This window comes from Pseudomonas sp. PDM21 (genome assembly GCF_014852505.2).
GTDB lineage: Bacteria > Pseudomonadota > Gammaproteobacteria > Pseudomonadales > Pseudomonadaceae > Pseudomonas.
Genome location: NZ_CM181223.1, coordinates 6,181,152 through 6,632,713, shown reverse-complemented (window position 1 = coordinate 6,632,713; position 451,562 = coordinate 6,181,152). Strand labels below are relative to the sequence as shown.

The following is a 451,562-nucleotide window of genomic DNA, read 5'->3' as shown; positions in this document are numbered from 1 at the left end:
TCGTGGCGCAGGCCGTTTCCCACGCAGTCGCGCATGGCCTGCCAGATGCTCTTGAGGCCTTCGCGGATGTCGGTTTCGCTGCGCCACATGCGCTCGTTGGCCATCATCAGCTCGGACACGCGCAGGTTGTGGCGGCGGCAGAGCATGAGCAGTTCGGCGGCGCTGGCGAAGTCGTAGGGCAGCACGGTGTTGTCGGTGTCGAGGCTGCCGGAGGCGGCCTGTTCCTCGTCGACCACGAAGCCGCCGCCGATGGAGTAGTAGGTGTCGCTGTGCAGCACGTGGTCGCCTTCGATGGCGGTCAGGCGCATGGCGTTGGGGTGGTAGGGCAGGTTCTCTTCGAGCAGGCGCATGTCGCGGACCCAGTCGAAGGGGATCGCCCGGCTGCCGGCGAGCAGCAGTTCGCCGCTGCTGCGCAGCTGCGCCATGCGCGGTTCGATCTGGCTGGGGTCGATGCGATCCGGCCATTCGCCCATCAGGCCCATGATCACCGCGCGGTCGGTGCCGTGGCCGACGCCGGTGGCGGACAGCGAGCCGTACAGGCGCACTTCCACGCGGCTGGTGCGTTCGAGCATCTGCCGTTCGCGCAGGGCGCCGACGAACAGCGCGGCGGCGCGCATGGGGCCGACCGTGTGCGAACTGGAAGGGCCGATACCGATCTTGAACAGGTCGAACACACTGATTGCCATGCCAGACTCCGGGCGAGCTGCACGTCCATGAGAGAGGGGGATAGGCACGTCCCTGTGCCCGCGATGCCCGGCCATCATCGACCCAAGTCCGGCGCCGGCTGCGTCCATCGGCGACGCGGCCGTATCCAATAACGCCGCCTGCGCACCCCGTCGGTGCGGGGCGCGAAGCCACCTGTTCCGAGGCCGACGAAAGCTTGCCTCTTTACGACGCGAGCGCCGCGAACCACGACCGGTCGATAGGCGCAGGCGGCTTCGCTGTTCCATGATCCGCCACCGACGAACGGCCGCGTTCGCCCGTATCCACCCCCATTCTCCGCAGTCAGAGGCTGGTCTCATGAAGAGTCTTGTGTCGTCGCTGTTGGCGTTATCCGTGGTACTACCGGGCGCTGCGCGCGCCGCCGAACCCGAATCCTGCGCCGTGGTGCGCTTCGCCGATGTCGGCTGGACCGACATCACCGTGACCACTGCGGTGACCCGCCTGGTGCTCAGCCACCAGGGCTATCGCACACAGGTGGTGCGGCTGTCGGTGCCGGACACCTACAAGGCGATGTCGGAGAAGAAGATCGACGTGTTCCTCGGCAACTGGATGCCGAGCATGGCGAACGACATCAAGCCTTTCGCCGACAAGGGCCAGGTGGAAACCGTGGGCGCCAACCTCGAAGGCGCCAAGTACACCCTCGCGGTGCCGCGCTATGCCTATGAGGCGGGCCTGAAGACTTTTGCCGATATCGCAAAATTCAAGGAGCAGCTGGGCGGGCGCATCTACGGTATCGAGCCGGGCAACGACGGCAACCAGCTGATCCAGAAGATGATCAAGGAAAAAGCCTTCGGCCTGGGCGACTTCAAGCTGGTGGAGTCCAGCGAGGCCGACATGCTGGCCTACGTCAAGCGAGCCGGGGCCTTGAAGCAACCCATCGTGTTCCTGGGCTGGGAGCCGCACCCGATGAATACCCGGATCCAAATGAACTATCTGGAGGGAGGGGATTCCTACTTCGGTCCCAACTATGGCGGTGCGACGGTCTTCACCAACGTCAGAGCAGGCTATCTTCAGGAGTGCCCCAATGTCGCGCGGCTGCTGAAGAACCTGAAATTCGACCTGGCGATGGAGAACCAGCTGATGGATGCGGTGCTCAACGAGCGACGCAATCCCCGCCAGGCCGCCAAGAGTTGGCTGAAGGCCAACCCGCAGGTACTCGACGGCTGGCTGCAGGGTGTCGCTCCGAGCGCATCGGGTGCGGCGCCAGGGGGCCAGAAAACCGCCGCCATGGAATGATCCGGGCCTCTGGAAGTCGCTGGAACCGGGCCTTTCCACTGGATGCGACATGGCTGGTGCTGAATACGACTTCGCCTGCACTGGATGCGACCCACCCGGTAGGCGACGAAATTTTCCTGCTCCATGATCGTTTACGAAATGACAACAAAAGGACCTGTACCTGAGGTCCCACCAATAATTTTCAGACCGCCGCGCCCCATGCGCGCAGCGCCGTCGCCCCACCCCGCAGAGGAGTACGCTCATGAAAGGTTGCAAGTCTTTGCTGCTGGCTGCTGTGTCCGTTTGCGCACCGCTGGCGGTTCAGGCCGCTGAACCTGAGTCGTGCGGCACGGTTCGCTTCTCCGACGTCGGCTGGACCGACATCACCGTGACCACCGCTACTACCCGTCAGGTGCTCGAGTCGCTTGGCTACACCACCAAGGTGACCATGTTGTCCGTGCCGGTGACCTACAAATCGCTGGCGAACAAGGATCTCGACGTCTTCCTCGGCAACTGGATGCCGAGCATGGCCAACGACATCAAGCCCTACGCCGACAATGGCTCGGTGGAGACGGTGAAAGCCAACCTCGAGGGCGCCAAGTACACCCTGGCCGTCACCCAGGCCGCTTACGACGGCGGGCTGAAATCCTTCGCGGATATCAGCAAGTACGCCGACAAGCTGGGCAACAAGATCTACGGCATCGAGCCAGGCAACGACGGCAACCGCCTGGTCCAGGGCATGCTGGACAAGAACCAGTTCGACCTGGGCAAGTTCAAGCTGGTGGAGTCCAGCGAGGCGGGCATGCTCTCGCAGGTCGGGCGCGCCGACCGCCGCAACCAGTGGATCGTGTTCCTGGGCTGGGAACCGCATCCGATGAACACCCGCTTCAAGATGAAGTACCTCGAAGGCGGGGACGACGTGTTCGGCCCCAACTACGGCGGCGCGACCATCTACACCAACGTCCGCAAGGGCTACGTCCAGGAATGTTCCAACGTCGGCAAGCTGCTGACCAACCTGACCTTCACCCTGGACATGGAAAACAAACTCATGGACGCCGTGCTCAACGGGGGCAAGAAGCCCGAAGAGGCGGCAAAAGCCTGGTTGAAGGACCATCCGGAACTGCTCGACGCCTGGCTCGCCGGCGTGACCACCCGTGACGGCAAACCGGCCTTGGCGGCAGCCAAGGTGGCATTCGCTAAGTAAGTGCCGAAAGCATTGCCGTTGGCCGATTCCTCAAGCTTCTGATGGGCCCGCATTATGTTTCTGACTGACCACAAGTTACCGCTGGGCGAGCATATCGCCGCCTTCGTCGACTGGCTCACGCAACATGGCGCGTCGGTGTTCGACAAGATTTCCGACACCCTCGAGTTCCTCATCCACGGCGTCACCAACAGCCTGCTCTGGTTCAACCCGCTGGCGCTGATCGCGCTGCTGGTCTTCCTGGTGTTCTACATCCAGCGCAGCTGGGGGCTTGCCGTATTCGCCCTGGCCTCGCTGCTGCTGATCCTCAACCTGGGGTACTGGCAGGAAACCATGGAGACCCTGGCGCAGGTGATCTTCGCCACGGTGGTGTGCATTGCCGTCGGGGTGCCGCTGGGCATCCTGGCGGCGCACAAGCCCTGGTTCTACACCGGGCTGAGGCCGCTGCTGGATTTGATGCAGACGGTGCCCACCTTCGTCTACCTGATTCCCACCCTGACCCTGTTCGGCCTGGGTGTGGTTCCGGGTCTGATCTCCACGGTGATCTTCGCCATCGCCGCGCCCATCCGCCTCACCTGCCTGGGTATCCAGGACGTGCCGGCGGAGTTGTTGGACGCCGGCAAGGCCTTCGGCTGCTCGCGCTGGCAACTGCTGACGCGCATCGAGCTGCCGCACGCCATGCCAAGCATCGGCGCGGGGATCACCCAATGCATCATGTTGTCGCTGTCGATGGTGGTTATCGCCGCGCTGGTGGGTGCTGATGGCCTCGGCAAGCCGGTGGTCAACGCGCTCAACACGGCGGACATTTCCCTCGGCTTCGAGGCCGGTCTGGCCATCGTCCTGCTCGCCATCCTGCTCGACCGGGTGTGCAAGCAACGTTCGCTGCGGGGGAGGTAAGTACTATGTCGGCGATTCGATTCGAACATGTGGATGTGATTTTCGGCACCCACACCAAGGAAGCGCTCAAGCTGCTGGATCAGGGCCTGGGCCGCGAGGAAATCCTCAAGCGCACCGGCCAGGTGCTGGGTGTCGAGGATGCCTGCCTGGATGTCGAACGCGGCGAAATCTGCGTGATGATGGGCCTGTCGGGCTCGGGCAAGTCCAGCCTGCTGCGTTGCATCAACGGCCTCAACCGGGTCAGCCGCGGCAAGCTGCTGATCGAGCACGAGGGCCAGCAGGTGGATATCGCCAACTGCTCGCCGGCGGCGCTCAAGACCATGCGCACCAAGCGCATCGCCATGGTGTTCCAGAAGTTCGCGCTGATGCCCTGGCTGACCGTGGCCGAGAACATCGGCTTCGGCCTGGAGATGCAGGGCCGTCCGGCCAACGAGCGGAAGAAGGTGATCGACGAGAAGCTCGAGCTGGTCGGCCTGTCGCAATGGCGCGACAAGCGCCCGGATTCGCTCTCCGGCGGCATGCAGCAGCGCGTCGGCCTGGCCCGCGCGCTGGCCATGGACGGCGACATCCTGCTGATGGACGAACCTTTCTCCGCGCTGGACCCGTTGATCCGCCAGCAGCTGCAGGATGAACTGCTGGTGCTGCAGCGCCAGCTGCACAAGACCATCGTCTTCGTCAGCCACGACCTGGACGAGGCGCTGAAGATCGGTACGCGCATCGCGATCATGAAGGACGGCCGCATCATCCAGCACGGCAAGCCCGAGGAAATCGTGCTCAGCCCGGCGGACGACTACGTGCGCACCTTCGTGGCCCACACCAACCCGCTCAACGTGCTGTGCGGCTCCAGCCTGATGCGTGGCCTGGACCAGTGCCGCCGCCAGGCCGACGAGGTGTGCTTCGACCAGGGCCGCGACTGCTGGCTGGGCCTGACCGAGTCGAACCAGATCAAGACCGCTCGCCAGGGCAGCAACATCATCGACCTGCAGCAATGGCGTCCGGGGGATCCGGTGGAGAAGCTCAAGCACGAGCCGACCCTGGTGGACGTCAACATCCGCATGCGCGACGCGCTGCAGATCCGCTACCAGACCGGCCACAAGCTGGTGCTGCAGGAGCAGAGCCGCGTGGTCGGCGTGCTCGGCGACAGCGAGCTGTACCACGCGCTGCTGGGCAAGAACCTGGGCTGATTGCCCGCCTGAACAAAAACGCCGGCTCCCTGGGAAGGGGGCCGGCGTTTTTGTTGGGGCTGGCGACGCTGATCACGTGCTGGCCCTCACCCTAACCCTCTCCCAGAGGGAGAGGGGACCGTCCGGCGCAGGATGAACCTGTGGCATCAGCCGGCACAATCGGCTCCCTCTCCCTTTGGGAGAGGGCTGGGGTGAGGGGAAAACCCCAACACAGATATTCCAGCCAAGCGTAGGAGCGGACTCCGTCCGCGATCGCTCAGCCCCGAGGACAGATCAGTGCTTGAGCTCCGCCAATCCTTTGAGCAGCGCGTCGTGGAAGCGCTTCGGGTCCTGGATCTGCGGGGCGTGGCCCATGTCGTCGAATTCCACCAGGGTGGCGTTGGGGATGGCCTTGGCGGTGGCCTTGCCCAGTTCGGCGTAGTTGCCCAGCTTGGGTTTCAGCTCGGCCGGGGCCAGGTCCTTGCCGATGGCGGTGTTGTCCCTGGTGCCGATCAGCAGCAGGGTCGGCATCTTCAGCTGGCCGAACTCGTAGACCACCGGCTGGGTGAAGATCATGTCGTAGAGCAGCGCCGAGTTCCACGCCACGCGCTCATGACCGGCGCCGTTGAACAGGCCGGCGAGCATGTTCACCCACTTGTCGTACTCGGGTTTCCACTGGCCGGCGTAGTAGGTCGCCTGCTCGTACTGGCGGATGCCTTCGGCGCTGGTCTTCAGCTCGCGCTCGTACCATTGGTCCGGGGTGCGATAGGGCACGCCCAGGGCTTTCCAGTCTTCCAGGCCGATGGGGTTGACCATGGCCAGCTGTTCGACCTGCTGCGGATACATCAGCGCGTAGCGGGTGGCGAGCATGCCGCCGGTGGAGTGGCCCAGCAGGGTGATCTTGCCGACCTTCAGGTGCTCGAGCAGGGCGTGGGTGTTGGTCGCCAGTTGCTGGAAGCTGTACTGGTAGCGCTCGGGCTTGGTGGACTTGCAGAAGCCGATCTGGTCCGGCGCGACCACGCGGTAACCGGCGTCGCTCAGGGCGGCGATGGTGGTTTCCCAGGTGCCGGCGCAGAAGTTCTTGCCGTGCAGCAGCACCACGGTGCGGCCGTTGGGCTGCTTCTTGGGCTTCACGTCGATGTAGGCCATGTGCATGTGGTGGCCCTGGGACGCGAAGCTGTAGTGACCGACCGGGTAGGAGTAGTTGAAGCGCTCCAGTTCGGGGCCGTAGGTGGGTTTGGATTCGGCGGCGTGCAGCGGCAGGGCGGCGGCCAACAGCAAGGCGGGTAGCCAGCGGCGGGGCATCGGGGAGCTCTCCTGGTGGTGGGGCACGGGTCAGACAGCGGGAAAGGCCATAGGTTGGCAGATTTCCGCGTGCGCCGCCGCATCGGTTGGTATCGAAACCGTACCGTCGTGCGCTCTGCGCAGGCGGCGGGCGTCAGGCCGCGCTCACGCCCCCGGTCAGCCAGTCGATGAACAGCGAGAACAGCTCCGCCTGGGAGTTGATCGCCAGCTTGGTGTAGAGGTGCTTGCGGTGCATGCGCACGGTTTCCGGCGAGATATCCAGCACCCGCGCGCTGGATTTCACCGAGTGGCCGCGCAGCAGCAGGTGGGCGATTTCCCGTTCGCGCTCGGTGAGCAGGTCGGCGCCGAAGTTCATGAAGGCCGCGCGGATATGGCGGTTCAGCGGCGCCTGGTCATCCGGCGCGCTGACTTTCGCGCCGCGCCCGGCCAGCAGCAGGTCCAGCCCGCCATTGCGCTCGAACTGGCGGAACAGCTCGCGCACCAGCGGCAGGGCGGTGGCCAGCAGGTCCAGCTGGGTCTCGCTGAAGCGCGCGCCGCTCTCGCCCTGGTACAGGCACAGCGAGACCTTGCGCGTCTCGCCCAGGTCGATGATGAAGTGGCAGTCCTCGGTGCAGCCGAACTTGAGGTAGTAGGTCTTGTAGTACTCGCTGGCGAAGAAGTCGTCCGGGGCGATGTCGGCCAGCGGGTAGAAGCCTTCGGTGAGGCCGTCTTCCATGGCCAGGCAGAAGGGGTCGAGCAGGTAGCCGCGGGCGTAGTAGCGGTCGACCAGGGCTTCGTGATGTTCCGGGTGGACGCCGCGGTGGTACAGCGGTTGCGGCGGCTGACCGCGCTGTTCCAGGCCGAGCATCACCGACTCCACCGGTACCAGGCAGCCCAGGGCGTCGGCCAGGCGTTCGACGAAGACGACTTCGCCGACGCTGGCCAGGGCGCGCGCCAGCCCCGCATGCCAGGCATGCAGGGCCGGTGCGTCGGAGGTTTCGCTCAGCGCCTGGGATTCGCTCATGTCCGGCAGTCTAAAGGGCTGCCGGGGTGTAGGCAAAATCCTCGGATCGATCATCAGTGCCCCGCGTAATCACCGCTGCGCTTGAGGTCTTCGGCGGCCTCGAGGATCGACTCGCGCAGGGTGTCGACGATCTCGTCGACCTGCTCGCGGGTGATGGTCAGCGGCGGCGACATCACGTTCAGGTGCACGATCGGCCGCACCAGCAGCCCCTTGGCCTGGGCGCGCAGGTGGATCTTCTCGCCGATGTTCAGCTCCTCGGGGAAGAGCACCTTGCTGCGCTTGTCGGCAACGAACTCGACGCAGGCCATCAGCTTCTGGCAACGCACGCTGCCCACCAGCGGCAGGTCGGCCAGTTCCTGCAGACGCTGCTCCAGGTAGCCACCGACGTCCTTCACGTGCTCCAGCAGATTCTCACGCTCGATGATCTCGATGTTCTTCAGTGCCGAGACGCAGCTCACCGGGTGCCCGCTGTAGGTGAAGCCGTGGGCGAAGCAGCGGCCCTTGTCGGCCTCGCCGATCACCTTCCAGATACGGTCGGAGAAGATGCACGCGCCCAGCGGCAGGTAGCCGGAGGTCAGGCCCTTGGCGGTGGTGATGATGTCCGGCTGCATGCCGAACACCTCCTCGGAGGCGAAGAAGGCACCGAGGCGGCCGAAGGAGGTCACCACCTCGTCGGCGACGTAGAGCACATCGTACTTCTGGCAGACCTGCCACATGCGCTGGTGGTAGCCCTTGGGCGGGATGATCACGCCGCCCGAGCCCATGATCGGCTCGGCAAAGAAGGCGGCGACCTTGTCCTGGCCCAGTTCGAGGATCTTGTCTTCGAATTCCTTGACCAGGAATTCGAGGAAGTCGCCCTCGGTCATCCCTTCCGGCGCGCGGTAGGGGTTGGGGCAGGAGATGTGGTGGATGACGTCCTTGAGGAAATCGAACTCGGCCGGGTGGTCGGCGACCTTGCCGCCCAGCGACATGGTGAGGAAGGTCGAGCCGTGGTAGGCGTTGACGCGGCTGATGATGTGCTTCTTCTCATGCTTGCCGCGGCAGTTCTGGTAGTACTGGATGAGGCGGTAGGCGGTGTCCACGGCGGTGGAGCCGCCAGTGGTGAGGAACACGTGGTCGAGGTCGCCCGGCGCCAGTTCGGCGAGTTTCTCGCAGAGCTGGATGGCGGTGACGTTGGCCATGTCGCAGAAGGGATTGGAGTAGGCCAGCTTGCGTACCTGCTCGGCGATGGCATCGGCCATTTCCGCGCGGCCCAGGCCGATGTTCGTGCACCACATGCCGCCCACGGCGTCCAGGTAGCGATTGCCCTTGGTGTCGTAGATGTAGGCGCCCTCGCCGGCGGCGATGTTCAGCGCACCGTTGACCCGGTGATCGTCGAACACGTGGTAGCCGTGCATGTAGTGGGCTTTGTCGGCGGCGACCAGCTGCTCGTCGTTGAACTGGGCGAAGAAGGCTGGGGTTGGGGTGGTCATCTGCTTTACCTCGGACTTTCGTTATTCGGTTGGGCGTTCTGCCCTCTCCCTAACCCTCTCCCTGAAGGGAGAGGGGACTGTTCGGAGTGCGTGGAGACTCCGAACCTCCTTGTGGATCGTGTTGCTCGTTACTTTCAGGATGCCGCCGAGATTTCCGGCGACTCCGCTTGGCCCCCTCTCCCTTCAGGGAGAGGGCTGGGGAGAGGGGGCTTTTGGGTCTTGCGCCATCAGGTCCCGGTCTTCACCGCGTTCCAGGTACGGGTGATCAGGCGGGTCGCCTTGGGGGTCTGCACTTTCTGGGTGAACAGGCGGGCGCGGGTCTCGGCGTCGGGGTAGATCGCCGGGTCGTTGCGCACTTCGGCGGCCAGCAGCGGGGTGGCGGCGGCGTTGCTGGAGGCGTAGCGGATGTAGTCGGCGACGCCGGCGGCCACCTTGGGCTGCAGCATGTATTCGATGAACTTGTGGGCGTTTGCCACGTGTGGCGCGTCGGCCGGGATGTAGAAGTCGTCGAACCAGATCAGCGAGCCTTCCTTGGGCACGAAGTAGCCCAGCTTGACCTTGGCGCCGGCTTCGTCGGCGCGGGCCTGGGCGGTGGCGTAGTCGCCGGACCAGGTCATCGCCATGCACTGGTCGCCGTTGGCCAGGCCGTTCAGGTAGCTGGTGGAGTCGAACTTGCGGATGTACGGGCGGATCGATTGCAGCAGGTCCTGGGCGGCCTTGAGGTCCTCGGGCAGCGCGCTGTTGGGGTCGCGCTTGAGGTAGGCCAGGGCCAGCGGGATCACGTCGGTGGGGGAGTCGATGATGGTCACCCCGCAATCGGCGAATTTCGACACGATCTTCGGATCGAACAGCATCGCCAGCGAGCCGATGGGGGCGTCGGGCATGCGCTGCTTGATCTTGTCGATGTTGTAGGTGATGCCGTTGCTGCCCCAGGTGTAGGGCGCAGAGTACTGCACGCCCGGATCGTAGTGGTCCAGGTGCTTGAGCACATCCGCGTCGAGGTTGTTCCAGCTGGGCAGCTTGGACTTGTCCAGCGGCTGGAAGACGCCCGCCTTGAGCAGCGGCGGGACCAGGGCGGCGTTGAGCACCACCAGGTCGTAGCCCGAGCGGCCGGGCAGCAGTTTGCCCTGCACGGTCTCGTAGGAATCGAAGGTGTCGTAGACCACCTTGATCCCGGTTTCCTTCTCGAAATCGGCGATGGTGTGTTCGCCGATGTAGTCGGTCCAGTTATACAGCCGCAGCGTCTTCGCGCCTTCGGCATCCTCCCCGTGACCCAGTGCCGGCAAGGTCGCCAGCGCCGCGCTGAGTACTGCTGCGAGCGTTTTCTGCATGTCAGTCCCACCTTTGATTTTGTTATGGATTGGAGATATCGCGGATGAAGCCACTCTCGACCAGGGCCGGTTCCCCGGCCATTCCCCGAACGGGTAGGTACTGGCGCCTAATCGAACAATCGTTCAGATTGGCCACCTGAAACCTTAGGAGCCAGGCATGAACGAGGAAGTCCGCTTTACCCGACTGGAGCCGGAGCAGCGCAAGGCGCTGCTGATCGAGGCCACCCTCGCGTGCCTGAAACGCCATGGCTTCCAGGGAGCATCCATACGCAAGATCTGCGCCGAGGCCGGGGTCTCGGTGGGGCTGATCAACCACCACTATTCGGGCAAGGACGAGTTGGTGGCCGAGGCCTACCTGACCGTTACCGGGCGGGTCATGCAGCTGCTGCGCGAGGCCATTGCCGAGGCGGCGCCGGATGCCCGCGCACGGCTGTCGGCGTTCTTTCGCGCGTCGTTTTCCGCCGAGCTGCTCGACCCGCAACTGCTGGATGCCTGGCTGGCGTTCTGGGGCGCGGTGAAGACGGCCGAGGAAATCAACAAGGCGCACGATCATTCCTACGGCGAGTACCGCGCGCTGCTGACGCAGGCGCTGAACGAACTGGCGAAAGAGCAGGAGTGGGCGGATTTCGACGCGGAACTGGCCGCGATTGCCCTCAGCGCCTTGCTCGACGGGTTGTGGCTGGAGTCCGGTCTGAACCCCAATACCTTCACCCCGGAACAGGGCGTGCAGATCTGCGAAGCCTGGGTGGATGGTCTCCAGTACGGCGGCCGGCAGCGCTTCTGTCGGGCGTCGGGAGTCTGTTGATCGATTGTTCAGCGGGCGGTAACCTGCCGCCATCTGCAGGACAGTTCCTACAGCTCTACCTCCACGCATAACAAGAACGGCCCCGTCACGAGCGGCGGCCTCAGCAGGGTATTGCGATGACTTCCCGTGTACTGATCGTCGACGACGATCCGGTGATTCGCGAGCTCCTCCAGGCCTATCTCGGCGAGGAAGGCTATGACGTGCTTTGCGCCGGCGCCGCCGAACAGGCCGAGGCGTGCCTGGCCGAAGCCGAGCAGGCCGGTCAGCCCATCGACCTGGTGATGCTCGACATCCGCCTGCCCGGCAAGGACGGCCTGACCCTGACCCGCGAGCTGCGGGTGCGGTCGGAGGTCGGCATCATCCTGATCACCGGGCGCAACGACGACATCGACCGTATCGTTGGCCTGGAATGCGGCGCCGACGACTACGTAATTAAGCCGCTGAACCCCCGCGAGCTGGTGTCCCGCGCGAAGAACCTGATCCGCCGCGTGCGCCACGCCCGCCAGCCCGCCGCCGCGCCCGTCCAGGGCAGCAGCCGGCAGAACCACAAGCGCTTCGCCCACTGGACGCTGGACCCGGACCGCCGCCGCCTGATCGACGCCGGCGGCAGCGAAACCCCGCTGACCCACGGCGAGTTCCAGCTGCTCGGCGTATTCCTGCGCAACACCGGCCACACCCTGAGCCGCGATCAGCTGATGGACCAGATCCGCAACCGCGAATGGCTGCCCAACGACCGCTCCATTGATGTGCTGGTCGGTCGCCTGCGCCGCAAACTGCGCGACGACCCGGCCGAGCCCGAACTGATCATCACCATCCACGGCGCCGGCTACCTGTTCACCGCCACGCCCGCCGACGCCTGAGCCAGCACAATGATCTGGAAGGGCTTGGAGCAGTCCCCTCTCCCTTCGAAGCGGGGCGCGCAGCCAGGGTCAGGGAGAGGGAAATCCCCGCTCCAGTTCCTCCTGTATTTCCTGGCTTTGCTCTTCTGCACCGCCACCCAAGCCGCCCAGCCCATCCGCTACTGCGACTACCCCGTCTACCCCCCCATTTCCTGGACTGATGGCCATGAAGTTCGCGGGCTGGCGCCGCAGACCGTGCGCAGTGTGCTTGGCGGGCTGGGCTACGAGGTGAAGACCGTGGTGCTGGGCAACTGGAAGCGTTGCCTGCTGGACGCCGCCGAAGGCCGCGTCGACGTGGTGCTCGCCTACCAGACCCCGCAGCGCGACGATGGCCTGCTGTTCTCCCGCGTGCCGGTGCTGCGCGAGGAAGTCGCGATCTTCTACAACCGCCGCAAGCCGGTGCGTTTCGACCAGCTCGGCGACCTCGCCAATTACCGTGGCGGGCTGCTGTTCGGCGAAAGCTACGGGCCGGAGTTCGACCATTTCGTCGCCGAGCACGGCAATGTCGAATGGGTCTCCGACAGCCGGCAGAACTTCGGCAAGCTGATCCGCCAGCGCATCGACTTCATCGCTCACGAGCGGCGCACGGGTACCCTGTTCGTCGAGCAACTGGCCGGCGGCCAGGACATCGCCGCGCTGCCCCGACCGTTGACCGTGGATTACCTGCGCATCGCCGTCTCCCGCCATTCGCCGCTGGCGGCGCGGATGGAGGAGATCGACGCGCTGCTGAAGCAGCGTGTGGACGACGGCAGTGTCGCCCGCTGGCTGCAGCAGAGCGAGCACGACTACCGCGCCATGCTCGCCGGCGACGGGGTGCCGCGATGAAGCTGCCCGGCGGCCTGGCCCGGCGCCTGCTGCTGCGGGTGCTGCTGTTCAGCCTGTGCTTCACCGTGCTGGCCAGCGCGGTGCAGCTGTACTTCGAATACCGCCGCGAGATGCGCGACATCGACACCCGGCTGGAGCTGATCCGTGTCGGCTATCTGGCCAGCTTCGAACGCAGCCTTTGGGACCTCAACCAGGAGCAGCTCAACGTGCAGCTGCACGGCCTGGCCGACTTCCCCGACATCGCCCAGGTGCGCCTGCGCAGCGCCGACTTCAACCTGGTGCAGGACGCCGACGACCCGCGCGGGCCGTTCCGCGTCGAGCGCTATGCGCTGGCCTTCCAGCCGCCGGATGGCGAGCGCCGCGACCTGGGCGAGCTGGAAATCAGCATCGACCTCGGCGCCGTCTACCTGCGCCTGCTCCACGGCGGGCTGACCAGCCTGCTGTGGATGGGCGTGTTTCTCTGCGGCCTGGCGGTGGCGCTGAGCTGGCTGTTCCACAGCCTGGTCACTCGCCACCTGCGGGCCATGGCCGGCTTCGTCCGTGGGCTCACCGGCGGCGACCTGGGCACCGAGCTGGCGCTGGCCAAGAAACGCTCAGGTGAAGAGGACGAGATCGACACCGTCGCCGATGCCCTCGATGGTTTGCGTCGTGCCCTGCGTGCCGAACTGCGCCGGCGCGAGGCCGACCGCGAGGCGCTGCAGAGCAAGCGCGACGAGCTGCAGCGCCGGGTCGAGCGGCGCACCGCCAGCCTGCGCCGCGCCAAGGAGGAGGCTGAGGCCGCCAACCGCGCCAAGAGTCGCTTCCTCGCTACCATGAGCCACGAGATCCGCACGCCGCTCAACGGCATCCTCGGCATGGCCGAGCTGCTGCGCGCCGCGCCTTTGGGCGAGCAGGACCGGCGCCGCCTGCAGGCGCTGTCCACCGCTGGCGAAGGGCTGCTGGCGATCCTCAACGAGGTGCTGCACTTCGCCAAGCTGGAAGACGGCGCCAGCCAGCCCGAGCCGGTGGACTTCTCCCTGCGCCGCCTGCTCGATGACGTGGTGACCCTGCTGGAACTGCGCGCCGAGGACAACGGCAGCTGCCTGCGCCTGCGCATCGAACCCCAGGTGCAGGACGGTTGTCGCGGCGCCGAGCAGTTCCTCCGTCAGGTACTGAGCAACCTGCTGGCCAACGCGGTGAAGTTCACCGAAGAGGGCGAGGTGCTGCTGGAGGTCGCCGTGTTGCAGGGCAGCGAGGCCGGGCAGTGCCTGCGCTTCAGTGTGACCGACGACGGCATCGGCATCTCCGCCGAGCAGCAGGAAAAAATCTTCCAGCGTTTCACCCAGGCCAGCGACGAGGTGGCGCGGCGCTACGGCGGCACCGGGCTGGGGTTGGCGATCAGCAAGCGGCTGGTGGAAGCCATGGGCGGCGAGATCGGCGTGGAGAGCCTGGAAGGCGAAGGCAGCACCTTCTGGTTCGAAATCATGCTGGCGCCGGGCATAGTGCCGCGCTCCGACGTGATCATCGAGCCGGCGCCGGCCCTGGACGTGCTGGTGGTGGAAGACGTCGCCCTCAACCGCGAAGTCGCCCAGGCTTTGCTGGAGCGCGACGGCCACCGCGTGCAGCTCGCCGACGATGCGCAACCCGCGCTGGCGCTCACCGCCGCGCGGCGCTTCGACCTGATCCTGCTGGACATGCACCTGCCGGGGATGACCGGCCTCGACCTGTGCCGGGCGATCCGCGCGCAGTCCGGTGGGCTCAACGCGACCACGCCGATCCATGCTTTCACCGCCAGCGTGCAGCCGGGCATGGTCCGCCGCTATTTCGAAGCCGGCATGCAGGGCGTGCTGGGCAAGCCGCTGCGCCTGGAAGACCTGCGCCGCGCGTTGTCCGGGGTAGCCTGGGAGCTGCTGCCCGCGGCTGTGGATAACGGCCCGCTGGACCGCCAGGTTCTGGATACCCACCGTCGCCTGCTGGGCGAGCACAAGCTGAACGAACTGCTCGCCAGCCTGTGGAAGCTGCTCGATGAGCAATGGCCGCTGCTGCTGGATGCCTTGCGCCAGGACGATGCGGTGGAGGCTGCCAGCCTCGCGCACCGGTTGGCGGGGAGTTGCCGGTCCATGGGGTTGCGTGGCTTGGGGGATTGTCTGGGCGAGCTGGAAGCAGCGGCGCTGGCGGGAGCTGCGCTCACTGGTTGGACGGAGCAGCTGGAGCAGGAACGGTCGTTGGCCGGCGAACTGATGGGCTCCCTGTAGGAGCGGGCCATGCCCGCGATCGCGCGCATGGCGCGCTCCTACAGGTTATCCGCCGACCGCTGCGGCGGATAACGCTGGCGCGTTATGCGCTTTACGAAAATCAGAAGCGCTGGAAAGCCCCGCCCCACAAGCCCTGCACAAAATCCTTACATCTTTCTACAACTTCGATCCAGGCGAACAACCCCGTCTTACATCGCCTTCCAATAATCCGGTGGCATCCGTGCCCGAGCCACGGCCTCTGATTGATTGGAGATAACAATAATGATCCAACGTAGAGTTCCGCTCAGCCGCGCCCGCCGTTCCCTGGAGGTGCGCCATGTCTGAGACCCATCACGCCGGTAGCGGCGAGAAGATCCAGCTCACCCGCGCGCTGAAGAGCCGCCATATCTTCATGCTGTCCCTGGGCGGCGTCATCGGCACCGGCCTGTTCATGGGCTCGGGCGTCACCATCAGCTCCGGTGGCCCAATGGGCGCCATCCTCGCCTACCTGGTCGCGGGCCTGCTGATGTACCTGGTGATGGTCTGCCTGGGCGAGCTGTCGGTGCAGATGCCCGTCTCCGGCTCCTTCCAGGCCCACGCCACGCGCTTCATCGGCCCGGCCACCGGGTTCATGATCGGCTGGGTCTACTGGATGAGCTGGGCCTCCACCGTCGGCCTGGAATTCACCGCCGCCGGCATGCTGATGACCCGCTGGTTCCCCGAGGTGCCGATCTGGCTCTGGTCGGGCTTCTTCGTGGTCGTGCTGTTCTCCCTCAACGCCCTGGCCACCCGCGCCTTCGGCGAGGCCGAATACTGGTTTTCCGGGATCAAGGTCGCAGCCATCCTCGGCTTCATCGTGGTCGGCCTGCTGGTGATCTTCGGCGCCATCCCGCTGAACGATGGCGCGGCCGCGCCGGGGCTGTCCAACCTGGTCAGCGATGGCCTGTTCCCCAACGGCCTGTCTGCCGTGTTCGCGGTGATGATGACGGTGGTCTACGCCTTCCAGGGTTGCGAGATCATGGGCGTCGCCGCCGGCGAGACCGACCAGCCGGAGAAGAGCATCCCGCGCGCCGTGCGCAACGTGGTGTTCCGCGTGCTGATCTTCTATGTGCTGGCGATTGCCGTGCTCTCCTGCATCGTGCCGTGGAAGCAGGCCGGGCTGATGGAAAGCCCCTTCGTGCAGGTGTTCGACATGGTCGGCATCCCCTACGCCGCCGACATCATGAACTTCGTGATCCTCACCGCGATCCTGTCCGTGGGTAACTCCGGCCTGTACGCCTCCACGCGCATCCTCTGGGCCATGTCCAAGACCGGCATGGCGCCGCGCAAGCTGTCCAAACTCAGCGCCCGTGGCGTGCCGCTCTATGCGCTGCTGATCAGCCTGGCGTTCGCCCTGCTCTCGCTGCTCACCAGCGTGGTCGCCGCCGATACCCTGTTCATGGTGCTGATGGCGGTGAGCGGCATGGCCGGCACCGTCACCTGGATCGTCATCGCCTACGCCCAGTACCGCTTCCGCCGCGAGCACATGGCCAAGGGCGGCACCGTGGCTGACCTGAAGTACGCCGCACCGCTGTTCCCGCTGATCCCGCTGGCGTGCATCGCGATCTGCTGCTCGCTGTTCGTGTTCCTCGCCATGGACCCGACCCAGCGACCGTCGCTGTATTGGGGCTTCGGCTTCATGGCGGCCTGCTACCTCGCCTACTTCCTGCTCAAGCGCAAGCGCGGGCAGGTGCTGAGCGACGAGGCGGTACCGAGCCTCGGCTGAGGCTTCGCCCGTTCCGCAGAAGCCCCGCAGCGCGGGGCTTCATGCTTTTTGTAGGAGCGGGCCATGTCTGCGAACAATCCCCGCAGCGGGCTCGGTCGCGGGCGTGGCCCGCTCCTGCAGGGCCGCTTCGCTGCTGAACGATTGTTCGAAGTTGTAACAAGCCCGCCGCGACTTCCCTGCAAAACCCCTCAGCCCCCGCACCGCGCGGCCTTCCCGTCGATTGGCGGAGCGTTACAAGCCACCCATTCGGGTGGATTGCCGTCTTGCTGAACACTTGTTTAGTATTGGCTCCAACGCTTCACCCGCCTCAGCAAACGACTACAAGAACGAGGGCAGCATGACTCAGCCATCCCCGCTCAGCCGGGTCCAGGACGGTATCGCCTGGATCACCCTGAACCGCCCCGAGCAGCGCAACGCGCTCGACGTCCCCACGCTCAAGAACCTGCTCGCCCTGCTCGAAGCCTTTGAGGCCGACGAGGCCGTGCGCGTCATCGTGCTCAGCGGTGAAGGCCGCAGCTTCTGCGCCGGCGCCGACCTCGCCGAATGGGCCGAGGCCGAAGCCCGTGGCGAACTGGAAACCTACGGCTGGACCGAAACCGCCCACGCCCTGATGCGCCGCCTGCACGGCCTGGACAAGCCGACCATTGCCGCCGTCAACGGCACCGCCGTCGGCGCCGGGATGGACCTCACCCTGTGCTGCGACTTCCGCATCGCCGGCGCCTCCGCGCGCTTCAAGGCCGGCTACACCGGCATGGCCTACTGCCCGGACGCCGGCGCCAGCTGGCACCTGCCGCGCCTGATTGGCAGCGAAGCAGCCAAGCGCCTGCTGTTCCTCGACGAACTGTGGAACGCCGAGCGCGCGCTGCAGGCCGGGCTGGTCGGCGAAGTGGTCGCCGACGATCAGCTGCAGGCCCAGGTCGGCGAGTTCGCCGCGCGTCTGGCTGCCGGCCCGACCTTCGCCTTCGCCCAGACCAAGCGCCTGATGCGCGACGGCGCCGCCCGCACCCTGGCCCAGCAACTGGAGGCCGAACAGGCCGCCGGGCTGCTCTGCGGCCGCAGTGAAGATGCCGCCGAGGCGCTGCGCGCCGTGGCCGAAAAACGCTCCCCCCAATTCAAAGGCCGCTGACGGCTGCAGGTGATGTGATGGATTTCCAACTGACCCAGGAACAGGAAATGCTCGTCGAGGCGGTCAAGGCTTTCGTCGAGAAAGAGCTGCTGCCCTACGAGGAAGAAGTGGACCGCGCCGATGCGGTGTCCCCGGAGCTGGCGGCGAAGATTCGCGGCAAGGCCCTGGCGGCCGGCTTCTATGCCTTCAACATGCCCGAGGAAGTCGGCGGTGGCGGCCTGGACTACCTGTCCCAGGCGCTGGTCGAGCGCGAGCTGTCCAAGGTGTCCTGGGCGCTGCACGTGTTCGTCGCGCGCCCCTCGAAGATCCTCATGGCGTGCAAGGGCGAGCAGATCCAGGACTACCTGCTGCCGGTGGTACAGGGCGAGAAGATCGACTGCTTCGCCCTCACCGAACCGGGCGCCGGTTCCGATGCCAACTCGATCAAGACCCGCGCCGTGCGTGATGGCGAGGACTTCGTGATCAACGGCTCCAAGCACTTCATCAGCCACGCCGGCCATGCCGACTTCGCCATCGTCTTCGCGGTCACCGACACCTTCGAGCGCAATGGCAAGAAGCGCAACGCCGTGACCGCCTTCCTGGTGGACAAGGGCACCGTCGGCATGACCGTGCGCCGTGGCCCGAAATGCGTGAGCAACAAGGGTTACCACACCTACGAAATCTTCTTCGACGACTGCCGCGTGCCGGCTTCCAAGGTCCTCGGCGAAGTCGACAAGGGCTGGGAAGTGGCCAACGCCTGGCTCACCGCCGGCCGCGTGATGGTCGCCGCCAACTGCGTCGGCCAGGCACAGCGCGCGCTGGACCTGGCGCTGCAGTGGTCGGCCGACCGCAAGCAGTTCGGCGCGGCCATCGGCAGCTACCAGGGTATCTCCTTCAAGCTCGCCGACATGGCCACGCAGATTCGCGCCGCCGAGCTGATGACCCTGCACACCGCCTGGAAGATGGACCGCGGCAGCATGACCGACGGCGAGGCCGGCATGGCCAAGCTGTTCGCCAGCGAAGTGCTGGGCAAGGTCGCCGACGAGACCGTGCAGATCTTCGGCGGCATGGGCCTGATGGACGAAGGTCCGGTGGAACGCATCTGGCGCAATGCGCGCATCGAGCGCATCTGGGAAGGCACCTCGGAAATCCAGCGCCATATCATTTCCCGCGAACTGCTGCGTCCGCTGCTGCGTTGAGGCCCGTGCGATGAAACGCGAAAACCTCCAGCGCCTGCTGGCGCCCCGGCACCTGGCCTTCATTGGCGGACGCAGCATGGCGCGCGCGCTCAAGCGCTGCGCCGAAGGCGGCTTCGCCGGCCAGATGTGGCTGGTCAACCCGCAATACGACGAACTCGAAGGCGTGCCCTGCGTACGCAGTATTGCCGAGCTGCCCGAAGGGCCGGATGCAGTGTTCGTCGCCACCAACCGTGACCTGACCCTGCAGGCCGTCGCCGAACTGGCTGCCAGGGACGCCGGCGGCGCCATCTGCTACGCGTCCGGCTTCGCCGAGACCGGCGCCGAGGGCGAAGCCCTGCAGCGCCGCCTGCTCGCCAGCGCCGGCGACATGGCCCTGCTCGGCCCCAACTGCTACGGCCTGCTCGACTACCTGCACGGCTCCGCGCTGTGGCCGGTGGCCCACGGCGGGCACCTGGTGGAGAAGGGCGTGGCGGTGCTGACCCAGAGCGGCAACTTCGCCTACAACCTGTCCATGAGCGACCGCTCGCTGCCCATCGCCTACATGGCCTCGGTGGGTAACCAGGCGCAACTGGGAGTGGCTGAGCTGATGGACGTGCTGCTCGACGAGCCGCGCGTCACCGCCATCGGCCTGCACCTGGAAGGCTTGAAGAACGTCCCCGGCTTCGCCCGCGCGGCCTTCAAGGCGCTGCAGAAAGGTATCCCGGTGATCGCCCTGAAGACCGGTGTTTCCGAGATCGGCGCCGAACTCGCGCTCAGCCACACCAGCTCCCTGGCCGGCTCCGACGCGCTGTACGACGCGCTGTTCGACCGTCTCGGGGTGATCCGCGTCAGCGGCCCGGTGAGCTTCATTGAAACCCTCAAGGCGGCCGCTTGCGGCAACCTGCCGGCCGGCCCCAGCCTCGCCGCGCTGGCCTGCTCCGGTGGTGATGCCGGGCTGATCGCCGACTACGCCGAACGCAACGGCCTGAGCCTGCCCAAGCTGGTCGACGCGCAGCGCGCCGAACTGGCCCAGGTACTGCCGGACTACGCCAACATCGCCAACCCGCTGGACTTCACCACCGCCATCTGGGGCGATGGCCCGGCGCTGGACCGCATGCTCGACAGCGCCCTGCAGACCCCGGCCGATGCTGCCCTGCTGGTGCTGGACTACCCCGGCGAGGAAACCGGCGAGCGCCCGCAGTGCGACCTGCTGCTGGAGCTGTACTGTGCGGCATTGAAGCGCCACGACAAGGTTGGCTTCATCGCCTCCGCGCTGCCCGAGCTGCTGCCCAAACATGCCCGCGAACTGCTGCATTCCCACGGCGTCGCCGCTTTGCAAGGCGTGGAAGACGGCCTCGCCGCCTGGGGTCGCATCGCTCACTACCGTCTGCGCCGCGAAGCGCTGCTGGCCCGTGGCGAAGCCGCGCTGGTACCGCTCTGCCCGCAGGCGCTGGACAGCGAAGGCCGGTTGCTGGACGAGTGGCAATCCAAGCAGGCGCTGAAACCCTTCGGCCTGCCGCTGCCGCGCGCCGCCCTGAGCACGCCGACCCAGGCCCGCGAAGCGGCCGCCGATGTCGGCTTCCCGCTGGCCTTGAAAGTGGTCAGCGCGCAGCTGCCGCACAAGACCGAGGCCGGCGGCGTGGCACTCAACCTGCGCAACGAGGCGGCGCTGGAAGCCGCGCTGTTCGACATGCGCGAGAACATCGCCCGCCACGCCCCCGGCGTGCCCTTCGACCAGGTGCTGCTGGAACGCATGGCCAATCCGCCGCTGGCCGAGCTGATCGTCGGCATCAAGCGCGAGAACGGCTTCGGCCTGGCGCTGGTGCTGGGTGCCGGCGGCATCCTCGTCGAGCTGCTCAAGGACAGCCGCAGCCTGCTGCTGCCGACCACCGACGCGGCGATCCGCGACGCCCTGCTGGGCCTGCGCAGCGCGCCGCTGCTCACCGGTTTCCGGGGTCGCCCGGCGGTGAACCTGGAGGCGCTGGTGGAGGCCATCCGCGCCGTCGCCGACTACGCCTGCGAGCACGTGGACAACCTGCTGGAACTGGACGTGAACCCGCTGCTGGCGGACGCCGATGGCGCCGTGGCGGTGGATGCGCTGATCCGCACCGCTGAGTGATCTGCAGCAGGACCTGAAGGAAGAACACGAACGCCCCCCTCTCCCTGAAGGGAGAGGGAGCAAAAGCGGCGCACGCCGGACACTCGGCGTTGGCCCCAACGAGTAGGGCGAGTAACCGCTTGCGGTTATCCGCCGAAGAACAGTTCGGGAGATCGTTCATGCAAAACGACAAGACCCTCACCGGCGGCCAGGCCCTGGTACGCCTGCTGGCCAACTACGGCGTCGACACCGTGTTCGGCATACCCGGCGTACACACTCTGGAGCTGTACCGTGGCCTGCCCGGCAGCGGCATCCGTCATGTGCTGACCCGCCATGAACAGGGCGCCGGCTTCATGGCCGACGGCTATGCGCGCGTCAGCGGCAAGCCGGGTGTGGCCTTCATCATCACCGGCCCGGGGGTGACCAACGCCGCCACCGCCATCGGCCAGGCCTACGCCGACTCGATCCCGATGCTGGTGATTTCCAGCGTCAACCACACCGCCAGCCTGGGCAAGGGCTGGGGCTGCTTGCACGAGACCCAGGACCAGCGCGCCATGACCGCGCCGATCACCGCTTTTTCCGCCGTCGCCCTGAGCGCCGAAGACCTGCCCGAGCTGATCGCCCGCGCCTACGCCGTGTTCGACAGCGAGCGCCCGCGCCCGGTGCACATCTCCGTGCCGCTGGATGTGCTGGCCAACCCGGTCGCCCGCGACTGGACCCACGAAGTGGTGCGCCGCGCCGGCCGTGGCCAGCCCAGCAGCGAAGCGCTCAAGCAGGCTGTGGATAAGCTCCAGGCTGCAAAGCGCCCGATGATCATCGCCGGCGGCGGCGCGCTGCATGCCGCCGATTCCCTGGCCGCGCTCAGCGAGCGCCTGGCCGCGCCGCTGTTCACCAGCGTCGCCGGCAAGGGCCTGCTGGCGCCGGAAGCGCCGCTCGCCGCGGGTGCGACCCTGTGCACCCAGGCCGGTTGGGACATGATCGCCGAGGCCGATGTGGTCCTGGCCATCGGCACCGAAATGGCCGACACCGACTTCTGGCGCGACCGCCTGCCGGTCACCGGCGAGGTGATCCGCGTCGACGTCGATTCGCGCAAGTTCAACGACTTCTACCCGAGCGCCGTGGCGCTGCTGGGCGATTCGAAGGCCACCGCCGAGGCGCTGCTCGCCGCGCTGCCGAGCGCGAGCCGGGATGCGGCGAAAGCGCAGTCGCGCATCGCCGAACTGCGTGCGCAGATCGACGGCGGCCACGCGCCGCTGCAACTTATCCACAAGTCGATCCTGGAACGCATCGCCAAGGTCCTGCCGGACAACGCCTTCATCGCCAGCGACATGACCCAGCTGGCCTACACCGCCAACTACCTCTACCCGAGCAAGGCACCGCGCGGCTGGCTGCACCCCACCGGCTACGGCACCCTCGGCTACGGCGTGCCTGCCGGTATCGGCGCCAAGTTCGGCGCGCCGGAGCGTCCCGGCCTGGTGCTGGTCGGCGACGGCGGCTTCCTCTACACCGCGCAGGAACTGGCCACCGCCACCGAGGAGCTGGACAGCCCGCTGGTGGTGCTGCTGTGGAACAACGATGCGCTGGGGCAGATCCGCGACGACATGATCGGCCTGGACATCGAGCCCATCGGCGTCCTGCCGCGCAACCCGGACTTCGCCCTGCTCGGCCGCGCCTACGGTTGCGAGATGTGCCAGCCGCAGAGCCTGGACGAACTGGAGCGCGACCTGCGCGCCGGCTTCGGCCATCCGGGCGTCACCCTGATCGAGCTGAAACACGCCTGCGCCCAGTAGGACCCGTTGCACCCGCCGGAGCCCACGGGCTCCGGCACCTTGAAGGAAGCACAGCATGCGCTACTCGAACTTCACCCAACGCATCGCCGGCGACGGCGCCGCCGCCTGGGACATCCACTACCGCGCCCTGGCGCGCATGGAGCAGGGCGACGACATCCTGCTGCTGTCGGTGGGCGACCCGGACTTCGACACTCCGGTGCCCATCGTGCAGTCGGCCATCGACAGCCTGCTGGCCGGCAACACCCACTACGCCGACGTGCGCGGCAAGCGCTCGCTGCGCGAAGCCATCGCCCGCCGCCACACCCAGCGCAGCGGCCAGGCCGTCACCAGTGATGACGTGGTTGTGCTGGCCGGCGCCCAGTGCGCGCTGTATGCCGTGGCGCAGTGCGTGCTCAATCCGGGCGACGAGGTGATCGTCGCCGAGCCGATGTACGTCACCTACGAAGCGGTGTTCGGTGCCTGCGGCGCCAAGGTCATCCCGGTGTCGGTGCGCTCCGAGCACGGCTTCCGCGTGCAGGCCGAGGACGTCGCCGCACTGGTCACCCCGCGCACCCGCGCGCTGGCGATCAACAGCCCGCACAACCCGTCCGGTGCCAGCCTGCCGCGCGCCACCTGGGAAGCGCTGGCCGAGCTGTGCATCAGCAACGACCTGTGGATGATTTCCGACGAGGTCTACAGCGAGCTGCTGTTCGACGGCGAGCACATCAGCCCTGCCAGCCTGCCGGGCATGGCCGAGCGCACCGCGACCCTCAACAGCCTGTCGAAATCCCACGCAATGACCGGCTGGCGAGTAGGCTGGGTGGTCGGTCCGCAGGAGCTCTGCGCGCACCTGGAAAACCTCGCCCTGTGCATGCTCTACGGTTCGCCGGACTTCATCCAGGACGCCGCCTGCACTGCGCTGGAAGCCAGGCTGCCGGAACTGGAAGCCATGCGCGAAGCCTACCGCCAGCGCCGCGACCTGGTGCTCGACTGCCTCGCCGACTGCGTCGGCGTGCGCGCCCTGCGCCCGGACGGCGGCATGTTCGTGATGGTGGATATCCGCGCCACCGGGCTCTCCGCCCAGGACTTCTCCGACCTGCTGCTGGACCGCCACGGCGTCTCTGTGCTGGCCGGCGAAGCCTTCGGCCCCAGCGCCGCCGGGCACATTCGTCTCGGCCTGGTGCTCGGCGCCGAACCGCTGCGCGAAGCCTGCCGCCGCATCGCCCTGTGCGCCGCCGAACTGCTCAAGGAAAAACGCTATGCGTGAGCGTACACAGCTCTACATCGATGGCGCCTGGGTGGCGCCGCAGGGGCAGGGCATGGCCGAGGTGCAGAACCCGGCTACCGAGGAATGCGTCGGCCGTGTGCCGCTGGGTGGCGAAGGCGACGTGAACCGCGCGGTGGACGCTGCCCGCCGTGCCTTCCCAGCGTGGTCGCAGACCCCGTCCCAGGTGCGCGCCGGCTATATCCGCGCGCTTGCCGAGCAACTGAAGAACCGTGCCGACGAGATGGCCGCGCTGATCACCGCCGAGCTGGGCATGCCCATCCAGTGGTGCCGCATGGTGCAGGTCGACGGGCCCCTCGAGGGGCTGGAAAGCTACGCCGCCATGGCCGCGCACATGGACGAATTGCGCGAGGTTGGCAACTCGCTGGTGGTGAAGGAAGCGGTGGGCGTCTGCGCCTTCATCAACCCCTGGAACTACCCGCTGCACCAGCTGATCGGCAAGCTCGCCCCGGCGCTCGCCGCCGGCTGCACCGTGGTGGTCAAGCCGAGTCAGGACACTCCGCTGCACGCCTTCCTGCTGGCCGACATGATCCACGCCATCGGCCTGCCGGCCGGCGTGTTCAACCTGGTCAGCGGCCCCGGTTCCAAGGTCGGCGAAGCCCTGGCGCGGCACCCGGACGTGGACATGGTGTCCTTCACCGGCTCCACCGGTGCGGGCGTCAAGGTCTCCGAAGCCGCGGCGCCGACGGTCAAGCGCGTGTGCCTGGAGCTGGGCGGCAAGTCGCCCTTCCTGATCACCGCCGATGCTGACCTGGCCACCGCCGTGCGCCACGGCGTGCAGGACGTGATGATCAACTCCGGGCAGACCTGCACCGCGCTGACGCGCATGCTGCTGCCGGCCCATCGCTATGCCGAAGCTGTGGAAATCGCCCGCGCCGAAACCCTCGCGCTGAAGATGGGCGACCCGCTGGATGCCGACAGCTTCCTCGGCCCGATGTGCTCGGGCGGCCAGCGTCGCACCGTGCTCGATTACATCCGCGTCGGCGAGGAAGAGGGCGCGCAGCGGGTCTGCGGCGGCGCCGAGCGCCCGGCCCATCTGGAGCGCGGGCACTACGTACAGCCGACGATCTTCGCTGGGGTGAACAACCAGATGCGCATCGCTCGCGAAGAAATCTTCGGCCCGGTGCTGTGCCTGATTCCCTACGCCGACGAGGCCGAGGCGATCGCCATCGCCAACGATTCGCCGTTCGGCCTGTCCAGCGCCGTCTGGGCGGGCGACCGCGAAGATGGCCTGCGACTCGCCCGGCAGATGCGCGCCGGCCAATGCTTCGTCAACGGCGGTGCCTTCAACTACCGGGCGCCGTTCGGTGGCTACAAGCAGTCCGGCAACGGCCGCGAATGGGGTGAGCAGGGACTGCACGAGTTCGTCGAGCTCAAGGCCATCCAGCTTTAAACAGACCCCCTCTCCCTCCGGGAGAGGGCTGGGGTGAGGGCTGTGCCGCTCACCGACTTGTCAGGAATCCACATGAACGTACTGATCGTCCACGCCCACAACGAACCGCAATCCTTCAGCACCGCGCTGTACCAGCTCGCCGAGGAAACCCTGCGCGGCCAGGGCCATGAGGTGCAGGTCTCCGACCTGTACGCGATGAACTGGAACCCGGTGGCCAGCGCCGCCGACTTTGGCGCCCGCGCCAACCCCGAATATCTGGTCTATGCGCTGGAACAGCGTGAAGGCGCCAAGGCCAGGACCATCGCCGCCGACATCCAGGCCGAGCTGGACAAGCTGCTCTGGGCCGATCTGGTGATCTTCAACTTCCCGATCTACTGGTTCTCCGCGCCGGCCATCCTCAAGGGCTGGTTCGACCGCGTGCTGGTCTCGGGCATCTGCTACGGCGGCAAGCGCTTCTACGACCAGGGCGGCCTGGCCGGCAAGAAGGCGCTGGTGAGCGTGACCCTCGGCGGGCGCGACCACATGTTCGGCGACGACGCCATCCACGGCCCGCTGGAAGACATGCTGCGGCCGATCCTGCGCGGCACCCTGGCTTACACCGGGATGAGCGTGCTGCCGCCCTTCGTGGCCTGGCACGTGCCTTACATCAGCAACGAGGACCGCCAGGAGTTCCTGCGCCAGTACCAGGATCGCCTGCAGAACCTGGAGAACGACCAGCCGCTGGAGTTCGTACGTCTGGATCAGTTCGACGAGCGCCTCTATCCGCTGCCGCGCTGACCGCTTTTCTGTAGGAGCGAGCTTGCTCGCGAACCCTGCTGTACTTCGGTGTTTCGGGCTGCCCTCACCCTAACCCTCTCCCAGAGGGAGAGGGGACTGATCGGCGAAGGATGAAGCAGTGGTGTCAGCCGGCACGAACTGCCCCCTCTCCTGGGGGAGAGGGCTGGGGTGAGGGGACCGCCCTCGCGTCGAACTCACCCGGCAGAAACGAAAAAGGGCGACCATCCGCAGATGGCCGCCCCTGGAGAAAGAGTCAGTCGCTGCAGCCAGGTATGCGCGGGGGAGAGGGCCGTCGATTGGTGTATCGGCGGCCGTACGATGAGCCTGGTATGCCCAACGTTGCTGCAGCGACTTGTCCGGCACTATACGTGGTAACAATCGGCAAAAAACGACCCTATACTGCGATTCAGTTTTGCGGCGCGGACAACAATGGTTGTCATCTCCTACAGGCGCCTACGACAAGATCAACACGCAGGGGGAAGCATGGACGTACTTCACGCGATGCGGGCATTCGTCCGGGTGGTGGATGCCGGCAGTTTCACCGCCGCCGCCAACGCTCTGGGGTTATCCACAGCCCAGGTCTCGCGTGTGGTCTCCGATCTCGAAGCCCAGCTGGAAGCGCGCCTGCTGCACCGCACGACAAGGCGCCTGGCGCTGACCGAAACCGGCGAGCGCTACCTGCTGCGCTGCCGGGAAATCCTCGCCGATGTCGACGAAGCCCAGGCCGAAGCCAGCGGCGCGCATCTCAATCCCCGAGGCCGCCTGCGCGTGCATTCGCTCACCGGGCTGGGCCAGCAGCACCTGATCCCGCTGATCTCGCGCTACTGCGAGTCCTTCCCCGAGGTCTACATCGAGCTGACTCTGGCGCAGCGCCAGCCGGACATCCTCGAGGAAGGCCAGGACGTGGTGATCACCCGCGACCGCGAACTGCCCGACTCCGAGTTCGTCGCCCAGACCCTGGGCACCATCTACAGCGTGCTCTGCGCCAGCCCCGAGTACCTCAAGCGGCGCGGCACCCCGACCAGCGTCGCCGACCTGCACCAGCACCAGTGCCTGCGCCTGCAGGACCCGACCTTCCCCGAAGGCTGGGCGTTCGAGGAGGGCAACGAGGAAAGCGTGATCCGCCCGCGCGACACTTTCATGGTCAACGTCGCCGAGGCGCTGACTGGCGCCGCCGCCGCCGGCATGGGCATCTGCCTGTTGCCCAGCTACGTTGCCGCGCCGGCACTGCGTCGCCGTTCGCTGGTGCGCGTGCTGCCCCGGCACAGCCTGCACGTGCGGCAGATCTATGCGCTGTACCCGTCGCGGCGCTTCCTCGACGCGAAGATCCGCACCTGGGTCGAATTCCTCAAGGCGGAGCTGCCGCGGGTATTCGAGGAAGACGAAGCAGCGCTCAACGATCCCGTCAACTGGGCATAAGGCAAAGGGCTAGCGTGGCGGATCGCCGCAGCCGCTCTATACCGGTGTTCTCGGACGATCGGCACGGATTGTTGCTTTTTAGGCAATGCTTTGTTGGTTAGCTAGCTATTTTTCGAGGGACTGTTGCGCCGTAACCTTTCATCAACCCCGACCAATCGGGTGTTCAGAAAGGATCACCGTCATGTCCCGTTCGCTTTATGTTGCTGCCCTGCTGTCCGTCTGCTCGCTGTCCTTCACTCAGCTGAGCTTCGCCGAAGAATCGCGCCTGATGACCGACAAGATGGTCAAGGCCAACGAAGCAGTGATTGCCCAGCAGCAGGCCCCGTCCGCCGAGCAGACCGCCAAGGCCGCCGCTGGCAGCAACGCCGATTCCTGATCGGCCGCTTCCCCCGGGAGGCTCGGTGCGTGAGCCGGGCTTCTCAACACCTTGCGCCGCATAAGACATGCGGCGTTTTTTTTGCCTGCGTTTCCCGCATCCCGACGGCGACTATTACAGAAGCTGTAACAGTCTTTCGCTGCCGGTGCTCTGTCTTCCTGTCCGATCGGTCAATATACTTGACCCAACAGTGCGGCCTTCGGGCAGCGCCGTTACCGGCCTCACCGCCGGCAAGCTTCCCGACGTCGATTCTTGATTGCTCCAGATCGATGTCCGTCTCAAGGCCGCTGCTATCAGCGGCCTTTTTTTTTGCGCGGAAAAATTAGCCGGCGTCCGCCTGGAAGACGAAGAACGGCAGGCCGAAATGGCCCTGCCAGGGGCCCCAGTAAAGATGTGCACGGACGTGGCCGAAGCCGGCGCCACGCAGTCGGTCGAGCAGGTCCCAGCCGAAGTGCTGGAAGCACAGCACGCCGCCGTCGCCCACCGGGTCGCCGTGGTATTCCGCCGGCAGCAGGTGCTCCAGAGCGCCGTCGGCGGCGAAGCGGGCGCGTACCTCGGTCTCGTTCTGGTTGGGGAAGAAGGGCACGCTGAACACCAGCCGTCCGCCCGGCCGTAACACCCGCCGGCACTCGGCGAAGGCGCGGGCGAAGTCCGGAATATGCTCGAAGATGTCCTGGCTGATCACCAGGTCGAAGCTGCCGTCGGCGAAGGACAGCCGGGTCAGGTCCTCGTGGCGGATGCGCTGGCGGTGCTGCTCGTTCCAGTAGGCTTCTCCCGACACCTTGTCCGGCCCGAGGTACTCGCTTCCCAGGAGCCTGGGGAAGCGTCGTTCGATCTGGCGGAAGCTGGGGGTGACGCATTCGGCGATGAACACCCGTGAATCACTCGGCAGTTCGAGTTTCTGCAGGCGGTCCAGTACCGCGCGCATCCGGCTGTTGAGGCCGCAGCCCTGACACGCGGCGGTTTCCGTCCAGGCCGGGTGCACGCTGCCATCCGGGGCGATACCACCCAGGCGCCAGTCGATGTGCATCGGCTGGATACTCTCGCAGGCCGAGCACCACGCCTTGATGTCCATGGGGTGTCGGGACCAGAGCACGCGGTCCTCGATGGCGCCGCACAGTTCGCGGGCGGTTGGAACCTGTTTCGCCTGGCGGGCCTGCTGCCAGTGTTCGGCGGATTCGAATTCACCCAGCCAGATAGAGGGGAGGAGGCTGCCGGTCATGCTGGTTTTCCTTGTTCGAGAGGGCGGCAGGAGTGGCCGGATTCCGGCACCCGCTTGAGGGTAGCGGCTCACCCGCTGATCGCCAGTGGGATGGCCCGCTCTGGCGGGCCGGCGCCGGCTGTGAGAGGCTCGGGCGCTTCAATGGACCGACAAGGATGCCGCCCATGACCACTGACAATCCCTTCGCGACACCCCATGCTCCACTCACTGCGCCTGCTGCCGTGCCGGCGGACGGCAACCAGCCCTGGCAGTTTGTTGCCGCCATGATGGTGGCGGCGGCGGTAGTGTTTTTCGGCAGCAATGCCGTGCAGTGGATCGGCGACCTGGGCAGCTACCGCGAGCGCCTGCCGCAGTACCTGCCGACTATGCTGGCAAACTGGCTGGGCGGGCTGGTCTTCTATGCGGCGGCTGTCCTGCTGCTGGTGCATCACCTGCGCGAGCGCCATGGCATTGCGCGTTTCCAGCCATTGGCCGGACTGCTGGTGGGTTTCGGCGTGGCCTACCTGATCGCCACCATGGTCGTCAGTACGGGGGTGTCCTACCTCAGCCTGTCCTTCTATCAGTGGGCGTTCGAGCAGGGCACCCGGAATCTCTGGATGGTCCTCTATGGCCAGGCCAATTCGCTGGTCAGTCTGGTTCTGGGCTGCCTGCTGCCGCTCTGGGTGGTGCTGTCTCTGGCGCGCTCACGCTCCGAGCGGTTGTTGCCCGGCGAGACCTTTTTGCTGTCGTCCTGGCAAGTGGCGCTGGGCGTGTCACTGTGCTTCAGCGCGCTGGTCTACAAGGCGCTGGCTGCCCTCAGCTACGGGGCGCTCTATCTGTATAGCGGCGCGGACGGCTGGCAATCGATGTTCCTGCTGGCAGGCGGCGCGCTGCCCTTCGCCATCGTCATGACCTCGGTGCAGGCAAGCCTGCCATCGCAGGTCTCGCGCTTCGCCGCCGGTCGGGTACTGGCCTGCGCGCTGGTCCTGCTGGTGATGTGGACGATTGCGATCGTGCTGGTCTCGATCCTGTTGGTGTTCGCCGCCTACAACTCGCTGAACGCCAACAGCCTGCCGCTTTACCTGCTGCCGCCGGTGGTCCTGCTACTGGCGCTGCTCTGGCCGCTGGCGCGCTGGTGTAGCGGCTGGTTCTTCGCCGAGCAGCTGGCTCAGTCCTCGCCCAGGTAATCCCCACGGCTCAGCCCGTGGCGCTGCATCTTCTCGTTGAGGGTGCGGCGCGGCAGGCCGAGCAGCTCCATCACCGCCTTAATGTCACCCTTGCACTGGCCCAGCGCCTGGCGGATGCACTGTGCCTCGTAGGCTTCCATGCGTTCGAACAGGCCGTTGCCGGCGGGCTCGATCGGCAGCTCGGCGCGGTCCAGGCCGAGCACATGGCGCTCGGCGGCGTTGGCCAGTTCGCGTACGTTGCCCGGCCAGTCGTGGGCGAGCAGGCGCGCCAGTTCGCTGGCGGAGAGCGGCGCGGCTTCGCGGCCGAATTTCTCGCTGGCCAGCAGCGCGTAGTGCTCGAACAGCAGCGGGATGTCCTCGCGGCGTTCGCGCAGCGGCGGCAGGCGCAGCTCGGCGACGTTCAGGCGGTACACGAGGTCCTCGCGGAAGCGCCCGGCGCGGGCTTCCTCGAGCAGGTCCGGCTTGGTCGCGGCGATCACCCGCAGGTCCACCTTGATGCTCTGGTTCGAGCCCAGGCGCTCCAGTTGCTGTTCCTGCAGCACGCGCAGCAACTTCACCTGCTGGGCCAGCGGCATGCTCTCGATCTCGTCGAGGAACAGGCTGCCGCCGTTGGAGTGCTCCAGCTTGCCGATGCGTTTTCCCTGGGCGCCAGTGAAGGCGCCGCTTTCGTGGCCGAACAGTTCGGTCTCGAACAATTGCTCGGGAATCGCCGCGCAGTTCAGCGCGACGAAGGGCTTGCCGGTGCGAGGGCCGAAGTCGTGCAGGCAGCGTGCGACCAGTTCCTTGCCGCTGCCGGTGTCGCCGCGGATCAGCACGTTCACCGGCGTACCGGCCAGCGCCATGATCTGCCGGCGCAGGGTTTCCATTGGGCGCGAGACGCCGAGCAGGCGTGATTCGATCTGGTCCTTGAGCGCCGCCTGTTCACGCAGCTGACGGTTCTCCTGCACCAGCCGGCGTTTCTCCAGGGCGCGGCGCAGGCTGTCGAGCAGGCGTTCGGGGGTGAAGGGTTTCTCGATGAAGTCGTAGGCGCCCTGGCGCATCGCCTGCACCGCCATGGGCACGTCGCCGTGGCCGGTGACCATGATCACCGGCAGGTCGCGGTCGATCTCCTGCAGGCGCTCGAGCAGGGCCAGGCCGTCGGTGCCGGGCATGCGCACATCGCTGATGACCACGCCGGGCAGCTCGCGGGAGACGCTTTTCAGGCACTCGTCGGCGCTGCTGCACAGGCGCACTTCGAAGCCGGAGAGTTGCAACCACTGCTGCACGGCGTCGCGGATGGCGGCTTCGTCGTCGACGAAGAGGATGGTCTCGCTCATGGTCTTCTTTCTTCGCTGGCGGCCGGCAGGCTAAGGCGGAACACCGCGCCGCCGGTGGGCTGGTTGGCGGCGTCGAGGCGCCCGCCGAGTTCGTGGACGATGCCATAGGATACCGCCAGCCCCAGGCCCAGTCCCTCGCCCACCGGCTTGGTGGTGAAGAAGGGGTCGAAGACGCTGGCCAGGTGGGCTTCGTCGATGCCGGGGCCGTTGTCGGCCACTTCCAGGCACCAGTGTTCGTCATCGCGGCGCAGGGTCAGGCGGATCTGCGGCGGGGCGGTATTGGCCACCGCATCGAGGGCGTTGCGGATCAGGTTGACCAGCACCTGCTCCAGGCGGATCGCATCGCCCAGCACCCAGGCGGGCAGGTCGAGGTCCTGGCTGATCTCCACGCCTTCGGTGCGGATGCGCACGGTCAGCAGCTGCAACGCCTGCTCGATCACGTGGCCCAGTTCGATGCGCTCGCGCAGGCCGCCGGGCGTCTTGCGGGCGAAGGTCTTCAGGTGACCGGTGAGTGCGGCCATGCGCTCGAGCAGCTCATCGACCCGCACCAGCGCGGCGCGGGCGTCGTCCTGGCGGCCGGCGTCGAGCAGCAGGCGCACGCTGGCCAACTGCATGCGCTGGGCGGTGAGCGGCTGGTTGATCTCGTGGGCCAGCGCGGCGGACATCTGCCCTAGCGCGGCCAGCTTGGCGGCCTGCACCAGGCCGTCCTGGGCGGTGCGCAGGGCGGCGGTGCGCTGCTCGACTAGGCGCTCCAGCTCCTCCTGGTTGCGCTGGCGCAGGCGCGCCAGGCGGCGGCGTTGCTGCAGCCAGAGTACGAGGAACACCAGCGCCAGCCAGACGCCGGCAGCGGCCAGCCGCGCGCTGGTGACGTCGGACTGCACGCCGTGGGGATTGCGCAGCAAATGCAGGGTCCACTCGTCTTCGGGCAGGCCGACCGATTGCCAGAGGTAGTCGCCGCTGATGTCCTGGCCGTCGACGCGGACCATGCGCGCGTGCTCGCCGAGGGTTTCCAGCGTCCGGTGCGGCAGCGCGCTGAGCGGCTGCTTGTGGTACTGGCGGGTGTCGGCCATCTCGGCGCGGGCCACGGCGTCCAGCGGTTGCAGTTCGCGGTAGCGCCAGCGCGGGTGGTTGGCGAGGAACACCACGCCCTTGCTGTCGCTCACCAGCACCACGTCCGGGGTCTGGCTCCACTGCCGCTCGAGGTCGGGGAACTCCAGCTTGACCACGATGGCGCCGAGGAAGGTGCCGTCGTCGTCGCGCAGCGCGTTGGACAGGAAGTAGCCGGGAATTCCGCTGGTCACGCCGACCGCATAGAAGCGCCCCGCGCCCTGGGCAATGGTCTGGCGGAAGTAGGGGCGGAAGCCGTAGTTGTGGCCGACGTAGCTGACCGGCAGGTTCCAGTTGCTGGCAGCCACGGCGAGGCCGGTGGGGTCCAGCAGCTCCAAAGTGGAGGAGCGCGCCGCGCCGTTGATTTCCTGCAGCTTGAGGTTGAGCCGGTGTTGCAGCTCGCCGGTCACCGGGCCGCGCATGGCCGCGCGCAGCTCCGGGTCCAGCGCGAGCACGGCGGGAATGCTGCGGAAGCGCTCGATCAGGGTGTGCAGGGAGTTGGCATAGAGACCGAGCTGTTCATGGGCCGCTTCCGCCTCGGCGAGCAGCGCGCGGTGCCGCGCCTTCTCGCCGGCCCAGAACACCGACAGCACCAGCCCGGCCAGCAGGAGCAGGCAGATCAGCAGCAGGCGAAGGGGGCGGGTAGGCGACATGTTCGACGGGGTTCGACCAACGGTTGGCGACAATAGCACGGCCGCGAGCTGGTCCGGCGCCCCGCCGCCTCGCTACACTGCCGGCATCCCGATGGAGAGCTTCGATGCAGTTGTCGTCCTGGACCCACGAAGGGTCCGCCGGTTTCACCCTGCGCGGCTGGCGCAGCGAGCCCAGTGGCAAGCCGCTGCTGCACTTCCTGCATGGCAATGGCTTCTGCGGCCGTGCCTACGAGCCGATGCTGAAAGTCCTGGCGCAGGATTTCGACCTCTGGCTGTGCGACGTGCAGGGTCATGGCGACAGTGACCACGGCGGGCGCTTCCACGGCTGGAACCGCAATGCCGAGATGGCGGTGGAAGCCTTCCAGGCCGGCAGCAAAGTATTCGGTGGCGTGCCGCATTACGCCGCCGGGCACAGCTTTGGCGGCGTGCTCACCAGCCTGATCCTCGGCCGTCATCCCGAGCTGTTCCGCCGTGCGGTGCTGCTCGACCCGGTGCTGTTCACCCCGGCGATGATAGGCGTGATGGCGCTCTCCGAAGTGCTCGGCCTGCACAAGCGCCGCACCATGGTGCAGAAGGCGCGCTCGCGGCGCAGCCAGTGGCCGGACCGCGAGGCGGCCTACGCCGGCCTGCACGGCCGCGGCATCTTCAAGGGCTGGACCGACGAAGCGCTCTGGGCCTATGTGGAGAACGCCATGAAGCGCACCGAGGCGGGCGTCGAGCTGAAATGCCGGCCCAGCCGCGAGGCGGAAATCTTCAGCTCCTTCCCCAAGCGCCTGTGGCCATCGCTGACCAAGGTGGTGACGCCGACACAGGTGCTGTTCGGCGAGCGCACATACCCGTTCGTGCCCAAGTCGGTGGCGCGCTGGTGCGCGACGAACACGGTGGTGAGTGGCCAGTGTGTCGACGGCGGCCACTGCTTCATGCAGGAATTCCCCGAAGACAGCGCCGCTCGCGTGTCGCGCTTCCTGCTGGGCCACGAATGAACGATCCGGCCCGCGAGTCCGTCTGGCTGGCACTGTCCGAGCTGTGGCTGGACACCGAGCTGGACGAAGGCGGACGTGCCGCTATCGCGGGCACCCTGTCGATCAGCGGATTCAGCGTGGACGAGCTGGAGGCCATCTACCGCCTGGAAGTGGCGCCGGTGGTCTGGGCCAACACCTGGGTGACGGCGGGCGTCTGGGACGGTTTCGATCCGGACTGGCTGTTCGAGCACTGCCGGCGCAACCAACGGCGGCGAACGTCACTCTGGCACCGCGGACGCTGCCGGTTGTTGCGCAAGGCGATGACGGCGGCGGTGGACGAGGACTGGCGGAAGATCCGCGCTCAGCTCTAGTCGCCGACCTTCTTGTCCTGGTGCGCGCGGCGCCATTCGTCCAGCCGCACGACTTCGGCCCTGGGGCGTGGTGGCGGCGGGGTGTCGTCGAACACGGCGTCGACGATGTCCTCATCGACCGGCGCGGCGGCGGGGTGGAAAGTGGCGACCGGCGATACCGGCATGCGCGGTTCGGGTTCCATGCGGAAGGGCGCCAGCTCGATGCGGCCCAGGTGCTGGCCGAACATGGCGATACGGCCGGCGTAGCGTTCCTGCCCGGTGGCGGTGAACTCGAAGGCGTATTCGCGGGCCAGGCGCAGGTTGCCCCGGCCGTCGCGCTGGAAGCGGAAGCGCTGCAGGGCCATGGCGTCATCGAGCAGCTCCACGCCCTCGCGCGCGCAGTGCTGCTTGGCCAGCGCCAGCGCACGCTCGCGGATGCCATGGGCGCGCCACCACCAGGCGGCGCCCGCGACGACTAGCATGAAGATGAAAAGATTGCCCAGGTCCACTTCGGCTTCCTCGGAATCGGCGCACCAGCTTACTCACTCCGCCGTCGGGCGGCGAGGGGCGGATGTTCACAGCGTGTGAATTGCGCCCCATACTGGCCCATTCTGTAGCAGGACACCGTTATGCCGCGCACTCCCCACGTTCTCGCCATCCAGTCCCACGTCGTCTTCGGCCACGCCGGCAACAGTGCTGCCGAGTTCCCCATGCGCCGCGTCGGGGTGAACGTCTGGCCGCTGAACACCGTGCAGTTCTCCAACCATACCCAGTATGGCCACTGGACGGGGCAGGTGCTGCCGCCGGAGCAGATTCCCGCGCTGGTGGATGGCATCGCCGCCATCGGCGAGCTGGGCAACTGCGACGCGGTGCTCTCGGGCTACCTGGGCAGCGCGGCGCAGGGCCGTTCGATCCTCGAAGTGGTGCGCCGCATCCGCGAGGTCAACCCGCGCGCCGTGTACCTGTGCGACCCGGTGATGGGCCATCCGGAGAAGGGCTGCATCGTTGCCCCAGAAGTCGGCGAGTTCCTGCTCAACGAGGCCGCCGCCGTGGCCGACTACCTGTGCCCGAACCAGCTGGAACTGGACAGCTTCTGCGACCGCCAGCCGACCTCCCTGGAAGACTGCGCGGCGATGGCCCGCGGCCTGCTGGTGCGCGGCCCGAAGGCGGTCCTGGTGAAGCACCTGAATTACCCGGGCAAGCCGGCGGACGCTTTCGAGATGCTGCTGGTAACCCTGGACGAGACCTGGCACCTGCGCCGCCCGCTGCTGGCCTTCCCGCGCCAACCGGTGGGCGTGGGCGACCTGACCTCCGGGTTGTTCCTCGCCCGCCTGCTGCTGGGCGATGACCTGCGCACTGCCTTCGAATTCTGCGCCGCCGCCGTCCATGAAGTGCTGCTGGAAACCCAGGCCTGCGGCAGCTACGAACTGGAACTGGTGCGTGCCCAGGACCGCATTGCCCATCCGCGGGTGAAGTTCGAGGCGGTGAAGCTGGGGTGATCTGAGGCGCACATCGGCGCTCCCCTGCAAAAGCGGGCCATGCCCGCTCCTGCAAGGGGCTCGGTGTCAGAGCATGTACTTGCCCAGCAGCAACCCGCCCACCACCATCGCCGTGAGCAGGCCGAACGCCAGCCCGAGGCGTTTCTCGATGGCTTCGCGCAGCGCAGGTCCTGCCCAGAACAGCAGGGCGCAGGTGGCGGCGAAGCGCAGGGTGCGCGCCACCACGCTGAGGGCGATGAACAGCACCAGGTCCAGCTGGGTGACCCCGCTGGTCAGGGTGATCAGCTTGTAGGGCAGCGGGGTGAAGCCGCCGCCCAGCAGCACCATCAGCCAGCCGAGTTCGTTGTAGCGCTCGGCGACCTCGGCGAAGTTCTCCTGCAGGCCGTAGAAGGCCAGGATCGCCTGGCCCACCGTCTCGAACAGCAGCAGGCCGATGAAGTAGCCAGCGATGCCGCCCAGCACCGAGCTGACGATGCAGATCGCCGCATAACGCCAGGCCTTGGCCCGGTTGGCCAGGACCATGGGCACCAGCAGCGCGTCCGGCGGGATGGGAAAGAACGAACTTTCGGCGAAGGTCACCCCGCCCAGCGCCAGCTCCGCCCGCGGATGCCCCGCCAGGCGCATGGTCCAGTCGTAGAGTCGGCGCAGCATGGCGTCAGGCCGACTGGGGCAGGTGATCGTCGCTGGCCGCCGGCGTGGCGCCCTCGCGCTCGACCCGCTCGACCATCCCACGGGCAATTTCCCGCTCGCCCATGATCACCAGGCTGGCGCCGTTCTGCTCCAGGTAGTCCACCTCGGCGTCGAAGTGGGCGCGGGCGATGATGTCCAGGTTCGGGTTGATCGCCCGCGCGTGGCTGGAAATCGTCCCGGCCTCGAAGCCGTTGGGGATGGCGATCAGCAGCCAGCGCGCCGAGGTGATGTTGGCCTGGGTCAGGACATCGGGGTTGGCGGCGTTGCCGACCACCACGCAGAGACCGTGCTCGCGCAGTTCGGCGGCCTTCTCGCGCTTGTCCTCGATGACCACCAGCGGAACTCTGTCCTTGCGCAGGCGCTCGCTGACCAGCGCGCCGACGCGGCCGTGGCCGATGAGGATTGCGTGGTTCTGCTCCAGCACCGGCGGGGGAAGGTCCGGCGCCTCTACCTGGACCGCACCCGGCTCGGCTTCGGCCTTCTGCTCCTGCCGCGCCTGCAGGCGGTCGATCGCGATGAACAGCAGCGGGTTGACCAGGATCGACAGGATCGCGCCGGCCAGCACCAGGTCGCGCCCGGCTTCGGGCAGCAGGTTCAGGGTCACGCCGAGACCGACCAGGATGAAGGAGAACTCGCCGATCTGCGCCAGGCTCGCGGCGATGGTCAGTGCGGTGCTGTTGGGGTGGCCGAACATCCGCACGATGACGTAGGCCGCCACCGACTTGCCGAAGACGATGACCAGGAAGGTCGCCAGCACCGGCAGCGGCTCGTGGATCAGGATCGCCGGGTTGAACAGCATGCCGACGGAGACGAAGAACAGCACGGCGAAGGCGTCGCGCAGCGGCAGCGAGTTCTCGGCGGCCTCGTGGCTCAGCTCGGACTCGTTGAGGATCATCCCGGCGAAGAAGGCGCCCAGGGCGAAGGACACGCCGAAGATCACCGCCGAGCCGTAGGCGATGCCCAGGGCGATGGCCAGCACGGCCAGGGTGAAGAGTTCCCGCGAGCCGGTCTTGGCCACGCGCTCCAGTACCCAGGGTACGAAGCGGCGGCCGCCAAGGATCATCACCGCGACGAAAGCGGCGACCTTGCCCAGGGTCAGCAGGATCGGCATCAGCAGGCCGCCGTCACCACCGTCGGAAGTACCGCCCAGCGAGCCGGCCAGCGCCGGCAGCAGGACCAGGGTGAGGACCATGGCGAGGTCTTCGACGATCAGCCAGCCGATGGCGATGCGCCCGCGCTTGGTGTCGATCAGCTGGCGCTGCTCCAGCGCCCGCAGCAGCACGACGGTACTGGCCACCGACAGGGCGAGGCCGAAGACCAGCCCGCCGCCGAAGTTCCAGCCCATCATCCAGGCCAGGCCCAGGCCGAGCAGGGTGGCGACACCGATCTGCACCACCGCACCGGGGATGGCGATGGCTTTGACCGACAGCAGGTCTTTGAGCGAGAAGTGCAGACCGACGCCGAACATCAGCAGGATCACGCCCAGTTCGGCGATCTCCGTGGACAGCGCCTGGTCGGCGACATAACCGGGGGTGAAGGGGCCGGCCAGAACGCCGGCGAGCAGGTAGCCCACCAGCGGCGAGATGCGCAGGCGGTTGGCCAGGGCGCCGAGGACGAAGGCCAGCACGAAGCCGACGGCGAGGGTGGTCAGTAGCGGGGTGTGATGCATGGTCTGGGCTCCGGGCACTCAGGGAGCGACCGGACTGCGCATCAGCACCGGGTCGCTCGACGGTGGGTCACGGGGGCAAACCCGCGTATGAAAAGTCTAGGCGTAGTAATCGATTCCTACCTTGCTTTCACGCAAGGGTAACCTGTTGACGCATTGGGAAATTTCCGCGACACGAGGGATTTCTTTTCAGGAAATGTCGTGAACGTCTGTCATTCGTGGCGAAGCTCGGCGTAGCGCTGTTCCAGCTCCTGGCGAATCTGCCGACGCTGCTGGGCCTGGGCGAAACGACGTTTCTCGTCCTTGGTCTGCGGCACCAGTTGCGGCACCTCGATGGTCTTGCGGTCATCGTCCAGCGCCACCATGGTGAAGAAGCAGCTGTTGGTGTGGCGCACGGATTTCTCGCGGATGTTCTCGGTGACCACTTTCACGCCGATCTCCATGGAGGTACGGCCGGTGTAGTTCACCGAGGCGAGGAAGGTGACCAGTTCGCCGACGTGGATCGGCTGACGGAAGATCACCTGGTCCACCGACAGGGTCACCACGTAATAGCCGGCGTAGCGGCTGGCGCAGGCGTAGGCGACTTCGTCGAGGTACTTGAGCAGGGTGCCTCCGTGGACATTGCCGGAGAAGTTGGCCATGTCGGGGGTCATCAGGACGGTCATGCTGAGCTGGTGGTTGCCAGGTTCCATGGAATTCTCTTCGGAATTGTCTTGGGAAAAGGAAAGGGCCTAACTCTGGACAACCAAAGCGCGGCAGGCGACACAGTTTTTTCTATACCGCCGATTGGCGCCCGGCACCAGTGGGCCATTTACCAATGGCCTTTCTGTCGTTCGATCAACGCCCCAAACGAAAACGGGCGACCCCTGGCCGCCCGTCCGTCTATCTTCCGGCTCAGCGCCCGGCGGAGAGGCCGAAGTCGATGGCCAGGTCCGCGCCGGTGATGGCTTCGGATTCCGGTTTGCACAGGTACCAGACCAGCTCGGCGACTTCTTCGGGGCGGATGAAGCGTGACGCCTTGCCCTGTGGATAATCCTTCAGCAAGGCGCGCTTGTAGCTGTCCGGGTTGCCCTGGCCATAGCGCTCGGCCTGGTAGTCGAGCATCGGCGTGGCGATGTCCGCCGGGGAGATGGCGTTGACCCGCACGCCGGACTCGGCCAGTTCGAGCGCCAGGGTACGGGTGAGCATGGTCAGCGCCGCCTTGCTCGCGCAGTACGCCGCGGAGCCGCGATAGGCCTGGCGGCCGGAGTCGCTGGAGATGTTGACGATGCAGCCGTGGTTTTCCTTGAGGTACGGCGTCGCCGCCTGGCACATGTAGAAGGCGGCCTTGAGGTTCACGCCCATGACCAGGTCGAAGTCGTCCTCGTTGAAGTCTTCCACCGGGCCTTCGCGCCAGACGCCGGCGGCATTCACCAGGGCGTCGAGGCGGCCGGTGCGGGCGAGGATGTCGGAAACCAGGCTGTGGCAGTTGTCGGCGCGGCGCAGGTCGCCGACGGCGGTGGCGTCCAGCGGGACCTGGGCGTTGAGCGCATGCAGGCCGGCTTTGTCCACGTCGGTTGCGGCGATGCGCCAGTGGCTTTGGGCGAAACGTTTGGCGATGGCTTTTCCGAGGCCACCGGCAGCGCCGGTGATCAGTACGACAGGAGTGCTCATTGTCTACGGGTTCTCCCTGCCTGAGAGAGGACGGCGGCCGGCAGGCAGTACCGGCGGCGCCGCTTTGACCACGGGGCGCATCTGCGCCCCGTGCAATTACAGACCAAGAAAAGACCAGATTCTTCAGTCTGACAGGGTAAATCTTTCGTAAGGCTGTCGTGTGTCAGTGCGGGTGCTGCGAAGCGTAGGCCTGGCGGCGGATAACGCTTCGCGTTATTCGCCGTACTGCCGCACGAATCACGCGTGATGCAGGTACCAGCGCCAGTCCTGCTCGCCGACCTCGCCCATGAACTGGCGGTACTCCTCCCACTTGATTGCCAGGAACACCTTGAGGAATTCCTCGCCCAGCGCCTCGCGGGCCCAGGTGGAGGCTTCCAGTGCGCGCAGCGCGGTGAGCCAGTCGGTGGGGAGGAACTCGGTGGCCTGCTCGTAGCCGTTGCCGACGATGGGCGCGCCCGGATCGATCTGCTCGCGGATGCCTTCGTGGATGGCCGCGAGGATTGCCGCTGCCGCCAGGTAGGGGTTGGCGTCGGCGCCGCAAATGCGGTGCTCGATGTGCCGGCTTTTCGCCGGACCGCCAGGTACGCGGAACGACACGGTGCGGTTGTTCACGCCCCAGCTCTTGGCCAGCGGCGCGTAGCTGTTGGCCTGGAAGCGGCGGAAGGAGTTGGCGTTGGGGCAGAAGATCGCCAGCGAATCCAGCAGGCGCGCCATCATGCCGCCGATGGAGTGGCGCAGCAGCGGGGTGCCGTGGATGTCTTCGCTGGCATAGAGGTTGTTGCCCTGCTCGTCGGCGAGGCTGACGTGCAGGTGCATGCCGGAGCCGGCGCGGTCGCCGAACGGCTTGGCCATGAAGCAGGCCTGCAACCCGTGCTTGTTCGCCACGCCCTTCACCAGGCGCTTGTAGCGCACGCCTTCGTCGATGGCCTGCATCACGTCGAAGCGATGTTCCAGGGTCAGTTCGACCTGGCCCGGCGCGTATTCGGAAATCGCCGTGCGTACTGGCAGGCCCTGGGCCTCGCAGGCGGCGTAGAGGTCGTCGAGGAACGGCTGCAGCTGTTCCAGCTCATAGACGCCATAGACCTGCGGCGCCTCCGGGCGGATGCCGTTCATCTGCAGCGCCGGCTGCGGACGGCCGTTGGCGTCGCGCTGCTTGTCCAGCAGGTAGAATTCCAGCTCCACCGCCATCACCGGGTGGAAGCCGTCGGCCTTCAGCCGGTCGACCACGCGCAGCAGCGCCTGGCGCGGATCGGCCGGGGTGGCCGGCAGGCCCTGGGTCGGGTGCATGCTCACCTGCAACTGCCCGGTGGGGCTGGCGCGCCAGGGTTGCAGGGTCAGGCTGCCGGGCAGCGGATAGGTCCAGCAGTCGGCGTCGGCGACTTCCCAGACCAGGCCGGTGCCTTCGACGTCCTCGCCCTGCACGGTCAGCGCGAGGATCGAGCTGGGCAGCGGGCGGCCGTTGTCGTAGATCGCCAGCAGCTCGTCACGGTGCAGCAGCTTGCCGCGCGGGATGCCGTTGGAATCGATGATGAAGAGTTCGATGCTGCGCACGTCCGGGTGGGCGGCGAGGAAGGCTTCGGCTTCCTGTCGATCGGCGAATTGCATGGTGGTCCTCGGAGGCGCTCGGCGCCGGATTGTTCTTTTGGCAGGAGCGAACCACGTCCGCTCCTGCAGGTGGCAGGCGATCAGGCCTCGCGCGCGCCGGGGATCGCCAGCAGTTCGGTGATGCCGGCATCGAGGGTTTCGATCAGGCGATCCACGTCGGCGGTGGTGGTGTCCGGGCAGCACAGGGTCATGTTGTGGAACGGCGTGATCAGGATGCCGCGGTTGATCAGGTACAGGTGCAAGGCCATCTGCAGTTCGTCGTGGAAGGCGGCCTCGGCCTCGGCGCCAGTACGCGGGGAGACGGGGCAGAACTGGAACTCGCTGCGCGCGCCCAGTTCGGTCACCGACCACTTCAGGTCGTGCTGAGCGATCAGCCGGCGGAAGCCGTCGGCCAGGCGCTTGGCCAGCGGCAGCATGTGGTCGTAGGCCGCCTGGGTCATCACCTGTTCCAGGTTGGCGCGCATGCAGTGCATGGCCAGGGCATTGGCCGAGAGCGTGGTGCCCATGCCGCTGTGGCCGTGGCCATGGCTGTCTTCCTGGGCACTCTTGCGCGAGGCGGCCATGCGTTCGGCCATCTCCGCGCTGCAACCGAAGATGCCGCAGGGCACGCCGCCGGCGATCGGCTTGCCGACCACGAAGAAGTCCGGGTCGAGGTTCCACAACTTCGTGCAGCCACCGATGTTGGTGGAGATGGTGTGGGTTTCGTCGATGATCAGCAGCGCGCCGTATTTACGGGTCAGTTCGCGGCACTTCTGCATGAAGCCCGGATCGGGCAGGACCATTCCGATGTTGGTCATCGCCGGCTCGCACAGCAGGGCGCAGACGTCACCCTGGGCCAGCGCGGCTTCCAGCGCCTCGACGTCGTTGAAGGGGATGGAGCGGCTGTGCTGGGTCAGGTCGTAGGCCTGGCCAACCAGGCCGGAGCGGTGCACGGTCTCGCCGTCGCGGTAGCGCACCATCACGTCGTCGACGGTGCCGTGGTAGCAGCCGTCGAACACCAGCAGGGTCTTGCGCTTGGTCACCGCGCGGGCCCAGCGCAGCACATAGCGGTTGGAGTCGGTGGCGGTGGCGGTCACCTGCCAGTAGGGCAGGCCGAAGCGCGCAGCGAGCAGTTCGCCGCAGACCACGGCGTCTTCGCCGGGGAGCATGGTGGTCAGGCCGCGTGCGCCTTGCTCGGCGAGCGCGCGGGCGATCGGCGCCGGCGAATGGCCGAACATGCTGCCGGTGTCGCCCAGGCAGAAGTCCACGTAGTCATGGCCGTCCACGTCGTAGAAGCGGGCGCCCTGGGCGCGTTCGACGAACAGCGGGCAGGGCGTGGACCAGTCGGCCATCCAGTGCATCGGCACACCAGCGTACAGCGACTTGTGCGCACGCTCGGCAAGGGCGACGGACTTGGGATTCTGTTCCAGGAAGCGCTGGCGCTCGCGGGCGGTGAAGAGATCCACGGCCTGTTGGGCGATTCCGCTGGCGGTCATGTTGCACACCTCGTTTGTTATTTCGCACATCTTCCATTTGTGATCACAAAAATGTCAATACAGCGCGTCGGCTGCCTGATAACCTGCCCTGTAACGAATTCTGTGATCACAGATCAAGAAGGTGCCCATGAACGATGCTACGAATGAGTCCGCCTGGGCCGGCCAGATCGCCCTGATCAGCGGTGCCGGCAGCGAGTCCGGCATCGGCTTCGCCAGTGCCCGCCGGCTGGCGCGCAATGGCGTGAAACTGCTGCTCACCGCCAGCAGCGAGCGCGTTCTGCTGCGGGCGCAGGAGCTTTGCGCCGAGGGCTTCGAGGCCCGCGCGCGGCCCGCCGACCTGACCTGCGAGGACGACGTCTGCGCCCTGGCTGAATGGGCGCAGGGGCAATGGGGAAGCGTAGACGTGCTGGTGAACAACGCCGGCATGGCCATGCAGGGCAGCCCGGAGCCCTTCGCCGAGCTGGCGGCGATGGACCTGGCGACGTGGAACCTGTCGTTGGCGCGCAACCTGACCAGCGCCTTCCTGCTCACCCGCGCGCTGCTGCCGGGGATGCTGGAGCGCGGCTACGGACGCATCGTCAATGTCAGCTCTACTACCGGCGTGCGTGCCAGCAATCCGGGCGAGTCGGCCTACAGCGCGGCCAAGGCCGGGATGCTCGGCATGAGCATGGGGCTGGCGCTGGAAGTGGCGCATCGCGGGGTGACGGTGAACAGCGTGGCGCCGGGCTGGATCGCCACCGGCTCCAGCAGCGAGGAAGAAATCCAGGCCGGACGGCGCACGCCGCTCGGCCGTTCCGGGCGACCGGAGGAGGTGGCGGCCGCCATCGCCTTCCTGGCCTCGCCCGAAGCCAGCTACATCACCGGCGAAGTGCTGGTGGTGGATGGCGGCAACTGTCTGATCGAGAACAAGGGATAAGCAAGATGAAGCACGACTGCAGCCTGACCTTCGCCCAATTACCGGCGCCGCCGGCCGGCCGGGAGTGAGTCACGATGGCCGACAACCTTCAGGAACAGCTGTACCAGAACCTGCGCCAGGCCTTGCTGAGCGGGCGCTTCCAGCCCGGCGAGCGGCTCAAGATCCGCGACCTGGCCGATGAGTGGGGCACCAGCCCGATGCCGGTGCGCGCGGCCCTGCAACGGCTGGTGGCCGAGGGCGCGCTGGAGGGCGAGCCGCAGCGCTCGCTGCGAGTGCCGGTGATGACCCGCGAGCGCTACCTGCAGATCCTGCAGGTACGGCAATCCCTGGAGGGACTGGCGGTGGAAGACGCGGCCAGGCACCTGAAGCCCGCCGACATGGCGGTACTGCGCGATTGCACCGAGCGCATGGAAATTGCGCTGAAGGCCCGCGACGTCCACGGCTACCTGGAGGCCAACAGCCGGTTCCACCTGACGCTCTACCGTGCCTGCGGCAATCCCACGCTGCTGCGCATGATCGAGGCGCTGTGGCTGCAGGTCGGGCCCTTCTTCAACCGGTTGTTCACCGAGGCCGACCTGTCGCTGCGCCTGAACGACTTCCACGAAGACACCCTGCAGGCGCTGGAGCGTGGCGATGGCGCAGGCGCGCGCAAAGCCATCGAACAGGACCTGGGCTACTGTGGCCAGTACCTGCTCAACCTGCTTGAGCTGGAAAGCGGGGGAAGGCTCGGGGCGCGCTAGGGCGCCCTTCACGGGGTCTTGATGAAGCGGACGTTGTCCTTCTTGATCAGGATCGTCTCGCCGTTGAGCTGTTCGAATTCGTAGTAGTCATTGTATTTGTCGTAGTCGGAGTGATCCTTCACCAGGATTTCGCTGCCGTCCTGCAGCGTCACCACGGCCTTGTCGGCGCATCCGGCGAGGCCGAGCAGCAACAGGCAGGTGAACAAGGCTTTCAACTTCATAGTTTCTCCACGGGGCATCGTACCCGCCCGGGCAGCAAGGGCTGGAGGTACGCTGGGTTGCCTGTGTGACCATGGAAGTTTCAGGAAATTCCGACACCGGGCTTCAAGTATCCAGCCATACGTCGCGTGCCCAGGTCCAGACGGAGTCCCAGGTCTCTTCGGTGAGCTCGCCGTCGGCCCAGAGAATCACCTCGCCGTCTTCGGCGACAGCGTAGTAGTCATCACCATCGGCGCAGAGCGGAATCAGCTCGCGCGGCAGGCCACTGGCCCAGGCCACGGCGGCCACTTCTGGCAGGTAGGTGTGGGACTGCGGATCGGCCACGGTGACCGGCTCCAGGCGCCCGTAGATCACGTCGCTGACCAGCAGGAGGAACTCACGGAATTCCGACGGAATGCCGATCAGCAGGGCTTCTTCGATCTCCACGAGCAGTTCTTCGTCGGGCAGTTCCAGCGGTACCGGAACCGGCTCGTTCGCTTCACGCAGTTTCTCGATCACATCTTCCACAGGCGGGGCCTCTTTGAATTCGACGGATGGCGCGCTTTATACAGTAGTAGCCGGCCATCCGCGCAAGACCACTGTGCGTGCACCGTCCGGACGAGCGGCGGGCCCGCGGGGAGTGCCGTGCCGGATTGCCGAGGCGGGCGACGGAAACGAAAAAGCCCGGCGATTGCCGGGCTTTTTCAGTGTTGCGCGCAGGATCAGTTCTGACGGATGCCCGCCACCAGCCAGGGCTGGTTCTCGCCCTGCGGGCGCTCCATGCGCCAGCTTTCGCTGAAGGGCTCGCCCTGGTCGAAGCGCGAGGACTTCGACACGCCGCTGAAGGTCAGGGTGGCGATGGTCTTCTCGGCCTGGTCGTCCACGCCTTCGAGCTGCACGTCGAGGTTGTCGATGTAGGTGGACTGGTAGCCCTCGCCCAGGTCAGCGCGCTCCTGCTTGAGGAACTGCAGCATCTGCGGGGTGACGAACTCGGCGATCTTGTCCATCTCGTTGGCGTCCCAGTGCTGTTGCAGGGACATGAAGTGCTCGCGGGCGGCGGCGACGAAACGGGTCTCGTCGAACCAGCTCGGCGCGTTGATCACCGGGCGGCTGTCCATCACCGGACGGGAGGCACCACCGAAGATCGACGGCGGGGCGGCCGGCATTTCACGCTGCATCGGCGCATGTCCACCGGCCATGGCGGGCTGGTTGCCCTGCTGCTGGCGGCGACGGGAGGCGATGAAGCGGAAGGCGATGAACGCGATCAGCGCGATGATCAGGATGTCGAGGAACTGCATGCCCTGGAAGCCGTCGCCCATGAACATGGAGGCGAGCAGGCCGCCGGCGGCGAGGCCGGCCAGCGGGCCGAGCCAGCGCGAAGCGCCGCTCTTAGCGGCGGCGCCGGCAGCGCCTGCGGCGGCACCGGCCGCGGCAGGACCTGCGGCAGTCGGGGAGTTGGGGGCGGCATTGGGTTGCGCCTGGCGGGTCTGGTGGCTTGGCGCCGAGCCCATGCTCTTGCCACCACCGAAACGCTTGGCGGCGTTGACGTCGAGGCTGAGCGTCACGGCGACACAGAAGGCCATGGCAAGGCTGAGAAAGCGCTTCATGGTTGTCATTCTCTTGGTTGGTATACGACGCACGTCATGTTGCCGGTGGGTGCCCGTGAGGGCCAGCCGGATTTTGTTTCGTGCTGTTGCCCTGCGTGGGCTCGCCCCCTGATATGGGGCCTGATGAATCCCTTTCCAAATCAGTCTGTTACTGATTCTTTCAGAGCCGCCTGTCGGAGGACTCGGATGGTAGGCTTCGCTGAGCGAGGCCGTCAGCCGCGCGATCCCCCTGACCAGCCCGCCGCGAGGACCGCCGACCATGCATGCCATCGACTTCATCCAGGACCTCGCGGTGATCATGCTGATCGCCGGTTTCGTCACCATTCTCTGCCACCGCTTCAAGCAGCCGGTGGTGCTGGGCTACATCATCGCCGGGGTGATCATCGGCCCGCACACTCCGCCGTTCGCCCTGGTGCACGACGAGGAAACGATCAAGACCCTCGCCGAGCTGGGGGTGATCTTCCTGATGTTCTGCCTGGGGCTGGAGTTTTCCCTGCGCAAGCTGTTCCAGGTCGGCGCCACGGCGTTCATCGCCGCGTTCCTGGAGATCACCCTGATGATCTGGGCCGGCTTCGAGATCGGCCGCCTGTTCGACTGGAGCACCATGGATTCGCTGTTCCTCGGCGCGATCCTGGCGATGTCCTCCACCACCATCATCATCAAGGTCCTGGGCGACCTGAAGATGAAGAACGAGCGCTTCGCCCAGCTGATCTTCGGCGTGCTGATCATCGAGGACATCCTCGGCATCGGCATCATCGCGCTGTTCTCCGGCATCGCCGTGAGCGGCACGGTGGAGGCCGACCAGGTGTTCTCCACGGTCGGCAAGCTCAGCCTGTTCATGGTCGTCGCGCTGGTCGTCGGCATCCTGCTGGTGCCGCGCCTGCTGGCCTATGTGGCGAAGTTCGAAAGCAACGAGATGCTGCTGGTGACGGTGCTGGGCCTGTGCTTCGGCTTCTGCCTGCTGGTGGTGAAGCTGGAGTACAGCATGATACTGGGCGCCTTCCTGATCGGCGCGATCATGGCCGAGTCGCGCCAGCTGATCCAGATCGAACGCCTGATGGAGCCGGTGCGCGACATGTTCAGCGCGATCTTCTTCGTCGCCATCGGCCTGACCATCGACCCCAAGGTACTGGTGGACTACGCCGCGCCGATCCTGGTGATCACCCTGGTGGTGGTCGCCGGCAAGCTGGTGTCCTGCGGCGCTGGCGCCTTCATCGCCGGCAACGACGGGCGCACCTCGATGCGCGTGGGCATGGGCCTTTCGCAGATCGGCGAGTTCTCCTTCATCATCGCCGCGCTGGGCATGAGCCTGGGCGTGACCAGCGACTTCCTCTATCCGGTGGTGGTCGGCGTGTCGGCCATCACCACGCTGCTGACGCCCTACCTGATCCGCTCGGCCGACCCGCTGGCGCTGTACCTGGGCCGCAGCCTGCCATCGCCCATGGTGCGCGTGTTCAGCCTGTACGGTGAGTGGCTGCGCAGCATCAAGCCACGCGGCGACAAGGCAATCCTCGCCGGGATGATCCGGCGCATCCTGCTGCAGGTCGGGGTCAACCTGACCCTGGTGATCGCGATCTTCTTCGGCCTGGCGTTCTTCGCCGATCGCCTGTCGCAGTGGCTGGCGCAGTTCGTCGAGCACGAGGCGCTGCACAAGGCGCTGATCTGGGGCGCCGCGCTGTTGCTGTCACTGCCGTTCCTGATCGCCGCCTACCGCAAGCTCAAGGCGCTGGCGATGCTGCTGGCGGAGATGGGCGTGAAGGCGGAGAGCGCCGGGCGCCACACGGCCCGCGTGCGCCGGGTGATTTCCGAGCTGATCCCGCTGCTGTCGCTGGGCGGCATGATGCTGCTGCTGGCGGCGCTCAGTTCGAGCATCCTGCCGCCGGGCGAGCTGCTGGTGGTGGTGGCGCTGATCGCAGGATTGGTGATCGCGGTGTTCTGGCGCTGGTTCATCCGCGTGCATTCGCGGATGCAGGTGGCGCTGATCGAGACCTTTGAGCAGAACGGCGGCGGGCATCACTGAGCCTGCCGGCTTCATTGCTGGATTTCGAGGACGCTCTGGGAAGCCTTGCGCTCGCGCTCGGCCTTGTGCATCTCGCGTACGGCCTGGCGCACGGTTTCGTGATAGCCGCTGATCACGGTTTCCGAGTCGCTGCAGATGATCGACTTGCCGCGCTCGATCCACAGCACGCGATGGCATAGCTCGCGGATCGCTTCCATGCTGTGGGAAACCAGAATCACGGTCTTGCCTTGCTTGATCTTGCTGCGCATGGCGGCGTGGGACTTTTCGCGGAAGGTCTGGTCACCTACGCCCAGCACTTCGTCGATCAGCAGGATATCCGGGTCGGCATGGATGGCCACCGCGAAGCCCAGGCGGGCGCGCATACCGGTCGAGTAAGTGCCCACGGGGCGTTCGAAGAAGTCGCCCAGTTCGCTGAACTCGCGGATGTCGTCCATCTGCCGGCGGATGTCGGTGAGCCTCATGCCCAGCAGCAGACCGCTGATGACCACATTGTCGCGCCCGGACAGGTCCGGCTTGAAGCCGACGTTCAGCGCCAGCAGGCTGGCACTGAGCGGCTTGCTGCGCCGCAGTGTGCCGCGGTCGGGATCGACGATGCCGGCAATCATCCGAAGCAGTGTGCTCTTGCCCGCGCCGTTGTTGCCGATCACCCCGAGGGTCTCGCCCTCGTAGAGTTCGAAACTGACGTCCTGCAAGGCCCAGAACGATTCGTAACGCAGCATACCGACCCGCTGCCGGTAGGACAGGCCGACGTGCTCGGCCTGGAGAATCAGGTCACCGGACATGCATCACCTCAGAACAGCAGCTTGGGGTACTTGCGCTCGTTGCGGTGCATGACCCACAGCGCCACAAGCAGTAACGGGACCGCGACCGACAGTACGTAGAACTGCTCGCCCCACGCCGGCCACTGGTTGTGCAGCAGCACGTCGCGGAATGCCGTAATCATTACCGTCATCGGGTTGAGATTCAGCAGCGGCGCCATGGAGGCGGGAATCTCATGGATGCTGAAGAACACGCCGGACATGAACATCATCAGCATCAGGAAGTTGTCCACCACCTGGCGCAGGTCCGGCACGAAGGGCAGCACTGCGGCGAGCAGGAAGCCGAAACCGATGATGAACAGCAACTGGTTGAGGATCAGCACCGGCAGCGCCAGCCATTCCAGCGAGGGGCGGTAGCCGGCGACCAGCAGCGACAGGATCAGCAGCGTCAGGATGATCAGGAACTTGAAGGTGTTGCTCAGCACCGGGATCAGCGCGAACACGTATTTTGGCACATGGATCTGCTGGATCAGCCCGGCGTTGGCCTGGATGGCGTTACTGGCCTGGCGCACCGAGCCGTCGAACCATTTCCAGGCGACCATGCCGCTGAGCAGTAGCGGTACATAGCCTGGACGGCTGTGGCCCAGTGCCAGACCGAAGACGATATAGAACGCGCCCATGTACATCACGGGCTCGAGGATCCACCAGAGAAATCCGAGGAAACGCCGCGCCACTTCGGTGCGCAGGTCGCTGTAAACGCCGTAAAGAATGATGTCCCTGTGCTTCATGTCGTTCTTGTTGGATTGAAAAGGGTGGGGTATTTAAACACAATGCGTCGCAGCAAGCCTGCGTGCCGATTGCGGCGCAATCTGTGCGGATCATCGCCCAAACATAAGAAAAAAGAGCTGGTATGCGCCTATTTGATGTCTTGTTCGGAACCTCCCGAAAAGCCCCCCAGCCCCCGGAAGACCTGGTTCTCATGGTGGTCGGCATGCACCGCAGCGGCACCAGTTTCCTCACCGGCTCCCTGCAGGAGTCCGGCCTGGAACTGGGCAAGCACAGCACCTGGAACCCCCATAACCTCAAGGGCAACCGCGAGAATGGCGATATCGTCGCGTTCCACGATGCGATGCTCGCCGCCCGGGGACATGCCTGGGACAACCCGCCCAGCGTGGCGCCGGTCTGGACCGAGAGCGAATACGCCGCTGCCCGCGAGCTGATCGGCGGTTATGACGGTGTGAAGCGCTGGGGTTTCAAGGACCCGCGCGCGCTGCTGGCCGTCGAAGGCTGGCAGGAGCTGATCCCCAACCTGCGTTTCGTCGGCATCTTCCGCCACCCTTCGGCGGTCGCCGATTCCCTCCAGGCTCGTGGCGGCATGCCGCGCGAGCAGGCGCTGGGCCTGTGGAAGGCTTACAACAGCCGCCTGCTCGAACTGCACAGCCGGGTGAAATTCCCGGTGCTGTGCTTCGATCAGGATGAGGACAGCCTGCACCGGCAGCTCGACGACGTGCTGCGCAGGTTCGGCCTGCAGCCTCCGGCGGCGGAGCGCTTCTTCAGTTCCGAACTCAAACATCACCGGCACGGCGACGAGGACCTCGCGCCCGAGCTGGATGCCATGTACCAGGCTCTCAAGGCCATCGCAGACTGATCCGGGGGTTGTGTCATGCCCATCTTTCGCCGCACGCCGCGCCTGAGCGTCGTGGTCATCGTCTACAAGATGCCGGAGCAGGCTGACAAGACGCTGCAATCGCTCAGCCCTGCCTACCAGCACGGCGTAAACGAGCGCGACTATGAAGTCATAGTCGTCGAGAACCATTCCGACCGTCTGCTGGGCCGCGAGCGCGCCACCCGGCACGCGGGCAACGTGCGCTATTTCCACCGCAATGAAACCGAACGCACGCCGGTGCACGCTATCAACTTCGGCGCGGCCCAGGCCCGTGGCAGTCACGTCGCGATCATGATCGACGGCGCGCGCATGCTCTCGCCCGGCGTGCTCCGCCATGCGCTGGATGCTTTCCGTCTCGATGCGGAAGCGGCAGTCTCGGTGCCTGGTTACCACATCGGTCACAAGCTGCAGCAGGTGGCGGTGAACGAGGGCTACAACGAAGACGCCGAGCAGGTGCTGCTGCAGAGCATCGAGTGGCCGAGCAACGGTTATCGCCTGTTCGACATCGCGGTGCTCAGCGGTTCCTGCCAGGGCGGTTTCTTCCAGGCCAACTACGAGAGCAACTTCATCGGTATGTCGATGCGCAAATGGAAGGCGCTGGGCGGGGTGAATCCCCGCTACAACGATTTCGGCGGCGGCAACGCCAACCTGGACCTCTACAAGCGCCTGCTGGAGTACCCGAACACGCCGTTTTATCTGCTCTACAGCGAAGGTTCGTTCCACCAGTTCCACGGCGGCGTGACCACCGGCACGTTGCGCGAGGAGCGCGAGCGGGTCTACAAGCTGCTCGATGAACAGGACAAGCAGATCCGCGGCGACAACCGCACTCCGCCCAGCGTGCGGCCGATCCTGCTGGGCTCCGCGCACCCGCACATCTTCCGCTTCCTCAACCATTCGCTGAACCGGGTGCAAGCCGTATGACCGCGTTCCATGAGAAGCGCCCGCTGCTGTCGATCATCGTCATCGCCTATGACATGCCGCGCCAGGCACTCAACACCTTGATCAGCCTTGCGCCGGACTACCAGCAGGGCGTCGATGCCGACGACTACGAAGTCATCCTGGTAGAGAACCGCTCGCAGAGGAACATGGACGCCGAGGCCATTGCCCGGCTGCCCGGAAACTTCCGCTACTACCTGCGCGATGAGGCGGGTGTGTCACCCGCGCCGGCAATCAACTTTGGCGTTGCCCAGGCGCGCGGCCGGTTCATCGGGCTGATGATCGACGGCGCACGGCTGGTCACGCCGGGCGTGGTGAAGTACGCGCTGATGGCTTTCCGCATGACGCCCGACGCCATGGTGGTGGTGCCTGGTTACCACCTGGGGGAGAACGAGCAACAGTTTCACCTTACCCACGGTTATTCCGAAGAGGCCGAGCAGCAACTGCTGGCGGATATAGGCTGGCCGGAGTCGGCAAACGGCTATCGGTTGTTCGATATTTCCTGCTGGAGCGGTGCCAACCCGAACGGCTATTTCCACCCGTTCATGGAAAGCAACTGTCTGTTCATCAACGCCCAGGTGTTCCGTGACATCGGCCGCGCCGATGAACGCTTCGACATGCCCGGTGGCGGGGCACTGAATCTCTATCTGTACCGCAAGGCCGCCATGCACCCGCGCACCCAGTCGGTGATGCTGGTGGGCGAGGGGTCTTTCCATCAGCTGCACGGCGGCGTCACCACCTCCGAGGTGGAGGGCCGCGAGGAGCTGCTCAAGCGCCAGAGCGAACAGCTTTGTGAGCTACTGGGCGAGCCTTTCCGTTCGCCGACGGTAGAGCCGATCCTGCTCGGTCAGGCGAAGGCGCCCAGCCTGCGCTATCTGGAACGTTCGGTGCAGCGCGGTATGGACCGCGTACAACGCTGCACCGGACGTCAGGAAGACCCGTTCGCCGACCAGGCGCTCAAACCCGAATTCCGCCTAGCCCCGGTGCAGACACCGGTGCGGATCATCGCTCCTCGACCATTCGTTTCCGGAGAAGGCCAGATCATGAAGACCCTCTACATGCCCCCGTCGATCAAGCATTTCGAGCCGCTGCACATGGTCTTCAGCACCTGGGTGGACCACCTGCCGTTCGGCTACGACCTGGTGACCGCGCTGCGGCCCAAGCTGCTCGTGGAGCTGGGTACGCACAAGGGCCTGTCCTACTTCACCTTCTGCCAGGCGATGAAGGAGAACGATATCGATGGTGTCTGCTATGCCGTGGACACCTTCGAGGGCGACGCCCACACCGACAAGTACGACGAATCGGTGTTCAACGCGGTCAACAACCACAACCGCCAGCACTACCACGGCTTTTCCTACCTGATGCGTATGTTCTTCGAGGACGCGCTCAAGCACTTCGACGACGACAGCATCGAGCTGCTGCACATTGATGGTTTCCATACCTACGAGGCGGTGAGCGCCGACTTCGCCAACTGGTATCCGAAGGTGAAGCCGGGCGGCATCATCCTGTTCCATGACGTCATGGCCCGCCTGCAGGACTTCGGTGCCTGGAAGTTCTGGGACGAGACCCGCGGTCAGCACGAGACGTTCACCTTCAACCACGGCTTCGGCCTGGGCGTACTGCGCAAGCCTGGTGGCGATCGCAGCAACGACCATCCGCTGCTCAAGCTGCTGTTCGAAGATGCCAAGGCTGACGAAGGTGCTGGCCTGCGATCCTTCTACGTTCACGCCAGCAAACACCTGGAAAACACCCGCAAGCTCAAGCGCCTGACCCAGGGCCAGCCGCAGCAGCAGCCGGCCACCTGAGTGGTGAGCGAGGCTGCCGAAGTCCGGGCGGCGCTGCGCCAACCGGCCAGCTACCTGCCTGAGCTGGAATCCCTGCGTGGCTGGGCAATCCTGCTGGTGGTCGGCTTCCATTACTTCGGCATCCTCGCCCTGGCCGAGCGTACGGACAACCCACTGTGGGCGACGCTGCTCGGCGGGGGCAATACCGGCGTCACGCTGTTCTTCGTGCTCAGTGGCTTCCTGCTGTCGCGACCCTTCCTGCAGGGGCTGCGCGATGGCCAGCAGGTGAGTACCCAGCGCTTCTACACGGCGCGCTTCTTCCGCATTGTGCCGCTCTACTATTCAGCGGTGTTGCTGGCCTGGTTCATGACGCAGAAGGCGGCGGCCCTCAAGGCTCTGCTGTTCATACCGATCGGCTTCCAGGCCTTCCCGTTCAGCGTGCCCTGGTGGTCGCTGTGCACCGAGATCCAGTTCTACCTGCTGCTGCCCTGGGCGATGTGGCTGCTGCGCTATCGTGTTGGGCGCTGGCTGGTCGCCGGCGCCCTGCTGGCGTGGGCGATGGCGCACGTCTACCTGTTCCACTCGCCGGGGTGGCTATCGCCGAGTAACTTCTGGGAGAACTCGCTGTTCGGCCGGGCCGGTGCGTTTCTCGTCGGCGCGGTCTGCGCCGGGATCAGCCTCGGCCGTGGCTATGACTGGTTGCGCAAACGTGCGCTGGTCTGCACCGTGCTGCTGGCCGGCTGCCTGCTGGGCCTGGGCCGCCTGTGGCTGTGGTTCTCCCTGAGCGGGGAGCGCAATGCCCTGCAGACCTTGCCGATGTACCACAACATCGAATCAGTGCTCTGGGGCGGAGTGATGCTCGCATTGCTGGCCCTGAGCTGGCGGGCCAAGGCGCTGTTGGCCAATCCCCTGATGGACCATTTCGGGCGCATCTCCTACTCGCTCTACCTGATTCACGTCCCGGTGCAGTTCTACTGTCTGTACCCACTGAAGGCCGCCGGCATGACGCTGGATGCGAATTCCGACGCCTATCTGCTGCGCATTGTCGCCAGCCTTGCGCTGTCCTGGGCTCTGGCCTGGGTGAGCTATCGCCTGGTGGAAATGCCCTTCCTGCGCCTGAAGTCCCGCCTGGCGACCTACTCCGGGCGCGCCCCCTGGGCGCGCCGTGCCGCCGACGCCTGACGCCGGTCAGACCGGGACGTCGCGCCAGTGGGTCGCGAAGCCGGGTTGCGCTTCACCTGCCGGGCGGCCATTGGTGTAGTAGTACAAGGCCAGGGAACGGCGGTAGACGTCATCGGGGCAGGTCAGCGGATGCGGATGACCGTGGAAGGAGCTGGACGTCGTGCTGAACACCACGCAGCGGTTGGCGATCGGCAGGACGCGAAGTGGAGGGCCGGCCATCTCCGTGTCCCACAGTTCGAGATGGCCGCCGTAGCTTTCGGGCCACTCCTCGTTCAGGTAGATGAGTACGTTGATCCGGCGATCCAGGCCGAAGTCGCGGTGGGTGGCGAAGTCGGTATGCACCTTGAGGAAGCCGCCACGGGAAATCTGGTGAATCCCCGCGCCGCGCAGGTTGGGGTCGGGGATCAGGTTGGGGATGCCGGTCAGCTGTGCCAGGTAGTCGAGGAAGGCATGGGAGTTGAGCTCCCAGAACAACTGGCGGTAGGTCGGAGGCATGCGCAGCGGATCGCGGATGTTGCGCTTGTCCTTCTGCACGTATTCGCCACTGGCCTTGTCGGTGTGCGTGGCGTTGTTCCACAGCGGATCGTTCTGATCGTGCGGATACTCTTGAAGCAGCCGCGAAAAGGTCGATGGAGGCAGAAAGTCGTCGATGACGATATGCGGGAAGGGGGCATTGCCGGCATAGTTCGGTGCCTGGCCGGCGACCTTGGCGGTCAGGGCGCAATAGTCCAGCAGCAGCCCATCGGATGGGGCGCTGACTTCGCCGTTGCTCTTTGGGGTGAAGAGATTCTTAAGCATTTTTCGGGAATTCACTGAATGTTGTTCTTTTCCACGCGAGCGGCAGCTGCGCTCACGACCCGACTAGCCATTGCCTGGCTGATTCTGCTTGCCATGGTCCCTGTGAGCAATGCTCAGGATCAAGGCGCGAAACCGAACATCCTGTTCATCCTGACCGACGACCTCGGCGTCAACGATATCGGCACCTGGGGTGACGGCAAGGCGCCCACGCCGACCCTGGACCAGCTCAGCCGCGAATCGCTGCGCTTTCGCGAGCACTATACCGACAGCACCTGCTCGGTCAGCCGTGCGGCGCTGATCACGGGGCGCGCGCCGGTCAGCATCGGTTTCGAGCCCAACGGCCTGGGTCTGTCGCCGGACCTGCAGACATTGCCCGAATCCCTGAAGGGGTTGGGCTACAGCACCCATCACATTGGCAAGTGGCACGTTGGCGAGGCTATCGAATACCTGCAGATCCGCCCCAACCACCACGGCTTCGATGACTGGTTCGGCATGCTCAACCACTTCGTCCTGCACGGGCCGGACAAGACCGGCAAGCTTGTCAACGGCCCGCCGACCTTCATCAACCCCTGGCTGGAAACCAACGACGGCCCGCCGGTGCAGTACCAGGGGCATCTGGACGATATCCTTACCGACCGCGCCATCGACCTGATCAAGCAGGGCCGGCAGGATGGCAAGCCCTGGTTCATCAACCTCTGGCTGTTCTCGCCGCATCACCCGTTCCAGCCGGCGGAGGCCTTCCGCCGCCAGTTTCCCGATACTGACGAAGGCCGGTACCTGGCGGTACTCAAGCAGCTCGACAACAACGTCTCCCGACTGCTCGACAGCCTGCGCGCCAGCGGTCAGCTGGACAACACCCTGGTGGTCTTCACCAGCGACAACGGCAGCCCGAACCTGGCCCGCGACAGTAATTGGCCGTTGGCTGGAACCAAGATGACCTACCTCGAAGGCGGCGTGCGCACGCCGCTGCTGGTGTTCTGGCCCGGCCATCGCGGCAATGCGGACGTGACCGGCATCAGCCACATCACCGATCTCTACCCGACGCTGGTCGGCATGGTGGGCGGCAAGGCGCCGGGCGGGCTGACCGGGCGCGATCTGTCCAGCTACATCGCCAAGGGCCAGCCGTTGCCCAAGGTCGATGCGCTCTACTGGGCGGCCGATGTGATGACCTGGGGCATGACTTACGGCGGCCACCTGACCGACCGCGGCCTCTTCTACCGGCCTACGCTGGGCAAGCTGGAGAGTCATCCGGTGACCGGCCCCATCGGGGTGAGCGCACCCAAGACCGAGGACTTCCAGCCGATTGGCCGCGACGAGGCGATGAACCTGTTGCGCGGCTGGGAGCAGAAGTACCGACCGGTCCCATTGACCTGGCATCCCGCCGCCGGCAGGAAGCCTGCCTTCCTCAGCGGCCGCGACTACCAGCGCGCGCCGGTCCACGGTGCCTACAGCCTGGGGCTGGGCTTGGGCAAGGCGCGGGTAGAGGGCGCGCGGCAGGTCCTGGTCGAGCAGGAAGGGCTATGGGGCATGGCCATCGACAAGGGGCGTGTGGAAGTGTGGCGTGGCCCGCTGCGCCTGCAGAGCGAGCCTGTGGCGCTGGAGGGCCAGTGCAATGCCCTGGTGGCCAGCTTCAACGTGAAGCCCTATTCGAAATTCCCCTTCCCGGGGCCGGAAAAGGGCGCGCTGACGGTCTACCTGAACGGCAAGGTCATCCTGCAATCCCAGGAGCCGATGCCGCGGCCGGAAACCGCCGAGCCGCTGGCGCACCCGACCTACATCGGGGCTTCGGCCAACGGAGGGGATCGTTTCGCCGGCCGGATCGCCAAGCCTCTGCTGGTGGACAAGTTCATGCTGCCGCAGCTCGATGGCTACGGCCTGGACGACATGCAGGCGACGATCTGCCCGGCCAGCACCGCCGCTCGCTGACGGGACTGGAGGCCTAGATGGCCTCCAGCTTCGCATACCCCATCATTAGCCACTTGCTGCCCTCGCTGTCGAAGTTCACCTGCACCCGCGCCTGGGCGCCGGAGCCTTCGAAGTTGAGGATCACGCCGTCGCCGAACAGCGGATGGCGTACGGACTGGCCGAGGCTGAACGGGGTGTCCGGCACGCTGGCGCCGCTGAACAGGTTGCCGCTGCGCTGGTTGCCCGACAGCGGACGGCTCACCGAGTTGGACAGGCGCACTTCCTGGATCAGGCTCGGCGGGATTTCGCGGACGAAGCGCGAGACCTTGTTGTAGGTCTCGCTGCCGTACAGGCGGCGGGTTTCCGCGTAGGTCATGACCAGACGGTGCATGGCGCGGGTGATACCCACGTAGGCCAGGCGACGCTCTTCTTCCAGACGGCCGGGTTCTTCCAGGCTCATCTTGTGCGGGAACAGGCCTTCTTCCACACCGGCGAGGAACACCAGCGGGAATTCCAGGCCCTTGGCGCTGTGCAGCGTCATCAGCTGCACGCTGTCCTCGAAGGCGTCGGCCTGGGTGTCGCCGGACTCCAGTGCGGTGTGGTCGAGGAAGGCCACCAGCGGCGGGGTGTCCTCGTCGTCCGGGGTCTCGAAGGCGCGGGCGGCGCTGACCAGTTCTTCCAGGTTTTCCACGCGGGCCTGGCCTTTCTCGCCCTTCTCTTCCTTGTGGTAGGTGATCAGGCCGGACTGCTCGATGACGATCTGGGTCATCTGGTGCAGCGGCAGGCCCTCGACCTTCACCGCCAGCAGATCGACGGTTTCCAGGAACACGTTGAGCGCACTGGCGGCGCGGCCGGCCACGGCCTTGGCGGCGATCACGTCGTTGATCGCACGCCACATCGAGGTGCCGTTGTGGCGTGCGGCGTTGCGGATCGCCTCGACGGTCTTCTCGCCAATGCCGCGCGGCGGCACGTTGATCACCCGCTCCAGCGCGGCATCGTCGTCGCGCAGGCGGATCAGGCGCAGGTAGGCCAGGGCGTTCTTGATCTCGGCGCGCTCGAAGAAGCGCTGGCCGCCGTAGATGCGGTAGGGAATCTTCTCGCGCAGCAGCGCCTCTTCCAGCACGCGGGACTGGGCGTTGGAGCGATAGAGGATGGCGATGTCGCTGCGCTTGAGGCCGTCCTTGCGCAGGGCATCCTCGATGGTCTCGACGATGTAGCGCGCCTCGTCGTGCTCATTGAAGCCCGAGTACAGGGTGATCGGGTCACCGTCGACGCCGTCGGTCCACAATTCCTTGCCCAAGCGCCCGCTGTTATTGGCGATCAGCGCGTTGGCTGCCTTGAGGATGGTGCCGGTGGAGCGGTAGTTCTGCTCCAGGCGGATGTCCTCGGTGCCGGCGAAGTCATCACCGAACTGCTGGATGTTCTCGATCTTCGCGCCGCGCCAGCCGTAGATCGACTGGTCGTCGTCGCCCACCACCATCAGGCTCTCGCCGCCCTTGCCGAGGAAGCGCAGCCAGGCGTACTGCACGGCGTTGGTGTCCTGGAACTCGTCCACCAGGATGTGGCGGAAGCGCCGCTGGTAGTGCTCCAGCAGGCTCGGGCGGTCACGCCAGAGGTCCAGCGAGCGCAGCAGCAGCTCGGCGAAGTCGACGACACCGGCGCGGGCGCAGGCCTCTTCGTAGGCCTGGTAGACGCTGACCATGGTCGCCAGGTACAGGTCGCCGCCGGCCTGGATGTTCTGCGGGCGGTTGCCCTCGTCCTTCTGGCCGTTGATGAACCACTGCGCCTGGCGCGGCGGCCAGCGCTGCTCGTCGAGGCCCAGCTCGCGCACCACGCGCTTGACCAGACGCAGCTGGTCGTCGCTGTCGAGGATCTGGAAGTTCTCCGGCAACCCGGCTTCCTGCCAGTGCGCGCGCAGCAAGCGGTGCGCCAGGCCGTGGAAGGTGCCGACCCACATGCCGGCCGGGTTGATCCCCAGCAGCTGCTCGATCCGCGCGCGCATCTCGGCGGCGGCCTTGTTGGTGAAGGTCACGGCCAGGATGCTGTGCGGCGAGGCGTTCTCGACCTGGATCAGCCAGGCGATACGGTGCACCAGCACGCGGGTCTTGCCGGACCCGGCGCCAGCGAGCACGCGCTGGCGCCCCAGCGGCGCGGCCACGGCCTGGCGCTGCGGGTCATTGAGGGAGTTGAGCAGGTAGGAGATGTCATCGTTCATGGGGCGGCATTCTACCGACGGGCGGTTTTCCCCGGCAAACCCGCCCGCCGTCCGGCGTCTTCCCGACGAAAGTTGGGCGGGCACGCAGCCAATTGCCATCATCCTGCTTGGGTGGGGCTACCTCCTCGGGTATGCTCCGCCGACGCCTAGGCCTGACACCTACAAGAAAAACGCCTATGACCGCTTATGTAGAGCCTTCGGCGATCCCGGTGAGCCATGCCGAGATCCGCCAGCAGTACGCTCACGAAATTGCTGTCGAACGCACGCGCCTGCTCTATCAGGGCTCGCGGGTTCCGACCCTGCTCATGCTGCTCAACGGCCTGGCTTGCGCCGGGTTGCTGTGGGCATACGTGCAGCCGGGGCTGCTCGCCGGCTGGCTGGTGTGGCTGGTGTTGCTGGCCGTGCTGCGACTGATCCAGGTATCCGCCTTCAACGCCGCTTCCGCCGAGCGCCAGGCCAGTCCGCACTGGCAGCGCACCTTCCTGTTCGGCGCCGGCGCTTCGGGGCTGACCCTCGCCTTCGCCGCCATCGCCCTGGTGCCGCCGGACGCCTTCCTCCAGCAATCCCTGGTCTTCGGGCTGATTGCCGCGGCCATCCTCTCCGCCAGCGTCGCCTACGCGGTCAGCCTGCCGGCCTTCCTCACCTTCGCCTTGCCCTGCCTGTTCCCCTCCATTGCCTATTTATTGATCAGCGAAAACCCGCTGCAGCAAGGCTGGGGCGTGCTCGGGGTGATCCTGCTGGCCGCGCTGCTGGTGGTGGCCTGGCAGATCCACCGGGTGGTGCATGTCGGCCTGCTGCGGCGTTTCCAGGCCCAGGCGCTGGTGGCGCACCTGGAGCGCGCCAAGGCGCAGACCGAGGCGCTGAACCAGGACCTGGAGCGCGAAGTCGAGCAGCGCCGCCGCGCCGAACGCGAACTCTGCCGCGCCCGCGACGCCCTGCAGGAGCGGGTCGAGGCGGGCAGCGCCCAGCTCAGCCATACCGAGGCGCGGCTGGCCCTGGCACTGGAAGCCAGCGAGCTGGGCCTGTGGGACTGGAACCTGCTGACTGACGAAGTGCACCACTCGCACCTGGAAGAAATCTTCGGGCTGACCCAGGCGACGGTGAAGAGCGTGCGCAACGACCTGCGCCCGCGCCTGCACCCCGACGACCTGCCACTGCTGCGCCGCGCGCTGGTCGAGCACCTCAAGGGCCGCACCGACGGCTACCGTATCGAATACCGCGTGCGCCACGCCGCCGGCCACTGGGTCTGGGTGGAAGACCGTGGCCGGGTGATGGAGCGCGACGGCCGCGGGCAGGTCACTCGGATGGTCGGCACCCGCGCCGACATCTCCACGCGCAAGCTGCGCGAGGAAGAACAACGCCTGGCCGCCACGGTGTTCGAGGCCGCCAGCGAAGGCATCATCATTCTCGACCCGGATTACCGGCTGATCGCCCTCAACGAAGCCTTCACCCGCCTCACCGGCTACCGCCGCGAGGAAGTGCTGGGGCACAACGTCGCGCGGCTGATGGGCTCGTCGGAGGCGCTGCGGCGCTATCAGTCGATCCGCACCGAACTGGAGCGCCAGGGCACCTGGCAGGGCGAGCTGATCGAGACGCGCAAGAACGGCGAGCTGTACCCGCAGTGGCTGCAACTGAACGTGGTGCGTGACGGCCGCGGACAGGTCGCCCATGTAGTCGGCTTCTTCGCCGACCTCACCGCCCGCCGCGATGCCGAGGAACGCCTGCGCTACCTGTCGCACTACGACGAACTCACCGGGCTGGCCAACCGCACGCTGTTCAAGGAGCGCCTGCACGAGGCCAGCCAGCGCGCGCGCCAGGAAGGCCGCACGGCGGCCCTGCTGCTGATCGACCTGGACCGCTTCAAGCTGCTCAACGACAGCCTCGGCCACGAAGTCGCCGACCAGTTGCTGCGGCAGATGTCGCGGCGCATGACCCAGACCGTGCCCGAGGCCGACACCATCGCCCGGCTTTCCGGCGACGAGTTCGCCGTACTGATCGACTCCTACGCCAGTCTCGCGGCGCTGGCGCGGCTGTCCAGCCGCTTGCTGGCCAAACTGCGTACGCCGATGACCGTGGGCGGCCACGAACTGGTGATCAGCGCCTCGGTGGGTATCAGCCTGCTGCCGGAAAACGCCTGGGAAATCTCCGCGCTGATGAGCCAGGCGAACATGGCCATGCAGCACGCCAAGCACCTGGGCGGGAACACCTTCCAGTTCTTCACCGACAACCTGCAGGCCTGCACCCTGGAGCGCCTGCAGCTGGAAACCCGCCTGCGCAAGGCCATCGACGAAGGCCAACTGGACGTTCACTACCAGCCCAAGCTGAACCTCGCCAACGAGCGCCTGGACAGCGCCGAGGCGCTGGTGCGCTGGCGCCACCCGGAGATGGGCATGGTACCGCCCAGCGATTTCATCGGTCTGGCCGAGGAAACCGGGCTGATCGGCGCCATCGGCGAGTTCGTCCTGCGCCGCGCCTGCCGGCAGGCTCGCGCCTGGCAGCTCCAGGGCCGCGAGTTGCGGGTGTCGGTCAACCTCTCGGTACACCAGTTGCGCACCGGCAACCTGGTCGACCTGGTGCGCACCGTGCTGGAGGACACCGGCCTGCCGTCGCACCTGCTGGAGCTGGAGCTCACCGAAAGCCAGCTGCTGGACAACGTCGAGAGCGTCACCACGACCTTCCAGCAACTGCGCGAGATGGGCGTGAAGCTGGCCATCGACGATTTCGGCACCGGCTATTCCTCGCTCAGCTACCTGAAACGCTTCCCGGTGGACTACGTGAAGATCGACCAGACCTTCATCCGCGACCTGTCCGAGCGCGGCGAAGACGCGGCCATCACCCGCGCGATCATCGCCATGGCGCACAGCCTGGAACTGAAGGTGGTGGCCGAAGGCGTCGAGCAGGCCGAGCAGCTGCGCTTCCTGCGCGCCCATGGTTGCGACGAGATTCAGGGCTACCTGATCAGCCAGCCGGTGCCGGCGGATGCCTGCCTGGCGCTGCTGGAGAGAAGCGACCGGCTCTGAGCGTGCCGGTCGCGCGGGGCGTGAGTCGCCCGCCGTGGATTACTTGAGCGTGACGATCCATTCGGCGAGGGTCTGGGCTTCTTCCGGGCTGACGGCGTTGGCCGGCATCGGGATCGGCCCCCAGTTGCCCTTGCTGCCGGTCTTGATGCTGTTGCTGATGTGCGCCACGCCATCGGCCCCGTACTTCGCCGCGACTTCCTTGAAGGCCGGACCGACCACCGACTTGTTGACGGCGTGACAGGCCACGCAGGCCTTGGCCTTGAAAAGCTCTTCGCCGGTACTGGCCATCGCGGTGGTCTGCGCCAGCAAGCCGCCGAACAGCAGGGCAACCAGGGCTTTGTTCATGAACGTCTCTCCTCAGGCTTGGCGCCTCGAGGCGCCGATCGTTTTCGCCGGCTTCCCGCCCGGCTTCTGTGGCGATTCTAGGAGCGGCCCGAGTGGCCCTGGCTTGATGGCAATCAAGAACTCCTCTCGTCGTGCTTGAGAGAGGGGGCTTGGCTGATTAGCTTGCCTACCGAAACTTCCTACAGAGATATCTTCGCCATGAACGCCCCCGCCCAGCACATCGAGCCGCTCTTCTACCAGGCGACCGGCAACGAGGTGGCGCTGTTCACCCATGCCTCCGCCCAGGGCATGCCGGTGCTGATCAAGGGCCCGACCGGCTGCGGCAAGACGCGCTTCGTCCAGCACATGGCGCAGCGCCTGAACCTGCCGCTGTACACCGTGGCCTGCCACGACGACCTGTCGGCGGCGGACCTGGTGGGCCGCCACCTGATCGGCAGCGACGGCACCTGGTGGCAGGACGGCCCGCTGACCCGTGCGGTGCGCGAGGGCGGCATCTGCTACCTGGACGAGGTGGTGGAAGCGCGGCAGGACACCGTGGTGGTGCTGCACCCGCTGGCGGACGATCGCCGCGAGCTGTTCATCGAGCGCACCGGCGAATCCCTGGTGGCGCCGCCGGGCTTCATGCTGGTGGTGTCATACAACCCCGGCTATCAGAACCTGCTGAAGGGCATGAAGCCCAGTACGCGCCAGCGCTTCGTCGCCCTGCGGTTCGATTACCCGACGCCGGACGTGGAGGCCGGCATCATCGTCCGCGAGGCCGGCGTTTCCTCCGAACTGGCGCAGCGTCTGGCGCAACTGGGCGTGGCCTTGCGCCGGCTGGGGCGGCAGGAGTTGGAAGAGGTCTGCTCGACGCGCCTGCTGGTGCTCACCGCTCGCCTGCTGCAGGCCGGCGTGGCGCCGCGCGATGCCTGCCGAGCCGGGCTCGCCGAACCGCTGTCGGACGACGAGCCCACGGTCGCCGCGCTGATGGACCTGGTCGATGTCCACTTCGCCTGAGGCGACACTCAGTGCCCGGCGACTGCCGGGCGACCTGGCGATGTGGTTCTTCATCCTCGCCGAGCTGACGGTCTTCGCCATCCTCATCATCGTCTTCGCCGTGACCCAGCACCTGGACGTCGAAGGCTTTCGCGCCGGGCGCGCACAGCTGGACCTGTCCACCGCCCTGGCGCTGACCCTGACCCTGCTCACCGCCGGCTTCTGCGCGGCGCTGGCGGTGGAGCAGGTGCGCCACGGCCGGCAGCGCCGCGCGGCCGCCCTGCTGGGTTTCGCCGTGCTGTTGGGGCTGGCCCACGTGGTGCTCAAATCCGGTGAATACCATCACCTTGCCGCGCGTGGGCTGGACCTGGAATACAGCACCTTCTTCACCCTGTTCTGGCTGATCACCGGCTTCCATTTCCTGCACGTACTGCTGGGGCTGGTGATTCTCGGCTGGATGACGCTGCGCTGTCTGCGGGGCGCCTACCGCAGCGACGCCCTGGGCGGGCTGGAGTCCGGCGCACTTTACTGGCACATGGTCGACCTGGTCTGGGTGGTGCTGTTCCCGCTGGTCTACGTGCTGGCGCCCGGCTCATGAAAACGCTGCTGCTCGCCTGGCTGGTGATGCTGCCGATGTCTGTCACTTCGGTCTGGCTCGGTCACCACGCGCCCGACCTGCTACTACCGGTGGCGGCGATCCTGCTGCTGGGCCTGGGCAAGGCCTGGATCATTGCGCTGCGCTTCATGGAGCTCAGCCACGGCCCGCGGCTATGGCAGGCGCTGCTGCTCGGCTGGCCGCTGGTGGTTACCAGCGTGATCCTGGCTCTGCACGCAACCCACTGATTTTCCTTCGAAAAAATACCTGACTGGAATCATTGGTCTTTCTTGATTGCCATCAAGCGAGACGTCCTAGGACGCTTCCTACAATGGCCCCGACCGTGACCTAGGAGGGCCCCATGTCAGAGACATTTACCAAAGGGATGGCGAGGAACATCTACCTGGGAGGAGGCGTTTTCTTCTTCCTGGTGTTCCTCGCGCTGACCTATCACACCGAAACCACCTTCCCCAAGCGCACCAACCAGAGTGAACTCACCGAATCGGTGGTGCGCGGCAAGCTGGTGTGGGAGCAGAACAACTGCGTGGGTTGCCACTCGATCCTCGGCGAAGGCGCCTACTTCGCGCCGGAGCTGGGCAACGTCGCCATCCGCCGCGGCGGTGACGCGGCCTTCGGCAGCTTCCTCGCCGCCTGGATGAAGATGCAGCCGCTGGGCGTGCCCGGTCGCCGGCAGATGCCGCAGTTCCACCTGAGCGACCAGGAGGTCACTGACCTTGCGGCGTTCCTGCTGTGGACATCGAAGATCGACACCAACAAATGGCCGCCGAACAAGGAGGGTTGAACATGAACCCGGGCAATCCCTATCTGAAATTCGCCTCGCAGTCGGTGGCCAAGCCGTACTTCGTGTTCGCCCTGATGCTCTTCGTCGGGCAGATCGTCTTCGGGCTGATCATGGGCATGCAGTACGTGGTCGGTGACTTCCTGTTTCCGGCGATCCCCTTCAACGTCGCGCGGATGGTGCACACCAACCTGCTGATCGTCTGGCTGCTGTTCGCCTTCATGGGCGCGGCCTACTACCTGATCCCCGAAGAGGCCGACCGCGAGCTGTACAGCCCGAAACTGGCCATCGTGCTGTTCTGGGTGTTCGCCATCGCCGGCGTACTGACCATCCTGGGCTACCTGCTGGTGCCCTACGCGGGCCTGGCGAAGCTGACCCACAACGAGCTGCTGCCGACCATGGGCCGGGAGTTCCTCGAGCAGCCGACGATCACCAAGATGGGTATCGTGGTGGTGGCGCTGGGCTTCCTCTTCAACATCGGCATGACCATGCTCAAGGGCCGCAAGACCGCCGTCAGCGTGGTGATGATGACCGGCCTGGTGGGCCTGGCGGTGTTCTTCCTGTTCTCCTTCTACAACCCGGAAAACCTGTCCCGCGACAAGTACTACTGGTGGTGGGTCGTGCACCTGTGGGTGGAAGGCGTGTGGGAACTGATCATGGGCGCGATGCTGGCCTTCGTGCTGATCAAGATCACCGGCGTCGACCGCGAGGTCGTGGAGAAATGGCTCTACGTGATCATCGCCATGGCGCTGATCACCGGCATCATCGGCACCGGCCACCACTTCTTCTGGATCGGCGCGCCGCAGGTCTGGCTGTGGCTGGGTTCGATCTTCTCCGCGCTGGAACCGCTGCCGTTCTTCGCCATGGTGCTGTTCGCCTTCAACATGGTGAACCGTCGTCGCCGCGAGCACCCGAACAAGGCCGCCGCGCTGTGGGCCCTGGGCACCACCGTGACCGCCTTCCTCGGCGCTGGCGTGTGGGGCTTCCTGCACACCCTGGCTCCGGTGAACTACTACACCCACGGCTCGCAGCTCACCGCCGCCCACGGTCACCTGGCCTTCTACGGCGCCTACGCGATGATCGTCATGACCATGATCAGCTACGCCATGCCGCGCCTGCGGGGCATCGGCGAAGCGCCTGACGCCCGTGCGCAGAGCCTGGAGATCTGGGGCTTCTGGCTGATGACCATCTCCATGCTGCTGATCACTCTGATGCTCACCGCCGCCGGCATCGTCCAGGTCTGGCTGCAACGCATGCCCGCCGATGGCGCCGCCATGCCGTTCATGGCCACGGTCGACCAGCTGAAGATCTTCTTCTGGCTGCGCCTGTACTCCGGTGTCGGTTTCTTCATCGGGCTGATCTGCTACCTGCTGAGCTTCCGCCAGCGTGGCCGCGTGGCCGTTGCCTCCGGCGCGGCTCAGGTGAGCTGATCGATACCGTCCACCCGGGCCCGTCCGCTTTGCGGCGGGCCCTTTTTTCGTTCTGCAGAGGGCGCCATGACCATCCACCTCGAAATCGAAGAAAGCTTCGGCCGTGTCTGGCACCGCTTCATCACGCGCCGCGCCAGCCCGGAGTTCGAAGAGGCGGCAGTCAGCCTGGATGAAGTGCGGCGCAGCCTGCTGCTGCTGTTCCGCGGCACCGGCGGCGAGGCCGGGGTCGGCGTGGAGGCGGCCAGCGCCCGCGAACTGCTGGTGCGGCGCAGCCTGCTGCAGCAGGTGGCCGGCACCTGCCAGCAATTGCCGGTGGCCTGGTTCGACGCGGATTCCCTGCGCCTGCCCGCGCAGCTGGCGGTGTACCCCGACGCCGAGCTGAACCGCGAACTCTATCGCTGGCTGGCGCTGCTCGCGGCCCACAGCCAGCCGATGCGCCACTGGGCGCGCGACAACCAGGCCTGGACCTGCGCCGTGCTGGAGCACTACCCATTGCTGCGCCCGCGCTACCGTCGACTGGTGGAAGCGCTGCTCAGCCTGCGCCCCGACGCCGCTGATCTGCCGCCCGCCGAGGCGCAGCTGGAGCGGGCGCTGCAACGGGCGCTGCGCGATCCGGGCAGCGTCGAGCGCTTGCCGCGCAGTGAAAAAGCACCCTGGCCAGTGCCGCTGTGGCTCTACCCGCCGCAACGCCTGGCCGCGCCGCAGCACACCGACCTGATCGACGGCGACGAGCAGGGCCGCTCCGCCCACAGCGAGGCCAAGGGCCTGGCTCGCAAGCGCGCCGAGCGGGTCGAGCAGGATCCCGGCCGCGGTGGCCTGTTGCTGTTCCGCCTGGAAAACCTGTTCAGCTGGTCCGAGCACATCGAACTGGATCGCGCCGGCGACGACAGCGAGGACCTCGATGCGGCGAAGGTCGCCGACGACCTCGATCACCTGAGCCTGTCCCGGCAGCGGCAGAAGAAGGGCGGCGGGCTGAAGCTCGACCTCGACCTGCCGGCCGCCGACTTCGATGACATGCCGCTGGGCGAGGGCATCCGCCTGCCGGAATGGGATTACCGTCGCCAGCAACTGATCGAAGACCACGTCTGCCTGCAGCCGATGCTGCCGCGCGACGCGGTGCCTGCGCCGCTGCCTGACGCCCTGGCGCCCATTGCGCGCCGCCTGCGCCGGCAGTTCGAGAGCCTGCGTCAGCAGCCTCAGTGGCTGCGCCGACAACCCCAGGGCGCGGAGCTGGACCTGGAAGCCTGGCTGGACTTCAGCGTCGAGCGGCGCCTGGGCGCGTGTAGCGAGCCAGGGCTGTTCCTCGAGCGCCGGCAGACCCGCCGCGACCTCGCGTGCCTGCTGCTGGCGGATCTGTCGATGTCCACCGACGCGCACATCGACAACGACCACCGGGTGATCGACCTGATCAGCGACAGCCTGCTGCTGTTCGGCGAGGCGCTGCAGGCGGTGGGCGACCGGTTCGCGCTGTACGGGTTCTCCTCGCTGCGTCGCCAGCAGGTGCGCCTCACCCAGCTGAAGACCTTCGATGAGCGTCACAACGACGTGGTGCGCGGACGCATCCGTGCGCTGCGGCCGGGCTACTACACGCGCATGGGCGCGGCGATCCGCCGGGCCACGCAACTGCTGCTCGAACGCAAGGAGCGCCAGCGGGTGCTGCTGATCCTCACCGACGGCAAGCCCAATGACCTGGATCTGTACGAGGGGCGCTACGGCGTCGAGGACACCCGCCAGGCGGTGCTGGAAGCCCGTCGCGCGGGGCTGGTGCCGTTCTGCATCACCATCGACCGCGAGGCGGCCGACTACCTGCCGCACCTGTTCGGCAGCCAGGGCTATCTGTTGATCAACGATCCGGCGCAGCTACCGGTGCAGTTGCCGCAGCTCTACCGGCAGCTCACCCGCCGGCAGGGCTGAGCGTCGTCTGTAGGAGCGAGGGGGACGCCTGGTTCTTGCTCGCGAACGGAACCCCAAGCGGAGCCTGTTCGCGAGCAAGCCAGCTCCTACCAAAAGCAGTTCGGTGCGGGTGTTCGGTCTGGCGGCGAAACGTAGGGCGAATGAAGCGGAACGCTTCATCCGCCATGGCGGATAACGCCTGGGGCACTATGCGCCCTGCAGTGCGTTCACAGGTAGCGGCGGAAAGCGGGAATCAGCGCGGCAACCACACCATCATCACCCCGCAGAACACCGCGAGGATGACGCAGTACCAGGCGAAGCGCCGCAGCCTGCGCTGCTTCGCCAGCTCCTGGTCCACCGGCAGGGGCATCCCGCACTGCGGGCAGTCCGCCGCGTCCTCGGGGCTCTCGTGCTGGCAGTACAGGCACTGGCGCATGGCTTACTCGAACTGTTCCAGCCGCGATACGTCGAGTACCTGCACGGTGCGACCGTTGAGGTCGATGATGTGCTCGTCGATCAGGCGCCGCAGCACGCGGGAGAAGGTTTCCGGCTGGATCGACAGGTGCCCGGCCACCAGCTGCTTGGCCATCGGCAGTTCGAAGCGGCCGTCCTGGTTGCCATGGCGGTTGAGCTGGGTGATCAGGTAGCGCACCACGCGGTGGGTGGAGTTCTTCAGCGACAGCGTCTCGATCTCGTTGATCCGCCGGTGCAGGCGCACGCAGAGGGTGGCGAGCAGGGAGAAGGGCAGCTGCGGGTTGCTGTGCAGCAGCTCCATGTAGGTGCGGTTGGCGAAGCGGTAGACCTGCGTGGGCTCCAGCGCCTGGGCCGAGGCCACGTAGTCTGAGGTGTCCATCAGCATCATGGCTTCGGCGAAGGTCTGCCGGCTGCCGACGACCTCCAGCACCTTTTCCTGTCCCTCCGGCGTCAGGCGGTAGATCTTCACCGCACCGGAAATCACGAAGTAGAAGGAGTGGGCCGGCTCGCCCTGGAGGAACAGCTTGTCGCCTTTCTCCAGGTTGAGCAGCGTGCTGGTGGCGAGCAGCTGCTCCAGCTGTTCTTCGTTGAGTACGTTGAACAGATGGTGGCCGCACAGAATCTGGTGGTGGACGCGATGCGCGAGCATGGCGGAGCGCTCCTGGGCGGGGACAATCCCGCCAGTATGCGCGATGCCGCTGGGCAGCGTGGTGAGACAAGCTGTCACTGGTCGCCCTCCTGGCTCCCGGTCCGGCACTCAGGCCGGGTGGTTGGCGCCCAGGAACAGCAGGTTGTTCTCCAGGTGGATGTGCTGCATCAGGTCGCGACGCAGCTCTTCCAGGCCGCTGTAGAGCCGGCGCCAGCTGTTGCAGCCGTCCGCCGGCACGGTGAGGTCGTCGGTCAGGTCGGCCAGCGCGGCGAGGGATTGCGAGTGTTCGTCGTGCTCATGACGCATCACGCCGATCGGGCCCTGCACGTGGGTCAGCGGGATGCCCTGGCGCAGCCAGGGGAACAGCACGCTTTCCTCCTTGCACATGTGCCATTCCAGCTCTTCCTGCATCTTCTTCAGGTGCGCGGTCAGCCCGGCGGGGCATTGCGGATGCGCGGCATGGGTCTTCTCGACGCGCTCGGCCAGCGGGATCAGCGCCGGCAATTGCTCGCGGTGGACCTTGTGGTAGCGCTCGAGGATGTGGTCGATCAGCTGGTCGTTGCTGGTCAGGCGCCAGTCGGTCTGGTCGTTGGCAGGCGGCAGCGATTGCAGTTCGGCGGCGATGCGCTGGGCGTCGAGGCCCTGTTCGCTGGCGGCTTCGCCCAGGCTGCGCTGGCCGGCGCAGCAGAAGTCGAGTTTGTAGTCGTGGAACAGCGCGGAGCTGCCCGGCAGGCTGAAGGCCAGGTCGCTCAGGGTGCGCTCGGTGAGGTTGTCGTTCATGGCGGGCCTCGGGTGGCGTGGGGCACGGCGGCCGCAGTCGTCGTGGCGGTGCTGGTGAGTCTAGGGAAAGCGGCGCGTCGGTCTCCTTGATTGCAGTCAAGCGTCCTCGTGCGCTACTTCCCGCTCGTCGCCGCCAGCGACCCGCATCAGTTGCTGCGGGTCGCAAACCAGCAGCTTCTGCCGGCCTCCGATCACCAGGCCGCGGTCTTCCCAGGCGCTGAGGATGCGCGAGACGGTGTGCAGGGTGGTGCCGGTCATCTCGGCGATGTCCTGGCGGGTGACCGGGAAATCGATGCGGATGCCGTCGGCCTCCGGTCGGCCGGACTGCTGCACCAGGCGCAACACGGTGTGGGCGACGCGCCGTTCGACCTCTTCGGTGGCCAGCTCGCAGAAGCGCACGTGGGCTTCCTGCAGGCGCTCGCCGATGGCCTGCACGGTGTTCAGGGCGAAGCCGGGGTGGCGGGCGAGCAGGGGTTCCCACTGGCCGGTGGGCCAGGCCAGGACCAGGCTGTCCTGGCTGGCCGTGGCGGTCGCGGGGTAGTCGCGCCGGCCGAGGGCGCGGACGAAGCCGAACAGATCGCCCGGATTGACCACGCGCACCAGCACGCGCTGGCCGTCGCCGGTGAGCTGGGTGGCTTTCAGCCGGCCGTGCACCAGCAGGTAGAAGCTGGTTGCCGGCGAGCCTTGCTCGAACACGGCCACGCCGCTGTTCAGGCGCAGGATGCTGGCCTGGCGGAGGATGTCGTCCTGTTCCTCGCGGCTGCTGTTGGCAAATGGCGGCAAGCTGCCCAGCCAGGCGCGGTTCAGCGAGATATCAGCGGTCACGGCAATGATTCCCGTCGGTTCGCCGCAGCATAACGGTTAAGCGCTGCGGCGAAACTTGAGGGGAATCAAGGGATGTCTCTGACCAGGCGGAAGCCGAGGTTGTCCGGTGGCTGGCCGGCGCTGCAGCCGCCGCCGCGGGCATCGCGGACGAAATCGTTGATCGCCGCGCGGTGACGCCCTTCGGCGATGCGGATCGAGCAGTACTCGGCGCGGTGGGTCTGGGCGCCCTGGGCGTCGAGGTTGACCCGCTGGTGGCAGCTCTGGGTCCATTCCCAGACGTTGCCGCCCAGGTCGGCCACGCCGTACTCGTTCAGCCCGTGGTTGCCGCGCGCCTGGGGCAGCGCCGAGGCGCTGGTGCGGGTTTCCGCTTCCAGACGATAGCGCGCCAGCCAGCGCCGGGCGGGGTTGCTGCCATCGTCGTCTTCGATGCGCAGGGCATCGTCGGCCCAGCGCGTACCGGCGAAGAAGGCCCACTCGCGGTCGGTGGGCAGCCGCCACTGCTGGCCGGTGCGCCGCGACAGCCAGTCGGCGTACAGCTGCGCGTCCAGCAGGCTGGCGCCGGTCAGCGGCAGGTCGTCGCGGGGAGTGCTGTTGTCCAGTGCCAGGCAATCGCCCTCGGCGACGCAGCGGGCGTATTCGCCCTGGCTGACCTGGAATTTCATGACTTCAAAGCGCGGGGTGAGGTGTTCACGCTGCGACGGCGCATCCACTGCCTGTTTCTCCAGCCAGTAGTCGCCCGCCGGGCGAAAGTCGAAGTCGCGGGGTTCGAGTCTCACGGTTTGCGGCGCGAGTTCCGGCGCGTACTGCGGCCGTAGCAGGAGGAAGGCCCCGCCCAGCAGCAGTGCGACGGGGACGCCGATCAGGAGGGTCTTGCGCATGGTTGGCCCGGTCGCCCGTATCGTTTACTGGGTAAGGGCCGGCCCGGGAGGGGCCGGCCTCGGGGCTTACTTGATCGCAGTCGGCGGCTGGATCTGGCTCATCAGGTCGTTGTTCCATTGGCCTTCGACCTGGATGTGCGCCGCGGCGCCCAGCAGCACAGCCTCGATGAGGTTGTGGTTGAGGTAGGTGTACAGGCCCGGCTGCAGGAAGGTGTACAGCGCAGCGCCGGCCGCACCGCCCGGAATGAACCAGGTTTCCAGGTCTTCCTCCGGCGGGTTGTGGAACTTGCCGGTGGCCCAGACGTGGTCGCCATGGCCGCCGATGAGGTGCGGGCGAGTATCGCGGTTGGCCTGGGAGTGGACGATCAGCACGGTTTCGCCGACGTTGGCCTTGAGCGCGTTCTTGCCGGTGAGGGCGCCGACCTTGCCGTTGAACACGATGTGGCTGGGGATCAGCCCCTTCATGACTTCCTGCATGTCGTTGTAGCTTTCCATCGGCGTGCCATAGCGCTTGAAGTTGCCGTCCTTGTCGCGCGGGACGTAGTAGTCCTGTTCGCCGATATAGACCACCTTGTCGTACTTCAGGGACTTGCCTTCGCGGTCCTTCAGGCCGTCGCGCGGCAGCACCATGATCGCGCCGTTCATCCCCGAGACCACGTGCCACGGGATCATCGCGCCGCCTGGAGCGCAGTGGTAGACGAACACGCCGGGGCGGGTCGCGCGAAAACGCAGCTTCACTTCCTCGCCGGGCTGGATGATGGTCAGCGCGCCGCCACCCAGGGCGCCGGTGGAGGCATGGAAGTCGATGTTGTGGGTCAGGGTGTTGGTTGCCGGGTTCACCAGGGTGAGCTCCAGGTAGTCGTCCTGGTGCACCACCATCATTGGCCCGGGCACCGAGCCGTTGAAGGTCATGGCGTGGATCTCGGTGCCATCGTCGTCGATGACCAGCTTCTTCTCCTCGATCACCATGCGGAACTGCACGACCTTGGGCTTGCCCTTTGCACGTTGCTCGTGGGCATGGACGAAGGGCGGAGCGACCAGTTCGATCTGGACGTGCTCCAGCTTCGAGAGGTCCGCGGCCGGCCCCATGTTCTTCGGCGCTGCCTCCCCGTCGGCCATGGCCTTGCCGCTGCCGAGCATGCTGCCGGTAACGCCCAGTACCACGGCGCCGGCCAGCAGGGTGCGGCGGGAAAGCGAAATCTCTTCCTGATCAAACATGGGTAACTCTCCGTAATCGACGAACTGTCGTTGGCTACAGAAATACCCGGTCGGCAGATTCCTTCTTTGAGCCGGAACAAAGAAGGAATCAGCTGGACAACGTGTCGCAGGCTCTGCTGTGCGGTAGATCGCGTTTACAGTCTTGTACCCATGCAGGCGGGCAAGACCGGGCGCGGCGAGGTAAGATTCTTCCTGCTCTGAATTCAGGCCCGGCGTGCGGGCTGCAACGGACAAGGATCATTCATGCGTCTGTACGGACTGACCCTGCTGGCCCTGATCACCGGCTGCCTTGGCGTGCAGGAAGCGCGCGCGAGCAGTGACGACTCCTGCTACCCGAGCTGGAACCTCAAGCGCGACTCGCTGGACGTGTGCAACAGCTTGCCGTTCCTCAGCCCGGGCAACGACAGCCGGGTCAACCTGCAACTGCTGCTGGCCGACGCCGGCCAGGCCAGCATTCCCAATCGCGCGCTGACCGACGACGAGCAGCAGCTGGGCTACGGCCAGGTGCCGTTCCCGCTGGCGCGCTGGCTGGAAGGTGCCGCGCCAGGGGATTCGACCGACAGCGCCAGCGCTGCCAGCACCGCACCGCTGGCCGACCTCGCCGCGCGCATCGGCCTGCCGGCGGATGCCGTGCAGCCCTCCGCGGACAGCTTCGCCAGCGGCGAAGGCAGTCGCTGCCGCAGCAACAACGCGGGCACCGCCCAGGATTTCCTCAGCCAGCTGTTGCTGGTCGACAGCCTTTCCGCCGGCGAACGGCAGGGCCTCGCCCGCGCGCGCCTGACCCTGCTGGGCGCCTGCCAGTGGGACGAAACCCAGCTCAGCGTGCTGCTGCCGGGTGACCTGCAGAGTGCGCAGGCCTTGGCCTACCGCAGCTACCTCAAGGGCGCCGCGGACTTCTACAGCGGGCGTTTCGGCGACGCGCTGAAATCCTTCCGCGCCCTGCGGGAAAGCGACCAGCCCTGGCTGAAGGAAACCTCGCGCTACATGGTCGCCCGTGCCCTGCTCAACCAGGCGCAGCAGAACGCCTTCGACGAGATGGGCTACCCGGACCTGCGCAAGGTCGACAAGAAAATCCTCGCCCAGGCCGACACCGCGCTGGGCGACTACCTCAAGGCTTATGCACAGGGCCGGTACAGCGCTTCGGCCAAGGGCCTGACGCGCCGCGTCTACTGGCTGATGAGCGATGAAAGCCGACTGGCCGGCGAGTACGCCGCACTGTTCGCCCGCGAAGATGCCGACGATCTCGCCCAGCTGGTTCAGGAAGTCGACAACAAGCTGCTGGTCACCGCTCATCCGGCCGACGTGCGCGACGCGCGCCTGCTGGCGGTGCTCGACCTGATGCAGATGCGCCACCACGAGCCCAACGAGCCCCGCGCCCTCGACGGCGCTGGCCTGGCCGCGCAGAAGGACCTGTTCGCCAGGTACCCCGGCCTGCACGACTACCTGACGGCAGCCTTCCTGCTGTACGTCGAGGAAAAGCCCGCCGAGGCGCTGAAGTCCTTACCCGCGGAGCTGCCGGCGAAGCTCGATTACCTTGCCTTCAGCCAGCAGACCCTGCGGGGTTTCGCCCTGGAAGCCGGTAACGACTGGATCGCCGCCGAGAAGCTCTGGCTGCGCCTGCTGCCGCTCGCCGAGCAACCGCTGCAGCGCGAGCAGCTGGAGCTGGCGCTGGCTTTCAACTACGAGCGCAGCGACCGCCTGGTGAAGGTCTTCGCCGAAGGCTCGCCGGTGCATACGCCGATCATCCGCGAGATTCTCCTGCGCCATGTCGCCGGTCCCGACCTGCTGCGCCAGCAGGCCAAATCCACCAGCATCTCGGTGGAGGAGCGCGACACCGCGCTGTTCGCGCTGCTCTACAAGGACCTGCTGCACGGCCAGTACCAGGCCTATATCGACGACCTCGCGCTGTTGCCCACCGACGGCAGCGGCAAGCCGCTGGGCGCCAGCATCGGCTACCTCTACGGCAGCATGCCGCTGTCGCTGTTCCAGTGGCCGGGCGGCAAGAACGACAGCGGCTACGAATGCCCGGCCATCGTCGACGTTGCGCGTGATCTGCTGCAGAACCCGCAGCCGCCCAAGGCGCTGAACTGCCTCGGCGAGTTCATCCTGCGCAACGGCCTGGACGGCTTCCCGCTGGATACCCAGCCCAGCGAGCGCGAGCTGGGCGGCGGCGAATCGCTGTTCCCCGGCATGCCCTATTCGCGCATGGACGGCTACCTCAAGGTCATCGCCGACAAGCAGGCGCTGGAAGAGGACCGCGCCTACGCGCTGTTCCGCGCCATCAACTGCTTCGCGCCCAGCGGCTACAACGGTTGCGGCAGCCAGGACATCGCTCCGTCGCAGCGCAAGCAGTGGTTCCGCACCCTCAAGGGCCAGTACTCCGCCACGCCCTGGGCGAAGTCCCTGAAGTACTACTGGTAAGCCCCGTGCGGCGCGTGCTGGCCCTGGCGCTGGCGTTGCTCGCGGGCAACGCCCCGGCGGCCGGCGTGGACGCCGCGGACCACAATGCCTTCTGGCTCTGGAGCGGCGTCGCACCCCAGCCGGTGCTGGCCCAGGCACGCACTCTCTACGTCCTGCAGGGGCAGGTCAGCGCGCCGCGCCATAGCGATGGTCGCGCCCGGCTGATTGCCCAGGGCATTGCCATCCCGCGCCTGAAGCAGGGCGAGGTGTGGGTGGTCTACCGCGCCCACACCCTGCGCTGGAACGAAGACATCTACCGCACCCTGCTCTCGCAACTGCGCCGCTGGCGTGCTGCCGGCAATCCGGTGGTCGGCGTGCAGATCGACTTCGATGCGCGCACGCGCTACCTGAACGAGTACGTCGACTTCCTCCAGGATCTGCGCACGCGTCTGCCTGCGGGCTGCAAGCTGAGCATCACCGGGCTGATGGACTGGGGCAGCAACGCCGCGCCGGAGACCATCAACCGCCTGGCCGGCGTGGTGGACGAAGTGGTGGTGCAGACCTACCAGGGGCGCCAGACCATCCCCAACTACCAGGCTTACCTGCCGCGCGTGGCGCGCCTGCAACTGCCCTTCCGCATCGGACTGGCGCAATACGGGGAATGGCAGGCACCGGCCTACCTGGCGAAGAGCCGGTGGTTCAGGGGGTATGTGGTGTTCCTGCAGAACCCTTGAGCCCGTTGGGACCCAGCCTGGAGGGCTCTTCGCAGGACGGGCGCTTTCCGGTAGCAGCGTAGGGCGCATAACGCCTCGGGCGTTATCCGTGATCGCGGGTATGGCCCGCTCCGACAGGGAGACTCCTGCGGTCAGTCAGTTCCCGCCACACCCGCACTTTCCGCAATCGCTCCCGCAACCGCCGGCTGCCGCTGGCTCCCGCGCATCGCGGGTACTGCCGCCCTTCAGGTTGCGCATCAGCAAGGCATATTGCAGGTCCAGCTCCTCGGGCAGCGGAAGGTAGACCACATGCCCGTCACCGGGCGCGACGCCGGTGGATTCGCCGCGGTTGTTCTCCAGCGCATGCAGGCGGAAAGTGCGGTTGCCCGCCGGGGTCATCAGTTCGACGCTGTCGCCCACTTCGAAGCGGTTCTTCACCCGCACCTCGGCCAGGCCATTTCGGCGCTCGCCGGTGAACTCGCCGACGAACTGCTGGCGCTCGGAGAGGGAGTGGCCGTACTGGTAGTTCTGGTATTCGTCGTGCACATGGCGGCGCAGGAAGCCCTCGGTGTAGCCGCGGTGGGCGAGGGACTCCAGGGTGTCCATCAGGCCGAGGTCGAAGGCGCGCCCGGCGACGGCATCGTCGATGGCCTTGCGGTAGGCCTGGGCAGTGCGCGCGACGTAGTAGTGGGACTTGGTCCGGCCCTCGATCTTCAGCGAATGCACGCCCATCTGCGTCAAACGTTGCACGTGCTGGATGGCGCGCAGGTCCTTGGAGTTCATGATGTAGGTGCCGTGCTCGTCCTCGTAGGCCTCCATCAGCTCGCCGGGGCGGTTGGCTTCTTCGAGCAGGACGATTTCCTTCGTCGGCGCGCCGATGCCCAGGGTCGGTTGGACGTTGCGCACTGCGTGGCCCAGCTCGTCCTCATGGGCGGCGTGGGTCTGGTATTCCCAGCGGCAGGCGTTGGTGCAGGTGCCCTGGTTGGGGTCGCGGCGGTTGATGTAGCCCGACAGCAGGCAGCGCCCGGAATAGGCCATGCACAGCGCGCCGTGGACAAAGACTTCCAGCTCCATCCCCGGCACGCGCTCGCGGATCTCGCCGATTTCCTCCAGCGATAGCTCGCGGGACAGGATCACCCGCTTGAGCCCCTGCTGGCGCCAGAACTCCACGCTGGCCCAGTTCACCGCGTTGGCCTGAACCGAGAGATGGATGTCAACCTCGGGGAAATGCTGGCGAACCAGCATGATCAGGCCGGGATCTGACATGATAAGCGCATCCGGCCCGAGGGCGATCACCGACTCCACGTCCTGCAGGAAGGTCTTCAGCTTGGCGTTGTGCGGGGCGATGTTGACCACCACGTACAGGCGCTTGCCCTGGGCGTGGGCCTCGTGGATGCCGGTGGCGAGGTTGGCGTGGTCGAACTCGTTGTTGCGTACCCGCAGGCTGTAGCGCGGCTGGCCGGCGTAGACGGCATCGGCGCCATAGGCGAAGGCGTGGCGCAGGCTCTTCAGCGAGCCGGCGGGGCAGAGCAGTTCGGGGGAAAACGGGGTGGGGGACATGGCGGCGCAGCGGGTAGTGGGAAAAAGGCCGCCACTCTAGGAAATCCGCGGGCTGCGCGTGCTGAGCGAGGTCAACGGATGCTAAGTCCGTTATGTCCGTCCTGCTCTTCGTAGGATGGGTGGAGCGCAGCGATACCCATGCTGTCGGCGCGCGGAACTGATGGGTATCGCTTCGCTCCACGCCATCCTACACGGCGTTCATCCGGCGAAATCGGCTTGGCGCATTACTCCAGCCATTTACGGCCCTGCAGCTCCAGCAGCGTCTGCGCCTGTTCCGGCCCGTTGCTGCCGGCGGGGTAGGGGCGCGGGCTCAGGTAGTGCTCGTGCCAGCCCTTGATGATCGGGTCGACCCAGCTCCAGGCCGCTTCCACTTCGTCGCGGCGCATGAACAGCGTCGAGTCGCCCTCGATCACGTCCAGCAGCAGGCGTTCGTAGGCGTCCCAGCGGCGCTTGTTGGTGCTGAAGGCCTGGGCGAGGTTGAGGTCGAGTTCCACCGGCTCCAGCTGCATGCCCTTGCCGGGGGCCTTGGCCATCAGCTGCACGCTGATGCGCTCCTCCGGCTGCAGTCTTATCCACAGGCGGTTGGCCGCGCCGGCGCCGCTGCCGATCAGGCTGTTGGGCACCGGCTTGAACTGGATGACGATCTCCGAGCACTTCTTCGCCATGCGCTTGCCGGTGCGCAGGTAGAACGGCACGCCGCCCCAGCGCCAGTTGTCGATCTCGGCCTGAACGGCGACGAAAGTCTCGGTATCGCTGTCGTTGTCGACATTTTTCTCGAACCAGTAGGCCGGCACTTCCTGCCCGCCGATGTGCCCGGCGGTGTACTGGCCGCGCACGGTCTTGTCCTGCACGTCCTGCCCGGAAATCGGCCGGAGCGCCTGGAGAATCTTCACCTTCTCGTTGCGCACCGCCTCGGCGTCGAAGCGCACCGGCGCCTCCATGGTCACCAGGCAGAGCAGTTGCAGCAGGTGGTTCTGCACCATGTCACGCATGGCCCCGGCATGGTCGTAGTAGCTGCCGCGGTTCTCCACGCCCAGGGTTTCGCTGACGGTGATCTGCACGTGGTCGATGTGCCCGTTGCGCCACACCGGCTCGAACAGGGTGTTGGCAAAGCGCAGGGCCATCAGGTTCTGCACGGTTTCCTTGCCCAGGTAGTGATCGATGCGGAACACCCGCGATTCGTCGAATACTTCGCCGATGGCCTGGTTGATCGCCACCGCCGATTCCAGCGAATGCCCCAACGGCTTTTCCAGCACGATGCGCGCCAGCGGCCCGGCGAGACCGGCAATCTTCAGGTTCTGCGCAATCGGCGCGAACAGGCTCGGTGCGGTGGCCAGGTAGTGCACCAGCACCCGGCCCTCCGTGCGTTTGAGGGCCTTGGCCACGCGACCGAAGTCGGCGCTCTGGGAGGCGTCCATCGCCACGTATTCCAGGCGCTGGGCGAAACTGCGCCAGGCCTCGGCGGAAAAGTCGCTGCGCGCCACCTGGGCGCGGCAGTTGCGTTCGGCCAGGGCGAGGTAGGCGGCGTTGTCGCGCTGGCTGCGGGCGAGGGCGAAGATCCGCGTGTCGGCCGGCAGGCGATTCTCCCGGTGCAGGTGGTAGAGCGCCGGCAGCAGCTTGTGCAGCGCCAGGTCACCGCTGCCGCCGAACACCAGAATGTCGCAGGAGCTGGGAAGACTAAGGCTGGCGGGCGTATTCAAGACTTATTCCCTGGGCGTGGCGGTTAGTTTTGTAGTATAACTACAACAAGACTACATAAATTTCAGACAACTATCACCGAGCCTATCCCTGTGAACCTTTTGCAGCACATTGCCCAGTCGCGTCATCTGCTCCGCAAGTCGGAGCTCAAGGTTGCCGATCACGTGATGCAGGACCCTGCATCGGTCATGCACAGCTCCATGGCGGACCTCGCCCATAGCGTCGGCGTCAGCGAGCCGACCATCGTGCGCTTCTGTCGCGCCATCGGCTGCAGCGGCTTCCAGGACCTCAAGCTGAAGCTGGCGCAGAGCCTGGCCGCCGGCGCCAGTTTCGGCCAGTTCTCGATCAACGAGAGCGACTCGGTGGCGGACTTCAGCCTGAAGATCTTCGACACCACCCTGCACTCGCTGATGGAAGTGCGCGAGAACCTCGACACCCACGCCCTGGAGCGCGCCATCGCGGCCATCGCCCATGCCCAGCGCGTCGAGTTCTATGGCTTCGGCGCCTCCGGCGCGGTGGCGGCGGACGCCCAGCACAAGTTCTTCCGCCTGCTGCTGTCGGCGGCGGCTTACTCCGATCCGCACATGCAGGCCATGTCGGCGGTGACCCTGAAGCCCTCGGACGTGGCGATCTGCATCTCCCAGTCCGGCCGCTCCAAGGACCTGCTGGTGACCGCCAACCTGGTGCGCGAAGCCGGCGCCACGCTGATCACCCTGTGCCCCAGCCAGACCCCGCTGGCGGACCTGGCCACGGTGAACCTGGCGGTGGACGTGCACGAAGACACTGATATCTACACCCCGCTGACCTCGCGTATCGCCCACCTGGTGGTGATCGACGTGCTGGCAATGGGCGTGGCCATGGCCCGTGGCCCGGACCTGGTGAATCACCTCAAGAGCGTGAAGCGCAGCCTGCGCAGCCTGCGCCTGTCGCCGAAGGTGGTGAAGAACCACGAGGAGCGCCCGGAAGAGGCGTCCTGATTCATCCCTGACGGTGTCGCCGACCGCCCGTCGGCGTCACCGGCGCTTCACCCTCGCGTCGTCAAACGGTCATCCGCCGTCAGCATGCTGGCGTCTCCAGCCCTTAGGCCTTGGGAGATGCGAGATGCCCCGCCATATCGACGACACCCAGCTCCAAGTGGATAGCAAGACCCGCCGCAAGCTCGAAGACCAGCGCCGCATGCAGTTCCGTCGCGCCATCGAGGACCGTATGGAGGCCCAGCGCCTCGCCCTCGAAACCTCCGATTACCCCGACCTGATCGCGGCCGCCTACCTCACTTCGGCGAAGGCGGGCCGGCGAAGCGTTCGGCCAGCTGGCTGATCAGCGCCCGCTCTTCACGGATGAAGGCGACGAACGCCTGGGCTACCGGGCTCAGGCGCTTGCCGCGGGCGTGCACCAGACACCAGCTGCGGTAGAGCGGCAGTTCTTCCACCGGCAGCTCGTGCAGCAGCCCGGATTGCAGTTCGCGGCTCACCGCGTGGCGCGGCAGCAGCGCCAGTCCCAGACCCGCCAGCACCCCTTCGCGTGAACCCTCCAGCGAGGCGAACTCCAGCGTCTGCGGGAAGTGCGCGCGCTTCTGCTGGAAATGTTCCTCGCAGGCCTTGCGCGTGCCCGAGCCGGGCTCGCGGATCAGCAGCGGGTAGGGTTCCAGGTCCTTCAGCGAAAGCTTCGCGGCGTTGCACAGCGGATGGTCCGGCGGCGCCACGGCCACAATGGGGTTGTTCAGGAACGGCAGGAATTCCAGCGCCATGTCCTGCGGCACCAGGGACATGATCACCAGGTCGTCGCGGTTGTCCGACAGGCGCTTGATCACCTGGGCGCGGTTGACCACCGTGAGGTTCAGGCTGACGTCCGGGTGCTGCGCGTGGAAGGCGGCGAACAGGTGCGGGGTGATGTACTTGGCGCTGGATTCCACCGCCAGGCGCAGCTGGCCCTGCAGCGAGCCCTTGAGGTCGGAGAGGTTCATGTCCAGCACTTCCAGGCGCTGGAAGATGTCGGTGGTGGCGCGCAGCAAGGCGTCGGCGGCGTCGGTCTGGTAGAGCTTCTTGCCGATGTACTCGAACAGCGGCTGCCCGACCAGTTCTTCCAGCTGGCGGATCTGCAGGCTGACCGCCGGCTGGGTCAGGGCCATTTCCTCCGCCGCGCGGCTGTAGGAACGGCTTTCGCACACCGCACGAAAAACCTGCAGCTGGCGAAGGGTCATACGCATCAATGACTTACGCATAGAACACGGCCTGATCGCGACATTTCCGCTCAACTATAAAGCATTCTTTATGGCTACCCCAATAATTATTGATTTTGGTTAATCCTCCCTCCCGCGCTAGGGTAAAAACACGCCGGAACCCGCTCCGGCCGAGCCATACCTACAAGAAGTGTCCACAAGAGAATCCAGCTGCCGTGTCCGGGGCTGCCGATGGGTTTTTACGCCGGGGTCCAAAAGGCCCGGGCCGAGGGAAAGCCGCAGTGATCAAGAAAATCCTGATCGCCAACCGTGGGGAGATCGCAGTCCGGATCGTGCGCGCCTGCGCCGAGATGGGCATCCGTTCGGTGGCCGTCTATTCCGATGCCGACCGTCACGCCCTGCACGTCAAGCGCGCCGACGAAGCCCACAGCCTGGGCGCCGATCCGCTGGCGGGTTACCTGAACCCCCGCGCCCTGGTGAACCTGGCGGTGGAAACCGGCTGCGACGCCCTCCACCCGGGCTACGGCTTCCTCTCCGAGAACGCCGAGCTGGCCGATATCTGCGCCGAGCGCGGGATCAAGTTCATCGGCCCGTCGGCTGAAGTCATCCGCCGCATGGGCGACAAGACCGAAGCGCGCCGCAGCATGATCGCCGCTGGCGTGCCCTGCACCCCTGGCACCGAAGGCAACGTCGCCGACCTGGCCGAAGCCCTCTCCGAAGCCGAGCGCATCGGCTACCCGGTGATGCTCAAGGCCACCTCCGGCGGTGGCGGCCGCGGCATCCGCCGCTGCAACAGTCGCGAAGAGCTGGAGCAGAACTTCCCCCGCGTGATCTCCGAGGCCACCAAGGCCTTCGGCAGCGCGGAAGTCTTCCTCGAGAAGTGCATCGTCAACCCCAAGCACATCGAGGCGCAGATTCTCGCCGACTCCTTCGGCAACACCGTGCACCTGTTCGAGCGCGACTGCTCGATCCAGCGCCGCAACCAGAAGCTCATCGAGATCGCCCCCAGCCCGCAGCTCACCCCCGAGCAGCGCGCCTACATCGGTGACCTGTCGGTGCGCGCGGCCAAGGCCGTGGGCTACGAGAACGCCGGCACCGTGGAGTTCCTGCTCGCCGATGGCGAGGTGTACTTCATGGAGATGAATACCCGCGTGCAGGTGGAACACACCATCACCGAGGAAATCACCGGCATCGATATCGTCCGCGAGCAGATCCGCGTGGCCTCCGGCCTGCCGCTCTCGGTCAAGCAGGAAGACATCATCCACCGTGGCTTCGCGCTGCAGTTCCGGATCAACGCCGAAGACCCGAAGAACAACTTCCTGCCGTCCTTCGGCAAGATCACCCGCTACTACGCGCCCGGCGGCCCCGGCGTGCGCACCGACACGGCGATCTATACCGGCTACACCATCCCGCCGTACTACGACTCGATGTGCCTGAAGCTGGTGGTCTGGGCGCTGACCTGGGAAGAGGCGCTGGACCGTGGCCTGCGTGCGCTGGACGACATGCGCGTGCAGGGCGTGAAGACCACCGCCGCCTACTACCAGGAAATCCTCAAGAACCCGGAATTCCGTAATGGCCAGTTCAATACCAGCTTCGTCGAAAGCCATCCGGAACTGACCCAGTACTCCATCAAGCGCACCCCGTCGCACCTGGCCATCGCCATCGCTACCGCCATTGCCGCCCACGCTGGCCTGTGAGGAATTCGTACATGACCGTTTCCAAGAAAGTCACCGTCACCGATACCATCCTGCGCGACGCTCACCAGTCGCTGCTGGCGACCCGGATGCGCACCGAAGACATGCTGCCGATCTGCGACAAGCTCGACCAGGTCGGCTACTGGTCGCTGGAAGTCTGGGGCGGCGCCACCTTCGACGCCTGCGTGCGCTTCCTCAAGGAAGACCCGTGGGAGCGCCTGCGCAAGCTCAAGGCCGCGCTGCCCAACACCCGCCTGCAGATGCTCCTGCGCGGACAGAACCTGCTGGGTTACCGCCACTACAGCGATGACGTGGTGCGTGCCTTCGTCGCCAAGGCGGCGGTCAACGGCATCGACGTGTTCCGCATCTTCGACGCAATGAACGACGTGCGAAACCTGCGTGTTTCCATCGAGGCCGTGAAGGCCGCCGGAAAGCACGCCCAGGGCACCATCGCCTACACCACCAGCCCGGTGCATACCATCGATGCCTTCGTTGCCCAGGGCAAAGCCATGGCCGACATGGGCGTGGATTCCATCGCCATCAAGGACATGGCCGGCCTGCTGACCCCCTACGCCACCGGCGAGCTGGTCAAGGCGCTGAAGGACGCGTTGCCGCTGGATGTGGTCGTCCACTCCCACGACACCGCCGGCGTTGCCAGCATGTGCCAGCTCAAGGCTGTTGAAAACGGCGCCGACCGCATCGACACCGCCATCTCCAGCATGGCCTGGGGCACCAGCCATCCGGGCACCGAGTCCATGGTTGCCGCCCTGCGCGACACGCCGTTCGACACCGGCCTCGACCTGGAACTGATCCAGGAAATCGGCATGTACTTCCACGCCGTGCGCAAGAAGTACCACCAGTTCGAGAGCGAGTTCACTGGCGTGGATACCCGCGTCCAGGTCAACCAGGTACCGGGCGGGATGATTTCCAACCTGGCCAACCAGCTCAAGGAGCAGGGCGCGCTGAACCGCATGGCCGAGGTGCTTGCGGAGATCCCGAAGGTGCGCGCCGACCTCGGCTTCCCGCCCCTGGTCACCCCGACCTCGCAGATCGTCGGCACCCAGGCGTTCTTCAACGTCCTGGCCGGCGAGCGCTACAAGACCATCACCAACGAGGTGAAGCTCTACCTGCAGGGCCGCTACGGCAAGGCGCCGGGCAAGATCGACGAAACCCTGCGTCGCCAGGCCATCGGCAACGAGGAAGTGATCGACGTGCGCCCGGCCGACCTGCTCAAGCCGGAGCTGAGCAAGCTGCGCGAAGAGATCGGTAGCCTGGCCAAGTCCGAAGAGGACGTGCTGACCTTCGCCATGTTCCCGGACATCGGCCGCAAGTTCCTCGAAGAGCGTGCCGCCGGTACCTTGAAACCCGAAGAGCTGCTGCCGATCCCCAACGGCAAGGGCGTCGCCGCTGCTGGCGGTGAAGGCGTACCGACCGAGTTCGTGGTCGACGTGCACGGCGAAAGCTACCGCGTGGACATCACCGGCGTCGGCGTGAAGACCGACGGCAAGCGCCACTTCTACCTGTCGGTGGATGGCATGCCCGAAGAGGTGGTGTTCGAGCCGCTCAACGAGTTCATCGGCGGCGGCGGCAACAAGCGCAAGCAGGCCAGCGAGCCGGGCCATGTCAGCACCACCATGCCGGGCAACATCGTCGACGTGCTGGTCAAGGAAGGCGACAGCGTGAAGGCCGGCCAGGCCGTGCTGATCACCGAAGCAATGAAGATGGAGACCGAAGTGCAGGCGGGCATCGCCGGTACCGTGAAGGCCATCCACGTAGCCAAGGGCGACCGGGTCAACCCCGGTGAGATCCTGGTTGAAATTGAAGGCTGACCAAGGACAGACGGGTCTTTAAGGTTCAGTCCCACGGGGGAGCATGATGCTCCCCCTTTTTTTGTCCGCTGGTTTTACCGCTTTGCTTGATCTGCGTCGGAAACTTCCTTCAGAAACTCATTAGCGTCGACGCTGGGAAAACTGACGGGGTTCGGCGATGGGGAGAGTCGTACTGGTGTGGGTGCTGCTTTGCGCGAGCGCCCAGGCATGGGGTCAGTCGTCGGAGATGATGGAGCGTCTCGCCGCGCTGGAGCAGGACCCGGCCAAGCGCGAGCAGGCCTATGCGGCGGCCGAGGAGCGCATCCTGCTGTGCAGCAAGTGCCACGGCAAGGACGGCAACAGCAAGCGCGAGTACATCCCCAACCTGGCCGGGCAGAACCCGCAGTACCTCTTCGACGCCTTCGAGAAGTACGTCGACGGCCAGCGCACCGACTTCGTCATGAACCAGGCGGCCAAGCTGCTGACCCTCAACGAGCGGGTCAACATCGCCTACTACTTCAGCCAGCAGAAGGTCCTGCCGCGCGCGGAAGCGGCGCCGGACCCGGTGCGGGTGGAGCAGGGCGCCCAGCGATTCGCCACCGTCTGCGTCACCTGCCACGGCAACAACGCCATGGGGCACGATGGATTTCCGCGCATCGCCGGACAGCCACAGGCCTACCTGACCCATGCCCTGCAACGTTACCGCGACAAGGACCCGAGCCGCGCGGACTCGCCAATGCTGGCGGTGGCGGCACTACTCAACGATGACGACATCACCTCACTGGCTGCCTATCTCAGCCAGCTGCAGCCCTGAAAGCAGCCAGCCGCCCGGAGGCGGCTGGCTGCTGTACTGAGCGGCGGACGCTTTACTGTTGCTGATTGTCGGCCGGTTCGGCCGGAGCGGCAGCTTGTTCGGCGGGGGCAGCCTGTTCTACCGGCTTGGCTTCCGGCTGAGACGCGGGCCTGGTTTCCTGCTGGGTGGCGGCGGGGACGGCGGTCTTCGAGGCTTGTTCTTCTTGCTTGTCACAGGCGGCGAGAACGGCGCAGGTGGCGATCAGGATGCAAAGCTTTTTCATGGGAGTGCTCACTCATCGAGGTTGGGTGGATACCGGTCGGCTGACCGGGGCGGCAAGCTTTGCCGTCGGCGCACGATGAGGCTATGTGTCAGTCTCCGAGACGGGCTGCGAAATTTCCGAATCTCTCGTCGTAACAGCGCCCATTAAAAAGCCCGGCTTCCGCCGGGCTTTTTCGTCAGTGGATCGCGATCAGAACGCCATCTGCCACTGCGCGATCAGCGCGTGGTTCTGCGCGTTGCTGCCCATCTGCCCGCTGTATCCGATGCCGACGGTGTTGCGCGCCGAGACGCCGACATCGAAGCCGACGTCCAGCAGCAGGCTGTTGCGATCCAGCGCGGTGCCCTGGACGCTGAAGGCGTCGCCGCCGGCGAGGAAGGACTGGCGGGTTTCGCTGTCGATGTCGCCGAAGGTGTGGCGCCAGCCCAGGCCCAGGCGCGGGGTGAAGCTCATGCCGTTGCTCAGGGTGTCGAGGCGGGCGATGCGCAGGCCGAGGGTGCTGCTCAGGTTGTCCTGGTCCTGGGAGTCGACGTGCAGCGCGGCGGCGCCGCCCTTCTCGTCGTACGAATCGCGCTCGTAGCGCTGGTAGTCCAGGCGTGCGTAGGGCTCGGCGCTCAGGCGGCCGTTGCCCATGGCGTAGCCGGTCTCGGCGAACGCCTGCCAGCTGTCGGCGTCGTAGTCGCCCTTGGGACGATCACTGAAGCCGTCGAACTCGACCCGGCGTTTGCTCTCGCCGTCATGGCTGCTATAGGCCGCGCCCAGACGCACCGCCAGCGGGCCGCTCTGGTGCAGCGCGTAGGCGCCCAGGTGCCAGCTGTCGATGTCGCCGGAGACGCCGCCGCTGCCGTCCAGGTCGGTGTGCGAGTAGCCGCCGAGCACGCCCAGGCGCCAGTCCGGAGTCACCGCCCAGTCGGCGCCGAGCAGGGTGCCGCCGGTGTTCTGTTGCAGGTCGCCGCTGTTGTCGTGTTCGTCGAGCTTGCCGTGGCTGCCGATGCCCTGGACCCAGAGGCGGCCGGCGGCGTTCGGGTCGTTCAGGTTGCGCGCTGCGCTGGGCACGCCAGTGGCGGCGAGCATCGGTGTGTCACTGTTCTCGGTGGCCGCCAGCAGGCTACTGCTGCCCAGCTGGCGCACGGCGTTGAGCATGGCGCTGCCGACCTGCTGGCTGCCGGCGATGGTCGCGGCGGCCAGGCTGGCGTTGCTGGCGCCGGCCAGTTGTTCCAGGGCGGCTGTGGCGTTGCTCGCGTCGCTGGTGATCAACGAGTTGTACAGCGCGCCACCGTTCTGGCTCTGCAGGGCGGAGGCGGCGTTGCGGCCATTGCTGCTGCTGGCCAGGTCGCCGAACTGCACGTCGTTGCGGGTCAGTTGCAGGTCGACGCTGTTGGCGCTGTAGCTCAGGGTCGGGGTGAGGAAGGCAAAGTTGCTCTTCACGTCGGCGAACTGGCCGCTGACGCCGCCGGTGGAGCTGATCACCTGCACGCTGCTCTGCCACGGCCAGTTGCCGCTGCCGGCCTGCACGGCGAGATGCGAGCCGTCGATGCGGGTGCTGCCGTCTACCTGCACGGTGGCGTGGGCGCCGCTGGGCTCCACGCCGAAGGACAGGGTCGAGCCGCTCTGCAGGCTCAGGTTGCCGGTCACATGGGCGGCGCCGGTTGCCGGTGAGGCGACCAGGGTGCCGGCGACGTTCAGTCCGCCGACGCTGCCGCTGCCCGAGTAGGTTGCGCCCTGGTCGATCTGCAGGGTGCCGAGGAGGCTGCCGGTGTTGTTCAGGCTGGCGCCGCTGAAGACTTCGCCGCCTTCGCTGAAATCGTCGGTGCTGGAGAGCGCCCAGCTGCCCTGTTTCACGTCCAGCCACTCGAAGTTGGCGCTGTTGCCGAAGCTGCCGCCAGCGGCGTCGTCGAGGGTCACGGTGTCGCGGCCGCTGCCGCCGTCCACCAGGCCTTCGAAGCGGCTGCCGGAGAGCAGCACCAGGCTGTCGTTGCCGCCACCCATTTCCAGGGCCACGCCGTTGCCGCCGTGGATCAGACCATCGTTGATCACGGTGTCGTCGAGGTCGCCGGACAGGGTCACGCCGGAAAGCTTCTCGCCAGTGATGGTGCCGTGGTTTTCCAGGTAGGTGGAGCTGAAGCCACTATTACCGTTGCCGTCGTCTACCAGGATGCCGCGGTCGACGCTGCGGATGATCGCGCCGGCGTAGTTGATGATGGTGCCACCGCCCATGGCGATGCCTTCGCTGCCGTTCGGCGAGCCGTCTTTCGAGCCGGCGGCGCCGGTGCCTTCGATGATGCCGTGGTTCTCGATGTGGCCGGTGTAGTCGATGTCCACACCGTCGCCGTCGCCATCCGGAACCAGCCCGTTGTAGGAGCCTGTGATGCGCCCGTAGTTGATCACGGTGCCATCGCCGTCGGAGCCGAAGCCCGAGCCATTGCGGCCGATGATCACGCCGTCGGCGTAGTTGATCAGGGTGGCGCCGACATCGGTGGTGATGCCGTGGCGGCCGCCGCTGATGAGGCCGTGGTTTTCCACGTAGCCGCCCGAAGCGCCCTGGAAGTCGATGCCGTCGTTCTTGGTGTCGGCGGTGATCATGTCCGAGCTGCTGATCTCGCCGTAGTTGGTGATCGTCGCGTTGCCGCCGGGGCGGATGCCGTCGTTGCCATCGCTGTGGATGACGCCGCTGGCGCGGTTGATCAGGGTGACGGTGGCGTTGCTCTGCAGCTTGTCGAAGTCCAGCGCCTGGCCGGTGGCGGAATAGATGGTGCCGGCGTTGTCGACCAGCACGTTGCCGGCGCTGAACGGGTTGTTCATGCGGATGGCGTCGTCGTAGCCGAGGATGCGCCCGCCTTCGCGGTTGATGATCTGGTAGAAGCGTGTGGTGCTGTCGCTGCCAGAGGTATCGAACACACGGCCGGTGGTGGACTGCATCAGGCCGCTGTTGTCGATGACCACGCCGCTGCCGGTGGTTGCGCCCTTGAGGTCGATGCTCTTGCCGCTGGTAACCAGACTGCCGGTGCTGGTGACGGTCAGGGTGTCCTGGTTGGCCAGGGTGCGGCTGCCGGTCTGCGCGTCGCTGATGACGGGCGATACCGGCACGGCGTGGGCGGTTTCGGCGGCCAGGCTCGCCAGCACCAAGGCGATGCTCAGCGCGAGCGGGGAGGGCTTGTGCAGCATGGTACGGGCGTCCTTTTTCTTATCGAAGTGGCCGCCTTTTATAGCGATGGATTCTTACGCTTTTGTAACGGTGCTGGCCCCTTGCCAACTTCGTCGCCGGGCAGGGACGGGAGAAACCTTATATACTCTGCGGTCTTTTACCGTTTCCAGTGTGAGAATCGCCGTGAGCCAGCTGCCGCCCTGCCCCCAATGCAACTCCGAATACACCTACGAAGACGGCACCCAGCTGGTCTGCCCCGAGTGCGCCCACGAGTGGTCCGCCGACGGCTCGGGCGAGGCCGACGGCGACGCCCGCGTGATCAAGGACTCGGTCGGCAACCTGCTGCAGGACGGCGACACCGTTACCGTGATCAAGGACCTCAAGGTCAAGGGCTCGTCCCTGGTGGTGAAGGTTGGCACCAAGGTGAAGAACATCCGCCTGGTGGACGGCGACCACGACATCGACTGCAAGATCGACGGCATCGGCGCGATGAAGCTGAAGTCGGAGTTCGTGAAGAAGGTCTGAGCCTTCTCAGCGCTAACAAAAAGCCCGGCCATGTGCCGGGCTTTTTCATGCGCCTCTTTTCGCCGCAGGGAAGGGGCGAGGGTGAGCACCTATGTAGGATGGGTGGAGCTTGCGATACCCATCGCTCGCTGTTGCAGGAACTGGTGGGTATCGCTTCGCTCCACGCCATCCTACGAAGAGCGAAGCGGCTTACTCCTTGTAGTAAACCACCTGGTTGCTGGTCGCCAGCAGTGCGCCGGACTGGCTCCACAGCTGGGCGCTCTGGTCGAAGAAGCCGTTGCGGAATTCCTGGGCGCGGGCGTCGCCCAGCAGGTAGCCGGTGCCGACCTCGGCCATCTGCGCCGCGTCGGTGTGGAAGTAGGTGGTGATCGACACGGTGCCGGCCGGCACCGGGGTGGCGCGGCGCAGCCAGATGCGCGGGTAGAAGATGTCACTCATCGCCGCCAGGGACAGGAAGTCCAGCGGGCGGTCCTGGGCGTCGCGCAGCCAGAGCTGGCTGCGGCTGGTCTCGCCGCTGCCGTCCCATTGGGTGGGGAAGGCGCCGGAGACCGGGCGCATCTCATATTGCTTGGGCCAGGCCACCCCCTTGGCGGCGGGGCTCATCGGCTCGAAGTCGCTGGGCGGGGCGAGGTCCGGCGCGGGGATGTCGGTCAGGCTCCAGGTCTCGCGGCGCAGCGCGGTGACCAGGGTGGCGGTGGTGGTGACCTGCTGCTCGCCGGCTTCATCGGCCTGGGTCAGTTGCAGCAGCCAGTGCTGGGTGCTGCGGTTGGTGCGCACCGGCACGGCTTCGACCTGGAAGGCGCCGGCCACGACTGCTGCGGCGTAGTTCACCGTCAGCGACACCGGGCTGCCGAGCAGCTGCGGGTGGCGCAGTGCGCCCTGCAGCAGGACCGCAGCGGTGACGCCGCCGAAGGGGCCGACCATGTTCCAGTAGTCCTGGCTGGTATGACCCTCGTAGAGGTTGGGCTGGCCGGTCACGGGTTGCAGGGCCACGGCGCGGTCGAACGGGTGCAGGGCGGTATCGGTCATGACTCTCTCGGCGCTTTTTGTTCTGGGGAGAGGGTCTTGTAGGGGAAAGCGCCGAGTCGGGTCAAGGAGACCGAGTGGTCAGGGCGTGACCTCGAACCTGAGCGTACCGATCACCTGCCCGGCTTCCGTGAGCACCTGCACCTGCCAGTTGCCGCTGGGGTCGGTGGGGAAGTTCTGCTTGTGTGTCCAGGCGCGGTAGCCGGCCTCGCGGCCGCCCTTGATGTCGAGGGCGATGCGGTCCACTTCCTGGCCGTTCAGCCGCCAGGCATGGTAGATGCGCTCGTTCAGCCCGCGCGGGGCATTGATCGCGGTGTAGGCGTAGAGGCCCTGACTCTTGATCTGCGCAACGCTGACCGTTTCCAGGCTGTCGCCGGGGGTGCGCTGGGCGTTGTCGAAGCTCTCGGTCACCGCCATTTCGGTCATCCACAGGGTCGACGGCGGCACCCAGGCGCGGGCGAACCAACCCACCGCGCCGATGGACAGGGTCAGGCCGACGAGGGCGAACCAGCGCCACCATTTGTGGATCTTCACCGTGACCGCGAGGCTCGGGAAAGACAGCAGCACGGCGATGCCGAGTGCCGCCTGGTAGCTCTGCGGGGTGCTCAGGTGGAGGATGATCGGCAGCGCGGTGAGCAGCACCGCGAACAGCGTCAGGGTGTGGTAGCCGAGGAAGGTCCAGCGCCGCACCGACAGCCACTTGTAGTAGACCGGGTCGGTGATCGCCATCAGTCCGGCCAGCGTCAGCACGCCGGTGAACAGGGCCTGGCCGCTGTTCCAGGTGGTGGTGACGAAGAAGAACGGCAGGCAGAAGAACAGGCTTTCCTGGTGGATCAGCTGGGTCGCGTAGCGCAGCAGGCCCGGTGGCACTTCCCAGCCGAAACGGCGTTTGAAGCGGTCGGTAAGCAGGTTCTCCAGCATCAGCCAGATCCAGCTGACCAGCATGACGATGGCCATGGCGCGGGCAAAGCCGGCGCGGTGGCGGTCCACCATGATGAAGCTGAAGACGCCGGAGCAGAAGCCGAACAGGGCGATGACGCGCGGATACTTCTGCAGCAGGCCGAGGACGAGAGTGATGAGGCGCTGCACGCGCTCTTTCCAGATGAGCATGGGGCGGGAAGGCATTGCGGATTGGGGGCGAGATTGTAACCCCGGATGTCGGCGCGGGGCACGGGGAGTGACGGGAGGGGTTGGGTGTTTGGGCATGGACCCTCTCCCCAGCCCTCTCCCTGAAGGGAGAGGGAGCCGTCCGCAGCGTTGGGGCATTTGTGGCGTCAGCCGGCGAGCGCTGAGCTTTCAGAGCCTGCCGAACTGTCCCCTCTCCCCTTGGGAGAGGGTTAGGGTGAGGGCAGGCCATCGCGCAGGAGGTTGAGTGATTCGCGAGAAAGCTCGCTCCTACGAAAAGCGCGCCTCAGTGCTTCCCGCTCAACTCCTCCCGCGCGTAGTCGACGAACAGCTGCGCCGGCTTGGTCAGCTGGGCGCGCTTGAGCCAGGCGGCGACCAGGCCGGAGGTGCTGACCTCTTCGGCGACGTCCACCGTCACCACCTTCTTGCCGTCGTAGGTGCACTCGGAATGCGGGCGAGTGACCAGCAGGGAGAAGCCGAAGCCCTGGCCGACCATGCCGCGCACCATCTCGATCGACGGCGAGCTGAAGGCGATGTGCGGGTTCAGTCCCAGTTCCTCGAAGATGCGCACGAAGTAGGTGCGGCTGGGCTGCACGTCCAGCAGGATCATCGGCTCCAGCACCAGGTCGCGCAGGGAGACCTTGTCCTGCTTGGCGAAGCGGTGATTCTCCGGCAGCAGCGCGTAGGGGCGCTGGGCGGGCATCAGCGGGTCGGTGGAGATGGTGGCGTCGAGGTCGTGCTCGTAGAGCAGCGCCAGGTCGAAGCGGCCGGCGGTCAGGCCCTGCACCAGCTCCTGCTGCTCGCCATCGCTGATGCGGATTTCCACGCCGGGGTAGCGCTCGCGGAAGCCCGAGATCAGGCGCGGCAGGTAGAGCGGGGCGACGGTTTCGAAGCAGCCGATGTCGATCTGCCCGGCCACCACGTCGTTGTCGGCGAGGGCGTTCTGCTCGAATTCGTGGGCCATGCGCAGCAGTTCCTGCGCCTTGCGGTAGAAGCGCGCGCCGCTGGGGGTGAGCGACACGCCCTGGGCGTGGTGGCGGATGAACAGCTGCACGCCGAAGCTCTCTTCCAGCCCCTTGATCGCCGTGGAAATGGACGGCTGCGCGATGTACAGCTTGCGCGACGCCTCGGCCACGCTGCCGCATTCCACGGTGGTCACGAAATACTTCAATTGCCGCAAGGTATAGGAAGCCACTGCACGCCTCGTTGATGCTTTTTTATACAAGATACCGCGTTGGGCCGGCCGGCGGGGGCGGCCCATGGCGAAGATTTTCCTCGCCGGGGACCACATTTTTCATGGCCTTGGCCGCCTGCTGCGACCCTCCGGGCGCGGGCATACTCCAGCGCAGCGCGTGAAAGCGCCCTGCAAATCCCGTACACGCAGCCTGGAGTAAAGCTCATGCGCATGGCCCTTTGGCAGACCTGCGGCCTCCCCGGCGATGTCGCCGGCAACCTCGACCAGCTGGAGCGCCAGGCCGGTGCCGCAGCTGCTGCCGGCGCGCAACTGCTGCTCTGCCCCGAGCTGTGGCTGGGCGGCTACAACGTACCGCAGCGGATGAACGAGCTGGCCGAGGCGGCGGACGGCCCGTCTGCCCAGCGCATCGGCGAGCTGGCGCAGCGCTTCGGGCTGGCCATCGCCTACGGCTACGCCGAACGCCATCCGCAGGGCGGCAAGCCGTACAACTCGGTGCAGGTGATCGGCCCGTCCGGCAGCGCGCTGGGCCACTACCGCAAGGCGCACCTGTTCGGTGCCATGGAGCGCGAGGTGTTCAGCGCCGGCGATGTGCTGGAAGCGCCGTTCGACTATGCCGGCTGGCGCATCGGCCTGCTGATCTGCTTCGATGTGGAGTACCCCGAGGCGGTGCGCACCCACGCACTGAACGGCGCCGGGCTGATCCTCATTCCCACCGCGCTGACGCCCGAATACGGCGCGGTGCCGGGGGTGATAGTCCCGGCACGGGCGGTGGAGAACCAGTTGTTCGTTGCCTACTGCAACCACTGCGGCGTAGAGGACGGGCTGGCCTTCCTCGGTGGCTCCTGCATCGTCGCGCCGGATGGCGAGCGCCTGGCTGCCGCCGGGCCCGCGGAGAGTCTGCTGATCGTCGATCTGGACCCGAAGCAGCGCGCCCGCCAGGCCGGCACTTTCCCCTACCTGCCGTGCCGTCGCCCCGAGCTTTACGACGCGCTCACCCGCTGAATACGGGCCCTGCAGCGGTGCGCAGGCGCGCACCGTGATGGTGCGCAATGCTCCGGGCCGGTGCGTGGCTGCCCAGCTTTTTCATATATCCCGAAGACAAATTTAATAATTTTCCTTGGCAAGGCCTTGGGCGACCATCCAATCCACATTCGAACAACAACGTCCCTTGAGGGCGAGCGAAGCAGGAGTGCCCTGGTGTACGAGCTCAACGATTGGCGGCAGCGTGCTGACCGGCAGACTTTCATCGACAGCGCGCTGATCGGCGGCCGCCGCGTGACTGCACAGGATGGCGCGACCTTCGCTGCCATCGACCCGGCGACCAATCGCCTGCTGGCCAATGTCGCCGCCTGTGGCGCAGCCGAAGTCGACGCCGCCGTGCGCGTTGCCCGTCAGGCCTTCGAGACCGGCCCGTGGGCGCGCATGGCGCCGCGTGAGCGCAAGGCCGTGCTGCAGAAGCTCGCCGAGCTGATGATGGCCCACCGCGACGAGCTGGCCCTGCTCGACACCCTGAACATGGGCAAGCCGGTGATGGACGCCTGGAACATCGACGTCCCCGGCGCCGCTGGCGTGTTCTCCTGGTACGCCGAAAGCCTCGACAAGCTCTACGACCAGGTCGCCCCGACCGCGCAGAACGCCCTGGCCACCATCACCCGTACGCCGCTGGGCGTGATCGGCGCCGTGGTGCCGTGGAACTTCCCCCTCGACATGGCCGCCTGGAAGCTGGCGCCCGCGCTGGCCGCCGGCAACTCCGTGGTGCTCAAGCCCGCCGAGCAGTCGCCGTTCTCCGCCCTGCGCCTGGCCGAGCTGGCGCTGGAAGCCGGCATCCCCGAAGGCGTGCTGAACGTCGTCCCGGGCCTGGGTGAAGCCGCCGGCAAGGCGCTGGGCCTGCACCCGGACGTGGACGCCCTGGTGTTCACCGGTTCGACCCAGGTCGGCAAATACTTCATGCAGTATTCCGCGCAGTCCAACCTCAAGCAGGTGTGGCTGGAATGCGGCGGCAAGAGCCCGAATCTGGTGTTCGCCGACTGCCGCGACCTCGACCTCGCCGCCGAGAAGGCCGCCTTCGGCATCTTCTTCAACCAGGGCGAAGTCTGCTCGGCCAACTCACGCCTGCTGGTGGAGCGCTCGATCCACGACGAGTTCGTCGAGCGCCTGATCGCCAAGGCCCGCGACTGGACTCCGGGCGACCCGCTGGACCCGGCCAGCCGCGCTGGCTCCATCGTCGACAACAAGCAGACCGCCGGCATCATGGCCTGCATCGATCGCGCCCAGAGCGACGGCGCGCAGCTCGCCTGCGGTGGCCGCCAGCTGAGCTTCAACGGCTCGGACAACTTCATCGAGCCGACCATTTTCACCGGCGTGCGCCCGCAGCAGTCCCTGGCCCGCGACGAAGTGTTCGGCCCGGTGCTTGCAGTCATCCCCTTCGACAGCGAAGAAGAAGCCGTGCGCCTGGCCAACGACAGCATCTACGGCCTCGCCGCCTCCCTGTGGAGCGACGACCTGCACCGCGCCCACCGCGTGGCGCGCAAGCTGAACGCCGGCACCGTGTCGGTGAACACCGTGGACGCGCTGGACCCGGCGATTCCATTCGGTGGCGGCAAGCAGTCGGGCTTCGGCCGCGACCTCTCGCTGCATTCCTTCGATAAATACACGCAGCTCAAGACCACCTGGTTCCAGCTGCGCGACTGAATGAAAGACAGGCCGCCGGGGTCGCGCCCGGCGCCTGAGCAACACCCGAATTCCTAACCGAACCGTTCGAGACGGCCGGTGAGACTGCCTAGGTAAGTCCGTCGCCCTCGATCCCCTGAAGACCCCTCAGGCCGGCTGCCGGAGCACCGCCGAGGGATAGAGGAGAAAGTCGATGACCGACCCGAAGAGAGCGCCACGTGATACCCGCGAATACCAGAAAGCGGACGCGGCCCACCACATCCATGCCTTCCTCGACCAGAAGGCGCTGAACGCCGAAGGCCCGCGCGTGATGGTGCGCGGCGAAGGCCTGCACCTCTGGGACAACGATGGCAACCAGTACATCGACGGCATGTCCGGCCTGTGGTGCACCAACCTGGGCTATGGCCGCAAGGACCTGACCGCCGCCGCCACCGCCCAGCTGGACGAGCTGCCGTACTACAACATGTTCTTCCACACCACCCACCCGGCGGTGATCGAGCTTTCCGAGACCCTCTTCAGCCTGCTGCCTGACCACTACAGCCACGCGATCTACACCAACTCCGGCTCCGAGGCCAACGAGGTGCTGATCCGTACCGTGCGTCGATTCTGGCAGATCGAAGGCAAGCCGCAGAAGAAGATCATGATCGGCCGCTGGAACGGCTACCACGGCTCCACCCTGGCAGCCACCGCGCTGGGCGGCATGAAGTTCATGCACGAGATGGGCGGCCTGATCCCGGACATCGCGCACATCGACGAACCCTACTTCTTCGCCGCCGGCGGCGACCTGACCCCGGCCGAGTTCGGCCGTCGCTGCGCCCTGCAGCTGGAAGAGAAGATCCTCGAACTGGGCGCCGACAACGTCGCCGGCTTCATCGCCGAACCCTTCCAGGGCGCCGGCGGCATGATCTTCCCGCCGGAAAGCTACTGGCCGGAAATCCAGCGCATCTGCCGTCAGTACGACGTGCTGCTGTGCGCCGACGAAGTGATCGGCGGCTTCGGCCGTACCGGCGAGTGGTTCGCCCACCAGCACTTCGGCTTCCAGCCCGACACCCTGTCCATCGCCAAGGGCCTGACCAGCGGCTACATCCCCATGGGCGGCCTGGTGCTGAGCAAGCGCATCGCCCAGGCGCTGGTGGAAGAGGGCGGCGTGTTCGCCCACGGCCTGACCTACTCCGGCCACCCGGTGGCGGCAGCGGTGGCGGTGGCCAACCTGCGTGCGCTGCGTGACGAGGGCTGGGTGAATGCGGTGAAGAGCGACACCGGCCCCTACCTGCAGCAATGCCTGCGCGAAGTCTTCGGCAACCATCCGCTGGTGGGCGACATCCAGGGCACCGGCTTTGTCGCTGCGCTGCAATTCGTCCAGGACAAGGCCACCCGCAAGCGCTTCGACAATGAAAACGACATCGCCTGGCGCTGCCGCACCATCGGCTTCGAGGAGGGCGTGATCATCCGCTCCACCCTTGGCCGCATGATCATGGCCCCGGCGCTGGTCGCCGGCCGTGCCGAGATCGACGAGCTGGTCGACAAGACCCGCCGCGCGGTGGATCGCACGGCCCAGGAAATCGGCGTTCTGTAAGGCGCCGGAGCCAACTGCAGGGTGGATAACGCGCGAGCGTTATCCACCCTGAGGCTCCACGAATACCGAATAACAACGCCGCGAGCGCAAAGACGCCCGCGCGATGGAACCCTTTTGTCCGGCTTCTGGCCGGGAGTACTGCCCAGCAACACAACAACGCCAATCCGGCTGTGGGAGTCGTTCCATGAAAGTGTCCTTGCTCACGCGCATCTCCATCACCTGTGCCCTTGCTGCCGCTGTCGGCAGCGTTAATGCACAGCCCCAAAGCATCACCGTCATCTCCTTCGGCGGCGCCACCAAGGCGGCCCAGGAGCAGGCCTACTTCAAGCCCTTCGAGGCCAGCGGCGCCGGCAAGATCGTCGCCGGCGAGTACAACGGCGAGATGGCCAAGGTGAAGGCCATGGTCGATGTCGGCAAGGTCACCTGGGACGTGGTCGAGGTGGAAAGCCCCGAGCTGCTGCGCGGCTGCGAGGAAGGCCTGTTCGAGCGCATCGACCCGGCGGCCATCGGCGACGAGAAGAACTTCGTCCCCGGCACCCTCAGCGAGTGCGGCGTGGCCACCTATGTCTGGTCCATGGTCATGGCCTACAACGGCGCCAAGGTCACCAAGGCCCCGCAATCCTGGGCCGACTTCTGGAACACCGCCGAGTACCCGGGCAAGCGCGGCCTGCGCAAGGGCGCCAAGTACACCCTGGAGATCGCCCTGCTGGCCGACGGCGTGAAACAGGAAGATCTCTACAAGGTGCTCGGCACCAAGGAAGGCGTCGATCGCGCCTTCGCCAAGCTCGACCAGCTCAAGGGCAACATCCAGTGGTGGGAAGCCGGCGCGCAACCGCCGCAGTGGCTGGCCGCCGGTGACGTGGTGATGAGCGCCGCCTACAACGGCCGCATCGCCGCCGCGCAGAAGGAAGGCGTGAAGCTGGGCATCGTCTGGCCGGGCAGCCTCTATGACCCGGAATACTGGGCCGTGGTGAAGGGCACGCCGAACAAGGCGCTGGCCGAGAAGTTCATCGCCTTCGCCAGCCAGCCGCAAACCCAGAAGACCTTCTCCGAGAACATCCCCTACGGCCCAGTCCACAAGGGCACGCTGGACCTGCTGCCGGCGGACGTGCGCGACGCGCTGCCCACCGCGCCGGCCAACCTCGAAGGCGCCCGCTCGGTGGACGCGGCCTTCTGGGTCGACCACGGCGAAGAGCTCGAGCAGCGCTTCAACGCCTGGGCCGCCCGCTGATCCTTTCCTGATCCAAGCCCGGCGTCCGCGCCGGGCCTGCCTTGCCAACGACGCGTGAGAAACACAATGACAACGACGCAAAACCAGGCGACGACTCTGGAGCTGAGCACCATCCAGCCCATCGCCGCACACGAACGACACGGCCGCGCCCGCGACCTCTTCACCATCTGGTTCGGCAGCAACATCATGCTGCTGACCGTGGTCACCGGCGCCCTGGCGGTCACCGTGTTCAAGCTGCCGTTCTTCGCCGCCGTGCTGGCGCTGGTACTCGGCAACCTGGTGGGTGGCGTGTTCATGGCCCTGCACTCGGCCCAGGGCCCGCAGCTGGGCGTACCGCAGATGGTGCAGACCCGCGGCCAGTTCGGCTCCTTCGGCTCCTTGCTGGTGGTCGCCCTGGTGGTGATCATGTACCTGGGCTTCTTCGCCTCGAACCTGGTGCTCGGCGGCCAGGCGCTGCACGCGCGCTTCGAGGTGATCGGCACCAACACCGGCATCCTGCTGGTGGGCGCGATCAGCGTGATCGCCACGGTGTTCGGCTACCGCCTGATCCACGGCTACACCCGCGTGATGTCCTGGCTGTCCGGCGCTGTGCTGCTGGTCAGCTTCGTCTGGCTGGTGTTCGTCCACGGCCTGCCGGCGGACCTGCTTGAGCGCAACGAGAACAACATCCCCGGCTTCCTCGGCGCGCTGTCCATCGCCGCGCTGTGGCAATTGGCGTATGCGCCCTACGTGTCCGACTACTCGCGCTACATGCCGCAGGGCACCGGTTCGCGCACCGCGTTCTGGTCGAGCTACTGGGGCTGCTGCCTGGGTTCGATCCTGCCGATGCTGCTGGGCGTGCTGGTCGGCCTGTCGGTGGGCGAGGGCGACGTCATCGCCGGCCTGATCGAGATGACCGGCGGCTTCAGCGCCATCATGGTCGCGGTGTTCTCCATCGGCATCGCCGCCACCAACTCGATGAACCTGTACTGCGGCACCCTCTCGGCCATCACCGTCGGCCAGACGCTGATTCCCGCCTGGTCGGCCAAGGCCGGCTGGCGCGCGGTGATTGCCCTGGCGCTGTTCGGCGGTTCGCTGACCATCGCCCTGCTCGGCCAGGACAACTTCATGGCCAACTACACCAACTTCATCCTGCTGCTGCTCTACGTGCTGGTGCCCTGGAGTGCGATCAACCTGGTCGACTACTACCTGATCGCCCATGGCGAGTACGACGTGCTGTCGTTCTTCCGTCGTGACGGCGGCATCTACGGCACCTTCAACTGGACCGCGGTGAACTGCTACATCCTCGGCATCCTGGTGCAGGTTCCGTTCATGTCCACCGCGCTCTATACCGGCGCCGCCGCGCAGGCCATGAACGGTGCGGACATCTCCTGGGTCGTCGGCCTGGGCGTGGTCTCGCCGGTCTACTGGCTGTTCAGCCGCAAGCGCCAACGTGCCCTGAAGGCGGCTCGCGCATGAGTCGTCGTACCGGGTTCTTCTTCGACGAGCGCTGCTTCTGGCACGCGACCGGGCTGCACGCGCTGATCCTTCCCGTCGGTGGCTGGTTGCAGCCGCCGGTGGGCGGCGGCCACGCCGAGTCGCCGGAGAGCAAGCGCCGCCTGAAAAGCCTGATGGACGTCTCCGGGCTGAGCGCTCAGCTGCACCTGTCCAGCGCGCCGCTGGCCAGCGAGGAAGACCTGCTGCGGGTGCACCCGGTCAGCTACCTGGAGCGCTTCAAGGCCTACAGCGAAGTCGGCCACGGCGACATGGGCGAAGAGACCATGGTCAGCCATGGCACCTATGACATCGCCCGGCAGTCCGCCGGCCTGACCATCGCCGCTGTGGATGCGGTGCTGCGCGGCGAGCTGGACAACGCCTACGCGCTGTCCCGTCCGCCGGGCCACCACTGCCTGCCGGATCGCGGCATGGGCTTCTGCTACCTGGCGAACATCGCCGTGGCGGTGGAGACGGCCAAGGCGCGCCACGGTATCAAGCGTGTCGCGGTGCTCGACTGGGACGTGCACCACGGCAACGGCACCGAGGCGATCTTCTACGGCCGTGACGACGTGCTGACCCTGTCGATCCACCAGGCCGACTGCTACCCCACCGGCACCGGTGCGGTGGGCGACATCGGCGAGGGCGCGGGCAAGGGCTACAACCTCAACGTGCCGCTGTATCCGGGCAGTGGTGACGACGCCTACCGTGTGGCCATGGAAACCCTCATCGTGCCGGCGCTGGAGCGCTTCCAGCCGGAGCTGATCGTGGTTGCCAGCGGCTTCGACGCCAACGGCGTGGACCCGCTGGCGCGCATGCTCGCCCACAGCGAGACCTTCCGCTTCATGACCGCCGCCGTGCGCGACGCCGCCGAACGCCTGTGCGAAGGGCGTCTGGTGGTAGTTCACGAAGGCGGCTACGCGGAAGCCTACGTGCCGTTCTGCGGCCACGCGGTGATCGAGGAAATGGCCGGCGTGCGGACCGAAGTGGTCGATCCCTTCCTGCCGATGCTCGAAGGCCAGCAGCCCGACGCGGACTTCCGCGCCTTCCAGCGCCAGGCGCTGGAGCGGATGGCGGCCAGGCTGCTCGGCTGATGTTGTTAGCATGGGGCCTGGCGACGTAACGGCGGATAACCGCAAGCGGTTATTCGCCCTACGTATTCGCCGGAGTCGGTCGTTCGTGTAGGGCGGATAACGCCCCAGGCGTTATCCGCCGTTTCACCGACTCGCAGGTTCATTGCCGAAGCGTCTAGAGTGGTGGTTCCATCCAAAACAACGGATCGCGCCCCATGAAGTTTCTGTCCCTTCCCCTGCTCCTGTCCACCAGCCTGCTGGCCTTTGCCGCTGCCGCCCAGGCTGCCGATGACTGCGCCGACGCCCAGACCCAGGCCGAGATCAATGCCTGCACCGGCGCCGCCTACAAGGCCAGCGACAAGCGCCTCAACGACCTCTACGGGCAGTACCGCCAGCGCCTGGATGCCGGACAGAGGAAGGCCCTGACCGCCGCGCAGAAGGCCTGGCTGAACTACCGCGATCTCAGCTGCCAGTTCGAGACGGCCGGCGCCAAGGGCGGCTCGGGCTACCCCATGGCCTACAGCAATTGCCTGAAGGCCATGACCGACAACCGGATCAAGGAACTGCAGGCGCTGTCCGATTGCCAGGAAGGCGACTTCAACTGCCCTGCGCCCAAGCCCTGATACTTGCAGGAGCAACGGTTCTTCCCCGGGTAGCTTCGTGTTTGCGCGTCCCCCTCACCCCAGCCCTCTCCCTCAGGGAGAGGGAGCAGACCGTGCCGGCTGAAGCTGCGGTTTCATCCTCCACCGCACGGTCCCCTCTCCCTTTGGGAGAGGGTTAGGGTGAGGGTCGACCTGAGCGGAGGAATATCTGGCAGGAACGGGCTCTAACCTGCGGGCAGAAAAAAGGGAGCCTTGCGGCTCCCCTGGAGAGACGGCCGCGGAAGTGGAGTCGCGGCCGGGGGGTTAAGCTGCGCCGTCAGGCGGCGCTGAACAGGCTGTGCGGGTCGATGACGAATTTCTTCGGCACGCCGGCATCGAACTCGCCATAGCCCTTGGGCGCCTGGTCCAGGGTGATGACTTCCACCCCGACGACGTCGGCGATCTTGATGCGGTCCCACATGATCGCCTGCATCAGCTGGCGGTTGTACTTCATCACCGGGGTCTGGCCGGTATGGAAGCTGTGCGACTTGGCCCAGCCCAGACCGAAACGGATGCTCAACGAGCCCTGCTTGGCGGCCGCGTCCACCGCGCCCGGGTCTTCGGTGACGTAGAGGCCCGGAATGCCGATCTTGCCGGCCACCCGCACCACCCCCATCAGTGAGTTCAGCACGGTGGCCGGAGCCTCATGCTGCGATCCCGAATGCCCATGACCACGGGCCTCGAAGCCCACCGCGTCGACCGCGCAGTCCACTTCCGGCTCGCCCAGCAGATCGGCGATCTGCTCGTGCAGCGGGGTGTCCTTGGACAGGTCGGCGATCTCGAAGCCCTGTGCCTTGGCATGGGCCAGACGAGTCGGGTTGACGTCACCGACGATCACCACGGCGGCGCCCAGCAGGCGGGCCGAAGCGGCGGCGGCGAGACCGACCGGACCGGCGCCGGCGATGTACACGGTGCTGCCCGGACCGACGCCGGCCGTCACCGCACCGTGGTAGCCGGTGGGAAGGATGTCGGAGAGGCAGGTCAGGTCGCGGATCTTCTCCATCGCCGCGTCGCGGTTGGGCAGGCGCAGCAGGTTGAAGTCAGCGTAGGGAACCATCACGTACTCGGCCTGGCCACCGACCCAGCCGCCCATGTCGACGTAGCCGTAGGCGCCGCCGGCGCGGGACGGGTTGACCGTCAGGCAGACGCCGGTGTGCTGCTCCTTGCAGGTACGGCAGTGGCCACAGGCGACGTTGAACGGCACCGAGACCAGGTCGCCGATCTTCATGGTTTCCACGCCACGGCCGATCTCCACCACCTCGCCGGTGATTTCGTGGCCCAGCACCAGGCCTTCGGGCGCTGTGGTACGGCCACGGACCATGTGCTGGTCGGAGCCGCAGATGTTGGTGGAAACGACGCGGAGAATCACCCCGTGGTCGATCTGCTTGCCCTGCGGGTCCTGCATCTTCGGATAGGGGATGTTCTGAACTTCGACCTTGCCCGGGCCGAGATAAACCACACCACGATTGCCAGACATACGCATTCCTCATTGTGTTTGTGGGTACAAAGACGGGCCTTGCGGCTCGCGGTTCTGCACTGGGATGTCGTGTGTTGCGCGACAGGGCCGGGGGATTGGCAGCCGGCGGTCTGTCGGTGTTGCTCGTGCATGGGAGCCGGGCTTCAAGAGCCCCTCTCCCTAACCCTCTCCCGCAAGCGCGAGAGGGGATATCCGTGTGTGGCGGGAGCGCCGTTTCATCCGGCGACTCCGCACTGCTCTTGCCCCCTCTCCCTTCAGGGAGAGGGCTGGGGAGAGGGCGATTTACCGCGAGCGCCACAGTCCAGATCGGAGCGTAGGGCGGATGAGCTCCATCCATCCGCCGTCCGGGTGTCATGGCGCATAACGCCTGCGGCGTTATGCGCCCTACGAAGGCGGCTCTTACAGCACCACCGTCCGGTTGGCGTTCAGGAAGACGCGTTTCTCGATGTGGTAGCCCACGGCTTTCGCCAGGGTCAGGCACTCCACGTCGCGGCCCTTGGCGATCAGGTCCTCGGGGTAGTGGGAGTGGTCCACGGGCTCGACGCCCTGGGCGATGATCGGGCCCTCGTCGAGGTCGTTGTTGATGTAGTGGGCGGTGGCGCCGACCAGCTTCACGCCCTTCTGGTAGGCCTGGTGGTAGGGCTTGGCGCCCTTGAAACCGGGCAGCAGCGAGTGGTGGATGTTGATCGCCCAGCCGTCCAGGCGGCGGCACAGCTCGGGGGACAGCACCTGCATGTAGCGGGCGAGGATCACCAGTTCGGCGCCGGTTTCCTCGATCACCTGCCAGACCTTCGCCTCCTGCGCGCCCTTGTCGTTGGGGTCGAGGGCGAAGTGGTGGTAGGGGATGCCGTGCCAGCGCGCCAATGGTTCCAGGTCCGGGTGGTTGGAGACCACCGCCACCACGTCCATCGGCAGTTGACCGATGCGCTGGCGGTAGAGCAGGTCGTTCAGGCAGTGGTCGGCCTTGGAGACCATGATCACCACCTTGCTGCGGTAGCCCGGCGGGGTCAGTTCGACATTCATCTGGAAGGGCGAGACGCGGTCGGCGAGGCCGGCGCGGAAGGCTGTTTCGTCGAAGCCGTCGCCGGCACGGAACTCGATGCGGATGAAGAAACGCTGCGCCAGGCGGTCATCGAACGAGTGGTGCTCGGTGACATAGCAGCTCTGTTCGAACAGGTAGCGCGTGACCACGTCCACCGTGCCCAGCAGGCTCGGGCTGTCGGCGGTGAGGATCCAGGTTTCGGGGGTGCGGCTCATGGTCTGACTCCGAAGGATTTCCCCCCGCCGGTGCGGCAGGGGGAATCGACGCCTGTTACGCCGCTACCTGCAGGCCGTACTCGGCGCAGGCGTCCTGCAGCCACAGCCAGAAGTAGTCGGAGAAGCTGCGGCGCACCACCAGCTCCCAGGTGTGCTCGCCGGTATGGCGGATCACCAGCTGGGACTTGGCGAAGTTCGTGCCGATAGCCTTGCCCACCGGGAAGTTGCTCGGGTGCACGTCGTAGCCGGTGGACTTCATCAGCACTTCGCGGACCTTCGCGCCTTCGAGCTCCAGCAGGGTCTGGCCGCCGCTGACGTTGATCACCGAGTAGTGCAGTTCTTCGCCCAGCGCCTCGCGCAGGCGCTGTTCGACGGCGAACTCCTCGCCGCCGGGGACGATCAGCAGCCATTCGTCCGGGCCGAGCCACTGCAGCGAGGTTTCGCCCTTGGCCACCAGGCCCAGGGCCACCGGCAGCTCCAGGCCCAGGGCCTTGTGCACGCCGCCGGCGAAGGCCGGATCGTGGGCGTCGCCACGCAGGGTCAGGTGGCCGAGGAATTTCTTCTCGCGCAGGGTCACGCCGGCGTTGGCCACCTTGCGCGCGGCGAGCTTGTCCAGCTCGGCATGGTGCAGGGGCGACTCGGCCTGGATGCCGTCTTCGGGGCGTTGCTGGTAGAGATTTGCCTTGCTCATTCTTTTTCACCTTGGGGCGTCGTGCGCCCTGGAAGCCTGTCTGCCCTCTCCCTAACCCTCTCCCTGAAGGGAGAGGGGATATCCGAGTGCGCTTCACGCACCGTGCCATCCGGGAGCTTCAGTCACTCCCTCTCCCTTCAGGGAGAGGGCGGGGGAGAGGGGCGAACCCCACTCCGATCAATCCACGTTCTGCCGTTCGCCTTTCGGGTCGTAGAACACCGAGCTGCAGATTTCCGCCTCGATCACGCGGCCGTCCGCCAGCGGGGCATAGACCTTCTCGCCCAGGCGCTTGATGCCGCCCTTCACCACCGCCAGGGCAAAGCTGTAGCCCAGGCTGCTGCTCATGTAGCTGGAGGTGACGTGGCCGACCATGGTCGCGGGGATGGTGTGCTGCGGGGTGAACAGCAGTTGCGCGCCTTCGGGCAGCAGGTCCATCGGGTTGGTGGGCTTGAGGCCAACCAGCTGCTTGCGGTCTTCGCGCTGGCAGTCGGCGCGGTTCATGCCGCGCCAACCGATCCAGGAGAACGGCTTGGTGCGACCCACCGCCCAACCCATGTTCAGGTCGTCCGGGGTGACCGAGGCATCGGTGTCCTGGCCGACGATGATGAAGCCCTTCTCGGCGCGCAGGACGTGCATGGTCTCGGTGCCGTATGGCGTCAGGTTGTACTTGGCGCCGGCGGCGACGATGGCCTCCAGCACACCCATGGCGTAGTTGGCCTGGATGTTCACCTCGTACGACAGCTCGCCGGTGAAGGAGATGCGGAACACCCGCGCCGGCACGCCGGCGACCTTGCCCTCCTTCCAGGTCATGAAGGGGAAGGCGTCCTTGTCCAGATCGATGTCGGTGACTTCGGCCAGCAGCTTGCGGCTGTTTGGGCCGGACAGGGTGAGGGTGGCCCAGTGGTCGGTGACCGAGGTGAAGTACACCTTCAGCTCCGGCCATTCGGTCTGGTGGTACAGCTCCAGCCACTCCATGACGCGCGCGGCGCCGCCGGTGGTGGTGGTCATGACGAAGTGGTTGTCCGCCAGGCACGCGGTGACGCCATCGTCGAAGACCATGCCGTCTTCCTTGCACATCAGGCCGTAGCGGGCCTTGCCCACGTCCAGCTTGGTCCAGGCGTTGGTGTAGACGCGGTTGAGGAACTCGCGGGCGTCCGGGCCCTGGATGTCGATCTTGCCCAGGGTCGAGGCGTCCAGCAGGCCGACCGACTCGCGCACGGCGCGGCACTCGCGGGCCACGGCGGCGTGCATGTCTTCGCCACGCTTGGGGAAGTACCACGGGCGCTTCCACTGGCCGACGTCCTCGAACTCGGCGCCGTTCTTCACGTGCCAGGCGTGCAGCGCGGTGAAGCGCACCGGTTCGAACAGGTGGCCGCAGTGACGGCCGGCGACCGCGCCGAAGGTCACCGGGGTGTAGTTCGGGCGGAACATGGTGGTGCCGGTGTCGGCGATGCTCTTGCCCTGGGCGCGGGCGGCGATGGCCAGGCCGTTGATGTTGCCCAGCTTGCCCTGGTCGGTGCCGAAGCCCAGCGCGGTGTAGCGCTTGACGTGCTCGATGGACTCGAAGCCCTCGCGGCAGGCCAGTTCGATGGCGGCGGCGGTGACGTCGTTCTGGGTGTCGACGAACTGCTTGGGCGCCCGCGCCGTGGTTTTCTCGTGGGGCACCTGGAACAGCGCGAGAGTGGCGTCCTCGGCGCGCTCGGCAACCACCGGCAGCTCGCCTTCGACGGACTTGAAGCCGCCGTCGACAGCGGCCTGGCTGCCGGCCTGGTAGCCATCAGCCAGGGCGTCGGCGAGGCGGAACACGCCGTTCACCGCGCCGGCGCAGAGGCGCTTCTGGAAGGCGAGGCCGGGAACGAAGGCGAGGATGTCCTCGCGCCATTCCGGCTTGCCGCCCAGGTGCGAAGCCAGGTGCACCACCGGGCTGTAGCCGCCGGAGCTGGCGATGAGGTCGCAGTCCAGCCACTCACCGGGCGCATTGACCTTGTGGCGGAAGGTGTCGATGGAGGCGACCTTCGCACCGGTCACGCGTTTGCTGCCGCGTGCCTCGATCACTGCGCTGCCGGTGATGACCCGCATGCCGCGCTTGCGCGCTTCCTCGACCCATTCGCCGCGCGGATTGGGGCGGGCGTCGGCGATGGCGACCACCTGCAGACCGGCTTCCTGCCAGTCCAGGGCGACGCGGTAGGCGTAGTCGTTGTTGGTGGACAGCACCAGTTTCTTGCCCGGTGCCACGCCATAGCGGCGGACATAGGTGGAGACAGCGCCGGCGAGCATGTTGCCCGGCACGTCGTTGTTGCCATACACCAGCGGGCGCTCGTGGGCGCCGGCGGCGAGCACCACGCGGTTGGCGCGGACCCGGTGTACGCGCATGCGTACCTGGCCCAGCGGAGCGGTCTCGCCGATATGGTCAGTGCGGCGCTCGTGAATGGTGAGGAAGTTGTGGTCGTGGTAGCCGTTGACCGTGGAGCGCGGCAGCAGGATCACGTCCGGGTTGCCTTGCAGCTCGGCGATGGCCTTGGCCACCCACTCCTCGGCCGGCTTGCCGTCGAGGGGCTCGCGGGTGTCGAGCAGACTGCCGCCGAACTCTTCCTGTTCATCGGCGAGGATTACCCGCGCACCGCTGCGCGAGGCGGCCAGGGCTGCGGCGAGGCCGGCGGGGCCGGCGCCGACGATCAGCACGTCGGCGTGGTGGTTCATCCAGTCGTAGCTGTCCGGGTCCACTTCGGTGGGCGCACGACCCAGGCCGGCGGCCTTGCGGATGTACTTTTCGTAGGTCAGCCACATGGACTGCGGGTACATGAAGGTCTTGTAGTAGAAGCCGGGCGGCATCAGCTTGCCGCCGACCTTGCCGAAGATCCCCATGAGGTCGTTCTGCACGTTCGGCCAGCCGTTGGTGGCGGTCGCCACCAGGCCGCTGTACAGGGCCTGCTGGGTGGCGCGCACGTTGGGCACCTGGGTGGATTCGCGCGAGCCGATCTGCAGGATGGCGTTGGGCTCTTCGGCGCCGGCGGCGACGATGCCGCGCGGGCGCGAGTACTTGAAGCTGCGGCCGAGGATGTCGACGCCGTTGGCCAGCAGGGCGGCGGCCAGGGTGTCACCGGCGAAGCCCTGGTAGCTCTGGCCGTTGAAGCTGAAGGTCAGCGGCTTGTTGCGGTCGATGCGACCGCCACGGGACAGGCGATTGATCTGGCTCATTAGGCCTTCTCCACGGCGGGCTGGACGGCGGATTTCTTCTCGGATTCGGCGCTGATGCTTGGTTTTTCGCCGATCTTGTAGGTTTCCAGGATTTCGTAGGTCACGGTGTGGCGGGTGACGTTGAAGTACTGGCGGCAGCCGGCGGCGTGCACCCACAGCTCGTGGTGGATGCCGCGCGGGTTATCGCGGAAGAACATGTACTCGCCCCACTCGGCGTCGGTGCAGGCAGCCGGGTCGAGCGGGCGCGGGATGTGCGCCTGGCCCTTGGCGTGGAATTCCTCTTCGGAACGCAGCTCGCCGCAATGAGGGCAGAAGATATTCAGCATGGTTTTTGCCCTCTTAGTGCGCGACGGCGGCAGCGCCGTGTTCGTCGATCAGCGCGCCGGTGTGGAAGCGTTCGATGGAGAAGGGCGCGGCCAGCGGATGCGGCTCGCCCTTGGCGAGGGTGGCGGCGAAGACATTGCCCGAGCCGGGGGTGGCCTTGAAGCCGCCGGTGCCCCAGCCGCAGTTGAAGAACAGGTTCTTCACCGGGGCCTTGCCGATGATCGGGCAGGCGTCCGGGGTGGTGTCGACGATGCCGCCCCACTGGCGGTTCATGCGCACGCGCGAGAGCACCGGGAACATCTCGACGATGGCCTGCAGGGTGTGCTCGATCACCGGGTAGGAGCCGCGCTGGCCGTAGCCGTTGTAGCCGTCGATGCCGGCGCCGATGACCAGATCGCCCTTGTCCGACTGGCTGATGTAGCCGTGCACGGCGTTGGACATGATCACGCTGTCGATGATGGGCTTCAGCGGCTCGGAAACCAGTGCCTGCAGCGGGTGCGATTCGATCGGCAGGCGGAAGCCGGCGAGCTTGGCCATGTGCCCGGAGTTACCGGCGGTGACCACGCCGACGCGCTTGGCGCCGATGAAGCCGCGGTTGGTCTCGACGCCGATGACGGCGCCGTCCTGCTTGCGGAAGCCGATCACTTCGGTCTGCTGGATCAGGTCCACGCCCAGGGCATCGGCGGCGCGGGCGAAGCCCCAGGCCACGGCATCGTGGCGGGCCACGCCGCCGCGACGTTGCACGGTGGACCCCATGACCGGGTAGCGGGCGCTTTTGGTGCAGTTCAGGTAGGGAATTTCTTCGGCCACCTGCTGGGCATTGAGCAGCTCGCCGTCTACGCCGTTGAGGCGGTTGGCGCTGACGCGGCGTTCACCGTCACGCATGTCCTGCAGGGTGTGGCAGAGGTTGTAGACCCCGCGCTGGGAGAACATGACGTTGTAGTTGAGGTCCTGGGACAGGCCTTCCCACAGCTTCATGGCGTGTTCGTAGAGCAGCGCCGACTCGTCCCACAGGTAGTTGGAACGCACGATGGTGGTGTTGCGCGCGGTGTTGCCACCGCCCAGCCAGCCCTTTTCGACCACCGCGACATTGGTGATGCCGTGTTCCTTGGCCAGGTAGTAGGCCGTGGCCAGGCCGTGCCCGCCGCCGCCGACGATGACCACGTCATACACCTGCTTGGGCGTGGGCGTGCGCCACATGCGCTGCCAGTTCTCGTGGTGGCTCAGGGAATGCTTGAACAGGCCGAAGCCGGAGTAGCGTTGCATGGGGTGCTCCTGATTGTTCTTGTCGCCAGGCCGCTTGTTGGAGGGAGGCGGCCGGCTCGCGAAAGGGTTGTCGGGTTCGCGAGCAGGCTCGCTCCTACCGCCGCCTTGAAAAACTCAGCGGTAGACCGGGAAATCTGCACACAGGCCCGCGACCTGGGTGGCCACCTTGGCCTCCACGTCGGCGTCGCCCAGGTGGTCCAGTACGTCGCTGATCCAGCCGGCCAGCTCGCGGCACTGTTCTTCCTTCAGGCCACGGGTGGTCACCGCCGGGGTGCCGATGCGGATGCCGGAGGTGACGAATGGGCTCTGTGGATCATTCGGCACGGCGTTCTTGTTCACCGTGATGCCGACGCGGCCCAGGGCGGCGTCTGCTTCCTTGCCGGTCAGGCCCTGCTTCACCAGGCTGATCAGCATCAGGTGGTTGTCGGTGCCACCGGAGACCACGTCATAGCCGCGCTCGATGAACACCGAAGCCATGGCCTGGGCGTTCCTGATTACCTGGGCCTGGTAGTCCTTGAAGCCGGGCTCCAGCGCCTCCTTGAAGCACACCGCCTTGGCGGCGATCACGTGCATCAGCGGGCCGCCCTGGGCGCCGGGGAAGACGGCGGAGTTGAGCTTCTTCTCGATCTCTTCGTTGGATTTCGCCAGGATCAGGCCACCGCGCGGGCCGCGCAGGGTCTTGTGGGTGGTGGTGGTGACCACGTCGGCGTAGGGCAGCGGGTTCGGGTACAGACCGGCGGCAACCAGGCCGGCGACGTGGGCCATGTCGACGAACAGTAGCGCCCCGACCTTGTCGGCGATGGCACGGAAGCGCGGGAAGTCGAGGGTCTTGGAGTAGGCGGAGAAGCCGGCGACGATCATCTTCGGCTTGTGCTCCACGGCCAGGCGCTCGACTTCGTCGTAGTCGATCAGCCCGGTGTCGGTGTTCAGGCCGTACTGCACGGCGTTGTAGAGCTTGCCCGAGGACGACACCTTGGCGCCGTGGGTCAGGTGGCCGCCATGGGCCAGGCTCATGCCCAGGATGGTGTCGCCGGCATTGATCAGCGCAAGGTACACGGCGGAGTTGGCCGAGGAGCCCGAGTGCGGCTGGACGTTGGCGTAGTCGGCGCCGAACAGCTGCTTGGCGCGGTCGATGGCCAGCTGCTCGACTTTATCCACATGCTCGCAACCACCGTAGTAACGCTTGCCCGGATAACCTTCGGCGTACTTGTTGGTCAGCCCGCTGCCCTGAGCCTGCATGACGCGCTTGCTGGTGTAGTTCTCCGAAGCGATCAGCTCGAGGTGGTCCTCCTGGCGCGCTTCCTCGGCATCCATCGCCGCGAGCAGTTCGTCGTCATAACCCTGGATCTGGTCTTGCTTGCTGAACATCGCTGGTCTCCCTGCGGCGCGGTGGGGCGCCATGGCTGGTGCGGGGCGCGAGCTGGCCCCCTTGGAAGCGATGGTATGACTGGCCCTGTCAGCCCAGATGCCTGCGCACGTCGCGGGTAGGTGCGTTTGCGACATGCCGCGACCGGCGCAAAAGCGACCGCGTGCGTGGAATTGCACGCGGCGGCTGGTCAGAATGCGACATGCCCGCGCCAGGACGGCGCGGCCCGCGGAGCCCTGCCCGATGAAGCGCTTCTTCTTATGTGGTTCGCTGTGCCTTGCGCTGCTGGCGCCGGCTTTGTCTGCGTGGGGCATGTCACGCCTGTTCGACGGCGACGCGCGCGTCCGGGTGCAGGGCCGGACGCTGTGCTTCGGCGGCGCCGCATTCAAGTCGCCCGGCCTGTTCTTCAACCGCACGCTGCAGGTGGATGAACGGCAGGTGGCGGTGCATTCCATCGAAGTCGCCCGCCAGCCTTACGAGCCGTTCTGGTCGTCGGCCAGTATCGAACCAAACCAGGGCGTGCTGCTGCGCAGCGATACCTGCTTCGCCTATGGCCAGGCCATCACCGGTTTCCGCGAGAAAGTCCCGGCACGGGCCCTGGAGCCCGGCCTCTACAGCGTCACCCTCGGCGGGCGCGACAGTGCCGGGGACGGCCAGCGGGCTACCTTCATGAAGACCTTCTGCCTGGAAGCACGCGGCGGCGGGATGGCCGTGATCGATGCCGGCTATGACGAGAAGCAGGGACGCTGGGTCTGCAACCCCCCGCAATGAAGCTGCCGATAGGAACCGCTGGGCCAAGGGACTAAACTGCGCCCCTCACGAAATGCGAGGACGCCATGAACCGTTCCCTGACTCTGCTTTCCGCCCTGCTGCTCACCGCGACGCTGCAGGGCTGTGGTGACGACAGCAAACCTGCCAAGGCCGAAGCGCCCGAAGCCGCCGGCAACGCCGCCGCGGCCACCTCGGCGGGCGACAGCTGCACCGGCCATGTACTGGAGAAGGCGCTGCCGCCGACCAAGGCCGTCTACGGCTATCCCTACCTGTCCCGCGAGTGCGGCTACGACGACGCCACCATCGTCTACGGCAAGGCCGATGGCAGCCAGCATCTGGTCGTGACCCTGACCGACACCGGCTTGCCGGCGCCGGGCGCCGACCAGCAGGGTGAGGCCGCCAGGCAGTACCTGGCCGCCCAGGCCAAGCTGCGCGACACCACCGCCAAGAACGTCTCGCTGCTCAACCAGGCCCGCCAGGCCGCGCTGCAGAATGGCACCGCCGCACAGTTCGGCGGCGAGCAATACCTGCCGGTGATCGACAGCACCCGCATGGGCGACCCGCTGGCCATCAGCGTGCCGGGCCCGGACGACAAGGCCGGCGAATCCAGCCTGACCGGCCTGATCAAGGGTCGCTACGTGCTCAACATGACCTCGCCGGACAAGCCCAACGGCGGCACTGCCCAGTCCCTGCGCGAACTGTTCGTGCCGATCTCCGAGCAGATGGCGCTGACCAAGCTGCCCTGATCCCTCCCGCGGCCTCCCGTCAGCGGGAGGCTTGCGCCCTCCGGCGGCGAGCGACTATCCGTTGCTACGCTGCTGTCTGACGCACAACGTTTTTCGAGGCCGCACCATGACCGACAACACCCAACAGTTCGCCAGTGATAACTACTCCGGCATCTGCCCCGAAGCCTGGGCGGCCATGGCCGAAGCCAACCGCGGTCACGAACGCGCCTACGGCGACGACCAGTGGACCGCCCGCGCCTCCGATTATTTCCGCGAACTGTTCGAGACCGACTGCGAAGTCTTCTTCGCCTTCAACGGCACCGCGGCCAACTCCCTGGCCCTGGCGTCCCTGTGCCAGAGCTACCACAGCGTGATCTGCGCCGAGACCGCCCACGTCGAGACCGACGAGTGCGGCGCGCCGGAGTTTTTCTCCAACGGCTCCAAGCTGCTGCTGGCGCGCACCGACGCCCAGGGCAAGCTGACCCCGGAGGCGATCCGTGAGATCGCCCTCAAGCGCCAGGACATCCACTACCCGAAGGCGCGCGTGGTCACCATCACCCAGGCCACCGAGGTCGGCACCGTCTACCGCCCGGACGAGTTGCAGGCGCTCAGTGCTACCTGCCGCGAGCTGGGCCTGCACCTGCACATGGATGGCGCGCGTTTCTCCAACGCCTGCGCTTTCCTTGGCGCGACCCCGGCCGAGCTGACCTGGAAGGCCGGCGTCGAAGTGCTCTGCTTCGGCGGCACCAAGAACGGCATGGCGGTGGGCGAGGCCATCCTGTTCTTCAACCGCGAACTGGCCGAAGGCTTCGACTACCGCTGCAAGCAGGCCGGCCAGCTGGCCTCGAAGATGCGCTTCCTCGCCGCGCCCTGGGTCGGCGTGCTGCAGGACGACGCCTGGATGCACTACGCCAGCCACGCCAACCGCTGTGCACAACTGCTGGCCGAGCGCGTCGCCGACGTGCCGGGCGTGCAGCTGATGTTCCCGGTGGAAGCCAACGGCGTATTCCTGCAGATGTCCGAACCCGCACTGGAAGCCCTGCGTCAGCTGGGCTGGCGCTTCTACACCTTCATCGGCGCCGGCGGCGCGCGCTTCATGTGCTCGTGGGATACCGAGATCGCCCGCGTCGAGGAACTCGCGGCCGACATTCGTAGGGTGATGGGCGCCTGAGCCTGAGTTGTCCCCAGGCGCTGGGGACGGTTGCTCGCGCAACCTGTCCCCAAGCTGTGGATGAATGCCTGCAGGCCTTTTGCGGCGTGGCTTTCATGCTTCTGATCGAAAATTGATCACGGCTGCTATCTGTAGCAGCGCCGTCAGATACGCACCGCCGTACCGCTCACGCTGACCATCAGCATGCTGCCGTTCTGCCCCACGACCTCGTAATCCAGGTCGATGCCGACCACGGCATTGGCGCCCAGCTCCTGCGCGCGCTCCTGCAGCTCCTCGAAGGCGATCTCCCGCGCCCTGCCCAGTTCCTTCTCGTATGCCCCGGAGCGACCGCCGATGATGTCGCGCAGGCCGGCGAACAGGTCGCGGAATACGTTGGCGCCGAGGATCGCCTCGCCAACCACGATGCCGCGGTATTCCTGGATGGTCTTGCCCTCGATGGTGGGCGTGGTGGTCAGGATCATGGGCTGGCTCCTCTGCTGGGGGAAATCCAGCATAGCTCCGCACCCTGCTTGAGGCCGCGCCGGCTGTGTTTCAGCATTTGGCGAAAATCCGGGGGAAACCTTGTGATAAAGCTGTGGATAACGGGGTGGAAAATGACAGCGGCATGGCACTTTCATGAACAGCCTAAAATCGCTGCGGAATTTCATCAAAGCCCCGTTATTCGTGGCTTTCATGGGTTTCTGGGTGAGGTGTGGAGATCTCCACAGCCGCTGTGGAGGCAAACTTGTCCAACCTGTGGAAAAACTGTTGGGCAGTGGCTGCGGAGCCGATGGTACGGGGCTTCCCTGAAGCTGGCTGTTTTCTGATCAGTCGCGTGTTTTCAATCACTTGCGGGCCTGTGTATCGATTGCGACGAAATTCCTGTGCACGATCCTTCCACCGCTATCCCCGGTTTGTGTTGACCCACTTGTGTGCCTCCTGTGGAAAACATCGTCGGCGCCACGGGCAGCGGGGCTTTCAAAGGGTTGTTCAAAGATTGATCAGCGAAGGACGCAAGCGACTGATCCATGGCGACTTTTCCCCAGTGATGCGGGCTGCGTGAAACTTTCCACAGTGCCTGTGGGGCGAATCTCGCAGAAGGTGTGGACAACCTGTACCCAGATCGCTGTAGGCCACGCGCGGCGCGGCCTGGTCTTCTTAGTACGTTTTTTGATCAATTGGCGAAAGTCGCGCCGTTACTGGCTTTCAGCGAATTTTCCGGTGGGTTTTCCACATTGGCTGTGCAGCGTTCTGCCGGGATCTTGTGGGCGGGTTGTGGATGAATCGCTGGAGGGCCCGTTGTGCCTGGCTTGCGCCGGGCTGATCAATATTTGTCCAGGGGCGCAGGGCCTGCTGCCTATACTTCACTCACCCTGGGGGCGGGAGATTCAGCATGTCCAGTTACTCGGTGGAACAGATCCGCACCGTGGCCCTGGTCGGCCACGGCGACAGCGGCAAGACCCTGCTTGCCGAAGCGTTGCTGCAGCACAGCGGCGCGATTCCCAGCATGGGCTCGCTGGAGCGCGGCGACACTCTGTGCGACTCCGACCCGCTGGAGCGGGAATACCATCACTCCCTCGCCGCCGCCTTGGCGCACTTCGAGCACGAGGGCGCGCAGGTCCGTCTGATCGATACCCCCGGTTATCCCGACTTCATCGGCCATGCGCTGCCGGCTCTGGCGGCGGTGGAAACCGCGCTGGTGGTGGTCAATGCGCAGAACGGCATCGAGCTGAGCACCCGCCGCATGATGGATTGGGCCGGCGAGCGCGGGCTGTGTCGGATGCTGGTGGTGAACAAGATCGACGCCGAGCGCATCGACCTGCCGGGCCTGCTGGCGGGTTTGCGCGAGTCGTTCGGCAAGGAGGTATTGCCCATCAACCTGCCTGCCGAGGGCGGAGCACGGGTTGTGGATTGTTTCTTCAATCCCGACGGCGAGGCGGATTTCTCCTCGGTGGCCGAGGCGCACCAGGCGCTGGTGGACCAGGTGGTGGAGGTCGACGAGGCGTTGATGGCGCATTATCTGGAGGAGGGCGAGGTGGCGCCCGAGGCGCTGCACGAACCCTTCGAGCGTGCCCTGCGCGAAGGCCACCTGATTCCGCTGTGTTTCGTTTCCGCCCGCACCGGCGCTGGCGTGCCGGAGCTGGCGAACATCCTCGCGCGCCTCGCGCCGAACCCCACCGAGGGCAACCCGCCGCTGTTCCTGCGCACCGATGACAAGGGCGCCGAGCACCCGGTGAAGGCCTGCCCCGACCCGGCCGCCCATGTGCTGGCCCATGTGTTCAAGGTGGTGATCGACCCCTTCGTCGGTCGCCTCGCAGTGTTCCGCGTGCATCAGGGCACGATCCGTCGGGAGATGCAGTTGTTCGCCGGCGACGGGCGCAAGCCGTTCAAGGTCGGCCATCTGTTGCGCCTGCAGGGAAAGAAGCACGAAGAGGCGCCGTGGCTGATCCCCGGTGACTTCGGCGCGCTGAGCAAGGTCGACGAACTGGAGTACGGCGTGGTGCTGCACGACTCCCACGACGAGGACCACATTCACCTCAAGCCCCTGGATTTCCCCACGCCCATGCAGGGCCTGGCCATCGAGGCGAGCCGGCGCGGCGATGAGCAGCGCCTGGCGGAAATTCTCCAGCGCCTGCAGGCCGAAGACCCCTGCGTGCGCCTGGATTACAACGCCTCCACCCAGGAAACCGTGCTGCGCGGCATGGGCGAGTTGCACCTGCGCTACCTGCTCGAGCGCATGGCCGGGCAGTACAAGCTGGAAGTGCAGACCCGCGCGCCCAGCGTGCCTTACCGTGAAACGGCGACCCGCAGCGCCGAAGGCCACAGCCGGCACAAGAAGCAGACTGGCGGGGCGGGGCAGTTCGGCGAGGTCTACCTGCGCATTGAGCCAATGCCGCGCGGCGAGGGTTTTGCCTTCGTCGATGCGATCAAGGGCGGGGTGATTCCCGGCAACTTCATTCCCTCGGTGGAGAAGGGCGTGCGCTCGGCTCTGGCGGCCGGGCCGCTGGCCGGCTTCCCGGTGGAGGACGTGAAGGTCACGGTGTTCGACGGCAAGAGCCACTCGGTGGATTCCAAGGACATCGCCTTCCAGGCCGCCGGGCGCAAGGCCATGCTCGATGCGCTGCGCAATGCCGGCGGCATCGTGCTGGAGCCGGTGATGCAGATCGAGGTGACCACGCCGGATACCCACCTGGGCGACATCACCGCCGACCTCACCGGCCGCCGGGGCCAGGTGCTGGGCACCGAGTCGCTGTCGGCCAGCGTCGCGCTGGTGCGCGGGCAGGTGCCGCTGGCGGAGCTGGACGGCTACGCCAACCGGCTGAAATCCATCACCGCCGGCCAGGGCCTCTATAGCCTTTCTTCCAGCCATTACAGCGCCGTCCCGCAGGACGTACAGCAACGCCTGTCGAGTGGCTACAAGGCGGTCCCGGAAGAAGACTGAGCGAATGTGGATATTCGTCGCAGCTGCTGCCCGCAAAGGCCCGTGGCTGGGCCTTGGCGCGCGCCTGCCCGGCGGGTCTGCGGGAAAGGCGAAAGTCACGTGGCATGCGGGTTGCAGACGGGATCGAGGCGGCCAGCCGGTTCGGCCAGAGGTGTCTCCGAGCTTGCCTCGGGACACCTTCAGCCTGTGGATAACTCAGTGGGTAACATGTGGGACAGGTGGGGGCAGGCTGTGATCAGTACTCGATCACCACGTCACCCTTGGGCACGCTGCAGCAGGACAGGATGTAGCCTTCGGCGACGTCTTCGTCGGTGATCCCGCCGTTGTGCTCCATCTCCACCTCGCCCGAGCGCTTCATCACCTTGCAGGTGCCGCAGATGCCCATGCCGCAGGCCTTGGGAATGTGCAGGCCGAGCTGCGCGGCGGCGGCGTGGACGGTCTCGCCCGGTGCCACGCGGATGCTCTTGCCGGTCTCGCAGAACTCCACCAGGTTCTGCTCGGCCAGGGGCACGGCCGGCGCCTCGGCGGCTTCGGCGGCCAGTTCCTTCACGTCGGCGCGGACTTCCGGCGGGGTCGGGCCGAAGGCCTCCTCGTGGTAGCGCGACATGTCGTAGCCCTCGGCTTCGAGCAGGCGCTTGACCGCGTGCATGTAGGGCGTCGGGCCGCAGCAGAATACCTCGCGCTCGAGGAAGTCCGGCGCCATCAACTGCAGCATCGCCTTGTTCAGGTAGCCCCGGTAGCCAGCCCAGGACTCGCCCATCTCGTACTTCTCGCAGACCAGATACAGCTTGAAGTTGTTGATCCGCGAGTTCATGTGCTCCAGCTCGCGGTGGTAGATGATGTCCTTGGGCGTGCGCGCGCTGTGCACGAAGACCATGTCGACATTGCCGTTGGTGTCGAAGAACCAGCGTGACATGGACATCACCGGGGTGATGCCGACGCCGCCGGAGAGGAACAGCACCTTCTCGGCGGGGAAGTCGATGGCGTTGAAATTGCCCACGGGCCCGTGCACCGGGATCTGGTCGCCTTCCTTGAGGTTGTCGTGCAGCCAGTTCGACACCTTGCCACCGGGCACGCGCTTGATGGTGATGGAGAAGCTGTAGGGCACCGAGGGCGAGCTGGAGATGGTGTAGGAACGCATGATCGGCTGGCCGTCGATCTCCAGCTCCAGGGTGACGAACTGCCCCGGCTTGAAGAAGAACATGATCGGCGCGTCGGCCATGAAGCAGAAGGTGCGTACATCCCAGGTTTCCTGGATAGCCTTCACGCAGCGCACCAGGTGGCGCCCGTTGGCCCAGGTCTGGGTATTCACCGGATTGAGGAAGTTGTTCGTCGACATGCTGTCTCTCCGCGCACGCGGGCCGTGCTGGGCCTGATGGGGCAGCGCCGGGGCCCGTTTGCCTACGTCGTTCGAGCGTAGAAAGCACGGGGCCTTTCGGCATGCCTGATGGGGCGGATTGTGTGCATGAGGATGGCCGCTGCATTTACCTGCCAGCGACATTTGCATGCTTATCGCGACCTGCCGCCTGGGACGTGCCGTTGCGCGTCGGGAAATGATCTGGCCGTGTCGCCCATGGATAAGGGTAATCCCGGGGTGCGGCCCCACACTCAGCGCCATGCCGAGCAACTCCCAAGGTTGAGCGAGACGGCGGGAAACGGCGCACTCGGCGCGCCTGGCACCTGCCGCAAACAAGCCCTGCGTGGCAAACCGTATCAGCCACTTATTTCCGCCGGCAGCCCGACCGGGCTGCGGCATGAGGACCGAGCAATGGACGTCACCACTACCCTGAGTCTGGGCGACCCGCTGGAACCGGCCCGCAAGGCCACCGCCGAGATGCTGCGCAGTCGCGACCACAGCTTCTCGCTGCCGCAGCCCTTCTACAACGACGAGCGCCTGTTCCAGCTGGACATGCAGGAGATCTTCCACAAGGAGTGGCTGATCGCTGGCATGACCTGCGAGATCCCCGCCAAGGGCAACTTTCTCACCCTGCAGATCGGCGACAACCCGGTGATCGTCCTGCGCGGCGCCGAGGGCAAGATCCACGCCTTCCACAACGTCTGCCGCCACCGTGGCTCGCGCATGTGCGTCAGCGACAAGGGCAAGGTCGCCAAGCTGGTCTGCCCCTACCACCAGTGGACCTACGAGCTGGACGGCCGCCTGCTGTTCGCCGGCACCGAGATGGGCGCCGACTTCGACATGAAGGACTACAGCCTCAAGCCGGTGAACGTGAAGACTGCCGGCGGCTACATCTTCATCTCGCTGTCGGAGAACCCGCCGGCCATCGATGACTTCCTGCGTACGCTCGAGCACTACATGGAGCCGTACGACATGGAGAACACCAAGGTCGCGGTGCAGACCACGCTGATGGAAAAGGCCAACTGGAAGCTGGTGCTGGAAAACAACCGCGAGTGCTACCACTGCAACGGCTCGCACCCGGAGCTGCTGAACACCCTGCTGGAGTGGGACGACGTCACCGACCCGCGCGCCAGCCAGGCGTTCAAGGACCAGGTCGCCGCCTGCACCACCGCCTGGGAAGCCGAGAAGATTCCCTATGCCCACGAAAGCTTCGGCCTGCGCAACCGCATTGTGCGCATGCCCCTGCTGCAGGGCACCGTGTCCATGACCATGGACGGCAAGCAGGGCAGCAAGAAGCTCATGGGCCGCATCCAGAACCCGGACCTGGGCTCGATGCGCATCCTGCACCTGCCGCACTCGTGGAACCACTGCATGGGCGACCACCTGATCGTCTTCACCGTGTGGCCGATCAGCGCGCAGGAAACCAGGGTCACCACCAAGTGGCTGGTGCACAAGGATGCGGTGGAAGGCGTCGACTACGACGTCGCCCGCCTGCGCGAGGTCTGGGACGCCACCAACGACCAGGACCGTCGCCTGGCAGAGGAGAACCAGCGCGGCATCAACTCCACCGCCTACCAGCCGGGGCCGTACTCCAAGACCTACGAGTTCGGCGTAATCAACTTCCTCGACTGGTACAGCGAGCGGCTGCTGAACAACCTGGGCGAGGAGTCCGCCCACGCCCGCCTGGTCGCCGAGAAGTAAGCCCCAGCCACCCAGCGCCCCCGTCTCTCGGGGGCGTTGTCGTTAAGGAGGAAGCCACGTGGATGCCATGCTCTTCTACAGCAGCTCCGCTTTCGTCACCGGCCTGGTGGCGTGGAACCTCTTTGCCTGCTGGCGCAAGCGCTGATCCCTGTCGCTGCGCTCTTTGTGGGATGGGTGGAGCGAAGCGATACCCATCGGCGCAGCGCGGTCGTGAATTGGCGGGTATCGCTGCGCTCCACGCCATCCTGCGTCTCGGCTCTGAATCTCCCCTTACTCCGTAATCTGCGGCTTCCGAGCCTTTGCGCGGCCCACGTTCCCCTGCGCGACGTAAACGCTGTCGCCCGTGTCGCGAGGTTGACGCTTTCGGTATGACCCTGGTCGTTTTCGAACCGGGTCGCCTCGGGGTGCAGGGATATCCTGCCTGCAAAGCGTCGGGGAAAAACCCGCCGCGCCAAGCCTGACAAGCCTTGCCTGACCAGCCGGCCCTGATAAGAGAGACGCCAAGATGAGCCCAGCCGAACTTCACGCCGACAGCATCGTCATCGATGGCCTGATCATCGCCAAATGGAACCGCGAGCTGTTCGAGGACATGCGCAAGGGCGGCCTGACCGCCGCCAACTGCACCGTGTCGGTGTGGGAAGGATTCCAGGCGACGGTGAACAACATCGTCTCCAGCAGCAAGCTGATCCGCGACAACAGCGACCTGGTACTGCAGGTGCGTAGCACCGCCGACATCCGCAAGGCCAAGGAGCAGGGCAAGACCGGCATCCTCTTCGGCTTCCAGAACGCCCACGCGTTCGAGGACCAGCTGGGCTACGTCGAGGTGTTCAAGCAGCTGGGCGTGGGCATCGTGCAGATGTGCTACAACACCCAGAATCTGGTCGGCACCGGCTGCTACGAGCGCGACGGCGGTCTCTCCGGCTTCGGCCGCGAGATCGTCGCGGAGATGAACCGCGTCGGCATCATGTGTGACCTGTCCCACGTCGGCTCCAAGACCTCCGAGGAAGTCATCCTCGAGTCGAAGAAGCCCGTCACCTACTCCCACTGCCTGCCGTCCGGCCTCAAAGAGCACCCGCGCAACAAGTCCGACGCCGAGCTGAAGTTCATCGCCGACCACGGCGGATTCGTCGGCGTGACCATGTTCGCGCCCTTCCTCGCCAAGGGCATCGACTCGACCATCGATGACTACGCCGAAGCCATCGAGTACGTGATGAACATCGTCGGCGAGGACGCCATCGGTATCGGCACCGACTTCACCCAGGGCCACGGCCAGGACTTCTTCGAGTGGCTGACCCACGACAAGGGTTACGCCCGCCGCCTCACCAACTTCGGGAAGATCGTCAACCCGCTGGGCATCCGCACCGTGGGTGAATTCCCCAACCTCACCGAAACCCTGCTCAAGCGCGGCATGCCCGAGCGCGTGGTGCGCAAGGTCATGGGCGAGAACTGGGTGCGCATCCTCGGCGAAGTCTGGGGCGAGTAATCCGCTTTTCCCCTCTCCCTCCGGGAGAGGGCCGGGGTGAGGGCTGTCGCGCTCACCCGTAGAACCCCTCACCCCAACCCTCTCCCCCAGGGAGAGGGAGCCAAAAGAATTGGAGCGAAACCTCATGGCCAAACACGCCCCCGAACTGCCCATCGAAGTCGACAGCGAAACCGGCGTCTGGACCTCCGACGCCCTGCCGATGCTCTACGTACCGCGGCATTTCTTCGTCAACAACCACATGGGCATCGAGGAAGAGCTGGGCGCCGAGCGCTACGCGCAAATCCTCTACAAGGCCGGCTACAAGTCCGCCTGGCACTGGTGCGAGAAAGAAGCCGAGTGCCACGGCCTAGTCGGCGTGGAGGTCTTCGAGCACTACATGAAGCGCCTGTCCCAGCGCGGTTGGGGCCTGTTTCAGATCGAGCAGATCGACCTCGACAAGGGCACTGCCCAGGTACGCCTGAAGCATTCGGCCTTCGTCTACGTCTACGGCAAGGTCAACCGCAAGGTCGACTACATGTTCACCGGCTGGTTCGCCGGCGCCATGGACCAGATTCTCCAGGCACGCGGTAGCGAGCTGCGCACCGCGGCCGAGCAGGTCTACAGCGGCGCCGAGGAAGGCCATGACGACGGTCTGTTCGTCGTCAAACCCCTCTGATCCACGACTTCGGCACCGGCGGCCCGTGGGCCGCCACCACAACAAGAAACCTCTGATCCCGTGAGGATGCCGCAATGGCTTTCGAGGCAATGTTCCAGCCGATCCAGATCGGCAAGCTGACCATCCGCAACCGCGTGCTCTCCACCGCCCACGCCGAGGTCTACGCCACCGACGGCGGCATGACCACCGAGCGCTACGTGAAGTATTACGAGGAGAAGGCCAAGGGCGGCATCGGCCTGGCCATCTGCGGCGGTTCCTCCGTGGTCGCCATCGACAGCCCGCAGGAATGGTGGAGCTCGGTGAACCTCTCCACCGACCGCATCATCCCGCACTTCCAGAACCTGGCCGACGCCATGCACAAGCATGGGGCCAAGATCATGATCCAGATTACCCACATGGGCCGCCGCTCGCGCTGGGACGGCTTCAACTGGCCGACCCTGATGTCGCCCTCGGGTATCCGCGAACCGGTGCACCGCGCCACCTGCAAGACCATCGAGCCGGAAGAGATCTGGCGGGTGATCGGCAACTACGCCCAGGCGGCACGCCGGGCGAAGGAAGGCGGCCTGGACGGCGTCGAGCTGTCCGCCGTGCACCAGCACATGATCGACCAGTTCTGGAGCCCGCGCGTCAACAAGCGGACCGACGAGTGGGGCGGCACCTTTGAGGGCCGCATGAAGTTCGGCCTGGAAGTGCTCAAGGCCGTGCGCCAGGAAGTCGGTGACGACTTCTGCGTCGGCATGCGCATCTGTGGTGACGAGTTCCACCCGGACGGCCTGTCCCACGACGACATGAAGCAGATCGCCAAGTACTACAGCGACACCGGCATGCTCGATTTCATCGGCGTGGTCGGCTCGGGCTGCGACACCCACAACACCCTGGCCAACGTCATCCCGAACATGACCTACCCGCCGGAGCCCTTCCTGCACCTGGCCGCCGGCATCAAGGAAGTGGTCAACGTGCCGGTGCTGCACGCGCAGAACATCAAGGACCCGAACCAGGCCACGCGCATCCTCGAAGGCGGCTACGTGGACATGGTCGGCATGACCCGTGCGCACATCGCCGACCCGCACCTGATCGCCAAGATCAAGATGGGCCAGATCGACCAGATCAAGCAGTGCGTCGGCGCCAACTACTGCATCGACCGCCAGTACCAGGGCCTGGACGTGCTGTGCATCCAGAACGCCGCCACCTCCCGCGAATACATGGGCGTACCGCACATCATCGAGAAGACCACCGGCGTGAAACGCAAGGTGGTGGTCGTTGGTGGCGGCCCGGCCGGCATGGAAGCGGCGCGCGTCGCCGCCGAGCGCGGTCACGAGGTCACCCTGTTCGAGAAGAAGGACCAACTGGGCGGGCAGATCACTACGGCCTCGAAAGCCCCGCAGCGCGACCAGATCGCCGGCATCACCCGCTGGTACCAGCTGGAACTGGCGCGCCTGAATGTCGACCTGCGCCTGGGCACCGGCGCGGACGCCGACACCATCATGGACCTGCGCCCCGACGTGGTGGTGCTGGCCAACGGTGGCCATCCCTTCCTCGAGCAGAACGAACACTGGGGCGCTGCCGAAGGGCTGGTGGTCAGCAGCTGGGACGTGCTCGACGGCAAGGTGGCGCCGGGCAAGAACGTGCTGGTCTACGACACTATCTGCGAATTCAGCGGCATGTCGGTGGCGGACTTCCTCGCCGACAAGGGCGCCCAGGTGGAGATCGTCACCGATGACATCAAGCCCGGCGTGGCTATCGGCGGCACCACCTTCCCGACCTACTACCGCAGCATGTACCCCAAGGAAGTGATCATGACCGGGGACCTGATGCTGGAGAAGGTCTACCGCGAGGGCGACAAGCTGGTGGCAGTGCTGGAAAACGAATACACCGGCGCGAAAGAAGAGCGGGTGGTCGACCAGATCGTCGTGGAGAACGGCGTGCGCCCGGACGAGAGCCTGTACTACGCGCTCAAGCAGGGCTCGCGCAACAAGGGCCAGATCGACGTCGAGGCGCTGTTCGCGATCAAGCCGCAGCCGTGCCTCAGCGAGGCTGGCGATGGCTACCTGCTGTTCCGCATCGGCGACTGCGTGGCCCAGCGCAACACCCATGCCGCGATCTATGACGCGCTGCGTCTGTGCAAGGACTTCTGATACAGGCCCGGTAAGGATCTCCGGCTGGCTCGGATAGCCCCCTCTCCCGCTTGCGGGAGAGGGCGGGGGGAGAGGGTGTTTCAGGCCATGCGCAGTGCCGGCTCGAACACCCTCTCCCCCCGCCCTCTCCCTGAAGGGAGAGGGGACTGGTCCGGAGTCCCCATTTCGGTCCCTGCGAGGAGACCCATGACAATGCTCAACATCATCCTCCCTATCCTGCTCTTCAGCGCCCTCGGCCTCGCCGTGCTGGGCGCCGTGAAGCGCTTTACGATGTGGCGCCGCGGCCGGCCCGCCCAGGTCGACTGGATCGGCGGCCTGCTGAAGATGCCGCGCCGCTACCTGGTGGACCTGCACCACGTGGTCGAGCGCGACAAGTACATGTCGAAGACCCACGTGGCCACTGCCGGTGGTTTCGTCGCCGCCGCGCTGCTGGCCATCCTCGTGCACGGCTTCGGCCTGCACAGCCGCATCCTCGGCTTCGCCCTGCTGGCCGCCACCGCGCTGATGTTCTGCGGCGCGCTGTTCGTTGCCAAGCGCCGCCTCGATCCGCCGTCGCGGCTGTCGAAAGGCCCGTGGATGCGCCTGCCGAAAAGCCTGCTGATGTTCTCGGCGAGCTTCTTCATCGCCACTCTGCCGGTGGCCGGCATCCTGCCGGAAGGTTTCGGTGGCTGGTTCCTCGCTGCCATCCTCGCCGTCGGTGTGGCCTGGGGCGTGTCCGAGCTGTTCTTCGGCATGACCTGGGGCGGGCCGATGAAGCATGCCTTCGCCGGCGCCCTGCACCTGGCCTGGCACCGCCGTTCCGAGCGCTTCGGCGGCGGTCGTTCCACCGGCCTCAAGCCGCTGAACCTGGAAGACCCCATGGCGCCGCTGGGCGTCGAGAAGCCCACCGACTTCACCTGGAACCAGTTGCTCGGCTTCGACGCCTGCGTGCAGTGCGGCAAGTGCGAGGCCATGTGCCCGGCCTTCGCTGCCGGCCAGCCGCTGAACCCGAAGAAGCTCATCCAGGACATGGTGATCGGCCTGGCTGGCGGCAGCGACGCCAACTTCGCCGGCTCCCCGTATCCGGGAAAACCGCTGGGCGAACACCGCGGCGGCCCGCACCAGCCCATCGTCGAGCTGGACGGCAAGGCGCTGGTGGATGCCGAGACCCTGTGGTCCTGCACCACCTGCCGCGCCTGCGTCGAGGAGTGCCCGATGATGATCGAGCACGTCGACGCCATCGTCGATATGCGCCGCCACCTCACCCTGGAAAAGGGCGCGACCCCGAACAAGGGCGCCGAGGTGCTGGAAAATCTGATCGCCACCGACAACCCCGGCGGCTTCGCCCCCGGTGGCCGGCTGAACTGGGCGGCGGACCTGAACCTGCCGCTGCTGGCCGACAAGCAGCAGGCCGACGTGCTGTTCTGGGTCGGCGACGGTGCCTTCGACATGCGCAACCAGCGCACCCTGCGGTCCTTCGTGAAGATCCTCAAGGCCGCCAATGTCGACTTCGCCGTACTCGGCCTGGAAGAGCGCGACAGTGGCGACGTGGCCCGCCGCCTGGGTGACGAAGCCACCTTCCAGGCCCTGGCCAGACGCAACATCGCCACCCTGTCCAAGTACCGCTTCAAGCGCATCGTCAGCTGCGACCCGCACAGCTTCCACGTGCTGAAGAACGAATACGGCGCGCTGGGCGGCGACTACCAGGTGCTGCACCACACCACCTTCATCGACGAGCTGGTACAGAAGGGCGCGCTGAACCTCGGCCAGAGCAAGGCCGCCAGCGTGACTTACCACGACCCCTGCTACCTCGGGCGCTACAACGGCGAGTACGAAGCGCCACGCGCTGTGCTCAAGGCCATCGGCATCGAGGTCAAAGAAATGCAACGCTCCGGCTTCCGCTCGCGCTGCTGCGGCGGCGGCGGCGGCGCGCCGATCACCGACATCCCCGGCAAGCAGCGGATTCCCGACATGCGCATGGCCGACATCAAAGAGACTGGTGCCGAACTGGTGGCCGTGGGCTGCCCGCAATGCACCGCGATGCTCGAGGGCGTGGTCGCGCCCCGCCCGGAGATCAAGGACATCGCCGAACTGGTTGCCGAGGTCCTCATCGAGGCCACCGAGGTGCCGGCAAAAAAGCCTTCGCTGGCGCGCCGTGAAGAAACGGCGGAGGTGCACTGATGAACTCGCCGGAAGCCTTCGTAGGGCGGATAAAGCCAACGGCTTTATCCGCCGTCTCGACGTCATCGGCGGATAACGCTGCGCGTTATTCGCCCTACAGCTGCCTGGAGCATCGAGCATGAGCGACATCATCCGCCGCGACCCGCGCGCCGAGTGGATCGCCCGCAACCGCCTGCATCCGCTGCACGCGGCCATGCAATCGGCCCTGGGCGGTGAGAGCCGCTGGATGGGCCCCGACGGTGTGGTACGCAAGAACCCCCATGCGGTCGGCTTCATCGGCCCCAATGGCGTCAAACGCATCGACCGCTCCGGTGGCCAGCAGGGCACCGGCGGCAAGCGCGGCAGTGCTCCTGAAGTGGTGCAGCTGCCGCTGGTGATTCTTGAAGAGCCGGCGTTCCTGATTGCCGTGGTACCGGACATGGTCGGCGGCCGCCTTTCCAGTCACGACCGCGACCTGCTGGGCCTGGCCCGCAAGCTCGCCGGCAGCGATGGCGCGGTGCTGGCTGTGGTGTTTGGCGAGCACAAGGAAAGTGCCTTCGATACCGCCGGCGTCGACCGCCTGCTGATGATCGAAGGCAACGAGTACGACGGCTACGCCCCGGAACAACGGGTGCTGGCGCTGCGCTCAGCCAATAGCCAGTTCGCTCCGCGCCACTGGTTGCTCCCCGACAGCCGCAGCGGTGGCGGCGAACTGGGCCGCCGCTTCGCCGCGAGCCTGGGCGAACGCCCGGCGACCCGCGTCTGGCAGGCCGAAGGCGAGCGCTGCGTCGGCCGTGCCGGTGCCGGTCAGCAGGACCTGCACCGCGAGCTGCCGCGCCTGATCCTGGCCGCTGCCGAGTGTGCCGAGCCGGTCAGCGAGACCCGCCACGAAGCCCGAGCCGTGGAACTGGACTCCAGCGTCGCGCGCAACATCCCGCGTATCGAAGACCTCGGCCCGGTGGCCGTGGACCCGGCGCAGATTCCCATGGCCGAGGCGGAGTTCATCCTCTCCGGCGGCAATGGCGTGAAGGACTGGGACCTGTTCCACCGCGCTGCTGTCGCTCTCGGCGCCACCGAGGGGGCTTCCCGCGTGGCGGTGGACGACGGCCACATGCCGCGCGCTCGCCAGGTCGGCGCCACCGGCACCTGGGTGACTGCGCGGGTCTATCTCGCCGTCGGCATTTCCGGGGCGATCCAGCACCTGCAGGGCATCGGCTCCTGCGACAAGGTGGTGGCGATCAACATGGACCCGGGCTGCGACATGATCAAACGCGCCGACCTCTCGGTGATCGGCGATTCCACGGCGATCCTCAAGGCGCTGATGGCCCTGGCCGAAGCCCATCGCAATGGAGCGGCGCGCGATGCGGCCTGACGCCTCCGGCATCCTCGCAGGGCGCATAAAGCCACAGGCTTTATCCGCCACCATCGTCACAACGGCGGATAACGCTGCGCGTTATTCGCCCTACGTCGAGATTGCAGCATGAACGACCTGAATATCGTCGCCCTGGTTTCCATTGGCGCCCACCCGGCCTCCGGTCGTGCGCGCCGTGCCGACCAGGATGCCCGCGCGGTGGAGCTGGGCATGAGCCTTGCCGGCAAGCGCCTGCGGGTGGTGCATGCCGGCGACGCCGGGGAGGAAGCGCTGCGCGGCTACCTCGGCATGGGCCTGGACGAGCTGGCGGTGCTGGAGCAACCCGCAGGCGCCGACGCCCTGCCGGCGCTGGCGGCTTACCTCGGCGACAGCGATGCGCAACTGGTACTCACCGGCACCCAGGCGGAAACCGGCGAAGGCTCGGGCATGCTGCCGTTCCTGCTGGCTGAGCGGCTGGGCTGGCCGCTGGTGGTCGGCCTGGCGGAAGTGGAGAAGGTCGAAGGCGGCAGCGCTCAGGTGCTGCAGGCCTTGCCCCGTGGCCAGCGCCGCCGGCTGAAGGTTCGCCTGCCCTTCGTCGCCAGCGTCGACAATGCCGCGCCGGTGGCTCGCCAGAGTGCCTTCGGCCCGGCCCGCCGCGGCTACCTGGAAGCCCACGAGGTGGAAGTGCTGGACGACCCGCTGCTCGCCGAAGGCAATCTGCAACCGGCGCGCCCGCGTCCCAAGCGCCTGAAGGTGATCAAGGCGAAGACCGGCGCCGAGCGCATGAAGGCCGCCACCGCCAAGGCTTCCGGCGGCACCGGGCAGGTGCTCAAGGACGTCACGGCTGAAGCGGGCGCCGAGGCGATCTTCAAGTTGCTCCGCGAAGAGGGTGTGATCCGCGTCTGATACCGCGCTCCCTTTAGGAGCGCCCCATGGGCGCGATGGCGGGCATGGCTCTCTCCTGCAGATGTCCGCGCCAGCGAACCTTGCGGGCGATTTCCCGGTCGAAATCACGCTGGCGGCCGGAAATCATTGAAATGACACGAGAATTATCTCGTAAGCTATTGAATTGACAGTATACGGCTTGTCAGAAGATTCCCGTTTCTGCTGGCCCCGCCGCGCCCCTTTCTTTATCCTCCGCACCCTTTGAAAGGCTTTGCGGAGGCTCCCATGCTTGATTCCACCCTCGAACAACTTGAACAGCTGGTCGCCGAACTGCTGCAGCAGAACGAAGTGCTGGTGCAGGACAACGCCGCTGTGCGTGAAGAGCTGCTCAAGGCCCGTGAGGAAAACGACAGCCTGCAGCTGTCCCTGATGGAGCAGGAAGAGAAGCACAACGCCACGGCCACCCGCCTGCAGGCGCTGATCCGCCGCGTCAGCGACAGCCGCGCCCACGCATGAGTGGCGACGGCGTCCGCGTCCTGCGCATCCTCGGGCGCGAATACAGCGTCCGGGCGCCGGCCGGTGAAGAGCGCCGGCTGCAGGACGCGGCCGCGCTGTTGCAGGCGGAGATCACCGCCAGCAAGAAGAAATTCCCCTACGTCACCAGCAATGAGCTGATGGTGCTTTCCGCGCTCAACCTCTGTGCCCGTCAGCTCGGTGCGCAGGACGGGGAGTGCGACGAGGCGGACGCCGTGGAGCGTATCGCCGCCCTCAACCGCCGGATTCTCGATCACCTGCAACGGCAGGACTGATTCCCGCCGGGCCTTCTCGCTCCTATAGGCACTGCCCTGGGACGCGCCCTCTTGTCACGGGTGAGTCCGTGACTGCGCCATTCCCTCACCCCAGCCCTCTCCCGGAGGGAGAGGGAGCAGATTGTGCCGGCTGACGCTATGGTTTCCGCCCGCACCTGACGGTCCCCTCTCCCCCTGGGAGAGGGTTAGGGTGAGGGCCGACCCGAGCGCAGAGCTATCCGTCCGCAATGCTTTTCGTCTTGCCCGAAACGCAGGCAAAAAAAAGGGGACACCGGGGTAAGCGGTGTCCCTTCTAAAGGAGAGTGGGCCAAGAGGCCCCTCAACCGGTGAGACGTGGCGCTTCGGACAAGTCCGCCGCGCCGGGCATAAAAGAAGGGAGTGGGGGTAACCAATCCCTGAAAGGTGAGGAAGGAGTACTCCCCCTCAACCGGTGAGACGTGCCCGGCTCGCACCGGGCGGGTGATCAGGCGCGCAGCGGAATCAGGCGCGGGGCGATCATGTTTTCCGGCAGCAGGATGTCGGCCAGGGTGGCTTCGTCCAGCAGCTGTTCCTCGCGAACCAGTTCCAGTACGCCGCGGCCGGTTTCCAGCGCGATCTTGGCGATGCGGGTGGAGTTCTCGTAGCCGATGTACGGGTTCAGCGCGGTGACCAGGCCGATGCTGTGCTCCACCAGTTGGTGGCAGCGCTCGACGTTGGCGGTGATGCCGGTGATGCAATGCTCGCGCAGCATGTCCATGGCGCGCTGGAGCAGGCGGATCGAGTCGAAGATCTTGTAGGCGATCAGCGGCTCCATCACGTTCAGCTGCAGCTGGCCGCCTTCGGCAGCGATGGTCAGCGCCAGGTCGTTGCCCATGATTTCGAAGGCGCACATGTTCACCGCCTCCGGGATCACCGGGTTGACCTTGCCCGGCATGATCGAGCTGCCCGGCTGACGCGGCGGCAGGTTGATCTCGTTGATGCCGGTGCGCGGGCCGCTGGACAGCAGGCGCAGGTCGTTGCAGATCTTCGACAGCTTGACCGCGGTGCGCTTGAGCATGCCGGAGAACAGCACGAAGGCGCCCATGTCGGAGGTGGCTTCGATCAGGTCGGCGGCCGGGACGACCGGGTGGCCGCTGATTTCAGCCAGGCGCTCGACGGCCAGCTTCTGGTAGCCGGGGTCGGCGTTGATGCCGGTGCCGATCGCGGTGCCGCCGAGGTTCACTTCGGTCAGCAGCTCCGGCGCCAGGCGACGCAGGCGGTCGAGATCTTCGCTCAGGGTGGTGGCGAAGGCGTGGAATTCCTGGCCGAGGGTCATCGGCACCGCGTCCTGCAGCTGGGTACGGCCCATCTTCAGTACGCTGGCGAACTCGACGCCCTTGGCGGCGAAGGCCTGGATCAGGCTGTCGAGGCTGGCCAGCAGGGTGTCGTGGCCGAGCAGCAGGCCCAGGCGGATGGCGGTCGGGTACGCGTCGTTGGTCGACTGCGCCATGTTCACGTCGTTGTTCGGGTGCAGGTGCTTGTACTCACCCTTGGTGTGGCCCATGGCTTCGAGCGCGATGTTCGCGATGACTTCGTTCGCGTTCATGTTGGTCGAGGTGCCGGCGCCACCCTGGATCATGTCCACCACGAACTGGTCGTGGAAATCGCCACGGATCAGACGGGCACAGGCTTCGCTGATGGCGGCGTGCTTGTCTGCCGGCAGGTGGCCGAGCTTGTGGTTGGCATCGGCTGCCGCCTGCTTGACCATCGCCAGGGCGACGACCAGTTTCGGGTAGTGCGACAGCGGCACGCCCGAGAGGCGGAAGTTGTTCACAGCGCGCAGGGTCTGAATGCCGAAGTAGGCGTCAGAAGGTACTTCGAGGGTGCCGAGGAGGTCTTTCTCGATGCGGAACGATGCAACAGGGGACATGACAGAGATTGTCTCAAAGGAACACGGCCAGTGCCGCGATGCCCGGTAGACTAGGGATTTCGCCTTTCGTCGGCCAATGCTGTTAAAGGCTGCCTCATGCACGAACGGCATAATGTACCCTGTGACGAATTGATGACGGCGAGCGTGTGACTGTGCTACGCGCGCCCGGCTCCTGACCAATCGATCAGCGTGTGACAGCGTTGGAGTTGACGTGAACCTCGAGACCAAATGGCTGGAAGATTTCAGCACCCTGGCCACCACCCGCAGTTTTTCCCAGGCCGCTGAAAAGCGCTTCGTGACGCAGCCGGCCTTCAGCCGGCGCATCCGCAGCCTGGAGGACGCCCTCGGCCTGACCCTGGTGAACCGCCAGCGCACGCCCATCGAGCTGACCGAGGCCGGTCAGCTGTTCCTGGTCACCGCCCGCGCGGTGGTCGAGCAGCTCGGCCAGGTGGTGCGCCACCTGCATCATCTGGAAGGCGGGCAGGGCGAGGTGCTGCAGTTCGCCGCCGCGCACTCCCTGGCGCTGGGCTTCTTCCCGGCGTGGATCGCGCGCCTGCGCTCCGAGGGCCTGAACATCGCCAGCCGCCTGGTGGCGACCAACGTCGGCGAGGCGGTGCACCTGCTGCGTGAAGGCGGCTGCGATCTGATGATGGCCTTCTACGACCCGGACGCCGCGCTGCAGATGGACCCGGAAGTCTTCCCCTCGCTGCACCTGGGGCGCACCGAGATGCTGCCGGTTTGCGCGGTGAACTCCGCCGGCGTGCCGCTCTACGACCTGGACAGCGGGCAGAGCGTGCCGCTGCTGGCGTACAGCGCCGGCGCCTTCCTCGGGCGCGGGGTGAACCTGCTGCTGCGCCAGCGCAACCTGCGCTACACCACTGTCTATGAAACGGCGATGGCCGACAGCCTGAAGAGCATGGCGCTCCAGGGCATGGGCGTGGCCTGGGTGCCGCGCCTGAGCATGGAGTCGGAGCTGGCGCGCGGCGAGCTGGCGCTGTGCGGCGGTCCGCACTGGATCGTCCCGCAGGAAATCCGCCTGTACCGCTGCGCGCTGGTGCGCAAGGCGCAGATTCGCCTGCTCTGGCGCAAGCTGGAAGGCGGCCTGGGGCTTGACGAGACGCCTTGATCCGCAGGACTGAGGCGGACGACCGGGACTGTTCCGTTTATTTGATAAGCATTATCATTTGCGGCTTTCCAGGGTCTTCCCCTCGCGCCGGCTTCGGTGCGAACCGCTGGCGAGCTTCCATCCCCGATGCCCCATTCCGACCGCCCGGCCGACTCCCGTGCCGCGGACGCCCCGGCGCCCGCCGAGGCGATGCCGCGCGAGGATTTCCTGCAGGTATTCCTGTCCCAGCGCCCGCGCATGGAGGCGCTGGTGCAGCGTCGCGTCGGTTGCCGCGCCACGGCGGCGGACCTGGTGCAGGACCTGTTCCTGCGCTTCTGGAAGCGTCCTCAGGCGCCGGTGGAAGAACTCGGCAGCTACCTGCTGCGCAGTGCGCGCAACCTCGCCATCGACCATCTGCGCGGCGAGGACTCGCGCGGTCGCACCCTGAGCGCGCTGCTGCCCGATGACGACGATGCCCAGCCTTCGCCCGAACAGGCGGTGCAGGCCGGTGCCGACCTGGACCTCATAGAAGACGCCCTGCGCCAGTTGCCCGAGCGCACCCGCCACATTTTCCTGCTCAGCCGCGTACACGGCCGCACCTACGGCGAGATCGCCACGGCCATGGGGCTTTCCCAGAGCGCGGTGGAAAAACATATGATGCGCGCCCTCGATGCCTGCAAGGCGAGCCTGTTGCCCGCCGCGCCGGCCAATCGCCGTGGAGCCGCCGACCGATGAAGCCCGAAATCGCCACCTCGCCCGAGGACGCCCAGCGTCAGGCGCGCCAGTGGCTGCTGCGTTTGCAGGATCGCGGCGGCGAAGCCTGGCTGGGTGCTTTCCAGGCCTGGCTGGCGGCTGATCCCCGGCACGCCAGCGCCTATGCCGAAGTCGATGCGCTGTGGCAGGCCAGTGCCGCACCGGCGCAACGGCTGGCGGTGGAGGAGGATGCTGCCCTGAACGCCTATCTGGCGCAGATGGATCGTCCCGCCATCCGCCGCGCGCAACCCAATCACCGACGCTGGGGCTATCCCCTGGCCAGCGCCGCCTGCCTGCTGCTGATGCTCTGGACCGGTGGCTGGTGGTCGCCGGGCAACTGGCTCACCGACCTCTCCGCCGACTACGTCAGCGCGCCGGGCGAAGTGCGCGAGATCACCCTGGATGACGGCTCGCGCCTGACCCTGGATGCCGACAGCGCCGTTGCCGTCTCCCTGGATGGCGAGCAACGCCGCGTCGAGCTGTTGCGCGGCGCCGCCTCCTTTGCCGTGAAGCACCTGCCCAAGCCCTTCGTGGTGCGTGCGGGCGAAAGCGAAGCGCGGGTGCTGGGCACCGAATTCGAAGTCCGTCGCCTGGGCGAGCAGACCCGTGTCACCGTCGCCGAAGGCCGCGTCTCGGTGCGTGGCAGCCGCGCGGTGGGCGTGCCGGAAGTGGTGCTCGGCGCGGGCGAACGCGTCGGTATCGACGGCACGAAACTGGGCGACGCGCAGCCCGCCGACGCCCAGGCCGCGCTGGCCTGGCGACAGGGCTGGCTGACCTTCTACCGCGCGCCGTTGGGCGAGGTGCTGGAGCGCCTGGGTACCTACTATCCGGGGCGCATCGTGCTGCTCGATAACGAACTGGCGCAGCGTCGGGTCAGCGGCAGTTTCCGCAGCGCCGACCCACAGGCTGCGCTGGATTCGCTGCAGGCGGTGGTGGGCTTCCGCCAGCAGCCGCTGCTCGGGCGTTTCGTGCTGATTCGCTGAGCGCGGAAAATATTTTCGAAAAAGGGATGAGGTACCGAGGCGGCTGCTCCGTGTAGTGGTCATGAATGCGATTTATTCGCATGTGAAGTCGACCTTTCGAGCAAGTGAGCCCCCGATGACCCCGCTGCGCCGCGCTGTCCCCGAACTGTCCCTGAAACCGCTCGCCGCCTTCGTGCTCGGCACCGCCCTGGTCGCCGCGCAGGCGCCGGCCGCGTTGGCGGATGAAGTCGCCGCCAGCTCCGCGCTACTGGCGAAACATGGGTTCGCCATCACCGCCCAGCCGCTGCCCCAGGCGCTCAGCGAGTTCAGCCGGGTGACCGGCCTGAGCGTGGTCTACACCGATGAAACGCCGTACGACCTCAAGGCCCCGGCAGTCTCTGGCCAGCTCAGCGCCAACGACGCGCTGAACCGCCTGCTCGCTGGTTCCGGCTACCGCTTCCGCGCCCTCGACGGTCATACCCTGACCCTGGAGCGCCTGCCCGCCGATCCCCTGAGCCTGACCGACACCACCGTCACCGGCCAGGCCGCCGCCACCAGCTACCAGCCGGAGCCGGTGGCTTCCATCGGCCGCAGCGACACGCCGGTGCTGGAGACTCCGCAGAGCATCGTCACCGTCCCGGCGCAGGCGCTGCGCGACCAGAAGCCGCGCAACCTCGACGACGCGCTGGGCAACATCAGCGGCGTGACCCAGGCCAATACCCTCGGCGGCACCCAGGATGCGGTAATGAAGCGCGGCTTCGGCGACAACCGCGACGGCTCGATCATGCGTGATGGACTGCCCTCGGTGCTGGGCCGCAACCTCACCGCCACCGCCGATCACGTCGAGGTGCTCAAGGGCCCGGCCTCCATGCTCTACGGCATCCAGGACCCGGGCGGCGTGGTCAACGTGGTGAGCAAGAAGCCGCAGCTGCAGCAGTACAACGCCGTCACCCTGCGCGGCTCGACCTTCGCCCATGGCAAGCAGGGCAGTGGTGCGCAGGTCGACAGCACCGGCGCGCTGGGTGAAAGCAACCTGGCCTACCGGCTGATCGTCGATCACCAGGACGAGAACTACTGGCGCAATTTCGGCCAGCAGCGCGAGACCCTCGTCGCGCCGTCGCTGGCCTGGTTCGGCGAGGACACCACGGTCAACCTCAGCTACGAGCATCGCGAGTTCAAGACGCCGTTCGACCGTGGCACCGCCATCGACCCGCGTACCAACAGGCCGCTGGATATCCCGCGCACCCGCCGGCTGGACGAGCCGTTCAACATCACCGAAGGCCGCTCCGACCTGAGCCGCCTGGACATCGAACACCGTCTCGACGATGCCTGGAAGGCGCACCTCGCCTACGGCTGGACCCGCGAGACCTACGACGACAACCAGGCGCGGGTGACCAAGGTGAACAGCAACGGCACCGTGACCCGCCGCGTTGATGGAACCCACGGCGCGGTGAGCAGCGACAGTTTCGCCACCGCCAGCCTGAACGGCGACCTGCAACTGGGTGGATTTCGCCACGAGCTGGTGGTCGGCATCGACAGCGAGAAGCGCAAGATCTACCGCGCCGACCTGATCCGCGACACCAAGAACACCACGCTGAGCTACCTCGACCCGGTCTACGGGCAGATTTCTCCCGCTACCAGCGTCAGCGCCAATGACAGCGACCAGACCGACAAGCTGCGCAGCGACTCACTGTTCCTGCAGGATTCCTGGCACCTGGACGACCACTGGATTCTGGTCGCCGGCGGGCGCTACCAGATGTACGACCAGTACGCCGGGCGCGGCCGGCCGTTCAAGGCCAACACCGACATCAGCGGGCAGAAGTGGGTGCCGCGCGCGGGTGTGGTCTACAAGATCAACGACGAGGTCTCGCTGTATGGCAGCTACACCCAGTCGTTCAAGCCCAACTCCACCATTGCGCCGCTCTCCACCGGCGAGGTGATCGACTCGGCGATCCAGCCTGAGGAGGCTTCGTCCTGGGAAATCGGCGGCAAGCTCGACATTCCCGGCCGCGTCACCGCGAACCTGGCGTTCTTCGATATCCGCAAGCGCAACGTGATGGTCACCCAGCTCGACGCCAACGGCGACAGCCGCGTCAGCACCGCCGGCAAGGTGCGCTCCTATGGCGCCGAGCTGGATGTGACCGGCCAACTGAGCGAAAGCTGGAGCCTGCTCGGCAGCTACGCCTGGCTGGACGCGGAAGTGACCGATGACCCTGAGCTGGAAGGCAACCGCCTGCAGAACGTGGCGAAGGAAACCGCCTCGCTGACGGCGGTGTACGACGCCGGCTCGCTGCTCGGCGGCGACGATCTGCGTCTTGGGGGCGGCGCGCGCTATGTGGGCAAGCGCGCGGGCGACCCGTCCAACTCCTTCGAGCTGCCGTCCTACACCGTGGCCGATGCTTTCGCCAGCTACGACACCAAGCTGGGCGGGCATAACGTCGGCTTCCAGTTCAACGTGAAGAACCTGTTCGACCGCACCTACTACCCGTCGGCGGCAAACAACCTCTACGTGGCCATCGGCGAACCGCGGCAGTTCGAATTCTCGACCACCGTGGAGTTCTGATCCGGAAGACGCGTTCGCTTTGTAGGGCGGATAACCCGTTCCGGGTTACTCGCCCTACAGGTGAGGCGCGGGGTAGGAGTCCACCTCGCGCAGAGGCCTACATCTCGACCACGATCCGCCCTTCGATCTGCCCGGCGCGCATGCGGTCGAGAATGGCGTTGATGTCATCCAGCTTGCCGGAGGCGACGGTGGCCTTCACCAGGCCTTCACCTGCGAAGTCCAGGGCTTCCTGCAGGTCGGCACGGGTGCCGACGATGGAGCCGGTGATGTGCAGGCCCTTGAGCACCACGTCGAAGATCGGCGTGGGGAAATCGCCCGGCGGCAGGCCGACCAGCGACACGGTGCCGCCGCGACGGGCCATGCCGATGCCCTGGCCGAAGGCGCTGTTGGATACCGCCGTGACCAGCACGCCGTGGGCGCCTCCGATATCGCGCTGCACCACCTCGACCGGGTCCTCCTTCTTCGCGTTGACGGTCAGGCTGGCGCCCAGGCGCTTGGCGAGCTCCAGCTTGGCATCATCCACGTCCACCGCCACCACATGCAGGCCCATGGCCTTGGCGTACTGCACGGCCACGTGGCCGAGGCCACCGATTCCGGAGATCGCCACCCACTGGCCGGGGCGCGCGCCGGTTTCCTTCAGGCCCTTGTAGACGGTGACGCCCGCGCAGAGGATCGGCGCGATTTCCAGGAAGCTGACGTCCTTGGGCAGGATGCCGACGTAGTTCGGGTCCGCCAGCACGTATTCGGCATAGCCACCGTTTACCGAATAGCCGGTGTTCTGCTGGCTCTCGCAGAGGGTTTCCCAGCCGGTCAGGCAGTGTTCGCAGCAGCCGCAGGCGGTATACAGCCAGGGCACGCCGACGCGGTCGCCTTCCTTCACGCGGGTGACGCCGGAGCCGACTGCAGCGACGAAACCGACGCCTTCATGGCCGGGAATGAACGGCAGGCTCGGCTTCACCGGCCAGTCGCCTTCGGCGGCGTGCAGGTCGGTGTGGCAGACGCCGGACGCCTCAATCTTCACCAGGATCTGCCCGGGGCCGGGCAGCGGGACTTTGACTTCCTCGATCCGCAGTGGCTCGCCAAAGGCGTGGACGACAGCGGCTTTCATGGTCGTGGGCAGGGTCGTGGACATTGCGCTCGCTCCTTGAAGGGTGAGGGACCTGCCCCATCCGGGCAGGTTCGTGTCAGACGAGTCTGAGCCTCTGAGCCTAGGCCATCTTGAGCTGCGGCAAGCTTTTCCGAGGTCGTCGCAGGCATCGTCGATGGCGGAATGACGAAATCGGGACCAACGGTCATGCCCAGTGCACTGCGCCACATCCTTTGCGGTATACTGCGCCGCCTTCAAGCCGGCACTGCCCGCCGGTTTGGCCACGTACAAGCCACGCCTCCGACGAGCGTGGCTTGTTGGTTTCTGACGCGCCCAAGAGCGCACTTGAGAGAGGCACGACGATGAGCGCACTGGTTGGCGTGATCATGGGTTCCAAATCCGACTGGAGCACCCTGAGCCACACCGCAGACATGCTGGACAAGCTCGGCATTCCGTATGAAGTGAAGGTGGTCTCCGCCCACCGTACTCCGGACCTGCTCTTCCAGTACGCCGAAGAGGCCGATGGCCGTGGCATCGAAGTGATCATCGCCGGTGCCGGCGGTGCCGCCCACCTGCCGGGCATGTGCGCCGCCAAGACCCACCTGCCGGTCCTCGGCGTGCCGGTACAGTCCTCCATGCTCTCGGGCGTCGATTCGCTGCTGTCCATCGTGCAGATGCCCGCCGGCGTCCCGGTCGCCACCCTGGCCATCGGCAAGGCCGGCGCGACCAACGCAGCCCTGCTTTCCGCCAGCATCCTGGGCGCCAAGTACCCCCAATACCACGAGGCGCTGAAGCAGTTCCGCGCCACCCAGACCGAGACGGTGCTGGACAATCCCGATCCGCGCGAGGCCTGAGTACGACCATGAAGATCGGTGTCATCGGTGGCGGCCAGCTGGGCCGCATGCTGTCCCTGGCGGGTACCCCGCTGGGCATGAACTTCGCCTTCCTCGACCCGGCGCCGGACGCCTGCGCGCAAGCCCTGGGCGAGCACATCCGCGCTGACTACAGCGACCAGGACCACCTGCGCCAGCTGGCCGATGAAGTCGACGTGGTGACCTTCGAGTTCGAGAGCGTGCCGGCCGAGACCGTGGCTTTCCTCTCGCAGTTCGTGCCGGTCTATCCGAACGCCGAGTCGCTGCGCATCGCCCGCGACCGCTGGTTCGAGAAGTCCATGTTCAATGACCTGGGCATCCCGACCCCGGCCTTCGCCGACGTGCAGTCCCAGGCCGACCTCGACGCCGCGGTAGCCAGCATCGGCCTGCCGGCGGTGATGAAGACCCGCACCCTGGGCTACGACGGCAAGGGCCAGAAGGTCCTGCGCAAGGCCGAGGACGTCACCGGCGCCTTCGCCGAACTGGGCAGCGTGCCGTGCATCCTCGAAGGTTTCGTGCCCTTCACCGGCGAAGTCTCGCTGGTGGCGGTACGCGCCCGCGACGGCGAGACACGCTTCTACCCGCTGGTGCACAACACCCACGAGAACGGCATCCTGCGCCTCTCCGTGGCGAGCACCGGGCACCCGCTGCAGGCGCTGGCCGAAGACTACGTCGGCCGCGTGCTGGACAAGCTGCAGTACGTTGGCGTGATGGCTTTCGAGTTCTTCGAAGTCGACGGCGGCCTGAAGGCCAACGAAATCGCCCCGCGCGTGCACAACTCCGGCCACTGGACCATCGAAGGTTCCGAGTGCAGCCAGTTCGAGAACCACGTGCGTGCCATCGCCGGCCTGCCGCTGGGCTCGACCGCGAAAGTGGGCGAGAGCGCCATGCTCAACTTCATCGGCGAAGTCCCGCCGGTGGCCGAGGTGCTGAACATCGCCGACTGCCACCTGCACCACTACGGCAAGGCTTTCAAAGCCGGGCGCAAGGTTGGCCACGCCACCCTGCGCAGCGCCGACCTGCCGACCCTGAAGGCGCGCATCGCCGAAGTCGAGGCGCTGATCGCCAAGGCCTGACGGCCCGTCGATCCGGGTGACAGGAGAAAGCCGCGTCAATCGCTGACGCGGCTTTTTTCATGGGCGATCGGCGGAGTGCTGTAAGGCCCACGAAACACTGCGGGTCGCTCTGGCTCGCGGGAATACACGGAACGCGAGGCTTTCCTACACTGTCCCATGACACGCGCGAATACGCCGCGCACATCCCACAAGGAGGGACTGTCATGGGCTTCATCGGAACCATCGTCATCGGCCTGATCGTCGGACTCATCGCACGCTTTCTGAAGCCGGGCGACGACAGCATGGGCTGGATCATGACCATCCTGATCGGCATCGGCGGCTCGCTGCTGGCGACCTACGGCGGCCAGGCGCTCGGCATCTACGCGGCCGGTCAGGCGGCGGGCTTCATCGGCGCGGTGATCGGCGCCATCGTGCTGCTGGTCATTTACGGCCTGATCAAGAAGAATTGACGGTGATTTCCGCCCCTCTCCCGCTCAGGGGGAGGGCGCAGGAAGCCCCTGCCGCCTGTGCCCGACCGGGCCCTTCGAGTCCACGATGCGCCGACCACTGCTCGCCTGCTGTCTGATCCTGCTGACTTCCCTGGCGTCCGCCGCCGAACTTCCCGAAACCGACTGGCTGTCCCTGATGCCGCCGAGCGACCGCAAGGCGCTGGAGGACATGCCGGAAATCACCCACAACGGCCCCGAGGCCAACGGCACCTTCACCAGCAAGGGCGGGCTGAAGCAGTCCGACAAGAAGCTGCCGCAGGTGATGTATTCGACCAGAACCGTGGCCGCGCTGAACGGCAAGGCGTTGCGGCTGGGCGGCTACCCTGTGCCGCTGGAGAACGACGCCAAGGGCCGTGTCACCGAGTTCTTCCTGGTGCCTTACCCGGGCGCCTGCATCCACGTGCCGCCGCCGCCGCCGAACCAGATCGTGCTGGTGCGCTACCCCAAGGGCATTCAGATCGACGATATCTACAACCCGATCTGGGTCAGCGGCACGCTGAAGGTGGAGAAGGTCAGCAATGACCTGGCCGACGCGGCCTACGCCATCGACGACGCCAAGGTGCGGCCGGTGGAAGAGAGCGATCTGTGAAGCGTTTTCGTAGGGCGGGAATGCAGGGCGAATAACCGGGAACGGGTTATCCGCCCTGCAAGGCCATCAGGCCTTCAGCGGCTCGCCCCAGATTTCCACCTTCATCGTCTCGCTGCGCCCCGGCGCGACGCTCATCACGTCGTCCCAGACCCGCGCTGTCTCGATGCAGAGCATGCCCTGCCAGGCGTCGTTCTCGAACTGCGACAGGCGCGCGGCCTTGTCGATCCAGGGGTTCCACACCACCGCCGAGCGCGAGCCGCTGGCCTGGATGTGAATGCCGCGCTCCCAGGCCGGGTCGCGGATCACCAGCGGTTTCTCCACGTCCAGGTAGATGCGGTCGGTTTCGCCGTTGAAGCGCACCAGACCGTGCTGGTCGCGCAGCTCCCATTTCTCCAGGGTTTCCACATAGCGGCAGCCCTGCAGTCCGTCGATGCTGGCCTGGCGCACGTCGCTGACGGCGAAGTAGGTATGCAGCGCCTGGCTGATCGGCAGCGGCGTGTCGCCCAGGTTGTGGGTGGTCATTTCCAGGGTCAGGCGTTCGCCGAAGCGCATCACCAGCTCCAGCCGCGCCGAGTGAGCCCAGCCGGGCAGTCCCTGGCTTGCGTCGTAGCTGAAGTGCACCGACAGCTGGCCCAGCTCGTCGGCGATGTCGTCCAGCTGCCAGTCGAGGGCGCGCACCAGGCCGTGGGCCGGCGGCTTGTCGCTCTGGTAGGCGGTGCGGATGTCCACCGGGTTGCGGTCCAGGTTGCCGAACCACGGCCAGCACACCGGCACGCCGCCGCGCACGGATTGGCCGTGGCGGTACTCGGCGGTCTCGCTCAGCCACACCAGCGGCGGCTGTTCGTGGGGCTGGTAACTGAGCAGTTGCGCACCCTGCTGGGCGATCAGGGCTTCACCATAAGCGGTGTGGATGCGCCAGCAGGACAGTTGATCGATCTGTACCTGCTCGACGCGGGGAGTCTGGATGTCGCTGCTCATGGGGGGCTCCGGGACTGCGCTGCGAAAGTTTCAGTATCACCGATCCTTCGCGCAGCGGGCAGTTCCCGGAGAATGAAAAGATCAGCTCTGGCGCAGGTCTTCGAGCCGTTCGCGCTGCTGACCGTCGGCATCGAGGTTGGCGGCGTCCAGCCAACGTTCGAAGGCCCGCTGGCAACGCGGCCACTCGCTGTCGATGATGGAAAACCACGCGGTATCGCGGTTACGGTCCTTGACCACCGTGGCCTGACGGAAGGTGCCCTCGAAGACGAAACCCAGGCGCACGGCGGCGCGCATGGAGCGGGCATTGAGCGCGTTGCACTTCCATTCCAGGCGGCGGTAGCCCATTTCGAAGGCCCAGCGGGCCAGCAGGTAGACCGCTTCGGTGGAGGCGGGCGAGCGCTGCATCACGCGGCCGTAGGCGATGTGGCCTATCTCGATGCTGCCGTCTTTCGGGAAGATCCGCAGGTAGCTGAGCAGGCCGACGGCGCGGCCGCTGGTGCGGTCGATCACGGCGAAGAACAGCGGGTCGTTGCTCGCTGCGTTGCCCGCCAGCCAGGCGTCAAAAGGCGCGCGCTCGGGGAAGGGGCCGTAGGGCAGGTAGTCCCACAGCAGCGGATCGGAGTCCGGACCTTGCAGCGCTTGCCACAGATCATCGCCGTGGAGGGTGACGTCCAGGGGCGCCAGGTTGATAGTGCGGCCGGTCAAGGTGCGGCGTTCGGGGCTGGCGGCGGGACGCCAGTTCAGCAGGGGTTGGTCGTTCATCGGCGCTCCGGCTCAGAGGATCTTGCGGTACTGGACGAACCCGGAGCGGTCGGCGATCCGGTCATAGAGGAACATGGCGTCGGTGTTGCTCTCGTGGGTCAGCCAGTGCACCCGCGAGGCGCCATTGGCGCGGGCGTCGGCGTAGACGTGCTCGATCAGCTGCGCGCCGATGCCGCCTCCGCGCTGGCCTTCGGCAACGAACAGGTCCTGCAGGTAGACGTAGTCGCCCTGGGTCCAGCAGGAACGGTGGTAGATGAAGTGCACCATGCCGATGGCCACCCCGTCGCGCCAGGCGAGGGCCGCGTGCATCGGTTCGGCCGCATCGAGGAAGCGCTGCCAGGTGATGGCCGTGGTGGCCTCGTCGATGGTGGTCTTGTAGAAGTGCTGGTAGCCCTGCCAGAGCGGCAGCCAGGCGGCGTGATCAGCGGCGCTGATCGGACGGATCTCGATGGCGGAAGACATGCTGACAACCTTGTGTGCGTTGGAATGCTTCCAGACTAGGTCGGGAATTGGTTCTGCTAAAGAGCCATTCATGGTGAAATCAAGGGAACCATTGCCGCCGTCTGGAAGCCGTCTCCATGAGCGTCCCGTTGCCCTTCAACCCCTCCGGTATCCGCCTCGATCCGGCTCGCCCATTGGGCGTACAGCTGTTCCAGGCATTGCGCGAGCGCATCCTCGACGGGCGCCTGGCGGCCCGCTCGCGGCTGCCGGCCAGCCGCGACCTGGCCTCATCGCTGGGGGTTTCGCGCAATACTGTGGTGCGCGCCTACGAGCAGCTCTACGCCGAGGGTTACATCGAAGGCCGCACCGGCGATGGCACCTACGTGGCAGAGCGTGTGCAGCCCTCGGTCGAAGCCGTGCGCAGCGAAACACGCAGCGCAGATGCGCCATCCCTGGAGCGCCTCGCGCGGCACCATCTGCCGCTGCCGCCCACCGGCGCGCCACGGGCGTTCCGGGTCGGCGTGCCGGCCTTCGACCTCTTCCCCTTCGATACCTGGGCGCGGCTGCAGGCGCGCTTCTGGCGTGATCCGCCGCTGGATTGCCTGGGTTACGGCGACCCGGCTGGCGAGCAGCGCCTGCGCGAGCTGGTCGCCGCCTACCTGCGCACCACCCGTGGCCTGCATTGCGACGCCGGGCAGATCATCATTACCAGCGGCGCCCAGCAGGGCATCGCGCTGTGCGCCCAGGTGCTGCTCGCCGAAGGTGACGGCGCGGCCATCGAGAATCCCGGCTACCGCGCCGCCGGCCATGCTTTCGCCACGGCGGGTGCGCGCCTGCATGGTATGCCGGTGGATGCCGATGGCCTGTGCACGGCGCAGCTGGAACAGCTGCCGAACTGCCGGCTGGTCTACGTCACGCCCTCGCACCAGTACCCCACCGGCGTAACCCTGTCGCTGGCGCGGCGACTGGAGCTGCTGGAGTGGGCCGAGCGCAGCGGCGGCTGGATAGTCGAGGACGACTACGACGGCGAGTACCGCTACAGCGGGACGCCGCTGATGCCGCTGGCGGCGCTGGATCGCCATGACCGCGTGCTCTACGTCGGCACCTTCTGCAAGATCGCCTTCCCGGCGCTGCGCCTGGGCTATCTGGTCGTCCCGCCGGCGCTGGCGCAGGCCTTTGCCCGTCGCCGCGCGCTGGACGTGCGGCATTCCGAGGTCGGCACCCAGCGGGTGATGGCGGACTTCATCGCCGAAGGGCATTTCCAGCGTCATGTCCGGCGCATGCGCCGAGCCGCTCGCAGCCGTCGCGACGCTTTGCTGCGCGGTTGGCCGGAGGTGGCTGGCTGCGCGCCGATGCCGGCGGTGGAAGCAGGCTTGCACCTGTGCGTGCGGGTCGACAGCCGCGAACGCGAACTGGAACTGGTGCAGCGCGCGGCGGCGGTTGGTGTCGAGGTGAATGCCCTGAGCGACTACTGGCTGCCGGAGTCCGTCGAGCCGGAGGATCAGCGTGCCGGACTGGTGCTGGGCTTCGCAGCGGTGCCGGAGGCGCGGATCGCTGAGGCGCTCAAGGCGCTGCGCAAGGCTTGGGCGCGAGCGTAGGGCGAATAACCGTTCACGGTTATCCGCCGTCCGAGCTCCGGCGCAGTGGGGCGGCGGATAACGCTTGGGGCGTTATTCGCCCTACGCTCAACTCGGGCTTTCTCCGAGGCTTGTAACTCCCGGCTATTTCCTTAGCTGCCTTACGAAGTTGGCGGGAGCCACTACGCTCCCTAGAATATCGCCCCTCTTGAAAATGCCCCGGAGTCGCCATGAGCCTAGCCCTGTCCACCGTCCCCGAGCGCAAGTCCACAGCGCCCTGGATCGCCTTCCTCCTGCTGCTGGCGGGCGCGCTGTTCCTCGCCCAGGTGGTGAGTGGCCGGCAGGCGTTGCTGTTCCTGGTCGGCGGCGCGCTGGGGCTGACGCTCTACCACGCCGCCTTCGGCTTCACCTCCGCCTGGCGCGTGTTCATCCGTGAACGCCGTGGCGCCGGATTGCGTGCGCAGATGGTGATGCTGGCGCTGGCCGTGCTGCTGTTCTTCCCGGCCCTGGCCGCCGGCACGCTGTTCGGTGAGCCGGTGAAGGGACTGGTCTCGCCCGCCGGTACGTCGGTCATCGTCGGCGCCTTCATTTTCGGCATCGGCATGCAACTGGGTGGCGGCTGCGCTTCCGGCACGCTGTTCACGGTCGGCGGCGGCAACGCGCGGATGCTGGTGACACTGCTGTTCTTCATCGTCGGCTCGGTGGTCGCCACTCACCACATCGGCTGGTGGTTCGCCCTGCCGTCACTGCCGCCGACCTCCATCGTGCAGTCGCTGGGGCTGTTCCCGGCGCTGGCGCTGAGCCTCGTGTTGTTCGCCGCCATTGCCGCCGTCAGCGTGGTGCTGGAGCGACGCCGACATGGCGTGCTGGAGCTGATCGCCAGCAACGGTGAGAAGGGCATCGGCCGGCTCTTCCGGGGGCCCTGGCCGCTGGTATGGGGCGCGGTGGCGCTGGCGCTGTTGAACTTCGCCACGCTGGCGCTGGCCGGGCGTCCGTGGGGCGTCACCTCGGCCTTTGCCCTGTGGGGCGCGAAGGCGTTCGAGAACCTCGGCATCGCTGTCGACCAGTGGGCCTTCTGGCAGGTCGAAGCCAATGCCAAGGCGCTCGCCGCACCGGTCTGGCAGGACGTCACCAGCGTGATGGACTTCGGCATCATGATCGGCGCGCTGCTGGCTGCCGGTCTCGCCGGCCGTTTCGCCCCGAGTCTGAAGATCCCGGCACGCTCGCTGATCGCAGCCGTCATCGGCGGCCTGCTGCTGGGCTACGGCGCGCGCCTGGCCTACGGCTGCAACATCGGCGCGTACTTCAGCGGCATCGCTTCCGGCAGCCTGCACGGCTGGCTGTGGCTGGTGGCGGCGTTCTTCGGCAACGCGGTGGGCGTGCGTCTGCGCCCGATCTTCTTCCCCGCCGAGCGCGTGGAAGCGCGCCTGACCGGCTGCTGAGTCAGGCCGGGCGGGGCGTCTCGCGCTCCGCCCAGTAGGTCTGCCGGTGGCCGCGGGCCTGGTAGTCCTGCGCCAGGGCTTCGGCCTCGGCACGGCTCAGCTGGCGGCGCATGACGAAGCGGTTGCCGTTGTCGTCCAGGCGCAGCAGGCACCAGTCCCGCTCCTCAGGCATTGAAGGTCGAGGTCTTGCGCAGGCGCAGCGCGAGCATGATCAGCAGGGCGCCAAAGAACACCGAGTAGGCGCCGATCACCCAGGCCACGGCGATCGCACCGGCTCCCGGATTGCCGATCATCAGCACGCCGAACAGCACCGATACCGCGCCGGAAAGCCCCAGCCACCATTCGTTCTGCAGCGCCTTGCGCAGGCGGATTGCGGCGATGATCTGCAGCACGCCCATCACCAGCGCCCAGCCGGCGATCAGCATCAGCAGGCCCAGCGCGGTCAGCTGCGGCCAGAGGAAGGCGACCAGCCCGGCGGCGATCCCCAGCAAGCCCACCAGCACCAGCGGCCACAGCGGCCGGCCGGATTCGCGCATCTGTGCGGCGGCGATCAGGGTGAACAAGCCGTCGACGAAGGCATAGGCGCCGAAGAACAGCACCATCACGGTCAGCACGATGCCCGGCCAGACCATGGCCAGGATGCCGAACAGCAGGGCAGCGACCCCGCGCAGGGCGATCCATTTCCAGTGGCGGCCCAGGGCTTGCCAGAGCGGGTGTTGCGACATGGCGGCGATCCTCGCGAGGGGGTATGGCTGAAACCATAGTCGCTGGTGCGCGGCGCGGGCCCTGACGTGGGGCAAAAGAAAGCCCGGCACGGGCCGGGCTGTGAAAGGCCCGTCGCAACGGGCAGGTGCCGTCAGGCGACGTCACCGGGGAGAGCGGCTGCGACACATCCGGCGCGGATTCTGCGATCCTTGCCGGTGGCGTAGCGATGAACGGTACAGGCCCCGCCATGCGGGCGCCTCGGAGGACTTGATGCAACGCAGCATATTCTTAGTTGATTGAGCGTTCAATAAAAAACGAATAGACTGACCCACATTATCGCCGGACGGCACAGGTACGCCCGGCGAAGAGGAGATTGAAAAATGCCCAAGGTCGGTATGCAGCCGATTCGCCGCTCCCAGCTGATCCACGCGACCCTCGAGGCGGTGGACCAGGTGGGCATGAGCGACGCCAGCATCGCCCTGATTGCCCGCCTGGCGGGGGTCTCCAACGGCATCATCAGCCACTACTTCCAGGACAAGAACGGGCTGCTGGACGCGACGATGCGACATTTGATGTCGGCATTGAGCAAGGCCGTCGCCGAGCGCCGCGCTACCTTGCGCAACGACGAACCGCGCTCGCACCTGCGGGCCATCATCGCCGGCAACTTCGACAGCTCGCAGGTCAACGGCCCGGCCATGAAGACCTGGCTGGCGTTCTGGGCCAGCAGCATGCACCAGCCGCAGCTGCGCCGCCTGCAGCGGATCAACGATCACCGGCTGTATTCGAACCTGTGCAGCCAGTTCCGCCGCGAACTGCCGCTGGCCCAGGCCCGCAGCGCTGCTCGCGGGCTGGCCGCGCTGATCGACGGCCTCTGGCTGCGGGGCGCGCTCTCGGGCGATGCCTTCGACACCGAGCAGGCGTTGGCGATTGCCTACGACTATCTCGACCAACAACTGGCCAAGCGCCCCGGATAGCGGGCGCAGCCTTGCGCTGACACCGACAAGAGAGGACCACCGCACCATGGCTCGATTCGAAGTACAGAACCTCTACATTGGCGGTCGCTACGTGGAAGCCACCAGCGGCGCCACCTTCGAGACCATCAATCCGGCCAACGGTGAAGTCCTCGCCCAGGTACAACGCGCCTCGAAGGAAGACGTCGAGCGCGCCGTGCAGGCGGCGGTGGAAGGGCAGAAAGTCTGGGCGGCGATGACCGCCATGCAGCGCTCGCGCATCCTGCGTCGCGCCGTGGACATCCTCCGCGAGCGCAATGACGAGCTCGCCGAGCTGGAAACCCTCGACACCGGCAAGCCGCTGGTCGAGACCCGCTTCGTCGACATCGTCACCGGCGCCGACGTGCTCGAGTACTACGCCGGTCTGGTGCCCGCCATCGAGGGCGAGCAGATCCCGCTGCGCGACACCAGCTTCGTCTATACCCGCCGCGAGCCGCTGGGCGTGGTCGCCGGCATCGGCGCCTGGAACTACCCGATCCAGATCGCCCTGTGGAAATCCGCCCCGGCCCTGGCCGCGGGCAACGCGATGATCTTCAAGCCCAGCGAAGTCACCCCGCTGACCGCGCTGAAGCTGGCCGAGGTCTACACCCAGGCCGGCCTGCCCGATGGCGTGTTCAACGTGCTCACCGGCAGCGGCCGCGAAGTCGGCCAGTGGCTGACCGAACACCCGCTGATCGAGAAGATTTCCTTCACCGGTGGCACCTCCACCGGCAAGAAGGTCATGGCCAGCGCTTCCAGTTCCTCGCTCAAGGAAGTGACCATGGAGTTGGGCGGCAAGTCGCCGCTGATCATCTTCGAGGACGCCAACCTCGACCGTGCCGCCGATATCGCCGTCATGGCCAACTTCTTCAGCTCCGGCCAGGTCTGCACCAACGGCACCCGCGTGTTCATCCCGCGCAACCTGCAGGCGCGCTTCGAGGCCAAGGTGCTGGAGCGCGTGAAGCGCATCCGCCTGGGCAACCCGCAGGACGAGAACACCAACTTCGGCCCGCTGGTGAGCTTCCCGCACATGGAGAGCGTTCTCTCCTACATCGAGTCCGGCAAGGAACAGAAGGCCCGCCTGCTGTGCGGTGGCGAGCGCGTCACCCAGGGCGAGTTCGGCAAGGGCGCGTATGTCGCGCCGACCGTGTTCACCGACTGCCGTGACGACATGACCATCGTCCGCGAGGAAATCTTCGGGCCGGTCATGAGCATCCTCGTATACGACACCGAAGACGAGGCCATCCGCCGCGCCAACGACACCGAGTACGGCCTCGCCGCCGGCGTCGTGACCCAGGACCTGGCCCGCGCGCACCGGGCGATCCACCGCCTGGAAGCGGGCATCTGCTGGATCAACACCTGGGGCGAGTCGCCGGCCGAGATGCCGGTTGGCGGATACAAGCAATCGGGTGTCGGTCGTGAGAACGGCCTGACCACCCTGGCTCACTACACTCGCATCAAATCCGTACAGGTAGAGCTGGGCGACTACACCTCGGTGTTCTGATCGCCGCGATCGAGCCATGAAAGGCCGGTCGCAGGCATGACTCCCTGACCACCGGCCATTCCCAACACGCAGACACCGGCGCGCACGCGTCGCGGGCGGTGTCGTGCCTGAAAAAGAGGAAGGCCTGCATGTCCCAGGAATACGACTACATCATCATCGGCGCGGGTTCGGCCGGTAACGTACTGGCTACCCGCCTGACCGAGGACGCCGACGTCAGCGTCCTGCTGCTCGAAGCCGGTGGTCCGGACTACCGCGCCGACTTCCGCACGCAGATGCCGGCGGCGCTGGCCTACCCGCTGCAGGGCCGTCGCTACAACTGGGCGTATCTGACCGACCCGGAGCCGCACATGAACAACCGCCGCATGGAGTGCGGGCGCGGCAAGGGCCTGGGCGGTTCCTCGCTGATCAACGGCATGTGCTACATCCGCGGTAATGCCATGGACTTCGATGGCTGGGCGCAGGAGAAGGGCCTGGAAGACTGGACCTACCTCGACTGCCTGCCGTACTTCCGCAAGGCCGAGACCCGCGACATCGGCCCCAACGACTACCACGGCGGCAGCGGCCCGGTGAGCGTCACCACGCCCAAGGCGGGCAACAACCCACTGTTCCATGCCATGGTCGAAGCCGGTGTGCAGGCCGGTTACCCACGTACCGAGGACCTCAACGGCTACCAGCAGGAAGGCTTCGGTCCGATGGACCGCACCGTCACCCCGCAAGGACGGCGCGCCAGTACTGCCCGTGGCTACCTGGACCAGGCCCGCGAGCGGCCGAACCTGACCATCGTCACCCACGCGCTGACCGACCGCATCCTGTTCAGTGGCAAACGTGCCATTGGCGCGACCTATCTGCATGGCGATGACAACGCGCTGAAGGACGTCCGCGCACGCCGCGAAGTGCTGGTGTGCTCGGGTGCCATCGCTTCTCCGCAACTGCTGCAGCGCTCCGGTGTCGGCCCGTCGGCGCTGCTGCGCGACCAGGGCATCGAGGTCGTGCATGACCTGCCTGGCGTCGGCCAGAACCTCCAGGACCACCTGGAGATGTACCTGCAGTACGCCTGCAAGCAGCCGGTGTCGCTGTACCCGGCGCTGCAATGGTGGAACCAGCCGCAGATCGGCGCCCAGTGGATGTTCCTCGGTACAGGGCTGGGCGCGAGCAACCAGTTCGAGGCGGGCGGTTTCATCCGCAGTCGCCCGGAATTCGAGTGGCCGAACATCCAGTACCACTTCCTGCCGGTGGCGATTAACTACAACGGCAGCAACGCGGTGAGCGAGCACGGCTTCCAGGCTCACGTCGGCTCCATGCGCTCTCCCAGCCGCGGGCGGATCAACGTGACCTCCCGCGATCCGCGCAAGCACCCGAGCATCCTGTTCAACTACATGTCCTGCGAGCAGGACTGGCAGGAGTTCCGCGATGCGATCCGGATCACCCGCGAGATCATGAACCAGCCGGCGCTCGACCCCTATCGCGGCCGCGAGATCAGCCCGGGCCTGGACAAGCAGAGCGACGCCGACCTCGACGCCTTCGTCCGTGAACATGCGGAAACGGCCTTCCACCCTTCCTGCTCCTGCAAGATGGGCGACGACGACATGGCGGTGGTCGATGGCGAAGGCCGTGTGCACGGCATGGAAGGGCTGCGGGTGATCGATGCGTCGATCATGCCGCTGATCATCACCGGCAACCTCAACGCCACCACCATCATGATGGCCGAGAAGCTCGCCGATAAGGTGCGCGGTCGCCCGTCGCTGCCTCGCAGCACCGCCGACTACTTCAAGGCCGAAGGTGCGCCGGTGCGTGGAAAGCCGCAGCGCTGATTCTGAATGATAGAAACGAAAACGCCGGCGAGATTGCCGGCGTTTTCAGTTTTCAGTTTTCAGCCGCGACGCGGCGGAACCGGTCGGGTGCGCCCGCTACCGTCGATGGCAACGAAGACGAACACCGCCTCGGTGACCTTGCGCCATTCGCTGGACAGCGGGTCATCGCTCCATACCTCGACCAGCATGCGGATAGAGCTGCGGCCCACTTCCAGGGTCTGGGTATAGAAGGAGAGCTGCGCGCCGACAGCGACCGGAACCAGGAAGGCCATGCGGTCGATGGCTACCGTGGCCACGCGGCCTCCGGCGATGCGGCTGGACATGGCGGTTCCGGCGAGATCCATCTGCGCCACCAGCCAGCCACCGAAGATGTCGCCAAAGCCGTTGGTCTCGCGCGGCAGGGCGGTGATCTGCAAGGCCAGGTCGCCTTGCGGGATAGGATCTTCTTGTTCGAGCTCGATCATAGGTAAGGGCCTCTTGCCCCCGGCGTACTCATGGTGAGGGTATGGAAAAACTCTCCCAAGACACCTGCCGGCGCAAGGCCTTGGGACAGCTTTTGATCGGCCTGCCCGCATTATATAGAGGGAGGGCCGGCGCGACGACCGCAGGATAGGGTGAAATTCCCGCGGGCGCGGCCGCTGTGTCGCCTCCGCGCAATTTGCTATGGTGCGGCACCTGCGGCTGCTGGCCGCAGCCTCCTTGCCTGCAGAGATAACAAGCACCATGCCTTCTGTGAACGCTCCTGCCGCGCCCGCGTCACGTCCGTTGACCCGCAGCGACTACAAGACTCTTTCGCTGTCCGCCCTGGGCGGCGCCCTTGAGTTCTACGACTTCATCATCTTCGTGTTCTTCGCCACCGTGGTCGGCAAGCTGTTCTTCCCCGCCGACATGCCCGACTGGCTGCGCCAGTTGCAGACTTTCGGCCTGTTCGCCGCCGGTTACCTGGCCCGTCCGCTGGGTGGGGTGGTGATGGCCCACTTCGGCGACCTGCTGGGCCGCAAGAAGATGTTCACCCTGAGCATCTTCCTGATGGCCGTTCCTACGCTGATCATGGGCTTGCTGCCCACCTACGCGCAGATCGGAATCTGGGCGCCGCTGGCGCTCCTGCTGCTGCGCGTCATCCAGGGCGCCGCCATCGGTGGTGAGGTCCCGGGTGCCTGGGTGTTCGTTGCCGAGCACGTCCCCCATCGTCACGTGGGCTATGCCTGCGGCACGCTCACGTCGGGTCTGACCGCGGGCATCCTCATCGGTTCGCTGGTGGCGACCCTGATCAACAGCGTCTACAGCGCCGAGGAAGTGCAGGGCTACGCCTGGCGTATCCCGTTCCTGCTGGGCGGCATCTTCGGTCTGTTCTCCGTCTACCTGCGCCGCTGGCTGCACGAGACGCCGGTATTCGCCGAACTGCAACTGCGCAAGCAACTGGCCGATGAGGTGCCGCTGGGTGTGGTGGTGCGTGAGCATCGCCCGGCCATCGTGCTGTCCATGCTACTGACCTGGGTGCTGTCCGCCGGCATCGTGGTGGTGATCCTGATGACCCCGTCGGTGCTGCAAACTGTCTATGGGTTCGATGCTGCCACGTCGCTGAAGGCCAATAGCGTGGCTATCGTCTGCCTGAGCGTCGGCTGCATCCTGGCCGGGCGTCTCGCCGACCGTTTCGGCGCGGGCCGCACCTTTATATATGGAAGCATCCTGCTGGGCGTCGTCTCCTGGACCTTCTACACCAGCCTCAAGGCGCATCCGGACTGGCTGTTCCCGCTGTATGCGGTCACCGGCCTGTGCGTCGGCGTCATCGGTGCGGTGCCTTACGTGATGGTCAACGCCTTCCCGGCGGTGGTGCGTTTCACCGGTCTGTCCTTCTCCTACAACCTGGCCTACGCCATCTTCGGCGGCCTGACGCCCATGGTGGTTGCCCTTCTGATGAAGGAAGACCCGCTGGGCCCAGCTTATTATGTAGTGGCGCTGTGCGTGGTAGGCCTGCTGGTCGGTGCCTACCTGTTGCGCCAGGAGCGCAGGTTGGTAGGGCAGGGAATGGCCATAAACTGATCGGTAGGACAGTTTTTTGCGAAAAGATTAAATTAGTCGTTGACGACCGATTTAAACTCCCTATAATGCGCACCACTCCCAGCGACGAAGCGCTGAAAGAACTTGAAAATCAAGTACTTACAGAGATTCGAAGTTGAGGGTGGTGGTCAGGCAGGTGGTTCACTTGCCGCTCTTCATTAGCTGCTCCGGCAGCGAGCTGAAAAGAAGATCGCCGAGGTGGTTGACAGCGAGTTTGATCGCTGTAGAATGCGCCTCCCGCTGATGAGAAGGTTTCCTTCGCTGAAGCACAAGCGATTGAGTAGAAAAGAAATTTTCGAAAAATAAAGCTTGACGGAAGATGAGGTTAGCGTAGAATGCGCGCCTCGGTTGAGACGAAAGCCTCAGCCAAACGCTCTTTAACAAGTTGAATCAAGCAATTCGTGTGGGTGCTTGTGATGTAAGACTGATGATCGACTGATTATCAGCAACGCAAGTGACACTCGTGAATTCGAGAGTTTTAGCTCTTTAAATAGAGCATGCGATTGCTGAGCCAAGTTTAGGGTTTTCTCAAAACCCAAGCAGTATTGAACTGAAGAGTTTGATCATGGCTCAGATTGAACGCTGGCGGCAGGCCTAACACATGCAAGTCGAGCGGATGATGGGAGCTTGCTCCCGGATTTAGCGGCGGACGGGTGAGTAATGCCTAGGAATCTGCCTGGTAGTGGGGGACAACGTTTCGAAAGGAACGCTAATACCGCATACGTCCTACGGGAGAAAGCAGGGGACCTTCGGGCCTTGCGCTATCAGATGAGCCTAGGTCGGATTAGCTAGTTGGTGGGGTAAAGGCCTACCAAGGCGACGATCCGTAACTGGTCTGAGAGGATGATCAGTCACACTGGAACTGAGACACGGTCCAGACTCCTACGGGAGGCAGCAGTGGGGAATATTGGACAATGGGCGAAAGCCTGATCCAGCCATGCCGCGTGTGTGAAGAAGGTCTTCGGATTGTAAAGCACTTTAAGTTGGGAGGAAGGGCAGTAAGTTAATACCTTGCTGTTTTGACGTTACCAACAGAATAAGCACCGGCTAACTTCGTGCCAGCAGCCGCGGTAATACGAAGGGTGCAAGCGTTAATCGGAATTACTGGGCGTAAAGCGCGCGTAGGTGGTTTGGTAAGATGGATGTGAAATCCCCGGGCTCAACCTGGGAACTGCATCCATAACTGCCTGACTAGAGTACGGTAGAGGGTGGTGGAATTTCCTGTGTAGCGGTGAAATGCGTAGATATAGGAAGGAACACCAGTGGCGAAGGCGACCACCTGGACTGATACTGACACTGAGGTGCGAAAGCGTGGGGAGCAAACAGGATTAGATACCCTGGTAGTCCACGCCGTAAACGATGTCGACTAGCCGTTGGGATCCTTGAGATCTTAGTGGCGCAGCTAACGCGATAAGTCGACCGCCTGGGGAGTACGGCCGCAAGGTTAAAACTCAAATGAATTGACGGGGGCCCGCACAAGCGGTGGAGCATGTGGTTTAATTCGAAGCAACGCGAAGAACCTTACCTGGCCTTGACATGTCCGGAATCTTGCAGAGATGCGAGAGTGCCTTCGGGAATCGGAACACAGGTGCTGCATGGCTGTCGTCAGCTCGTGTCGTGAGATGTTGGGTTAAGTCCCGTAACGAGCGCAACCCTTGTCCTTAGTTACCAGCACGTTATGGTGGGCACTCTAAGGAGACTGCCGGTGACAAACCGGAGGAAGGTGGGGATGACGTCAAGTCATCATGGCCCTTACGGCCAGGGCTACACACGTGCTACAATGGTCGGTACAGAGGGTTGCCAAGCCGCGAGGTGGAGCTAATCCCATAAAACCGATCGTAGTCCGGATCGCAGTCTGCAACTCGACTGCGTGAAGTCGGAATCGCTAGTAATCGTGAATCAGAATGTCACGGTGAATACGTTCCCGGGCCTTGTACACACCGCCCGTCACACCATGGGAGTGGGTTGCTCCAGAAGTAGCTAGTCTAACCGCAAGGGGGACGGTTACCACGGAGTGATTCATGACTGGGGTGAAGTCGTAACAAGGTAGCCGTAGGGGAACCTGCGGCTGGATCACCTCCTTAATCGAAGATCTCAGCTTCTTCATAAGCTCCCACACGAATTGCTTGATTCACTGGTTAGACGATTGGGTCTGTAGCTCAGTTGGTTAGAGCGCACCCCTGATAAGGGTGAGGTCGGCAGTTCGAATCTGCCCAGACCCACCAATTGTTGTGGTGTGCTGCTGATCCGAATGGGGCCATAGCTCAGCTGGGAGAGCGCCTGCTTTGCACGCAGGAGGTCAGGAGTTCGATCCTCCTTGGCTCCACCATTAATCGTCGAAAGCTCAGACATGAATGTTCAGGATGAACGAACATTGATGTCTGGTCTTTGTGCCAGAACTGTTCTTTAAAAATTTGGGTATGTGATAGAAGTAGACTGAATAATCTCTTTCACTGGTGATTATTCAAGTCAAGGTAAAATTTGCGAGTTCAAGCGCGAATTTTCGGCGAATGTCGTCTTCACGTTCGAGACAATAACCAGATTGCTTGGGGTTATATGGTCAAGTGAAGAAGCGCATACGGTGGATGCCTTGGCAGTCAGAGGCGATGAAAGACGTGGTAGCCTGCGATAAGCTTCGGGGAGTCGGCAAACAGACTTTGATCCGGAGATCTCTGAATGGGGAAACCCACCTAGCATAAGTTAGGTATCTTGCACTGAATACATAGGTGTAAGAGGCGAACCAGGGGAACTGAAACATCTAAGTACCCTGAGGAAAAGAAATCAACCGAGATTCCCTTAGTAGTGGCGAGCGAACGGGGATTAGCCCTTAAGCTTCTTTGAATCTAACAGAACGCTCTGGAAAGTGCGGCCATAGTGGGTGATAGCCCCGTATGTGAAAGGTTCTTTGAAGTGAAATCGAGTAGGACGGAGCACGAGAAACTTTGTCTGAATATGGGGGGACCATCCTCCAAGGCTAAATACTACTGACTGACCGATAGTGAACCAGTACCGTGAGGGAAAGGCGAAAAGAACCCCGGAGAGGGGAGTGAAATAGAACCTGAAACCGTATGCGTACAAGCAGTGGGAGCCTACTTTGTTAGGTGACTGCGTACCTTTTGTATAATGGGTCAGCGACTTATATTCAGTGGCGAGCTTAACCGTATAGGGAAGGCGTAGCGAAAGCGAGTCTTAATAGGGCGTTTTAGTCGCTGGGTATAGACCCGAAACCGGGCGATCTATCCATGAGCAGGTTGAAGGTTAGGTAACACTGACTGGAGGACCGAACCCACTCCCGTTGAAAAGGTAGGGGATGACTTGTGGATCGGAGTGAAAGGCTAATCAAGCTCGGAGATAGCTGGTTCTCCTCGAAAGCTATTTAGGTAGCGCCTCACGTATCACTCCAGGGGGTAGAGCACTGTTTCGGCTAGGGGGTCATCCCGACTTACCAAACCGATGCAAACTCCGAATACCTGGAAGTGTCAGCGTGGGAGACACACGGCGGGTGCTAACGTCCGTCGTGAAAAGGGAAACAACCCAGACCGTCAGCTAAGGTCCCAAAGTTATGGTTAAGTGGTAAACGATGTGGGAAGGCTTAGACAGCTAGGAGGTTGGCTTAGAAGCAGCCACCCTTTAAAGAAAGCGTAATAGCTCACTAGTCGAGTCGGCCTGCGCGGAAGATGTAACGGGGCTCAAACCATACACCGAAGCTACGGGTGCATCGCAAGATGCGCGGTAGAGGAGCGTTCTGTAAGCCTGTGAAGGTGAGTTGAGAAGCTTGCTGGAGGTATCAGAAGTGCGAATGCTGACATGAGTAACGACAATGGGAGTGAAAAACTCCCACGCCGAAAGACCAAGGGTTCCTGCGCAACGTTAATCGACGCAGGGTTAGTCGGTCCCTAAGGCGAGGCTGAAGAGCGTAGTCGATGGGAAACAGGTTAATATTCCTGTACTTCTAGTTACTGCGATGGAGGGACGGAGAAGGCTAGGCCAGCTTGGCGTTGGTTGTCCAAGTTTAAGGTGGTAGGCAGAGATCTTAGGTAAATCCGGGGTCTTAATGCCGAGAGCTGATGACGAGTCATCTTTTAGATGATGAAGTGGTTGATGCCATGCTTCCAGGAAAAGCTTCTAAGCTTCAGGTAACTAGGAACCGTACCCCAAACCGACACAGGTGGTTGGGTAGAGAATACCAAGGCGCTTGAGAGAACTCGGGTGAAGGAACTAGGCAAAATGGCACCGTAACTTCGGGAGAAGGTGCGCCGGCGAGGGTTAAGGATTTACTCCGTAAGCCCATGCCGGTCGAAGATACCAGGCCGCTGCGACTGTTTATTAAAAACACAGCACTCTGCAAACACGAAAGTGGACGTATAGGGTGTGACGCCTGCCCGGTGCCGGAAGGTTAATTGATGGGGTTAGCGAAAGCGAAGCTCTTGATCGAAGCCCCGGTAAACGGCGGCCGTAACTATAACGGTCCTAAGGTAGCGAAATTCCTTGTCGGGTAAGTTCCGACCTGCACGAATGGCGTAACGATGGCGGCGCTGTCTCCACCCGAGACTCAGTGAAATTGAAATCGCTGTGAAGATGCAGTGTATCCGCGGCTAGACGGAAAGACCCCGTGAACCTTTACTGTAGCTTTGCACTGGACTTTGAGCCTGCTTGTGTAGGATAGGTGGGAGGCTTTGAAGCGTGGACGCCAGTCTGCGTGGAGCCATCCTTGAAATACCACCCTGGCATGCTTGAGGTTCTAACTCTGGTCCGTTATCCGGATCGAGGACAGTGTATGGTGGGCAGTTTGACTGGGGCGGTCTCCTCCTAAAGAGTAACGGAGGAGTACGAAGGTGCGCTCAGACCGGTCGGAAATCGGTCGTAGAGTATAAAGGCAAAAGCGCGCTTGACTGCGAGACAGACACGTCGAGCAGGTACGAAAGTAGGTCTTAGTGATCCGGTGGTTCTGTATGGAAGGGCCATCGCTCAACGGATAAAAGGTACTCCGGGGATAACAGGCTGATACCGCCCAAGAGTTCATATCGACGGCGGTGTTTGGCACCTCGATGTCGGCTCATCACATCCTGGGGCTGAAGCCGGTCCCAAGGGTATGGCTGTTCGCCATTTAAAGTGGTACGCGAGCTGGGTTTAGAACGTCGTGAGACAGTTCGGTCCCTATCTGCCGTGGACGTTTGAGATTTGAGAGGGGCTGCTCCTAGTACGAGAGGACCGGAGTGGACGAACCTCTGGTGTTCCGGTTGTCACGCCAGTGGCATTGCCGGGTAGCTATGTTCGGAATAGATAACCGCTGAAAGCATCTAAGCGGGAAACTAGCCTCAAGATGAGATCTCACTGGGAACTTGATTCCCCTAAAGGGCCGTCGAAGACTACGACGTTGATAGGTCGGGTGTGTAAGCGCTGTGAGGCGTTGAGCTAACCGATACTAATTGCCCGTGAGGCTTGACCATATAACACCCAAACAATTTGCGTGTTGTACGGTGAAGACGTAACGAACCGAAAGTTCGTGTGAACCGCAAATACCTGTCACATACCCGAATCTGGATGAACGTGTGCACTTGCCACGAGCGTCCATAAAGAATTGCTTGACGACCATAGAGCGTTGGAACCACCTGATCCCATCCCGAACTCAGTAGTGAAACGACGCATCGCCGATGGTAGTGTGGAGTTTCTCCATGTGAGAGTAGGTCATCGTCAAGCTCCTATCCCAAAGCCCCTGGTCAGCATCGCTGGCCGGGGGCTTTGCTTTTGCGCGCGGAAACATTGGCCTCGCAATGAGGCTGGGCACTCGCTCCAGGAGGCGTAGATCGTCGCCGTGAGGAGTGTCATAGAAGGCGGAAAGCTGCGGACGGTTATGGACCCTGCGAGCTTGAATTCGTAGCGCCAAGGCAAGAGCTGTTCGCGGGCAAACTCGCTCCTGCAAAGGGCACAAGCGGCCCAGCAGAGGCTCTGGAACGCCATTTCCCGCCGCATCATCCATCCGATTTGGCTTGTTACAACCGCTTGCCAGCAGACTGATGGCATTTCATCCAACTGTCACATTCCAGTCATAGAGTCTTCATGCGGCCTGCCGATACTGGCCCCCGTTCCATCCAACCCCATTCTCCTTAAGGAGCAAGGCATGAAACTCAAGCGTTTGATGGCGGCCCTGACTTTTGTCGCTGCAGGCGTAGGCACCGCCAGTGCGGTAGCCGCGATCGATCCGGCCCTGCCGGACTACCAGAAAGCCAGCGGTGTGTCGGGCAACCTGTCGAGCGTCGGTTCCGACACTCTGGCCAACCTGATGACCATGTGGGCGGAAGAGTACAAGCGCCTGTACCCGAACGTGAACGTGCAGATCCAGGCCGCCGGTTCCTCCACCGCGCCGCCGGCTCTGACCGAAGGCACCGCCAACCTGGGCCCGATGAGCCGCAAGATGAAGGATGTCGAACTGCAGGCCTTCGAACAGAAGTACGGCTACAAGCCGACCGCTGTTCCGGTTGCCGTGGACGCCCTGGCGATCTTCGTGCACAAGGACAACCCCATCAAGGGCCTGACCATGCAACAGGTCGACGCCATCTTCTCCTCCACCCGCCTGTGCGGCGGCAAGTCGGAAGTGAAGACCTGGGGTGATCTGGGCCTGACTGGCGACTGGGCCAACAAGCCTGTGCAACTGTTCGGTCGTAACTCCGTCTCCGGCACCTACGGCTACTTCAAGGAAGAAGCCCTGTGCAAAGGCGACTACAAGCCGAACGTGAACGAGCAGCCGGGTTCGGCTTCCGTGGTTCAGTCGGTCAGCCAGTCCCTGAACGGCGTTGGCTACTCCGGTATCGGTTACAAGACCGCTAGCGTGAAGACCGTTGCCCTGGCCAAGAAAGAAGGCGGCGAGTTCATCGAAGACAACGAGGCGAATGCCCTGAACGGCACCTACCCGCTGTCGCGCTTCCTCTACGTCTACGTCAACAAGGCGCCGAACAAGCCGCTGAACCCGCTGGAAGCACAGTTCCTGAAGATGGTGCTCTCCAAGACTGGCCAGCAGGTTGTCGTGAAGGACGGCTACATCCCGTTGCCGTCCAAAGTCGCCGAAAAAGCGATCAAGGACCTGGGTCTGTAATCAGTCCTCCAACCGGACGGAGATCCCCGTCCGGCATGGGCTGACGCCTACTCGACCGAGCCCGCCAGCATGGCTCTGCTGGCGGGCTTTGTCGCGTCACCTCCATGTCATCTTTCTGTCATATAGGGCCGCTAGGGTGTCACTCCATGAACGACATGGCCAACTCCCCGATGACTTCTTCTCTCCCCGAGCGGATCGATTTCAATACGCCTGCACTGCAGCGCAAGCGCCGTATCCGGGCGCTCAAGGATCGACTGACTCGCTGGTACGTCCTGGTCGGCGGTCTCGCTGTGCTGGCTGCCATCACCCTGATCTTCTTCTACCTCGCCTACGTCGTGCTGCCGCTGTTCCGCGGCGCCGAACTGGAGACGCGTGACCCCCTCGCTCCGACCTGGCTGAAAACGGCCCAGGCGCCGCTGCTGCTGAGCATCGAAGAGCAGAACATGGTGGGCATGCGCGTCGCCGCCAACGGCGAAGTGGTGTTCTTCGACGCCAAGAAAGGCGACGAGATGGACCGCGTTGCGCTGAAGCTGCCCACCGGCACCAGCGTCACCTCCATCGCCGAGGACCAGCCGGGGCATCCGACCGTCGCGCTGGGCCTGTCCAACGGCCAGGTGCTGGTGTTCAAGCACAACTACAAGGTCACCTACCCGGACAACAAGAAGACCATCACCCCGCACATCGACTATCCCTACGGCGAAGCGCCGATGAACCTGGATCCCCAGGGCCGTCCGCTGGAGCACGTGGCGATCGTCTCGGGTGACGACAGCCTGTTGCTGGCCGCGTCCACCGGCAGCGAAATGCTCCTGCTCGGCCTGACTCAGCAGGAAAACATGCTGACCGGCGAGAGCTCCCTGCAGGAAGAACGCATCAACCTGCCGCAGATCGCCGATCCGGTGAAGGCCATCTACATGGACCCACGCAAGCAGTGGCTCTATGTACTCAATGGCCGCGCCCAGGCCGACGTGTTCGACCTGAACTCCCACCAGCTCAACGGCCGCTACAAGCTGCTGGATGACGCCTCCGCCGAAGTGACCGCCAGCAGCCAGCTGCTGGGTGGTATCTCGCTGATGGTCGGCGACTCCAAGGGTGGCATCAGCCAGTGGTTCATGGCCCGTGGCGAAGACGGCGAGCCGCGCCTGTCCCATGTGCGTGACTTCAAGCTGGGCGACCAGCCGATCTCCAGCATCGCGCCGGAGCAGCGCCGCAAGGGCTTCCTCGCCATCGACAAGCAGGGCAACCTGGGCATTTTCCACAGCACCGCGCACCGCACGCTGCTGGTGGAGAATGTCGCGCCGTCCGCCGGCCCGATGGCCTTGTCGCCGCGCGCCAACCGACTGATCCTCGAGCAGGGCGGTGAACTGCGTCGCTTCAGCCTGAGCAACCCGCACCCGGAAGTGTCCTTCAGCGCGCTGTGGGGCAAGGTCTGGTACGAGAGCTACGACAAGCCGTCCTACGTCTGGCAATCCACCGCCGCGACCACCGACTTCGAGCCCAAGCTGAGCCTGTCGCCGCTGACCTTCGGTACCCTGAAGGCCGCGTTCTACGCGATGATTCTCGCTGCTCCTTTGGCCATCGCCGCCGCCGTCTACACCGCGTATTTCATGGCTCCGGGCATGCGCCGCAAGGTGAAGCCGGTGATCGAGCTGATGGAAGCGCTGCCGACGGTGATCCTCGGCTTCTTCGCCGGCCTGTTCCTCGCGCCGTACGTCGAAGGCCACCTGCCGGGAATCTTCAGCCTGCTGCTGCTTACCCCGCTGGGTATCCTCGCTGCCGGCCTGATCTGGAGCCGTCTGCCCGAGCGCATCCGCCTGAGCCTGCCGGCCGGCTGGGAAGCAGCGATCCTGATCCCCGTGGTCCTCGCCACCGGTGCCTTCGCCCTGTGGATGAGCCCGCATCTGGAGACCATGTTCTTCGGCGGCGACATGCGCCTGTGGATCAGTCATGACCTGGGCATCACCTACGACCAGCGCAACGCTCTGGTAGTGGGTCTGGCCATGGGCTTCGCGGTGATCCCGAACATCTTCTCCATCGCCGAAGACGCCATCTTCAGCGTGCCGCGCAGCCTGACCTACGGCTCCCTGGCCCTGGGCGCCACGCCCTGGCAGACGCTGACCCGCGTGGTGATCCTGACCGCCAGCCCGGGCATCTTCTCCGCGCTGATGATCGGCATGGGCCGCGCCGTGGGCGAGACCATGATCGTGCTGATGGCCACCGGCAACACCCCGGTGATGGACGTGAACATCTTCCAGGGCATGCGCACCCTCGCGGCGAACGTCGCGGTGGAAATGCCCGAGTCGGAGGTCGGCGGCACTCACTACCGCGTGCTGTTCCTCTCGGCACTGGTACTGCTGTCCTTCACCTTCGTGATGAACACCCTGGCAGAGCTGATCCGTCAGCGCCTGCGCAAGAAATACGCGTCGCTCTAAGCGGCGCTCGACGAGGCTACGTTCCGTGAAACAGAAACAGGAATCCGTCAAAGCGTGGTTTGCCAGCGGTTCTCCCTGGGTGTGGATGAACGCGGGTGCGGTGTCCATCGCCGTGATCATGACCATCGGCCTGCTCGCCGTGATCGCCGTACGCGGTCTCGGCCACTTCTGGCCGGCGGATGTGATCGAAGCGACCTACACCGTCCCCGGTGAAGCGCCCAAGACCCTGATTGGCGAAGAAGTCCAGGTCGAGCAGGTGCCGCGTGAACGCCTGCGCGGCGCCGGTCTGCCGGTGCCGGACAATGGTCCGGAGTTCATGACCCGCGAACTGCTCAAGCTGGGCAACCGCGACCTATACGGCAGCGACTTCTCCTGGGTGATCGGCGAATGGCTGGCCGACCGTCGTCACCCGGCAGACCTGGTCACCCTGGAGCGCCGCGAGTGGGGCAACTTCTATGGCTACCTGCTGAGCGTGAAGGAAAATGGCAAGGTGGTTGCCGAAGGTCCGGGCGCCATGGCCGAGCTGCAGACCCGTCTCAAGCGCGTCGATGAGCTCTACTCCAAGCTGTACCAGCTGGAGAAGAAGGACATCGGCGGCATCAACCATGGTCTGGAGCGCCTGCGCCTCAAGGAGCGTGGCCTGCAGCTGAACAACAAGCTGGATGCCACCGCCGAGGCCGACATCGCCGCCGGCCGCGCCGAGCTGAACGCCCAGTACAAGGTGCTGGAAGAGCAGCTCAACGGCCTGCACCAGGAGTTCAACCGCGACAGCATCGTTATGCGCGACGCCACCGGCCAGCAGACCGAAATCAGCGTCGGCAAGCTGGTGCATGCCTACCAGCCGAACCAGATGGGCGTGGCCACCAAACTGAGCTTCTACTTCAAGAAGCTGTGGGAATTCCTCAGCGATGACCCGCGTGAAGCCAACACCGAGGGCGGTATCTTCCCGGCCATCTTCGGCACCGTGATGATGACCCTGGTGATGGCCGTGATCGTCACCCCGTTCGGTGTGATCGCTGCCGTCTACCTACGCGAGTACGCCCGCCAGGGCCTGCTGACCCGCATCATCCGCATCGCGGTGAACAACCTCGCGGGTGTTCCGGCGATCGTCTACGGCGTGTTCGGCCTGGGCTTCTTCGTCTACGTGCTGGGCGGCTCGCTTGACCGGATGTTCTTCCCCGAAGCCTTGCCGGCGCCGACCTTCGGCACGCCTGGGCTGTTCTGGGCCTCGCTGACCCTCGCCATCCTCGCGGTGCCGGTGGTGATCGTGGCCACAGAGGAAGGCCTGGCGCGCATCCCGCGGGCCACCCGTGAAGGCTCCCTCGCCTTGGGCGCAACCAAGGCCGAGACCCTGTGGAAAGTGGTCTTGCCGATGGCCAGTCCGGCGATGATGACCGGCCTGATCCTCGCCGTGGCCCGTGCCGCTGGTGAAGTGGCGCCGCTGATGCTGGTGGGCGTGGTGAAGCTGGCTCCGGCGCTGCCGGTCGACGGCAACTACCCGTACGTGCACCTGGACCAGAAGATCATGCACCTGGGCTTCCACATCTATGACGTCGGCTTCCAGAGCCCGAACGTCGAGGCCGCGCGCCCTCTGGTGTACGCCACCGCGCTGCTGCTGGTGATGGTCATCGCCCTGCTGAACTTCTCGGCCATCGCGATTCGTAACCGCCTGCGCGAAAAGTACAAGGCGCTGGAAAACTGATTCTGCAGGCGGCGGGCCGTGCCCGCCGCCTGGCCTCCCAAGGAGACTGAACATGCAACATGAAAGCGCATCCCACGGCATCGACATCGGCGCGCTCGGCCGCGGCGACCGCCATGGCATGAACCTGGAAAGCGAGACCGTCGCCCTCGAAGTGCCCGGCCTGAGCCTGTTCTACGGCGAAAAGCAGGCTCTGTTCGACGTCAGCATGAACATCCCCAAGCAGCGCGTGACCGCCTTCATCGGTCCGTCCGGCTGCGGCAAGTCCACCCTGCTGCGTTGCTTCAACCGCATGAACGACCTGGTCGACGGCTGCAACGTGAAGGGCGAGATCCTCCTGGACAGCCACAACATCTTCGCCAAGAACGTCGACGTCGCCGAACTGCGCCGCCGCGTCGGCATGGTGTTCCAGAAGCCCAACCCGTTCCCCAAGAGCATCTACGAGAACGTGGTGTACGGCCTGCGCATCCAGGGCATCAACAAGAAGCGTGTGCTCGACGAAGCCGTCGAGTGGGCCCTCAAGGGCGCCGCGCTGTGGGACGAAGTGAAGGACCGCCTGCACGAGTCCGCTCTCGGCCTCTCCGGTGGCCAGCAGCAGCGTCTGGTCATTGCCCGCACCATCGCCGTGGAGCCGGAAGTCCTGCTGCTCGACGAACCCTGCTCGGCACTGGACCCGATCTCCACCCTGAAGATCGAAGAGCTGATCTACGAGCTGAAATCCAAGTTCACCATCGTCATCGTGACCCACAACATGCAGCAGGCCGCGCGGGTTTCCGACTACACGGCGTTCATGTACATGGGCAAGCTGATCGAGTTCGGCGATACCGATACCCTGTTCACCAACCCGGCCAAGAAGCAGACCGAAGACTACATCACCGGCCGCTACGGCTAAGCGCTGCGCGCCAGCTTCAAGCCGCAGGCCACAAGCGGCAAGAACGTGCCACCGGGTACACCACGATTGACTTGAAGCTTGCGGCTTGCAGCTTGCAGCTATTTCGCGGAGCGAAAGCATGATCAACAAAGAAAGCCTCACCCACCACATCTCGCAGCAGTTCAACGCCGAGCTGGAAGATGTGCGCAGCCATCTGCTGGCCATGGGCGGCCTGGTGGAGAAGCAGGTCAACGACGCGGTCAACGCGCTGATCGACGCCGACTCGGGCCTGGCCCAGCAGGTGCGCGAGATCGACGACCAGATCAACCAGATGGAGCGCAACATCGACGAGGAATGCCTGCGCATCCTCGCCCGCCGCCAGCCGGCCGCCTCCGACCTGCGTCTGATCATCAGCATCTCCAAGTCGGTGATCGATCTGGAGCGTATCGGTGACGAAGCCTCGAAGATCGCCCGCCGCGCCATCCAGCTGTGCGAGGAAGGCGAGTCGCCGCGCGGCTATGTCGAGGTGCGCCACATCGGCAACCAGGTGCGCAAGATGGTGCAGGAGGCGCTGGACGCCTTTGCCCGCTTCGACGCCGACCTCGCGCTGTCGGTGGCGCAGTACGACAAGACCGTCGACCGCGAATACAAGACTGCCCTGCGCGAGCTGGTCACCTACATGATGGAAGACCCGCGGGCCATCTCCCGGGTGCTCAACGTCATCTGGGCCCTGCGTTCGCTGGAGCGCATCGGCGACCACGCGCGCAACATCGCCGAACTGGTGATCTACCTGGTGCGCGGCACCGATGTCCGCCACATCGGCCTGACCCGCATGAAGGAAGAAGTACAGGGCACCGCTGGCAAGGCCGACAAGGCCGAATAAGCCAGACGCCCGTACCAGGACGGACCCGGCCTAGCGCCGGGTTCGTCATTTTATGGCCGAGCGGTCCCTCACCAATGGCATGTAGCCACCCGGCAAGGCTATCCTTCGCCCTATCGTTTTCGGGAGATGCCGATGGGCAAGGTCAGTGTGCTGGTCGTGGATGACGCTCCGTTCATCCGTGACCTGGTGAAGAAGGGACTGCGGGACCATTTCCCCGGTCTGCAGATCGAAGAAGCGGTCAACGGCCGCAAGGCGCAGCAGTTCCTCGCGCGCCAGGCCGTGGACCTGATCCTCTGCGACTGGGAAATGCCGGAGCTGTCGGGCATCGAGCTGCTCACCTGGTGCCGCGAGCAGGACAACCTGAAGACCACGCCCTTCATCATGGTCACCAGCCGCGGCGACAAGGACAACGTGGTGCAGGCCATCCAGGCCGGCGTCTCCGACTTCATCGGCAAGCCGTTCTCCAACGACCAGCTGGTGAGCAAGGTGAAGAAGGCGCTGTCGCGCGCCGGCAAGCTGGAAGCCCTCGCGGCCCAGGCGCCGCAGCGCAGCCTGGTCGGCTCGATGCCCAACGACTCGCTGGCTGCCCTCACCGGCGGCAAGGCCGAGACGGTGCGCCCGGCGGCAGCGCCTGCTGCACCGCGTCCGGCTGCTGCGGCTCCGACTGCCGCCGCCCCTGCCGCCCGAAGCGGCGCGAAGGGTCAGCAGGGCCAGCTGCGCCTGCCGTCCGCCAACCTGCCCTGCGTGATCAAGGCGCTCAGCCTCAAGGAAGCGCTGCTGGTGGTGAAGCGCGGCACGCCGCTGCCGCAGGTGCTGGAAAGCGCCGTGCTGGACCTGGAAGAAGACAGCGACGTCGCCCGCCTCAACGGCTACCTGCATGCCGTGGCCGCGCTGGAGCCCAAGCCGGACAGCGAGTGGCTGCAGCTGACCTTCCGCTTCGTCGACCGTGACCCGCAGAAGCTCGACTACCTCTCTCGCCTGATCGCCCGCGGCAGCTCGCAGAAGCACTACGTGCCCGGCGCCTGATCCGGTTACAAATGCACCGACCGGCGGGCAGTACTGCTTCACACCCCGACCGGCGGCAGGTCGCGACGCACGGGCTACGCTGCTAGTCTTGCCTGCGTCGCCATACCTATAACCAGAGTCGACATGCTAGGGCGCAGTATCCTCCTGTGCGGTCTATTGGCCGCTTCCGGGACGGCTTCGGCCGTGACCATCTACAAGTACACCGACGCCAATGGCGTGGTCACCTACACGGACAAGGCCGTGGCGGGTGCGGCTGTCTTCGTTTTCCGCGATCGCATGGTCGAGCACCTGGAAGAACAGGTGAAGCTGGAGACGAAGAAGCACGCGGGCGGCGAGACCCTGCAGGTGCGCAATGACCTGTACGCACCGGTGGAAATCGAGCTGAGCGTGACCGGTGCGCAGAACGCCGTGGGCGCGCCGGAGCGGCCAATCCGCTGGGTGCTGCCGCCGCGCAGCTCGATTCGTCTCGCCACCCTGACGCCGCTCGACCCCGCCAGGCCGCTGCGCTACAAGCCCAAGCTGCGCTATGCGCTGGGCGATCCGCGACCGACGCCGTTGTCCTACCAGTACGCGCTGCCATGGACCGGCGGGCCGTTCCGCCTGACCCAGGGTGCCAATGGCCGCTACAGCCACTTCACGCCCAAGGGCCGCTACGCCATGGATATCGCCATGCCGGTGGGCACGCCGATCATCGCGGCGCGCGGCGGTACCGTGGTGAAGATCGAGAACGGCCAGGACGGGCGTGGCAAGAATCCTTCCGGCAACTTCGTGCGGATACTGCATGACGACGGCACCATGGGCGTGTACCTGCACCTGATGCGCGGCTCGGTGCTGGTGCGTGAGGGCCAGCGCGTCGGCACCGGCACACCGCTGGCGCAGTCGGGCAACACCGGCAACAGCAGCGGCCCGCACCTGCACTTCGTGGTGCAGCGCAACGTCGGCCTGGCGCTGGAGTCGATACCCTACGACTTCTCCCAGCCAGTGGATACGCTGCCGAATTTCGCGGTGGTGAAGGGCAACTGATCGAACCCATTGTAGGAGCGAGGGGCACCATCGTTCCTGCGAAGAGCCCATCCTGCAGGCACAAAAAAGCCGCCCATCGGGCGGCTTTTTCGTAAGCGGGACTCAGTCGAGCTTCACCACCTTGGCGAGGACGATCTTCGGGCCCTTCATCTTCTTCACGATGATGCGCAGGCCTTCGGTATCCAGCACTTCCTCTTCTTCCGGCACGCGCTTGAGGGTGTCGTAGACCAGGCCGGCGAGGGTGTCCGCCTCGACGTGGTCCAGGTCCAGGCCCAGCAGGCGTTCCAGCTTGAACAGCGGGGTGTCGCCGCGCACCAGCAGCTTGCCGGGCTGGTAGGCGACGATGCCGCGCTCGGCCTTGCGGTGTTCGTCCTGGATGTCACCGACCAGCACTTCCAGCACGTCTTCCATGGTCAGGTAGCCGACGACCTTGTGGTCGGCTTCCTCGACCAGCGCGAAGTGCGAGCCTCCCTGGCGGAACTGCTCCAGCAGGCGGGCCAGCGGCAGGTGTTTGGTGACCATTTCCAGCGGGTGGGTCAGCTCGTCGAGGTCGAAGGACTCCGGCAGGCTGTCCAGCGTGGCCAGGGCCAGCAGCAGGTCCTTGATGTGCAGCAGGCCGATGAACTCGCCCTTCTCGCTGTCGTACACCGGGTAGCGGCTGTACTTGTGGCGGCGGATGGTGGCGAGGATGTCGTCCAGCGGGGCGCTGCGCTCGAGGAAGACCAGGTCCTCGCGGGAGTTGGCCCAGTCCACCACTTCCAGCTCGCCCAGTTCCACCGCCGAGGCCAGCACGCGCATGCCCTGGTCGCTGGGATCGTGGGCGCGGCTGGAGTGCAGGATCAGCTTGAGCTCGTCACGGCTGTAGTGGTGCTCATGGTGAGGGCCCGGCTCGCCTTGCCCGGCAATCTTCAGGATGGTGTTGGCGCTGGCGTTGAGCAGCCAGATCGCCGGGTACATCGCCCAGTAGAACAGGTACAGCGGCACCGCCGTCCACAGCGACAGCAGCTCCGGCTTGCGGATCGCCCAGGACTTGGGCGCCAGCTCGCCGACCACGATGTGCAGGTAGGAGATGATGAAGAATGCGCTGAAGAACGACACGCCGCGGATGACTTCCTCGGAGTGCACGCCGATCGCGGCCAGCAAGGGCTCCAGCAGCTCGGCGAAGGCCGGCTCGCCGACCCAGCCCAGGCCCAGGGAGGCCAGGGTGATGCCCAGCTGGCAGGCGGAGAGGTAGGCGTCGAGCTGGTTGTGCACCTTGCGCAGGATGGTGCCGCGCCAGCCGTGTTGGTTGGCGATGGTCTCCACGCGGGTCGAGCGCAGCTTGACCATGGCGAACTCGGCGGCAACGAAGAAACCGTTGAGCACGACGAGGAACAGGGCGAACAGGATCAGGCCGAAATCGGCGAAATAGGTGAGGAAGTTACTACTAGGGGAAGGGTCCATGGTTCTGTTGGTTCAAGAATGGACGGACAAGAATGCGGTTCGTGGGGCCTGGCTGGCAAGCCCGTCTATACCAGAGTCGAAGTCGGGCACCGCTATGCGCGGCCCTCGACCTGCTGCGGCGGGAAGTGGCAGGTGAAGCTGCTGCCCTTGCCCGGCACGCTGCTGATGTCCAGGGTGCCGCGGTGGCGCAGCAGCACGTGCTTGACGATGGCCAGGCCCAGGCCGGTGCCGCCGGTGCTGGCATTGCGGCTGGAGTCGACGCGATAGAAGCGCTCGGTCAGGCGTGGCAGGTGCTTGGGATCGATGCCGATGCCGCTGTCCTGCACGGCGAGGTGCGCGCCTTGCTCGTCGGCCCACCAGCGGATGCGGATCTCGCCTTCGTCGGGGGTGTACTTCACGGCGTTGAACACCAGGTTGGAGAAGGCGCTGCGCAATTCGGCCTCGCTGCCCTTGAGCTTGACCTTCGAGTCCGCCTCCAGGCTGATGCGATGGCTGCGCGCGCCGGACAGCGCCTGGGCGTCGTTGCGGATCGACAGCAGCATCAGGTCCACCGCCACCGGCTTGTTGTCCGCCGGGTAATCGGTGGCTTCCAGCTTGGCCAGCAGGAGCAGGTCGTTGAGCAGGTTCTGCATGCGCCCGGCCTGCTGCTGCATCTGCTGCAGTGCTCGAGTCCAGCGCGGGTTCACGTCCTCGACATTGTCCAGCAGCGTCTCCAGGTAGCCGGCGATCACCGTCAGCGGCGTGCGCAGCTCGTGGGAGACGTTGGCGACGAAGTCCTTGCGCATCTGCTCCAGCTGATGGACGCGGGTCACGTCGCGCACCAGCATCAGGTGCTCGCCGGCGCCATAGAGAGTGATGTGGAACTGCAGGCGCAGGTTGTCGTTGATCGGCGAGGAGAGCTCCAGCGGCTCGCGGTAGTCCTCGCCCTCGAAGTATTCCTTGAAGCGCGGATGGCGCACCAGGTTGGTCACTGGCTGGCCGCCGTCCTGCGGGCTCTTCAGGCCCAGAAGGCGCTCGGCGGACTGGTTCCACCATTCCAGGTTGCCGTCGCGGTCGAGCAGGATCATGCCGTCGCGCAGCGCCGCGGTGGATTCCTGCATGCGGTCGATCACCGCCTGCAGGCGCCCGCGAGCGCGCTGGTTGCGTCGCTGCAGGTGGTAGATGCTGTCGAACACCTCGCCCCACAGGCCGTAGCCATCGGGCGGGGCTTCATCGGGCTGGTGGTTCTTCAGCCACTTGTGCAGGCGCAGCAGCTGCCAGGTCGACCAGCCAAGGTAGGTGGCCAGCGCCACGGCAATGGCCCAGCCGTACTGCCCGGTGATCAGGCCGAGCAGTGCGCCGGCGGCTACGACTAGCAGCAGGTGGCGTATCAGCATGCCACTCCAGTTCTGGGTCACGAAATTCCGTTCCTTGTGCCCGCCAGATGAGAAGCCGGGTCAGCTTTTGGTCGAGAAACGATACCCGGTGCCGCGCACGGTCTGAACCAGATTTTCGTATACCTCGCCCAGGGCCTTGCGCAGACGGCGGATATGCACGTCGACGGTACGCTCCTCGACGTAGACGTTGCCGCCCCAGACCTGGTCCAGCAGTTGGCCGCGGGTGTAGGCGCGTTCCTGGTGGGTCATGAAGAACTGCAGCAGACGGTATTCGGTGGGACCCATCTCGGCGGGCTTGCCGTCGATGGTCACGCGGTGGCTGATCGGGTCGAGCATCAGGCCGCCGACTTCGATCGGCGTCTCGCTGTCGCCGGCACCGGTGCGGCGCAGCACGGCTTTCAGGCGGGCAACCAGTTCGCGCGGGGAGAAGGGCTTGGTGATGTAGTCATCCGCGCCGACTTCCAGACCCTGGATCTTGTTGTCCTCTTCGCCCTTGGCGGTGAGCATGATGATCGGGATGGCCGAAGTCAGCTCGTCGCGCTTGAGGCGGCGGGCCAGCTCGATGCCGGAGGTGCCCGGGAGCATCCAGTCGAGCAGGATCAGGTCCGGCTTGCGATCGACGATCACCGCGTGAGCCGTCTGGGCGCTGTCGGCCTCCAGACATTCGTAGCCGGCCATCTCCAGGGCCACGGCGATCATTTCCCGGATCGGAGCTTCGTCATCGACGATGAGGATTGTCTTGCCAACCATGCTGAGGCCTCAGAATTTCTGTAATGCGCCGCATTAGATAACGGAAATATTTCATGAATGTGACACCGCGATGGTAGCTGAGCCTCGTGCCAGAGCGCTCGTCTATGCTCATGGGGTCGCCGCACGCTTACCGTGCGGCACAAGCGGAACCCACCGGCCCGGTCGGCGGTGTGCCCGGCAGAGAGCCTGCCGGAGTCTTGCGATGACGGTAGTGAGTGCGTTGTCGACGTCGCCCTGGCCGGCCCTGCCTGCAATCCCGCCGCCTTTGCGCCGATGCTCGCGCCGTTTCCACCTCACCAGAGGAGAAACACTATGAAACTGCTAATCCCGGCCCTGGCAATGGGTCTGATGCTGCCGGCGATGTCTGCCCTGGCCGCGGCGCCCGGCATGGAGAAGAACGGCATGCTGGTCGATGCCAAGGGCATGACCCTCTACACCTTCGACAAGGACAGTGGCGGCAAGTCGATGTGCAATGGCGGCTGCGCGCAGAACTGGCCGCCCCTGATGGCCTCGGCCGACGCCAAGGCGAAGGGCGACTGGACCATGATCAAGCGCGATGACGGCACCGTGCAGTGGGCCTACAAGGGCAAGCCGCTGTATACCTTCGTGCAGGACCAGAAGGCCGGCGACATGGCTGGAGAAGGCAAGATGGGTGTCTGGCACATGGCCAAGCCCTGATGTGATCCGCATTTCCCTGTAGGAGCGGGCCACGCCCGCGATCGGGCGCATGGCGCGCTCCTGCAGGGGCCCCGATCAGCGCAGGGCGAAGTCCGCCACAGTGCCGAGGAAGATCGCCAGCCCCGCCCAGTGGTTGTGCAGGAAGGCCTTGAAGCACTTCATCGGCTCGCGGTCGCGGGTCGAGTGGAACTGCCAGGCGAAGCAGCCGGCCGCTACGGCCAGGCCCAGGTAGTAATACAGGTGCATCGCCAGCTTGTTGCCGGCCAGGATCAGCAGCAGGAGCATCAGGCCCTGCAGGCTCAGGTTGATTACCCGGTCAGCGTCGCCGAAGAGAATCGCCGTGGACTTCATGCCCATCTTCAGGTCGTCCTCGCGGTCGGTCATCGCGTAGTAGGTGTCGTACGCGACCGTCCACAGCACGTTGGCGAAGAACAGCAGCCAGGCCACCGCCGGCAGCATGCCGCTGGCCGCGGTGAAGGCCATCGGGATGCCCCAGGAGAACGCCGCGCCCAGCACCACCTGCGGGTAGTAGGTGTAGCGCTTCATGAAGGGGTAGAGCGCCGCCACCGCCGCGCCGCCGAAGGACAGCCAGATGGTCTGCTCATTGGTGCACAGCACCAGCAGGAAACTCAGCCCCAGCAACGTAAAGAAGGCAATCCAGGCCTCGCGCACGGTGATCTTGCCGGTCGCCAGCGGGCGCGCCTTGGTGCGTTCGACGTGGCCGTCGAGCTTGCGGTCGGCGAAGTCGTTGATCACGCAGCCGGCCATGCGCATCAGCACGGTGCCGAGGACGAAGATCACCAGGTTCTTCAAGCTCGGCACGCCGCCGCTGGCCATCCACAGTGCCCACAATGTCGGCCAGAGCAGCAGGTAGATGCCGATCGGCTTGTCCATGCGCGTCAGCTGGATGAAGTCCCAGGCGCGGGGATGCAGGCGGGCGAGGGGTTTGATCAGGGCGACGAACATGGCGGCCTCCGGAAAACGATCCGGGAATTATACGGGCTGTTGTTCCACGCGGTGCCACAGCGATGGCAGGAAAACCTCGGCGACCAGCACGCCCAGGCCGTCGCGGCTGAAGCAGGAACGGCGGCCCCACAGACGCTCGGTGCGCACTTCCGCCGGCAGGCTGGCGGCCGGGTAGCGGCAGACCTCGATGGGGCCGCGCAGAAAGGCGCGGTCGCTGAACAGCAACTCACCCAGGGAGCGCGTGCCGAGCAGGCGCAGGTCGAAGCCGGAGCCTTCCAGCGCCGAACGCGCGGCGACGCTGCGGGCGAATACCCAGGGCGTGCCGTGGCCTTTCAGGTACACCTCGCGCACCCAGCCCTGGCTGCCGTCCGGCACACCCAGCGCGACGCACTCGTCGGTACGCAGGCGGTGCCAGCCCTCGGCCAGCGGCTGCACGGCGAAGTTATCGGCGGAGAGAGCCGTCAGCCGGCGCGTCAGCGAGCCTTCGTCGAACAGCCAGTCCACGACCTGGGCGGCGGGAGCGGGGTGCAACTGGGCGGAAGTGAGCCAGCGGGGCGGATGGATCAGGGCGGCTTCGGGCACGGCTTGGACTGCGGTTGGCCAGGGACGCGGCAGCTTAACATGGCGCCTTTGCGCGGCCGATTGCGTTGTCCGCAAGAGTGCATTACGCCAGACCCCACCAAAGGTTTGGCCAGCCGCCCGGCGTTTTCCATGGGGCTTGCGCCGCAAGCCCATCGCCAGTACAAAGCCGGACATTGGATGCACTGACGTCCAAGCGACAAGAACATGAGGGTGATAGCTGATGAAGAAGTGGCAGTGCGTGGTTTGTGGCCTGATCTATGACGAGACCAAGGGTTGGCCGGAAGAGGGCATCGCCGCCGGTACCCGCTGGGAAGACGTGCCGGAAGACTGGCTGTGCCCCGATTGCGGCGTCGGCAAGCTGGATTTCGAGATGATCGAGATCGGCTGATACCGCCCGGATCGATTCCCGCGACGGCGGCCCTCGGGCCGCCGTCTGCGTTTGCGCACCCCGCAAGCCCGCGCCTGACGCGGTAGACTGGAGGCGCGCCGGGTTGACCCTGCTGACGGAGCCCGGCGTCGCGCCCGCCGTTGGCCGGTGCGCGGCGATACGTTAGCTTCACCGGGCAATCGCAGGAGGGCTTGGCTGATGCGCAAATGGCAATGCGTGGTCTGTGGCTTCATCTACGACGAGGCACTGGGCCAGCCGGACGAGGGCATCGCCCCCGGCACGCGCTGGGAGGACATCCCGGCGGACTGGGTCTGCCCGGATTGCGGCGTGGGCAAGATCGATTTCGAGATGATCGAAATCTCCTGAGCCCCTGCCCGAACGAATTCATGCGGCGACTCCACGGTCGCCGCGCCGTCTGTACTGAAGTGCCGTCTTTACCGGGTGGCGATTCTTGAGGTGAGAGAGTAATGAGCGACAACGCACCGCTGGTGATCATCGGAACTGGCCTGGCCGGCTACAACCTCGCCCGCGAGTGGCGCAAGCTGGACAGCGAGACGCCGCTGCTGCTGATCACCGCCGACGACGGGCGCTCCTACTCCAAGCCGATGCTCTCCACCGGCTTCTCCAAGGACAAGGACGCCGACGGCCTGGCCATGGCCGAGGCGGGCGCCATGGCCGACCAGCTCAAGGCGCGCATCCTCACCCATACCCGTGTCACCGGCATCGACCCGGGCCACCGGCGCATCTGGATCGGCGAGGAAGAGATCCACTACCGCGACCTGGTACTGGCCTGGGGCGCCGAGACCATTCGCGTGCCGGTCGAGGGCGACGCCCAGGACCTGATCTTCCCGATCAACGACCTGGAAGACTACGCGCGCTTCCGCAGCGCCGCCGCCGGCAAGCGCCGCGTGCTGCTGCTGGGCGCCGGCCTGATCGGCTGCGAGTTCGCCAACGACCTCTCCAGTGGCGGCTACCAGCTCGACGTGGTAGCGCCGTGCGAGCAGGTCATGCCCGGCCTGCTCCATCCGGCCGCCGCCCAGGCGGTGCAGCAGGGGCTGGAAGGCCTCGGGGTGCGCTTCCACCTCGGCCCGGTGCTGAACAGCCTGGTGCGCGCCGGCGACGCCCTGGAAGCGCACCTCTCCGATGGCCAGGTGATCCCCTGCGACCTGGTCGTCTCTGCCGTCGGCCTGCGCCCGCGCATCGACCTGGCCGCCGCCGCCGGTCTGGATATCAATCGCGGCGTGATGGTGAACCGCGAACTGCGCACCTCCCACGCGAACATCTATGCCTTGGGCGACTGCGCCGAGGTCGACGGCCTCAACCTGCTCTACGTGATGCCGCTGATGTCCTGTGCCCGCGCGCTGGCGCAGACCCTGGCCGGCAAGCCGACGCCGGTTGCCTACGGCGCCATGCCGGTGACCGTGAAGACGCCGGTGTGCCCGCTGGTGGTGTCGCCGCCGCCGCGTGGCAGCGAGGGCGAATGGCGGGTGGAAGGCTCTGGCCCGGACCTCAAGGTGCTGTGCCGGGATACCGCCGGTCGATTGCTCGGCTATGCCCTGACTGGGGCCGCCGTGAGTGAAAAACTCTCCCTGAACAAGGAGTTGCCGGCACTACTGGCGTGACAGGCGTCGCCAATGGCGTTTTTGCCTTGGGAAAGTGCCCGCAAATTGTCAGACGATACTGGCGTACCAGCTTTCGGCGTGCCATTCTCCCCCCGTCTGCCGCAGCCTAGAGCCTGTACGGCAAGCCTGCGGTGCCTTGGGCGCTGTTGGGAAGACAGCACGGACACAACAACAACAAACCGTCAAAGAGGCATTTATGCGTAAACCAGAACTCGCCGCCGCGATCGCCGAGAAGGCCGACCTCACCAAAGAACAAGCCAACAAGGTGCTGAACGCGCTGCTGGATGAAATCACTGGCGCGCTCAACCGCAAGGACAGCGTTACCCTTGTCGGTTTCGGTACCTTCGTTCAGCGCCACCGTGGCGCCCGCACCGGCAAGAACCCGCAAACCGGCCAGCCGGTCAAGATCAAAGCCAGCAATACCGTTGCCTTCAAACCGGGCAAGGCGCTGAAAGACGCCGTCAACTGATCGCGTCTGACCCGGAGCCAGAGCGGCTCCGGGTTGCCTCCTCCAGTTACATAATCCCTCCAAAAGACCGGATGTAGTCCGTTTTCAAACTGGCTACAATGCGCAGACTATTGTCTCGAACGTCGAGGTTTGTGCATGAAATTCCGTCTACTCCTGTGGATGCTCGGTCGCCTGATGGCCAAGGCCAGCCGCGAAAACCCGGCGTTCCAGAAGCAGCTCGAAGGCAAGGACCTGGTGTTCCAGCTCCACACGCTCGACGGCAAGGTCGCGCGCCATTACATCGTCAAGGACCTCAAGGTCAGCGCCCGTCGCGGCACCCATCCACAGCCGGCCTTCGCGCTGGGCTTCAAGGACGGTGCCTACGGCTTCGCCACCATGACCTCGAAGAACCCGCAGCTGGCGTTCATGCAGGGCATCCAGAACAAGGACATCCAGATCCAGGGCAACCCCGGCCTGGTGATCTGGTTCCAGGGCCTGGTGAAGTACCTCAAGCCGAAGAAGAAAGCCGCGCCGGGCAGCGACAAGAAAGCCGCCTGAGGCGCTTTCGACGGACAGAAAAAAGGCCCCTGCCGGGGCCTTTTTCATGTCTGCATCGCGACGGCTTCAGCCTTGGTACATTCAGTGCGCGGGATTGAACTGGCTGGCCAGCTCGCGCAGCACCGCTTCGGCGTCGAGTACCTTGCGCACGGCGTCTTCGGCCTTCTCGCGGGGGATGTCCAGGCGATCCAGCAGGTCCTGCGGAATGTCGGTCTCCGGGCCGCTGCCGATGCCGTGGTTGCGCAGCAGGCGGGTCGCCAGGCAGACCAGGTTGGCATAGGCCGAGCAGTCACCGGCGTAGGTCGGGTCGTGCTGGAAGCGCAGCGCGGTGTAGATCTCTTCCGGCATGTCCCAGGTGCGCATCAGCCAGGCGCCGATCTGCTCGCGGGTGATCCCCAGCAGGTGCTGCTCGACGAGGTTGTGCTCGACGTGCGGGTTCACCTCCAGGTGCCGGCAGATCAGCGAGAAATGCGGCGGGAAGATGTGCGCCAGGACCAGGTAGCCGATGCTGTGCAGCAGGCCGCCGAGGTAGGTCAGGCCGGCTTCCGGGCGCTCGGCGCGCGGCACGGCGCGGGTGAGACCCTCGATCACCGCGGCGGTGTAGATCGCCTGGTGCCAGTAGGGCGTGGCGTGCTGTGGCTGGTCCTTGGGCAGGCTCAGGGTCTTGCCCAGGGCCAGGCCCAGGGCGAGGTTGATCACCAGGTCGAAGCCCAGTACGCGGACGATGGCGTCCTCCACCGAGCGGATCTTGCCGGGCGCGGCGTAGTAGGGCGAGGCCGCCCAGCTGACGACCTGCGCGGCCAGCGCCGGGTCGGTCTCCACCACGCCGGTGATGTCGTCCACGGTGGCGTTGGGGTCGACGCGCAGCTTGATGATCTTCTGTGCGGTTTCCGGCAGCGGCGGAATCTCGATGGTTTCCTCGAGGCGCTGCTGGATGCGGCGGGCGGTGAACGCCTGCACGGCCTGGGTGATTTCCTTGCGGTCGTCGTCCGGGCGGTCGAGGTTCGGCCGGATCGATTCCAGCGCCACGCCGAAGCGCGCCGCGCTGGCTTTTTCCAGCAGGCTGCGGAAGGGCGCGGTGGGAATCTCCAGCAGCGTGCCTGCTGCGCCGGATTCGATCAGCAGCTGGGGTTCCTGCAACAGGCGCTCGTCATACAGGCACGGCGAGCTGGTCAGCGGCGGCAGCGCCGGCAGGCGGCCGAGCTGGTGCTTGCCGAGCATGCGCTCCAGGCGATCGGGCTTGACCGCCACCAGCTTGCGGCCAGTGAGTTCGGCCAGGCGGTTCAGGTCCAGCAGCTGGCTTTGCGGGAACAGCACCAGCAGGGTGCCGACGGCATCTTCCAGCAGGCTGGCCTGTACCCGGCGCGTGGCTGGGAGCGTAGTGACATCGCAGACTTCGCGAGACGGTATGCCCAGCTTGGCGAGCAGCTGCAGGATGACCTCTGGGGCCTGCGAGGAGTCGGATGGGGCGCGTGCGGCGTCGCTCATGAATGTGATCCGGTTATCAACGGCTGGGTCGGAGTATAACCACGCAGTCAGCGTGACCGAGCAGTCAACTGACCGATGAAGGTGAAATAGATCACACTTGCCCGTATTGCTGCCCGTGTCTCAGCCAGCGTGCCAGCAATGGGCTGACCGATTGAGGCCAGTGTGCCAGCAGGGCCTGGGCGGCATCGCGCACCGCCGGCAGCAGGTCGGCGTCGCGCATCAGGTCGGCCACCTTGAATTGCAGCAGGCCAGTCTGACGGGTGCCGAGCATTTCGCCGGGGCCGCGCAGCTCCAGGTCCTTTTCGGCGATGACGAAGCCGTCGCAGGTCTCGCGCATGATCCCCAGGCGCTCGCGGCCGATCTGCGACAGCGGCGGGTGGTAGAGCAGCACGCAGTGGCTCGCCGCGCTGCCCCGGCCGACGCGGCCCCGCAGCTGGTGCAATTGGGCCAGGCCCAGGCGCTCGGGGTTCTCGATGATCATCAGGCTGGAGTTGGGCACGTCCACGCCGACTTCGATCACCGTGGTGGCGACCAGCAACTGCAGCATGCCTTCCTTGAAGGCTTCCATGACCACGGCCTTGTCCGCCGGCTTCATGCGCCCGTGGATCAGGCCGACGCGCAGCTCGCCCAGCGCCGAGGAGAGTTCCTCATAGGTGGTTTCCGCGGCCTGGCAGGTGAGTTCTTCGGATTCCTCGATCAACGTGCACACCCAATACGCCTGACGGCCTTCCGCACAGGCGGCGCGCACCCGCTCGATCACTTCGATGCGGCGACTGTCGGCCACCAGCACGGTGTTTACCGGGGTGCGGCCGGGCGGCAGCTCGTCGAGGATCGAAGTATCGAGGTCGGCGTAGGCGCTCATTGCCAGGGTCCGCGGAATGGGCGTGGCGGTCATGATCAGCTGGTGCGGGCAGAGCCGGCCGTCGACGCCTTTCTGGCGCAGGGCAAGGCGCTGCTGTACGCCGAAGCGGTGCTGTTCGTCGATGATTACCAGGGCCAGGCGCTTGAACTTCACTTCGTCCTGGAACAGCGCGTGGGTGCCGACGATCATCGGCGCGCCGCCGGCGATCTGTTCCAGTGCGCTGGCGCGGGCCTTGCCCTTGAGCTTGCCGGCCAGCCAGGCGACTTCGATGCCCAGCGGCTGCAGCCACTTGGTGAAGTTGAGGAAGTGCTGCTCGGCGAGGATTTCGGTGGGCGCCATCAGCGCCACCTGGTAGCCGGCTTCCAGCGCCTGCAGGGCGGCGAGGGCGGCGACCACGGTCTTGCCGGCGCCGACGTCGCCCTGCACCAGGCGCAGCATGGGTTCGGGCTGGGCGAGGTCGTAGGCGATCTCCGCGCCGACGCGCTGCTGCGCGCCAGTGGGCTTGAAGCCGAGGTTCTTCAGGTACAGCGCCGGCAGGCGCTTGGCCGGCGGCAGCTGCGGCGCGGCCTGGGAACGCACGCTCTCGCGCAGGCGTTGCAGCGACAGCTGGTGAGTCAGCAGTTCCTCGAAGGCGAGACGGTGCTGGGCCCAGTGGCGGCCTTCGGCGAGTTCTTCCAGGTCGGCGTCCGGCGGTGGCCGGTGCAGGTAGCGGATGGCTTCGTCCAGCGGGCCCAGGCGGTAGTCGCGGGCCAGTTCCGCCGGCAGCCAGTCCGGCAGGCTCGAGCGGTCCAGGCGCGCCAGAGTCTGCTCGCTGAGCTGGCGCAGGCGCTGCTGGGTGAGGCCTTCGGTGGTCGGGTAGATCGGCGTCAGGGTCTGCTCCACCGGCGCCGCGGCGGCGTCGGTGAGCGAGCGGTATTCGGGGTGGTAGATCTCCAGGCCCGAAGCGCCGGGGCGAGCCTCACCGTAGCAACGCAGGTGCGTGCCGCGCTTGAGGTTCTCCTTCTGCGCCTGGCTGAAGTGGTAGAAGCGCAGGCTCAGGGTGCCGGTGCCGTCCTGCAGGCGCACCAGCAGACTGCGCCGCTTGCCCATCACCACGTCGGCGCCGGAGACCACGCCTTCGACCACGGCATCCTGTCCCGGACGCAGGGCGCCGATGGGGGTGATGCGGGTGCGGTCCTGGTAGCGTAGCGGCAGGTGGAAGAGGATGTCCTGGAGGTTTTCCAGGCCGACCTTCGCCAGCTTTTCTTCCAGCGCGGCGCCCACGCCCTTGAGCGCGGTGACCGGGACGTTCGACAGATCGGTCATGCCGGCTCGGCTTCACCCTTGACGGTCGGCTTGGCGACCGAGCACAGGCGGATCGAGTCGGCCAGTACCTCGATGGCGCGCGGGCGCGGGAAGCTGGCGCGCCAGGCGATGGCGACGGTGCGTAAGGGGACTGGCGCGCTGAACGGGCGCACTTCCAGCACGCCCGGTGCGTAGTGATGGCTGTCCACGGCGGAGAACGGCAGCACCGACACGCCAAGGCCGGAGGCGACCATGTGGCGGATGGTTTCCAGCGAGCTGGATTCCACCGTGGTGTGCCTGTTTTCGCCGCCCTTGTGGGTGGTCGGGCAGGCTTCGAGCACCTGGTCGCGGAAGCAGTGGCCTTCGCCGAGCAGCAGCAGACTCTTGTCGTTGAGCAGCTCCGGGTCGATAGTCTTCTTCGCGGTCCATTGGTGGTCCGCCGGCATCAGCACGTAGAAGGGCTCGTCGAACAACTGCAGGGTCAGCACGTCGGCTTCCTGGAACGGCAGGGCGATGATGATCGCGTCCAGCTCGCCGGTGCGCAGCTTGTCGCGCAGGATATGGGTGAAGTTTTCCTCGATGTACAGCGGCATCTGCGGGGCAACCCGGTGCAGCTGCGGGATCAGGTGCGGGAACAGGTATGGGCCGATGGTGTAGATGGCGCCGACCTTGAGCGGCGAGGTCAGCTGGTTCTTGCCGGCCTGGGCCAGTTCACGGATGCCCTGGGCCTGCTCCAGCACCTTCTGCGCCTGCGCCACGATGCCTTCGCCGACCGGGGTCAGGCGCACCGCACTCTTGCTGCGCTCGAAGATCAGTACGCCGAGCTCGTCTTCCAGCTTCTTCACGCCCACCGACAGGGTCGGCTGGCTGACGTGGCAGCGCTCCGCGGCGCGGCCGAAGTGTTGCTCCTGGGCAAGCGTGACGATGTAGCGCAGTTCGGTAAGGGTCATGGCGACTAAGTCCGTTGAGGTGGCCCAAGCATAGCGGCTGCACCGCCGCGAACCAACCGCGCTAAACTGCCGAGCTTTGATTCGCGGAGCCAAGCATGAGCAAGAGCACCTTCCCCAGCCTGATGATCGTCGGTTGCGGCGATGTCGGCAGCCGCCTGGGACGCCAACTGGCCGCCCGTGACTGGCGCGTCCACGGCCTGCGCCGCAACGTTGCCGCGCTGCCGCTGGAAGTGCTGCCGGTGGCCGGCGACCTGGGCCAGCTCGAATGCCCGGACACCTGGCCGGTGGGCAAACTGGACTACCTGGTGTTCTGCGCCGCCGCGACCCAGCACGATGAAGCCGGCTATCGCGCTGCCTACGTCGAAGGCCTGCGCAACACCCTCGGCTGGCTGCAGCAGCGCGGGCAGTTGCCCAAGCGCCTGCTGTTCGTCTCCAGCAGCGGCGTGTACGCCCAGCGCGATGGCGAGTGGATCGACGAGACCTCGCCCGCCGAAGCCCAGAGCTATTCCGGCAGCGTGATGCTCGAAGCCGAGCAGCTGGCGCTGCAGAGCGGCATTCCCGCCAGTGTCGTGCGTCTCACCGGCATCTACGGCCCTGGTCGTGAGTGGCTGCTCAAACAGGTGCGCGAGGGCTACCGCGTCGCCAGCGAGCCGCCGCTGTACGCCAACCGCATCCATGCCGAGGACGCCGCCGGCCTGCTCGCCGCGCTGTTGGAGGCCGACCGCAGCGGCGTGGCGCTGGACGACTGCTACATCGGTGTCGACGACGAACCGGCGGCGCTGCACGACGTGGTCGGCTGGCTGCGCGAGCATCTGGGCGTCACCCACTGGGCCGACGAGCAGACCGTACGCCGCGCCGGCAGCAAGCGCTGCAGCAACGCCCGCGCTCGCGCGCTGGGCTGGGAGCCGCGTTACCCGAGCTTCCGCGAAGGCTACGCGGCCATCCTCGCGGGTAAGCGGGACTGATGGACGCCAACCGGCTGCTGGTGCGCCCCTGGTTACCGGGGGTGGAGTTGTTCCATGCGGACTTCTCCGGCCAGCCGTTCGGGCGCCACAGCCATGATGCCTTTGCCATCGGCGCCATCCTGCACGGCGCGGGTGGCTACCAGTGCCGCGGCGCGCACCACGTGCTGCCGGCCGGCACCCTGTCGCTGATGAACCCGGAGGAGCCGCACACTGGCAATGCCGAGTCCGAGCGGCTGGTCTATCGCATGCTCTATATCGAAGAGTCGCGCCTGCTCCCGCTGCTGGGCCGCAAGCAGTTGCCGCGCGGCTTCCAGGCGCTCAATCCGCACGATGACGGGCAGGTGGCGGAGGCGCTGCGGCGCGTCGCCACGGAGTTCGAACGCAACGACGCGCTGGCGCTGGAGAGCGAACTGCTGGCGCTGCTGGAGCTGGTGTTCGTCCGCCACGGCGGCATGCGCCCGAATGCTTCGGCATCCCGCGACGGCAGCGTCACCGCCAGATTGCGCGACTACCTGGAAGCGCATTACCGCGAGGCGGTCAGCCTAGAAGCACTGGCCGAGCTGCTGCAGCGCCATCCGCGCCACTTGATCGAAGCCTTCCGCAACGCCTACGGCGTGCCGCCGCACACCTACCTGCTGCAGCGGCGCATCCGCGAGGCCAAGCGCTTGCTGGTGGCCGGCGAGAAGCCGCTGGAGGTCGCGCTGAACCTGGGGTTCTACGACCAGGCGCACTTCTCCGGGACCTTCCGCCGCTTCACCGGCGTTACGCCCGGTCGCTTCCTGCGCGCCACGCGCACCTGACTTTCTTCCAAGACCGGCGAACCCCGGCGCTTCCAGACTGCGCGACGCCGCTATCCGGGAGATCGCCATGTTCGCCGCCTTCGCGCTGGTCGCCAGCACCCACTTCGCCGCCCTGCTGTCGCCGGGACCGGACTTCTTTCTGCTGATCCGCGCCGCGCTGCTGCGTGGTCGACGCCACGCCGACGGCTGTGCGGCGGGCATCGCCCTGGCCAACCTGGCGAGCATGCTGCTGGTGCTGTTCGTCCTCGGCCTGTTGCCGGAAGTGGCCAGCCATGGATTGCGGGTGGTGCAGTTGCTGGGTGGCGTCTACTTCGTCTGGCTCGGCGCGCAGGCGCTGCTGGCGCGTCGGGAGCTGGAGATTCCTGCGGAGCTGGGTGAACAGCGCAGCGGGGGATTTCTGCGCGGGATGCGCGAGGGCCTGTTTGCCAGCAGCCTGAACCCCAAGCTGCCGATCTTCTACACCGGGCTGTTCGGCGTGCTCGGGCAGTTCCACCTGCCGGGCTGGGCACTGGGAGTCTGCGTGCTGTGGATGGGCGCGGTGGTGCTGCTGTGGGACATGGCGCTGGTGCGCCTGCTGGATCGCCCGCGCTGGCGCGGCTGGCTGAAGCGCCGGGTCACGGCGCTGGACCGCCTTTGGGGCGGCCTGTTGCTGGCGCTGGGTGGCTGGCTGCTGTGGAGCGGGCTGCGCTGAAGGTTATCGTTCGCGCCCGCCCGCTCGCGCGGATCAGTCGCGCTCCAGGGTCCAGACCTTGTTGCCGGGCGCGTACTGCGGCATCTCGTCGGACTGGGCGCGGTTCACCGCTTCGAACAGCTCCAGCTTGTCGCCGTCGCGCTCGAAGAGGAATTCGCGGCCCTGCTGGCCCTGTTGCAGCCAGATGCTGTCGTTGTCGCCGCTCATGGCCGCGCAGTCGCCGGCCAGGCACAGCGCGTAGCGATCGAAGCCGGGCATGCCTTCGAGGCTGCCGTTGGCGGCGAACTTGACCTTGCTGCCCTTGCCTTCGCCTTCCTCGATGATCCAGGTGCCGTTCAGGTAGGCGGCGTAGAGGGCGTTCTCGAAGGTGCTGCCGGCCGGGCTCTGTGCGGCGGGCTGCTCCTTGGGGCGCAGGAAGCGCTGCTCGGGCCAGTTGTCGCTGCCCACCTGCACCAGCTCCTTGCCGTCAAGCTCCAGGGATTCCTGGTTGCTGCCGTAGAAGTCGACGCGGTAGTGCTTGGGATCTTCGGCGGTCAGCTGGCCTTCGCCGAGCTCGAAGCCGTTGCTGAAGGTGGCCTGGCTGGCCTTGGTGTCCAGCTTCCATTCCAGGTTCGGGCCGTAGGCCAGCAGCGCCTCGCGCAGCTTGCCACCCTTGCCGGCGGCATCGATGGCGGCCTGGTTGACCCAGACGCCGGAAGGGTCGGACGGGGTGCCGGCGCAGCCGGTGAGCAGGCCGATCAGGGCGCTCAGGATCAGGGCGCGACGCATGTTTGCTCCTTGCAGACAAAGGAACGGGGCCGCTGGGGCCCCGTAGGTGTTTCGCAGTGCTTATTCCAGGACGACGATGGCGTCCATCTCGACCTGGGCGCCCTTGGGCAGGGCGGCAACGCCGATGGCGGCGCGGGCCGGGTAGGGCTGGACGAAGTACTTGCCCATGATCTCGTTGACCTTGGCGAAGTGCGACAGGTCAGTGAGGAAGATGTTCAGCTTGGCGACGTCGTGCAGGTAGCCACCGGAAGCCTCGATGACGGCTTTCAGGTTCTCGAAGACCTGGACGGTCTGCTCTTCGAAGCCCTCGACCAGTTCCATGGTTTTCGGGTCCAGCGGGATCTGGCCGGAGACATAGACGGTGTTGCCAGCCTTGATCGCCTGGGAGTAGGTGCCGATGGCGGCCGGGGCTTTGTCGGTGTGGATAACGGTCTTGGTCATGTCGACTCCTAACGGGGTGGGATCAGTTGCGCATGCGGGTGATGCGGATCACGCCCTTGAGCGCGCGCAGCTTCTTGATGACGCGGGCCAGGTGCACGCGGTCATGCACGCTGACGACGAGCTGGACCACGCTGATGCGACCGTCGCGCTCGTCCATGCTGATCTTCTCGATGTTGCCGTCGGCGGCGTTGACGCTGGTCGCCAGCAGGGCGATCAGGCCGCGCTGGTGTTCCAGCTCGACGCGCAGTTCGACGTTGAATTCGCCGGTGACATCCTTGGCCCAGCTGAGCTGGATGCACTTTTCCGGATTGTGGCGGATTTCGCTGATGTTCCGGCAGTTCTCCAGGTGCACGACCATGCCCTTGCCGGCCGACAGGTGGCCGACGATCGGGTCGCCGGGAATCGGCGTGCAGCACTTGGCGTAGCTGAGCACCAGGCCTTCGGTGCCACGGATCGCCAGCGGCCCTTCGGCGCTGGGGGCCTGCTCACCCTCGCTGGACAGCAGGCGGCGCGCGACCACGTAGGCCATGCGGTTGCCCAGGCCGATCTCTTCGAGCAGGTCCTCGAAGACTTCCATGCGGTATTCGTTGAGCACGCCCTGGATGCGTTCCTGCGGGATCTTTTCCAGGTGGCTGTCGAAGCCGGCCAGCGTCTTGTTCAGCAGGCGCTCGCCGAGGTTGATCGACTCGGAGCGGCGCTGCAGCTTGAGCGCGTGGCGGATGTGCGTACGCGCCTTGCCGGTGACCACGAAGTTGAGCCAGGCCGGGTTCGGCCGGGTACCCGGTGCGGTGACGATTTCCACCGTCGCGCCGCTCTGCAGCGGTTCGGAAAGCGGCGCCAGGCGGCGATTGATACGGCAGGCGATGCAGCTGTTGCCGACGTCGGTGTGCACCGCGTAGGCGAAGTCGACGGCCGTGGAGCCCTTGGGCAGCTCCATGATGCGGCCCTTGGGCGTGAAGACGTAGACCTCGTCCGGGAACAGGTCGATCTTCACGTTCTCGATGAATTCCAGCGAGTTGCCGGCGCGCTGCTGCAGCTCGAGGATGCCCTTCACCCACTGACGGGCGCGGGCATGGGTGCCTTTCTGCGCTTCCTCTTCGCTGGACTTGTACAGCCAGTGCGCGGCGATGCCGTGGTTGGCCATCTCTTCCATCTCGCGGGTGCGGATCTGGATCTCGATGGGCACGCCGTGCATGCCGAACAGCGTGGTGTGCAACGACTGGTAGCCGTTGGCCTTGGGAATCGCGATGTAGTCCTTGAAGCGACCGGGGAACGGCTTGTACAGGTTGTGCACGGCGCCGAGCACGCGGTAGCAGGTGTCGACCTTGTCGACCACGATGCGGAAGGCGTAGACGTCCATGATCTCGTTGAACGCCTTGCGCTTGCCGCGCATCTTCTTGTAGATGCTGAACAGGTGCTTCTCGCGGCCCAGGACCTGGCCTTCCATGCTTTCGCGGGCGAGGCAGTTGACCAGCGATTCCTGGATCTTGCCGACGATCTCGCGGCGGTTGCCACGGGCCTTCTTCACCGCCTGGCGGATGCGCTCGGAGCGCATCGGGTGCATGGCCTTGAAGCCCAGGTCCTCGAATTCCACGCGCATGCTGTGCATGCCCAGCCGGTTGGCGATGGGGGCGTAGATTTCCAGGGTTTCCTTGGCGATGCGCCGGCGCTTCTCGCCGGACAGCACTTCCAGGGTGCGCATGTTGTGCAGGCGGTCGGCCAGCTTCACCAGGATCACGCGGATGTCGCGCGCCATGGCCATGGCCATCTTCTGGAAGTTCTCGGCCTGCGCCTCGGCCTTGGACTCGAAGTTCATCTGGGTCAGCTTGCTGACCCCGTCCACGAGTTCCGAGACGGTTTCGCCGAACTGCGCGGTGAGCGCTTCCTTGGCGATGCCGGTGTCCTCGATCACGTCGTGCAGCATGGCGGCCATCAGGCTCTGATGGTCCATGTGCATGTCGGCGAGGATATTGGCGACGGCGAGCGGATGGGTGACGTAAGCCTCGCCGCTGCGGCGGCGCTGCCCGTCGTGGGCCTGCTCGGCGTAGTAGTAGGCGCGGCGGACCAGATTGACCTGGTCCGGGCCCAGATAGCTCGACAGACGATCGGCGAAGGCATCTATGCTCGGCATGGGTTCACCCCCTGCCGAGCGGTACGTCGCAGTGCACCGATTCGTCGGCCGGACATCGACTTACAGAGCCTCGTTGTTGGCCTCGTCTTCGAAGGCAGCGAACAGCGGTTCTTCTTCAACCACGTCCTCCAGCAGAACGATTTCGTTGTCGATCAGGCCGGAAGCGATTTCGCGCAGGGCGACGACGGTGGGCTTGTCGTTTTCCCACGGTACCTTCGGCTCTTTGCCGCCGGTGGCCAGCTGACGCGAACGCTTGGTGGCGAGCATGACCAGCTCGAAACGGTTATCGACGTTGTCCAGGCAGTCTTCAACGGTGACGCGGGCCATGGTGTTCCTCGTTACTAAAATGTAGGCCCGGAAAATGCCGGGCGGACTGGATAGTCTAAAAAATCGCCAATCTTTATGGAAGTGCCTTCTCTCGGCGACTTCAGGCCAACAGGCGTTGCAGCAGCTCGGTATGACGCTGCTGCTGGGCATCCTGACGGAGTTGGCGGGCGCGGAAGATCGCCTTGAGGTCTTCCAGCGCGTGGGCGAAATCGTCGTTGATCACCAGGTGATCGTATTCCACATAGTGGCTCATTTCGCTGACGGCTTCCTGCATGCGCCGCTCGATCACCTCGTCGCTGTCCTGGCCACGGTTGGTCAGGCGCTGGCGCAGGGCTTCCTGGGTCGGCGGCAGGATGAAGATCGATTGCGCCTGGGGCATCAGCCGGCGTACCTGCTGCGCGCCCTGCCAGTCGATCTCCAGGATCAGGTCGTTGCCTTCGGCGAGGGTCTTCTCGACCCAGCGCTGGGAAGTGCCGTAGAGGTTGTCGAAGACCTGTGCGTGCTCGAGGAATTCGTTGCGCTCGAGCATGGCGCGGAAGGTGTCGTGGCCGACGAAGTGGTAGTTCACCCCGTCCACTTCGCCCGGGCGCATGCCGCGGGTGGTGTGGGAGACGGAGACGCGCACGCTGGGCATGGCGTCGAGCAGGGCCTTGACCAGGCTGGTCTTGCCGGCGCCCGACGGCGCGGAAACGATGTAGAGGGTGCCGGACATGGCGCTTTCCTGGAGTTGCGGTTGACTGTGGTTGAAGCCGGATGTGTCCGGCTTACTCGATATTCTGGACCTGTTCGCGCATCTGCTCGATCAGGACCTTGAGGTTGACTGCGGCCTGGGTGGAGCGCGGGTCGAAAGCCTTCGAACCCAGCGTGTTGGCCTCGCGGTTGAGTTCCTGCATCAGGAAGTCCAGGCGCCGGCCGGCGGCGCCGCCCGCCTTGAGCACGCGGCGTACTTCGGTGACGTGGGTGGTCAGGCGATCCAGTTCCTCGGCGACGTCGCTCTTCTGCGCCAGCAGGACCATTTCCTGTTCCAGGCGCTGCGGGTCGAGCTCGGCTTTCATCTCGGTGAAGCGGTCGAGTACTTTCTGGCGCTGGTTGGCGAGCATTTCCGGCACCAGCTGGCGCAGGTTGGCCACGTCTTCCTGCATGGCTGTCAGGCGCTCGTCGATGATCTTCGAAAGCTCTGCACCTTCGCGGGCCCGGCCGGCCTTGAGTTCATCCAGGGCCTGGTTGAAGGCGGCCAGCGCGCTGGCGTTGAGCGCCTGTGGATCGGCGGCATCGCCTACCAGCACACCGGGCCAGGCCAGCACGGCCAGCGGATCGAGCGGGGCGGGGTTCTTGATCAGGTCGGCGACGGTCTCGGCGGCGGCGACCAGTTGCCCGGCGCGCTCGCGGTCGACCTGCAGCGCCTTGCCGGCGTTTTCCTCGTTGAAGCGCAGGGTGCATTCCACCTTGCCGCGCGACAGGCCCTGGCGCAGCGCCTCGCGCACCGCACCTTCGAGGTCGCGGAAGGCTTCGGGCAGGCGCAGGTTGGGCTCGAGGTAGCGGTGGTTGACCGAGCGCAGCTCCCAGCTCAGGGTTCCATGGGTGCTGGCGCGCTCGACGCGGGCGAAGGCGGTCATGCTGTGGACCATGGAGTCACCTCTCTGAATGGACTGGGAAAACGGCCGACAGGTCGTCGGAAACCGGTAATTGTACCCCAGCGTAGCGTGCCGCAGTACGCCGGCGGTGGTTGCGCCCGTCCGCTGGCCTCTATAATGGCGGACATTCCCCCGCCAGTAATCTGTACAGGATGCCTCCATGAACCGTCCCAGTGGCCGCGCCGCCGACCAACTGCGCCCGATCCGTATCACCCGCCATTACACCAAGCACGCCGAGGGCTCCGTGCTGGTCGAGTTCGGCGACACCAAGGTGATCTGCACCGTCAGCGCCGAATCCGGTGTGCCGCGCTTCCTCAAGGGCCAGGGCCAGGGCTGGCTGACCGCCGAATACGGCATGCTGCCGCGTTCCACCGGCGAGCGTAACCAGCGCGAAGCCGCGCGCGGCAAGCAGGGTGGCCGCACCCTGGAAATCCAGCGTCTGATCGGCCGCTCCCTGCGTGCCGCGCTGGACCTGTCCAAGCTGGGCGAGAACACTCTGTACATCGACTGCGATGTGATCCAGGCCGACGGTGGCACCCGCACCGCTTCCATCACCGGCGCTACCGTGGCGCTGATCGACGCCCTGGCCGTGCTGAAGAAGCGCGGCGCGCTCAAGGGCAACCCGCTCAAGCAGATGGTCGCCGCGGTGTCCGTGGGCATGTACCAGGGCGAGCCGGTACTGGACCTGGACTACCTGGAAGACTCCGCCGCCGAGACCGACCTGAACGTGGTCATGACCGATGCCGGCGGCTTCATCGAAGTCCAGGGCACCGCCGAGGGCGCCCCCTTCCAGCCGGCCGAGCTCAATGCCATGCTGGAACTGGCGCAGCAGGGCCTGCGCGAGCTGTTCGAACTGCAGCGCGCCGCGCTGGCAGACTGACCCGGCGGGCGGCACGCCCGCCCGATCTTCAAGTGCAAGGAGCGAAAGAATGAGCGACGAAGTACCGGTACAGCAGGTTCAGCCGAGCCAGGAAGCCCGCCAGTGGGCGATGTTCTGCCACTTCGCCGCCTTCCTCGGCTTCATCTTCCCCTTCGGCAACCTGCTCGGGCCGCTGATCGTCTGGCAGATCAAGCGTGAATCGGACCCGTTCGTGGACCGTCAGGGCAAGGAAGCGCTGAACTTCCAGATCACCGTGAGCCTCGCGGTGGTGGTCAGCTGCCTGCTGATGCTGGTGGTGATCGGCTTCTTGCTGCTGGGGCTGGTGAGCATCGGCGCGCTGGTGCTGACCATCATTGCCGGAATCAAGGCCAACGAAGGGCTGGATTACCGCTATCCCTTCACCTGGCGGCCGATCAAGTAAGCGCGCTCCAGACACGAAAAAGCCGGCTCGAAGCCGGCTTTTTTCTGTCCGCCTTGCGGCGGCGCGACAGGACTCAGATGCTCAGGGTCCAGTCGTAATCGACGATCAGTGGCGCATGCTGGGAGAAGCGCGGCTGGCGCGGCAGCTTGGCGCTGCGCACGAAGCGGCGCAGACCCGGCGTGAGGATCTGATAGTCGAAGCGCCAGCCCAGGTTGAGCAGGTCGGCCTGTTCGCTGTCCGGCCACCAGCTGTACTGGTCGCCTTCGCGGTTGACCTCGCGCAGGGCGTCGACATAGCCCATGGTGCCGAAGATCTCATCCATCCAGCCACGCTCCGGCGCCATGAAGCCCGGCGATTGCTGGCATTCGCGCCAGTTCTTCACGTCCAGCTTCTGGTGCGCGACGTACAGCGAGCCGCAATAGATGTATTCGCGGCGCTTGCGGCGCTGCTTGTTCATGTACTGGGCGAAATCGTCCATGAACTTGAACTTGTGGTTCAGGTTCTCGTCCCCTTCCTGCCCGGTAGGCAGCAGGAGAGTGGCGATACTCACCTTATCGAAATCGGCTTGCAGGTAGCGCCCGTAACGATCGGCCATCTCGAAACCCAGACCGCTTATGACAGCCTTGGGTTGCAGACGACTATAGATTGCGACGCCGCCCTGACTGGGCACTTCGGCATCGCAGGCGTACAGGAAGTAGCCATCCAGTTGGTAGGATGGGTCATCCAGATCGAAAGCGGAGGCGCGGGTATCCTGCAAGCAGATCACGTCGGCATTCTGGGCTTGCAGCCAACTGAGCAAACCACGCTCGGCTGCAGCCTGAATACCATTCACGTTCACACTGATGATCCGCATAAATGGCCCCCAAAATCACGTGTGTGTATGATACCCGAGCTCAAACGGTTTAGCTAAATTCATACCGGCCGGTTCTCTCCCATGCAGCCATATCAACGCGATTTCATCCGCTTCGCCATCGAGCGCGGCGTTCTTCGTTTCGGCGAATTCACCCTCAAGTCCGGACGTACCAGTCCGTACTTCTTCAATGCCGGTCTGTTCAATACCGGCGTTGCGCTGTCCCAGCTGGGTCGTTTCTACGCCAGCGCGGTGGTCGACAGCGGCATACCTTTCGACGTGTTGTTCGGTCCGGCCTATAAAGGAATTCCGCTGGCGGCCGCTACAGCCATTGCGCTGGCCGAACAGCACGGCCGCGACCTGCCCTGGTGCTTCAACCGCAAGGAAGCCAAGGACCACGGCGAAGGTGGCACGCTGGTCGGCGCACCGCTGGCCGGTCGCGCGCTGATCATCGACGATGTGATCACCGCTGGCACCGCGATCCGCGAAGTCATGCAGATCATCGACGCCCAGGGGGCCCAGGCCGCCGGCGTGTTGATCGCGCTGAACCGCCAGGAGCGCGGCAAGGGCGAACTGTCGGCGATCCAGGAAGTTGAACGGGACTTCTCGATCCCGGTCGTAAGCATTGTCTCGCTGGAGCAGGTGCTGGAATATCTGGCTGGTGACGGGCAGCTCAAGCAGCATCTCGCGGCTGTCGAGGCCTATCGAGCGCAGTACGGTATCTAACCGGAACAAGGGTGTCGGGCATGGCCAAGCAGGGTGCTTACCGCTACAGGGTGTTGATGGGGCTTCTGGGGGCCATGCTTGCAGGCCAGGTGCTAGCTGCCGGCAAACCGGCAGCCAGTGCCGGCGGCGCAGTGGAGTTGTACCGTTATGTCGATGACCGGGGCATCACCGTCATCGACCGCCTTGGCGTACCGCCGCAGTACATCGGCAAGGGCTACCAGGTGCTCAACGACCAGGGCCGGGTGATCCGTGAGGTGCCGCCAGCGCCGACTGCCGCCGAGATCGAGCAGCGCAAGGCAGATGCCGCCCAAGCCAGTTCCGACCAGCAATTGATGCGCATGTACACCAGCGTGGATGACGTCGACCGCGCACGCGACCGCAAGCTGGCTGAGCTCGATGGGCTGGCCAGCGTGGCCAAGGGCAACCTGCAGTCGCTGAAAACGCAGCAGGCCAACCTGCAAGCCCGCGCCGCCGAGCAGGAACGCGCCGGGCGCCAGGTGCCAGAGGACCTGGTCGCGCAGCTGAGCAACCTGCGCAGCGATGAGCAACGCCTGAAGCAGGACATCGCCCGCTATCAGCAACTGCGCACCCAGGCGCAGAGCAGCTTCGCCTCCGACCGGGCGCGTTTCGCCCAGATATCCGGCGGCAACTGAGGCCGACGCTCTCGCCGCGCGTACTGCGGCCCTTACTGCTGAGGCGAGACGCGCTCGAATTCGTTGATTTTACCGCGCAGCCAGTCCGGCAGGGGTTGGCTCGTCCGGTCTTCGCCGGCATAGGCGTAGATCAGCTCGCCCAACGTCAGCAGAGTTTCCTCACACCAGATCGATACCTGGAAGGTCAGGCTGCTGCGGCCCAGCCGGCTGACGCGCACGCCCATTTCCAGCCAGTTGTCGAAGCGTGCGGGTGCCAGGTATTCCAGGGTGGTCTTCACCGCGAACAGATCGCCACCGCCGCGCAGCAGGTCGGCCGGGTAGCTCACGCCCAGATGGCGGTAATACTCGGTGGTGGCGACGTCGGCATAGGTCAGGTAGTTGCCGTTGAAGACGATGCCTTGCGGATCGACCTCCGACCAGCGCACGCGCAGGCCGTGGAAGAAGCTGAAGTCGTTGCGGGAAACGGGAGATGCGGCCATGCGGAAGCTCCTGGAAACCTGATCGAGGCGGCGCGTCCATGAAGCTGTCGCCGTTTCGAGCAGGCAGAAAAACACCCGCGAGGATCGCTCCTGGCGGGTGTCGTCGTTTCGATCAGCGCGACTTGCGGTTGGTGATCAGCGTACCGACACCGCTGTCGGTGAAGATCTCCAGCAGCACTGCGTTGGGTACGCGGCCATCGATGATGTGTGCGCTGGTTACGCCGCCCTGGACCGCCTCGAGGGCGCAGCGGATCTTCGGCAGCATGCCGCCGTAGATGGTGCCGTCGGCGATCAGCTCATTGACCTGTTCCGTGGTCAGGCCGGTGAGGACCTGGCCCTGCTTGTCCATCAGGCCGGCGATGTTGGTGAGCAGCATCAGCTTCTCGGCCTTCAGCGCCTCGGCCACCTTGCCGGCCACGAGGTCGGCGTTGATGTTGTAGGACTCGCCGTTGGCGCCCACGCCGATCGGCGCGATGACCGGGATGAAGTCACCCTGGACCAGCATGTTCAGCAGATCGACATTGACCCCGGTGACTTCGCCCACGTGGCCGATGTCGATGATTTCCGGCTTGGTCATCTCTGGCGTCTGACGGGTGACGGTGAGCTTCTTCGCACGGATCAGCTCGGCGTCTTTCCCGGTCAGGCCGATGGCGCTGCCGCCATGACGGTTGATCAGGTTGACGATGTCCTTGTTCACCTGGCCGCCGAGGACCATCTCCACCACATCCATGGTCTGCGCGTCGGTGACGCGCATGCCATCGATGAAGTGACTCTCGATCGACAGGCGGCTGAGCAGGTCGCCGATCTGCGGACCACCACCATGGACCACCACCGGGTTGATGCCGACGGCTTTCATCAGCACCACGTCGCGGGCGAAGCTGTTCTTCAGCTCGTCCGTTTCCATGGCGTTGCCGCCGTACTTGATCACCAGCGTCTTGCCGACGAAACGGCGGATGTAGGGCAGGGCTTCGGCAAGGACGCGGGCAACCTGGGCGGCGTCATCGCGGCTCTGGGTCATGGTGGGCTCCGGCATAGAGGTCAAAAGGGCAGGCTGAGGGCGGGGTCGACCGCTTTCAGCTGGGTGCGGAACACTTCCTTGATGCGTTCCAGTTCTTCCTGGGAATCCGCCTCGAAGCGCAGGACCAGCACCGGCGTGGTGTTGGACGCGCGAACCAGGCCCCAGCCTTTGGGGTAATCCACACGCACGCCGTCGAGGGTGGTGAGGTTGGCTTCACCCCACTGGCCTCGGGCCTGCAGCGCCTCGATCAGGGCGAACTTGCCCTCGTCGGTGACGGTGATGTTGATTTCCGGGGTGGAGATGTCCATCGGGAACGCGGAGAACACGCGCTCGGCATCGCGCTTGTCCAGGCTGATGATTTCCAGCAGGCGGGCGGCGCTGTAGATGCCATCGTCGAAGCCGTACCAGCGCTCCTTGAAGAAGATGTGGCCGCTCATCTCGCCGGCGAGCAGGGCGCCGGTTTCCTTCATCTTCTTCTTGATCAGCGAGTGGCCGGTCTTCCACATCACCGGGCGGCCGCCGTAGCCGCTGATCAGCGAGATCAGGCGACGGGTGCATTTGACGTCGAAGATGATGTCGGCGCCCGGGTTGCGCGATACCACGTCCTTGGCGAACAGCATCAGCAGGCGGTCGGGGTAGATGATGGTGCCTTCGTTGGTCACCACGCCCACGCGGTCGCCGTCGCCGTCGAAGGCCAGGCCCAGGTCGGCGCCGGTCTCTTTCACCTTGGCGATCAGGTCTTCCAGGTTTTCGGGCTTGCCCGGGTCCGGGTGGTGGTTGGGGAAGGTGCCGTCGACGTCGCAGTACAGCGGGATCACGGTGCAGCCCAGGGCTTCGATCAGTTGCGGGGCGATCACGCCGGCCACGCCGTTGCCACAGTCCACCACCACTTTCAGCGGCTTGGCCAGGGCGATGTCGTCGCGGATCTGCTGGAAGTAGCGCGGCAGGATGTCGACCTGCTGCACGTTGCCCACGCCGGAAGCGAGGTCGTCGTTCTGGATGCGCTCGCGCAGGGCCTGGATCTGCTCATTGGCCAGGGTCTCGCCGGCGACGACGATCTTGAAGCCGTTGTAGTCCGGCGGGTTGTGGCTGCCGGTGAGCATCACGCCCGACTTGCCTTCCAGGACGTTGGCTGCGTAGTACAGGACCGGGGTCGGCACCATGCCGATGTCGGTCACCTGGCAACCGCAGTCGACCAAGCCCTGGATCAGTTGCTGCACCAGCTCGGGGCCGGACAGGCGGCCGTCACGGCCCACGGAGACACACGGCTCGCCGCGCGCCAGGCTTTCGGAGCCGATTGCACGGCCGACCCAGTAGGCGGTCTCGGTGGTCAGGGTGTCGCCGACCACGCCACGGATGTCGTAGGCGCGGAAGATGCTGGCGGGCAGCTGCGGGGCTTTAGGCGTGCTCATAGCGTGTGTTTGCTCCAATCCCAGGAGATCCTGGTCTTCATCAAGAATGTCGATGTCCAGAATGTCGGTGTTCTGGAATAGCGGATCGACCAATGGCGTTTCGGTGGCAGCGGCCGGGGCGCTGGCAGCGGCGACAGCCGGGACTGGCTGGGCGGCGGCTGCAGGCGCGACGGGAGCGCTGGCACCCGGTGTTTCGGTCTTGCGACGCGGCTGACGAGCCAGCGCCTGAGCCAGCGCCTGCAGGCTCGGCAGGCTCAGCTCAGGAGCTTTGGCAGTGCGTTGGCCGGCGAGTTCCTGAATGAACTGCCCCAGGGCCTGGGCATCCTTGCTGACCCGGCGCTGCATCGCACTTTGCGCAAGATAGAGGCCGAGCAGGCCGCCCGCCAGCGCGAGGAGTGCGGCGATGCCCAGCAGGGCCGGCGAGTACAGCGGGTTGGTGAGGGTTGGGCCAGGGGTGAAGCTCAGTTTCCAGTTCGGGTTGCCGCTGGCGATGCTGAGCGGTGCACCCTCACTGGCCTGGCCGCGCTGCAGCAGCACCTGTGCCGGCGAGTTGCCGAACTGCTGGGAAAGCTGCAGCTGACCGATATCGGCGGACATCGGCGGCAGGCTGCCGAGCAGACGTTGCAGGTCGACGACCAGCAGCAGCGAGCCCTGGATCGAGTTGTCCGCACCGCGCAGGGCGGTGGGGCTGTAGACCAGCCAGCGGGTGCCGACCTTGTAGGCTTCCGGGGCCACGGCCTGGCCGCTCTCGACGCGGTGCAGCATGTCCAGCGCGGCATAGTTGAGCGGGCCGGGGCGGGAGGTGTCCTGTACGGCCTGACCGGTAGCATTCAGGTGAACGTCCACCAGCCCGTCCAGATGGCCCTGGCTCAGCGCCTTCTCCAGCGCGGCGATGCGCGTCGGATCATTGCTCTGCAGGGTCGGCAGCAGCTGCGAGTCGCTGGCCATGGCGCGGCTGTCCGCGGCCAGCAGGCTGAGTGACTGGTGCAGAGCGCCGGCCTGGCTTTCCGACCAGGCGCTGCTCAGTTGAGCGATGTGGGTCTTGTCCGCCTGACCGAACAGGCTGAACCACAGCAGCACCCCGGCCGCCGCTACGCCGCCGACGGTAAGGACCAGGGCGGGCAGCAGCGGTTTGAGGTCGACCTTGGCCGCCAGCCCTTTGACGGGCTTCTCCGCCGGTACGAGTTCCGGCAGTTCGGCGCTGTCCTTGGCAGTGCGTTGGAAAAGTTTCATGCAACGTCTCCTCGGCGATTCATCCTGAAAGGAAAAAGGGTCAATGGCTGCCGGAATGACCGAAGCCGCCGGCGCCGCGCTGGCTCTCGTCGAAAGACTCGACCAGCTCGAAGTGCGCCTGCACCACCGGCACCAGCACCAGCTGGGCGATGCGTTCGCCAATGGCGATCTTGAATGCTGTCTGGCCGCGGTTCCAGCAGGAGACCATCAGTTCGCCCTGGTAGTCCGAGTCAATCAGGCCGACCAGGTTGCCCAGCACGATGCCGTGCTTGTGGCCCAGGCCCGAGCGCGGAAGGATCAGCGCAGCCAGGCCCGGATCGGCGACGTAAATGGACAGGCCGGTAGGGATCAGTACGGTCTGGCCCGGCTCGAGGACGCAGTCCTCCTGAAGCATGGCGCGCAGGTCGAGGCCGGCGGAACCGGGAGTTGCGTACTGCGGCAGCGGGAAGTCGCTGCCCAGGCGGGGATCGAGGATCTTGGCTTGCAGGGAATGCATTGAGTTCTCAGTGTTGATTGATGCGTTCGGCGATGAAGGCAATCAGCTGGCGGGCGATCTTGCCCTTGCTGGTCTGGGCGAACGCAGTCTTGTGCAATTCGCGGTCGATGACCGTGATGGCGTTCTCTTCACTATTGAAGCCGATGGACGGATTTGCGACGTCATTGGCGACGATCAGATCGAGATTCTTGTCCTTGAGCTTACGCGAGGCGTATTCGAGCAGGTTCTCGGTCTCCGCGGCGAAGCCGACGCTGAAGGGCCGGTCCTCGCGCAGCGAGAGGGTGGCGAGAATGTCGGGATTGCGCACCAGCTGCAAGAGCAGGCCGTCACCAGTGGTGGGGTCTTTCTTGAGTTTCTGCGTGGCGACCAGTTCCGGGCGGTAGTCGGCCACCGCGGCGGAAGCGATCAGGATGTCCGCCGGCATCGCCGCTTCGCAGGCGGCGAGCATGTCGCGGGCGCTGACCACGTCGACGCGGCTAACGCGGTCCGGGGTCGGCAGGTGCACCGGGCCGGTCACCAGGGTCACGCGGGCGCCGGCTTCGGCGGCCGCTTCGGCCAGGGCGAAGCCCATCTTCCCGGAGCTGTGGTTGGTGATGTAACGCACCGGGTCGATGTTTTCCTGGGTCGGCCCTGCGGTGATCAGGATGTGCTGGCCGGTCAGGGCCTTGAACTCGAAGCAGTCGGCGGCCAGTTGCGCCAGCTCTTCGGCCTCGAGCATGCGCCCCGGACCGACATCGCCGCAGGCCTGGCTGCCGGCGGCGGGGCCGAAGAAATGCAGGCCGCGGCTACGCAGTAGCTCGGCATTCACCTGAGTGGCCGGGTCGCGCCACATGGCCTGGTTCATTGCCGGCGCCAGGGCGACCTGGGCGTCGGTGGCGAGCACCAGGGTGGTCAGCAGGTCGTTGGCCACGCCCTGGGCCAGGCGCGCCATGAGGTCGGCGGTGGCGGGGGCGATCAGCACCAGATCGGCCCAGCGGGCCAGCTCGATATGCCCCATGGCCGCTTCGGCGGCGGGGTCGAGCAGATCCAGATGCACCGGATGGCCGGACAGGGCCTGGAGGGTGAGCGGGGTGATGAACTCGCGGCCGCCCTGGGTCATCACGACACGCACCTCGGCGCCCTGGTCGCGCAACCGGCGGACCAGTTCGGCGCTCTTGTAGGCGGCGATACCGCCGCCGACGCCCAGAACGATGCGTTTACGATAGAGCCGCTGCATAGGCCAGCCTTAAATACGGAAATGGATGACGCGCGCTGAAGCCGATGACGCCTCCCCAGGCCTCCGGCCGCGCGCAGCGAGGGGGCTAAGATAGCACAGCGCCTGCGCCGGAACAGCGGGCGGACCAGACCTGGGAGGTTGCGTGAGAATTCTCGATTGGCCGGCATCGGAGCGGCCCCGTGAGCGCTTGCTCGAACAGGGCGCGGCGAGTCTGAGTGACGCTGAGTTGCTGGCGATTTTCCTGCGCACCGGCGTGACCGGTTGCAGCGCCGTCGACCTGGCGCGCCGGCTGCTGGTGGAGTTCGGCAGCCTGCGGGCGCTGCTGGAGGCCGATCTCGAGGCGTTCTGCAGCCATCGCGGGCTGGGGCCGGCCAAGTTCACCCAGCTCCAGGCGGTGCTGGAGATGAGCCGCCGGCACCTGGCCGAGGACATGGATCGTGGCCCCGCCCTGGAAAGCCCGCAGGCGGTGCGCGACTTCCTCAAGGCACGGCTGCGCCACGAGCCTCATGAAGTGTTCGCCTGCCTGTTCATGGACAACCGCCACCGCATGCTGGACTTCGAGGTGCTGTTCCACGGCTCCATCGACAGCGCCAGCGTCTACCCGCGGCAGATCGTCAAGCGTGCCCTGGCGCACAACGCCGCCGCGCTGATCCTCGCGCACAACCATCCTTCGGGTATCTGCGAGCCGAGTCACTCCGACCGCCTGCTGACCCGGCGCATCATCGAGGCGCTGGCGCTGATCGACGTGCGCGTGCTCGATCACTTCATCGTCGGCGACGGCGAGCCGCAATCCATGGCCGAGCTGGGGATGCTCTAGCTCCGGCGCGCTACAACTGTACCTTCGAGTAATCCTGGCGGCCGAAGGGGTTCACCTGGTAGCCCTTCACATTCTGGCGGGTCAGCGCCGAGGCGGTCGGGTGCGCCAGGGGTAGCCACAGCGCCTGGTCGTGGATGATCTGCTGCGCCTGGTGATACAGCTCGCTGCGCTTGGCCTGGTCAGCCACAGCCTTACCCTGGCTGATCAGGCCGTCGAGCTTCTCGTCGCAGTAACGCGCGAAGTTCAGCCCGGACTTGACGCTGGCGCAGGAGAATTGCGGGGTGAGGAAGTTGTCCGGGTCGCCGTTGTCGCCGGCCCAGCCCATGAACAGCAGGTCGTGCTCGCCGGCCTTGGCGCGCCGGATCAGCTCGCCCCACTCGATCACGCGAATCTCGGCCTGGATGCCGATTTGTGCCAGGTCCGCCTGCAGCAGTTGCGCGCCGACGCTGGGGTTGGGGTTGAGCAGGCTGCCCGAAGGACGGGTCCAGATGGTGGTCTTGAAACCGTCCTTGTGCCCGGCTTCGGCCAGCAGCGCACGGGCCTTGTCCAGGTCCCGCGGGTAGCCGGGAATGTCCTTGGCGTAGCTCCAGGTGTTGGGCGGGTAGACGCCGTCGGCGGCGGTGGCGCTGCCGGCGAATACGCTCTTGAGGTAGCTGCCCTTGTCGAAGGCGAGGTTGATCGCCTGGCGCACCTTGGGATTATCCAATGGCGGGTGCTGGCTGTTGATGCCGACGAAGGCGGTCATGAAGGCCGGGGTCTGTTCGACCTTGAGCTCGGCGCTCTTCTGCGCGGCTTCGACGTCCAGCGGTTTGGGCGACAGGGCGATCTGGCATTCGCCGCGCTTGAGCTTCTGCAGGCGCACGCTGGCGTCCGGGGTGATGGCGAACACCAGGTTATCCACCGCCGGCTTGCCGCCGAAGTACTCGGCGTTGGCGGTGTAGCGCACCACGGCGTCCTTCTGGAAGCGCTTGAAGACGAAGGGGCCGGTGCCGATCGGCTGGGCGTTGAGCTTCTCCGGGGTGCCGGCCTTCATCAGCTGGTCGGCGTACTCGGCGGAGTAGATGGAGGCGAAGCCCATGCTGAGCATCGCCAGGAAGGTGGCGTCCGGGTGGTTGAGGCTGAAGCGCACGTGGTGCTCATCGACCTTGTCCACGGCCTTGACCAGGCTCGGCAGCTGCATTGACTGGGCGTGGGGGAAGCCGCTCTGCGCGACCTTGTGCCAAGGCTGGGCCGGGTCGAGCATGCGCTGGAAGCTGAACACCACGTCGTCGGCGCCCAGGTCGCGACTCGGCTTGAAGTAGTCGGTGTGGTGGAAGGCCACGCCGTCGCGCAACTGGAAGTCGTAGGTCAGGCCGTCGTCGGAGACCTTCCAGCTTTCGGCCAGGCTCGGCACCACTTCGCCGCGGGCGGCGTCGAAGTCCACCAGGCGGTTCATCAGCACGTCGGCCGAGGCGTTGGTGGTGGTCAGCGAGTTGTACTGGACCACGTCGAAGCCTTCAGGGCTGGCTTCGGTGCACACGCTCAGCGAGGCGGCGCTGGCGAGGGCAGGGGAAAGAAGGAGGGAAAGAAGGGCAAGACGCATGACGAACTCCGTGTGAGCTGGCAAGATGCCCATCCGCGAGGCTGGGCGGGTCATGCAAGGCTGTTGGCAGCCTCGAAGGAGCTACCCTAGACCAAGCCGCCGCCGGTCACAACGATGACAGGCGACGAACGGCACGGGTGCCGCGCCCCACGGGGGCTGGCGTCGAGTTTTCCGAGTCATGCTTTCCCTTGCAGCGCTGAGTGTCTTTCTGATATAAAGCTGCGCTCTTTTCTGGGGCCCTGCTCTGATCCTGCGACTCGATCGCGGCGAAGCGGCAGTTAAGACCCCGGTGAAACTGAGAATCCTATTGAGTTAAGCAGCCAACCCATGCCGGGTTTGGCATGTGGTTTACAGAGGGCTGAGCCATGTCGAGAGTTTGCCAAGTGACCGGTAAGGGTCCGGTTACCGGGAACAACATTTCCCACGCACACAACAAAACCCGCCGCCGTTTCCTGCCGAACCTGCAGCACCACCGTTTCTGGGTTGAATCCGAGAAGCGCTTCGTGCGTCTGCGCGTTTCCGCCAAAGGCATGCGTATCATCGACAAGCGTGGCATCGAGGCCGTTCTGAACGACCTGCGCGCCCGCGGCGAAAAATTCTAAGGAGCTGCAGTCATGCGCGAACTGATCCGTTTGGTGTCCAGCGCCGGTACCGGCCACTTCTACACCACCGACAAGAACAAGCGTACCAAGCCTGAGAAAATCGAGATCAAGAAGTACGATCCGGTTGTTCGCAAGCACGTGATCTACAAGGAAGCCAAGATCAAGTAATTGATCTTCGCCCTTGTGAAGAAACCCGCCCTTCGTGGCGGGTTTTTTCTTGCCTGCGATTTCCCCTGGCGAAGTTCGTGGACGAAAAAAAGCCCGCCGATCGGCGGGCTTTTTCGTGTGCGGGGCTCAGGCCTTCTGTTCGAAGATCACGTAGACCTTGCGGCAGGGCTCCAGCACTTCCCAGGTGCCGCTGAAGCCGGCCGGGATGACGAAGCGGTCGCCGACGCGCACGGTCTTGGCGCCGCCGTTGGCGTCGCGGATCACCGACACGCCCTGGAGAATCTCGCAGTACTCGTGCTCGGTGTAGCTGACGTTCCAGTGGCCCGGCTCGCCTTCCCAGATGCCCACGTTGAACTGACCGCAGTCGCTGGCGTAGTGGTTGCGCACGTTCTGCGCCGGGTCGCCCTTGATGATGCGGTCCGGGGCGGGGCGGTAGTGTTCGGGGGCGGTGGTGGCCTGGGCGAAATCGACGATCTGCTCGACGTTCATGGCGGTCTCGGTTCTTTAGAGTTGTTGGCGAGAGTGCGTGCGGGCACGCGCAGCGCTGTTGGATATTTACTCCGAAGCGGCTGTCGGAAAACCATCAGCCGACGAATCGGGGCAGTCTATGTTTAATAAAACGAACGTGACAAGGCCATTTGGCCGCTTAGTGTAAAAAATATTGAAAATTGGCAGCCTCCGGTTTAGGGTGGCCAACAGCATGCGTTTGCTCCGCCTTGCGGAATTTTTGACAGCGCGCCCGCCGGGCGCCTGCACCTGATAAGTACATTAATAAGAGGACACGTTGTCATGGGTACCCTCACTCGCGCCGATTGGGAAGCTCGCGCCAAGGACCTGAAGATCGAAGGCCGCGCCTTCATCAACGGTGAATACGTCGACGCCGCATCCGGCGCCACCTTCGATTGCCTCAGCCCCGTGGATGGCCGTTTCCTGGCCAAGGTCGCCAGCTGCGACCTGGCCGATGCCGAAAGTGCCGTGCAGGTCGCCCGTGCCGCCTTCGATTCCGGCTCCTGGTCGCGCCTGGCCCCGGCCAAGCGCAAGAAGGTCATGATCCGCTTCTCCGAGCTGCTGCTGGAGAACGCCGAGGAACTGGCCCTGCTGGAAACCCTCGACATGGGCAAGCCGATCAGCGACTCGCTGAGCATCGACGTGTCCAGCGCCGCCAACAGCCTGCGCTGGAGCGGTGAAGCGATCGACAAGATCTACGACGAAGTGGCCGCCACCGCCCACAACGAACTGGGCCTGGTTACCCGCGAGCCGGTCGGCGTTGTCGCTGCCATCGTGCCGTGGAACTTCCCGCTGCTGATGACCTGCTGGAAACTCGGCCCGGCGCTGTCCACCGGTAACTCGGTGATCCTCAAGCCTTCCGAGAAGTCCCCGCTGACCGGCATCCGTATCGCCCAGCTGGCCATCGAGGCCGGCATCCCGAAAGGCGTATTCAACGTCCTGCCGGGCTTCGGCCACACCGTCGGCAAGGCCCTGGCCCTGCACATGGACGTCGACACCCTGGTGTTCACCGGTTCGACCAAGATCGCCAAGCAACTGATGATCTACGCGGGCGAATCCAACATGAAGCGCGTCTGGCTGGAAGCCGGTGGCAAGAGCCCGAACATCGTCTTCGCCGATGCTCCGGACCTGAAAGCCGCTGCTGAAGCTGCCGCCAGCGCCATCGCCTTCAACCAGGGCGAAGTCTGCACCGCCGGCTCGCGCCTGCTGGTGGAGAAGTCGATCAAGGCCGAGTTCGTGCCGATGGTCGTCGAAGCCATCAAGGCCTGGAAGCCGGGCAACCCGCTGGACCCGGAAACCAACGTCGGTGCGCTGGTCGACACCACCCAGATGAACAACGTGCTGAGCTACATCCAGGCTGGCCACGACGACGGCGCCAAGCTGGTGGCCGGCGGCAAGCGCACTCTGGAAGAGACTGGCGGCACCTATGTCGAGCCGACCATCTTCGACGGCGTGACCAACGCCATGCGCATCGCCCGTGAAGAGATCTTCGGCCCGGTGCTGTCGGTCATCGAGTTCACCGATGCCGAAGAAGCCGTGCGCATCGCCAACGACACCCCGTACGGCCTGGCCGCCGCGGTGTGGACCAGCGATCTGTCCAAGGCTCACCTGACCGCCAAGGCACTGCGTGCCGGCAGCGTGTGGGTGAACCAGTACGACGGCGGCGACATGACCGCTCCGTTCGGTGGCTTCAAGCAGTCCGGCAACGGCCGCGACAAGTCGCTGCACGCGTTCGACAAGTACACCGAGCTCAAAGCCACCTGGATCAAACTCTAAGGTCGGTTCGGAGGGGCTGCGCGTCGGCCATGCTGCGTTGAGAGCGAATTTTGGCTGCTCATTTACGAGAGTAAACTCCGCGCCAAAATTCGCTCTCGCCTTGCCTGGCTCTAGCTCGAGCCCTCCGTGGCGAACTTAGCGATTCAGGCTGGTACAGGTCGGCCCCGAGTCTGGGGCCGGCTCTGACAAAGAGCCACACCCGCGGCCGGGTTTCCCTCAGGGAAGCCCGGCCGCTGTGCATTGCGCATCGGGCACCCCTCGCGCCTGGCGTGCGCTCCGGATGGAACGGGAGAAAGACAATGCGTTGGGGACCGTATTTCGCTGTGTGTGCTGCCGTCATCAGCATCGGTCTGGCCCTGGGCCTGACCATGCCGCTGGTCTCGTTGCGCCTGGAAGGCTGGGGCTATGGCAACTTCGCCATCGGCGTCATGGCGTCCACGCCGGCCGTGGGTGTGCTGCTGGGCGCGATGATTGCCGGGCGCCTCGCGGCGCGGGTCGGCACGCCACGGCTGATGCGCCTGTGCCTGCTGTCCGGAGCCTTCTCGGTCGGCCTGCTGGCGCTGTTGCAGAGCTACCCGATCTGGTTGTTCCTGCGCCTGCTGATCGGGGTGCAACTGACTGTCGTGTTTATCCTCGGAGAAAGCTGGATCAACCAGCTGGCCATCGAGAAATGGCGCGGCCGCCTGGTCGCCCTGTATGGCACCGGCTATGCACTGAGCCAGCTGTCCGGCCCGGTGCTGCTGACCTTCATCGGCACCGCCGACAACCGCGGCTTCTGGTTCAGCGTCTGCCTGCTGGTGGGCGGCTCCCTGCTGCTGCTCGGCCGTACCGGCGCGCCCAGGGTCGACCCGCACAGCGCCAGCGGGCGCGGGCTGTTCGCCTTCTGCGGCCAGCTCCCGGCGATCGCCTGGGCGGTGGTGCTGTTCGCCGGCTTCGAGGCGATGATCCTCACCCTGCTGCCGGTCTACGGCATCCAGCAGGGCTTCACCCAGGCGGTAGCGCTGGCGATGGTCAGCACGGTGGTGGTCGGCGATGCGCTGCTGCAGCTGCCCATCGGCTGGCTGGCCGATCGCATCTCGCGGCAGACGCTGTTCAAGGGCTGCGGCATCGTGCTGTGCCTCAGCAGCCTGGCCATGCCGCCACTGCTTCACCACATCGCCATCTGGCCGGTGCTGGTGCTGTTCGGCGCCAGTGCGGGCGGGCTGTTCACCCTGTCGTTGATCCTCATCGGCGAGCGCTACCGCGACGACGCGCTGGTCCGTGCCAACGCGCACATCGCCCAGCTCTGGGGCATCGGTTGCCTGATCGGTCCGTTGGCAACGGGAGCGGCCAGCCAGTGGATCAGCGGCCACGCGCTGCCGCTGGTGATGGCGCTGGGGGCGGTAGGCTTCGTGATCCTGGTGAGCCTGCGCGGATTGCCGCCGGTGATGCGTTCGACCGACGCGCAGCTGCAGCAGGAGCGCTCCTAGAGCATCTTCTCCAGCCCGATGGCGCCGGCGATCCATGCGTTGAGCCGGCGCCAGGCGTTGCCCGGCTCACGGTCCAGCGCCACCAGCTTGCCGCCGCGCTCTTCGATCCAGACCAGCTTCGGCGGGTCGCTGTGCGGTGCGACCTTCACCTGGTAGCTGACGCTCGGCGACATGCTCGCCAGCGCCAGGCGGCGTACCTGGTCGGCCAGCTCCGGGCTGTCGACGATGATGCCGACCTCGGTGTTCCACAGCACCGAGCGCGGATCGAAATTCAGCGAGCCGACAAACACCTTCCGCTGGTCGAACACCGCTGCCTTGCTGTGCAGGCTGGCGCTGCTCGACCCACGTACCATCCACGGTGCGCCGGACAGGCGCTGGTCCGGATCGGCGCGTAGCTCGTAGAGCTTCACCCCGTGCTCCAGCAGCTCCAATCGATAGGGCGCATAGCCCGCGTGCACGGCCGGCACATCAGTCGCCTCCAGTGAATTGGTCAGCAGGCGCACGCTGACGCCGCTGTCGGCGCGCTGGGTCAGGTAGTCGACACCGGCGCTGGTCGGTACGAAGTAGGCCGAGACCAGGATCAGTTCCTTCGACACCCCGTCGAACAGCGGCTGCAGTTGAGTGCTGAGCAGGTACTCGCCCTTCGGATCGCCGTGGTCGAGGACTTTCAGGGGGGTGTCCCAGACTGCCTTGCCCGGCGCCCAGACCAGTTCGTCCAGCCAGTTCTGCAGGTGCGGGCGGTCGCTGTTGCGGTTGAGCCGGGCGATGTAGCTGGAGCTCTTCACCCGCTCCTTCGCCAGGTAGTGGTCCAGCTTGCGGCGCATGCGGTTGAGCTCGTCGAGGTCCGGGTCGCCCCACAGGTAGTCCTCGATGGGCCGGCTGATGCGGCTGTTCCAGTACTGGTCGAAGCTCTGCCCCAGCGACTGCGCCACCGGGCCGACGCCCATCAGGTCGAGGTCGCTGAAGTTCATCTCGGCCTTGGCGTCGAAGTACTCGTCGCCCAGGTTGCGGCCGCCGACGATGGCCACGCTGTTGTCCGCCAGCAGCAGCTTGTTGTGCATCCGCCGGTGCTGTTCGGAGAGGTTGAACAGCCGCCCCAGGTTGCGCGTGACACCGGTGCTGCGGCCCAGGTGCAGCGGGTTGAAAAGGCGGACCTGGATGTTCGGGTGGGCGGCGAGGGTGCCCAGTTCGTAGTCCCAGCCGTCGCTGCTGGTGTCGTCGATCAGGATGCGCACGCGCACACCACGGTCCGCCGCGTGCAGCAGCTCGCGGATCAGCGCGCGGGTGGTGAGGCCGTCGTGGACGATGTAGTACTGCACGTCGAGGCTGCGCTGGGCCTTGCGGATCAGCTCGGCGCGGGCGAGGAAGGCATCGACGCTGGAGGCCAGCAGGTGGAAGCCGGATTGCCCCGGATGGGCGGCGGCCTGTTCGCTGATCTGGTTGTCCAGCCGGGTGCCCTGCACCGGCAGCACGTGCGAAGGCTCGGGCGGCGGCGCGCTGGCGCAGCCACCCAGGGCCAGCAGGATCAGCAGGAGCAGGCGTGGAAGCAAAGAGGAGTCTCCGACAAGCCCGCCGGTGACGGGCTGCGGAAGATTCTAGCCGGTGGATCGCGCAGGCGGTCAGCCGCCGAGGGTTTCCTTGAATCGGTACCAGGCCATCCCTAAGGCCAGCAGCGGCGAGCGCAGCAGCTTGCCGCCGGGGAAGGTGATGTGCGGCACCTTGGCGAACAGCTCGAAGCCGCTGCCCTGCTGGGCGGTGATGGCTTCGGCGAGCAGCCTGCCGGCCAGGTGCGTGGCGTTCACCCCGTGGCCGGCGTAGGCCTGGGCGAAATACACATTGGGCTGGTCAGGCAGGCGGCCGATCTGCGGCAGGCGGTTGGCGCCGATGCCGATCATGCCGCCCCACTGGTAGTCGATGCGCACGTTTTCCAGGTGCGGGAACACCTTGAGCATCTTCGGTCGCATGTAGGCGGCGATGTCCGCCGGGTCGCGCCCGGAGTAGTGGCAGGCACCGCCGAACAGCAGGCGGTTGTCGGCGGAGAGCCGGTAGTAGTCCAGCGCCACGCGCTGGTCGCACACCGCCATGTTTTGCGGCAGCAGGGCGTGGGCCCGCTCGGCGGACAGCGGCTCGGTGGCGATCACGTAGCTGCCGGCAGGCAGTACCTTGCCGTCGAGATAATGGTTCAGGCCGTTCTGGTAGGCATTGCAGGCGATTACCAGGGACTTGGCGCGCACGCTGCCCTGGGCGGTGCGCACGCGCACTTCGCTGCCGTAGTCGATGCCGGTGACGGCGGAGTGCTCGAACAGCTTCACGCCCAGGCTCTGTGCCGCGGCGGCTTCGCCCAGAGCGAGGTTGAGCGGGTGCAGGTGGCCCGAGCCCATGTCTACCATGCCGCCGACGTACTGGTCGGAGCCTACGATGGAGCGCATCTGATCCTGCGGGATCATGCGCAGTTCGTGGCGGTAGCCGAGGCTTTTCAGCTCGTCGAAGTCTTCCTGGAAGCCTTCGACGTCCGAGGGCTTGTTGGCCAGGTCGCAGTAGCCCCAGGTCAGGTCGCAGTCGATGGCGTATTTTTCGACGCGCTGGCGGACGATCTCCACCGCTTCCAGGCCCATCAGCTTCATCGCGTGGACGCCGTCGGCGCCCACCACCGGCTCGAACTGTTCCAGGCCGTGGCCGACGCCGCGGATCAACTGGCCACCGTTGCGACCGCTGGCACCCCAGCCGATCTGATGCGCTTCCAGCAAGATCACCGAGAGCCCGCGCTCCGCCAGTTCAATGGCCGTGTTCAGCCCGGAGAAGCCACCGCCGATGACGCATACATCGGCCTTTTCCTCGCCCGCCAGGGGCGGTACTTCGAGGCGGCGATTGACGCTCGCGGCGTAGTAGGACGGGGCGTGGCGGTCGGTGTGCACCGGCTGGTGAACGCGGGCGTTCATGTGCGATATCCTGATTTTTGTGTTGTTAAAATTTTACGCAGGATAAACGCCGACTTCCCGCCCAGCCAATAGCTGCACGGGAAAAAACGCCGGGAAGTCGTAAATAGATCTTTTGAGATTGCCGCGAACGGCGGGGAATCAGACCGCTTTTCAGTCCGGGATGGGCAGGGTGAGGCTTTCCTTCACCTCTTCCATCACGATGTAGCTCTTGGATTCGCGAACGTGGGGCAGCTTGAGCAGGATGTCGCCCAGCAGCTTGCGGTAGGAGGCCATCTCCGAAATGCGCGCCTTTACCAGGTAGTCGAAGTGGCCCGACACCAGGTGGCACTCCAGCACGTGGGGCAGCTTGAGCACCGAACGGCGGAAGTCCTCGAAGGTGTCGCCGGACTTGTAGTCCAGGCTGATCTCGACGAACACCAGCAGGCTGGCCTTGAGGTACTGCGGGTTCAGCCGGGCGTTGTAGCCCATGATGATCCCCTCGCGCTCCAGCCGGCGCACGCGCTCGGTGCACGGCGTGGTGGAGAGGCCGACGCGCTCGCCCAGTTCGGTGAAGGAGATGCGACCTTCCTCCTGCAGGATACGCAGGATGTTGCGGTCGATCTTGTCCAGTTCGCGGCGGCTTTGATGCTGGGTTCTCATGGGTATGACTCTGAAGTCGAGCGATGAGCTTTGGGGGAATGTCGGCAATATAGTCGGTTGTGCAGGGAATATCACTGGCATCCCTTGAACTTCCCGCGCCGGACGGCCAGCCTGTAGGCCAAGGCTTTGCCCCTGTCGGGCGAAGCCGGCCGCTTTCTGCCGAGGCTTTCGTATGTCGCTGCCCCGTCTGCGCACCGTTCTCCTGCTGCTGTTGCTGCTTCTGGCAATGGCGGCCGGCGCGGCGTGGCTGGCGGTTCCGCGCCTGCTGGGGAATGCCGGAGTCAGTGTCGAGCAGTGGCAGGGGCTGGGCATTTCCCGCGAGGGCCTGACGCTGCAGCGCCTGGCCCTGCAGCGGCAGACGCCGGATGGCTCACGACTGGCGATCCAGCTGCAGGACCTGAGTGTCGGCTGGCCCGAGCATGAAGACGGACGCTGGCGCCTGAAGGAGCTGGCTGCCCGCAGCATCGATATCCGCCAGTGGCCGGGGCAGGGCGCGCCGGAAGAAGATGCCGGGCTGCCGGATATCACCCAGCTTAACCGCTGGCTGGCTCTGCTGCCCGGGCGGCTGGCGCTGGAGCGCGTCGCCGTCGAATTGCCCTGCGCCCGCGAGCAACGCTGTACGCTCAATGGCAGCGCGCACTGGCAGCAGATCCAGGGCGGTGCCGCGGCACTGGGCGGCGAGCTACGCCAGGGCGGACAGCAACTGGCATTCAACGGCCTGCTGCAACCGGGCGACGGCCAGTGGCGCCTGCAACTGGACAGCTACCTGGACAACGAGCCGCTGCTTTCCCTGGATTCCAGCTGGGCGCCGGCCAGCCGCCAGCTCAGCGGCAGCATTGCCAGCCCCGCCGTGCCACCGGTGCAGGCGGTGCGCAATTGGTTGGGCATGTGGTTGCCGACACCGAACCTGCCGTTGCCGATCCCCGAGGCCGGGCGTCTGCGCCTGAGCTGGGACACCCAGCTGGCCGGCGACGCCGCCTGGCCGGACTGGCCGGGCCTGCGTGATGGACGCGGCAGTATCGACCTGTCCCTGCAGCTACCGCAGCCCTGGCCGCTGCCGGGCGCGGGCAACCTGCAGGGCGACCTGAGGTTGATCGCCAGCGCGACCGATAGCGGCTGGCGCCCTTCGGTGGTCAGCGGTGATCTGCGCCTGTCCGATCTTTACGGCGACTGGTTGCAGGCGCTGCCGGTCGGCCTGCGCCCGGCACGCCTGACGTTGCATCTGGAGCCCGGCGTGGAAGAAGAGGTGGGCAGCGTGCGCGCCGACCTGCGCGCCGTGGGTGCCGCCGACCTGCGCCTGCGCTCCCGCGTGGCCCTGCTGGAGGCGACCCCGCTGGCGCTGCAACTTAGCGATTCGCGGCTGGAAGGGAAGGTCCCGCACCTGGAAATGGCCGGCCTGCGCGGCGACAACAGCCGACTCGACCTGAGCTTCGACGGTCGGATCGATCAACAGTCGGCGAGTTTCAACCTGGCCGACGGCGCGCAGTTGCAGGTCGGCACGCTGACCGGCCCGCAGTCGCTGAAGGCCAGCAAGCTCGCCGCCACGCTGGGTAAAGCCACGCTGAGCCTGGGCTACGCCAGTGACACGCCGGCCACCCTGCAATTCAACGCCTCGCTGAAACTGGCCGTAGGCGAGTTGCGCCAGTCCCATGTCAAACCGCTGTCCTGGAATGCCATGGGCACACTGGCGGCGAGCCTCGAAGCCCAGCAGTTCAAGGGCCGGCTGCTCAACAGCGGTGGCCTGAATGCGGAGGTCGAGCTGAGCCACTCGATGAAGCAGGGTGTTGCCCTGGTCGCGCGGCAGCCGGAGTTCTTCCTGCGCACCGGCAACCCGCTGGAGAAGTCCCTGGGCGACTGGCCGGGCCTGCTCAGCCTGAACAACGGCAAGGCGAGCTTCGACCTGAACTGGCGCCTGCCGCCGGGCGCCGCGACGCAGAGCCTCGACCTGAACCTGCGCGGCAGCGGGCTGGAGGGCGTCTACGATCGCAGCGAGGTGCATGGCCTCGACCTGCAGGCGAAGTTCGCCCTGAAGGGCTCGCAGATGGCGCTGCATCTGCCGCAGGTAAAAGTCGCCACGCTGAACCCCGGCGTCACCCTCGGCCCGCTGTCCCTGCAGGGTAATTACAAGGCCTCGCTGGCGGCGCCCCTGGCGGGCCGGGTCGACTGGCAGCAGGCGGAGCTGGGACTGTTCAAGGGGCGCGCCTGGTTGCCGGCCGGGGCCGTGGATCTTTCTGCGCTGGGGCAGGGTCTTACCCTGAAGCTGGAAGGTCTGGCGCTGGAGGCGATCCTCGCGGCCTATCCGGCGGAGGGCCTTTCCGGCAACGGCATCATCGACGGCAACCTGCCGCTGGGTCTACACGAGGGCAAGCTGGTGATCCGCAATGGCGAAGTGGCCGCGCGGCAACCCGGCGTGCTGCAGTTCCGTTCGCCGAAGATCCAGTCGCTGGGCCAGAGCAACCCGGCCATGCAGCTGGTGGCCACCGCCATCGACGATTTCCGCTACGACAAGCTGAGCAGCCGCGTGGATTATGATGAATCCGGCAAGCTGCTCCTCGCCCTGAGCCTGAGCGGGCGCAATCCCGAGCTGGAGCAGGGGCGGCCGATCAACCTCAACGTCAATCTGGAGGAGAACGTGCCCAAGCTGCTCACCAGCCTGCAACTGAGCGACCGGGTCAGTGACACCATCCGCAAGCGCGTGCAGGAACGCCTGCGCAACGACCCGGCCGCCGCGCCATGACCGCAAGGAGATCCTGAAATGCGCCTCCGCGCCCTATTCGCCCTACTGCTCCTGGCCGGCCTTGCCCAGGGCTGCACGCCCACCGTGCAGCTGGCAGCGCCCAAGGAGCCGATCAACATCAACCTCAACGTGAAGATCGAGCACGAGATCTATATCAAGGTCGACAAGGCGCTCGACGGCATCATCAACGAGAACAGTGGCCTGTTCTGAGAAGGAGCCTTTGCATGAGATTGCACCGCAAACTGGGCGTCGCGCTGGTCGCCCTCTGCCTGAGCCTGCCGGTCATGGCCATGAGCCTGGAGCAGGCGATGTCCGCGCTGGGCAGCGCCAAGTCCCAGGGGCTGGTCGGCGAGCAGGCCGACGGATACCTCGGCGTCGTGAAGAACGGCGGTGATGCCGCCGATGTCGCCGCGCAGATCAACGCCGCGCGCCGCGCCGAGTACCAGAAGGTCGCCAGCCAGAGTGGCGCCACCCTCAAGGACGTGGAATCCCTGGCCGGCAAGAAGGCCATCGAGCGTACGCCGTCGGGGCAGTACGTCCAGGTCAATGGTCAGTGGGTGCGCAAGTAAGCTTGCCAAGGGGATTTCCCTGCCTGTCGCCGCTTGTCGGGGCAGGCGGGGTGGGGCGGCCCGGTAGCAGGTAAGTCCCGTCCGCAATGGGGCTGGCGCGAGAAGTTCTGGTCGATCCCCTTCCGTTCGCTATTTCCTCTGGGTCTGGTGAAATTTTCGCCAGATCCTCGACCATCCGGTCTCGGGTAAAATGGCGCTATTCCTGGTGGATGTCCCTCCGTGAAAGCGACTTTTGCCAGGAATTTCCGTCAAAACACGCATCGCATTCAGTGAATATCGCTGAGCTCGACTTCCTATACTGCGCGCATCTACGTTCAGAATAAGAAACGTCAGCGCCCCCGGCGCGACGTAGGAGGCAAAGATGCGCGTTCTGGTGCTTGGCAGCGGTGTGATCGGTACCGCCAGTGCTTACTATCTCGCCCGTGCCGGCTTCGAAGTGGTCGTCGTCGACCGCCAGCCCGGCCCGGCCCTTGAAACCAGCTTCGCCAACGCCGGCCAGGTTTCCCCTGGCTACGCCTCGCCCTGGGCTGCCCCGGGCATCCCGCTCAAGGCCATGAAATGGCTGATGCAGACCCACGCCCCGCTGGCCATCAAGCTGACCGGCGACCCCAGCCAGTACACCTGGATGTGGCAGATGCTGCGCAACTGCAACGCCAAGAGCTACGCGGTGAACAAGGAGCGCATGGTCCGCCTGTCCGAGTACAGCCGCGACTGCCTCGACGAACTGCGTGCCGAGACCGGCATCACCTACGAAGGCCGCTCCCTGGGTACCACCCAGCTGTTCCGCACCCAGGCCCAGCTGGACTCCGCTGCCAAGGACATCGCCGTCCTGGAAAGTACCGGCGTGCCCTATGAAGTGCTCGACCGCGCCGGCATCGCCCGCGTCGAGCCGGCCCTGGCCAAGGTGGCCGACAAGCTGGTCGGCGCCCTGCGCCTGCCCAACGACCAGACCGGCGACTGTCAGATGTTCACCACCAAGCTGGCCGAGATGGCCAAGGCCCTGGGCGTGGAGTTTCGCTTCGGCCAGGACATCCAGCGCCTGGACTTCGCCGGCGACCGCATCAACGGTGTCTGGGTCGATGGCCAACTGGTTACCGCCGACCGCTACGTGCTGGCGCTTGGCAGCTACTCGCCGCAGATGCTCAAGCCGCTGGGTATCGACGCCCCGGTCTACCCGCTCAAGGGCTACTCGCTGACCGTGCCGATCACCAACCCGGACATGGCGCCGACTTCGACCATCCTCGACGAGACCTACAAGGTCGCGATCACCCGCTTTGACCAGCGTATCCGCGTCGGCGGCATGGCGGAAATCGCCGGCTTCGACCTGTCGCTGAACCCGCGCCGCCGGGCCACCCTGGAAATGATCACCACCGACCTCTACCCGGAAGGCGGCGACGTCAGCCAGGCGGAGTTCTGGACCGGCCTGCGCCCGGCCACCCCCGACGGCACCCCGATCGTCGGCGCCACCCGCTACCGCAACCTGTTCCTCAACACCGGCCACGGCACCCTCGGCTGGACCATGGCTTGCGGCTCGGGTCGCTACCTCGCCGACCTGATGGCCAAGAAGCGCCCGCAGATCAGCACCGAAGGTCTGGATATCTCCCGCTACGGCTCTGCCTCGGAGGCCCACAATGGCCATCCTGCGCCTGCACACTAACCAGCGGATGAGCCAGGTTGTCGTCCACAACGGCACGGTGTACCTCGCCGGCCAGGTGGCAGACGACCTCTCCGCCGGAGTCGAGCAACAGACCCGCGAAGTCCTCGCCAGCGTCGAGCGCCTGCTCGAAGAAGCCGGCACCGACAAGTCGCGGGTGCTCTCGGCAACCATCTACCTGAAAGACGTCGCCGCCGACTTCGCCGGCATGAACGGCGTCTGGGACCAGTGGGTCCCGCAGGGCTGCGCCCCGGCGCGCGCCACCGTCCAGGCGGCGCTGTGCTACCCGGAGATCCTCGTCGAGGTCTCCATCGTCGCCGCACTGCCCTGATCGTTTGCGTGGCCCGGCCGGAGCGCCGGGTTTTTTTCGTCCGTCGTTTTTGTTCCGTACACCATAAGAGAGCCTCGCCATGCGTCCCGCCCGTGCCCTGATCGACCTCGCCGCCCTGCGCCACAACTACCGCCTGGCCCGTGAAGTCACCGGCGCCCGAGCGCTGGCAGTGGTCAAGGCCGATGCCTACGGCCATGGCGCTGTCGTTTGCGCCAAGGCGTTGGAAGGCGAGGCCGACGGTTTCGCCGTGGCCTGCATCGAGGAAGCGCTGGAACTGCGCGAAGCCGGCATCCGTGCGCCGATCCTGCTGCTCGAAGGCTTCTTCGAAGCCAGCGAGCTGGAGCTGATCGACGCCCATGACTTCTGGTGCGTGGTGCACTCGGCCTGGCAGCTGGATGCCATCGAGCGCGCCCGTCCGAGCAAGCCGCTGACCGTGTGGCTGAAGATGGACTCGGGCATGCACCGCGTCGGCTTCTTCCCGCAGGACTACGCCGCCGCGCTGGCGCGCCTGAAGGCGCTGCCGCACGTGGCCAAGGTCGTGCTGATGAGCCACTTCTCCCGCGCCGACGAGCTGGACTGCGCGCGCACCGAGGAACAGGTCGCCGCCTTCCAGGCCGTGCGCGAAGCCGCAGGCCAGGGGCACGAGATCAGCCTGCGCAACTCCCCCGGCATCCTCGGCTGGTCCGACGTGCCCAGCGACTGGGTGCGCCCCGGCATCATGCTCTACGGCGCCACCCCCTTCGAACAGGCGCACCCGCTGGCTGACCAGCTGCGCCCGGTAATGACCCTGGAATCCCAGGTCATCAGCATCCGCGAACTGCCGGCCGGCGAGCCGGTGGGTTATGGCGCGCGCTTCATCGCCGACCGCCCGGTACGCGTCGGCGTGGTCGCCATGGGTTACGCCGACGGCTATCCGCGCCATGCGCCGGACGGCACGCCGGTGTTCATCGACGGCAAGCCCAGCCGCATCATCGGTCGTGTGTCCATGGACATGCTCACCGTGGACCTGACCGACCTGCCCAGCGCAGGCCTGGGAAGCCGCGTGGAACTCTGGGGCCCGAACGTGCCCGCCAGCCAGCTCGCTGCCCTGTGCGGCAGTATTCCCTATCAGCTGTTCTGCAACCTCAAGCGCGTCCCGCGGGTCTACGCAGGCGAGTGACGGATACCGCCCGTAAAGTTTGCGCAGGATCGGCGGGCGATCTGTTGTAAATACTGAACGGTGTTGCCATGATACGTGGCACTTGGAACCCGCTCGGCACAAGCCGTTGCGGGTTCTGCCTTTCAGAGCCTGCCTGATCACAAGAATAAGGAGGACCCCACCCTTGGACGTCGGTGCTCGTCTGCAAGCCATCCGTAAGCTCAAAGGTTTGTCCCAGCGCGAACTCGCTAAACGGGCGGGTGTTACCAACAGCACAATCTCGATGATCGAGAAGAACAGCGTCAGCCCCTCCATCAGCTCGCTGAAGAAAGTGCTGGGTGGTATTCCGATGTCCCTCGTGGAGTTCTTCTCCCTGGACCTGGAACAGAGCAGCAACACTCCTGTGGTCTACAAGGCAGACGAACTCAGCGACCTGTCCAGCGGCTCGATCATCATGAAGCTGATCGGCAAGGACTACCCCAGCCGCGCCATCACCCTGCTCGACGAGACCTATCCGCCGGGTTCCGATACCGGTGACGACATGTACGCCCACGAAGGCGAAGAGACCGGCGTGCTGGTCGAAGGCCGTCTGGAACTGACCGTCGGCGACGAGACCTTCGTCCTTGAATGCGGCGACAGCTACTATTTCGACAGCACCAAGCCGCATCGCTTCCGCAATCCGTTCGAAGCCCCGGCGCGGCTGATCAGCGCGACCACACCGGCAAATTTTTGAACAGCCGGTAGGACCGGCCAGATCAGCTGCGACCTAATGCCGCAAACGCCGGCTAGGTGGCGCAATTGTTTCGAGCTTCCCGGCTTTGCCGTTATACTTGCGCCCGCTCGCGCGGCCCGAGACTGTGACTGCACCGCGACCGGGCGTGATAAGCCACGATGAGGGTGAAAGGGTGAACCTGATTAGAAAAATCCTGGCAGCCCAAGCTGCCGTACTGGCCCTGTGGGCAGTGAGCGTTCAGGCCGCGACCAACGATGACGCCATTGCCAAGCGTCTCGAACCTGTCGGCAAAGTCTGCGTCCAGGGCAAGGAATGCGAAGGCGTTGGCGCCGTAGCTGCTGCCGGTGGTGGCGGTGCTCCGCGTTCGGGCGAAGAGATTGTCGGCAAGGTCTGCACCAACTGCCATGGCAGCGGCCTGCTGGGCGCGCCGAAAGTCGGCGACAAGGCTGACTGGGGCAAGCGTGCGAAAGAGCAGGGCGGCCTCGACGGCCTGCTGGCCAAGGCCATCTCGGGTATCAACGCCATGCCGCCCAAGGGCACTTGCGCTGATTGCTCCGATGACGAGCTGAAAGCTGCGATTCACCACATGTCCGGCCTGTAACAGCCGACCTGTGCGAAAAAGCCGCCCAAGGGCGGCTTTTTCATGCCCGCGATTTGTCACCTGGTGAGTCGCGGGAGCAACTTTTGCGTCAAGCCGGTCCAAACTCCTGTCGTTGAAACGAACCAGGAGGGACGCCCGGTGCAATCCTGCTCGATCGAAACTGCCGTCGAAGAACTGCTGCAACGCCTGGACGGGCACATCCGCCTCGGCCTGCCGCTCGGGCTGGGCAAGCCCAACCAGCTGGCCAACGCGCTGTACCGGCACATCCGCGAGAACCCGCGCCGGCAGCTGACGCTGTATACCGCGCTATCACTCGGCCGTCCGCAAGCCGGCGGCGAGCTGCAGCGGCGCTTCCTCGAACCCTTCGTCGAGCGCATCTACGGCGACTACCCCGAGCTCGACTACCTGCACGATCTGCGCAGCGGCAGCCTGCCGGAGAACATCCGCGTCGAGGAGTTCTACCTGCAGCCCGGCAGCCTGCTGGACAGCGCCCCGGCGCAGCAGAACTACATCAGCTGCAACTACAGCCACGTGGCGCGCGATATCAACGCCAAGGGCGTCAACGCCGTTGCCCAACTGGTGGCCCGCGACCCGGCGCGACCGGGCAAGCTCAGCCTGGCCTGCAACCCGGACATCACCCTCGACCTGCTGCCGATGCTGCAGCGTCGCCGCGCGGCCGGCGAAACCATCGTCACCATCGGCGTGGTTCACGACCAACTGCCCTACATGCCCGGCGACGCCGAGGTGGACGAGGACTTCTTCGACCTGCTGGTGGATGCGCCGGGCGACAGCAGCACGCTGTTCTCCACGCCCAACCTGCCGGTTGGCCTGCAGGACCATTGCATCGGCCTGCACGCCAGCGCTCTGGTGCGCGATGGCGGCACGTTGCAGATCGGCATCGGCTCCATGGGCGACGCTCTGACCTCGGCGCTGCTCACCCGCCAGCGCAACAATGACGGTTACCGCGCGCTGCTCGACGGCCTCGACTCTACCGCCCGGCACGCCGGGCTGATCGAGCGCGACGGTGGCCTCGGCGTGTTCGAACAGGGCCTGTACGGTTGCAGCGAGATGTTCGTTCCCGGCCTGTTGGCGCTGGCCGAGGCCGGTGTGTTGAGCCGGCGTGTTGCGGCACGGCCGGGCTCGTCGCCCAGCCAGCCGGGCGTCTGGCTGCACGGCGGCTTCTTCCTCGGTCCGCAGGCCTTCTACCGACGTCTGCGCGAAATGCCCCGCGAGGAACTGGCCGGGATCGGCATGACCGGCATCGGCTTCGTCAACAACCTCTACCGCGACGAGGAGCTCAAGCGTGAGCAGCGCCGCGACGCGCGTTTCATCAACAGCGCCTTCACCGTCACCCTGCTGGGCGCCGGCGTGGCCGACCAGCTGGAGGACGGCCGCGTGCTCAGCGGCGTCGGCGGCCAGTACAACTTCGTCGCCCAGGCCCATGAACTGGAAGGCGGGCGCTCGATCCTGATGCTGCGCAGCTGGCGCGAATCCGAAGGCGAGCTGAGTTCCAACATCGTCTGGAGCTACGGCCACACCACGATCCCCCGGCACCTGCGCGACATGGTGGTGACCGAGTACGGCGTGGCCGACCTGCGCGGCAGGAACGACGCCGAGGTGATCGCCGCACTGCTGGCCATCGCCGACTCGCGTTTCCAGGATGAGCTGATCGCCCAGGCCCAGGAAGCCGGCAAGCTGCCGAAGAATTTCGAACTGGACGAGCGCTACCGCAACAACACGCCGGAGCGCCTGCGCGAAGCGACTCAGGGGTTGCGCCAGTTGCTGCCGGAATTCCCGCTGGGCTGCGACTTCACCGATTACGAGCGCGACCTGCTTCGGGCATTGGGCTGGCTGAAGAGCAAGCTGCGCCTGAGCGAGATTCTCGAACTGGGCAAGGCGACCCTGGACGCGCCGGAGCCGGAGGCTTTCCCCGCGCACCTGGAGCGCATGGGGTTGGCGAAGCCGGAAGGTTTGCGCGAGGAGTTGTACCAGCGCCTGGTGCTGGCTGGCCTGAAGGCCAGCGCCCGGCCATAGGAGCGCAGGCATGAAAAAAGGCGGGCCCTGTCGGCGCCCGCCTTTTTCGTGGAGCGGTGGATCAGTCCTCGAGGAACTCGACCTGACCATTGGCCAGGGACTTCACGCGAGCCAGGGATTCCACCCGATAGCCTTCGCTTTCCAGCAGGGCACGACCTTCCTGGAAGGACTTCTCGATGACGATGCCCAGACCGGCGACGCTGGCGCCTGCCTGCTGGATCAGGTCGATCAGCGCCTTGGCGGCATGGCCGTTGGCGAGGAAGTCGTCCACCACCAGCACGTGGTCGGCGGCGGTCAGGTGCTTGGCGGAGATGGCGATGGTGCTTTCGGTCTGCTTGGTGAAGGAGAAGACCTTGGAGATCAGCAGGTCGTTCTTCAGCGTCAGCGACTGGAACTTGCGGGCGAAGATCACCGGGATGCCCAGCTCGAGGCCGGCCATGACCGCCGGGGCGATGCCCGAGGCTTCGATGGTGACGATCTTGGTGATGCCCTGGTTCTTGAAGCGTTCGGCGAACTCGTGGCCGATCAACTTCATCAGCGCCGGGTCGATCTGGTGGTTGAGGAAGGCGTCTACCTTGAGGACCTGTTCGGAAAGAACGATGCCTTCGCTGCGAATTTTGTCTTTGAGAGTGTTCACGGGGGTGCTTCCGAAAGCGGCTGTCGCTGATGAAGCGCGTAATTCTACAACGCCATTGGTCTTCTGCGCGACGTTCCGACCAATGCAATTGCTGATCGAGTGGACAGTTTTTCGATGGGCGGAAGAGGCAACCCCCCCTGTAGGAGCGGGCAATGCCCGCGATCGCGCGCACGGCGCGCTCCTGCAGGTGTAGCGGCTCAGCGCTTGAGCATCGCCCGGATATCCGCCAGCGCCGAGTTGCCCTTGGCGACCTTGACCTCCTGCGGCGCGTCCTCCTGGCCTTCCCAGACCAGGTCTTCGGGCGGCAGCTCGTCGAGGAAGCGGCTGGGCGAGCAGTCGATGATCTCGCCGTACTGCTTGCGCTTGGCGGCGAAGGTCATCGCCAGGTTCTTCTTCGCCCGGGTGATGCCCACGTAGGCCAGGCGCCGCTCCTCCTCGATGGTGTCGGCCTCGATGCTGGAGCGGTGCGGTAGGATTTCCTCTTCCACGCCGAGAATGAACACGTAGGGGAATTCCAAGCCCTTGGAGGCGTGCAGGGTCATCATCTGCACACCGTCCGCGCCTTCTTCCTCTTCCTGCTGGCGCTCCAGCATGTCGCGCAGCACCAGCTTGGCGATGGCCTGCTCGATGGTCATGTCGCCTTCTTCGTCGCGCTCCAGAGTGTTCTTCAGCGCCTCGATGAGGAACCAGACGTTGCCCATGCGGAAGTCGGCGATCTTGTCGCTGGAGGCGTTCTGCCGCAGCCAGTTCTCGTAGTCGATGTCCATCACCATGCTGCGCAACGCACCGATCGGGTCGCTGCCCGCGCACTGCTCGCGGACCTTGTCGATGAAGCGCTTGAAGCGCTGCAGGCGCTCGATGTAGCGGGCGTCCAGGTGCTCGGACAAGCCCAGCTCGCCGGAGGCGTTGAACATCGAGCAGCCGCGCTCGGTGGCGTAGTTGCCGAGCTTTTCCAGGGTGGTGGAGCCGATCTCCCGGCGCGGCACGTTGATCACGCGGAGGAAGGCGTTGTCATCGTCCGGGTTCACCAGCAGGCGGAAATAGGACATCAGGTCCTTCACTTCCTGGCGTCCGAAGAAGCTGGTACCGCCTGACAGGTGATAGGGAATCTGGTGGTGCTGAAGTTTCAGCTCGATCAGCTTCGCCTGATAGTTGCCCCGGTAAAGGATGGCGAATTCGCTGTAGGGCCGCTGCGTCTTCAGGTGGATGGTGAGGATTTCCATCGCCACCCGCTCGGCCTCGGACTCCTCGTTGCGGCAACGGATCACCCGGATCGGGTCGCCTTCACCCATCTCGCTCCACAGCTGCTTCTCGAACACGTGGGGGTTGTTGGCGATGAGGATGTTGGCGCATTTGAGGATGCGGCTGGTGGAGCGGTAGTTCTGCTCCAGCATCACCACCTTCAGCGAGGGGAAGTCTTCCTTCAGCTGCATCAGGTTTTCCGGGCGCGCGCCGCGCCAGGCGTAGATCGACTGGTCGTCGTCGCCCACCACGGTGAAGTGCGCGCGCTGCTGCACCAGCATCTTCACCAGCAGGTACTGGCTGGCGTTGGTGTCCTGGTATTCGTCCACCAGCATGTAGCGCACGCGGTTGCGCCACTTGTCGAGGATCTCCGGGTGCTCCTGGAACAGCTTCACCGGCTGCAGGATGAGGTCGTCGAAGTCCACCGCGTTGTACGCCTTGAGCGTGCGCTGGTAGTGCAGGTAGACCATCGCAGCGGTCTGTTCCTTGGGGTTGCGCGCCTTTTCCAGCGCCTCTTCCGGAAGGATCAGGTCGTTCTTCCAGCTGCCGATCAGGCCCTTGATCTCGTCCAGACCGTCATCGCCGGAATATTCCTTCTGCATGATGTCGGTCATCAGCGCCTTCACATCGCTCTCGTCGAAGATCGAGAAGCCGGGCTTGTAGCCCAGGGCCGCATGTTCCTTGCGGATGATGTTCAGGCCCAGGTTGTGGAAGGTCGAGACGGTCAGGCCCTTGCCCTCGCCGGGGCGCAGCAGGGTGCTGACGCGCTCCTTCATCTCGCGGGCGGCCTTGTTGGTGAAGGTCACGGCGACGATGTACTGGGCGCGGATGCCGCACTGCTGGACCAGGTAGGCGATCTTGCGGGTGATCACGCTGGTCTTGCCGGAGCCGGCGCCGGCCAGCACCAGGAGCGGGCCGCCGACGTAGTTCACGGCCTCTTGCTGCCGGGGATTGAGTCGGGACATGAAAGGCGGGGGTCTGTAGTGGAGCGGGCGCGTATTCTAGCAGGCCGTGCCGGGCGTCGGGGTGCCGCTCGGAATAGCGGCGATCTGTGACACGATCGTACTTATGTGTTTTGGATAAATCTGTACATGTATTAGGCTTGTGACAGCATTACTTGAAGAAAACTCTTAAGAGTTTCTCTGAAGTTTCGTCTACATCCGTGGGATGTCCGGATGGCGTCACTTCAAAACCGGGAGAAGTGGGCGCAGGGATGGCGTCTGGAGTTTCTCCCCTTTCCAGAGATACATGGGGGTCGCTTGGCAGCGTCGGTCGAACCAACGCGCCTGCTCCTGCTGGCGGAAGCGCCGCAGTGGGCCCAGCTACTGCGCGGGCATCTGGCCGCGTTGGGGCAGGGCTATTCGCTGATCACGGCCCCGTCCTGGCAGGCCGCCAGCAGTCTGTTCGACGAAGATCAGGTCGGCCTGGTGCTCGCCACGCCCGGCAAGTTGCCGTCCGCCCACCAATGCCACCTGCCGCTGGTCCTGCTGCTGGAGCGTGAGCCCGCGGAAGAGCCGGTCGGCGTCGCCGACTATCTGGTGGCCGAATCCCTCAGCGTCGAAGTCCTGCGCCGCACCCTGCGTTACGTGCGTGAACGCACCTCGCTGCAGAACACCCTGCAGAGCCTGGCCGAACAGGACCCGCTGACCGGCATCGCCAACCGCCAGGGCTTCCAGACCCTGCTTGCCGCCCGTCTCAGCGAGAGCGAAGGGCGCGGCCTGGCGCTGGGTCACCTGGACTTGGACAACTTCCGTCACGTCAACGACGCCCTCGGCCACCAGGCCGGCGACCGCCTGATCCTGCAGGTGGTGGCGCGTCTGAAGGCACACCTGGACAACGGCGACGATATTGCCCGCCTGGGCAGCGACGAGTTCGCCCTGCTGCTGGACACCCGCCGCGACCCGGCGCGGGTGGAAAAGATCGCCGAGCTGATCGTCGAATCCCTGGGCGAACCCTACTGGGTCGAGGGCGAAAGCCTGTTGCTGGGCTGCAGCCTGGGTGTGGCCCATGCCCGCGCCGGCGAAGCTGCCGACCCGCTGTTGTGGCACGCGCACATCGCCATGCAGCAGGCCAAGTCGCGCCAGGGCTGCACCTTCCACGTCTTCGACGAACGCATCAACCGTGGTGCCCGCAGTCTGGCCGACCTGGAAAGCGAACTGCGCCGGGCGTTGCGCCGCGACGAACTGGAGCTGCACTACCAGCCGCGCCTGGACCTGCACAGCGGGCAAATCGTCGGCCTCGAAGCTCTCGTGCGCTGGCGCCATCCCGAGCGCGGCTTGCTGACACCGGGCGACTTCGTGCCGCTGGCCGAGGAAAGCGGGCTGATCGTGCCGCTGGGCTACTGGGTCATTTCCCGTGCCCTGCGCGACATGCAATGGCTGCGCGGGCGTGGCCTGCCGCCGCTGCACATGGCGGTGAACCTGTCGTTCCGCCAGTTCCAGGACAGCCAGCTGCTGCCGACTCTGGAGCGCCTGATCCGCGAGCGCGGCGTCGACGCCCAGTGGCTGGAGTTCGAACTCACCGAAACCGCCGTGATGCGCCGCAGCGACCAGGTCCAGCAGACCATGCAGGCCCTCGGCCGATTGGGCGTGCGCTTCTCGCTGGATGATTTCGGCACCGGCTTCTCGTCCTTCGTGCACCTGAGCAGCCTGCCCATCACCCTGCTGAAGATCGACAAGAGCTTCGTCGGCGACATGCACGAGCGCCCGGAAAACCTGCAACTGGTGAAGGCCATGATCAACCTGGCGCACAACCTGAACCTGGAAGTGGTCGCCGAGGGCGTGGAGACCATCGCCCAGCAGGACGAGCTGCGCCAGTTCGGCTGCGACCAGGTGCAGGGCTACTGGATCAGCCGCCCATTGCCGCTCGCGGAGCTGGCGCGGTTCCTGGTGTTCGGCGCCAACCGCGCGCTGCGCCTGCAGGACTCGGTCAGCTAGCGGTCAGTCAGCACAGCCAGGCCCGCGCGGGACGTGTGCGGGCGCAGCAGGCGCGAGGTCTTCGCCTCGAACGCCAGCGTCAGCCCGATGGCCGCGCAGGCCAGCCCGGAGGCCAGCCCCCACCACACGCCGCTCGGCCCCCAGCCCAGCGGGAAGGCCAGCAGCAGCGCCATCGGAACGCCCACCAGCCAGTAGCCCGCCAGCCCGACGAGGAAGGTGGTGCGCGCATCCTTCAGGCCACGGATCGCGCCCATGGCGATGCACTGGGTGCCGTCGAACAGCTCGAACCACGCGGCGATGGCCAGCAGGCTGACGGCCAGCTTCACCACCTCGCGGTTGGCCGGGTCGTTGTGGTCGATGAACAGGCCGATGACCAGCTCCGGCGCGAGCCAGAACAGCGCGGCGAAGGTGAACATGCAGCTGGCGCCGAAGCCGATGCCCAGCCGGCCGGCTCGGCGCGCCTCGACCAGCCGGCCGGCGCCGTAGTGCTGGCCGATGCGGAAGGTCACCGCGTAGGAAATCCCCATGGGCACCATGAAGGCTACGTACACCGACTGGATGGCGATCTGGTGTGCCGCCAGCGCCGTGCTGCCGATCACGCCCATGCACAGGGTGGCCACGGTGAACATGCCCGACTCCACCGCGTAGGTGCCGCCGATGGAAATGCCGAGGCGCAGGGAGTCGCCGATCACCTTGAAGTCCGGCGTCGACAGTCCGGGCAGCAGCGGATAGGGCGCATACGCCCGGTGCCAGCGCAGGTACAGGGCGAAGATTACCGGCAGAGCGTTCATCACCACCGCGGTGACCATGCCGATCCCCGCCAGCCCGAGGCGCGGCAGGCCGAACAGGCCCTCGATGAAGGCGTAGTTCAAGGCGAAGTTGGCCAGCGCGCCGATCAGGCTGATGGCCATGACCGGGCCCGGCCGCTCGATGGCGCTGGTGAAACCGCGCAGCACCATGAAGGCCATGTAGCCGGGCAGGGCGAAGACGATGCTGTGCAGGAAAGTCATGGTGCCGTGGACGGTTTCCGGGGCTTGGCCGAAGGCGATCAGGATCGGTCCGAGGTTCCACAGCAGCAGGCCCGCCAGCATCGCCAGGGCGCCGCCGATCCACAGGCCGGCCTGGGTCGCCTGCACCACGCCACGCGCGTCCTTCGCGCCATGCCGGATTGCCACCAGGTTGCCGGTGGCCGCGACCACGCCGACGCAGAAGGTCGACACCAGCGCATAGGTCGACGCGCCCAGCCCGCCGGCGGCCAGCGCCTCGCGGCCGAGCTTGCCCATCATCACGGTGTCGGTGAACACCATGGCGACGTAGGCCAGCTGCGCGGCGATCAGCGGGCCGGCGAGGCGAAGGATGGCGGCAAGTTCGTCACGGTACAGGCGTTTCATGAGTCAGGCTCAGCAAGCGGCAGGTGCCGCATCGATAGGGAGTCGCCCATTCTCCGGCCGCCGTGGATGCGCGCACAAAAGGAAAAATGCGATGCCATCCATGAGTCATACTCATGCCAAGTCGCCCTTTGGAGCCCGCCATGAACCGCCAGTTGCCGCCCCTCTATGCCCTGCGCGCCTTCGAGGCGGCCGCCCGGCATGCGTCCTTCACCCGTGCCGCCGAGGAGCTGGCGATCACCCAGAGCGCGGTGAGTCGGCACATCAAGACCCTGGAAGAGCACTTCGCCTGCCGCCTGTTCCAGCGTCGCGGGCGCCAGCTGGAGCTGACCGAAACGGCGCGGATGCTGCTACCCGGCCTGCGCGACGGCTTCGACGCGCTGGAGCGCGCCTGCGCCAGCCTGCGCGCCGAAGAAGGCGTGCTGCGCCTGAAGGCGCCTTCGACCCTGACCATGCGCTGGCTGCTGGCGCGGCTGAGCCGGTTCCGCATGCAGCACAGCGAGATCGAGGTGCAGCTGACCAGTGCGTGGATGGACGTGGACCGCGTGGATTTTGTCCATGAGCCTTTCGATTGCGCGGTGCTGCTCAGCTCCGGGCACTTCCCGCCGGACTGGGAGGCCACCCTGCTGTTCCCCGAATGGCTGATTCCCGTGGGTGCGCCCGAGCTGCTCGCCGATGGCCCGTGGGACGCCGGGCGACTGGCCGCCGCCGAGTTGCTGCACCCCACGCCCGACCGTCGCGACTGGCGGCGCTGGCTGCAACGCATGGGCCTGGGGGAGCAGGTGTCGCTCAAGGGCGGGCAGGTGTTCGACACCCTGGAGCTGGGTATCGTGGCCGCCGCTCGTGGTTACGGGGTTTCCATCGGCGACCTGGTAATGGTCGCCGAGGATGCCAACCAGGGTCGGCTGGCGTTGCCCTGGCCCAGCGCGGTGGCCAGTGGCGAGAGTTACTACCTGGTCTGGCCCCGTGCGCGCCGGCATCAGGAGCGGCTGCGCCGGTTGCGCGACTTCCTACAGGCTGAGGTACAGGCCATGCAGCTGCCGCCGGTGCAGCTGCTCGACTGACACCGGCGACGCGGCGGCTCAGGAGCCGCTGCAACCATTGGCCCAGACCTGGTAGTGCAGCTCGTGCTGCCGGGCCTGAGAGTCTTCGTAGACCATGGTCACCGGCACGATGCCGCAGGCTTCCTGGGTATCGGTGATAGAGATAACGCGGGCGACATCGGGCTTCTCGTGCGCTGGCACGGTGCCGCAGGCGGCGAGGAACAGGGTGGAGAACAGCAGAGCAATCAGCGCTTTCATGATGTTTTTCCTTCAGAAGAGTGGAGTCAGGCGCGTTCGTGCAGCAGCGAGCGGGCGGAGTCGGCCATCACCAGCAGGCCGCCTGCGAGCATCAGGGTGTCCTTGAGCACCAGCCGGCCTGCGCCGGACAGGTAGGGGAAACCGTGCTGCGCATCGCCCAGCGCCTGCACCCAGGCCTCGGGCGTGGTGATCAGGAAACTCAGCGTCACCAGCGGCGTGCCAAACGACAGCAACCCACCCAGCAGGCCCAGGCGACGGGACAGCGGGTTGAGCAGCACCAGCAGCGCGATGCTCAGCTCCACCACGCCCAGCCCGTAGGAAAAGCCGTAGGTGTTGTTGTCGGTCTGCCAGGCACGCTTCTCCAGATTCAGCTCGCCTTCGTGGGTGAGGTGCGCGCGGTAGTCCTCGGGGTGCTCGTAGAAGAACGACATGAACGGGCTGTTGGCGACGAAGGGCGTGATGCTGTCGGCCTCGTAGGGCACGAACTTCAGCGCGCCGATCCAGATGAACACCACGGCGATGGCCACCCGCATCAGGTTCACGCCGAGGCTGTCGAGTCGGCTCAGCGCACGCAGGACTTGGGTTACGGAAGAGGTCATGGGGAACTCCTTGAGAGTCGGTTGGATTCAGTGGTTCCTATTGTCGGAATCCGGCCGTTTGGCTTCTTTCGCGTTGTGCTCGGCTTTTTGTCGGTTGCTCTCGGATGCGAGCGGACCGCCCCAGGGTGTTGCACCAAGGGGATACGGGAGAGGGGAAGAAGTAGGTAGTCGCGTTTACTTGGCCGATCCTGCGCGTAATCTGTAGTCCCTTTCCCGCGTATGGAATGCCATGAACTCCATTGACCGCCTGATCCAGCTCGCCGGCCTGCGCGGCAGCCTCGACCTGCGCTGCCAACTCCAGGGCGACTGGGCGCTGGACCACGAACAGGCACCGTGCGGGGTGGCGCAATACCACATCCTGCTGTCCGGCCGCTGCCAGGCGGAAATGCCTGACGGCCAGGTCCTTGCGCTACAAGCGGGTGACATCCTGGTTTTCCCGCGCGGTGGCGCGCACCTGCTGCGCAGCCAGGGACCGAAAGTGATCCCGGTGCCCACCCAGGTCAGCCAGGACGGCCTGCTGCCGGTGCACCGCATCGGCAGTGAAGGCGAGTCGCTGGATATCCTTTGCGGCAGCTTCCACTACCAGCGCGACTCGCTGCTGATCGGTGCGCTGCCGGCGTTCCTCAACGTCTCCACCCGGGCTCTGGGCCTGAGCGAACAACTGGCGTCGCTGGTCAGCCTGTTGCGCGCCGAGGCGGACGGCGACCAGCCTGGTGCGCGCTTCCTGGTCGATGCGCTGTCCTCGGCCCTGTTCACCCTGATCCTGCGCGTCTACCTGCAGGAGTACGTCCCCAGCAGCGGCACCCTGGCGTTGCTCGCCGACAAGCGCCTGAGCCGCGCCTGGCAGGCGATGCTCGACGACCCCGCCCACGAGTGGACCATCGAGGCGCTGGCCGAGCGTGCCAGCATGTCCCGCGCCACCTTCATGCGCCTGTTCACCCAGGTGGCCGGGCTGTCGCCCTGGGCGCTGCTGACCAAGGTGCGCATGGAGCTGGCCTACCGCCTGCTGAGCAGCTCGCAGCTGAGTCTCACCGACATCGCCGCGCAGGTTGGTTACCAGTCTCAGGCGTCCTTCACCAAGAAGTTCAAGGAAACCTACGGCGACGCCCCCGGTCGCCTGCGTCGCGCGGTGAACTAGACCAGCCGTCGTCGCGAGCAAAGGCGCATGGCGCGCATGGACATGTCCTGCCGCCCTCGCGACGGTTCACGTCGCTGCCGTCGCAGAGCTGAAACAGCGCTTTGCTAGGGTCATTGCTGGACTAGTCCAGTGAAGGCCCGCCATGGGCCTTCCCCATACCCACAAGACCACTCGGGGGAATTCCATGAAGCCCATGCGTACCTTGCTCGCCGGCCTGATCCTGGCCGGCCTCGCCAGTACCTCTTTCGCCGCCACCGAACTGAAACACTGGCCCGCGCCGGCCGCCAAGCAGCTCGATGCCTTGATCGCCGCCAACGCCAACAAGGGCGCCTTCGCGGTCTTCGACATGGACAACACCAGCTACCGCTACGACCTCGAGGAATCGCTGCTGCCCTTCCTCGAAATGAAAGGCGTGCTGACCCGCGAGAAGCTCGACCCCTCGCTCAAGCTGATCCCCTTCAAGGACGTCAACGGCCACAAGGAAAGCCTCAACAGCTACTACTACCGCCTCTGCGAGGTCGACGACCTGGTCTGCTACCCCTGGGTCGCCCAGGTGTTCTCCGGCTTCACTCTGAAAGAGCTCAAGGGTTACGTCGACGAGCTGATGGCCTATGGCAAGCCGGTGCCCAGCACCTACTACGAAGGCGACGTGGTCAAGAGCATCGAGATCAACCCGCCCAAGGTCTTCACCGGCCAGACCGAGCTGTACAACAAGCTGATGGAGAACGGCATCGAGGTCTACGTGATGACCGCCGCCCATGAGGAACTGGTGCGTATGGTCGCCAGCGATCCCAAGTACGGGTACAACGTGAAGCCCGAGAACGTTATCGGCGTCACCACCCTGCTCAAGGACCGCCAGAGCGGTGCCCTGACCACCGCGCGCAAGCAGATTGCCGAAGGCAAGTACGATCCCAAGGCCAACCTGAACCTGGAGATCACCCCCTACCTGTGGACCCCGGCCACCTGGATGGCCGGCAAGCAGGCGGCGATCCTCACCTACATCGACCAGTGGAAGAAGCCCATCCTGGTCGGCGGCGATACCCCCAGCAGCGATGGCTACATGCTGTTCAACGGCACCGCCGAGAACGGCGTGCACCTGTGGATCAACCGCAAGGCCAAGTACATGGACCAGCTCAACGGCATGATCAAGAAGAATGCCGCGGCCCAGGCCGGGCTCGGCCAGCCGGTCACCGCCGACAAGAACTGGGTGATCGTCACCCCGGAAGAGATCCAGTAGGCGCGTAGCGCTTGCGTAGGAGCGCGGGCGCTCTGGTAGGGTGCTTAACGCGCCAGCGTTATCCGCCGTGGTGCTATCGGCGGATAACCCGTTCCGGGTTATCCGCCCTACGGCCCTGCGCTCCACACCATCCTGCGGACTGACTCCGGATTCACACTGTAGGAGCGCCGTTGCCCGGACTGGAGCCCCCGCCCCAAGCCAAATCCGGGTGAATGACTCAAGTATTGTCACGCGCCGCCGATAGCCTGTGCAGACCGGCGAACCACGCCGGCACTCCCCTCGAACCGAAGCAGGCCGCTCCTCGAACCACGGGCGACGGCCCGCCGTTGCGTGCAGAAGCAGAAAAATGAACCAGCCCCGATCCCGCATCGCCCTGCAATTGGCGATGGCCCTGGCCGTGCTCCTGATCCTGTTGATCAGCGGCAGCACGCTGTTTGCCTTGCGCTCGCTAGACAGCGCTACCCTGACTACCCGCGAAGAACACCTCGCCAGCGAAGCGCGCCTGCTGGCGGACCAGCTGGAAACCTTCCACGGCACCCTGCGCGAGAGCACCCAGCGCCTCGCCGGCCTGTTCGAGAAGCGCTTCGCTGCCGGCCTGAAAGCGCACACCGATGAGCGCGTGCCGGTCGCCGCACTGCAAGCCCCGGCGCTGTACCTGGGCGACACCCGCCTGAACGGCGACTTCACCCTGGTCGACGAATTCCGCCAGCTCACCGCCGGCGTCGCCACCGTTTTCGTGCGTGATGGCGACGACTTCGTGCGCATCACCACCTCGCTGATGAAGCAGGACGGCAGCCGCGCCATGGGCACCGTGCTCGACCACAACAGCCCGGCCTACCCGCTGCTGATGCGCGGCGAAAGCTACGTCGGTCGTGCGCTGCTGTTCGACCGCTTCTACATGACCCAGTACACCCCGGTGCGCGACGGCAGCGGGCGGGTGATCGCCGTACTGTTCGTCGGCTTCGACTACACCGACGCGCAGAAACGCCAGTTCGACAACCTCGGTCGCTTCCGCCTCGGTCAGGGCGGCTCGCTGGCGCTGCTGGACGAACAACACCACTGGCTGGTGCCGCCGGCCGGCGCGCGCAACCCCGAGCGCGCCGCCGACAGCCTCGCCAGCCTGCTGGACAACCCCGGCCGTGGCCGCTTCTGGAGCGACGGCCAGGATGATTTCTACAGCGTGGCGCAGCCCTTTGCCGGCGGCCCCTGGACCGTCGTCGCGAGCATGCCCAAGGACGAGATCCGCGCGGTGACCTGGCGCGTCGGTGGTCAGCTGGCCATGGGCAGCCTGATCGCCATGCTGCTGGCGGTGATCGCCACCACCTGGCTGCTGCAATGCCGCCTGCGTCCGCTGGGCGACCTGGTGCGCCAGGCCCATGCGCTGGGCGCCGGCGACCTGGGCGCGCGCCTGTCAGTTGCCAGCCGTGACGAGATCGGCGACCTGGCGCGCAGCTTCAACCAGATGGGCGAGGCGCTCTCCCGCATGGTTGAGCGCGTGCGCGGTGCAGCGGAGGAAGTGGGGCATTGCTCGCGTTCGCTGTCGGGTCTTTCCAGTGGCGCCTATGCCGGCATGGAACAGCAGTCCGGCGAGATCAACAGCATGGCCGGCGCGGTGGAAGAGTTCAGCGCCACCTCGATGGACATCGCCGACAACATGCGCAGCACCGAACGCATGGCCAGCGAGAACACCCGGCAGACGCGCATTGGCCTGCACTCCATGGACGATGCCTCCGCCTCGCTGGCGCAGATCGCCGGCGCACTGCAGCAGACCGTGGAGCGGGTCAATCGCCTCGGCGCGCGCTCCCAGGAGATCGGCAGCATCGTCGGGGTGATCACTTCGATTGCCGAGCAGACCAACCTGCTGGCACTCAACGCCGCCATCGAGGCCGCCCGTGCCGGCGAGCAGGGGCGCGGCTTTGCCGTGGTTGCCGATGAAGTGCGCAGCCTGGCGGCGCGCACCCAGGCCGCCACCACGGAAATCTCGCAGATGATCGGCGCCATCCAGCAGGACACCGGCAGCGCCACCGAGACCATCGAGCAGGGCAGCCAACTGATGCAGCACGGGCTGGCGCTGAACGAGAAGGTCGCCGCGGCGCTGGCGGAAATCTCCCAGCAGAGCAGTGCGGCCGGCGAGCAGTTCGCCGCCATCACCACCGCGACCCAGGAGCAGAGCCGCACCGCGACCCTGCTCAGCAGCAACCTGCAGGGCATCGCCCAGGCCAACAGCGAACAGCGTCAGGTGGTGGCCGATCTGGCGCAGACCGTGCGCGAGCTGGACAGCCTGGCCGCCGGCCTGCGCGACGAGGTCGGGCGCTTCCGCTGAAGCGCCGGGCGGGTCAGTCCTTGAGCTGGCCCAGCCCGTACTCCAGGCTGGCGGCGGACAGCTCGCCCATCTGGCTGTGCTTCAGGCGTCCCTGGGCGTCGTAGAACAGCGTGGTGGGCATGCCGTAGGAGCCGGTGGCCTGACCGAGGCGGTTGCCGCTGTCGAGCAGCACCGCCGCCTCGCTCAGGCCCTGTTCGCGCAGGAAACGCTGCACGGCTTCGGCATTCTCGCCCTGGTTGACCAGCAGGAAGCGCACATCGCTGCGCTGTTGCTGAGCGGCCTCCAGCACCGGCATCTCGCGCCGGCACGGCGGGCACCAGGTGGCCCAGAGGTTTACCACCATGGGCCGGCCATCCAGCGCGCGCAGGTCCACGGCGGCCCCGCGCAGGTCCATCACCGTGAGTTCGGGAATCTGCTGGCTGCGGTCCAGCGCCGAGGTCACGGCCTTGCCGCCGCCCCATAGGCACACACCGACCACGGCCGCGACGGCCAGCGGGCGGCGCAGCTCTGTCCGCTTCCAGGCCAGCAGCGCGCCTATCAATGCGGCGGCGATCACCCCCGGCAGGGCGAGAAAGCCGCCATCGCGGATGTCGACGATGCTCAGCGGCGTCGCCGCGTACTGCTCGAAGTAGCGCGCGACGAAGGCCAGCCGCGCCACCAGCAGGCCACCGAGGAGCATGGCGAACAGCGCGCCTTCGGGGTTGGCGCCGCGCTTGCGCCCGGCCAGCCAGCCGGCCAGCAGGGCGCCGAAGAAGCCGAGGTAGAGCAGCACGTGGGGCAGGGGAAGGGCCAGAGGGCCGAGGGTGAGACTGGTCAAAGCGGGTGCCTGGCAAAAGGAAACCAAGGTACAGCAGGGCGCCGCCACGGGGCAGCGCCGGGCTGTGGATAAATGTTTCGCCTCAGGCGGGCAGCGGCTCGGCCTGCTGCTCGCGCAGCTCGGCGGTCAACCGCTTGGCGCAGGCGCCGACCTTGCGCACGGCATCCTCGATCACCGCCAGGTCACGGTGGGAGTAGTTCATGCGGATGCAGTTGCGGTACTTGCCCGAGGCGGAAAAGATGTTGCCCGCCGCCACCTGCACGTTGTCGCGGCGCAGCTCCTGGTTCAGCCGCACGCTGTCGAACAGCGGGTCGAACTCGACCCAGAGCATGAAACCGCCACGCGGCCGGGTGACTCGCGCACCCTCGGGGAAGTAGCGGCCGACCCACTCGGTCATCAGGTCGCGGTGGCGCTGGTACTGCGCGCGCATGCGGCGGATGTGCGGCTCGTAGTGGCCGCCGCCAATGAACTCGGCCAGCGCCATCTGCGGTTGCGGCGCGCAGGTGCCGCTGGCGATGTACTTGAAGTGGAGGATGCGGTCCAGGTAGCGCCCCGGCACCACCCAGCCAGTGCGCAGGCCGGGGGCTACCGTCTTGGAGAAGGAGCTGGCCAGCAATACGCGGTCATCGGTATCGAAGGACTTGATGCTGCGCGGGCGTGGGTAGGCGTAGGCCAGCTCGCCGTAGACGTCATCCTCGAGGATTGGCACGTCGTAGCGTGCCGCGAGCGTGAGCAAAGCGCGCTTGCGGGCGTCGGGCATGATGTAGCCCAGTGGGTTGTTGCAGTTGGGGGTGAGCAGGATGAGCTTCACCGGCCACTGTTCCATGGCCAGTTCCAGCGCCTCCAGGCTGATGCCGTTGGTGGGGTCGGTGGGGATTTCCAGCGCCTTCAGGCCATAGGCCTTGAGTGCCTGCATGGCGCCGTGGAAGCTGGGTGAATCGATGGCGATGATGTCCCCCGGCTCGCAGATGGCGCGCAGGGTAATGGCCAGCGCCTCCTGGCAGCCGGTGGTGATGACGATCTCGCTGGGCGGCACTTGGCAGCCGGAGTCCAGCATCAGCCGGGCGATCTGCTCGCGCAGCGGCAGCGAGCCCTGGATGCCTTCGTAGCCGAGGCTCTGCAGGTCGGTGCGGCGCGCGGCGTGCACCATCGCTCGCTGCAGCGGCTTGAGCGAGGGGCTGGCAATGTCCGGCGTGCCGCGCCCTAGCTGGACGAAATCGCCGCCCGGCGCGCGGCGCACCTGTTCCAGCACCTGGTCCCACTGCGATACGTCCACCGGCCGTTGCGCCGGGCGGGTCATGGCCGGCATCGGCGGCAGCTCGCGGCGCTCGGGTACGAAGTAGCCGGACTTCGGCCTGGGCTCGACCAGCCCGGAGTCCTCCAGCACACGGTAGGCCTGCTGCACGGTGCTGATGCTGACGCCGTGCTCCTCGCTCAGCGCGCGCACCGAGGGCAGGCGGTCGCCGGGACGGTACAGGCCCTGCTCGATGCGGTCGCCGAGGGTGGCGGCCAGCTGTGCGTAGCGTTTCATGACAGATCTCCCGTGCCGGACAGACTCGGCGGAATGCAGTACAGATTGGAAAAAAATACGCCATTCAGAAGGATTTCGCCTGTCTCTGTATGGAAAAAACTTCACAGCGTTGAATCTGTAATGATTTCTGCCGATTCGCCACGCTAGTCCCACGTTCGAAAGAGCTCGACTGGAGGAGTGACGAGATGAGCGGCCTGAGCGATGTGCGGCTGACCCTTTACCAACAGGAACTGCTGGAAATCCCCGGTGTGCGCGAAGCCCCGCGCGCCCCGCAGGAGAGCCGCTGGCAGCAGTTCTGGCGCCGTGTGCGCACGCGCAAACAGCTGATGGATCTGTCCGATGCGCAACTGAAGGATATCGGCGTCACCCGCGAACAGGCGCGGATAGAAGCGATGCGGCCGTTCTGGCGTTGCTGATCAGAAACTGAACAAACAGGGAGTGCTTATGAGCGAGACGCGCGCTGCTGCGTTTGATCGAGTCGCCGCCGAACTCGGCTACGACTTCAGCGGTGAAATGAAGATCGGCGGCAACTACGTGCCCTTCCTCATCGAAGGAAACCAGGTGCACATCAGTGGGCAGATTCCGCGGGTGGGTGATGAAATCGTCGTCACCGGCCGGGCGGGCAGTGAAGCCTCAATGGCCGATGCCCAACTGGCTGCCAAGGTCTGCGCCATGCGCGCGCTGGTCTTGCTGCGGCAGGCGCTGGGTGATCTCGACCGGGTGCGCAGAGTGTTGCAGCTCAACGTGTTCGTACAGTCAGCAGAGCACTTTACGCAACTGAGCGAGGTGGCCGACGGTGCATCGGCGGTGCTGTATGAGGTGCTGGGCGCGGCGGGTGTGCACACGCGCACTTCGGTTGGCGTCTATCAGTTGCCGAAGAACGCCACGGTCGAACTGAACCTCCTTGCCGTCGCGCAGGACCTGCCGGGCTAGTGCCCCGCGCGGTATTGCAGCGCTTCGGCGAGGTGCGGGCGGGCGATGTCGTCTGCCTGCTGCAGGTCGGCGAGGGTGCGGGCGACCTTGAGAATCCGGTGCAGGGCGCGCAGTGACAGGTTCAGGCGCTCGCCGGCCTTCTCCAGCCAGGCCTGGTCTTCCGGACTCAATGCACAATATTGGTGCATTTTCTGCAGGGTCAGAAAAGCGTTGGCACAACCCTGCCGGGCGAGCTGGCGCTGGCGCGCGCCAGCGACCTGCACAGCCAGTTCGGCACTGCTGGTACTCGGCCCGCTGGGCGCGAGGCTGGTGCTTTCGCGGCTGACGGTCAGGTGCAGGTCGATGCGGTCCAGCAGGGGGCCGGAGAGCTTGGCCCGGTAGCGCTGGATCTGCTCCGGCGAGCAGCGGCAACGGCCACTGGGGTCGCCCAGATAGCCGCAGGGGCAGGGATTCATCGCCGCCACCAGCTGGAAGCGTGCCGGGAAACGCACCCGGCCGTTGGCGCGGGCAATGACGATCTCGCCGCCTTCCAGCGGTTCACGCAGCACTTCCAGGACCTTGCGATCGAATTCCGGCAGCTCGTCGAGGAACAGCACGCCTTCGTGGGCCAGGGTAATTTCCCCCGGCTGCGGGCGACTGCCGCCACCGACCAGCGCCGGCGCGGAAGCAGTGTGGTGGGGCTGGCGGAAAGGCCGCTGCGGCCAGTGGGTCAACGGCCCGCGCCCGGCGACGGAATGGATCGCCGCGACCTGCAGCGCTTCGTCTTCATCCAGCGGCGGCATCAGACCGGGCAGACGGCTGGCGAGCAGCGTCTTGCCGGTGCCGGGCGGCCCACTGAACAGCAGGTTGTGCGCGCCGGCAGCGGCCACCAGCAGCGCGCGCTTGGCGGCGGCCTGGCCTTGCACTTCGGCAAGGTCGGGATAGGGCGGCGTGGCGCGCAGCAAGCCGTTGGCCTCAAAGGGGCGCAGGCGTTCCTGGCCGCTGAAGTGTGCGGCCAACTCCAGCAGGTGGCCGACGGCGTAGACGGTCAGGCCGCTGGCGAGGCTGGCCTCCTCGGCGTTCTCCTTCGGTACCACCAGCGCGCGTCCGGCAGCACGGGCTGCCAGCGCGGCGGGCAGTACACCGGGGACCGGCCGCAACGTGCCGGAGAGCGCCAGCTCACCCAGGCATTCGAGCCCATCCAGCCCGGCGGCATCGGCCAGTTGGCCGCTGGCGGCGAGGATGCCCAGGGCAATGGCCAGGTCGAAGCGCCCTCCGTCCTTTGGCAGGTCGGCCGGGGCGAGGTTCAGGGTGATCCTGCGGTTGGGGAAGTCGAAGCCCGAGTTGAGCAGGGCGCTGCGCACGCGGTCCTTGCTCTCCTTCACGGCGCCTTCGGGCAGGCCGACCAGGGTCAGTGACGGCAGGCCGTTGGCGAGGTGCGCCTCGACGGTGACGCCGGGCGCTTCCACACCGACCTGGGCGCGGCTATGGACGATGGCGAGGGACATGGATCACTCCTGGATTCCATGCCGCCCGCCAGGCGGGGCTTATTCTTCGGCGGCGGGGGCAGGTGCAGCGGTATCGGCGGGCGAGAGCCTGGCTTCCATCTCCGCGACCTTCGCTTCCAGTGCCTCGAGGCGGGCGCGGGTGCGCGCGAGGACGACCATCTGGCTGTCGAATTCGTCGCGGCTGACCAGGTCGAGCTTGCTGAAGGCGCTCTGCATCAGAACCTTGAACTGGGCTTCCAGCTCGGCCTTCGGCAGGGGCGATTCGCCACCGAACAGGCGTCCGGCTTGTTGGCTGATGGCATCGAGGAAGGCTTTGGGCGGCAGCATGGTTCATGGGTTCCGGATTGAATCAGAGCCCAGTCTATCACGCAGCCAGCGCTGGCTGCGGCGCGCCGGGTTGCACGCTTTTTGAGCAGTGTGCCCGCTCTGCGTGCGCGCTTTCGGTGCGCCAGAGTGGCGCTGGCGATTCGCCAGAAAGCCCTGTTTCAGGCCAAGTGCCTGATGCGACGGGCATTTTCACGAACTGGCAAGCTTCATGCTTTGGGGCAGATATGGCGTGCACCGATGCAGTTCCGGTGCGGCAGGCGAGGCGGTGGATTGCTTCGATCAAGGCAGTCGGAGTGCTGAGGTAGGGCGGCCGGCGCATTACAAAAGCCAGACACTGCGCTTAGACTTGTCTCCGGGTTCGTTCTTCCTGGGGCGGGTCCACCAAAACACGGGAGAGAGTTACATGAAGCTAGTCACAGCCATCATCAAGCCGTTCAAGCTGGACGACGTTCGTGAGTCGCTGTCCGAGATCGGCGTGCAGGGCATCACTGTGACCGAAGTCAAAGGCTTCGGCCGGCAGAAGGGTCACACCGAGCTGTACCGTGGCGCGGAATACGTTGTCGATTTCCTGCCGAAGGTGAAGATCGACGTCGCCATCGCCGATGACCAGCTGGATCGTGTTATCGAAGCCATCACCAAGGCCGCCAACACCGGGAAGATCGGTGACGGCAAGATCTTTGTCGTAAATCTGGAACAGGCCATTCGTATCCGTACCGGCGAAACCGGCACCGACGCGATCTAAGCCAAGCCCACACCGAACCCCCACGCCCCAGGAGAAACAACAATGACTCTGCGCAAATACGCAGGGCTAGGCGCCCTATTGCCCCTCGCAATGCCCGGTCTGGCCTTGGCCGACGAGGCTGCGGCCCCCGTCCTGAACAGCGGTGACACCGCCTGGATGCTGATTTCCAGCGCCCTGGTGCTGCTGATGACCATCCCTGGCCTGGCGCTGTTCTATGGCGGCATGGTGCGCGCCAAGAACGTCCTGTCGATCATGATGCAGTGCTTTGCGATCACCGCGCTGATCAGCATCCTCTGGGTCGTCTACGGCTACAGCCTGGCCTTCGATACCATCGGTATGGAAAAGGGCGTGGTCAACTTCGCTTCCTTCGTCGGCGGGCTGGACAAGGCCTTCCTCAGCGGCCTGACCACCAGCGGCCTGACGTCCGCCGCCGCGCTGTTCCCTGAGAGCGTCTTCGTGATGTTCCAGATGACCTTCGCGATCATCACGCCGGCCCTGATCGTCGGCGCCTTCGCCGAGCGCATGAAGTTCTCGGCCATGCTGATCTTCACCGCGCTGTGGTTCACCCTGGTCTATGCACCGATTGCCCACATGGTCTGGAGCGGTGACGGCGGCCTGCTGTGGGACTGGGGCGTGCTGGACTTCGCCGGCGGCACCGTGGTGCACATCAACGCCGGTATCGCTGGCCTGGTGGCGTGCATCGTTCTCGGCAAGCGCAAGGGCTACCCGACCGCTGCCATGGCCCCGCACAACCTGGGCTACACCCTGATCGGCGCCGCCCTGCTGTGGATCGGCTGGTTCGGCTTCAACGCCGGTTCCGCCGCTGCCGCCAACGGCACCGCCGGCATGGCCATGCTGGTAACCCAGATCGCCACCGCCGCCGCCGCCCTGGGCTGGATGTTCGCCGAGTGGATCACCCACGGTAAGCCGAGCGCCCTGGGCATCGCTTCGGGCGTGGTTGCCGGCCTGGTCGCCATCACCCCGGCTGCCGGTACCTGCGGCCCGATGGGCGCCATCGTGATCGGCCTGGCTGCCGGCGTGATCTGCTTCTTCGCCGCCACCAGCCTCAAGCGCGCCGTCGGCTACGACGATTCGCTGGACGCCTTCGGCGTGCATGCTGTCGGCGGTATCGTCGGCGCCCTGCTCACCGGCGTGTTCGCAGCCCCGGCACTGGGCGGCTTCGGCACCGTGACCGACATCGGCGCGCAGCTGTTCACCCAGTTCAAGGGCGTGGCCTTCACCATCGTCTACACCGGTATCGTCAGCTTCGTGATCCTCAAGGTTCTGGACCTGGTCATGGGCCTGCGCGTCTCCGAGGAAGAGGAAACCGTGGGTCTGGACCTCTCCCTGCACAACGAGCGCGGCTACAACCTGTAAGGGTTCGCGCAAGTTCGACGAAGGGCGCCCTCGGGCGCCCTTTGTTTTTTCGATCAGCACGCTAGAATGCGCGCGCATCACCGTTAGCGACGCAAGGATTGCCCGCCATGTGGCAGCAGAAGACCATCACCCTGCGCCCTCGACCGCGAGGTTTCCACCTGGTCACCGACGAGATCCTGGCCGCGCTGCCGGAGTTGTCGAAGTGCCGGGTCGGCCTGCTGCACCTGCTGTTGCAGCACACCTCCGCTTCGCTGACGGTCAATGAGAATGCCGACCCCTCGGTGCGCCGCGATTTCGAGCGATTCTTCAATCGCCTGGTGCCCCAGGGCGAGAGCGGCTATGAACATGACTACGAAGGTCCGGACGACCTTCCGGCGCATTTCAAGTCAAGCCTGCTGGGCTGTCAGCTGACGCTGCCGATACAGGAGGGAGGCTTGGCAATGGGCACCTGGCAAGGTATCTATCTGGGCGAGCACCGCGACCACGGAGGCCCGCGCAGCATAGTGGCGACCTGGCAGGGCGAGCTTGTATGAATTTTTTCCGGCGGCGTTCGTCAAAGCGCGCAGCTGGGCTATAACTAACGTGCTTTGCAGCACCACAGAGGTTGAACAATGAGCGACGAAGAACTGGAACAGGACGAGCTGGACGGCGCTGACGAGGACGATGGCGAGGAACTCGCCGCAGCGGACGACAGCGACGCCGAAGCAGACAGCGGCGATGGGGATGAAGCCCCTTCTCCCAAGGGCGGTGGCAAGAAAGCCAAGGCCGCTGCGGAAGAAGAGGAACTGCCCTCGGTCGAAGCCAAGCAGAAGGATCGTGATGCACTGGCTCGCGCGATGGAGGAATTCCTCACTCGCGGTGGCAAGGTGCAGGAGATCGAGCCGAACGTCGTGGCCGACCCGCCCAAGAAGCCGGATAGCAAATACGGCAGCCGCCCTATCTGATATCTGACGCGACATGAAAAAGCCCCGCCGCTCCGTGAGGAGAGGCGGGGCTTTTTCATGTCCGTTTGTAACGGACTTGTTGGAGCGAGCTTGCTTGCGAGTCGCTTGAATCCTGCGGTATCCGGGAGCTCTGGTTCGCGAGCAGGCTCGCCCCGGAAAAGCCGTCAGAGTTTTGCCAGAACGCCGGGCAGCTCGGACAGGTTGTGGATGATCGCGCTGGGCGCCTCTTCGCCGTCCCATGCCTTGCGCGCCGGGTTGAACCAGATCGCCTTCATGCCCGCGCGACGCGCGCCGGCGATGTCATCGCTGGGGTGGTCGCCGATGTGCACGGCGTGTTCCGCCGCCACGCCGCCGCGCTTGAGTGCTTCCTGGAACGGGTGCGGATCGGGTTTGCCGACGCCAAGTTCTTCCGCGCACAGGGCGAACTGGAAGTAATCGGCCAGGCCCAGGCGGCGCACGTCGGCGTTGCCGTTGGTGAGCACGCCAAGGATGAAGCGGTTGGCCAGTTGCTCCAGGGTCGGGTGCACCTCGGGGAACAGCGCCACCTGGTGCCGCGCGTGGAGGAAGGTCTGGAACCCGGCTTCGGCCAGGTCGCTGGCCTCCGCTTGTGGATAACCCGCGTCGAGCAGGGCGTGGAACAGGATGCGCCGGCGCAGTTCGCTCAGGCGGTGCCGGAGCATCGGGTCCTGCTCCATCAGCCGCGAGCGGATCGCCCACAGGTGTTCGATGGGCACAGGCCCCAGTTGCGCGGCGTTCACCGCCAGCCAGTCGCGCAGGGTGGCTTCCGCGCTGTTCATCACCGGGGCAACATCCCACAGCGTGTCATCGAGGTCGAAGGTGACCAGACGGATACTCATTCTTCTGCTCCGGGTTTACGGCGTGCCCGTGGGTGCGCCTGGTCATAGACCGTGGCGAGGTGCTGGAAGTCCAGGTGGGTGTAGATCTGCGTGGTGGCGATGTCGGCGTGGCCGAGCAGCTCCTGCACTGCGCGCAGGTCCTGGGAGGACTCCAGCATATGACTGGCGAAGGAGTGCCTCAGCATGTGCGGATGCAGGTGCTGGCCCAGCTCGCGCACACCGGCTTCGCGCACGCGCAGCTGGACCGCGCGGGGCGTCAGGCGCTTGCCGCTGCGGCCGATGAACACGGCGTTGTCCTGTGGCGAGGCGAGGGCCCGCAGCGGCAGCCAGTTCTCGATGGCCTGCCGCGCGGCGCGGCCGACCGGCAGCTCGCGCACCTTGTTGCCCTTGCCGTGCACGCGCACCAGACCGTCCTTGAGGTCCAGCCACTCCTGGTCGAGGCCGACCAGTTCGGAGAGGCGCAGGCCCGAGGAATAGAACAGCTCCAGCAGTGCCTGGTCGCGGCGGGCGATGAAGTCGTCCTCGACGCCGCCGTCGAGCAGTTGCGCGGTGCGGTCGGTATCCAGCGTACGCGGCAGCTTGCGTGCGCCCTTGGGCGCGGCGAGTCCGTCGGCGGGGTTGTGCCGGCAACGGCCTTCGCGGATCAGGTACTGGTACAGCCCGCGGGTGGCCGACAGCAGGCGCGCCAGGCTGCGGCTGGCAAGGCCCTGCTGGTGCAGGCGGGCGACGAACATACGCAGGTCGCGCACCTGCAGCGCGGGCCACTCGTTCAGCGAGGATTTTTCGCAGAGCGCGGCGAGGCGCAGCAGGTCGCGGCGATAGCCATCGAGGGTATGGACGGACACCTGGCGCTCGCTGCGCAGGTGTTCCAGGTAGGCATCCAGATCGGCTTCGAGCGACAAGCGATCAGCTCCCAGCGGTGAAGGCCCGGCGGGATCAGCGTACCGAGCGCAGTGGCGTGGAGAAGCGCGGCAGGGTCCGCGCGAGGACTTCGGCGACGTAGCCCAGGAACAGCGTGCCCAGCGAGCTCTTGTAGTGCTGCGGATCGGGGCTGCCGATCGCCAATACGCCGTGCAGGCCCTGGAAGGTCAGCGGCACCACGGCGGCGGAGCCGACCTGCTCGCGTTCGCTTTCGCAGAACAGGAAGGCCAGCTCGTGGGGGCGCAGCACGCCGCAGACGGTCTTGCCGCCCGACAGCAGGCCGCCGATGGCCTGGTGCGCCTCGGCGCTGCTCACCGAACGGCCCACCGGCAGGTTGTTGTCGCTGAAGAGGATCAGGCTGACGTAGGGCACGAGGAACTCGTGGCGCAGGCTGTCTTCTGCCGTGCTGACGATTTCCTCGAGGCTGGTGGCATCGAGCAGGTCGAGCACCAGGCGACGGGTCTTGTCGAACAGTCGGTCGTTGTCGCGGGCCACGTCCATCAGCTGCGACAGCCGATGGCGCATCTCGATGTTGCGCTCGCGCAGCAGGCGTACCTGGCGCTCCACCAGCGACACGGCGTCGCCCGGCTGGTGCGGAATGCGCATCTCCGGGATCAGCTCGTCATGATCGACGAAGAATTCAGGGTGCCGGCGAAGATAGTCGGCGACCTGTTCGGCTTCGAGCGTAACGGTGGGGTCCTGCGGAGTATCGGTCATAAGCGTCCCGGTTATAGACGTACCTGGCCTTCGAACACCCGCACTGCGGGCCCGGTCATCATAACGGGCTGACCCGGTCCTGCCCACTCGATGGACAACCGTCCGCCGGGAAGGTCGATCTGTACCGGCGATTGCAGCCAGCCCTGGCGGATGCCGGCAACGGCGGCAGCGCAGGCGCCGGTGCCGCAGGCCAGTGTCTCGCCGGCGCCGCGTTCCCAGACGCGCAGGCGCGCCTGGTGCGGATTGACGATCTGCAGGAAGCCGATGTTGGCCTTCTGCGGGAAGCTTTCGTGGATTTCCAGTTTCGGCCCCAGGGTGCGCACCGGAGCGCTGTCCACGTCATCCACACGCAGCACGCCGTGCGGGTTGCCCATGGAGATCGCTGCCAGCTCGTATTGCTGGCCGTCCACTTCGAGGGGGTAGCTCAGCGCTTCAGCACCGGCCTGGAACGGCACCTGCTCGGGTTGCAGGCGCGGCGGGCCCATGTCGACGATGACCTGGCCGTCGTTGGCGATGGTCAGTTCGATCATGCCGCCCTTGGTTTCCACGCGGATGGTCTTCTTTGCGGTCAGGCGCTTGTCGACCACGAAACGGGCGAAACAGCGCGCGCCGTTGCCGCACTGTTCGACCTCGGTGCCGTCGCAGTTGAAGATGCGGTAGCGGAAGTCGGCGTCCGGCGTGCTCGGCGGCTCGACGATCAGCAGCTGATCGAAGCCGACCCCGAAGTTGCGGTCGCCCCACTGTTTGACATGGCGTGGTTGCACATGGGCGTGCTGGCTGACCAGGTCCAGGACCATGAAGTCATTGCCCAGCCCATGCATCTTGGTAAAGCGCAGAAGCATCGTCGTCTCGGCCTCAGTCCGGCAGCAGGCTTTCGCCGGCGAACAGCTCTGGTCGTGTTCCGTGGCGACGCACCCAGTGCGCGGCCGAGCTATCCACCAGCACCTCGGCGGCGCGGCCCCGGGTGTTGTAGTTGGAATTCATGACGAAACCATAGGCGCCGGCCGAACGCACGGCCAGCAGGCCGCCTTCTTCGCGGACGGGGTTGCGGAGTCGGGCGAGGAGTTCGCCGTTACCGCTTTGCGGCATGCCGAAGCGCCCGGCGATTGCCGGCGACGGCAGGTCTGCCGCGAACAGTTGCCCGTCGCGGACGTCGAAGGCGTCCATGGGAACGCCCTCAGAGACCGTAGCGGTCCTTGCTGTGCTCGCTCTTGGCCTTCTGGTCGTCCGGCAGGTACAGCGGGCCTTTCTGGCCACAGCCGGCCAGCGCGGCGGTGAAGACGGCGAGCGCGACGAAGGGAAGCAGCAGTCGCTTCATGGCGGAATCCTTGTAATAAAGCGTCAATTGACCCGGAGTATACCGACCCCCCGCCGGCTTGCCTATTCAAGCGGGCTCCCGCCTGGCGGGGCTTGCGGCTCGCGCGGGAAGGGCCGGTGGCCCTATGATGGCGGGCAAAAAATGGAATGCCTGATGGACTATCGCGATCCCCTGCCCAGTTCGGTGTCGGTGGCCTACCTGCAGGGCCTCGTGGAGCATCTGCAGCGCCAGGGCGTGGACCCGGCGCAGTTGCTGGCGACGGTGCACCTGGAGCCTTCGATCCTTGCCCAGCGCGACCAGCGCATCGCCGCCAGCGCCTACCTGGAGCTGGTGGGCGCCGGCGTGCGCCTGAGCGGCGACGACAACCTCGGCCTGCACCTGGGCGAGGCGGTGCGGCCCGGCTACTACGGCGTGCTCGGTTACCTGATCATGAGTTGCGCGACCCTCTCCGACGCCCTGCACCGGCAGGCGCGCTATGCCTCGCTGGTAGGCAACCTGGGCCGCGTCGAGCTGGCCGACGAGCCGCCGCGCACGGGCTGCGAGGCGCTGGTGAAGCACAGCTGGGAGCCGCTGCTGCCGCAACAGCAACGACAGATGAGCGAAGAGACGCTGGCCGGCTGGGTCAGTTTCGGCCATTGGGTCAGCGGCGTGGACGAGGTGCCGTTCGAAGTGCGCTTCAGCCATAGCGCCCCGGCAGATGTCAGCGAGCACGAGCGCATCTTCCGCTGCCCGGTGCTGTTCGATCAGCCGGACAACGCCCTGGTCTTCCCCAGACGCCTGCTTTCGCTACCGCTCGGCCAGGCCGATGCCCAGGTGCAGCGCACGCTGGATGCCTACGCCGAACGTCTGCTGGTGGAAATCAACAAGGGCGACACCGTGCTCGACCGCGCGCGCCTGGAGCTGGCGCGCCAACTGCCGGAGCAGGGCGCGGATCTGGAGCGCCTGTCGCAGACCCTGGCGCTGAGCCCGCGCACCCTGCAGCGGCGGCTGCGCGACACCGGCCTGTCGTTCAGCCAGCTGGTGGATGAAACCCGCCAGCAACTGGTGCTGCACTACCTGCGCGACCCGGCGCTGGACACTGCCGACATCGCCTACCTGCTCGGCTTCAGCGAAGCCGGCTCGCTCGCCCGTGCATTCCGGCGCTGGACGGGGCAGAGTCTGGGCGAATACCGGCGTAAACTGGTGCCTTTGACTGATCCCGAGGACGATGCATGAGCACTTTGAGCGAAGCCCGCTTCCATGACCTGGTGGACGCCGTACAGGTAACGGTGGAGGACGCCTTCGACGACAGCGACCTGGACCTGGACCTGGAAAACTCCAGCGGCGTGCTGACCGTGCGCTTCGAGAACGGCACCCAGCTGATCCTCAGCCGCCAGCCGGCGCTGCGCCAGCTGTGGGTGGCGGCGCGCTCCGGCGGCTTCCACTTCGACTACGACGAATCCGGCTCGCTGTGGATCTGCGACAGCACCCGCGAACCGCTGGGCGCGCTGCTCAATCGCGCGACCCTGGAGCAGGCAGGCGAGGATGTCGACTTCCCCGGCATCTGAGCCGCGGGCGAGCGTCGCCTCGCCCTGCTGCCGGCGCTGTTGCCTGGACGACGCGGACATCTGCGTCGGCTGCGGGCGCACCCTGGGCGAGATCCTGGAGTGGAACGAGGCCGACGGCGAGCGGCGCCTGGCGATTCTGGCGGACTGCGAAAAGCGCCGAAACAACCAGCGGCCGAAGTGGTGACTGGTCGGTGTTGCTTATTTTCTGTGCTGTGTTAGTGTCCGGGAAAACCCCGCCTTGGGCGGGGTTTTTCTTTTTTCGGATTTCATTACGTTCGATCCCCGAACGTCTTTACTGCCAGAACACCCAGGGCCCCGAACGCGCGAGCGTCCGGGGCTCTCCTGTAAGGAGACTGCCAACCATCATGACCACGACTCCCATCACCGTGACTCGACTCGACCTGCAACGTCTGGAGCGCATGCTCGACAGCCTGGATGAGTACGGCCCCGCGGCCGAGGCGCTGGAGGCCGAGCTGGCCCGCGCCACGGTGGTCGGCCACGACGAGATACCGCCGGGCGTGGTCACGATGAACTCCACCGTGCGCTGCCGCGAAGAAGGCAGCGGCAAGGAATACCACCTGACCCTGGTCTACCCGGCTGGCGTCGGCGGTGAAGGCAAGGTCTCGATTCTTGCTCCGGTCGGCACTGCGCTGCTCGGCCTGACCACCGGCCAGAGCATCGACTGGCCGGTACCCAGCGGCAAGACGCTGAAGCTGACCCTGCTGGAAGTGGAATACCAGCCCGAAGCGGCCGGCGATTTCGATCGCTGAGTTCCCCTTCGGGAGCCTCCCTCTCCGGGCGTCCGGCCGGCCTTCAGGCCTCGGCCAGCGCCCGATTCAGAGCCTGCTCCAGGCTCTGCTTGTAACGCAGGAAATGCACCGTCTGCAGCTCCCCGCCTTCGCGCATGGCCGACAGGTCCAGGTCGGTGATGTAGCAGGGGTAGCGCTCTTGCCCACGCCGACGATCGAGGATATGCCGGGCCGCGGCCTGGAACAGCTCGCTGCCGAACTCCAGCTCCGAGAACTCGCGGTGGTTGCAGAACAGCGTGGTGCGCGCGCGCTGGCCTTCGCCCGGTTCGACGATCGCCTGCACGTTGTAGAACGGCAGGGCTTCCAGCGGTTGTGGCGCGTTGCGTCGCTCGATGCGTTGGGCGCGCTGGTGGCCGTTGGTCACCACTTCGTAGAAGAGGATGTCGGCGCCCACCGGCCCCTGCGCCTCCAGTAACGAGATCACCGCGTTGCGGCGGTACTGCACCGATTGCAGGAAACGCTGCAGCGGCAGCAGCAGGCCTTCCTCGGTGTCGTATTCCTGGCGGCGCCGCCAGAGGGCGTTACGCTCGTCGAGGATAGTGACTTCCGCGCTGCCTTCGTCCAGGCGGTAGAACACCTGCACGGTGTTGGCCCGGCCCAGCGGCAGGATCATGGCGAGGTCGTCGCCCTCCAGCGCATGCCGGTCCAGTTGCAGGAAGCCGCTGTCGTCCTGGGTGTCACCCAGGTGCTCGACCAGCGCCGGCAACCCGTCGATCACCCGATGGCTGACGCTGCCCGGCACCAGGTGCAGCAGGTGGAAGTGCTGGCGTACCTGCAGCAGGTAGCGCCCGCCCTTGCCACTGGCGAGTTGTGCATGGGCGTCGCGGAACAGGTCTTCCACACGCTGGGCGATGGCCGTGGCGCGGTTGCGGCAGAAACAGCGCACCAGCAGGCGCGGCGGCGGAGCGTCGGAGGGCACGCTGTTGAGGAATTCGCGCAGGCAGTCGAGCAGCGCGTGCGGCCCGGAGTAACGGCTGACCAGCAGTTCGTTCCAGCTGTTCAGGGTGATCTGGTCGAGGGTCAGCACCAGGTTGTCGCGCACGCCGGAATAACCCAGCGAGTCGGTGCGCTCGGTGGTCATGTGCACGTTCATCTGGCTGTGCTGGCGCAGCGGGTCGACACCGACATTCACCAGCAGCAACACCTGCGAAGGCACCGCGCTGCGCAGCAGGGCGCTTTCCGGCACCTCGTTGAGCGGCAGCGGAACGGCCTGCTGCAGGCAGCCCAGCAGGTTCTGCAGTTCGAACTCGGTCAGGTCGCTGCTGCCCGGTTGCAGGGACAGCCGCGTAGTGGCGTCGATCACCCCGTTGCGGTGGCTCCAGGTGAGCAATTCCATGAGGTCGCGGGCGCGGCGCAGCGGGGCGAAGTCGGCCATCTCCTGCAATGACAGGTTGCCGCCGAACAGCGCCCAGTACGGCGGTTTGCCAGCCTCGCCGCCAGGCAGTTGGGCAAGGGTGAGGATGTCTTCGGCCATGTCCGGGGCGATGCCCGGGTTGATGAACTCGACCTTGCCGGCCTTGCGCTCGAAGGCGGCATACAGGCGCCGGCCGAGGATGCCCATGTCCCGCGGGTTGATGCCGCTGGCGGCGTGCTGCAGGCGGGCGAACTGCGAGAGGAAGCGGTAGCTGTGGGTCAGTTCGTTGACCAGCGCGCGGCGCTCCAGCAGCACCTGGCGGACCTTCCACTGGCTGCGGCTGTCGAGTTGGGCGAAGGCACGGCTGTCCCACTTCCAGGGCGCCGAGACGCGCTCCATCACTTTGCGCTGCCAGCTCTTGTGGCCCTGGCGCGGCGGGCGGCTGAGCTTCTTGCCGACCTTCAGGTAGAGGCAGCGGCGGATCAGTTCCAGGCGCTCGGTCTCGCCGCGCTCCTTGAGGTACTCCTCCAGGCGGCGGTAGAGCATGACGTAGGGGTCCAGTTCCTCCACGTCCAGGCGCCCGGCGTAGATCGCCTGCTTGTAGCGCAGGCTCAGGCAGGACACCTGCGGGTGTTCGCTGGCGTAGACCTCGGTGAGCAGCAGCTTGAGCACCGATTTGTAGGGCGACTCGATGCCCTTGAACAGTTGCCACATGCCGGCGCCGATGAACTCGCCCGGCGGGATGCGCGCCAGGTGGCCGAGGTCGAGGACGTCGTCGGCGCGGATGAAGCGCTTGCTCAGCAGTGTCTGGCAGTACTCGGCGTAGCGGTTCTCTTCGTAGACCGGCACCAGCCACCACAGCGGCGTGCGGCCACCGAGCCAGATGGCGGTGCGGTAGAACTCGTCCAGCAGCAGGTAGTGCTGGCTGGTGCCGCAGTCGTCGGAGGTCAGCCGGGCCTCGCGGGCGCCCTGGGTATAGTGCTGCGGGTCGACCAGGAAACAGTGCACTTCGGCGCCCTGGGTGGCGGCCCATTGTTCGAGCAGCTCGCACTTGCGGCGCAGCTCCGCCAGCTCACGCTCGGTGAGGTCGGAGGCGTGGCAGACCCAAAGGTCCAGGTCGCTCTGCTCGGCCTGGGCGACGGTGCCCAGGCTGCCCATCAGGAACAGCCCATGGATCGGCAGCGGCAGGTTGCCACGGCGGGTCTTGTAGCTGAAGGAGCGGGTCAGGCGCTGGGCTTCGGCGAGGATTTCGTCGTCCGGGACGAAGTTCGACAACCCGGCGGGCGTGCTGGCCGACACGTAGCCGGGCAGCAGCGGATGGTTCACGTCCAGCAGCAGCGGCAACAGCTTGAGAACCAGCTGCTGGCGCGTGGAAAGCGCTTCGCTGGCCCGATGCAGGCGCGCGGCGTTGACCTTGAGGAAGCGTTGACGCAGCTGCGTCAGCACCTTTCGGTCGATGCCGTCGTCGATGTCCGGGCGGATCTCGGGGGTGAGCGTCATGGCGTACTGCTGTCTGGCCAGCGGCGCCGCATCAGGGAATGCGGCGCTCGGAAGTGTGCCAGTTTATCGCCCGCTCGCGGGGGAACTTGAGGTCAGCTGCGCAGGATGCCGAGCAGGACTTGGGCGTGCTCGGCGGCGTCAAGCCCCAGGCCGGTGAGATAGCCGCCGTCCTGCTTGTCGATCAGGCCCTTGGCGTGAAGCCGGCCGGCAGCCGCCACGGCTTCGGCGGAAGCATCGTGGTGGACTTTCAATCCCGCCTGGCTGTTCTCCAGGTCAAAGAGCGCCAGCAGGTCCAGTTCCTCAACCATTTCTTTCGTGAAAGCCATTCGCCTAACTCCCGATGGTCAATGAGGCTTCAGTGTAGTCTCAAGTCAGACCGGTTCGGCAAGCGCTGTTATGCCGCTGTCTCATTCGGCAACAGTACCGTCGGGCAGGGTCGGCAGCGCGCGCAGGGCCTGTTCGTACCACTCGCCGTTGAACGGGCGGTCCTCGGCCAGCATCGCCTCGATCTCGTGGGCGAGCACCAGGGCCATCAGGTGCAGGGCGTCTTCGCGTTCGTAGCCGACCAGGGTCAGCTTGTTGAACACCGCGCGGGCCGCTGCCGGGCTCTCGCTCTCGATCTGGTTCTCGATGGCCTGGATCAGGGTGTCTTCGGCGAAGGCCTCTTCGCCATCATCGTGTTCGCTCATCTCGGGATTCTCCGCTGGGCTTGTGAAGCGCCGGGAAGTTGGCCACCCTGCGGGGCAACTTCAGGTGCGTAAAAGGATCGTCGGGCGACATGATCACCTATTACACCCTCGTCGGCGACCGCCTGGTGCGCCACAACGGCAGCGAGTGCCACGGCATGCCCAAGGACACGCTGTGGATCGATCTGTTCCAGCCCACGGCGCAAGAGGAGCAGTTGCTGGAGTCGATCATCGCGGTGGATGTGCCGACCCGCGAGGAGATGGCCGAGATCGAAGATTCCTCGCGCTTCTACGAGAGCAATGGTGCGCTGTACATGACCACCAGCGTGGTCGGCGGCATCCGCGAGCACAATCCCACCGTCTCGGAAGTCACCTGCGTGCTGACCCCGCATTGGCTGGTGACGGTGCGCTATACCGATCTGCTGGCCTTCCGCACCTTCGAGACGCGCACCCAGCGCGGCGGCTGCGAGGGTCGCAGCGACCAGCTGTTCGTGACCCTGATGGACAGCGTGGTGGACCGCATCGCCGACGTGCTGGAGATCGTCCAGAAGCAGCTCGACAGCCTGGGCAGCAGCATCTTCCGCGAGGGCCCGGCCAGCGAGAAAGCCGACCTGCAGGAAGTGGTCAAGCAACTGGGGCGCAAGAACTCGCTGCTGTCAAAGCTCAACGAGAGCCTGCTGAGCATCAGCCGGCCGCTGTCGTACTTCCGCCAGGGCAGCAATGGCTGGATCAGCGACGAGGTGAAGCTGGGCATGAAGTCGGTGGAGCGCGATGTACGCTCGCTCAGCGAGTACCAGACGAAGATGGCCGGGGAGATCACCTTCCTGCTGGACGCCACCCTGGGCCTGATCAACATCGAGCAGAACAGCATCATCAAGGTGTTCTCCATCGCTGCCGTGCTGTTCCTGCCGCCGACCCTGGTGGGCACGGTGTACGGCATGAACTTCGCGCACATGCCGGAGCTGCAATGGCTGGCCGGCTACCCCATGGCGCTGGTGGCGATGGTGATCTCGGCGATCATTCCCTATTACTGGTTCAAGTACAAAGGCTGGCTCTAGACGGGGTTGATGCGGGTCAAGAAGGGCTTGCGGCACGGGTAGCACAGTGGAGGGCCGTCCCCACGTCTCACAGGAGGAGACCATGGCCCAGCAGCCCAAGCCCCGGCAGCCCATTTCCCAGGAGAGCCTGCCGCAACCCGAAGCCAGCAAGCCCGCCGCCGCGGCGCTGCCCGAAGTGACCACCGAGGGCGGCGCGCAGATCCAGGCGCAGAGTCAGGGCCCGGTCGCGCTGACCGTCGCCATGGCCCCGCGCGGCAGCAACGAGGACTCTGGCTCCGCCCAGCTGCCCGCCAGTTATCCCTACCGCAAGCGCCTGCAGCGCAGGGAGTACGAGAAGGCCAAGGCTGAACTGCAGATCGAGCTGCTGAAGGTGCAGAACTGGGTGAAAGAGACCGGCCAGCGCATCGTCCTGCTCTTCGAGGGCCGCGATGCTGCCGGGAAGGGGGGCACCATCAAGCGTTTCACCGAACACCTCAACCCGCGCGGCGCCCGCGTGGTGGCGCTGGAGAAGCCCAGCGACGCCGAACGCGGCCAGTGGTATTTCCAGCGCTACATCCAGCACCTGCCCACGGCCGGTGAAATCGTCTTCTTCGACCGCTCCTGGTACAACCGCGCCGGGGTCGAACGGGTGATGGGCTTCTGCTCGCCGCGCCAGTACCTGGAGTTCATGCAGCAGACGCCGGAGCTCGAGCGCATGCTGGTGCGCAATGGCATCCACCTGTTCAAGTTCTGGTTTTCGGTGAGCCGCGAGGAGCAGCTGCGCCGCTTCGTCTCGCGCCGCGACGATCCACTCAAGCACTGGAAGCTGTCGCCGATCGACATTCAGTCGCTGGACCGCTGGGATGACTACACCCAGGCCAAGGAGGCGATGTTCTTCCACACTGACACCGCCGACGCACCCTGGGTGGTGATCAAGTCCGACGACAAGAAGCGCGCGCGGCTCAATTGTCTGCGGCACTTCCTGCACAGCCTGGACTACCCGGGCAAGAACCCGAAGATTGCCCGTGCCCCGGATGCGCTGCTGACGGGCCGCGCCGCGCTGATGGACCGCGACGAGCTGGAGCGCCCGGCGCAGGCAATGGTCCCGGTGCAGATACCAGAGCCGGAAGCCCTCCCGGCCTGAGGCGTTACTGCTGGCTGATCAGCATGAGCTGGCCGGAGACCGCGCGGGCGTTGCGATCGACGATGATCGGCGCCCAGGGCCGGCCGGAAGCGCTGACGCCGCTGTTGCTCTTGCTGTTCATGTCCAGCAGCGCCTTGCTCAGGTACTCCCAGCGGGTGCGCAGTTTCTTGGTCGCGTCGCTGTCGGGCAGCTGGTCGATGCGCTGGGTCAACAGCGGCACCAGTACGCCCTCGTCCTGGCCGAGGTATTCCTGCGGCTGCTCGCGGGCCAGCTCCAGGCCGCTGATATAGGCGCGCCCCAGGTACTGGGTGGCGAGGTACTCGACGCGCACCGGCAATTCCCATAACGGAATCTGGCTGGCGTCGGCGGTGGCGGGGACGAAACGTTCGATCTGGTTGAGCAGGTCGCGCAGGGAGCGGCTCAGGTCCTGGTTGTAGCGCCAGGGCAGGTCTTCTTCCTTGGGGCCGTAGGAAACGCCGTTGCGAATCTGGGTAACGAATTCCGCATGGGCCTTGCGCAGGGCATCGTCAGCCTTGGGGTAGGCCTTGACGGCGTTGTCCAGCGTGGCCAGGTCCTTCTCCAGCTGGGCGGCGTGGCCTTCCTGGAAGCCTTCGCCGCGCAGCAGCAACAGGCTGTTGATCGAGCGGCAGGTATAGACCTGCAGGGTCTGCAGCTGCAGTTCCTCGCTGGGAAGGTTGGCCTGGGCGGCGAGGGCGAAGAGTCCGAAACAGCACAGCATGAACCCACGAACGACATCGAGATTCCGGAGCATGGCGGAGGCGTCCTTATTGTTATTGTGAGCCGCGCGATTCGCCGGATGTGTGTCTTTTTGGCGCCAGAAACGCAGCTATCCCTAGGCTAGCCGCGAACGCAGCCGCTGCAACCGACCGAAAGAGTGATTTGTGCAGGTGATGCCTGGTGCGGGCGATGCTTTGTAAGGGGTTGCCCTGAACGGGTGAGGCTCTGTACGGGTGAAGGTGCCGACGGAAGGTCAGGAGGGGGGAGGACTGCTCTGGGGAGAGAGCCGGACCTTCCGCCGGGCTTGAGGGGCAGGCTGGCGTCAGAAGCGCCAGTAGGCGGAAAGGGTGGTCTGGTCGAGGTCGATATCGCCGACGTCCAGGTATTCCTGTTCCAGGCGCACGCCCAGGCCGCCAATCACGTCCATTTCGCCGCCGAAGCCGTAGAGTGGGTCCACGTCGTCGGACTTGCCGGCGGCATCGTTGTCGGCGTGCCAGGCGTGTACGCCGGCGATGCCGTACAGGCGGATGCGCTGGCCGATGGGGAAGCCCAGGTGCACGTTGGCCTGCAGCGACTGACCGTCGAAGTGTTTGTCGCCGTCGCTCATGTCGCCGAAGTCGACCACCGCGCCTTCCAGGGACAGGTAGTTGTTCAGGCGGTAGCCGGCGTACAGCTTGTAGCTGTCGTCCTGGTCATCGAAGGAGCGGTCGTCGATCTCGAGGCGGGTGACGCCGCCCCCGACGTAGAGGCCGCTGTCGTCGGCCATCGCCAGGGCCGGAGCGGTCAGGGCGAGGGCGCAGAGGAGTTTCGAAAGGCGCATAGGATTCCCTTGCGGCTGGCGTTGAGCGCCGGCCGCCTTGCTGTCTTGCGGAGGGTTGGGTGCCGCTCTGGCGCGGGCTTTTCGGCTCCGGCGCAGCGGCGGGGGCATTAGAGCGGGGCGGTGGCGTGCGCGACCATCGAAGCTTGTCGAGACTCGTCTGGCTTTTGTTCTAGAGGCTGCCGTTCTGGAGGCTGTCGGCGAGCGTCAGGCGTGGGCGGCCTGGCGCAGGCGTTCGCGGTCCAGTATCTCGATGCCGCCGTAGCTCAGGCGCACGATGCCCTGGGCTTCCAGCTCCTTGAGGATCTGGTTGGTGGTCTGCCGCGACAGCGACAGCATGGCCGCCAGTTGCTCCTGCGGCAGGTGCAGCTCGCGCTTGGCGGTGGCTGACTCGCCGTAGCCTTCGGCGATCATCATCAGGCGCCGGGCCAGGCGCGGCGCGGCCGGCAGAAGCGACAGCTCCTCCAGCACGGCGAAGGTGATGCGCAGCTTGTGGCTCATCAGCAGGGCGAAGTCGCGCCAGTACTCCGGGTGCCGCGCCAGCAGCGCCTGCAGTGGCGCCAGAGGCACTTGCAGCAGCACGGTGGCACCTTCGGCGTAGGCGTCATGGGTGCGCGGCTGCCCGTCGAACAGGCAGATCTCGCCGAACCAGTTGGGCGCTTCCACCAGCGCCAGCAGTGCTTCCTTGCCGGTCTCGCCGACCACGCTGACGCGCATCGCACCTTCCACTACGCAGTACAGACCGCAGGGCGCATCGCCGCGGGCGAACAGACGCTGACCGGCGGGCAGGCGGCGCACTGCGGCGGCGTCGCACAGGGCCTGGCGCAGTCCCTCGGGGAGGGTCTGGAACCAGCGGCCATCTTGCAGGCAGGCGAGGTAGGGCTTGGCGTCGGTCATGGGCAATGTCGGCTAGCTGACAGAGTGGCAAGGCACAGATCGCCATCATGCCAGTACCTTGCGGGAGAACAACAATGAAAACTCTGGTCGATCACCTTGCCCAATATGCCGCCTACCACCGTGACCGGCGGAACATCGTCAGCCATTTCATCGGGATTCCGATGATCGTGCTGGCCATCGCCACCCTGCTGTCGCGCCCCGGCTTCGAGTTGGCAGGCCTGCTGATCTCGCCCGCCACGTTGCTGGCGCTGGCCTCGGTGGTCTTTTACCTGCGCCTGGACCTGCGTTTCGGCCTGCTGATGACCGCGCTGTTGGCGCTGTCGCTGTGGCTGGGCGCCGGCTTTGCCGCCGGCAGCACCGCCTACTGGCTCACCTGGGGTATCGGCCTGTTCGTGGTGGGCTGGATCATCCAGTTCGTCGGCCACTGGTACGAGGGGCGCAAGCCGGCGTTCGTCGATGACCTCACCGGGCTTATCGTCGGTCCGCTGTTCGTTGCCGCCGAAGCGGCCTTCCTGCTCGGCCTGCGCGATGAAGTGCGCCACGCCGTGGAAGAGCGCGCCGGCCCCACCTGCATCCGCGAGAAAAAGGCGACCGCCTGATTCGCTTCAGTCCGTACCGCTGAGTTGGCGCAGGATTCGCGCACTGTCGGGGTCGGCCGGGAAGAAGGTTTCCAGGGCCAGCTCCGACAGCGTCACGTCCACCGGTGTGCCGAATACCGTGATGGTGCCGATCAGGCTGCACACGCCCAGCTCCGTCTGCAGCTGCACCGGGATCAGCACCATGTCGCCGCTGGTCGCCTCGTCGCAGGGTGGCGCCGGATAGGCTGCTACCTCGTCGCGCAGCGCCGCCAGCGCGGGATCGCCGCTGGCTTCGAAGTCGCGCTGCAAACGCTCCACCACATGCGCCTTCCACGGCCCGAGATTGAGGATGCGCGGTGCCAGCCCCTTCGGGTGCAGGCTCATGCGCAGCACGTTGATCGGCGGCTGCAGCAGTTCGGGGTCGACGCCAATCAGGAAGATGTCCACCGTGCGGTTGGAAGCCAGCAGGTTCCAGTGGCGGTCCACCACCATCGCCGGGTTCGGTTCGTGGGCCTTGAGCAACTGATCGATGGCCTGCCGGGCCACGGTCAGCGCCGGGTCGTCCAGGCCCTTCTCCGAGTACACCGGGGCGTAGCCGGCTGCGCTGAGCAGGCGGTTGCGTTCGCGCAGGGGGATGTCCAGCTGTTCGGCCAGATGCAGCAGCATCTCGCGGCTGGGCAGGGCGCGACCGGTTTCGACGAAGCTCAGGTGACGCGTGGAAATCTCCGCGTCGCAGGCGAGGTCGAGCTGGCTGAGCCGGCGGCGCTGGCGCCATTGGCGGAGCAGGGCGCCGACTGGTTGGGCCGGGTTTTCGTGGGCTGATCTGTTCATGGCTTCGAACGATAGACCTGCTGTCCGGTAACGGCCATTACCTGGCAGGTAATCGACGCTCCTACGTCCCGGGCGGATTCTTCAGCCACACGCCGCCAACCGGTGGCGACCCCTGAAGGAGCTTCGCCATGACTCTGCTGCAATCCTCCCCGCTGCTTCGCCTGACCCTGAAAGTCGATGCCATCGCCGGTGGCGCCATGGGCCTGCTGATGGCCCTCGCCGCGCAACCGCTGGGCGAACTGCTGGGCCTGCCCTTCGTGCTGTTGCTGGTGGCCGGCATCGTGCTCCTGCCGCTGGCGCTGGTGCTCTACTGGATGAGCAATCAGAGCGTTCTGTCGCGCACCGGCGTCTGGGCGGTCATCGCCCTGAACGCGCTGTGGGTGGTGGAGAGCGTCGCCCTGCTGGTGACCGGCTACGTGCAGCCGACCGCCCTGGGCTACGCCTTCGTCGTCGGCCAGGCGCTGGTGGTCCTGCTGCTGGCCGAACTGGAGTTCTTCGGTCTGCGCCGGTCGGCTGTCCTGGCCTTGTGAATGCAACAACAGGAGGGCGCATAACGCGCCAGCGATATCCGCCGGACAGGAGCCGGCGGATAACCTGTTCCAGGTTATGCGCCCTACGGTGCTGCGGGATGCGGAACGCGTTATGCCAAGGCTTCGCGGACGAAATCGAGGCGATCCTGGCCGAAGAACATCTCGTCACCGACGAACATGGTCGGTGCACCGAACATCCCGCGCTTGATCGCCGCCTCGGTGTTGGCCTTCAGCGCATCCTTCACTTCCTGCTCGGCGGTCAGCGCCAGCAGCGCCTGCGGGTCGAAGCCCGCCTCAGCCAGCAGCGGGCCGAGCACCGCCGGGTCGCCCAGGTTCAGCGCGTCCACCCACATGCCCTTGAACACGCAGGCCAGCAGCGCTTCGAAGCGTTCCGGCTGGCGCAGCTGCACGCCGGTTGCGGCGCGCATCAGGGTGAGGGTGTTGATCGGGAAATGCGGGTTCATCTTCAGCGGCACGCCGTAGCGGCGGGCGAAGCGCAGCATGTCGATCATCGTGTAGCGGCCCTTGGCCGGGATGGCGATGGGCGAGGCATTGCCGGTGGCCTGGAACACGCCGCCCAGCAGCACCGGGCGATAGACCAGCCCGGCTCCTGCCTCGGCGCAGATCGCTGGCAGCTGGGTATACGCCAGGTAGGAAGTCGGGCTGCCGAAATCGAAATAGAACTCGACGCTCTTGCTCATGAGTGGCTCTCTTTCTTGTTGTCGTTATGGGCGGATTACCAGCGCTCGATCCAGGGGCGCAGGTCCAGTTCGAAGGTCCAGGCATCGCGCGGCTGGGAGTGCAGGTACCAGTAGCTGTTGGCGATATGCTCGGGATCGAGAATGCCGTCCTGGTCCTTCAGCGCGTAGCGCTCGGGGAAGGTCTCACGGATGAATTCGGTATCGATGGCGCCATCGACGACAACGTGGGCGATGTGCAGGCCCATCGGTCCCAGCTCGCGGGCCATGCTCTGGGCCAGTGCGCGGATGCCGTGCTTGGCTCCGGCGAAGGCGGCGAAGCCCGAGGCGCCGCGCAGGCCGGCGGTGGCGCCGGTGAAGAGGATCGTGCCGCGCTGGCGCTTGACCATGCGCTTGGCCACTTCGCGGCCGGTGAGGAAGCCGGAGAAGCAGGCCATTTCCCAGATCTTGAAGTACTTGCGCGCGGTCTCTTCGAGGATGCTGCAGGGCACGTTGGCGCCGATGTTGAAGACGAAGGCTTCGATGGGGCCGATGTCGCGCTCGATGGTTTCCACCAGCTCGATCACCGCCTCTTCCTTGCGCGCGTCGGAGGCGAAACCGTGGGCCTCGCCGCCTTCGGCGCGGATCTGCTCCACCAGCGGCTGCAGCTTGTCGGCCGAGCGCCGGGTGACGCAGGCGACGTAGCCCTCGCGGGCGAAGCGGCGGGCGATGGCGCCGCCGGTGGCATCGCCGGCGCCGATGACCAGGACGACTTTCTTGTTCGACATGCTCGTTTCCTCAGGGTTGCGCGAATTTGGTAAACGGTCGTTAGGTAAACGAACGTTATGTTACTCTCGGCTCCAACGTCAACCGCTTCACCGGAGTCGCCCCGATGCGCTACTCAGCCACCCACAAGGAAGAAACCCGCCAGCGCCTGCTCGACAGCAGCGGCGCGCTCGCCAAGCAGGGCGGCTTCGCCACCAGCGGGGTGGACGGACTGATGAAGGCGGTGGGCTTGTCCGGCGGGGCGTTCTACAACCACTTTGGCTCCAAGGACGAACTGTTCGCCGCCATCGTCGAGCGCGAGTTGCAGCAGAGCGTCGAGCGCCTCGCGGCCAAGGGCAAGGTGCTCGATCGTGCGCGCCTGGAGCGCGGCCTGAAGCGCTACCTGAGCGTTACCCACGTGCAGGACGCTGGCGCCGGTTGTGCGATTCCGGCGCTGGGCGCGGAGATCGCCCGCGCCGATGAGTCCGTGCGGCAGAGCGCCGAGGATGCGCTGGTGGAGTTGCAGCAGGCGTGGGCCGAGGCGCTGGGTTCGCCGGAAGACGCCTGGGCGTTGCTGGCGCAATGCGTCGGCGCGCTGGTCGTGGCGCGGATGGTTGCCAGCGAGAAGACGCAGAAGGCGATCATCGAGTCGAGCCGGGACTTCCTGCTGCGGCATCTCGACGAAAAGTAGACAACGGCCCCCCTGGGTTATCCGCCGGGATGGCGGATAACGCCTTAGGCGTTTTGCACCCTACGGGTTAAAGCCCGCGGATGGCGAGGTCGGCACCGAGCAGCAGCAAGCCGCCGAAGAAGCAGCGGCGGAACGCCAGCGGGCTGATGCGCGAGCGCAGCCAGGTACCCAGGTACATGCCCGCCAGTGCCGGCAACAGGGCCAGCAGGGACAGGCCGAGCACGTCCGCCTGCAGCAGCGAGCCGTGCTGGCTGAGGGTGATCGCCAGGGCCAGCGTCGAGACGGTGAAGGACAATCCCAGTGCCTGCACCAGATCGTCCTTCTCCAGCCCGAGAGCCTGCAGGAACGGCACGGCGGGAATCACGAAGACGCCGGTCACGGCGGTGACGCCGCCGGTGATCACGCCGATCAGCGGCGACAGCCAGCGCTCGTGTTTCGGCGCCACGCTGAAGCGCTTGCTCGACAGTCCCAGCAATGCATAGAGGATGAGTGCGACGCCCAGCAGCGGCGTGGCTGCCGGCCAGTTGCGCCCGGCCAGCAGCCAGCCCACCACCAGGGTGCCGATGACGATGCCGACGAGCATGCCCCACATCCGCTTGAGCAGCCCGAGGAAGCGCGGCCCGGCGGCGAGCTGCCAGATATTGGTGACGGTGGACGGCACGACGAGAATCGCGGCTGCCTGCATCGGCGGCATCATCAGCCCGAGCAGCCCGACGGCGACCGTGGGCAGGCCGAGGCCCACCACGCCCTTCACCAGGCCGGCGAGGAGGAAGGTGAGGATGATCAGTTCGAGGTGCTGGGGGAGGGCGTCGAACATGGCCGGGCCTTGCGTGAAAAGGACCGGGGCAGGATACGGAAGATCGAGGGTCGACGCGAACCTGCAGGAGCGGGCCATGCCCGCGATCACGTCCATGGGACGCTCCTGCAGGTCTACGGATGCATCAGATATTCGCCACCGGCTGGTAGGCCTTCGGCTTGAAGTACAGCGTCTCGCCACGGGCCAGACCGGTCAGGCTGTCGTGGTCTTTCACCACTTCGGCCTCGATCAGCTCGTCCTGGCCGTCGACCTTGAGGGTCACTCGGGTGATCGCGCCCAGCGGGCGGATGTCGCGGACTTCGGCGGCTCGGTGCTCGGCCACTTCGGAGCGCGACAGCGAGATTTCGTGCGGGCGGAACAGCACGTGCTCGTCACCGCCGATGTGCAGGCGGTTGGAGTCGCCGAGGAAGTGGTAGACGAAGTCGCTGGCCGGGTTCTCGTAGACCTCGCCAGGGGAGCCGATCTGCTCGATCACGCCCTTGTTCATCACCACGATGCGGTCGGCGACTTCCATCGCTTCTTCCTGGTCGTGGGTCACGAACACGGAGGTCAGGTTGATCTCCTCGTGCAGGCGCGCGAGCCAGCGGCGCAGCTCTTTACGCACCTTGGCGTCGAGGGCGCCGAAGGGTTCGTCGAGCAGCAGGATCTTCGGCTCCACCGCCAGCGCGCGGGCCAGGGCGATGCGCTGGCGCTGGCCGCCGGAGAGCTGCTCCGGGTAGCGGTCGGAGAGCCAATCCAGTTGCACCATGTTGAGCAGTTCGTGGACCTTCTCGGCGATGCGCGACTCGCTCGGGCGTTCCTTCTTCGGCTTCATGCGCAGGCCGAAGGCGACGTTGTCGAACACCGTCATGTGGCGGAACAGCGCGTAGTGCTGGAACACGAAGCCGACGTTGCGATCGCGCACGTCGTGCTGCGAGACGTCCTCGCCGTGGAACACGATGTTGCCCACGTCCGGGGTTTCCAGGCCGGCGATGATGCGCAGCAGGGTGGTCTTGCCGCAGCCGGACGGGCCGAGCAGGGCGACCAGCTCGCCGCTGTGGATGTCGAGGTTGATGTCGTTCAGCGCCTTGAAGGCGTTGAAGTTCTTGCTGACGTTACGGATCTCGATGCTCATGGCGTGGCTCTCACTTATTCATCGTCAGCTTTGACTTTGGTGCGGGACAGGCGCGACTCGCTCCACTGCTTGAGCAGCAGGATGACCAGGGCCATCAGCAGCAGCAGGGTGGCGACGCTGAAAGCGGCGACGTGGTTGTATTCGTTGTAGAGGATTTCGACGTGCAGCGGCAGGGTGTTGGTGACGCCGCGGATGTGCCCGGAGACCACCGACACCGCACCGAACTCGCCCATGGCCCGCGCGGTGCACAGCACCACGCCGTAGATCAGGCCCCATTTGATGTTCGGCAGGGTCACGTGCCAGAACATCTGCCAGCCGTTGGCGCCGAGCAGGCGCGCGGCCTCTTCCTCCTGGGTGCCCTGTTCCTGCATCAGCGGGATCAGTTCGCGGGCGACGAAGGGGAAGGTGACGAAGAGGGTGGCCAGGACGATGCCGGGCACGGCGAAGACGATCTGGATGTCGTGGTCCGACAGCCACTCGCCGAAGTAGCCCTGGGCGCCGAACAGCAGCACGTAGATCAGGCCGGCGATCACCGGCGAGACCGAGAACGGCAGGTCGATCAGGGTCACCAGGATGCTCTTGCCGGGGAACTCGAACTTGGTCACGCACCAGGCGGCAGCGACGCCGAACACCAGGTTCAGCGGCACTGAGATGCCCACGGCAATCAGCGTCAGCTTCAGCGCGGCCAGCGCGTCGGGTTCCAGGATGGCGTCGAAGAAGGTGCCGAAGCCCTGCTTCAGCGCCTCGCTCAGCACCACGAACAGCGGCAGCAGCAGGAACAGGGCGAAGGCCAGCCAGGCCAGTGCGATCAGGGCGCGGCGGCCCCAGACATTACCCCGGCGAGCAGCGTTGGCAGCGGCCGCGGCGGAAAGGCTTGCGGTACTCATGGCGCGCTCCTCAGGGTGTTTCGATGCGGCGTTGCAGCAGGTTGATCAGCAGCAGCAGGACGAAGGCGACGACCAGCATGAGCACGCCGATGGCAGTGGCGCCGGTGTAGTCGTACTGGTCCAGCTTGACCATGATCAGCAGCGGCAGGATCTCGGTCTTCATCGGCATGTTGCCGGCGATGAAGATCACCGAGCCGTACTCGCCGACGCCGCGGGCGAAGGCCAGGGCGAAGCCGGTCAGCCAGGCCGGCAGCAGCGCCGGCAGCAGCACATGGCGGAACACCTGCAGCGGCTTGGCGCCCAGGCAGGCGGCGGCTTCTTCCACTTCACGCGGGATATCGGCCAGTACCGGCTGCACGGTGCGCACCACGAAGGGCAGCACCACGAAGGTCAGCGCCAGGGTGATGCCCAGTGGGGTGTAGGCGATCTTCAGGCCGATCTCGGTGGCGAAGCGGCCGACCAGGCCGTTGGGCGCATACAGCGCCGTGAGCGCGATGCCGGCCACGGCGGTGGGCAGGGCAAAGGGCAGGTCGATCATCGCGTCGATGATCTTGCGTCCCGGGAAGCGGTAGCGCACCAGCACCCAGGCCAGCAGGGTGCCGATCACGCCGTTGATCAGGGCGGCGATCAGCGCGGTGCCGAAGCTCAGCTTCAGCGCGGCGATGACCCGCGGCGCGGTGATGATGGTCCAGAACTGATCCCAGGAGAGCTGGGTCGTCTTGAGGAACATGGCCCCCAGCGGAATCAGCACCAACAGGCTGAGATACACCAGGGTGTAGCCCAGAGTCAGCCCGAAGCCGGGTATGACCGGGGAGATGCGTCGCGACATTGTCTGTCCTTTCTCATGAACGCGTTGAGCCCCCGCCATGGGGCGGGGGTTTTCCTTTTCGCGCAGGCTGTGCACCGGCCCGCGCGGATCGGGCCGCCCGGCGCAAGGCCGGGCGGGTGGTACATCACTGCGCCTGGTAGATCTTGTCGAAGATGCCGCCGTCGTTGAAGAACTTGGGCTGCGCGACTTTCCAGCCGCCGAAGTCCTTGTCGATGGTCACCAGGTTGAGTTTCGGGAACTGGTTGGCGAACTCGGCAGCGACCTTGGCATCACGCGGGCGGTAGAAGTTCTGCGCGGCGATGCGCTGGCCTTCTTCGCTGTACAGGTACTTCAGGTATTCCTCGGCGACCTTGCGGGTGCCTTTCTTGTCGACGGTCTTGTCGACCACGGCCACCGGCGGCTCGGCCAGGATGGACACCGACGGCACGACGATCTCGAAGTTCTCGCCGCCCTGTTCCTTCTTGGCCAGGAAGGCTTCGTTCTCCCAGGCCAGCAGTACGTCGCCAATGTTGTTGTTGACGAAGGTGATGGTCGAACCGCGGGCGCCAGTGTCCAGAACCGGCACGTGCTTGTACAGGTTCTGCACGTATTCCTGGGCTTTCTCGTCGCTACCGTATTCCTTCTTCGCCCAGGCCCAGGCGGCCAGGAAGTTCCAGCGGGCGCCGCCGGAGGTCTTCGGGTTCGGGGTGATGACTTCCACGCCCTGCTTGGTCAGGTCGGCCCAGTCCTTGATGCCCTTGGGGTTGCCCTTGCGCACCAGGAACACGATGGTCGAGGTGTAGGGGGTGCTGTTGTCGGGCAGGCGGGCCTGCCAGTCGGCGGGCAGCAGCTTGCCCAGCTTGTTCAGTTCGTCGATGTCGCCGGCCAGGGCCAGGGTCACCACATCGGCCTTCAGGCCGTCGATCACGGCGCGGGCCTGTTTGCCCGAGCCACCGTGGGATTGCTGCACGGTCAGGTCGTCACCGCCCTGGGCCTTCCAGTGCTTGATAAAGGCGGCGTTGTAAGCCTGGTACAGCTCGCGGGTCGGGTCGTAGGAAACGTTGAGCAGTTGGGTCGCGGCGGAAACGGGGCCTGCGATGAGGGCGCTGGCCAGTGCGGCCAGGGCGAAACGGCGGATGGACATGTGCAGCTCCTGAAAAAAATGCAGTTCTTTATGTTTGTTTGGCAGGGTCTTTCGGGGGCGATCTCAGCCACGCATTCGTGGCTGGCTGCTGCAGTACCGGTGGGGCAGTGCGGTCATGGCGACGCTCCGGTGGTCCAGTCATGCCCCTTAATACAGGGGCGCGTCGGCTCAGGCAGGTTTGCCGGGGCTCTGCTGCAGGCGGAATTTTTCCTTGCGCTCGATCTGCACGACCTGGCCGTTGTGCACGGTGATCTCGACGGCGCCGAAACGCAGGCCACGCAGGGCGCTCTGCACTTCGCGCAGGATGTTGGCTTCGTCCTGGCCGTCCAGGCTACGGAGGGTTGCGCTCATGGGTATCTGCTCCTAGTGGGTTTACCACCGGCCGTTTCATCGTCGGCGCGTGCGGTGTGAGCGCATCTTAGGCAGGAGCTGGATATTCTTAAAAATACTGTTTAAGAATTTTTATATATCCGAAAGTTTTTAACGCGATTTCATGCGGGGTCGCGCGGCAATTGTGCCAGCAGCTCGGTGGCCGGCTGCGGTGCGCCGTACCAGTACCCCTGGCCGAAATCGCAGGCGTGGGTGAGGAGGAAGGCGGCCTGGTCGGGCCGCTCGATGCCCTCGGCGACCACCTGCAGGCCCATGCTCTGGCCCAGGGCGATCACCGCGCAGGCGATGGCGGCATCCTCGGATTCGTCCGGCAGGCCGGCGACGAAGCCCTGATCGATCTTCAGCTTGTGTACCGGCATGCGCTTGAGGCGCATCAGCGAGGAATAGCCGGTGCCAAAGTCGTCGATGGCCAGGTGCACGCCCAGCAGGCGCAGTTGGCAGAGCAGCTCCAGGGCCTGGTCGAAGTTCTCCATCACCGCGCTTTCGGTGACTTCCAGCTCCAGGTGATGCGGCTCCAGGCCGCTCTGCTCCAGGGCCAGGGCCACGCGCTCTTCCAGGCCGCCACGACCGAACAGCCGGCTGGAGACGTTGACCGCGATGAAGTCCAGGTCGATGCCTGCGTCCAGCCACTGGCGCATCTGCCGGCAGGCCTGGTCGAGTACCCAGGCGTCGATGGCGGTGATCAGGCCGCTTTCCTCGGCCACCGGGATGAACTCGCTGGGCGCAATCAGTCCCTGGCTCGGGTGCTGCCAGCGCACCAGCGACTCGACACCGACCATGCGGCCGGTGGCCAGGTCGTGCACCGGCTGGAAGTACAGGCGCAGTTCGTCGTGGTCCAGCGCGTGGCGCAGCGCTGATTCCACCTGCACGTGGGAGCGCGCGCGGGCGGTCAGCTCGGGGGTATAGAAGGCGTAGAGGTTGCGCCCGCTGGCCTTGGCCTGAAACAGCGCGGCGTCGGCGTGCTGCAGCAGGTGGTCAACGTTGCGCGCGTCCTCGGGGAACAGGCTGACGCCCAGGCTCACCGACATGTAGATGATCTGTTCATTGACCTCGAAGGGCGCGCTCATCGCTTCCAGCAGGCGCTGGGCGAGGCTGCTGGCGTGGTGCGGCTGCTGGCTTTCGAGGACCACGGCGAACTCGTCGCCGCCCAGTCGCGCCAGGGAGCAGCGTTCGTCCAGGCAGTCTTCCAGGCGCTTGGCCACCGCGCGGATGAGCAGGTCGCCGATGGTGTGGCCGAGGCTGTCGTTGATGTGCTTGAAGTGGTCGAGGTCGATGCTCAGCAGTGCGCCGCCGCTCTGTTCGCGCTCGGCACGGGCCAGCGCCTGCTCGATGCGCTCGCGCAGCAGCAGGCGGTTGGGCAGGCCGGTCAGCGGGTCATGGTGGGCGAGGAAATCCAGTTCGTGCTGCGAGCGCTTGAGGCTGCTGAGGTCGGAGAACACCGCGACGTAGTGGGTCAGCTCGCCCTCGTCATTACGCACGGCGCGGATGTGCTGCCACTGCGGGTACACCTCGCCGCTCTTGCGGCGGTTCCAGATCTCGCCGCTCCACACGCCGTTCTCGTGCAGGGCGGTCCACATGCGCTGGTAGAAGGCGTCGTCCTGGCGACCGGACTTGAGCAGCGACGGCTGGCCGCCGAGCACGTCCTCGGCGCTGTAGCCGGTGATGCGCGAGAAGGACGGATTGGTGTGCACGATCACGCCGCGCGCGTCGGTCACCAGCAGGCCTTCCTGGGTCGCCTCGAACACGGCGGCGGCTTGGCGCAGGTGGTCTTCGTTGCTGCGCTGGTGGGTGATGTCACGGTTGACGCCGGTCAGGCGCAGCGGGCTGCCGTCCTCGCCGCGGGTCAGGCGGCCGCTGCTGCGAACCCAGCGGTAGGTGTCGTCGCTGTGGCGGATGCGGTAGACGCACTCCAGGCGCGTGCTCAGGCCCTGGAGGCAATCCTGGTGAAGGGCCAGGACGCGCGCGCGGTCTTCCGGGTGCAGGCGATTTTCCCACAGCAGCAGGTCATCGCTCAGGTGCTCCAGGGGCAGGCCGAGCAGGTTGGCGTAGCCGGAGGAATAATGGACGCGCTGGGTCTCCAGGTCCCAGTCCCAGATGCCGTCCTCGACCACCGCGAAGGCGCGGCTCAGGCGTTGCTCCTTGTCGGCCAGCGCGGCGAAGGCGGCGTGCTGCCGGCGAAAGTGCCGCCAGAGCAGGAAGAACAGCACGAGTGAGGTGATAGCCAGGAACAGGTACTTCTTCACCTCCATCCAGTACATCAGCGAAGCGGGATCGATGAGCAGCTTTTGTAACCATTGGTCACTGAGCAGCACCCAGAGGGAGCCCAGGGCCAGGTACAACAGACTGATGCGCAAGGCGCTGAGGCGAGGATTCATGCGGTAGTGGGTTGGATTTATTGGCTGTGCAGTATAAATGATGGCCACGTGGCCACATTCGTATCTAAAAGACCGGATGGTAATCCGGACCTGCTTGGTGATAATGCGGCTGTCTTTTCCCGGTACAGCGCGCCCAGCAGGGCGTAGTTCTACCCCCTTCCGAGGTACAGTATCGCCTATGTGGTACAACGGTTTCCTTGACCTGTCGCCGTGGCAACTGGTGGCAGTCACCCTGGTCCTGACGCATATCACCATCGTCAGCGTCACCGTCTATCTGCACCGCTACTCGGCGCACCGCGCGCTCGAGCTGCATCCGGCGCTGCAGCATTTCTTCCGTTTCTGGCTGTGGATGACCACGGCCATGAACACCCGCGAGTGGACCGCCATCCACCGCAAGCACCACGCCAAGTGCGAAACTGCCGAAGACCCGCACAGCCCGGTGTACAAGGGCCTGGGTACCGTGCTGCGCACCGGCGCCGAGCTGTATCGCAAGGAGGCGGAGAATCCCGACACCCTGCGTATCTACGGCAAGAACTGCCCGGAAGACTGGATCGAGCGCAACGTCTACTCGCGCTACCCCATCGGTGGCATCGTGCTGATGGCGATCATCGACCTCGCCCTGTTCGGCGTGCTCGGCATGACTGTCTGGGCCGTGCAGATGATGTGGATCCCCGTGTGGGCCGCCGGCGTCATCAACGGCCTGGGCCACGCCGTGGGCTACCGCAACTTCGAATGCCGCGACGCCGCCACCAACCTCGTGCCCTGGGGCATCCTGATCGGCGGTGAGGAACTGCACAACAACCACCACACCTACCCGAACTCGGCGAAGCTGTCGGTGAAGAAGTGGGAATTCGACCTGGGCTGGGCCTGGATCAAGGTGTTCAGCTTCCTGCGCCTGGCCAAGGTCGCCCGCGTGGCTCCCATCGCGCACCGCGTGGAAGGCAAGGGCAACCTGGACATGGACACCGCCATGGCCATCCTCAACAACCGTTTCCAGATCATGGCCCAGTACCGCAAGCTGGTGATCGGCCCGCTGGTGAAGCAGGAACTGGCCAAGGCCGACGAGTCGGTACGCCACCTGTTCCGCCGCGCCAAGCGCCTGCTCTCGCGTGAAACCAGCCTGCTGGAAGAGCGCCACCATGCGCGCATCCAGGACCTGCTCGCGCAGAGCCAGTCCCTGCAGGTGATCTACGAGAAGCGCCTGGCCCTGCAGCAGATCTGGGTGAAAACCAGCGCCAACGGCCACGACATGCTCGCCGCGATCAAGCAGTGGGTGCACGAGGCGGAAGCCAGCGGTATCCAGTCCCTGCGCGAGTTTGCCGAGCAACTGAAGACCTATTCCTTGCGTCCGGCCGTCTGATTGGCGGAAACGTCCTAGGACGTTGAGAGATGTGTCTCAGAAAAGCCCGCCGTTCGGCGGGCTTTTCGTTTAATTTGCAGCAGCCTGGCGTAGTTTGCGGTCATAGCCCCGGTCAATGAGCGGGAGGATGCTGATACATGGATGAGAATAAATTGCCGGCCGATCAGGAAGAGGCCTTGCTGGCGCTGCTGCACAGTCGTGCCGAGGTGACGCGCCTGAAGGAGCGCGAACAGCTCTTCAGCGCGCTGCTGGCCAGCGTGAACTCGGTACTCTGGGCCTTCGACTGGCAGGCCCAGCGCATGGTCTATGTCAGCCCGGCGTACGAGCGCATCTTCGGCCGCTCCGCCGCACTGCTGCTGGCGGACTACAACGAGTGGCGCAACTGCATCTATCCCGATGACCTGGACTACGCCCAGAGCACCCTGCAGGAAGTGCTGCAGCGCGGCGCCATCGAGCAGCGCGAATACCGCATCCTGCGCGCCGACGGCGAAGTGCGCTGGCTCAGCGACAAATGCTTCGTCAGCCAGCACAGCGACGCGGGCCTGCCGTTGATGATCGTCGGCATCGCCGAGGACATCACCGACAAGAAGCACCTGGAAACCGAGCTGCACCGCCTGGCCACCACCGACGTGCTGACCCAGAGCAGCAACCGCCGCTACTTCTTCGACAGTGCCGAGCAGGCCTTCCGCGACTGCAAGGCGACCTCCACGCCGCTGGCGTTCCTGCTGCTGGACGTGGACGACTTCAAGAAGATCAACGACGTCTACGGCCACCAGGTCGGTGACGTGGTCCTGCAGCGCATCGCCCAGAGCGGGGCGGGCGCGCTGCGTCGCGGCGACCTGTTCGGCCGTATCGGCGGCGAGGAATTCGCCGTGCTGCTGCCGGGGTGCGACGAGAGCATGGCGCGGCAGATCGGCGAGCGCCTGCAGCGGGAAGTACAGCGCCTGCGCTTCAACGAAGCCGAGCATTTCTTCAGCGTCACCATCAGCCAGGGGCTGACTCTGCTACAGCCCGATGACCAGAATCTTTCCGCGCTCTACAGCCGTTCCGATGCGGCCCTGTATCAGGCGAAACGCACCGGCAAGGACCGCATTGTTCAGGGATGAAACACTCCAGCCTGTCCGCGGTGGAAACATTAATACTTTCTGATTAATCCCTTTTTCTCAGATTCGGGGCTGTATGTTTCTGCTGTCAAAATGCCTGTGTCGGCTTTATGGCGCGTTATAAATCAATAGCTTACGGAGCGTGATTTGCCTTCTGTCGGAATCCCGGCGTAGGACTGCTTCCTACGTTGACATGCCTTCGTCCCCCCCACTATTACTATCCACATAGCAATATCGTGTGGTGTCCGGATGAGACACCTCAGGGAGCAGTCGCACGAGCAGTAAGGTCATGGAAGATTCTGCCACCTCTTCTTCCTGTCATTTTCCTATCGCTGCCTGACAACTTTCGCCAGCCTCTCGCTGCGGAAGCGCGATAGATTTTTGCTTTTTGTTTTTCCAGATTTTCGGAACTTGGCCGAGGGGCGGTAGCTTTGCCCAGCGAAAAGTAACGGCCACTCCAGGGACGAACAGTTGATTGTCGTTAATCGAATCGGGTCATTCGAACTCGGGCGGTAGCCTTGTCTTCGAATTTTCAATTTGGCCCGGCGTAGAGCACCTCCTGGACTGGAGTGAGTGACGATGGCCGCTGAAACAATGGAAAACGACGGCACTTATCGCGCCGTTGAAACAAGCAGAAAGAGCGACGCTTTCCGGGCGGGAAGTGTTTCGCTGATGAAACTGCGGGAGTTTGACGCCAATCCCCGAGGCGTTAATGAAAAGTTTAGTCGAGCTGATTCCGTTAGTTCGAAATTTTGTTATGCCGGCTCCTTGTTGTGTAACAAACATGAACTTTCCCCTGAGATTAAGCCGCGCCAGACAGTGTTCGTTTCATTTCTGAAACAGCAACTTCTGCGCCGTGCCGAAGTTCTTCTGCAGGCGTTCGCCATCCATTCCGAACTGACTCCCGTGACCTTCCCGAAGAAGGCCCGCGCGACGGCGGCTGTGCCGCGAGTGACGGAATTCCGGCGCGAGCGCTGCCACCCTGCCGGCCGACAGCGCCGGCCTCACGAGAGCCGCGCGCCCCGCCGCGCTGGGAGTCAAGGCTGATGGCCGAGCAATCGCTTCGTTCCAACTATGCCTGTGTGGTCGGCGGCGCCGGCCCGGCAGGCATGGGCTTCCTGTTCAACGCCTACAAGACCGGTGCGCTGGCGAGTCTCGCCCGCGATGGCCTTCTGGTGGTGGACGCTGCACTGGCGGTCGGTCGTGGCCGGTTGGGGGATTACCACATTACTGCCAACTCGGTGGGCGATGTGTTCCTCGATTGCCTGCGCGATCCGGCGTTGTTGCCCATCTTTGCGCCGCTGGCGCATTCCCAGGCGTTCCGCGCCCTGCAGAACGATCCCCATGGCGCGCCGATGCTCACCCAGGTGGGCGAGCTGCTGGCGCATGCCTCGACGCTGTTCATGCGTTACGTCACCGAGCACCTGGGGGTCGAAGTGGCGCTGGGTACGCGTATCGAAAAGATCACTGCACTGGACGACGGCAGCTTCCAGCTGGCGCTGCGCAGCGGCTCTCATACCGCGCAGATCGACGCAGGCGCGCTGGTGATGAACCTGGGCGGCCGGCAGAACCGCGAGTACCTGAACTGGAGCCTGGCCGAGCAGGACCTGCACCTGTCCCATGACGGCCCCACGGTCTACTCCTCCGATGCGCTGCTGAGCCTGAACGCCGCCGAGCTGGTAGAGCTGTTCGGCGACCGGGTGACCCCGGGCACTCGCTTCACCGTGGTCGGTGGTTCCCACAGTGCCTTCTCGATCCTCGATAACCTTGCCTGCGCCCTGGACTGCCTGGGCCTGGAGCAGATCACCCTGCTGCACCGCGCGCCGATCCGCCTGTTCTTCGAGAGTGTCGAGGAAGCTCGCGCGGCCGGCTACGGGGTGGACGAGGGCATGGATGTCTGCCCGGTGTCCGGTCGGGTCAACCGCTCCGGTGGCCTGCGCTACCGCGCCCACCAGGTCGGCACCGACGTGCTCTCGAATGGCGTGGTCAGCGGCACCCGGGTGAAGGTCGAGCTGCTGTGCCTGGAAGATCGCTCACCTGCCGCGCGCGAACGCCTGGAGCAGTGCTGCAGCGACGATGGCGTGTTTGTCCAGGCCATCGGCTACCAGCCGTGCCTGCCAGCCCTGCGCCGCGCCAACGGCGAGCCGCTGCAGGTGCGCGAGAGCAAGGGCGGGCTGGACTCCGACGCCGCCGGCTGCCTGCGCGACCACACCGGCCGGCCGATTCCCGGCCTCTACAGCTTCGGCCTCGGATCGGGCCTTGCGGCCAACCCGATGCTGGGCAGCGAGCGCTCCTTCGACAGCCGTATCTACGGCGTCTGGCAGTTCCACAACGACGCCAGCGGCCGGGTCATCGAGGCCCTGCAGGAGCACCTGGCCAACCGCGCAACGCAAGCCGAGCAAGCTTCTCGAGACCACAGCCACACCGGCATCGACGACGCGCCCTTCGCGCTGTCGGCACTGGGTTGAGCGGCGCGCGCCAGCTCGACAGCCAACGGACTTTCCATCCAAGAGAGGGATGCGACCGTGATCAATGTGACCAAGACCTACCTGGGCAACCCGGAGAAGTTCAAGGCCTACGTGGACCAGATCTATGCCTCCGGCTGGATCACCAACCACGGCCCCTTCGTCACGGAACTGGAAGAGCGCCTGCAGGACTACTTCGGCGTTCGCCATGTGATTCTGACCAACAACGGCACCATCGCCCTGCAAGTGGCCTACCGGGCCCTGGGCGTGACCGGCAGTGCCGTGACCACCCCCTTCAGCTTCGTTGCCACCAGCAGCACGCTGCAGTGGGAGAGCATCCGCCCGCGCTTCGCCGACATCGACCCGCGGACCTGGAACCTCGACCCTGCTCGCATCGAAGCCAGCCTTGCGCCGGATACCACCGCCATCGTCGCCACCCACGTGTTCGGTAATCCCTGTGCGGTGGAGGAGATTCAGGCGGTGGCCCAGCGCAACCAGTTGAAAGTGATCTACGACGGCGCCCACGCCTTCGGCTCGCGCTACCGCGACCGGTCGGTGCTGGCCTGGGGGGACGCCACCACCCTGAGCTTCCACGCCACCAAGCTGTTCCACACCATCGAGGGCGGCGCCATCGTCACCTCCGATGACGAGCTGGCGAAGCAGATCCGCCTGATGTGCAACTTCGGCATCGCCGGCGTCGACCAGATCGTCGGCCTGGGGATCAACGCCAAGCTCAACGAGTTCTCCGCCGCCATGGGCCTGTGCGTGCTCGACGAGATCGACAGCATCCTCGCCCAGCGCGAGGAGATCGCCGCCCGCTACACCGCAGCCCTCAGCGGCTACTACGACCTGCAGGCCAGCGAGAGCTACGCGCGGCTGAACAACAGCTACTACCCCATCGGCCTGCGCGACGAAGCCCAGGTGCTGCGCGTGCGTACCGCGCTGAACGAGATCGGGGTCAACCCGCGGCGTTACTTCTACCCGTCGCTGGATACCCTCGATTACCTCGCCCCGCAGGTGCCGCAAGTGCTGTCCCGCGAGCTGAGCCAGCGCATCCTCTGTCTGCCGCTGTACCCGGGTCTGCCGCAGGAGATCCAGCGCGCGGTGATCGAAGTGCTGCTGCTGGAAAGCGGCCGCGTCGCCGTCGCGGTGTAAGGGGACGATCATGCGCACCGCACGCTCGCTGTCGATGGTCCGCAACACCCTGATCAATTACGCAGGGCAGGCGTACGCCATCGTCATCGGCATCCTGATCCAGCCGTTCTACCTCGGCCACCTGGGGGCCGAGGCCTACGGCCTGATCGGCTTCTTCGCGGTGCTGCAGAGCTGGCTGCTGTTGCTGGACATGGGCCTGTCGCCGGCGCTGGTGCGCCAGGTTGCCCATGGCCGCGGGCTCAGCGGCGAGGGCCAGGAGCAGGCCCGCCTGCTGCGCTCCTTCGAGCTGATCCTGCTGCCGCTGACTGTCCTCAGCAGCCTGGCGGTCTGGGGCGGCAGCCACTGGGTCGCCGGACAGTGGCTCAATGTGCAGCAACTCTCGCCCGAGCTGGTCGCGCAGTGCATCAGCCTGATGGGCCTGCTGGTGGCTCTGCGGCTGTACGCCACCCTGTACCGCAGCGCGCTGCAGGGGCAGGAACTGCATGGCTTCATCAACGCGGTGAACGTGTTCATTACCACCCTGCGCTACTTCGGCGGCCTGCTGCTGGTGGCGCAGGTCAGCCAGGACCCGCTGGTGTTCTTCCAGTTCCAGGTCGCGGTGTCGCTGGTCGAGGCGCTGCTGCTGGGCGGCAAGGCTTACCTGTGGATGGACGTGCGCCTGCTGACCCGCTTCTGCTGGGACACGGTGCGCCCGGTGCTGCCCTTTGCCCTGGGCATGTCCTTCACCTCCTGCCTGTGGATCGTACTCACGCAGCTGGACAAGGTCCTGCTGTCGAGCCTGCTGCCGCTTGAACAGTACGGTTACTTCTCCCTGGTGGCGCTGATTTCCGGCGGCGTCCTCACACTGGTCAATCCGCTGGCGCAGTCGCTGCTGCCGCGCATGACCGTGCTGGTCGCCGAACAACGCCACGAAGACATGCAGCAGCTCTATCTGAAGGCGAACCGCTTCGTCTGTGTGCTGCTGTTCCCGATGGTCGCGGTGATCGCCGCTCATGGTCATGACCTGGTTCTGGCCTGGAGCGGCGATGCCGTGGCCGCCAGTTGGTGCCGGCCGATCCTGGCCTGGTACGTACTCGGCTCAGGCCTGCTGGCGGTGGCCAGCTTCCAGTTCTACCTGCAATACGCCCACGGCCTGCTGCGCATGCACGTCTGGTACACGGTCATCTCCACCCTGGTGACCGTGCCGCTGGTGATCGCCAGCGCCTACCTCTATGGCGTGCTCGGCGTGGCGCTGTGCTGGTTCGGCCTGCGCCTGGTGTCGTTCCTGATCTGGCCGGCGATCGTGCACCACGCCTTCGCTCCGGGCCTGCATGGCCCGTGGCTGCGCGACACCCTGCAGATCGCCGCGCTCAGCGCCGCCGGCCTGTTGCTCAGCGAGCCCTTTTACGCGCTGCTGGCCCGCTCCGGCGAGCGCCTGTGGCTGCTGGCGGCGCTGGCCGTGTGCGGCCTGATCACCCTGTTTCTCGTGGGCGTGGGCTCTGCCCCGGCTTTGCTGCGCCTGTTCAAACCGTCCCACAAGCCGAGTGTCTAGACATGGATATCCGCTCCGAGCTGCAGATCCTCTCCAACTGGCCGGAAGACCCCAAGCCTCTTCTGAGCATCGTCTGCCTGGCCTACAACCAGGTGAACTACATCGGCCGCACGCTGGACAGCTTCCTCGAGCAGGTCACCGACTTCCGCTTTGAAGTGCTGGTCAACGACGACGCCTCCAACGACGGCACCAGCGAGCTGATCGCCGACTACGCCGCGCGCTACCCGCACATCATCAAGCCGATCTTCCACAAGGAAAACCAGTACTCGAAAGGCGTCTCCCACGGCCTGCCGGTGTTCAAGAAATGCCGTGGCCGCTACATCGCCTACTGCGAGGGCGACGACTTCTGGACCGACCCGCGCAAACTGCAGATCCAGGTCGACTTCCTGGAGAAGAACCCGGACTACGTGATCACCTACCACGACGCCTACACCTACAACGAGGACGGTGTGATCAAGCCCCGGCAGCTCACCGGCAAGTACCGCCGCGACGCCAGCCGCCTGGACCTGCAGAAGGCCCGGCCGATCTCCACCCTCACCACCTGCTTCCGCAATGTCCTCACCGAGATGCCCGAGGAGCTGCGCACCACGCGCATGGTCGACCTGTGCTGGTGGTCGCTGCTGGGCGCCTTCGGCAAGGGCCGTTTCATCGAGGAAATCCGCCCGGCGGCCTACCGCGTTCACCAGGGCGGGATCTTCTCCATGCAGGCCGATCGCGTGCAGCAGCAGATGACCCTGCACACCTACTACTGCCTGTCGCGCTACTACCAGCGCCTGGGCAATCAGGAGCTCAACGAATACTTCCTGATGCAGGTCTGCCGGATGTCCATGGCCGCCGTCTCGCCCATGCGCAAGGTGCAGGCCTTCCTGCTGCTGATCGGCAACCACGGCGCCAACCTGCTCAAGCGGCTGAACCCGATTTCGGCGCGCTGAGCCGCGCCACCTCAATGGAGGATGGAAGTCCATGAGTGTCATGCCCCGCTCGTCCCTGGAAACGCTCCAGGACACCCGCATCGATGTGGCCGGCCTGCTGCGCCTGCTGTTCGATCACAAGAAGATGATCCTCGCCGTCACCGGCCTGTTCGCCGTGCTCGGGCTCTTCTACGCGGTGATCGCCACGCCGATCTACGTTTCCGGCGCGATGATCCAGATCGAGCAGAAGAAGAACGGCCTGAACGGCACGCCGGAGGTGATCAACCGCCCCGACTCCGTGTCCATCGCTGCCACCGAGATCGAGCTGCTGAAGTCCCGCGCGGTGCTCGGCAAGGCGGTCGAGCTGCTCAAGCTGGACATCATCGCCAAGCCCAAGCACCTGCCGCTGATCGGTGACTACCTGGCGCGGCGCTACCAGCCCGAAGCCGGTGACGCTCTGTCCGCGCCCTGGCTGGGCATGGGTTCCTATGGCTGGGGTGGCGAGCAGATCAAGGTGTTCTCCCTCGATGTGCCGGAGGAGTACCTGGGCGAGCCGCTGACCCTGGTGGCCGATGGCGGCGACGCCTACCACCTGCTCAACGCCGACGACCAGCTGATCCTTCGCGGCGAGCTGAAGAAGCCGGTGCTGGAGAAGGGCTTCAGCATCGAGGTGGACGAACTGGTGGCGCGCCCCGGCACCGAGTTCATCGTGGCCAAGAACCGTCTGCTGACCACCACCCTGAACTATCAGAAACTGCTCAAGGTGGTCGAGGCCGGCAAGGACTCGGGGATCATCTACATGACCCTGGAAGATCCGAGCCCGCTGCAGGCTGACCGCATCCTCGACAAGATCAGCCACCTCTACGTGCTGCAGAACGTCGAACGCAGCTCCGCCGAAGCTTCCCAGCGCCTGCAGTTCCTGCGCTCGCAGCTGCCGGTGGTGCGCCTGGACCTGGAGCGCGCCGAAAACGCCTACAACGCCTACCAGACCACAGCCAAGTCCGCCGACATCAGCGTCGAGACCCGCGGCGTACTGGACCAGGTGGTGGGCATCGACAACCAGCTCTCCGAACTCAAGCTCAAGCGTGCCGATTACGACCGTCTCTACACCCCGTCGCACCCGACCTACCAGGCCCTGCTCAAACAGATGTCCAGCCTGGAAGACCGCAAGGCGCAACTGCAGAAACGCATCCAGACCCTGCCGGCCACCCAGCAGGAACTGCTGCGCCTGTCCCGTGACATGCAGGTCACCCGGCAGACCTACACCAGCCTGCTGAACAAGGCCCAGGAGCAGGACATCATCCGCGCCGGCACCATCGGCAACGTGCGCGTGATCGACACCGCCCAGGCCAACGTCGAGCAACCGGCCAAGCCCATGCGCAAGGTCATCGTGCTGCTCGCGACCTTGCTCGGTTTCTGCGTTGCCCTCGGCATCCTGTTCCTGCGCCAGGCCTTCTACCGTGGCGTGGAGAATCCCGAGGCGATCGAGCAGCTGGGCCTCTCCGTGCTCGCCGCGGTTCCCTACTCGCGGCAGCAGGAGCGCCTGGAGAAGGAGCGCAAGAGCGACATCCTCGGCCACACGCCCAAGCTGCTCGCCGCGTCCGCCCCCGGAGACCTGGCCAACGAGGCGATCCGCAGCCTGCGTACCAACCTGCACTTTGCCCTGCTCGAAGCGCGCAACAACGTGGTGATGCTCACCAGCCCGGCACCGGGCGCCGGCAAGTCGTTCGTCTCCAGCAACCTCGCGGCCATCGTCGCGCAATCGGGCCTGCGCACCCTGCTGATCGACGCCGACATGCGCAAGGGCTACCTGCACCGGGTATTCGGCCTGACCCCGCGCCACGGCCTGTCCGACGCGCTGAGTTCGCACCGTCCGCTGAGCGAAGTGATCCTGCCCACCGAGGTACCGGAGCTGGACTTCATCTCCTGTGGCTTCGCCGCGCCCAACCCGTCCGAACTGCTGATGCACGACAACTTCGCCCAACTGCTGCGCGATGCCTCGTCGATGTACGACCTGGTGATAGTCGACACCCCGCCGGTGCTGGCGGTGACCGACGCCGCCCTGGTCGGCCGGCTGTGCGGCATCTGCCTGCTGGTGACGCGCTTCGGCCAGAGCCCGGCGAGCGAGATCGACACCGCGCGGCGGCGCCTGGCGCAGAGCGGCATCCACCTGCAGGGCGCCATCCTCAACGGTGTGAAACGCAAGGCTTCGACGGCGGCATACGACTACGGCGCCTACGCCTACCGCTATGACGCCAAGGACTGAAAAAGGAATCTAGGGAAAGGATGCAGCCATGGTCCATATCGTCAGCCTCATGCAGCCGTACTTGTTCCCCTACCTGGGGTACTTCCAGCTGATCGCCGCGAGCGGCCTGTTCATTCTCGGCGACAGCCTGCAGTACACCCGGCGTGGGTGGATCAACCGTAATCGCCTGCTGGTCGGCGGGAAGATCTGGCAGTTCAGCTTTCCCCTGGAGCAGGGCTCGCAGACCCAGGCGATCAACGAACGCAGGCTTAGCGAGCAGATGCAGCTGAGCAACCGGCGGCTGCTGCACACCATTCGCCATGCCTACCACCGAGCGCCGTGCTACGAGCAGGTAATGCCGCTGCTGGAGGAAATCCTCGAGCACCCCGAACGCAACCTGTCGCACTTCGCCGAGCACTCGATCCGCCGCATCTGCCACTACATCGGCATCGACACGCCGATGGTGCGGGCCTCGGAGCTGGAGCTGGCCGAGGACATCGGCCGCGACCAGCGCCTGATCGAGGCGGTGAAGCAGAGCGGCGGCGACATCTACCTCAACCCGGAGGGCGGTCGCCACCTGTACTCGCCCGATGTGTTCCAGGCCCATGGCCTGGAGTTGCAGTTCCTGCGCATGGACGAGCTGAGCTACCCCCAGTTCAGCCCGGATTTCGTCCCCAGCCTGTCGATCATCGACGTGCTGATGTTCAACCCGCCGGACGAGATGCAGCGGTTGCTAGGCCGCTACACCCTGGAGCGACCCGCTCCCTCGTCGGACCTTCTTGGGGAGTACGAATCATGAATTCCGCTGTCAGCGTTGGCCTGCAAGCCGCGCAGTATCGCTGGTACCTGATCCAGACCAAACCGCACCAGGAACTGCGCGCCGAGGAGAACCTCGGTCGCCAGGGTTTCTCCTGCTACCGCCCGGTGGTGAAGCAGGGCAGCCGGCCGCAGCCGCTGTTCCCCGGCTACCTGTTCATCCGCCTCGATCAGCAGCATGACAACTGGTTCCCGATCCGCTCCACCCGTGGCGTAGCGCGCATCGTCAGCTTCGGCGCGCAGCCGCTGGCAGTGGCCGACGAGTTGGTGGAAGGGATCCGCGAGCGCCTGGCGGCGATGCCCGAGCGCCCCTCCAGTGGCTTCCACGAAGGTCAGATAGTGCGCCTGAAGTGCTCCGGCGACTGCGAAGTGGAGGCCATCTTCCTCTGTGACGATGGCACCGAACGCGCCCTGATCCTGCTCAACCTGCTGCAACGCGAACAACGCATCCGGGTCCCGCTCAGCCAGCTCTCGGCGCTGAGCGGCAACGACGGCTGGCGCGCCTGAGGCGCACACCCCAGACAAGGCCAGGTACAAGGAGGAGTGGCGAGATGAATGGATCGACCGTGCTGGTGACGCTGACCTATGGCGATCGCCTGGACTACCTGCAGGAACTGCTGGCGCGTGCCTTCCGCGAGAAGGACATCACCCGCGCCATCGTCGTGAGCAATGCCTCGGTGGCTGAGCTTGACCAGCTGTTCATGCTCTGGCCCAACCGCGTGCAGGTGATCGAACTGGACAGCAACACCGGCTCGGCCAACGGCTATGCCGTGGGCATCGAGGCCGCGCTGAAGACCGGCTGCGATTTCATCTGGCTGATGGATGACGACAACGCCCCGACGCCGGGTTCGTTCCCCCTGCTCAAGCAACGCCTGATCGACTGCGCCCTGCGCCATGGCGCCGACAACACCGCCGTGCTGGGCTTCCGTCCCACCCACCAGGCCGACGTCGCCTCCGGCGTGCCGACCCGTTTCATCGCGCCGCCGCGCTCCAGCTACTTCGGCTTCCATGTCCGCCAGCTGCCCTACAAGCTCTGGCGACGCACGCCCTGGGGCAAGCCGAAACCGCGCCCGGCGCAGCCGCTGCTGGAGCTGCCGTTTGCCTACTATGGCGGCCTGCTCGGGCATGCCGACCTGTTCCGCCGCATCGGCCTGCCGCGCCGCGATCTGGTGCTCTACGCCGACGACACCGAGTACACCTTCCGCATCGGCGCCCTGGGCGGGCACCTCTACCTGGTGCCCGAAGCGGGCCTGGACGACCTGGAACACTCCTGGAACATCAAGGAGCGCACCTCCAACATCTACGAGACCTATCTGCTCGGCAGCTCCGACCTGCGCGCCTACTACGCCGCGCGCAACCAGGCCTGGTTCGACAAGAACCTGTGGGTCACCTCGCCGCTGATGTACCGCTTCAACCGCTGGGTGTTCATTCGCCTGCTGCATTTCTTCGCCCGCCGCCATGGTCGCGCCAGCCGACTGGCCCTGCTGCTGCAGGCGATCCGTGACGGCGAGGCCGGCAGCCTCGGCATGAACCGGGCCTACCCGCTATGAGAGTGATGCTGCTCAACACCCTCTACGCCCCGCACATCGGCGGCGGGACGGAAGTCATGCTGCAGCACATGGCCGAGGGCCTGCGCGGGCGTGGCCACGACGTGCAGGTGCTTTGCACCGGGCCCGACGCGGGCCTTCAGCGCGAGACGCTGAACGGTGTGGCGGTACTGCGCGCTGGCCTGCGCAATCTCTACTGGCCGTTCGACGAGAAGCGCCATGGCACGCTGAAGCGCCTCGCCTGGCACGGGCTGGACCGCTACAACCGCCGTATGCGCAATCTTCTGGCGAAGGTTCTGGAAGAGGTCGAACCGGACGTGGTGGTCTGCCATAACCTGTCGGGCTGGTCGATCTCCGCCTGGGATGCGATCCGCGATGCCGGCCTGCCGCTGGTCCAGATACTTCACGACCAGTACCTGACCTGCCCGCGCGGCGTGCGCTTCAACAAGGGCCGGCACTGCGAGCAGCAGTGCGCGTCCTGTGCGCTGCTGCGACGCTCCCATGCATCGGCTTCGAGCGAGGTCGATGCGGTAGTCGGCGTCAGTCGCTACCAGCTCAATGCGCTGCTCGATGCCGGGTACTTTGCCGGCAGCCAGACCCACGTGGTCTACAACGGCTCGCCGATGGCGGAGGTGCCCGTAGCACCGCCTTCAAGCGGACGGCGCCCGCTGCGCTTCGGCTTCATCGGCGCTCTGACCCCGAACAAGGGCGTGGAATGGCTGATCGAGCAGTTCCAGGCGCGCGGCGAGGATGCCTCGCTGCTGATCGCCGGACGGGGCGACAACCACTACGTGAACCAACTGAAGTCCCTCGCCGATCCCCAGCGCGTGCACTTCGTCGGCTACCGCAAGGCGGCCGAGTTCTTCAGCGAGATCGACGTTGCCGTGGTGCCCAGCCTGTCCCCGGAATCCTTTGGCCTGGTGGCGCTGGAAGCCTGCGCCCACCACCTGCCGGTGATCGCCTCGCGCATGGGCGGCCTGACGGAAATCGTCCTGGACGAAATCAACGGCCTGCTCTGCTCGCCCGATCGGAGCGACTCGCTGGGCGACGCCATCGAGCGCCTGGTGCGTGACCCTACGCTGCGCCAGCGCCTGGCCGCGCGCGCCCGTGAAGTCGTGGCACCGATGCTCAGCGTGGAACGGATGCTCGACGAATACGAAGCCATCCTGCGCCACACCCTGCTTACCCGCGGAGTCCAGCATGGAACTGCAATCCCCGTATCCACGCTTTGAGGTCGACCGCCGCGTGACCTTCGACCGCTCCTTGCTGGCGCTCGGGGTACTGGTGGCCTTGCTGCTGGTGGAGACCTTCAACGGCGCGCTGCGCTTCTACACTGACCAGGCCGGCCTGTCGGCCATCGTCTACCTGCCCAAGGTCGCCTGCATCGTCGCGGTGGGCTGGGAGCTGTTCACCCGCCCGCAGCAGCGCGGCCTGTGGCTGCTGTTGATCCTCGCGGCAGCTTCGCTGCTGCTCGGCCGGCTGCATGGCGCCGAGTCCCAGAGCGGCTTCTTCTCCGTCTTCATCTACGCGCCGCTGCTGTTCGGCCTGCTCTGCGGCCAGTACCTGGAAATGCACCGCAAAGCCGTGGGCTGGCTCATCTTCTTCTGCCTGCTGGCTTCCCTGGTGGGCATCGCCCTGGATCTCACCATCAACGTGCCGTGGAAGGGGTACACCTACTCCATGGGCGGCGTCGAGATCAGCGGCAACCGTTCCTGGAGCGCCTATGGCCTGGATCGCATCGCCGGCTTCTCGCGGATGTCCTCGAGCCTGGCGATGATGCTGGCGGTGTTCAGCCTGTACCTGGGGTCCTTCCGCCTGGCACTGCCGGTGCGTGGGCTGATCTACCTGATGGCGCTGGTCGGTATCGTCCTGACCACCAACAAGTCTTCCGCCGGTGCTTTCTTCTTTGCCCTGCTGGTGATGAGCATCAGCCGCCAGCGTCTGCTGTTCCTGCTGGCCGCGCTGCTGGTGGTGCTTGGCGCGCTGGGGTTGCCGCTGTACGGCCTGTACGGCCATGTCGACCCGTACCTGGCCAGTGCCACCGGCGATAACCTGATGGGGTCGATGGTGGATCGCCTGGTCAACACCTGGCCGAACCTGATCAAGGTGATGGACTACAACGGCTGGATCTACACCGGCGCCGGGCTGGGCATGACCGGCAGCGCCTACGCGGCCTTCCCGGTCTTCGGCGTCGAGCAGCTGGCGGTGGCGGACAATTCGCTGCTCTACCTCTGGTGCCTGTTCGGCGTGGCAGGTATCGCCCTCTACCTGCTGGCGGTGCCGATGCTGATGCGCCTGCAACGCCAACCCGGCCGCGAAGCCCGTGCGCTGCTCGGCATCGCCTACTGCATCCTGCTCATTGCCTGGACCAGCGACGTGCTCGAGTCGCCGATTCCCAGCCTGTTCCTCGGCCTGGCCATCGGCCGCGCCCTGCGCCTGCCGGGCGAGACCGCACCGCAACCGGCGCCGCGCACCCTGCGCCTGCAGGGTGGCATGCTCAGTCTGCTGGCCTGCGCACTGCTGATCGGCGGGGTACTGCAGTCACCGCGCAGCCTGGCGAACGAGGCTCCGGTGGAAAGCCTCGGCCCGGCGGAATTCATCGTCGGCGCCAGTACCCACCAGAACATCCGCGCGGGCAACCGCGACGGCATCAATCGCCTGGCTCGCGAGGCCGGCATCCTGTCGTTCCGCGACGATGCCTACTGGTCCAGCGTCGAGCGCGAGCGCGGCGTGCTGTCCATCGATGCCGCCTGGCGCGCACAGCTGCGCAGCACCCGCAGCTTAGGGATAGATACGCTGCTGATCCTGGGCAACGAGAACCAGTTCTACGGCAATGCCAAGCCGCGCGACGACGCTTCCCGCGAGGGCTACCTGCGTTACGTGCGCTACGTGGTGCGCAGCTTCAAGGGACAGGTCGCCTTCTACGAAGTGTGGAACGAGTGGGACTCGGAAAACGCCACCGACAAGGACTTCAGCGACGACTACCTGACCCTGGTGCGCGCGGCCGCCAAGGTGATCCGCGAGGAAGATCCGCAGGCCAAGGTGCTCGCCGGGGCCGTCACTCTCAAGGGTATTCGCCAGGGCTTCGCTGAGCGCATTGCCGGTGGTGGCGTGCTGGATGTCGTCGACGGTATCTCGCTGCATCCTTCGGTGTACTGCGAGCGCGAGATGTCCACCCCCGAGGCCTGGCTGAACTGGTTCCAGGGCGTCAACCAGAAGCTGGAAAACGCCGCTGGCAAACCGGTTCCGCTGTACTTCACCGAGTTCAGCTGGCCGGCCCACGAAGGCGATTGCGGCATCAGCCGCGAGCGTCAGGCCGCCTACCTGGCCCGCGCCTACGTGCTGGTGCGCAGCCTGCCGAACGTGAAGGGCGCCTGGTGGTACGACCTGGTGGACGACGGCATAGACCGCACGGACATGGAACACAACTTCGGCCTGCTTACCGCCAGCGGACAGCCCAAGCCGGCCTACCACGCGATGGCCAGCATCGCCGACATCATCGGCCGCTACCGCTTTGTCGGCCGCGTGCCGAATGAAGACCCGAACGTTTACCTGCTGCGCTTCGCCAAGGCCAGCGAGGAAATTCTGGTGGCCTGGACCCTGGGCCATGAGCAGACCCTGAACATCACCAGCAAGCCCGGCAGCAGCGACACCCTCTGGCGCCTGGATGCCGTCGAAGGGATCGCCCGCCGCGAGGGCCGGCCGGTGCCCTGGCAGTGCCCCGCAGGGGGCGGCGACTGCCAGGCCAGCATCCGCATCGACGCGTCGCCCACCCTGGTGCGCAGCGCGTCGGCCCCGCAACTGTCGTTGCGCTGACTCCATCGCGGAGAACCCACATGATCGTGATCAACGCGCGTTTTCTCACCCAGCAAGTGAGTGGTGTGCAGCGTTTCGCCGAGCAGATTTCGCTGTCGCTGGCGCGACTGCGCAGCGACCTCCACTTCGTCGCACCGCCCGGTGAAATCCTCCGTCCGGAAGTCGCCCGCCAGCTGAATGTCGAGCAGATCGGCCGTCGCGACGGGCACCTCTGGGAGCAGGTCGACCTGCCGCTGTGGCTGGCCCGTCACGGCCGGCCGCTGCTGGTCTCGCTGTGCAGCACGGCGCCGCTGGCCTATTCGAAGCAGGTCGTCACGCACCACGACATCACCTACGTGCGCCACCCGGAAAGCTTCTCCTGGAAGTTCCGCGCGCTATACCGCCTGATGATTCCGCTGATGCTGTGTCGCTCGCTGGCGCAGGTCACGGTCAGCGAGTTCTCCCGTGGGGAAATCGCCTCGCACTACGGTGTCGATCCCAAGGGCATCCATGTGATCGCTAATGCAGTGTCCGCCGAGTTTTGCACCGGCCTCGAGCCGACGCTGCTGGAGCGTCCCTATGTACTGGCGGTGTCCTCGCCGGCCTCGCACAAGAATTTCTCCCGGCTGATCGAAGCGTTCCGCCTGCTCGGCGAGATGGATGTGGAGCTGCGCATCGTCGGCGCCGCCCACCGCAGCTTTGTCGATGCGCAGTTGCAGCAGAGCGGGCAGGGCGAGCGGGTGCGCTGGCTGGGCCGGCTGGACGACGATCAGCTGATCGAGCAGTACCGCAACGCTGCCGTCTTCGCCTTCCCGTCGCTGTACGAAGGTTTCGGCATCCCGCCGCTGGAAGCACAGGCCTGCGGCTGCCCGGTGGTCGCCGCCCGCAGTGCCTCGATCCCGGAAGTGCTGGGCAACTCGGTGCTGTACTTCGACCCCCTCGATCCGCCCGGCATTGCCGCCGCGCTGCGCCGCGTGCTGCTCGACCACAAGCTGCGCGCCGACTTGCGCCGCCTGGGACAGGAGAACGTCCTGCGCTACTCCTGGGACATCTCCGCCCTGCGGCTTTCCAGCCTGATCGACTCCTTTCTGACCGAGCGCTCGGACTACCCGGCGCGCTTCGACGCCAAACAGATCGCCAAGCAAGGAGGCAGATCATGAAGGGCATCATCCTCGCCGGTGGCTCCGGTACCCGCTTGCACCCCATTACCCTGGGCGTGTCCAAGCAACTGCTGCCGATCTACGACAAGCCGATGGTGTACTACCCGCTGTCGGTGCTGATGCTCGCCGGCATCGACGACATCCTGCTGATCTGCACGCCTACCGACTTGCCGAACTTCCGCGCCCTGCTCGGTGACGGTGAGCAGTTCGGCGTGCGCCTGCAGTACGCCGTGCAGCCTTCGCCGGACGGGTTGGCGCAGGCCTTCCTGATCGGTGCGCAATTCATCGGCGACGATTCGGTGTGTCTGGTGCTGGGCGACAACATCTTCTACGGACAGGGCTTCACCGAAACCCTGCGCGAAGCTGCCACGCGAGCCCGGGGCGCCACCGTATTCGGCTACCAGGTAGCGGACCCGGGGCGCTTCGGCGTGGTCGAGTTCGACGACGCAGGTCGCGTGCTGTCCATCGAGGAAAAGCCCCGCGTGCCGCGCTCGAACTATGCCGTCACCGGCCTGTATTTCTACGACAACCGGGTGGTGGAGATGGCCCGCCAGATCCGCCCTTCGGCCCGTGGCGAGCTGGAAATCACTGACATCAACAACCTCTACCTGGAACTGGGCGAACTGCACGTCAGCCTGCTCGGTCGCGGGTTCGCCTGGCTGGACACCGGCACCCACGAGTCGCTGATGGAGGCCGGTCATTTCGTGCAGACCATCGAGGAACGCCAGGGATTGAAGGTCGCCTGCCTGGAGGAAATAGCCTTCCAGCAGGGCTGGCTCAGCGAGAGCCTGCTGGCCCTGCAGGCCGAGCGCCTGAGCAAGACCGGCTATGGCCGCTACCTGCAGCAATTGCTGCTGGACAAGCGACAGTGAACCCGCACCCGGCGAGCCCGTGGAGGGCTGGCCGGCACTGCGCCCGATAACGGACTGCGATGCAGCGGCGCCAGGAGCGACGCCGGCAGTCGTGAGGTCATCATGCCCAACAAGACGAAAGGAATTCTGCGTGCGCACCAGTCACTCATCTCGCTGGCGCACCGCCTGAGCGACATCCTGGTGATCGTGCTCACCGGGGTCGTGCTGCTCGGTGCTGGCAATGGCGTGCTGGATGCACAGATCTGGGTCTCGGTGCTGCTCTGCGTGATGCTGTTCCACTGGCTCGGCGAGCTGAACCAGCTCTATGGCTCCTGGCGCGGCGAGTCGCTGCTGCGTGAGTCGCTGAGCGTCACCCTGTACTGGTCGCTGGCGTTCTTCGCCGTGCTGCTGCTGGACATCTCGCTGCGCCACGTGGAGCTGGAAGAGCCCCGGCGGCTGGGCTGGTTCGCCGCGGCGCTGCTGATCATGTGCGGCTACCGCCTGGCGATCCGCATGCTGCTGCGTGTCGCCCGCCGTCACGGTTTCAACAGCCGCAACGTGGCCATCTACGGCACCGGCGAAGTCGGCGCGCGACTGGCCGAGACCATCCTTGCCGCACCCTGGATGGGCCTGCGCCTGGTCGGCTTCTACGACGACCGCCCGCAGCAGATGGAACTGGGCGAACGGGTGCCGGTGAAAGGCGACCGCCTGGCACTGATCGAAGCCGCCCGCTCGGGGCAGATCGACAAGGTCTATCTGACCTTGCCGCTGTCCCGCGAGCCGCTGCTCAACGAGCTGATCCGCGAGCTTTCCGACACCACGGTATCGGTCTACCTGATCCCCGATCTGTTCATGTTCGACCTGCTTCACGCGCGCAGCGAAAGCATCAACGGGCTGGCCACCATCAGCATCTTCGACACGCCCATGGACGGCCCCAACGCGGTGCTCAAGCGCATCGAGGACGTGGTGCTGGCCTCGCTGATCCTGTTGCTGATCGCCGTGCCCATGCTGTTCATCGCAGTGGCCGTGAAGCTCACCTCGCGCGGCCCGGTGCTGTTCCGCCAGACCCGCTACGGTATGGATGGCCGGCCCATCCGCGTCTGGAAATTCCGCAGCATGACGGTCATGGAGGACGGCGCCGCCGTTATCCAGGCCTCGCGCAACGATTGCCGCATCACCCCGCTGGGCGCCTTCCTGCGGCGCACCTCGCTGGATGAATTGCCACAGTTCTTCAACGTCTTGCTCGGCGACATGTCGGTGGTCGGCCCACGCCCCCACGCCGTGGCGCACAACGAGCAATACCGGCGTCAGGTCAGCCGTTACATGCTGCGTCACAAGGTCAAGCCAGGCATTACCGGCTGGGCCCAGGTGAACGGCTGGCGTGGCGAAACAGACACCCTGGAGAAGATGCAGAAGCGCATCGAGTTCGACCTGGACTACATCGAGAACTGGTCCGTCTGGTGGGACCTGAAGATCGTCTTGCTGACCCTGTTCAAGGGTTTCGTACACCGCAATGCCTATTGAGTTTCCACACAAGCTTCAAGGAAGGATTGCCATGAAAAACCTGCTCGCTTTCAGCTTTGTAGTCGGCAGTCTGGCGCTACAAGGCTGCGTGTTCTCCCCCGGTCAGCACATGACGGATTCCGATATCCAACGCGAGGCACAGAAAGAGGGAATGAACATCACCCTCGTGCCCATCACGCCCCAGGTGCTGCAACGCCAGGAGGCCGCGTTCGCCGCCAAACCCGGTGTACCCCCAGAGTTGCTGAACTACCGCCCGCCGCAGGAGGACTACGTGATCGGCGGCGGCGACGTGCTGCTGGTGACCGTCTGGGACCACCCGGAACTGACCAGCCCCGGTTCCACCCAGCAGATGGAAGCCAACGGACGCGTGGTCGGCGCCGACGGCAACATCTTCTTCCCCTATGCCGGCGTGGTGCGCGCCGAAGGACAGACCCCGGCGCAGTTGCGTACGAGCCTGTCCCGACGGCTGGCGAACAAGGGTATCGTCGACCCGCAGGTGGACGTCACCGTGCTGCGCTATGGCAGCCAGCACGTGGTGCTTTCCGGGGCCTTCCAGAACGGCGGGCAGGTCGAGCTGAACAACACGCCGACCACGCTGGTGCAGGCAGTCAGCAAGGCGGGGGTGGTCACCGGTGAAGCGGACTTGTCCGGCCTGGTCCTCAAGCGTGATGGCCGCGAGTACGTGCTCGACGTCGACGCCTTGAACCGCTCCGGTTCGACCCTGACCGGCATCTACCTGAAGAATGGCGACCAGATTCACCTGCCCTACAACGACCGCAAGAAAGTCTACGTGGTCGGTGAAGTGGAACGTCCGCAGGTGGTCACCTACCGCACCACCGGTCTGTCGCTGCTGGAAGTGCTCGGCAACGCCGGCGGCCTGGCCCCGGAAACCTCCGACGGCGACTCGGTCTACGTGATCCGTGGCAATCCGGAACCGGTCGCCGGCACCGCGCCGGGGACCTTCCAGGCCCAGGTCTTCCACCTGGAAGCCAAGCGCCCGACCGCCTACGCCCTGGCCAAGGAATTCGCCATGCAGCCGCAGGACGTGGTGTTCATCGGCCCGGCCAACATCACCCGCTGGAACCGCTTCATCAGCCAGTTGCTGCCATCGGCCAACTTCATTGGCACCAGCGCCGCCGTCGGCGGCAACTGATCGCGACCCGCACTCTCTGGCAATGCCCGCAGCGTTGGGGAATTTTCCCACCGCTGCGGGTGGATCGCTGGAATCGACTCCGCGCCGGGTGGTGGCCATCATCGCCGCCATCGGGTGCAGGGACGCACCACTCCTAGGCGGGCTCCACTCCGCCGCTCTCCTTTGGGACCTTCCCCTAGCACAGGGTCCCGAACCCGCCCGCGTTGCAGCGCCGGCGGGTTTTTTTTGCCCGGCGTTCGGCAGCTCGGGCCTGGTCCCTACACCGCTTTCCATGGAGCAGCCATTACGTACGAACGGGGTACCTCCTCAGGGAGGCGGCGCCGGACAGTCGGCGTGCTACCATATATTCCCAAAAGAAATTACATAGTAATAATTAATTCTTTTTTGATTTATAGAGCTTCTTTTATCGTGGCCCCCAGCGTTGCCGTGACAGCGAAAGGGGATGGCGGTTATCCGCCAGGATGAAGGGGGCTCGTGGCGGTTTTCCGCTGATTTTTCCGAAGGAATTTGCTTGCAGATCGTTCGAGTGTCGGAAATGGCGGGCGTGTCAGGCAGGTAAGGCCGGTTGGCCTGGGGATTGCCTAGCCACTGACGCATGCCCCGCGCATTGCCACAACAACAAGACACGAGATCCGATCCATGCCATTCCATTCTTCTGCTGCCCTCCCGCCTGCTTGCCTGCGCTCGATCCCCGCATAGGGGAGCGCCGAACACCGCCGAATTACCGCATGCCGAGCGTGCCTGCCACGCCATGGCCGCTGCTTGCCGTTCGGTCGGGCTCCGCTGGAGCCAGTGGTCGCCTTGAATGGCCTGCTTTCCAAGATCAATAAAATGGGGAAATTCCAATGAAACGCCGCACTCTCACGCAATCGAGCCTCGCGCTCGCCATCGCTGCCGCAGGCCTCGCACAATCCGCCGTCGCCGGTGGGTTCATCGAAGACAGCAAGGCCAACCTGACCCTGCGCAACTACTACATCAACACCGACAACCGCAACGGCACCGCCGAGCCGAGCAAGCAGGAAGAGTGGGGCCAGGGTTTCCTGCTCAACTACACCTCCGGCTTCACCGAAGGCACCGTGGGCTTCGGCGTCGACGCACTCGGCCTGCTGGGCGTACGCCTGGACAGCGGCAAGGGCACACATTACAACCCAACCAGCTCGAGCTTTTCCGGTACTGTCTTCCCCACCGATGGTGATGGTCGCGCGGTCGACGATTTCTCTCACCTGGGCGCCACCGGCAAGGTGAAGGTTTCCAGCACCGTGCTGCAGTACGGCACCCTGCTGCCCAAGCTGCCGGTCGTGACCTACAACGACGGTCGCCTGTTGCCGCAGACCTTCGAAGGTGGCCAGGTCACCTCGAACGAGTTCAAGGACCTGACCCTGCTCGGCGGTCAGCTGGAACACATGAAGGGCCGCAGCTCCAGCAACAACGAAGGGCTGTCCATCGCCGGCGCCAACAACGCGCGCACGGGCGAGTTCGTCAACAAGTTCTACTACGGCGGCGCCGACTACAAGCTGACCAAGGACCTGACGCTGCAGTACTACTACGGCAACCTGCAGGACTTCTACAAACAGCACTTCCTCGGCCTGCAGCACAACTGGGCGATCGGCCCGGGCGTGCTCAAGAGCGACCTGCGTTACTTCCACAGCAGCGATGACGGCAAGAACGGTCACGACAAGAACTTCTACACCAGCGGTTACTACGGCAACGGTGTGACCAAGGGCGAAGTCGACAACCGCGCCTGGAGCGGCCTGTTCACCTACACCGTCAGCGGCCACAGCTTCGGCGCCGGCTACCAGCAGCTCAGCGGAGACAGCGACTTCCCGTTCATCAACAACGGCGACGGCGCCACTGCCTACCTGATCACCGACGTGCAGATCGGCAAGTTCCTGCGCGCCGGCGAGCGCACCTGGCAGGTCCGTTACGGCTACGACTTCGCCCAGGCCGGCTTGCCGGGCCTGACCTTCCAGACCTTGTACCTGCACGGCGACAACATCGACACCAAGTACGGCGACAAGAGCGAGTGGGAGCGTGATATCTCCCTGGCCTATGTGATCCCGGATGGCACCTTCAAGGGCCTGGGCTTCACCTGGAAGAACGCCGCCCTGCGCAGCGGCCTGCCGACCACTGGTTCGGGCACCGCGACCCAGCGTGACCAGGACGAGAACCGTCTGATCGTCAGCTACACCATCCCGCTGCTGTAACGCTGCGAATTCTGTAGGAGCGAGCCACGCCCGCGATCCGTGAGCAGGGCTCACGGACCTCTGGTATCAGGGGGCGCGACTTTGTCCGCGGTCGCAGGCGAGGCCCGTTCCTGCAGGTTTCGGGCAATGAAAAAGGCCGTCGTTCCGGTGGGAGCGACGGCCTTTTTGTCTTCAGCGGATCAGCGCTTCTGCGGTGCCGGTTGCTGCTGGGTGATGCAGTGGATGTTGCCGCCGCCCAGGAGGATCTCGCGGCCCGGCACCATGACGATCTCGTGCTCGGGGAAGAGGCGCTTCAGGGTGGCTTCGGCCTCGGCGTCCGCCGGGTCGTCGAAGCGCGGGGCGATGATGCCGCCGTTGACGATCAGGAAGTTGACATACGAACCGGCCAGGCGGATCGACGGATCGCGCGGCTGGGTGCCGATCACCAGGTCGATGCCTTCGCACTCGGCTTCGGTCGCGTGGATCGGGCCGGGGATGAGGATCTTGTGCACGGTCAGCTGGCGGCCCTTGGCGTCACGGGCAGATTCCAGCACGCGCATGGCGGCCTGGCAGCGCTCGTAGTTCGGGTCGTTCTGGTCTTCGGTCCAGGCCAGCAGTACTTCGCCCGGGCGCACGTAGCAGCAGAAGTTGTCGACGTGGCCGTCGGTCTCGTCGTTGAACAGGCCGTCCGGCAGCCAGATCACGGTGTCGATGGCCAGGTGTTCGCGCAGCACGGCCTCGATCTCTTCGCGGCTCAGGTGCGGGTTGCGGTTGTGGTTGAGCAGGCACTCCTCGGTGGTGATCAGGGTGCCTTCGCCGTCCACGTGGATCGAGCCGCCTTCGAGCACGAAGCCTTCGGTGCGGTAGCCGTCGCAGCGCTCGATGCCGAGGATCTTGCTCGCCACCTGGTCGTCGCGGTGCCAGGGGAAGTACAGGCCGCCTTCCAGGCCGCCCCAGGCGTTGAAGGTCCAGTCCACGCCGCGCACGTCGCCCTGGTCGTTGGTGACGAAGGTCGGGCCGGTGTCGCGCACCCAGGCGTCGTCGTTGCTGATTTCCACCACGCGGATGTTGGCCGCGTCCGCCAGCTGCGCACGGGCGTTCTCGTACTGGCCGGCGGAGACGCCGATGGTTACCGGCTCGAAGCGGGCGATGGCGCGGGCTACGGTGCTGAAGGCGGCCTGTGCGGGCTTGCCGCCCAGGCGCCAGTTGTCCGGACGCTCGGGCCAGACCATCCAGGTCTGGGTCTGGGGTTCCCATTCCGCCGGCATGCGGAAGCCATCGGCGCGGGGAGTGCTGGTCAGCGTGGTCATGGGGCGGTCCTTGGTCAGTGCTTCGTGGAAGGGGCGAGCCGATAGCCATCGAGGGGTATCGCTGCGCTCCGCCCATCCTACGGAGGGGGTTGTGTCATTCGGGAGATCGTCGCCGGTAGCGCCGCAAGAGCGGTCCAGTATAGGCCGCCAGTCACTGCCTCGCGTCAGGACTCTCCCAGGGTGGGAGAATTTATATCCGATAAAAATCGGTTTATGAAGAGCTGTTAAGGAATAATTCGGCCGTTTATCCAGATTTGTATCGGATAAAAATCGATTATTTCAGCGGCGAGGGACGCTTCGGCAGGCAGGGTGGCAGGTACAGCGACAGGTAGGCGTCGATCACCCGCATGCCTTCTTCGGCCAGGCGCCCGGTGATCTGCCCATGGCGCTGCACGGAGAGGGCGTAGACGCGGTCGCCCAGCTCGATGGCCAGGCTGAAGACCTCGATGTCCTGCGGTAGCGGCGGCAGCTCGAAGTGGCGTTCGAACAGTTCGCGCATGGCCTGGCCGAGTTGCACGTCGTGCTGGCTGTCGGCCTGGGTGACTTCGGCGAGGCCGTGGCTGGCGAGGATCAGCTGGCGCGCAGCGGCGTCTTCGGCGTAAACGGCCAGGGTGCGCTGTTCGACCAGTCGTGCGAGGTCGCGCCAGTCGCGCAGGGCGGCGTGGTCGACGGGCTGTTCCAGGCAGGCTCGGAAGGCGGCGTGGACGTCGCTGGTCAGCCCTTGCAGCAGGGCCGGCACGCTGGGGAAGAAGTGGTAGACGGAGGAGGGCGGGATGTCCGCGCGCTCGGCTACCGCGTAGATCGACAGCCCCGCCGCGCCACTCTCGGCCAGCAGGGCGCGGGCAGCCTCGAGGATCACGGCGATGCGTGCCTGGCTGCTGGCGCGGGGCTTGCGAGTGGGAGAGGGTGCGGGCATGACGACCTCCGGAGCTGGGCGGCTATTGGACGCCAGCTCCGGGGTGCTCGGCAAGTCAGCTGCCGCCGTCGCGCAGCTTGGCCCAGACGTCGGTGATCACCGGGGCAGTCTTCTCCGGCGCGGTTTCCAGGGCGAACAGGCGACGCTTGGTCTCCTGGTCCGGGTACAGACCCGGCTGGTCGCGCAGGGCGGCGTCGAGGAACTGCGCGGAGTCCTTGTTGCCGTTGGGGTAGAGGGTGGCGGCAGTGATCTGCGCGGCGACCTTGGGCTGCATCAGGTAGTCGATGAACTTGAGCGCCAGGTCCGGGTGCTCGGATGCGCTGGGGATCACCAGGTTGTCGATGAACAGCACCGAGCCTTCCTGCGGTACCACGAAGCGCACCGGCTGGCCGGCGTTGGCCGCGCCCAGGGCGTCGCCGACCCAGGCCATGGCGACGCACAGCTTGCCGGCATTGAGGTCCTGGATGTAGCGCTCGCTGTCGATGTAGCGCAGGTTCGGGCGCAGCTGCGCAAGTACCTCGCCGGCGCGGCGAATCTGTGACGGCGCACTGCGGGCAAAGTTGCGGCCCTGGTAGTTCATCAGCACCGAGAAGGCTTCATCCGGCGCGTCCAGCAGGCTCATGCCGCAGGCCTTCAGGCGCTGGCTCTGCTGCGGGTCGAACAGGATGCTCCAGCTGTCGGGCAGCTTGCCGCCGTAGGCCTTCTCCGCTTCGGGTTCGTTGATCGCCAGGCCCACGGCGCCCCACAGGTAGGGCACGGCGTGCTGGTTGTTGGGGTCGACGGCGGCCAGCTTGCTCAGCAGCTGGGTGTCGAGGTGGCTGCGGTTGGGCAGCTTGCTGAAGTCCAGCGCCTGGATGCGTTTGTCGCGGATCAGCGCCGGCAGGTCGTTGTGCGAGGGCACCGCGACGTCGAATTTCTCGCCGCTCTCCAGGGCCTTCTTGACCTCTTCGGCGGTGCTGTAGGTCGTGTACTCGACCCGGATGCCGGTGTCCTTCTCGAAGTCCTTGAGCACTTCGGGGGCGATGTAGTCGTTCCAGTTGTAGACGCGGATGACCTGGTCGGCCCAGGCGGACAGCGGGCACAACAGCATCAGAATCAAGGCGTACAGGCGTGGCATTAGCGATCTCCCTGAATGAACCACGTAATCAGCGGATGCGGCATTCATTCGCCGCTCGATAGCGCGACAGCAAAGACACGACAGACGCGATGGACGCCCGGACAGGCGGATGGAGACATCGCGAGCAGGAAGGAACGACGGATGTGAATCGCCCTGGCGCCCCTCCTCGCCATGGCAATGTCGCGGTCCCCCAGATGTGCCAGAGGCACAAGGAAACGCCGGCACGAGGGCCGGCGTTTCATTTACCACTTATACGGTATGCAAGTACCAGTTGTACTCGAGGTCGGAGATCGAATACTCGAACTCCTGCATCTCATGCTCCTTGCACGCGACGAAGATGTCGATGTACTCGGGGCTGATGTACTTGTTCATCACGTCGCTGTCGTCCAGCTCGCGCAGTGCATCGCGCAGGTTGTTCGGCAGGCTCTGTTCCAGCTGCTCGTAGGCGTTGCCTTCGATCGGCGCGCCCGGCTCGACCTTGTTGGTCAGGCCGTGGTGGACGCCGGCCAGTACCGCCGAGAGCAGCAGGTACGGGTTGGCGTCGGCACCGGCGACCCGGTGCTCCAGGCGCACCGCTTCCGGCGCTCCGGTCGGCACGCGCAGGGCGACGGTACGGTTGTCCAGGCCCCAGCTCGGTGCGTTCGGCACGAAGAAGGCCGAACCGAAACGGCGGTACGAGTTGACGTTCGGGCAAAGGAACGCCATCGACGCCGGCAGGGTCTCGAGCACACCGCCGATCGCGTGGCGCAACGCGGCGTTCTGCTCGGGATCCTCGCTGGTGAAGATGTTCTTGCCGTCCTTGTCGAGCAGCGAGACGTGGACGTGCAGACCGTTGCCTGCCTGACCCGGGTAGGGCTTGGCCATGAAGGTCGAGTCCATCTCGTGGTCGTAGGCGACGTTCTTGATCAGGCGCTTGAGCAGGACTGCGTAATCGCAGGCCTTCAGGGCGTCGTCAACGTGGTGCATGTTGACTTCGAACTGGGCCGGGGCGCTTTCCTTGACGATGGCGTCGGCCGGAATGCCCTGGGCGCGGGCGCCGTCGATGATGTCCTGCAGGCAGTCGGCGTACTCGTCGAGGTCGTCGATGGAGTAGACCTGCACCGATTGCGGACGCTTGCCGGAGATCGGCGAGCGCGGCGGCTGCGGACGGCCGTTCACGTTCTCCTGGTCGATCAGGTAGAACTCGAGTTCGAAGGCGGCGACGATGGTCAGACCGATGTCGGTGAACTTCTGCACTACCTGGCGCAGCACTTCACGCGGGTCGGCGAAGAACGGCGTGCGTTCTTCCATCTCGTGCATGGTCATCAGCAGCTGCGCGGTCGGGCGCTTCTGCCAGGGTTCCATGGAGAGGGTGTTGGGGATTGGGAAACAGACGCGATCCGCGTCGCCAATGTCCAGGCCGAGGCCGGTGCTTTCTACGGTGGAGCCGGTAATGTCGAGAGCGAAGAGAGAGGCGGGGAGGTTGATGCCCTTCTCATAGACTTTGGGCAGGTTGGTGCGTTCGATGCGCTTGCCGCGGACCACACCATTCATGTCTGCAATAAGGAGGTCGACGAACTGGACCTCGGGGTGTTCCTTCAGGAACTCACTCGCTTCTTCGAGCGACACGGCACTCTGGGGTACCGACATGATGTAACACCTTTATTGTTAAAAATTTCAATCATTCGAAAGCTGAGGTGTGAGTCAATCCGAATTGGCAAGGGTTGTCAATGTCGCACCAAAGTGGGGCGCACCTGTCGTGATGGGCCGTTTTTGGGGCGTTTCAAGCCGCTTTTGATGAGCGGAGAGCCTTTGGTGGCGGGCTGTTCAGTGGGGCGTGTTTGATTTTTTACATGACTATTGTGTAAAAAAATGAACAAGGCTAAGCTCGGCCTCAAGCCCATAACACTTACAAACACGGGTGTCCCATGTCTCGCCTGCCGTTAATCGGCGTGTCCGCCTGCATCAAGCAGATCGCATCCAAACCCTACCATGTTGCTGGCGACAAATACCTCAGAGCGCTGATCTCCGGGGCCTCGGGCATTCCTTTGATCATTCCCTCCCTGGGCGATGCCATCGACCAGGAAGACATGTTGGCCGCGTTCGACGGCCTGCTCTTCACAGGCTCGGCGTCGAACGTCGAGCCCCATCATTATAGTGGCTCCGCGAGCATTGCAGGCACTCCTCATGATCCCGAGCGCGACAGTACGACGCTGCCGCTGATTCGCCGCGCCGTCGCGGCCGGGATTCCGGTGCTGGGCATCTGCCGCGGCTTCCAGGAAATGAACGTCGCCTTTGGCGGTTCGCTGCACCAGAAAGTGCACGAAGTCGAAGGCTTGATGGACCACCGCGAACCTGCGGGTGAACCGATCGAAATCCAATATGGTCTGCGGCACGTCGTCGACGTGCAGCCGGGCGGCGTTTTCGCCGGTATCGGGCTACCCTCGCAGTTCCAGGTCAACTCTATTCACGGCCAGGGCGTTGATCGTCTGGCGCCCGGCCTTCGTGTAGAAGCTCTGGCGCCTGACGGGTTGGTTGAAGCCTTCTCCGTCGAAGGTGCGGCCTTTGCCGTCGGGGTGCAGTGGCACCCGGAGTGGCAGGTCGAAACGAACCCCAACTATCTCGCTATCTTCCAGGCATTCGGCAAAGCCTGCAGCAAGAGGGCGGGGAACCGCTGAGTCCGGCGTTGGGGCCGGGCTCTCAAACCCTGAGGTCTTTATGACTAGCAAGTTAGACCAGCTCAGTGGCTGGTTGAAAGAACGCAAGATCACCGAAGTGGAATGCATGATCGCCGACCTGACCGGGATTGCCCGGGGCAAGATCGCGCCGACCGCGAAATTCCTCAACGAGAAGGGCATGCGCCTGCCGGAGAGCGTTCTCCTGCAGACCGTGACCGGTGATTACGTCGAAGACGACATCTATTACGACCTGCTGGACCCGGCCGACATCGATATGGTCTGCCGCCCGGACGAGAATGCCGTGTTCCTCGTCCCCTGGGCCATCGAGCCGACTGCGATGGTCATCCACGACACCTACGACAAGCTGGGCAACCCCATCGAGCTGTCGCCGCGCAACGTGCTCAAGCGCGTTCTCCAGCTGTACGCCGACAAGGGCTGGAAACCTATCGTGGCGCCGGAGATGGAGTTCTACCTGACCAAGCGCAGCGACGACCCCGACTACCCGCTGCAGGCTCCGATCGGCCGTTCCGGTCGCCAGGAGACCGGTCGCCAGTCCTTCTCCATCGACGCGGCGAACGAATTCGACCCGCTGTTCGAGGACATGTACGACTGGTGCGAACTGCAGGGCCTGGATCTGGACACCCTGATCCATGAAGAAGGCACCGCGCAGATGGAGATCAACTTCCGTCACGGCGATGCCCTGGACCTGGCCGACCAGATCGTGGTGTTCAAGCGCACCATGCGCGAGGCCGCCCTCAAGCACAACGTCGCCGCCACCTTCATGGCCAAGCCGATGACCGGCGAGCCGGGCAGTGCCATGCACCTGCACCAGAGCATCGTCGACCTCAAGACCGGCAAGAACATCTTCTCCAACGCCGACGGCAGCATGAGCGAGCTATTCCTGCACCACATCGGCGGCCTGCAGAAGCTGATCCCCGAGGCGCTGCCGCTGTTCGCCCCGAACGTCAACTCGTTCCGCCGCTTCCTGCCCGACACCTCGGCGCCGGTGAACGTCGAGTGGGGCGAGGAGAACCGTACCGTGGGCCTGCGCGTACCGGATTCCACCCCGGACAACCGCCGCGTGGAGAACCGCCTGGCCGGCGCCGACGCCAACCCTTACCTGGCCCTGGCGGCCAGCCTGCTGTGCGGCTACATCGGCATGGTCGAAGGTCTCAAACCCAGTGCCCAGGTCAAAGGCCGTGGCTACGAACGGCGTAACCTGCGCCTGCCGCTGACCATCGAAGCCGCCCTGGAGTGCATGGAAGGCAGCAAGACCCTGGAGAAATACCTGGGTGACAAGTTCATTCGGGGCTACGTCGCGGTGAAGCGCGCCGAGCACGAGAACTTCAAGCGAGTAATCAGTTCCTGGGAGCGTGAGTTCCTTCTGCTTTCTGTCTGATCGGCGTGGGGTCCGGCGCATGGCCGGGCCCCGTGTTTCTTAGAGAAGAGGTTTTATCAAGATGACTAACCAGACCAGCGCCAACACCCAACACTGGCAGGCGCTCAGCCGCGATCACCACCTGGCTCCGTTCACCGACTACAAGCAACTGAACGAGAAGGGTGCGCGCATCATCACCAAGGCCGAAGGCGTGTACCTGTGGGACAGCGAGGGCAACAAGATCCTCGACGGCATGGCTGGCCTGTGGTGCGTGAACGTCGGCTACGGTCGCAAGGAGCTTGCTGAAGTCGCCTACAAGCAGATGCAGGAACTGCCCTACTACAACCTGTTCTTCCAGACCGCCCACCCGCCGGTGCTGGAGCTGTCCAAGGCGATCGCCGACATCGCCCCCGAAGGCATGAACCACGTGTTCTTCACCGGCTCGGGCTCGGAGTCCAACGACACCGTGCTGCGCATGGTTCGCCACTACTGGACCATCAAGGGTCAGCCGCAGAAGAAAGTGGTCATCGGCCGCTGGAACGGCTACCACGGCTCCACCGTCGCCGGCGTCAGCCTGGGCGGCATGAAGGCCCTGCACGAGCAGGGTGACCTGCCGATCCCCGGCATCGAGCACATTGCCCAGCCGTACTGGTTCGGCGAAGGCGGTGACATGGACCCGGAAGAGTTCGGCGTCTGGGCGGCCGAGCAACTGGAGAAGAAGATTCTCGAAGTCGGCGAAGACAAGGTCGCTGCCTTCATCGCCGAGCCCCTGCAGGGCGCGGGCGGCGTGATCATTCCGCCGAAGACCTATTGGCCGAAGATCCGCGAGATCCTCGCCAAGTACGACATCCTGTTCATCGCCGACGAAGTCATCTGCGGCTTCGGCCGTACCGGCGAATGGTTCGGCAGCCAGTACTTCGGCAACGCCCCGGACCTGATGCCGATCGCCAAGGGCCTGACCTCCGGCTACATCCCCATGGGTGGCGTGATCGTTCGCGACGAGATCGTCCATACCCTGAATGAGGGTGGGGAGTTCTACCACGGCTTCACTTACTCTGGTCACCCGGTAGCCGCTGCGGTGGCGCTGGAGAACATCCGCATCCTGCGGGAAGAGAAGATCGTCGAGCGTGTGAAGAACGAAACGGCACCGTATTTGCAACAGCGCTGGCAAGAGCTGGCCGACCATCCCCTGGTAGGCGAAGCCCGCGGGGTAGGCCTGGTGGCAGCACTGGAGCTGGTGAAGAACAAGAAGACCCGCGAGCGCTTCGAAGGCAAGGGTGTCGGGATGCTGTGCCGCGAGCACTGCTTCCGCAACGGTCTGATCATGCGCGCGGTGGGAGACACTATGATTATCTCGCCGCCGCTGGTGATCGAGAAATCGCAGATCGATGACCTGATCACCCTGGCGCGCAAGTGCCTCGATCAAACCGCCGCAGCCGTTCTGTCTTGAGTCTTTCACCGGACCTTTGACAGACTGCGCCTGTGCGTTGGCCAGGCTCACCGGGTGGTGACGGAAGGAGATGTCCACGCCACCCGGAACATCAAAAAAACAAACGGAGCTACCCGCATGTTCAAGACCTTCGGCAAATCCCTGCTCGCTGTAACGCTGGCAGGCGCTGTGGCTGGTATGGCGCAGGCAGATGACAAGGTGCTGCACGTCTACAACTGGTCGGACTACATCGCGCCGGACACGGTCGACAAGTTCACCAAGGAAACCGGAATCAAGGTCGTCTACGACGTCTACGACAGCAACGAAGTGCTGGAAGCCAAGCTGCTGGCCGGCAAGTCGGGCTACGACATCGTGGTGCCGTCCAACTCCTTCCTGGCCAAGCAGATCAAGGCTGGCGTCTACACGCCGCTGGACAAGTCCAAGCTGCCGAACTGGAAGAACCTGAACCCGGACATCATGAAGACGCTGGAGATCAGCGACCCGGGCAACCAGTACGCGATCCCGTACATGTGGGGCACCATCGGCATCGGCTACAACCCGGACAAGGTCAAGGCAGCGCTGGGCGACAACGCCCCGGTGGACTCCTGGGATCTGGTGTTCAAGCCGGAAAACATCCAGAAGCTGAAGGCCTGCGGCGTGAGCTTCCTCGACTCGCCGACCGAAATGCTGCCGGCTGCCCTGCACTACCTGGGCTACAAGCCCGATAGCCAGGACCCGAAAGAGCTCAAGGAAGCCGAAGCGCTGTTCCTGAAGATTCGCCCGTACGTCTCCTACTTCCACTCCTCCAAGTACATCTCCGATATCGCCAACGGCAACATCTGCGTGGCTATCGGTTACTCGGGTGACGTGTACCAGGCCAAGTCCCGCGCTGAAGAAGCCAAGAACAAGGTCACTGTGAAGTACAACATTCCGAAGGAAGGTGCTGGCGCGTTCTTCGACACCGTCGCCATTCCGAAGGATGCCGAGAACCAGGAAGCCGCGCTGAAGTGGATCAACTTCCTGCTCGAGCCGGCGGTCATGTCCGAGATCACCAACGTCGTGCAGTTCCCGAACGGCAACGCCGCAGCCACCCCGATGGTGAGCGAGGCGATCCGCAACGACCCGGGCGTGTATCCGACTCCGGAAACCATGAAGAAGCTGTACGCCTTCCCGGACCTGCCGGCGAAGACCCAGCGTCTGATGACCCGCAGCTGGACCACCATCAAGTCCGGCAAGTAATCGGGTAATCGCTGTCGCCTGGCGCGCCAGCGGATGGTCCGGACAGCGGCGGGGGAGTGCGCTCCCTCGCCCGCTACCGGTAGCAACAAACAGCTTCCATCGGTGGAATGGCTGCGCAAGCCCCGGCGCTCTCGTGCTGTAAAGGGTTCGGCGCTATCCACGGACCGGCCGTCGAAACCCCGGCAGCAACCGACTGAAGTAGTCAAAAACAACGAGAGGACTCACGTGTGCGCATTCCCTTCCGCAGAACCCTGATCGCTGCAGTCTCCGTCTTCGGCCTGACTTCGCTGGCCCAGGCGGAACAGACCGTCCACATCTACAACTGGTCGGACTACATCGGTGAAACCACCCTCGCCGATTTCGAGAAGGAAACCGGTATCAAGCCGGTGTACGACGTCTTCGACTCCAACGAAACCCTGGAAGGCAAGCTGCTGGCCGGTCGTACCGGCTACGACGTGGTCGTGCCGTCCAACCACTTCCTCGGTCGCCAGATCAAGGCCGGCGCGTTCCAGAAGCTGGACAAGAGCCAGCTGCCGAACTGGTCGAACCTCGATCCGCACCTGATGAAGCAGCTCGAGGCCAACGACCCGGGCAACCTGTACGGCGTGCCGTACCTGTGGGGCACCAACGGCATCGGCTACAACGTCGAGAAGGTCAAGGCCGTGCTGGGTGTCGACACCATCGATTCGTGGGCCGTCCTCTTCGAGCCCGAGAACATGAAGAAGCTCAGCCAGTGTGGCGTCGCCTTCCTCGATTCGGGCGACGAGATGATGCCGGCTGTGCTCAAGTACATGGGGCTGGACCCCAACAGCACCAACCCGGATGACTACAAGAAGGTGGAGGATAAGCTGATGAAGGTGCGTCCGTACGTCACCTACTTCCACTCCTCCAAGTACATCTCTGACCTGGCCAACGGCAACATCTGTGTCGCGGCCGGTTTCTCCGGTGACGTGTTCCAGGCCGCCAACCGCGCCAAGGAAGCCGGCAAGGGCGTGAACATCGCCTATGCCATTCCCAAGGAAGGCGCCAACCTCTGGTTCGACATCCTCGCCGTGCCGAAGGATGCCTCCAACCCGAAGGCGGCCCACGCGTTCATCAACTACCTGCTCAAACCCGAAGTGATTGCCAAGGTCAGCGATTACGTCGGTTACGCCAACCCGAACCCCAAGGCTGGCGAATTCATGGATGAGTCCGTGCGCAATAATCCTGAGGTGTACCCATCCCAGGAGGTTCTCGACAAACTCTTCGTGCAGCATGAGCTGCCGCCGAAGATCCTGCGCCTCATGACCCGTTCCTGGACCAAGATCAAGTCGGGCAAGTAAGACGGTTTTCCCCAAATCCGTCCGCGCGGGCACGGAGCGTCGCAGGGCCCCTCGAAAGGCCCGGCGGCGCACGTAAACTGCGCCAGCCCTGTAATACCAAGCATGCCCGGCCGCGGGGGCCGGGCCTCTATGATTTGGGAGTTGTGGTAATGGCAATAGCCTCCGGTGCCTACAAGAAAGCCTTGAGTGGCGACCAGAAGCCTAAAGAGGTTCTGGTAAAAATCGACCGGGTCAGCAAGCAGTTCGACGAAACGCTGGCTGTGGACAGCGTGTCCCTGGACATCAAGAAAGGCGAGATCTTCGCCCTGCTGGGTGGTTCGGGTTCGGGCAAGTCGACCCTGCTTCGCATGCTGGCTGGTTTCGAGCGTCCCACTGAAGGTCGCATCTTCCTCGATGGCCAGGACATTACCGACCTGCCGCCCTATGAGCGGCCGATCAACATGATGTTCCAGTCGTACGCCTTGTTCCCCCACATGAGCGTGGCGCAGAACATCGCCTTCGGCCTGAAGCAGGACGGTCTGCCCAAGGCGGAGATCGACAAGATCGTCGACGAGATGCTCAAGCTCGTGCAGATGACCCAGTACGCCAAGCGCAAGCCGCACCAGCTCTCCGGCGGCCAGCGTCAGCGCGTGGCCCTGGCCCGCTCCCTGGCCAAGCGGCCGAAGCTGCTGCTGCTCGACGAACCCATGGGCGCACTGGACAAGAAACTGCGTTCGCAGATGCAGCTGGAACTGGTGGAGATCATCGAGCGCGTGGGCGTGACCTGCGTGATGGTGACCCACGACCAGGAAGAGGCCATGACCATGGCCCAGCGCATCGCCATCATGCACCTGGGTTGCATCGAGCAGATCGGCAGCCCGATGGACATCTACGAGACGCCGGCCAGCCGCCTGATTTGCGAGTTCATCGGCAACGTCAACCTGTTCGACGGCGAGATCGTCGAGGACCTGCAGGACCACGCGGTGATCGCCTGCCCGCAGCTGGAAAACCCGATCTACATCGGCCACGGCATCAGCACCCGTGCCGAGAACAAGCGCATGACCTACGCGCTGCGTCCTGAAAAGGTCATGGTCAGCGCGCAGAAGCCGGAAAACCTCGAACACGAAGGCTTCAACGTCGCCCAGGGCACCGTCCACGACATCGCCTACCTGGGCGGTCACTCGGTGTACTACATCAAGCTGGCCTCCGGCTTCATCGTCCAGGCCTTCATGGCCAACGCCGAGCGCCACGTCGCGCGCCCGACCTGGGACCAGCCGGTTTACATCAGCTGGTACGACGACAGCGGTGTGGTACTGCAATCATGAACATCAGCAAATCGCTCATGAAACGCCTGCCGAACGGCCGGCATGCCGTGATCGGTGTGCCGTTCTTCTGGCTCTTCTTGTTCTTCCTGCTGCCCTTCGCCATCGTGCTGAAGATCAGTCTGGCGGCAGCGGACGTGGCCATTCCGCCGTACACCGAAGTCTTCCAGTACGCCGACCAGACGCTCCAGGTCGTGATGAACCTGGGCAACTACCTGATGCTGACGGACGACCCGCTCTACATCGACGCCTACCTGGGCTCGCTGAAGATGGCGGCGATCAGCACCTTCCTGTGCCTGCTCATCGGATACCCGATGGCCTATGCCATCGCCCGCGCCAGCAAGGAAATGCAGACCGTCCTGCTGCTGCTGATCATGATGCCGACCTGGACGGCGATCCTGATCCGCGTGTACGCCTGGATGGGCATCCTGTCCAACAACGGCCTGCTCAACAGCTTCCTGATGTGGCTGGGCATCATCAACGAACCGCTGACGATCCTGAACACCAACTTCGCGGTGTACATCGGCATCGTCTACTCGTACCTGCCCTTCATGGTCATGCCGCTCTACGCCAACCTGGTGAAGCACGACATGAGCCTGCTGGAAGCCGCCTCCGACCTCGGCGCGCGCAGCTTCACCAGCTTCTGGAAGATCACCGTCCCGCTGTCCAAGAACGGCATCATCGCCGGCTGCATGCTGGTATTCATCCCGGCGGTGGGCGAGTTCGTGATCCCGGAACTGCTGGGCGGCCCCGAGACGCTGATGATCGGCAAGGTGCTGTGGCAGGAGTTCTTCAACAACCGTGACTGGCCGGTGGCTTCCGCCCTTGCCGTCGTGATGCTGGCGATCCTGATCGTGCCCATCATCTTCTTCAACAAGAACCAGGCTAAAGAGCTGGAGGGCAAGGTATGAGCCACTTCAAGGCGATCTGCCCATCATCTCCTTCAACAGACTCTTCACCCAAGATCATGGCGAAAGAGCTGGAGGGCAAGGTATGAACAAGCGTTGGTCGTTCTCCAACATCATGCTGGTGTTGGGCCTGCTCTTCATCTACGTGCCGATGCTCATCCTGGTCATCTACTCGTTCAACGGCTCCAAGCTGGTGACCGTGTGGGGTGGCTGGTCGGTGAAGTGGTATGTCGGCCTGCTGGACAACCAGCAGCTGGTCGGTTCGGTGTTCCGCTCGCTGGAGATCGCCTGCTACACCGCGATCTCCTCGGTGGCGCTGGGCACCCTGGCGGCCTTCGTGCTGACCCGCATCCCGCGTTTCCGTGGTCGCACGCTGTTCGGCGGCATGGTCACCGCGCCGCTGGTCATGCCCGAGGTGATCACCGGTCTGTCGCTGCTGCTGCTGTTCGTCGCCATGGCCCAGCTGATCGGCTGGCCGCAGGAGCGCGGCATCGTGACCATCTGGATCGCCCACACCAGCTTCTGCTCGTCCTACGTGGCGGTGGTGGTGTCGGCGCGCCTGCGCGAGCTGGACCTGTCCATCGAGGAAGCAGCCATGGACCTGGGCGCCAAGCCCTGGAAAGTGTTCATGCTGATCACCATCCCGATGATCGCGCCGTCGCTGGCGGCGGGCGGCATGATGTCCTTCGCGCTGTCGCTGGATGACCTGGTACTGGCCAGCTTCGTGTCCGGTCCTGGCTCCACCACCCTGCCGATGGAAGTGTTCTCCGCCGTGCGCCTGGGCGTGAAGCCGGAGATCAACGCCGTCGCCAGCCTGATCCTGCTGACCGTTTCGCTGTTCACCTTCTTCGCCTGGTACTTCACCCGCCAGGCCGAAGAGCGTCGCAAGCGTGCGATCCAGGAAGCCATGGAGTCCAACGCGACCGATTGGCAGAAGGGTTCGACAGCCACCGCCTGACGCCGTCTTGTCGGCCGGTAGTATCCGGCGATTGTCGAACCACGGGCCACCTTCGGGTGGCCCGTGTTTTTTGCTCACACGTTATTCCGAAGTGCTTGGAAATTCGGGCTTTATCGGAAAAAACCGTGGGTCGCAAAGGCTCGCTCCCGGCCGATTGCCAACTACGCTTGAAGTGTTCGGATGCGCTGTCCGGCCACCCCCCGAACCAGGGCCGGGCCGCGTAGCCGGCAAACTTCCAGTGACGCCTTATGGCACTCCGTGCGGGAGACGGCGCCCAATACAACACCCCGATCGTTATCCCTTGGGGAAATAACGCGCCAGGGAGCTTCGGCATCTCCCGCAGCACTCTCTACAACGCACCCATGAAAAACCCCGCAGGAGCGGGGTTTTTCATTTCCGGGTGGCCCTTGCCGAGGGCGCTTCAGCGACGGACGGGAATCAACCGCAGGATGCCCTTGGTGTTGGCTTTCACCTCGTTGTCGTCGTAGTGCTGCGGCAGGTACTGGCCTTCGATGTAGGCCTCGGCCTGGTCGTCGTAGTGCTTGTCGAACGGCACGCCGCTCTGGCCTACCGGGTTGATGCCCAGGCTGTGGGCCGGGTCGGCGAAGTCGATCAGGCGACGGGTGGACGGTCCGTAAATCACCTGCCAGGGCGCAGGTCCGACGCGGGCGGACAGGTTGTTCGGCACCTCGTGGCCGCCAGGAGCGGCGAATGGGCCGACGTTGAACAGGCGGTCCAGCGGCTTCTGCTGGCCCAGCGGGTGGCCGTGGGTGAGGGTGTGCGCCTTGCCCCACTGCCACTGCTGCGAATCCTGGCCGAGTTTGGCGCGCAGGTGCGCCAGGCTGTCCTTCCAGGCGGCCTTGACGATATCGGCGCGGGTCTCCTTCTGCGACGTCTTGCGGTTGTCCCACCAGGGCGAGTTCTCGTCGGCGGCCAGGCGCGGCAGGGCCACGTCGAGCACGCGGGTGGACAGCAGGTTGTCGAAGAAGGCGTCGCCCATCTCGTCGCGCATGGCGCCGTCGGCGACCTGGTAGAGCAATTGGTTGAACACTGTGGCAGTGATCGAATCCAGCGGGTGGTCACCCTGCCAGTTGGCCAGGTTCTCCACCAGCGCCTTCTCTTCGTCGGTTGCGGCGGCTTCGCGCAGGATCGGCAGCAGCGGCTTGAGGAAGCGCGGGCCATAGCTGGTGGCGGTGTCCAGTTGCAGCGCCTGGCTGTTCTGCAGGTCCCACTTCACGGAAGTGTCGGACAGGCGCTTGTTCAGCTGCTGGCCGCGATCAGGCAAGTTGTAGTAGCCCGGCACCGGGCGACCGTTGGCCGGCACCGGCTGGAAGTTGGCGGAGACGATATAGCCGCGCGCCGGGTTCTCTTCCTGCGGGTTCTCGCTGAAGGGGTAGAAGCCGCTTTTGTCGGCCTGGCCACTGGCGCCGTCGAGCAGGAAGTTCGGGTTGACCCCGTCCGGGCGCACCGGCAGCTGTGCCGAGGCCCACCAGCCGATGTCGCCACGAGCGTTGGCCCAGACCACGTTGAGGCCCGGCGACTGGATCTTCGAGGCTGCCGCGCGCGCCTTGGGCAGGGTGTCGGCGCGGTTCAGTTCGTAGAAGGCGTCAAGGATCGGGTTCTGGGTTTCCAGGAAGGCCCACCACATGGAGACCGGCGTCTTGCCTGCCGCAGTGCCCAGCGCATCGTTGACCAGCGGGCCGTGGGGCGAGCTGCGCAGGGTGATCTTCACCGGCGCCTCGCCCTTCACGGCGATGCTCTGCTCCTCGCTTTTCAGGTCCGTCCACTGGCCGTGGTACCAGACCTGGTTGGGGTTGTCCGGGTTGACCTTCTCGGCGACCAGATCGACGTCGTCGTTCTGGAACATGGTCAGGCTCCAGCCGAACTGCAGGTTGTGGCCGAGCGAGGCGAAGGGGTTGAGCGCCTGGTAGTGGCCGTACAGCTCGAAGCCCGGTGCGCTGGCCTGCATCTCGTACCACACTGCCGGCACGGCGAAGCGGATGTGGGGGTCGCCGGCCAGCAGCGGCTTGCCGCTCTTCGTGCGGCTGCCGGAGACGGCCCAGGCGTTGCTGCCCTCGAACTGCGGCAGGCCGGCTTTCTCCAGCGCGGCGTGGCTCAGGCGGGCGATGGCGCTCAGGTCCTGCCAGTCGGCGGCGGCCAGCGCCTTGGGCGTCATCACGCCTTCGGGATGCCAGTCGAGGTCGAAGACCTTCAGGTAGTCCGCGCCCAGTTCGTCGCGCACGTAGGTCAGCACCGGTTCGGTGCGGAAGGCGGCGGCGAAGCTGTAGGCCATGTAGCCGGCGACGCTGACGGTGTCTTCGGGGGTGAAGGCGCGCTTGGGAATGCCGAGGATGTCGAATTCCAACGGGCGCGGGTGGCTGTCCTGGAACTGGTTGACGCCATCGAGGTAGGCGACCAGCGCCTTCCAGGCCGGGGAGTTCTTGTCCTGCCTGGCCACGTATTCGGCGGCGTGGTCGCGGATGCGCAGGCTGCGGAACATGCGGTCGGTGTCCACCAGCTTGGGCCCGAGTACCTCGGCCAGCTCGCCACGGGACAGGCGACGGAGGATTTCCATCTGGAACAGGCGGTCCTGGGCGTGGACGTAACCGATTGCCCGGTACATGTCCTCTTCGCTGCCGGCCTTGATGTGCGGCACGCCGCGCTCGTCATAGCGAACCGTGACTTCGCTGGCCAGGCCCGCCAGGGGCAGTTGTCCGTCGCGTACCGGCTGCTTGCCGTGCAGGTACCAGCCGGCGCCCGCCGCGGCAGCGGCGACAACGACAGCGAGGACAGTCAAAGTGCGTTTCATGCAGCAACTCCTTGTTGTTATGCGGCGATTCTGCAGTGGATAGCGTTCGTCCCTCATTGACCAAACGTCTCGCTACTGGAATTCTCCGGTCAATCCCAGGAGTGACCATGGCCGCCCCCGAGCTGAACTTCCCCGCCACCCCGGCGCTGACCCAGTCCGCCACCCTGCGCCGCCAGTTGTACGAGGCGCTCTCGGTGCTGGGCTTCGACCCCACCGATATCTACCGCCAGGCCCTGCAGAAGGTCCGCCTGCCGCCGCCGGCGCAGAGTGGTCGCCTGGTGCACGACGACGCCCCATTGTTCTGGACGACCCTTGACGAAATTACCGGCGATGCCGATATCGGCCTGCACCTGGGGGAGGCGATGAAGCCGCGCCTGCTGGACGTGGTCGGCTACCTGCTGATGGCCAGCAGCGACCTGCGCGAGGCGCTGCACAGCTTCCTGCGCTTCCAGCACATCCTCTCCGGTGGCTTCGCGGCGCAGATGCGCGAGGAGGGCGAGCAGGTACGGCTGATCCTCGACCTCAACTACCTGGGCATCAGCAACCTGCGCCAGCAGATGGAGTGCCTGATGCTGCTGTTCCTCAAGCTGCTGGCGCTGATTACCGACGATGAGTTCCGCGTCCAGGCTATCGAGTTCCGCCATCCGCAGCCGCGCCGCTTGAGCGAGCACCGGCGGCTGTTCGGCCTGACGCCGAGCTTCGGCAAGGCCAATGACGCCTTGCTGTTCGATCGCGCGCAAATGGCCCGGCCGTCACGCACCGGCAACCCGGTGCTGCACCGGTTGCTTACCGAGCATGCACGGGAACAGCTGGGCACGCTGGACGAGAACGATCTGCTCAATCGCCTGCGCTACCTGATCGCCATGCGGTTGGGGGAGGAGGAGTGCACCCTGCAAAGCTGCGCCCGTGAGCTGGGCGTGCGGCCGGGGCTGCTGCAGCGCAACCTGGCGAGCCGGGCACAGACGTTCAGGGAAGTGCGGGAGGAGGTGCGCCGGCAGCGTGCCGCGCAATTGCTGGAGCAGGGCGAGGCAATTCGCGAGGTGGCGCGGGCCTGTGGATTTGCCGAGCTGTCGCCGTTCTATCGGGCTTTCAAGCGCTGGTATTCGGTGCCGCCCGAGCGCTATCGCCAGCGCCTGCAGGGCGGCACCGAAGGCTGAGGATTACTCGGCCAGCGGGATTTCGCGGCTGACTTCCAGCAGCGCCATGGCGTCGAGCTGGTCTTCGACCTGCAGGAAGCGCAGTGCGCGCTGCGGCGAGACTTCCTTGGCGATGCGCTTGAGGTACTTCTCCTTGAGCTCCTGGCGGTCGTCCTGCAGCTCCAGCACCTGCTTCTGCAGCTTCGCCGCGTCGTCGTTGCTCACCGAGCCGGTGTTGTAGCTGTTGGCGTAGTCGATGATGATCGCCAGGGTCTGCTTGCTCAGCTTGTCCGCCTCGGTGCGGTAGCTGTTGTAGATCGGCCAGAACTTCTCGGTTTCCTGCGGGGTGAGCTTCATGTTGGCTTCGACGATGCGCTTGCGCTTGTAGTCGATGTCGGCGATGCGGTTGTTGATGGCCTGCTTGTGCTGCTCCATCACCTGTTGGCTGTTGGGGGCATCCTCGGCGTGGGCGGCCAGGGGCAGCACCAGCCCGGTGGAGAGAACGGCGCAGAAGGCGAGGGCGGAAGGAAGACGCATGCGAAAAGCTCCTTGGTGGCGATCGGCCCTTCATGGGCCGGCGATCCAAGTGTAGTCACGGATTGGCCATCGGCTTCGTTGATGCGGCTCAGTGCTTTGCGCCATCCCAGGGGCAATAGCAGCCCACGGCCAGGGTGTGGGTCGCGTTGACCGGGCGGCCGCCCACCAGGGCGTCGAGGATCGGCTCTATGAAGCTGTTGCCCGAAGTGCAGACCGCTCCTTCGCTGTAGGGGCCGAAGTAGGCCAGCTTGCCCTGGGTATCCCAGATCGCCACGGCAGGGCTGGCGGGCAACTGCTCGGCACCGGGCAGCGAGTCCAGTGCGCGCATGGCGCTCAGCGTGTCGGGCAGGTGCCCGCGGCTGCCGGGCTTCTGCACGGCGAAGAACTCAACGCCCTGCGGGCTGAAACGCTGGATCAGCTCGGCGAGGTGCTGCTGGTTGCCGACGTTGCAGGGGCAGGCCGGGTCCCAGAAGTGCACCAGGCGGATCTTGCCGGGGCCGGCCAATTGTGCGGGCAGCATCAGGTGGTCGCCGGAAAACAGCTGTGGCTGGTGGCTGAACGGACGGATGAAGCGGTTCTCGTACCACCAGTAGGTGACGAGCAGAACGCCCAGGCAGAGTACGGCGATCAGCCAGGTGAGCAGCGATTTTCGGCGTGAGGACATGGCGGCGACCAGTGACAGAGTCGGTAAGATAGCCGACAAGCTTGCCACGGGGGCGAGCGCGGCAGAATATCCCGCTGCTGCACGCGCTCCCTTCGTCACCCGCCTGCCAGAAGCGAAACGCCCATGCCTGAAGCCTTCCAGCCCGATCTGCTGCGCACCCTGCTGCGACCTCTGACCGCAGAGGCGAACGAGGTCGGCATCGCGCTGTACCAGCATTTCTACGGCCTGGACCTGCACGCCCGGCACCCCGGCCTGCAGAGCCGGCTGGGCACTTTCGAGGCCGGCGGCTACCAGATTGCCGCGCAGTACTGGCGCCCCGTGCTGGCGCGGGGAACCGTCGTCCTGCTGCACGGCTACTACGACCATATGGGCCTGTACCGCCATGTGATCGACTGGGCGCTGGGCATGGGCTTCGCGGTGCTGGCCTGCGACCTGCCAGGCCACGGCCTGTCGGGTGGCGCCGCCGCCAGCATCGGCGACTTCGCCGAATACCAGGTGGTGCTGGGCGCGCTGTTGGGCCAGGCGCAGGCGTTGGACCTGCCGCAACCTTGGCATCTCTGCGGGCAGAGTACCGGTGGGGCAATCCTGCTGGACTACCTGCTCACCGGCGCACCGCGCCCGGAGCTGGGCCGTACCATCCTGCTGGCGCCGCTGGTACGGCCACGGGCCTGGGGCTGGTCGAAGTTCAGCTACCAGATGCTGCGGCCGTTCGTGGATTCGATTCCGCGACGTTTCAGCGAGAACTCCAACGACGCCGAATTCCTTTCCTTCCTGCGCGACCGCGATCCGCTGCAGCCGAAGATCCTGCCCACGGCCTGGGTCGGCGCGCTGGCGCGCTGGATTCCGCGCATCGAGGCGGCCGGCCACGGAGCGCAGAGCCTGCTGGTGGTGCAGGGCGATGCCGACGAGACGGTGGACTGGCGCTACAACCTGAAGGTGCTGGAGGACAAGTTCGAGAAGATCGAGTGCCTGCTGCTCACCGGAGCGCGGCACCATCTGGCGAACGAGAGCGAGACGTTGCGCCGGCGTTACTTCGACTTTCTCAGTGAGCGGATGGCCTAGCGGGGATGATGCGGGGAAGGGCGCCGCTGTAGTCGAGGGTGTGTCCCTACACTCCTTGCGCCATGCTCCTCAGGCGCCACCCTCTGTACAGCGGGTGCCATTCTAGGAGGAGCGTTCCTCGGAGTGGTCCTCAAGCGTGGTCGGTATTTTCCGATCACTACTCGCCCGATGGTGCGGCCAAGCCAGCCTTGAGGGCAGCCAGGGCGGCGCGGTAGTAAGTGCGGCCGGCTGGCGACTCGCTGAAGTCGGCGAACTGGCCCAGTTCGGCATCGCTCAGGCCGCGATAGACGTACAGCAGGGTGTTGTCGAGATCGGCACCGATCTGGCTCATCAGCTTCTGCCGCTGGCCTTCGAGCATGCCTTGGGCGCTGCCGCCACCGAGCAGGCCGGGGAGCATCTGGCTGAGGCTGTCGGCGGCCACGCTGGCCAGCGCGAGGCTGACTTCGGCGCCGGCTTCGCGGGCCGGCAGGATCTGGCTCAGGCGGTGGACGATCTGCTTGCGCGCATCGCTGGCCTGCTGGCGCGGCAGGCCATTGGCGTACTTCTGCAACTGGTCGCTGCGGGTGGCCAGGGTCTCGGCGCCGGCGACCTTGCGGCCCAGCGGCGATTCGAAGAAGTTCACCGCTGCGGCGCTGTCCGGCAGGTTCTGGCGCAGGCCATTGAGCGCGCGCTGGTCGATGTCGGCAGGGGCAAAGCGCTGGTTGCTGTTGTCCACCAGCGTCTGGTACAGCGCCGGTGGCAGGTTGCCCTGGTAGCGCTTCTGCGCGGCGTGCAGGGCGTCATTGAAGTGCGCTCGCTGTTCCGGCCAGCCGGCGGCCTGGTACAGGCGCTGGTAGTTGTCGGCCAGGGCAGGCATGCCCAGTACAAGAAGGGTGAGGGCCAGCAGTACGCGCATTGCAACTCCTTTTGGGCGGCAGGGTTCGCTCGCCGGGGGCTATTGTCGGCAAGGCTTGCCCCGCTTGTCGAGACACTGGCGCCGGACGTTACAATACGCCATGTATTTCGACGTCCCTTCTCCACTCGTGCTAGGCCCCCTCCTGCAAAGCATCGTTGACGACCTCGCCGAGAAGGGCTGGTCGCAGCAGGACGCCTTCCTTCCCGACGCCCTGGTCGCGCAGCTGGCGGCGGAATGCCGTGCCCGCGATGCGGCCGGCAAGCTGGCCTCCGCCGCCATCGGTCGGGCTGAAGGGCAGGCCGTGCGCGAAGGCATTCGCGGCGACCGTATCCAGTGGCTCGAGCCCGGCCAGTCCGAGGCCTGCGACCTCTACCTGAGGGCGCTGGACGAGCTGCGTCAGCAGATCAATCGCTCGTTGTACCTGGGCCTGGAAGACTTCGAGGGGCACTTCGCGCTCTATCCACCCGGGGCGTTCTACCAGAGGCACCTGGACCGCTTCCGCGACGATGACCGCCGCGCTCTTTCCGCCGTGTTCTACCTCAACCACGACTGGCCGGTGACGCAGGGCGGTGAACTGCGGATGTACTTCGCCGACGAGCGGACACTGGACCTGCCGCCGCTGGCCGGTCGGCTGGTGGTGTTCCTCTCCGGCGAGTTTCCCCACGAGGTGCTGCCGGCCACCCATGAGCGCCTGTCGCTCACCGGCTGGTTCCGCCGTCGCGGCGACGCCCCGCTCTGAACTCCGAAGGCGTCAGTGGCCCCAGATCTTCAGGGTGCCGCTGATGTCCTGAATGTCGCGTACCTCGATGCTCCCAAGCTTGCCGCCACCCACATAGAGGTCGCCGGCCACGCGCAGGCGGATGGTCTGCGACGGCAGGCCGCTGGCATTGAGCTGCTGGTTGATGGTGGTCAGGTCAGGCAGGGTCAGCGCCAGTTGCTGCTGGCCGCCAGCGCCCTGAACCACGTCCACCTGCAGGGTCGGCTGCTCGATACCGAAGATCGGCAGGCTCAGGCCCAGCTGCGCGGGCCCGTAGGGCAGGCTGCCGCCACGTCCGTCGGGGCAATCGCCGGCACTCACGCATCCGTTGTCGATGAACACGTTGCGCAGCGAGACGCTGCCGCCGTCGTCTTTCCACGCCACGCTGTCCATGCGCGCGAGCACGTCGGCGCGGATGCTGATGCCATCCTGGCCGGTCACGGCGCCCAGGTGCTCGTTGTCCAGCGCCTGGAGTTCGGCGAAGGCCAGCGGCAGGTAGGACAGCGCGGCGAAGGTGGCGGTGCAAAGCAAGAGACGAGGCATGACGGAGGCTCCGTGGCGATTGGCCGATGCGCGAGTCTGGGTGGCGGCCTGCCCGGCAGCCAGTGCCGGACGGCTGTTCCCGTCGAAGGTTGTGCTTGGGCGGGCGCCGACGACCGGCGCGCCGCTCAAGGACCCGACTTTCGGCGGGCCGGAAACCTGTTGCGACAGACGCGCCGATGAAAGTTGCGTTACCCGGCGTGACCGGTAAACGGCGAGCGGCTAGTCTGTCCCCTTCCAAAAGGGAGTGATTCGCCTATGCAGAAGGTTCTCGTCAGCCGCTGCCTGCTTGGCCATCGCGTCCGCTACGACGGCGGTGCGCACGGACCGTTCGACCTGCTGTCGCGCTGGCTGGACCAGGGGCGGGTGGTCGCACTGTGCCCGGAAGTCGCCGGCGGCCTGCCGACGCCCCGAGCCCCGGCAGAGATCCCTGGAGGCCAGGGCATGGCGGTGCTGGAACGCGCCCGCCCGGTGATGACGGTGGAGGGCGAGGACGTCAGCGACGCCTTCCTGCTCGGCGCCGAGGAAGCCATGGCGCTGGTGCGTCGCCACGACATCCGCCTGGCGGTTCTCAAGGCGCGCAGCCCCTCCTGCGGCAACCGCGAGAACTACGACGGCAGCTTCAGCGGCCAGAAGGTCGCTGGTGAAGGCGTCACTGCCGCCGCCCTCAAGCGCATGGGCGTGCTGGTGTTCAGCGAGGAAGAGCTGGATGCCGCTGCCGTCTGTCTGGCCGGGCTGGAAGCCGGAGGCTAGAGCGGCTGCCGACACTCGAAGACGCACTATTTTCCTTGAGCCCAGCGCCCTGGCGCCTATGCTTGTGCGTTCCATGCGCAAGGGCGCGGGCCGGCCTGAGCGGGTCCTTCGCCTTTGCGATTGTCATGCAGAAGGAGAAGAACATGAGAACCATGCTGCCTTGCCTCGGCCTTGCCGCGCTGCTCGCCGGTACTTCCGCCATCGCTGCGGAAATCCCGCGCACCCCGGCCCCGGAAGGCGCCAAGGTGTACTTCATCGAGCCGGCCGACGGGGCTACGGTGGACAAGACCTTCACCGTCAAATTCGGCCTCAAGGGCATGGGTGTCGCGCCGGCGGGCGTGGATTCGCCGGCTACCGGCCACCACCACCTGCTGATCGATCTCAAGGAGCAGCCGGCGATGAACATGCCGCTGCCGATGACCGACCAGATCAAGCACTTCGGCAAGGGCCAGACCGAGACCCAGGTGACCCTGCCGCCGGGCAAGCACACCCTGCAGTTGCTGGTGGGCGACAAGAACCACGTGCCGTTCGACCCGCCGGTGGAGTCGCAGCAGATCACCGTCAACGTGAAGTGACCTTTCCCCAGGCATGAAAAAAGGAGGCCGAGGCCTCCTTTTTTCTTGTCACCGAGCAGCGCTTAGAACAGAACGCGGCTGCGGATGGTGCCGTTCACGTGCTGCAGCTTCTCCAGCGCCAGGTCCGAGTACTCGGCGTCGACGTCGATTACCACGTAGCCGACCTTGTCGTTGGTCTGCAGGTACTGGCCGGAGATGTTGATGCCGTTGTCGGCGAACACCTTGTTGATCTCGCTCATCACACCCGGAATGTTCTCGTGGATGTGCAGCAGGCGGTGCTTGCCCGGGTGCGACGGCAGGGCCACTTCCGGGAAGTTGACGGAAGAAACCGAGGTGCCGTTGTCGCTGTACTTGACCAGCTTCTCGGCCACTTCCAGGCCGATGTTGGCCTGGGCTTCGGCGGTGGAGCCGCCGATATGCGGGGTCAGGATCACGCGATCCAGGCCGCGCAGCGGGCTCTCGAACTCGTCGTCGTTGGACTTGGGCTCGACCGGGAATACGTCGATGGCGGCGCCGATCAGGTGCTCGTCCTTGATCGCGGCGGCCAGGTGGTCCAGTTCGACCACGGTGCCACGGGCGGCGTTGATCAGGATGCCGCCTTTCTTGATGGCGCGGATCTCCTTCTCGCCGATCATCCACTGGGTGGACGGCAGTTCCGGCACGTGCAGCGAGACGATGTCGGACATGCCGAGCAGCTCGTGCAGGTTACCGACCTGCTGGGCGTTACCCAGCGGCAGCTTGGTCACGGTGTCGTAGAAGAACACCTGCATGCCCAGTGCTTCGGCCAGGACCGAGAGCTGGGTGCCGATCGAGCCGTAGCCGACGATGCCCAGCTTCTTGCCGCGGATCTCGAAGGAGTTGGCAGCGGACTTGATCCAGCCGCCGCGGTGGCAGGAGGCGTTCTTCTCCGGAATGCCGCGCAGCAGCAGGATGGCCTCGGCCAGCACCAGTTCGGCGACCGAACGGGTATTGGAGTAGGGCGCGTTGAACACGGCGATGCCGCGCTCGCGGGCCGCGTTCAGGTTGACCTGGTTGGTGCCGATGCAGAAGCAGCCGACGGCGATCAGCTTCTTGGCAGCGTCGAAGACTTCTTCGGTCAGCTGGGTGCGGGAGCGGATACCGATGAAGTGTGCATCGGCAATCTTTTCCTTCAGCTCGTCACCGGACAGTGCGGTCTTGAGGTACTCGATGTTGGAGTAGCCGGCCGCCTTGAGGGTGTCGACGGCGTTCTGGTGCACGCCTTCAAGGAGAAGGAATTTGATCTTGCTCTTGTCGAGAGAAGTCTTGCTCATCTGCTTTGAACCTGTAGTCCCGGGATGTGGCGAGAAATTGAACAGCTCAGGCCGGACCGGCCGGTGCCAAGCTTGGCGCCAGGTGGCGATCTGCGTGGGGTGCGTATGCTAGCATGTTCTCCCTTTTCCTTGCCCGGTTGCGACCTGAGCTGTTCTCAGGACGACCATGAACCATTTGAGAGTTCCTCCAATGACCCGCGACGCCCTGATCGAATCGCTCAAGCCCCTGCTGGATGCCGGGAAGCTGCTGACAGACGCCGATTCCCTCGAGACCTATGGCAAGGACTGGACCAAGCATTTCGCCCCGGCGCCCCTGGCGATCGCCTTCCCCAAGAGCACCGAGCAGGTCCAGGCCATCGTCCGCTGGGCCAATGAGCACAAAGTCGCGCTGGTTCCCTCGGGTGGCCGTACCGGTCTCTCCGCCGCCGCTGTCGCCGCCAATGGCGAAGTGGTCGTGGCCTTCGACTACATGAACAAGGTGCTGGAATTCAACGAATTCGACCGCACCGTGGTCTGCCAGCCGGGCGTGATCACCAAGCAGCTGCAGACCTTCGCCGAAGAGCACGGCCTGTATTACCCGGTGGACTTCGCGTCGTCGGGTTCCAGCCAGATTGGCGGCAACATCGGCACCAATGCCGGCGGTATCAAGGTCATTCGCTACGGTATGACCCGCAACTGGGTGGCCGGCATGAAGGTCGTCACCGGCAAGGGCGACCTGCTCGAACTGAACAAGGACCTGATCAAGAACGCCACCGGCTATGACCTGCGCCAGCTGTTCATCGGCGCCGAAGGCACCCTGGGCTTCGTGGTCGAGGCCACCATGCGCCTGGAGCGCCAGCCGAAGAACCTCACCGCGATGGTCCTCGGCACCCCGGACTTCGACTCGATCATGCCGGTGCTGCACGCCTTCCAGAACAAGCTGGACCTGACCGCCTTCGAGTTCTTCTCCGACAAGGCCCTGGCCAAGATCATGGCCCGTGGCGACGTGCCGCCGGCCTTCGAGACCGACTGCCCGTTCTATGCCCTGCTGGAATTCGAGGCGAGCACCGAGGAAGTGGCCAACGAGGCGCTGGCCACTTTCGAACATTGTGTAGAGCAGGGCTGGGTCCTCGACGGCGTGATGAGCCAGAGCGAACAGCAGCTGCAGAACCTTTGGAAGCTGCGCGAGTACATCTCCGAGACCATCTCCCACTGGACGCCCTACAAGAACGACATCTCCGTCACCGTCGGCAAGGTCCCGGCCTTCCTCAAGGACATCGACGATATCGTCGCGGCCAACTACCCCGACTTCGAAGTCGTCTGGTTCGGCCACATCGGCGACGGCAACCTGCACCTGAATATCCTCAAGCCCGAGAACCTGACCAAGGACGAGTTCTTCGCCAAGTGCGCGACCGTCAACAAGTGGGTCTTCGAGACCGTGCAGAAATACAACGGCTCCATCTCGGCCGAGCACGGCGTGGGCATGACCAAGCGCGATTACCTGGGTTACTCTCGCTCCGAGGCTGAAATCGGCTACATGAAGGCGGTCAAGGCGGTGTTCGACCCGAACGGGATCATGAACCCCGGCAAGATCTTCGCCGAATAAGCTGCTGTATCCAGAAGGGCCGGTTCTTTGGATAGAGGGGCCGGCCCTTCGCACGTCAGCGTCACGGGAAGTGGCGCGTGCGCCGGCAGGATGCGGGCAACCGCGCGGGATCACGAGCCCCGCGCGGATCATCTCTTCCATGCGTTGTCAGGAGTCGGTCATGAGTTACCAGCATCAGTACGTCGATGGCACCCCGATCCATTTCACCCTGGGCAAGGTGGTCTGCGTCGGCCGCAACTACGCGGAGCACGCCAAGGAGCTGAACAACCCGGTACCGACCGAGCCGCTGCTGTTCATCAAGCCCGGTTCCTGCACCGTGTCGCAGGCCGGTGGTTTCGCCATCCCGGAAGATCGTGGTTCGGTGCACTACGAGGCGGAAATCGCCGTGCTGATCGGCAAGCCGCTGTCGCGCAAGCCGAGCGCCGAGGAAGTGCTGGACGCCATTTCCGGCTACGCCCCGGCGCTGGACCTGACCCTGCGTGACGTGCAGGCCAAGCTGAAGGAAAAGGGCCTGCCCTGGGAGCTGGCCAAGTCCTTCGACGGCGCCTTCGTGCTGGCGCCCTTCGTCAGCGCCGACCATTTCCCGGACCCGACCGACATCGGCATCCGCCTGGTGATCGACGGCGAAGTCCGCCAGGACGGCAACAGCCGCGACATGCTCAACCCCATCGTGCCGCTGATCCAGCACATCTGCGGGCACTTCTCGCTGCAGCCGGGCGACGTGGTCTCCACCGGCACCCCGGTCGGCGTCGGCCCGCTCACGAGCGGCAGTGAGGTGGTGCTGGAACTTCCCGGCGCCAGCCGATTCGAAAGCCGCGTGCTTTAACCCCGTTGTCCCGCCGAAGGCCGCCGTTTGTGCGGCCTTCGCTTGTTGCGGGGCACCTTGCCGTGCTGACCAACAAGAGTCGTCATGACCATGTCCATCCTTCGTCCCCGCTGGCTGCTGCTGGCCCTGCTGTTCATCCTCGTGGTGCTCGGCTACCTGACCTCCCGCTTCCACTGGGATGACCGCGCGCGCCTCTGGCTGCGCGAACAGGACACCAGCGCCCAGGCGCGCTCGGAAAGCGTCTGGCTGCCCGGATACCGTGCAGTGATCCAGGCCAAGCCGCTCAAGGGTGGCCTCGAGGGGCAGGAAACCTCCGACCTGGCCTATAACCCGGTGACCCGCACCCTGTTCACCGTTACCGGCAAGAAGCCGCTGCTGGCCGAGCTGTCGCTTACCGGTGATGTGCTGCGGGTGATCCCGCTGCTGGGCATGTCGAACCCCGAGGGCGTGGCGGTACTGGAGAACGGCAACATCGCCGTGACCGACGAACGCCAGAATTCCCTGACCATCTTCCATGTCGACCCGCAGACCCGCGAACTGAGCACCGCGAAGCTGTCCAGCTTTGACCTCGGTCCGCGCGGCAAGAAGAACAAGGGCATCGAGGGCATCGCCTGGGACCCCCGCCAGCATCGACTGGTGCTGGGCCAGGAGCGTGATCCGCTGGCGCTGTTCAGCCTCGCCAGCGACGGTGGGGCCAGCCTGAGCGGTGCGCTGCAGCCCCTGCCCAGCGACCTGCTGATGACCAACGTGTCGGCGCTGAGCATCGACCCGCGCACCGGCCACACCCTGGTGCTGTCGGCGGAGTCGCACCTGCTGCTGGAACTGGACGAGAAGGGCGAGCCGATCAGCTTCATCAGTCTGCTCGGCGGCCTCAACGGCCTGGATGACCGCATCCCGCGCGCCGAGGGCGTGGCCATCGACGAGCAGGGCACCATTTACATGGTGAGCGAGCCGGACCTGTTCTACGTTTTCAAGCGCGAGGCGACCGTCAAAACAGATTGATCCAGAGCGGGGGAGTGCGGGTCGGATGGCTTTAAGGTTGGGTTAAGTCCGGATTCAGGCTGGTTTCAGCCACCGGTTCTAAGCTGAACCCATCGAAAACGCCCCAGGAGGCTCATCCATGAAACTTCGTCATCTCCCCCTGATCGCTGCCGTTGGCCTGTTCTCCACCATGACCCTGGCCGCCGGCTACACAGGCCCGGGCAGCGACGCCAAGCCCGCTGCCGCCGCCGCACAGATCACCACGGTCAAGCAGGCACAGTCCGCCGCCGACGACACCCCGGTGGTGCTGGAAGGCGTGATCACCAAGCGCATCGGCGGTGAGCACTACGAGTTCAAGGACGCCACCGGCAGCATCCAGGTCGAGATCGACCACGACGACTGGCCCGCCGGTGCCTCGGTCTCCGAGAACACCAAGGTGCGCCTGACCGGCGAGGTTGACCACCACAAGCAGAAGGCCACCGATATCGACGTGGACCGCGTCGAAATCCTTCAGTAATCCAACGCCAAAAAAAGCCGCGCCGGGGGCCCCGGTGCGGCTTTCTTGTTTTCAGAGCTCCGCAGGAGCGGCGTCAACCGATGCTTTCGAAGCCCTGCAGCACGTTGATCGCGTTGATGCCGATCTCTTCCACCGCGTAACCGCCCTCCATCACGAACAGGGTCGGCAGGCCCAGCTTGCCGATGGCTTCGCCCATGCGCAGGTAGTCCGGGCTGTCCAGCTTGAACTGGGAGATCGGATCTTCCTTGTAGGTGTCCACGCCCAGCGACACGATCAGTACGTCTGGCTTGTACGCCGAGATCTGCCGGATCGCCGCCTGCAGCGCCAGGCTCCACACCGACCAGTCGCTGCCCGAGGCCAGCGGGTAGTTGAAGTTGAAGCCTTCGCCCACGCCCTGGCCCTTTTCGTCGGCGTAGCCGAGGAAGTAGGGGTACTCGAAGCGTGGGTCGCCGTGGATCGAGGTGAAGAGCACGTCAGCGCGGTCGTAGAAGATGTCCTGGGTGCCGTTGCCGTGGTGGTAGTCGACGTCGAGGATGGCCACGCGGTTGGCGCCCTGATCGAGGATCGACTGGGCGGCGATGGCCGCGTTGTTGAAGAAGCAGTAGCCGCCCATGAAGTCCGCCGAGGCGTGGTGACCCGGCGGCCGGCACAGCGAGAACACCGAGCGCGCGCCCTTGGCCAGTTCGGCCTGGCCGGTCATCGCCACGTTCACCGAGCTGAGCACCGCCTGCCAGGTGCCGGCGGTGATCGGCGCGCCGGCGTCCAGGCTGTAGTAACCCAGCCGGCCGTCGATGCTGTCCGGTTCTTTCTGCCGCAGGCGGCGGGTAGGCCAGCAGATCGGCAGCATGTCGTGGGTCCGGCCGGTGGCCAGCCAGTCACGCCAAGCGTGCTGCAAGAACCGCACGAAGCCTTCGCTGTGCACCCTCAGGATGGGTTCCAGGCCGAAGTCCCGCGGGGCCTGGATGTCGCCCAGTTTCACCGCCTTGGCCCGATCCAGCACCATGTCGGCGCGGCTGGGCTTTTCGAAGCAGGGGGTGAACTGGCCGCCGATCAGCTCGTGCTGACCGTGGTGCAAGCGATGGTCGTCGGTATAGATCGTCAACATCACGCGCTCCTGAGGGCGCCTCCGGGCGCCCGTTGGGTTCTAGTAGCTCTGCCGTCAGGCGTTTTCCTCGAAGTTCACGCTCGGTGCCTTGCGGCGGAAGCCGCCGGTGTGCACCGCCAGGTAAGCGAAGCCGACTGCGAACCAGCTCAGGCCGACGACCAGCGTCAGCTGCGAGAGGCTGGTCCACAGCCACAGGGTCAGGCACAGGCCGATGAACGGGATCGCCCCGTACAGCAGGACGTTCTTCGCACCGCGGCGGCGCTCGACGCCCAAGTAGGTGCGGATCACCGCCAGATTGACCACGGAGAAGGCCACCAGCGCGCCGAAGCTGATCATCGAGGCGAGGGTGGTCAGGTCCAGCACGACCGCCAGCAGGGACACGGCGGAGACCACCAGGATCGCCACGACCGGGGTCTGGAAGCGCGCGTGCAGGACACCGAACAGGCTGCGCGGCAGGATGCCGTCACGGCCCATGGTGAAGATGATGCGCGACACCGAAGCCTGGGATGCCAGCGCCGAGCCGATGCAGCCGGCGATGTAGGCGGAGGTGAAGAAGTTGCCGAGGAACTGGCCGCCGGCCTTGAGCATCACTTCGTTGGCCGCTGAGTCGGCGTTCTGGAACACGCTGCCGGGGAACACCAGCTGGCTGATGATCGCCAGCAGGGTGAACATCAGGCCGGCGATGACGGTGGTGATGATGATCGCGCGGGGGATGTCGCGGCGCGCGTCGCGGGTTTCCTCGGCCATGGTCGAGACCGCGTCGAAGCCCAGGAACGACAGGCACAGCACGGCGGCGCCGGCCATCAGCGGGGCGAAGCCGGGCTGGGTGCCGTCACCGACGAAGGGCAAGGAGAAGTCGATCGCGGCGCCGCCGGCCAGGCTCTTGATCGACATGACCACGAACACCACGATGAACACCAGCTGCGCGCCGACGATGACGTTGCTCATGCCGGCGACCTGGCTGATGCCGACCACGTTGAGCACGGTGACCAGGGCGATGGAGGCGACCACGAACATCCAGGCCGGGATTTCCGGGAAGGCGATGTTCATGAACAGGCCGATGAGCAGGTAGTTGATCATCGGCAGGAACAGGTAGTCGAGCAGCAGCGACCAGCCGGACAGGAAGCCGACCACCGGGCCGAAGCTCAGGCTGGTGTAGGAGTACGCGGAGCCGGAAATCGGGTACTTGCGCACCATGAAGCTGTAGGACGCTGCGGTGAACAGCATCGCCAGCAGGGTGATCAGGTAGGCGGTGGCGGTGCGGCCGCCGGTCATTTCGGTGACCACGCCGTAGGTGGTGAACATGGTCAGCGGGACCATGTAGACCAGGCCGAAGAAGACCAGGGCGGGCAGGCCGAGGACGCGTTTCAGGCGGGCGTCGGCGTTGGCCGGGGTGCCCTGTTGGGTGCTCTGTGGAGTGCGTGTGGTGCTGGCGCTGTGTTGGCTGGCCATGGGGATTCCTCGCGATTTTTATGTGGTCTTGCGGGCGGGCGGCGTTCGGTGGCCGTCCTGATGTCGTCGACTACGGCTCAGCCGCAGCGCTGACGACGCGCGAGGAATGAGGGTGTTTGCTGCAGGGTGACGCAAAAGCTGGTCATGGGCGTTCTCGGGGCATTTGTTCTTGTGGATAACGCGCTCGCGTTCCCTCGGGAAATCCTTGCGCCATCTGTGATGGGGCAAGGGCTGGCCGCCTTTCCAGCCGCTCCCTGCGCGAGCCGCCCGACTCTAGCAACCGGGGGTGCCGGGCAGAACCCTGCAAAGGGTCAAAAAGGGATCGAAATGGCCAAATTGGCTGTCAGGGTCACCCGGCGCGCACCGCCACGCCGGGTGACCTACGGGTCATTTCTTCAGCTTGGTCCAGACCTTGGAGCGCAGTTGCAGTGCCTTGGGCGAGCACAGCTTGAAGGGCTTCAGACGATCCAGCTTGTCCGCCGGGGTGTTGATCGCCGGGTCGTCGAACAGCTCCTTGTCCATGTACTTGTCCGAGCCTTCGATCGCGTTGTTGTACTTGGCGAAGTTGGAGGCCAGGGCGATGTTCTCAGGCTGCATCATCCAGTTCAGGAAGGCGTGGGCCTCCTTGATGTTGGTGGCGTCCTTGGGAATGGTCAGGTTGTCGATGAACAGGCGCACGCCTTCCTTGGGATAGACGTAGACCAGGCTGGCGCGCTGGGCGTGGGCGCGGTGGAAGGCGCCGTTCCATTGCTGGTGCATGGAAACTTCGCCGGCGGCCATGCGCTCGATGGTGCCGTCGCTGTTGTACATGGCCAGCATCGGTTTCTGCTTGAGCAGCAGGTCCTGGATCTTCGCCGCCTCTTTCGGGTCCTCGGTGCACTCGTCGATGCCCAGGTAGTAGGACGCCGGGGCGTACAGTTCTTCGATGGAGTTGAGCGCCACCACCTTGCCTTTCAGCTCGGCCGGCGGCTCGAAGAACGGCTTCCAGCTCTCGTCCAGCTTGCCGCCGGGAACCTTGGCGCTGTCGTAGCTGTAGCCGGTGGTGCCCCACAGGTAGGGCACGGAGTAGTCGTGGCCCGGGTCGTAGGTCAGGGTCTTGAACTTGTCCTTCAGGTTCGCCAGGTTCGGCAGCTGCGACTTGTCGAGCTTCTGCAGCAGGCCTTCCTTGACGAAGATCTCGATGAAGCTGTCCGACGGCACGACCACGTCGTAGGCGCCGCCGCCGGCCTTGAGCTTGGCCAGCAGGGTTTCGTTGCTGTCGTAGGAGTCCAGGGTGGCGTGGATGCCGGTGTCCTTCTCGAACTTCTTCAGCAGTTCCGGCGGGAAGTAGTCGGACCAGTTGGCGAAGTGCAGGGTGCCGTCGGCATGGGCGCTGCCGGCCAGCAACAGGCTGGCGGCGACGAGCGCGCGGGCGATGGGGGTACGGCGGAATTTCATCGGTGAAGCTCCTTGCAATGTTGTTTTGTTTGGCGGCAGGAGGTCAGCGGCGACGCTGGCCGACGTAGTACGACAACGCAACGAACGCGATGGAAATCAACAGTATTATTGAAGATATGGCGTTGATCTTCGGGGAAATCCCCATTCGGATGGAACTGAAGATGTACACCGGCAGGGTGGTGGCCCCGGCACCGGCGACGAAGTAGGTGATGACGAAGTCGTCCATCGAGATGATGAACGCCAGCATCGCCCCCGACACGATCCCCGGCGTCAGCAGGGGGAAGGTCACCTTCCAGAAGGTCTTCCACGGCGAGGCATAGAGGTCCGCCGCCGCTTCCGCCAGCCGCGGGTCCATGCCTTCGAGACGGGCGCGGATCGGCAGATAGGCGAAGGGAATGCAGAACACGATGTGCGCCAGCAGGATGGTGAACAGCGACAGCTTCAGGCCGATGAAGGCGAAGAACATCAGGGTCGCCACCGCGGTGACGATCTCCGGCACCAGCAGCGGCAGGCCCAGCACGCCACTCATCAGCGTCTGCCCACGGAACGAGCGGCCGCGCATGCCAAGCGCAGCCAGCGTGGCCAGGGTGGTGGCGACGACGGTGGCCAGGGTCGCGACGATCAGCGAGTTCTTCGCGGCGCGAAGGATCTCCGGGTCGTCCGCCACCACCGAGTACCACTTCAGGCTGAAGCTTTCCCACAGCGTCGCCGACTGGCCACTGTTGAAGCTCAGCACCACCAGCACGAAGATCGGGATGTAGAGGAAGGCGAAGAACAGCCAGGCGGCGGGCCGGACCCCGGTGAACCGCCAGAGCGGGTTGGCCGACTTCATGGATGACCTCCCGACGCGCCCTGTTTGAATCGCATGCTGTAGATCATCATCGCCAGCAGCACGAAGGCCAGCAGGGCGAAGGACAGCGCCGCGCCGAACGGCCAGTTGTGCGCCGTGCCGAACTGCAGCTGGATCAGGTTGCCGATCATCAGCGACTTACCGCCCCCGAGCAGCTCGGGAATGATGTAACTGCCCAGCGAAGGGATGAACACCAGGATGCAGCCGGCGACGATGCCGGGCATGGCCAGTGGGATGATGATTCTTTTGAGGGCCTTCCAGCGGTTGGCGCCCAGGTCGAAGGCCGCTTCCACCAGGCGCCAGTCCATCTTCTCAAGGCTGGTGTAGATGGGCAGGACCATGAACGGCAGGTAGGTGTAGAGCAGACCGATGATCACCGCGTTGTCGGTGTAGAGGATGCCCAGGGATGCGTCCGAGAAGCCCAGCCCGTGCAGGCCTTCGTCGATCAGCCCGCCGTTGCGCAGCAGCAGCATCCAGGCGTAGACCCGCACCAGCAGGTTGGTCCAGAACGGCACCGTAACCAGGAACAGCAGCAGGTTGCGTCGGCGTTCGTCCTGCAGCGCCAGGTACAGCGCGGTGGGGAAGCCGATCAGCACGCAGCCCAGGGTGGTCAGGATCGATAGCCAGAACGAGCGCTGGAAGATGCCCAGGTAGTCGGCGTTGAAGGCCAGGCTGTCGTCCAGGTCGCGTTCCCAGAGGAAGTTGATGTAGGCCTCGACGGTGTGTTGGCCCCATTTCACGCCGCCGTAGTCCCCCGGTGCCTGGATCGACACGGCGAACATGATGCCCAGCGGCAGGACGAGGAACACCACCAGCATGATCATCGCCGGGCTGGTCAGGGCCAGGCGATTGAACAGCGACTTTCGTTCCGCCAGTGCGCGCAGTGTACTCATTCGGCCAGCACCCGGATGGCGGTGGCGGGAATGCGGACCCGCACCCGCGCGCCGGGCGCGTGGGTGGAAAGGGCGCCGTCGCGGTTCTGCTGACGGACCCGGAAGCCGCCCTGACCGGCGACATTGAGGTGGTACACGGTGTCGGTGCCGACGTAGACGATGTTCTCGACCACGCCTTCGAGCTGGCCATCCTGCGCAAGCTCGGTGCGCTCCGGGCGGATCGCCAGGGTTACCTTGCCGGGCAGAGTGGTGGCGGCCGGCAGCAGCTGACCGTCGGCCAGGCGCACGCTGTCACCGCTGGATTCGCCCTCGAGGAAGTTGGTCTCGCCGATGAAGTCGGCCACCAGACGGTTGACCGGCGCCTCGTAGATCTCGGTGGGCGTGCCGATCTGCATGACCTTGCCGCGACTCATTACCGCGATGCGGTCGGACATGGTGAGCGCTTCTTCCTGGTCATGGGTGACGAAGATGAAGGTGATGCCGGTTTCGTGCTGCAGGCGCTTGAGCTCGATCTGCATTTCCTTGCGCAGCTTGAGGTCCAGCGCGGAAAGCGATTCGTCGAGCAGCAGTACCTTGGGTCGGCTGGCCAGGGCGCGGGCCAGGGCGATGCGCTGTTGCTGGCCGCCGGAGAGCTGGTCGGCGCGGCGCTTGCCGACGTCGGGCAGGCGCACCAGGTCGAGCATCTTCTGCACGGTGGCGTCGATGTCGCTGCGCTGCTTGCCCTGCATTTCCAGGCCGAAGGCGATGTTCTCCGCCACCGTCATGTGGGGGAACAGGGCGTAGCTCTGGAAGACGGTATTGACCGGGCGGCGGAAGGGCGGGAGGCCTTCCATCGCGTCGCCGTAAAGGCGAATGCTGCCGGAGGAGGGTTGTTCGAAGCCGGCGATCAGTCGCAGCAAGGTGGTCTTGCCGCAGCCCGATGGGCCGAGGAGGGTGAAGAATTCGTTGGCGCGGATTTCCAGTGACACATCGTCCAGGGCTTTGAGGCCTTGTCCGGGTGTACCGAACTCCATGCATATCCGCTCGATGGTGATCGCGCTGGTCATGCTTGTACCATGCAGTTAAGCAGTTGTTATTGTTGAGGTTTTACGGTTTCTAAGACCGTTTCACCTAGCTGCGGATTGATAATGACCAAGCGCCGGGATACGCAGAACGATAGATCAGGCCAATAAGGGATAAATCAGGCCAAGTTGAAAATGCGCTCTGCCATGCTGGATTTCGGGCGTCAGCGGGATGTCGTTTCGAGAGGTCTCGGCGCGGTGGCATGAGGGGATGATCGAGCATCAGCCCCGATACAAACTCGGGCTCGCCCCGCTCCAGCGCTGGAAGGCATGGCGGAAACTGGCCGTCTCGCTGTAGCCCAGCTGTTCGGCGATCAGGTAGATCGGCAGGTCGGTGTCCTTGAGCAACTGCCGCGCGCGGTCGAAGCGCACCTCGTCGAGCACCTGTTGATAGCTGGTGTTCTGCTGCTGCAGGTGCCTCCGCAGGGTGCGGGTGGAGCGGTGCAGGTGGCGCGCCACGGTGTCCAGGCTGGCGGTGTCCTGCAGGTGGCTCGCAAGGTGCTGGCGCAACTGGTCGAGCACATCGCCACGGGCGCTGAGCACCCCGCTCATGCGCAGGCACTGCTGCACGCCGTTGTGGCAACTGACCGGATCGGCCAGCGGCAGCGGCCGGTCCAGCAGCGCCGGACTGAAGCACAATGCACTGGTGGGGGCGCCGAAATCCACCGGGCAACCCAGGCGCTCGGTGTAGGTTTCCGCGTGCAGTGGCGGCCGATAGGCCAGCAACAGCCGCCGAGGGCGCACCGACTCGCCGAGCAGGTCGCGGATCACCGTCAGCAGCGAAGTCAGGCACAGTTCGGTGTTGAACACCGTCAGCTCCGGCGCGTAGCGGTAGCCGTCGGCGGTCAGGTGGACCTCGTCTCCCTGCGGCGTCAGCGCCAGGCGGAAGTAGGTGCCGAGCAGCTCAGGGAACGACAGCGCCAGTTGCAGCGCATCGCGCAGGGTGCGGCTGGCGAGCATGCTGTACCCGAGGATGCCGTAAGCCGAGACGTGCATGCGCAGGCCGAGATACAGACCCAGCGCCGGGTCGTGGTGGCAGTTAAGGGCGTTAGCGAAGACCCGCAGCTCCTGCGCGTGGGTGATCAGCTTCTCCGGCGTCAGCAGGTCCGCCTCGACTATGCCGCTGCCCTCCAGCAGCTTCGGGCGCGGCACGCCGGCGTGGTGCAGCACCTCGGTCGCCAGTACCACCGTGTGCAGGGTCGCTTGCTGGCGTTGTTCGGGAAGCAGGTGCTGGGCCATCGATACGCCTCTTGCAGTCGTTTGCAAAAGAAACACAGGACAGTCTTGCGCTAACCTGACTCTAGCCTGCCCGCAGCGGATGATGGTCCTTAAGTTTGGCTTCAGGCGCTGCTGTCACTCTGCCACGCCATCCCCACCCCGAGTCCTCCATGCGCCGTCTGCTCAAACCCCGTCGCCTGTTCCTGCTGCTGGCGCTGCTCACCCTGGCCGCGCTGTTCGCGCTGGGCCAGAGCTTCCGGGTCTACGAGCGCGCCTGGTTCAAGTTCAACGAGTGGCGCCACGCTGCGCAGTGGCAGGAACAGTCCCTCTGGCTGCCCGACTACCGCGTGGTCCTGGAGGCGCAGCCCATCGTGGGGCTGGAGGACAACGTCTCGGCGCTGACCTACGACCCGGACCGGCAGACCCTGTTCACCGTCACCAACAAGCAGAACGAGCTGGTCGAACTGTCGCTGGAGGGCAAGGTGCTGCGCAGGATCGCCTTGCATGGCTTCGGCGATACCGAAGCCATCGAGTACATCAGTCGCAACGTCTATGTGATCACCGACGAGACCCACCAGCGCCTGCTGCGAGTGGAGCTGCGCGACGACACGAAGGAACTGCACGCCGAAGACGCCCAGCAGCTCGCCCTGGCCCTGGGGCGCGGCGGGAACAGCGGTTTCGAGGGGTTGGCCTACGACTCGCAGGGCAAGCGCCTGTTCGTCGCCAAGGAGCGCAACCCGGTGCATATCTACGAGGTGCGCGGCTTCCCCTACGAGCAGTCTGAGCAACCCATCGCGGTGCATGTGGTGGAAGACCTCGAGCACAACCGCAACCTGTTCGTCCGCGACCTTTCCAGCCTGCAGTACGACGAGCGCAGCGGGCACCTGCTGGCGCTGTCCGACGAGTCCCGGCTGGTGTTGGAGCTGAGCGCCAATGGCGAGCCGATCAGCTCGCTGTCGCTGCTGCGCGGCATGCAGGGTTTGCGGCGCAGCGTGCCGCAGGCCGAGGGCATCGCCATGGACGACCAGGGCACGCTTTACCTGGTCAGCGAGCCCAATCTCTTCTATGTGTTCAAGAAGCGCGAGGCGCACTGAAGGCGCCTCGCTCTCCGGCGCTCAGAACTGCCACTGCACGCCGAGGGAATAGGACGCCTGGCTGCCTTCGCTGTGGGCGAAGCGCGAGTTGGCCTCGGCGAACACGCCCAATTGCTCGGTGACTGCCAGCAGGGCACCGAGCTGGGCGCGGCCGAAGTCCTTGTCCACGTCGCCCAGATCGGCGACGCGGGTGCGGCCATCGCCCAGGGCGGTTAGCGCGATGTCGTCCAGGCGCCCGTCGGCCAGCTCCTTCACCCAGCGCACGCTGGCGTAGGGCTGCACGGCCATGCGGTTGCCCAACGGCAGCTCACCGCGCAGGCCCCAGCCGAGGCTGGCTTCGACCGAGTCGTAGTCCTGCTTCTCGTAGCCCAGCGCAGTACGCAGGTCGTCGTCCTCATTGAAGTCGTCGATACGGTAGTGCACGAAGTCCAGCCCGCCCTGCGGCCCGGTCTTGATGCCAGCGATGTCGAAGTCGTAGCCGCCGTCGGCCCGCGCGCCCCAGAACCAGGCGTTGGTGTCGCCGTCGATGCGCTGGTCGAGCAGCACCGGGCCGTTGTTCGCCTTCAGGTATACCGAGCGCTTGCTGTCGAAGTCGGCGTAGCCGGCGCTCAGCTCGCCGCCCAGCCAGGCAGCACCGCCATCGTTGAGCAGGCCGTAGAGCCCCAGTTGCCAGGTTTCCGCTTCCAGGCGGGCGCTGTGGTCGAGGTAGTCGCGGCTGCGCTGGAAGCTCAGGCTGCCGCCGACGGTCACCGCCTCGCTGGCGCGGTAGTCGCCCAGCAGGTTGACGCCGGCACGGTGGGAACGCGGGTCGCCGGGCATGTCGAAGCCGCTTTCGGGGGTGGTCTCACCTTCCACGCCGACGGCGCCGTCGAAGCTGCCGACCGGGCGCGAGCTGCCCAGCAGCGTCAGCCAGCGGCGGTCGTGAAGGCGGGTCAGGGCCAGGTGCTGGCGTTGCAGCTGGTCTTCCATCTGCCGTGCCATGGCGCCGCCAGAGGCGGTGGAGGCAAGCAGGTCGGCGTTGGTCAGTTCCAGCACCAGGCGCGTGAGCAGGCGCGAAAAGTCGCGCAGGCGCTGGTCGATGCGCTCCTGGCCGAAGGCGCCAGTGAGCACCTGCTCGTTGTCCAGCGCCGGGTTGTGCCAGGTGGCGCCGCCGGGGATGGCGGGGTTGTCGGTCTGCTCGTAGCCGTCGAGATCGCCCAGCTCCCAGTTGGTGGCCTCGATGAACAGGACCGGGACGTTCAGGTCCTCGAAGCTTTCGCCGTCACTGCAGCAACCGGTACCGGCAGGGTATTCCTCGTTGAGGCCGGGGTTGGTGAACAGCGGGATCTTCAGTTCCTGGGCGATGCGCAGGAGCTGGTCGCGGTAGGCGCCCAGCGCGGGGTTGTCGACGCTGTTGAGGCCGGCGTGGGCGTACATCTTGTCGCCGGTGATCAGGCTGTCGAGGTTGATCATGCCCAGCAGGTTGCTGCGCTGTTCGTCGCTGAGGGAGGCGACGTAGGCGCGCGAACCGCGCAGGCCTTCCTCCTCGGCGCCGAAGCCGACCACTTCCAGCCCGTTTTCCAAGGCGACGCCACCCAGGTTGCGGGCGATTTCGGTCAGCACGGCGGCGCCCGAGCCGTTGTCGTCCAGGCCCTGCAGGGTGGGGCGGCCGTAGTAGGTGTCGTAGTGGGCGCCCAGTACCACGTACTGGCCGCTGCTGCCCGGGGCGCTGGCAATGACGTTCTGCGAGCTGCGGTTGCCGGCCCAGGTGAAATCCTGGACCTGCGTCTGGTAGCCGGAGCCCAGGCGCGACTGCATCAGCGCGGTGGCGCCGGCGAAGCTGGCGGTGCCGCGGTAGCGGCCGGGGTAATCGTTGATCAGGGAGTCGAGGGTGTCCCCGGCATATTCCCCGTATTCGTAGGCGTTGGCGTCGGTTGCCAGCGCAGCGCAGCCCAGGCTGACCGCAACGGCTAAGGGTCTGAACACGGCACTTTCCTCTGTGTCGATTGGAATCGCATCGGTCTTCGATGCGTGCGCCGGAGGAAAGCAGGATGTGGACCGGTTCGCCGGAGATGGGCGGAATTTGACGCGTCAGTGACCGCGGGTGTCGCGCCACTGTAACAATGGTGATACACGACCGGCGGTAAGGCCGGCCGTGCTGAGCGGGCGTGCGGGAGCACTCACCGAAACGGTGCGCTGTCAGGTGTCGTCGCTGATCGGTGCTTCGGCTGCGTAACGCTTGACCGCCGCCACGCCGGTATCGGCGGTGGCCTTGCTGGCGTACATCTGGCTCTGCCCGACGACCTGGCCGTTGGTGGCCTTGAGCACGAAGTAGTGCTTGCCGTTGGCGGCGACCTTGACCTCGAAGGCGCCTTCGCGCTGGGAGTTCTTGCGCACCGACTCGATGCCGTCGATGGCCGAGGTCTTGGCCTTGTACAGCTCGCTGGTCAGGACGATCTCGCCGTTGCTGGCGTGCAGGTTGAAGTGGAACTGGCCATCACTGGCCTTCTTCAGATGGTACTTGGCGGCCATGCTGCATCTCCTTCCGGGAGGGTTGGGTCATCCCAGCGTAGACGGCAGCAGGCGCTCTGGAAGGCGCCATCCGGCGGATGGCGCCTTGAGGCGTCAGACCTTGAGGGTCTTCACACCTTCGGCGGTACCCAGCAGCAGCAGGTCGGCCGGGCGCGCGGCGAACAGGCCGTTGGTGACCACGCCGACGATGTTGTTGATCGCCTCTTCCAGCTGTACCGGGCTGTCGATGCGCAGGTTGTGCACGTCGAGGATGATGTTGCCGTTGTCGGTCAGCACGCCCTCGCGGTACACCGGGTCGCCGCCCAGCTTCACCAGTTGGCGCGCCACGTGGCTGCGGGCCATGGGGATGACTTCCACCGGCAGCGGGAAGCCGCCGAGCATCGGCACCAGCTTGCTGGCGTCGGCGATGCAGATGAATTCCCTGGCGACCGCGGCGACGATCTTTTCGCGGGTCAGCGCGGCGCCGCCGCCCTTGATCAGTTCCAGGCGCTCGTTGGTCTCGTCGGCGCCGTCCACGTAGAACTCCAGCTCGCTGACGGTGTTCAGGTCGTAGACCGGGATGCCGTGGCCCTTCAGGCGCTGGGCAGTGGCTTCGGAGCTGGCCACGGCGCCGTCGAACTCGGCCTTGTGCTTGGCCAGCAGGTCGATGAAGAAGTTGGCGGTGGAGCCGGTGCCCACGCCGACGATGCTCTTGCTGTCGAGGTGCGGAAGGATGTGGTCGACGGCGGCCTGGGCCACAGCCTGCTTGAGCTGATCCTGGTTCATGGCGAGGGTCTTCTTACCTGGATGGGCGCAACGGCGCCGGAGAATAGTCGAAAGGGCGGATTATAGCGGTCGACGGCGCGCCGGTGTTGCGCCGCCGGGCAACTGTTATGGTCATCTGCGCGCGGATTGTTCGGTGGCCCGCGTCGCGCCGGCTGGAGTAGACTCGCGGTTCCTCGAAAAGCCGCCGATATAGCCCTTCCGATGCTCGAACACTACGTCAAGAAGATCCTCACCTCGCGTGTCTACGACGTTGCCGTGGAAACGCCCCTGCAGCCCGCCCGCCAACTCTCCGAGCGCCTGGGCAACCAGATTCTGCTGAAACGCGAAGACCTGCAGCCGGTGTTCTCCTTCAAGATTCGCGGCGCCTACAACAAGCTGGCGCAGCTGAGCCCGGAAGAACTCGCCCGCGGCGTCGTCACCGCGTCCGCTGGCAACCATGCCCAGGGCGTGGCGCTGGCCGCCCGCGAGCTGGGTATCAAGGCCACCATCGTGATGCCGCGCACCACGCCGGAGCTGAAGGTCCAGGGCGTACGCGCCCGTGGCGGCAAGGCCGTGCTGCACGGTGACGCCTTCCCCGACGCGCTGGCGCACTCGCTGAAGCTGGTGGAAGAGAAGGGCTACGTCTACATCCACCCCTACGACGATCCGGACGTGATCGCCGGCCAGGGGACCGTGGCCATGGAAATCCTTCGCCAGAATCCCGGCCGCATCGACGCGATCTTCGTGCCCGTCGGCGGCGGCGGCCTGATCGCCGGCATTGCTGCGTACGTGAAGTACCTGCGCCCGGAGATCAAGGTCATCGGCGTCGAGCCGGACGACTCCAACTGCCTGCAGGCCGCCATGGCCGCCGGCGAGCGCGTGGTGCTCGGCCAGGTCGGTCTGTTCGCCGACGGCGTCGCCGTGGCGCAGATCGGCAAGCACAACTTCGAGCTGTGCAAGGACCATGTCGATGAAGTGATCACCGTCAGCACCGACGAAATCTGCGCCGCGATCAAGGACATCTACGACGACACCCGCTCGATCACCGAGCCGGCCGGCGCGCTGGCGGTAGCCGGAATCAAGAAGTACGTCGAGCGCGAAGGCGTGAAGGGCGAGACCCTGGTCGCCATCGACTCGGGCGCCAACATCAACTTCGACCGCCTGCGCCACGTGGCCGAACGTGCGGAGCTGGGCGAGAAGCGCGAAGCGATCATCGCGGTGACCATCCCCGAACGTCCGGGTAGCTTCAAGGCCTTCTGCGAGGCCATCGGCAAGCGCCAGATCACCGAGTTCAACTACCGCTACAACACCAACAGCGAAGCGCACATCTTCGTCGGCGTGCAGACGCACCCGGAGAACGACCCGCGCGCGGCACTGGTGCAGCAGTTGCAGGAGCAGGGCTTCCCGGTACTGGACCTGACCGACAACGAACTGGCCAAGCTGCACATCCGCCACATGGTCGGCGGCCATTCGCCGCGGGTCTCCGGCGAGCAGGTGTTCCGCTTCGAGTTCCCCGAACGTCCCGGCGCGCTGTTCAACTTCCTCAACCGCCTGGGCGGGCGCTGGAACATCACCCTGTTCCACTACCGCAACCACGGCGCGGCCGATGGGCGCGTAGTGGCGGGCCTGCAGGTACCGGAAGACGAACGCCACCTGGTGGCGGCCGCGCTGGAAGAGATCGGCTACCCCTACTGGGACGAGACGGACAACCCGGCCTACCGCCTGTTCCTCGGCTGAGGATCGGGCCGGGGCGGCGCGACTGCTGCTAGGCTTGTCGCAACGCCGCCTTCTTCACAGGGAATTGAAATGGAAAGCCTGCAGACCTTCCGCATCCTCCACGGCATCGCCGCGGTGCTGCCGTTCCTGGCCATCATCGGCCTGGCCTGGTACGGCTGGCGCAGCTGGCGTGGCGGCGACGCCGGGGTGATCGCCAAGGCGCTGCAGCGCATCGGCCTGATCGGCTGGGTGCTGGTAGCCGGTAGCGTCGCCAGCCTGCCGGTCACCGGCTACCGCATGGTGCAGACTGTCGGCTGGCCTCTGGGGCAGACCTGGCTGCTGGGCAGCGCCTGCCTGCTGATCGTCGCGACTATCTTCTGGCTGCTGTTCACCACCCGCCTGTGGCGCATCCGCGACCTGGCGCTGGTGGCGCAGAGCAGTGGCGAGCCGATTTCTGCCGGCGCCGCGCGGCAGTGGAAGTTCGGCCTGGCTTTCTTCGTGCTGGCGCTACTGTGCGTAGTTGCGATCCTGGTGCTGATGATCAGCAAGCCGGTGTGATGCCCACCGCGTGAACCTCTACCTGCTGCTCAAGACCCTGCACATACTCTCTTCCACGCTGCTGTTCGGCACCGGGCTGGGCTCGGCCTACTACAGCTGGCGCGCCTGGCGCAGCGGCAACCTGGAAGCCATTCGCATCACCTTCCGCCATCTGGTCACTGCCGACTGGCTGTTCATCGCCACCACGGCGGTGTTCCAGCCGCTGAGCGGCATCGCCATGGCGCATATGGCTGGCTGGCCGCTGGATTCGGGCTGGCTGCTATGGAGCCTGGCGCTCTACGTGTTCGCGGGCGTCTGCTGGCTGCCGGTGGTGTGGCTGCAGATCCGCGTGCGCGACATGGCCGAGGCGGCGCACCGTGATGGTGCGGCGCTGCCGCCCAGGGCCTTCCTCTATATGCGCTGGTGGTTCGCCCTGGGCTGGCCGGCGTTCCTGGCCTTCCTGGCGATCTTCTACCTGATGGTCAACAAGGGCTTCTGAACCCTCAGCGCAGGTTGACGGGCGCTCAGTCGCGCAGGCTGATCACCGGCCAGCCGCGCTCGGTGGCAGTAGCGCGCAGGGTGTCGTCGGGGTCGACGGCCACCGGGTTGGCTACCCGCTCCAGCAACGGCAGGTCGTTGCGCGAGTCGCTGTAGAAGTAGGCGTCGTCCAGCTTCAGGCCGGTCTCTTCGAGCCAGCGGTTGAGTCGGGTCACCTTGCCGCCCTGGAAGCAGGGCACGTCGAAGGTGCGGCCGGTGTAGAGGCCATCGAGCATCTCGCACTCGGTGGCGATCAGCGTCTCCACGCCCAGGCGCGCGGCAATCGGACCGGTGACGAAGCGGTTGGTGGCGGTGATGATCACCAGCTTGTCGCCCGCGGCGCGGTGCTCGGCCAGCAGGGCCTCGCCCTTGGCCAGGACGATGGGCTCGATCACCTCCTGCATGAACTGACGGTGCCAGGTGTCGAGCTGGTCCAGGCTGTTGCGGCCCAGGATCGCCTGGGTGAAGGCCTGGTAGGCGAACACATCGAGGGTGCCGGCCATGTAGTCGGCATAGAAGGCATCGTTGCGCGCCTGGTACTCGCCGGCATCCACCAGCCCGCGTTGGCACAGCCATTCGCCCCAGCTGTGGTCGCTGTCGCCGGCCAGGAGGGTGTTGTCGAGATCGAAGAGAGCCAGTCGCACGATGGATTACCGCCAGTTGCCAATACGGAAAAGTCGCCTAGAGTAACGGCTTTTGCCCACCCGGCACAGGACGCCGCAGCCCGCGTTGCCGCTGTCACAAGCTTTGTGGAACAATGCGGGCACACGCGATTTCGAGGATGTACCGCCGTGATCGATCCCGATGGTTTTCGCCCCAATGTCGGCATCATCCTTTGCAACGATGTCGGACAGGTACTGTGGGCACGGCGCATCAACCAGGAAGCCTGGCAATTTCCCCAGGGTGGCATCAACGCCCGAGAAACCCCTGAGGAAGCGCTGTACCGCGAACTGAACGAAGAAGTCGGCCTGGAAGAGCAGGACGTCAAGATCCTCGCCTGTACCCGGGGCTGGCTGCGTTACCGCCTGCCGCAACGTCTGGTGCGTACCAACAGCCAGCCGCTGTGCATCGGGCAGAAACAGAAGTGGTTCCTTCTGCGCCTGACCGGCGAGGAAAGCCGGGTGCGCATGGATGTCACCGGCAAACCCGAATTCGATGGCTGGAAATGGGTGAGCTACTGGTACCCGCTGGGCCAGGTCGTGACCTTCAAGCGCGAGGTCTACCGCCGGGCTCTGAAGGAATTGGCACCGCGCCTGCTGGCGCGCGACTAGCACGAAGTTCAAGGAGTTAGACCCCCACGCCATGCTCAACACGCTGCGTAAGATCGTCCAGGAAGTGAACTCCGCCAAGGACCTCAAGGCGGCGCTGGGCATCATCGTGCTGCGGGTCAAGGAGGCCATGGGCAGCCAGGTGTGCTCGGTCTACCTGCTCGACCCGGAGAGCAACCGCTTCGTGCTGATGGCCACCGAGGGCCTGAACAAGCGCTCCATCGGCAAGGTCAGCATGGCGCCCAACGAGGGCCTGGTCGGCCTGGTCGGCACCCGCGAAGAGCCGCTGAACCTCGAGAACGCCTCCGAACACCCCCGTTACCGTTACTTCGCCGAGACCGGCGAGGAACGCTACGCCTCCTTCCTCGGCGCGCCGATCATCCACCACCGTCGGGTGATGGGTGTTCTGGTCGTGCAGCAGAAGGAAAAGCGCCAGTTCGACGAAGGCGAGGAAGCCTTCCTCGTCACCATGAGCGCGCAGCTCGCCGGCGTAATCGCCCATGCCGAGGCCACCGGCTCGATCCGCGGCCTGGGCAAGATGGGCAAGGGCATCAGCGAAGCCAAGTTCGTCGGCGTCCCCGGCGCCCCCGGCGTGGCCGTGGGCAAGGCCGTGGTGGTGCTGCCGCCGGCTGATCTGGAAGTCGTTCCGGACAAACCCATCGACGACGTCGAGGCCGAGGTCGAGCGCTTCAAGCAGGCGCTGGAGTCGGTCCGCGAGGACATGCGCAATCTCTCCAGCAAGCTGGCCACCCAGCTGCGCAAGGAAGAGCGGGCGCTGTTCGACGTCTACCTGATGATGCTCGACGACGCCTCCATCGGCCTCGAGGTCAAGCGCATCATCCGCACCGGCCAGTGGGCACAGGGCGCCCTGCGCCAGGTGGTCATGGAGCACGTGCAGCGCTTCGAGCTGATGGACGACGCCTACCTGCGTGAGCGTGCATCGGACGTGAAGGACATCGGCCGGCGCATCCTGGCGTACCTCCAGGAAGAGCGTAAGCAGTCGCTGACCTACCCCGACCAGACCATCATCGTCAGCGAGGAGCTGTCGCCGGCCATGCTCGGCGAAGTGCCCGAAGGCAAGCTGGTGGGCCTGATCTCGGTACTCGGCTCGGGCAACTCCCACGTCGCCATCCTCGCCCGCGCCATGGGCATCCCGACCGTCATGGGCGCGGTCGACCTGCCGTATTCCAAGGTCGACGGCATCGACCTGATCGTCGATGGCTACCACGGCGAGATCTACACCAACCCGTCGCCGCAGCTGGTCAAGCAGTACGGCGAAGTGGTCGCCGAAGAGAAGGAACTGAGCAAGGGCCTGGCCGCGCTGCGCGAGCTGCCCTGCGAGACGCTGGACGGCCATCGCATGCCGCTGTGGGTCAACACCGGCCTGCTGGCGGACGTCGCGCGCGCCCAGGAGCGCGGTGCCGAAGGGGTCGGCCTGTACCGCACCGAAGTGCCGTTCATGATCAACGACCGCTTCCCCAGCGAGAAGGAGCAGCTCGCCATCTACCGCGAGCAGCTCTCCGCCTTCCACCCGCTGCCGGTGACCATGCGCACCCTGGACATCGGCGGCGACAAGGCGCTGTCCTACTTCCCGATCAAGGAAGACAATCCCTTCCTCGGCTGGCGCGGCATCCGCGTCACCCTCGACCACCCGGAAATCTTCCTGGTGCAGACCCGCGCCATGCTCAAGGCCAGTGAAGGCCTGGACAACCTGCGCATCCTGCTGCCGATGATCTCCGGCACTCACGAGCTGGAAGAGGCGCTGCACCTGATCCACCGCGCCTGGGGCGAAGTGCGCGACGAAGGCGTCGACATCCCCATGCCGCCGATCGGCATGATGGTGGAGATCCCCGCCGCCGTGTACCAGACCCGCGAACTGGCGCGCCAGGTGGACTTCCTCTCAGTCGGCTCCAACGACCTGACCCAGTACCTGCTGGCCGTGGACCGCAACAACCCGCGTGTCGCCGACCTCTACGACTACCTGCACCCGGCGGTGCTGCAGGCGCTGAAGAAGGTGGTCGATGATTCCCACGCCGAAGGCAAGCCGGTGAGCATCTGCGGCGAGATGGCCGGCGATCCGGCGGCGGCCGTGCTGCTGATGGCCATGGGCTTCGACTCCCTGTCGATGAACGCCACGAACTTGCCCAAGGTTAAATGGCTGTTGCGCCAGATGACCCTGTCCCGGGCGCGGGAGCTGCTCAGTCAGCTGATGACCTTCGACAACCCGCAGGTTATCCACAGCTCGCTGCACCTGGCCCTGCGCAACCTGGGGCTGGGCCGTGTGATCAACCCGGCCGCGACCATCCAGGCCTGACGCGGCGACAGTTCTTTACGAAAGCTACCTGCGGAACCGTGCATGACCGCAGGGCAGATGAAGTAACAGGGCCGGATCACCGGCCAGGACGCAGCTTATGGAAGAGCTCGACCAGTCGCCTTGCACGGACACCGGCGCCAGCGCCCGCACCCTGCGCTATGCCCTGAGCATCGTCAGCGATGGCATCTGGGACTGGGACATCCGCAGCAACCATGTCACTCGCAGTCCGGGCTGGTACGCCATGCTCGGCCATGACCCCGACAGCCTCCCGGAAAGCGTCGCCACCTGGCACGAGATCATCCATCCCGAGGACTTCTCCCGCGTGATGTTCGCCTTCGATGCCTATGTGCAGGGGCGCAGCGGCGTCTACCGCGAGGAGTACCGCTGCCGCTGCCTGGACGGAAACTACCTGTGGGTCAGCGATCACGGGCGCTTCTTCGAGTTCGACGACGAGGGCAAGCCGACGCGGATGATCGGCGCGCACCGCAACATCCACGAGCGCAAGCTCGCAGAGCTGGAGCTGCAGGAGAAGAATCACGAGCTGCACCAGCTCAACCTGAGCCTGGAGTACCTGGTGCTGCAGCGCACCGAAGCCCTGCGCCAGGCCAATCAGGCGCTGGCCGAACAGGCCGCCGTTGCCCTGCGTCTCTCCGAGATCGACCCGCTGACGCAGATCGCCAACCGCCGGCGCTTCGAGCAGCAACTGCACGCCGAATGGCAGCGTCTGCAGCGCCATGGCCACGGCTGCTCGCTGATGATGTTCGACCTCGACCACTTCAAGCGCATCAACGACAGCCTTGGTCACCCGGCCGGCGACCGCGTGCTGGTGGCGGTGGCCGAAGTGGTGCGGCGGCGTCTGCGCGAGGAGGACTGCTTCGCCCGCTGGGGCGGCGAGGAGTTCATCGTGCTGCTGCCGGAAACCACCTGCGAAGCGGCGCGCGAACTGGCCGAGCGGCTGCGTATGAGCCTGCGCCGGGCCGATATCTCACTGCCGACCCAGCTCACCGCCAGCTTCTCGGTGACGGCGATGCAGCCCGGCGAGGACCTGTCGGTGATGCTGCGTCGCCTGGACGAAGGGCTCTACCGCGCCAAGGCCCAGCGCGACTGCATCGTCACCTGCTAGAGAGCCAGGGCCACTTCACCCAGACGAGCTCCGCTAGGGCCGAAGCTGTGCTCCAGCAGCTCGCGGCGGCCGTCCGCGTGGACGATCAGCGCGGTGCTGGCGCGGGTGCCGTAGGTCGGGCTGGCGATGAACACGCTGGAGAGCAGGCGCTCCGTGGCCAGGCCGACGCCGGTATCCGGCAGCTCGGCTTCGCTGGGCTGGCGGTTGTCGGCCAGCAGCGCCACCAGTGAGCTGGTGTCTGGCCTCTGCAGCGCGGCCTCCAGCCCGTTGCGGGCATTCAGCAGCTTGGGCCAGGGCGTGTCCAGCGCGGCGTTGGAGAGCCCGTGTACACCCGGCGCCACCGCCACCGGCGGGCCGACGCGGGGGTTGAAATAGCAGAGCTGCGCACTGTCGCCCACCAGCAGGTTGAAGCCGCTGTAATCCGTGGCGCGGCGGGCGACCTGCTGCAGGTACTCCAGCGGTGCCTGCCGGCCCTGCAGGAAGGCCGCCACCAGCTCGCCGCGGGAGCGCGGGCCCAGCGGCTGGCCAGGGTCGCGCACGTTGGTCAGGGCGGCGAAGCGGCCGTCGGGCGCCACGCCCAGCCAGGTACCGCCGGCCTCCAGGTCGCGGCCGGCATAGACGCCGGGGTATTCCTCCCAGGCCGCCAGCGGCAGGGTCGGGCGGGCGTAGAACTCATCGCGGTTAGCCGCGACGATCAGGGGGGTGGCGTGGCCGGGACGCCAGGCGAAGACGATCAGGCACATGGGTCGAACTCCGTGGTGTTCCGGCAGTCTATCAACATCCGCCGATGTCCCGGAGTGGCTGGAGCGCCCGGGAGCCTTCGGCTACCATGCCCGCTTTGTTGCCCGAGGTTGCCCATGGAGTTCGTGCTCTACCTGGTGCTTGGCGCCTGCGCTGGCGTGCTCGCCGGCCTGTTCGGCGTTGGCGGCGGGTTGATCATCGTCCCGGCCCTGGTCTTCAGCTTCGGCGCCCACGGCTTCTCGCCCGACGTGCTGACCCAGATGGCGGTCGGTACTTCGCTGGCGACCATCGTCTTCACCTCGATCAATTCGATCATCGAGCACCATCGGCGTGGCGCGGTGCGCTGGCAGGTGTTCGGCTGGATGACCGTCGGCATCCTGGTCGGCAGTGCGCTGGGGGCGATCACCGCATCGAAGATCCAGGGCCCGGTGCTGCAGAAGATCATCGGCACCTTCGCCATCCTGGTGTCGATCCAGATGGCGCTGGGCCTGCAGCCCAAGGGCGCGCGCAACCTGCCGGGGCGCTTCGGCCTGGGCGTGGCCGGCGGCGTGGTGGGCTGGGCTTCCGCCATTTTCGGCATCGGCGGCGGCTCGCTGACCGTGCCTTTCCTGACCTGGCGTGGCGTCTCCATGCAACAGGCGGTTGCGACTTCCTCGGCGTGCGGCCTGCCGATCGCCATCGCCGGCGCGATATCCTTCATCGCTGTCGGCTGGCACAACGACAAGCTGCCGGAAATGAGCCTGGGCTTCGTCTACCTCCCGGCGCTGGTGGGCATTGCCGTCACCAGCATGTTCTTCGCCCGCATCGGGGCACGGCTGGCCCATCGCCTGCCACCCCTGGTGCTCAAGCGTTTATTCGCCCTGCTGCTGTTCAGCGTGGGCTTGAGTTTCCTGATCTGAGTTCCTGCTAGGAGAAGCGGATGCTGCCTTATCCACAGATCGACCCGGTTGCTGTAGCGCTCGGGCCGCTGAAAATCCACTGGTACGGCCTGATGTACCTGATCGGCATCGGCGGCGCCTGGCTGCTGGCGTCGCGCAAACTGAAGGATTTCGACCCGACCTGGACCAAGGAGAAACTCTCCGACCTGGTGTTCTGGGTGGCGTGCGGCGTGGTTCTGGGCGGTCGCCTGGGCTACGTGCTGTTCTACAACCTGGACGAATACATTGCCAACCCGACGCTGATCTTCGAGGTGTGGAAGGGCGGCATGTCGTTCCACGGCGGGCTGATCGGCGTGATGCTGGCCACCTGGTGGTTCGGCAAACGCAACAACAAGAGCTTCTTCCAGCTGATGGACCTGATCGCGCCGCTGGTGCCGATCGGCCTGGGCGCCGGACGTATCGGCAACTTCATCAATGGCGAGCTGTGGGGCAAGGTGACCGACGTGCCGTGGGCGATGATTTTCCCCACCGGCGGCCCGGAGCCGCGCCACCCGTCGCAGCTGTACCAGTTCGCGCTGGAAGGCGTGGCGCTGTTCGTCGTGCTCTGGCTGTTCACCCGCAAGCCGCGCCCGACCGCCTCGGTATCCGGCCTGTTCGTGCTGTGCTACGGCATCTTCCGCTTCATCGTCGAGTTCGTCCGTGTGCCGGATGCCCAGCTGGGCTACCTGGCGTGGGGCTGGCTGACCATGGGGCAGGTGCTGTGCGTGCCGATGGTCCTGGGCGGCATTGCGCTGATGGTCTGGGCTTACCGCCGCGCCCCGGCGCAACCGGCCGCGAGCTGAGTTTCGCCTGAATGAAAAAGCCCGCCGATTGGCGGGCTTTTTCGTTGAGGTCAGCTTAGGGTGCTGTTCCCGCTATGTAGGATGGTGTGGAGCGAGGCGATACCCATCAATGTGCTTACCGGCTCTGCCGATAGCGATCACAAGCTCCACCCATCCTACATTCGTGCTCGCGAACCGAGCTCCGCAGCGGGGGCGGGATCGCGAGCAATAACGATGGCGTCCCCCGCGCACCTACAGGATGGGTTCGACGAGGAGTAACACGCCGTCCTGTCCGGTCACGCGCACCTGCGCGCCGACGGGCAGGTCCGGCCCGCTGACCAGCCAGACGCTGTCGCCCACGCGGATCTTGCCGCGCCCGCCGACGATGGCGTCATGCAGGGCGAACTGCCGGCCGACCAACTCGCTGCCGCGACGGTTGAGGCTGGAGGGTGCCGCCTGGCGCTTGTTGAGTCGCTGGTGGTTCCACCAGTACAGCGCGGTGAGGATCGCCAGCACGCCGAAGGCCAGGCACTGCCAGACCCAGTCCAGCCCCGGCAGCAGGAACGACAGCACGCCGGTCAGCGCCGCGGCGATACCGATCCACAGCAGGTAGCCGCCGGCACCGAAGATTTCCAGGATCAGCAGGACGATGCCCAGGCCCAGCCAGTCCCAGAAACCGAGGTTCTGGAGAAAGGCGGCCATCAGCTACGGCCCTTGGTTTCGCCGAAGGTGGCCTTGACGATTTCGCCGATGCCGCCGACCGCGCCGATCACCTGGCTGGCTTCCAGCGGCATCAGCACGATCTTGCTGTTGTTGGAGCTGGCCAGCTGGCCAAGGGCGTCGACGTACTTCTGTGCGACGAAGTAGTTGATCGCCTGCACGTTGCCGCTGGCGATGGCCTCGGAAACCACCTGGGTCGCCTTGGCTTCAGCCTCGGCCTGGCGCTCGCGCGCTTCGGACTCGAGGAAGGCCGACTGGCGCAGGCCCTCGGCTTCGAGGATCTGTGCCTGCTTCTTGCCCTCGGCGGTGAGGATTTCCGCAGCGCGGCGACCTTCGGCTTCGAGGATCTGCGCGCGCTTGAGGCGTTCGGCCTTCATCTGGCTGGCCATCGCTTCCACCAGGTCGGCCGGCGGGCTGATGTCCTTGATCTCGATGCGGGTGACCTTCAGGCCCCAGGGGGCGGTGGCCTCGTCGACGGTGCGCAGCAGACGTTCGTTGATCGCGTCGCGCTGGCTGAGCATGTGGTCCAGTTCCATGGAACCGAGCACGGTGCGGATGTTGGTCATCACCAGGTTGCGCACGGCGTTTTCCAGCCCGCTGACTTCATAGGCCGCCTGCGCCGCGTCGACCACCTGGAAGAAGCACACGGCGTCGATCTGCACGATGGCGTTGTCGGCGCTGATGGCCTCCTGCGGCGGCACGTCGAGTACGCGCTCCATCATGTTGATCTTCTGGCCGACGCGGTCCACCACCGGAATGATGATGCTCAGGCCCGGCTTCAGGGTGACGGTGTAGCGGCCGAAGCGCTCGATGGTCCATTCGAAGCCCTGGGGCACGACCTTGAACCCCATGAGGACGATGACGATGGCGAGGATGACGAACAGCAGGGCAACACTGCCGATTTCCATGCGAGGGACTCCTTGTCTGCTTGGGTAATGGGTGTGTGAGTCGAGTGTAACCGGCACGCCCGGCAGGCATGCAGGAAAGTCCGGCAGGCGAGCGCGGGGGTTTCCTCGGGCGCCCGGCCGGAGCCTTACTTCTGCTCGCTTTGCGGGGTGACCCGCATGACTTCCTCGATGGTCGTCAGTCCGGCGGCCACCTTCTGCGCGCCGGACAGCCGCAGGCTGCGCATGCCTTCCTTGAAGGCCTGGCGGCGCAGCGGAATGAGGTCGGTGTCGGCGGTGATCAGTTCCTTCAGCGACTCGCTCAGCAGCATGATCTCGTACACGCCGGCACGTCCGCGGTAGCCGGTGTCGCGGCACTCCAGGCAGCCGACCGCCTGGTGCGCGCTGGCAGGCAGGGGGGCGTTCCATGGGCGGGTGACTTCCTGCCAGTCCTCCTCCTGCAGCTCCATCGGCGCCTTGCAGTGCGGGCACAGGGTGCGCACCAGGCGCTGGGCCATGACGCCGAGCACGGTGGCGCGGATCAGGTAGTAGGGCACGCCCAGTTCCAGCAGGCGGGTGATGGCAGTGGGCGAGTCGTTGGTGTGCAGGGTGGAAAGCACCAGGTGGCCGGTGAGCGCCGCCTGGATCGCCATCTCGGCGGTCTCCAGGTCGCGGATCTCGCCGACCATGATGATGTCCGGGTCCTGACGCAGCAGGGCGCGGACGCCGCTGGCGAAAGTCAGGTCGATGTTGTGCTGCACCTGCATCTGGTTGAACGAGGGTTCGATCATCTCGATCGGGTCCTCGATGGTGCAGAGGTTCACCTCGTCGGTCGCCAGTTGCTTGAGCGTGGTGTAGAGCGTGGTGGTCTTGCCCGAGCCGGTGGGGCCGGTGACCAGGATGATACCGTTGGGCTGGCTGGTCATGCTCTCCCAGCGACGCAGGTCGTCGGGAGAGAAGCCGAGCTGGTCGAAGCTCTTGAGCAGCACCTCGGGGTCGAAGATCCGCATCACCATCTTCTCGCCGAAGGCGGTGGGCAGGGTCGACAGGCGCAGTTCCACCTCGGCGCCGTCGGGGGTCTTGGTCTTCACCCGACCGTCCTGCGGCTTGCGCTTCTCGGCGACGTTCATCCGGCCGAGGGACTTCAGGCGGCTGACCACCGCCATGCTGACCTGCGGCGGGAACTGATAGACGTTGTGCAGCACGCCATCGATGCGGAAGCGCACAGTGCCCTGCTCGCGGCGCGGCTCGATGTGGATATCGCTGGCGCGCTGCTGGAAGGCGTACTGAAACAGCCAGTCGACGATGGTGACGATGTGCGCGTCGTTGGCATCGGGCTCCTGGTCGGCCGCGCCCAGGTTGAGCAGCTGTTCGAAGTTGCCGACGCCGCTGATCTTCTGGTCCTGCGAGCTGGCGCCGGTCACCGATTTGGCGAGGCGGTAGAACTCCACCGTGAAGCGCTGGATATCCACCGGGTTGGCGACCACGCGCTTGATCGGGCGCTTGAGCACGTGGGTGAGGTTGCTCTCCCAGGCGTGCACGAACGGTTGCGCGCTGGCGATGGTGACTTCATCCGGTGCCACCGCGACCGCGAGGATCTGGTGGCGCTGGGCGAAGGCGTAGGACATCAGTGGAGTGATCGCGGCGACGTCGATCTTCAGCGGGTCGATGCGCAGGTAGGGCTGCCCGGAAAAGTCCGCCAGCCACCTCACCAGGTTGTCCAGGTCCAGCTTGTGCCCCGGCCGCTGGCGGTCCGCGACCTGCTGCGCGGCGAGGAATTCCAGCGGGTGCTGCTGGTTCTTCACGGCGCTGCGGCGGATCGCCAGGCACTGCTCGGCGTCATCCTGGGCGACGCGGCCCTGGGTGACCAGCTCGCGCAGGATGTCGCCCAGGTCGAGCGGACGGTCCTGGGCGGATGGGGCAAAGACGGACATGCGGACTCCCTACTTCCAGTGGCGGGTCACAGGCCCGCGGCATTGCCGGGCCAGCTTATTTCAAAAGCGCCTTCCACGGCTTGAGGGTCAGCACAGTATGGGCCTGGGCCGCCAGGGCATCCAGGCGCCCCTCGGCGTCGGGAGTGACGAGCAGCTCCTGAAGCTTGGCCAGTTCGCCATACAGGCGGTCGGTTTCCGGCAGCTCCAGCACGCCGCGCGCCAGGCGCAGCCAGACCAGCATGCGTTGCAGGCGCGGCAGTTGGTCGGCGAGCACTTCGGGCAATTGCTGGGCACGTTGCAGCGGCATGGCCTGGGCCTCCTCGGCCAGGGTGCGCTGCAGCCACTTGCCGACGGCGGAGCCGCCCAGGCGGTTGGCGCGCTCGTTGCGCTCAAGGGTCCAGGCCTTGCCCAGCAGCCAACGCGAGGTGCTCAGGGAGAACTGACCCCAGCGCAGGTTGTCCAGTTCCTCGCGGAAGGCCGCCGGCATCTGCTGGCGCACGGCGTCGTCGTGGCGACCCTGTTCGATGCGCGGCTGCCAGTCGGCAATCAGCGCGTCGAGGGCGGCGCGCAGCTCTCGGGTGGTGGCGCGCGGTACGGCCTGGCCGAGACTGCCGAGCAGGGCGCGCAGGTCCACCAGTTGCTGCAGCCAGCTGTCCAGCAGGCTCCAGTGGCCGTTGAAGCGGTATTGCTCGGCCAGGCGCTGGCTGCTCCCCAGCAGCGACCAGGACAGCGCGGCGAAGGCGCCATCCAGCGGGGTTTCATGCAGCAGCTTCTGGGTGTCGGGCTGGATGCTGTAGCTCGCCGGGTCGAACAGGCGGTAGCCGCGCTCGGCCTTGCTGATGTCGCAAGGCATCAGCGCCAGGTCCGCGGCCAGTTCGATGGCCAGGTCCAGCAGCGCCTCGGGCTCGCCCTGGCGCAGTTCCAGTTCCAGCTCGCAGATTTCCTCTTCCTGCTTGCCGGCGATGACCTTGCCCAGGTCCAGCGCAGCCTCGATCACCACCTTCGCCTTGCCCCGGCCCCAGGCGATCTCGGCGCGCTGGCGGGTGAAGTCGGTGCTGAAGATCGGTTTCAGGGACTTCTTGTCCAGATCCGCCAGCGCGGCCGGCCAGCATTGGTCGTCAAGTTTCTTCAGGTCGAGCTTGTTCTTCTCCAGGTACCAGTCCCATTCGTTGCGCTCGGACAAGCCGGCCACGCTCTGGCCACGGGTCTTCAGGGTCTGGATGAACTGCTCGCCATCCTTGCGCATGCGCAGCGCCACGCGGGCACGGGCCAGGTCGCGGCCGGGGGTGTCGTAATACTGGTTGAACAGCTCGCGGGGCTCCCAGCCGGATTTGTTGCGCTTTTTCAGCGCGGGATGCTCGCGCAGGGCTTCGAGGGTCTCGCGGCTGGCGCGCAATTTGATTTCGGTTTCTTTCTGCATGGCGGGGGTCCGGGTCAGAGCGGACGCGCCCGGATTCCCGGCCTCTTGTAGCAAGGACGGAACGACGGGCGCGAAAAAGACTTCAAAGTCATGCAGTTTACAGGACTTCGGCGTTCCTGCCGGGCGCCGCGAGGTTTTACCGCACCGCCGCATGGTCCATAGTGGAGTCCATCGTCTGGAGAAAGCCATGCCGTTGCCGCCGCTGAAACAACGCTTCGCCGAGCTGATAGCGATCCCCTCGGTCAGCTGTACCCAGCCCGCGCTGGACCAGTCCAACCGCCCGGTGGTCGAGTTGCTGGGCAACTGGCTGGTCGACCTGGGCTTCGCCTGCGAGCTGCAGCCGGTGTCGCCGGGCAAGTTCAACCTGGTCGCTACCCTGGGCAGTGGCCCCGGCGGCCTGGTGCTGGCCGGGCACACCGATACCGTGCCCTACGACGAGGCCCTGTGGAAAAGCGACCCGCTGGGCCTGGACGAACGCGACGGGCGCTGGTTCGGCCTGGGCTCCTGCGACATGAAGGGCTTCTTCGCCCTGGCCATCGAAGCGCTGCTGCCATTGCTCGATCAGCCGTTCAAACAGCCGTTGATCATCCTCGCCACCTGCGACGAGGAAAGCTCCATGGCCGGCGCCCGCGCTTTGGCTGAGGCGGGGCGCCCGCTGGGCCGCGCGGCGGTGATCGGCGAGCCGACCAACCTGAAGCCGATCCGCCTGCACAAGGGCGTGATGATGGAGCGCATCGACATCCTCGGGCAGAGCGGCCACTCCTCCGACCCGAGCCTGGGGCGCAGTGCGCTGGAGGCGATGCAGGCGGTGATGGGCGAATTGCAGGGCCTGCGCAGCCAGTGGCAGCAGGCGTTCAACAACCCACAGTTCAGCGTGCCGCAGCCGACCCTCAACCTCGGCTGCATCCACGGCGGCGACAACCCCAATCGCATCTGCGGCCAGTGCGCGCTGGAATTCGACCTGCGACCGCTACCCGGGATGCAGCCCGAAACCCTGCGCCAGGCCATTCGCGAGCGGCTCAAGCCGGTCGCCGAACGGCATGCCGTGAAGATCGATTACGCCCCGCTGTTCCCCGCCGTGCCGCCCTTCGAGGAACCGGCGCAGAGTGAGTTGGTGCGGCTGGCCGAAAGTCTGACCGGGCACACGGCACAAGCGGTAGCCTTTGGCACCGAAGCACCGTATCTTCAGCAGCTCGGCTGCCAGACCCTGGTATTGGGCCCCGGCGACATCGCCTGCGCCCACCAGCCGGACGAGCACCTCGAGCTCGACCGCATCGAGCCATGCGTGGAACTGCTGCGCGGACTGATCCGGCATTACTGCTTATAGGGATCGTCCGCGAGACTGTTGATGAAGAGTTGCCTGTAGAGCGCCCCGACAACGGGCCCCACCTACCCAAGAGGAGAAACCTGTCGATGTACATGCGACGACGATAACCGCGCCGCCCTGGCCGAACTCTGGCCGCATCCGACAGATTTCCGCCCACTCGAACGACAGGCTTTTCAAGCAATGCACGACTACGTCAACTGGCTGCGCCACGCCTCTCCCTATATCAACTCGCACCGGGACTGCACCTTTGTGGTGATGCTCCCCGGCGAGGGCGTCGAAGACCCCAATTTCGGCAATATCGTCCACGACCTGGTGCTGCTGCACAGCCTCGGCGTGCGCCTGGTGCTGGTGCACGGCTCGCGCCCGCAGATCGAGGCGCGCCTGGCTTCCCACGGGCTGGCGCCGCGCTTCCACCGTGGTCTGCGGGTCACCGACGCGCCGACTCTGGACTGTGTGATCGACGCCGTCGGCAGCCTGCGCATCTCCATCGAAGCGCGCCTGTCCATGGACATGGCCGCCTCGCCGATGCAGGGCTCGCGCCTGCGCGTGACCGCCGGCAACTTCGTCACCGCGCGGCCGATCGGCGTGGTCGACGGCATCGACTACCACCACACCGGCGAGGTCCGTCGGATCGACCGCAAGGGCATCAACCGCCAGCTCGACGAGCGCAGTATCGTGCTGCTCTCGCCGCTGGGCTATTCGCCCACCGGTGAAATCTTCAACCTCGCCTGCGAGGACGTGGCCATGCGCGCGGCCATCGACCTGGGCGCAGACAAGCTGATCCTCTATGGCGCCGAGCGCGGCCTGATGGACGACGCCGGCAAGCTGGTGCGAGAGCTGCGCCCGCAGCAGGTCCCGGCGCACCTGGAGCGCCTCGGTGCGAGCTACCAGGGCGAACTGCTGGATGCTGCTGCCCAGGCCTGTCGCGCGGGCGTGCGCCGCAGCCATATCGTCAGCTACACCGAGGACGGCTCACTGCTCAGCGAACTGTTCACCCGCACCGGCAACGGCACCCTGGTCGCCCAGGAGCAGTTCGAGCAACTGCGCGAGGCGGGCATCGAGGACGTTGGCGGACTGCTGGAACTGATTCGCCCGCTGGAAGAGCAAGGCATCCTGGTGCGCCGTTCCCGCGAGGTGCTGGAGCGTGAAATCGAGCAGTTCAGCATTGTCGAACGCGAAGGGCTGATCATCGCCTGCGCGGCGCTCTATCCCATCGCCGACTCGGATTCGGGCGAGCTGGCCTGTCTGGCGGTGAACCCGGAGTACCGCCACGGCGGACGCGGCGACGACCTGCTGGAGCGCATCGAGCAGCGCGCGCGCAATCTTGGTCTGAAGACCCTCTACGTCCTCACCACGCGGACTGCCCATTGGTTCCGCGAGCGCGGCTTCCAGCCCAGCAGCGTGGAGCGCCTACCGGCGGCGCGGGCATCGCTGTACAACTACCAGCGCAATTCGCAGGTGTTCGAGAAGACTCTGTAGACCACGTTCAGCTCGGTGGCGCCAGCGCGGTCAGGCGCTGCATACGCAAGCCGAAGTCGGGGGTGGAAAGCGGCGGGCGCGATGAGCTGTTGCTTATCCGTATGCGCAGCTCAAGCGCGTTTGAGCCTCGCCTGGCGCATGGCGCCGGGGCGTTGGAGGGAACCAGGGTTTGCATGCGAAGGCCGAAGTCGGGCAGGCCTAGTGGTGGTCGGGCACTGCGGTTCTGGATGCGCACACTCAGCAGGGGTGGAAAGTGGTCCCAGACGAAAGGGATGTCGGGCAGCACCTGCCGGCGACGCAGCTGTTCGCAGGCATCGATCCAGCCCGCCTCCCAACTGGCCGCCAGGATTTCATCTGATGGCGGAGAGAATGGCTGCCCGGCGATGCCCATTTTGAGACCATCGGAGTACGCCACATCCAGATCGTCCAGAGACCAGTCGTTCGTAGGGGGCATGGGAGCTCTCTCCGGGATGAGTCGGTGCCACGGACGGCGCGGTGATTTCCGGCGACGCCAGGGCGGGAGGTGATTCTCCTCCCGGAGTGAGCGAGCTGCGGAGAAGATTTATATGAAAGGTCTGTCAGTGGATTCCCTGGGTCTCAGACGCTGATCAAGCCGAGGATGCTTGCCTGGTAGGCGGCGACGAAGGTGTCGAAATCGCCCTCGGGCTGTTTTTCCAGCTCCGCCTGTTCGGCCAGGGATTGACTGGCCATGCCTTCGAAGCGGGCCTGCTCTTGCGTCGACAGGGGTTCGCTGCCCAGTGTTTCGGCGTGCTGGCGGCTGTAGCGCAGGGCGAAGGCCTCGAAGCTTTCGCCGCGTTCGCGCATCTCCGCCAGGACCTTGGCCGATGGCGTCTGGTCGGCATCGGCGACCTTGGCGCGCTGCTCGGCCAGGCTCTGCGCGTGCAGACTGCTGCCGTTGGCGCGGTCGAGCAGGTCGATGATCGGCGCGATGGCGTCGAGCAGGCCGTTAGCCCAATCCTTCATTTCGACCTGCTGGCCGCCGCGCTCCAGCTTCAGGCCCGGGCGCCGGCCTTCCTTGACTACCTTGAGGAAGTTGCTGGTGGCCGAGCCGCACTCGCAGCCGCCCAGCGGCGGGCTGTCGGAGAGCGCGCAGTAGAGCAGGAAGGCGTCGAGGAAGCGGGCTTCGGTGACGTCGATGCCCAGCGGCAGGAAGGGGTTGATGTCCAGGCAACGTGCCTCGACGTACTGCACGCCACGGGCCATCAGCGCCTGGATCGGGCGCTCGCCGGTGTAGGTGACGCGTTTCGGGCGGATGCTCGAGTAGTACTCGTTCTCGATCTGCAGGATGTTGGTGTTGAGCTGCACCCATTCGCCATCGACCTTGGTGCCGACCTTCTCGTACGGCGCGTACGGCGTGCTGACGGCGCGGCGCAGGCTGTCGATGTAGCTGTCCAGATCGTTGTAGCAGGGCGTCAGGCCGGCCTGGGCGTTGTTCTGGTAGCCCAGGTCGCTCATGCGCAGGCTGGTGGCGTAGGGCAAGTAGAGGGTGTGCTCGTCGAAGGCTTCCAGGCCGTGCGGACGGCCGCGCAGGAAGCCGGCGTCCAGGGCGGGCGATGCGCCGAACAGGTACATCAGCAGCCAGCTGTAACGGCGGAAGTTACGGATCATCGCGATGTAGCGGTGCGACTGGAAGTCCCGTGCGCTCTTCTCGCTGCCTTCTTCCTCACGCAGCAACTCCCAGATGCCTTCGGGCAGGGAGAAGTTGTAGTGGATGCCGGCGATGCACTGCATGGTCTTGCCATAGCGCAGGGCCAGGCCCTTGCGGTAGACGTACTTCAGGCGGCCGATGTGCGAGCTGCCATAGCGGGCGATCGGGATGGTCTCTTCATCCGGCAGCTCGCAGGGCATGGACGGGCTCCACAGGTATTCGCCGTCGAGTTTGCCGCTGGCGAAGCGATGGATGTCACCCAGCTCGTCCAGGGTCTTCTCGACGCTGGTGGACGTCGGGGTGATGAACTCCAGCAGCGACTCGGAGTAGTCGGTGGTGATCTGCGGGTTGGTCAGCGCCGAGCCCAGCGCACGCGGGTGCGGGGTCAGGGCGAGCTTGCCGCGTTCATCGACGCGCAGGCATTCGCGCTCGATACCGTGCAGGCACTGGGTGAGCAGGGACAGGTTGGCGGCATCGCCAAGCAGGGCCAGGCGGCGGGAGAGTTGGTCGCTCAAGTTGGAAGTCCTTCACACGGCAATCGCCCCACTATGGGGGTGGACTGGGCGGTCTACAAGGGGAGAACACAACCGGCGTGGTCGCCTGGCTTGGGGAGACGCCGCGCCGGCGCCCGCTTTTCGCGGGCTCCGGACTACAGCATAGGTCAGTTGCGCCGAGGCTATTTACAGCTGGGCGAAGGTGCCTTGTCCCTTGGCGACCAGCTTGTCGCCCTGGTGGATGTCGGCCTCGACCACCAGCGAACGACGCCCGGCGTGCAGGACTTTCGCCACACAGCGCACTTCGCCTTCGGCGACCGCGCGGATGTAGTTGATCTTGCATTCCAGGGTGACGCTCTGCCGGTCGAAACCATGGGCGCTGGAGCAGGCCAGGCCCATGGTCATGTCCATCAGCGTGAAGAGCGCGCCGCCGTGCATGACATTGCCGCGGTTGCGCAGGTGCTCGGCCATCGGCAGCAGCACCTCGGCTTCGCCGTCAGCGACACGAATCGGCTGCACGCCGATGGTTTCGCTGAAGCGGCTGATCATCAGCTCGCGGGCGGGCATCTCGCTCATGGGGCTTCCTTACTTCTTCTTCAGTTGCTTGGCGTTGGCGAACAGCGAGGCCATGGCGTTGTTCGCCGGGGCCTGCTCCTGCTGGCGCGGGGCCGCGCTGCGATCGCCACGCGGTGCACCGTTGCCGGGCCGGCCGCCGCCGCGCGGGCCATCGACCTTCTCGCCAGGGGTGTCGCTCATGCGCATGGACAGGCCGACGCGATTGCGCGGGATGTCCACTTCCATGACCTTCACCTTGACGATGTCACCGGCCTTGACCACTTCGTACGGGTCCTTGACGAACTTCTCCGACAGCGCGGAGATGTGCACCAGGCCGTCCTGGTGGACGCCGATGTCGACGAAGGCGCCGAAGTTGGTGACGTTGGTCACCACGCCTTCGAGCACCATGCCGGGCGTCAGGTCCTTGAGGCTCTCGACGCCTTCCTGGAACTCGGCGGTCTTGAACTCCGGGCGCGGGTCGCGGCCGGGCTTGTCGAGTTCCTTGAGGATGTCGGTGACGGTAGGCAGGCCGAACTGCTCGTCGGTGAACTTCTTCGGGTCCAGGCGCTTGAGGAAGCCCGAGTCGCCGACCAGCGAGCGTACGTCGCGGCCAGTGTCGGCGGCGATGCGCTGGACCAGCGGGTAGGTTTCCGGGTGCACCGCGGAGGCGTCCAGCGGGTTGTCGCCGTTCATCACGCGGAGGAAGCCGGCGGCCTGCTCGAAAGTCTTGTCGCCCAGGCGGCTGACCTTGCGCAGGTCGTCGCGGGTGCGGAACGCGCCGTTGGCGTCACGGTGCGAGACGATGTTCTGCGCCAGGGTGCTGTTGAGGCCGGAGATGCGCGCCAGCAGCGCGGCGGAGGCGGTGTTCACGTCCACGCCCACGGCGTTCACGCAGTCTTCCACGACCGCGTCCAGGCTGCGCGCGAGCTGCAGCTGGGACACGTCGTGCTGGTACTGGCCGACGCCGATGGATTTGGGCTCGATCTTCACCAGCTCGGCCAGCGGGTCCTGCAGGCGGCGGGCGATGGACACGGCGCCGCGCAGCGATACGTCCAGCTCGGGGAATTCCCTGGCGGCCAGTTCCGACGCCGAGTACACCGAAGCGCCGGCCTCGCTGACCATGATCTTGGTGCACTTGAGCGCCGGGTATTTCTTGATCAGCTCGGCGGCCAGCTTGTCGGTCTCGCGGCTGGCGGTGCCGTTGCCGATGGCGATCAGTTCCACCTGGTGCTTGGCGCACAGCGCGGCGAGCACGGCGATGGTCTGGTCCCACTGGTTCTTCGGCACGTGCGGGTAGACGGTGGCGGTGTCCAGCAGCTTGCCGGTGGCATCGACTACGGCGACCTTCACACCGGTGCGCAGGCCCGGGTCCAGGCCCAGGGTGGCGCGCGGGCCTGCCGGTGCGGCCAGCAGCAGGTCGTGCAGGTTGCGCGCGAAGACGTTGATCGCCTCGGCGTCGGCGCCGTCGCGCAGCTCGCCCAGCAGGTCGGTTTCCAGGTGGGTGTAGAGCTTGACCTTCCAGGTCCAGCGCACCACTTCGGATAGCCACTTGTCAGCGGCGCGGCCCTGGTTGGAGACGCCGAAACGCTCGCCGATCATGATTTCGCAAGGGTGCGAGGTGCCCGGCAGCTCTTCGCCGACCTTCAGCGCAACGCTGAGGATGCCTTCGTTGCGCCCACGGAAGATCGCCAGGGCGCGGTGCGACGGAGTGCTTTTGAGCGGCTCGTCGTGCTCGAAGTAGTCGCTGAACTTGGCGCCTTCGGTTTCCTTCCCCGGCACCATGCGCGCAGTGAGGGTGGCATTGTCCTTGAGGAAGCCGCGCAGGCGGTCCAGCAGGGTGGCGTCCTCGGCGAAGCGTTCCATGAGGATGTACTTGGCGCCTTCGAGCACGGCACGGGTGTCGGCGAAGCCTTTTTCGGCATCGACGAAGCGCGCGGCTTCGGTTTCCGGCGTCAGGCTCGGGTCGTTGAACAGCGCGTCGGCCAGTTCGCCCAGGCCGGCTTCCAGGGCGATCTGGCCCTTGGTGCGGCGCTTCTGCTTATAGGGCAGGTAGAGGTCTTCGAGGCGGGTCTTGGTGTCGGCGAGCTTGATCTCGCGGGCCAGTTCCGGGGTCAGCTTGCCCTGTTCCTCGATGCTGGCGAGGATCGCGCCACGGCGGTCTTCCAGTTCGCGCAGGTAACGCAGGCGCTCTTCGAGCATGCGCAGCTGGGTATCGTCCAGGCTGCCGGTGACTTCTTTGCGGTAACGGGCGATGAAGGGGACGGTGGAGCCCTCATCGAGCAGGGCGACGGCAGCGGCGACTTGCTGCGGTTGAACGCGGCCGGAGGGCAGTGCGGAAAGCTCTTCGGCGATACGGGTGTTGATGCTGTCCATGAATCCACCTGACAAGACAATCGAAAACGGGGCGCATGATCTGCTGCGCTAGCTCGCAGGATCATCGAAAGGCCCATAACAGAGCGCCAATGCCGGGCTTCCCGGTCATTCGACAGGCTCTGTGACAACGCCCCGCCGCAAAAGCGCCGCATTATACCCACGACAATTTCACCGGGTGGGCGACTGGTCGGGGAAAAATCTGCTAACAATGGACAGGCCGTCATGCGCGGCGGCTGGGCGATAATGCCCGTCGAATCAGATTCTGGGAGTTTCCATGACCAACGCTGCCACCCTGCCGGAAGGCGAAAAGATCCTCGTGGTCGATGACGACGCGCGCCTGCGCCGTCTGCTGGAACGCTTCCTCGATGAGCAGGGTTACCGTGTCCGCGCCGTCGAAAACACCGAGCAGATGGACCGCCTGCTGGCCCGCGAGCTGTTCCAGTTGGTGGTACTGGACCTGATGATGCCCGGCGAGGATGGCCTCTCCGCGTGCAAGCGACTGCGCGAGTCGAACAACCAGATCCCGATCATCATGCTCACCGCCAAGGGCGACGAGTCCAGCCGTATCTCCGGCCTTGAGCAGGGCGCCGACGACTACCTGGCCAAGCCCTTCAACCCGCGCGAGCTGCTGGCGCGGATCAAGGCCGTGCTGCGCCGCCAGGCGCCGCTGGTGCCGGGCGCGCCGGCGGGCGAGGACGAGATCGTCACCTTCGGCGACTACGAGCTGCACCTGGCCACCCGCGAGCTGAAGAAAGGCGAGGAAGTGCACATGCTCACCACCGGTGAGTTCGCCGTGCTCAAGGCCCTGGTCCAGCACGCGCGCGAACCGCTGACCCGCGACAAGCTGATGAACCTGGCTCGCGGCCGCGAGTGGGATGCCCTGGAGCGCTCCATCGATGTGCAGATTTCCCGTTTGCGCCGGCTGATCGAGCCCGATCCGTCGAAGCCGCGCTACATCCAGACCGTCTGGGGCGTGGGTTACGTATTCGTGCCGGACGGCGCCGCCCGCAAGTGATTGACCCCGCCGGGGCGAAGCCCTTCGCCCCGGCCGTTCGTGTTCCTCTGGTAACGCCCTCTTGAAGACACCCCTCTGGTTCCCGCAAAGCTTCTTCGCCCGCACCCTCTGGCTGGTGCTCATCGTCGTGCTGTTCTCCAAGGCGCTGACCCTGGTCTACCTGCTGATGAACGAAGACATGCTGGTCGACCGCCAGTACAGCCATGGCGCGGCGCTGACCGTGCGCGCCTACTGGGCGGCGGACGAGAAGTCGCGCGAGGCCATCGCCCAGTCCGCCGGATTGAAGTGGGCGCCCCACGAACAGGGGCAGCCGGAGGAAGTGCACTGGCCGTACACGGAAATCTTCCAGCGGCAGATGCGCATGGAGCTGGGCATCGATACCGAGACCCGCCTGCGTATTCACCATCCATCGATGCTCTGGGTCCGCGCACCAACCCTGGGTGACGGCTGGATCGGCGTACCACTCTACCCGCACCCGCTGCGCGGCCAGCAGATCTGGAGCGTGCTGGGCTGGTTCCTCGGCATCGGCCTGCTGTCCACCGCTGCCGCCTGGATCTTCGTGCGCCTGCTCAGCCAGCCTTTGAAGCGCCTGGTCTTCGCCTCCCGCGAGTTCGGCAAGGGGCGCAGCGTGCGCCTGCCGCTGGGGCCGGAAACGCCCAGCGAGATGGCCGAGGTGTACCGCGCGTTCAACCAGATGGCCGACGACGTCGAGCAGGCCGGTCGCGAGCGCGAGCTCATGCTGGCGGGGGTTTCCCACGACCTGCGCACGCCGCTGACGCGCCTGCGCCTGTCACTGGAACTGATGCCCGACAGCGACCGCGAGATGGTCGAGGACATGGTCCGCGACATCGAGGACATGGATGCCATCCTCGACCAGTTCCTCGCTTTCATCCGCGATGGTCGCGACGAGTCGGTGGAAGAGGGCGACCTCGCCGATCTGATCCGCGAGGTGGCCGACGCCTTCAACCAGAGCGGCAACCGCGTGCGCCTGTGCCTGGAGACGCTGCCGCTGTTCCGCTTCCGCCGGGTGTCGATCAAGCGCCTGCTCGGCAACCTGATCGAGAACGGCCTGAACCACGGCGGCGGCAAGGTCGAAGTGGCGGCCCACGTGGCCGGTGGTGGCGGCGCGCCCTATGTGGTGCTCAGCGTGCTGGACCGCGGTGCGGGCGTCGATCCGCAGGAGCTGGAGAACATCTTCAATCCCTTCTTCCGCGGCGACAAAGCACGCGGCGGCAAGGGCACCGGCCTCGGGCTGGCCATCGTCAAGCGCATCGCCGAACAGCACGGCGGCAGCATCGAGCTGCGCAACCGCGAGGGCGGTGGCGTGGAAGCGCGCGTCTGCCTGCCGTTGGGGTTGCTGCTGCCGCGCGACGCGCACTAAGAGCCTGCTTACGATCTGCTGCGCGTCGGCATAACTGCGTTGAGGCCAGCCGAGAAGTGCTCATTGACTACAGTCAACTCCGCTTTCTCAGCTGCCCTCGCCTTGTTCTGCTCTAGCTCGCGAGATCGTAAACAGACTCTAATCCCAGCGCAGGGATTTGCCTTCGAGAACCGCCCGGCGCCCATAGGGCCAGGCGCGGTTGTGCGCGCCGTGGCCGCTGGGCAGGCCGTGGTAGAGCGGCACGCCCAGTTGCGCGGCGTACTCGGCAAAGATTTCTTCCAGGCTGTGGGCCACGCCCTTGCGCGGGCAATCGGTGAAGGTGCCGAGGCAGATCGCGCCCAGGCGTGCGCCGTCCAGGCTGTTCAGTAGCTGCCAGAGGCTGCGCTCGAGGCGGTAGTAGGGCTCGCCGACGTCCTCGAGGATCAGGATCGCGCCGTCCGGCACATACAGCGCACCTGCTGTGCCAGCCATGCAGGCCAGCGCGGTGAGGTTGCCGCCGATCAGTTCACCTTCCACAGCCGCCTTCGGCCCCGCCAGATGCTGCACCGCCAGCTTGCCGGGGCCGCCGGCCAGAACGTGGCTGACCGAGGCCAGCGAAGCCAGGCGTTCACGTTGCTCGCTGGGTGCGCTCAGCGGCTGCAGACCGAGGCCGGTGGCGACCATGCCATGGATCGCCGGCAGGCCCTGGCGGTGGAAGGCGCTGAGCAGGATGGAGATGTCCGAGAAGCCGATCAGCGGGCGCGGCGAGGCGGCCTTGAGGCGCTGCCAGTCCAGCTGCGGGATGAGTTGTCCACAGCCGTAGCCACCACGCAGGCACCAGACGGCGCTGACGTCTTCCCGCTCGAAGGCGGCGTGGAAGTCTTCCAGGCGTTGCTCCGGCGTGCCGGCCAGGTAGCGGTAGCGGGCGTCGGCGTGCTCGCCCAGGTGATAGTCGATGCCTTGTACTTCCAACTGGCGCAGGGTGGCTTCGAGTACCTCTTCGGCAATCGCCGAGGCCGGCGCGACCAGCGCGACGCGGCCTTCGATGGGCGACCAGGTGAGTTCGGCGTGGGGGCGGGGAGCGGGCATGAGTACATCCGACAACGGTGGAAAGGACCTGTAGGAGCGAGCTTGCTCGTGAAGGGTTCAATGGGGCAACGATGGACAGCGTGCTTTCTGCTGGTATGGGTGCCGCGATTGCCCTCACCCCAGCCCTCTCCCGGAGGGAGAGGGCGCCGTCCGTGCCGGCTGATGATGCGATTTCAGCCTGTACCGATCAGTCCCCTCTCCCTTTGGGAGAGGGTTAGGGTGAGGGGGAGCCCCGCGCGATGCTTAAGGGGGACTCATGAGAGTTTGTTCCTGAGACCCCTGTGGCGACTACGTGCTTCTCCGTGACCGCTGCCAAGCCACCCGTGGCCTGGCGTTCGCCGGTGCAACGCATGCGTCGCGAAAAAAGCCCTGGCTCACCCCTTGCCTTTGGTCCGCGCCAGATGCGGCCCGCCATTCTTCTCCAGGTACTCGATGATCACCCCGGCGATGTCCTTGCCGGTGGTGGTCTCGATGCCTTCCAGGCCCGGCGAGGAATTCACCTCCATCACCAGCGGGCCATGGTTGGAGCGCAGGATGTCGACGCCGGCGACGTGCAGGCCCATCACCTTGGCGGCGCGGATGGCGGTCATGCGCTCCTCCGGGGTGATCTTGATCAGGCTGGCGCTGCCGCCACGGTGCAGGTTGGAGCGGAACTCGCCGGCCGCGGCCTGGCGCTTCATCGAGGCGATCACCTTGTCGCCGACCACGAAGCAGCGGATGTCGGCGCCGCCGGCTTCCTTGATGTACTCCTGCACCATGATGTTGTGCTTGAGCCCCATGAAGGCCTCCAGCACGGATTCGGCGGCCTTCTCCGTCTCGCAGAGGACCACGCCGATGCCCTGGGTGCCTTCCAGTAGCTTGATCACCAGCGGCGCGCCTCCGACCATTTCGATCAGGTCCGGCACGTCATCGGGGGAGTGGGCGAAACCGGTCACCGGCAGGCCGATGCCCTTGCGCGACAGCAGCTGCAGCGAACGCAGCTTGTCGCGGGAACGGGCGATGGCCACCGACTCGTTGAGCGGGAAGACCCCCATCATCTCGAACTGGCGCAGCACGGCGCAGCCATAGAAGGTCACCGAGGCGCCGATGCGCGGGATCACCGCGTCGAAACCTTCCAGCGGCTTGCCGCGGTAGTGGATCTGCGGCTTGTGGCTGGCGATGTTCATGTAGGCGCGGAGGGTGTCGATCACCACCATCTCGTGGCCGCGTTGCTGCCCGGCCTCTACCAGCCGACGGGTGGAATACAGGCGCGGATTGCGCGACAGCACAGCAATTTTCATTGATCACCTGGAAGGGTGGCGGGAACCATGATGAGGGGTTTGTCTTGCACGTAGGTGAGGCCCGGGTTGACCACCAGCTGGCCCTGTACGAGAGCCTTGGAGCCTAGCAGCACGCGGTAGCGCATGGTCTTGCGGCAGGCCAGGGTGAATTCCACCGACCAGGCGCGGTCGCCCAGCGCCAGCAGGGTACGGATCACGTAGCGGGTCTGGGCCTGGCCGTTGGAGCTCTTGATGGTCTTCATCGTCACCACCGGCGCCTCGCAGCGATGGCGGCGCTGCACCTGGGTGCCCAAGTGGGCGACGAAGCGCACCCAGCTCTGCCCGTCGCGCTCGAAAGGCACGATGTCGCTGGCATGCAGGCTGGAGGTGCTGGCGCCGGTGTCGATCTTCGCGCGCAGGCCGACCATGCCCAGTTCGGGCAGGGCGATCCATTCGCGCAGACCAATTACCGACAGCTGGTCGAAAGTCTTCAAGGCTGGTGTCCCCGGCGTTTGCCGGCATTCTAGTCAGGCCGCTTGTGCCCCGCCAGCGGGGCGCGGGGTACACTCTCAGACCCGCATGACGAGGTTGTGAAGTGAGCGAAAAAGACGACGACAAGGTCCGCCTGGACAAGTGGCTGTGGGCGGCGCGCTTCTACAAGACCCGCTCCCTGGCCAAGGAAGCCATCGACGGTGGCAAGGTGCATTGCCGGGGTGAGCGCTGCAAGCCGGGCAAGGAGCCGAAGGTCGGCGAGGAGTACGTGATCCGCACCGGCTTCGACGAGCGCACCGTGGTGGTGAAAGCGTTGTCCATGGTGCGCCGTGGCGCGCCCGAGGCACAGTTGCTCTATGAAGAGACCGCGGACAGCGTGAAACGCCGCGAGGACGCTTCGGCCATGCGCAAGGCCGGCGCGCTGGGCGTGCAGACCGACGGGCGGCCGACCAAGAAGCAGCGACGCCAGTTGTTCAGCTTCCGCGATCAGGAATGATCGACCGGCGAGGGCGACGGGCGCCTCGCCGGGAGCAGGTAGCCGTCAGCCCGCGACGACGCTCAGGCGATTGACCAGTGGGATTCTCGCGGCCAGGCGGAACAGCGGGTCGGTCCAGCGCACCAGGGCGGCGCTGCCCTTGGCGGCGAAGGGGGTGAAGCAGCTCCAGGCCAGGGCCACCAGCGCCATCTGCACGCCGCCGATGTAGTCGTCCTGGCCCCAGTGCGCGCCGGCCACCAGGCGCGGCAGCATGAACAGCAGCGCCAGACCCCAGATCACCACCCACTGCAGGGCGTTGCGGGCGAACAGGGTGAGGAACAGCGCCCAGATCAGCAGCACCGAGGCGTGGTCGCCGGGGAAGCTGCGGGCGGACTCGTCCTTCACCTCGAAGGGGGTGTCTTCCCATTGCGGGAAGAAGTGTTCCAGGCGTACGGCATCCGGCGCGATGCTGGAAATGCTCGCGTGCTGCCAGCCCAGCTTGTGGGCGACCTTGGCGTAGAGGATGCGCACGACCACCAGCACGACGGCCGCGCATAGAAAGCCGAAGGTCGCTGCGCGGACCTGGGTGGCCTTGAAGATCCAGTCGCCGCGGATCATCAGCAGCAGCAGGATCACCCCGACCAGCAGGTCGAACGGCCGGGTGCTCGCCACGGCCCAGGTCAGGCGCCAGGCTTCGTTGGTCGCCAGCGGCTGGTTGAGCAGGCTGAACAGGCTGAAATCGAACAGGTCCATCGCGCTGCGAGCGGGCTCCCAGAGCCACAGCAGGAGCAGGACGACCGCCATCAGGTGACAGGCGATGAAGGGCTTCCAGGACCAGGTGGCTTGGAACGGCGTGGTTTTGTCCATAAAATCGATACCCCCTTACGGACCCCCCCGAGTATGGGTGGGTGCTGCAAAGCGCGCTTTATAGGCCTTTGCCATCAACTTGTCATTTATTTGTGCCTATCGCAGCGTTGTGCCAAGCATGTCCCAGATCGATCAAAGTCAGCGTTTCCTGTTCGACAACACCGATGTCCGTGGTGAGCTGGTAGAGCTCGACCGCAGCTTCGCCGAAGTGCTGGCCAAGCACCCCTACCCGCAGCCGGTCGCCCAGTTGCTGGGAGAAATGCTGGCCGCCGCCGCGCTGCTCTGCGGCACCCTGAAGTTCGATGGCCTGCTGGTGCTGCAGGCGCGCTCCAGCGGTGCCGTGCCGCTGCTGATGGTGGAGTGCTCCAGCAACCGCGAAGTGCGCGGCCTGGCCCGCTACGACGCGGACGCCATCGGCGATACCGCCGGTCTGCCGGAGCTGATGCCGGAGGGCGTACTGACCCTCACCGTCGATCCGAAGAACGGCAAGCGCTACCAGGGCATCGTGCCGCTGGAAGGCGCGACCCTGGCGGACTGCCTGTCGACCTACTTCGCCACCTCCGAGCAACTGCCGACCCGTTTCTGGCTGAACGCCGACAGCCGCCGCGCCCGTGGCCTGCTGCTGCAGCAACTGCCGGCCGACCGCCAGCGCGACGCCGAGTCGCGGGAAGCCAGCTGGCAGCACGTCAGCACCCTGGCCGATACCCTCACCGCCGAGGAGCTGCTGGGCCTGGACAACGCCACCGTGCTGCACCGCCTGTACCACGAGGACGACGTGCGCCTGTTCGAGCCGCAGCCGCTGGTGTTCCGCTGCAGCTGCTCGCGGGAACGCTCGGCCAACGCGCTGGTCAGTCTTGGGCAGGAAGACGCCGAGCGGCTGCTGGCCGAGGAGGATGGCGAGATCGTCATCGACTGCCAGTTCTGCAACCAGCGCTACCAGTTCGACGGTTCGGACGTTGCCCAGCTGTTCTCGGGCGGCGGTAGCCAGACGCCGTCAGAAACCCGCCATTGACCGCATCGAATTGTCCGATAGCCGAACCAATGGCGCTCTCGCCAGATCAGAGGCTGCACGAGAACAGTTCTTTTCTGGCATAATCCCGCGACTTTTTTCCGCGGTAGTGGGAATCAGAAGTCACTACGCAATGTTTGGAGGACTCGGCTTCGGCCGACGGGGACCCACATGACGCAAGCCAATAAAGCCGTTTACACCGATATCAGCGTTGCCCAACTGGTGGAAGAAGCCATTCGCCGCGGCGAAGGCGAACTCGCCGACAACGGCTCGCTCGTGGTGAAAACCGGCCACCGCACCGGCCGCTCGCCTGCCGACCGTTTCATCGTCGAAGAGCCGGGCAGCAAGGATTCCATCGCATGGGGCGCCATCAACCGTCCGTTCCCGGCCGACAAGTTCGATGCCCTGTGGGACCGTGTCCAGGCCTTCAATGACGCCCAGGACCATTTCGTTTCCCACGTCCATGTAGGGTCTGCCCACGACCACTACCTGGCCGTGAAGATGACCACCGCTACCGCCTGGCAGAACCTGTTCGGCCGCGCGCTGTTCATCGAGCCCGAGCAGTACAACCCGGCCGGCCGCGAAGAGTGGCAGGTTCTCAACGTTGCCAACTTCGAGTGCGTGCCCGAGCGTGACGGCACCAACTCCGATGGCTGCGTGATCCTCAACTTCGCCCAGAAGAAGGTGCTGATCGCCGGTATGCGTTACGCCGGTGAAATGAAGAAGGCCATGTTCGGCGTGCAGAACTACCTGCTGCCGGAAAAAGACGTGCTGCCGATGCACTGCGCCGCCAACATCGGTGAAGCGGGCGATGTGACCCTGTTCTTCGGTCTGTCGGGCACCGGCAAGACCACCCTGTCCGCCGACGAAAGCCGCTACCTGATCGGCGACGACGAGCACGGCTGGGGCGAAGGCGTTGTCTTCAACATCGAAGGCGGTTGCTATGCCAAGTGCATCGACCTGTCCGAGAAGAACGAGCCGGTCATCTGGAAAGCCATCAAGTTCGGCGCCGTGCTGGAAAACGTCGTCCTCGACGAAAACCGCACCCCGGACTACGCCGATGACAGCCTGACCCAGAACTCCCGCGCGGCCTATCCGCTGGAAAACGTCGAGAAGCGTTCCGAGCAGAACCTCGGCGGCGAGCCGAACGCCGTGATCTTCCTGACCTGCGACCTGACCGGCGTACTGCCGCCGGTGTCGATCCTGAATAACGAGCAGGCGGCCTACCACTTCCTGTCCGGCTACACCGCGCTGGTCGGTTCCACCGAAATGGGCTCGGGCGGCGGCATCAAGTCGACCTTCTCCACCTGCTTCGGCGCACCGTTCTTCCCGCGTCCGGCCGGCGTCTACGCCGAACTGCTGATCAAGCGCATCAAGGCCTTCGGCTCCAAGGTCTACCTGGTCAACACCGGCTGGACCGGTGGTGGCTACGGCGTCGGCAAGCGTTTCAACATCCCGACCACCCGTGGCGTGATCGCCGCCATCCAGAGCGGTGCTCTGATCGGCGCCGAGACCGAGCACCTGGACATCATCAACCTGGACGTGCCCAAGGCCGTTCCGGGCGTCGACACCGTCCTGCTCAACCCGCGCAACACCTGGGAAGACAAGGCAGCCTACGACGAAGCCGCCAAGGGCCTGGCCACCAAGTTCATCGACAACTTCCAGAAGTTCGACGTGAGCGACGCCATCAAGAACGCCGGCCCGCAGCTGTAAGCGAGCCCGTTCTGGAAAGAGCCGCCTTCGGGCGGCTTTTTCATTTCTCGGCCCGACGCCGGAATCCCCCTGTAGGAGCGGGCCGTTCTTTTTGGAAGGGAACTGTGGGCGCGATCGCGCGCACGGCGCGCTCCTACAAAAACGCCGGCTTCGGCGTATGGTGAACGGCCTCGATCGACTCGCTGGTAAGCGCTCTCCTACAAAAGCGGTTCCTAGGCTGGGTGGACGCCCATGAAAGGAGTTATCCCCATGCACGACACCCTCGAACGCGTCTTCGGCTTCCGCCAATTCCGCCCCGGCCAGGAGACGGCGGTCAGCGCGGTGCTGGCCGGGCGCTCGGCGGCGGCGATCTTCCCCACCGGCTCGGGCAAGTCGCTGTGCTACCAGTTGCCGGCGCTGCTGCTGCCGCACCTGACCCTGGTGGTCTCGCCACTGCTGGCGCTGATGCAGGACCAGCTCGCCTTCCTCGCCCGCCACGGCATCGCCGCCGCCAGCATCGATTCGGCGCAGAGCCGCGAGCAGACCGCGCAGACCATGGCCCGCGCGCGCAGCGGCGAGCTGAAGGTGCTGATGATCTCGGTGGAGCGCCTGAAGAACGAGCGCTTCCGCAACTTCATCAGCGAGGTGCCGATTTCCCTGCTGGTGGTGGACGAGGCGCACTGCATTTCCGAATGGGGCCACAACTTCCGCCCCGACTACCTGAAGCTGCCGGACTACCAGAAGCAGTTCCGCATTCCCCAGGTGTTGCTGCTCACCGCCACCGCGACGCCGGCGGTGATCGCCGACATGCGCGCCAAGTTCGCCATCGCCGAGGTTGATGTGGTCACCACCGGCTTCTATCGCGCCAACCTCGACCTGCAGGTGGAGCCGGTGGCCAGCGCCGCCCGTCGCGCGCGGCTGGTGCACTGGCTGGGCGAGCGCGCCGGGCAGCCAGCCATCGTCTATGTCACCCAGCAGAAGACCGCCGAGGAAGTTGCGGCACACCTGGCCGAGCGCGGTATTCCCGCCTGTGCCTACCACGCCGGGATGGAGCACCCGGAGCGCGAGGGTATCCAGCGCCGCTTCATGGAAGGGCGGCTGAACTGCATCGTCGCCACCATCGCCTTCGGCATGGGCATCGACAAGAGCAACATCCGCCAGGTGGTGCATTACGACCTGCCCAAGTCGCTGGAGAACTACAGCCAGGAGATCGGCCGCGCCGGGCGCGACGGCCAGCACTCGGAGTGCCTGGTGCTGGCCAACCGCGACAGCCTCAACGTGCTGGAGAACTTCGTCTACGGCGACACGCCCGAGCGCGAGGGCATTCGCCATGTGCTGGAAGAGATTCGCCAGGCGGCTGGAGATCAGGGGGGCGGCCAGTGGGAAACCATGCTGGTGCCGCTGTCGGACCAGTCCAACATCCGTCAGCTGCCGTTGAAGACGCTGCTGGTGCAGCTGGAGCTGCGCGGCATCATCGCCCCGCGTTTCGCCTACTTCGCCGAATATCGCTACAAACTGAACATCGATTCCGCCGAGCTGCTGAGTCATTTCGAAGGCGAGCGCCGGCAGTTCGTCGACGCCATCCTCACCACCTCGGCGCGGGCCAGGACTTGGGCGACCCTGGATTTCGACACCCTCTACAGCCGCCATGGCGCCGAGCGCGCGCGGGTGGTGAAGGCGCTGGACTATTTCCAGGAGCGCGGCTGGGTGGAGTTGGAGAGCAAGCAGATGACCGAGGTCTACTCGGTACGCGATGCTTCCTTCGCTGTGGATAACTTGAGTGAGGAACTGCATCGCTACTTCAAGCGCCACGAGGACAGCGAGATCGCCCGTATCGGCGCCATGCTCGAGCTGCTGGGCAGCTCGGAGTGCCTGAGCTGGCGCCTTGCCCAGTACTTCGGCGACCAGTACGCGCCGCGCCGCTGCGGGCACTGCTCGGTCTGCGCCGGCCGCATTGCCCGACTGCCGGAGCCACCCGCACTGCCACCGCTGGACGGCCAGTCACTGCAAAATCGCTGCGCCGCGTTTCTGGAAAAGTTCCGCAGCGCACGAGGTCTTGCGCCCAGCGCCGACTGCGTGACGCGCTTCCTCTGCGGCATCAGCGTGCCGGCCTTCACGCGCATGCGAGCCCGCACGCTGCCGGGCTACGCGACGCTGGAGGACTACCCCTACGCCCAGGTCCGTGACTGGGTTCAGGCGCAACTGTGACCGCCTGAAGACGCCGGCGCCACGCACGACTAAAGGTCGGCGTGATGCCGGCTGGGCTCCTTGTAGGGTGTGCAATGAGCATTCTCGCCTAGACTCTTCAGGGCGTTGCAGCAAGGAGCCCCGCGCATGTCCACCGAGCATCTGGATGTACTGATCATCGGCGCCGGCCTGTCCGGCATCGGCGCCGCCTGCCACCTGCAGAAGCAGTGCCCCGGCAAGTCCTACGCCATCCTCGAGGGCCGCGAGGCCATGGGCGGTACCTGGGACCTGTTCCGCTACCCGGGCATCCGCTCCGACTCGGACATGTACACCCTGGGCTACAACTTCAAGCCCTGGACCGACCCCAAGGCCATCGCCGACGGTCCGTCGATCCTCAGCTACATCCGCGAGACCGCCCGCGAGTACAGCGTCGAGGACAAGGTCCGCTACCGCCATCGCGTGCTCAAGGCCGACTGGGACAGCGCCAGCGCACGCTGGAACCTTGTCGTGCAGCGCGGCGACGAGGCGGAGCCGGTGCGCATGAGCGCGCAGTTCCTCTTCATGTGTACCGGCTACTACCGCTACGACGCCGGCTACACCCCGGAATTCGCCGGACGCGAGAGCTTCGCCGGGCAGGTCATCCATCCGCAGCTGTGGCCGGAGAGCTTCGATTACAGCGGCAAGCGCATCGTGGTGATCGGCAGCGGCGCCACCGCCGTCACGCTGGTTCCGTCGCTGACCGACAAGGCTGCCCACGTCACCATGCTGCAGCGCTCGCCGTCCTATGTGATCAACCTGCCGGCGAAGGACCCGATCTCCAACTTCCTGCGCAACTTCCTGCCGGAGAAGTGGGTGTACCGCCAGGCGCGTGCACGCAACGTGACCATGCAGATGATCTTCTTCATGGCCTCCAAGGCGTTTCCCGGCGCGGTGCGCAAGCTCATGCTGAAGCTGGCCAACCTGCAGCTGGGCAAGGATTTCGACATGCGCCACTTCAGTCCGCGCTACAAGCCGTGGGACGAGCGCGTGTGCTGCGTGCCCGATGGTGACCTGTTCAAGGCGCTGCGCCAGGGCCGTGCTTCGGTGGTCACCGACCATATCGAGCGCTTCTGCGAGAAGGGCATCCTGCTCAAGTCCGGTCAGGTGCTGGAGGCGGACGTGATCGTCACCGCTACCGGGCTGGACCTGGTGATGTTCGGCGGCGCCGAGCTGGCCATCGACGGCAAGCCCTTCGACGTCACCCAGAGCATGGGCTACCGCGGCATCATGCTGCGCGACCTGCCCAACCTCGCCGCCATCGTCGGCTACACCAACGCCAGCTGGACGCTCAAGGCCGACCTTTCCAGCGAGTACTTCTGCCGCCTGATCAACCACCTCGATGCCGTCGGCATGCGCCAGTGCACGCCGCGCCAGACTGATGGGTCGGTGAAGGAAGAACCCTTCCTCAACCTCAACTCCGGCTACATCCAGCGTGCCGCCGACCGCATGCCCAAGCAGGGCGACCGCACGCCGTGGAAGCTCTACCAGAACTACGCGCTGGACCTCGCCCTGCTGCGCTACGGCAAGGTCGAGGATGGTTACCTGGCCTTCACCTCGCCCAGGCAGCGTCAGGCCGCGGCGGCACCGGTGGAAGCGCTGGAGAGCTGATCCCCTGCGGGCACTTGCTCGGTCCGGAGAGTGCCCGCGTCGTTTGATCTATCAACGCTTCGGATGGACATTATCGATACGCCGTTCTGCAACGGGGCAGCCTCTCGGCTTACCATGCGCGCCATTCCCGCCCGTGCCAGCCAGAGGATTTTCCATGCTGATCGAAGACGCCATCCGCAGCCGCCGTTCCATTCGTGGTTTCGACACTTCCTATGTGATGACCCGCGAGGAGAAGGACGACCTGCTGCAACAGGCGCTGCTCGCTCCCACCTCGTTCAACCTGCAGCACGTGCGCCTGGTGGAAGTCAGCGACCCGCAGCTGCGCGCGCAGATTCGCGCAGCCGGCTGGGACCAGGTGCAGATGACCGACGCCTCGATGCTGGTGATCGTCTGCGCGCAGGTCGACAGCTGGGAGAAGAACGCCGAGCGCGTGTGGGACGGCGCCCCGGTCGAAGTGAAGAACTACATGGTTGGCGCCATCGACGGCTACTACCGTGACAAGCCGCAGACCCAGCGCGACGAAGCCATGCGCAGCAGCGGCCTGGTGGCCCAGACCCTGATGCTCGCCGCCCGTGGCCGTGGCCTGGACAGCGTGCCGATGGTCGGTTTCGACTTCGACGCCGTGGGCAAGCTGATCAACCTGCCGGCCAGCCACGCCATCGGCCTGATGATCGCCGTAGGCAAGCAGGCGGTTGAAGCCCGGCCGCGCATCGGCCGCCTGCCGCTGGAAGAGACGATCGTTCGCGATCGTTTCTGATCCCGACGAAACGCGCCTCCGGGCGCGTTTTTGTTTACGCAGGCGTGACTGTCTTTTCCTGGAATATCAGCGCTAGGGCGCTCCCCTCACCCCAGCCCTCTCCCTCAGGGAGAGGGGGCAGTCCGTCCCGGCTGACGCTGAGGTTTCATCCTGCACCGAACGGTCCCCTCTCCCGCTTGCGGGAGAGGGTTAGGGTGAGGGGCATTTGATCTTGTAGACCTCACTCCGGCGCGGACTCCACAATCCGCTCCACCAGCCACTGCAACGCCGTATCCCGCTCGCGCTGGGCGAGATAGACCAGCTCCAGGTGGAACTGCCCGACGTCGAACGGCAACTCCAGCACCTGCAACGGCAGCAGCCGGGCGAAATACGCCGCCAGTCGTGTCGGCAGCACCGTCAGCAAATCCGTGGTCGCCACGAGATGCGCCGCCTGCAGGTAGTTGGGCGTGGTGTAGGCAATCTGCCGTTTCAGCCCCTGGCTGGCCAGCCACTGATCGACCATGCCTTTGGTCTGCCCGCCGGACACCCACAGGTGCCGCTGGCCGAGGAAGGTCGGCAGATCGATCCCGCCATCGACCTGCGGATGCCCGCGCCGGGCCAACAGGCGCAGCGTTTCACTCGCCCACGGGCGGCGCTGGAAGCGCGCCGGCAGCTCCTCGAAGCGCCCCAGCACCAGGTCCAGGTTGCCCTTGTCCAGTGCGTCGGCGGGCAGCGTCGGTGTCAGGTGCTGGATGCTCAGGCCCATGCCTGGCGCCGCACTGCCCAGACTTTCGAGCAGGTGCGGCATGCACTGCGCTTCCACATAGTCGGTCAGCGCCAGGGTGAAGCGCTGGCGACTGCGCGCCGGGTCGAAGGTGTCGCCGCCGGCCAGGCTCTGGCCGATGCGTTGCAGGGCATCGCGGATCGGCGCTTCCAGCTCCAGCGCCCGAGGCGTCGGCTGCATCGCCCGGCCCACGCGCACCAGCAGCGGGTCATCGAGCAGCTCGCGCAGACGGTTCAGCGCGTTGCTCACCGCCGGCTGGCTCAGCGACAGGCGCTCCGCCGCGCGCGAGACGTTTCGCTCGCGCAGCAGCGCATCCAGCACCCGCAGCAGGTTGAGGTCGAAGGTGGTCATATTCATTGGCTGAATTCCACTTATCACAACTCAAAATTTCAAAAATAGTACCGCCTTCCCTAAGGTGAGTGGTCTTCAAACGAGCGTTTCAGGCTGACAAGAGGAACAACATGAGCCAGAACATCCGCATCGCCAGCGCCGCCGTCATCGGCGCCGGCACCATGGGCCGGGGCATTGCCATGTGCCTGGCGAACGCCGGCGTGCAGGTCCTGTGGCTGGACAACAACCCGCAGATGCTCACCCAGGCCCTTGGCGCCGTGGCGGACACCTACGCCCACAACGTGCGCCAGGGCCGCATCGACGAGGCCGAAGCGGCCCGTCGCCGCGCGCGCATCTCCCAGGCGGCGAACTACGCGGCGATCCGCGAGGTGGACCTGGTGATCGAGGCGGTGTACGAGAACCTGGAGCTCAAGCAGTCGATCTTCCGCGAGCTGGACGCGGCGCTGAAACCCTCGGCCATCCTGGCGTCCAACACTTCCTACCTGGACGTCGACGCCATCGCCGCAGTGACCTCGCGGCCGTCTCAGGTGCTCGGCCTGCACTTCTTCAGCCCGGCGCACATCATGAAGCTGCTGGAGATCGTGCGCGGCGCGAAGACCGCTCCTGCGGTGCTCGAAGCGGCGCTTGAGCTGGGCGAGCGCATGGGCAAGGTCAGCGTGGTCGCCGGCAACTGCCACGGTTTCATCGGCAACCGCATGCTGGAGAAGTACGTCCAGGAATCGCGCCGGCTGATCCTCGAAGGTTCGCTGCCGCATCAGGTGGACGCGGCGATCCAGGGTTTCGGCTTCGCCATGGGGCCGTTCCGCATGTTCGACGTGGTCGGCATCGACCTCGAATGGCGCGCCCGCGAGCTGGCCGGCAAGGGTCAGGATGCGCCGACCGTGCAGGTGGACAACCGCCTGTGCGAGATGGGCCGCTTCGGCCAGAAGTCCGGCAACGGCTTCTACCACTACGAGCCGGGCAGCCGCCAGGCTGAGCACGACCCGGAAGTGGACGCACTGGTGCTGCGCGAGTCCGAGCGCCTGGGCTACCAGCGCCGCGATATCGGCGCCGAGGAAATCCTCGAGCGCTGCCTGCTGGCGCTGGTCAACGAAGGCGCGAAGATCCTCGACGAAGGCATCGCCTCCACCAGCGCCGATATCGACACCGTTTACCTCAATGGTTATGGCTTCCCCAAGGACAAGTCCGGCCCAATGGCCTGGGCTGACAGTCAGGGCCTGCAGAGCGTGCTGGCGCGCCTGCGTGACCTGGCCGGCGCGCACGGCGCGCACTGGCAGCCGGCCGCGCTGATCGAGCGCCTGGCCGCCGCCAATGGCCGCTTCGCCGACGTGAAACAGGAGCACTGAACATGAGTTACCAGGCACCCCTGCGCGACATGCGCTTCGTCCTTCACGAGCTGTTCGACGTCAGCGCCCATTGCGAGCAACTGGGCAACGGCCTCGACCGCGAGCTGATCGACGGCGTGCTGGAAGAAGGCGCGCGCTACACCGGCGAAGTGGTCGCCCCGCTGAACCGCAACAGCGACGAGCAGGGCGCGACTCTGCTGAACGGCGAAGTCACCACGCCCGACGGCTTCCGCGAGGCCTACCAGCAATACTGCGACAATGGCTGGGCGAGCATGACCGGGCCGACCGAGTTCGGCGGCCAGGGCTTCCCGCAGATGGTCGCGGCCAGCTTCCACGAGATGCTGATGGCCGCCTCGCTGTCGTTCCGCGTCTATTCCGGTCTCACCGAAGGCGCGGTGCTGGCGCTGTACAAGCACGGCGCGCCGGAACTGCAGCGCGACTACCTGGCGAAGATGGTCAGCGGCGTGTGGAGCGGCACCATGTGCCTCACCGAGCCCCAGGCCGGTACCGACCTGGCCCTGCTGCGCACCCGCGCCGAACCTCGGGCCGACGGCAGCTATAGCGTCAGCGGCAGCAAGATCTTCATTAGCGGCGGTGAGCAGGACCTCTCCGAGAATATCGTCCACCTGGTGCTCGCGCGCCTGCCGGATGCGCCGGCCGGGGTGAAGGGCATCAGCCTGTTGCTGGTGCCCAAGTTCATCGCCAACGCCGACGGCACGGCGGGCGCGCGCAACTCCCTGAGCTGCGGCGCCATCGAGCACAAGATGGGCATCAAGGGCGCCTCCACCTGCGTGATGAATTTCGACGGTGCCACCGGCTGGCTGATCGGCCAGGCCAACCAGGGCCTGGCGTGCATGTTCACCATGATGAACGACGCGCGCTTCCAGGTCGGCCTGCAGGGCCTGGGCATCGCCGAGCGCTCCTGCCAGGGCGCGTTGGCGTATGCTCGCGAGCGCCTGCAATCGCGTGCGCTGACCGGTGCGGCCGAGCCCAGCAAGGCGGCCGACCCGATCATCGTCCACCCGGACGTGCGGCGCATGCTGCTGACCCAGAAGACCCTCACCGAGGGTTGCCGGATGATTTCCGCGCTCTGCGCCCGCGAGCTGGACCTGGAACACGGCCACCCCGAGGCGGGCGGCCGCAAGGCCGCGAGCAAGCGCGCGGCGCTGCTGATCCCTATCGTGAAGTCGTTCTTCACCGACGTCGGCCAGGAGGTTTCCAGCCTCGGCGTGCAGGTCTACGGCGGCCACGGCTACATCCGCGAATGGGGCATGGAACAGCTGATGCGCGACAGCCGCATCACCCAGATCTACGAAGGCACCAACGGCATCCAGGCGCTCGACCTGATCCGCCGCAAGCTGCTGGGCGACGGCGGCACGGAACTGAACGCGCTGATCGGCGAACTGGCGGCCACCTGCGAAACCGTCGGCGCGCGCACTGAACTGGCTGGCCTGGCGGAAACCGTCCGGCAACGCCTGCTGGAGTGGCGCAGCCTCACCAGCGAAGTGATCGCCGCCTGCCAGCGCGACCCGCAGGAAATCGGCGCCACCTCGGTGGACTTCCTGCAGTACTGCTCCTACGTGCTGCTCGGTGGCCTGTGGCTACAGGCTGCCGGTGTGGCTCAGGCGAAGCTGGCGGCCGGCGAGGGCGACGCGGACTTCTACCGCGCCAAGCTCGCCAGCGCCGAGTTCTACGTCAGGCGCATCCTGCCGCGTGCCAGCATGCACCGCGAGGCCCTGCTGGGCGGCGCGGACTGCCTGATGGCGCTGGACGCGGAGCATTTCGCGTTCTGAGCCCAGGGCCCGAGGTTTTGCCGCGGGCCCGTCAACTGCCGCGCTCCTGGCCGCATTGCGCGCAAAAGCGCGCCTGGGGCGCGATAGCGGCGCCGCAGCCCTTGCAGGGCTTGGCCTGTAGCGACCCGCCGCAGTTGTGGCAGAAGCGACTGTCCTGAGGATTCTGTGTGCTGCACTTCGGGCAGGGCTGAGTGGGAAGCGTATTGGCTGTCGGCGCTGGCGCGGGCGCCGGCGGATAGCCCGGTGCGCCGTAACCGCCACCGTGCCCGCCATGACCGCCGCGGCCGTGGTGACCGCCCATCATCAAACGTTCGAGCCAACCCATGATGTACCTCCAGTTTCCCGTCGTGGGGTGGAGTCATTGGGCAGCCTGTAGTTGCTACAGGGTCAAGGCTTGGGAGTGTGAGCGGAGATTTCGCAAAAGAGCGCCCATGAAAAACGCCGCGCCGGGTGATCGGGGCGGCGATTTCTTTTGGTAGTTCGGAGCTGGGTGTTCCCTCTCCCCAGCCCTCTCCCTGAAGGGAGAGGGGACCGTTCGGAGCGCTCTGGGAGTCAGGCGTCAGCCGGTCGATCAGGGAGAGCAGGATTCATCTCGGCACATACGGCTCCCTCTCCCTCTGGGAGAGGGCTGGGGTGAGGGGCTCCGGATACGCAGGGCTATCAGGCCCGCTCCCATACCTCGAACGCATAGGCCGGCGTTTCGCCTTCCGCGTCATGTTCGATGCTCGAGGCCAGGTGCCACTGGCTTTCGCTCACTTCGGGGAAGTGCGCATCACCGGCCGGGCTCAGGCCCACGCGGGTCAGGTAGAGGCGTTCGGCGCGGCCCAGGGCTTCACCGTAGAGTTGCGCACCGCCGATCAGCATCAGCTCGTCGGCTTCCTCTTCCCTGGCCCATTGCTCGGCGCGCTCCAGGGCTGCGTCGAGGCTGGTGAAGACTTCCGCGCCGTCGAGCGTCAGGCCCGCCTGGCGGGTGACCACGATGTTCAGCCGGCCCGGTAGCGGGCGGCCGAGCGAATCCCAGGTCTTGCGGCCCATGATCACCGGCTTGCCGAGGGTCATGGCCTTGAAGTGCTTGAGGTCCTGCGGCAGGTGCCAGGGCAGGCGGTTGTCGACGCCGATCACGCGGTTCTCGGCAAGGGCGGCGATCATCGCCAGGGGCAGTGCTTGGGTCATCTCGACTCCAGTGGTGAACATCAGCGGGAACTCCCGTTGCCAGAGGATACCAGCCGCTCGCCGTCGGCGGGGCCGGCGGGTGGCGGAACGCGCATGAAGAAGGTGCCGTCCTCGTTGACCTGGGTGATGCCGGTGGCCAGCACCCTGCGATAGTCCTTGAGGTTGAAGGCCAGGGTCTGGTCCGGGCGCTCGGCCTTGAGCAGCACCTGCGAGTAGGTGATGAGGATTTCGAAGATTTTCAGGTCGCCCGACTGCAGCCAGATGTAGGACTGTCCGGCCTGGCGCGGAGGCTCGAAGGCCAGCGAGGCGGCGCCTTCCTTCGGCGCGAACTTCAGGTGCAGGCCCTGGGCGTCCAGCCAGGTGGATTCGACACGGCCGTAGATGCCCACCAGCGGGAAGACCTGGTGGTAGTTCAGGTGCATCACGTTGTCCTGCAGCACCGCGCCGGGCCGCTCCAGGGTCACCAGCGAATCCAGGCGCAGGCCCACCAGGCTCATGGCGCCGTAGCTGGGCACGCCGAGCACCTTCACGCTGTCGGGCTGGTAGTCGAGGTTGTCGCCGTCGAGCTTCACCGTGCCGGCGAGCCGCAGCGGCAGCCAGGGGCCGACGCCCAGCGGCTGCACCTCGCCGGAGACCAGCAGGCGGTCGCCTTCGATGCTTAGCTTGAACTCGCGCAGCATGGTTTCCGGGTAGGCGAGGATGTGCTGGTTGAACAGGCTGCCGAGCTGTTCGGGGCTGAGGATCACCTCGCCCTCGGAGACGTTGATGCGCATGTCCTGCGGACGGTCGAAGTCAATCGGCTCGCCGGCCCTGAGCGGCACCAGCCAGCCCTTGAGAAGCGGGCTGTGGAAGCCGATGTTGCCCTGGAAGTACATGTCCACGTTGTTCAGCAGGATGCCCACGCCGTCCTGGCCGGAGTCACGCAGGCCGCCCGGCCGGCTGGCCTTGAAGTCCGCCGCCGGCGGCGTCTGCTGGAACCAGCCCTGGCGCAGCACGCCCAGTTCGCGCTGTTGCTTGTCGATGGCGCTCTCGGCCGCGGCCTGGCCGGCCAGCGTGAGGCAAAGAAGGGAAGCAAGGAGGGTTTTCATAGGGCTTTCTCCTCCGGGGCCGGCGCCTTAACCGGCGAGACGGCGATGTGCACCATGCCGTCTTCGCGCAGGCGGATTTCGCCGTACTGCAGCTGGCGGCGGTAGTCGTAGAGGTTGAACAGCAGTGGCGCATCCGGGCTGAGGCTGGTGAACAGCGCGTAGGCCTTCACCAGGATGGTCCGCGCCATCTTGATGTCGCCGCCCTCGATGAACATGTAGCTCTGCGGCGCCTTGAGCTGTGGCCACTTGAGCTCGGCCAGGTCGCTGCCCAGCAGCAGGTCCATGCCGCCGTCGGCGAGCTTCAGGCTGCTCACCGTGAAGTCCAGGCGCGGCGGCGGGAACAGGCCGTCGAGGTCGACCAGGATGCGGTTGCCGATCAGCTGCATGTGCGCGGTGTGCAGTTGCAGCACCTCGGACATCTCGATGGAAGCAGCGGTCAGCGACGGCGTGACGTCCACTCCGTCCACGAAGATCCGCTGCGGCACCAGCGCCACCTTCAGCGGCCCGGCCTGCTCGATCCCGGTGACCATCCGCAGCGGCCGCCAGCGGCCCTTGCGCAGCAGCTCGCCGTGGACTTCCTGGCCGTCGGCGCGGGTGCTGAGCTTGAGGTTGCGCACCGGCGCGTTGGCGTTGCGCAGCTCCTCGTTGAGCAGGCTGGCGAGGGTCGCGTCGGCGACGAAGATGTCCCCGGCCTGGATGTGCGCGACCATGGACTTCGGGTCGTCGAGCATCAGCGGTGTGCCGGCGCCAGCCGCCGGGCTCATCTGGATCAGCATCTTGCGGATGAAGAAGCCGATGTCGTCGTGCAGGCGGAAGTCGGTGTGGCTGATCCACAGTTGCGAGGTGTTGCTGTCGGACTGCCGGGCGCTGACGTTGGCGTCCAGCACGCGCGGCGGCACCGCCTGCATCAGCGGGGTGTCCGGGCCCCAGTCGGAGGGGCGCACCGGCGGTGTTTCCACGGCAACCGCGGTGGCGGAGGCCAGCAGCAGGGGCAAGGCACTGAGCATCGAGCGCAGCATGGCGAGGCCTCATTCTTGTTGTTTTTCCGAGTGTGAGGCTGGCCGGGCACGGCGAGAGCCCCCCCTTGGTTTGGTTGACGCCACCGGGTGTTACCGGTGGTGCCGGGACGCGGCGGCGAGCAGCGGTTATCCTTGGTGCCGAGTACCGATTGTCGGAGACCCTGTGAGCGAAACCCCCGCTTCCGCCCTCGAATCCCTGTGGCTGTGCGAGGCCGTGCGCCTGCGCGAGGAGCAGGTCGGCCCGCTGGAAGACAGCGAAGCCAACCGCCGCGCCATCGTCAGCGGCGGCGACCTTGCCCGCCGCCTGCAACACCGCGCGCTGCTGCTCGCCGAACGCGACGGCCAGCGTGCCGCCCTGCGCACCTGGGGGCAGGGCTCGCGCCTGGCGCTCTACCTGCTGCTGGCGCTGGCGCTGTTCACCGGCGGTGGGCTGGCCTTCGCCGCCCTCGGTGACGGCCTGCGTCCGGTCAACGTGTTCTGGGCCCTTGCCAGCCTGCTCGGCCTGCACCTGATTACCCTGATCGGCTGGACCCTGGCCTTCTTTGCCGGCGGCGAGGCCGCCGGTGCGCTCGGCCGCCTGTGGTTGTGGCTGAGCGGCAAGCTCGCCCGCGACGCCCACGCCGCCCAGCTGGCGCCCGCGCTGCTGGTGCTGCTGGACCGGCAGAAGCTCACGCGCTGGGCGCTCGGCCTGCTGGTCCACGGTCTCTGGCTCGTCGCCTTGGCCAGCGCGCTGGGCGTGATGCTGGCGCTGCTGGCGACGCGGCGCTACGGCTTCGTCTGGGAGACCACCATCCTCGGCGGCGATACCTTCATCGCCCTGACCCACGGCCTCGGCGCGCTGCCGTCGCTGCTCGGCTTCCCGCAGCCGGACTCGGAGCTGGTGCGCGCCAGCGGCGATGCCCTGGTGGCCAGCGAGAACGCGCGCCACGCCTGGGCCGGCTGGCTGGTGGGTATCCTGCTGGTGTACGGCGTGCTGCTGCGCGGCGCGCTCTGGCTGCTCTGCCTGTGGCGCTGGAAGCGCGGACGTGCGCAGCTGGCGCTGGATGTCTCGCTGCCCGGCTACGCCCTGCTGCGCGAGCGTTTGATGCCGGCCAGCGAGCGCCTGGGCGTCAGCGATGCCGCGCCGGACGAACTGATTGAGCCGCAGGCGCAGGCCCCGGCGACCACCGCCGACGGCGCCGTGCTGGTGTCCATCGAGCTGCTCGACCGGTCCAACTGGCCGCCGAAGCTGGCCGACGGCATTGCCAATGCCGGCGACCTCGACGACGGTGCCCAGCGCCGTCGGCTGCTGGAGCAACTCACCCGCTACCCGCCGGCGCGCCTGGTGATCGCCTGCGACCCGCGTCGCTCGCCGGATCGCGGCACCCTGGCGCTGATCGCCGAACTCTCGCGCTGCGCCGCAGCCACCCGCGTCTGGCTGCTGCAGGCACCGACGGGCGAGGCGCTGGACGCCGAGCGCCTGGGCGACTGGCACGCGGGCATCGAGCGCCTGCAACTGCCGCACACCTCGGCATCGCCGCTGGGTTGGCTGGAGACCGGGCATGACTGATGCGCTGAAACTGGCCGTAGTCGGCCACACCAACGTCGGCAAGACCTCTCTGCTGCGTACCCTGACCCGCGACGTGGGCTTCGGCGAGGTGTCCCATCGCCCCAGCACCACGCGGCATGTGGAAGGCGCGCGGCTGTCGGTGGACGGCGAGCCGCTGCTGGAGCTGTACGACACGCCGGGCCTGGAAGATGCCATCGCCCTGCGCGACTTCCTCGATGGGCTGGAGCGCCCCGGCGAGCGCCTGGACGGCCCGGAGAAGCTGCGTCGTTTCCTGGATGGTAGTGAAGCTCGCGGCCGCTTCGAGCAGGAGGCCAAGGTGCTGCGCCAGTTGCTCGCCTCCGACGCCGGCCTCTACGTGATCGACGCCCGCGAACCGGTACTGGCCAAGTACCGCGACGAACTGGCAGTGCTCGCCGCCTGTGCGCGGCCGCTGTTGCCGGTACTCAACTTTGTCGCCAGCCCGCAGCACCGCGAGGAGCAGTGGCGCGAGGCGCTTTCCCGTCTCGGCCTGCACGCGCTGGTGCGTTTCGACAGCGTGGCGCCACCACTGGATGGCGAGCGGCGCCTGTACGAAAGCCTGGCGCTGCTGCTGGAGCGCGCGCGCCCGCAACTGGATCGCCTCGTCGCCGATCACGAGGCCCAGGCCGTCGCTCGCCGCGAAGCCGGGGCACGGCTGATTGCCGAGCTGCTGGTGGATGTCGCCGCCTGCCGTCAGCTGGTACCTGCCGGTGATGCGGCGGTGCGCGAGGCCACCGAGACGCTGCGCAATCAGGTGCGCAAGCGCGAAGACACCTGCGTGAAGGCGCTGCTCAGCCTCTACGCCTTCCGCAAGGACGACGCCCGCGCCGCCGACTTGCCGCTGCTCGACGGACGCTGGGGAGATGACCTGTTCAACCCGGAAACCCTGCGCCAACTGGGCATTCGCCTGGGTGGTGGCGTTGCGGCCGGTGCGGCGGCAGGGGCGGGGATCGACCTGCTGGTCGGCGGCCTGACCCTCGGCGCGGCCACCGCGCTGGGCGCCATCGCCGGCGGCGCCTGGCAGACCGTCGGCCATTACGGCCAGCGCCTGCTGGGCAAGCTCAAGGGCAGCCGCGAACTGTCGGTGGACGACAGCGTGCTGCGTCTGCTGGCGCTGCGGCAGCGGCAACTGCTGGCGGCCCTGCAGACACGCGGGCATGCGGCGGTGGAGGCCATCCAGGTGCAGTCGCCTGAAGACAAGCAGTGGCGCGAGGGCAAGCTGCCCGAGGCGTTGCGCAAGGCGCGTGCGCATCCGGAGTGGTCCGCCCTCAATGGCCGCCGGCGTGGCGAGAAGAGCGAGCGGCAGGAAGCGGTGGCGCAGTTGGCCGCGCATCTGCTGGAACCGTGAATACCGCGCGGGGCGCGCGCGAGCATTCTCGCTCCTACGAAAAGCAGTCCGTAGGGCGAATAACCTGGAACAGGTTATCCGCCGGCCAGTGAGAGGCGGATAACGCTGGCGCGTTATGCACCCTACACCATTGTTCCGGACGCACCTTGCAGGAGCGCGCTTGCTCGCGAACGCTCCTAGACGAGCGAGACGATCTCGACCCTTGGCTGCCCGTCGGCGATCTCCAGGATCGCCAAGGCAATCGGCAACTTGAACCGCCGCGCCCCGGCGCTGCCCGGATTCAGGTACAGCACCCCGTCGCGGACCTCGTTCAGCGGTTTGTGCGAATGCCCGGCCAGCACTACGTCGATGCACTCGGCTGCCGGATTGATGGCCAGCTGCTTGAGGTCATGAATCAGGTAGAGCCGCAGCCCGCCCAGTTCCAGCTGTAGCGTTTCCGGCAGGGCTGCGGCCCAGTCGTCGGTGTCGTTGTTGCCGCGTACCACGTCCAGCGGCGCCAGGGCGCGCAGCTGGTCGAGCAATGAGGCGGGGCCGATGTCGCCCAGGTGCAGGATGCGCTCGCAGCCTTGCAGCGCCGCCAGCGCTTCAGGGCGCAGCAGGCCGTGGGTGTCGGCGATGACGCCGATGCGCAGGGAGGTGGTCATTCGGGGAGCATAAACGACGACGCCACCTGAAGGTGGCGTCGTGGCGGTTCAGCCGTTGTGCGAGGCCCTGGCGGCGTCGGACTCGGGCAGGAACCAGTTGAGCAGCAGGGCGCAGATGCCGCCGGTGGCGACGCCCGATTCCAGCACGTTGCGGATCGCGTGGGGCATGTGCGCGAGGAACTCCGGCACCTGGGAGATGCCCAGGCCCAGCGCCAGGCTGACGGCGATGATCAGCAGCGCGCGGCGGTCCAGGTGGGTGCCGGCGAGGATGTTGATGCCGGAAGCGGCGACGGCACCGAACATCACCATCACCGCGCCGCCGAGCACCGGCTCGGGGACGGCCTGGATCACCCCGGCGACGCTGGGGAACAGGCCCAGCACGATGAGCATCGCGGCGATCCACAGGCCGACGTGGCGGCTGGCGACGCCGGTCAGCTGGATCACGCCGTTGTTCTGCGCGAACACCGAGCTTGGGAAGGTGTTGAACAGGCCGGCCAGCAGCGAGTTGGCGCCATTCACCAGCACACCGCCCTTGATGCGCTGCATCCACAGCGGGCCTTCGACCGGCTGCTTGGAGATCTTGCTGGTGGCGGTGACGTCACCGATGGCTTCCAGCGAGGTCACCAGGTAGATCACCAGCATCGGGATGAACAGGCTCCAGGAGAAGCCCAGGCCGAAGTGCAGCGGCACCGGGACCTGGAAGGCCGGCGCCTCGTGCATGCCGGTGAAGTCCAGACGGCCCAGATAGCCGGCCAGCGCGTAGCCCACGGCCAGGGCGATGACGATGGCGCCGCTGCGCATCCACACCACCGGGATGCGGTTGAGGATGACGATGATTGCCAGCACCAGGCCCGACAGCATCAGGTTCTCGCCGTTGGCGAAGGTGCCGTTGCCCATGGCGGAGAAGCCGCCACCCATGCTGATCAGGCCGACCTTGATCAGGGTCAGGCCGATCATCAGCACCACGATGCCGGTGACCAGCGGAGTGATCAGGCGCTTCACGAAGGGCAGGATGCGCGATACGCCCATCTCCACGAAGGAGCCGGCCATGACCACGCCGAAGATCGCTGCCATCACCGCTTCCACCGGGGTGCCGTTCTTCACCATCAGCGCACCGCCGGCGATTAGCGGGCCGACGAAGTTGAAGCTGGTGCCCTGGACGATCAGCAGGCCCGCGCCGAACGGTCCGAAGCGCTTGCACTGGACGAAGGTGGCGATGCCGGAGATCACCAGCGACATCGACACGATCAGGTTGGTGTCGCGCGGCGACACGCCAAGCGCCTGGCAGATCAGCAGGCCGGGGGTGACGATGGGCACGATGATCGCCAGCAAGTGCTGCAGTGCCGCGAGCAAGGCAATGGGCAGGGCGGGGCGGTCTTCCAGGCCGTAGACCAGGTCGGGCTGGTCCTTGGCGGCGGACGGGTTCTCGAGGGAGCTCATGGGCGGCGGTCCGGAAAAAAGAGCGCGATTTTACTGGCCCACGGCGGGATCGCACAGTGCCATGAGGCAAGTCGGGATGAATGGGGAAGGCCGGGTTCCTACGACGTCTTTGTGCGATGGCACTCCGAAGGCTGTCGGCATGGAAAAAACTGCTGAATTTTCAACAGGGTGCGCGGACGCGTCTGAGTGTGATGGCCCGCTGGCATGGCTTCACTGGAGTGCATCCGGAGCCATTCGGGGTTCCGGCTCAATCCCGAGGGACACGCAAATGCGCAGACAACAACAAGGCTTCACCCTGATCGAGCTGATGATCGTGGTGGCGATCATCGGGATTCTGGCTTCGGTGTCCTTGCCGCTGTATTCGGATTACTCGTCGCGCTCAAGGGCTGCGGCAGCCAAGGCAGAGCTGTCCGCCGTCAAAACTGCTGTGAGCCTTTGTATTTCCGAAACGGGCAAGGCAGATGATTGCAAGGCGGGTGATTACGGGATTCCGAAAGACTTTGCAGCGACGTCCAACATCACCGGCGACTATGCGGTGGAAAATGGTGTGATAAAGGCCACGACCGCAGCCACCGACGCGGATGGGAATTCACTCAAGATCGAGCTGACTCCTACCAAAGCGGAGGGAGGTAGCTCGGTCGCTTGGGAGGAGAAGGGATCCATCTGCAATGCGGATCGTGGGCTCAAGCCGGGGTCGGGTGATTGCCCGAAGGTGCCAGCAACCAAGTCATAAGTCTTCACGTCACATCAATGAAAAAGCCCGGCATCCGCCGGGCTTTTTCACGTCACCACCAGACTCAACCGTCCAGCAGCGCCTTGTCGCGCACCGCGCCCTTGTCGGCGCTGGTGGCCAACAGGGCGTAGGCCTTCAGTGCGGTGCTCACCTTGCGCGCGCGGGGCTGAGCCGGCTTCCAGCCCTTCTTGTCCTGCTCGGCGCGGCGGGTGGCCAGCTCTTCATCACTCACCAGCAGGTTGATGCTGCGGTTGGGGATGTCGATCAGCACCTTGTCGCCGTCCTGTACCAGGCCGATGGCGCCGCCCGCGGCGGCTTCCGGCGAGGCGTGGCCGATGGACAGGCCCGAGGTGCCGCCGGAGAAGCGGCCGTCGGTGAGCAGGGCGCAGTCCTTGCCCAGGCCCTTGGACTTCAGGTAGCTGGTCGGGTACAGCATTTCCTGCATGCCCGGGCCGCCTTTCGGGCCTTCGTAGCGGATGATCACGATGTCGCCCGGCTTCACTTCGTCGGCGAGGATGCCCTTCACGGCGCCATCCTGGCTTTCGAAGATCTTCGCGCGACCTTCGAACACATGGATGGACTCGTCCACGCCGGCGGTCTTCACCACGCAGCCGTCGAGGGCGATGTTGCCGTACAGCACGGCCAGACCGCCTTCCTGGGAGTAGGCGTGCTCGACGCTGCGGATGCAGCCTTCGGCGCGGTCGGCGTCGAGGGTGTCCCAGCGGGTGCTCTGGCTGAAGGCGACCTGGGTCGGGATGCCGGCGGGGCCGGCCTTGAAGAAGGTGTGGACCTTCTCGTCCTGGGTCTGGGTGATGTCCCACTCGGCGATGGCGTCGGCCATGCTCGGGCTGTGCACGGTCGGTACGTCGGTGTGCAGCAGGCCGCCACGGGCCAGCTCGCCGAGGATGGAGAAGATGCCACCGGCGCGGTGCACGTCTTCCATGTGGTACTTCTGGATGTTCGGCGCGACCTTGCACAGCTGCGGCACCTTGCGCGACAGGCGATCGATGTCGCGCAGGTCGAAGGCGATCTCCGCCTCCTGGGCCGCGGCCAGCAGGTGCAGGATGGTGTTGGTCGAGCCGCCCATGGCGATGTCCAGGGTCATGGCGTTCTCGAACGCCTTGAAGCTGGCGACGTTGCGCGGCAGTACGGACTCGTCGCCTTCGCCGTAGTAGCGCTGGCACAGCTCGACGGCCAGGCGGCCGGCGCGCAGGAACAGCTGCTCGCGGTCGGCGTGAGTGGCCAGGGTCGAACCGTTGCCCGGCAGGGACAGGCCCAGGGCCTCGGTCAGGCAGTTCATCGAGTTGGCGGTGAACATGCCGGAGCAGGAGCCGCAGGTCGGGCAGGCGCTGCGCTCGTACTCGGCAACCTTTTCGTCGGAGCAGGAGTCGTCGGCGGCGACGACCATGGCATCCACCAGGTCCAGGCCGTGGCTGGCGAGCTTGGTCTTGCCGGCTTCCATCGGGCCACCGGAGACGAACACCACCGGGATGTTCAGGCGCAGGGCGGCCATCAGCATGCCGGGGGTGATCTTGTCGCAGTTGGAGATGCAGACGATGGCGTCGGCGCAGTGGGCGTTGACCATGTATTCCACGGAGTCGGCGATGATCTCGCGCGACGGCAGGGAATAGAGCATGCCGTCATGGCCCATGGCGATGCCGTCGTCGACGGCGATGGTGTTGAATTCCTTGGCCACGCCGCCGTGTTTTTCGATCTCGCGGGCGACCAGCTGGCCCAGATCCTTCAGGTGTACGTGGCCGGGCACGAACTGGGTGAAGGAGTTGGCGATGGCGATGATCGGCTTCTTGAAGTCTTCGTCCTTCATCCCGGTGGCGCGCCAGAGGGCACGGGCGCCGGCCATGTTGCGGCCGTGGGTGGAGGTTTTCGAGCGGTAATCGGGCATGACAGGTTCCTGCGCATCAGGTCACGGTGGGAGTCGATCCGGGTCTTCTGTGCGGCGGCGTACAGCGGGTAGGGCTGGCCGGCGAGACCTTGAGCAAACTCTAAGTCGTATCGTGAGCGCGGTACGCACCGGATGCAAACAGCAGATGGCCTTGCATGGGCGAGGTCGGCGCGGGGCTTGGCGGGGTCACCGCCTGCTCGGCCGGGGCTCACAGGCCCGCCGGGGGATAAATGGCAGGAATGCCCCGGATTCTACGCCGGCCCTTGCCGCCAGGGAAAGGCTGGCGGTCGGCACAAGCATAGACTTTCGCCGCCCCGGCGTGGTCTGAATGGCCACTGGCGCTTTTCCCGTCCCGTTCGTTGAAGGAGCAACCCCATGAAAGTCACCCGCATCGCCCTGCTCGTCGCGCTGTTTGCCGGCAGTGTGCAGGCCTCGTCCGACGAAGCCTGGCAGGCGCAGGACAAGCAGCAGCGCGAAGCCTGCCTGGCGCTGAGCCATCTGCAGAACAAGAAGGTGCTGGGCTCGCCGGTGCTGTTCGACGACAGCGTGGGCTACACGGCGCTGATGATCGGAGGGACCTATGCGCAGAAGCACATGAAGGGCAAGCCGGGCCGCGAGCTGTGCCTGTTCGAGCGCAAGACCGGCAACGCAGTCATCAGCGAGGCGGACTCGCTGATGCCGATGAAGTAATCGCAGGAGGGGATGGCGGATAAAGCGTTCCGCTTTATGCACACCGTAGGGCGGATAACGCCCCCGGCGTTATCCGCCATCCATTGCTGCAATGAACAACGGGGCGTTCCCTCGTGGAAACGCCCCGTTTTTTTGACGTGCCTCGACGCCTTAGCCGTTGGGCAACAGGCGCACGGTCAGGCTCTTGATGTAGCGGGTTTCCGGGATTGCCAGGTGCACCGGGTGGTCCGGACCCTGACCGCCGCGCTCGAGCAGCTGGATGTTGCGGTCCAGGTGGCGGGCGCTGCCCAGCAGGATGTTCTGCAGGTCGTCCTCGGGCAGGTGCATGGAGCAGGAGGCACTGACCAGCACGCCGTCCTTGGACAGCAGGCGCATGGCCTGTTCGTTGAGGCGGCGGTAGGCGGCCTCGCCGTTCTTCAGGTCCTTCTTGCGCTTGATGAAGGCGGGCGGGTCGGCAACGATCACGTCAAAGCGCTCGTCGGCGGCCTTCAGCTCGCGCAGGGCGTCGAACACGTCGCCTTCCACGCAGGCGACTTTTTCGGCGAGGCCGTTCAGCGTGGCGTTGCGCTCGACGCCGTCGAGGGCGAAGCCGGAGGCATCGACGCACATCACTTCGCTGGCGCCGAAGGCCGCGGCCTGGATGCCCCAGCCGCCGATGTAGCTGAACAGGTCGAGCACGCGCTTGCCCTGCACGTAGGGCTGCAGGCGGGCGCGGTTCATACGGTGGTCGTAGAACCAGCCGGTCTTCTGGCCGGCCAGCACCGGGGCTTCGAACTTCACGCCGTTCTCTTCCAGGGCCACCCATTCCGGGACTTCGCCGTAGGCGTTGGCGACATAGCGCTCCAGGCCTTCGGCGTCACGGGCGCTGGAATCGTTCTTCCACAGTACAGCGCTGGGCTTGAGCACCTGCAGCAGGGCGGCAAGCACGTCGTCGCGGTGTTTTTCCATGGTCGCCGAGGCGAGCTGGACCACCAGTACATCGCCGAAACGGTCCACCACCAGGCCCGGCAGCAGGTCCGAGTCGCCGTAGACCAGGCGGTAGAAAGGCTTGTCGAACAGGCGGTCGCGCAGGCTCAGGGCGACGTTCAGGCGGTGAACCAGCAGGGATTTGTCGAGAACGTGCTTGGTATCGCGGGAAATCAGGCGAGCGCAGATGAGGTTGTTCGGGCTCATCGCGACGATGCCCAGCGGCTTGCCGTTGGCCATTTCCAGAATGGCCTGTTCGCCGGCGCCGAATCCGTTCAGCGGGGTGGCGGCGACGTCCACCTCGTTGCTGTAGACCCACAGGTGGCCGGCGCGCAGGCGGCGCTCGGCGTTGGCTTTCAGACGCAGGCTGGGCAGGGTCATGGGGGAGGGCTCCGGCAAAAAGAGCGGGATTATAGCGCAGCAGCGTGCGCCGCCGGAGCGCGGCGCACGGGCTTTTGATCGGCGGCTCTCAGGCGGCGAGGGTTTCGATCAGTTGCTTGCTGAAGGCGGGGATGTCGTCGGGCTTGCGGCTGCTGATCAGTCCGCCATCGTTGACCACCTGTCGGTCGACCCAGTGGCCGCCGGCGTTGTTGATGTCGTCCTTGAGCGAGTTCCAGCTGGTCAGGGTCTTGCCCTTCACCAGGCCGGCGGAGACCAGCAACCAGGCGCCATGGCAGATCACTGCGATGGGTTTGTCGGCGTGAGCGGCCTTTTGCACGATTTCCTGGGCCTTGGGCAGGTTGCGGATCTGGTCGGCGTTGATCACCCCGCCCGGCAGCAGCACGGCATCGTACTCTTCGATGCGCGCCGTTTCGAAGGTGCCGTCGACCTTGAAACTATCCGCCGGCTGGTCGTGGTTCCAGCCGCGCACCTTGTCCTTGCTGTCGGAGAGGATCTTCACCTTGGCACCGGCTTCCTTCAGTGCGTCGCGGGGGCCAGTCAGCTCCACCTGCTCGAAACCGTCGGTGACCAGGATGGCGATAGTCTTGCCTTTGAGTGTCTGGCTCATGTGGCTTGTCTCCCATTTCGTCCGCTTGGGTGTAAAGGTTCCGACACAGCCGCCGATGAAAGTTCAATCAAAAGCAGCACTTCCAGAAGCCCCGGCTCTGGGTAAACTGTGCGCCCCGTCAACTTTTCCCAGCGCGCCCATGTCTCAAGAACTCTCCGCCGAACAGATCCGTCAGGCCCTGCAGGGCATCAGCGTGCCGCCGCAGCCGCAGATCATGGTTGACCTGCAGATGGAGCAGTTCATGCCCAACCCGGACCTGAAGGCGATCGCCAAGCTGATCAGCCAGGATCCGGGGCTGTCCGGCGCGCTGCTGAAGCTGGTGAACTCGCCGTTCTTCGGCCTGGCCAACCGCATCACCTCGATCCAGCGCGCGGTGAACCTGCTGGGCAGCCGCTCGGTGATCAACCTGATCAACGCCCAGTCGATCAAGGGCGAGATGAGCGACGCGACCATCGTCACCCTCAACCGCTTCTGGGACACCGCTCAGGACGTGGCCATGAGCTGCCTGACGCTGGCCAAGCGCATCGGCTACGAGTCGGTGGACGAGGCCTACGCGCTGGGGCTGTTCCACAACTGCGGCATCCCGCTGATGCTCAAGCGCTTCCCGCACTACATGGCGGTGCTGGAGGAGGCCTACGCCAGCGCAAGCGACGAGCGCCGCGTGGTGGACACCGAGAACCGCGTGCTGAACACCAACCATGCGGTGGTCGGCTACTTCACCGCGCGCTCCTGGCGCCTGCCGGAGCACGTCTGCGAGGCTATCGCCAACCACCACAATGCGCTGTCGATTTTCAGCGAGGACAACTGCCGCGATACCCAGCTGAAGAACCTGCTGGCGATCCTCAAGATGGCCGAGCACATCTGCGGCTCTTACCGCGTGCTGGGCAACCAGGACGAGGACCACGAGTGGGAGAGCGTGCGCGCGCTGGTACTGGATTACGTCGGGCTCAGCGAATACGACTTCGAGAATCTCAAGGCGAGCATTCTCGAGTTGGGTGTGGGGCAGGGGACGTACTGACCTCAGGTTCCTGCACTGGAGCTGGATATGAAAAAGCCGGGCATCTGCCCGGCTTTTTCATTCAACGTCGGCGATCAGTCAAGCATGTCTCTGAAACGTGCGTCCTTCTTGTAGGCAATGGTCTGGCTGAAGCCGGGGACCTGGATGCCACGGTCGCTGATCTCGATGGCCTGCTCGTCGATCATGTCGTTGCCAAAGTTGTAGATGATGTCGAAGCGGCCCTGAGTTGCCGCTTCGTCGTACTGCCGGGCGGCAGCGCGGGTGGCTTCGCGGCGGCCCTGGTAGTCGGCGAAGGCGGCGTCGCCGTGGCGCTTGCGCAGCATCTTTTCGGTGATGGCCGGGGACAGCAGCACGCCGGTGGCGTTGTTGCCGCCGAAGCCCTTGGAATTGATGAAGCAGACTTCCAGGTCGTCGCGGCGCACGTCGCTGCTGGACAGGGCGATGTGGTCCTTGAAGACGTCGTCGGCGAACTTGTCGACGGTCTTGATGCCGGGGATGACGCCGTAGCGGAAGGTACCCAGGGCGGAGATCATCTGGTCGGCGCTGGCGGTGGCCAGGGAGTGGCCGACGAAGGCTTTCACCGCGGTGACCGGCCAGCCCTCGATGCCGAAGGCGGTGGCGACGCGGTCGAGGATTTCCGATTCGGTGACGCGGTTGGCCGGGGTGCTGGAGCCGTGGGCGTGGACGAAGCTGTGCTGGCGCACGCTCTTCTCGCCGACGATCTGTGCGGCGGCGGCCACGGCCTTGGCCATGGTCAGGTAGTTGCCCGGGCCGGGGGCGGAGATGGACTTCTTGAAGCCGTCGGCGTTGATGAATACGTCCGGCACCGAGCCGTGGATGTCGGCGCCCAGCTCCAGGGCCAGGGCGTCGTCCATCAGCACGACGTACTGCGCGGACTCGGCCAGGGAGAAGCCGCAGTTGTCGCCGAACGGGCGGCTGGCGCGGCGGAAGTCGACGTCGTCTCGGCCTTCGATGTGGCGCAGGCCTTCCTCGGTGGCCAGCGCGCCCATGGCGGCGTAGCCCTCGATGATCTCGGAGGTGATCGGCGCTTCGGCGTTGCCGACGATGGCCACGCGGGCCTGGCCGGTGGTGATGACGTCGATGCCTTTCTGCAGGTTGTACAGGAAGGTGGCGCAGGCGCCGGTGACGCTGCCGGTCATGCCGACGCTGCCCAGCACGTAGGCGTTGATGAAGTCGGTGGGCATGCTGTTGAAGCCCAGCGGCAGCTGCTTGGCCGACACGCGGTGGCCGCGCAGGCGCGACTGCAGCAGGCCGCCGAAGCCGTTCTCGTCCAGTTGGCTCATGATGCTGCTGGAGAACACGGCGATTTCGTCAGGCTGGACGGCGTTGCAGATGGTCTGCCAGTCGAGGCCGGTGGAGCGCACTGCGTCGGTGGCGGCGACCACGGACATCTGCAGGCCGCGCGGGTGGAAGCGTGAGTTGTACAGCTCGCTCGGCTCGAAGCCGGTGGGCAGCTGGCCGGCGGATTTCACCGGCAGCGCGCGGTAACTGTCGACCTTGAATTCGCAGCTGTCGTGCAGGGTGACGCGGACTTCGCCGCCTTCGAGTTCTTCCACCGACCAGTTGGCCGGCAGCGGCTCGGGCAGTTGCTTGCGCAGGGTGGTGAAGGTCACCGGGCTGCCGGCGGCGCTGACGGTCAGGCTCTTGTGGCAGTGCGCGGCGTCGACGTCGAGGTATTGCAGCTCGATGCGACGGATCAGGGTCGACTGGCGAATCTGCTGCTCGAAGCGCTGCTCGATGGTGGCCAGGTCGAGGCTGTTGCCGTCGGCGTCCTGGTACTGGCCGTCAACGACCTTGACCAGTTTCATCATGACCGCGAGACCAGCGAGGGTTTCCTGGCGGGCGGCGGACTCCATGGATTCGAGGACGGTGCGGCGGAACCCATGGTGGAAGGAACTGCGGCCAGCCGCGTTATATCCACCAAAACCAACGATGACCGGTAGTCGAGACATCTCTCGGAAACTCCTTCAGCAAGTGCATCTTGCGCGCCGGACGACGGTGGCCCATGGCGGGGCAGCCCGGTGGCACAAAGCCAGGCGTGGCTTCTAGTGATTCGGAATGCTTTAGCTGACGAGGATGATGACTGCCGAGTCACGCTCGCGCCAGGATTTGTCGGAAGAAGGCGACGAGTTCCCGAGCGAATCCTGCAGAGCTCATGAATGAAAACGGGAGCCGCGCAGGGCTCCCGTTTTTTACCGCGGCAAATCTCAGCGGTATTCGATGCCAGCTTTCTGGGTGCTGACGCGAGTACCGGACTTGCCTTCGGTGATGGCAACGATGTTTTCCAGCGAGCCGATCACTGCGTCCTTGCCGGTCACGCGGGCGAACTCGATGGCGGCCATGACCTTCGGACCCATGGAGCCGGCGGCGAAGCCTAAGCGTTCCAGTTCGTCCGGGTGGGCCTGGGCGATGCCTTTCTGGGTCGGTTTGCCCCAGTCGATGTAGGCCGCGTCCACGTCGGTGGCGATGATCAGAATGTCAGCCGACAGCTCCTGGGCCAGCAGCGAGGAGCAGAGGTCCTTGTCGATCACTGCCTCGACGCCGGAGAGTTTCTTGCCGGATTCGTCGTACATGGTCGGGATGCCGCCGCCGCCTGCGCAGATGACGATGGTGCCTTTCTCCAGCAGCCACTTGACCGGGCGGATCTCGAAGATGCGCTTCGGACGCGGGCTGGCCACGACGCGGCGGAACTTGTCGCCGTCCGGGGCGATGCTCCAGCCTTTCTCCTTGGCGAGGGCTTCGGCCTCTTCCTTGGAGTAGACCGGGCCGATGGGCTTGGTCGGGTTCTGGAAGGCCGGGTCCTTGGAGTCGACCTCGACCTGGGTGAGCAGGGTGGCGAACGGTACTTCGAACGGCAGAAGGTTGCCCATTTCCTGTTCGATCATGTAGCCGATCATGCCTTCGGTCTCGGCGCCGAGAACGTCCAGCGGGTACGGGCTGACCTTCTCGTAGGCCGCGCCCTGCAGGGCCAGCAGGCCGACCTGCGGGCCGTTGCCGTGGGCGATCACCAGTTCATTGCCGGGGGCAACCTTGGCGATCTGTTCGGCAGCGATCCGTACGTTGGTGCGCTGGTTGTCGGCAGTCATGGGCTCGCCACGACGCAGCAGGGCATTGCCGCCCAATGCGACGACGATACGCATATTCAGTTCCTCCGAAAGAGTGGGAGCACCCGGACCGGCGACCTTGTCGCGGTCCGGGGCTGTCCGGCATTACATGTCGGCGAGGGTCGAAACGAGGATTGCCTTGATGGTGTGCATGCGGTTTTCCGCCTGCTCGAAGGCAATGTTGTACGGGGATTCGAAGACGTCTTCGGTCACTTCGATGCCGTTCTTCAGGTGCGGGTACTTGGCGGCGATGTCCTTGCCGACCTTGGTCTCGCTGTTGTGGAAGGCGGGCAGGCAGTGCATGAACTTCACGCGCGGGTTGCCGGCGGCCTTCATCATTTCCATGTTGACCTGGTAGGGCAGCAGCTCGTTGATGCGTTCGCCCCAGGCTTCGACCGGCTCACCCATGGATACCCAGACGTCGGTGTGGATGAAGTCCACGCCCTTGACGGCTTCTTTCGGGTCTTCGGTGATGGTGATGCGGGCACCGCTTTCTTCAGCGAACTTCTTGCAGGCGGCGACGTGTTCGTCGGTCGGCCAGAGTTCCTTGGGAGCTGCAATGCGCACGTCCATGCCGAGCTTGGCGCCGATCAGCAGCAGGGAGTTACCCATGTTGTTGCGGGCGTCGCCCAGGTAGGCGTAGCTGATGTCGTGCAGGGGCTTGTCGCTGTGCTCGCGCATGGTCAGCACGTCGGCCAGCATCTGGGTCGGGTGGTATTCGTCGGTCAGGCCGTTGAACACCGGGACACCGGCGAACTTGGCCAGCTCTTCGACGATTTCCTGCTTGAAGCCACGGTATTCGATGGCGTCGTACATGCGGCCCAGTACGCGGGCGGTGTCCTTCATCGATTCCTTGTGGCCGATCTGCGAGGAGTTCGGGTCGATGTAGGTGACGTTGGCGCCCTGGTCATAGGCGGCGACTTCGAAGGCGCAGCGGGTGCGGGTCGAGGTCTTTTCGAAGATCAGCGCAATGTTGTTGCCTTTCAGGTGTTGCTGCTCGGTACCGGTGTACTTGGCGCGTTTCAGGTCGCGGGACAGGTCGAGCAGATAGCGCAACTCGCGGGTGCTGTGGTGCATCAGGCTGAGCAGGTTGCGGTTGTGCATGTTGAAAGCCATGGTGTTTCTCCTTGTGGGATCCAATCTCGGCCCTCGTCAGTACAGCTCGTGGCTGGCGGGGCGGGCGGCCCTGGCAAGGGCCGCCTCGTGAGGTCAATGCGCTCTGGTTGAGGTAGTCGCGTTTATCGGGTGCCGATCGATCAATAGTCGATCGGGTCGCGGATGATCGGGCAGGTCATGCAGTGACCGCCGCCACGGCCCCGGCCCAGTTCGCCGGCGCTGATGGTGATGACTTCCACGCCAGCCTTGCGCAGCAGGGTGTTGGTGTAGGTGTTGCGGTCGTAACCCACTACCACGCCCGGTTCCAGGCAGACCACGTTGTTGCCGTCGTCCCACTGCTCGCGTTCGGCGGCGAAGCTGTTGCCGCCGGTTTCGACGACGCGCAGTTTCTTCAGTCCCAGGGACTCGGCGACGACGGTCATGAAGTCCTTGTCTTCGCGCTGGACGTTGATGCCGTAGGGGCTCTTCTCGTCCGGGCGCAGGATGAACGGAACGATCTCTTTCACCACTTCGGGGAAGACGGTGACCAGGTCGCGGTCGCAGAAGGTGAAGACGGTGTCCAGGTGCATCGCGGCGCGGGATTTCGGCAGGCCGGCGACGATGACTTTCTCGGCAGCGCCCTTGGCGAACAGCGCCTGGGCTACCTGGCCGATGGCCTGACGGGAGGAGCGTTCGCCCATGCCGATCAGGACGACGCCATTGCCGATGGGCATCACGTCACCACCCTCGAGGGTGGACATGCCGTGATCCTTGTCCGGATCGCCGTACCAGACTTCGTATTCGGCGTTGGTGAATTCCGGGTGGAACTTGTAGATGGCGGTGGTCAGCAGGGTTTCCTGACGTCGCGCCGGCCAGTACATCGGGTTCAGGGTCACACCGCCGTAGATCCAGCAGGTGGTGTCACGGGTGAACTGGGTGTTGGGCAGCGGCGGCAGCAGGAAGCTGGAGTGGCCCAGGTAGTCGCGGTACATCTTCAGCGCCTTGGCGCCTTCGCTTTCCGGGATGTCGTCGGAGGCCACGCCGCCGATGAGGAACTCGGCCAGTTTGCGCGGCTCCAGGCTTTCGAGCCAGGAGCGCAGCTCGAGAGTCAGGCCGAGGCCGACGCTGTCAGCGGTGATCTTGCGATCGAGGATCCACTTCAGGGCTTCGGGGTTCGCCACGATGTCGGTCAGCAGGTTGTGCATTTCCAGAACATCGATGCCGCGTTCGCGCATCTTGGTGACGAAGTCGAAGTGGTCGCGCTTCGCCTGGTTCACCCAGATAACGTCGTCGAACAGCAACTCGTCGCAGTTGCTCGGGGTCAGGCGTTGATGGGCGAGTCCGGGCGAGCAGACCATCACTTTGCGTAGTTTGCCAGCTTCAGAATGGACGCCAAGTTTGGTTTTTTCCGTGCTCATGAGATGTCTCCAGGAGTTACAGAGTGAGGAAGCCGTCGTAGAGGCCATAGGCCGCGATCAGTGCACCGATCACGACAACCGCGAAGATGAGCTTCTCGACATTGGTGAAGATGGGTTGACCCACTTCGTGTTTCGCTTTGGCGAAGAGGATGACGCCGGGCGCGTACAGCAGCGCCGACAGCAGCAGGTACTTCAGGCCGCCTGCGTAGATCAGCCACACCGCGTAGAGAACCGAGATACCAGCGATGATCAGGTCTTTGGTGCGGTCGGCCGAGTCGGTCTCGTAGGTCTCGCCCTTGACTGCCAGCAGCAGGCCGTAGGCCGCGGACCAGAAGTACGGGATCAGGATCATCGAGGTGGCCAGCAGCAGCATCTTGGTGTACGGGTCCATGCCACCGTCGGCGCTGCCGGAGGTGAAGAACACGATGACCAGGAAGACCTGCACGCAGATGTTGGTCAGCCAGAGGGCGTTGGCCGGCACCTGATTGGCGTTCTCCTTGCGGAGGAACTCCGGCATGGTGTGGTCCTTGGCGGCGGCGAACATGATCTCGGCGCACAGCAGCACCCAGGAGAGCAGGGCACCCAGCAGGGAGATGAGCAGGCCGACGCTGATCAGGACCGCGCCCCAGTGGCCGACCACATGCTCCAGCACCAGTGCCATCGACGGGTTCTGCAGTTTGGCCAGTTCCGGCTGGGTCATCACGCCCATGGACAGCACGTTCACCAGTACCAGCAGCAGCAGGACGGTGATGAAGCCGATCACGGTGGCCTTACCGACGTCCGAACGTTTTTCCGCACGGGAGGAGAAGATGCTCGCGCCCTCGATGCCGATGAACACCCACACGGTGACCAGCATCATGTTGCGCACCTGGTTCATCACGCTGCCCAGGTCAGGATTGCTCTTGCCCCAGATGTCCGCGGTGAAGATGTCCAGCTTGAAGGCGAACAGGCAGATCAGGATGAACAGGAACAGTGGGACGATCTTCGCCACCGTGGTGATGGTGTTGATGAACGCCGCTTCCTTGATCCCGCGCAGTACCAGGAAGTGCAGGGCCCACAAGAGGATCGACGCGCAGACGATCGCCGCGACGGTGTCGCCCTTGCCGAAGATCGGGAAGAAGTAGCCCAGGGTGCTGAACAGCAGGAGGAAGTAACCGACGTTGCCGAGCCAGGCGCTGATCCAGTAACCCCAGGCCGAGGAGAAGCCCATGTAGTCACCGAAACCGGCCTTGGCGTAGGCGTACACACCGCCGTCGAGTTGGGGTTTGCGGTTGGCCAGGGTCTGGAAGACGAATGCCAGGGTCAGCATACCGACCGCGGTGATGGCCCAACCGATGAGGATCGCGCCGACGTCAGCGCTGGCGGCCATGTTTTGCGGGAGAGAGAAGATGCCCCCGCCAATCATCGAGCCGACAACAAGAGCCGTCAAAGCGCCTAGCTTTAGTTTTTGGCTGCTTTCTTGCGACATTTAAGAATCTCCCTATAGGAAGTTGGAGAGTGAGGCTATTTAGCGCCCGTCTTGGCGGGGCACTCCTGATTCAGGTCAATAGCTTGCTATCCAATGTATTGGGCAGTACTTCCTGCTCTGCCCACCCCGCATAAACCATAGGAGAGGTTTTGCATTAGCGCCCGATTTAGAGGGGATTTCGTGAAGATTTGAGCGCGGTTTCATGACCGCAGAATGGCAGTCGATTTCGCAGGCCCACGCAGGGCGCGCCGTTGCGCTTGATTCGCAGGTGCAGAGAGGCGCAGGACCGCTATGTAGGAAAGTCCTGAACGAAGATGCGGAAGGGGAAAATTGGCCGGGGCAGGATCACTGCACCCGGCGATGCGCCTGTCGAATCGAAGGCGCGAGATGGCAAGAAGCCCGAAGGACACCGCCCGGTTCGTGGCCCGGCGGGCGCGACGTGGCGGGCACGTCGCGAGATGTGATGCACAAGGCAATCGCACCCGTGTCGCAGAGCAAGGTGTGTGCCAGGGCTGAAGACTACGTCAGAGCGCTCTGTAGCGCTGTTCGCCCTTGGTCGCAGTCCAGGCCATCGGCGGATTTCTGCTCAGATGTCGCCATCGTCGGCGGAATTTCCGCCACTGCCGGAGAACAGCAGGCCGTGCTTGCGCAGTTTGTCGTGCAGGGTCTTGCGCGGTACGCCCAGCGCTTCGGCAAGGCTGCGCAGGGAGTTGTGTGAGCGGCCCATCTCGGCGGCGATCAGTGAGCGCTCGAAGGATTCCACCTGCTCGTTCAGTCCGGCGCCGGGAGTGGCGGCGGTGGCCTGCCCGTGGCTGTCGTCCAGCCCCAGGTCCAGGCCCAGAGCATAGCGCTCCGCGGCGTTCTGGAGCTCGCGCACATTGCCCGGCCAGCCGTGTGCCAGCAGTTGCGCCCGCTGCGCGGAGTCCAGCGGGCGGGCATTCAGGCCATGGCGCTGCGCGCCGCGTTCGGCAAAGTGCTGGAACAGCAGCAGGATGTCGTCGCCCCGTTCGCGCAGTGGTGGAATGCGCAGACTGGCGACATTGAGGCGGTAGTAGAGGTCGGCGCGGAAGCGGCCTTCATCGGAGGCCAGGCGCAGGTCCTCCTTGGTCGCCGCGATGATGCGGATATCCAGTGGAATGAGCTGGTTGGAGCCCAGGCGCTCGACGGTGCGCTCCTGCAACAGGCGCAGCAGCTTCACCTGGACGTCCAGGCTCATGCTCTCGATCTCGTCGAGGAACAGCGTGCCGCCGTTGGCGAACTCGAACTTGCCGATGCGGCGCTTCTGCGCGCCAGTGAAAGCGCCCTGTTCGTGGCCGAACAGTTCGCTCTCCACCACTGACTCGGCCAGCGCGCCGGCGTTGATGGCGACAAAGGGACCGTTGCGGCGGCTCGACAGGTCATGCAGGGCGCGGGCGACGACTTCCTTGCCCGAGCCGGTTTCGCCCAGTACCAGCACGTCCGCCTGGATCGCCGCGAGCGACGCGACCTGTTGCTGCAGACGCTGCATTGGCGCGGACTGGCCAACCAGGCGGCCACGGACTTCCTTCTGCTCGGTCAGGGCCAGGCGCAGGCTGCGGTTCTCCAGCACCAGCCGGCGCACATCGAGCGCGCGGCGAACGCTGTCCAGCAGCGCGTCGCTGGGGAAGGGTTTTTCGAGAAAATCGTAGGCGCCCGAGCGCATGGCTTTCACCGCCAGCGGTACGTCGCCATGGCCGGTGACCAGGATCACCGGTAACTCGGAATCCTGCGCGTGCAGTTGCTCCAGCAACTGCAGGCCATCGATGCCCGGCATGCGGATGTCGCTGACGATCACTCCCGGCCAGTCGCGCGCCTGCTGCGGATCGATCTGCCGTGCATCGCCCAGGGCGACCACCTTGAAGCCGGCGAGGTCGAGGGTCTGGCAGAGCGCCTGGCGCAGGTGTGGGTCGTCATCGATCAGCAGCACCTGGGTGGTGGAGTCGAACGGCTCGGCCGAGCTCATGCGCGGGTTTCCTCTTGCGGCGTCAGCGTCACGCCGGGAATGCCCGGCAACAGGTGCAATTGTACGAGAGCGCCGCCTTCGGGGTGATTACCCAATTCAAGATGTCCGCCCAGCGTGCGTAACAGGGTGTCGCAGATGGCCAGGCCCAGACCCAGGCCCTTCGCGCTGGTCTTGGTCGTGAAGAAGGGCTCACGGGCATGGGCCAGGGCCTCTTCGGAGAAGCCGGGACCGTTGTCGCGCAGGGACAGGATGATGCGCTCGGGCGTCTGCTCGGCGGTCAGCCAGATGCGCCTTGGCAGTCCCTTCTCGGTCAGCGCGTCGAGGGCGTTGGAGATCAGGTTGGAAAGGATCTGCCGCAGCCTCGTTTCGCCGGCCTGCACCCAGATCGCCGCGTCGGGCAGGTCGCGCAGCAGCTCCACGTTCATCGCCTGGCGGCGCTGGGCGACCAGGGCCAGGGCGTCATTGATCGCCGGTTGCAGGGCGACGTTCTCCGGTGCGCGCCGGGCGCCGCGGGCGTAGGCCTTGAGGTGGCCGATGATCGAGGCCATGCGCCCGGTCAGTTCGCCGATCTGCTCGAGGTTGCCACGGGCATCGCTGTAGCGCTCGTGGTCGAGCAGTACGCGGGCATTGTCGGCGTAGCTGCGGATCGCCGCCAGCGGCTGGTTGAGCTCATGGCTGATGCTGGCGGACATGGTGCCCAGGGCGGTGAGCTTGCCGGCCTGCACTACTTCATCCTGGGCGTGCATCAGTTCGCGCTGCGCCTGCTCGCGGTTGCTGACTTCCTGCTGCAGCCGCGTGTTGGCGCCCTCCAGCTCCTGGGTGCGCTCCTGCACGCGCAGTTCCAGTTCGTGCTTGGCCTGTGCCTCCAGTGCAATGCGTTCGAGGTAATGGCGGCGGCTGATCGTCAGCAGCGACAGCAGCAGAAGGAGTGCGACCAGGGTGGCTGCGCCGATCAGGATGACACTGCGTACCGGTGCGTCGACTTGAGTGCGGGGGGTATAGATACTGACGGTCCAGCCGGTCTCCGGCAGGTGACGGCTCTGGCTGATCCAGCGGCGCTGGTCGATCTTCAGTGGTGCCGGGTGCAGCACCGGATAGGGAATGTTTTCGGCGATCTCGCGTTGCTTGGCGGGTGAGAGTTCCTTGCCGGTGTGGAAGCGCCACGCGTTGCTGGACGAGAGGATGACAACGCCGTTGGAGTCCATCACCAGCAGCTGCTCGGGCGTATTGCCCCAGAGCTGCTCCATGTGTTCGAGGTCGACCTTCACCACCAGTACACCGAGCAGTTTGCCGCCGTCACGCACGTCGCTGGCGAAGTAGTAGCCGCGTCGTTTGGAGGTGGTGCCCAGGCCGAAGAAACGGCCCTGTCGGCCCTGGGTCGCTTCCTTGTAGTACGGGCGGAAGGCGAAGTTGCGGCCGACGAAGCTGTCCGGTTGATCCCAGTTGGAGGCGGCGTGGGTCATGCCGTCTGCCTGGATCAGGTAGATAACGTCCGCCCCGGTACGCCCGCGGATGCGCTGCAGTTCGAGGTTGGCGGCGTTCTGTGCTGTCAGGCTCTCCGGCGCCTGCAGCGCAGTGCGCAGGGTCGGCAGTTCACCGAGGATCGGCGGCAGGTCCTCGTAGCGGCGCAGGGTGCCGAGCAGGTTCGCGACGTAGAGGTCGAGAGTCTGCTGGTTCTGCTCGGCCAGTTGCTCGCTGTAGTAGCGCTCGGCGAAGAAGTGCAGTGGCCAGAGCAGCGGGGCGAGCAGGAGCGCCAGCAGGGCCAGCGATCGCCAGCGGGTCAGGTGTGGGTTCAAGGCGGCGGACATCGTATGCGGTTGCTTCCGCCGCCGATGCTACACCGATCAGCGTTCGATGGGCTGCAGTTGCAGCAGTTTCATCAGGCGCGCCACGCTTTCCTCGAGGCTGAGGCGGTTGGTGTCGATGCGTTCGAAGGGCTCCAGCGGTTCTTCATAGGGAGAGCCGATACCTGTGAAGTCCGGCAGCGTTCCCGCCCGCGCCTTCTTGTACAGCCCTTTGGGGTCGCGCTCCTCGCAGACGCTGAGATCGGTGCTCAGGTGAATTTCACGGAAGCGCTCTTCGCCGATGATCTGGCGTGCCTGCTCGCGATCCTGGCGAAAGGGCGAGATGAAGGACGTGATGACGATCAGTCCGGCGTCGTTCATCAGATTGGCCACCTCGGCCACCCGGCGGATGTTCTCGGTGCGGTCATCGTGGCTGAAGCCCAGGTCCTTGCACAGGCCGTGGCGGACGTTGTCACCGTCAAGTACCACGGCGGAGTAGCCCAGTTCATGCAGCGCATATTCCAAGGCAAAGGCCAGGGTGGACTTGCCCGAGCCGCTCAGACCGGTCAGCCAGAGTGTTGCCGGCTGCTGGCGCATGCGGGTGGCGCGTTCTTCGATGCTCAGGCGGCCGGTGTGCCAGCGGATGTTCTGATTGGTATTCATGCTCGCGCAGTTCCTATCGTTCGCTCACTCAGCTGACCAGGCCGCGACCACAATAGTGATCGTCCAGTACCAGGCGCTTGAGCAGTTGACGCTCGTCTTCGTCGGGATTTTCGCTGAAGGTCGACCAGATATCCCTGGCCAGTTCGCGCGGAGGCAGGAAATCTGCATGCAGCGTGGCGCGAACGTCCAGCACATCGGTCAGATAGGCCAGGGCCCCGCTCTGAATCTGGTGGCGGATCTCACGAGCAGCCAGCTCTTCATCCTCCAGCGCCTGATACTGCGCCAGCGGCGTGCCGTCGGTATCCAGACGATAGTGATTGACCTGGGCATCGTCGGCGCTGAGCAACTGCTCAAGCATGAAGTTCTGATCGAACAGGCTGCAGTTGCCACGGGTTGCGCGGGACACGCGGTCGGAGAAACACCCATCGGCAAATACTCCGGCCTCGCCGGCGAAAGCGTCGACGAGTTCGTCTGTGACCAGGTAGTAGCCGTTGACCGGGTGCTTGAGCCAAGCGTTGAGATGGCGCTGGATCGTCCCGGAATAGCCTACGTCGACGACCGCTACTGCGCCCCCTGCGGTCAGTTGTGAGTCTTCCAGGTAGCGGCGCAATGCCGGGGCCTCGATTTCGGCCTGGGCCAGTATGCGCGGCAGCAGGTGGCGCAGTACCGGCTCGATGTGGCTGACATTGTTGTTGCCGATGTCGAGCAGTTGCCGGGCCTTCCACAGGCCGCGGGCTTCCAGATCGCGCAGGTCGGCGTCAGTGAGGGTGACCCCGAAGCGGGCTTCGAGCAGGTTCTCCAAGGTGCCGGCGAAGTAATTGGGTCGGGCGAGAGTCAGCACATCGTCGAAGTCTTTCAGTCGCGGCACGCTGACCGCCCGGCGCGACAGCACCAGGTAGCGCGAGGAGGTGGCAGCCGGTTCGCGTTCGTCCCAGAGGTCGAAAGCGGCTTTCAGCAGCTTGCCCTCGCGGGAGAGGAAATACAGGCGCTCGATACCGTCGCGTTGGGCGCGCTCGCGCAGCCAGGTGACGAAATGGGTGAGCAGCGGGCCGACCACGTTATAGCCCAGCAGCTCGGCCGACCCCTGGGAGAAGGCCGTCGGCCGGAAGGTGCCGAAGGCGATCTTGGCAAAGTTGCGGCGCAACAGCAGGCCCAGAGCCAGCTCAGCGCTGAGGTCGTCGCGGCGGTGGACATTCGCCACCAGGCGGTTCCAGTGCGGCAGCCCGCGGGCCAGGTCGATGGGTTTGAGCACATGCAGCAGGCCCAGCCCCATGTCACCGGGGATCTGCACGTCGGAGCGTTCGTTGTCCCCCACCATGAGCATCTGTTCTGGCTGCAACTGTTCGTCGCGCAGGGCCAGTTCATAGAGTTGGCCCGTGTCCTTGCGAACGCCGATCTCGCCGGAGATGTAGAGCTTGTCCCACTGCAGGATGCTGGATTTCTGCAGCATCGCGGTGATCACTGACTGCGGCAGGAACATATCGCTGAGCAGCACCACGCGCTTGCCCAGTCGCTTGGCATAACGCAGCAGGGCAATGCTTTCCGGACGCGGCGTGACGCAGGCGAACTCGGTTTCTTCCTCGCGCTGGCGCAGGGCCAGGAGTGTGCCCTTCTCAATGCCGGCCAGACGCCCCAGTTCATCAAAGATTTCCGCGGTGGTGATGTCGCGGCCGGCTTTCTCCCGGGCCCGGGCCTCGGCGATGGCACGGTAGCGCAGATACTTCTCTGCGGTGCCCTTGTCCACGCGCTGGGCGGTCAAGCGCTTGATCGATTCTGGATCGAGCAGCGGGCGCAGCAGCAGGGTGTCGAAAATATCGAAGGCGACCGTCTTGATGTTCGGGTTGGAAATCTGCCGTTGCAGATCCTCCTCGCTGCGCGCCAGATAGCTGTCGAAGCGCCAGGCCGACCAGGAGTTGGTGTGCTGGCAGCGCAGGATGGCAGGCGGAAGGCCCTGGCTCTGGCTGGTCAGCACCAGCAGGCGCTCCAGGCAGTGGGCGAAGGTGCCATCGGTCTGCCCGGCTTCCTCGGCGAAGTCCTCCAGCGTGATGCCTGCCTCGAACAGCGGCGCCAGCGCCTGCCGCGAGGCCCAGAACATGCTGCCGGCGGGGAAGTGGAAATAGCCGTCCGGGATATCGCTGATTCCCAGGCGCTGGCACCACTGGTGCCCCATGGCGCGGTTGGCCAGCCAGGTATTGGCGACGTAGTGCAGGCGCTCGAAGTTCTGCGGATAGACGATACCGGCCTTGCCGGAGGACAGCAGTTCGAAGATCGCGCGGATCTGCCGCTCGCTTCCGGCCAGGCTCTGGCACAAGTATTCGCGCCAGCCATCGGTGGCTCCGTTGTTGAACAGCGACTTCTTGCTATGCAGGTGCAGCAGGTAGTCGTACTGCTTCAGTGCGTCACCGAACTGACAGAACATCGGTGCGATATCGCGGCCGCGGTTGGGGACAATCTCGACCCGCAGGCTGCCCTGGTTCGGCTGGTTGGCGAAGGTGGCCTTGCAAGCCCGCAGGCCGATCTCGTCCTTGACCGACACGTACAGGTCATAGGGGAACGGCATGTGGCTGAGGTAATCGCGGAATTCTTCGGCGAGGTCGCTGTAGTACATGTGCAGGTGGATGGCGATGCGGCCTTCGAGGCTTTCGCAGGGTTCCACCTGATAGATGTCGGTCAGTTCGGTCGCCCAGTGCGCTTGGGGTTGTGCTTGCTGGTCGAGCTGGCGCTTCCAGCGTTCGTAGTGGCCCAGGCCGTTGAAGGCGAAGCCGAAGCGGCGGTAAGCGGTCAGCAGCAGTCGCTCGCGCTGGGCGGCGGGGATGCGCCAGTAGATGGCGCGGCCGATCTGATGCAGGTAGTTGCGCAGGCTGACGAGCGCCTCGCCGCGCCGACCCCGGGCCATCCGCGAAGCGAAGCGCAGGGGTTTTGTCAGGGTCCAGGATGCCGAGCGGTGAATCTCCTCAAGCGATGCGCGAGAGCTGGCCAGCAATGACTCGCTGTGTTCCAGGTTGGCTGTCAGGCGGGCAATGTCGTTTAGTCGCTGCTGCGCGTCTTCCAACTCCAGGCTTTGCTTGGCGATCACGAATTGCAGACTGTCGAGGGTGGCGCGCGCTTCCAACAGGGCTTCGCTGTGCAGCCTGTCTTGCTGGTGCAGCGCTTCCAGCGTGGGACGCAGGGCCAGGCAGTGGTCGTGCAGCCGCCCAATGCTCTGCTGCGACTCGGTGCTGGCAATGGCCAGTTCGTCATCGGCCAGGCGCCTCAGCAGGTCGAAGCACTCGATCACTTCGCTCGGGGCCTGTTCGGCCAGTTCGTGGCCGTCGGCGGAAAGCCGGCTGTGCTGCAGGTCGCTGCTGAGGAATTCTTCGATGTATTCGGCCAGCTCGCCCTCGGCGGGCGCGGGCAGGCCCAGTTGCTCGGCGAGCCGCAGGATCTGCTCGGCTGGCGAGCTCATCAGGCGGTCGTAGCTGAGCACGGCGACCCGCTGGCCACGACTGTGCAGCAGTCCCTGGAGCATGTAGTCGAGCCAGAGGTAGAGGCTCTTGGCCTGGGTGAAACCATCCCGTTTGTGCAGCGAGTGCGCCACGCTCAGGGGGTGGCGCAGGCTCAGCACGAAGGCCGGCTGGATACCGGCCTTCTCGAAGACGCGCAGCCAGAACGGCAGCAGCAGCGAGATGCGCGGGTCCTTGAGGCCGAACAACGGGGCGTCACCGAAGAATTCGCGCAGGTAGCTCAGCGCGCGCTGTTGGAGTTCGGAGTTGTCGAAGCTGGCGAGGCGTTCGGTCGACAGCGGCTTGAGCGAGTGCCAGGTGTGTCCGAGTTCCTTGAGGATATCGGTGTTGATATCGACGATTTCCTGGTCTTCCCAGAAGCCGCGCTCATTGTTGCTCTGCGCCGCGGGCATCAGGTTATCGCCCAGTTCCACCCCTAGTGTCGTGAGGCCTCTGGCAATCGCGCTGGTACCGCTGCGGTGCATGCCGAGTACGACTATGGCCCGTTGACGCTCTTGCACGCTGAATCTCCGTCTTTCTTGTCGTTATGGTCGAACCGGCCTCCATCAGGGGGCGGCCTTTGGATCACGGGAAGAGCTCGGCCTCTCCCAGACTGACGCCCAGGCGGTCTTTGCCGGACAGCTCCGGGGCACCCTCGATCGGCCATTCGATGGCCAGCTCGGGATCGTCCCAGGCAATGCAGCGCTCGTGCTTGGGTGCCCAGAAGTCGGTGGTTTTGTAGAGGAACTCGGCGCTTTCGCTGATGACGACGAAGCCGTGGGCGAATCCTTCGGGGATCCACATCTGCAGTTTGTTCTCGGCGCTCAGTACCTGACCTACCCAGCGGCCGAAGGTCGGCGAGTTGCGGCGCAGGTCGACGGCGACGTCGAATACCTCGCCGTGGACCACCCGCACGAGTTTGCCCTGGGCCTGGCGGATCTGATAATGCAGGCCTCGCAGGACATGGCGGGCTGAGCGGGAGTGGTTGTCCTGGACGAACTCGACCGGATAGCCCACGGCCTGCTCGAATTTTCGTTGATTGAAGCTTTCGAAGAAGAAGCCTCGGCTGTCGCCAAAAACCTGTGGTTCGAGCAGCAATACATCGGGAATCGCCAGCGGAGAGACTTTCATCAGTAGACCGTTTGCGTCAGAAGGCGTTGGAGGTAAAGGCCATATCCGCTCTTGGCCAGCGGGGCGGCCAGGCGTTGCAGCTCTTCGGCGCTGATCCAGCCCTGGCGGAAGGCGATTTCTTCGGGGCAGGCGACCTTGAGCCCCTGTCGGTTTTCCAGGGTTGCGATGAACTGGCTGGCGTCCAGCAGCGATTCGTGGGTACCGGTGTCGAGCCAGGCGTAGCCGCGCCCCATGATTTCGACCGACAACTCGCCTCGTTCCAGATAGGCGCGGTTGACGTCGGTGATCTCCAGCTCGCCGCGGGCCGAAGGGCGAATGCTCTTGGCAATCTCGACCACGTGCTGGTCGTAGAAGTAGAGGCCAGTTACGGCATAGTTGGATTTGGCCGTCGTCGGCTTTTCTTCCAGGCTGATGGCCTTGCCCTGGTCGTCGAACTCCACCACGCCGTAGCGCTCCGGATCGTGCACGTGGTAGGCAAAGACGCTGGCGCCGGTGTCGCGCTGCATGGCACTGACCAGCAGTTCCTGGAAGTCGTGGCCGTGGTAGATGTTGTCGCCCAGCACCAGGGCGCTGAGGCTGTTGCCGAGGAACTCTTCGCCGATCAGGAAAGCCTGCGCCAGCCCCTCAGGGGACTCTTGCACCGCGTACTGCAGCTCCAGCCCCCAGCGCCGACCATCGCCCAGCAGTTGCTGGAAGCGCGGGGTGTCCTGGGGGGTGGAGATGATCAGGATTTCCCGGATACCGGCCAGCATCAGCGTGCTCAGCGGGTAGTAGATCATCGGCTTGTCGTAGACCGGCAGCAATTGCTTGGACACCGACAGCGTGGCCGGGTGCAGTCGGGTGCCTGACCCGCCAGCGAGGATGATGCCTTTGCGCTTCATGCGACATTCTCTCCGATCAGCTCGGTCAGCATGCGCCGGACGTGGAACTGCCAGTCCGGCAGGTGGAGCCCGAAAGTCGAGCAGAGCAGGGTTGTGTCGAGCCGGGAATTGGCGGGCCTTGGCGCGGGGAGCGGGTATTCGTGGGCCATGATCGGCAGGACGCGTGCGTCGTCCGTTCGCAACGGCAGGCCAAGGCGCGAGGCTTCTGCGATGACGAAGCGAGCGTAGCCATGCCAGCTGGTTTCTCCGCCGGCCGCCAGGTGGTAGAGGCCGCCAAGGCTGTCTGGCTGCGGATGAATGCGCAGTTGCCCCAGTACCTGGGCGGTGACGTCCGCAATCAGCTCGGCGCTGGTGGGTGCGCCGATCTGGTCGGCGACGATGCGCAGTTCTTCTCGGTCCGCCGCCAAGCGCAGCATCGTCTTGGCGAAGTTGGCCCCGCGTGCGGCATAGACCCAGCTGGTGCGGAAGATCAGATGGCGGCAGCCGCTCTCGCGGATGGCCTGCTCGCCGGCCAGCTTGGTGCGCCCGTAGGCGTTGAGTGGGGCCGGCTGGTCCTTTTCGCGAAACGGCCGATCGCCCTGGCCGTCGAACACGTAATCGGTCGAATAATGCACCAGCCAGGCATCCAGCTCGCCGGCCAGACTGGCCAGCAGGCCGACGGCCTCGGCATTCACCCGCTGTGCCCGCTCGGTATCGGTTTCCGCCTTGTCCACCGCCGTGTGGGCGGCGGCGTTGACGATGATGGCAGGCCGCTCGCTCTCGATGAGCTGGCGCAGACCGTCGAGGTCTTCCAGGTTGCCGCGCTGGCGGTCGCAGACCGTCAGGCGGCCGAGCGGCGCCAGTGCGCGCTGCAGCTCCCAGCCGACCTGACCGTTGGCGCCGAGAATCAGGATATCGTTCATGCGTACTGCTGGCTCAGCCACTCCCGGTAGGCGCCACTGGCGACGTTCTCGACCCAGGCCTGGTTGTCCAGGTACCAGCATACGGTCTTGGCTATGCCGGTTTCGAAGGTTTCCGCCGGCTTCCAACCCAGCTCGCGCTCCAGCCGGGTGGCATCGATGGCGTAACGGCGGTCGTGGCCAGGGCGATCCTTCACGAAGCTGATCTGCTCGCGGTAGCTGCGACCGTCGCTGCGCGGCGCCGCCTGGTCGAGGGTGTCACAGATGTGGTGCACCACTTCCAGGTTGGCCTTCTCGTTCCAGCCGCCGACGTTGTACGTCTCGCCCACTTGGCCAGCTTCCAGCACGCGGCGGATGGCGCTGCAGTGGTCCTTGACGTAGAGCCAGTCGCGGATCTGCTGGCCGTCGCCGTAGATGGGCAGCGTTTCGCCTGCGAGCGCGTTGCGGATTACCAGGGGGATGAGCTTTTCGGGGAAGTGGTATGGCCCATAGTTGTTCGAGCAGTTGGTGGTAAGCACCGGCAGCCCGTAGGTATGGTGGTAGGCGCGCACCAGATGGTCGGATGCCGCCTTGGAGGCGGAGTAGGGGCTGTTGGGCTGGTAGGGGTGCTGCTCGGTGAAGGCTGGCGCCTTGGCTTCGAGAGTGCCGTAGACCTCGTCGGTGGACACATGGAGGAAGCGGAAATCGGCCTTGCGCCGTTCGTCGAGGGCATTCCAGTAGGCGCGCACGCCTTCGAGCAGATGGAAGGTGCCGACCACATTGGTCTGGATGAAGTCTTCCGGACCTAGAATCGAGCGGTCCACATGGGACTCTGCGGCGAAGTTCAGCACCGCGCGAGGTTGGTGTTGTTCCAGTAGCTGGGAAACCAGGCGGGTATCACCGATATCGCCCTGCACGAACTGGTGTCGGGTATCGCCGTCGAGGCTTGCCAGGTTTTCGCGGTTGCCGGCGTAGGTCAGCTTGTCCAGGCTGACAACGGCTTCGTCGTGTCCGGCCAGCCAGTCGAGGACGAAATTGGAGCCGATGAAACCAGCGCTGCCTGTTACGAGGATCGTCATTGGGTCACAGCCTCTGCATAAGCGATGCGGCAACCAGTCCAAGGTTGCCGGGAAGCGTTTGACGGTAAACGCCTGACTGGCTGATCAGCGACAGCTTGCGATACAGCGGCGCGCGGCGCGCACTGCCGAACAACTCGAGGATCTGCTGGTTTTCGTGGGTCAGGTGCTGCCTGAAATGAGAAACCGCCTCCAGATTCACGTCGTTCCAGTGTCGGAACGTTCCTTTGAGCATGCGTTGGAGACGAACGAGTCGGTCCCTGACACTCGAGTTCGAGCCTATCAGGTTGTTGCCATGTTGGCGGTAGTTGATCGCCGGATGTGCATCGTAATTCACGCGGCCGCCGCAGCCGGTCACGATGATGTACGCCCACCAGTCGTGGGAGATGATCGGCAGGTGGGCGGGCGTCAGGCTGAGCAGTTGCGCAGTGGTGGCATTGAACAGCATGGTGTTGCCGCCAGCAATGCTCTGCACCAGGGCATTGGCGAAGCTGGGGGCGCGACGGAACAGCGGCGAGAAGCCGATGCCCAGGCCGTTGGCGTCGATCAATCGGGTACGAGAGCAGTACAGCAGGGGAAGGCTGGCCGGATGCGAGGTGGCCCAGGTCAGGCCGCGCTCGAGTTTGTCCGGCTGCCAAAGATCATCCTGGTCGCAGAACGCGAAATAATCGGCCTGGCCGCGGGCGCGTCTGATAGAGGAAAGGAAGTTGGCGGCAAATCCCTGGCGTGGCCCTGCGTGGATTTGCAGGCGAGCGGGTCCCAGGAGGTGCTGGTATTCGTGGAGAATCTCCAGCGTGGCATCGCTGGAACCGTCGTCCGAGGCATGAATGACCCAGTCCTGGCATGTCTGGGCAATCAAGGACTCCAACTGCTCGCGAAGGTAGGAGGCACCATTGTAGGTCGACAGAAGAATGGCGACCTTGGTCGGGCGGTTGGGGCTTGTGTCAGACACGGCAAGCGCTGAATGCTGTCTTTCCAAAGCGGCATCCCCTGCTTCTTATTAGTTATTTATCGCTTATATGACGCAGGATAAGTGTCTGGGTTGCGGCCGGGCAACCCTGTTTGCGGATGACTGGTCAGTCAGTTTCCCTGTGGCCGGCTAGCCCGTTGGTGAAGCACTTGTCGATGATTGTGCTGGCCGCGTCATAGCCTCTGGATCAGCTCGATAAAGCGAGCGCGGACCTTATCCTCGGAGAAAACTGATTTGCAGCGTTGCAGCGCTCCTTCTCCCAGAGTCGCCAGCTGCAAGGGGTCATTCTGCAAGGCGATGATGGCTTCTGCGAGCTTGTCCGGATTGCCGGCTTCTACCGTGACGGCTGCCTCGGCATTTGGCGCAACCCAGTTCACGCCAGTTTGCAGCCAGCAGTTGATGACGGGTTTCGCACAGGCCATGGCATCCAGTTGCGCAATACCAAAAGCTTCGGAGTAATAGACCGACGGGAAGAGAAATATCCGCGAGTTGCGGATGAGATGGTATTTCTCGACGTCGCTGACGAAGTCATTGATGAAGTGCATCCGCTCCGGGAAGTCCTCGGCAAGCTTCCAGAACCGCTGTTCTTCCGGACCGATCCCAAATACCACCAGATTGACTGGCGCTCCACGGGCCATGATTTGGCGAAATGCGGCGTCCAGCGATTCGGTGCCCTTGTAGCTCACAAGCCGGCCGAAGAAAACGCAGTAGCCTTCCCGTTCAAAATGCTCGGGCAGGGCATGCTCGGCCCTGCGGGACAGGCAGTGCTCGATGTACTGAAGGTCAACTGTGTAGGGAACGGGTGTGATCTCCCGGGAAATGTCACTAAGCACTTCGGAGTGTTGGCGTAATGCCGGGCTGCCGGTGATGACCAGATCAGCGTTGCGCACGGCAAAACGATCGAACAGGTAGGTTATTCGTTTGAGATAGCGCTGGCGGTAGACGTCGCAGTGATAGCTGACCACCGTCTTGCCCTTGATCAGCCAGCATGTAAGGAACATTGCCAGGCTGGCGGAGGGGAACTGCAGGTTGATATGGGTGATATCGGCCTTGCGTGCCTGCAACAGGAAGTGCCAGAAGAAGGCAAAACTCAGTGGCACCGACCAGAGATTCCCGAGAGACGCCGCGCGCAGGACGCGGATGCCGTCGACCAATTCAAGTCGAGTGCGCAGGCTGCGCGAGTTGCTGCAACAAAGTACAGTCACATCATAGCCACCGTCGCTGTACCAGTGGGCATACTGTTTGACGGCTGTTTCAATGCCGCCGGTGGATGGGGCGTAGTACTTGTTGACCAGTAGAACCTGCATATTTTCTATCGCATTCCGGTTTGCCAAGGCAGCATTGGCTTGCTTGTGCAATCGCACCGAGGTCTGGCGTTCGGCCTGCCCCTATCCTTCGCGGAGCACTTGTTCATATACCTGTATGGTCTCCTGCGTGCAGCGCTCCCAGGAGAATGACGCCGCGTTCTGCAGACCGTTGCCAATGGCTTCTGTGCGCCAGATTTCGTCTTCAAGCCCCTGCTGCAAGGCATTAGTCAGTGCGTCGACATCCAAGGCTTCGCAAGTCAGCGCAGCGTTGCCCGCCACTTCCGGTAACGACGAACTGGTGGAGCACACTACTGGGACTCCGGACTTCATGGCCTCGAGAACTGGCAGGCCGAAGCCTTCATAAAGGGACGGAAACGCGAACAGCCTCGCTCCTGCGTAGAGCAGCGGCAGGTCGTCGTGCGAGACAAAGCCCAGGTAACGCGCCCAGCCTTCACGTTCCCCCGTTTCGATCTGGCGATGAATCTCATCGTTGCGCCAGCCGCGGTAGCCGGTGAGTACGAGCGGCCAGCGCTTGCGCAGGGAGATGGGCAAGCGCGAGTAGCTGCTCAGCAGTGTCTGGAGATTCTTGCGTGGTTCGATAGTGCCAACGAACAGGGCGTAACCTCCCATGACCAGCGAGTGCTTGGCGAGAGTGGCGCTCAGCTCGGGCTCTTTACGTGGACGGAAGTCATCCGAGCTGGCGAGCGGGACCGTATGGATGCGCTCCAGCGGCCAGGAGAAATGTTCGGCAATTTCACGGCGCACGTACTCCGAGTCAGTGATCAGCGCGTCGGCGTGCTTAAGTGTTTTCAGTAGCTCCTTCTGCAGGAATCCCACGCGTTGAGCCGGGTGGCAATGCGCCCAGCTGAATGGCGAGAGGTCGTGAAAGGTTGCTACCTTTTTGCCGGAGAAGGGGGGCAGGAAGAAGTTGGGGCCGTGGTAGAGGTGGTCCTTCCACGGGCGCAAGCTTTTTGCCTTCAGCAGCGGCATCAGCAGCCGGTATGCCTCGATGGCGAGACTGCTCTGCTGGATGACACGCTTGAGGCTATAGCTACCGTCGGACTGGCTCGAGGGGTGCGGCAGTTCTGGGAGCATCCTGGTGCCGGAGAAGTAGTGAAGCTGATCGATCTCCGGTGCTTGTCCAAGTCGCAGAGCGAGCTCATAGGTGTAGCGGCCGATGCCCGTCAATGGATAACGGACGGGCTCGACAGAAAGTATGACCTTCATGCTTCAGCGGCCAGCATCCATCGAAGTGTCTCGATTAGCGGCGGGGTACTCCAGTCTCCCAGAATGGAGCGCAACAATGCTGCATCGCCGCACAATGTCTTGACCTCGCTTTGCCGGATGAAAGCGGGGTTCACTCTCACCTCTATCTGACGACCGGTGATTTCCTCGCACATGGAAAGCACTTCACGCAGTGAATGAGTAGAGCCGGAGCAGACGTTCACAGTCTGGCCCAGTGGTTTCACCTCCAACAGGCGACGATAGGCCTGCACCACGGCGCGTACGTCGCTGAAGTCGCGGCGAATTTCAAGATTGCCCAATTCGATCTGCGTGGCGCTACGCTGAAAGTGTGCGACGATCTTGGGCAGGAGGAAGTTCTCCGACTGCCCGACGCCGGTGTAGTTGAAGGGGCGCGCGATGACTATCGGGAGGCGGTCCATCCATAGTTTCGCCATGAGCTCCATGCCCAGCTTGCTGACGGCGTAATCGTTTGCCGGCGCCGGCCTGGTGGATTCATGCAGCCTTTCCACCGGTGCATTGCCGTAGACATTGGCACTGCTGGCCAGCAGCACGCAGTCAGGTGTCTTGCCGCAGGCGTCGATCGCCTCCAGCAGATTTCGAGCGCCGATTAGGTTGACTTGATAGAACGCATTGGCGTCGCCATGAGCCACGAAAGCCAGGGCAGCAAGGTGCACGACCACATCGGGCTTGATGTCCGCCACGACGGACCGCAAGGAGGCCGCGTCAGCTAGATCTGCGACGTAGTAGCCAGGTGCGTTGTCAGGGCGTGTACCCAGACCGAACACTTCGAAGCCGCAACGCTCCAGTTCGGCTGCCATATAGCAGCCGGTAAAGCCGTTGAATCCTGTGATCAGCGCACGTTTGCTGCCGGCATTCATCAGAAGGAGAATCCCTGTTTGTTTCTGCGCAGATCGGCTTCGACCATCATGCGGCACAGGTCCTCGAGCGCGGTCTTGGGTGCCCAGCCGAGCTTCTCGCGGGCCTTGGTCGGGTCGCCGATCAGCAGGTCAACTTCGGCCGGGCGATGGAACTTGGCGTTGATCGACACGATAGTCTTGCCGGTACGAGCATCAATGCCTTTTTCATCCGACCCCTGGCCCTGCCACTGGACGTCGATGTCTACTGCTTTGCAGGCCAGCGATACGAAGTCACGCACGGTCTCGGTGCGATTGGTGGCCAGTACGAAGGTGTCTGGCTCATCAACCTGAAGCATGCGCCACATGCCTTCCACGTACTCTTTGGCAAAGCCCCAGTCGCGTTTGGCGTCCAGGTTGCCCAGTTCCAGCACGTCGAGCTTGCCGAGGCTGATTTTGGCGACGGAGTCGGTGATCTTGCGGGTGACAAACTCACGGCCGCGCAGTGGCGACTCATGATTGAAAAGGATGCCGCTGGTGCCGAAAATTCCGTAGGACTCTCGGTAGTTGATGGTCATCCAGTGGGCGTAGAGCTTGGCAACACCATAAGGGCTGCGCGGGTAGAACGGGGTCGATTCAATCTGCGGGATCGCCTGGACCTTGCCGAACATTTCCGAGGTCGATGCCTGGTAGAAGCGGATCTTCGGATTGACGATGCGGATGGCTTCGAGCAGGTTGACCGCGCCCAGGCCAGTGATGTCCGCAGTGGTGAGTGGCTGCTCAAACGAGACGCCCACGAAGCTCTGAGCCGCGAGGTTGTAGACCTCATCGGCCTTGGTATTTTCAAGCAGGCGGATGCTCGCGGAGAGGTCGGTCAGGTCGTATTCGACCAGGTGGAGGTTGGGGTGGGACTGGATGCCCAGTTCCTCGATTCGCCAGAAGTTGACCGAGCTGGTGCGGCGGAACGTGCCGTATACCGTATAACCCTTGTCCAGCAGGAGCTCAGCCAGGTAAGCGCCATCCTGTCCGGTAATACCCGTGATAACTGCAGTTTTCATGTTCGTTCTCTTAAGCAATGATCTTCAGATAATCCTCGTAGGCAGCACGCAGGCCGACATCGAGAGTTGTCTGGGCTTTCCAGCCAAGTTTATTCAGTTTGCTGACATCCAGCAGCTTTCTCGGTGTGCCGTCCGGCTTGCTGGGATCAAAGACCAGTTCGCCTTCGTAACCAACGGTCTCGCAGATCATCTGCGCCAGTTCCTTGATGGTGATGTCCTCGCCGACGCCTACGTTCAGTAGTGGTGCCACATCGGCAGCGGTCAGACCGGAGAACACCTCGTCCGACAGGCCCAGGAGGAACTCGATGGCGACACCCAGGTCCAGGGAGAACATGAACTCGCGGCGCGGCGTACCAGAGCCCCAGACCTCTACAGTTGGACTGTTGTTTATCTTCGCTGCGTGAAGGCGGCGCAGCAGTGCGGGCAGAACATGGGAATGCTCGGGGTGATAGTTGTCACCCGGCCCATACATATTCGTGGGCATCAGAGACAGGTATTGGGTGCCGAACTGGCGATTGAATGCCCAGCACGACTCGACGCCAGCGATTTTCGCCAGAGCATAGGGGCGGTTTGTCGCTTCCAGTGGCCCGGTGAGCAGATAGTCTTCCTTGATTGGTTGTGGGCAGTCTCGCGGGTAGATGCAGGACGAGCCAAGGAAAATGATTCTCTTTACGCCAACGGCGTACGCTGCGTCGAACACGTTGAGCTGAATTCGTAGATTCTGGTGGAGGAAATCGACCGGAAACTGCGAGTTGGCCAGGATGCCACCCACTTTTGCCGCACAGACTACGACGTAGTCTGGCTTCTGCGTACGGAAGAAGTCGAAGGTGGCGTCGCGGTCCTCGAGATCGAGTTCGGAGTGTGTCCGAGTAAGAAGCTCATACTTCTCCGGAGCACTTTGCAGTGCTCTAGTGGTTGCCGTTCCAACCAAACCTCGGTGGCCGGCTACAAATACTTTCCTTTTCATTGTCTGCCCCATTGAATATTCGGGTTGCCAAACTTATTCGCGTGTATAGGTGTAATTCGTCAAAAATCAGAACTTCAAGCGTCCCTTCAGAGCTCTGAGAAACTGACCCACGGCTCTCATGGATGAGTTGTATCGAGCGGCGTATCGGAGGCCCGAGTTGACCTGAGAGTATAGCGTGGCCTCTGCCGGTTGGTGAATGTACTTTCCGGCATATAGCGCTTCGCTTGGCGTAAGTATGTATCTAACCAAGCGCTCCTCCCCCTCCTGCCATTGGGCTCTTCCAATATGCGCAGACTCTTTTGCGTTGTACCCCAGTCGTTTTGCCTGGCCAAAGGAGAGCGGTTGTGGGGCAGAGCTTTCGAAGAGCAATCCATTGATGCCATGGAGAATATACTCGTTCATGGTGCCGTGGTTCGGCGCGACCACGCACTGCCCCCGGGAAAGAGCTTCGAGGAATGACTGACCGATGCCTTCCTCCATGCGTGGGCAGAAGAACACATTGGCGCGCTCGAGGACTTCATTGAATTCCGATTTTTGCTCGAACCAAGTAGAGGTCGTAATATTGAAACGACGAATATCTTCTTCTGATGGAAGTGCGGGTTGGGGACTTCCAGGGTCGGAGGAAAGATGAATATGGAAGCTATCGAAATCCGATTCTGATATAAGTGTTTTAATTGTCTTCCAGGGGATCTGGTCCTCCCGGCGGAGCCAGAAGAACCCATGCAGTCCGTCCGTCTTTGGAATGTTATTTTCGGATACTTCTTGATAATAGCGGCAATGGTGGCTTGAAATTCCTGAGCCGACAGCTATTGCATGTACAGCATTGGAGAAGCTGATTGTTTTGCTGCCTTGGAACGGCTCCCAGAATCTGGAAAGATTAAATAGGGGGCCTTGCCAGATGCCAAATTGATCCAGCATTGGAATAAATATGACATTCGGATGTAGTTGACGGTAATTCTGCTCCAGTATCGGGCAATAGGCCTGGAACATGATTATCACATCGTGATTCGCTACCGAGTTCCACGGGACCGGGTTGCCCCCGGACCAAGACTCATCCCAGAAATAATCTACAGAGTGCCCATGGCGGCGAAGTATTTCCGGTAGAAATCCCGTGGAGAGAGTTTTTTTATGGAAAGAGTGATCAACATAAGCGATCGTGGCCACCGAACTTACCCTTTCATAGTGCTGATATAGATTTTTCGGACAAAGCTGTAGATTCGCGGATGTCCTTTCAGTCGGTTGGCGATCTTTTGCTTCAGGCTGTTGAGATCTTGCGGGGCGAGCAGGGGGGATGCGTCCTGGGGATGATTCAGCTTGACGATGGCAGCCCAGCCCAGGCAGGTCGCGAGCGCTGCATCGTCGGGATGATTGGCCAGTGTCTGCCGGAGAAACGCAGTGTAGTTGTCCGGGATCCCGAGCTCGATCTTCTTGTTTGCGTCGGAGAAGATAAAGAAGCAGTGATATAGGCCTTGCACTTCCTGCTCGCTGAGCGCCGGGAAGCGCTCGCGCACGACTCGCATGCACTCGCGGCTATGTCCAAGAAAGTCGCCGGATGTGCCGCCGAGTGAGTAGTTCACCGTTGGCTCGGTGGTATAGATGAACTGTGCACCTGCGTCTAGCGCACTCATGATCCACTTGAAGTCTGCTGCAATCTTGTAGGTGCTGTCGTACGGCCCGGTCAGCTGGTAAGTGCTCTTGCTTGCATAGATGGCATTATGGCAATCGTTGGCGCACATGAAGTAGGAACCGGGATGAACTACTGCAGGCTGCCAGTTGTGTACTACCTTACCGTCAGCAACTCTTGCGGCGCTAAGCAGCATGATTGGCCCGTCGCGGTCCAGCAGATGTTTGGCGGCAATCTGCGCAGCATTGGGCTCGAGCCAGTCGTCAGAGTTGAGCACGCAGATCAGTGCTCCGCGGGACAGAGGGACCGCTTTGTTCAGCGCGTCATAAAGGCCCGCGTCGCGTTCGGAGACGTAGTAATCGAGCTTGTCGGCATGGCGCCGGATGATTTCCAGCGTGCCATCGGTAGAGGCGCCATCCAGAATAATATGTTCTACATTGCCGTAGGTCTGCTCCTGGACGCTCAGGATAGTGCGCTCCAGTGTGTCCTGATTGTTCCTGACCACCGTTACATAGGTGATCAGCGGCTCACCGGCGGTGCTGGACTTCAGCTGCCCAAGTGTCCTCAGCCCGCCCTCTTCACGCGGGTTGCCCTCAGTGGCGCTGGGGAGACAATCTGCCCAGACTGGCCAGTTCTCGTTTCCTTCCGGCTTGCTAGGAAGGTGGGCGGGGAACATCGGTCCGCAATCTCCATCCAGGTATCCGAGATAGGTGGCGAAACGGACCTTTCCTTCTGGTCTGGCGTTACCTGTGCTGAGTGACATCGAAAATCCTTGATAAGTCGTATTAGTACGTGGTCGCCTGGCGCGAACTCAAGAGTCGCGACCGACCGGGAGTGTGTTTGCTCTCCTGGATGCGGCGAACCGGATCAGAGATTCCGTGACGATGTCTTCACACTTCTTCCAGGTGAACAGCTTTGCCCGCTCGAGGCCTTTAGCTGACAACTCGGAATGCAATTGCGCCGATTCACAGATCCTTGAGATGGATTCGGCAGCAGCCCGTACGTCGTTGGCATCAATCAGCACGCCCGCATCTCCAACGACTTCGGGCAGGGACGAGTTATTGGCGCAAATGACAGGAGTACCGCAGGCCATCGCTTCCAGCGGTGGAAGGCCAAAGCCCTCATACTGCGAAAGATAGATGAAGCATGTTGCGCCGCTGTAAATGGCCGACAGGTCGACATCCTCTACAAAGCCGGTAAGGATGATGCGATCTTTCCAGCGTCCGGCGTTGGAAAGCGACTGTCCGAGAGACTCCAGCTTCCAGCCCGACATGCCTGCGAGGACAAGGTGCAGATCGCTGTCGGGGTGGTCGTTCATGTAGGCTGCGAAGGCATCCACCACGCGATCCAGATTCTTCCGGACTTCAAGCGTTGCCAGGCTCAGGACGTAATTGACACCGGGCGGAATCGAGTAGCGTGTCTTCGCTGCGGCGATTACCTGATGATCAGTACAGGGGGCGAACTGCTCGCCAGCTGCCAGGGGGATCACGATAATCTGCTCGGGAGACAGGTCAGGGCGATATTCCAGGAGGTCCATCCGGGTGAATTCGGAAATGGCGAATACCAGCGTATTGGGAGTCAGGCTGTCCATTATCCGCTGCACTTCGCTGCTTGCCTCATGGGTAAACAGGTCCGGCCGGCGAATTGCAATCAGGTCATAGATGATGTGGGACTGGAGCATCTCCTGGTCTTCACGCCAGGATCCAGGAGCGACGCCGAACGGCGACAGCAGCACATCGCAGAGGTGGCCCGGGGTAGCCTCGCTCTCGCTTACGACCGCCTGACGCATGTCGTGTTTCTGCAGATAGTTGAGGCTGGCCCCCTGCGTGCTCGACCTAAGTAGGTAGCGAACGTCGAGTTCACTGCGCTTGGCCAGCCGGCGGAATAGTTCATCGCAGACGCGATATACGCCAGTCTTCACACCCTGGCCTAGCACGTACATGTCGAGGGCCAGATGTGGGCGGTTGCCAGACTTCAATGGTGATCCGGCGCCTGCGCTCATTGCGGCAGGTTTTTGCAGTCGATTACGTAGGGCAATCAGGCGAGCCTTTAGTCCGCGGGAATGCAAAAGGGAGGACTGGTTGCTAAGCCAGCGAAGTGGCGCTGTCAGGCGCCAGGAGTGGCTGAGGCAGATGGACTGCAGGCGTTGATGCAGGCGCTGGTTCTCCGCCTCCACGCTGCGCGCGCGCGCAGATTCGTTATGGTGAGCCGTGCGCTCTTGGAGGAGGTCTACCTTCAGTTTGTGAATGTCAGCATCCTGCTGGCTTAGCCGGATCTCGAGGCCCTGGATTCGATTAGTGCTGTCGAGGCTGAGCGCTTCGAAGCGAGCCTGGGCATTTTCGACTTGCCTGCTCAAATCAGCGTTCTCGATCCCGTGCTGTGTCAGTTGTTGTTGCTGTTGTTCCACTTGTGCCTGCAACACATGGGTGGCGTCGACGGCCTGCAGCAGCTGTCCGCTGATGAAGTCGTCGAAGATGTTCGGCGGATAGACGAACGCCTGCTGCAGTTCCCTGTGTTCGTCTGCCACATAGAATCGGTTTAGACCGTCGGCATAGGCCAGCGTGTAGCCGTTGCCCAAGAGGGCGCTCTCCCAGGTGCCGAAGTTCTCTTCCGGCGAGCTGGGTACGGTTGCCTCGATGACCATCAGCCAAGGGCGGAACCGCCGCATGTCCATGCCTTGGATGACTTCGTGTTCAAAGCCCTCAACATCGATCTTGAGGAAGTGAATCTCCTCAGGTGCATGCTCCCGGCAGATATCGCTCAGAGTGCGAACCGGGGTTTTTTCCCAGGCGCCTGAGAATCCGGCCTCTTCATGTTGTCGAGCGATTTCGGGGCTCATGGTTGCCCAGCCACGAACATCGCATTGCCAGATGCTCAGTTCTCCGGCAGCGCTTCCTGCCGCGCAATGCAGGTTAATATCCCTGGGCCTGGCGTTCTGCAGTTCGGCGTAGTGAGTGCTGATGGGCTCAATGTTGATACCGTGCCAGCCGGCATCATAAAAGGCCCTGGTCACAGAATCGACAGTCGGATCGTTGGCGCCCACGTCGATGTAGAAACCTTCGGCGATGCTACGCAATGCACGCCACAACATTACGTCTTCGAAATTCTGCGCGTAGGAGATAAAGCTCATTGCGATGTGATCTCGATTGTGGGATCCATCCACGAACAGCCCACGAAATGGGTTTTGTTGATGTTGATGACATTGAACACCAATGCGAGATCGCGCCACTCGTAATTGTTCACAAGGTGCGTGTCGGTACTGACCAGGGCTGTCTGAATGGAGTAGCTTCCTGGTCCGAGATTCGCCTGAAACCTGAACTCAAAGCGGTATGTGTCACCAGCTTTGGGCGATTCGATGACCTGTTCTTTGAGTGCCGTGTTGGTGCCGTACATCACCTGCCCGAGGCGGTCCTTGATGCCGTACCCGAGAACCAATCGGTCAATGTTCTGATGGACTGCAACCAGGACCTGCAATGTGATGGACTGGCCCACGTCGATGAATTCGACGGTCTTGCCGGTCTCATCAAGTATCGCGATGTCCTGGACAGTGGCTTCTCCGCTGCCGGAAATAGTCTGAATCTTCCCGTCGGCGATGACCTCCTGCCGGACAGTCTGGTTCTGCCGCTCGGCCAACAAGGCGTTGTAGTAGTCCATGACTGCCTCCGGGTCGCCCTGCATGGCAATCCTGCCCCGATTGAGCAGGATTGCGCGGTCACAGATGCTCTGGATTGCCTGCTTGTCATGGGAAACCAACAGAAGCGTGGTGCCAGCCTGACGGAAGTCGCGAATGCGTTCGAAGCTCTTGTGCTGGAAATAGGCATCGCCGACTGAAAGCGCTTCGTCGACGATCAAGATGTCGGGTCGTATCGCTGTAGCCACAGAGAATGCAAGACGTACTTGCATGCCACTGGAGTAAACGCGGACAGGCTGGTCGATGTACTCGCCGATCTCAGCGAAGTCCTCGATGTCAGGCATCAGCTCGTTGATCTGTGCGTTATCCAGGCCGAGTAGTTGGCCAGCCATATAGACGTTCTGCCTGCCGGTGAATTCAGGGTGAAAACCCATGCCCAGCTCCAGCATCGCAGCAACGCGGCCATGCATGATGACTTCGCCGGTGGTGGCCTGGGCAGTCCCGGTGATCAACTTGAGCAATGTACTTTTGCCAGCACCATTGATACCGATGATGCCGACGGCCTCGCCTGCCCGAACCTCGAAATTTATGTCCTGGAGGATCCACTTCTGCTGGTGGAAGTGCCGCTTGGTGGGGGAAAGCCATTCTCTCAGGCGGTCGAATCGAGACCCGTATTGTTTGTAAGCCTTGCCCAGCTTCTTGACCAGAATGCTGCCCATCAGAGTTCATCCACCATGTCTGCGGAGTGTTTGCGGAATAGGTGGAAGCCAACTGCCAGGCTGATGACACTGACCAACAGAAGTGGCCAGAGTGACTGCCATTGTGGCCACTGGTGCTGAACCAGCACGGCCTGATAGGCCGTGATCAGGTTGGTCATGGGGTTGGCGGAAATGTAGGCCTGCGCCCAGGTGGGGATAATCGACACTGGGTAGATGATCGGCGTGAACCAGAACCAGAATTGTAGAAATATGCCCATGAACTGGCCGATGTCGCGGAAGAATACGTTAAGTACGCCAAGCGTGATGCCTAACCCCAATGCAAAGGCTGTCTGCAGTGCCAGAAGCGGGACCAACGCGATGATCGGTGCGCCGGGCAGGCTATTGGTCATCAGTAGGAACAGGATGAACAGCGCGAAGATGATCGAAAAGTTCATCAGCGCCGACAGTGAAATGATCGCTGGAAGGCAGATGCGCGGAAAGCTGAGCTTCTTGAGCATATTGGCATTGTCAATGAAGACACCCATGCCTCGGCCGACAACTTCCGAAAAGAATCCCCAGGTCAGAACCCCTGCGCAGAGGTAAATGCTATAGGCGTACGAGTTGTCGATGCCCGGTAGCTTGGCGCGCATCACCTGGGAAAACACCAGGGTGTAGATAAGAATCATCGCCAGCGGCTGGAGGATCAGCCAGGCGGCACCCAGCATGCTCCTGCGATAACGGGACTGAAACTCGCGTTTGACACTTCCAAGAATGAAACTGCGATATCGATACAGCGCTTCTAGAGTAGATACCATGAGGCTTCCGGGTTTGGCGGCATTTGTCGCGCGATATACAGGTGAAATACCTGGGTAACTGGCGCTGCCCAGGTTCGGAAGAGGTCGTCAGGTCCTTCCGTAGTTGTCCTCGAAGCGGACAATGTCATCCTCGCCCAGATAGTCGCCGCTTTGGACTTCGATCAGGACCAGATCGATGACGCCCGGGTTCTCCAGACGGTGCCTGTGTCCGGCCGGAATGAATGTCGACTCGTTGCTGTTGAGCATCCGGGTGCTTTCTCCATTGACCACCTTGGCCATGCCGGTGACCACGATCCAGTGCTCGCTGCGGTGATGGTGCATCTGCAGCGACAGCGAGGCGCCGGGTTTGACCACGATGCGCTTGATCTTGAAGCGGTGTCCTTCCTCGAGCGTGGTGTAGGTGCCCCAGGGGCGGTGTACGGTGCGGTGCAGAAGGTGGGCGCTGTGGCCGTTCTTCTTCAGTTGCGCAACGATCTGCTTGACGTCCTGGGTGTGTTCCTTGTGGGCGATCAGCAGCGCGTCGGGGGTATCCACCACGATCAGGTCCTGCACGCCGACGAGCGCTGCCAGGCGTTCGGGGCTGTGCACGTAGTTGTTGTTGGCTCCGTGCACCAGAACTTCGCCTTCGCAGCGATTGCCGTCCGTATCTTCACTGGTTAGCTCACTCAGGGCATTCCAGGAGCCGATGTCGCTCCAGCCGAGGTCGCAAGGAACGGTGGCAACTTTTGCCGAGCGCTCCATCAAGGCGTAGTCGATGGAAATGTCGGGCACCTTGGCAAACAGATCGCCATCCAGGGTCAGGCAGCGGTGGGCGGGCCCTTCCGCCAGTCGGGAGCCGGAAATCGCCAGGGCGACGGCATCATGGACCTCGGGCGCGTGGGTCTGCATCTCGGTGATCAGTGTGCCGACCCGGAAGCAGAACATGCCCGAGTTCCAGAAGTAGTTGCCTGCCGCGAGGTACGCTTCGGCCTTTTCCTGCGTCGGCTTTTCAACGAAGCGTTTGACCTGCAGCCCGCCTTCGAGGGCATGGCTGTCGCACTCGATGTAGCCGAAGCCGGTTTCCGGATACTGCGGTTTAACGCCGAAGGTGACCAGCCAACCCTGGCCAGCAAGGGCGCTGGCGCGCGATACGGCGTCTGCGAAAGCGTCGGTCTGTTTGATCAGATGGTCAGCGGGGAGCACCAGCATGATAGCGTCCGGCCCGTGCGCCTGCTCCAGTTGCAGCGCCGCGGAGACCACTGCTGCCGCAGTGTTGCGGCCAAACGGCTCAAGCACATAGCTGAGGCAGCTGGCACTGGCCTTGAGCTTGCGGTACTCGTCTTCGGTCTTGAAGAACAGCTCGCGGTTGGTGACGGTCATGACTTCCGTCACCCCGTCGAGAGCTGTTGCTCGCAGCAGCGTCTTCTGCAGCAGATTCTGCCCATCCGGCAGTGCCATGAAAGGCTTGGGATGGGCCTCGCGAGATACCGGCCAAAGCCGGCTGCCAGCGCCGCCACAGATGATCACAGGGATCAGCATCGATCGTGTCCTTTGAGAAATTCGTCCTAAAGCAGCATCGCCGATCTCGGTCGTTGTGTAGAGCGGAATCGACCCGGAGTCAGGCGCTGCAGAAGATACACAATGAGTTGTGCCACTCATAGCGCCATCAGTCCAGACGCGAATAGGGGCACAACCAAACGCGCTTGGACTTGCAGTAACTCGACTCGTTCCCTAGCAGTGTAGGGAAAATACTGAGTTCATTTAAGGTGTGGCGATTTGATGTTGCACGGCGAAGAAGGCGAAAGGCAGGCGGAAATGAAAAAGCCCGCATGACTGCGGGCTTTTTTGAAGATGGTGCCGGCACCAGGAGTCGAACCCGGGACCTACTGATTACAAGTCAGTTGCTCTACCAGCTGAGCTATACCGGCAAGGAGGGGCGCCATTATAGTCACGGCGCCCTTGGTGTAAACCACTGATTTGTCAGAATGATCCGCAGTTTTCGTCAGTGACCGCCCGCAGTCGCTGCGCCGGGCTTGGCGCCGAAGGGCGGCTTGGCCAGGCAGATGACTACCAGCATGGCGAGGAACAGCCAGCCCAGCAGGGTGAAGTAGTCGATGGTGCTGATCATGTAGGCCTGGCTTTCCACCATCCGTTCCAGCAGCGCGGCGCTGTGCTGGCCGGGGCCGCCGAGCTGTTCGACGGTGGTGCGGGTGGCCGGGTCGTACTGGCTGAGGTTTTCGGTCAGGTAGGCGTGGTGCATGGTCGCGCGGCGGTTCCAGATCCAGGTGGTCAGGGACGCGGCGAAGCTGCCGGCCAGGGTCCGCAGGAAGGTCGCCAGGCCGGAGCCGTCGGCGATCTGGTCGGGCGGCAGGTCGGAGAGCAGGATGCTCAGGATCGGCATGAAGAAGAATGCCACGCCCAGCCCCATGAACATCTGTACCAGCGCGATGTGCAGGTAGTCGACCTCAGTGGTGAAGTCGGCGCGCATGAAGCAGGTCGCCGCCATCGCCAGGAACGCCAGCCCCGCCAGCAGGCGCAGGTCGAAGTTGTTTGCGTAGCGGCCGACCAGCGGCGAGAGGAATACGGGCAGGATCCCAATTGGTGCGGCCGCCAGGCCCGCCCAGGTCGCGGTGTAGCCCATCTGGGTCTGCAGCCACTGCGGCAGCAGCAGGTTCATGCCGAAGAAGCCGGCGTAGCCGCCGACCAACGCCAACGTTCCCACCGTGAAGTTGCGGTGCACGAACAGTCGCAGGTTGACGATCGGGTGCTTGTCGGTCAGCTCCCAGATCACGAAGACCGCCAGGGCGATCGCTGCGATGACCGTGCCGCCGATGATGAAGCCGGATTCGAACCAGTCCAGGTCGTTGCCCTTGTCGAGGACGATCTGCAGGGCGCCGACGCCGATCACCAGCATCGCCAGGCCCATGTAGTCCATAGGCGCGTGCTTGATCACGACTGGGCGAGCACGCAGTTGCTGGTAGACGACCATGGCGGCGAACAGGCCGATGGGTACGTTGATGAAGAAAATCCACGGCCAGCTGTAGCTGTCGGTGATCCAGCCGCCGAGGATGGGCCCGGCGATGGGCGCGACCACCGTCACCATCGCCAGCAGTGCCAGTGCCATCCCCCTTTTCGCTGGAGGATAGATGGAGATCAGCAGGGTCTGGGTGATCGGGTAGAGCGGCCCGGCGACGAAGCCCTGGATGGCCCGGAAGCCCACCAGCATCCCCATCTGCTGGGCGACACCGCAGAGGAACGAGGCGACCACGAAGAGCAGGGTGGCGGCGATGAACAGCCGAACCTCGCCGACTTTGCGGCTCAGCCAGCCGGTGAGTGGCAGGGCGATGGCGTTGCTCACCGCGAAGGAGGTGATGACCCAGGTGCCCTGCTCGGAACTTACCCCGAGGTTGCCGGAGATGGTCGGCAGGGCGACGTTGGCGATGGTGGTGTCGAGCACCTGCATGAAGGTCGCCAGCGACAGGCCGATGGTGGCCATGACCAGGCTGGGTGGGCTGAAGCTGCTGCTGTTGGGCTGGCTCATGACGGTAGTCGGATCAGCGCTGCGCGGTGCTGTGGTTGGCGTCGGCGAGGTTGGCCTGGATCAGCTTCTCGATCAACTGGTCGGCTGAGGCCAGTTGCTCCTGGTACACGTCGGTGGAGAACACCGCCTCGTGCGGCGATTGCTGGGCGAGGGCGGGTCCGCTCTGGTCGTGCAGACTGACGTTGACGTCCATGGACAGGCCGATGCGCAGCGGGTTCTTCGCCAGCTCCTCTGAGTTGATGCGGATGCGCACCGGGACGCGCTGGACGATCTTGATCCAGTTGCCGGTGGCGTTCTGCGCCGGCAGCAGGGAGAAGGCGCTGCCGGTGCCGACGCCGAGGCTGTCGACGGTGCCGGAGTACTTCACTTCGCCGCCATAGAGGTCGGAACGGATTTCCACCGGCTGGCCGATGCGCATGTGCTTGAGCTGGGTTTCCTTGAAGTTGGCGTCGATCCACACCTGGTCCAGGGGAATCACCGCCATCAGCGCGGCGCCCGGCTGCACACGCTGGCCAACCTGCACGGTGCGCTTGGCGACGTAGCCGGTGACCGGCGCAATGATCACCGCGCGGGCGTCGTCCAGGTAGGCCTGGCGCAGCTTGGCGGCGGCAGCTTTGACGTCCGGGTGCGAGGCGATCACGGTGTCGTCGACCAGTGCGCGGTTGGTGTCCAGTTGCTGCTCGGAGTTGGTCAGCGAGCTGCGCGCGGTGTCCAGGGCGTCGCGGGCGTGAGCCAGTTCTTCCTGGGAGATGGCGCCGTCGTTGGCGAGGTTCTGCCGGCGCTTGAAATCGGCCTCGGCCTTGGACAGGGCGACCTTCTTCGTGGCGACGTCGGCCTTGTAGCCGTCGACGTTGCTGAACAGCCCGCGCACCTGGCGCACGGTGCGCGCGAGGTTGGCTTCGGCCTGCTGCAGGGCGATGTCGGCATCACTGGGGTCGAACTTCACCAGCACCTGGCCCTTGTGCACCAGGTCGCCGTCATCGGCGCCGATACTGACCACGGTGCCGGTGATCTGCGGGGTGATCTGCACGACGTTGCCGTTTACGTAGGCATCGTCGGTGTCCTCGTGCCAGCGGCCGTAGAGGAGTTCCCAGGCGACACTGGCAAGGCCGGCGAGGATGACGACGGCGAGCAGGATCAGCAGCCAGCGCTTGCGCTTGGGGTTGCCGTTCGGGGTTTCTTGAGTGGCGGTGCTCATGTCGGGTGCCTCGTTCAGTGCGCGGCGGCCGCGTTCGCCTGGGCGAATGGGGCGGGAGTGGAAGTGGTATCGGGGTGGTAGCCACCGCCCAGGGCCTGGACCAGTTGCACCGAGAGGTCGATGCGCTGGGCGTCCAGACTGGCCAGCTGGCGCTCGGCGAGGAGCAACTGTTGCTGCACGCTGAGGGCGTCGAGGTAGTTGCCGACGCCTTCGCCGTAACGGCGCATGGCCAGGTCGAAGTTGGATTTGGCGATGTCGCGGGCTTCGCGCTGGTCGTCGATCTGCTGCTCCAGCGAGCGCAGCTTGCCGAGGTCGTCGGTGACTTCGCCGAGGGCGTTGACCAGGGTCTTGTTGTACTGGGCGACGGCCAGGTCGTAGTCGGCGTCCTTCCCGGCCAGGTTGGCGCGCAGGCGGCCACCGTCGAAGATCGGCAGGGAGATGGCCGGGGCGATCTGGAAGAACCGGCTGGGCGCTTTAAGCACGTCGCTGGTGTGCAGAGCGGCCAGGCCGACCATCGCACCCAGGTTCACGTTGGGATAGAACTCGGTCTTCGCCGAGTCGATGCTTTTCGAGGCGGCTTCGACCCGCCAGCGTGCGGCGACGATGTCCGGGCGACGACCCAGCAGCTCGGCCGGCAGGTTCGATGGCAGGCTAAGCGCACCGGGCTTGAGCACCTGCGGGCGCTGCAGGTCCTGGCCACGGTCAGGGCCCTGGCCGAGCAGGATGGCGAGGGCGATGCGGTCGCTGGCAATCTCCTGTTCTGCGGCGGCCAGCTGCTGCTTGGCGCTGGCGACCTGGGACTGCGTCTGCTGCAGCTGGACCTTGCTGTCCAGGCCTGCGTCCATGCGCTTCTGGCTGAGCTGGAAGAGGTGCTGCGAGCGGTCCAGTTCGTCTTTGGCCAGGTCGCGGGCGACGAAGGCGTGGGCCAGGTCGCTGTAGGCGCGGGCGACATTGGTGGAGAGCGTGATCGAGGCGGCCTGGCGGTCGACTTCGGCGGCGTTGGCCTGGCCGAGGGCGGCCTCCCAGGCGTCGCGCTGGCCGCCCCAGAGATCGAGGTCGTAGCTGAAGCTGAGCGACAGGTATTTCACCGCCGAGTAGCGACCGCCCATGGGCGCAGGAATCACGCTTTCCGGTGCGCGGATGCCGGCGTAGCTGGCGGTGCCTTTCATGCTGGGCATGCGCGCGGCGTCCTGTGCTTGCGCTGCGGCGATGGCCTGGCGGGCGCGTGCGCTGGCGATATCCAGGTCGGGCGTGCCGCGCAGGGCCTCGCCGATCAGGCCGTCCAGTTGCGGGTCGCCCAGGCTGGTCCACCAGTGTTCGCTGGGCCAGGCGGCGGTGGACAGCGGAGTGCCGTCGAGGCTAACGCCGGCCTTCAGGCTAGCGGGGTCGACGGCCTTGCCGCTGGTGTCCAGGCCCGAGTAGCTGACGCAGCCGGAGAGTCCCAGCACGGCGGCAAACACGACGGCCGGCAGCAGGGCGATACGGAGGTGGTTCATGGTCTTTTCTCCTGCGCCGCGCAATGGGCCGCGGCGCCGTGGGCGCGCAGGATCTTGTCGAGCAGGCCGGTGAGGGTCTGCAGTTCGTCGCGGGAGAGACCGCCGACCAGCTCGTTCATGGCTGCAGCGGCGATGCTCGGGGCTTCGTCATTCACGGCCTGTCCGGCCGGGCTCAGGCTCAGGCGCACGCTGCGGCGATCGTTTGGGCAGGGCTCGCGGACCAGCAGATCCTTGCGTGCCAGGCGGTCGAGCATGCGGGTCATGGACCCGCTGTCGATGGACAGCTCGCGGCATAGCTCGGCCGGGGTATTGGCGCGGTCGTTGCCGATGAAGAACAGCACCTTGAACTGCGCAGCAGTGATGTCCAGGTGCGCAAGGTGCTTATCCAGCAGGCGATCCTTGAGGATGGCGGTGGCGCCCAGCAACTGGCCGATGGAGCCTTTGAACGGAAAATCCGCGACGTCGTAGTGATTCATGTCAAAACAGATAGCTGCTTAGGCAGTGAAATGTTTCGAAATGATACTGCCTAGGCAGCAATTGACAAGATTCGATTGTCGCGATTACGCAACAATCCGTTCGACGAAGCGCCATTGGAGCAGGATTGGCAACAGGAATGGCTGATTTCCTACACCGTCAGCGGCCTTTATGCACAAGGGGGAAAGCTTTAGGGCGCAAATTGCATATGAGATGTGATAGCAATCACGAAGTATCGTAACTATCTGTTTTTTAAAGACTTAATTTATATGTACAGAAAATGACCAGATCGCAGCGAGGCGGTCTGGACGGTAAGAAAGGGCAGTTTTTTCCGGGGTTACGAACAGAGTTATCCACAGGGTCTGTGGGTGAAGCCCTGGAACGCCCGTCTCAGATGCGTTCGGCCAGTAGCAGCAGGTTTCGCGGGGTCATCCGGGTGGCGCAGAAGGCGCCCAGGGTGGCGCGATAGCCTTGTTCCTCGAGGAATAACGCGCGGTCGAGCACCAGCCAGAGTTCCATGGGGCGGCGGAACAGTCCGCGCACCAGTTCGAGGTTGCGGACCTGGGCCAGGCGTTGCCAGCCTCTGGCCTCCAGTTGCTGCCAGTCGGTGCCAGCGGGCAGTTCGAGCCCCCGGAGCGCGGCGAGGTCGCGACAATAGTCGGCGAAGGGTTTGTCCAGCCACGTCGGCGGCACGGAAGGGGTTGTCAGGTAGTCGTTGCTGCCGCGGACTTCCCGTTGCAGCAGGTCAAAAGCCAACCGCCGCGCCATCGATCCGTCGCGCTGGCGGCGCACGCGGACGCCGGCGGTGACGGTTTCGGCGAGCGGCAGGCGCAGGTCGTCCCGCGAGAGCTCCAGGGTGGAGCTCTGCGCGGCGTGCGAGAGCGGCTGGTAGTACTCGCTATCGATGCGGTTATAGCAGCAGGGCGCCACGGCGAGCTGGCGGCAGCCCTGGGCGCTGGCAAGCTGCAGCAGGCGTACGTGCAGGTTGCCGCAGGCGTGCAGGGCGACGGCGGTGTGGCCGGCCTGCAGGTGCTCGCGGGCGTCCGGTGCGAGTACGTCCTGCTGGTGATGCCGGGCGTGAAGCTGAAGCCGGTCGCTCAGGCGCTGGCCGTCTTCCACCAGGGCATGGTCGAAATCCAGGCTCAGCAGCGGCTTGCCGTCGCGCGCCAGCAGACGGCCCAGATGGCCTTTACCGGCGCACCAGTCGAGCCATTGCTGCGGTGCTTGGGCGAAACCCAGACGGCTGGCGAAGGCGTCGATCTGTTGCCACTTGCGACCGGGAACGTCGACGGTCAGCTGGTTCGGCAACTTGCCCAGCGGCGTGGCCGGGAGTTCGCCGACGACGGACAACTTTGCGGCCGTGGCGGCCATCGCCGGGAAGGGGGCGGGGGCGTCAAGCTGCTCGGGGGCGTTGTGCGCTGCGTCGGCGTCATCGAGGCTGCGGCCGCGCAGCCAGGCAGCCAGTTCGGGGTGGCCGCGCTCCCAGTCCAACTCCAGCGCGGTGAAGGGTTTCGGTCGCCATAGCGCCTGATGATCCAGCAGGAAACCGTCCAGTGCCTGGAAGCGCTGGAGCAGGTCGGAACCGGTCAGGGGAGTTTCGTTCGGGAGCACGGTGCGAAGCGGGGGAAAGCCACGGGGCGCGCATTATAGCGACCCCGTGGGCAAACGGCGCGCCGGTCAGCGGCCCTGCATCGAGTCCACCTTCAGCCAGCGTTCCAGCAGGCGGAAGATGCGCGTCAGCAGCAGGGTGATGACCAGGTAGAACAGGCCGGCGAGGCAGAAGAACAGCATCGCCTCGTAGGTGCGCGCGATGATGGTGCGTGTCATGCCCATGATGTCGAACAGGGTCACGGTGTACACCACGGCGCTGGCCTTGAGCATGAGGATCACCTCGTTGCTGTAGGCCGGCATCGCGATCCGCGCGGCGCGCGGCAGGATGATGTGGAACAGCGCCTGGCGACGGGACATGCCCAGCGCGCGGGCGGCTTCCACTTCACCCACCGGGATGGCGTGGATGGCGCCGCGCAGGATCTCGGCGATATAGGCCGCGGTGTGCAGCGTCATGGTCAGCAGGGCGCACCAGTACGGGTCGCGCAGGTACGGCCAGAGTGGCCCCTTGCGCACGCTCTCGAACTGGGCAAATCCGTAGTAGACGATGAACAGCTGCAGCAGCAGTGGCGTGCCGCGGAAGAAGAAGATGTAGGTGTAGGGCACCGCGCGCACGTACCAGTGCCGCGAGGCGCGGGCGATGCCCAGCGGTACGGCCAGGCACAGGCCGGCGACCACGGCGATGGCCAGCAGCTCCAGGGTCAGGGTGGCACCCTGGAGCATCTTCGGCAGCCATTTGAGGATCAGCTCGAGATCGGTCATAGCTCGTTCCTCACGAAGCCACGGCCGGCGCGACGCTCGAGGAAGTGCAGGGCGGCCATGATGAAGACGGTCAGGCCCAGGTAGATGAAGGCCGCGGTCATGTAGAAGGTGAAGGGCTCCTTGGTCGCGTTGGAGGCGACCTGGGCCTTGCGCATGATCTCGTCGAGGGTGATCAGCGAGACCAGGGCGGTGTCCTTCAGAAGAATCAGATAGAGGTTACCCAGGCCTGGCAGCGCCACGCGCCATACCTGCGGCAGCACGATGCGCCAGAAGATGCGCGGAGCGGAGAGCCCCAGCGCCTGGCCGGCTTCGCGATGGCCCTTGGGAATCGCCAGCAGCGCGCCACGGAAGACTTCGGTGGCGTAGGCGCCGAAGCACAGGCCCAAGGCACAGGTGCCTGCGGCAAAGGGCGAGAGGGCGAATTCGGGGTGGCCGAAGAGGTCACCGATGGCGTTCAGGCCGGCCACGGTGCCGAAATAGATCATCAGTACCCAGAGTGTCTCGGGTACGCCGCGCACTACGGTGGTGTAGAAACCGCCGAGCATGCGCAGGAAACCGTTCTTCGAGGTCTTGGCGATGGCGCCGAGCAGGCCGAGGACCAGTCCCACGCAGACTGCGGCGAGCGAGAGCTTGAGCGTCATCCAGGTGCCGGCGATCAACTGATCGCCAAAGCCGTGCAGGTCGAAAATCATGGGGAGTCACGCCTGAAGGCGCGCGCCGCCCGGCGAGGGGCGGCGCGGCACGTGCATCAGTAGATGCTGAAGGGGAAGTACTTGTCGTTGATCTTCTTGTAGGTACCGTCGTCGACGATTTCCTTCAGAGCGGCGTTCAGCTTGTCACGCAGCGGGTCGCCCTTGCGCACGGCGATGCCGATCTTGTCGTTGTCGAACACCGGATCGCCCTTGAACTCGAAGTCCTTGCCGGCGTCGCTCTTCAGCCAGTCGTACTGCACGAACTTGTCGGCCAGGACGCCGTCGAGGCGGCCCGAGGACAGGTCGAGGTAGGCGTTTTCCTGGGTGTCGTAGAGCTTGATGGTGACGGTGTCGGACATGTTGTCCTCAAGCCAGGTACCGGCGATGGTCGCGCGCTGCGCACCGATCACTTTGCCCTTGAGGTAGCCCTTGTCGGTCTTGAAGTCGGTCGACTTCGGCGCCACGAACTGCAGCTTGTTGGTGTAGTAGGCGTTGGTGAAGTCAACGGCCTGCTTGCGCTCGTCGGTGATCGACATGGAAGCGACGATGAAGTCGAACTTCTTGGCGTTCAGGGCCGGGATGATACCGTCCCAGTCGGAGGTGACGACGTCGCACTCGGTCTTCATCTTGGCGCACAGCGCCTTGCCGATCTCGATATCGAAACCGACGACCTGGCCGCTGGCGTCGATGCCGTTGAAGGGCGGGTAGGCGCCTTCGGTACCGATGCGCAGTTTGTCCGCGGCGATGGCCTGGCTCCCCAGTGCGAAGGTGGCCGCGATAGCCAGAACGATCTTCTTATAGTTGTTCATGCAGTGATGCTCCGTTAGCGGTGGCTGGACATGAATTGTTTACAGCGTGCCGATTGCGGGTTGTCAAATACCTGCTGCGGCGGTCCCTGCTCTTCTACCAGGCCCTGGTGGAGGAACACCACCTCACTGGATACCTGGCGGGCAAAGTTCATTTCATGGGTCACCAGCAGCATGGTACGACCCTCATCGGCGAGCGCGCGGATAACGTTAAGCACTTCCTGGACCATTTCCGGGTCCAGTGCCGACGTCGGCTCGTCGAAGAGGATGACCTTGGGCTGCATCGCCAGGGTGCGGGCGATGGCGGCGCGTTGCTGCTGGCCACCGGAAAGCTGCGCGGGGAAGCTGTGGCGCTTGTCGGAGATGCCGACCTTGGCCAGCAGGGCCTCGGCGATCTCGGTGGCTTCGGCCTTGGTCTTGCCCAGCACACGGCGCGGCGCCTCGATGATGTTGTCGAGGATGCTCATGTGCGGCCAGAGGTTGAAGTTCTGGAAGACGAAACCCAGTTCGCTGCGCAGACGGTTGATCTGCTTGTTGTCCGAGGCGACCAGCGAGCCGTCCTTGGTCTTCTTCAGCTTGAGTTCTTCACCGGCGACCAGGATCTGGCCCTGGTGCGGGTTCTCCAGCAGGTTGATGCAGCGCAGGAACGTGGATTTACCGGAACCGGAGGAGCCGAGAATGGAAATCACATCGCCGTCGCGGGCGGTCAGGGAAATGCCTTTGAGCACTTCCAGGTCACCGTAACGCTTGTGCAGGTTACGGATTTCCAGTGCGGGTATGGCCGTGGCCATTGGGGGCTCCTCTATTGTTATTCGGACGCTTTCGCAGCAGGTCACTGCAGAATCGGGGCCATCCTGGCGAGGGGCAACCTAACACGCACTCCGGAGTGCGCCAAGCGCCCATCTGCCGCGGTCGTCGGCTGTAGTGGCAAGTTGTCGCATTGCCGCTCGGCGTTGTCGCCTGGGCTGAACTAGCTGCGCCGGATGAGGGCGTCGGCTGATGGCGCGGGGGCGGGATAGTGCCAGTTTAGACCGGCCGGTAAAAGTCCGGCGGCCCTGGGGCCGCCGGTGAGAGTTACTGCATCATCTGCCGAAGTTGCGGATTCGGATCTTCGAGTGCTTCGGCGGGCGTGATGTCGTCCTGGGATTCCGGTGGCTGGCTGGCCATCAGGTTCGGGTGCCCGGACAGCCGCGGAATCGTCAGCGGCTGGTTGGCGTCGGCCAGGCCCGTGCCACCGCCTTCGGTGGCATTGATCGTCGACTTGCGCGGCTGGGTCAGCACGTGGAAGTCGGTGATCTCGATGACGCCCTTGCCTTCGGCGAGCAGGTGGAAGGAGAAGGCCTTGCGGGCTTCCTCGTTGTCGAAGCCGAAGCTCACTTCCAGCGGCTGGTTGCGCAACACCCGCGGGAAGTCCGGTATCTCGATGGGCACGGGCTTCTCGAACGAGCGCGTCTTGAGCGTCACTTTCGCCCCATTGGCGTCCATCTGGATCGCGCGGATCTTCAGGCGCACCGTGGTGTGGGTGTTGGCCGGAAACTCCAGATACTGCGCGCCGATCAGGTTGTCGGTGTACTCGTTGTCGATCTGTGGCTTCAGGCGGATGCGTTCCTTGGTCGCGAACTGGTATTCGCGAGCCGACTGCGCTTTGGTCACCGATTGGTCAAGGATGTCCGCGCGGGCAGTCATCAGGCGGGCGTCGCGGCCACTGAAGCGGCCTTCGAATTTGGCGGTATCGGCGATGAAACCGTCACTCTTGTAGCGCCGGCAGACCTGCTGGAAGTCGCACTCGGTAAAGTTGCCCTTGCCGTCGTGATAACGCTGCATTCCGTTGGTGAAGGTCACCATCTCGCGGCCGCTGGTGTATTCGCGGAACAGCGAGCGACCGGCGATATCCTGCGGCGCCTTGATGGCGAAATAGTCGAGCACCGAGGATTCCAGGTCGACGTGGCCGTAGACGCCGGCCTTAACCGGCGGCAGCGCGGCCTGTTCCGGTGCAAGGATCAGGTTCAGGCCCCAGGCCGAGGCAAGGCGCACATTGTCGATGCCATGGGATTCGTCGGAGGTGACGATCACCAGGGTGTCCTTGAGCACGCCTTTCTCTTCCAGACCCTTGAGGAAGGCATCGACGGCGTCATCCAGGTAGGCGACTGCCGCCTGGCGCGGGGTCGGGTACTTGGCCAGGTATTCCGGAGTGGCCGAATACGGCTGGTGGGTGCCGACGGTGAGCAGGGTGAGCATCCACGGCTGCTTCTTCTGGCGCAGCTGGCCGACGTAGTCCAGCGCACCCTCGAAGAAGGCCTTGTCATCCATGCCCCAGGCGAATTCCAGGTAGGGCTTTTTCTTGAACCAGTCGCGGCCCAGGGTCTTGTCGAAGCCCATGGCCGGCATGACCTTGTCCTTGGCCATGAAGCGCAGCCCGGCGCCCTGCAGGAAGTGGGTGCTGAAGCCGGCCTGGTGCATTTGCGCCGGTAGGCATTCGGCGGCGCGGGTCGGGTTGCCCAGCAGCTCGACGCCCTTGGGCGTGCCATTGTCCAGCTTGCTGTAGTCGCCGCAGAGCATGGCGTAGAGGCCGCGGATGGTCTGGTGGCTGTGCACCACGTAGTCAGGTGTGGTCATGGCGCGCTCGGCCCAGGTGCTCAGGCGCGGCATCATCGACTCTTCGTAGCTGCTGCTCAGGGCGGCACGGTTGGTGGCGACGTAGGCGCCGGGGATACCTTCCATGGCGATGATCAGCACGTTCTTCGCCTGGCCGCGACCGGTCAACAGCGAAGTGCCATTGAGGTCGTGCTGGGTCAGGCCGGTGACGTCCGGGCGGGCCTCCGGCTGGTCGCGGTCGCGCCAGTCCTGGTAGGCCATCTCGCCGCTGGTGACGGCGCGGGAGACCAGCTGGTGCGGCAGGTTGAACTGCTTCCACATTTCCGCATCGCTGGGTTGGAAGTACTGAACGCCTGCGTGGGCGGCCAGCAGCACGGCCGGTACAGCATAGGCGTAGCCTGGCAGCGGCTTTTCGCGGCGGCGCCAGAGCAGCGCGCAGAGCAGGATGCCAGCGCCGATCAGGATCGCCAGGTGCAGGTGGTTGAGACCGCCGCCCTCGGTGGAGTTGGCGACGAAGGTCGGGTCGGCGAGGAAGTGCAGGTCTTCCGGCGCAGGCATGCGGCCCACGGCGCTGACCAGTTCGGCGGTGCCGATCACCGACAGGGCCCACACCAGCATGACCGGAATGGCGATGAACAGTCGACGGTTGTGCACTGCGACGACCAGCAGGGTGCCGAGCGCGAGGTCCGACAGGTAGCCCAGCGGGGAGCCCCAGCCAAGGCTGTAGCGGCCGATCAGCGGCACCAGCAGGAAGAGGGCAGACAGGGAAACCAGGTTGCCCCGGGAATTCCACCAGCTTATGAGTTTGCGCACAGTGACTCCGCTACGAAACATCGAATCCCGGAGGGTATCTCACTACAGGGTGAAAATCGTCCGGATGGTCATGATTCTGAAAGATCGATGTGCTATGTGCCAGTAGACACTGAGGTTCGGCAAACATTCGATACGAAACGCGGGAATGTTCCGGGGCGGAGGAGTGACTTGTGCGGAGCGGAATGAAAAAGCCCCTGAAATCTCGCGATTTCAGGGGCTTTTCGGAAGGCTTGGTGCCCAGGGACGGAATCGAACCGCCGACACGGGGATTTTCAATCCCCTGCTCTACCAACTGAGCTACCTGGGCAACGTGGCGCGCATTAAAAGGGTTTTCGGAAGGGGTGTCAAGCGTGCCGCGAAAAAATTTTTCAAATAATACCGAAGCTTACGCGCTGGGCGGGACGTAGCCCTCGGCCTGCGCGTATTCCTCGCCCGACAGGAACTTGTCCATCTCGGCGGTGAGGAACTTGCGATCCTCGGCATTCATCATGTTCAGGCGACGCTCGTTGATCAGCATGGTCTGGTGCTTCTGCCATTCGTCCCAGGCTTTCTTCGAGACGTGCTCGTAGATGTCCTGGCCCTTGGCTCCGGGATAGGGCGCGCGATCGAGGCCGGGCAGCTCTTCTTTGTATTTGCGGCACATCACCAGTCGGGTCATGACATTTCTCCTGCGTTCAACACGTCGGCGGCTCGTTTGAGCAGCTTCTTCACCGGGGCGGCAAGACCGAGCCGCGGCGGGGTGGCGAGGTTATACCAGAGCCAGTCGGCCTCGGCCACGGCGGGGGCTGCGTCCTCGACGCGCACCAGCCAGGGCTCGATGGCCAGCTGGAAGTGGCTGAAGGTATGGGTCAGGCCGGGCAGCTCGCGCCGCTCGCCCAGGCGCAGGGCGTGGCGCTGGGCCAGTGGGTCGAGGGCGGCCAGGTCGTCCAGTTCGGGGAAGCTCCACAGGCCGCCCCAGAGTCCGGTCGACGGACGGCGGTAGAGCAGGATGTCGCCCTCGCGGTTGGCCAGGATCGGCATCAGCGTCCGTTTCTGCGGCAGCGCCTTGCGCGGCTTGGAGACCGGAAAGTCGGTCTCGCGGCCGAGGAAGTGCGCGCGGCAGCCCTCGCGCAGCGGGCAGAGCAGGCAGCTCGGCTTGCTGCGGGTGCAGAGGGTCGCGCCCAGGTCCATCATCGCCTGGGTGTAGTGGTTGACCCGCTCCTGCGGCGTGAAGCGCTCGGCGGCGTCCCACAGCTGTCTGGCGACCTTGGGCTCGCCCGGATAGCCGTCGCAGGCGATATAACGCGCGAGCACGCGCTTGACGTTGCCGTCGAGGATCGGTGCACGCAGCCCCATGGAGATGCTGGCGATGGCGCCGGCGGTGGAGCGGCCGATGCCGGGCAGCTCGGCGAGCTGTTCGACGTCGCGGGGGAATTCTCCGCCGTGCTGTTCCATCACCGTCTTCGCGGTCTTGTGCAGGTTACGGGCGCGGGTGTAGTAGCCCAGGCCCGTCCACAGGTGCAGTACTTCGTCTTCCGGCGCGTTGGCCAGGTCCGCCACCGTCGGCAGCGCCGTCATGAAGCGGTCGTAGTAGCCCATCACGGTGCTGACCTGGGTCTGCTGCAGCATGATTTCCGAGACCCACACCCGGTAGGGTGTGATGTTCTGCTGCCAGGGCAGGTCATGGCGGCCGTGCGTGTCGAACCAGTCGAGCACGGCCTGATTGAAGCTTTGCGGGGTCACTTCTTGAACAGCCCTTTGAGTGCGTCTTTGAGTTCGGGACTGACCTTGTCGCCGAGCTTCTCTTCGAGTTTCTGGTTCAGCCGGTCCCCGGCCAACCGTGCGGCGATCTTGCCGATGCCGTCCTTGTCCAGGCGGCAGGCCTTGGCGCCCAGTTCCAGCGGGCCGCGGCAGCGCAGCGGCCATTCGATGCCGACATAGCGCTTGTTCACCTCGCAGGCGGGGTCGGGCATGTCGCTCTTGTCGCCTTCGATGGTGACGCCGACGCGGTAGTCCATGCCCAGCACGCGCAGGTCGAGGTCGCCGTCGGCCTTGACGGTCAGGCCGGGGATGCTGGCCTTGAGGTCCGGGTTGCTGGCCACGCCATTGCGGAACACCAGGTTGCCCTGCAGCTCGCGGAAGGGCGTGTCCTTGCCGCCATGCTCGCCAGTCAGCGACTTGCGGTTGAGCGTGGCGATGCCCTGGCACAGCTGCTGTTCGAGGTTGGCGTTGAGCAGCACGCCCTGGGTCAGGACGAAGTGCGCGGTGCCGTTGAGGTTGTCGATCCAGGCCTTTTGACTGTTGCCCTGGGTGGTGATGTCGGCGTCAAGGTCCAGCAGGCCCTTCACCGGCGGCTTCTGGCCCTGGGATTCGAGCAGGCGCTCCACCGGTACGTCGGCGATGTGTTTCTTCGCCTGCAGGGTCGGTACGTCCTGGCGCACGTCGAGGGTGGCGGTGGCGTTGAACTTGCCGTCGTAAAGCTCGCCACGCAGGTCGTCGAGGTTGAGCAGGCCGCCCTGGCCGCGCAGCTTGAGCACGGCGTTGTCGATGGGCAGCTTGTCCAGGGTCAGCTGGCCGAGGTTCAGGCCGGTGTCGAGGTCCAGCGCGCGCAGGCGGGCGATGGGCAGCAGCGGGGCGTCGCTCCAGGCTTGCTGGGTCGGCTGGCTGGGCAATGGCGTGTCGCCCTTGATGGCGTTCTGCGCGGTGGCGTCGACTTCGGCCTTGCGTGCGCTGTTGGTGGCCTCCTGGGCCTTCTTGACCTTGGCCGGCAGATAGCGGTCGAGGTTCAGCTTGTCGCCGGACAGCTGGGCGCGGATCGCCTGCTTGCCGAAGTCGGCGATGCCGAGGTTGCCGCTGAAGGCGCTGTCGTCCAGCTTCAGGTTGATGTCGTTCAGGGCGAGGCTGTTGCGGGTGCCGCTGACGCGGGTGGCCAGTTCCAGCTTGGTGAGGGTGGTGGTGTCGGCCATTTCCGGCAGGGTCTGGCCGATGCCTTCGAGGAATTCGCGCAGGTTGAACGGTGCCAGCGACAGGCCGCCGTCGAACTTGGGCTCTTTATCCAGCTCGCGGGCCTTCAGCTCGCCGAGGGCGCGCAGCTGGTTGACGGTGACCTTCAGGCCGTTCCACTCGGCAACCTGGGCGGCCTGGTCGAGTACCAGCTGGCCCTGGGCGCTGTAATTGGCGGTCTTGCCCTGGAACGGATCGCCGGAGACTTCGCCGGAGAGCTTGGCGTCTTCGAGCTGGTAGCGCTTGAGCGCGCGGTCGAAGCGCAGGTTGCCGGTCAACTCGGTGCGCGCGCGGATCACCGGCTGGTTGGTGCCCAGGTAGGCGCTGAGCTTGACCGGGATGTTGCTGCCCTCGCGGATCGCGCCGGTGGTCAGCTCGATGCCTTCGACGCTGTAGTTCTTGCCGCTCTGGGTGTCGGCGTAGTCGATGCGGGCGTTCTTCACGCTGAGGCTGTCGATGTCCAGCTTCATCGCCTGGTGGCCTTCGCCGGCTGCGGGTTTAGCCGGCTCGCTCGGCGCCGGCGCCGGTTGTGCGGCGGGCGGCGTGCCGGTGGCCGGCTGGGCGGGCTTGCCGATGCTTTCCCAGTTGCCGACGCCGTTCTTGTCCTTGTTCAGGGACAGGGTCAGGCCTTCGACGCGGATGTCGCTCATCTGCACTTCTTTACGCAGCAGCGGCAGCACGCGTACGGACATGGCCAGCAGCTGCGCATCAGCGAACGGCTTGTCCGGCGTCTGCAGGCTCGCCACGCTGGTGTCATGCAGCTCCAGGCCCAGCCAGGGGAACAGGCTCCAGCCGATGTCGCCCTTGAGGTTCAGCTCGAGGTTGGCCTTGTCCCGGGCGAGCTGGCGGATTTCGTCCTTGTAGTCGTTCGGATCGAAGAAGTGGGTCAGCACGAAGCCGGCGGCGACGATGAGCAGCAGCAGGACCAGGGCAACGATGCCGATGATTTTGCCGAACGCTTTCATGTACGGGTCCTTGTTCAGGCGGCGGGTAGAGTAGCGGGAAAGTATACCAATGACGCAGCGGCGCCCCAGCCCGGAAAGGCGGGGGCAGGTATTGCGGGGTTTGAACGGGGACTTGCGGCGCGGTTCCCGGCGATGACAGGTCAGGCTGGCAGCAGCGTCAGGCCCAGGTGCTCGGCGAAGCGCACGGCTTCGGGCTGGTCTTGCGGAGCGCTCAGGCGTAGCGCGGCGCCTTGCAGGACGGCCAGGCGTTGCGCCTCTTCCAGCAGGCGCCGGGCGACGCCACGGTTGCGAGTGATCTGGCGCACGCACAGGCGGGACAGTCGCCAAGTGTCTGCGTCGCGCTCGATCCAGGCGGCGCCCAGCAGGCGATCGTTGAAGCGCCCGGTGAACAGCCGGCCCTCGGCAAGCCCTTGCTCGACCAGTTCATTGGTATCGGCGAAGGGCGCCAGCAGCCATTGCGGCGCGTCGGCGTAGATCTTCAGCAGGTCCTGGCGGTCCTGGTCGCTGGGCTGGGTCAGGTGCTGGACGACGACGGGCATGGGCAATCCTCGAAAGGCGAGCCGCGCAGTGTAGGACTATCGGCCAGCGCCGACCACCGCCCATAGCCGCGCAGCGCACGGCGCGCCTATAATGCCGCCCCTTCTTATAATTACGTGCAGTGTTAGCTGTGGAGCTGGTGATGGCCGAACGCAAGGCATCCGTCGCGCGCGACACCCTGGAAACCCAGATCAAGGTTTCCATCGACCTGGATGGAACGGGCAAGGCCCGCTTCGATACCGGGGTTCCCTTCCTCGAGCACATGATGGACCAGATCGCCCGCCACGGCCTGATCGACCTGGACATCGAGTGCAAGGGCGACCTGCATATCGATGACCACCATACCGTCGAAGACATCGGCATCACCCTCGGCCAGGCTTTTGCCAAGGCCATCGGCGACAAGAAAGGCATCCGCCGCTACGGCCATGCCTACGTGCCGCTGGACGAGGCGCTGTCGCGCGTGGTCATCGACTTCTCCGGCCGCCCCGGCCTGCAGATGCACGTGCCGTTCACCCGCGCCAGCGTCGGTGGCTTCGATGTCGACCTGTTCATGGAGTTCTTCCAGGGCTTCGTCAACCACGCCAACGTCACCCTGCACATCGACAACCTGCGCGGGCACAACACCCACCACCAGATCGAAACGGTGTTCAAGGCCTTCGGCCGCGCGCTGCGCATGGCCATCGAGCTGGATGAGCGCATGGCCGGCCAGATGCCGTCCACCAAAGGGTGCCTGTAATGCAGACCGTAGCCGTCATCGACTACGGCATGGGCAACCTGCACTCGGTGTCCAAGGCGCTTGAGCGCGTGGGCGCCGGTCGCGTGCTGGTGACCAGCGACGCCAACGTGATCCGCGAAGCGGACCGCGTGGTGTTCCCCGGCGTCGGCGCAATCCGCGACTGCATGGCCGAGATCAAGCGCCTGGGCTTCGACAGCCTGGTGCGCGAAGTCAGCCAGGACCGTCCGTTCCTCGGCATCTGCGTCGGCATGCAGGCGCTGCTGGAGCGCAGCGAGGAAAACGACGGCGTTGACTGCATCGGCCTGTTTCCCGGCCAGGTGCGCTTCTTCGGCAAGGACCTGCACGAGGATGGCGAGCACCTGAAGGTGCCGCACATGGGCTGGAACGAGGTGGCGCAGAGCGTGGATCACCCGCTGTGGCACGACATCCCGGACCGCGCGCGCTTCTACTTCGTGCACAGCTACTACATCCAGGCCGGTAACCCGCGCCAGGTGGTCGGTCGCGGCCATTACGGCGTCGATTTCGCCGCCGCGTTGGCCGACGGTTCGCGCTTCGCCGTGCAGTTTCACCCGGAGAAGAGCCATACCCATGGCCTGCAGCTGCTGCAGAACTTCGCCGCCTGGGACGGGCGCTGGTAAGCCATGGCCCGCCAGAAGGACAAGCCGGCGATCCTCGAGCTCGATGGTGCCCAGCGCCAGAGCGCGGCGCGGGCGATCCAGCGTTTCCTCGAAGATCGCTTCGAGCTGGATGTCGGTTCCTTCGAGGCCGAAGAGGCGCTGGACTTCTTCCTGCGCGAGTTCGGCCCGCTGTTCTACAACAAGGCGATCTTCGACGTGCAATCTCACCTGAAAGACCGGTTCGAGAGCATCGAAAGCGACTTGTGGGCGCTCGAGAAGAGCTGACCCGACCCCATTCACCTTTGGATTCGAGCAGGTTCAACCCATGCTGATCATCCCCGCAATCGATCTGAAAGACGGCGCCTGCGTGCGCCTGCGCCAGGGCCTGATGGAAGACGCCACGGTCTTCTCCGACGACCCGGTGTCCATGGCCGCCAAGTGGGTGGAGGGCGGCTGCCGCCGCCTGCACCTGGTGGACCTGAACGGCGCCTTCGAAGGCAAGCCGGTCAACGGTGAAGTGGTTACCGCCATCGCCAAGCGCTACCCGAGCCTGCCGATCCAGATCGGCGGCGGCATCCGCTCGCTGGAAACCATCGAGCACTATGTCCGTGCCGGCGTCAGCTACGTGATCATCGGCACCAAGGCGGTCAAGCAGCCGGAGTTCGTCGCCGAAGCGTGCAAGGCCTTCCCGGGCAAGGTGATCGTTGGCCTGGACGCGAAAGACGGTTTCGTCGCCACCGACGGCTGGGCGGAAGTGAGCTCGGTGCAGGTCATCGACCTGGCCAAGCGCTTCGAGGCCGATGGCGTCTCGGCGATCGTCTACACCGACATCGCGAAGGACGGCATGATGCAGGGCTGCAACGTCGAAGCCACCGCCGCCCTGGCCAACGCCACGCGTATTCCGGTGATCGCTTCGGGCGGCATCCACAACCTGGGTGACATCCAGAAGCTGCTGGACGCCCGCACGCCGGGCATCGTCGGCGCCATCACCGGCCGCGCGATCTACGAAGGCACCCTCGACGTCGCCGAAGCACAGGCGCTGTGCGACAGCTTCAAAGGCTGATCTGAACGCACGCTGGATGGATCGCCCTGCGAGCCATCCAGCAATGAGGAATTCGGTGGGCTGGCAGCATGGGCATCGCTGCGCTCCACCCATCCTACGAGAGCATTGCTATGGCACTGGCTAAACGCATCATTCCCTGCCTCGACGTGGACAACGGCCGCGTGGTGAAGGGTGTCAAGTTCGAGAACATCCGCGACGCCGGTGATCCGGTGGAAATCGCCCGCCGCTACGACGAGCAGGGAGCGGACGAGATCACCTTCCTCGACATCACCGCCAGCGTCGATGGCCGCGATACCACCCTGCACACCGTTGAGCGCATGGCCAGCCAGGTGTTCATCCCGCTGACGGTGGGCGGTGGCGTCAGGACGGTGCAGGACATTCGCAACCTGCTCAACGCCGGTGCGGACAAGGTCTCGATCAACACCGCCGCGGTGTTCACCCCGGAGTTCGTCGGCGAAGCCGCCGCGCGCTTCGGCTCGCAGTGCATCGTGGTCGCAATCGACGCGAAGAAGGTCTCGGCGCCGGGCGAAGCGCCGCGCTGGGAAATCTTCACCCACGGCGGCCGCAAGCCCACCGGGCTGGACGCGGTCGAATGGGCGAAGAAGATGGAAGGCCTGGGCGCTGGTGAAATCCTGCTGACCAGCATGGACCAGGACGGCGTGAAGAGCGGCTACGACCTGGGCGTGACCCGCGCCATCAGCGAGGCCGTGGGCGTGCCGGTGATCGCCTCCGGCGGCGTCGGCAACCTGGAGCACCTGGCCGCCGGCATCATCGAGGGCAAGGCCGACGCGGTGCTCGCGGCGAGCATCTTCCACTTCGGCGAGTACAGCGTGCCGGAGGCCAAGGCCTACCTGGCCAGCCGCGGCATCGTCGTGCGCTGATTCCTTCCGGGCCGGGGTTCTCCCGGCCCGATGGCTCTCTCCCGGGCCGTCCTTCCCCTGCGTCCGGTGGCCGCATCCCCTTCCTGCGCACGAAGCTTGCTAGCTGAAGCCTTCGGTCAAGGGTCTGGCGTGTCCGAGTCAAGGTACTGGCGCTCTTGATTCAAGGTACTGGCGTTCTCAACCCAAGGTACTGGCGTACCCATGTCCCATCGCCATATTCATAGGGTTTATTGACGTCAATTCTCCGAGTAAGCTCTGCGCCTTCTCAGAAATGTCATACGCAGGAAATATCTCGATGCTGAAGCGCATTCTGCTCGCATGGCTAGGCTGCGGCCTGCTTCTGGCCAGTGCGGCAAGGGCTGAAACGGATTCTTCGGACTACAGCGTGGTGCTGCTCACCGAGAACTTCCCTCCCTACAACATGGCCATCAACGGCAAGAACTTCGCCCAGGAAGACAGCATCGACGGCATCGCCGTGGATATCGTCAAGGAGATGTTCAAGCGTGCGGGCGTGCAGTACAGCCTGACCCTGCGCTTCCCCTGGGACCGCATCTACAAGCTGGCGCTGGAGAAGCCCGGCTACGGGGTGTTCGTCACCGCGCGCCTGCCCGAGCGCGAGAGCCAGTTCAAGTGGGTCGGCCCGATCGGCCCGGACGACTGGGTTCTGCTGGCCAAGGCGGACAGCCCCATCGCCCTGAACAACCTGGATGAAGCGAAGAAATACCGCGTCGGCGCCTACAAGGGCGACGCCATGGCGCAGTACCTGAGCGAGCACGGCTTCGAGCCGGTGCTGGCGCTGCGCGACCAGGAGAATGCCGCCAAGCTGCGTGACGGTCAGATCGACCTGTGGGCCAGCGGTGACCCGGCGGGTCGCTACCTGGCCAAGCAGGTGGGCGTCACCGGGCTGAAGACCGTGCTGCGCTTCAACAGCGACCAGCTGTTCCTCGCCCTGAACCGCGAGACCCCGGATGCCGTGGTGCAGAAGCTGCAGTCGGCGCTGGACAAGATGCGCGCCGAAGGCTTCGTTGACGACGTGCTCAATAGTTACCTGTAACACCCGAAGGCCGGCCACTCGCCGGCCTTTGTGTTTGGCGCCGACATCCCTCGGCGCCGGTTTTGCCACGGAAGGCAGACGAGCGAAGTAGTCCGTCCCCCTGCAGGGATGCCGCAAGCCCAATAACGATAACCAAGCGAGCGGTATGACCATGCTGAAAGTCCTGACCAAGACCCTTACCCTGGGTCTGTTGCTGGGGGCCGCCACGGCCCGCGCCGAGTTGCCCGCCGATTACAAGATGGTGTTGCTCACCGAGAACTTCCCGCCGTTCAACATGGCGGTGGATGACAAGAACTTCGCCCGTGACGATGGTATCGACGGCATCAGCGCCGACATCGTCCGCGAGATGTTCAAGCGCGCCGGTATCCAGTACAGCCTGAGCCTGCGTTTCCCCTGGGATCGCCTGTACAAGCTGGCCCTCGACAAGCCCGACTACGGGCTGTTCTCCACCACCTACACCCCTGAGCGTGTGCCGCTGTTCAAGTGGGTCGGGCCGATTGCCAAGACCCACTGGGTCCTGCTCGCGCCGCCGGGCAGCTCGATCAAGGTGAAGGACCTCAAGGACGCCGCCAAGTACAAGCTCGGCGCCTACAAGAACGACGCCGTCAGCCAGAACCTGGAGAGCCAGGGCATCCCGGTGCTCAACGCGCTGCGCGACCAGGAGAACGTGAAGAAGCTGACCACCGGCGAGATCGACCTGTGGGCCACCACCGACCCGGTGGGTCGCTACCTGGCCAAGCAGGAAGGTGTGTCCGGCCTGCAGACCGTGCTGCGCTTCAACGAGGCCCAGCTGTACCTGGCGATCAACAAGGACACCCCGGACGAGGTGGTGGCGAAGCTGCAGAAGGCGCTGGACGAAATGCGCGCCGATGGCTTCATCGAGCAGGCGACGAATAACTACCTGTAAGGCCGGCTTGGCATCGAAGCGCACGGCCGGACTTCGTAGGAGCGAGCAAGCTCGCTCCTACGAAGAACTTGCCGCTTTGTAGGCGCGTCTAGCGGTAAATCCCGTTCTGCCCATGCCCCGCCATGGCGCGGTTGCCGCGCTCGGCGATCATCAGCGACGGCTGCACCAGCTCGAAGCCCTGGGCCTTCAGGGTCGGCAGCACGCGCTTGAGCACAGCCAGGGTCGCCGGCTTCGGGTGGCCGATCATCACCACCGTGCCCTGCTTGCGCGCCAGTTTCAGGCCGCGCTGCATCTGCTCCATCACCGCCGCTTCGCTCGGATCGTCGTCAAGGAAGACGTCCCGCGACAGGCTGGCGAGGCCGATCTTCTGTGCCTCGGCAGCAGCCACGGTGGCGGCGCTGGTGCGGCTGTCGAGCAGGAACAGGTGGCGGCGCTGCAGCTCAGCAGCCAGCCAGGCCATGGCCGGGCGGTCGGCGGTCATGCGGCTGCCTTCATGGTTGTTCACGCCCTGCACGTAGGGCACCTTCGTCAGCGCGGCGTCGAGACGGCGCGCGCGCTCTTCCTGGGTCAGCTCCGGGGCCCAGGCGTAACCACCGCCGGCCGGGTCCATCGGCATGTGCAGCATCACGGTGCGCCCGCGATGGTGCGCTTCGCGCGCCAGTTCGGCGGCGTGGGGTGTATCGGGGATGATCGCCAGGGCGATGGCGGGGGAGATGTCGAGCACCTGGCGGTCGCGCGCCAGGTTCTGCCCGAGGTCGTCGATGACGATACTGACCAGCGGCTTGCCGCCGTCCGGCCGGGGCGCGGCGGCCACCGGCAGGCACAGCAGCGCGCCCAGGCACAGGCCGAAAAGCAGCCGGGCCGGGCGCATCGGTCAGTTGTTGCCGCGGCTGACGCTGAGTCCTTTCAGCAGGCTGAGGGCTTGGCTGAGCTGGTAGTCGCCATCCTGCGGGCGATCCACCGGTGGTTTGCCGGAAGTGGTCGGACGATCCTGGCCGCCATTGCCGTTGGCCAGGTGGCCCTGCAGGTCCGCTTCCTTGAAACCGTCGAATTCGCTCTTCTCGCGGGTCACCTTGGCGCGTTCCACCTCGATGTCCGGGGTGATGCCCTGGGCCTGGATGGAGCGGCCATTGGGGGTGTAGTACAGCGCGGTGGTGAGCTTCAGGGCGCGGTCGTTGTTCAGCGGCAGCACGGTCTGTACCGAGCCCTTGCCGAAGCTGTCGGTACCCATGAGGATCGCGCGCTTCTGATCCTGCAGGGCGCCGGCGACGATCTCCGCAGCCGAGGCGCTGCCACCGTTGATCAGCACCACCAGCGGGACGCCGTCGCTCGGGTCGGCCGGGTCGGCGGAGAAGCGCAGCTCGGAGTTCGGGATGCGGCCCTTGGTGTAGACGATCAGGCCCTTGGTGAGGAAGGCGTCGGCCACTTCCACCGCGGACTGCAGCACGCCGCCGGGGTTGTTGCGCAGGTCCAGCACAATGCCCTTGAGCTTGCCCTTGTTGTCATTGCGCAGCTTGGAGAGCGCCTTGACGGTCTCCTCGCCGGTGTTCACCTGGAACTGGGTGATGCGCAGGTAGCCGTAGCCCGGTTCGAGCAACTGGCTCTTCACGCTCTTGACCTTGATGACGGCGCGCTTGAGGGTTACGTCGAATGGTTTTCCGCCACCGCGCACGATGGTCAGGGTGATGGGCGAGCCGGCCTTGCCGCGCATGCTGTCCACCGCCTCGTTCATCGACTGTCCCTTGGTCGGCTTGCCGTCGATCTTGACGATCAGGTCGCCCGGCTGGATGCCGGCGTTGGCTGCGGGGGTGTCGTCGATCGGCGAGATCACCTTGACGAAGCCATCCTCGCTGCCGACCTCGATGCCCAGGCCGCCGAATTCACCGCTGGTGCTTTCCTGCAGTTCGGCGAACTCTTCCGGGCCGAGGTAGGCCGAATGCGGATCGAGGTTGCTGAGCATGCCCTTGATGGCATTTTCCAGCAGCGTCTTGTCGTCCACCGGTTCGACGTAAGCCGCCTTCACCCGGTCCAGGACCTCGGCAAAGGTGCGCAGCTCGTCGAGCGGCAGCGGAGCCTCCTTGCCGTTGGCCGCAGGGGATGCGGCCGGCGCGTCGGCGGCCTGGACCGCACCGACGCCGAGCAGCAAGGCCAGGGCCAGGGTAGTGAGACGGAAAGCTTGCGACATGTTTGGCTCCTAATGCGTGATCGCCGCTTATCCCTGCGTGCGACACCAGGTCGAAGGGTCCGCCGGGCGGCCCTGATGGCGAATGGCAAAATACACCGCCGGGGTACTCTGACCCCCGCTGGCTCCCACGGTTGCAATGGGATCGCCCGCTTTGACGGTATCGCCGGCGTCCTTCAGAAGACTTTGATTATGCCCATAAAGGCTGAGGTAGCCACCACCGTGGTCGAGAATGACCAGCAGGCCTGAGCCGCGCAGCCAGTCGGCGAACACCACGCGGCCGCCATGCACGGCGCGCACCGTACTGCCGGCGTTGGCGCCGATCAGAACGCCATCCCAGGTGGCGCGGGGGTCGTCGCCGCGCGGGCTGCCGTAGCGCGCCAGCACGCGGCCATCCACCGGCCAGGGCAGTTTGCCCTTGGTGGCGGCGAACGCGCCGCCGAAGCCGGTGCCGCTGGAAACCAACGGGCCGCTGTAGTCGGGGCGTTTGGAGGGCGTTGCGGGCTTCTCGCCGCGTGCGGCTAGTTCCTGCTCGCGCTTGACCCGCTCGCGTTCGGCGGCCAGGGCGCGCTGGCGCGCTTCCTCGGCTTCGCGGGCCTGGCGGGCGAGGGTTTCCTCGATGGTCTTGAGGACCTTGTTCAGGTCGTCCTGGCTCTGCTCGCGGTCCTTGAGCTTGCTGCTGCCGTCCTTCAGGTCGCTGTTGAGCTTGGCCAGGGTCTCCTGGCGCGCCTTGCGGGCGTCGGCCAGTTCCTGGCGGCGGGCTTCGAGGGCGGTCTGCTGGGCGACCTGCTCGTCCTTCTGCGAGGTGATTTCCTGTTCGACGTTGCTCAGCTGGCGCAGGGTCTCGTTGAAGGCCGAGAGCTGCTCCAGGCGCGCCTTGTTGATGTAGTCGTAGTAGGTGAGGGTGCGGCTGAACTTCTCGGGATGTTCCTGGTTCAGCAGCAGCTTGAGGTATTCCTGTCGGCCGCTCTGGTAGGCGGCGCGGGCCTGGATGGCGATCAGGCGCTGCTGCTCAAGGCGTGCGCCCTGGAGTTTTTTTTTCTCCGAATCGAGGCGCTGCAGTTCTTCCTCGTTCTTCTTCATCTCGTCCTGGATCTGCCTGATCTGCTTTTCCAGGTCGCCCATCTGGGTTTCGGTGGACTTGAGCTGTTTCTGCACCCCGGACTTCTCGTCCTGGATGTTCTTCAGGTTCTTCTTCAGCTCATTGATGTCTTTCTGCGTCTGCTCCAGCTGACGTTGGGCGTCGGCGCGTTCGTCGGCAACGACCGCGAGCGGGCTCAGGAGGCAGATCAGCAGCAGCGGGAGGAGGGCGCGGGGCATTGGGCGGCGGGCACCTGGATTCTGGACCGGGCTAGTATGCCCGTGGCGGGCGCTAAAAAAAACGCCCCAGGCCGCATGGCGTGGGGCGTTTGCTCTGACCGGCGGGAGATGGCTCACGTTCCCGCCCAATCGTCGTCCTTAAAGGAGGGTGACGATCGATTTGCCGGTCATCTCTTTGGGCTGTTCCAGACCCATCAGGTTCAGCAGTGTCGGGGCCACGTCGGCGAGCACGCCGCCCTCGCGAATGCTGACCTTGCGCTTGCCGACGTAGACGAAAGGCACCGGCTCGCAGGTGTGCGCGGTGTGCGCCTGGCCGGTCATCGCGTCTTCCATCTGCTCGACGTTGCCGTGGTCGGCGGTGATCAGGGCTTCGCCGCCGACCTTGTCCAGCGCCTCGACGATCCGACCGACGCAGGTATCCAGGCACTCGACGGCTTTCACTGCGGCCTCGAATACGCCGGTGTGGCCTACCATGTCGCCGTTGGCGTAGTTGACGATGATCACGTCGAAACGCTGGTTCTCGATGGCGTCGACGATCTTGTCGGTGACTTCCGGCGCGCTCATTTCCGGCTGCAGGTCATAGGTGGCGACCTTGGGCGAAGGGATGAGGATGCGTTCTTCGCCTTCGAACGGCTCTTCGCGGCCGCCGGAGAAGAAGAAGGTCACGTGGGCGTACTTCTCGGTTTCGGCGATGCGCAGCTGAGTCTTGCCGTTCTTGGCCAGGTACTCGCCCAGGACGTTGTCCAGGGATTCGGGCTTGAACGCGCTGGGTGCCGGGATGCTTGCGGCGTACTGGGTAAGCATCACGTACTCGGCCAGGTGCAGCTCGCGCTGGCGCGGGAACTCCTTGAAGCCCGGCTCGACGAAGGCGCGCGACAGTTCGCGGGCACGGTCGGCACGGAAGTTCATGAAGACCACGGCGTCGCCGTCTTCCACGCGCACCTGTTCGCCAATGCGGGTGGCCTTGACGAATTCGTCGCTCTCCCCGCGCTCATAGGCGGCGTTCAGTGCGCCCACGGCGGTGTCGGCGGTGAATTCGGCGGTGCCGTCGGTGATCAGGTTGTAGGCGGCTTCGACACGGTCCCAGCGATTGTCGCGGTCCATGGCGAAGTAGCGGCCGATGATACTGGCAGTGCGGCCCTTGCCGATGCGGGCGAAGGCGTCGTCGAGCAGCTTCAGCGAAGGCTCGGCGCTCTTGGGCGGGGTGTCGCGGCCGTCGAGGAAGGCGTGCAGGTAGATCTTCTGCGCGCCACGCTGTGCGGCCAGCTCGGCCATGGCAATCAGGTGGTCCTGGTGGCTGTGTACGCCGCCATCGGAGAGCAGGCCGAGGATGTGCACGGCCTTGCCGGCACCCGCGGCCTTGTCGACGGCACCGGTCAGCACCGGGTTCTGGAAGAACTCGCCGTCGCGGATGGCCTTGGTGACGCGGGTGAAGTCCTGGTAGACGACGCGGCCGGCGCCCAGGTTCATGTGGCCTACCTCGGAATTGCCCATCTGGCCGTCGGGCAGGCCGACGTCCATGCCCGAGCCGGAGATCAGGCCGTTCGGCTGGCTGGCCAGCAGGCGGTCCCAGTTGGGCTTCTTCGCGGCGTAGATGGCGTTGAATTCAGGGCTATCGCTATGGCCGAAGCCGTCCAGGATGATCAGGACCAGCGGTTTGCGCGTTGCAGTCATAGGTACGGCTCTTTCCGAGAATAGGGGTCAGAAAAGGACCGACATTTTACCGGTTGGTGCCGACAGACGCCATGATTGGCAGGGTTCAGCCGTCAGATACGCGCGTGTATACTGGCCGGCATTTTTACGTCTGGATGTCCTGCGCATGTCTTCGTTTCTTCCTCGTCTGATCGAATTCGCCACCCACCACTACCTGCTGGTCGGTGCCCTGGTCATCCTGCTGGTGCTGCTGGCCCTGCACGAAATGCGCAAGGGCGGCCGCGCGCTGTCCACCCGCGAGCTGACCGCCATGGTCAACGCCGAGCAGGCCGTGGTGCTGGATATCCGCCCGACCAAGGAGTTCGCCACCGGCCATATCGTCGGCGCCCTGAACATCCCGGCGGACAAGCTGAACGCCCGCCTGAGCGAACTGGACAAACACAAGGCCAAGACCATCATCGTGGTCGACGGCATGGGCCAGCATTCGGGCACCTGGTGCAGCGTGCTGCAGAAGGCCGGCTACACCGCCGCCAAGCTCTCCGGCGGCATCGGCAGCTGGCGTGGCGATAACCTGCCCCTGGTGAAGTGAGATGTCGTCGACCTTGATCTACACCAGCGCGTGGTGCCCTTATTGCATCCGCGCCAAGGCCCTGCTGGACAAGAAGGGCGTCGCCTACGAGGAAATCTCCGTGGACGGTAAGCCTGGCGTGCGCGCCGAGATGGCCAGCAAGGCGGGTCGGACTTCAGTGCCGCAGATCTGGATCGACGGAACCCACATCGGCGGCTGCGACGATCTTTACGCGCTGGAACGCGCGGGCAAGCTGGATACGCTGCTCTCGGCGTAATTCCTCATTCTGAAACGATGCACAAGAAGGTCCCGAAATGACTGAACAAGCCAGCAACGGCGCAGCCGAACAAGACAACAACCCGCAGTTCTCGCTGCAGCGCATCTACGTGCGCGACCTCTCCTTCGAGGCCCCCAAGGCTCCGGAAATCTTCCGTCAGGAGTGGCAGCCGAGCATCGCCATGGACCTCAACACCCGTCAGAAGCAGCTCGATGGCGACTTCTACGAAGTGGTCCTGACCGTTTCGGTGACCGTGAAGAACAACGAGGAAACCGCTTTCATCGTTGAAGTGCAGCAGGCTGGCATCTTCCTGATCAAGGGCCTGGACGCGTCCAGCATGAGCCACACCCTGGGCGCCTTCTGCCCGAACATCCTCTTCCCGTACGCCCGTGAAACCCTGGACAGCCTGGTTGTCCGCGGTTCGTTCCCGGCGCTGATGCTGTCCCCGGTGAACTTCGATGCGCTGTACGCGCAGGAAATCGCCCGCATGCAGGCATCCGGCGAGATCCCGGCCCAGTAAACACTGACGCCGAACGAGAAAGGCGCCTTCGGGCGCCTTTTTCTTTGCCTGCGATTCGGTGTTGATCGAATTTTGATCAGAGTTGCGCGTGCCACGGGGCTCCGGGCTCAGGCACGCTTATCCACAGGCTGTTCCAGCAGTTGCTCAGGGTTGCTGTGGGTAAGGGAGGCGCGTTCAAGTTTGGTGCATGCGCACTAGCAGGGCGCAGCGAACGTCGCGGCGGGGAGGCCCTGAAGTACCCGGTGTAGACGCTGGCGGGAGTCACTTCGCACGCCTGACGATATTCCTGAAGACCTCTGGTTTCGCGGCCTTCAGGCCGTCGGAGGGGGCTTTTGAGCGAGGCATAATGCCCTTCGAGCAATCTTGGCACGCCCTCTGCAATACCCCTGATAACAGCGATTTCAGGGGCCTCGGTACAGGCAGGCTGGGGAACCCCTCTTTTACAACTTGCGAGCGTGCCGCCCGAGGCGGTGGCC

400 protein-coding genes, 4 tRNA genes, 3 rRNA genes and 1 pseudogene (1 of these 408 only partly in view) are annotated in these 451,562 nt (G+C 65.3%); 209 read left to right on the top strand and 199 right to left on the bottom strand.

The features are described 5' to 3' along the window. A protein-coding gene (locus IB275_RS30540) for an L-serine ammonia-lyase (RefSeq protein ID WP_192294496.1) crosses the window boundary here: on the bottom strand, positions 1-686 show its 5' end (the start). 691 nt of this gene lie to the left of the window's left edge; only the first 686 of its 1,377 coding nucleotides appear in the window; it begins with the start codon at positions 684-686; the stop codon falls past the left edge of the window. Positions 687-1,020: 334 nt separating this feature from the next. Between IB275_RS30540 and IB275_RS30535 the strand changes: the two genes are divergently transcribed. The 4 genes from IB275_RS30535 (at position 1,021) to choV (ending at position 5,220) form a co-directional block, all read left to right on the top strand. Further along, positions 1,021-1,959: a choline ABC transporter substrate-binding protein gene (locus tag IB275_RS30535; RefSeq protein ID WP_192294498.1), complete on the top strand. Its 939-nt coding sequence runs from the start codon at positions 1,021-1,023 to the stop codon at positions 1,957-1,959. Positions 1,960-2,200: 241 nt separating this feature from the next. Beyond that, complete coding sequence (locus tag IB275_RS30530; protein WP_138213546.1) at positions 2,201-3,142, top strand: choline ABC transporter substrate-binding protein; 942 nt, start codon at positions 2,201-2,203, stop codon at positions 3,140-3,142. Positions 3,143-3,196: 54 nt separating this feature from the next. Next, a complete protein-coding gene (gene choW, locus IB275_RS30525; protein ID WP_081519043.1) occupies positions 3,197-4,036 on the top strand; it encodes a choline ABC transporter permease subunit in 840 nt (279 codons plus the stop codon). Positions 4,037-4,041: 5 nt separating this feature from the next. Continuing rightward, complete coding sequence (gene choV, locus IB275_RS30520; RefSeq protein ID WP_045213877.1) at positions 4,042-5,220, top strand: choline ABC transporter ATP-binding protein; 1,179 nt, start codon at positions 4,042-4,044, stop codon at positions 5,218-5,220. Between the two features lie 273 nt (positions 5,221-5,493). On the opposite strand, the gene IB275_RS30515 is transcribed toward choV, so the two are convergent. The 4 genes from IB275_RS30515 to IB275_RS30500 form a co-directional block, all read right to left on the bottom strand. Continuing rightward, complete coding sequence (locus IB275_RS30515; RefSeq protein WP_192294500.1) at positions 5,494-6,504, bottom strand: alpha/beta fold hydrolase; 1,011 nt, start codon at positions 6,502-6,504, stop codon at positions 5,494-5,496. 133 nt (positions 6,505-6,637) lie between these two features. Continuing rightward, the gene (locus IB275_RS30510) at positions 6,638-7,507 is read right to left on the bottom strand and encodes a helix-turn-helix transcriptional regulator (RefSeq protein ID WP_192294502.1); all 870 of its coding nucleotides are present in this window, start codon (positions 7,505-7,507) and stop codon (positions 6,638-6,640) included. Between the two features lie 53 nt (positions 7,508-7,560). Then, on the bottom strand, positions 7,561-8,979 hold the full coding sequence (locus IB275_RS30505) for an aminotransferase (protein ID WP_192294504.1): 1,419 nt from the start codon (positions 8,977-8,979) through the stop codon (positions 7,561-7,563). A 227-nt stretch (positions 8,980-9,206) separates the two neighbouring features. Further along, positions 9,207-10,310, bottom strand: coding sequence for a polyamine ABC transporter substrate-binding protein (locus IB275_RS30500; RefSeq protein WP_081519047.1), 1,104 nt, complete (start codon positions 10,308-10,310; stop codon positions 9,207-9,209). Positions 10,311-10,467: 157 nt separating this feature from the next. Between IB275_RS30500 and IB275_RS30495 the strand changes: the two genes are divergently transcribed. The 14 genes from IB275_RS30495 (at position 10,468) to IB275_RS30430 (ending at position 28,217) form a co-directional block, all read left to right on the top strand. Continuing rightward, on the top strand, positions 10,468-11,115 hold the full coding sequence (locus IB275_RS30495) for a TetR family transcriptional regulator C-terminal domain-containing protein (protein ID WP_081519048.1): 648 nt from the start codon (positions 10,468-10,470) through the stop codon (positions 11,113-11,115). 110 nt (positions 11,116-11,225) lie between these two features. Further along, positions 11,226-11,975, top strand: coding sequence for a response regulator (locus IB275_RS30490; protein ID WP_192294697.1), 750 nt, complete (start codon positions 11,226-11,228; stop codon positions 11,973-11,975). A 102-nt stretch (positions 11,976-12,077) separates the two neighbouring features. Further along, the gene (locus IB275_RS30485; protein WP_192294698.1) at positions 12,078-12,839 is read left to right on the top strand and encodes a substrate-binding periplasmic protein; all 762 of its coding nucleotides are present in this window, start codon (positions 12,078-12,080) and stop codon (positions 12,837-12,839) included. After that, positions 12,836-15,073: an ATP-binding protein gene (locus tag IB275_RS30480; protein ID WP_192294506.1), complete on the top strand. Its 2,238-nt coding sequence runs from the start codon at positions 12,836-12,838 to the stop codon at positions 15,071-15,073. The genes IB275_RS30485 and IB275_RS30480 overlap by 4 nt, the downstream gene beginning before the upstream one ends. A 316-nt stretch (positions 15,074-15,389) precedes the next feature. Further along, entirely contained in the window at positions 15,390-16,817 is a 1,428-nt protein-coding gene (locus tag IB275_RS30475) for an amino acid permease (protein ID WP_192294508.1), read from the top strand. 337 nt (positions 16,818-17,154) lie between these two features. Next, complete coding sequence (locus tag IB275_RS30470) at positions 17,155-17,943, top strand: enoyl-CoA hydratase/isomerase family protein (protein ID WP_192294510.1); 789 nt, start codon at positions 17,155-17,157, stop codon at positions 17,941-17,943. A 17-nt stretch (positions 17,944-17,960) separates the two neighbouring features. Next, entirely contained in the window at positions 17,961-19,121 is a 1,161-nt protein-coding gene (locus tag IB275_RS30465; RefSeq protein WP_081519054.1) for an acyl-CoA dehydrogenase family protein, read from the top strand. Positions 19,122-19,131: 10 nt separating this feature from the next. Next, positions 19,132-21,219 carry an acetate--CoA ligase family protein gene (locus IB275_RS30460; protein WP_192294512.1) on the top strand — a complete coding sequence of 696 codons (2,088 nt, stop codon included), beginning with the start codon at positions 19,132-19,134 and terminating at the stop codon, positions 21,217-21,219. A 158-nt stretch (positions 21,220-21,377) separates the two neighbouring features. Beyond that, positions 21,378-22,988 carry a 5-guanidino-2-oxopentanoate decarboxylase gene (locus IB275_RS30455; protein ID WP_192294514.1) on the top strand — a complete coding sequence of 537 codons (1,611 nt, stop codon included), beginning with the start codon at positions 21,378-21,380 and terminating at the stop codon, positions 22,986-22,988. Positions 22,989-23,043: 55 nt separating this feature from the next. Further along, positions 23,044-24,234, top strand: coding sequence for a pyridoxal phosphate-dependent aminotransferase (locus IB275_RS30450; protein ID WP_192294516.1), 1,191 nt, complete (start codon positions 23,044-23,046; stop codon positions 24,232-24,234). Further along, the gene (locus tag IB275_RS30445; RefSeq protein WP_192294518.1) at positions 24,227-25,645 is read left to right on the top strand and encodes an aldehyde dehydrogenase family protein; all 1,419 of its coding nucleotides are present in this window, start codon (positions 24,227-24,229) and stop codon (positions 25,643-25,645) included. The genes IB275_RS30450 and IB275_RS30445 overlap by 8 nt, the downstream gene beginning before the upstream one ends. A 72-nt stretch (positions 25,646-25,717) precedes the next feature. Further along, positions 25,718-26,422 carry an NAD(P)H-dependent oxidoreductase gene (locus IB275_RS30440; protein ID WP_192294520.1) on the top strand — a complete coding sequence of 235 codons (705 nt, stop codon included), beginning with the start codon at positions 25,718-25,720 and terminating at the stop codon, positions 26,420-26,422. Between the two features lie 483 nt (positions 26,423-26,905). Further along, entirely contained in the window at positions 26,906-27,841 is a 936-nt protein-coding gene (locus IB275_RS30435; protein WP_081519060.1) for a LysR family transcriptional regulator, read from the top strand. Between the two features lie 181 nt (positions 27,842-28,022). After that, entirely contained in the window at positions 28,023-28,217 is a 195-nt protein-coding gene (locus IB275_RS30430) for a hypothetical protein (RefSeq protein WP_192294522.1), read from the top strand. 322 nt (positions 28,218-28,539) lie between these two features. Here the strand turns inward: IB275_RS30430 and IB275_RS30425 are convergent, their stop codons facing one another. Then, positions 28,540-29,439: a class I SAM-dependent methyltransferase gene (locus tag IB275_RS30425; protein WP_225601792.1), complete on the bottom strand. Its 900-nt coding sequence runs from the start codon at positions 29,437-29,439 to the stop codon at positions 28,540-28,542. Between the two features lie 164 nt (positions 29,440-29,603). On the opposite strand from IB275_RS30425, the gene IB275_RS30420 reads away from it, so the two are divergent. Further along, entirely contained in the window at positions 29,604-30,605 is a 1,002-nt protein-coding gene (locus IB275_RS30420; protein ID WP_192294524.1) for a hypothetical protein, read from the top strand. On the opposite strand, the gene IB275_RS30415 is transcribed toward IB275_RS30420, so the two are convergent. Both IB275_RS30415 and IB275_RS30410 read right to left on the bottom strand, forming a co-directional pair. Continuing rightward, a complete protein-coding gene (locus IB275_RS30415; protein ID WP_192294526.1) occupies positions 30,587-31,921 on the bottom strand; it encodes a sigma-54-dependent transcriptional regulator in 1,335 nt (444 codons plus the stop codon). The two genes, IB275_RS30420 and IB275_RS30415, sit on opposite strands and share 19 nt — an antisense overlap. Further along, positions 31,918-33,681 carry a sensor histidine kinase gene (locus IB275_RS30410; protein ID WP_192294528.1) on the bottom strand — a complete coding sequence of 588 codons (1,764 nt, stop codon included), beginning with the start codon at positions 33,679-33,681 and terminating at the stop codon, positions 31,918-31,920. The genes IB275_RS30415 and IB275_RS30410 overlap by 4 nt, the downstream gene beginning before the upstream one ends. A gap of 104 nt (positions 33,682-33,785) precedes the next feature. On the opposite strand from IB275_RS30410, the gene IB275_RS30405 reads away from it, so the two are divergent. Beyond that, positions 33,786-34,664, top strand: coding sequence for an alpha/beta fold hydrolase (locus IB275_RS30405; RefSeq protein ID WP_192294530.1), 879 nt, complete (start codon positions 33,786-33,788; stop codon positions 34,662-34,664). Further along, complete coding sequence (locus IB275_RS30400; protein ID WP_151188790.1) at positions 34,661-35,014, top strand: DUF7079 family protein; 354 nt, start codon at positions 34,661-34,663, stop codon at positions 35,012-35,014. The genes IB275_RS30405 and IB275_RS30400 overlap by 4 nt, the downstream gene beginning before the upstream one ends. On the opposite strand, the gene IB275_RS30395 is transcribed toward IB275_RS30400, so the two are convergent. After that, the gene (locus IB275_RS30395; RefSeq protein WP_081519066.1) at positions 35,011-35,502 is read right to left on the bottom strand and encodes a DUF3301 domain-containing protein; all 492 of its coding nucleotides are present in this window, start codon (positions 35,500-35,502) and stop codon (positions 35,011-35,013) included. The genes IB275_RS30400 and IB275_RS30395 overlap by 4 nt on opposite strands. 120 nt (positions 35,503-35,622) lie before the next feature. Here IB275_RS30395 and pdxY point away from each other — a divergent pair, with 120 nt between their 5' ends. Further along, on the top strand, positions 35,623-36,492 hold the full coding sequence (gene pdxY / locus IB275_RS30390) for a pyridoxal kinase PdxY (protein WP_138213579.1): 870 nt from the start codon (positions 35,623-35,625) through the stop codon (positions 36,490-36,492). 66 nt (positions 36,493-36,558) lie between these two features. Here pdxY and IB275_RS30385 read toward each other — a convergent pair whose 3' ends face one another. The 6 genes from IB275_RS30385 to IB275_RS30360 all read right to left on the bottom strand — a co-directional run bounded on the left by IB275_RS30385 (position 36,559) and on the right by IB275_RS30360 (position 43,581). Further along, a complete protein-coding gene (locus IB275_RS30385) occupies positions 36,559-37,143 on the bottom strand; it encodes a YqaA family protein (protein ID WP_024766834.1) in 585 nt (194 codons plus the stop codon). 4 nt (positions 37,144-37,147) lie between these two features. Then, on the bottom strand, positions 37,148-38,851 hold the full coding sequence (gene ybaL, locus IB275_RS30380) for a YbaL family putative K(+) efflux transporter (RefSeq protein WP_192294532.1): 1,704 nt from the start codon (positions 38,849-38,851) through the stop codon (positions 37,148-37,150). A 209-nt stretch (positions 38,852-39,060) separates the two neighbouring features. Further along, positions 39,061-39,540, bottom strand: coding sequence for an acyl-CoA thioesterase (locus IB275_RS30375; protein WP_081519069.1), 480 nt, complete (start codon positions 39,538-39,540; stop codon positions 39,061-39,063). Positions 39,541-39,742: 202 nt separating this feature from the next. Continuing rightward, positions 39,743-40,501 carry an SDR family NAD(P)-dependent oxidoreductase gene (locus IB275_RS30370; RefSeq protein ID WP_045213936.1) on the bottom strand — a complete coding sequence of 253 codons (759 nt, stop codon included), beginning with the start codon at positions 40,499-40,501 and terminating at the stop codon, positions 39,743-39,745. A gap of 237 nt (positions 40,502-40,738) precedes the next feature. Next, positions 40,739-42,106 (bottom strand): glutamine synthetase family protein, encoded by a 1,368-nt coding sequence (locus IB275_RS30365; protein WP_192294534.1) that lies wholly within the window; start codon positions 42,104-42,106, stop codon positions 40,739-40,741. An 80-nt stretch (positions 42,107-42,186) separates the two neighbouring features. Then, positions 42,187-43,581: an aspartate aminotransferase family protein gene (locus IB275_RS30360; protein WP_192294536.1), complete on the bottom strand. Its 1,395-nt coding sequence runs from the start codon at positions 43,579-43,581 to the stop codon at positions 42,187-42,189. 127 nt (positions 43,582-43,708) lie between these two features. On the opposite strand from IB275_RS30360, the gene IB275_RS30355 reads away from it, so the two are divergent. Together IB275_RS30355 and IB275_RS30350 are read left to right on the top strand one after the other, a co-directional pair. Then, positions 43,709-44,497: an SDR family NAD(P)-dependent oxidoreductase gene (locus IB275_RS30355; RefSeq protein ID WP_192294538.1), complete on the top strand. Its 789-nt coding sequence runs from the start codon at positions 43,709-43,711 to the stop codon at positions 44,495-44,497. A gap of 74 nt (positions 44,498-44,571) precedes the next feature. Then, on the top strand, positions 44,572-45,237 hold the full coding sequence (locus IB275_RS30350) for a GntR family transcriptional regulator (protein ID WP_192294540.1): 666 nt from the start codon (positions 44,572-44,574) through the stop codon (positions 45,235-45,237). An 8-nt stretch (positions 45,238-45,245) separates the two neighbouring features. Here IB275_RS30350 and IB275_RS30345 read toward each other — a convergent pair whose 3' ends face one another. The 3 genes from IB275_RS30345 to IB275_RS30335 form a co-directional block, all read right to left on the bottom strand. Continuing rightward, positions 45,246-45,458: a YgdI/YgdR family lipoprotein gene (locus IB275_RS30345; protein WP_017521498.1), complete on the bottom strand. Its 213-nt coding sequence runs from the start codon at positions 45,456-45,458 to the stop codon at positions 45,246-45,248. 103 nt (positions 45,459-45,561) lie between these two features. Continuing rightward, a complete protein-coding gene (locus tag IB275_RS30340; protein ID WP_081519074.1) occupies positions 45,562-45,963 on the bottom strand; it encodes an SMI1/KNR4 family protein in 402 nt (133 codons plus the stop codon). 194 nt (positions 45,964-46,157) lie between these two features. Then, on the bottom strand, positions 46,158-47,042 hold the full coding sequence (locus IB275_RS30335) for a Tim44 domain-containing protein (RefSeq protein ID WP_192294547.1): 885 nt from the start codon (positions 47,040-47,042) through the stop codon (positions 46,158-46,160). Between the two features lie 259 nt (positions 47,043-47,301). On the opposite strand from IB275_RS30335, the gene IB275_RS30330 reads away from it, so the two are divergent. Next, positions 47,302-49,062: a cation:proton antiporter gene (locus tag IB275_RS30330; RefSeq protein ID WP_138213588.1), complete on the top strand. Its 1,761-nt coding sequence runs from the start codon at positions 47,302-47,304 to the stop codon at positions 49,060-49,062. 11 nt (positions 49,063-49,073) lie between these two features. On the opposite strand, the gene IB275_RS30325 is transcribed toward IB275_RS30330, so the two are convergent. Then, on the bottom strand, positions 49,074-49,844 hold the full coding sequence (locus tag IB275_RS30325; RefSeq protein ID WP_192294549.1) for an ABC transporter ATP-binding protein: 771 nt from the start codon (positions 49,842-49,844) through the stop codon (positions 49,074-49,076). 8 nt (positions 49,845-49,852) lie between these two features. Then, on the bottom strand, positions 49,853-50,608 hold the full coding sequence (locus IB275_RS30320) for an ABC transporter permease (protein WP_192294551.1): 756 nt from the start codon (positions 50,606-50,608) through the stop codon (positions 49,853-49,855). Between the two features lie 203 nt (positions 50,609-50,811). Between IB275_RS30320 and IB275_RS30315 the strand changes: the two genes are divergently transcribed. From IB275_RS30315 to IB275_RS30300, 4 genes are read left to right on the top strand one after another with little or no spacing between them, the layout of a single operon-like run. Beyond that, on the top strand, positions 50,812-51,468 hold the full coding sequence (locus IB275_RS30315; RefSeq protein ID WP_225601793.1) for a sulfotransferase family protein: 657 nt from the start codon (positions 50,812-50,814) through the stop codon (positions 51,466-51,468). Positions 51,469-51,483: 15 nt separating this feature from the next. After that, on the top strand, positions 51,484-52,407 hold the full coding sequence (locus IB275_RS30310) for a glycosyltransferase family 2 protein (RefSeq protein WP_192294555.1): 924 nt from the start codon (positions 51,484-51,486) through the stop codon (positions 52,405-52,407). After that, entirely contained in the window at positions 52,404-54,227 is a 1,824-nt protein-coding gene (locus IB275_RS30305; RefSeq protein ID WP_225601794.1) for a class I SAM-dependent methyltransferase, read from the top strand. Before IB275_RS30310 ends, IB275_RS30305 begins: the two co-directional genes overlap by 4 nt. A 3-nt stretch (positions 54,228-54,230) precedes the next feature. After that, a complete protein-coding gene (locus tag IB275_RS30300) occupies positions 54,231-55,388 on the top strand; it encodes an acyltransferase family protein (RefSeq protein ID WP_192294557.1) in 1,158 nt (385 codons plus the stop codon). 6 nt (positions 55,389-55,394) lie between these two features. On the opposite strand, the gene IB275_RS30295 is transcribed toward IB275_RS30300, so the two are convergent. Next, positions 55,395-56,186 carry a 2OG-Fe(II) oxygenase gene (locus IB275_RS30295; protein WP_192294559.1) on the bottom strand — a complete coding sequence of 264 codons (792 nt, stop codon included), beginning with the start codon at positions 56,184-56,186 and terminating at the stop codon, positions 55,395-55,397. Between the two features lie 18 nt (positions 56,187-56,204). Here IB275_RS30295 and IB275_RS30290 point away from each other — a divergent pair, with 18 nt between their 5' ends. Next, complete coding sequence (locus IB275_RS30290; protein ID WP_225607722.1) at positions 56,205-58,112, top strand: sulfatase family protein; 1,908 nt, start codon at positions 56,205-56,207, stop codon at positions 58,110-58,112. Positions 58,113-58,125: 13 nt separating this feature from the next. Here IB275_RS30290 and uvrD read toward each other — a convergent pair whose 3' ends face one another. Next, entirely contained in the window at positions 58,126-60,306 is a 2,181-nt protein-coding gene (gene uvrD / locus IB275_RS30285) for a DNA helicase II (RefSeq protein ID WP_081519077.1), read from the bottom strand. Between the two features lie 176 nt (positions 60,307-60,482). On the opposite strand from uvrD, the gene IB275_RS30280 reads away from it, so the two are divergent. Then, on the top strand, positions 60,483-63,326 hold the full coding sequence (locus IB275_RS30280; protein ID WP_192294561.1) for a putative bifunctional diguanylate cyclase/phosphodiesterase: 2,844 nt from the start codon (positions 60,483-60,485) through the stop codon (positions 63,324-63,326). Positions 63,327-63,365: 39 nt separating this feature from the next. Here IB275_RS30280 and IB275_RS30275 read toward each other — a convergent pair whose 3' ends face one another. Beyond that, positions 63,366-63,671: a c-type cytochrome gene (locus IB275_RS30275; protein WP_192294563.1), complete on the bottom strand. Its 306-nt coding sequence runs from the start codon at positions 63,669-63,671 to the stop codon at positions 63,366-63,368. A 198-nt stretch (positions 63,672-63,869) separates the two neighbouring features. Here IB275_RS30275 and IB275_RS30270 point away from each other — a divergent pair, with 198 nt between their 5' ends. The 6 genes from IB275_RS30270 (at position 63,870) to IB275_RS30245 (ending at position 69,384) form a co-directional block, all read left to right on the top strand. Further along, positions 63,870-64,667, top strand: a complete 798-nt coding sequence (locus tag IB275_RS30270; protein WP_192294565.1) for a CbbQ/NirQ/NorQ/GpvN family protein — start codon at positions 63,870-63,872, stop codon at positions 64,665-64,667. After that, on the top strand, positions 64,651-65,244 hold the full coding sequence (locus tag IB275_RS30265; RefSeq protein ID WP_192294567.1) for a cytochrome c oxidase subunit 3: 594 nt from the start codon (positions 64,651-64,653) through the stop codon (positions 65,242-65,244). The genes IB275_RS30270 and IB275_RS30265 overlap by 17 nt, the downstream gene beginning before the upstream one ends. Beyond that, positions 65,241-65,489, top strand: coding sequence for a cytochrome C oxidase subunit IV family protein (locus IB275_RS30260; protein ID WP_192294569.1), 249 nt, complete (start codon positions 65,241-65,243; stop codon positions 65,487-65,489). The genes IB275_RS30265 and IB275_RS30260 overlap by 4 nt, the downstream gene beginning before the upstream one ends. A 113-nt stretch (positions 65,490-65,602) precedes the next feature. Next, positions 65,603-66,043: a c-type cytochrome gene (locus IB275_RS30255; protein ID WP_169935397.1), complete on the top strand. Its 441-nt coding sequence runs from the start codon at positions 65,603-65,605 to the stop codon at positions 66,041-66,043. Between the two features lie 2 nt (positions 66,044-66,045). Then, complete coding sequence (locus tag IB275_RS30250) at positions 66,046-67,470, top strand: cbb3-type cytochrome c oxidase subunit I (RefSeq protein WP_081519088.1); 1,425 nt, start codon at positions 66,046-66,048, stop codon at positions 67,468-67,470. Positions 67,471-67,536: 66 nt separating this feature from the next. Beyond that, complete coding sequence (locus IB275_RS30245; RefSeq protein ID WP_192294571.1) at positions 67,537-69,384, top strand: nitric oxide reductase activation protein NorD; 1,848 nt, start codon at positions 67,537-67,539, stop codon at positions 69,382-69,384. Positions 69,385-69,616: 232 nt separating this feature from the next. On the opposite strand, the gene IB275_RS30240 is transcribed toward IB275_RS30245, so the two are convergent. The 6 genes from IB275_RS30240 to nirK form a co-directional block, all read right to left on the bottom strand. After that, positions 69,617-69,799 (bottom strand): protein DnrP, encoded by a 183-nt coding sequence (locus tag IB275_RS30240; protein WP_192294573.1) that lies wholly within the window; start codon positions 69,797-69,799, stop codon positions 69,617-69,619. 3 nt (positions 69,800-69,802) lie between these two features. Further along, positions 69,803-70,486 (bottom strand): Crp/Fnr family transcriptional regulator, encoded by a 684-nt coding sequence (locus IB275_RS30235; RefSeq protein WP_192294575.1) that lies wholly within the window; start codon positions 70,484-70,486, stop codon positions 69,803-69,805. Positions 70,487-70,594: 108 nt separating this feature from the next. Then, the gene (gene ytfE / locus IB275_RS30230) at positions 70,595-71,266 is read right to left on the bottom strand and encodes an iron-sulfur cluster repair protein YtfE (protein ID WP_192294576.1); all 672 of its coding nucleotides are present in this window, start codon (positions 71,264-71,266) and stop codon (positions 70,595-70,597) included. A gap of 96 nt (positions 71,267-71,362) precedes the next feature. After that, positions 71,363-72,091, bottom strand: a complete 729-nt coding sequence (locus IB275_RS30225; RefSeq protein ID WP_285887807.1) for a Crp/Fnr family transcriptional regulator — start codon at positions 72,089-72,091, stop codon at positions 71,363-71,365. 65 nt (positions 72,092-72,156) lie between these two features. After that, complete coding sequence (locus IB275_RS30220; RefSeq protein WP_192294584.1) at positions 72,157-72,969, bottom strand: SUMF1/EgtB/PvdO family nonheme iron enzyme; 813 nt, start codon at positions 72,967-72,969, stop codon at positions 72,157-72,159. A gap of 66 nt (positions 72,970-73,035) precedes the next feature. Continuing rightward, positions 73,036-74,187 (bottom strand): copper-containing nitrite reductase, encoded by a 1,152-nt coding sequence (gene nirK / locus IB275_RS30215; RefSeq protein ID WP_192294586.1) that lies wholly within the window; start codon positions 74,185-74,187, stop codon positions 73,036-73,038. A 243-nt stretch (positions 74,188-74,430) separates the two neighbouring features. On the opposite strand from nirK, the gene IB275_RS30210 reads away from it, so the two are divergent. Both IB275_RS30210 and IB275_RS30205 read left to right on the top strand, forming a co-directional pair. Continuing rightward, positions 74,431-76,608: a PA5441 family protein gene (locus IB275_RS30210; RefSeq protein ID WP_192294588.1), complete on the top strand. Its 2,178-nt coding sequence runs from the start codon at positions 74,431-74,433 to the stop codon at positions 76,606-76,608. 5 nt (positions 76,609-76,613) lie between these two features. Next, on the top strand, positions 76,614-77,321 hold the full coding sequence (locus tag IB275_RS30205) for a DUF3142 domain-containing protein (RefSeq protein ID WP_192294590.1): 708 nt from the start codon (positions 76,614-76,616) through the stop codon (positions 77,319-77,321). 135 nt (positions 77,322-77,456) lie between these two features. Here IB275_RS30205 and trhP read toward each other — a convergent pair whose 3' ends face one another. Both trhP and zwf read right to left on the bottom strand, forming a co-directional pair. Then, entirely contained in the window at positions 77,457-78,860 is a 1,404-nt protein-coding gene (gene trhP, locus IB275_RS30200; protein WP_192294592.1) for a prephenate-dependent tRNA uridine(34) hydroxylase TrhP, read from the bottom strand. A 224-nt stretch (positions 78,861-79,084) separates the two neighbouring features. Further along, positions 79,085-80,560, bottom strand: coding sequence for a glucose-6-phosphate dehydrogenase (gene zwf, locus IB275_RS30195; RefSeq protein WP_192294594.1), 1,476 nt, complete (start codon positions 80,558-80,560; stop codon positions 79,085-79,087). Positions 80,561-80,650: 90 nt separating this feature from the next. Between zwf and hexR the strand changes: the two genes are divergently transcribed. After that, complete coding sequence (gene hexR / locus IB275_RS30190; protein ID WP_138213612.1) at positions 80,651-81,535, top strand: transcriptional regulator HexR; 885 nt, start codon at positions 80,651-80,653, stop codon at positions 81,533-81,535. Between the two features lie 124 nt (positions 81,536-81,659). Next, complete coding sequence (locus IB275_RS30185; protein ID WP_081519099.1) at positions 81,660-81,875, top strand: PA3496 family putative envelope integrity protein; 216 nt, start codon at positions 81,660-81,662, stop codon at positions 81,873-81,875. Here IB275_RS30185 and IB275_RS30180 read toward each other — a convergent pair. Next, positions 81,829-82,764 carry a LysR family transcriptional regulator gene (locus IB275_RS30180; protein ID WP_138213613.1) on the bottom strand — a complete coding sequence of 312 codons (936 nt, stop codon included), beginning with the start codon at positions 82,762-82,764 and terminating at the stop codon, positions 81,829-81,831. The two genes, IB275_RS30185 and IB275_RS30180, sit on opposite strands and share 47 nt — an antisense overlap. A gap of 254 nt (positions 82,765-83,018) precedes the next feature. Here IB275_RS30180 and IB275_RS30175 point away from each other — a divergent pair, with 254 nt between their 5' ends. From IB275_RS30175 to IB275_RS30165, 3 genes are all read left to right on the top strand, one after another. After that, a complete protein-coding gene (locus tag IB275_RS30175; protein ID WP_024766119.1) occupies positions 83,019-84,434 on the top strand; it encodes an acetyl-CoA carboxylase biotin carboxylase subunit in 1,416 nt (471 codons plus the stop codon). An 11-nt stretch (positions 84,435-84,445) separates the two neighbouring features. After that, positions 84,446-86,260, top strand: a complete 1,815-nt coding sequence (oadA, locus tag IB275_RS30170) for a sodium-extruding oxaloacetate decarboxylase subunit alpha (RefSeq protein ID WP_192294596.1) — start codon at positions 84,446-84,448, stop codon at positions 86,258-86,260. Positions 86,261-86,417: 157 nt separating this feature from the next. Then, on the top strand, positions 86,418-87,053 hold the full coding sequence (locus tag IB275_RS30165) for a c-type cytochrome (RefSeq protein ID WP_225601796.1): 636 nt from the start codon (positions 86,418-86,420) through the stop codon (positions 87,051-87,053). Between the two features lie 52 nt (positions 87,054-87,105). On the opposite strand, the gene IB275_RS30160 is transcribed toward IB275_RS30165, so the two are convergent. Together IB275_RS30160 and IB275_RS30155 are read right to left on the bottom strand one after the other, a co-directional pair. Next, positions 87,106-87,315: a hypothetical protein gene (locus IB275_RS30160; protein WP_192294598.1), complete on the bottom strand. Its 210-nt coding sequence runs from the start codon at positions 87,313-87,315 to the stop codon at positions 87,106-87,108. A gap of 189 nt (positions 87,316-87,504) precedes the next feature. Continuing rightward, positions 87,505-90,477, bottom strand: a complete 2,973-nt coding sequence (locus IB275_RS30155; protein WP_192294607.1) for an autotransporter outer membrane beta-barrel domain-containing protein — start codon at positions 90,475-90,477, stop codon at positions 87,505-87,507. Between the two features lie 163 nt (positions 90,478-90,640). Here IB275_RS30155 and IB275_RS30150 point away from each other — a divergent pair, with 163 nt between their 5' ends. Then, entirely contained in the window at positions 90,641-90,982 is a 342-nt protein-coding gene (locus IB275_RS30150) for a zinc ribbon domain-containing protein YjdM (RefSeq protein WP_192294609.1), read from the top strand. 189 nt (positions 90,983-91,171) lie between these two features. On the opposite strand, the gene IB275_RS30145 is transcribed toward IB275_RS30150, so the two are convergent. The 3 genes from IB275_RS30145 to IB275_RS30135 form a co-directional block, all read right to left on the bottom strand. Continuing rightward, positions 91,172-92,011, bottom strand: coding sequence for an acyl-CoA thioesterase (locus tag IB275_RS30145; protein ID WP_192294611.1), 840 nt, complete (start codon positions 92,009-92,011; stop codon positions 91,172-91,174). A 78-nt stretch (positions 92,012-92,089) separates the two neighbouring features. Beyond that, positions 92,090-93,118, bottom strand: coding sequence for a DUF5924 family protein (locus tag IB275_RS30140; RefSeq protein WP_138213619.1), 1,029 nt, complete (start codon positions 93,116-93,118; stop codon positions 92,090-92,092). A gap of 301 nt (positions 93,119-93,419) precedes the next feature. Further along, positions 93,420-94,328, bottom strand: coding sequence for a LysR substrate-binding domain-containing protein (locus IB275_RS30135; protein WP_081519107.1), 909 nt, complete (start codon positions 94,326-94,328; stop codon positions 93,420-93,422). Positions 94,329-94,532: 204 nt separating this feature from the next. Between IB275_RS30135 and IB275_RS30130 the strand changes: the two genes are divergently transcribed. From IB275_RS30130 to IB275_RS30100, 7 genes are all read left to right on the top strand, one after another. Further along, a complete protein-coding gene (locus IB275_RS30130) occupies positions 94,533-95,330 on the top strand; it encodes a carbon-nitrogen hydrolase family protein (RefSeq protein WP_192294613.1) in 798 nt (265 codons plus the stop codon). A 195-nt stretch (positions 95,331-95,525) separates the two neighbouring features. Then, the gene (locus tag IB275_RS30125) at positions 95,526-97,019 is read left to right on the top strand and encodes an aldehyde dehydrogenase (protein WP_192294615.1); all 1,494 of its coding nucleotides are present in this window, start codon (positions 95,526-95,528) and stop codon (positions 97,017-97,019) included. A gap of 172 nt (positions 97,020-97,191) precedes the next feature. Further along, positions 97,192-98,574 (top strand): aspartate aminotransferase family protein, encoded by a 1,383-nt coding sequence (locus tag IB275_RS30120; protein ID WP_192294617.1) that lies wholly within the window; start codon positions 97,192-97,194, stop codon positions 98,572-98,574. A 184-nt stretch (positions 98,575-98,758) separates the two neighbouring features. Beyond that, the gene (locus IB275_RS30115; protein WP_192294619.1) at positions 98,759-99,805 is read left to right on the top strand and encodes a gamma-aminobutyric acid-binding protein; all 1,047 of its coding nucleotides are present in this window, start codon (positions 98,759-98,761) and stop codon (positions 99,803-99,805) included. 66 nt (positions 99,806-99,871) lie between these two features. Continuing rightward, the gene (locus IB275_RS30110; protein WP_081519112.1) at positions 99,872-101,263 is read left to right on the top strand and encodes a purine-cytosine permease family protein; all 1,392 of its coding nucleotides are present in this window, start codon (positions 99,872-99,874) and stop codon (positions 101,261-101,263) included. Continuing rightward, positions 101,260-102,372 carry a class II histone deacetylase gene (locus tag IB275_RS30105; RefSeq protein ID WP_192294621.1) on the top strand — a complete coding sequence of 371 codons (1,113 nt, stop codon included), beginning with the start codon at positions 101,260-101,262 and terminating at the stop codon, positions 102,370-102,372. The genes IB275_RS30110 and IB275_RS30105 overlap by 4 nt, the downstream gene beginning before the upstream one ends. A 194-nt stretch (positions 102,373-102,566) precedes the next feature. Next, positions 102,567-102,974: a lysozyme inhibitor LprI family protein gene (locus tag IB275_RS30100; RefSeq protein WP_192294623.1), complete on the top strand. Its 408-nt coding sequence runs from the start codon at positions 102,567-102,569 to the stop codon at positions 102,972-102,974. A gap of 295 nt (positions 102,975-103,269) precedes the next feature. Here IB275_RS30100 and fdhA read toward each other — a convergent pair whose 3' ends face one another. From fdhA to glyA, 7 genes are all read right to left on the bottom strand, one after another. Further along, positions 103,270-104,469, bottom strand: a complete 1,200-nt coding sequence (fdhA, locus tag IB275_RS30095; protein ID WP_081519115.1) for a formaldehyde dehydrogenase, glutathione-independent — start codon at positions 104,467-104,469, stop codon at positions 103,270-103,272. A gap of 399 nt (positions 104,470-104,868) precedes the next feature. Next, positions 104,869-105,726, bottom strand: coding sequence for a formyltetrahydrofolate deformylase (locus IB275_RS30090; protein WP_192294625.1), 858 nt, complete (start codon positions 105,724-105,726; stop codon positions 104,869-104,871). Positions 105,727-105,781: 55 nt separating this feature from the next. Then, a complete protein-coding gene (locus tag IB275_RS30085) occupies positions 105,782-106,417 on the bottom strand; it encodes a sarcosine oxidase subunit gamma (RefSeq protein WP_081519117.1) in 636 nt (211 codons plus the stop codon). 177 nt (positions 106,418-106,594) lie between these two features. After that, positions 106,595-109,615 carry a sarcosine oxidase subunit alpha gene (locus IB275_RS30080; RefSeq protein ID WP_192294627.1) on the bottom strand — a complete coding sequence of 1,007 codons (3,021 nt, stop codon included), beginning with the start codon at positions 109,613-109,615 and terminating at the stop codon, positions 106,595-106,597. Beyond that, positions 109,615-109,941 (bottom strand): sarcosine oxidase subunit delta, encoded by a 327-nt coding sequence (locus IB275_RS30075; protein ID WP_081519119.1) that lies wholly within the window; start codon positions 109,939-109,941, stop codon positions 109,615-109,617. Before IB275_RS30075 ends, IB275_RS30080 begins: the two co-directional genes overlap by 1 nt. 13 nt (positions 109,942-109,954) lie before the next feature. Next, positions 109,955-111,205, bottom strand: coding sequence for a sarcosine oxidase subunit beta (locus tag IB275_RS30070; RefSeq protein WP_081519120.1), 1,251 nt, complete (start codon positions 111,203-111,205; stop codon positions 109,955-109,957). A gap of 114 nt (positions 111,206-111,319) precedes the next feature. Next, positions 111,320-112,573: a serine hydroxymethyltransferase gene (gene glyA, locus IB275_RS30065; RefSeq protein WP_081519121.1), complete on the bottom strand. Its 1,254-nt coding sequence runs from the start codon at positions 112,571-112,573 to the stop codon at positions 111,320-111,322. 241 nt (positions 112,574-112,814) lie between these two features. On the opposite strand from glyA, the gene IB275_RS30060 reads away from it, so the two are divergent. The 3 genes from IB275_RS30060 to IB275_RS30050 all read left to right on the top strand — a co-directional run bounded on the left by IB275_RS30060 (position 112,815) and on the right by IB275_RS30050 (position 115,238). Further along, positions 112,815-113,342 (top strand): hypothetical protein, encoded by a 528-nt coding sequence (locus IB275_RS30060; protein WP_192294628.1) that lies wholly within the window; start codon positions 112,815-112,817, stop codon positions 113,340-113,342. Positions 113,343-113,407: 65 nt separating this feature from the next. Then, entirely contained in the window at positions 113,408-114,088 is a 681-nt protein-coding gene (locus tag IB275_RS30055; protein WP_192294630.1) for a hypothetical protein, read from the top strand. Positions 114,089-114,194: 106 nt separating this feature from the next. Beyond that, the gene (locus tag IB275_RS30050; protein WP_192294632.1) at positions 114,195-115,238 is read left to right on the top strand and encodes a threonine aldolase family protein; all 1,044 of its coding nucleotides are present in this window, start codon (positions 114,195-114,197) and stop codon (positions 115,236-115,238) included. Between the two features lie 143 nt (positions 115,239-115,381). Here IB275_RS30050 and IB275_RS30045 read toward each other — a convergent pair whose 3' ends face one another. Further along, positions 115,382-115,699: a heavy metal-binding domain-containing protein gene (locus tag IB275_RS30045; protein WP_017521552.1), complete on the bottom strand. Its 318-nt coding sequence runs from the start codon at positions 115,697-115,699 to the stop codon at positions 115,382-115,384. A 911-nt stretch (positions 115,700-116,610) separates the two neighbouring features. On the opposite strand from IB275_RS30045, the gene fusA reads away from it, so the two are divergent. Continuing rightward, complete coding sequence (gene fusA / locus IB275_RS30040) at positions 116,611-118,659, top strand: elongation factor G (RefSeq protein WP_192294634.1); 2,049 nt, start codon at positions 116,611-116,613, stop codon at positions 118,657-118,659. A 235-nt stretch (positions 118,660-118,894) separates the two neighbouring features. On the opposite strand, the gene gbcB is transcribed toward fusA, so the two are convergent. After that, on the bottom strand, positions 118,895-119,998 hold the full coding sequence (gene gbcB, locus IB275_RS30035) for a glycine betaine monooxygenase reductase subunit (RefSeq protein WP_138213635.1): 1,104 nt from the start codon (positions 119,996-119,998) through the stop codon (positions 118,895-118,897). A gap of 429 nt (positions 119,999-120,427) precedes the next feature. On the opposite strand from gbcB, the gene gbca reads away from it, so the two are divergent. The 9 genes from gbca to IB275_RS29990 all read left to right on the top strand — a co-directional run bounded on the left by gbca (position 120,428) and on the right by IB275_RS29990 (position 131,174). Next, entirely contained in the window at positions 120,428-121,717 is a 1,290-nt protein-coding gene (gene gbca / locus IB275_RS30030; RefSeq protein ID WP_192294636.1) for a glycine betaine monooxygenase oxygenase subunit, read from the top strand. Positions 121,718-122,222: 505 nt separating this feature from the next. Further along, positions 122,223-123,200, top strand: coding sequence for a dipeptidase (locus IB275_RS30025; RefSeq protein ID WP_192294638.1), 978 nt, complete (start codon positions 122,223-122,225; stop codon positions 123,198-123,200). Positions 123,201-123,324: 124 nt separating this feature from the next. Then, entirely contained in the window at positions 123,325-123,855 is a 531-nt protein-coding gene (locus IB275_RS30020; RefSeq protein ID WP_192294640.1) for a DUF5943 domain-containing protein, read from the top strand. A gap of 74 nt (positions 123,856-123,929) precedes the next feature. Then, positions 123,930-125,990: a dimethylglycine demethylation protein DgcA gene (gene dgcA / locus IB275_RS30015; protein WP_192294642.1), complete on the top strand. Its 2,061-nt coding sequence runs from the start codon at positions 123,930-123,932 to the stop codon at positions 125,988-125,990. A gap of 192 nt (positions 125,991-126,182) precedes the next feature. Further along, positions 126,183-128,150 carry a dimethylglycine demethylation protein DgcB gene (gene dgcB / locus IB275_RS30010; RefSeq protein ID WP_192294704.1) on the top strand — a complete coding sequence of 656 codons (1,968 nt, stop codon included), beginning with the start codon at positions 126,183-126,185 and terminating at the stop codon, positions 128,148-128,150. 118 nt (positions 128,151-128,268) lie between these two features. Continuing rightward, positions 128,269-129,501: an electron transfer flavoprotein subunit alpha gene (gene etfA, locus IB275_RS30005; RefSeq protein WP_192294644.1), complete on the top strand. Its 1,233-nt coding sequence runs from the start codon at positions 128,269-128,271 to the stop codon at positions 129,499-129,501. Positions 129,502-129,609: 108 nt separating this feature from the next. Then, positions 129,610-130,386: an electron transfer flavoprotein subunit beta gene (gene etfB, locus IB275_RS30000; protein ID WP_138213641.1), complete on the top strand. Its 777-nt coding sequence runs from the start codon at positions 129,610-129,612 to the stop codon at positions 130,384-130,386. A gap of 264 nt (positions 130,387-130,650) precedes the next feature. Further along, on the top strand, positions 130,651-130,881 hold the full coding sequence (locus IB275_RS29995; RefSeq protein WP_138213642.1) for a hypothetical protein: 231 nt from the start codon (positions 130,651-130,653) through the stop codon (positions 130,879-130,881). Next, on the top strand, positions 130,878-131,174 hold the full coding sequence (locus IB275_RS29990; RefSeq protein ID WP_081519136.1) for a cell division protein ZapA: 297 nt from the start codon (positions 130,878-130,880) through the stop codon (positions 131,172-131,174). Before IB275_RS29995 ends, IB275_RS29990 begins: the two co-directional genes overlap by 4 nt. A 463-nt stretch (positions 131,175-131,637) precedes the next feature. Here the strand turns inward: IB275_RS29990 and aspA are convergent, their stop codons facing one another. Continuing rightward, entirely contained in the window at positions 131,638-133,062 is a 1,425-nt protein-coding gene (gene aspA, locus IB275_RS29985) for an aspartate ammonia-lyase (RefSeq protein WP_192294646.1), read from the bottom strand. Positions 133,063-133,273: 211 nt separating this feature from the next. On the opposite strand from aspA, the gene IB275_RS29980 reads away from it, so the two are divergent. From IB275_RS29980 to IB275_RS29965, 4 genes are all read left to right on the top strand, one after another. Beyond that, positions 133,274-134,188: a LysR substrate-binding domain-containing protein gene (locus IB275_RS29980; RefSeq protein ID WP_184597678.1), complete on the top strand. Its 915-nt coding sequence runs from the start codon at positions 133,274-133,276 to the stop codon at positions 134,186-134,188. Positions 134,189-134,314: 126 nt separating this feature from the next. Then, a complete protein-coding gene (locus tag IB275_RS29975; protein WP_192294648.1) occupies positions 134,315-134,902 on the top strand; it encodes an RNA polymerase sigma factor in 588 nt (195 codons plus the stop codon). Continuing rightward, entirely contained in the window at positions 134,899-135,903 is a 1,005-nt protein-coding gene (locus IB275_RS29970) for a FecR family protein (protein ID WP_192294650.1), read from the top strand. The genes IB275_RS29975 and IB275_RS29970 overlap by 4 nt, the downstream gene beginning before the upstream one ends. Before the next feature lie 115 nt (positions 135,904-136,018). After that, on the top strand, positions 136,019-138,445 hold the full coding sequence (locus IB275_RS29965) for a TonB-dependent siderophore receptor (RefSeq protein ID WP_192294652.1): 2,427 nt from the start codon (positions 136,019-136,021) through the stop codon (positions 138,443-138,445). Between the two features lie 97 nt (positions 138,446-138,542). On the opposite strand, the gene adhP is transcribed toward IB275_RS29965, so the two are convergent. Next, positions 138,543-139,577, bottom strand: coding sequence for an alcohol dehydrogenase AdhP (gene adhP / locus IB275_RS29960; protein WP_192294654.1), 1,035 nt, complete (start codon positions 139,575-139,577; stop codon positions 138,543-138,545). A 317-nt stretch (positions 139,578-139,894) separates the two neighbouring features. Between adhP and purE the strand changes: the two genes are divergently transcribed. From purE to IB275_RS29940, 4 genes are all read left to right on the top strand, one after another. Next, on the top strand, positions 139,895-140,386 hold the full coding sequence (gene purE / locus IB275_RS29955) for a 5-(carboxyamino)imidazole ribonucleotide mutase (protein WP_017521570.1): 492 nt from the start codon (positions 139,895-139,897) through the stop codon (positions 140,384-140,386). Between the two features lie 8 nt (positions 140,387-140,394). Beyond that, positions 140,395-141,480, top strand: a complete 1,086-nt coding sequence (locus tag IB275_RS29950) for a 5-(carboxyamino)imidazole ribonucleotide synthase (RefSeq protein WP_192294655.1) — start codon at positions 140,395-140,397, stop codon at positions 141,478-141,480. A gap of 203 nt (positions 141,481-141,683) precedes the next feature. Continuing rightward, positions 141,684-141,929, top strand: coding sequence for a GlsB/YeaQ/YmgE family stress response membrane protein (locus IB275_RS29945; RefSeq protein ID WP_081519143.1), 246 nt, complete (start codon positions 141,684-141,686; stop codon positions 141,927-141,929). Positions 141,930-142,014: 85 nt separating this feature from the next. Further along, on the top strand, positions 142,015-142,557 hold the full coding sequence (locus tag IB275_RS29940) for a DUF3299 domain-containing protein (protein WP_151188746.1): 543 nt from the start codon (positions 142,015-142,017) through the stop codon (positions 142,555-142,557). Positions 142,558-142,623: 66 nt separating this feature from the next. Here the strand turns inward: IB275_RS29940 and IB275_RS29935 are convergent, their stop codons facing one another. The 3 genes from IB275_RS29935 to IB275_RS29925 all read right to left on the bottom strand — a co-directional run bounded on the left by IB275_RS29935 (position 142,624) and on the right by IB275_RS29925 (position 144,759). Beyond that, positions 142,624-143,535 carry a D-hexose-6-phosphate mutarotase gene (locus IB275_RS29935; protein WP_192294657.1) on the bottom strand — a complete coding sequence of 304 codons (912 nt, stop codon included), beginning with the start codon at positions 143,533-143,535 and terminating at the stop codon, positions 142,624-142,626. Between the two features lie 81 nt (positions 143,536-143,616). Continuing rightward, positions 143,617-144,297 carry a GNAT family N-acetyltransferase gene (locus IB275_RS29930; RefSeq protein ID WP_192294659.1) on the bottom strand — a complete coding sequence of 227 codons (681 nt, stop codon included), beginning with the start codon at positions 144,295-144,297 and terminating at the stop codon, positions 143,617-143,619. Positions 144,298-144,309: 12 nt separating this feature from the next. Continuing rightward, the gene (locus IB275_RS29925) at positions 144,310-144,759 is read right to left on the bottom strand and encodes a GNAT family N-acetyltransferase (protein ID WP_192294661.1); all 450 of its coding nucleotides are present in this window, start codon (positions 144,757-144,759) and stop codon (positions 144,310-144,312) included. Between the two features lie 116 nt (positions 144,760-144,875). Here IB275_RS29925 and pdxR point away from each other — a divergent pair, with 116 nt between their 5' ends. Then, positions 144,876-146,336 (top strand): MocR-like pyridoxine biosynthesis transcription factor PdxR, encoded by a 1,461-nt coding sequence (pdxR, locus tag IB275_RS29920; RefSeq protein ID WP_192294663.1) that lies wholly within the window; start codon positions 144,876-144,878, stop codon positions 146,334-146,336. A gap of 209 nt (positions 146,337-146,545) precedes the next feature. Then, a complete protein-coding gene (locus tag IB275_RS29915; RefSeq protein WP_192294665.1) occupies positions 146,546-147,757 on the top strand; it encodes a YeeE/YedE family protein in 1,212 nt (403 codons plus the stop codon). A gap of 1 nt (position 147,758) precedes the next feature. Here IB275_RS29915 and IB275_RS29910 read toward each other — a convergent pair whose 3' ends face one another. Further along, a complete protein-coding gene (locus IB275_RS29910) occupies positions 147,759-147,929 on the bottom strand; it encodes a hypothetical protein (protein WP_167523245.1) in 171 nt (56 codons plus the stop codon). Continuing rightward, entirely contained in the window at positions 147,922-148,482 is a 561-nt protein-coding gene (locus IB275_RS29905) for an HdeD family acid-resistance protein (protein ID WP_151188742.1), read from the bottom strand. Before IB275_RS29905 ends, IB275_RS29910 begins: the two co-directional genes overlap by 8 nt. A 360-nt stretch (positions 148,483-148,842) precedes the next feature. Here IB275_RS29905 and betI point away from each other — a divergent pair, with 360 nt between their 5' ends. The 3 genes from betI (at position 148,843) to betA (ending at position 152,766) form a co-directional block, all read left to right on the top strand. Then, positions 148,843-149,436 (top strand): transcriptional regulator BetI, encoded by a 594-nt coding sequence (gene betI / locus IB275_RS29900; RefSeq protein ID WP_054909619.1) that lies wholly within the window; start codon positions 148,843-148,845, stop codon positions 149,434-149,436. Positions 149,437-149,482: 46 nt separating this feature from the next. Beyond that, on the top strand, positions 149,483-150,955 hold the full coding sequence (gene betB / locus IB275_RS29895; protein WP_192294667.1) for a betaine-aldehyde dehydrogenase: 1,473 nt from the start codon (positions 149,483-149,485) through the stop codon (positions 150,953-150,955). A gap of 128 nt (positions 150,956-151,083) precedes the next feature. After that, entirely contained in the window at positions 151,084-152,766 is a 1,683-nt protein-coding gene (gene betA, locus IB275_RS29890) for a choline dehydrogenase (RefSeq protein ID WP_192294675.1), read from the top strand. Positions 152,767-152,825: 59 nt separating this feature from the next. Here the strand turns inward: betA and IB275_RS29885 are convergent, their stop codons facing one another. Beyond that, positions 152,826-153,230 carry an acyl-CoA thioesterase gene (locus IB275_RS29885; RefSeq protein ID WP_017521585.1) on the bottom strand — a complete coding sequence of 135 codons (405 nt, stop codon included), beginning with the start codon at positions 153,228-153,230 and terminating at the stop codon, positions 152,826-152,828. Between the two features lie 259 nt (positions 153,231-153,489). Between IB275_RS29885 and IB275_RS29880 the strand changes: the two genes are divergently transcribed. The 13 genes from IB275_RS29880 (at position 153,490) to IB275_RS29820 (ending at position 169,851) form a co-directional block, all read left to right on the top strand. Beyond that, the gene (locus IB275_RS29880) at positions 153,490-154,809 is read left to right on the top strand and encodes an MFS transporter (protein WP_192294677.1); all 1,320 of its coding nucleotides are present in this window, start codon (positions 153,490-153,492) and stop codon (positions 154,807-154,809) included. Between the two features lie 565 nt (positions 154,810-155,374). Continuing rightward, a 16S ribosomal RNA gene (locus tag IB275_RS29875) occupies positions 155,375-156,911 on the top strand. Positions 156,912-156,975: 64 nt separating this feature from the next. Next, positions 156,976-157,052, top strand: a tRNA-Ile gene (locus IB275_RS29870). Positions 157,053-157,080: 28 nt separating this feature from the next. Further along, a tRNA-Ala gene (locus IB275_RS29865) sits at positions 157,081-157,156 on the top strand. Positions 157,157-157,385: 229 nt separating this feature from the next. Beyond that, positions 157,386-160,277: ribosomal RNA gene (locus tag IB275_RS29860) — 23S ribosomal RNA — on the top strand. Between the two features lie 134 nt (positions 160,278-160,411). Further along, positions 160,412-160,527, top strand: a 5S ribosomal RNA gene (rrf, locus tag IB275_RS29855). The 16S, 23S and 5S rRNA genes sit together here with 2 tRNA genes alongside, the layout of an rRNA operon. A 421-nt stretch (positions 160,528-160,948) precedes the next feature. Beyond that, entirely contained in the window at positions 160,949-161,920 is a 972-nt protein-coding gene (gene pstS, locus IB275_RS29850) for a phosphate ABC transporter substrate-binding protein PstS (protein WP_024762034.1), read from the top strand. A 395-nt stretch (positions 161,921-162,315) separates the two neighbouring features. Continuing rightward, the gene (locus IB275_RS29845; protein WP_192293670.1) at positions 162,316-164,349 is read left to right on the top strand and encodes an ABC transporter permease subunit; all 2,034 of its coding nucleotides are present in this window, start codon (positions 162,316-162,318) and stop codon (positions 164,347-164,349) included. A 25-nt stretch (positions 164,350-164,374) separates the two neighbouring features. After that, positions 164,375-166,051, top strand: coding sequence for a phosphate ABC transporter permease PstA (pstA, locus tag IB275_RS29840; RefSeq protein ID WP_192293623.1), 1,677 nt, complete (start codon positions 164,375-164,377; stop codon positions 166,049-166,051). Positions 166,052-166,103: 52 nt separating this feature from the next. Further along, positions 166,104-166,940 (top strand): phosphate ABC transporter ATP-binding protein PstB, encoded by an 837-nt coding sequence (gene pstB / locus IB275_RS29835; protein WP_192293621.1) that lies wholly within the window; start codon positions 166,104-166,106, stop codon positions 166,938-166,940. Positions 166,941-167,058: 118 nt separating this feature from the next. Next, on the top strand, positions 167,059-167,802 hold the full coding sequence (gene phoU, locus IB275_RS29830) for a phosphate signaling complex protein PhoU (protein WP_045217747.1): 744 nt from the start codon (positions 167,059-167,061) through the stop codon (positions 167,800-167,802). A 132-nt stretch (positions 167,803-167,934) separates the two neighbouring features. Further along, positions 167,935-168,828, top strand: coding sequence for a response regulator (locus IB275_RS29825; RefSeq protein WP_192293619.1), 894 nt, complete (start codon positions 167,935-167,937; stop codon positions 168,826-168,828). A 123-nt stretch (positions 168,829-168,951) separates the two neighbouring features. After that, the gene (locus IB275_RS29820; protein WP_192293617.1) at positions 168,952-169,851 is read left to right on the top strand and encodes a peptidoglycan DD-metalloendopeptidase family protein; all 900 of its coding nucleotides are present in this window, start codon (positions 168,952-168,954) and stop codon (positions 169,849-169,851) included. Positions 169,852-169,953: 102 nt separating this feature from the next. On the opposite strand, the gene IB275_RS29815 is transcribed toward IB275_RS29820, so the two are convergent. The 3 genes from IB275_RS29815 to phoB all read right to left on the bottom strand — a co-directional run bounded on the left by IB275_RS29815 (position 169,954) and on the right by phoB (position 173,420). Then, a complete protein-coding gene (locus tag IB275_RS29815) occupies positions 169,954-171,294 on the bottom strand; it encodes a hemolysin family protein (protein WP_192293615.1) in 1,341 nt (446 codons plus the stop codon). A gap of 92 nt (positions 171,295-171,386) precedes the next feature. Continuing rightward, a complete protein-coding gene (phoR, locus tag IB275_RS29810) occupies positions 171,387-172,670 on the bottom strand; it encodes a phosphate regulon sensor histidine kinase PhoR (protein ID WP_192293668.1) in 1,284 nt (427 codons plus the stop codon). Between the two features lie 60 nt (positions 172,671-172,730). Beyond that, positions 172,731-173,420 carry a phosphate regulon transcriptional regulator PhoB gene (phoB, locus tag IB275_RS29805; protein ID WP_054910046.1) on the bottom strand — a complete coding sequence of 230 codons (690 nt, stop codon included), beginning with the start codon at positions 173,418-173,420 and terminating at the stop codon, positions 172,731-172,733. Between the two features lie 312 nt (positions 173,421-173,732). Here phoB and IB275_RS29800 point away from each other — a divergent pair, with 312 nt between their 5' ends. Further along, positions 173,733-174,098, top strand: coding sequence for a COG4315 family predicted lipoprotein (locus IB275_RS29800; protein ID WP_192293613.1), 366 nt, complete (start codon positions 173,733-173,735; stop codon positions 174,096-174,098). A gap of 75 nt (positions 174,099-174,173) precedes the next feature. Here the strand turns inward: IB275_RS29800 and ubiA are convergent, their stop codons facing one another. After that, positions 174,174-175,064 carry a 4-hydroxybenzoate octaprenyltransferase gene (ubiA, locus tag IB275_RS29795; protein WP_192293610.1) on the bottom strand — a complete coding sequence of 297 codons (891 nt, stop codon included), beginning with the start codon at positions 175,062-175,064 and terminating at the stop codon, positions 174,174-174,176. Positions 175,065-175,091: 27 nt separating this feature from the next. Next, positions 175,092-175,631: a chorismate lyase gene (locus IB275_RS29790; protein WP_192293666.1), complete on the bottom strand. Its 540-nt coding sequence runs from the start codon at positions 175,629-175,631 to the stop codon at positions 175,092-175,094. A 235-nt stretch (positions 175,632-175,866) separates the two neighbouring features. On the opposite strand from IB275_RS29790, the gene IB275_RS29785 reads away from it, so the two are divergent. The 5 genes from IB275_RS29785 to IB275_RS29765 all read left to right on the top strand — a co-directional run bounded on the left by IB275_RS29785 (position 175,867) and on the right by IB275_RS29765 (position 178,662). Next, positions 175,867-176,034, top strand: coding sequence for a rubredoxin (locus tag IB275_RS29785; protein WP_015479573.1), 168 nt, complete (start codon positions 175,867-175,869; stop codon positions 176,032-176,034). A 198-nt stretch (positions 176,035-176,232) separates the two neighbouring features. Beyond that, positions 176,233-176,400, top strand: coding sequence for a rubredoxin (locus tag IB275_RS29780; RefSeq protein ID WP_192293608.1), 168 nt, complete (start codon positions 176,233-176,235; stop codon positions 176,398-176,400). Positions 176,401-176,501: 101 nt separating this feature from the next. Continuing rightward, positions 176,502-177,656 carry an NAD(P)/FAD-dependent oxidoreductase gene (locus tag IB275_RS29775; protein WP_081515142.1) on the top strand — a complete coding sequence of 385 codons (1,155 nt, stop codon included), beginning with the start codon at positions 176,502-176,504 and terminating at the stop codon, positions 177,654-177,656. Positions 177,657-177,852: 196 nt separating this feature from the next. Continuing rightward, positions 177,853-178,125, top strand: a complete 273-nt coding sequence (locus tag IB275_RS29770; RefSeq protein ID WP_017520695.1) for an HU family DNA-binding protein — start codon at positions 177,853-177,855, stop codon at positions 178,123-178,125. A 135-nt stretch (positions 178,126-178,260) separates the two neighbouring features. Then, on the top strand, positions 178,261-178,662 hold the full coding sequence (locus tag IB275_RS29765) for a helicase (RefSeq protein WP_081515143.1): 402 nt from the start codon (positions 178,261-178,263) through the stop codon (positions 178,660-178,662). Between the two features lie 81 nt (positions 178,663-178,743). On the opposite strand, the gene IB275_RS29760 is transcribed toward IB275_RS29765, so the two are convergent. From IB275_RS29760 to IB275_RS29750, 3 genes are all read right to left on the bottom strand, one after another. Next, complete coding sequence (locus tag IB275_RS29760; RefSeq protein ID WP_192293607.1) at positions 178,744-180,150, bottom strand: aminoacyl-tRNA deacylase and HDOD domain-containing protein; 1,407 nt, start codon at positions 180,148-180,150, stop codon at positions 178,744-178,746. Positions 180,151-180,241: 91 nt separating this feature from the next. Next, positions 180,242-182,317, bottom strand: a complete 2,076-nt coding sequence (gene recG, locus IB275_RS29755; RefSeq protein WP_192293604.1) for an ATP-dependent DNA helicase RecG — start codon at positions 182,315-182,317, stop codon at positions 180,242-180,244. Next, positions 182,314-183,246 carry a hydrogen peroxide-inducible genes activator gene (locus IB275_RS29750; protein ID WP_192293602.1) on the bottom strand — a complete coding sequence of 311 codons (933 nt, stop codon included), beginning with the start codon at positions 183,244-183,246 and terminating at the stop codon, positions 182,314-182,316. Before IB275_RS29750 ends, recG begins: the two co-directional genes overlap by 4 nt. A 95-nt stretch (positions 183,247-183,341) precedes the next feature. Here IB275_RS29750 and IB275_RS29745 point away from each other — a divergent pair, with 95 nt between their 5' ends. The 3 genes from IB275_RS29745 to IB275_RS29735 all read left to right on the top strand — a co-directional run bounded on the left by IB275_RS29745 (position 183,342) and on the right by IB275_RS29735 (position 185,702). Next, positions 183,342-184,211, top strand: coding sequence for an NAD-dependent epimerase/dehydratase family protein (locus IB275_RS29745; RefSeq protein WP_192293600.1), 870 nt, complete (start codon positions 183,342-183,344; stop codon positions 184,209-184,211). Then, on the top strand, positions 184,211-185,011 hold the full coding sequence (locus tag IB275_RS29740) for a helix-turn-helix transcriptional regulator (protein WP_192293598.1): 801 nt from the start codon (positions 184,211-184,213) through the stop codon (positions 185,009-185,011). Before IB275_RS29745 ends, IB275_RS29740 begins: the two co-directional genes overlap by 1 nt. Positions 185,012-185,078: 67 nt before the next feature. Further along, positions 185,079-185,702 carry a LysE family translocator gene (locus IB275_RS29735; protein WP_192293596.1) on the top strand — a complete coding sequence of 208 codons (624 nt, stop codon included), beginning with the start codon at positions 185,079-185,081 and terminating at the stop codon, positions 185,700-185,702. Positions 185,703-185,735: 33 nt separating this feature from the next. Here the strand turns inward: IB275_RS29735 and IB275_RS29730 are convergent, their stop codons facing one another. The 6 genes from IB275_RS29730 to IB275_RS29705 form a co-directional block, all read right to left on the bottom strand. Beyond that, a complete protein-coding gene (locus tag IB275_RS29730) occupies positions 185,736-186,470 on the bottom strand; it encodes a putative periplasmic lipoprotein (RefSeq protein ID WP_192293594.1) in 735 nt (244 codons plus the stop codon). Between the two features lie 60 nt (positions 186,471-186,530). Beyond that, the gene (locus tag IB275_RS29725; RefSeq protein ID WP_017520704.1) at positions 186,531-186,911 is read right to left on the bottom strand and encodes a RidA family protein; all 381 of its coding nucleotides are present in this window, start codon (positions 186,909-186,911) and stop codon (positions 186,531-186,533) included. Positions 186,912-186,933: 22 nt separating this feature from the next. Further along, entirely contained in the window at positions 186,934-189,042 is a 2,109-nt protein-coding gene (gene spoT / locus IB275_RS29720) for a bifunctional GTP diphosphokinase/guanosine-3',5'-bis pyrophosphate 3'-pyrophosphohydrolase (protein WP_192293592.1), read from the bottom strand. A 60-nt stretch (positions 189,043-189,102) separates the two neighbouring features. After that, positions 189,103-189,369, bottom strand: coding sequence for a DNA-directed RNA polymerase subunit omega (gene rpoZ / locus IB275_RS29715; RefSeq protein WP_045217709.1), 267 nt, complete (start codon positions 189,367-189,369; stop codon positions 189,103-189,105). Between the two features lie 100 nt (positions 189,370-189,469). Continuing rightward, positions 189,470-190,081 (bottom strand): guanylate kinase, encoded by a 612-nt coding sequence (gene gmk, locus IB275_RS29710; protein WP_045217706.1) that lies wholly within the window; start codon positions 190,079-190,081, stop codon positions 189,470-189,472. A 52-nt stretch (positions 190,082-190,133) separates the two neighbouring features. Continuing rightward, on the bottom strand, positions 190,134-190,997 hold the full coding sequence (locus tag IB275_RS29705; protein WP_192293590.1) for a YicC/YloC family endoribonuclease: 864 nt from the start codon (positions 190,995-190,997) through the stop codon (positions 190,134-190,136). 166 nt (positions 190,998-191,163) lie between these two features. Here IB275_RS29705 and rph point away from each other — a divergent pair, with 166 nt between their 5' ends. Together rph and IB275_RS29695 are read left to right on the top strand one after the other, a co-directional pair. Further along, on the top strand, positions 191,164-191,883 hold the full coding sequence (rph, locus tag IB275_RS29700) for a ribonuclease PH (RefSeq protein WP_015479557.1): 720 nt from the start codon (positions 191,164-191,166) through the stop codon (positions 191,881-191,883). A gap of 49 nt (positions 191,884-191,932) precedes the next feature. Further along, entirely contained in the window at positions 191,933-192,304 is a 372-nt protein-coding gene (locus IB275_RS29695; protein ID WP_192293588.1) for a DUF4870 domain-containing protein, read from the top strand. Between the two features lie 73 nt (positions 192,305-192,377). Here the strand turns inward: IB275_RS29695 and crc are convergent, their stop codons facing one another. After that, positions 192,378-193,157 (bottom strand): catabolite repression control protein Crc, encoded by a 780-nt coding sequence (gene crc / locus IB275_RS29690; RefSeq protein ID WP_045217700.1) that lies wholly within the window; start codon positions 193,155-193,157, stop codon positions 192,378-192,380. An 81-nt stretch (positions 193,158-193,238) separates the two neighbouring features. On the opposite strand from crc, the gene pyrE reads away from it, so the two are divergent. Next, a complete protein-coding gene (pyrE, locus tag IB275_RS29685; RefSeq protein WP_192293586.1) occupies positions 193,239-193,880 on the top strand; it encodes an orotate phosphoribosyltransferase in 642 nt (213 codons plus the stop codon). A gap of 20 nt (positions 193,881-193,900) precedes the next feature. Then, on the top strand, positions 193,901-194,533 hold the full coding sequence (locus tag IB275_RS29680) for a DUF4124 domain-containing protein (RefSeq protein WP_412548191.1): 633 nt from the start codon (positions 193,901-193,903) through the stop codon (positions 194,531-194,533). A gap of 32 nt (positions 194,534-194,565) precedes the next feature. Here the strand turns inward: IB275_RS29680 and IB275_RS29675 are convergent, their stop codons facing one another. The 5 genes from IB275_RS29675 to coaBC form a co-directional block, all read right to left on the bottom strand. Continuing rightward, positions 194,566-195,012 carry an acyl-CoA thioesterase gene (locus IB275_RS29675; RefSeq protein ID WP_192293584.1) on the bottom strand — a complete coding sequence of 149 codons (447 nt, stop codon included), beginning with the start codon at positions 195,010-195,012 and terminating at the stop codon, positions 194,566-194,568. A 112-nt stretch (positions 195,013-195,124) separates the two neighbouring features. After that, on the bottom strand, positions 195,125-196,030 hold the full coding sequence (gene argB / locus IB275_RS29670) for an acetylglutamate kinase (protein ID WP_184596569.1): 906 nt from the start codon (positions 196,028-196,030) through the stop codon (positions 195,125-195,127). A gap of 20 nt (positions 196,031-196,050) precedes the next feature. Next, positions 196,051-198,675, bottom strand: a complete 2,625-nt coding sequence (locus IB275_RS29665) for a phosphomannomutase/phosphoglucomutase (RefSeq protein ID WP_192293582.1) — start codon at positions 198,673-198,675, stop codon at positions 196,051-196,053. A gap of 40 nt (positions 198,676-198,715) precedes the next feature. After that, a complete protein-coding gene (dut, locus tag IB275_RS29660; protein ID WP_045217694.1) occupies positions 198,716-199,171 on the bottom strand; it encodes a dUTP diphosphatase in 456 nt (151 codons plus the stop codon). Between the two features lie 7 nt (positions 199,172-199,178). Further along, the gene (gene coaBC, locus IB275_RS29655; RefSeq protein WP_045217692.1) at positions 199,179-200,387 is read right to left on the bottom strand and encodes a bifunctional phosphopantothenoylcysteine decarboxylase/phosphopantothenate--cysteine ligase CoaBC; all 1,209 of its coding nucleotides are present in this window, start codon (positions 200,385-200,387) and stop codon (positions 199,179-199,181) included. Positions 200,388-200,529: 142 nt separating this feature from the next. Between coaBC and radC the strand changes: the two genes are divergently transcribed. Further along, on the top strand, positions 200,530-201,204 hold the full coding sequence (gene radC / locus IB275_RS29650; protein ID WP_192293580.1) for a RadC family protein: 675 nt from the start codon (positions 200,530-200,532) through the stop codon (positions 201,202-201,204). Between the two features lie 10 nt (positions 201,205-201,214). Here the strand turns inward: radC and IB275_RS29645 are convergent, their stop codons facing one another. After that, a complete protein-coding gene (locus IB275_RS29645; protein ID WP_192293578.1) occupies positions 201,215-202,786 on the bottom strand; it encodes an ABC transporter substrate-binding protein in 1,572 nt (523 codons plus the stop codon). 365 nt (positions 202,787-203,151) lie between these two features. Here IB275_RS29645 and rpmB point away from each other — a divergent pair, with 365 nt between their 5' ends. Together rpmB and rpmG are read left to right on the top strand one after the other, a co-directional pair. Beyond that, entirely contained in the window at positions 203,152-203,388 is a 237-nt protein-coding gene (rpmB, locus tag IB275_RS29640; protein WP_009614118.1) for a 50S ribosomal protein L28, read from the top strand. A 12-nt stretch (positions 203,389-203,400) separates the two neighbouring features. After that, on the top strand, positions 203,401-203,556 hold the full coding sequence (rpmG, locus tag IB275_RS29635; RefSeq protein ID WP_017520721.1) for a 50S ribosomal protein L33: 156 nt from the start codon (positions 203,401-203,403) through the stop codon (positions 203,554-203,556). A gap of 126 nt (positions 203,557-203,682) precedes the next feature. Here rpmG and IB275_RS29630 read toward each other — a convergent pair whose 3' ends face one another. Further along, entirely contained in the window at positions 203,683-204,045 is a 363-nt protein-coding gene (locus IB275_RS29630) for a cupin domain-containing protein (RefSeq protein WP_024762072.1), read from the bottom strand. A 300-nt stretch (positions 204,046-204,345) separates the two neighbouring features. Here IB275_RS29630 and IB275_RS29625 point away from each other — a divergent pair, with 300 nt between their 5' ends. Further along, entirely contained in the window at positions 204,346-205,839 is a 1,494-nt protein-coding gene (locus tag IB275_RS29625) for an aldehyde dehydrogenase (protein WP_192293576.1), read from the top strand. 299 nt (positions 205,840-206,138) lie between these two features. Then, on the top strand, positions 206,139-207,308 hold the full coding sequence (locus IB275_RS29620; RefSeq protein WP_192293574.1) for an MFS transporter: 1,170 nt from the start codon (positions 206,139-206,141) through the stop codon (positions 207,306-207,308). Here the strand turns inward: IB275_RS29620 and IB275_RS29615 are convergent. The 3 genes from IB275_RS29615 to dadR all read right to left on the bottom strand — a co-directional run bounded on the left by IB275_RS29615 (position 207,305) and on the right by dadR (position 210,886). Next, complete coding sequence (locus tag IB275_RS29615) at positions 207,305-208,858, bottom strand: phospholipase D family protein (protein WP_192293572.1); 1,554 nt, start codon at positions 208,856-208,858, stop codon at positions 207,305-207,307. The genes IB275_RS29620 and IB275_RS29615 overlap by 4 nt on opposite strands. A 69-nt stretch (positions 208,859-208,927) precedes the next feature. Next, positions 208,928-210,247, bottom strand: a complete 1,320-nt coding sequence (locus tag IB275_RS29610) for an NAD(P)/FAD-dependent oxidoreductase (protein WP_192293570.1) — start codon at positions 210,245-210,247, stop codon at positions 208,928-208,930. Between the two features lie 150 nt (positions 210,248-210,397). Further along, the gene (gene dadR / locus IB275_RS29605) at positions 210,398-210,886 is read right to left on the bottom strand and encodes a transcriptional regulator DadR (RefSeq protein WP_015479539.1); all 489 of its coding nucleotides are present in this window, start codon (positions 210,884-210,886) and stop codon (positions 210,398-210,400) included. 172 nt (positions 210,887-211,058) lie between these two features. Here dadR and IB275_RS29600 point away from each other — a divergent pair, with 172 nt between their 5' ends. The 9 genes from IB275_RS29600 (at position 211,059) to IB275_RS29560 (ending at position 220,683) form a co-directional block, all read left to right on the top strand. Further along, positions 211,059-213,623, top strand: a complete 2,565-nt coding sequence (locus IB275_RS29600; protein WP_192293567.1) for an intermembrane phospholipid transport protein YdbH family protein — start codon at positions 211,059-211,061, stop codon at positions 213,621-213,623. An 18-nt stretch (positions 213,624-213,641) separates the two neighbouring features. Beyond that, positions 213,642-213,833 carry a YnbE family lipoprotein gene (locus IB275_RS29595; protein ID WP_081515164.1) on the top strand — a complete coding sequence of 64 codons (192 nt, stop codon included), beginning with the start codon at positions 213,642-213,644 and terminating at the stop codon, positions 213,831-213,833. A 14-nt stretch (positions 213,834-213,847) separates the two neighbouring features. Continuing rightward, on the top strand, positions 213,848-214,192 hold the full coding sequence (locus IB275_RS29590; protein WP_081515165.1) for a YdbL family probable chaperone protein: 345 nt from the start codon (positions 213,848-213,850) through the stop codon (positions 214,190-214,192). A gap of 361 nt (positions 214,193-214,553) precedes the next feature. Then, positions 214,554-215,849 (top strand): D-amino acid dehydrogenase, encoded by a 1,296-nt coding sequence (gene dadA / locus IB275_RS29585; protein WP_192293566.1) that lies wholly within the window; start codon positions 214,554-214,556, stop codon positions 215,847-215,849. Then, positions 215,824-216,177, top strand: coding sequence for a RidA family protein (locus tag IB275_RS29580; RefSeq protein ID WP_081515166.1), 354 nt, complete (start codon positions 215,824-215,826; stop codon positions 216,175-216,177). The genes dadA and IB275_RS29580 overlap by 26 nt, the downstream gene beginning before the upstream one ends. Before the next feature lie 79 nt (positions 216,178-216,256). Further along, positions 216,257-217,336, top strand: a complete 1,080-nt coding sequence (gene alr, locus IB275_RS29575) for an alanine racemase (RefSeq protein ID WP_192293564.1) — start codon at positions 216,257-216,259, stop codon at positions 217,334-217,336. A gap of 163 nt (positions 217,337-217,499) precedes the next feature. Beyond that, entirely contained in the window at positions 217,500-218,048 is a 549-nt protein-coding gene (locus IB275_RS29570) for a cupin domain-containing protein (protein WP_024762080.1), read from the top strand. Positions 218,049-218,220: 172 nt separating this feature from the next. After that, positions 218,221-218,649, top strand: coding sequence for a c-type cytochrome (locus IB275_RS29565; RefSeq protein ID WP_045217660.1), 429 nt, complete (start codon positions 218,221-218,223; stop codon positions 218,647-218,649). A gap of 198 nt (positions 218,650-218,847) precedes the next feature. Next, a complete protein-coding gene (locus tag IB275_RS29560; protein ID WP_318652559.1) occupies positions 218,848-220,683 on the top strand; it encodes an acetyl-CoA hydrolase/transferase C-terminal domain-containing protein in 1,836 nt (611 codons plus the stop codon). Positions 220,684-220,744: 61 nt separating this feature from the next. Here the strand turns inward: IB275_RS29560 and IB275_RS29555 are convergent, their stop codons facing one another. Together IB275_RS29555 and rep are read right to left on the bottom strand one after the other, a co-directional pair. After that, positions 220,745-221,320 carry a xanthine phosphoribosyltransferase gene (locus tag IB275_RS29555; RefSeq protein WP_081515169.1) on the bottom strand — a complete coding sequence of 192 codons (576 nt, stop codon included), beginning with the start codon at positions 221,318-221,320 and terminating at the stop codon, positions 220,745-220,747. A gap of 197 nt (positions 221,321-221,517) precedes the next feature. After that, the gene (gene rep, locus IB275_RS29550; protein ID WP_138217085.1) at positions 221,518-223,527 is read right to left on the bottom strand and encodes a DNA helicase Rep; all 2,010 of its coding nucleotides are present in this window, start codon (positions 223,525-223,527) and stop codon (positions 221,518-221,520) included. Positions 223,528-223,821: 294 nt separating this feature from the next. On the opposite strand from rep, the gene IB275_RS29545 reads away from it, so the two are divergent. After that, positions 223,822-225,498 (top strand): putative bifunctional diguanylate cyclase/phosphodiesterase, encoded by a 1,677-nt coding sequence (locus tag IB275_RS29545; protein WP_138217084.1) that lies wholly within the window; start codon positions 223,822-223,824, stop codon positions 225,496-225,498. Here IB275_RS29545 and IB275_RS29540 read toward each other — a convergent pair. Continuing rightward, a complete protein-coding gene (locus tag IB275_RS29540) occupies positions 225,495-226,889 on the bottom strand; it encodes a NorM family multidrug efflux MATE transporter (RefSeq protein WP_192293562.1) in 1,395 nt (464 codons plus the stop codon). The two genes, IB275_RS29545 and IB275_RS29540, sit on opposite strands and share 4 nt — an antisense overlap. 140 nt (positions 226,890-227,029) lie before the next feature. Here IB275_RS29540 and IB275_RS29535 point away from each other — a divergent pair, with 140 nt between their 5' ends. Then, complete coding sequence (locus IB275_RS29535) at positions 227,030-227,950, top strand: LysR substrate-binding domain-containing protein (RefSeq protein WP_192293560.1); 921 nt, start codon at positions 227,030-227,032, stop codon at positions 227,948-227,950. An 18-nt stretch (positions 227,951-227,968) separates the two neighbouring features. On the opposite strand, the gene IB275_RS29530 is transcribed toward IB275_RS29535, so the two are convergent. Further along, on the bottom strand, positions 227,969-228,187 hold the full coding sequence (locus tag IB275_RS29530; RefSeq protein ID WP_192293558.1) for a DUF2790 domain-containing protein: 219 nt from the start codon (positions 228,185-228,187) through the stop codon (positions 227,969-227,971). 26 nt (positions 228,188-228,213) lie between these two features. Then, the gene (rclC, locus tag IB275_RS29525) at positions 228,214-228,786 is read right to left on the bottom strand and encodes a reactive chlorine resistance membrane protein RclC (RefSeq protein ID WP_192293556.1); all 573 of its coding nucleotides are present in this window, start codon (positions 228,784-228,786) and stop codon (positions 228,214-228,216) included. 229 nt (positions 228,787-229,015) lie between these two features. Between rclC and IB275_RS29520 the strand changes: the two genes are divergently transcribed. From IB275_RS29520 to IB275_RS29510, 3 genes are all read left to right on the top strand, one after another. After that, positions 229,016-229,924 carry an AraC family transcriptional regulator gene (locus tag IB275_RS29520; RefSeq protein ID WP_192293554.1) on the top strand — a complete coding sequence of 303 codons (909 nt, stop codon included), beginning with the start codon at positions 229,016-229,018 and terminating at the stop codon, positions 229,922-229,924. Between the two features lie 184 nt (positions 229,925-230,108). After that, positions 230,109-231,161: a haloacid dehalogenase-like hydrolase gene (locus tag IB275_RS29515; RefSeq protein WP_405307446.1), complete on the top strand. Its 1,053-nt coding sequence runs from the start codon at positions 230,109-230,111 to the stop codon at positions 231,159-231,161. Positions 231,162-231,507: 346 nt separating this feature from the next. Next, positions 231,508-233,484 carry a methyl-accepting chemotaxis protein gene (locus tag IB275_RS29510; protein ID WP_192293552.1) on the top strand — a complete coding sequence of 659 codons (1,977 nt, stop codon included), beginning with the start codon at positions 231,508-231,510 and terminating at the stop codon, positions 233,482-233,484. Positions 233,485-233,497: 13 nt separating this feature from the next. On the opposite strand, the gene IB275_RS29505 is transcribed toward IB275_RS29510, so the two are convergent. After that, positions 233,498-234,301: a TlpA disulfide reductase family protein gene (locus tag IB275_RS29505; RefSeq protein WP_192293550.1), complete on the bottom strand. Its 804-nt coding sequence runs from the start codon at positions 234,299-234,301 to the stop codon at positions 233,498-233,500. Positions 234,302-234,383: 82 nt separating this feature from the next. Then, complete coding sequence (locus IB275_RS29500) at positions 234,384-235,832, bottom strand: aminotransferase-like domain-containing protein (RefSeq protein ID WP_192293548.1); 1,449 nt, start codon at positions 235,830-235,832, stop codon at positions 234,384-234,386. Positions 235,833-236,017: 185 nt separating this feature from the next. Between IB275_RS29500 and IB275_RS29495 the strand changes: the two genes are divergently transcribed. Next, complete coding sequence (locus IB275_RS29495; protein WP_192293546.1) at positions 236,018-236,248, top strand: DUF1127 domain-containing protein; 231 nt, start codon at positions 236,018-236,020, stop codon at positions 236,246-236,248. Between the two features lie 28 nt (positions 236,249-236,276). Further along, entirely contained in the window at positions 236,277-236,765 is a 489-nt protein-coding gene (locus IB275_RS29490) for a RidA family protein (RefSeq protein WP_192293544.1), read from the top strand. Here the strand turns inward: IB275_RS29490 and IB275_RS29485 are convergent. Continuing rightward, on the bottom strand, positions 236,762-238,252 hold the full coding sequence (locus IB275_RS29485; RefSeq protein ID WP_192293542.1) for a YifB family Mg chelatase-like AAA ATPase: 1,491 nt from the start codon (positions 238,250-238,252) through the stop codon (positions 236,762-236,764). The two genes, IB275_RS29490 and IB275_RS29485, sit on opposite strands and share 4 nt — an antisense overlap. A 39-nt stretch (positions 238,253-238,291) precedes the next feature. After that, positions 238,292-238,579: an accessory factor UbiK family protein gene (locus IB275_RS29480; RefSeq protein WP_081515185.1), complete on the bottom strand. Its 288-nt coding sequence runs from the start codon at positions 238,577-238,579 to the stop codon at positions 238,292-238,294. A 403-nt stretch (positions 238,580-238,982) separates the two neighbouring features. Between IB275_RS29480 and glnK the strand changes: the two genes are divergently transcribed. The 4 genes from glnK (at position 238,983) to sutA (ending at position 241,642) form a co-directional block, all read left to right on the top strand. Next, positions 238,983-239,321, top strand: coding sequence for a P-II family nitrogen regulator (glnK, locus tag IB275_RS29475; RefSeq protein ID WP_003457590.1), 339 nt, complete (start codon positions 238,983-238,985; stop codon positions 239,319-239,321). Positions 239,322-239,363: 42 nt separating this feature from the next. Beyond that, positions 239,364-240,698 carry an ammonium transporter gene (locus IB275_RS29470; RefSeq protein ID WP_192293540.1) on the top strand — a complete coding sequence of 445 codons (1,335 nt, stop codon included), beginning with the start codon at positions 239,364-239,366 and terminating at the stop codon, positions 240,696-240,698. Between the two features lie 107 nt (positions 240,699-240,805). After that, positions 240,806-241,231, top strand: a complete 426-nt coding sequence (locus IB275_RS29465) for a secondary thiamine-phosphate synthase enzyme YjbQ (RefSeq protein WP_192293538.1) — start codon at positions 240,806-240,808, stop codon at positions 241,229-241,231. A 78-nt stretch (positions 241,232-241,309) separates the two neighbouring features. After that, on the top strand, positions 241,310-241,642 hold the full coding sequence (sutA, locus tag IB275_RS29460; RefSeq protein ID WP_045215410.1) for a transcriptional regulator SutA: 333 nt from the start codon (positions 241,310-241,312) through the stop codon (positions 241,640-241,642). A gap of 164 nt (positions 241,643-241,806) precedes the next feature. On the opposite strand, the gene IB275_RS29455 is transcribed toward sutA, so the two are convergent. From IB275_RS29455 to lptM, 6 genes and pseudogenes are all read right to left on the bottom strand, one after another. Beyond that, on the bottom strand, positions 241,807-242,499 hold the full coding sequence (locus IB275_RS29455; RefSeq protein ID WP_192293536.1) for an HAD family hydrolase: 693 nt from the start codon (positions 242,497-242,499) through the stop codon (positions 241,807-241,809). Further along, positions 242,496-243,401 (bottom strand): tyrosine recombinase XerC, encoded by a 906-nt coding sequence (gene xerC, locus IB275_RS29450; protein ID WP_192293534.1) that lies wholly within the window; start codon positions 243,399-243,401, stop codon positions 242,496-242,498. Before xerC ends, IB275_RS29455 begins: the two co-directional genes overlap by 4 nt. A 34-nt stretch (positions 243,402-243,435) precedes the next feature. Then, on the bottom strand, positions 243,436-244,137 hold the full coding sequence (locus tag IB275_RS29445) for a DUF484 family protein (RefSeq protein WP_192293532.1): 702 nt from the start codon (positions 244,135-244,137) through the stop codon (positions 243,436-243,438). Between the two features lie 11 nt (positions 244,138-244,148). Then, a complete protein-coding gene (gene dapF, locus IB275_RS29440; RefSeq protein WP_192293530.1) occupies positions 244,149-244,979 on the bottom strand; it encodes a diaminopimelate epimerase in 831 nt (276 codons plus the stop codon). A 13-nt stretch (positions 244,980-244,992) separates the two neighbouring features. After that, positions 244,993-245,169, bottom strand: a pseudogene (locus IB275_RS29435) (diaminopimelate decarboxylase); the annotation flags it as partial. Between the two features lie 145 nt (positions 245,170-245,314). Then, positions 245,315-245,455: an LPS translocon maturation chaperone LptM gene (lptM, locus tag IB275_RS29430; protein WP_081515193.1), complete on the bottom strand. Its 141-nt coding sequence runs from the start codon at positions 245,453-245,455 to the stop codon at positions 245,315-245,317. 153 nt (positions 245,456-245,608) lie between these two features. On the opposite strand from lptM, the gene IB275_RS29425 reads away from it, so the two are divergent. From IB275_RS29425 to rnk, 4 genes are all read left to right on the top strand, one after another. Further along, a complete protein-coding gene (locus IB275_RS29425) occupies positions 245,609-246,670 on the top strand; it encodes an AraC family transcriptional regulator (protein WP_192293528.1) in 1,062 nt (353 codons plus the stop codon). Next, entirely contained in the window at positions 246,667-247,002 is a 336-nt protein-coding gene (gene cyaY, locus IB275_RS29420; RefSeq protein ID WP_024762102.1) for an iron donor protein CyaY, read from the top strand. Before IB275_RS29425 ends, cyaY begins: the two co-directional genes overlap by 4 nt. Then, on the top strand, positions 246,980-247,186 hold the full coding sequence (locus tag IB275_RS29415; protein ID WP_192293526.1) for a DUF1289 domain-containing protein: 207 nt from the start codon (positions 246,980-246,982) through the stop codon (positions 247,184-247,186). The genes cyaY and IB275_RS29415 overlap by 23 nt, the downstream gene beginning before the upstream one ends. A 181-nt stretch (positions 247,187-247,367) precedes the next feature. Next, complete coding sequence (rnk, locus tag IB275_RS29410; RefSeq protein WP_081515196.1) at positions 247,368-247,772, top strand: nucleoside diphosphate kinase regulator; 405 nt, start codon at positions 247,368-247,370, stop codon at positions 247,770-247,772. Positions 247,773-247,815: 43 nt separating this feature from the next. On the opposite strand, the gene IB275_RS29405 is transcribed toward rnk, so the two are convergent. From IB275_RS29405 to IB275_RS29395, 3 genes are all read right to left on the bottom strand, one after another. Next, positions 247,816-250,665, bottom strand: a complete 2,850-nt coding sequence (locus IB275_RS29405; protein WP_192293524.1) for a class I adenylate cyclase — start codon at positions 250,663-250,665, stop codon at positions 247,816-247,818. 92 nt (positions 250,666-250,757) lie between these two features. Then, entirely contained in the window at positions 250,758-250,991 is a 234-nt protein-coding gene (locus IB275_RS29400; RefSeq protein ID WP_081515198.1) for a TIGR02647 family protein, read from the bottom strand. Between the two features lie 81 nt (positions 250,992-251,072). Then, positions 251,073-251,354, bottom strand: a complete 282-nt coding sequence (locus IB275_RS29395) for a hypothetical protein (protein WP_192293522.1) — start codon at positions 251,352-251,354, stop codon at positions 251,073-251,075. Between the two features lie 89 nt (positions 251,355-251,443). Here IB275_RS29395 and IB275_RS29390 point away from each other — a divergent pair, with 89 nt between their 5' ends. Both IB275_RS29390 and ppk2 read left to right on the top strand, forming a co-directional pair. Beyond that, the gene (locus IB275_RS29390) at positions 251,444-252,409 is read left to right on the top strand and encodes a magnesium transporter CorA family protein (RefSeq protein ID WP_192293520.1); all 966 of its coding nucleotides are present in this window, start codon (positions 251,444-251,446) and stop codon (positions 252,407-252,409) included. A 241-nt stretch (positions 252,410-252,650) separates the two neighbouring features. Continuing rightward, the gene (gene ppk2, locus IB275_RS29385; RefSeq protein WP_225601768.1) at positions 252,651-253,532 is read left to right on the top strand and encodes a polyphosphate kinase 2; all 882 of its coding nucleotides are present in this window, start codon (positions 252,651-252,653) and stop codon (positions 253,530-253,532) included. Between the two features lie 4 nt (positions 253,533-253,536). On the opposite strand, the gene IB275_RS29380 is transcribed toward ppk2, so the two are convergent. The 3 genes from IB275_RS29380 to IB275_RS29370 all read right to left on the bottom strand — a co-directional run bounded on the left by IB275_RS29380 (position 253,537) and on the right by IB275_RS29370 (position 255,984). Next, positions 253,537-254,304 carry a hypothetical protein gene (locus tag IB275_RS29380; protein ID WP_192293518.1) on the bottom strand — a complete coding sequence of 256 codons (768 nt, stop codon included), beginning with the start codon at positions 254,302-254,304 and terminating at the stop codon, positions 253,537-253,539. Between the two features lie 288 nt (positions 254,305-254,592). Next, positions 254,593-255,090 carry an outer membrane beta-barrel protein gene (locus IB275_RS29375; RefSeq protein WP_192293517.1) on the bottom strand — a complete coding sequence of 166 codons (498 nt, stop codon included), beginning with the start codon at positions 255,088-255,090 and terminating at the stop codon, positions 254,593-254,595. A 204-nt stretch (positions 255,091-255,294) separates the two neighbouring features. Then, positions 255,295-255,984 (bottom strand): Crp/Fnr family transcriptional regulator, encoded by a 690-nt coding sequence (locus IB275_RS29370; protein ID WP_192293515.1) that lies wholly within the window; start codon positions 255,982-255,984, stop codon positions 255,295-255,297. Between the two features lie 74 nt (positions 255,985-256,058). Between IB275_RS29370 and IB275_RS29365 the strand changes: the two genes are divergently transcribed. Continuing rightward, the gene (locus tag IB275_RS29365; RefSeq protein ID WP_192293513.1) at positions 256,059-256,583 is read left to right on the top strand and encodes an Mpo1 family 2-hydroxy fatty acid dioxygenase; all 525 of its coding nucleotides are present in this window, start codon (positions 256,059-256,061) and stop codon (positions 256,581-256,583) included. Between the two features lie 6 nt (positions 256,584-256,589). Here IB275_RS29365 and IB275_RS29360 read toward each other — a convergent pair whose 3' ends face one another. Beyond that, positions 256,590-257,393 (bottom strand): MmyB family transcriptional regulator, encoded by an 804-nt coding sequence (locus IB275_RS29360; protein ID WP_192293511.1) that lies wholly within the window; start codon positions 257,391-257,393, stop codon positions 256,590-256,592. Positions 257,394-257,521: 128 nt separating this feature from the next. On the opposite strand from IB275_RS29360, the gene IB275_RS29355 reads away from it, so the two are divergent. Then, positions 257,522-257,923 carry a hypothetical protein gene (locus IB275_RS29355; protein WP_081515207.1) on the top strand — a complete coding sequence of 134 codons (402 nt, stop codon included), beginning with the start codon at positions 257,522-257,524 and terminating at the stop codon, positions 257,921-257,923. A 110-nt stretch (positions 257,924-258,033) separates the two neighbouring features. Here IB275_RS29355 and IB275_RS29350 read toward each other — a convergent pair whose 3' ends face one another. Both IB275_RS29350 and IB275_RS29345 read right to left on the bottom strand, forming a co-directional pair. Then, entirely contained in the window at positions 258,034-258,624 is a 591-nt protein-coding gene (locus IB275_RS29350; RefSeq protein ID WP_192293509.1) for a 2-hydroxychromene-2-carboxylate isomerase, read from the bottom strand. A gap of 35 nt (positions 258,625-258,659) precedes the next feature. Further along, positions 258,660-259,388, bottom strand: a complete 729-nt coding sequence (locus IB275_RS29345) for an SDR family oxidoreductase (RefSeq protein WP_192293507.1) — start codon at positions 259,386-259,388, stop codon at positions 258,660-258,662. A 104-nt stretch (positions 259,389-259,492) separates the two neighbouring features. Here IB275_RS29345 and IB275_RS29340 point away from each other — a divergent pair, with 104 nt between their 5' ends. After that, positions 259,493-260,056, top strand: a complete 564-nt coding sequence (locus IB275_RS29340; RefSeq protein ID WP_192293505.1) for a TetR/AcrR family transcriptional regulator — start codon at positions 259,493-259,495, stop codon at positions 260,054-260,056. A 67-nt stretch (positions 260,057-260,123) separates the two neighbouring features. On the opposite strand, the gene IB275_RS29335 is transcribed toward IB275_RS29340, so the two are convergent. The 7 genes from IB275_RS29335 to IB275_RS29305 all read right to left on the bottom strand — a co-directional run bounded on the left by IB275_RS29335 (position 260,124) and on the right by IB275_RS29305 (position 267,591). Then, positions 260,124-260,873, bottom strand: a complete 750-nt coding sequence (locus IB275_RS29335) for a sulfite exporter TauE/SafE family protein (protein WP_192293503.1) — start codon at positions 260,871-260,873, stop codon at positions 260,124-260,126. A gap of 124 nt (positions 260,874-260,997) precedes the next feature. Next, positions 260,998-261,987, bottom strand: a complete 990-nt coding sequence (locus IB275_RS29330) for a sulfate/molybdate ABC transporter ATP-binding protein (RefSeq protein WP_138213714.1) — start codon at positions 261,985-261,987, stop codon at positions 260,998-261,000. Between the two features lie 14 nt (positions 261,988-262,001). Beyond that, on the bottom strand, positions 262,002-262,874 hold the full coding sequence (gene cysW / locus IB275_RS29325; RefSeq protein ID WP_192293501.1) for a sulfate ABC transporter permease subunit CysW: 873 nt from the start codon (positions 262,872-262,874) through the stop codon (positions 262,002-262,004). A 10-nt stretch (positions 262,875-262,884) separates the two neighbouring features. Beyond that, positions 262,885-263,703 carry a sulfate ABC transporter permease subunit CysT gene (cysT, locus tag IB275_RS29320; RefSeq protein WP_017520777.1) on the bottom strand — a complete coding sequence of 273 codons (819 nt, stop codon included), beginning with the start codon at positions 263,701-263,703 and terminating at the stop codon, positions 262,885-262,887. Positions 263,704-263,827: 124 nt separating this feature from the next. Next, positions 263,828-264,826, bottom strand: a complete 999-nt coding sequence (locus IB275_RS29315; protein WP_045215475.1) for a sulfate ABC transporter substrate-binding protein — start codon at positions 264,824-264,826, stop codon at positions 263,828-263,830. A 168-nt stretch (positions 264,827-264,994) separates the two neighbouring features. Next, entirely contained in the window at positions 264,995-265,177 is a 183-nt protein-coding gene (gene oscA / locus IB275_RS29310) for a sulfur starvation response protein OscA (RefSeq protein ID WP_017520779.1), read from the bottom strand. Positions 265,178-265,317: 140 nt separating this feature from the next. Next, on the bottom strand, positions 265,318-267,591 hold the full coding sequence (locus IB275_RS29305) for a putative bifunctional diguanylate cyclase/phosphodiesterase (protein ID WP_192293499.1): 2,274 nt from the start codon (positions 267,589-267,591) through the stop codon (positions 265,318-265,320). 178 nt (positions 267,592-267,769) lie between these two features. Between IB275_RS29305 and desA the strand changes: the two genes are divergently transcribed. The 18 genes from desA to IB275_RS29215 all read left to right on the top strand — a co-directional run bounded on the left by desA (position 267,770) and on the right by IB275_RS29215 (position 291,411). After that, positions 267,770-268,951, top strand: coding sequence for a delta-9 fatty acid desaturase DesA (desA, locus tag IB275_RS29300; RefSeq protein ID WP_081515215.1), 1,182 nt, complete (start codon positions 267,770-267,772; stop codon positions 268,949-268,951). Between the two features lie 137 nt (positions 268,952-269,088). Continuing rightward, entirely contained in the window at positions 269,089-270,057 is a 969-nt protein-coding gene (locus IB275_RS29295; protein WP_081515216.1) for a sensor domain-containing diguanylate cyclase, read from the top strand. A 576-nt stretch (positions 270,058-270,633) separates the two neighbouring features. After that, on the top strand, positions 270,634-271,101 hold the full coding sequence (locus IB275_RS29290) for a hypothetical protein (RefSeq protein ID WP_192293497.1): 468 nt from the start codon (positions 270,634-270,636) through the stop codon (positions 271,099-271,101). Next, positions 271,101-272,522: a hypothetical protein gene (locus tag IB275_RS29285; protein ID WP_192293495.1), complete on the top strand. Its 1,422-nt coding sequence runs from the start codon at positions 271,101-271,103 to the stop codon at positions 272,520-272,522. Before IB275_RS29290 ends, IB275_RS29285 begins: the two co-directional genes overlap by 1 nt. A gap of 57 nt (positions 272,523-272,579) precedes the next feature. Further along, the gene (locus tag IB275_RS29280) at positions 272,580-273,674 is read left to right on the top strand and encodes a DegT/DnrJ/EryC1/StrS family aminotransferase (RefSeq protein ID WP_081515219.1); all 1,095 of its coding nucleotides are present in this window, start codon (positions 272,580-272,582) and stop codon (positions 273,672-273,674) included. Positions 273,675-273,684: 10 nt separating this feature from the next. Next, a complete protein-coding gene (locus IB275_RS29275; RefSeq protein ID WP_192293493.1) occupies positions 273,685-275,205 on the top strand; it encodes a lipopolysaccharide biosynthesis protein in 1,521 nt (506 codons plus the stop codon). 2 nt (positions 275,206-275,207) lie between these two features. After that, a complete protein-coding gene (locus IB275_RS29270) occupies positions 275,208-276,137 on the top strand; it encodes a glycosyltransferase family 2 protein (protein WP_192293491.1) in 930 nt (309 codons plus the stop codon). Positions 276,138-276,168: 31 nt separating this feature from the next. Next, on the top strand, positions 276,169-278,382 hold the full coding sequence (locus tag IB275_RS29265) for a polysaccharide biosynthesis tyrosine autokinase (RefSeq protein ID WP_192293489.1): 2,214 nt from the start codon (positions 276,169-276,171) through the stop codon (positions 278,380-278,382). Positions 278,383-278,410: 28 nt separating this feature from the next. After that, positions 278,411-279,160 (top strand): WbqC family protein, encoded by a 750-nt coding sequence (locus tag IB275_RS29260; RefSeq protein ID WP_081515223.1) that lies wholly within the window; start codon positions 278,411-278,413, stop codon positions 279,158-279,160. Further along, positions 279,157-279,684: a transcription/translation regulatory transformer protein RfaH gene (rfaH, locus tag IB275_RS29255; RefSeq protein ID WP_192293487.1), complete on the top strand. Its 528-nt coding sequence runs from the start codon at positions 279,157-279,159 to the stop codon at positions 279,682-279,684. Before IB275_RS29260 ends, rfaH begins: the two co-directional genes overlap by 4 nt. Positions 279,685-279,728: 44 nt before the next feature. Beyond that, positions 279,729-280,727, top strand: a complete 999-nt coding sequence (locus IB275_RS29250; RefSeq protein ID WP_192293485.1) for a glycosyltransferase — start codon at positions 279,729-279,731, stop codon at positions 280,725-280,727. Positions 280,728-280,732: 5 nt separating this feature from the next. Next, positions 280,733-281,956: a glycosyltransferase family 4 protein gene (locus tag IB275_RS29245; RefSeq protein WP_225601731.1), complete on the top strand. Its 1,224-nt coding sequence runs from the start codon at positions 280,733-280,735 to the stop codon at positions 281,954-281,956. Continuing rightward, a complete protein-coding gene (locus tag IB275_RS29240; RefSeq protein ID WP_192293481.1) occupies positions 281,925-284,540 on the top strand; it encodes a GH39 family glycosyl hydrolase in 2,616 nt (871 codons plus the stop codon). The genes IB275_RS29245 and IB275_RS29240 overlap by 32 nt, the downstream gene beginning before the upstream one ends. Positions 284,541-284,560: 20 nt before the next feature. Then, on the top strand, positions 284,561-285,679 hold the full coding sequence (locus IB275_RS29235; RefSeq protein ID WP_192293479.1) for a glycosyltransferase family 4 protein: 1,119 nt from the start codon (positions 284,561-284,563) through the stop codon (positions 285,677-285,679). Next, positions 285,676-286,551, top strand: a complete 876-nt coding sequence (gene rfbA / locus IB275_RS29230) for a glucose-1-phosphate thymidylyltransferase RfbA (protein WP_192293476.1) — start codon at positions 285,676-285,678, stop codon at positions 286,549-286,551. Before IB275_RS29235 ends, rfbA (IB275_RS29230) begins: the two co-directional genes overlap by 4 nt. A gap of 102 nt (positions 286,552-286,653) precedes the next feature. Beyond that, positions 286,654-288,054, top strand: coding sequence for an undecaprenyl-phosphate glucose phosphotransferase (locus IB275_RS29225; RefSeq protein WP_192293474.1), 1,401 nt, complete (start codon positions 286,654-286,656; stop codon positions 288,052-288,054). Between the two features lie 31 nt (positions 288,055-288,085). Then, positions 288,086-289,207 (top strand): polysaccharide biosynthesis/export family protein, encoded by a 1,122-nt coding sequence (locus tag IB275_RS29220; RefSeq protein ID WP_192293472.1) that lies wholly within the window; start codon positions 288,086-288,088, stop codon positions 289,205-289,207. An 845-nt stretch (positions 289,208-290,052) separates the two neighbouring features. Then, the gene (locus IB275_RS29215; protein WP_192293470.1) at positions 290,053-291,411 is read left to right on the top strand and encodes an OprD family porin; all 1,359 of its coding nucleotides are present in this window, start codon (positions 290,053-290,055) and stop codon (positions 291,409-291,411) included. 179 nt (positions 291,412-291,590) lie between these two features. On the opposite strand, the gene aguA is transcribed toward IB275_RS29215, so the two are convergent. The 4 genes from aguA to IB275_RS29195 all read right to left on the bottom strand — a co-directional run bounded on the left by aguA (position 291,591) and on the right by IB275_RS29195 (position 296,362). Continuing rightward, positions 291,591-292,700, bottom strand: coding sequence for an agmatine deiminase (gene aguA, locus IB275_RS29210; RefSeq protein ID WP_192293468.1), 1,110 nt, complete (start codon positions 292,698-292,700; stop codon positions 291,591-291,593). Between the two features lie 274 nt (positions 292,701-292,974). Then, entirely contained in the window at positions 292,975-293,616 is a 642-nt protein-coding gene (locus IB275_RS29205) for a TetR/AcrR family transcriptional regulator (RefSeq protein ID WP_081515235.1), read from the bottom strand. A 55-nt stretch (positions 293,617-293,671) separates the two neighbouring features. Then, positions 293,672-294,733 (bottom strand): polyamine ABC transporter substrate-binding protein, encoded by a 1,062-nt coding sequence (locus tag IB275_RS29200; RefSeq protein WP_081515236.1) that lies wholly within the window; start codon positions 294,731-294,733, stop codon positions 293,672-293,674. Positions 294,734-294,982: 249 nt separating this feature from the next. Continuing rightward, entirely contained in the window at positions 294,983-296,362 is a 1,380-nt protein-coding gene (locus IB275_RS29195) for a glutamine synthetase family protein (RefSeq protein WP_024762139.1), read from the bottom strand. A gap of 278 nt (positions 296,363-296,640) precedes the next feature. Between IB275_RS29195 and IB275_RS29190 the strand changes: the two genes are divergently transcribed. The 8 genes from IB275_RS29190 (at position 296,641) to IB275_RS29155 (ending at position 305,925) form a co-directional block, all read left to right on the top strand. Beyond that, complete coding sequence (locus IB275_RS29190) at positions 296,641-297,390, top strand: gamma-glutamyl-gamma-aminobutyrate hydrolase family protein (RefSeq protein ID WP_081515237.1); 750 nt, start codon at positions 296,641-296,643, stop codon at positions 297,388-297,390. Positions 297,391-297,430: 40 nt separating this feature from the next. Then, positions 297,431-298,789, top strand: a complete 1,359-nt coding sequence (locus tag IB275_RS29185) for a glutamine synthetase family protein (RefSeq protein WP_081515238.1) — start codon at positions 297,431-297,433, stop codon at positions 298,787-298,789. 61 nt (positions 298,790-298,850) lie between these two features. Further along, positions 298,851-300,218, top strand: coding sequence for an aspartate aminotransferase family protein (locus IB275_RS29180; protein ID WP_045215532.1), 1,368 nt, complete (start codon positions 298,851-298,853; stop codon positions 300,216-300,218). A 117-nt stretch (positions 300,219-300,335) separates the two neighbouring features. Beyond that, positions 300,336-301,436 carry a polyamine ABC transporter substrate-binding protein gene (locus tag IB275_RS29175; RefSeq protein WP_081515239.1) on the top strand — a complete coding sequence of 367 codons (1,101 nt, stop codon included), beginning with the start codon at positions 300,336-300,338 and terminating at the stop codon, positions 301,434-301,436. Between the two features lie 251 nt (positions 301,437-301,687). Further along, positions 301,688-302,758, top strand: coding sequence for a polyamine ABC transporter substrate-binding protein (locus tag IB275_RS29170; protein ID WP_225594893.1), 1,071 nt, complete (start codon positions 301,688-301,690; stop codon positions 302,756-302,758). A 149-nt stretch (positions 302,759-302,907) separates the two neighbouring features. Beyond that, on the top strand, positions 302,908-304,062 hold the full coding sequence (locus IB275_RS29165) for an ABC transporter ATP-binding protein (protein WP_015479458.1): 1,155 nt from the start codon (positions 302,908-302,910) through the stop codon (positions 304,060-304,062). Positions 304,063-304,088: 26 nt separating this feature from the next. Beyond that, a complete protein-coding gene (locus IB275_RS29160; protein ID WP_138214270.1) occupies positions 304,089-304,970 on the top strand; it encodes an ABC transporter permease subunit in 882 nt (293 codons plus the stop codon). Positions 304,971-305,052: 82 nt separating this feature from the next. Then, a complete protein-coding gene (locus IB275_RS29155) occupies positions 305,053-305,925 on the top strand; it encodes an ABC transporter permease subunit (protein ID WP_081515243.1) in 873 nt (290 codons plus the stop codon). 421 nt (positions 305,926-306,346) lie between these two features. Here IB275_RS29155 and IB275_RS29150 read toward each other — a convergent pair whose 3' ends face one another. Next, the gene (locus IB275_RS29150) at positions 306,347-308,734 is read right to left on the bottom strand and encodes a penicillin acylase family protein (protein ID WP_192293466.1); all 2,388 of its coding nucleotides are present in this window, start codon (positions 308,732-308,734) and stop codon (positions 306,347-306,349) included. Positions 308,735-308,841: 107 nt separating this feature from the next. On the opposite strand from IB275_RS29150, the gene IB275_RS29145 reads away from it, so the two are divergent. Then, the gene (locus IB275_RS29145) at positions 308,842-309,891 is read left to right on the top strand and encodes an AraC family transcriptional regulator (RefSeq protein WP_192293464.1); all 1,050 of its coding nucleotides are present in this window, start codon (positions 308,842-308,844) and stop codon (positions 309,889-309,891) included. A 3-nt stretch (positions 309,892-309,894) separates the two neighbouring features. On the opposite strand, the gene IB275_RS29140 is transcribed toward IB275_RS29145, so the two are convergent. Together IB275_RS29140 and IB275_RS29135 are read right to left on the bottom strand one after the other, a co-directional pair. Next, a complete protein-coding gene (locus IB275_RS29140; protein WP_081515246.1) occupies positions 309,895-310,407 on the bottom strand; it encodes a transcriptional regulator in 513 nt (170 codons plus the stop codon). 88 nt (positions 310,408-310,495) lie between these two features. Continuing rightward, entirely contained in the window at positions 310,496-311,071 is a 576-nt protein-coding gene (locus IB275_RS29135; RefSeq protein ID WP_192293462.1) for a DUF6436 domain-containing protein, read from the bottom strand. A gap of 123 nt (positions 311,072-311,194) precedes the next feature. On the opposite strand from IB275_RS29135, the gene bipL reads away from it, so the two are divergent. Next, positions 311,195-312,133 carry a phospholipase BipL gene (gene bipL / locus IB275_RS29130; protein ID WP_081515248.1) on the top strand — a complete coding sequence of 313 codons (939 nt, stop codon included), beginning with the start codon at positions 311,195-311,197 and terminating at the stop codon, positions 312,131-312,133. Positions 312,134-312,290: 157 nt separating this feature from the next. Here bipL and IB275_RS29125 read toward each other — a convergent pair whose 3' ends face one another. After that, complete coding sequence (locus IB275_RS29125; RefSeq protein WP_081515249.1) at positions 312,291-313,028, bottom strand: hypothetical protein; 738 nt, start codon at positions 313,026-313,028, stop codon at positions 312,291-312,293. A 100-nt stretch (positions 313,029-313,128) separates the two neighbouring features. On the opposite strand from IB275_RS29125, the gene IB275_RS29120 reads away from it, so the two are divergent. Continuing rightward, a complete protein-coding gene (locus IB275_RS29120) occupies positions 313,129-313,767 on the top strand; it encodes a 2OG-Fe(II) oxygenase (RefSeq protein ID WP_192293460.1) in 639 nt (212 codons plus the stop codon). 12 nt (positions 313,768-313,779) lie between these two features. Here the strand turns inward: IB275_RS29120 and IB275_RS29115 are convergent, their stop codons facing one another. Next, on the bottom strand, positions 313,780-314,328 hold the full coding sequence (locus tag IB275_RS29115) for a DUF6160 family protein (RefSeq protein WP_192293458.1): 549 nt from the start codon (positions 314,326-314,328) through the stop codon (positions 313,780-313,782). A 255-nt stretch (positions 314,329-314,583) separates the two neighbouring features. Here IB275_RS29115 and IB275_RS29110 point away from each other — a divergent pair, with 255 nt between their 5' ends. Together IB275_RS29110 and IB275_RS29105 are read left to right on the top strand one after the other, a co-directional pair. After that, positions 314,584-315,078, top strand: a complete 495-nt coding sequence (locus tag IB275_RS29110) for a 2-thiouracil desulfurase family protein (protein ID WP_045215561.1) — start codon at positions 314,584-314,586, stop codon at positions 315,076-315,078. Positions 315,079-315,221: 143 nt separating this feature from the next. Continuing rightward, positions 315,222-315,653, top strand: coding sequence for a DUF4399 domain-containing protein (locus tag IB275_RS29105; RefSeq protein ID WP_151188682.1), 432 nt, complete (start codon positions 315,222-315,224; stop codon positions 315,651-315,653). A 62-nt stretch (positions 315,654-315,715) separates the two neighbouring features. Here the strand turns inward: IB275_RS29105 and serA are convergent, their stop codons facing one another. Beyond that, entirely contained in the window at positions 315,716-316,945 is a 1,230-nt protein-coding gene (gene serA, locus IB275_RS29100) for a phosphoglycerate dehydrogenase (RefSeq protein ID WP_081515253.1), read from the bottom strand. A 190-nt stretch (positions 316,946-317,135) separates the two neighbouring features. On the opposite strand from serA, the gene IB275_RS29095 reads away from it, so the two are divergent. The 4 genes from IB275_RS29095 (at position 317,136) to IB275_RS29080 (ending at position 320,854) form a co-directional block, all read left to right on the top strand. After that, the gene (locus IB275_RS29095) at positions 317,136-318,530 is read left to right on the top strand and encodes a D-2-hydroxyglutarate dehydrogenase (protein WP_138213750.1); all 1,395 of its coding nucleotides are present in this window, start codon (positions 317,136-317,138) and stop codon (positions 318,528-318,530) included. Between the two features lie 160 nt (positions 318,531-318,690). Then, positions 318,691-319,356: a fumarylacetoacetate hydrolase family protein gene (locus IB275_RS29090; protein WP_192293456.1), complete on the top strand. Its 666-nt coding sequence runs from the start codon at positions 318,691-318,693 to the stop codon at positions 319,354-319,356. A gap of 84 nt (positions 319,357-319,440) precedes the next feature. Further along, a complete protein-coding gene (locus tag IB275_RS29085) occupies positions 319,441-320,358 on the top strand; it encodes an SdiA-regulated domain-containing protein (RefSeq protein ID WP_192293454.1) in 918 nt (305 codons plus the stop codon). A gap of 118 nt (positions 320,359-320,476) precedes the next feature. Then, entirely contained in the window at positions 320,477-320,854 is a 378-nt protein-coding gene (locus IB275_RS29080; RefSeq protein WP_192293452.1) for a NirD/YgiW/YdeI family stress tolerance protein, read from the top strand. Positions 320,855-320,927: 73 nt separating this feature from the next. Here the strand turns inward: IB275_RS29080 and IB275_RS29075 are convergent, their stop codons facing one another. The 7 genes from IB275_RS29075 to IB275_RS29045 all read right to left on the bottom strand — a co-directional run bounded on the left by IB275_RS29075 (position 320,928) and on the right by IB275_RS29045 (position 328,891). After that, positions 320,928-321,959, bottom strand: a complete 1,032-nt coding sequence (locus tag IB275_RS29075; RefSeq protein ID WP_017520827.1) for a histone deacetylase family protein — start codon at positions 321,957-321,959, stop codon at positions 320,928-320,930. Between the two features lie 54 nt (positions 321,960-322,013). Further along, on the bottom strand, positions 322,014-323,411 hold the full coding sequence (locus tag IB275_RS29070) for an APC family permease (protein WP_081515259.1): 1,398 nt from the start codon (positions 323,409-323,411) through the stop codon (positions 322,014-322,016). Positions 323,412-323,798: 387 nt separating this feature from the next. Further along, positions 323,799-324,848, bottom strand: coding sequence for an ABC transporter substrate-binding protein (locus IB275_RS29065; protein ID WP_081515260.1), 1,050 nt, complete (start codon positions 324,846-324,848; stop codon positions 323,799-323,801). A gap of 43 nt (positions 324,849-324,891) precedes the next feature. Beyond that, positions 324,892-325,680, bottom strand: coding sequence for an ABC transporter permease (locus IB275_RS29060; protein WP_045215587.1), 789 nt, complete (start codon positions 325,678-325,680; stop codon positions 324,892-324,894). Beyond that, the gene (locus IB275_RS29055) at positions 325,677-326,591 is read right to left on the bottom strand and encodes an ABC transporter permease (RefSeq protein WP_081515261.1); all 915 of its coding nucleotides are present in this window, start codon (positions 326,589-326,591) and stop codon (positions 325,677-325,679) included. The genes IB275_RS29060 and IB275_RS29055 overlap by 4 nt, the downstream gene beginning before the upstream one ends. Further along, positions 326,588-327,637, bottom strand: coding sequence for an ABC transporter ATP-binding protein (locus IB275_RS29050; RefSeq protein WP_081515262.1), 1,050 nt, complete (start codon positions 327,635-327,637; stop codon positions 326,588-326,590). The genes IB275_RS29055 and IB275_RS29050 overlap by 4 nt, the downstream gene beginning before the upstream one ends. 237 nt (positions 327,638-327,874) lie before the next feature. Beyond that, positions 327,875-328,891, bottom strand: a complete 1,017-nt coding sequence (locus IB275_RS29045) for an AraC family transcriptional regulator (RefSeq protein ID WP_192293450.1) — start codon at positions 328,889-328,891, stop codon at positions 327,875-327,877. A gap of 149 nt (positions 328,892-329,040) precedes the next feature. Here IB275_RS29045 and IB275_RS29040 point away from each other — a divergent pair, with 149 nt between their 5' ends. Beyond that, on the top strand, positions 329,041-329,964 hold the full coding sequence (locus IB275_RS29040) for an SdiA-regulated domain-containing protein (protein ID WP_192293448.1): 924 nt from the start codon (positions 329,041-329,043) through the stop codon (positions 329,962-329,964). 21 nt (positions 329,965-329,985) lie between these two features. Here IB275_RS29040 and IB275_RS29035 read toward each other — a convergent pair whose 3' ends face one another. The 3 genes from IB275_RS29035 to rpiA all read right to left on the bottom strand — a co-directional run bounded on the left by IB275_RS29035 (position 329,986) and on the right by rpiA (position 333,240). After that, positions 329,986-331,929: an autotransporter outer membrane beta-barrel domain-containing protein gene (locus IB275_RS29035; RefSeq protein ID WP_192293446.1), complete on the bottom strand. Its 1,944-nt coding sequence runs from the start codon at positions 331,927-331,929 to the stop codon at positions 329,986-329,988. A 213-nt stretch (positions 331,930-332,142) separates the two neighbouring features. Continuing rightward, positions 332,143-332,475, bottom strand: coding sequence for a YegP family protein (locus tag IB275_RS29030; protein WP_192293443.1), 333 nt, complete (start codon positions 332,473-332,475; stop codon positions 332,143-332,145). 93 nt (positions 332,476-332,568) lie between these two features. Continuing rightward, a complete protein-coding gene (gene rpiA / locus IB275_RS29025; protein ID WP_081515267.1) occupies positions 332,569-333,240 on the bottom strand; it encodes a ribose-5-phosphate isomerase RpiA in 672 nt (223 codons plus the stop codon). 201 nt (positions 333,241-333,441) lie between these two features. On the opposite strand from rpiA, the gene ilvA reads away from it, so the two are divergent. The 3 genes from ilvA (at position 333,442) to IB275_RS29010 (ending at position 335,971) form a co-directional block, all read left to right on the top strand. Continuing rightward, positions 333,442-334,956: a threonine ammonia-lyase, biosynthetic gene (ilvA, locus tag IB275_RS29020; protein ID WP_494514420.1), complete on the top strand. Its 1,515-nt coding sequence runs from the start codon at positions 333,442-333,444 to the stop codon at positions 334,954-334,956. 69 nt (positions 334,957-335,025) lie between these two features. Beyond that, positions 335,026-335,493, top strand: coding sequence for a DUF2269 domain-containing protein (locus IB275_RS29015; RefSeq protein WP_192293441.1), 468 nt, complete (start codon positions 335,026-335,028; stop codon positions 335,491-335,493). A gap of 10 nt (positions 335,494-335,503) precedes the next feature. Continuing rightward, entirely contained in the window at positions 335,504-335,971 is a 468-nt protein-coding gene (locus tag IB275_RS29010; protein WP_192225113.1) for a DUF2269 family protein, read from the top strand. A 25-nt stretch (positions 335,972-335,996) separates the two neighbouring features. Here the strand turns inward: IB275_RS29010 and IB275_RS29005 are convergent, their stop codons facing one another. Further along, on the bottom strand, positions 335,997-336,653 hold the full coding sequence (locus tag IB275_RS29005; RefSeq protein WP_192293439.1) for a histidinol-phosphatase: 657 nt from the start codon (positions 336,651-336,653) through the stop codon (positions 335,997-335,999). Positions 336,654-336,800: 147 nt separating this feature from the next. Between IB275_RS29005 and IB275_RS29000 the strand changes: the two genes are divergently transcribed. The 3 genes from IB275_RS29000 to IB275_RS28990 all read left to right on the top strand — a co-directional run bounded on the left by IB275_RS29000 (position 336,801) and on the right by IB275_RS28990 (position 340,714). Continuing rightward, positions 336,801-337,280, top strand: coding sequence for an RNA pyrophosphohydrolase (locus tag IB275_RS29000; RefSeq protein WP_017520843.1), 480 nt, complete (start codon positions 336,801-336,803; stop codon positions 337,278-337,280). Between the two features lie 31 nt (positions 337,281-337,311). Continuing rightward, the gene (gene ptsP, locus IB275_RS28995) at positions 337,312-339,591 is read left to right on the top strand and encodes a phosphoenolpyruvate--protein phosphotransferase (protein WP_081515272.1); all 2,280 of its coding nucleotides are present in this window, start codon (positions 337,312-337,314) and stop codon (positions 339,589-339,591) included. 97 nt (positions 339,592-339,688) lie between these two features. Continuing rightward, positions 339,689-340,714 (top strand): sensor domain-containing diguanylate cyclase, encoded by a 1,026-nt coding sequence (locus IB275_RS28990; protein ID WP_192293437.1) that lies wholly within the window; start codon positions 339,689-339,691, stop codon positions 340,712-340,714. Here IB275_RS28990 and IB275_RS28985 read toward each other — a convergent pair. Continuing rightward, positions 340,711-341,457, bottom strand: a complete 747-nt coding sequence (locus IB275_RS28985) for an NRDE family protein (protein ID WP_192293429.1) — start codon at positions 341,455-341,457, stop codon at positions 340,711-340,713. The genes IB275_RS28990 and IB275_RS28985 overlap by 4 nt on opposite strands. A 114-nt stretch (positions 341,458-341,571) precedes the next feature. On the opposite strand from IB275_RS28985, the gene IB275_RS28980 reads away from it, so the two are divergent. Beyond that, a complete protein-coding gene (locus IB275_RS28980; RefSeq protein ID WP_192293421.1) occupies positions 341,572-342,354 on the top strand; it encodes a sulfite exporter TauE/SafE family protein in 783 nt (260 codons plus the stop codon). A 20-nt stretch (positions 342,355-342,374) separates the two neighbouring features. Continuing rightward, positions 342,375-343,175 carry a prolipoprotein diacylglyceryl transferase gene (lgt, locus tag IB275_RS28975; protein ID WP_045215607.1) on the top strand — a complete coding sequence of 267 codons (801 nt, stop codon included), beginning with the start codon at positions 342,375-342,377 and terminating at the stop codon, positions 343,173-343,175. A gap of 231 nt (positions 343,176-343,406) precedes the next feature. On the opposite strand, the gene IB275_RS28970 is transcribed toward lgt, so the two are convergent. The 4 genes from IB275_RS28970 to IB275_RS28955 form a co-directional block, all read right to left on the bottom strand. Beyond that, positions 343,407-343,856 carry an NfeD family protein gene (locus tag IB275_RS28970; protein ID WP_192293419.1) on the bottom strand — a complete coding sequence of 150 codons (450 nt, stop codon included), beginning with the start codon at positions 343,854-343,856 and terminating at the stop codon, positions 343,407-343,409. After that, on the bottom strand, positions 343,856-344,782 hold the full coding sequence (locus IB275_RS28965; protein WP_081515277.1) for an SPFH domain-containing protein: 927 nt from the start codon (positions 344,780-344,782) through the stop codon (positions 343,856-343,858). The genes IB275_RS28970 and IB275_RS28965 overlap by 1 nt, the downstream gene beginning before the upstream one ends. A 125-nt stretch (positions 344,783-344,907) precedes the next feature. Next, positions 344,908-346,692: a type IV pilus assembly ATPase TfpB gene (gene tfpB / locus IB275_RS28960; RefSeq protein WP_192293417.1), complete on the bottom strand. Its 1,785-nt coding sequence runs from the start codon at positions 346,690-346,692 to the stop codon at positions 344,908-344,910. A gap of 55 nt (positions 346,693-346,747) precedes the next feature. Continuing rightward, positions 346,748-348,112, bottom strand: a complete 1,365-nt coding sequence (locus IB275_RS28955; protein ID WP_192293415.1) for a CYTH domain-containing protein — start codon at positions 348,110-348,112, stop codon at positions 346,748-346,750. 187 nt (positions 348,113-348,299) lie between these two features. Between IB275_RS28955 and argE the strand changes: the two genes are divergently transcribed. Continuing rightward, positions 348,300-349,439: an acetylornithine deacetylase gene (gene argE / locus IB275_RS28950; protein ID WP_192293413.1), complete on the top strand. Its 1,140-nt coding sequence runs from the start codon at positions 348,300-348,302 to the stop codon at positions 349,437-349,439. 180 nt (positions 349,440-349,619) lie between these two features. Then, positions 349,620-350,918, top strand: a complete 1,299-nt coding sequence (argA, locus tag IB275_RS28945) for an amino-acid N-acetyltransferase (protein WP_081515281.1) — start codon at positions 349,620-349,622, stop codon at positions 350,916-350,918. A 7-nt stretch (positions 350,919-350,925) separates the two neighbouring features. Here argA and IB275_RS28940 read toward each other — a convergent pair whose 3' ends face one another. The 4 genes from IB275_RS28940 to IB275_RS28925 form a co-directional block, all read right to left on the bottom strand. Then, a complete protein-coding gene (locus IB275_RS28940) occupies positions 350,926-351,372 on the bottom strand; it encodes a hypothetical protein (protein WP_192293411.1) in 447 nt (148 codons plus the stop codon). A gap of 143 nt (positions 351,373-351,515) precedes the next feature. Then, a complete protein-coding gene (gshA, locus tag IB275_RS28935; protein ID WP_192293409.1) occupies positions 351,516-353,102 on the bottom strand; it encodes a glutamate--cysteine ligase in 1,587 nt (528 codons plus the stop codon). A gap of 165 nt (positions 353,103-353,267) precedes the next feature. Continuing rightward, positions 353,268-353,630, bottom strand: coding sequence for a PaaI family thioesterase (locus IB275_RS28930; RefSeq protein ID WP_405307451.1), 363 nt, complete (start codon positions 353,628-353,630; stop codon positions 353,268-353,270). A 36-nt stretch (positions 353,631-353,666) separates the two neighbouring features. Beyond that, the gene (locus IB275_RS28925) at positions 353,667-356,009 is read right to left on the bottom strand and encodes a Tex family protein (RefSeq protein ID WP_192293407.1); all 2,343 of its coding nucleotides are present in this window, start codon (positions 356,007-356,009) and stop codon (positions 353,667-353,669) included. Between the two features lie 274 nt (positions 356,010-356,283). Between IB275_RS28925 and ompR the strand changes: the two genes are divergently transcribed. After that, a complete protein-coding gene (gene ompR, locus IB275_RS28920; RefSeq protein WP_192293405.1) occupies positions 356,284-357,024 on the top strand; it encodes an osmolarity response regulator transcription factor OmpR in 741 nt (246 codons plus the stop codon). A gap of 61 nt (positions 357,025-357,085) precedes the next feature. Beyond that, on the top strand, positions 357,086-358,405 hold the full coding sequence (locus IB275_RS28915; RefSeq protein WP_081515287.1) for an ATP-binding protein: 1,320 nt from the start codon (positions 357,086-357,088) through the stop codon (positions 358,403-358,405). A 138-nt stretch (positions 358,406-358,543) separates the two neighbouring features. On the opposite strand, the gene IB275_RS28910 is transcribed toward IB275_RS28915, so the two are convergent. The 3 genes from IB275_RS28910 to rimB all read right to left on the bottom strand — a co-directional run bounded on the left by IB275_RS28910 (position 358,544) and on the right by rimB (position 361,226). Next, positions 358,544-359,473, bottom strand: a complete 930-nt coding sequence (locus IB275_RS28910) for a S66 peptidase family protein (protein WP_192293396.1) — start codon at positions 359,471-359,473, stop codon at positions 358,544-358,546. A 374-nt stretch (positions 359,474-359,847) separates the two neighbouring features. Further along, on the bottom strand, positions 359,848-360,753 hold the full coding sequence (gene rimK, locus IB275_RS28905; protein ID WP_038803545.1) for a 30S ribosomal protein S6--L-glutamate ligase: 906 nt from the start codon (positions 360,751-360,753) through the stop codon (positions 359,848-359,850). Further along, positions 360,750-361,226: a retropepsin-like aspartic endopeptidase RimB gene (gene rimB / locus IB275_RS28900; protein ID WP_138213779.1), complete on the bottom strand. Its 477-nt coding sequence runs from the start codon at positions 361,224-361,226 to the stop codon at positions 360,750-360,752. The genes rimK and rimB overlap by 4 nt, the downstream gene beginning before the upstream one ends. Before the next feature lie 101 nt (positions 361,227-361,327). Between rimB and IB275_RS28895 the strand changes: the two genes are divergently transcribed. Continuing rightward, a complete protein-coding gene (locus IB275_RS28895; RefSeq protein WP_045215645.1) occupies positions 361,328-361,720 on the top strand; it encodes an RNA-binding S4 domain-containing protein in 393 nt (130 codons plus the stop codon). 45 nt (positions 361,721-361,765) lie between these two features. Here IB275_RS28895 and IB275_RS28890 read toward each other — a convergent pair whose 3' ends face one another. Beyond that, a complete protein-coding gene (locus IB275_RS28890; protein WP_192293394.1) occupies positions 361,766-362,566 on the bottom strand; it encodes a phosphatase PAP2 family protein in 801 nt (266 codons plus the stop codon). A 118-nt stretch (positions 362,567-362,684) separates the two neighbouring features. Between IB275_RS28890 and hslO the strand changes: the two genes are divergently transcribed. The 5 genes from hslO (at position 362,685) to IB275_RS28865 (ending at position 369,858) form a co-directional block, all read left to right on the top strand. Then, a complete protein-coding gene (gene hslO, locus IB275_RS28885; RefSeq protein ID WP_138213783.1) occupies positions 362,685-363,578 on the top strand; it encodes an Hsp33 family molecular chaperone HslO in 894 nt (297 codons plus the stop codon). 168 nt (positions 363,579-363,746) lie between these two features. After that, positions 363,747-365,288 carry a phosphoenolpyruvate carboxykinase gene (locus IB275_RS28880; protein ID WP_081515293.1) on the top strand — a complete coding sequence of 514 codons (1,542 nt, stop codon included), beginning with the start codon at positions 363,747-363,749 and terminating at the stop codon, positions 365,286-365,288. A gap of 249 nt (positions 365,289-365,537) precedes the next feature. Further along, a complete protein-coding gene (locus IB275_RS28875) occupies positions 365,538-367,475 on the top strand; it encodes a RecQ family ATP-dependent DNA helicase (protein WP_192293392.1) in 1,938 nt (645 codons plus the stop codon). A 126-nt stretch (positions 367,476-367,601) separates the two neighbouring features. Then, a complete protein-coding gene (locus tag IB275_RS28870) occupies positions 367,602-369,101 on the top strand; it encodes a flavin-containing monooxygenase (RefSeq protein WP_192293390.1) in 1,500 nt (499 codons plus the stop codon). Between the two features lie 154 nt (positions 369,102-369,255). Then, a complete protein-coding gene (locus tag IB275_RS28865) occupies positions 369,256-369,858 on the top strand; it encodes a nitroreductase family protein (RefSeq protein ID WP_192293388.1) in 603 nt (200 codons plus the stop codon). Positions 369,859-370,078: 220 nt separating this feature from the next. On the opposite strand, the gene IB275_RS28860 is transcribed toward IB275_RS28865, so the two are convergent. Beyond that, positions 370,079-370,978 carry a LysR family transcriptional regulator gene (locus IB275_RS28860; protein WP_192293386.1) on the bottom strand — a complete coding sequence of 300 codons (900 nt, stop codon included), beginning with the start codon at positions 370,976-370,978 and terminating at the stop codon, positions 370,079-370,081. A gap of 104 nt (positions 370,979-371,082) precedes the next feature. Between IB275_RS28860 and IB275_RS28855 the strand changes: the two genes are divergently transcribed. Further along, positions 371,083-372,318 carry a 3-hydroxyacyl-CoA dehydrogenase gene (locus IB275_RS28855; protein WP_138213789.1) on the top strand — a complete coding sequence of 412 codons (1,236 nt, stop codon included), beginning with the start codon at positions 371,083-371,085 and terminating at the stop codon, positions 372,316-372,318. Between the two features lie 2 nt (positions 372,319-372,320). Next, positions 372,321-374,111 (top strand): acyl-CoA dehydrogenase C-terminal domain-containing protein, encoded by a 1,791-nt coding sequence (locus IB275_RS28850; protein WP_192293384.1) that lies wholly within the window; start codon positions 372,321-372,323, stop codon positions 374,109-374,111. A 31-nt stretch (positions 374,112-374,142) separates the two neighbouring features. On the opposite strand, the gene IB275_RS28845 is transcribed toward IB275_RS28850, so the two are convergent. The 4 genes from IB275_RS28845 to IB275_RS28830 form a co-directional block, all read right to left on the bottom strand. After that, positions 374,143-374,412 (bottom strand): double zinc ribbon domain-containing protein, encoded by a 270-nt coding sequence (locus IB275_RS28845; RefSeq protein ID WP_225607719.1) that lies wholly within the window; start codon positions 374,410-374,412, stop codon positions 374,143-374,145. Between the two features lie 359 nt (positions 374,413-374,771). Next, positions 374,772-375,284, bottom strand: coding sequence for a dihydrofolate reductase (locus tag IB275_RS28840; protein ID WP_192293654.1), 513 nt, complete (start codon positions 375,282-375,284; stop codon positions 374,772-374,774). A gap of 20 nt (positions 375,285-375,304) precedes the next feature. Further along, the gene (locus tag IB275_RS28835) at positions 375,305-376,372 is read right to left on the bottom strand and encodes a hypothetical protein (protein ID WP_192293380.1); all 1,068 of its coding nucleotides are present in this window, start codon (positions 376,370-376,372) and stop codon (positions 375,305-375,307) included. Beyond that, on the bottom strand, positions 376,369-377,391 hold the full coding sequence (locus IB275_RS28830) for a hypothetical protein (protein WP_192293378.1): 1,023 nt from the start codon (positions 377,389-377,391) through the stop codon (positions 376,369-376,371). Before IB275_RS28830 ends, IB275_RS28835 begins: the two co-directional genes overlap by 4 nt. A gap of 163 nt (positions 377,392-377,554) precedes the next feature. On the opposite strand from IB275_RS28830, the gene IB275_RS28825 reads away from it, so the two are divergent. Together IB275_RS28825 and IB275_RS28820 are read left to right on the top strand one after the other, a co-directional pair. Further along, the gene (locus IB275_RS28825; protein WP_192293376.1) at positions 377,555-378,940 is read left to right on the top strand and encodes a DUF2868 domain-containing protein; all 1,386 of its coding nucleotides are present in this window, start codon (positions 377,555-377,557) and stop codon (positions 378,938-378,940) included. Next, positions 378,933-380,306, top strand: coding sequence for a GTPase/DUF3482 domain-containing protein (locus IB275_RS28820; protein WP_192293374.1), 1,374 nt, complete (start codon positions 378,933-378,935; stop codon positions 380,304-380,306). The genes IB275_RS28825 and IB275_RS28820 overlap by 8 nt, the downstream gene beginning before the upstream one ends. 176 nt (positions 380,307-380,482) lie before the next feature. Here the strand turns inward: IB275_RS28820 and IB275_RS28815 are convergent, their stop codons facing one another. Both IB275_RS28815 and IB275_RS28810 read right to left on the bottom strand, forming a co-directional pair. Next, positions 380,483-380,950, bottom strand: coding sequence for a metallophosphoesterase family protein (locus IB275_RS28815; protein WP_192293372.1), 468 nt, complete (start codon positions 380,948-380,950; stop codon positions 380,483-380,485). Positions 380,951-380,998: 48 nt separating this feature from the next. Beyond that, entirely contained in the window at positions 380,999-382,390 is a 1,392-nt protein-coding gene (locus IB275_RS28810; RefSeq protein WP_192293370.1) for a nucleobase:cation symporter-2 family protein, read from the bottom strand. Between the two features lie 268 nt (positions 382,391-382,658). On the opposite strand from IB275_RS28810, the gene IB275_RS28805 reads away from it, so the two are divergent. Next, positions 382,659-383,123, top strand: a complete 465-nt coding sequence (locus IB275_RS28805) for a pilin (RefSeq protein ID WP_192293368.1) — start codon at positions 382,659-382,661, stop codon at positions 383,121-383,123. Between the two features lie 64 nt (positions 383,124-383,187). Here the strand turns inward: IB275_RS28805 and ilvD are convergent, their stop codons facing one another. After that, complete coding sequence (gene ilvD, locus IB275_RS28800; protein WP_138213799.1) at positions 383,188-385,026, bottom strand: dihydroxy-acid dehydratase; 1,839 nt, start codon at positions 385,024-385,026, stop codon at positions 383,188-383,190. A 375-nt stretch (positions 385,027-385,401) separates the two neighbouring features. On the opposite strand from ilvD, the gene IB275_RS28795 reads away from it, so the two are divergent. Next, on the top strand, positions 385,402-385,716 hold the full coding sequence (locus IB275_RS28795) for a hypothetical protein (RefSeq protein ID WP_192293366.1): 315 nt from the start codon (positions 385,402-385,404) through the stop codon (positions 385,714-385,716). Positions 385,717-385,866: 150 nt separating this feature from the next. Here the strand turns inward: IB275_RS28795 and IB275_RS28790 are convergent, their stop codons facing one another. Together IB275_RS28790 and IB275_RS28785 are read right to left on the bottom strand one after the other, a co-directional pair. Continuing rightward, the gene (locus IB275_RS28790) at positions 385,867-387,063 is read right to left on the bottom strand and encodes a class I SAM-dependent rRNA methyltransferase (RefSeq protein ID WP_081515305.1); all 1,197 of its coding nucleotides are present in this window, start codon (positions 387,061-387,063) and stop codon (positions 385,867-385,869) included. Positions 387,064-387,151: 88 nt separating this feature from the next. Beyond that, positions 387,152-387,691, bottom strand: coding sequence for a type 1 glutamine amidotransferase domain-containing protein (locus IB275_RS28785; protein WP_192293364.1), 540 nt, complete (start codon positions 387,689-387,691; stop codon positions 387,152-387,154). 193 nt (positions 387,692-387,884) lie between these two features. On the opposite strand from IB275_RS28785, the gene IB275_RS28780 reads away from it, so the two are divergent. Next, positions 387,885-388,709 carry an HDOD domain-containing protein gene (locus IB275_RS28780; protein WP_139791463.1) on the top strand — a complete coding sequence of 275 codons (825 nt, stop codon included), beginning with the start codon at positions 387,885-387,887 and terminating at the stop codon, positions 388,707-388,709. 74 nt (positions 388,710-388,783) lie between these two features. Here IB275_RS28780 and IB275_RS28775 read toward each other — a convergent pair whose 3' ends face one another. From IB275_RS28775 to panM, 41 genes are all read right to left on the bottom strand, one after another. Beyond that, the gene (locus IB275_RS28775; RefSeq protein WP_192293362.1) at positions 388,784-390,682 is read right to left on the bottom strand and encodes a beta-ketoacyl synthase; all 1,899 of its coding nucleotides are present in this window, start codon (positions 390,680-390,682) and stop codon (positions 388,784-388,786) included. A 255-nt stretch (positions 390,683-390,937) separates the two neighbouring features. Continuing rightward, positions 390,938-391,870 carry a carbamate kinase gene (arcC, locus tag IB275_RS28770; protein WP_192293360.1) on the bottom strand — a complete coding sequence of 311 codons (933 nt, stop codon included), beginning with the start codon at positions 391,868-391,870 and terminating at the stop codon, positions 390,938-390,940. 69 nt (positions 391,871-391,939) lie between these two features. Further along, entirely contained in the window at positions 391,940-392,950 is a 1,011-nt protein-coding gene (locus tag IB275_RS28765; protein ID WP_192293358.1) for an ornithine carbamoyltransferase, read from the bottom strand. 140 nt (positions 392,951-393,090) lie between these two features. Next, a complete protein-coding gene (arcA, locus tag IB275_RS28760; RefSeq protein ID WP_081515308.1) occupies positions 393,091-394,347 on the bottom strand; it encodes an arginine deiminase in 1,257 nt (418 codons plus the stop codon). Positions 394,348-394,363: 16 nt separating this feature from the next. Further along, positions 394,364-395,815: an arginine-ornithine antiporter gene (arcD, locus tag IB275_RS28755; RefSeq protein ID WP_081515309.1), complete on the bottom strand. Its 1,452-nt coding sequence runs from the start codon at positions 395,813-395,815 to the stop codon at positions 394,364-394,366. Between the two features lie 586 nt (positions 395,816-396,401). Continuing rightward, positions 396,402-397,796, bottom strand: a complete 1,395-nt coding sequence (gene dctD / locus IB275_RS28750; protein WP_192293356.1) for a two-component system response regulator DctD — start codon at positions 397,794-397,796, stop codon at positions 396,402-396,404. After that, a complete protein-coding gene (locus IB275_RS28745) occupies positions 397,793-399,604 on the bottom strand; it encodes a sensor histidine kinase (protein WP_192293354.1) in 1,812 nt (603 codons plus the stop codon). Before IB275_RS28745 ends, dctD begins: the two co-directional genes overlap by 4 nt. A gap of 36 nt (positions 399,605-399,640) precedes the next feature. After that, positions 399,641-400,243: an adenylyl-sulfate kinase gene (gene cysC, locus IB275_RS28740; protein ID WP_192293352.1), complete on the bottom strand. Its 603-nt coding sequence runs from the start codon at positions 400,241-400,243 to the stop codon at positions 399,641-399,643. A gap of 28 nt (positions 400,244-400,271) precedes the next feature. Beyond that, positions 400,272-404,246 carry a rhamnan synthesis F family protein gene (locus tag IB275_RS28735; protein ID WP_192293350.1) on the bottom strand — a complete coding sequence of 1,325 codons (3,975 nt, stop codon included), beginning with the start codon at positions 404,244-404,246 and terminating at the stop codon, positions 400,272-400,274. Positions 404,247-404,310: 64 nt separating this feature from the next. Further along, a complete protein-coding gene (rfbC, locus tag IB275_RS28730) occupies positions 404,311-404,856 on the bottom strand; it encodes a dTDP-4-dehydrorhamnose 3,5-epimerase (RefSeq protein WP_192293348.1) in 546 nt (181 codons plus the stop codon). Further along, positions 404,856-405,737 carry a glucose-1-phosphate thymidylyltransferase RfbA gene (gene rfbA, locus IB275_RS28725; protein WP_192293346.1) on the bottom strand — a complete coding sequence of 294 codons (882 nt, stop codon included), beginning with the start codon at positions 405,735-405,737 and terminating at the stop codon, positions 404,856-404,858. The genes rfbC and rfbA (IB275_RS28725) overlap by 1 nt, the downstream gene beginning before the upstream one ends. Continuing rightward, the gene (rfbD, locus tag IB275_RS28720; RefSeq protein WP_192293344.1) at positions 405,734-406,639 is read right to left on the bottom strand and encodes a dTDP-4-dehydrorhamnose reductase; all 906 of its coding nucleotides are present in this window, start codon (positions 406,637-406,639) and stop codon (positions 405,734-405,736) included. Before rfbD ends, rfbA (IB275_RS28725) begins: the two co-directional genes overlap by 4 nt. After that, positions 406,636-407,694, bottom strand: a complete 1,059-nt coding sequence (gene rfbB / locus IB275_RS28715; RefSeq protein WP_192293342.1) for a dTDP-glucose 4,6-dehydratase — start codon at positions 407,692-407,694, stop codon at positions 406,636-406,638. The genes rfbD and rfbB overlap by 4 nt, the downstream gene beginning before the upstream one ends. Before the next feature lie 4 nt (positions 407,695-407,698). Beyond that, positions 407,699-408,643 carry a glycosyltransferase family 2 protein gene (locus IB275_RS28710; protein ID WP_285887220.1) on the bottom strand — a complete coding sequence of 315 codons (945 nt, stop codon included), beginning with the start codon at positions 408,641-408,643 and terminating at the stop codon, positions 407,699-407,701. 191 nt (positions 408,644-408,834) lie between these two features. Further along, complete coding sequence (locus IB275_RS28705) at positions 408,835-410,019, bottom strand: glycosyltransferase (protein WP_192293338.1); 1,185 nt, start codon at positions 410,017-410,019, stop codon at positions 408,835-408,837. 30 nt (positions 410,020-410,049) lie between these two features. After that, complete coding sequence (locus tag IB275_RS28700; RefSeq protein WP_192293336.1) at positions 410,050-411,195, bottom strand: glycosyltransferase family 4 protein; 1,146 nt, start codon at positions 411,193-411,195, stop codon at positions 410,050-410,052. Next, the gene (locus IB275_RS28695; protein ID WP_192293334.1) at positions 411,192-412,091 is read right to left on the bottom strand and encodes a GDP-mannose 4,6-dehydratase; all 900 of its coding nucleotides are present in this window, start codon (positions 412,089-412,091) and stop codon (positions 411,192-411,194) included. The genes IB275_RS28700 and IB275_RS28695 overlap by 4 nt, the downstream gene beginning before the upstream one ends. After that, on the bottom strand, positions 412,091-413,125 hold the full coding sequence (gmd, locus tag IB275_RS28690; RefSeq protein WP_192293332.1) for a GDP-mannose 4,6-dehydratase: 1,035 nt from the start codon (positions 413,123-413,125) through the stop codon (positions 412,091-412,093). The genes IB275_RS28695 and gmd overlap by 1 nt, the downstream gene beginning before the upstream one ends. A 10-nt stretch (positions 413,126-413,135) precedes the next feature. After that, positions 413,136-414,092, bottom strand: a complete 957-nt coding sequence (locus tag IB275_RS28685) for a GDP-L-fucose synthase family protein (RefSeq protein WP_192293330.1) — start codon at positions 414,090-414,092, stop codon at positions 413,136-413,138. A 66-nt stretch (positions 414,093-414,158) separates the two neighbouring features. Beyond that, on the bottom strand, positions 414,159-415,256 hold the full coding sequence (locus IB275_RS28680) for a glycosyltransferase (RefSeq protein ID WP_192293328.1): 1,098 nt from the start codon (positions 415,254-415,256) through the stop codon (positions 414,159-414,161). Positions 415,257-415,261: 5 nt separating this feature from the next. After that, on the bottom strand, positions 415,262-416,479 hold the full coding sequence (locus IB275_RS28675; protein WP_192293326.1) for a glycosyltransferase family 2 protein: 1,218 nt from the start codon (positions 416,477-416,479) through the stop codon (positions 415,262-415,264). Positions 416,480-416,527: 48 nt separating this feature from the next. Continuing rightward, complete coding sequence (locus IB275_RS28670) at positions 416,528-418,846, bottom strand: FkbM family methyltransferase (protein ID WP_192293324.1); 2,319 nt, start codon at positions 418,844-418,846, stop codon at positions 416,528-416,530. Continuing rightward, the gene (locus IB275_RS28665; RefSeq protein WP_192293322.1) at positions 418,843-420,066 is read right to left on the bottom strand and encodes an ABC transporter ATP-binding protein; all 1,224 of its coding nucleotides are present in this window, start codon (positions 420,064-420,066) and stop codon (positions 418,843-418,845) included. The genes IB275_RS28670 and IB275_RS28665 overlap by 4 nt, the downstream gene beginning before the upstream one ends. Then, the gene (locus IB275_RS28660; RefSeq protein WP_192293320.1) at positions 420,066-420,860 is read right to left on the bottom strand and encodes an ABC transporter permease; all 795 of its coding nucleotides are present in this window, start codon (positions 420,858-420,860) and stop codon (positions 420,066-420,068) included. Before IB275_RS28660 ends, IB275_RS28665 begins: the two co-directional genes overlap by 1 nt. Positions 420,861-420,947: 87 nt before the next feature. Continuing rightward, a complete protein-coding gene (locus IB275_RS28655; RefSeq protein ID WP_192293318.1) occupies positions 420,948-422,378 on the bottom strand; it encodes a mannose-1-phosphate guanylyltransferase/mannose-6-phosphate isomerase in 1,431 nt (476 codons plus the stop codon). Between the two features lie 313 nt (positions 422,379-422,691). Continuing rightward, positions 422,692-422,767 (bottom strand) — tRNA-Thr (locus IB275_RS28650). Between the two features lie 74 nt (positions 422,768-422,841). Further along, positions 422,842-424,380: a DHA2 family efflux MFS transporter permease subunit gene (locus tag IB275_RS28645; protein WP_192293316.1), complete on the bottom strand. Its 1,539-nt coding sequence runs from the start codon at positions 424,378-424,380 to the stop codon at positions 422,842-422,844. A 13-nt stretch (positions 424,381-424,393) separates the two neighbouring features. After that, on the bottom strand, positions 424,394-425,578 hold the full coding sequence (locus IB275_RS28640; RefSeq protein WP_192293314.1) for an HlyD family secretion protein: 1,185 nt from the start codon (positions 425,576-425,578) through the stop codon (positions 424,394-424,396). Between the two features lie 14 nt (positions 425,579-425,592). Then, the gene (locus tag IB275_RS28635) at positions 425,593-427,074 is read right to left on the bottom strand and encodes an efflux transporter outer membrane subunit (RefSeq protein WP_192293312.1); all 1,482 of its coding nucleotides are present in this window, start codon (positions 427,072-427,074) and stop codon (positions 425,593-425,595) included. Beyond that, entirely contained in the window at positions 427,071-427,550 is a 480-nt protein-coding gene (locus IB275_RS28630; RefSeq protein WP_192293310.1) for a MarR family winged helix-turn-helix transcriptional regulator, read from the bottom strand. Before IB275_RS28630 ends, IB275_RS28635 begins: the two co-directional genes overlap by 4 nt. A gap of 388 nt (positions 427,551-427,938) precedes the next feature. Beyond that, entirely contained in the window at positions 427,939-429,159 is a 1,221-nt protein-coding gene (locus IB275_RS28625; protein WP_192293308.1) for a methyltransferase, read from the bottom strand. Between the two features lie 66 nt (positions 429,160-429,225). After that, positions 429,226-429,918 (bottom strand): ABC transporter permease, encoded by a 693-nt coding sequence (locus tag IB275_RS28620; RefSeq protein ID WP_138213830.1) that lies wholly within the window; start codon positions 429,916-429,918, stop codon positions 429,226-429,228. Continuing rightward, positions 429,915-430,610: an ABC transporter permease gene (locus IB275_RS28615; protein WP_081515331.1), complete on the bottom strand. Its 696-nt coding sequence runs from the start codon at positions 430,608-430,610 to the stop codon at positions 429,915-429,917. The genes IB275_RS28620 and IB275_RS28615 overlap by 4 nt, the downstream gene beginning before the upstream one ends. A 56-nt stretch (positions 430,611-430,666) precedes the next feature. Next, positions 430,667-431,419 (bottom strand): ABC transporter substrate-binding protein, encoded by a 753-nt coding sequence (locus tag IB275_RS28610; RefSeq protein ID WP_192293306.1) that lies wholly within the window; start codon positions 431,417-431,419, stop codon positions 430,667-430,669. Between the two features lie 14 nt (positions 431,420-431,433). Continuing rightward, positions 431,434-432,207, bottom strand: coding sequence for an ABC transporter ATP-binding protein (locus IB275_RS28605; protein ID WP_045215765.1), 774 nt, complete (start codon positions 432,205-432,207; stop codon positions 431,434-431,436). Positions 432,208-432,490: 283 nt separating this feature from the next. Beyond that, positions 432,491-434,824, bottom strand: coding sequence for an LTA synthase family protein (locus IB275_RS28600; RefSeq protein ID WP_192293304.1), 2,334 nt, complete (start codon positions 434,822-434,824; stop codon positions 432,491-432,493). 231 nt (positions 434,825-435,055) lie between these two features. After that, positions 435,056-435,131, bottom strand: a tRNA-Phe gene (locus IB275_RS28595). Positions 435,132-435,209: 78 nt separating this feature from the next. After that, positions 435,210-435,482 (bottom strand): oxidative damage protection protein, encoded by a 273-nt coding sequence (locus IB275_RS28590; RefSeq protein WP_015479334.1) that lies wholly within the window; start codon positions 435,480-435,482, stop codon positions 435,210-435,212. Further along, a complete protein-coding gene (mutY, locus tag IB275_RS28585) occupies positions 435,479-436,546 on the bottom strand; it encodes an A/G-specific adenine glycosylase (RefSeq protein WP_192225145.1) in 1,068 nt (355 codons plus the stop codon). The genes IB275_RS28590 and mutY overlap by 4 nt, the downstream gene beginning before the upstream one ends. Then, positions 436,543-438,771 (bottom strand): AsmA family protein, encoded by a 2,229-nt coding sequence (locus IB275_RS28580; protein WP_192293302.1) that lies wholly within the window; start codon positions 438,769-438,771, stop codon positions 436,543-436,545. The genes mutY and IB275_RS28580 overlap by 4 nt, the downstream gene beginning before the upstream one ends. Positions 438,772-438,911: 140 nt before the next feature. After that, complete coding sequence (gene panM, locus IB275_RS28575; protein WP_138213854.1) at positions 438,912-439,310, bottom strand: aspartate 1-decarboxylase autocleavage activator PanM; 399 nt, start codon at positions 439,308-439,310, stop codon at positions 438,912-438,914. Positions 439,311-439,450: 140 nt separating this feature from the next. On the opposite strand from panM, the gene hisB reads away from it, so the two are divergent. The 7 genes from hisB (at position 439,451) to IB275_RS28540 (ending at position 444,566) form a co-directional block, all read left to right on the top strand. Next, a complete protein-coding gene (gene hisB / locus IB275_RS28570) occupies positions 439,451-440,044 on the top strand; it encodes an imidazoleglycerol-phosphate dehydratase HisB (RefSeq protein WP_015479330.1) in 594 nt (197 codons plus the stop codon). Beyond that, the gene (gene hisH, locus IB275_RS28565) at positions 440,044-440,682 is read left to right on the top strand and encodes an imidazole glycerol phosphate synthase subunit HisH (RefSeq protein WP_081515338.1); all 639 of its coding nucleotides are present in this window, start codon (positions 440,044-440,046) and stop codon (positions 440,680-440,682) included. The genes hisB and hisH overlap by 1 nt, the downstream gene beginning before the upstream one ends. 3 nt (positions 440,683-440,685) lie before the next feature. Continuing rightward, positions 440,686-440,946, top strand: a complete 261-nt coding sequence (locus tag IB275_RS28560; protein ID WP_045215778.1) for a DUF2164 domain-containing protein — start codon at positions 440,686-440,688, stop codon at positions 440,944-440,946. A 40-nt stretch (positions 440,947-440,986) separates the two neighbouring features. Further along, positions 440,987-441,724, top strand: a complete 738-nt coding sequence (hisA, locus tag IB275_RS28555) for a 1-(5-phosphoribosyl)-5-[(5-phosphoribosylamino)methylideneamino]imidazole-4-carboxamide isomerase (RefSeq protein ID WP_192293300.1) — start codon at positions 440,987-440,989, stop codon at positions 441,722-441,724. Between the two features lie 110 nt (positions 441,725-441,834). Then, complete coding sequence (gene hisF / locus IB275_RS28550) at positions 441,835-442,605, top strand: imidazole glycerol phosphate synthase subunit HisF (protein ID WP_081515340.1); 771 nt, start codon at positions 441,835-441,837, stop codon at positions 442,603-442,605. Positions 442,606-442,903: 298 nt separating this feature from the next. Next, entirely contained in the window at positions 442,904-443,659 is a 756-nt protein-coding gene (locus IB275_RS28545) for a substrate-binding periplasmic protein (RefSeq protein ID WP_412547964.1), read from the top strand. 151 nt (positions 443,660-443,810) lie between these two features. Then, on the top strand, positions 443,811-444,566 hold the full coding sequence (locus tag IB275_RS28540; RefSeq protein WP_192293652.1) for a substrate-binding periplasmic protein: 756 nt from the start codon (positions 443,811-443,813) through the stop codon (positions 444,564-444,566). 88 nt (positions 444,567-444,654) lie between these two features. On the opposite strand, the gene IB275_RS28535 is transcribed toward IB275_RS28540, so the two are convergent. The 4 genes from IB275_RS28535 to gpmI all read right to left on the bottom strand — a co-directional run bounded on the left by IB275_RS28535 (position 444,655) and on the right by gpmI (position 449,742). Beyond that, positions 444,655-445,437 (bottom strand): divergent polysaccharide deacetylase family protein, encoded by a 783-nt coding sequence (locus IB275_RS28535; RefSeq protein ID WP_192293296.1) that lies wholly within the window; start codon positions 445,435-445,437, stop codon positions 444,655-444,657. Positions 445,438-445,440: 3 nt separating this feature from the next. Beyond that, positions 445,441-446,751 (bottom strand): S41 family peptidase, encoded by a 1,311-nt coding sequence (locus IB275_RS28530; protein ID WP_081515343.1) that lies wholly within the window; start codon positions 446,749-446,751, stop codon positions 445,441-445,443. A gap of 27 nt (positions 446,752-446,778) precedes the next feature. Beyond that, on the bottom strand, positions 446,779-448,068 hold the full coding sequence (locus IB275_RS28525; RefSeq protein WP_192293294.1) for a murein hydrolase activator EnvC family protein: 1,290 nt from the start codon (positions 448,066-448,068) through the stop codon (positions 446,779-446,781). 138 nt (positions 448,069-448,206) lie between these two features. Next, positions 448,207-449,742 carry a 2,3-bisphosphoglycerate-independent phosphoglycerate mutase gene (gpmI, locus tag IB275_RS28520; RefSeq protein ID WP_192293292.1) on the bottom strand — a complete coding sequence of 512 codons (1,536 nt, stop codon included), beginning with the start codon at positions 449,740-449,742 and terminating at the stop codon, positions 448,207-448,209. A 145-nt stretch (positions 449,743-449,887) separates the two neighbouring features. On the opposite strand from gpmI, the gene IB275_RS28515 reads away from it, so the two are divergent. From IB275_RS28515 to secB, 3 genes are read left to right on the top strand one after another with little or no spacing between them, the layout of a single operon-like run. Beyond that, positions 449,888-450,310 carry a rhodanese-like domain-containing protein gene (locus tag IB275_RS28515; RefSeq protein WP_045215789.1) on the top strand — a complete coding sequence of 141 codons (423 nt, stop codon included), beginning with the start codon at positions 449,888-449,890 and terminating at the stop codon, positions 450,308-450,310. 1 nt (position 450,311) lies between these two features. Beyond that, positions 450,312-450,566 (top strand): glutaredoxin 3, encoded by a 255-nt coding sequence (gene grxC / locus IB275_RS28510; RefSeq protein ID WP_045215790.1) that lies wholly within the window; start codon positions 450,312-450,314, stop codon positions 450,564-450,566. A 37-nt stretch (positions 450,567-450,603) separates the two neighbouring features. Further along, positions 450,604-451,086, top strand: coding sequence for a protein-export chaperone SecB (gene secB / locus IB275_RS28505; RefSeq protein ID WP_017517171.1), 483 nt, complete (start codon positions 450,604-450,606; stop codon positions 451,084-451,086). The last annotated feature ends 476 nt before the right edge of the window (positions 451,087-451,562 follow it).

What these genes read in the sequence shown, in the direction of transcription:
- IB275_RS29265 (WP_192293489.1), top strand. Translation starts at nt 276,169, where the DNA reads ATGAGTGTCATGCCCCGCTCGTCCCTGGAAACGCTCCAGGACACCCGC.
- bipL (WP_081515248.1), top strand. Translation starts at nt 311,195, where the DNA reads ATGCCTGAAGCCTTCCAGCCCGATCTGCTGCGCACCCTGCTGCGACCT.
- IB275_RS28635 (WP_192293312.1), bottom strand. Translation starts at nt 427,074, where the DNA reads ATGAACCACCTCCGTATCGCCCTGCTGCCGGCCGTCGTGTTTGCCGCC.
- IB275_RS29370 (WP_192293515.1), bottom strand. Translation starts at nt 255,984, where the DNA reads ATGACCGACGCCAAGCCCTACCTCGCCTGCCTGCAAGATGGCCGCTGG.
- IB275_RS29940 (WP_151188746.1), top strand. Translation starts at nt 142,015, where the DNA reads ATGCGCCGACCACTGCTCGCCTGCTGTCTGATCCTGCTGACTTCCCTG.
- IB275_RS30515 (WP_192294500.1), bottom strand. Translation starts at nt 6,504, where the DNA reads ATGCCCCGCCGCTGGCTACCCGCCTTGCTGTTGGCCGCCGCCCTGCCG.
- IB275_RS29530 (WP_192293558.1), bottom strand. Translation starts at nt 228,187, where the DNA reads ATGAAAGCGCTGATTGCTCTGCTGTTCTCCACCCTGTTCCTCGCCGCC.
- IB275_RS30240 (WP_192294573.1), bottom strand. Translation starts at nt 69,799, where the DNA reads ATGCGCCAGTGCCTGTACTGCCAGCACGAGAGCCCCGAGGACGCGGCG.
- IB275_RS28855 (WP_138213789.1), top strand. Translation starts at nt 371,083, where the DNA reads ATGAGCCAGAACATCCGCATCGCCAGCGCCGCCGTCATCGGCGCCGGC.
- IB275_RS30315 (WP_225601793.1), top strand. Translation starts at nt 50,812, where the DNA reads ATGCACCGCAGCGGCACCAGTTTCCTCACCGGCTCCCTGCAGGAGTCC.
- IB275_RS29395 (WP_192293522.1), bottom strand. Translation starts at nt 251,354, where the DNA reads ATGAGCGAACACGATGATGGCGAAGAGGCCTTCGCCGAAGACACCCTG.
- IB275_RS29925 (WP_192294661.1), bottom strand. Translation starts at nt 144,759, where the DNA reads ATGTCTTCCGCCATCGAGATCCGTCCGATCAGCGCCGCTGATCACGCC.
- IB275_RS28795 (WP_192293366.1), top strand. Translation starts at nt 385,402, where the DNA reads ATGAAAGTCACCCGCATCGCCCTGCTCGTCGCGCTGTTTGCCGGCAGT.
- IB275_RS28815 (WP_192293372.1), bottom strand. Translation starts at nt 380,950, where the DNA reads ATGACCACCTCCCTGCGCATCGGCGTCATCGCCGACACCCACGGCCTG.
- IB275_RS29620 (WP_192293574.1), top strand. Translation starts at nt 206,139, where the DNA reads ATGCGTTGGGGACCGTATTTCGCTGTGTGTGCTGCCGTCATCAGCATC.
- IB275_RS29995 (WP_138213642.1), top strand. Translation starts at nt 130,651, where the DNA reads ATGCTTGATTCCACCCTCGAACAACTTGAACAGCTGGTCGCCGAACTG.
- arcA (WP_081515308.1), bottom strand. Translation starts at nt 394,347, where the DNA reads ATGAGCACGGAAAAAACCAAACTTGGCGTCCATTCTGAAGCTGGCAAA.
- IB275_RS29725 (WP_017520704.1), bottom strand. Translation starts at nt 186,911, where the DNA reads ATGACCAAGACCGTTATCCACACCGACAAAGCCCCGGCCGCCATCGGC.
- IB275_RS30415 (WP_192294526.1), bottom strand. Translation starts at nt 31,921, where the DNA reads ATGAGCGAGACCATCCTCTTCGTCGACGACGAAGCCGCCATCCGCGAC.
- rclC (WP_192293556.1), bottom strand. Translation starts at nt 228,786, where the DNA reads ATGACCTCTTCCGTAACCCAAGTCCTGCGTGCGCTGAGCCGACTCGAC.
- IB275_RS30080 (WP_192294627.1), bottom strand. Translation starts at nt 109,615, where the DNA reads ATGAGCCAGATCAATCGCCTGTCCCGTGGCGGTCGCATCGACCGCAAC.
- gbcB (WP_138213635.1), bottom strand. Translation starts at nt 119,998, where the DNA reads ATGTCGACGAACAACTTCCTCAATCCGGTGAATACCCAGACCTGGGCC.
- IB275_RS30055 (WP_192294630.1), top strand. Translation starts at nt 113,408, where the DNA reads ATGAACCGTTCCCTGACTCTGCTTTCCGCCCTGCTGCTCACCGCGACG.
- IB275_RS29015 (WP_192293441.1), top strand. Translation starts at nt 335,026, where the DNA reads ATGGAAAGCCTGCAGACCTTCCGCATCCTCCACGGCATCGCCGCGGTG.
- IB275_RS29645 (WP_192293578.1), bottom strand. Translation starts at nt 202,786, where the DNA reads ATGCGTCTTGCCCTTCTTTCCCTCCTTCTTTCCCCTGCCCTCGCCAGC.
- secB (WP_017517171.1), top strand. Translation starts at nt 450,604, where the DNA reads ATGACTGAACAAGCCAGCAACGGCGCAGCCGAACAAGACAACAACCCG.
- nirK (WP_192294586.1), bottom strand. Translation starts at nt 74,187, where the DNA reads ATGTTTGATCAGGAAGAGATTTCGCTTTCCCGCCGCACCCTGCTGGCC.
- IB275_RS28875 (WP_192293392.1), top strand. Translation starts at nt 365,538, where the DNA reads ATGCACGACACCCTCGAACGCGTCTTCGGCTTCCGCCAATTCCGCCCC.
- IB275_RS30210 (WP_192294588.1), top strand. Translation starts at nt 74,431, where the DNA reads ATGCGTCTGTACGGACTGACCCTGCTGGCCCTGATCACCGGCTGCCTT.
- dgcA (WP_192294642.1), top strand. Translation starts at nt 123,930, where the DNA reads ATGGCTTTCGAGGCAATGTTCCAGCCGATCCAGATCGGCAAGCTGACC.
- IB275_RS28790 (WP_081515305.1), bottom strand. Translation starts at nt 387,063, where the DNA reads ATGACCCTGCCCAGCCTGCGTCTGAAAGCCAACGCCGAGCGCCGCCTG.
- choV (WP_045213877.1), top strand. Translation starts at nt 4,042, where the DNA reads ATGTCGGCGATTCGATTCGAACATGTGGATGTGATTTTCGGCACCCAC.
- IB275_RS29510 (WP_192293552.1), top strand. Translation starts at nt 231,508, where the DNA reads ATGAACCAGCCCCGATCCCGCATCGCCCTGCAATTGGCGATGGCCCTG.
- IB275_RS29965 (WP_192294652.1), top strand. Translation starts at nt 136,019, where the DNA reads ATGACCCCGCTGCGCCGCGCTGTCCCCGAACTGTCCCTGAAACCGCTC.
- fusA (WP_192294634.1), top strand. Translation starts at nt 116,611, where the DNA reads ATGTCCAGTTACTCGGTGGAACAGATCCGCACCGTGGCCCTGGTCGGC.
- IB275_RS29110 (WP_045215561.1), top strand. Translation starts at nt 314,584, where the DNA reads ATGCAGAAGGTTCTCGTCAGCCGCTGCCTGCTTGGCCATCGCGTCCGC.
- IB275_RS30060 (WP_192294628.1), top strand. Translation starts at nt 112,815, where the DNA reads ATGAAGCGCTTCTTCTTATGTGGTTCGCTGTGCCTTGCGCTGCTGGCG.
- IB275_RS29665 (WP_192293582.1), bottom strand. Translation starts at nt 198,675, where the DNA reads ATGAAACTTTTCCAACGCACTGCCAAGGACAGCGCCGAACTGCCGGAA.
- IB275_RS28645 (WP_192293316.1), bottom strand. Translation starts at nt 424,380, where the DNA reads ATGAGCCAGCCCAACAGCAGCAGCTTCAGCCCACCCAGCCTGGTCATG.
- IB275_RS29930 (WP_192294659.1), bottom strand. Translation starts at nt 144,297, where the DNA reads ATGAACGACCAACCCCTGCTGAACTGGCGTCCCGCCGCCAGCCCCGAA.
- IB275_RS29055 (WP_081515261.1), bottom strand. Translation starts at nt 326,591, where the DNA reads ATGAGTACACTGCGCGCACTGGCGGAACGAAAGTCGCTGTTCAATCGC.
- purE (WP_017521570.1), top strand. Translation starts at nt 139,895, where the DNA reads ATGAGCGCACTGGTTGGCGTGATCATGGGTTCCAAATCCGACTGGAGC.
- ubiA (WP_192293610.1), bottom strand. Translation starts at nt 175,064, where the DNA reads ATGTTCGTCGCCCTGATCAAACCCCTCGCCCGCCTGCATCCCCGCGCC.
- IB275_RS30280 (WP_192294561.1), top strand. Translation starts at nt 60,483, where the DNA reads ATGACCGCTTATGTAGAGCCTTCGGCGATCCCGGTGAGCCATGCCGAG.
- IB275_RS29195 (WP_024762139.1), bottom strand. Translation starts at nt 296,362, where the DNA reads ATGTCGGTACCCCAGAGTGCCGTGTCGCTCGAAGAAGCGAGTGAGTTC.
- oscA (WP_017520779.1), bottom strand. Translation starts at nt 265,177, where the DNA reads ATGAGCGCAACCCTCCGTAGCCTGGACGGCCAGGACGAAGCCAACATC.
- IB275_RS29075 (WP_017520827.1), bottom strand. Translation starts at nt 321,959, where the DNA reads ATGTTGACGATCTATACCGACGACCATCGCTTGCACCACGGTCAGCAC.
- IB275_RS29535 (WP_192293560.1), top strand. Translation starts at nt 227,030, where the DNA reads ATGAACCGCCAGTTGCCGCCCCTCTATGCCCTGCGCGCCTTCGAGGCG.
- arcD (WP_081515309.1), bottom strand. Translation starts at nt 395,815, where the DNA reads ATGTCGCAAGAAAGCAGCCAAAAACTAAAGCTAGGCGCTTTGACGGCT.
- IB275_RS30145 (WP_192294611.1), bottom strand. Translation starts at nt 92,011, where the DNA reads ATGACCGATACCGCCCTGCACCCGTTCGACCGCGCCGTGGCCCTGCAA.
- fdhA (WP_081519115.1), bottom strand. Translation starts at nt 104,469, where the DNA reads ATGTCTGGCAATCGTGGTGTGGTTTATCTCGGCCCGGGCAAGGTCGAA.
- IB275_RS29580 (WP_081515166.1), top strand. Translation starts at nt 215,824, where the DNA reads ATGGCCATCCTGCGCCTGCACACTAACCAGCGGATGAGCCAGGTTGTC.
- dgcB (WP_192294704.1), top strand. Translation starts at nt 126,183, where the DNA reads ATGCTCAACATCATCCTCCCTATCCTGCTCTTCAGCGCCCTCGGCCTC.
- IB275_RS28685 (WP_192293330.1), bottom strand. Translation starts at nt 414,092, where the DNA reads ATGAAAAGGAAAGTATTTGTAGCCGGCCACCGAGGTTTGGTTGGAACG.
- IB275_RS28515 (WP_045215789.1), top strand. Translation starts at nt 449,888, where the DNA reads ATGTCTTCGTTTCTTCCTCGTCTGATCGAATTCGCCACCCACCACTAC.
- IB275_RS29735 (WP_192293596.1), top strand. Translation starts at nt 185,079, where the DNA reads ATGTTCGCCGCCTTCGCGCTGGTCGCCAGCACCCACTTCGCCGCCCTG.
- IB275_RS30460 (WP_192294512.1), top strand. Translation starts at nt 19,132, where the DNA reads ATGAAACGCGAAAACCTCCAGCGCCTGCTGGCGCCCCGGCACCTGGCC.
- IB275_RS29455 (WP_192293536.1), bottom strand. Translation starts at nt 242,499, where the DNA reads ATGAGTATCCGTCTGGTCACCTTCGACCTCGATGACACGCTGTGGGAT.
- IB275_RS28980 (WP_192293421.1), top strand. Translation starts at nt 341,572, where the DNA reads ATGGAGTTCGTGCTCTACCTGGTGCTTGGCGCCTGCGCTGGCGTGCTC.
- phoB (WP_054910046.1), bottom strand. Translation starts at nt 173,420, where the DNA reads ATGGTTGGCAAGACAATCCTCATCGTCGATGACGAAGCTCCGATCCGG.
- sutA (WP_045215410.1), top strand. Translation starts at nt 241,310, where the DNA reads ATGAGCGACGAAGAACTGGAACAGGACGAGCTGGACGGCGCTGACGAG.
- recG (WP_192293604.1), bottom strand. Translation starts at nt 182,317, where the DNA reads ATGACCGATCTGTCGAACGTCCCGGTCACCGCGCTCAAGGGCGTGGGC.
- gbca (WP_192294636.1), top strand. Translation starts at nt 120,428, where the DNA reads ATGGACGTCACCACTACCCTGAGTCTGGGCGACCCGCTGGAACCGGCC.
- IB275_RS29595 (WP_081515164.1), top strand. Translation starts at nt 213,642, where the DNA reads ATGCGCCTCCGCGCCCTATTCGCCCTACTGCTCCTGGCCGGCCTTGCC.
- IB275_RS29345 (WP_192293507.1), bottom strand. Translation starts at nt 259,388, where the DNA reads ATGTCGAACAAGAAAGTCGTCCTGGTCATCGGCGCCGGCGATGCCACC.
- etfB (WP_138213641.1), top strand. Translation starts at nt 129,610, where the DNA reads ATGAACGACCTGAATATCGTCGCCCTGGTTTCCATTGGCGCCCACCCG.
- IB275_RS28610 (WP_192293306.1), bottom strand. Translation starts at nt 431,419, where the DNA reads ATGAACAACTATAAGAAGATCGTTCTGGCTATCGCGGCCACCTTCGCA.
- IB275_RS30440 (WP_192294520.1), top strand. Translation starts at nt 25,718, where the DNA reads ATGAACGTACTGATCGTCCACGCCCACAACGAACCGCAATCCTTCAGC.
- IB275_RS29885 (WP_017521585.1), bottom strand. Translation starts at nt 153,230, where the DNA reads ATGATCGAGCTCGAACAAGAAGATCCTATCCCGCAAGGCGACCTGGCC.
- pdxR (WP_192294663.1), top strand. Translation starts at nt 144,876, where the DNA reads ATGAGCGTCCCGTTGCCCTTCAACCCCTCCGGTATCCGCCTCGATCCG.
- rfbB (WP_192293342.1), bottom strand. Translation starts at nt 407,694, where the DNA reads ATGACGATCCTCGTAACAGGCAGCGCTGGTTTCATCGGCTCCAATTTC.
- cyaY (WP_024762102.1), top strand. Translation starts at nt 246,667, where the DNA reads ATGAGCACTTTGAGCGAAGCCCGCTTCCATGACCTGGTGGACGCCGTA.
- argB (WP_184596569.1), bottom strand. Translation starts at nt 196,030, where the DNA reads ATGACCCAGAGCCGCGATGACGCCGCCCAGGTTGCCCGCGTCCTTGCC.
- IB275_RS29695 (WP_192293588.1), top strand. Translation starts at nt 191,933, where the DNA reads ATGAGCGACGAAGTACCGGTACAGCAGGTTCAGCCGAGCCAGGAAGCC.
- rfbA (WP_192293346.1), bottom strand. Translation starts at nt 405,737, where the DNA reads ATGAAGCGCAAAGGCATCATCCTCGCTGGCGGGTCAGGCACCCGACTG.
- IB275_RS30510 (WP_192294502.1), bottom strand. Translation starts at nt 7,507, where the DNA reads ATGAGCGAATCCCAGGCGCTGAGCGAAACCTCCGACGCACCGGCCCTG.
- IB275_RS30535 (WP_192294498.1), top strand. Translation starts at nt 1,021, where the DNA reads ATGAAGAGTCTTGTGTCGTCGCTGTTGGCGTTATCCGTGGTACTACCG.
- spoT (WP_192293592.1), bottom strand. Translation starts at nt 189,042, where the DNA reads ATGCCGAGCATAGATGCCTTCGCCGATCGTCTGTCGAGCTATCTGGGC.
- cysT (WP_017520777.1), bottom strand. Translation starts at nt 263,703, where the DNA reads ATGTCGCGACGCATCTCCCCGGTCATACCCGGCTTCGGGCTGACTCTG.
- IB275_RS28955 (WP_192293415.1), bottom strand. Translation starts at nt 348,112, where the DNA reads ATGCAGAAAGAAACCGAAATCAAATTGCGCGCCAGCCGCGAGACCCTC.
- IB275_RS29185 (WP_081515238.1), top strand. Translation starts at nt 297,431, where the DNA reads ATGACTAGCAAGTTAGACCAGCTCAGTGGCTGGTTGAAAGAACGCAAG.
- IB275_RS28910 (WP_192293396.1), bottom strand. Translation starts at nt 359,473, where the DNA reads ATGCCCGCTCCCCGCCCCCACGCCGAACTCACCTGGTCGCCCATCGAA.
- IB275_RS29480 (WP_081515185.1), bottom strand. Translation starts at nt 238,579, where the DNA reads ATGCTGCCGCCCAAAGCCTTCCTCGATGCCATCAGCCAACAAGCCGGA.
- choW (WP_081519043.1), top strand. Translation starts at nt 3,197, where the DNA reads ATGTTTCTGACTGACCACAAGTTACCGCTGGGCGAGCATATCGCCGCC.
- IB275_RS28930 (WP_405307451.1), bottom strand. Translation starts at nt 353,630, where the DNA reads ATGATCAGCCGCTTCAGCGAAACCATCGGCGTGCAGCCGATTCGTGTC.
- IB275_RS29190 (WP_081515237.1), top strand. Translation starts at nt 296,641, where the DNA reads ATGTCTCGCCTGCCGTTAATCGGCGTGTCCGCCTGCATCAAGCAGATC.
- IB275_RS30120 (WP_192294617.1), top strand. Translation starts at nt 97,192, where the DNA reads ATGACCGACCCGAAGAGAGCGCCACGTGATACCCGCGAATACCAGAAA.
- rpmB (WP_009614118.1), top strand. Translation starts at nt 203,152, where the DNA reads ATGTCGAGAGTTTGCCAAGTGACCGGTAAGGGTCCGGTTACCGGGAAC.
- IB275_RS29235 (WP_192293479.1), top strand. Translation starts at nt 284,561, where the DNA reads ATGATCGTGATCAACGCGCGTTTTCTCACCCAGCAAGTGAGTGGTGTG.
- dadR (WP_015479539.1), bottom strand. Translation starts at nt 210,886, where the DNA reads ATGAGAACCCAGCATCAAAGCCGCCGCGAACTGGACAAGATCGACCGC.
- IB275_RS29260 (WP_081515223.1), top strand. Translation starts at nt 278,411, where the DNA reads ATGGTCCATATCGTCAGCCTCATGCAGCCGTACTTGTTCCCCTACCTG.
- IB275_RS29415 (WP_192293526.1), top strand. Translation starts at nt 246,980, where the DNA reads ATGTCGACTTCCCCGGCATCTGAGCCGCGGGCGAGCGTCGCCTCGCCC.
- IB275_RS28880 (WP_081515293.1), top strand. Translation starts at nt 363,747, where the DNA reads ATGACGCAAGCCAATAAAGCCGTTTACACCGATATCAGCGTTGCCCAA.
- IB275_RS28580 (WP_192293302.1), bottom strand. Translation starts at nt 438,771, where the DNA reads ATGAAAGCGTTCGGCAAAATCATCGGCATCGTTGCCCTGGTCCTGCTG.
- IB275_RS28775 (WP_192293362.1), bottom strand. Translation starts at nt 390,682, where the DNA reads ATGTCTCGACTACCGGTCATCGTTGGTTTTGGTGGATATAACGCGGCT.
- IB275_RS29880 (WP_192294677.1), top strand. Translation starts at nt 153,490, where the DNA reads ATGCCTTCTGTGAACGCTCCTGCCGCGCCCGCGTCACGTCCGTTGACC.
- IB275_RS30140 (WP_138213619.1), bottom strand. Translation starts at nt 93,118, where the DNA reads ATGCTCATCTGGAAAGAGCGCGTGCAGCGCCTCATCACTCTCGTCCTC.
- IB275_RS29800 (WP_192293613.1), top strand. Translation starts at nt 173,733, where the DNA reads ATGAAACTGCTAATCCCGGCCCTGGCAATGGGTCTGATGCTGCCGGCG.
- IB275_RS30375 (WP_081519069.1), bottom strand. Translation starts at nt 39,540, where the DNA reads ATGGAACCTGGCAACCACCAGCTCAGCATGACCGTCCTGATGACCCCC.
- IB275_RS30310 (WP_192294555.1), top strand. Translation starts at nt 51,484, where the DNA reads ATGCCCATCTTTCGCCGCACGCCGCGCCTGAGCGTCGTGGTCATCGTC.
- IB275_RS28630 (WP_192293310.1), bottom strand. Translation starts at nt 427,550, where the DNA reads ATGAATCACTACGACGTCGCGGATTTTCCGTTCAAAGGCTCCATCGGC.
- IB275_RS30160 (WP_192294598.1), bottom strand. Translation starts at nt 87,315, where the DNA reads ATGAAAAAGCTTTGCATCCTGATCGCCACCTGCGCCGTTCTCGCCGCC.
- IB275_RS29240 (WP_192293481.1), top strand. Translation starts at nt 281,925, where the DNA reads ATGGAACTGCAATCCCCGTATCCACGCTTTGAGGTCGACCGCCGCGTG.
- IB275_RS28695 (WP_192293334.1), bottom strand. Translation starts at nt 412,091, where the DNA reads ATGAATGCCGGCAGCAAACGTGCGCTGATCACAGGATTCAACGGCTTT.
- IB275_RS30345 (WP_017521498.1), bottom strand. Translation starts at nt 45,458, where the DNA reads ATGAAGTTGAAAGCCTTGTTCACCTGCCTGTTGCTGCTCGGCCTCGCC.
- IB275_RS28605 (WP_045215765.1), bottom strand. Translation starts at nt 432,207, where the DNA reads ATGGCCACGGCCATACCCGCACTGGAAATCCGTAACCTGCACAAGCGT.
- oadA (WP_192294596.1), top strand. Translation starts at nt 84,446, where the DNA reads ATGACCGTTTCCAAGAAAGTCACCGTCACCGATACCATCCTGCGCGAC.
- hslO (WP_138213783.1), top strand. Translation starts at nt 362,685, where the DNA reads ATGTCCCAGATCGATCAAAGTCAGCGTTTCCTGTTCGACAACACCGAT.
- dapF (WP_192293530.1), bottom strand. Translation starts at nt 244,979, where the DNA reads ATGCTTCTGCGCTTTACCAAGATGCATGGGCTGGGCAATGACTTCATG.
- IB275_RS30105 (WP_192294621.1), top strand. Translation starts at nt 101,260, where the DNA reads ATGAGTCGTCGTACCGGGTTCTTCTTCGACGAGCGCTGCTTCTGGCAC.
- IB275_RS29305 (WP_192293499.1), bottom strand. Translation starts at nt 267,591, where the DNA reads ATGAATCCTCGCCTCAGCGCCTTGCGCATCAGTCTGTTGTACCTGGCC.
- argE (WP_192293413.1), top strand. Translation starts at nt 348,300, where the DNA reads ATGCCGTTGCCGCCGCTGAAACAACGCTTCGCCGAGCTGATAGCGATC.
- alr (WP_192293564.1), top strand. Translation starts at nt 216,257, where the DNA reads ATGCGTCCCGCCCGTGCCCTGATCGACCTCGCCGCCCTGCGCCACAAC.
- IB275_RS30495 (WP_081519048.1), top strand. Translation starts at nt 10,468, where the DNA reads ATGAACGAGGAAGTCCGCTTTACCCGACTGGAGCCGGAGCAGCGCAAG.
- IB275_RS30295 (WP_192294559.1), bottom strand. Translation starts at nt 56,186, where the DNA reads ATGCTTAAGAATCTCTTCACCCCAAAGAGCAACGGCGAAGTCAGCGCC.
- IB275_RS28615 (WP_081515331.1), bottom strand. Translation starts at nt 430,610, where the DNA reads ATGATTTTCGACCTGCACGGCTTTGGCGATCAGTTGATCGCCGGCACC.
- IB275_RS30155 (WP_192294607.1), bottom strand. Translation starts at nt 90,477, where the DNA reads ATGCTGCACAAGCCCTCCCCGCTCGCGCTGAGCATCGCCTTGGTGCTG.
- tfpB (WP_192293417.1), bottom strand. Translation starts at nt 346,692, where the DNA reads ATGTCCGTCTTTGCCCCATCCGCCCAGGACCGTCCGCTCGACCTGGGC.
- hisF (WP_081515340.1), top strand. Translation starts at nt 441,835, where the DNA reads ATGGCACTGGCTAAACGCATCATTCCCTGCCTCGACGTGGACAACGGC.
- IB275_RS29200 (WP_081515236.1), bottom strand. Translation starts at nt 294,733, where the DNA reads ATGCCACGCCTGTACGCCTTGATTCTGATGCTGTTGTGCCCGCTGTCC.
- IB275_RS28870 (WP_192293390.1), top strand. Translation starts at nt 367,602, where the DNA reads ATGTCCACCGAGCATCTGGATGTACTGATCATCGGCGCCGGCCTGTCC.
- IB275_RS28890 (WP_192293394.1), bottom strand. Translation starts at nt 362,566, where the DNA reads ATGGACAAAACCACGCCGTTCCAAGCCACCTGGTCCTGGAAGCCCTTC.
- IB275_RS30115 (WP_192294619.1), top strand. Translation starts at nt 98,759, where the DNA reads ATGAAAGTGTCCTTGCTCACGCGCATCTCCATCACCTGTGCCCTTGCT.
- IB275_RS30400 (WP_151188790.1), top strand. Translation starts at nt 34,661, where the DNA reads ATGAACGATCCGGCCCGCGAGTCCGTCTGGCTGGCACTGTCCGAGCTG.
- IB275_RS30305 (WP_225601794.1), top strand. Translation starts at nt 52,404, where the DNA reads ATGACCGCGTTCCATGAGAAGCGCCCGCTGCTGTCGATCATCGTCATC.
- IB275_RS29765 (WP_081515143.1), top strand. Translation starts at nt 178,261, where the DNA reads ATGAAATTCCGTCTACTCCTGTGGATGCTCGGTCGCCTGATGGCCAAG.
- IB275_RS30020 (WP_192294640.1), top strand. Translation starts at nt 123,325, where the DNA reads ATGGCCAAACACGCCCCCGAACTGCCCATCGAAGTCGACAGCGAAACC.
- rfbC (WP_192293348.1), bottom strand. Translation starts at nt 404,856, where the DNA reads ATGAAAGTCTCTCCGCTGGCGATTCCCGATGTATTGCTGCTCGAACCA.
- IB275_RS29730 (WP_192293594.1), bottom strand. Translation starts at nt 186,470, where the DNA reads ATGCGTCGCGCCCTGATCCTGAGCGCCCTGATCGGCCTGCTCACCGGC.
- hisH (WP_081515338.1), top strand. Translation starts at nt 440,044, where the DNA reads ATGCAGACCGTAGCCGTCATCGACTACGGCATGGGCAACCTGCACTCG.
- IB275_RS29610 (WP_192293570.1), bottom strand. Translation starts at nt 210,247, where the DNA reads ATGAACGCCCGCGTTCACCAGCCGGTGCACACCGACCGCCACGCCCCG.
- IB275_RS29405 (WP_192293524.1), bottom strand. Translation starts at nt 250,665, where the DNA reads ATGACGCTCACCCCCGAGATCCGCCCGGACATCGACGACGGCATCGAC.
- IB275_RS30220 (WP_192294584.1), bottom strand. Translation starts at nt 72,969, where the DNA reads ATGCGCAAGACCCTCCTGATCGGCGTCCCCGTCGCACTGCTGCTGGGC.
- IB275_RS28560 (WP_045215778.1), top strand. Translation starts at nt 440,686, where the DNA reads ATGGCCCGCCAGAAGGACAAGCCGGCGATCCTCGAGCTCGATGGTGCC.
- IB275_RS29815 (WP_192293615.1), bottom strand. Translation starts at nt 171,294, where the DNA reads ATGGACCCTTCCCCTAGTAGTAACTTCCTCACCTATTTCGCCGATTTC.
- IB275_RS29520 (WP_192293554.1), top strand. Translation starts at nt 229,016, where the DNA reads ATGAACTCCATTGACCGCCTGATCCAGCTCGCCGGCCTGCGCGGCAGC.
- IB275_RS30455 (WP_192294514.1), top strand. Translation starts at nt 21,378, where the DNA reads ATGCAAAACGACAAGACCCTCACCGGCGGCCAGGCCCTGGTACGCCTG.
- dut (WP_045217694.1), bottom strand. Translation starts at nt 199,171, where the DNA reads ATGCATTCCCTGCAAGCCAAGATCCTCGATCCCCGCCTGGGCAGCGAC.
- IB275_RS29060 (WP_045215587.1), bottom strand. Translation starts at nt 325,680, where the DNA reads ATGAAGTCGGCCAACCCGCTCTGGCGGTTCACCGGGGTCCGGCCCGCC.
- rep (WP_138217085.1), bottom strand. Translation starts at nt 223,527, where the DNA reads ATGTCCCGACTCAATCCCCGGCAGCAAGAGGCCGTGAACTACGTCGGC.
- IB275_RS29180 (WP_045215532.1), top strand. Translation starts at nt 298,851, where the DNA reads ATGACTAACCAGACCAGCGCCAACACCCAACACTGGCAGGCGCTCAGC.
- IB275_RS29495 (WP_192293546.1), top strand. Translation starts at nt 236,018, where the DNA reads ATGAGCGGCCTGAGCGATGTGCGGCTGACCCTTTACCAACAGGAACTG.
- IB275_RS29175 (WP_081515239.1), top strand. Translation starts at nt 300,336, where the DNA reads ATGTTCAAGACCTTCGGCAAATCCCTGCTCGCTGTAACGCTGGCAGGC.
- IB275_RS29540 (WP_192293562.1), bottom strand. Translation starts at nt 226,889, where the DNA reads ATGAAACGCCTGTACCGTGACGAACTTGCCGCCATCCTTCGCCTCGCC.
- IB275_RS30110 (WP_081519112.1), top strand. Translation starts at nt 99,872, where the DNA reads ATGACAACGACGCAAAACCAGGCGACGACTCTGGAGCTGAGCACCATC.
- cysW (WP_192293501.1), bottom strand. Translation starts at nt 262,874, where the DNA reads ATGAGTACCGCAAGCCTTTCCGCCGCGGCCGCTGCCAACGCTGCTCGC.
- IB275_RS30405 (WP_192294530.1), top strand. Translation starts at nt 33,786, where the DNA reads ATGCAGTTGTCGTCCTGGACCCACGAAGGGTCCGCCGGTTTCACCCTG.
- IB275_RS28965 (WP_081515277.1), bottom strand. Translation starts at nt 344,782, where the DNA reads ATGGAAATCGGCAGTGTTGCCCTGCTGTTCGTCATCCTCGCCATCGTC.
- lgt (WP_045215607.1), top strand. Translation starts at nt 342,375, where the DNA reads ATGCTGCCTTATCCACAGATCGACCCGGTTGCTGTAGCGCTCGGGCCG.
- IB275_RS29090 (WP_192293456.1), top strand. Translation starts at nt 318,691, where the DNA reads ATGAGTTACCAGCATCAGTACGTCGATGGCACCCCGATCCATTTCACC.
- IB275_RS29355 (WP_081515207.1), top strand. Translation starts at nt 257,522, where the DNA reads ATGACTCTGCTGCAATCCTCCCCGCTGCTTCGCCTGACCCTGAAAGTC.
- IB275_RS29915 (WP_192294665.1), top strand. Translation starts at nt 146,546, where the DNA reads ATGAGCCTAGCCCTGTCCACCGTCCCCGAGCGCAAGTCCACAGCGCCC.
- IB275_RS29330 (WP_138213714.1), bottom strand. Translation starts at nt 261,987, where the DNA reads ATGAGCATCGAGATCCGTAACGTCAGCAAGAACTTCAACGCCTTCAAG.
- IB275_RS28805 (WP_192293368.1), top strand. Translation starts at nt 382,659, where the DNA reads ATGCGCAGACAACAACAAGGCTTCACCCTGATCGAGCTGATGATCGTG.
- panM (WP_138213854.1), bottom strand. Translation starts at nt 439,310, where the DNA reads ATGCCCGTCGTCGTCCAGCACCTGACCCAGCCCAGCGACCAGGACCGC.
- IB275_RS29050 (WP_081515262.1), bottom strand. Translation starts at nt 327,637, where the DNA reads ATGACCAGCGCGATCACCATCGAGCGGATATGCATGGAGTTCGGTACA.
- IB275_RS30085 (WP_081519117.1), bottom strand. Translation starts at nt 106,417, where the DNA reads ATGAGCAAGGCAAATCTCTACCAGCAACGCCCCGAAGACGGCATCCAG.
- IB275_RS29380 (WP_192293518.1), bottom strand. Translation starts at nt 254,304, where the DNA reads ATGCTCCGGAATCTCGATGTCGTTCGTGGGTTCATGCTGTGCTGTTTC.
- IB275_RS30185 (WP_081519099.1), top strand. Translation starts at nt 81,660, where the DNA reads ATGCCCCGCCATATCGACGACACCCAGCTCCAAGTGGATAGCAAGACC.
- IB275_RS30100 (WP_192294623.1), top strand. Translation starts at nt 102,567, where the DNA reads ATGAAGTTTCTGTCCCTTCCCCTGCTCCTGTCCACCAGCCTGCTGGCC.
- IB275_RS28820 (WP_192293374.1), top strand. Translation starts at nt 378,933, where the DNA reads ATGACTGATGCGCTGAAACTGGCCGTAGTCGGCCACACCAACGTCGGC.
- IB275_RS30410 (WP_192294528.1), bottom strand. Translation starts at nt 33,681, where the DNA reads ATGTCGCCTACCCGCCCCCTTCGCCTGCTGCTGATCTGCCTGCTCCTG.
- dctD (WP_192293356.1), bottom strand. Translation starts at nt 397,796, where the DNA reads ATGAGCTCGGCCGAGCCGTTCGACTCCACCACCCAGGTGCTGCTGATC.
- IB275_RS29335 (WP_192293503.1), bottom strand. Translation starts at nt 260,873, where the DNA reads ATGTTCGACGCCCTCCCCCAGCACCTCGAACTGATCATCCTCACCTTC.
- IB275_RS30325 (WP_192294549.1), bottom strand. Translation starts at nt 49,844, where the DNA reads ATGTCCGGTGACCTGATTCTCCAGGCCGAGCACGTCGGCCTGTCCTAC.
- IB275_RS29905 (WP_151188742.1), bottom strand. Translation starts at nt 148,482, where the DNA reads ATGTCGCAACACCCGCTCTGGCAAGCCCTGGGCCGCCACTGGAAATGG.
- pyrE (WP_192293586.1), top strand. Translation starts at nt 193,239, where the DNA reads ATGCAGCCATATCAACGCGATTTCATCCGCTTCGCCATCGAGCGCGGC.
- rfbA (WP_192293476.1), top strand. Translation starts at nt 285,676, where the DNA reads ATGAAGGGCATCATCCTCGCCGGTGGCTCCGGTACCCGCTTGCACCCC.
- pstB (WP_192293621.1), top strand. Translation starts at nt 166,104, where the DNA reads ATGCAACATGAAAGCGCATCCCACGGCATCGACATCGGCGCGCTCGGC.
- IB275_RS29600 (WP_192293567.1), top strand. Translation starts at nt 211,059, where the DNA reads ATGTCGCTGCCCCGTCTGCGCACCGTTCTCCTGCTGCTGTTGCTGCTT.
- IB275_RS30480 (WP_192294506.1), top strand. Translation starts at nt 12,836, where the DNA reads ATGAAGCTGCCCGGCGGCCTGGCCCGGCGCCTGCTGCTGCGGGTGCTG.
- IB275_RS30420 (WP_192294524.1), top strand. Translation starts at nt 29,604, where the DNA reads ATGACCACTGACAATCCCTTCGCGACACCCCATGCTCCACTCACTGCG.
- IB275_RS30430 (WP_192294522.1), top strand. Translation starts at nt 28,023, where the DNA reads ATGTCCCGTTCGCTTTATGTTGCTGCCCTGCTGTCCGTCTGCTCGCTG.
- dadA (WP_192293566.1), top strand. Translation starts at nt 214,554, where the DNA reads ATGCGCGTTCTGGTGCTTGGCAGCGGTGTGATCGGTACCGCCAGTGCT.
- IB275_RS30275 (WP_192294563.1), bottom strand. Translation starts at nt 63,671, where the DNA reads ATGAACAAAGCCCTGGTTGCCCTGCTGTTCGGCGGCTTGCTGGCGCAG.
- IB275_RS29825 (WP_192293619.1), top strand. Translation starts at nt 167,935, where the DNA reads ATGGGCAAGGTCAGTGTGCTGGTCGTGGATGACGCTCCGTTCATCCGT.
- IB275_RS30075 (WP_081519119.1), bottom strand. Translation starts at nt 109,941, where the DNA reads ATGCTGAATATCTTCTGCCCTCATTGCGGCGAGCTGCGTTCCGAAGAG.
- IB275_RS29030 (WP_192293443.1), bottom strand. Translation starts at nt 332,475, where the DNA reads ATGGCCGCCAAGTACCATCTGAAGAAGGCCAGTGATGGCCAGTTCCAC.
- IB275_RS28525 (WP_192293294.1), bottom strand. Translation starts at nt 448,068, where the DNA reads ATGCCCCGCGCCCTCCTCCCGCTGCTGCTGATCTGCCTCCTGAGCCCG.
- IB275_RS30235 (WP_192294575.1), bottom strand. Translation starts at nt 70,486, where the DNA reads ATGCTCGCGCATCGCGTCCACCACCAGATTCTGTGCGGCCACCATCTG.
- IB275_RS29945 (WP_081519143.1), top strand. Translation starts at nt 141,684, where the DNA reads ATGGGCTTCATCGGAACCATCGTCATCGGCCTGATCGTCGGACTCATC.
- ilvA (WP_494514420.1), top strand. Translation starts at nt 333,442, where the DNA reads ATGCTCGAACACTACGTCAAGAAGATCCTCACCTCGCGTGTCTACGAC.
- IB275_RS29040 (WP_192293448.1), top strand. Translation starts at nt 329,041, where the DNA reads ATGCGCCGTCTGCTCAAACCCCGTCGCCTGTTCCTGCTGCTGGCGCTG.
- IB275_RS30265 (WP_192294567.1), top strand. Translation starts at nt 64,651, where the DNA reads ATGTCCACTTCGCCTGAGGCGACACTCAGTGCCCGGCGACTGCCGGGC.
- coaBC (WP_045217692.1), bottom strand. Translation starts at nt 200,387, where the DNA reads ATGCAGCGGCTCTATCGTAAACGCATCGTTCTGGGCGTCGGCGGCGGT.
- IB275_RS29490 (WP_192293544.1), top strand. Translation starts at nt 236,277, where the DNA reads ATGAGCGAGACGCGCGCTGCTGCGTTTGATCGAGTCGCCGCCGAACTC.
- IB275_RS29205 (WP_081515235.1), bottom strand. Translation starts at nt 293,616, where the DNA reads ATGCCCGCACCCTCTCCCACTCGCAAGCCCCGCGCCAGCAGCCAGGCA.
- IB275_RS29500 (WP_192293548.1), bottom strand. Translation starts at nt 235,832, where the DNA reads ATGAAACGCTACGCACAGCTGGCCGCCACCCTCGGCGACCGCATCGAG.
- IB275_RS30290 (WP_225607722.1), top strand. Translation starts at nt 56,205, where the DNA reads ATGTTGTTCTTTTCCACGCGAGCGGCAGCTGCGCTCACGACCCGACTA.
- IB275_RS29485 (WP_192293542.1), bottom strand. Translation starts at nt 238,252, where the DNA reads ATGTCCCTCGCCATCGTCCATAGCCGCGCCCAGGTCGGTGTGGAAGCG.
- IB275_RS30505 (WP_192294504.1), bottom strand. Translation starts at nt 8,979, where the DNA reads ATGACCACCCCAACCCCAGCCTTCTTCGCCCAGTTCAACGACGAGCAG.
- IB275_RS30090 (WP_192294625.1), bottom strand. Translation starts at nt 105,726, where the DNA reads ATGAGCCGCACCCCCGAAACCTGGATCCTCACCGCCGACAGCCCGAGC.
- rnk (WP_081515196.1), top strand. Translation starts at nt 247,368, where the DNA reads ATGACCACGACTCCCATCACCGTGACTCGACTCGACCTGCAACGTCTG.
- IB275_RS30255 (WP_169935397.1), top strand. Translation starts at nt 65,603, where the DNA reads ATGTCAGAGACATTTACCAAAGGGATGGCGAGGAACATCTACCTGGGA.
- IB275_RS28590 (WP_015479334.1), bottom strand. Translation starts at nt 435,482, where the DNA reads ATGACCCGACTGGTGATGTGCCGCAAATACAAAGAAGAGCTGCCCGGC.
- IB275_RS30385 (WP_024766834.1), bottom strand. Translation starts at nt 37,143, where the DNA reads ATGCTGCGCCGACTCTACGACTGGACCATGCGCCTGGCGGGGCATCCG.
- crc (WP_045217700.1), bottom strand. Translation starts at nt 193,157, where the DNA reads ATGCGGATCATCAGTGTGAACGTGAATGGTATTCAGGCTGCAGCCGAG.
- IB275_RS30475 (WP_192294508.1), top strand. Translation starts at nt 15,390, where the DNA reads ATGTCTGAGACCCATCACGCCGGTAGCGGCGAGAAGATCCAGCTCACC.
- IB275_RS28765 (WP_192293358.1), bottom strand. Translation starts at nt 392,950, where the DNA reads ATGGCTTTCAACATGCACAACCGCAACCTGCTCAGCCTGATGCACCAC.
- IB275_RS29125 (WP_081515249.1), bottom strand. Translation starts at nt 313,028, where the DNA reads ATGCGCGTACTGCTGGCCCTCACCCTTCTTGTACTGGGCATGCCTGCC.
- desA (WP_081515215.1), top strand. Translation starts at nt 267,770, where the DNA reads ATGTGGTACAACGGTTTCCTTGACCTGTCGCCGTGGCAACTGGTGGCA.
- arcC (WP_192293360.1), bottom strand. Translation starts at nt 391,870, where the DNA reads ATGCGTATCGTCGTCGCATTGGGCGGCAATGCCCTGCTGCGTCGTGGC.
- IB275_RS30450 (WP_192294516.1), top strand. Translation starts at nt 23,044, where the DNA reads ATGCGCTACTCGAACTTCACCCAACGCATCGCCGGCGACGGCGCCGCC.
- rpiA (WP_081515267.1), bottom strand. Translation starts at nt 333,240, where the DNA reads ATGAACCAGGATCAGCTCAAGCAGGCTGTGGCCCAGGCCGCCGTCGAC.
- IB275_RS28530 (WP_081515343.1), bottom strand. Translation starts at nt 446,751, where the DNA reads ATGTCGCAAGCTTTCCGTCTCACTACCCTGGCCCTGGCCTTGCTGCTC.
- IB275_RS29215 (WP_192293470.1), top strand. Translation starts at nt 290,053, where the DNA reads ATGAAACGCCGCACTCTCACGCAATCGAGCCTCGCGCTCGCCATCGCT.
- IB275_RS29425 (WP_192293528.1), top strand. Translation starts at nt 245,609, where the DNA reads ATGGACTATCGCGATCCCCTGCCCAGTTCGGTGTCGGTGGCCTACCTG.
- IB275_RS29120 (WP_192293460.1), top strand. Translation starts at nt 313,129, where the DNA reads ATGTATTTCGACGTCCCTTCTCCACTCGTGCTAGGCCCCCTCCTGCAA.
- IB275_RS29740 (WP_192293598.1), top strand. Translation starts at nt 184,211, where the DNA reads ATGGACGCCAACCGGCTGCTGGTGCGCCCCTGGTTACCGGGGGTGGAG.
- IB275_RS29445 (WP_192293532.1), bottom strand. Translation starts at nt 244,137, where the DNA reads ATGACCGATACTCCGCAGGACCCCACCGTTACGCTCGAAGCCGAACAG.
- IB275_RS29095 (WP_138213750.1), top strand. Translation starts at nt 317,136, where the DNA reads ATGACCCGCGACGCCCTGATCGAATCGCTCAAGCCCCTGCTGGATGCC.
- IB275_RS29275 (WP_192293493.1), top strand. Translation starts at nt 273,685, where the DNA reads ATGCGCACCGCACGCTCGCTGTCGATGGTCCGCAACACCCTGATCAAT.
- IB275_RS30445 (WP_192294518.1), top strand. Translation starts at nt 24,227, where the DNA reads ATGCGTGAGCGTACACAGCTCTACATCGATGGCGCCTGGGTGGCGCCG.
- hisB (WP_015479330.1), top strand. Translation starts at nt 439,451, where the DNA reads ATGGCCGAACGCAAGGCATCCGTCGCGCGCGACACCCTGGAAACCCAG.
- hisA (WP_192293300.1), top strand. Translation starts at nt 440,987, where the DNA reads ATGCTGATCATCCCCGCAATCGATCTGAAAGACGGCGCCTGCGTGCGC.
- ompR (WP_192293405.1), top strand. Translation starts at nt 356,284, where the DNA reads ATGACCAACGCTGCCACCCTGCCGGAAGGCGAAAAGATCCTCGTGGTC.
- IB275_RS30050 (WP_192294632.1), top strand. Translation starts at nt 114,195, where the DNA reads ATGACCGACAACACCCAACAGTTCGCCAGTGATAACTACTCCGGCATC.
- IB275_RS30350 (WP_192294540.1), top strand. Translation starts at nt 44,572, where the DNA reads ATGGCCGACAACCTTCAGGAACAGCTGTACCAGAACCTGCGCCAGGCC.
- IB275_RS29085 (WP_192293454.1), top strand. Translation starts at nt 319,441, where the DNA reads ATGACCATGTCCATCCTTCGTCCCCGCTGGCTGCTGCTGGCCCTGCTG.
- IB275_RS29295 (WP_081515216.1), top strand. Translation starts at nt 269,089, where the DNA reads ATGGATGAGAATAAATTGCCGGCCGATCAGGAAGAGGCCTTGCTGGCG.
- IB275_RS28785 (WP_192293364.1), bottom strand. Translation starts at nt 387,691, where the DNA reads ATGAGCCAGACACTCAAAGGCAAGACTATCGCCATCCTGGTCACCGAC.
- IB275_RS29270 (WP_192293491.1), top strand. Translation starts at nt 275,208, where the DNA reads ATGGATATCCGCTCCGAGCTGCAGATCCTCTCCAACTGGCCGGAAGAC.
- IB275_RS28845 (WP_225607719.1), bottom strand. Translation starts at nt 374,412, where the DNA reads ATGGGCGGTCACCACGGCCGCGGCGGTCATGGCGGGCACGGTGGCGGT.
- IB275_RS29750 (WP_192293602.1), bottom strand. Translation starts at nt 183,246, where the DNA reads ATGACCCTTACCGAACTGCGCTACATCGTCACGCTTGCCCAGGAGCAA.
- ilvD (WP_138213799.1), bottom strand. Translation starts at nt 385,026, where the DNA reads ATGCCCGATTACCGCTCGAAAACCTCCACCCACGGCCGCAACATGGCC.
- IB275_RS30250 (WP_081519088.1), top strand. Translation starts at nt 66,046, where the DNA reads ATGAACCCGGGCAATCCCTATCTGAAATTCGCCTCGCAGTCGGTGGCC.
- IB275_RS30330 (WP_138213588.1), top strand. Translation starts at nt 47,302, where the DNA reads ATGCATGCCATCGACTTCATCCAGGACCTCGCGGTGATCATGCTGATC.
- phoR (WP_192293668.1), bottom strand. Translation starts at nt 172,670, where the DNA reads ATGCTGATACGCCACCTGCTGCTAGTCGTAGCCGCCGGCGCACTGCTC.
- IB275_RS30270 (WP_192294565.1), top strand. Translation starts at nt 63,870, where the DNA reads ATGAACGCCCCCGCCCAGCACATCGAGCCGCTCTTCTACCAGGCGACC.
- IB275_RS28640 (WP_192293314.1), bottom strand. Translation starts at nt 425,578, where the DNA reads ATGAGCACCGCCACTCAAGAAACCCCGAACGGCAACCCCAAGCGCAAG.
- IB275_RS30180 (WP_138213613.1), bottom strand. Translation starts at nt 82,764, where the DNA reads ATGCGTATGACCCTTCGCCAGCTGCAGGTTTTTCGTGCGGTGTGCGAA.
- phoU (WP_045217747.1), top strand. Translation starts at nt 167,059, where the DNA reads ATGATCAACAAAGAAAGCCTCACCCACCACATCTCGCAGCAGTTCAAC.
- IB275_RS28985 (WP_192293429.1), bottom strand. Translation starts at nt 341,457, where the DNA reads ATGTGCCTGATCGTCTTCGCCTGGCGTCCCGGCCACGCCACCCCCCTG.
- IB275_RS29225 (WP_192293474.1), top strand. Translation starts at nt 286,654, where the DNA reads ATGCCCAACAAGACGAAAGGAATTCTGCGTGCGCACCAGTCACTCATC.
- IB275_RS30470 (WP_192294510.1), top strand. Translation starts at nt 17,155, where the DNA reads ATGACTCAGCCATCCCCGCTCAGCCGGGTCCAGGACGGTATCGCCTGG.
- IB275_RS29760 (WP_192293607.1), bottom strand. Translation starts at nt 180,150, where the DNA reads ATGAGCGACGCCGCACGCGCCCCATCCGACTCCTCGCAGGCCCCAGAG.
- IB275_RS28810 (WP_192293370.1), bottom strand. Translation starts at nt 382,390, where the DNA reads ATGAGCTCCCTCGAGAACCCGTCCGCCGCCAAGGACCAGCCCGACCTG.
- IB275_RS30130 (WP_192294613.1), top strand. Translation starts at nt 94,533, where the DNA reads ATGCGCATGGCCCTTTGGCAGACCTGCGGCCTCCCCGGCGATGTCGCC.
- IB275_RS29045 (WP_192293450.1), bottom strand. Translation starts at nt 328,891, where the DNA reads ATGGCCCAGCACCTGCTTCCCGAACAACGCCAGCAAGCGACCCTGCAC.
- serA (WP_081515253.1), bottom strand. Translation starts at nt 316,945, where the DNA reads ATGAGCAAGACTTCTCTCGACAAGAGCAAGATCAAATTCCTTCTCCTT.
- IB275_RS30165 (WP_225601796.1), top strand. Translation starts at nt 86,418, where the DNA reads ATGGGGAGAGTCGTACTGGTGTGGGTGCTGCTTTGCGCGAGCGCCCAG.
- ytfE (WP_192294576.1), bottom strand. Translation starts at nt 71,266, where the DNA reads ATGAACGACAACCTCACCGAGCGCACCCTGAGCGACCTGGCCTTCAGC.
- betA (WP_192294675.1), top strand. Translation starts at nt 151,084, where the DNA reads ATGTCCCAGGAATACGACTACATCATCATCGGCGCGGGTTCGGCCGGT.
- IB275_RS29675 (WP_192293584.1), bottom strand. Translation starts at nt 195,012, where the DNA reads ATGGCCGCATCTCCCGTTTCCCGCAACGACTTCAGCTTCTTCCACGGC.
- IB275_RS29770 (WP_017520695.1), top strand. Translation starts at nt 177,853, where the DNA reads ATGCGTAAACCAGAACTCGCCGCCGCGATCGCCGAGAAGGCCGACCTC.
- glyA (WP_081519121.1), bottom strand. Translation starts at nt 112,573, where the DNA reads ATGTTCAGCAAGCAAGACCAGATCCAGGGTTATGACGACGAACTGCTC.
- IB275_RS29465 (WP_192293538.1), top strand. Translation starts at nt 240,806, where the DNA reads ATGTGGCAGCAGAAGACCATCACCCTGCGCCCTCGACCGCGAGGTTTC.
- IB275_RS28535 (WP_192293296.1), bottom strand. Translation starts at nt 445,437, where the DNA reads ATGCGCCCGGCCCGGCTGCTTTTCGGCCTGTGCCTGGGCGCGCTGCTG.
- IB275_RS29070 (WP_081515259.1), bottom strand. Translation starts at nt 323,411, where the DNA reads ATGGCCAGCCAACACAGCGCCAGCACCACACGCACTCCACAGAGCACC.
- pdxY (WP_138213579.1), top strand. Translation starts at nt 35,623, where the DNA reads ATGCCGCGCACTCCCCACGTTCTCGCCATCCAGTCCCACGTCGTCTTC.
- IB275_RS28940 (WP_192293411.1), bottom strand. Translation starts at nt 351,372, where the DNA reads ATGCCCCCTACGAACGACTGGTCTCTGGACGATCTGGATGTGGCGTAC.
- IB275_RS29165 (WP_015479458.1), top strand. Translation starts at nt 302,908, where the DNA reads ATGGCAATAGCCTCCGGTGCCTACAAGAAAGCCTTGAGTGGCGACCAG.
- IB275_RS29975 (WP_192294648.1), top strand. Translation starts at nt 134,315, where the DNA reads ATGCCCCATTCCGACCGCCCGGCCGACTCCCGTGCCGCGGACGCCCCG.
- rfbD (WP_192293344.1), bottom strand. Translation starts at nt 406,639, where the DNA reads ATGAACGATATCCTGATTCTCGGCGCCAACGGTCAGGTCGGCTGGGAG.
- IB275_RS29155 (WP_081515243.1), top strand. Translation starts at nt 305,053, where the DNA reads ATGAACAAGCGTTGGTCGTTCTCCAACATCATGCTGGTGTTGGGCCTG.
- IB275_RS29680 (WP_412548191.1), top strand. Translation starts at nt 193,901, where the DNA reads ATGGCCAAGCAGGGTGCTTACCGCTACAGGGTGTTGATGGGGCTTCTG.
- IB275_RS29220 (WP_192293472.1), top strand. Translation starts at nt 288,086, where the DNA reads ATGAAAAACCTGCTCGCTTTCAGCTTTGTAGTCGGCAGTCTGGCGCTA.
- cysC (WP_192293352.1), bottom strand. Translation starts at nt 400,243, where the DNA reads ATGAATACCAATCAGAACATCCGCTGGCACACCGGCCGCCTGAGCATC.
- IB275_RS29400 (WP_081515198.1), bottom strand. Translation starts at nt 250,991, where the DNA reads ATGGCTTTCACGAAAGAAATGGTTGAGGAACTGGACCTGCTGGCGCTC.
- IB275_RS28835 (WP_192293380.1), bottom strand. Translation starts at nt 376,372, where the DNA reads ATGAAAACCCTCCTTGCTTCCCTTCTTTGCCTCACGCTGGCCGGCCAG.
- lptM (WP_081515193.1), bottom strand. Translation starts at nt 245,455, where the DNA reads ATGAAGCGACTGCTGCTTCCCTTCGTCGCGCTCGCCGTCTTCACCGCC.
- IB275_RS30335 (WP_192294547.1), bottom strand. Translation starts at nt 47,042, where the DNA reads ATGAAGCGCTTTCTCAGCCTTGCCATGGCCTTCTGTGTCGCCGTGACG.
- IB275_RS29250 (WP_192293485.1), top strand. Translation starts at nt 279,729, where the DNA reads ATGAATGGATCGACCGTGCTGGTGACGCTGACCTATGGCGATCGCCTG.
- IB275_RS29285 (WP_192293495.1), top strand. Translation starts at nt 271,101, where the DNA reads ATGGCCGAGCAATCGCTTCGTTCCAACTATGCCTGTGTGGTCGGCGGC.
- trhP (WP_192294592.1), bottom strand. Translation starts at nt 78,860, where the DNA reads ATGTCCCCCACCCCGTTTTCCCCCGAACTGCTCTGCCCCGCCGGCTCG.
- IB275_RS29290 (WP_192293497.1), top strand. Translation starts at nt 270,634, where the DNA reads ATGGCCGCTGAAACAATGGAAAACGACGGCACTTATCGCGCCGTTGAA.
- ybaL (WP_192294532.1), bottom strand. Translation starts at nt 38,851, where the DNA reads ATGCATCACACCCCGCTACTGACCACCCTCGCCGTCGGCTTCGTGCTG.
- aguA (WP_192293468.1), bottom strand. Translation starts at nt 292,700, where the DNA reads ATGACCACGCTGACCAGCACTCCCCGCGCCGATGGCTTCCGCATGCCG.
- IB275_RS29590 (WP_081515165.1), top strand. Translation starts at nt 213,848, where the DNA reads ATGAGATTGCACCGCAAACTGGGCGTCGCGCTGGTCGCCCTCTGCCTG.
- IB275_RS30025 (WP_192294638.1), top strand. Translation starts at nt 122,223, where the DNA reads ATGAGCCCAGCCGAACTTCACGCCGACAGCATCGTCATCGATGGCCTG.
- IB275_RS30245 (WP_192294571.1), top strand. Translation starts at nt 67,537, where the DNA reads ATGACCATCCACCTCGAAATCGAAGAAAGCTTCGGCCGTGTCTGGCAC.
- IB275_RS30355 (WP_192294538.1), top strand. Translation starts at nt 43,709, where the DNA reads ATGAACGATGCTACGAATGAGTCCGCCTGGGCCGGCCAGATCGCCCTG.
- IB275_RS30260 (WP_192294569.1), top strand. Translation starts at nt 65,241, where the DNA reads ATGAAAACGCTGCTGCTCGCCTGGCTGGTGATGCTGCCGATGTCTGTC.
- IB275_RS28660 (WP_192293320.1), bottom strand. Translation starts at nt 420,860, where the DNA reads ATGGTATCTACTCTAGAAGCGCTGTATCGATATCGCAGTTTCATTCTT.
- uvrD (WP_081519077.1), bottom strand. Translation starts at nt 60,306, where the DNA reads ATGAACGATGACATCTCCTACCTGCTCAACTCCCTCAATGACCCGCAG.
- IB275_RS29745 (WP_192293600.1), top strand. Translation starts at nt 183,342, where the DNA reads ATGAGCAAGAGCACCTTCCCCAGCCTGATGATCGTCGGTTGCGGCGAT.
- betI (WP_054909619.1), top strand. Translation starts at nt 148,843, where the DNA reads ATGCCCAAGGTCGGTATGCAGCCGATTCGCCGCTCCCAGCTGATCCAC.
- IB275_RS29950 (WP_192294655.1), top strand. Translation starts at nt 140,395, where the DNA reads ATGAAGATCGGTGTCATCGGTGGCGGCCAGCTGGGCCGCATGCTGTCC.
- IB275_RS28840 (WP_192293654.1), bottom strand. Translation starts at nt 375,284, where the DNA reads ATGACCCAAGCACTGCCCCTGGCGATGATCGCCGCCCTTGCCGAGAAC.
- IB275_RS28830 (WP_192293378.1), bottom strand. Translation starts at nt 377,391, where the DNA reads ATGCTGCGCTCGATGCTCAGTGCCTTGCCCCTGCTGCTGGCCTCCGCC.
- rpoZ (WP_045217709.1), bottom strand. Translation starts at nt 189,369, where the DNA reads ATGGCCCGCGTCACCGTTGAAGACTGCCTGGACAACGTCGATAACCGT.
- IB275_RS28655 (WP_192293318.1), bottom strand. Translation starts at nt 422,378, where the DNA reads ATGCTGATCCCTGTGATCATCTGTGGCGGCGCTGGCAGCCGGCTTTGG.
- IB275_RS28540 (WP_192293652.1), top strand. Translation starts at nt 443,811, where the DNA reads ATGCTGAAAGTCCTGACCAAGACCCTTACCCTGGGTCTGTTGCTGGGG.
- gmk (WP_045217706.1), bottom strand. Translation starts at nt 190,081, where the DNA reads ATGTCCGGCACCCTCTACATCGTTTCCGCGCCGTCGGGCGCCGGCAAG.
- IB275_RS28670 (WP_192293324.1), bottom strand. Translation starts at nt 418,846, where the DNA reads ATGAGCTTTATCTCCTACGCGCAGAATTTCGAAGACGTAATGTTGTGG.
- aspA (WP_192294646.1), bottom strand. Translation starts at nt 133,062, where the DNA reads ATGTCCCCTGTTGCATCGTTCCGCATCGAGAAAGACCTCCTCGGCACC.
- betB (WP_192294667.1), top strand. Translation starts at nt 149,483, where the DNA reads ATGGCTCGATTCGAAGTACAGAACCTCTACATTGGCGGTCGCTACGTG.
- argA (WP_081515281.1), top strand. Translation starts at nt 349,620, where the DNA reads ATGCACGACTACGTCAACTGGCTGCGCCACGCCTCTCCCTATATCAAC.
- rimK (WP_038803545.1), bottom strand. Translation starts at nt 360,753, where the DNA reads ATGAAAATTGCTGTGCTGTCGCGCAATCCGCGCCTGTATTCCACCCGT.
- IB275_RS29105 (WP_151188682.1), top strand. Translation starts at nt 315,222, where the DNA reads ATGAGAACCATGCTGCCTTGCCTCGGCCTTGCCGCGCTGCTCGCCGGT.
- ptsP (WP_081515272.1), top strand. Translation starts at nt 337,312, where the DNA reads ATGCTCAACACGCTGCGTAAGATCGTCCAGGAAGTGAACTCCGCCAAG.
- IB275_RS29080 (WP_192293452.1), top strand. Translation starts at nt 320,477, where the DNA reads ATGAAACTTCGTCATCTCCCCCTGATCGCTGCCGTTGGCCTGTTCTCC.
- glnK (WP_003457590.1), top strand. Translation starts at nt 238,983, where the DNA reads ATGAAGCTAGTCACAGCCATCATCAAGCCGTTCAAGCTGGACGACGTT.
- grxC (WP_045215790.1), top strand. Translation starts at nt 450,312, where the DNA reads ATGTCGTCGACCTTGATCTACACCAGCGCGTGGTGCCCTTATTGCATC.
- IB275_RS29775 (WP_081515142.1), top strand. Translation starts at nt 176,502, where the DNA reads ATGAGCGACAACGCACCGCTGGTGATCATCGGAACTGGCCTGGCCGGC.
- rpmG (WP_017520721.1), top strand. Translation starts at nt 203,401, where the DNA reads ATGCGCGAACTGATCCGTTTGGTGTCCAGCGCCGGTACCGGCCACTTC.
- IB275_RS29150 (WP_192293466.1), bottom strand. Translation starts at nt 308,734, where the DNA reads ATGAAACGCACTTTGACTGTCCTCGCTGTCGTTGTCGCCGCTGCCGCG.
- IB275_RS29135 (WP_192293462.1), bottom strand. Translation starts at nt 311,071, where the DNA reads ATGTCCTCACGCCGAAAATCGCTGCTCACCTGGCTGATCGCCGTACTC.
- IB275_RS29145 (WP_192293464.1), top strand. Translation starts at nt 308,842, where the DNA reads ATGGCCGCCCCCGAGCTGAACTTCCCCGCCACCCCGGCGCTGACCCAG.
- IB275_RS30370 (WP_045213936.1), bottom strand. Translation starts at nt 40,501, where the DNA reads ATGAGCACTCCTGTCGTACTGATCACCGGCGCTGCCGGTGGCCTCGGA.
- IB275_RS30425 (WP_225601792.1), bottom strand. Translation starts at nt 29,439, where the DNA reads ATGACCGGCAGCCTCCTCCCCTCTATCTGGCTGGGTGAATTCGAATCC.
- IB275_RS30320 (WP_192294551.1), bottom strand. Translation starts at nt 50,608, where the DNA reads ATGAAGCACAGGGACATCATTCTTTACGGCGTTTACAGCGACCTGCGC.
- IB275_RS29375 (WP_192293517.1), bottom strand. Translation starts at nt 255,090, where the DNA reads ATGCGCCTTTCGAAACTCCTCTGCGCCCTCGCCCTGACCGCTCCGGCC.
- IB275_RS29705 (WP_192293590.1), bottom strand. Translation starts at nt 190,997, where the DNA reads ATGGTCCACAGCATGACCGCCTTCGCCCGCGTCGAGCGCGCCAGCACC.
- IB275_RS29630 (WP_024762072.1), bottom strand. Translation starts at nt 204,045, where the DNA reads ATGAACGTCGAGCAGATCGTCGATTTCGCCCAGGCCACCACCGCCCCC.
- IB275_RS29820 (WP_192293617.1), top strand. Translation starts at nt 168,952, where the DNA reads ATGCTAGGGCGCAGTATCCTCCTGTGCGGTCTATTGGCCGCTTCCGGG.
- IB275_RS28970 (WP_192293419.1), bottom strand. Translation starts at nt 343,856, where the DNA reads ATGGCCGCCTTTCTCCAGAACCTCGGTTTCTGGGACTGGCTGGGCCTG.
- IB275_RS30045 (WP_017521552.1), bottom strand. Translation starts at nt 115,699, where the DNA reads ATGATCCTGACCACCACGCCCACCATCGAGGGCAAGACCATCCAGGAA.
- IB275_RS29515 (WP_405307446.1), top strand. Translation starts at nt 230,109, where the DNA reads ATGAAGCCCATGCGTACCTTGCTCGCCGGCCTGATCCTGGCCGGCCTC.
- IB275_RS29315 (WP_045215475.1), bottom strand. Translation starts at nt 264,826, where the DNA reads ATGTCCATCCGCCGTTTCGCCCTGGCCGCACTGGCCAGCGCCCTCATC.
- IB275_RS28665 (WP_192293322.1), bottom strand. Translation starts at nt 420,066, where the DNA reads ATGGGCAGCATTCTGGTCAAGAAGCTGGGCAAGGCTTACAAACAATAC.
- IB275_RS29785 (WP_015479573.1), top strand. Translation starts at nt 175,867, where the DNA reads ATGAAGAAGTGGCAGTGCGTGGTTTGTGGCCTGATCTATGACGAGACC.
- IB275_RS29970 (WP_192294650.1), top strand. Translation starts at nt 134,899, where the DNA reads ATGAAGCCCGAAATCGCCACCTCGCCCGAGGACGCCCAGCGTCAGGCG.
- IB275_RS29365 (WP_192293513.1), top strand. Translation starts at nt 256,059, where the DNA reads ATGAAAACTCTGGTCGATCACCTTGCCCAATATGCCGCCTACCACCGT.
- IB275_RS28925 (WP_192293407.1), bottom strand. Translation starts at nt 356,009, where the DNA reads ATGGACAGCATCAACACCCGTATCGCCGAAGAGCTTTCCGCACTGCCC.
- IB275_RS29990 (WP_081519136.1), top strand. Translation starts at nt 130,878, where the DNA reads ATGAGTGGCGACGGCGTCCGCGTCCTGCGCATCCTCGGGCGCGAATAC.
- IB275_RS29780 (WP_192293608.1), top strand. Translation starts at nt 176,233, where the DNA reads ATGCGCAAATGGCAATGCGTGGTCTGTGGCTTCATCTACGACGAGGCA.
- IB275_RS30500 (WP_081519047.1), bottom strand. Translation starts at nt 10,310, where the DNA reads ATGCAGAAAACGCTCGCAGCAGTACTCAGCGCGGCGCTGGCGACCTTG.
- IB275_RS30360 (WP_192294536.1), bottom strand. Translation starts at nt 43,581, where the DNA reads ATGACCGCCAGCGGAATCGCCCAACAGGCCGTGGATCTCTTCACCGCC.
- gpmI (WP_192293292.1), bottom strand. Translation starts at nt 449,742, where the DNA reads ATGACTGCAACGCGCAAACCGCTGGTCCTGATCATCCTGGACGGCTTC.
- IB275_RS29910 (WP_167523245.1), bottom strand. Translation starts at nt 147,929, where the DNA reads ATGCCTGAGGAGCGGGACTGGTGCCTGCTGCGCCTGGACGACAACGGC.
- rph (WP_015479557.1), top strand. Translation starts at nt 191,164, where the DNA reads ATGAACCGTCCCAGTGGCCGCGCCGCCGACCAACTGCGCCCGATCCGT.
- IB275_RS29115 (WP_192293458.1), bottom strand. Translation starts at nt 314,328, where the DNA reads ATGCCTCGTCTCTTGCTTTGCACCGCCACCTTCGCCGCGCTGTCCTAC.
- IB275_RS28700 (WP_192293336.1), bottom strand. Translation starts at nt 411,195, where the DNA reads ATGAAGGTCATACTTTCTGTCGAGCCCGTCCGTTATCCATTGACGGGC.
- IB275_RS29935 (WP_192294657.1), bottom strand. Translation starts at nt 143,535, where the DNA reads ATGAGCAGCGACATCCAGACTCCCCGCGTCGAGCAGGTACAGATCGAT.
- etfA (WP_192294644.1), top strand. Translation starts at nt 128,269, where the DNA reads ATGAGCGACATCATCCGCCGCGACCCGCGCGCCGAGTGGATCGCCCGC.
- IB275_RS29625 (WP_192293576.1), top strand. Translation starts at nt 204,346, where the DNA reads ATGGGTACCCTCACTCGCGCCGATTGGGAAGCTCGCGCCAAGGACCTG.
- IB275_RS30435 (WP_081519060.1), top strand. Translation starts at nt 26,906, where the DNA reads ATGGACGTACTTCACGCGATGCGGGCATTCGTCCGGGTGGTGGATGCC.
- IB275_RS29140 (WP_081515246.1), bottom strand. Translation starts at nt 310,407, where the DNA reads ATGCGTCTTCCTTCCGCCCTCGCCTTCTGCGCCGTTCTCTCCACCGGG.
- IB275_RS29340 (WP_192293505.1), top strand. Translation starts at nt 259,493, where the DNA reads ATGCGCTACTCAGCCACCCACAAGGAAGAAACCCGCCAGCGCCTGCTC.
- IB275_RS29390 (WP_192293520.1), top strand. Translation starts at nt 251,444, where the DNA reads ATGATCACCTATTACACCCTCGTCGGCGACCGCCTGGTGCGCCACAAC.
- adhP (WP_192294654.1), bottom strand. Translation starts at nt 139,577, where the DNA reads ATGTCCACGACCCTGCCCACGACCATGAAAGCCGCTGTCGTCCACGCC.
- gmd (WP_192293332.1), bottom strand. Translation starts at nt 413,125, where the DNA reads ATGAAAACTGCAGTTATCACGGGTATTACCGGACAGGATGGCGCTTAC.
- IB275_RS28620 (WP_138213830.1), bottom strand. Translation starts at nt 429,918, where the DNA reads ATGACCGATCTCGAGCTGATCCTCAAATGGCTGCCGAAGATGCTCCAG.
- pstS (WP_024762034.1), top strand. Translation starts at nt 160,949, where the DNA reads ATGAAACTCAAGCGTTTGATGGCGGCCCTGACTTTTGTCGCTGCAGGC.
- ppk2 (WP_225601768.1), top strand. Translation starts at nt 252,651, where the DNA reads ATGGCCCCGCGCGGCAGCAACGAGGACTCTGGCTCCGCCCAGCTGCCC.
- IB275_RS28990 (WP_192293437.1), top strand. Translation starts at nt 339,689, where the DNA reads ATGGAAGAGCTCGACCAGTCGCCTTGCACGGACACCGGCGCCAGCGCC.
- IB275_RS30530 (WP_138213546.1), top strand. Translation starts at nt 2,201, where the DNA reads ATGAAAGGTTGCAAGTCTTTGCTGCTGGCTGCTGTGTCCGTTTGCGCA.
- IB275_RS28675 (WP_192293326.1), bottom strand. Translation starts at nt 416,479, where the DNA reads ATGTCACTCAGCACAGGTAACGCCAGACCAGAAGGAAAGGTCCGTTTC.
- IB275_RS28745 (WP_192293354.1), bottom strand. Translation starts at nt 399,604, where the DNA reads ATGTCCGCCGCCTTGAACCCACACCTGACCCGCTGGCGATCGCTGGCC.
- IB275_RS28850 (WP_192293384.1), top strand. Translation starts at nt 372,321, where the DNA reads ATGAGTTACCAGGCACCCCTGCGCGACATGCGCTTCGTCCTTCACGAG.
- IB275_RS29470 (WP_192293540.1), top strand. Translation starts at nt 239,364, where the DNA reads ATGACTCTGCGCAAATACGCAGGGCTAGGCGCCCTATTGCCCCTCGCA.
- IB275_RS28865 (WP_192293388.1), top strand. Translation starts at nt 369,256, where the DNA reads ATGCTGATCGAAGACGCCATCCGCAGCCGCCGTTCCATTCGTGGTTTC.
- IB275_RS30365 (WP_192294534.1), bottom strand. Translation starts at nt 42,106, where the DNA reads ATGCAATTCGCCGATCGACAGGAAGCCGAAGCCTTCCTCGCCGCCCAC.
- rfaH (WP_192293487.1), top strand. Translation starts at nt 279,157, where the DNA reads ATGAATTCCGCTGTCAGCGTTGGCCTGCAAGCCGCGCAGTATCGCTGG.
- IB275_RS30465 (WP_081519054.1), top strand. Translation starts at nt 17,961, where the DNA reads ATGGATTTCCAACTGACCCAGGAACAGGAAATGCTCGTCGAGGCGGTC.
- IB275_RS30070 (WP_081519120.1), bottom strand. Translation starts at nt 111,205, where the DNA reads ATGCAACGCTACTCCGGCTTCGGCCTGTTCAAGCATTCCCTGAGCCAC.
- IB275_RS29350 (WP_192293509.1), bottom strand. Translation starts at nt 258,624, where the DNA reads ATGAGCAAGAGCGTCGAGTTCTATTTCGATTTCGGCAGCCCGACTTCC.
- IB275_RS28860 (WP_192293386.1), bottom strand. Translation starts at nt 370,978, where the DNA reads ATGAATATGACCACCTTCGACCTCAACCTGCTGCGGGTGCTGGATGCG.
- IB275_RS29245 (WP_225601731.1), top strand. Translation starts at nt 280,733, where the DNA reads ATGCTGCTCAACACCCTCTACGCCCCGCACATCGGCGGCGGGACGGAA.
- IB275_RS29065 (WP_081515260.1), bottom strand. Translation starts at nt 324,848, where the DNA reads ATGAAATTCCGCCGTACCCCCATCGCCCGCGCGCTCGTCGCCGCCAGC.
- IB275_RS29360 (WP_192293511.1), bottom strand. Translation starts at nt 257,393, where the DNA reads ATGAACAGATCAGCCCACGAAAACCCGGCCCAACCAGTCGGCGCCCTG.